We start from the raw sequence: 398,778 nt of genomic DNA, 5'->3' as shown, positions 1-398,778 counted from the left end.
TCACGTCGATCGCCGGTTCGCTCGCGGCCGGCTCCGATCCGAATACGTCCGCCGCGCCCTCCAGCAGCCGGGATCGCCACTGGTTGATGAGGTTTGGATGCACGTCATACTGCTGCGCCAACTCGGCCAGCGTCTTCTCACCCTTCACGGCAGCCAGAGCTACCTTGGCCTTAAACGCCGGGCTGTGATTCCGGCGGGGTCGCTTGCTCATCTTGCCTCCTGGGGCGGCCAACATGGCCGCGGTCAGATCGGCAATCCACTTATCCCCGCTGTTCAGATTTCCCGAGCCACCTCTATGCGAGTAAGCGCCGACGACCGGCAAGGTTCACTAGAGGCCCAGATGCGCGACCTTGAAAGCAGCGGCGCGTCGAATGAACGAATGGCAGCAGCTGGGAACCGCTCAATCGCCCGCAAGCGTCCGCTTCTGGGTCTTGGACGTCGCGGTTCGCCGTGGCAAGGGCTGCGTCACGACTGGTCGTCGCGGCTTCTGTTGCACGGCGATCCGGATTTCGCGGTATGTCAGTGTGACGAAATCTGGTTTAGCGCGGCCGAGCCGATGTGCCAACGCAATTGGCTGGCGGATGCGCCATCAACATCGTTGACCCGGCGTACGGTGTAGATCCCGCGGAACTTCTGCTGCGTGCCGTCGTCGAGCGTCGCGTCTACGGTTACCGGCACTGGCTGATAGATCGAGCCGACACCGCCTCTGCCCGGTTCCATCGTACCGATCGTGACGTGTGTGGTGCGGGTATGGGAAAAACCCGCCTTAAACGCTGCCAGTGTCTGACCCGGGCGTCCGTCATCGCCCCACAGGGCCTAAGCCGCGCTGTAATCGCCTGCGTTGATCGCTGAATAGTACCGCTGCACAACGGCGGCGGCCGCAGCCATGCTATTAGGCGCGGGGACGCAGCCGGGCATCGACGACCCCTTGTCATCGAACAAGGCGCAACTGCGTGCGATCTCGTCTTCAATCATCGCACAGCTATTGGCGGCATTGCAGGGCGGCCGGGTCGCGGGTGACACATTCCGGCATATCGCCACCCGACGAGCAGCGGCGGCAGCGCCGATCTCGGATGAACAGGACAGCATCCTCGGTCGCATCGGGCTTGCGGTGGCAACTGCAATGACCTTCGATGGAGGCGGCGAAACGGGACTTGGCGCAACCGCGGCGGTCGCGTAGTGCATCCCTTCGCGCTCGGATGTCGCCGGATCGGACGAAGGGCCACAGGCGGAGAGGGCGAGGATCGCTGCCATCGCTCCGGTAATCGTCATGCGCATGCAGTTTTTACTCTTAAATGGTTCACGCGTTTCGGCGACTTTTAGCGTCTTAGACCGCCGCCCAGCGCTAGAGAAGTCGGGTCCTCCGCTCACCACGCCGCCCCCGACGTTCCGGAGTCGTTGATTTACGCTGATATCAAAGCAGCGCTGCCGTCCGTCACGAAGGGAGCCGTTCGGTCACGCATTTTCCTCCGTCGAAATAAATGAATGGCAGATTTCGGGGGGCGTCAGCGCAGTCTGAGCGTCCACAAATGGGTCAAATCGCGCAAGGAGAGACCGCAAGAACGGGTCGCCGCGGGATTTACGTAAGAGTAACGTGTGGACGCCGGAAGATGAGCGCCTCTCCGCATGATCATCGACTTTTTGGCGAGGCGGTTGTCCAGCCCACCTCGCCAATTATGAAGGGCTACTCGGTTTTCGGAGCGACCGTCGTGGTTTGGGTCGTCGTCTTCTTCATCATGTGGACTGGCGCGTGCGCACGGTGGTGATGGACAATGCGGTGGTGAACGACGCGGTGCGGCCTGGTCGTCGAATGCGTGGACGTGTGGGTCTCGGTCTTCATCGAAGAGGAATGCATCTCGGTTGCCATCGGCGTTGCGGCGGGCTTCGGTGCCATCTGCGCCGCGATCGGCGCTGCGGTTAATGCTAGCGCCAGTGCGCTGGCGGCGAGGATCGAACGAACTTTCATAGTTTCTCCTGTTCTCCGCCATCTGCGTGGTGGATCGGCGGAGATTGATCCTGCCGGACGCTCTTGTCTCGTGAAACTTTGGTCATGAAGATTAACGTCGCGGGTTGGGGCGGTCCGACGCAGGGTGATGGCGGCAAGACTCTCTGATCACTCTAAAAAGTTCCCGAGCGTCATCGGCGTCTGGTGACGGCACGTCTCTTGGTTCCGCTCGGCGGAGATGGGTAGCTGTTCGTCGAATTTTACCGTTTTGTCGGGTCCGATTTCCGTCCTGCGCGTTCTTCGCCCGCGCTGTTCGCTGCGCGAGTTTGTTCAAGCGATGACAGGAGAGTTTAATGACCCAGACATTGACCGGATTGTTCGATCATCATGAGGGTGCCGAGCGCGCGGTGCGGCAATTGGAGTCGATCGGCGTGTCGCATGACGATATCAGCATCGTCGCAAACAATGCTCACGGCGGTCATGCGATTGCGAGCGATGGGCTTCCCGCTGGAACCGCAGCGAAGGAAGATGCCGAAACCGGCGCGGGTCTCGGCGCTACCGTAGGTGGAATCGGCGGGCTCCTCGCTGGACTCGGATTGCTTGTCATCCCCGGTATCGGCCCCGTCGCCGCAGCGGGCTGGCTAGGCGCCACGCTGGTAGGCGCTGCAGGAGGCGCCGCGGTTGGCGCAGCAGCAGGGGGCTTGGTGGGCGCTCTGACTCATGCTGGCGTCGACGAAAACGATGCGCACGTGTATGCCGAGGGGGTGCGCCGTGGCGGATCGCTCGTCACCGCGCGGGTCGAAGACTCGTTGGTCGCGCGTGCTCGCGAGGTGCTTGACGAGCAAGCGCCGGTGGATATCGCGTCGCGGCGGGACGCTTATGAGCAAGACGGCTGGTCACAGTTCGATCAGGATGCTCCAGCCTATACCCACGATCAGGTCGTCGAAGAGCGGACGCGTTATCCGGCGCGTTGAATCCTGGCGGATGTCTGAATGGGGAGGGCTGGGAGCAATCCCGGCCCTCTTTCCCGGGGCTAATTCCTCGCTATTGATGGGTTTAGCCTGATCTGCAGGGAGGAGGGACGACCGCACCGTGGCGCTAGAATCCTACCGCACTTTTACCCGCCGCGGCCTTGAACCGTTAGTTCCGTGGTTGATCGCTGCGATTGCGACCTCGGGGCTCTATTTCGGCCGATCGGTGCTCATCCCGATCATCCTCGCCGTGCTACTCTCGTTTCTGCTTACTCCCATCGTCGCAGGATTGCGCCGAGCGAAATTGCCGCGATCGGCGGCGGTAGTGGTAGCCGTCCTGCTGGCGCTCGGCGGTATAGCCACAACGAGCGCGGTCATTGTCAGCCAAGCCTCCACTCTCAGCAAAAATGCGCCGCTCTATTCCGAGCGTATCGCCGACAAGGCGGCGAACCTTAAAGCCGGCGTCCAGCATCGTTTTGGATTCCTCCTGAGCGAAAGCAGGAGCGGCGGCAGTGGCAGCCGAGAGGCGTCGCGCGCGCGACGCGAGGGCGTGCGTGCGCTCACGACTGCGCCGCCAAGCGGCGCGGTCGCGGTTGAGGTTCACGACGCGCCGCTTACCGCATTTCAAGAAATGGAAGCGTATATCGTGCCGGCGCTCGCGCCGATCGAGACGGCGCTAATCGTCATTATCGTCGCGATATTCATCCTGTTTCAAAAGGAGGATCTGCGGGATCGATTGATCCGGCTGATGGGGGCTGCCGACCTTCATCGCACCACTCTTGCCCTGGACGATGGCGCCAAGCGCCTCAGCCGGTATTTTCTCTCGCAATTCATGGTGAACTTCGGGTTCGGGTCGGTAATCTGGGTCGGGCTTTTCATGCTCGGGGTTCCTTCACCGGGTCTGTGGGGCATCCTGGCGGGGCTGCTGCGCTTCATACCGTATGTAGGCACGCTCATCGCCGTGGTGGGTCCGCTGGCGCTTGCTGCTGCGGTCGATCCTGGCTGGGCGATGGTTATCTGGGTCGTGCTGTTGTTCGCGGTCGTCGAGCCGATTGTCGGTTATGTCATCGAGCCGCTGCTCTACGGCCACTCGACCGGTCTCTCCCCTTTTTCCGTGGTCATCGCCGCGTTGTTCTGGACGTGGCTATGGGGACCGCTTGGCCTTGTCCTCGCCATGCCGCTGACGCTGATGCTCGTCGTCCTCGGCCGACATATCCCGGCGTTCGAGGTTTTCGATATCCTGCTCGGCGACCGGCCAGCGCTGTCGCCTGCAGAGACGTTCTACCAGCGTGCGCTGGCCGGCCATCCTGATGAGGCGATCGAATACGCTGAGGACCTGCTCGAGACGCAGACGCTAGCAACCTATTATGACGATGTAGTGCTGGGCGGCCTGCGGCTCGCAGCAGCGGCGGTCGATCGCGGCGTTGTCAAACGTTCCGCGTTGCGCTCGATCTGCGATACGACGCTCAAGGTGCTGGATGCTCTTGCAGATCACGAGGACGCGGAGGACCCAGATGCGGGTTTATCGCCGACAGACAAGGAACCCTCCGGATCCCTCGACGGCCATAAATGCGACGATCTCAGCGGACGTTCCGTGGTGTGCTTCCCCGGGCGCGGCCCACTCGATGCGGCCGTCGCCGCGATGATGACGCAACTCCTTCACCGCGCAGGATGCCAGGTTCGTGAGCAGTCGCGCGATCCGACGCAGAGCGACAATCCCGCGGGCTTGGAGCAAGGCGAAGCCGATGCTGTCTGCATCCTTGGCCTGTTCGACGAGCGATCATTCCGTCGCCTTAAGCCCCTCATGCAGCGGGAGGGCCGGGCAGCGACGCTGATTGGTGTTCACAGGATCGCCGACGCAACAGCGACCGCCGGCAAAATCGAGGGGGTGCTGCCGTCGTTGGCGGCGGTTTGCGACGCCGTGTCTCGTGCGGCGAAGACACCTGGTTAAGTGTTTAGTCGAGGGAGGCAACACGGCATGTTCAGATTTTCGCTTTTAGAACGAGCACGTCGCTGAAGTGAAATACCCCAAGGATGATTGATGCGCGTATCTCTGCTTTCCCGCCTGCTTCTGTCCAGTATCGCAGGAAGCTTTCTCGTCCCGGCACCGGCGGTTGCAAGCTCTGCGGAGCTCATCGGCCTTGAGCGCGAACTGAACATGCTGGTCGCGAGTCGCGCCGGTGAGTATGGCATTGCTGCGCTCGACCTTCGCGATGGCTCTACCGTCGCGATCAACGGCGATACCCCGTTTCCGATGGCAAGCACGGTTAAGATCGCTATCGCGGCTGCCTATCTCGCCGAGGTCGATCAAGGCCGACGCAGCCTCGGCGACACGATCCTTGACCGTTCCGCGGCAAAAGTCATGGAGCTGATGATTGTCCGCAGTGACAATCATGCGGCCGACCAAGTCCTTGCCACTCTTGGCGGCCCGGTCGCTCTCCAGCGATGGCTGTCGTCGCAGGGGATGACCGGCATCCGGGTAGACCGGACGATCGCCCAGTTGCTTCGAGAGCGCGGCCATCTTGCCGACAGCAGGGATGTGGCCACCCCGGTTGCCATGGTCACGCTGTTGCGCAAGCTCGACAACGGCACCGTTCTGACGGCTCAAAGCCGAACGTTTCTCTTAGAACTGATGAGCCGATGCGCGACGGGCACGCGCCGCATCCGCGCTCTGCTTCCCACTGGCACGCAGGTTGAGGACAAGACCGGCACCCTTGACGGTATCACAAATGATGTGGGCATCATCACGATGCCCGATGGCCACCGCGTGGCTATCGCGGTGTTCGCTCGCGGTGGACGCGATCGGCAGCCTGTCATTGCTGAGGTCTCACGCGCGATCTACGACCGCTTCGCGGATAGTGCCCGAAGCGCTCTCTCTTTCTTCATGCGAATGCGGTGATCCTCGCGTCCTCGCCGACGAATTAAACGGAGTCTTGCTTCGGCGAGTAAGCGAGCTAATCCGTGCCGCCGCGTTCGCTACTGGAGCCGCCCCTATGACCGCTACCAGTCGCCGCGCCGTCGGCCTTGACTTCGGCACCACCAACACGGTCGCAGCGCTCGCTGACCCGACAGGCGAGCCAATGCTCGTACAGATGGACAACGGCGACGAGCTGTTCCGCACGGCGCTGTGCTTCTGGCAGGGTGACGATGCCCGCGGCGGTCTCGCAGTCGAGGCCGGACCAGCTGCGATCCGCGAGTATCTGGAGTTGCCGTCCGACAGCCGCTTTCTCCAATCGTTCAAGTCGGTCGCAGCGAACGCCTCGTTCGACACCGCGCCCGTGTTCGACAAGCGCTTCCGTTTCGACGAACTTGGCAAGCTGTTCCTGGAGAAACTGGCGAGCCACGCAGGCGGCTCGCTCGATCGCCTCGACCGGGCGGTCGTCGGCCGGCCGGTCACTTGGGCAGGTTCCCGCCCCGAAGAGGCGCTGGCGCGGGCGCGCTACGACGCGATGTTCGGCAGCTTCGCGTCCGAGATCCTCTACGTCTACGAGCCGCTCGCCGCCGCTTATGGCCATGCCTCGCGACTAACTAAGCCGGCGACGCTGCTCGTCGCCGACTTTGGTGGCGGGACCAGCGACTTCTCGGTCGTGCAAGTGGCAGCACCTAGCGCAAATCAGCGCTGTAAGCCGCTTGGTCATGCGGGCATCGGCTTGGCTGGCGACCGGTTCGATGCGCGGATCGTGGACAAGCTTGTGCTGCCGTTTCTCGGCAAGGGCGGGCAGTATCGCTCGTTCGACAAGCTGCTCGATATTCCGGGCGGCTATTTTGCCGATGTTGCCGACTGGTCGAAGCTCGCGCTGATGCGCAACCGGCGGACGATGGCGGAGCTCGACCGCCTGCGTCGCAGTGCGCTCGATCCCGACGCGATTGGTCGGATGATCGCGCTGATCGAAAACGAACTAGGTTTGCTGCTCTACGATGCGGTCAATCTGTTGAAACGGAAGCTATCGACGGACGAGCACGCTACCTTCTCGTTCGAGCACGCCGACATCGCAATTGAGGCTGACGTGACCCGCGGCGAGTTCGAACGCTGGATCGGCGACGATCTCGCCCGGATCGCGGCCACGGCGGATCGCGCGCTCGCCGCCGCAGGGGTCGACGAGACGGCGATAGATCGTGTGTTCCTGACCGGCGGCACGTCGCTTGTTCCTGCGGTTCGCGCGATCTTTGCCGATCGGTTCGGCATCGACCGGATCGACTCCGGTGGCGAGCTAACGTCGATCGCTTCTGGTCTCGCGCAAATCGCGCGCCTCGACGATGCCAGCGCGTGGTCAGTGGGGGCTGATTCCGCGTTGTAACTTGTTGCTGAACAAAAGGCCGAAGTTGCGAAACCATTAGGAGGTCGCGAACGGCTGCCTTTGGGTCACGCCGGTCGCGTCAGACCTCGGTCCGCTCCGACAGCTCCAAGGCGTCTTCGACATCGACACCAAGGTAGCGAACGGTGCTCTCGATCTTGGCATGGCCAAGTAGGATTTGCACCGCGCGCAGGTTGCCCGTCGCCTTGTAGATGATCGACGCCTTGGTGGGTCGAAGTTAGTGAGTGCCGTAATCCTCGGCTTGGAGGCCGATGCCGACGATCCACTCGCGAACGAGGCGGGCGTACTGCCTGGTGCTCATGTGCCCCATATAGTTGTTACGGCTGGGGAAGACGAAATCGTTCAATGTGCCGCCACGGCGCTCGAGCCAGGCGAACAGGGTCCTACGGGCAGGCTCGACGATCTCGAACTGCACGGGTCGTTTCGTCTTTTGCTGAACCACGATCGCGCGATCCCGAATGCGGCCACCGGCAACGATGTCGCCGATGCGGACTTTCACGACATCGCAACCGCGCAGCTTGCTGTCGATCGCGACGTCGAAAAGCGCTCGATCCCGCAGGCGCTGGTGCTGGTCGAGCCAGAAGCGAATAGCCCATTGTCAGGATCATGCGCATGACACCTTTCCTCTTCTCTCACAAAATATCGCAGTACGATATTCCCTGCAAGTCGAAACGATGGGCCCGGTCAACGAAAAGCGTCGAGGAGGGTCTTGAGCAGAGGACGCAAGCGAACGACCTCCTCGCGATGAATGGCCGACAACTGCTCAAGCAGCGTCTGCGCTCGCGCGGTCAGTTCGAGCACCGTCCGGCGGCCGTCGGTTGTCGATGGTTGCCTCGCGACCAGGTCCAGCGTTTCCAGGCGGGCGATCAGTCCCGACGCGCTATGCGGCTTCAAGATAAGACGGCCAGCGACATAGCCGATCGTTACTGCATCAGTGGTTGCGCCCCGGATCGCGAGCAGCGCTTGATGTTGCTGCGGCGTCAAACCGAACTCCGCGACGCGGCTTTCGCTGAACGCCTGGAATTCTCGAAGCGCGTACCGAAAGTCGGCTAGCGCAGCGTAGTCGGTGTCAGTCAATGAGTCGCTGGGCACTGCTTCTCTTTCCTTGGCTTGAAGTATGTCGTGTTGCGATATATGTGCCACACTCCTTAGTGCGAGCCACAATGTCCATTCGACCGACCCCTAACACCACGCTCCGCCCGTTGCGCGATCACAGCGCCGACCGGCGGATGATTATACTGGCCGCGGCGGCAATCGTCATCGGTGCGGGTGCTGCGGGCGGTGCGTGGGTGCTGATCAAGCTGATCGCCATCGCCACCAACCTGTTCTGGTTCGCGCGCCTGTCGATCGCCGCCGTCGATCCGGTCGACGCGCATGTCGGTTTGTTGGTCGTCCTCATCCCGGTCATCGGTAGCCTGATGATCGGGCTGATGGCACGCTACGGCTCGGACAAGATCAAGGGGCATGGCATTCCCGAAGCGATCGAGGCGATCCTCTATGGCGAAAGCCGCTTGTCGCTCAAGGTCGCGATCCTCAAGCCCTTGTCGTCGGCGATTTCGATCGGCAGTGGCGGTCCGTTCGGTGCCGAGGGCCCCATCATCATGACGGGCGGCGCGATCGGCTCGCTGTTTGCGCAGCGCTTCCACATGACCGCCGCCGAGCGCAAGACCCTGCTTGTCGCCGGCGCGGCAGCGGGCATGACGGGCATTTTCGGCACGCCGCTCGCCGCGATCCTGCTCGCGATCGAGGTGCTGTTGTTCGAATGGAAACCGCGCAGTTTTGTGCCGGTGGCCGTCGCGGTTCTGGTCGCAATCGCAGTTCGCCCCTTCCTACTCGGCGCCGGGCCGCTCTTTCCGTTCGCAGCGGTGCCGGTCGTCGCCTTCTGGGAGACTGGAGCGCTGGCTCTCGGCCTTGGTATGGTGCTGGGGGTCGAGGCCACCATCCTGTCTGCGTTGCTGTACCGGATCGAAGACCTGTTCCACCATTTGCCGGTCCATTGGATGTGGTGGCCCGCGATCGGCGGCCTGGTCGTTGGGCTCGGCGGACTGATCGACGCGCATGTGCTTGGTGCGGGCTATGGCAATATCCAGGCGTTGCTCGACGGTTCGCTCGTGGCGCGCGTGGTGCTGGCCTTGTTGGTGGTCAAGGCGGTCGTCTGGCTGGTCGCGCTCGGGTCGGGAACCTCGGGCGGGGTGCTTGCGCCATTGTTGATACTTGGCGGCGCGCTCGGTGCGCTTGCCGGGCAGGTGTTGCCGGGCGCGTCGGGCTTCTGGGCGTTGATCGGTATGGCGGGGATCCTGAGCGGCGCGATGCGCGCCCCGCTGATGGGCGCGATCTTCGTCGTCGAGCTGACCGGCCATTTTGACGCCCTGCCGTCCACAATCGCAGCCTCTGCCGGAGCTTATGCGGTCAGCGTCCTGATCATGCGCCGGTCGATCCTGACTGAGAAGATCGCGCGCCGTGGCCGCCATATCCTCCAGGAATATACGGTCGACGCACTTGAGTTCCTCCAGGCCGAGCAGATCATGACCCACGCTCCGGTGTGCTTGCCCGGCGGAATGTCGACGCGCGCCGCAGTCGACTTTTTTGCCGAGACGGCGGAGCATCGCAGCTATCCAGTCGTCGATCTTTACGGGCACCTGTTGGGGCTGGTCTCGCGCTCGGATGCGCTGCACTGGCAAGTCCAAGGCGAGCTTCCGGACGCGACTCTCGCCGATGCCTTCTCGGACGCGTCTCACCCTCTGGCCTATCCCGCCACCCCGATCGGCGTGGTTGCCGATCTCATGGTCGCGACCGGGATCGGGCGAATACCCATCGTCGATCCTGTCAGCAGTAAAGTGGTCGGCATCCTCTCGCGACATGATCTTCTTAAGGCCCGAAGCGCCGGGCGCCGGGCGGAATTCGACCGACACCGCGGTAGCGCAAGCAGGCTGCGGCAGCGGCGTGAGACATGAGCGAGGCGCCCCCGCCTTACAGCATGGCGGGATCACGCGCGGATGATAGAATGCCACTGTGATGCCAGCCACTCCTCTGATTGCGCTCGCGATCTTCGTTGCCAGCGCAACGGTCATCTGGTTCGCCGGGGTCAAACTCGCCGACACAATCGACATCCTCTCGGCGCGACTCCACCTCGGCAAGGCGCTGGGCGGTGTCGTTGTCCTCGCGATCGCGACGAACCTGCCCGAGATTGCGATTACGATAAGCGCGGCGGTGTCAGGAGATGTCGGCGTCGCCGTCGGTAACATCCTCGGCGGGATCGCGATCCAAACGGTCGTGCTAGTCGCGATGGATGTGGCAATGAAGGAAAAGGTGCCGATGTAGTATCGCGCTGCCAGCCTGTCGCTGGTGATCGAGGCGGTGCTCGTCATCGCCGTGCTGATCGTCGCGATCATGGCGACGCAACTGCCCAACAGCCTGATCATCGCACGTCTGACGCCGGGAACGGTGATGATCGCCGCGATCTGGATCGCCGGCGTGTGGCTGTCGGGCCGCGCCGCGAACAGTCTCCCGTGGCACGAAGGAAGCGGCAATGCCCCGGACGCGCAGGAAAAACCTAAGGGGCATTCTCAGACCTCCAAGCAGCACGCGTCGGCCGCGCGATCCGAGTCGGCCACGCGGCTGCTGTTGATCTTCGCCGCGGCGGCGGTCGCCACACTCGTCGCAGGCGTCGCGCTCGAGCGTAGCGGCGAGGCGATCGCATCGTCGATCGGGCTGAGTGGCGTGCTGTTCGGCGCGACCGTCCTCGCCGCCGCGACCTCGCTGCCCGAACTGTCGTCCGGGATCACATCGGTGCGGATGAAGGATTATCAGCTCGCGATCAGCGACATCTTCGGCGGCAATGCCTTCCTGCCGGTGCTGTTTTTGCTGGCAGTGCTGATCTCGGGCAAGGCGGTGCTGCCCGATGCGCAAGCGAGCGATATCTATCTTGCCGGGCTCGGGATTCTGCTGACGTGCGTCTATGCGGCGGGCCTGATCTTCCGCCCCAAGCGACAGGTGCTCGGGATGGGAATCGACTCACTAATCGTTCTTATTCTATACGCCACAGGCGTGGCCGGATTGTTCGCAATCAGCGTCGGGCACGGCGGGTAGCTTCAGTTCAGGGCAATCCTCGACCTCGACGAGTACAGTCAGATCTGCTGCCGGCCGGCGGCTAGGTGCCTCAGGACCACGCCAGAATTTCGGCCTGCAGTCGTAGCAATTGGGGGCAATTTTAATCGCATCATCGAGAACCGTCTCTGTAAACCACCTGATAAGCGTCACGAGGTTCTGGGACCGGCCATTTTTGTGATTCGGGCGGCATCGTTCAACATGAACAGACGGCCGAAAAGGGGAAGCCGAGAAGCGACCGCGAACGTCTGGAGTTGGGTCGTCTGTGACTACTGGGATGAAGCGCAGATCCCGTTGCTACCAGGTGCCCTCAATCAGCCTGCGCTGGCGTTCGGCCTCCATCGGGCTTGTGCGGGGTGAGGATGGTTGGCTGTCGGCACCGGTCACGCCGTCAAGCGACACGAACGCCGCGCCGGTCAGCTTACGCATCGATCGTATCCTTTTGGGGGCATCTCGGTTCGATGGAGTCGCCTGCTCGTGGATGAACCATCACTATTTCTCCGCGATGGCGGCGGCGATTTCAGCCCCTTTGGCTTGGCGCAGGCTGCCGCAATTGCGGATACCCTCCAGCGTGCGCTGGTAGTTGAGCAGTCCGACGTTCAGTTTCCGGATCGCCACGCCAACCTTGGCGTCGATACGGTTCGCCTGGTCCGCGCCGCATTGCCCGCTGAACGCCTGAGGAAGGTGACTGGTGATGAAGACGCCATTTCCGCTGGCGGCGAGTTTTTCGTAATTAGCTAGGATCCAGTCAGTGCCTAAATCGCGTGTGTCGAGATTGCCGACGATCCCAAAGATCAGCCCGATCCGATCGAAACTGCGCATGCGCTTATCGTCCAGCGCCAGGATATAGTTCGCTGCGTCGGCATCGCCGCTACCCGCTGCGGCGCCGAGCGCGTTTTGCCGGAACATCGGATTCTCGCTCGCCAGCGCTCGATCGACCAGCGTCTTGACCGCGGGCAGGCCCCCGTCTTCGGCCACCACATTGAGCGCAGCGCCGATGAACGCAGGATCGAGCGCGGTTTCGTCTCCGGCAAGGTATTTGTTGCCCGCCGCCTTCAGCGTGGCGCGGATCGCGGGATCGCGCGCGTCGTCCGAAACCAGACCAACTAGCTGTTGACGGAGTTTCTGCTTGCCCGGATGTGGTCCCACCACGCCGGTGTCACCAGATCGCCGAACCATTGGTGCGACAGCTCGTGCGCGACGACCATGCCGAACTCCTGCTTCTCGCCCGTCGTCGCGCCGGGGGCGAGATAGATGATGCCGTCGCCGTAGGTGTCGGCGCCCGCATTTTCCATCGCGCCAGGCATGATCGGCGTGCCGATCTGATCGAGTTTCGGAAACGGGAAGGGTTCGCCGAAATAGTTTTCGAGCAAGGAAACGATGCGCGGCGTCTCCGCCATCACATAGCTCATCTTATCCTTCTGCGCCGCGGTCGCGACCGCGCCATAGGGCATCGGCGCGGAGCGCTCGGGCGTGGGTGGGATCATGCCGGTGCGACGGGTGAAAGGCCCGGTATCGACCGCGACGAGATAGGTGGGGAGCGGTTTGGTAGCGGCGAGCTGGTGCTTCTCCATCCCGCCCGCAACTGTCGTTACGGAGGCCTCAGGCGCATTCCCGACGACGACGAGGCCGGGATGTGTGGTAACCGAGACAGTGAACGGGGTCTTGAAGCCGGGCTCGTCGAAGCCGGGATACGCGGCACGCGCGTCGATGCTCTCGAACTGCGTCCACGAATACCACGCATCGCCGACTTTGACGTGGAAAAGCCCCGAGGCGCTATCCCCGAACACGCCAGTATAATCGAATGCGAGCGTGGCCGGGCCAGCGGGTAGGACTTGCCCAAAATCGAGCCGTGCGGTGCCGGTGGAGTCGACCTGCGTGAAGGTCCCGGGAACCGCTCTGCCGCCGGCCATCGCGACGACCTTCGAGACGGTCAGATCGCGGCCGTGCAGGTAAAGCGATTTGGTCGCAGCATTGAGCGTGACGTCAATCTCATCATGGCCGGAAAAAGTGTTCGCCTCGGGCAGGATGGTGAAATCGAGGCGATAGGCTTTCGGGATTGCGGCGTCGGGGAGCTTGCCCTTGGGCGCGTTGGCATCGGGGACGATCTTGGAGGCGGGGGGGTGCGGTCGTCGCACGGGCCTGAGCAAGCGCGGTGGTTGAAGGCAGCGAAGCGGCAACCGCGGCGACGAAGGTAGCGCGCATGGATCAAGTCCCCCTTGAGTGTGCTATCGGTGTAAGGCGGTGTCGGGATCACCGCAAGAGCGACTTGGTCAGTTGCCGGACGCAGGGGAGTGCGCGGTCTGACGAGTGGTCGAAGCGATCGGCTGAGTGGTTTACGCCCATGCTCAATTGCCCAGCGGGCCACGGAGCGATCCCATGAGCCGACATCTGGCCATGTTCAGCGATCAGCGCGCTGAACGGGCGGGCTGGGAGTTCCTGATCCCTAGCAGCGCGAGGGAGGAATGGCGGCGATCTATCGGATTGCTGCTAACGGCGTCCTGACGCTCGAACGCTCGAACGCTCGAACGCTCGAACGCTCGAACGCTAATCGCACCGCTCGCGCCATTAATTTATCACCGCATCCTCTATGGAAGCGGTGGCAACTCCAGCCGTCGGCCTGCAGCCATGAGGGCATAGAGCGCGAGAATGCGACGATCGGTATCGTTGTCGCCAAGTGACTCGACGGCGGTGTGGAGCACTATCAAGGCGCGGCGAAGCGCAGCATTGCGCGCATCGATCGCAGCAGGCGTGATCGCATTGGCGGGATCGGGGCAAACCACGGCATATGTCGTGGAGGCCTGCAGCATCGATTCGATAGCGGCGTTTTCCGCGACAATCGCCGCCGTGCCGCGTTCGGCGTCCTGCGCGGCGAGCAGGTTGAGGAGCGCGATCACCCCGATCCGCGACGTCATGAAATCTCCGGCCATATCCGGGGTCTGCGGCTGCGCGAGTGACATGAAATTACCGCGCAGGATTTCGGGCAGAGTCGGGGTCATGCGGTGGCCTCCGCAAAGGCGATCAATTGGGCAGCGATGATTTCATCATGGCGACGGGCGGTGTACCAGCCGGAAATGCCGAGCACCGGGTCGATGCATCCGTTAGCGCGATATTCGCGCGCGGCGCTCGTCCAGATCGCTTGGCCCTTGACCGCATTGAACAGCGACCACCAGCGTAACGCCACCGGGTCGACGGTCAGTCCGCTCGCCGCCTCCCACGCTGCGATCGCATTCGCGCGCGGGATCATGCCGCACACGACACCGTCGTCGAAATGGTTCCAGATGGGATCGAACGCCCAGCCGAGGTCCTCGATCGGATCGCCGAGATGGGCCATTTCCCAGTCGAGGATCGCGAGGATGCCACCCACTCCATCGTGGATGATATTGCCCGACCGGTAATCGCCGTGGACGATGCGAACCGCTTGAGCGGGTGGGGGAGGATGGGCGCGCAGGCGGCGGATCGCGGCGCGGACGATCGGTTGGGGATGTGCTTCGTCGGCATCGATCACCCCCGCCCAATGATCCAGCGCCACCCGCCAGCAGGTATACGGGGCCGGCGCGGCCAGTATATCGCCAAGCGGCGTCGGGGCGGGATCCATCGCGGCCAATGTGCCGAGATGGCGGAAAAACGCTTCACCGATCTTGCTGGCGTGTGAGCCAAAGGGGGCGGCGGTGAACGGAGAAGCCACAATGCCGCCGTCGATCCGCTCCATCAGAAAAAACGGCCGTTCGAGTTCTGCACCGTCGCGTTCGAAGGCGATCGGCTCGGGCACGGGGAGGCGCCCGCAGGCGGTTCGATAGGCCTCGAATTCGATCTGGCGGTCGGTGTCGAGCAAGCTGCCGACGGGGTCGCGGCGCAAGATCAGCTGGCGTATCCTGCCTCCTGCGGTCGCATCGAAGCGATAGGTTTCGCGGCTTGCCCCGCCCGGGATTCGCGCGAGATGTTCGATCGTGACCGGCACGCGCCACACGCGGGTCAGATAGGCGGCGATTTGCATGTCGATGCTCATGCGCAGTCGATCATTCCGGTGAAGCCGCCGGGGACATACGGGCCCAGCACCAATTGTTCGAGCACGCCGCGGCCGATCCGGGTGCGGCCACCTGCGTCTGTCCAGACCACGCGCGACAAGGCTTGGATGTGAAAGTGATGCGGCTGGGTCCGGTCGACGTCGGCGCTGAGCAATTCCTCGCGTTCGACCTTGAGTTCACCGTGGTTGATGCCGTGGCCCCAGACCGGGTGACCGTAGCCGAGCCCCATCATGAAGAACGTCGCCTGAGGATCGAAGACGAGCGTGCCGCCGTCCAGCGCGATGGTGGCAGCCACGGCGTTACGCGTGCCTGCGGCCCAGTCGATACGCGCCTCCGCGCTCGCGAAATGCGCTTCTTCGCCCGCATCGGTGCCCAGAGGCGCCCAGACCGACCGGCGGTTCCAGGGCCGACCGTTGGCATCGTCGTTGGTATGGAAGAACAGATCGCCGTCGGCGAACACGCAGGGGCTCCACAGCCAGAAGAATTGGGGTGGCATCGCGGGGGCAGGGAGTTGCGCGTCGCGTGCGCCGATCGGGCGCACGCCCCAGGAACGGTCGCGCGTGCCCACATAGCCTTCGATATCGGTGCGCGCGCCATCGATCTCGATCCAGCCCGAATAACGGCCGTTCTGGGTCAGCCGGGTATAGTCGAGGAACGTGCGCGGGCCGACGCGGCGCGTGAAGCGCGATTCCTCGATGGGGAAGGAACGGCCCGTGAACACGATATCGGCGGCGATACCCTGGTCGGGCGCGTCGACCGTGATGCGCAGCCGTTGAAGCGGTTCTTCGACCGTAACGCGGATCGGCCCAACCGCCGGCGCCATCCGCTCCATGTCGAGCCAACGGCTGGCGTGGAGATTGATCTGTCTACCGTTCGCCATCCAGCAGAAGCTGGCATCGGCGATGTTGAGTTGCGGATAGACGCCGAATGCGATCGCGAACATCCGGTTGTCGTCATCGCCGCCATCGTCAGCCGGATAACCGTTGAAGAAATAGCGGTCGTAGAAATTGCGGTCGGTGCCGGCGTACGCGATCGGCTCGGCGGTCTGGTGGATCGGGTAATCGTCGCCGCGAGTCAGCATTAGCTTTTGCCCTCGGGCGTGAATGCCACCTCGAGCCGACGGATGCCGTGGACGAAGTTGTTCGGCGCCACGTCGTAATCGCCCTCCCACCGGATGTCGGGGAAGCGCTCGAAGATTTGGCGATAGCTTTCCTCGAGCTGCACCTGCGCGGCAAGTCGGCCGATGCAGATGTGCGGGCCGTAGCCGAATGCGATGTTCTTTTCGGCATTTGCCCGCCCGATGTCGAACCGGTCGGGGTCCGGAAAGACCGACGCATCGCGGTTGGCGGCACCGTACCACATCACGACCTTCTCGCCTTCCGCGATGCGCTGGCCGTCGATCTCGACATCCTCGGTCGCGATCCGCTTCATGTAGATGACGGGGCTGATCATCCGCGTGATCTCGTGGACCGCATTGGGGAGCAGCGACATATCCGCCTTGAGTCGCTCGCGTTGATCGGGGTTTTCGGTGAACAGCTTCATCGCGCCCGACAGGGTGTTGCGGGTCGTATCATTGCCCGCGAACACGATCAGCAGCCATGATCCGTCGAGATATTCGTCGGGGAGCAGTTCGCCATCGACCTGCGCATGCGCGATCGCGCTCATCAGGTCGTTTTGCGGCTCGCGGCGGCGCTTGTGGAGCATCGTGCGCCCGTATTCGAACATCTCGGCGACGTTGTGGTTGAACATCGCGATGAACCCCTGCAGCTCGGGGGTGAGTTCGCCCTGTTCCTTGCCCTCCTGCTCGGCCCCGATCTGGAGCGACATTTCGAGGAAATGGATCCAGCGGATGAATTTCTCGCGATCCTCCTCGGGCACGCCGAGCATCTCGCAGAGCGTAAAGCTCGGCATGTGCCCGGCGAACATGCCGACGAAATCGCATTTGCCGAGCGGTGCCATCGCATCGAGCCGCCGCGTCACTTCGGCGGCGACCTTGGCGCGGAGTTCGCGCATATAGCTCGCGGTGAAATACGGCATGTGCTCCTTGCGGAGCTGGCGATGCGGGTTGCCGTCGAGGTTGATCATCGTGTTCATCGCGGCGTGGAACAGCTGGTCGGTGCGACGCTCGGGTGGGGGCAGCGCCATGTTGATGCCGCCGCGTTCCGAACTGAACGCCCTGGGATTGCCATTCACGCGCTTGACGTCGTCGTATCGCGTAACCGCCCAGAAACCAGGCCGGTCGCGCGGCTCATCGTGCCACATGACCGGAGCCTCGGCGCGCATACGCGCAAAATCCGTCCAAGGCTGGCCGCTTGTAAAACGATGAAGGTCGGTAAGGTCGACGCCGTCTAACGTCGGATAGGCGCGCGGGAATGCGGGACCGGGATTCCCTTCGACGACATGGTCGCTGATCAGTCGCATCGCTCTGTCCCGTAGCCACCGATCGTCGGCAGGCTGAGCCCATAACTTTAGTTACGGACGGCGCGCTGTCAACGCGGCACACAGGATGGCGCGAATAGCGCTGACGTGCGGCAACACTTTTGAGCATTCCTGGCGTCAGGAGCTTGCGCGGAAACGTGATATTGGAGCCGATGCATCGGCGGCCTATTTGGTAATCCGGCTTTTTTGTCAGCGATCCGTCAGGCCAGGTTCGCTAGGAGCGCGCTTCCACATCGTTGGATGGGCGCGCGATGGCCTCGGCGTTTAGGGCAGATGATCAAGACCGTTAATCCGATTCTCTACAGCTTTCGCCGTTGTCCCTATGCGATGCGGGCACGGCTGGCGTTAGCGATCAGTGGCTTATCGGTTGAGTTACGCGAAGTCAGGCTCGCAGATAAACCGGAGGCACTGCTTGCCGCCTCACCCAAAGGCACGGTGCCTGTACTCGCGCTGCCCGACGGGGCGGTGATCGACGAAAGCCTGGACATCATGCGCTGGGCGCTTGAGACTCGCGACCCGGAGAATTGGCTGGCGCGTGACGATCCCGCGCTGATCGCTTTCAACGATGGGCCATTCAAGGAGGCGCTCGATCGCTACAAGTATCCGGAACGCCATGACTCCGATCCCGCCGGGCATCGCGACCAGGGATCGATGTTTCTTCGTGAGCTCGATAACCGTCTCGCAACTAAAGGCCAGTTGTGCGGGTCGGCGAGGGGACTTGCCGATGCTGCGATCATTCCGTTCATCCGACAATTCGCCGCCGTCAACCGCGCGTGGTTCGACGCGCTGCCGTTGCCGCACCTCAAACGCTGGCTGAACGAACATCTATCGTCTCAGCTTTTCGAGGCAGTGATGGTGAACCGGCTTTTCTGGTCACCGGGGCAAGCGCCGACCAATTAGTGATACAATGCATGGAGAGAGAAGGAATAATGTCCGGTTTGGATAAGTAGCGAGATGCCCAAGATGTCGCTTTTTGGGTCATTCCCTCGCCGCTGTCAGATGATGCAACACGATTCCCGACGTCGTCGCGACGTTCAACGAGTCGAATCCGGCCGCCATGGCGATGCGTAGGCTGGGGGTACGGCGGAGAACGTCGGGGGAAAGGCCAGGCCCTTCGGCTCCGAGCAACATCGCATTGCTTCGAGTTGGGCGCCAGTTCGCCAGCAGCGTCGTGCCGGCGGGACTGAGCGAAAATGGCTCGAAAGAGTGGTGCTTCAGCAAGGCGAGTACATCTTCGCCGCGGTCGAGCCGAGCGGTGGGAACCAGCAGCGAGGCGCCGACCGACACGCGGATTGCCTTGCGGTATAACGGATCGCAGCAGTCGGCGTCGAGCAGCACGGCCGCCGCGCCGAAGGCGGCCGCATTCCGGAAGATGCCGCCCATGTTGTCGTGGTTTGCGATGCCCGACAGCACCAGGACATCGCAGTCGCCGCGCAATCGGGTGAGAAGCGCGTCGGCGTCGGGCATGTCCGATCTGCGACCGATGGCCAGAATACCGCGATGCATCGCGAAGCCAGCGATAGCATCGAGCACCTGTTGGGCGGCGACGAATACGGGTGCGTCCTCCGGGAGTTGCGCGAGGAGCGAGCGCAGACCGTCCAGACGCTTCGCGGCAACCAGCATGGAAAGTGGACGATGCAGCGAGCTGCCGACCAGTTTCTCTACGACCACCTTGCCCTCGGCGACGAACAGTCCGGCCCGCCCGACGAGATCGCGCTCGCGGATGTCGCGATAGCGCTCGATCCTGCGATCGTCCGGATCGTGTATCTCGATAAGCATCGGCATAGGCAGGCGCCTCAAGCGAACGGAAGGATGCGCGGTCGGTGTCGTCGCGTGCGGTGCTGCAGGGCATCGGCTGCCCGATCAAGCTTCCTGCGTCGTCCTTCCGTAATAACCGCGGCTATGGCTGCGGCGGCGCATCCTTCTGCGCAGCGGGTTCGGCCGCGTGCGCGCGTTTCATGCTCTCCAACTCGGCAGCCGTCTTGAAGTCCAGTAGTTCGACCTGGAACACGAGATCGGCATTGGCAGGGATCGGCCCGGTGGCCTGGGCGCCATATCCCAAGGCCGCGGGAATGCAGAAACGCGCGACGCCGGACCGGGCCATCGTCTGCAATCCTTGCGCGAAGCCCCGGATCACGCCGTCGACGGGCAAAGGGGACCGCATCCCTTGGTCGAACACCGCCCCCGTCGCTGCGAGATAGCCGATATAATTGACCAGCGCGACATCGCCTGCGCCCGGCTTTGCACCGGCGCCGGCGCGCAGCATCGTTGATCCCAATCCCGACGGTGCCACCGTCGAACACAGGCGTTGCCCTGCCGGCACCACGGGGTTCAGCGGCAATGCGATAATGGAATTTTCGGTCTTGACCGGTGCCGGTGCCGCGGCACGCGGCTTTTGTCGCCGCGACGTCGCCGCGCTCGCCGGCACCGGGGCGGCGAGCAGCGGCAGCACTGCGGTGAGAACGAGGCGGGACGAGACTTGCGAAAGGAATGGCATGGACCCGGCTATATGCAAGGTTTGCGGTCAGCGCCATTTCGATCGTCACGCGGCCAAATGCGGCTCGGCCTCCCCGGGAACTGCGGCGCCGACCGACAGCGCACCGGGGGCCATGGTGCCCGCCCGATCACCGTTCGTGAGACAGGAACGCCCACATTGCCTCGTTGTCACCGACCGGCCAGCTATGCCGTCCGCCGCGCATTACACGTGCGGCAACGGAGGCGAGGTCAGGGCACCGTGCCTACCCCTGTTCGCGGGTTCTGGCTTGCGTCGGGGCACGTGTCGCATTGCCGACATCCCTAATACCCTCCACTAGTGTCGCAACAATAAGCGGGAGAGGCCGGAATGAGCGCAACGGATATCGCGGACTGGGATGCCACCCAAACGGCAATGGCGATCAAATCGGGCGCTGTATCCGCCCTCGAAGTCGTCGATGCTGCGATCGCTCGTTCGGAATCACTCAATCCGAAACTCAATTTCCTGGTCACCGACGATTATGAACGCGCCCGCGACCGGGCGCGGGTACCGCTTGGCAACGGGCCGTTTGCCGGCGTGCCCTTTCTCATCAAGGACCTCGACGATTTCACGGGGCTTCCGACGCGGCTCGGCACGCGATCGACCGCAGGACTGTCCGCCGCCGGTCGCCAAGCGCCGCTGATCGATGGAATGCTTGCTACCGGGCTCAACCCGATCGGCAAAAGTGCGACGCCCGAACATGGGTTTCTCCCCACCACGGAGCCGCTGGCTTTCGGTCCGACCCGCAATCCTTGGGGTCCGACGCGCTCGGCTGGCGGGTCGTCTGGCGGGGCGGCGTCGGCAACAGCGGCGCACGTCGCGCCTTTTGCGCACGCCAGCGACGGTGGGGGATCGATTCGGATCCCCGCATCTTGCTGCGGCCTCTTCGGGCTCAAGCCGTCGCGCGCTCGCACCTTGGCGAGCGATCCGGGCCATTTCCCGATGCCGCTCAGCGTACAATTGTGCGTGTCCCGCAGCGTGCGTGACAGCGCCACGCTGCTGGCGGCGGTCGAAGCAAAGGGCAGCGGCCTGCTGCAGGTTGGGCTGATCAGCGCGCCATCCCCGCGGCGGCTGCGGATCGGTCTGCTGCTCGACAGCGTGTCGGGGCAGTCTCCCGACCCCGAGGTGGCGCACGCCATCGAGGAAACCGCGGCGCTGCTCGAGCGTCTGGGTCACCACGTGGAACCCACGGCCTGGCCGGCACCGCTGGTCGGGATGGCCGATGCATTCCTGCTGACCTGGTCGCAAGGCGCCGCCAATCTGCTCGCCGAAACCGGCGTTCGCCTCGGCCGCTCGCCTGGGATCGACGAGGTCGAGCCGTTCAGCCTGGCGATGGCGACCATCGTCGCTAGCGCACCGGACGGGGCGGTCGAACAGGCGGTGGCGTATCTCGGTTCGCTTCGACCCATCTACGACGCGTGGCTGACCGAATTTGACATGATCCTGTCGCCCGTACTGTCGCTACCACCGCCCGAAATCGGATGGCTCGCGCCGGACTTGCCGGTGGATACGATGGCCGAGCGGCTGACCCGCTATGTTGGCTATACGACGCCACACAACGTCGTCGGCGCGCCCGCCATGAGCGTACCCGGCGCGTGGTCGGCAGCCGGCTTGCCGATCGGCGCGCAATTCGGCGCCGCCGTGGGAGCGGAGGCACTGCTGCTGGGGTTGGCGTACGAGCTTGAAGACGCGAGGCCATGGGGTGCACAGCGTCCGATGGCGGTCGCCCGACCGGGATCGCGATCGTAACGCTCGGGGCGCCAGGAGCAGCCGGTGCTCGCACCGGCGGAATACCAGCCACTTCCGCCGTCGTCCGCGTGGTCCTATCGGGGTCGGGCGCTTTTTCCACGAGGAAATCGGCTAAAATCGCTATGAGGCGGGTAACAGGAACGAAATGCCCATGTACACCGTTTTTTTTCAGCACGTCCCTGGGTCGACCAGACGTGATTGAAAGGCACTTTCGATGAAACGCTCGATCATCACCGCCATGCTCTCGCTGGGCGCGCTCATGCCGCTTGCCGCCATCACCCCCGCGCAAGCCCAGATGGCGCAGAGCACCACGCAGACGCAGATGCCAAACCGCAACGTACGCACCACCAGCCGTACGGAAGGCCCCGGTGGAACCGCTTTGACCCGGACCGTCGATCGTACCAACGGAACGCGCACTGTCGTTCGCCGCCAAACCAATTCCTACGGCGCGACCCGCACCGTCCGGCATAATCGCGGATCGCGCATGCGGACGGTTTGTCGCACTCATTGGAAACATGGCCACCGCGTGCGCCATTGCACGAAGCGATTTCGGTAAATTCGTGCGCTCGCCGTGCCCTCACCCCGGCCTTAATCCAACGGCATCCGGAGACCGGCCGATGTTTTGCGCATTAGCGCAGGCGATGCAACGGGTGGATTTAACCCGCCCGTTGCATTTCGAGTTCGGCGGCGAACACCGCCGGGGTGACATAGCAGAGCAAGGAGTGCGGCCGCTCGGTGATTCAGTCGTGAGCCCAGCGGGCGAGGATCGCGGTGGCCATCCCTGATCGACTCACACATTGAGCGGAACCCGCTCGAGATCCCCGACCTTGAAAGCCGTGGCCGCGCAGAAATGAACGAATGGCAGAAGTTGGGAACCGCTCAGTCGCCCGCGAATGTTCGCTACTGGGTCTTTCGCCACAGCCCGCTCAATCGTGCGCGGGGGTTGGCCATGCTACACGGCGATATGCATAATGCTTCGTCTGGCTGCTCGGAGACATCCTGACCTTGACGGAAGCCCGAGGTGCGATGTTTAGCCACGGGGTGCGTCGTTCCGGAAAACTGCTTTTACGGCTTTTTGCGCGTCGACAGTGACGGTTCCTGCGGGAGAGCGAAGCTGCGCTCATCGTTCTGGCCGCGCTCGTTGGGCTCGGTGCGGGCTTATCAACCAACGTGCAGCAATGGCTCGCGCATTCCATTCAGCGGATCCTTTACGGCGTGACGGTGAACCGGCTCAGCGCGCTGGAATCGATTCACCATCCCTGGCGACTTCTTGCGCTGCCGATCGGCGGCCTGCTGCTGATCGCGCTCGGGCGCGGGCTGCGAAGCAGGTCACGCTCGCCGATCGACGTCGTCGAGGCCAATGCGTTGCATGGCGGGCGGATCCCGGTCACCGACAATCTGATCATCGCCGCCCAAACGATCCTGTCCAACGGCGCGGGCGCATCGGTCGGCCTAGAGGCGACCTATGCGCAGATGGGCGGCGGCATCGCATCGGCTGTTGGCCAGTGGCTGAAATTGCGGCGCAACGATCTGCGGACTCTNAATCGATTCACCATCCCTGGCGACTTCTTGCGCTGCCGATCGGCGGCCTGCTGCTGATCGCGCTCGGGCGCGGGCTGCGAAGCAGGTCACGCTCGCCGATCGACGTCGTCGAGGCCAATGCGTTGCATGGCGGGCGGATCCCGGTCACCGACAATCTGATCATCGCCGCCCAAACGATCCTGTCCAACGGCGCGGGCGCATCGGTCGGCCTAGAGGCGACCTATGCGCAGATGGGCGGCGGCATCGCATCGGCTGTTGGCCAGTGGCTGAAATTGCGGCGCAACGATCTGCGGACTCTGGTTGGCGCGGGCGCTGGTGCCGCGGTCGGCGCTGCGTTCGGTGCGCCACTGACCGGCGCCTTTTATGCGTTCGAGATCGTCATCGGCAATTACACCCCCGGCGCCATCGCGCCGGTCATGGTGGCGGCCTTGTCGGCGGCGTTCGTCACTCGCGTGCTCGGGGTGACGCCCTATCTGCTCGCGACGACCGCGGATCGGGTTCTGACCACGACCGATTATCTGGCCTATGCCGGGCTGGGGCTGATCTGCGCCGCGATCGGCATCGCGATCATGCGGCTCGTCACCGCCGCGGAATTGCGCGTGCAGCGGTGGACGCGGATCGCAGCATGGCGACCGCTGATCGGCGGTGCGTTGTTGATGCCGATCGCGTGGCTTTCGCCCCAGTCGCTGTCGGCAGGTCACGGTGCGCTCCATCTCGATCTACTGATCCAACCGGCGCTGGCCCTCCTGGTCGTCATCTTGCTGCTGAAGATCGCGGCATCGGTAATCTCGCTGAGCTTCGGCTTCAGGGGCGGGCTGTTCTTCGCCTCGCTATTCCTGGGATCGCTGGTCGGGCAGATTTTCGCAGGCGCGATCAATGCGAGTGCGCTCGGGTTCACGCTCGATGCCAATGATGCGGCACTGGTCGGGATGGCGGCGCTGAGCGTGTCGATCGTCGGTGGACCGATGACGCTGGCGATGCTGATGCTGGAGACGACACATGACTTCGCGCTGATGGGGGTCGTGCTTACCGCCTCGCTGCTATCGAGCGCAGTGACGCGTGAGGCGTTCGGCTATTCCTTCTCGACTTGGCGGCTGCATTTGCGTGGATCGACCATTCGCGGTCCGCGCGACATCGGGTGGAAGCTGGGGATCACCGCGGGCCAGATCATGCGCAAGGATTGGACCGCGGCATCTGGCGATATGACCATCGCCGCGTTTCGCACCGCGGTTCCGATCGGATCGACCAACAAGGCGATCCTCATCAATTCCAGCGGTGCTTATGTCGGAATTGTTCCTACCGCGGCCGCCTATAATCCGGATGCGGATGGCGGATCGCCCGTTTCCGCAATAGCGACTCTAGCCGATGCGACGCTTGCGCCGACAGCCGATATTCAGGCGGTGCTGGCGCTATTCGACAAGGTCGCGGCGGATGAGATCGTCGTGACCGACGACGCCCGCACGGTGCTGGGCGTGATCAGCGAAAATCACGCGCGACGACGCTTTTTCGAAGCGTTCGAAGCATCGCAAGACGACATCTTTGGCGAGAGTAGGCGATTGCGTCGGCGTTGAGCACTTTGCGAGCCCACNTTGTTCCTACCGCGGCCGCCTATAATCCGGATGCGGATGGCGGATCGCCCGTTTCCGCAATAGCGACTCTAGCCGATGCGACGCTTGCGCCGACAGCCGATATTCAGGCGGTGCTGGCGCTATTCGACAAGGTCGCGGCGGATGAGATCGTCGTGACCGACGACGCCCGCACGGTGCTGGGCGTGATCAGCGAAAATCACGCGCGACGACGCTTTTTCGAAGCGTTCGAAGCATCGCAAGACGACATCTTTGGCGAGAGTAGGCGATTGCGTCGGCGTTGAGCACTTTGCGAGCCCACTATCCAAATCTGGCGCAAGTGGTCGTCCTGGCCAGACGGCAGGCACATTGAACGTTTTGGAATTCAGCGAACCTTGATGACGGCGTGGTCAGGCATTGCGCTGTCTCTGACGAACGTGATCGCTTAACGTAGGTGTTCGCACTTTCCATCCCTCGGCCTGGAGAATGACAATGACCGACGCGCTGATCGACCGTCGCAATTTGCTCGCTGCCGGAGCCGCTCTGTCGGTGGGCGCGTGCGCACTCGTACCGATGGCGGCAAGCGCAGCCGCTACCCCCACCAGCCCAACCTTCACGCCGCAGCCTGCGCCTCTGCCATTCGACCCCAAGGCGATCACCGGTCTTTCGGAAAAGCTGCTCGTTAGCCATCACGACAATAATTACGTCGGCGCGGTGAAGCGCCTCGGGGCATTATCTGGCCAGTTTGCTGCGCTCGATCCCACCACCGCAGCGGTTTTCACCATCAACGGGCTCAAACGCGAAGAATTGACCGCATGGAACTCGATGATACTGCACGAGCTGTATTTTTCTGGCCTCGGAGCACCGACACGCCCCGGTTCGGCGCTCTCCGCCGCGATCGAGCGCGACTTCGGCAGCGATGCGCGTTGGCGTGCAGAGTTCGCCGCGATGGGAAAAGTGCTCGGCGGTGGCTCGGGCTGGGTGCTGTTGACTTACAGTCACCGCGATAACCGGCTGGTCAACCAATGGGCGGCCGATCATACCATGACGCTGGCGGGAGCCACGCCGATCCTCGCTCTCGATATGTACGAACACGCCTACGCGATCGACTATGGTGCCAAAGCCGGTGCGTATGTCGATGCGTTCATGGGGGCGGTGAATTGGCACTCGGCTGACGTACGGTTCTCCAAGGCCGCATGATGCGCGGGATGTCCGGCTTGTTTCGGATGACACCGCTGTTTGCCGCACTTTTCGCGAACGCCTGTCACGCTTCCCCTCGCGCAATCTCGTCCAGCGATCCAGCATCGCCGTTAGGTCTCGAACGGACGATCGCGCTGCCCGACGTCTCAGGTCGCATCGACCACTTCGCAATCGACCTGCGGGACAAACTGCTGTTCGTCGCGGAATATGGCAACGGCACGGTTGACGCGGTGGACCTTGTTGCTGGCACGGTGGCGGACCGGATCACCGGGCTGCACGAGCCGCAGGGCTTAGCAGTGCTGGCCGATGGGCAGGTCTTCGTCGCGTGCGGCGACGGTTCGGTCCATTTCTATTATGCACGTGGTCGGCATGAAATAGCGACGCTGACGCTGGAGGACGACGCAGACAATGTGCGGGTCGATGCTCGCAACGGTCACGTTGTCGTGGGCTATGGCTCGGGTGCGCTGGCAGTGATCGATCCAGCGTCGCACCACCTGCTCGCGACGCTCGAGCTCACGGGCCATCCCGAAGGGTTTCGGCTGATCGGCGGCAAAGCGCTTGTAAATATTCCCGATCGAGGCGTGATCGTCGCGGCGGACATCGATGCCGGGAAAGTGACATCGTCGTGGTCCACGGGGTTACGCCGCATGAACTTTCCGCTCGCTATCGATCCGAGCGGGCGATGGTTCGCAATCGCGTATCGGTTCCCTGCCGCGCTGCAGGTCCGTAGCGCTGACAGCGGCGACGAGATCAGAACTCGCCGGGCCTGTGGCGATGCCGACGACTTATTTATCGATGGCGATCGATTTTTTCTAGTCTGCGGCGCCGGCAACATCGACGTTGTATCTACCACGGATGCGGGGGCCGAGACGGTGCGCGTCGCTACTGCTCCGGGTGCGCGAACCGGGCTGTTCGTGCCCGAGCTTCGCACCTTATTCCTTGCGGTGCCCTCGCGGGGAGGCTCGGCCGCCATCTGGGCGCTGAGCACAAACGCGTCGAGCCTGAAATGATCGTCTTATAGCGTTGCCCCCCTACCCCTAGGGGGTAGGGCATGCGCATCTCTCACGCATCCGATCCCCAAGTCCGGCGCGGCCTTAAGCATGCCTATGGCCACCTCGCGTCGATCTTGCCGATGCTCGACGAAAATCGGTCATGCCTCGAACTCGCGCAGCAGTTGCAGGCAGTCGAAAGCACCATACGCACGGTCAAGCGCGCGCTGATCCATGATCATATGGAACATTGCCTGGCCGACGCGGTCGGCGATGGCGCCATGACCACCGAACAGGCGCTGCGTGAGTTCAAGGCGCTGACCAAATACCTGTGACGTCCGTGGCGACCGGCAAAAAAAGAAGGTTTGAAACATGGCAACAATCCGCGAATGGCTCGGTTTCGGCGGGCAGGACATTACGGCAGGGCATCATAGTCATGATCACGGCGGCGGTGCCGGTGGCCACGGCCACACCCACGGCGTGATCGATCCCTCGCTCACGACCTCCGATCGGGGCATCTGGGCGATCAAATGGTCGTTTGTCATCCTCGCAATTACTGCCGCACTACAGTTTGCGGTCGTCCTGCTGTCAGGCTCGGTCGCGCTGCTCGCCGACATGATTCACAATGTCGGCGATGCAACGACAGCGATTCCCCTGTGGTTCGCTTTTGTGCTCGCCCGTCGCAAGCCATCCAAGATGTTCACCTATGGGCTGGGTCGGGTCGAGGATCTGGCGGGTATTCTGATCGTCCTCATCATCCTTTTCAGCGCTATCGTCGCGGGCTACCAGGCGATCAGCCGTCTGATCCACCCGCAGGCGGTCAGCCATCTTGGCTGGCTGGCGGCAGCCGGTGTAATCGGCTTTCTCGGCAACGAGATCGTCGCAATATTCCGTATTCGCGTCGGTCGCCAGATGAACAGCGCCGCGCTGATCGCCGACGGTTACCATGCTCGGACCGACGGCCTGACCTCGCTTGCCGTTGTGCTCGGCGCTGTCGGCGTGTGGTTCGGCTACCCGCTGGCCGATCCGATCATCGGTCTGATGATCACTATCGCGATCATGGGCATCGTCTGGCAATCCGCCAAGGCTGTGATCACACGGGCGCTCGACAGCGTCGAGCCCGGTGTGACCGCCGAAATCCGTCATGCAGCCGAGCATGTCGATGGGATCAACAACATCGCGGAGGCCCGAGCGCGCTGGATCGGCCATTCGCTCCATGCCGATATCGCTATCACGGTCGATGATGCGCTGACGCTGCCAGCCGCGATGGCAATCGCGCGAAACCTCAAGGAAGAACTGATCGAGCACGTCCCGGCACTCAAAACCGCGAATGTTACTTTCGCGCAGACTGCCGCCGATTCGATCGATCTTCCGAGGCCGAGCCAAGTCGGCCCGGCGCACCATCACGCCCCCGACCCATTCCGGTTCAGCAGCGATCTTGCCAGCGGAGCGCTGATCATCGCCGACACGCCGGACGGTGAGCGGATGCGCTTGACGTTAGATGACGGCATGCCTGGCTTGAAGGCTAAGGCGGTGATCAGCCGCGCGAGCGAGCGCGATGAAATCCTGGAACTCCATCCGCTCGACGGAAAGGGCATGCCTTTTCAAAGCAGCACTGCTCCGGCTGAGCCGCACGAATTTTCCGCGATCCTGTGCTTGGAGGGCGGAGAAGAACCGGCATCGCTTCCTTTCGAGATGCGGGAACCCCAAGGTCACGCGCATTAATTGATGTGAGGTCTGAACGGCAGCATTTTTGTAAGCGATGCCCGTAGGGCGCCTTGCCGCCGACGATGTTGTCCGCGGCAGCATAATATTGATCTTCGGCCTCGGCGGGCGGGATGTTGCCGATGGGCTCCAGCAGCCGACGATGGTTGAACCAGTCGACCCATTCGAGCGTGGGATATTCGACAGCTCCGAAGCTGCGCCATGGCCCACGCCTGTGGATCACCTCAGCTTTGTAGAGACCGTTGATCGTCTCGGCCAAAGCGTTGTCATAGCTGTCGCCGACACTGCCGACCGACGGCTCGATCCCGGCCTCGGCGAGCCGCTCGGTGTACTTGATAGACACGTATTGGGCGGACTCAACCGGTCGTTGCAACGCTTCGAAAATGGAGGCGTAGCATGGACAGTAAGAAGCGGCGTTCGGATCGGTGCACACGGCCACGATTGCGCTCGCCCGGTCGACCGCCGGTAGCCACGCGGAGCGAGCAGCAGCTTTTCTGGACGTTGATCGCGACCGGGATGAGCAGTGAGGCGGCTGCGTTAAAGGCCAAAGTGTCGCAACCTGTTGGAACCAGATGGTTCCGGAAGGCGGGCGGTATGGCACCAGCGATGTTTAGATCCGCGGCGAAGCCGCTGTCGGGCAGATACCTGTCATTGGCGGAACGCGAGGACATCGCGCTGCTGCTTGTCCAAGGTCATAGTCTGCACGAGATCGGAAGACGGCTCGACCGTTCTGCCTCGACGATATCGCGTGAGGTCCGCCGCAACGCGACCACGCGGTGTGGCGGTCTGGAATATCGCGCGACTGTCGCCCAGTGGCACGCCGATCGGTCCGCCCGTCGTCCCAAAGCAACGAAGCTTGCCGGGAACGCGGCTTTGCGCTCCTATGTGGAAGAGAGGCTCGCAGGCGTCGTGCGTACCGATTGCGGCAACCCGGTGCCGAGGCCAGCGGTGTCGTGGAAGGGACGTCGGCACGGGCCGCGGCAGGATCGGCGGTGGGCGTGGGCCTGGAGCCCGGAACAGATCGCCAGGCGCCTGGCCATGGACTTCCCGGATGACGAGACGATGCGCATCAGTCACGAAGCCATCTACCAGGCGCTCTTCGTCCAGGGCCGCGGCGCCTTGCGACGCGAACTGACAGCCTGCCTGCGGACCGGACGGACCTTGCGCATGCCGCGGGCGCGGGTCGGACTGCGGGGAAAGAACTTCGTCTCGCCCGACATCATGATCTCTCAGCGCCCGGCCGAAGCCGATGACCGGGCGGTGCCGGGGCACTGGGAGGGCAACCTGATCCTGGGTCTTGGCAGCTCGGCGATCGGCACGCTGGTCGAGCGGACGACACGCTTCACGATGCTGTTGCACCTGCCGCGCATGGAAGGTCATGGTGCTGGACCAAGTATCAAGAACGGCCCGGCGCTGGCGGGACATGGTGCCGAAGCGGTACGCAACGCGATCGCACGCACCATCACCACCTTGCCCAGGAGCTGCGCCGGTCGCTAACCTGGGATCAGGGTGCCGAGATGGCCCAGCATGCCCGCCTCAAGGTCGATACGGGCGTGGTGGTCTACTTCTGCGATCCGCAAAGCCCTTGGCAGCGCGGCAGCAATGAGAACACCAACGGGTTGCTGCGACAGTACTTCCCCAAGGGCACGGATCTCTGCGCGCATGATCCGGAGGCACTCGCTGCCGTGGCGGCCACTCTCAACGCTCGCCCTCGTAAGACGCTGGGCTGGAAAACGCCCGCCGAGGCGCTTGACCAATGCCTTGCAGAGATCGACAAGCACCGTGTTGCAACGACCGGTTGAGTCCGCCCAATATACGAGCGAGCAGTTCCAGCGACTGATGGCCGATAATGGCGTTATCTGCTCGATGAGCCGGTCGGGCAACGTCTGGGACAACGCGGCGATGGAGAGCTTCTTCTCGTCGATGAAGACCGAACGGATCGGCCGGAAGACATATCGAATGCGCAATCACGCGAAAGCCGACGTGTTCGATTATATCGAGCGCTTCTACAACCCGACACGCAGGCCCTCGACCTTTGGGTTATCTCAGCCCCATCGACTTCGAGCGGCAAGCACACGTAGCTTAACCTCGTGTCCATCGGACCGGCAGCAGCTCACGCCCGATTCGTCGAGGAGCAGATAGTCCTCCACGCGAAGCTTTACCGGCAACGGGACGGTGGTAAGAGGAACCATCTCGGTCATGGGTAAAACTCTATCACATGCGGGTGTGCTACCCAAGCTGCCCGCTGACGTAATCGTATGAATGGATTGGTGACAGTGGCCGTGGTAGAAGACTCTCCCGGAGCCGATGCGCATCCCAGCGCAAGCGAGCTACGCTATCGGCTCCGCCAACAATCGGTGTTGTCCGATTTCGGCATCGAGGCGCTGCGCGCGCGCGAACTGGGGCCGATGCTCCAGCGCGCCGCGGAATTATGCGCCGAGGGGATGACCGCGCGCTACGCCAAGTTCCTGGAACGCTGCCCCGATCGCGACGCGTTGCTCGTGCGCGCCGGGGTCGGTTGGCCCGAAGGCGTGGTGGGCGGCGTCACGATACCCGCGGATCTGGGTTCGCCGGCTGGATTCGCGTTCAAGACCGGTGAGCCGGTGATCTCGAACCATCTCGAAAACGAGGAACGCTTCCGTACCCCGACTTTCATGGCCGAGGCGGGGATCCGCCGTGCGATCAACGTGGTGGTCGAGGCGTCTGGCGAGAAATATGGCGTGCTCGAGGTCGACAGCTCTGACGAGGGCCAGTTCGAGACCGCCGACATCGCGTTCATGCAGGGGTTCGCCAATTTGATCGGCGTGGCGATCGAGCGTCAAGGCGCCGAGGCGCGTCTGGCTGCGGCGATCGAGCATCAGGAATTGCTGACCCGCGAGGCGAGCCATCGCGTCAAGAACAGCCTCGCGATGGTCTCGGCGATGCTCAACCTGCAGATGCACGAGGATGACGACCCGCGGATCACGCGAATGCTCGGCGATGCGCAGGCCCGGATCGCGGCGATTGCGCTAGCGCACGATCGGCTGTGGCGCGGCGATCGGGTCGGCGTGGTCGCGCTCGACGAACTGGTCTGCGGGATCGTGGAAGGCCTCGCCGAACAGGCCGAGGTCGATATCCCCTGTATCATACTCGCGATCGAGATCAGCGCGGACATCGCGATCCCGATCGGGTTGGTCGTCACTGAACTGGTGACCAACGCGATCAAATATGCCGACGGCGGGATCGCGGTCGCGCTGGGAATCGAGGCGGACGAATTCGTATTGACGGTGGACGATCGCGGTCCGGGCATGCCCGCGGGGTTCGACATCGCCAGCGCGTCGCGCGACAGCCTGGGTATGCGGATGATCGCCAGCCTGTCACGCCAGTTGAAAGGCGCGATGAGTTTCGAGGATGCGGACGGCGGGGCGAGGGCGGTGCTGCGCTTCCCCGATCCGCGCGGGTGAAGCATGATAAGGTCAGCATGATCTGGCCCTCACCGTTCGTGCTGAGCTTGTCGAAGCACGGTGAGTCTAAGGCCCTTCGACAGGCTCAGGGCGAACGGATCGTGTGATTCGCGCCCCAACGCGAGGTCACCGCACCCGCTTGACGAACAGTCGGCCATCGTCGCGGCGTTCGGTCTGGAAATTGGGGACCGCCTGGATCAGATCGCCGAGCCGCCGATAGCCATAGTTGCGCGCATCGAAGCTCGATCGGTTGCCGGCGAGCTGGCCCATTTCCGACACGCTGACATAGCCGCGTTCATCGCGCTTCACCGAATCATAGGCGTCGATCAACAGCTTCACGACTTCGTCGTCGACCGCGGTCGCGTCCTTGCTGGTGGCCGCGGCGCGGGCGGGGGAGGTCGTCCCGATTGGCGCGGGGAGGGCCTCGTCGATCGGCACTTCGACCGTCGGCTTGGCGGGCGCACGCTTTTCCTTAAGCAGCGCGTCGACGTCGATGAAGCGGGTGCACACGCGCTTGAACGCTTCGGGGGTCTTGGTGCCGCCGAAACCATAGACCGGCAGGCCGTCCTGACGGATCCGGGTCGCGAGCGGCATGAAATCGCTGTCCGACGACATGATCCCGAAGCCGTCGATGCGGCCGCGCGCGAGCAGGTCCATCGCGTCGATCGTCATCTTCATGTCGGTCGCGTTCTTGCCCTTGGTGAGGTCGAACTGCTGCTGCGGCTCGATGCCGTGCTTCGAGGTCATGTCCTCCCAGCCCTTGAGCCCCGGCTTGCTCCAGTTGCCATAGACCCGGCGCACGTTGACGCTGCCGAGTTCGGCGAGGACGGTCAGGACGGGGTCGATCGCGTGCCACGAGGCGTTGTCGCCGTCGATCAACAGCGCGATGTTGCGGGCGTGGGTGTCGTTGTTCATGACGGTTCACTCGTAGCGAATGCGCGACGCGTCAACCGTCGCCGCGCGGATAATCGATCCCGACGACTGCATAGCCGCGCTCGCCCGCGGGCAGCGTCACGCGCCGCAGATCGCCGACCGCGGCCCCGCGCAGCGCCCGTGCAAACGGCGAATTCCAGCCGACCCGGCCCGCGCTGGTATCGGTTTCGTCGTCGCCGACCAGCGTCAGCACGCGTTCGTGGTCGTCGTCATCCGCCACAGTGACGATCGCGCCGAACCAGATGCGGGTGCGATCGGCCTGCGCGGCGGGATCGACGACTTTGGCCGCCTTCATCCGTTTCGAGAGCCAGCCCAGCCGCCGGTCGATCTCGCGCAGGCGTTTGCGGCCATAGATATAATCGCCGTTTTCGGACCGATCGCCGTTGCCTGCGGCCCAGGCGATCGTTTCGATCAGCGCGGGGCGTTCGGTCGCGAAAAGAGTGTCGTACTCGCGGCGGAGTGCGGCGTAGCCCGCGGGGGTGATGTAATTGGGGCGGTCCATTTTTGTTACGACAACTCGGTTACCCGTTTCCCCGCGGAGGCGGGGGGCCGGTGCCAAGCAGCGCCATCGTTCGAAACTCTGGACCCCCGCCTGTGCGGGGGAACAAGCGGTGTGTGCAACCTCACCCCGCGCTGTTCTTTCCCAGATACCAGCTCAGCCGGTTGTTGCCGCGGCTCTTCGATCGCGCAGGGTTCATCAGATCGTACACCACCGCATTTTCGAGCACGCGCTGGACGTAATTCTTGGTTTCGTAGATCGGAATCGCCTCGATCCAGTCGACCACGTCCACCCCCGGGGTGCGCGGATCGCCGTTGGCGCGGACCCATTTGTTCACGTTGCCCGGTCCCGCGTTATACGCCGCGACTGCCATCGGATAGCTGCCGTAATTGGCGTACATCCGCGCGAAATAGCTCGATCCCAGCATGATCGACAGATTGGGGTCGGTGGTCAGCGCCGCGGCGTTGTACGAAATCCCGATCTTGCCCGATTGCTCGCGCGCGGTGCCGGGCATCAGCTGCATCAGCCCGCGCGCGCCGGCATGGCTGACCGCAGTCTTGTCGAACTGGCTTTCCTGGCGCGAGATCGCGTGGATCAGCGTCCAGTTATCCTCATAGCCCGCAGGGACCGACACGGTCGGGAAGCCCGCCGCGGTATAGTCGCTGAGCCCGTTGCTTATCGCACTGCGCCCGACCATCACGCCGAGGTCAGGGCGATCGAGCTGCTTGGCGAGTTCGGCGGCGAGGACATGATCGTTCTCGGTCGTCGCGTCGCTCGCGATCTGCTTGATGAACGCGGTCTGGTCCTGCCAGTCGCCGATCTGCCCCAGGAATTTGGCGGCGCTGACGACCTCACGCGACGCGAACGCCGCGCGCACCGCGGGATCGATCGCCGGATTGCCGATCGCGGGGGGCGCCGAATAGGGGCGTCCGAGCCGTTCGGTCGCGAGCTGGCCGTAGAATTGATCGCGATAGCCCGCGGCGGCGGTGTAGAATTGAGTGGCCTCGAGCGTCTTGCCCGCCGCCTGCGCGGCGCGCCCCGCCCAGTACAGCCCCTTCGAGGTCACGGTCGGCGAGTTCGATCCCTTGCCGTAGCGGTCGAACAACACCATCGCGTCCGCGGGGCGACCGAGGTGTTTCAGCGCGACCTGCCCGCCGAGCCAGGCGAGGTTGGTGTATTCGTCACGCTCCTTGTAGCTTTGCGCCGCGACGTCGGTCCCCGCGGGATAGACGTCGGCGATCTGGCGCGCGATGTCGTAGGCGGTCTGATACTGGCCGTCGTTATCGGCACCACGCGCGTTGGTATAGAGGACATCGAGATACTCGCCCGCATCGCCGGGGCGCGCCGACAGCGTGCGCGATTGCGCGAGCCACGTCCGCGCGCTGGGGCTCGCGCCCGAATTGCGCAGCCACACGGCGCGATCGGCGATATAGCCCGCATCGCCGCCATAGATCGTCTGGCCGTTCATCGCGACGTCGGCGGCATTGGGCGCGTTGGTCCGGAGCGCCAGCCGCGCTTCGAACACCGGACGCTTGGCCGCGCTGACATAGGCGAGTTGGCGCGCCGCGGTGGAGGTCGAACCCTGCCACAGCAACGCGTCCATCCGCGCGTCGTGATCGGCGGGGGTGAGTGTCGATCCGAACTGGCCGAGGATCGCGGCCTCGTCGGCAGAGGCGAGCGATCCCATCCGCCAGGCGGTACGCGCCGCGTCGTTGGCTTGTGCGGTGCGCCCCATCGCAGCGAGCGCGCGTGCCTGCGCGACCGTGCCTGAGGTGGTCGTCGGGGGGAATCTGGCGAAGAACCCGACGACGCTGGCGGGCGAGGCGCTGCCCGCCTGGCGTTCGGCGGCGCGGCGGCGGCCAGTTTCGCCGGGCCAGCCGGGATGGTTCATCAGGAACGAGGCATAGCTGTCGAACGGCAGCGCATCGGTCTGCTGGAGCGACCGCCATTGCGCGATCGTCGCCGCGATCCGTCCATCCGCGGGCGTAGCAGGCGTCTGCGGGCCCATGTTCGCCATCTGGGTGCGGTATTTGTCGAGCTGATCCTGCCCGACCATCGTGGTCGCGGCACCCGCGAGGAGGGAAACGAGGACGACGGTGCGGAAGGATGATGCGTGCATGTGGACAGGATACGGATTCAACCCGTATCTGTCCTGAACAAAATCAGATTTCTCGTCGCGGCAGGAGCACGCCATACCATGTTTTCCGGTTCGATCCCCGCGCTTGTAACACCGTTCGGTGACGACGGCGCGTTCGACGAGGCCGCGTATCGCGCGCTGATCGACTGGCAGATCGACCAGGGATCGGCAGGACTCGTCCCCTGCGGCACTACCGGCGAGGCCGCGACGCTTACCGCCGAGGAGCATTTCGGGATCGTCGCGGTCTGCGTGGATCAGGCCGCGGGGCGCGTGCCGATCCTGGCGGGGGCGGGGTCGAACGACACCCGCGTCGCCGCGGACAACCTGCGCCGCGCCAAAGATGCCGGTGCCGACGCCGCGCTGATGGTCCCCCCCTATTACAACCGCCCGAGCCAGGAGGGCATCTTCCAGCATTTCGCGGCGCTGGCGACCGACGCGCCGCTGCCGATCGTGCTCTACAACGTGCCGGGGCGGACGGTGACCGACATCCTGCCCGCGACGATGGCGCGGATCGTGACGACGTTTCCCGACGTGTTCATCGCGGTGAAGGATGCCAGCGGCGCGCTCGCGCGGGTGTCGCAGCAGCGCAGCGGGTGCGGGGCGGGGTTCGTCCAGCTGTCGGGCAACGACGACCTCGCGCTCGCGTTCAACGCGATGGGGGGCACCGGGTGCATCTCGGTCAGCGCCAATGTCGCGCCCCGGCTGTGCGCCGAGTTCCAGGCGGCGTGCGCTTCGGGAGATTATGCCGCTGCGCTCACCCTCCACGATCGGCTTTACCCGCTCCACGACGCGATGTTCGCCGATGCCTCGCCCGGCCCGGTCAAATACGCGATGACCCGCGTCCGCCCCGGCTTTCCCGCCGGGTTGCGGCTGCCGATGACCCCCGCGAACGAGGCGGCTTGCCGGGTCGTCGATGCCGCGCTGACCCACGCAGGATTGATCTAGATGCGCGCCAAGACGATGCAGCAACTGCGCCGCTACCACCTGTATATCGGGATGTTGCTGGCGCCCGCGATCATCTTCTTCGCGTTCAGCGGCGCGATCCAGACGATCGGGTGGCAGGACGACCCCGCACCCCCCGGCTGGATCACCGCGATCGCGAACATCCACAAGAAACAGACGCTGTCGCGTCCCCGCAAGCCGCGTCCTGCCGCGCCCGCGGCGGCGGCTAGCCCCGATCGCCCCCGTGAAGCCCCGGTCGCCAAGGGGCCATCGCCGATCCCGCTCAAGGCATTCGTGCTGCTGTTGTCGGCGGGGCTGATCGCGTCGGCCGCACTCGGCATCGCAATTGCCCTGGCGAACCGCACGACGCGGCGGATGTCGATGATCATGCTCGCAATCGGCATCGTCCTGCCGCCGTTGCTGCTGCTCGTCTAACCGCCCTTCCGCTCGCCGCCCGGAACGCCTACATCGCCGCGTTCATGTCGCGTCCCAAACCACTCGCCTTCGACAAGAAGAAGATCGTCGCCGAGAATCGCCGCGCGCGGTTCGAATATTCGATCGACACCGTCTACGAAGCGGGGATCGCGCTGGTCGGCACCGAGGTGAAGAGCCTGCGCTTCGGCGAAGGATCGATCGCGGAAAGCTATGCCGAGGTGCGTGACGAGCAGGTCTGGCTGGTCAATTCGAACATCCCCGAATTCAGCCACGGCAACCGCTTCAACCACGAGGCCAAGCGCCCGCGCAAATTGCTGCTCCACGAGCGCGAGATCAACAAGCTCCACGGCGCGGTGGCGCGGCAGGGGATGACGCTGGTGCCGTTGTCGGTCTATTTCAATTCGCAGGGGCGCGCGAAGGTGGAACTGGCGTTGGCCAAGGGGCGCAAGGATCACGACAAGCGCGAGGCGATCAAGGAGCGCGAGTGGAAGCGCGACGCCGCGCGCATCATGCGCGACCGGGGTTGATGGCGACGCGCGCCCGGCCCGACCTGTGGCGGGGTCTGCCGGCCTGGGTGCGGCGCGCGATTCCGACCCGCGAATCGATCGAGCGCAACCGGCTGCTCCGCCCGGTCGCGCACCGGATCCTCGTACCCTCGCTATGGCGGTTCAATCGGCGATCGGTGCCGCGCGGCGTGGCGCTCGGCATCTTCAGCGGCATATTGTTTCCGTTCGCGCATATGGCGATCGCCGCAGGCCTTGCGCTGCCCTTCCGTGCCAACGTGCCGACCGCGGTCGGGGTGACGCTGGTCAACAATCCGATCACCTTCGTGCCGCTGATGGCGGGGGCGTACCAGATCGGTCATTGGCTGCTGCGGGTCGATCGCGTGCTGCCGGGAACGCCGATCGCGAGCAACGTCGTCGCCAATCAGGGCTGGCTCCATTGGCTGGTCGCGCAGGGTGGGCCGGCGACGATCGTCGGGCTGCTGGTGCTGGCAGTGGTGCTCTCGGCGCTGGGTTATGCCGTCTCGAGCTGGGGTTGGCGGCTCCGGATCGCGCACAAATGGCGTAACCGCCACAGCAATATGGAGATTTGACGCAGCGTATCAGTTGAGTACAACACGCGCATCCGACTCTCTTCCCAAGGATCATCGATGCGCAAATCGTTTATCGCCGCCCTGTTGCTCGCCACCGCCGCTTCGGGCGCGGTGTACGCCCAAACCGCGACCAAACCCGCCGCGACCGCGCCGGTCGATGCGACCTCTGGCAAGCCGCAGCTCGGCGATTTCGGGGTCGACCTGTCCGCGATGGACACCTCGGTCAAGCCGGGCAACGATTTCTACCAGTATATCAACGGCAAGTGGGACGCGCGCACCGAAATCCCCGCCGATAAATCGAGCTGGGGCGGATTCGCGATCCTGCGCGACCTGTCCGACACCCGCACCCGCGCGGTGATCGAGGGTGCCGCGAGCCAGCAGAACGCGCCGGGCAGCATCAACGACAAGATCGGCGTCACCTACGCCAGCTTCATGGATGCCGCCGCGATCGACGCCGCGGGTGCCAAGCCGCTCGCACCGTATCTCGCCAAGGTCGCCGCGGTGAAGACCCAGGCCGATCTCGCCAAGGCGTTCGCCGACGGCACGATCGCGGGCATCGACATGCCGATCGGTGCCGCGGTCCAGCAGGATCTCAAGGACAATACAGTCTACACCGTTTATGTCGGACAGGGTGGGCTCGGCCTGCCCGATCGCGATTACTACCTCGTCGACAATCCCAAGTTCGAGGAAGCCCGCACCAAATACGTCGCCTACATCGCCAAGATGATGACGATGGCGGGGCAGCCCGATCCGCAAGGCTCGGCGCAGCGCATCTACGACCTCGAAAAGCAGATCGCGCAGGTCCAGTGGACGCGCGCCGAACAGCGCCAGGTTGAAAAATCCTACAACCCGATGGCGACCGGCGACCTTGCCGCCAAGATGCCCGGGTTCGATTGGCCGGCGTTGCTCGCCGAACAGCGGCTCGGCGGCCAGCCACAGGTGATCGTCGCGCAGCCGTCGGCGCTGACCGGAATCGCCAAGATCGCCGCGGCGACGCCAATGGCGACGTGGCGCGAATATCTCGCCTTTCACACCATCAGTGCGAAGGCGCCGCTGCTCTCGGCGCCGTTCGTCGATACCCAGTTCGCCTTCTATGGCACCGCGCTGTCGGGCACGCCGCAGTTGCGCGACCGCTGGAAGCGCGGCGTCAGCCTGGTCAACGCCAGCCTCGGCGAGGCGGTCGGTCAGGTCTATGTCCAGAAATATTTCCCGCCCGAGGCGAAGGCCAAGGCCGACGAGCTCGTCCACAACCTGATCGCGGCGATGGATATCCGGCTCCAGAAGCTGACGTGGATGGCCCCCGAGACCAAGGAAAAGGCACGCGCCAAGCTCGCCGCCTTCACCCCCAAGATCGGCTATCCCGACAAGTTTCGCGACTATAGCGCGCTGACCGTCGTCAAGGGCGACGTGCTGGGCAATGCGGATCGTGCCGGGATGTTCGAATATAATCGCCAGCTCGCCAAGATCGGCAAGCCGGTCGATCGCAGCGAATGGTTCATGACCCCGCAGACCGTCAACGCTTATGCGAACCCGGTGATGAACGAGGTCGTCTTCCCCGCCGCGATCCTCCAGCCGCCGTTCTTCGATCCCAACGCCGATCCCGCGGTCAATTATGGCGGCATCGGTGCGGTGATCGGGCATGAACTGTCGCACCATTTCGACGACCAGGGCCGCAAGTTCGACCCCAAGGGCAATTTCTCGGATTGGTGGCAGCCGCAGGACGTGACCAGCTTCACCGGGCTGACCGACAAGGTCGTCAAGCAATATGCCGCGTACGAACCGATCCCGGGCGGCCACGTCAACGGCGAGCTGACGCTGGGTGAGAACATGGCCGATCTGGCGGGCGTCAACGTCGCGCTCGACGCCTATCATATCTCGCTCAAGGGCAAGACCCCGCCGGTGATCGACGGTTTCACCGGCGACCAGCGCTTCTTCCTGGGCTTCGGGCAGATCTGGCAGACCAAGAGCCGCGAGGCCGCGATCCGCCAACAGATCACGACCGATCCGCACACCCCGGGCCAGTATCGCGGCTATGTCGTCCGCAACCTCGACGCCTGGTACAAGGCGTTCGACGTGAAGCCGGGCGAGTCCTATTATCTCGCCCCCGCCGATCGCATCAAAATCTGGTAACATCGCTTCCCGAGCCGCCCGTCATCACGACGGGCGGCTCTTTTCTTGTCGTTTAGGAGAGCCGCTCATGAAGCGCATCGTCATCGCCACCCTGCTGGCCGCCACCGCCACCGCCGGGATCGTCCACGCCCAGAGCCGACTGGCACCGAGTAATACCGCCAAACCGGCGAAAGTCGCGGTCGGGCCGGTCAAACCCGTCGCCGCGGCGGGGCCGCAGATCGGCAAATGGGGATTCGACGAAGCGGGTATGGAAAAAACCGTCGCGCCGGGTGACGATTTCTACGGCTATACCAACGGCACCTGGGCGAAGGATACCGCGATCCCCGCGGACAAATCGAGCTATGGCGCGTTCGACGTGCTCGCCGATCTGTCGCGCGACCGGACCCGCAAAATCCTGGAGCAGGCGACCGGGACCAAGATCGGCACCGCGTACACCACCTATCTCGACACCAAGACGATCGACGCGAAGGGCCTCGATCCGATCAAGCCCTGGCTCGCGACGATCAAGGGCGCGACCAAGGCGAATTATGCTGCGATCGTCGCTGAAGCGGATCGCAACGGCGTCGGCGTGCCCTTCGGCACCGGGGTCGGCCAGGACGCCAAACAGCCCGAAATCTATGCGGTCGGGCTGCGCCAATCGGGGCTCGGGATGCCCGATCGCGACTATTATCTCGACGCCAAGAACGCCAAGGAAAAGGCGGCGTACCAGGCGCATATCGCCAAGATGTTTACGCTGGCGGGCGAACCCGATGCCGAGGCGCGCGCCAAGGCGGTGGTCGATTTCGAGACCCAGATCGCGCAGGTCAGCTGGACCCGGATCGACAGCCGCGACGCGACCAAGACCTATAACAAGACCGCGGTCGCCGATCTCGTCCAGGCCGCGCCGGGGTTCGATTTCGTCACCTACCTCAAGGACATCGGCACCCCGGTCGATAGCGTGATCGTCGGCCAGCCGAGCGCGATCACCGGGATCGCCAAGCTGATCGGCGACGCGCCGATCCAGGTCCTCCAGGATCAACTGATGATCCGCAGCCTCGACAATTTCGCCGACGTGCTGCCGACCGCGTTCGATAACGAGCGGTTCGCCTTTTACGGCACGACGCTGTCGGGCACGCCCAAGCAGGAGGATCGCTGGAAGCGCGCGGTGGGATTCACGTCGGGAGCGGTCTCCGACGAGGTCAGCAAGATCTACGTCGCGCAATATTTCCCGCCCGAGACGAAGGCGGCGGCGGACCAGCTCGTCAAGAACGTGATCGCCGCGATGGGCGCGCGGATCGACAAGCTCGACTGGATGGCGCCCGAGACCAAGGTGAAGGCGCACGCGAAGCTCGCGGCGTTCACCCCTAAGATCGGCTATCCGACCCGCTGGCGCGATTATTCGAACCTGAATATCGTCGCGGGCGATGCGTTCGGCAACGAGCTGCGCGCGTCGCAGTGGCGGCATGCGTATAATATCGCGCATCTCGGCAAGCCGCTGCAGCGCTGGGAATGGGGCATGACCCCGATGACGATCAATGCCTATGCCAATTTCGGCATGGTCGAGATCGTGTTCCCCGCCGCTATCCTCCAGCCGCCGTTCTTCGATCCGAAGGCGGACCCGGCGATCAACTATGGCGGGATCGGCGCGGTAATCGGCCACGAGCTGTCGCATCATTTCGACGACCAGGGCGCGAAGTTCGATGCGCACGGCCAGCTTGCCGATTGGTGGACCCCGCAGGACGTGAAGAACTTCAACGCGCGCGAGCAGAAACTGGTCGCCGAATATGACGCGTACGAGCCGCTGCCTGGGATGCACGTCAAGGGCGCGCTGACGCTCGGCGAAAATTCCGCCGATCTCGCCGGGCTGTCGGTGGCATACGATGCCTATAAGAAATCGCTCAATGGCAAGCTCGCGCCGGTGATCGACGGGTTCACCGGCGACCAGCGCTTCTATCTCGGCTGGGCGCAGGTGTGGCGGCGCAATTATCGCGAGGCCAATCTCAAGCAGCGGCTGCTGACCGATCCGCACAGCCCGTCGCAGCAGCGCACCTGGGTCGTCCGCAACCTCGATCCCTGGTATGCGGCGTTCAAGCCCAAGGCGGACGGCAAGCTGGTCCTGGCACCCGCTCAGCGCGTTCGGATCTGGTAGGGTAGGGGTCGCCCTCACCCTTCCCCCTGCCTTCGGCAGCGGGCCCCTTCTCTCGCCCGGCAGCAGAGGGAGGGAGCAGCGCAGCTGCAGAAGGGTGAGGGCAATCACCAGCGGGTCATCATGACCGCTTGACGCCCCCCGTTCCGTGGCGTGAAGACACGCCATGGCCTCGCACCCCTTACCATCGTCGCTCACCCCGACCCGCGTCGCGGCGCTGGCCGCTGGCGGGGCGAGCCTCGTCGCCGCGCTGCTCGTGCTGCTGGTCGCCAGGAACCTGGTGTTCGCCACCAGCTTTCTCGCCGCGGGACTCGTAATCGGCGGGGTGATCATCGCGTGGCGGACGCTCGCGCCGCAACCCAAGCCCGTGGACCGCGAGATCGACTGGGATTTTACCCGCGCGATCGCGGAGGCCAGCGCGGATGCGGTCGCGGTGACCGACCGCGCGGGCCGGCTGGTCTGCGCCAACGACGCCTATGAGGCGATGTTCGCGGGGTTTCCGACGCCCCCCGGGCTGCCGCTGTCGGACGCGGGCATCGGCGCGCTCGGCCAGGCGGGGCGGACCGCGTGGCGCGACGGGTCCGCGAGCGTGACCGGCCTTTCCACCGGCACCGCGCGGTTGATTGCCGAGGTCGCGCGCGCGGGCGAGGATGCCGACATGCTGGTGTGGCGCTTCGCCGCGGTCGCGGAGCAGGATCTCGCCGAGACCACCGCCGAGCTGATCGCGGGTGAGGCGGGCGATCGGCTGGGCAGCGCCGGCGTCATGGCCGCGCTGGTCGAGAGCGACGGGCGGATTCGCGCGGGCAACCGCGTGCTCGCGGCGCGCGCGCTGGTCGGCGATGAACCGATCGCGGGCCATGATTTCGCGCGGCTGCTCATCACCGACAGCCGCGGGCTGGTGCGGTTCGAGCGCGAAGGGCTCGATGGCTCGCCGCTCCGCGTCGTCCAGATGCCGTTGGTGCAGGGGGATCGTTCGCCGGTGCTGGTCGCGCTGCTCGACGATACCGACACCGCCCCCGCGATCGGCGCGAGCGCATCGGCGCATGTCCGCAGCCTGGTCAGCCTGATGCCGTTCGGGATGGCGTTGGTCGATCGCGAAGGGCGGTTCCTGCAGATGAACGATTCGTTCGTTCGCGCCGCCTCGGTCGATCCCGCGAATCCGCCGCTGTATCCGGGCGACCTCGTCGTGCGCGAGGACAAGGCCGCGGTCGGCGATGCGATCCGGCGGTTCGCAGGCGGTGCGACGCATTCGACCGACATGGCGGTGCGGCTAAAGGGCCATCCCGAAGAGCCCGTCGCGTTGACGATCGCGGGCGCGCGGGGTCTGGGCGACGCATCGGTCCTGCTCAGCCTCAAGGACAATTCGGAGGAAAGTCGCCTCAAGCGCGAGGTGGCGCAGGCGACCAAGATGCAGGCGGTCGGCCAGCTCGCGGGCGGCGTCGCGCATGATTTCAATAACATCCTGACCGCGATCATGGGGCATTGCGACCTGATGATGATGCGCCACTCGCCCGGCGACAGCGATTACGACGATATCCAGCAGATCCGGATCAATTCGAATCGCGCCGCCAGCCTGACCCGCCAGCTGCTCGCGTTTAGCCGCCAGCAGACGCTGCGCCCGCAAATCCTCCAGCTCCCCGATGTCGTCGCCGAGGTATCGAACTTGCTGAAGCGGCTGATGGGCGAGACGGTGAAGCTCGACGTCAACCACGGTCGCGCGCTCGGCGCGATCCGCGCCGACCCGGGGCAGTTGGAACAGGTCGTCGTCAACCTCGCGGTCAATGCGCGCGACGCGATGCTGTCGGCGCACCCGACCCGCGGCGGTATCCTGACGATCCAGACCAAGTCGGTCAGCGCCGCCGAGGTGCGCGCGATGAAATCCGACATCCTGCCGATCGCGGACTATACCGCACTGGTCGTCAGCGACACCGGCACCGGCATCCCCGCCGACATTTTGCCCAAAATCTTCGAACCCTTCTTCACCACCAAGGAGGTCGGGAAGGGTACGGGCCTCGGTTTGTCGACGGTCTATGGCATCGTCAAGCAATCGGGCGGCTGGATCTTCGCCGACAGCAAGCCCGGGCCTGGGCCGGACCAGGGCGCTACGTTCTCGATCTATTTCCCGGTCCACGCCTCGGGCGCGGCGGTACGAATCGCCGCGCCGCCTCGCCACGCTGCCAAGCCCGCGGACATGTGGGGGACCGGCACGATCCTGCTGGTCGAGGACGAGGACATGGTCCGCGCGGTGGCCGAACGCGCGCTGACGCGGCAGGGCTATACCGTTCTGACCGCCGAAAACGGCGAGGCCGCGCTCGAACTACTCGAAACCAGCGGGCGGCCCGACTTGCTGATCAGCGACGTCGTCATGCCGATGATGGACGGCCCGACGATGGTGCGCCAGGTGCGCAAGGCCTATCCCGACCTGCCGGTGATCTTCATGTCGGGCTATGCCGAAGAACAGTTGCGCAAATCGATCGACATCGACGCGGTCGCGTTCCTGCCGAAACCCTTTTCGGTCGCGCAGCTCGCCGCCGCGGCGAGGGACATGCTCGCCCCATCATAAGTTGTTGGCAACGCGCAACGATCCCGGCTAGGGCGCACGGCATGACCTCTCTCCAGCGTGTCCTAGTCGTCGAGGACGAACCGTTGATCGCGATGATGCTCGAGGATTTCCTCGACGTGCTCGGCAAGCTCGCCGTCGCGACCGTCGACAGCGTCGCGACCGCGCTGGCGGCGCTCGACGTCGAGCAGGTCGATGCCGCGATCCTCGACGTCCATCTGCGCGGCGGCGAGAAGAGCACCGCGGTCGCCGAGGCGCTGGCGGCGCGGAACATCCCCTTCGTGTTCGCGAGCGGGGGCAATGGCGACGGCATCGATGACCGCTTTCACGACCGCCCGCGGTTGCAGAAGCCGTTCACGATGGACGGGGTGGAGAAAGCGCTCGCCGAACTCTGATTTTCGCGGGAAGCGGTAATCGGCTGCTTCACATCGATCCGTTCGTGCCGAGCTTGTGTCGAAGCACGGTGAGACTCAGGCCCCCTTCGGCGAAGCTCAGGACAGGCTTCGACAAGCTTAGGGCGAACGGTTCAGGGGGTGGTCGCTCTAGCGACGCTTCAGCCTGACCAGCGCGGTGTCGAGTGCGGACAGGAAGCGCGACCGGTCGGTCTTGGCGAAGGGCGCGGGGCCGCCGATGATGTCGCCGCCCGCGCGCAGATCCGCCATGATCGCGCGGGTCGCGATCGCGCCGCCGATCGAGGCGGTCGTGAACGCCTTGCCGGTCGGCGAGAGTACGGTCGCCCCTGCCTTCAACGCGCGGTCGGCGAGCAGGATATCGGCGGTGATCACGATTGCGGTGGCGTCGGCGGCTGCGGCGATCCAGTCGTCGGCGGCGTCGAAGCCGTCATCGACGACGACGCGCGACACCAGCGGGTGGATGGGGACGCGAAAGTGGCTGTTGGCGACGATCGTCACCGCGACCCCGTGGCGCCAGGCCACCTGGTAGATTTCATCCTTTACGGGACAGGCATCCGCATCGACGAGGATGCGGATGCCGTCGGATACGGGACCGGTCACGCCGACCGGTTAGGTTTGCCCCGGTACGGCGGCCGGGCGCCGTGCTTGACCGGCGGCGGACCGCCGCGGGGACGCGCGGCGTTATCGCGCGGCGGACGGGGACCACGCGGCGGACCCTGATCGTTCGGCGGGCTCGCCATCGGTTCGAAGGCGACGCCGCTTTCCTCTTCATTGCCCTGTGCGGTGCGCTGAATCGCTGCGGCGAAGCGGCTGGCGACGCTGCGCGGCACCTGGAACGCGGTTTCGTTGGGGCCGATCCGGATCGCGCCGATTTCCGATTTGGTGACGTGGCCGCGGCGACAGATCAGCGGCAACACCCAGCGCGGGTCGGCATTCTGGCGGCGTCCGATGTTCATCCGGAACCACACCACGTCGTCGAAGCCTGGGCGGTGGCCCTGGGTTCGGTCCGACGGCGGCGCCGAATCGCCATCGAGCATGTCCTCCGCCTGTGGCATCTTGGCGCGGTGCGCGTGGACCAGCGCGGCGGCGATGTCTTCGGGGCTTTTTTCGGCCATCAGGCGGGTCGCGAGCGCGCGATCCTCGTCATCGACCTCGATCGGCGCCATCAGCGTCTCGATCAGCCGTTCGCGGTCCTGCGCGCGGATGTCGTCGGCGCTGGGCGCCTTGATCCATTCGCACGCGATCTTCGCCTGCTTGAGCATCATGTCGACACGGCGGCGGCGCGGATAGGGCACGATCAGGACCGCGGTCCCCTTCTTGCCCGCGCGCCCGGTGCGGCCCGAACGATGCTGGAGTGTTTCGGCATCGCGCGGTATTTCGACGTGGACGACGAGACTGAGCGTCGGCAGATCGATGCCGCGCGCCGCAACGTCGGTCGCGACGCAGACGCGGGCGCGGCGATCGCGCAAGGCCTGGAGCGCGGCGTTGCGTTCGTTCTGGCTATGCTCGCCCGACAGCGCGACCGCGTCGAAGCCACGCTCGACGAGGCTGGCGTGAAGGTGGCGGACGTTGTCGCGGGTCGCGCAGAACAGCATCGCGGTTTCCGCCTCGTGGAAGCGGAGCAGGTTGATGACCGCATTCTCGATGTCAGCGGGGGCGACGGTGACCGCCAGATAGGTGATGTCGCCATGGCCACGATCTTCGCCGACGGTCGAGATACGCAGCGCATCGCGTTGATAACGCTTGGCGAGCGCGACGATCGGCTTGGGCATCGTCGCCGAAAACATCAGCGTGCGGCGGCCTTCGGGGGCGGCGTCGAGAATCTGTTCGAGATCCTCGCGGAAGCCCATGTCGAGCATCTCGTCGGCCTCGTCGAGCACCGCGACCTTGAGCGCGGACAGGTCGAGCGCACCGCGTTCGAGGTGATCACGCAACCGCCCGGGGGTACCGACGACGATATGGGTGCCGTGGCTGAGGCTGCGGCGTTCCTTGCTGGCGTCCATACCCCCGACGCAGGTCGAGATGCGTGCGTTGGCGGCCCTGTAAAGCCACGCGAGTTCGCGGCTGACCTGAAGCGCGAGTTCGCGGGTCGGCGCGATGATCAGCGCGAGCGGTTTGCCGGGGGGCGGCGTGCCGTGCTCGCCGAGCAGTTCGGACGCCATCGCGAGCCCGAACGCAACGGTCTTGCCCGAGCCGGTCTGCGCCGAGACGACGAGATCGCGCCCGGCAGCCTCGGGCTCGATGACCTGCGCCTGGACGGGGGTGGGGGAGGTATAGCCGCGCGCGGTGAGCGCCTCGGCGAGAAGCGGGGGGAGATGGGAAAAGGGCATGAAGTGAACCTAGATGGTGTCGGGGTCCCCTAGGCGCAACCGCGCCGCATGGGAAGGCTGGCGCGGGCGACAGGGGTTTCGCTCATGGTCGGTGAGGCGTCCGAACACGCGCAGAGCTTAGAGCTGCAAGCCGAAGCGGGGGCCCAGCCATGTCATCGCGGCATAGAGCGCGACGGTCAGCGCGCAGCCGGCGATCAGGGCTGTCCAAAAGCCGATGCCGTGACGAAGCAACGCCGGAATGAGCAGGAACATCGGCAGGGAGGGCAAGACGTACCAGAAGGTCGCGGCCGAATGCGCGGCCATGTTCTCGGGGTCGGGTTTGGCGTTCCATAGCCAGATCATTCCGAGCACCGACACCAACGGCAACGACGCAACCAGAGCACCGAAGCCCGGATAGCGCTTCGCCAGCGTCGACGCGACAGCGATGAGCACGCCCGATAGCGCGGCCTTCAGAGCGAGATAGAACATGACGCGGTATCCCGTTGGGCTAACACGCGGTAGCGCGCAGGGAATGGCAACCTGCCAGACCGCAAACCGTTCGCCAGCGCGATCATTTCTTCGTCTTCTCCAGCCAGGGTTTGACCAAGCCGGTGGGTTTGGCCTTGCCGTCGAGGCGGACCGCGTGGACGATCCGGATCGGGTGGAGGATGGTCTGGCCACCCATCCGGCCGCCGATCGGCTGGGCGAGGATCTTCTTCACCGTCGCCATCCCGCCGACGACGTGGCCGAACGCGGCGTAGCCGGGCGCGCCGGGACGGGCATCCATGCTGGGAATCGCGCCGATCGTGATGAAGAAATTGCCGCCCGCCGAGTTGGGGTCGCTGCGCCTCGCCATCGAGATCGTGCCGTCGGTGTGCCTGATCCCGGTCATCGCGGTGGTTTCGAGCGGGTAGGGGGGCAGGATGCGGCGCGGGTCGGTGCCGATCCCGCCCTGGACGAAGCCGTAGGTCGGCGCGCTGGCGCGGCGCGCGGCGCGGTAGAAATCGATGCCGTCGAAGCGCCGGTCGTCGACATAGGCCATGAAGTTTGCGACCGTCTTGGGCGCGTGGCGCGCGTCGAGCGCGAGCGTGATCGGGCCGAGCGTGGTGTCGAGCCGGACGTGGACGATGCCACCGCGCGCCGATGCGGGCGCGGCCAGGGTCAGCGCGAGGAGGGTGAGGGCGAGACGCATAATGGGGCGCCTATAACGGGGGGTGGGGGCGTGCAACCTGAACGGGGATTTTGTCGAAGGGAATTCGCGCGGAGAGAAGAAGGAAAAGAGTGGTCTTCGCGCAGAGGCGCGGAGGACGCGGAGGTGTCGGTCGCTAGGTGATGGCGTGGTCACTCATCGAGCTGGACGATGGGCAACCCTCAATTCGGCAGCGGCTGCGCCGCGGCGCCACGCCTCTGCGTCCTCTGCGCGACCCCATTATTCTTCTCGCCGACGGTTACACATCCTGCGCCGCGGCCCAGCCGCTGGCCCAGGCCCATTGGAAATTATAGCCGCCGAGCCAGCCGGTGACGTCGACCGCCTCGCCGATCGCGTAGAGCCCGGGGACGCGGCGTGCGGCCATGGTTTGCGACGACAAGTCGGCGGTGCTGATCCCGCCGACGGTGACTTCCGCCTTAGCATAACCTTCGCTGCCATTGGGGTGGAAGCGCCAGTCGGCGAGTGTGCGGGCGGCGTCGGTGAGGCGGCGGTCGGTGGTGGCGGCGAGTTCGCCGATCGCGAGCCGGTCCGACAGCGCTTCGGCGAGGCGATCGGGGATCGTAGCGGCGAGCGCGCGGCGCAGCGTGGTGCGCGGCTGGGTGCGCTTTAGCGCGAGCAGCCAGTCTGGGGTCGCGGCGGGGAGGAAATCGATCCCCACCGCGTCGCCATGACGCCAGTAGGACGAGGCCTGGAGGATCGCGGGGCCGGAGAGGCCGCGGTGGGTGAAGAGCGCGGCTTCGTGGAAGCTTGCCTTGCCGGCGCGCGCGACGACGGGGGTGGCGACCCCGGCGAGATCGCGGAACAAGAGATCGTCGCCCGCGAGGGTGAGGGGGACGAGCGCGGGGCGCGGCTCGACGATCTTGAGGCCGAAACGGCGCGCGACGTCGTACGCGAAGCCGGTCGCGCCGAGCTTGGGGATCGAGGGGCCGCCGGTGGCGAGGACGAGGCTGGGGGCAGTGACGGTGCGCGCCCCGATCGTGACGCGATAGTCGGTTACGTGGGCGATGTCGGTCACCGACTGGCCGAGCGCGAGGTCGACCTGGCCGCGCGCGCATTCGTCGAGCAGCAGCGCGACGATCTGCTTCGCCGAGCCATCGCAAAACAATTGCCCCAACGTCTTTTCGTGCCAGGCGATGCGGTGGGAATCGACGAGCGCGATGAAGTCCGCAGCGGTGTAGCGACTGAGCGCGGACTTGGCGAAATGCGGGTTGGCCGAGAGGTAGCGATCGGGCGCGGTGTGGAGGTTGGTGAAGTTGCACCGTCCGCCGCCCGAGATCAGGATTTTCTTGCCGACCTCGTCGGCGTGGTCGACGAGCAGGATGCGGCGCCCGCGCTGGCCAGCGATCGCGGCGCACAGGAGGCCCGCGGCACCGGCGCCGAGGATGATGGCGTCGTATTGGTCGCGCGGCATGCGCGGGGCTGTAGGGGGTGCGCGGGTGGGGGGCAATGTTGTGGCGCTCTGCCTCGACCCGTTCCCCGGCCTTCGCCGGGGTGGCAATTGGGGCGGCGTTCCCTCGATCCCACGACCATGCTAGCTCCCCCGGCAGGAGGCGTGATGGCTGGACGATATTATGACGCGTGGCAGGTCGGCGACCGGATCGAGCATGAGATCCGGCGAACCGTGACCGAGACCGACAATCTGCTGTTCACGACGATGACCCACAACCCGCAGCCGCTCCATCTCGATGCCGAGGCGGCGAAGGCGTCGGAGTTCGGGCGAATCCTCGTCAACGGCACCTTCACCTTCGCGCTGATGGTCGGGCTGACGGTGGGAGACACGACGCTGGGCACGCTCGTCGCGAACCTCGGCTATGACAAGCTGGTGATGCCGCACCCGGTGTTCATCGGCGACACGATGCGCGCCGCGACCGAGGTGGTGGAATTGCGTGCCAGCAAGTCGCGGCCCAACGCGGGGCTGGTGACGTTTCGCCACGTGCTGACCAACCAGCGCGACGAGATCGTGTGCCAGTGCCTGCGGACCGCGCTGTTGCAGCGGACGCCGAAATGAGGTTGCGGTCGCTGTTGTTCGTGCCGGGGGATCGGCCCGAGCGGTTCGCCAAGGCGGCGACGAGCGGGGCGGATGCGATCATCCTCGACCTGGAGGATTCGGTGGTCGCGGCGCAGAAGCGCGCGGCGCGGGACGCGATCGCGGCGTTCCTGGCGACGCCCGCGGATGGCGTGGCGCGCTGGGTGCGGGTCAATCCGCTCGACAGCGATTTTGTCGCGGACGATCTGGCGGTGGCGGCACGTGCCGATGGTGTAGTGCTGCCCAAATCGGTGTCGGGGGCGTCGGTGACCGAGCTGGTAAAGCGGATCGGGGCGGAGTGCCCCCCGATCCTGCCGGTCGCGAGCGAGACGCCGGCGGCGGTGTTCGGGCTCGGCGATTATGCGGGGGTGCGCGATCGGCTCGGCGGGCTGACCTGGGGCGCGGAAGATCTGCCCGCGGCGATCGGCGCGACGACGTCGCGTGAGGCGGACGGGTCGTATACCCCGCCGTATGAGGTGGTGCGCGCGCTGACGCTGTTCGGGGCACACGCGGCGGGGGTGGCGGCGATCGAGACCGTCTATCCCGATTTCCGTGATCTCGACGGGCAGGCGGCTTATGCCGCGCGGGGCGCGCGCGATGGATTCACCGGGATGATGGCGATCCATCCGGCGCAGGTCGCTGCGATAAACGCCGCGTTCACGCCGTCGGACGCGGCGATCGCGGCGGCGCGGCGGGTGGTCGATGCGTTCGCGGCGAATCCCGGGGCGGGGGCGCTCCAGCTCGACGGGCGGATGATCGATGCGCCGCACCTGAAACAGGCGATGGCGTTGCTGGCGCGGGCATCGTGAGCGGTCGGTTCGTCGCGGAGGCGGAACGACTTGCCGCCTGACGCGTAAGAGTCTGGCACGGCGCACTGGGGCGTCGGCGCTGCCGGAGGCCTCATGGCGACTACTTTCCCCCGACCGTTGCCGAGCGCGACGCATCCGCTCCACGTGTTGCTCGGCGCGTATCCGATCGCGTGCTTCAGCGGCGCGTTCCTGACCGATATCGTCTATATGAACACCGCGGTGATGATGTGGGCGAATTTTTCGGTATGGCTGATCACCGCGGGGCTGGTGATGGGCGGCGCGGCGGCGGTCGTCGGGATCGTCGAGGCACTGGTGTCGAAGAACGGCCGCACGCTGCGCCCCGGCTGGGTCCATTCGATCGGCAACGCGCTGGTGCTGGGGTTGTCGCTGTGGAACGCGTTCGTCCACAGCCGCGATGCGTGGACGTCGGTGGTGCCGACCGGGATCATCCTGTCGGGGATCGTGACGGTGCTGGTGATCGTGATCAACTGGTTGGGAACAACGCACACGATGCGTCAATTGGCGGGAGACGCATGATGCGCGCATCCTCAATGGGCGTTTCCGCGCTGGCGCTGGCCGCAACCGCCTTGCTCGCAGGCTGCGGCGGCGACCCGGCTGCCCCCGCGGCGACTCAAATCGGTGCGAACCCGCCGCTACCTGCACAAAAGCGGTATCTGATCCCGCCGATCAAGGTCGCGCCGCCGGCGGGGTGGCATCAGGGTGAAACGCCGACGGTCGCAGCAGGACTAAAGATCGAAGCGCTGGCGACCGGGTTCGAACACCCGCGCCAACCTTATGTGCTGCCCAATGGCGACATCCTGGTCGTCGAATCGAACGGCCCCGGCTACGAACCCGTCACCCGTCCCAAGGAACTGATCATGGGGTGGGTCATGAAATATGCGGGGGCAGGTGCTAAAGGCGGCAACCGGATTACGCTTATCCGCGACGCCAATGGCGACGGCAAGCCCGAATTGCGAAGTGTGCTGATCGACCATCTGGTCTCGCCGTTCGGCATCGTGCTGGTCGGCGGCGACCTGTATGTCGCGAATACCGATGCGATCGTACGCTATCCCTACCAGACCGGCCAGACCACGATCACCGCACCGGGCACCTTGGTGACAGAGTTGCCCGGTGGGCCGATCGATCACCATTGGACCAAAAGCCTGACCGCGAGCCCCGACGGATCGAAACTCTATGTCGGGGTGGGATCGAACAGCAACATCACCGAAAACGGAATCGAAGCCGAGAAAAACCGGGCTGCGGTGTGGGAAGTCGATCGGGCGACGGGCGCGCACCGCGTCTTCGCGAGCGGACTGCGCAACCCCAACGGGTTGACGGTCGAGCCCACGACACAGCAATTGTGGGTGGTCGTCAACGAACGCGACGAGATCGGACAGAACCTGGTTCCCGATTACCTGACATCGGTCAAGGACGGCGCCTTCTACGGCTGGCCGTACAGCTATTACGGCCAGCACGTCGACCCACGCGTGATGCCGCAGCGACCCGATCTCGTCGCCAAGGCGATCGCCCCCGATTATTCGCTGAGCAGCCATGTCGCACCGCTCGGGCTGACCTTCTACACCGCGGGTGCATTGCCGGGGTACCAGGGCGGCGCGTTCATCGGCGAGCACGGCAGCTGGGACCGCAATGTCTTCAACGGGTATCGGGTTGTCTATGTCCCGTTCGCAAACGGCCGACCGTCGGGCAAGGCGCAGGACGTCGTCACCGCGTTCCTCGACAAGGACGGCCATGCGCGCGGACGCCCGGTGGGGCTCGCGGTCGACCGGACCGGCGGGCTGCTGATCGCGGATGATCTGGGCAATACAGTGTGGCGGGTGACTGCGGCGACGCCGCGACAGGTTGCCGCGCGTTAGGCGACGCCGAAGGTCCAGCCTTCGGTGCGGGCTACCGGTGGCGTCATGCCGCCGGGGCTCCATAGATCGGCGCGCGCAACGTTGGCGCGGAGCCACGCGGCGGTGAGGATCGCATCGGTCGCGTGGTCGTCGTAGCGCGCGAGCGACAGGTGGGGGGCGCTGCCGACCGCGGCGAGCGCGGTGTCTAGCGCGGCGGCGTCGCGGATCTTGCTGCGGCCCCGGACAATCCCCGCGGCGCGCGCGGCGATCGCGGTGTAGATTTCGACGATGACCAGGCCCGATGCGGGCAGCGGATCGAACGGCCAGACCGGGATGCGGCTATCGAGCGCGTGGAGCAGCCGCATCCCCGCGAAGCTCGCCTTGGCGACCTGTGCCGCGCCGATCGCGTCATAGACGGTCGAGGGTTTGACGTGTCCGCCGAGCGCTTCGCATTGCCGGTAGAACAGGAAATCGCGCTTGGTGCCGTCGGCGGCGCCGAGATAGAAATGCCGCCCGCGGCGTGCTTCGAGGAAGCTGGCCGCGCCCAGATCCGCATCGTCGCATTGGTCATCGACGTAGCGCCACAGCGCCTTGGCATCGGTGGTGGTGGTTTCACCGGGCAGGTGCGCGCCGCGTTCGACGAAGGGCGGGGCGAAGCTGAAATCGAAGCCGACCAGCATCGGTTCGCCGCGGTGGGCAAGTAGCCAGTCGAGGATCGCGGCGCGCGACCAGTGGCGCGTCGGCGGTGCTACCAGGGTTGGGGCGGCGGTGCCCGCGGCGCAGGTGGCGAGCGCGATGCCGGGATGCTGACGGCCCTTCGCACCCGACCAGTCGATCGCGGCGAAGCGCTGGATATGATCGGGAACGATTTGGTTAGGGACGATCGCCGAACGCCTCGCGCTGCGCGGGCGACGCGCGATCCCACCACGCGCGGGTGATGACCGCGGCGACGCGCGCCGGATCGCTGCTGGCGTAGCGCACCAACAGGCTCGACCAGCCGTCGTAATGCGGGGTCTGCCAGAAGGTGGCAGGATCGGTGTCGAGCAGCACCTGTTTTTCGTCGTTGGTGCTCATTGCGACGAAGCTGCCCGGCTCGCTGCCGCGCGCGACGAACGCCTTCTTGTTCACCTTGGGGGTCGGCTTGCCGTAGAAGCTTTCGATATAGGTGTCGGGCAGCGACAGCGCGAACGCGACGACCTGGTCCCAATCGTCGAAGGTCATGATCGGCGCTCCTGGCGTAAACTGGCCCAATGCGACAGGCGTTCGGCGAGCCGAGCCTCGAAACCGCGGGCGGTGGGGGTGTAGAAGGTCTGTGCAGTCATCTCGTCGGGCCAATAGTTCGCGCCCGAGAACCCTTCTTCGGCGTCGTGATCATAGGCGTAGCCTTTCCCGTAGCCGATGTCGCGCATCAGCTTGGTCGGCGCGTTGCGAATGTGTGCAGGGGGCATCAGTGACCCGGTTTCCTTCGCCGCGCGCCACGCCGATTTTTGCGCGGTGTAGGCCGCGTTCGATTTGGGGGCGGTGGCGAGATAGAGACAGGCTTGTGCGATCGCGAGCTCGCCCTCGGGGCTGCCGAGGAAATCATAGGTGTCCTTGGCGGCGATGCACTGGACCAACGCCTGTGGATCGGCGAGCCCGATGTCCTCGACCGCGGCACGGGTCAGACGGCGCAGGAGATAGAGCGGCTCCTCGCCCGCGGTCAGCATCCGCGCGAGATAATAGAGCGCGGCGTCGGGATCGGAGCCGCGGATCGATTTGTGGAGCGCGCTGATGAGGTTGTAATGCCCCTCGCGGTCCTTGTCGTACACCGCGACGCGGCGCTGGAGAAATCCCGACAAGCCAGCGGAATCGAGCGGTTCCTTCAGATCGACCGAGAACAATGTCTCCGCTTGGTTGAGCAGGAAGCGGCCATCACCGTCAGCGCTCGCGATCAGTGCGTCGCGCGCGGCGGGGTCGAGCGGGATCGGGCGACCCATCTCCGCTTCGGCGCGATCGAGCAGTTGTTCGAGCGCGGCGCGGCCGAGGCGTTCGAGGATGAGCACCTGCGCGCGGCTGAGCAACGCGGCGTTGAGCTCGAACGACGGATTTTCGGTGGTCGCGCCGACGAGCGTGACGGTGCCGTCCTCGACATAGGGGAGGAACCCGTCCTGTTGCGCGCGATTGAAGCGGTGGATTTCGTCGACGAACAGGAGCGTGCGTTTACCGATTCGGGCATGCTCGCGCGCCTCGGTGAAAGCTTTCTTGAGGTCGGTGACGCCCGAGAATACCGCGCTGATCGCGACGAAGCGCAGGTCGACCGCATCGGCGAGGAGCCGCGCGATCGTGGTCTTGCCGGTGCCAGGTGGTCCCCACAGGATGATCGACGACAGCCGCCCTGCCGCGACCATCCGCCCGATCGGCCCCTCCGCACCGGTGATGTGATCCTGCCCGACGACCTCGTCGAGCACGCGTGGGCGCAGGCGATCGGCGAGCGGTGCGTTCTCGGGCGGCGTGGCGGGAAGGGGGTCGGGTTCTAGTCCCGCGAGCAGGTCGGCCATCGGCACCATGTAATCATTCCACCCTGAAACGGGGAGGGGCACCGGCGCCGCCAGTGAAGCCGAGTTTCTCCACCGACGCGGCGCGCCCGGCGCGCCCCGCCTTCGTTCCGTACCGGGATATAGCGAGAATATATCTTGGGCGAATCTTGACACGCTGCCGTTGCGATATATCTTCGTGCTATCTTCACGCGAAGGAGTCGACGATGTTCAGCATGCATGTCCGCGGATGCGGACCCAAAGGGCGGTTTGATTTCGATTCGGAGTCGATGAGGCGCGACATCCACGATGCGATGCGCGCGATGCACGGCTTTCCTGGCGGCGGCGGCGGCGGCCGGCGCGGGCGGATGTTCGATGGCGACGAACTGCGGCTGGTGATGCTCAAACTGATCGCCGACGAACCGCGCCACGGATATGATCTGATCCGCGAGATCGAGACGATGACCGGGGGTGGCTATGCGCCGAGCCCGGGGGTGATCTATCCGTCGCTGACGATGCTCGGCGAGATGGGGATGATCGACGAGGAAGCGTCGGCGGGGGTGAAGAAGCGTTTTGCCGCTACCGCGGAAGGGCGCGCGCACCTTGCGGAAAACGCGGACCAGGTCGCGGGGTTGATCGCGAAGCTGTCGGGAATGGGCGACCGCGCCAAGCGCGGCGACCGCGCGCCGGTGCGACGCGCGCTGGGGAATCTGCGTCACGTGGTGCAGGATCGGCTGATGTACGGCGACCTGTCCGACGAGCAGGTTCATGACGTCGCCGCGATGATCGACGAGCTGGTCCAGCGGATCGAGCGGCTGAAATAGGCTAGTCCCGCCGCGCCATGAGCGCGAGATAGGTGTCGAGCACCGCCTGGTTCGCGCTGTCCCACCGGTAATGCGCTGCCGCTGCGTGGCCCGCGGCACCCAGTGCGTCGCGGAGCGCGGGGTTGGCGACGATCCGCGCGATGGCGTCGGCATAGCCCGCGATGTCGGTCGGCTCGACCAGGAAGCCGGTGACGCCTTCCTCGACGAGGTCGATCGCGCCGGTCGCGCGGGCGGCGACGACGGGGACGCCCGCGGCCATCGCCTCGGTGGTGACGTTGCCGAAGGTTTCGGTGATCGAGGGGTTGAAGAACACGTCCATCGACGCGACCGCGCGGCCGAGGTCGTCGCCGGTCTGGAACCCCGCGAAGATCGCGTCGGGGACCTGTTCGGCGAACCAGTCGCGCGCGGGTCCCTTGCCGATCACCAGCGCCTTGTGACGGACCCCGCGGCGGCGCAGTTCCTTGAGCACGTCGGCGAAGACATCTAGCCCCTTTTCCTTCACCAGCCGCCCGAGGAAGCCGACCGCGATCTCGTCGTCGGCGATCCCCAGGCCGCGTCGCCATGCCAGGCTGCGGCGATCGGGGCGGAACCGGTCGTGGTCGATCCCGCGGCTCCAGATCCCGATCGGGGTGGTGACGCCCCATTCGCGCAGCAACGCGCGCATGCTGGGGGAGGGGACGACGACCTCGTCGACGCGGTTGTAGAAACGCGTGAGAATCCACCGGATCACCGGTTCGATGAAGCCGACGCCGTAATAGCGGAAATAGGTTTCGAACCGGGTGTGGAGCGAGGCGACCGACGCGACGCGGTGGCGGCGCGCCCAGGTCACCGCGGCGTGGCCGAGGAATTCGGGGGCGGAGACGTGGACGAGGTTGGGCGCGAATGCCTCGAGGTCATCGCGCGTCGCCCGAGGAAGATAGCGCCCGAGCCGATATTCGTCGCGGCCCCCGGGAACGGGGATCGCGGGTACGCTGACCAGATCGCCGGTCGGCGGGAAGGCGGGTTTGGGCAGCGTGGGGGAATAGACCCGGACCGTCACGCCCTTCGCCAGCAGATGCGCGACCAGCGAGTTCAACGCCTGGTTCGCGCCGTCGCGGGTGTAATTGTAATTGCCGCTGAAGAGCGCGACACGGAGATCGGAAGGTTGCATGGCTGCGCGCGGCATAGCGATGCGATTGCGGCGTGACTATGTCGCCTGGTCGGCCGGCTCCCTCGCCATGCTCGCGATCTGCGCGGTGATGATCGCGGCGATTTCCTGCGCGAAGCCGGTCAGCGTCCCGACCACGTCCGAGGCGCTGAGCGTGCGTTCATGCGGATCGATCGCGCACAGCGTGCCGAAGAAGCTGCCGTCCGCCAGCACGATGGGCATCGCGGCGTAGCTTTCGAAACCGTACATGACCGGGGTGTGATGCGTCCGCCACGCGGGGTCGGCGGCGACATGATCGATGACGACGCCCTGGCCACTCTGCCGGATTTCGTCGCAGATCGTCGTCTTGAGATCGAGTTCCTCCCCGGGTTTGAGGCCGAATTCGATCCGGTCGACGACCTGGCACGCGATCCAGCGCCGGTCGGTGACGCGCGCGACCGCAGCGAATCCCATGCCGGTCAGCGCGCATACCTCGCTGAGGATCGCGCGAATCCGGTCGTGATCGGCAAGCGCAACCTGTTCGCGCGCGAAGTCGTCCTGAATTTCCCCCATCCGTGGGATTGTGCCAACATTAGCGTTGCGGCGCAATAGGTTGTGGCGGCTGGCGTCCCGACGGCGCGCCCGGATAGCTTCGGCGACGGAATCCCGCGGTAAAATCGTCTGTTCCCCTATCGTTCCGATTTTGATATGCGGTCGGCTATGGCGAAACCCCAGAAGCGATATGTGTGCCAGGCGTGCGGATCGGTCGCGCATCGCTGGGCGGGGCAGTGTGGCGATTGCGCGGAGTGGAACACGCTGGTCGAGGAAGCGGGCGCGGTCGTCACGCCGTTTGCGGCGAAGCATCATCTGCAGAGCGGTGGGCGGGCAATGACGCTGGTGTCGCTCGACAGCGAGGTCGCGCTGCCCGCGCGGCTGGCGAGCGGAATCGCGGAACTCGATCGGGCGATGGGCGGCGGATTCGTCGAAGGCAGCGCGACGCTGATCGGCGGCGATCCGGGGATCGGGAAATCGACGCTGCTGCTCCAGGCGGCCGCGAAGATGGCGTTGGCCGGGCTATCGGTCGCCTATGTCTCGGGTGAGGAGGCGGCGGACCAGGTGCGGTTGCGTGCGCGGCGGCTGGGGTTGGGGAATGCGCCGGTGCAACTGGCGGCGGCGACCTCGACCCGCGATATCCTGACGACACTGTCGCAGGGTGCGCCGCCCGCGCTACTCGTGATCGATTCGATCCAGACGATGCATAGCGACCTGATCGAGGGCGCGCCCGGCACCGTAAGCCAGGTCCGCGCGTCGGCGCAGGAACTGATCCGCTTCGCCAAGGGGCGCGGGACTGCGGTGGTGCTGGTCGGGCACGTGACCAAGGACGGCAGCATCGCGGGACCGCGGGTGCTCGAACATATGGTCGACACCGTGCTGAGCTTCGAGGGCGAGCGCAGCCACCAGTATCGCATCCTGCGTGCGATCAAGAACCGGTTCGGCGGGACCGACGAGATCGGCGTGTTCGCGATGGTCGCCGAGGGGCTGGCCGAGGTGTCGAACCCGTCCGCGTTGTTTCTGACCCAGCGCGACGAGGGGGTGACGGGGACGGTGGTGTTCCCCGCGCTGGAGGGGACGCGCCCGGTGTTGGTCGAGATCCAGGCGCTGGTCGTCCGGCTGGCGAGCGGAGCGACGCCGCGCCGCGCGGTGGTCGGTTGGGATGCGGGAAGGCTGGCGATGATCCTGGCGGTGCTCGAGGCGCGGTGCGGCCTCAGCTTCTCGACGTGCGAGGTCTATCTCAACATCGCGGGCGGGTATCGGGTGCAGGACCCGGCGGCGGATATGGCGGTGGCGGCGGCGCTGATCTCGGCGCTGTCGGAAAAGCCGGTCGCGGCGGATGCGGTGGCGTTCGGCGAGGTCGCACTGTCGGGCGAGATTCGCCCGGTGGCGCATGGCGCGCTGCGGTTGAAGGAGGCGGGCAAGCTGGGGTTCGAACGCGCGCTGGTGCCCGCGGCGATGGCGGCGGATAAATCCGCGATGCGGCTTGCCGGGTTCAAGACGCTAGGGCAGTTCGTCGATCATATGCTCGGGCGGGGGTAGGATCATCTTCTGCCGTTCGCCCTGAGCGAAGTCGACGGGCATTGGCGCGCGGTGAGGCAGGTGCTTCGACTTCGCTCAACACGAACGGAGGTGGTTGCAGGGCTAGCGATATGCCCCCCGCGTCCCTATTCCGTATCGCATGGGTTTGACTGCACTCGATATGATCGTTCTGGTTCTCGTCGCGGGGGCGGCGGCGCTGGGATTGAAGCGCGGCTTCGTCACCGAAGTGCTGTCGCTGTTCGCGTGGGTCGCGATCGTCGCGATGCTCAAGTTGTTCCACGTTCCACTCGCCGCGACGCTGGCGACGGTAATCGGGACCGCGTCGGGCGCGGCGGTGGCGGCGTTCGCGATCATCGCGGGCGCGACCTATGTCGGCGGGCGGTTCGTCGCCAATGCGATCGGCAAGCGGACGCGAACCAGCATCTTGGGGCCGGTCGACCGTGCGCTGGGATTCGGGTTCGGTTCGCTCAAGGGGTTGATCCTCGCGAGCCTGGGGTTTTTGTTGATGACGTTGGTGCTCGACACCGCGCACGGCGGGCCTTCGCAGCGCCCCGGATGGATGGTGACGTCGCGGACCTATCCGCTGCTCAACGCGACGAGCGCGAGCATCGCCGATTTCGTCGATCGACGGCGGCGGGGGTTGCCGGTGTTCAGCGCCCGGGCGCGCGATAGCGATGCCGTCGACGGGAATGCGGACGCCGGGCGATGAGCGCGCCGCTGTATAACGAACAAATCCTGCGGCTGGCGGCGTCGATCCCGCATCACGAACGGCTCGGCACCGCGATGGCGACCGCGGAGAAGCGATCGCCGGTGTGCGGCAGCCGCGTCACCGTCGACGTCAGCGTCGATCGCGGGGGGCGCGTGAGCGAGGTGGGGATGATGGTGCGCGCGTGCGCGCTGGGGCAGGCGTCGGCATCGCTGCTGGCGACGAGCATTCTCGGCAAGACCCCCGAGGAACTCGCCGCCGCGCGTGATGCGCTGACCGCGTGGCTGGCGCGCGACGGCGACGCGCCCGACTGGCCGGGGATCGACGTGTTCACCCCCGCGCTTGACTACACCGCACGGCATCCCTCGATCCGGCTGGCGTTCGAAGCGGCCGCCGAGGCCGCCGCCGCAGCGCGCGAGGCGACCGCCGATGCATGACGCCACCGCGACGGGATCGCTGCTGCGCGAGGGCGTGCTGCTGTTCGGATTTGGCCTCGCGTTCGTGCTGCTGTTCCGGCGGCTCGGGCTTGGCGCGACGCTGGGGTTTCTGGTCGCGGGCGCGGTCGTCGGCCCGCAGGTGCTGGGGCTGGTCGGCGATGCCCAGAGCAAGATCGGGGTCGCCGAACTCGGGATCACCTTGCTGCTGTTCATTGTCGGGTTGGAGCTGAACCCGTCGCGATTGTGGCGGATGAAGCAGGAGATATTCGGGCTCGGGCTGATCCAGGTCGTGGCGTGCGGGCTGGCGCTGTCAGGGGTGATCTGTCTAACCACAGGCTTTTCGGTTCAGGCCGCGTTCGCGCTGGGGTTGCCGCTGGCGCTGTCGTCGACCGCGCAGGTGCTGCCGATGCTCCAATCGTCGGGACGGATGCGGACGCCGTTCGGCGAGCGCGCGTTTTCGATCCTGTTGTTCCAGGACCTGTCGATCGTCCCGCTGATCACGATCGTCGCCGCGATGAGCCGCAACCCCGCCGATGCCAACGGCCCGCCGGGGTGGCAATTGGGGCTGTACACGGTCGCGGCGGTGGTCGGGCTGATCCTGGCGGGACGGTTCCTGCTACGCCCGTTGTTCCGGTTGATCGGCAACCTCGGCGAGCGCGAGATGTTCGTGTTCGCCGCGCTGTTCACGGTGATCGGCGCGGCGGCGATCATGGAGGCGCTGGGGCTGTCGACCGCGCTCGGCGCGTTCGTCGCGGGGGTGATGCTGGCGGACAGCCCGTACCGCCACGAGCTGGAGGCGGATGTCGAGCCGTTCCGGTCGATCCTGCTCGGGCTGTTTTTCCTGGCGATCGGGATGACGCTCAATCTCCACGCGATCGCCGAGCGACCGGTGTTCGTGGCGTCGATGGCGGTGGCACTGATCGCGACCAAGACGCTGGTGATCTTCCTGATCGGGCTGGGGTTCCGGATGAACTGGCGTGGTGCGCTGGCGCTCGGGCTGTTGCTGAGCCAGGGCGGCGAGTTCGGCTTCGTGCTCTTCGCGGCGGCGCAATCGGGGTATCTGATCGATCCCGAGGCGGCGAGCCTGTTCGGCGCGGTTGTGACGCTGTCGATGGCGACGACACCGTTCCTGATGACGGTTACGCGGCGGTTCCGCGCGGCACCGATCGATTCCAAGGGCGATCGCGACGGCCCCAGGGCGGACGGCGCGAATGCGCTGATCGTGGGCTATGGGCGGTTCGGGCAGACCGTGGGGCAGATGCTGCTCGCGAGCGATATCCCGGTGACGCTGATCGACACCGATATCGAGATGATCGACATCGCGGGCGAGTTCGGCGCGAAGGTCTATTACGGCGATGGCACCCGGCTCGACCTGCTCCGCCAGGCGGGCGCGGCGGAGGCGGAGCTGATCATGTTCTGCATCGACGGCGACCAGATCACCGCCGACATCCTCGAAGGCGTCAAGGAGGCGTTCCCCCATGCCGCGATCTATGTCCGCGCCTATGACCGCCGCGCGCTCGTGAAGCTCAAGAACGGCCCGGCCAATTTCATCGTCCGCGAAGTGCTCGAATCGGCGGTCAAGATGGCGCGGCTGGCGATGGAACAACTCGGCCTCGACGGCACCGCGATCGACCGGGCGGAGGACATGTACCGATCGAAGGACAAGGAACGGCTGCGTATCCAGGTCGAGGCGGGCGACATCCGCGCGGCGCGCGCCGACACCGCCGAACAGGTGCCGTGGGGGACCGACCGATGAACTGGCTGGCGGTGATCGCGGCGCTGTCGGGCGCGCTGGCGGTGGGCGCGGGCGCGTTTGGCGCGCATGGCGCGAGCGGCGCGGCGGCGGAGTGGCTCAAGACGGGGGGACAATATCAGCTGATCCACGCGGTCGCGGCGCTGGTCGCGATCCGGATGGAGGCGCGCGCGCCGGCGTGGCTATTCGTCGGGGGCGGAGCGATCTTCGCCGGCACGCTGTATCTGATGGCGATAGGCGCGCCGCGCTGGTTGGGCGCGGTCACGCCGGTTGGCGGCGCGGTGCTGATCGCGGGGTGGTTGTGGCTCGCTTGGTCGTTGCGCGGGTAAACGCGATGACGTTAGATTGATCCTCTCTAAAACGTTCGCCCTGAGCTTGTCGAAGGGCGTGAGCCTCACCGTGCTTCGACAGGCTCAGCACGAACGGGTCTGGATCGCGTCTTGCGTTCTGAGCAAAATTTATTCCTCAACGCTTCTTTCGGCAGGCGCCCGAGCAATAAACCACCTGTTCCCAATCGCGCGCCCATTTTTTGCGCCAAGCGAAGGGGCGGTGGCAGGCGGGGCAGGTTTTCGACGGCAGATTGGCCTTGTCGACCCCGTTGGGCATCAGCGTTGATCGTCGAGGAAGGCTTCGACGTCGGCGAGATCGACGGTCTTGTCGAGGAAGGTGCGCCCGATCCCGCGCGCCAGCAGAAAGGGGAGCGTGCCCGCCGCCATTTTCTTGTCGTGGCGCATATGGTCGACGAGTCGCGCGCCGCTCGCGGCGATTCCCGACGCGGCGAGGCTGTCGGGCAGCCCAGTCGCGCGCCAGTGGGCGGCGACGCGGTCGGCATCCGCCTGCGTGCATAGTCCGACCCGCGCAGAATAAGCGAACGCGAGCGCGCAGCCCGCGGCGACCGCCTCGCCGTGGATCAGGCGGCCCGAATAATGCGCCTCCGCTTCAAGCGCGTGGCCGAAGGTGTGGCCGAGGTTGAGGAGCGCGCGTTGCCCGGTGGTTTCGTGCTCGTCGGCGGCGACGATCCGCGCCTTGGCGGCGACCGCGTGGCCGATCGCAACGGTGCGCGCGGCAAGTTCGCCCGCGAGCAGCGCCGCGCCGTTGGCCTCGCACCAGACGAAGAACTCGGGGTCGTCGATCAGCCCGTATTTGACGACCTCCGCATAGCCTGCGCGCAGTTCGCGGGCGGGCAGGGTATCGAGCACGGTCGGGTCGATCAACACCAGCACCGGCTGGTGGAACGCGCCGATCAGGTTCTTGCCCGCGCGAGTGTTGATCGCGGTCTTGCCGCCGACCGAACTGTCGACCTGCGCGAGCAATGTCGTGGGGATCTGGATGAAGCGGCACCCGCGCTTCAGGATCGCGGCGCCGAACCCGACGAGATCGCCGATCACCCCGCCGCCAAGCGCGATGACGTGGTCGGTGCGCTCGATCCCGAGGTCGAGCAGGAAATCGCAGACCGCCTGGAGTTGAGACCAGCTCTTCGTAGCTTCGCCCGGGGGGAGGACCAACACCTCGCTCGCGACCCCCGCGGCGTCGAGCGACGCGCGTAGCGTCGTCAGGTGCGCGGCGACGTTCTCGTCGCACACGATCGCGACGCGGCGCCCACGGGCGAGCGGCGCGATCGCGTCGCCCGCACGCGCCAGCAGCCCCGGCTCGATCAGGATCGGATAGGCGCGCGCGCCCAGTTCCACGATCATCGTCGTCATCGGGATCGTCGTCATCGGGATTGTTGTCATCGGGATTGTTGTCATCGGCCGAGCGCCTTCAGAATCGCGGTGACGGTTGCCTCGTGCGGCGCCTGCTGGCTCGCGACGTGGATCGGGGCGAGCGCGTAGATCGGATTGCGGATTTTGGCGAGATCGATCAGCACGTCGTGCGCGTCCTTGCCGCGGAGCAGCGGGCGGGTGTCGCGGCGGCGCACGCGTTCGGCCAGCACCCTCGTCGGCGCATCGAGCCAGATCGCGGTCGCCTCGGCGAGGATCAGCGCGCGGGTCGCGTCGTTGATGAACGCGCCGCCGCCGGTCGCGATTACCTTGGGCCGACCATCCATGAGCCGCGCGATCACGCGGCGTTCGCCGTCGCGAAACTGCGCTTCGCCATAACGTTCGAAGATGTCGGCGATCGTCATCCCTGCCGCCTCCTCGATCGCCTGGTCGGCATCGACGAAGGGCAGCCGCAGCCGCGCGGCGAGGCGGCGCCCGACGGTGGACTTGCCGACGCCCATCAGCCCGACGAGCACGATCGGCCGGTCGATCGTCGATGATTGGGGGTTGGCGCTTTGCAACATGGGTGGGCGCGCTATACAGCCCGGGCGCACCGCGGGCAAAAGCCCGCACCGGTTGATTGTACAAGGGTTGCCATGTCCCGCTTTGCCGTTTCGGTCGTTATCGTTCTCGTCATCCTGATCGGGGGGCTGTTCTTCTTGGCGGGCCGCGATTCGGAACGGCCCCAGACCCAAGTCGAAAAGGCCGTCTCGCTTGAAAATCTCAGCTAGGCTGCGCGTCGGGGCAGCCGCGGCGGCGATCGTCGTCGCGGCGCTGCCAGCGCTGGCCCCGGCGATCGGCCAGGACAAGCCCGAATCGATCCTGCCCCCCGGGTTCGGCGAGCCCGCACCGCCGCCGCCCCAGCCGCGCCCTACCAGCACCGCGCGGCCCGGGACTGCCGCACCGGGGGGCGCGCCTGCACCAGCAGCGCCGCCAACGACGCCAATGGTCCAGCCGCTGCCGTCGACGCGCGGCGACGCGGCTCCCGCGCCGACGCCAGCCCCCAGCGATTCGCCGACTCCGGCGCCGATCGACCCCGCGGTACTCGCGCAATATGAAATGCCGGTCGCGGCGCGCCGGTCGCTCGCAATCGTCGGTCCCGCGGGGCCGCGCGAAGGCGCGATGCGCACCGATGCGTTCGGCAACGCCGATGGCCGCTTTCTCGAGGCGCTGATGCACCGCACCGCGGCACCGCTGCCGTCGCGCTGGCTGTCGATCCTGTTGCGGCGCGCGCTGACGTCGTCACTGGCGACGCCGCCGAACGTCGATGGGGCCGATTTCGCCGCCGAACGCGCGTGGTTGTTGCTGCGGATGGGCGAATCGGTCGCGGCGCGCGCGGTCGTCCAGGGCGTCGATACCGCCAACTACACCCCCAAGCTGTTCCAGGTCGCGATGAACAGCGCTCTCGCGACCGGCGATCCCGCCGAGCTATGCCCGCTGCTGCCCAATGGGATCGCCGCGACGCACGAACGCGGCTGGGCGCTGGCACAGCCGATGTGCGCGGCACTGGCGGGCAACCCCAGCGAGGCCAAGGCGGGGATCACCCAGGCGCGGCGACGCGGGCTGGCGACGGGGATCGACCTCCAATTGGCGCAGAAGGTCGTGGGCGCGGGTCCCGATGGTGGGCAGGCGGTGACGATCGAATGGGCGGGGGTCGATGCGCTCACCGTCTGGCGGTTCGGGCTGGCGATCGCGACCGGGGTGACGATCCCCGAATCGCTGCTGTCCTCGACGGGCAAGCAGGCGACCTATTGGTACGCGCTGGCACCCAGCATCGCCCCCGCGGCGAAGGTCGCGGCGGTCGACGCAGCGGCGGGGCAGGGTGTGCTCTCGTCCGCCGCGCTGATCGATTTCTACAGTGCGCTCGATGAGGATGACGATTCGCCGCGCGACGCCAGCGCGACCGCGCAGGACCTGCGCGAGGCTTATACCGCGACAACCGGCGATGCGCGCTATGCCGCGCTGCGCCAGATCTGGGGGCCGGTGGCGACGCCAGTGCCATACGCCAGGCTTGTGCTCACCGCGCGCGCGGCGGCGCGTCTGCCCCGCGGCACCAAGGTCGACGATTACCGCGCGCTGATCGGGTCGATGCTGACCGCGGGGCTCGATCGGAGCGCGGCGCGGTGGCGCGATATCGTTCCCCAAGGGAGCGACGCGTGGGCGATGATCGTGTTGGTCGATCCCGATGTGCGCGCGCCGCTGAGCTATGGCGACCTGTCGTCCTATTCGGGCGGGGGCGATGCGCAGCTGAAGCAGCGGCTGTTGTTCGCGGGGCTGGCGGGTCTTGGGCGGCTGTCGCAGTCGGATGTCGAGCGCGCGGCCAAGTCGCTCGATGTCCGGATCGGCATGGAAAACAGCTGGACCCGCGCACTCGATCGCGCGGTGGCGGCAAACCAGCCCGGCACCGTCGCGCTGCTCGCCGCGATCGGGATGCAGACCCCGACCTGGCAGGGCGTGCCGCCCGCGATGCTGTACCGGATCGTCACCGCGCTGCGGGTCGTCGGACTGGAGGGCGACGCGCGGATGATCGCCGCCGAGGCGATTGCTCGGGCATGAGTGGTGCCGGGGCGTGATCCGCACCCGGTCCGTCGGCGGGGATACCGCACTGATCGACCGGTTCTGCGAGATGCTGACTGCCGAAGCCGGGGCGGCGGCGAACACGGTGTCGGCGTATCGCAGCGACCTGCTGCTGGCATCGGTCGATCGCGGTGGCGACCTCGCGGTCGCGGATGCCGACGCGCTCGCCGCGGTCGCGCATGGCTGGCGCGCGCTGGCGCGATCGACGGTCGCGCGCAAATCGGCGGCGTTGCGGCGCTTCTTCGCGTTTTTGGCCGATGAGGGCCTGCGCGCCGACGATCCGGGCAAGGCGCTGCCCCGGCCTGGCACGGGACGATCGCTCCCCAAGATCTTGAGCCACGCCGATGTCGAGCGGCTGTTCGCGGCGCTGGCAGTGCGGCTGGCGCGCGTGCCGCGCGACCCGCGCGACCTGCGGCTCGCGGCGCTGGTCGAATTGCTCTACGGATCGGGGCTGCGCGCGAGCGAATTGGTATCGCTGCCGCGCAACGCGATCGCGCCCGATCGCCCGTTCCTGATCCTGAAGGGCAAGGGCGGGCGCGAACGGATGGTGCCGATCGGCGACCCCGCGCGCGCCGCGGTGGCGCGGTGGCGCGACCATGTCGCGACCGACCGCGCCTGGCTGTTTCCGTCGGGCCAGAAGCATCTGTCCCGGGTCCGGCTGCACCAGCTCGTCAAGGCGCTCGCGGCGGAGGCGGGGATCCCGCCCGATCGGGTGAGCCCGCACGTCCTGCGCCATGCCTTCGCGACGCACCTACTCGAAGGCGGCGCTGACCTGCGCGCGCTGCAATCGATGCTGGGGCACGCCGATATCGCAACGACCGAAATCTATACGCATGTCGACGCGGCGCGGCTCGTCGAGCTCGTCAATACGCGCCACCCGCTCGCCGATCCCGAACGGCGGCGGCGCGCGTTGACCTGACGCGCGCGCACGACTAACCGCCGCCGATGCCTAGCTTCCTCGATTTCGAAAAGCCGATCGCCGAGCTGCAGGGACGGATCGACGAACTGCGCGAGACCGCGGCCGACGGCACGGTCAACATCGATGCCGACGTCGCGCGGCTCCAAGCGAAATCGGACAAGCTGTTGCGCGATACATTCGCCAAGCTGACACCGTGGCAGAAGACGCAGATCGCGCGCCACCCCGAACGCCCTCATTTCAAGGATTATGTCGCCGGGCTGTTCGAGGAATTCGTGCCGCTGGCCGGGGATCGCGCGTTCGCCGACGACCAGGCGATCCTGGGCGGCTTCGCGACTTTCCGCGGCGCCAAGCTGATGGTGATCGGGCACGAAAAGGGTGAGGATACCGCAAGTCGGCTCCGCCACAATTTCGGCATGGGCAAGCCCGAGGGCTATCGCAAGGTCGTCCGACTGGTCGAACTTGCCGACCGGTTCGCGCTGCCGATCGTGACGCTGGTCGACACCTCGGGCGCGTTTCCCGGAATCCAGGCCGAAGAGCGCGGGCAGGCCGAGGCGATCGCGCGGTCGACCGCGGCGTGCCTCGATGCGGGCGTGCCGGTCGTCGCGGCGATCGTCGGCGAAGGCGGATCGGGTGGCGCGGTGGCGCTCGCCGCGGGCAACCGCGTGCTGATGTTCGAACATGCGGTCTATTCGGTGATCAGCCCCGAAGGATGCGCCTCGATCCTGTGGCGCACCGCGGACAAGGCCCCCGACGCCGCCGAAGCGATGAAGGTCACCGCGCAGGATTTGAAGGGGCTGGGGGTGATCGACACGATCGTCCCCGAGCCGCTGGGGGGCGCGCACCGCGATCCCGAGGCCGCGATCCAGTCGCTGGGCGATGCGATCGGCGCGGCGCTGGGTGAGTTGGGTGGCGCCGATTCGGACACGCTGCGTCGCGGACGCCGCGAAAAATTCCTCGCGATGGGGCGATCCTGAGCCACCCGTGCCCACCAAGCGCACGCGAAAAGGGCGGCGAAGACCAAGCCCCGCCGCCCCATCGCGTTGTCGTCGAGACGCCAGTCTTAGGTGGCGGTCATGTTCGACGAGACGTTGTTGAAGGTGGTCTTGAGCTTGGTGCCCAGGCCCTGCATCGCGGCGATCGCGGCGACGGCAATCAGTGCGGCGATCAGGCCGTACTCGATTGCGGTTGCGGCCTTGTTGTTCCTGACGAACTTGCGAATGTTCTGCATTCCGGTCTCCATGGTTCGATAGCTTCAGTCACCCGGCTGAACCGGAAGTCCGGAGCAGCAGTTCGCAAATTAAGCGGGGTAGGTTTAAGAAAGGTTTACGCCGCACGGGGTTTTGCCGTGGCATCAATTCGCGTTTGCGACCTTGGTGCTGACGCCGTTCCACATTTCGGTGGTGACGTCGGCCAGCCCGTGGAGCGACACGACCATGATGATGACGATACACGCCACGATGAGGCCGTATTCGACCGCGGTCGCGCCGCGCTGATCGCGCAGCAGGCGGAACATCACGACCAGCGGTCGACGAGCGAAGGGCGTCCACATGATGCCTGCGATAACGCGGGAGGGTTAACGATTGGTCGATGAACCATTCGGATCGGCCACGTTGCTGCTGGTGGTGGCGATCGCACTGGTCGCGGCGGACGGGCGCGTCCTGCTGGCGCAACGCCCGCGCGGGTCGCGTCATGGCGGGTTGTGGGAGTTCCCCGGAGGCAAGGTGGAATCCGGCGAACGACCGGAGGCGGCATTGGTCCGCGAAGTGCGCGAGGAACTGGGGATCGAGATCGACCCGCGCGACCTGGCGCCGGTCGGCTTCGCGAGCGAGGCGGAGGCGAAACGGCATTTGTTGCTGTTATTGTATCGCGCCGATCGCTGGGTTGGCGAGCCGACCGCGTTGGTGGCGGATCGGCTGGCCTGGGTCGCGGTGGAGGCGATGCCCGCGCTAGCGATGCCGCCCGCGGATCGACCGCTAGTGGAGGCCCTCGCCCGCCCGCTGGACCGGCCCTGACATGATGAAAGCGTCCGGACCTCGCGGTCCGGACGCCCCTCGGACGCCTGGAAAAGGGAGCTACAGGCGCCGAACCGGTTACGCGGCCGTCGCCTGATCGGGGGCGGTGGCGTCGTTATCGCTGTCGACGGTCGCGGCGCGTTTGCCGGAGCCGATCGCGATCGTCTTGGGTTTCATCGTCTCAGGGATTTCGCGGACGAGGTCGATGACGAGCAGGCCATCGTTGAGCCGCGCGTCCTCGACGAAGACGAAATCGGCAAGCTCGAACCGTCGTTCGAAGCTGCGGTTGGCGATGCCCAGATGCAGATAGCTGCCGCTATCCTCCGGCGCGTCTTTCTTGCCCGCGACGAGCAGCAGATTCTGCTGCGCGGTGATGTCGATCTCGTCGCGACCGAATCCAGCCACTGCCAGCGTGATGCGGTAGCGATCGTCGGCGACGCGTTCGAGGTTGAAGGGGGGGTAGTTTTCTGCGGTCTGGGCGCGGGTGTTGGTTTCGAGCATGTCGAACAACCGGTCGAAGCCGATCGTCGAGCGCCGATAGGGGGTGAGATCGAGTCGCATATCAAATCCTCCTAGGAGCAAGTTGACCATGGATGGCGGCATCCGCAGGGACGCAACGCCGCGTGAAGCCCGCATCGCGGCGCCTCGCGACTCGTAATCTAGGAAAGTCCCGATCCGGTTCAAGTCCCGGCACGAACCAGATGAATCATCCGGTCCACGGAGGTCATGACACCATGTCCACATTGGGTTCAGGATCGTCCGGCTATGGGCGATGGTGGCCGGGCAGGGAGCGTGATCCGGAAGCTCCCGCTCTCTGCCCGGTCGATGTGGTGCGGTGGCGGTGCAGGCCTTCTGAAACGGCAAACGCCCGGACCGTTGCCGATCCGGGCGCCTGCGTGACGATGGCGAAATCGTCAGCCCCCTTGTCGCCGTTGGTCCGCGCGTGGTCGCTGCGTCACCGTCGGCAATTTCCCTGAACCATGGCCTTGCTGCCTAAGCTCCAGTAGGTTGGTGCTAGGGAAGCCACCCGCGATTGTCACCAGCGATGTGGCCGGGAAGGGACGATTGCGGGCGCGGTGTGTCGATTCCGCCACATCGTTGCGGAGCCACTTTGCGATGCGGAACGATTGCCTGTCGCCCGGTCGCGCTCTAGATGCGCAGCGATGATCCTCTCCCGCTACGAACGGATGATAGCCCGCCGCTATCTGCTCCCCGGCAAAGGCGAGGCGTTTATCTTCCTCGTCGCCTCGATCAGTTTGGTCGCGGTGATGCTGGGGGTCGCCGCGCTCGTCATCGTGATGAGCGTAATGAACGGCTTTCGCGCCGAATTGTTCGACAAGATCGTCGGGCTCAATGGCCATGCAGTGATCCAGGGGGTCGGCGGGCGACTGCCCGACTGGCGCGAGATCGTTGCGGAGGCGCGCGCGACCCCCGGGGTTACGAGCGCGGTGCCGCTGATCGAACAGCCGCTCGCGGCGACCTTCAACGGCCGCGCCGAGGCGGTGCTGGTCCGGGGCATGCGCGTCGCCGACATCCGCACCAACAGCGCGATCCGATCCAAGGTCCTGATGGGCGGTCTCGACAGCATCACCGCCGGCAGCAAGCGGATCGCGATCGGCAGTCGCCTGGCCGAGGCGCTCGGCGCGCAGGTCGGCAGCGAGATTGCGCTGTTCAGCCCGCAGGGGCAGTCGACGCCGTTCGGCACGGTGCCGCGGATCATCAGTTATACCGTCGGCGCGATCTTCGAGATCGGGGTCTATGATTACGACAAATCCTATATCGTGATGCCGATCGAGGATGCGCAGACGCTGCTGCTGATGGGCGATGCCGCGGGGATGGTCGAAATCCAGACCGTCGATCCCGATCGGGTCGGCGAGATCCTCGGGCCGCTCGGGGACAAGATCGGCGGCGGCGCGGTGATCCAGGATTGGCGAACGATGAACGCGCAATTGTTCGAAGCGCTCGCGGTCGAGCGGGTCGCGATGTTCACGGTGCTGTCGATCATCATCCTGGTCGCGGTGTTCAACATCCTGTCGAGCCTGATCATGCTGGTCCGCGCCAAGACCCGCGACATCGCGATCCTGCGGACGATGGGGGCGAGCCGGAGCGGGTTGATGCGGATTTTCATGCTGGTCGGCACAATCATCGGCGCGCTCGGCACGCTGGCGGGGCTGGCGCTCGGGTTCGCGTTCCTGTTCTACCGCCAGGGCGTGGTGCACTTCGTCGAACTGGTGACCGGGCAGAGTCTGTGGGATCCGTCGATCCGCTATCTCACCGAACTGCCCTCGAAGCCCGATCCGGTCGAGATCGTCGTGATCGCGGCGATGGCGCTGATCTTCAGCTTTCTCGCCACGCTCTACCCTGCGTGGAAGGCGGCGAGTACCGACCCCGTCCAGGTGCTGCGTTATGAATGAAGCGGTCCTGCAAGTCACCGGGCTGACCCGCAGCTTCACCCAGGGCGACGAGACCATCGAGGTGCTGCGCGGGGTCGACCTGACCGTGGCGCCGGGCGAGATCGTCGCGCTGCTCGGCCCGTCGGGATCGGGCAAGTCGACCTTGCTCCAGGCGGTCGGGCTGCTCGAGGGCGGGTTCGAGGGATCGATCCGGATCGCGGGCGCAGAGGCGGCGAAGCTCGACGCGCATGGTCGCACCGCGGTGCGCCGCGATCAGCTCGGCTTCGTCTATCAGTTCCACCACCTGCTCCCCGATTTCAACGCGACCGAGAATGTCGTGCTGCCGCAGCTGATCCACGGCGCCGAGCGCGCTGCGGCGGACGCGCGCGCCGCCGCGCTGTTGACCGCACTGGGACTCGGCCACCGGCTAACGCACCGCCCCAGCCAGTTGTCAGGCGGCGAACAGCAGCGTGTCGCGGTGGCGCGCGCGCTCGCCAACCAGCCCGCGCTGGTGCTGGCGGACGAACCGACCGGCAACCTCGACGAGCATACCGCCGATATCGTCCTCGGCGAATTCCTCCGACTGGTCCGCGGTGAAGGATCGGCGGCGCTGGTCGCAACGCACAACGAGCGGATGGCCGCCAAGATGGACCGGGTCGTGAGGCTGCACGAGGGGCGGCTGGCGTGAATGCGTGGCGTGAGGCGCCGACGCTTATCGGCCGCCACGTTGCGCTGCGCGCGCTCAATCGTAGTGACCGCGACGCCATCGTTGCCGCATTCGCGACGGGCCTAGAAGGCGTCTTCGCGACGATGGTGCCCAATAGGGTGACGATCGACGGCTGGTACGACCGGATCGAGGCCGAATACACGGCGGGGCGGGCGATGCCGTTTACGGTGCTCGATGCGGCGGGCGCGGTCGCGGGGGTGACGCGGTTCATGCGGATGAGCGAGGCCAACCGCAGGATCGAAATCGGCGGGACCGTCTATGCCAAGTGCGTCCAGCGCACCGGGCTGAATACCGAGGCGAAGCGGCTGTTGCTCGCGCATGCGTTCGATACGCTCGGCTGCCAGTGCGTCCAGTTGCGGACCAGCTGGTTCAACCGCCCGTCGCGCGCGGCGATCGAGCGGCTCGGCGCGCGGCTCGACGGCGTGCTGCGCGGGCATATGGTGACCGCGGACGGATCGATCCGCGATACCGTCGTCTATTCGATCCTGGCGCACGAATGGCCCGGCGTGCGGCTCAACCTCGATACCCAATTGGCGCGCCACGAAGGAGCATCGTCATGACCGCGATCACCGACCTCTCCGTGACGGCCGCGGACGGGACGCCGGCGCCGCTCGATACCTATCGCGGCAAGGTGCTGCTGGTCGTCAACACTGCGTCGAAATGCGGGTTTACGCCGCAATATGAGGGGCTCGAGGCGCTGCACCGCGATTATCGCGACCGCGGGTTCGAGGTGCTCGGCTTCCCGTGCAATCAATTCGGGCATCAGGAGCCGGGCGATGCCGCGGAGATCGCGCAATTCTGCACGCTGACCTACAATGTCACCTTCCCGATGTTCGCCAAGATCGACGTCAACGGCAGCGACGCCGATCCTTTGTTCGAGCGGCTGAAGCGCGATGCGCCCGGGCTGATGGGGTCGAAGGCGATCAAGTGGAACTTCACCAAGTTCCTGGTCGATCGTAACGGCACCACCGTCCGCCGCTACGCGCCGACGACCAAGCCCGCCGAGATCAAGGCCGATATCGAAGCGCTGCTCTAGCGCGCCCTGTCGCGACGCGTGACGCACGGGTGCGGTTAGGGTAGGGGGCCGCGATGTCCCGCCTTCCCACCGTCGCGATCGTCGGCCGCCCCAACGTCGGCAAGTCGACGCTGTTCAACCGTCTCGTCGGCAAGAAGCTCGCGCTGGTCGATGATCGGCCGGGCGTGACGCGCGATCGGCGCGAGGGCGATGCGAGCCTGATCGGGCTCGATTTCCGCGTGATCGATACCGCGGGCTATGAGGATCACGACGCGCAGTCGCTGCCCGGGCGGATGCGGATGCAGACCGAGGCGGCGGTGGCGCAGGCCGATGTCGCGCTGTTTCTGGTCGATTCGCGCGCGGGCATCGTGCCGCTCGACGAGGAGATCGCGCGATGGTTGCGCGCGTCGACGACGCCGGTCGTGCTGGTCGCGAACAAGGCCGAAGGACGATCGGGGGATCAGGGGATTCTCGAATCATTGAGCTTGGGGTTCGGCGATCCGGTGCAGATGTCCGCCGAACATGGCGAGGGCGTCGGCGACCTGTTCGAGGCGCTGCTGCCGCTGCTCGACAAGATCGAGGCCGAGAATGTCGACGACGACGAGGACGACGACCGGCTCGACGGACCGTTGAAGCTCGCGATCGTCGGGCGGCCTAACGCGGGGAAATCGACGCTGGTCAACCGGATGCTCGGCGAGGATCGGATGATCACCGGGCCAGAGGCGGGGATTACCCGCGATTCGATCGCGATCGACTGGCTGTGGGAACCCGCGGGCGGCGAACCCCGGCAAGTGCGGTTGATCGACACCGCGGGGATGCGCAAGCGCGCCAAGGTGCAGGACAAGCTGGAAAAGCTGTCGGTCGCCGACGCGCTGCACGCAGTCGATTTCGCCGAGGTTGTGGTGCTGCTGCTCGATGCGACGCTGGGGCTGGAGGCGCAGGACCTGCGAATCGCGGATCGCGTGCTCGAGGAAGGCCGTGCGATCGTGATCGCACTGAACAAATGGGACGTCGCGGAGAATGCCTCGTCGCTGTTCAACGGCGTTAAGCGCGCGCTCGAGGATGGTTTGAGCCAGGTCAAGGGCGTCACCGTCATGACCGTGTCGGGGGCGACAGGCAAGGGGATCGATCAGCTGATCCAGGCCGCATTCGATACCCGCGAGGCGTGGTCGAAGCGGGTCGGAACGGGCGAACTCAACCGCTGGTTCGAACGCGCGATCAAGGCCAATCCGCCCCCTGCGCCGGGCGGCAAGCGGATCAAGATGCGCTATGTCACCCAAGTCAAGACGCGCCCGCCGAGCTTCGTGATCTTCGGGACCCGGGTCGATCAACTGCCCGCGAGCTACGAGCGTTACTTGGTCAATTCGATGCGCAAGGAGTTGGGATTTGGCGCGGTGCCGGTTCGATTGAGCCTGCGCGCGCCGAAAAATCCGTTCGACCCCTGACGTCTGGCGCGATCAGCAACCTGTTCTTTACCGTTTGGCGCCTACGAATAGCGCCGAAGTCGTCGTCGCTGACATAGCGCGATATCGGGGAGACCACAGTGTCGTTCGAAGGCAGCACGTTGGTAGATTGGTCCGCCTACGCGAAGTCGCGTAGCGAATTGGGCGCGGGGTTCGTGCGAATCCTGGGATATTTCCGCGAGGATGGCGTCAAGTCGGTGGCCGCGATCGAGGCCGCGATGCGCAGCCACAGCGCCGCGGGGATGGTGATTCCGGCGCACACGCTGAAGGGCGAAGCGCGTCAATTCGGTGCGGGGCCGCTCGGCGATCTGGCCGAGGCGATCGAGATGAGTGCGCGCGATGCGGTGGAACTGCACGACAGTTGCGACGATGCGCTGGTCCATGTCGCCAAATTGCGCCCGCTGTTCGACGAGACGTTGCAGCTGCTCGAGCGCGAGGCGAGCCCGCTCGTCGCGCGCAAGCCCGTGATGGGGTTCGGTCGCCGGAGCGATTAAGCCGTTGCCAATCGCATCGGCTGGAGTCGGCCGCGGGACAGCGAGCGCCATGCCCATTCGAACGGACCGTAGCGATACCGACGCAGCCACCATGGCGACCAGACCAGCATGATGCCCCACGCCAACGGCGCGAGCCAATACAGGTCGGCGCGGGTCCAGCGTGCGAACTGGCCGAGCCCCCAGCCCGAAAACACGAATGTCATCATCAGCGTCGTGCCGAGATAATTGGTGAACGCCACCCGCCCGACCGCGGCGATCCGGGCACCGAATGCACCGAGCGGGCGGATCGCGAGCATCAGCAGCGCGGCATAACCGACGACGGTTAGCGGGCGGATCGGGTCGCTCGCGACGATCGAGCCGAGATAGACCCAGCGCTGGTCGAAGCCATGCGCGATCGTGGCGAGCGCCAGCGCGACATACGCCGGCACGGTGAGCCCGAGGCAGATCGCCGCGATGAGCGCGTAGCGTCGCGGGCTCCACGCGCCGGTCAGGAACCCCGATCGGTATCCCGCCATGCCGAACACCATCGACCCCAGCGTCTGGCCGCCGATCAGCCGCAGCACCGTCAGCGGCGATGCTTCATGTGTCCAGCGATACGCGATGCCCTCGCCGAAACCGCCACGCACCCCGGCGATGGTCGCGTGGAGGATGGGGGCGGGGGGCAGGCCGAATCCTTCGGAAAACGCGTTCCAGGTCGCGATGTGCGCCGGGGTGTCGCGCGCCGCGCTGTGCAGCAGCGCGAGCCCGAGCACCGCCTCATCGAGGAACTGCAACGCGATCAGCGCGACCCCCACCGCGACCATCGCGGGCACGCGAATCCGCGCGAACAGGAACGCTGCCGCGCCGACCAGCGCATAATGGCTGAGGATATCGCCCCACCAGAACAGGTAGAGGTGGAGGCAGCCGATCAGGAACAGCGTCGCCATGCGGCGGAAATGCACCGCCGCACCGCTCTGCCCCCGCGCCTCCGCGGCATCGATGACGACCAGCATCGACGCGCCGAACAGGAAGGTGAACAGCCCACGCATCTTGCCTTCGACGAGCACGAAATTGGCGAACCAGACGGCGCGGTTCCAGCCGGTCGATCCGCCCCAGGCGAGCGGCGAGAAATAGGCCGCTTCGGGCAGTCCGAACGCGGGAAGATTGGCGACCAGGATGCCCATCACCGCGACGCCGCGGATCACGTCGAGGCTGACGATTCGGGATGCGGGGCTGTGGGTCATCGCGGTCGGGGCGTGCCAGATCGCGCGGCGATGACAAGGGGCGGAACGTCGCAGTGACCGATCGGTTGTGATGAGGTCCACCCCGAGGAATTGCCATGCCCGCCTTCGACCCTGCCACGACTGCGCTCGTCCTGATCGACCTCCAGCGTGGCATCATCGCGGGGAACAAGGGGCCACGCAGCGGCGATGCGGTCGTCGCCGCCGCGAAGGATTTGGCCGCTCGGTTCCGCGAACGCGGCGCGCCGGTCGTGCTGGTCCATGTCGGCTGGCGCAATGACGCCGAACGCCCGAGCGGCGCGGTCGATCGACCGATGCCGATTCCGTCGGGCGGCACCCCGCCTCCGTTCATGGAATTGGTCGAGGGGCTGCAGCAGGAGGGCGATGTCGTGGTGCTGAAACATCACTGGGGTGCGTTCACGGGCACCGACCTAGATCTGCAATTGCGGCGGCGCGGGGTGAGTACGATCGTGATCGCCGGGATCGCTACCAATTTCGGCGTCGAATCGACCGCGCGGGCGGGGTGGGAGCTGAGCTACGACGTCGTGGTGGTCGAGGACGCGTGCACCTCACGGTCGAGCGACCTCCATGCGTTCGCGATCGAGCACATCCTGCCACAGATCGCGCGGGTCGTCCCGTCGGGCGAGGTGTCGCTGGCCTGATTACGCCAGTGCCGCATCTTCACCCATCAGTTGGGGGAAAAATCCCTCGTGCGCGGCGCGCAGGGCGTCGAGGCTGACCGCATAATCGGCCTTGGGCAGTTCGAAGATCAGCCGTTTACCGCCGGTTCGGCCCATCGGTTCGGCTTCGACCCCGGCATCGCTGGCAGCGTGGAGGAAATCGAGCAGCGCGTGGTCGTGGACGGTGACGATATAAATGCCTTGGTCCTCGGCGAAGAACGCGGCGGCGCCCTCGTGCGGCTGCTTGCGGTCGATCATAGCACCGAGATTGCCCGCGAGCGCCATTTCCGCGAGCGTGACCGCGACGCCGCCGTCCGAAACGTCGTGAACCGCGGTGAGCTGCCCTGCGGCGATGCCGCCGCGGATGAGATCACCAGCCTTGCGTTCGAGTGCCAAGTCGACCCGCGGGGGTGGTCCTTCTTCGCGACCGTGGCACTCGCGCAACCATAGCGATTGACCAAGATCGCCGCGACGGGTGCCGACGACGAGGATGATGTCGCCCGCATCCTTGAACGCGATCGTCGCATTTTTACGCCAATCCGCGAGCAGCCCGATCGCGCCGATCGCAGGGGTAGGGAGGATCGCCGAGCCGCCGCCGGCGGCCTTCGATTCGTTGTAGAGGCTGACGTTGCCGCTCACGATCGGGAAGTCGAGCGCGATGCAGGCTTCGCTCATCCCTTCGAGGCAGCCGACGATCTGGCCCATGATCTCGGGGCGCTGCGGGTTGGCGAAGTTGAGGCAGTTGGTCACCGCGAGCGGGGTCGATCCGACCGCGGTCAGGTTACGCCAGGCCTCAGCGACCGCCTGCTTGCCGCCCTCGACCGGGTCGGCAAAGCAATAGCGAGGGGTGCAATCGGTGGTGATCGCGATGGCTTTTTCGGTGCCGTGGACACGCACCACCGCGGCGTCGCCGCCCGGGCGCTGGACGGTGTCGGCGCCGACCATCGAATCATATTGCTCCCAGATCCAACGCCGCGACGCGATGTCGGGACTGGCCATCAGCGTCAGCAGGTCGGCGGCGATGTCGTTGCTCTCGGGCACATTCACCAGCGCCTTGGCGGGCGGGGTGGGGGTGTGCGGCCGATCGTAGAGCGGGGCGTCGTCGGCGAGCGGGCCGAGTGGGATGTCCGCGACGGTATCGCCCTTGAAGCTCAGCACCATCCGCCCGGTGTCGGTGACGCGGCCGATGATCGCGAAGTCGAGCTCCCATTTGCGGAAAATCGCTTCCGCCTCGGCCTCGCGACCGGGCTTCAGGACCATCAACATCCGCTCCTGACTCTCGCTGAGCATCATCTCGTACGGCGTCATGCCGGTTTCGCGCTGGGGCACATCGTCCATGACGAGTTCGATGCCGACGCCGCCCTTGCTCGCCATCTCGACGCTCGACGAGGTGAGCCCTGCGGCGCCCATGTCCTGGATCGCGACGATCATGTCGGTTGCCATCAGTTCGAGGCAGGCCTCGATCAGCAGCTTCTCGGTGAACGGATCGCCGACCTGGACGGTGGGGCGCTTGGCATCGGCGTCGTCACCGAAATCCGCGCTTGCCATCGTCGCACCGTGGATGCCGTCGCGCCCGGTCTTGCTGCCGACATAGACGATCGAATTGCCGATGCCGCTGGCGGCGGAATAGAAGATCTTGTCCTGATCCGCGATGCCGACGGTCATCGCGTTGACGAGGATGTTGCCGTCATAGGCGCTGTGGAAATTCACCTCGCCACCTACCGTCGGCACCCCGACGCAATTGCCATAGCCGCCGATGCCGTGGACGACGCCTGCGACGAGGTGGCGAGTCTTGGGGTGATCGGGCGATCCGAAGCGCAGCGCGTTCATGTTCGCGATCGGCCGCGCGCCCATCGTGAAGACATCGCGCAGGATGCCGCCGACACCCGTCGCCGCGCCCTGATAGGGTTCGATGTACGAGGGGTGATTGTGGCTCTCCATCTTGAAGATTGCCGCCTGGCCGTCGCCGATATCGACGACACCCGCATTCTCGCCGGGACCGCAGATCACCTGCGGACCGGTGGTGGGGAGTTTCTTGAGGTGGATGCGCGAGGATTTGTAGCTGCAATGCTCCGACCACATCACTGAAAAGATGCCGAGTTCGAGCAGATTGGGTGCACGGCCCAGCGCGTGGACGACGCGGTCGTATTCGTCATGGCTAAGGCCGTGATCGGCGACGATCTGGGGGGTGATCTCGGTCATGCCGAGGGCTTTAGCGAGCCGCGCCGATCGAGGCCAGCTTCTCGATCAGCGCCCGGGCCGTAAGCCCGGGCGCTGTGAGCACGGCATCAGCGGTTGTCGGTGATCGTAATTCCCAGCGCGGCCCAATCGTTGCTCGTCTTGCATTCTTCCGGAACCAGTCGACTGCCGGTGATCGGCGCGGCACTGCGATCGCGGAGGCAATAGCGCCCGCGCTTTTCGTCATAGCGAACCCGATAGGATGAGGGGGCGGGCTTGGCGGCAGGCAGAACGGCGTCCGGGGCGGGCGCACTCAGGGCGAGCAGCGCGATGGTGATGATCATGGTATCCTCCTGGGTCGAATACAGGCTCTTGCCTGCGTCCGATCCAATGCAGGATGTGTGCCAGTGAGCTAAGTCACTGATACACCTAGATCGGTATTTCTTTCGCTGAGCTTCGTGCGCCGAAAGCTGATGAATTTCACCACTTCATAGGCGGTTATTCGTAAGGCGGCTGGGTGTATCCCACTGGGCTCGCGGTGAAGATCTCGCAACCGTCGGCGGTGATCCCGATCGAATGTTCGAATTGCGCCGATAGCGAGCGGTCGCGCGTCACCGCGGTCCAACCGTCGTCGAGCAGCTTCACGTCGGGACGGCCGATGTTGATCATCGGTTCGATCGTGAAGATCATTCCGGGCTTGAGTTCGGGGCCGGTGCCGGGTTTGCCGACGTGGACGACTTCGGGCGCGTCGTGGAACAGGCGACCGAGGCCGTGGCCACAGAAATCGCGGACCACGCCGTAGCGGTGCTTTTCGGCATAATGCTGGATCGCGTGCGCGACGTCGCCCATCGTGTTGCCCGGTTTGGCCTGCTCGATCCCGAGCATCAGGCATTCGTAGGTCACCTCGACCAGCCGCCGGGCCTTCAGCGGAACGTCGCCGATCAGGTACATCCGGCTGGTGTCACCGTGCCAGCCGTCGAGGATCGGGGTGACGTCGACGTTGACGATGTCGCCCGATTTGAGCGTCTTTTCGCTCGGGATGCCGTGGCAGACGACGTGGTTGATCGAGATGCAGGTCGAATGGGTATAGCCGCGATAACCCAGCGTTGCTGGGACCCCGCCTGCTGCGGTGATGAAGTCGTAGATCAGCCGGTCGATCTCCGCAGTCGTCACGCCGGGCACCATGTGCGGGACCAGCATGTCGAGCGTTTCGGCGGCGAGCTTGCCCGCCTTGTGCATGCCGGCGAACGCAATCGGGCCGTGGAGCTTGATCGCGCCGGTCCTGCCCTCGGGCGTGTCGGCGGAGACGGTTACGTAATCGGTCATGCCCCGCGATATAGCGTGACGCGCGCGGTTTTGCGAGGCTATGGCAAGGCATGACCGATGCACAGACTGGGGAGCGTATCTGGACCGCCGCGCTGGTCGTGATCGGCGATGAAATCCTGTCGGGGCGGACGCAGGACAAGAATGTCGCGCAGGTCGCCGCCTGGCTCAACGTTCAGGGCATCCGGCTGGCCGAGGTACGGGTGGTGGCGGATGTCGAGGCCGCGATCGTCGAGGCGGTGAACTCGCTGCGCGCGCGCAACGACTATCTGTTCACGACCGGCGGGATCGGCCCGACCCACGACGATATCACGGTCGACGCGATCGCGGTGGCACTGGGGGTTGGGGTGACGCATCATCCGAAAGCGATGGCGACGCTGGAGAGCTATTACGCGACGCGTGGCGGACTGACCGAGGCGCGGGCGCGGATGGCGCGCGTGCCCGAGGGCGCTGATCTCATCGAGAATCGCGTGTCGGGGGCGCCGGGTATTCGGGTCGCGAACATCTTCATCATGGCAGGGGTGCCGCACATCACCGCCGGGATGCTCGACGCGCTGACCGGCACACTGGAGGGAGGACGCCCGGTGGTGTCGAAGCAGATCGGCGGCTGGATTGCGGAGAGCGAGATCGCGGACATCCTGCGCGCGGCGGAGCAGGCGTTCGAGGGGGTGGCGATCGGGAGTTATCCCTTCTTCCGCGAGGGGCGGGTCGGCGCGAATTTCGTCGTCCGCAGTCCCGACGAGGCGCAGGTCGATGCGTGTCTCACGAAACTGACCGCGGATCTGGAGGCGGACGGGCGAGCGGTGTTCGCGGGCGGGATTTAGCCGCGGAAGAGCTTGCCGCGCGCGCCCCGACCCGCAAGGATGGCGATCGATAGGGGATCGCCACATGGACCGCCGCACCTTCATCGCCGCTATTCCTGCGGCCACGCTCATCCCCACCGCAGCGCGTGCGCAGGCGAGACCCACTCCGGGGCCGGGGCAGGGAGGCGCACCCGCGCCGGACGTACCATCGCCATTCTGGCCGAAGGACGACGAGGTCTTTTTGCGCCCCGACGTTCACGCGGGAGATCGCCCGGTCGGCGCGAGTTTCGCGTCGCGCACCGCGGTCTATGGCATCAATGGCGCCGCGGGGACCGCGCACCCGCTCGCGACGCAGGCGGGGATCGCGATCCTCAAGGCGGGCGGGTCGGCGGTCGATGCCGCGATCGCCATCAACGCGTGCCTGGGGTTCCTCGAGCCGACGTCGAGCGGCGTCGGCGGCGATTGCTATGCGATGGTGTGGGATCCGAAGACGAAAAAGGTCGTCGGGCTTGCCGGATCGGGCGCATCGCCGCGCGGGCTGAGCCTGGCGACCGTGCGGGCGCACGCGAAGAACGGTGCGCTGCCGCCGCTGGGCGCGATCACGGTGTCGGTGCCGGGCGCGGTCGACGCGTGGTGGACGCTCCACCAGCGTTACGGCAAGCTCCCGTGGGCCGACGTGTTCGCCCCCGCGATCGCGCTGGCCGAGCAAGGCGCGCCGGTGCCCGACATCATCGCCTATTATATCCGCCGATCAATGGCGGTCTTCGGACGGCGCGGCAACGGCATCGAGGAAACCGCCAACGCGCTCAAGACCTATGGGCTCGCGCACGGCAAGGGGCCGCAGGCAGGGCAGGTGTTCCGCAACCCCGGTCTCGCGCGCACCTATCGCGCGATTGCGAGCGGTGGACGCGACGCGTTTTACACAGGCGACATCGCCACGGCGATCGACCGCTATTTCAAGCGGATCGGCGGATGGCTCCGCTACGAAGACCTTGCGGCGCATCACAGCGAATGGATCGAGCCGAGCCGCACCGATTATCGCGGCACCACGGTCCACGCGCTCGGCGCGAACACGCAAGGGATCGCGACGCTGCAGATGCTCAACATCATCGAGCGGTTCGACATGCGCGGTTTCGGTTTTCAGTCGCCGCGCGCGATCCATGTGATGGCGGAGGCGAAACGGCTGGCCTACGAGGATCGCGCGCGCTTCTATGCCGATCCGCACTTTTCGAAGGTGCCGGTCGAATGGCTGATCTCGAAGGACTATGCCGCGCAGCGCGCGACCTTGATCAAGCTCGATTCGATCCTGACCCCGGTCTATTCCGGCACCGCGCCGAACCATGGCGACACCACCTATTTCAGCTGCGCCGACCGCGACGGTATGATGGTATCGATGATCCAATCGAATTTCCGCGGGATGGGATCGGGGTTGGTCGCCGATGCGCCTGATGGAAAAACATTGGGCTTCATGTTCCAGGACCGCGGGCAGTTGTTCAGCCTGAAAGATGGCCATCCCAATATCTATGCGCCCGGCAAACGCCCGTTTCAGACGATCATTCCCGGCTTCGCAACGCGTGGGGGCGAGCCATGGCTGAGCTTCGGGGTGATGGGTGGCGACATGCAGCCGCAGGGGCAGGCGCAGATCATCGTCAACCGCGTCGATTACGGCCTTGAGGTCCAGTCGGCCGGCGACGCGCCGCGCTTCCACCATGAAGGCTCGTCGCAGTCGATGGGGGAGGATGCGCCGGGGATGGGGGCGACCGGGCTGCTGCGGCTGGAAACCGGCGTGCCCGCCGCGACCCGGCGTCGCCTTGCCGAGATCGGCTGGACGATCGGTGCGCCCGACGGGGGCTTCGGCCGCTACGAATGCGTCGAGCGGCGGATGGACGGTGCCACCCGCGTCTGGGCGGCGGCGAGCGAAATGCGCGCCGATGGCTGCGCGCTGGCTTATTAGGAAGGAGTATGATGCGGTACCTGATCCTTGCGGCGGTTGCAGCCGCTGCACCCGCGAGCGCCAAGACCTGGGACTTGCCCGCCACCCCGACGACGGTCGCGTGGGGGCATTACGACGCGACCGACAAACCGGTGCTGACGATCAAGTCGGGGGATACGGTGGTGATGCACACGCTGCTCACCAACAGCCCGACCGGACTCGAGAAGGCGGGCGTCGCCCCCGGCGATGTCGAGCCCGCGCTGCGTGCGGCGTTCGATGGCGTTCCCGCGTCGGCGCGCGGCCCCGGCGGGCACATCCTGACCGGTCCGATCGCGATCGAGGGCGCCGAGCCAGGCGACACGCTGGAGGTACGGATCCGCAAGATCGATCTCGCGATCCCCTATGCGTATAACGCGTTCCGCTATGGCGCGGGGTTTCTGACCGACGATTTCCCCTATGCGCGGATGAAGATCGTGCCCCTCGATCGCCAGCGGATGGTCGGCAAGTTCGGTCCTGGGGTCGAGGTGCCGCTCGCGCCGTTCTTCGGCAGCATGGGGGTCGCACCGCCGCGCTCGTTCGGGCGGTATGATTCGGCACCGCCGACGATCAACGGGGGCAACATGGACGACAAGGCGCTGGTCGCGGGGACGACGCTGTTCCTGCCCGTCCACGCCGCGGGCGCGCTGTTCCAGGCGGGCGACGGCCACGCCGCGCAAGGCAATGGCGAAGTCGACATCACCGCCCTCGAAACCTCGCTGACGGGCACGTTCGAATTCGTGCTGCACAAGGGCGTGGCGACGCCGTACCCGCGGGCGGAGACCCCCGACGCCTATATCGCGATGGGGTTCGATGACGATCTGAGCAATGCGACGCGCAAGGCGCTGCGCAACATGATCGATTTCCTGGTCGCGGAAAAGCACATGACGCGCGACGATGCGTATATGCTGATCAGCGTCGCCGGCGACGTCGAGATCACCGAGCTCGTCGATCGCAACAAGGGTGTCCACGTGAAATTGCCCAAGCGATTGTTCGTGAAGGGGTGAGTGCGCTGGTCGCGACGGACGACCGTCCGCCTAGCGATAGGTGAGCACGGTATCGAGGGGCAGTTTGGTCAACGCGTGTTCGGGGACCGTCGCGTCGTCGGCGGGATGGCCGACGACCAGCAGGATATAGGGCTTTTCCTGCGCCGGGCGCTCCAGCGCTTCATTGAGGAGGCCCATCGGGCTGGGGGTGCGGGTCAGCGCCGCCAGCCCGCATTCGTGAAGCGCGGCGACGAGGAATCCGGTCGCGATCCCGATCGATTCGGGAACGTAGCAATGCTTGACCTGTGCGCCCTCGGTCGTGACGCCATAGCGTTCGCCGAAGATCGCGATCAGCCAGGGTGCGTCGTCGAGGAAGGTTTTGCTGGGATCGGTCCCGAGCGGGACGAGCGCGTCGAGCCAATCGGGGCTGGCGCGGGTCGCGTAGAAGTCGCGCTCCTCCTCCTCGGCCAGTTCGCGCAACCGTTGCCGGAGCGGCCCGGGCCGATCAGCACGAACCGCCAGGGTTGCTGGTTCGCGCCGCTGGGCGCGGTCGCTGCGGCGGCGATACAGCATTCGACGATATCGCGCGGGACGGCGCGATCGCTGAACTGGCGGATGGTGTGGTGTCGGCTCATCCGGTCGAGCACCGCCTGCGACCGGGCGGGTATCGTCGCGTCGTCGAGATCGGCGCGGTGGGGCAGCGGAACGGGGCGATAAGCACGCATCGGCCGCTCGTTGGGGTGGTCGCAGGGGCCGATTCGACGCAAGCGCCTGGGAAAAGGAAGCGTCGCGACCGAGCAAGAACTTGGTGCGTGAACGGAGGCGTCGATACATCGACTGGCGATGCCGACGCCCCCGATCGTCGGCGACGTAGTTTACGCCTTTAGATGCTGAGCGATGTACTTGTTCATTTCGAACATGGTGCACTTGTCCCTGCCGAAGACCTTTTTCAGTTTTTCGTCGGCGAGAATTTCGCGCTTGTTTTCCGGGTTTTGAAGGTTGTTTGACTTGATATAGTCCCACACCTTGCTGATCACCTGGCTGCGCGGGAGTTTGTCGTTGCCGACGATCGCGCCGAGCTCCGGGGAGGGCTGAACGGGGGCGTGGATGCCGCCGGTTTTAGGTGCTGTAGCCATCGCATTCCTTCCTATTGCGCCCGGTCCATCGCCGGGCGTTGCGAGTCACGCCTTCTTGAGCGCTGACGCCTTGTGCGCTGCCTTGCCGCCGTTGTCACTCTCTACGAGATATTGCGGGTCGTCGGGCGATGCGCGAACCTGATGCGACTTGATCTTGGTATCGCCGGTCAGCTTTTTCTTCACCTCGCCATGCGCGGTGCCGCTGTGGCTCCTCCAGGTGACCTCGTCGCCCTTTTTCGGATCCTTCATCGCGTCTCTCCTGCTATCGAAAGGGCATAGCGTTCGGCGCGCAGAGCGGTTGCATCGCACGCTGCGGGCGTTGCCCCGCCGCGCGCGAGACCGCTATGGGCAGCCTTGAGGAGATTGACCGATGAAGACCCGCGCCGCCGTCGCGTTCGAAGCCAAGCAACCGCTCGAGATCGTCGAACTCGACCTGGAAGGTCCCAAGGCGGGCGAGGTGCTGGTCGAGATCATGGCGACCGGGATCTGCCACACCGATGCCTATACGCTCGACGGGCTCGACAGCGAGGGGCTGTTCCCGAGCGTGCTGGGGCATGAGGGGGCGGGGATCGTCCGCGAGGTGGGGGCGGGCGTCACATCGGTGACGCCGGGCGACCACGTCATCCCGCTCTACACCCCCGAATGCCGCCAGTGTAAATCGTGCCTCAGCCAGAAGACGAATCTGTGCACCGCGATCCGCGCGACGCAGGGCAAGGGGCTGATGCCCGACGGGACGACGCGGTTCAGCTACAAGGGCCAGCCGATCTTCCATTACATGGGCTGCTCGACCTTCTCGAACTTCACCGTGCTGCCCGAGATCGCGGTGGCGAAAATCCGCGAGGACGCGCCGTTCGATACCAGCTGCTACATCGGCTGTGGGGTGACGACCGGGGTCGGCGCGGTGGTCAACACCGCTAAGGTCCAGCCGGGGGAGGCCGTCGTCGTGTTCGGGCTCGGCGGGATCGGGCTCAACGTGATCCAGGGCGCGAAGCTTGCGGGGGCGGGGATGATCGTCGGGGTCGATATCAACCCCGATCGAGAGGAGTGGGGCCGCCGGTTCGGGATGACCCACTTTGCCAATCCCAAGCAGGTCGGCGATATCGTCGCGCATATCGTCGCGCTGACCGATGGCGGCGCGGATTATAGTTTCGATGCGACCGGCGATACCGAGGTGATGCGCCAGGCGCTCGAATGCTGCCACCGCGGCTGGGGCACCTCGATCGTCATCGGCGTGGCGGAAGCGGGCAAGGAGATCAGCACGCGACCGTTCCAGCTCGTTACCGGGCGTAACTGGCGCGGGACCGCGTTCGGCGGCGCGCGCGGGCGAACCGATGTTCCCAAGATCGTCGACTGGTATATGGACGGGATGATCCAGATCGATCCGATGATCACCCACCGATTGTCGCTCGACGAGATCAACCGGGGGTTCGACCTCATGCACGCCGGCGAGAGCATCCGCTCCGTCGTGATTTACTAAAGGAGAAACATGCGATGTTCAGCCATATGATGGTCGGATCGAACGACATCGATCGGTCGAAGAAATTCTACGACGCGCTGTTGGGCTCGATCGGCGGCAAGCCCGGGTTCATGGATCCCAAGGGTCGCCTGATCTATGCCAAGGACGGATCGATGTTTCTCGTGACGCCGCCGATCGACGGCAAGCCCGCGACCAACGGCAACGGCATGACGATCGGCTTCGCGGTGACCGGACCGGAGCAGGCCAATGCCTGGCACAAGGCGGGCGTTGAGGCGGGTGGTACCGCGATCGAGGACGATCCCGGGGTGCGTTCGGGCGGCGCCATGAACCTTTACCTCGCGTATCTGCGCGACCCGGACGGCAACAAGCTGTGTGCGCTGCACCGTATGCCCGACTGATGAGTGAGGTCGTTTCGACCACCAAGAGCCATGGCGGTACACAGGGTGTGTACCGCCACCGGTCGACCGCCACCGGGACGGCAATGACCTATTCGGTCTTCGTTCCCGCGCATGAGCCGGGCACGTCGCTGCCGGTGCTGTGGTTCCTGTCGGGACTGACGTGCACCCACGCCAATGTCACCGACAAGGGCGAATATCGCGCGGCCTGTGCCGAGCACGGGATCGCCTTCGTCGCGCCTGACACCAGCCCGCGCGGCGAGGGCGTTGCCGACGACGAGGCGTGGGACATGGGGCAGGGCGCTGGCTTCTATCTCGATGCCACCGAGGCGCCATGGGCTGAGCACTTCCGGATGCGGCGCTACATCGAGGACGAACTGCCGGCACTGATTGCGCGCGAGTTCCCGATGCTCGATCCGACCCGACAGGGGATCACGGGACATTCGATGGGCGGGCACGGCGCGCTGACCGTCGCGCTCCGCCACCCCGACCGGTTCCGCAGCGTGTCCGCGTTCGCACCTATCTGCGCGCCTTCGCAGGGGCCGTGGGGCGAGAAGGCGCTGGGCGGGTATCTGGGCGAGGATCGCGCAGCGTGGCGGTCGTACGATGCGTGCGCGTTGATCGACGATGGCGCGCGCGTCGCTGAACTGCTGGTCGACCAGGGCGATGCCGATCCGTTCCTGGCCGAGCAACTCCGGCCCGAACTGCTGACGGCGGCGTGCGGGCGCGCGGGCATCCCGATCGAGCTACGCATGCAGCCGGATTACGACCATAGCTATACGTTCATATCGACCTTCCTGGCCGACCATGTCGGCTGGCACGCCGGGCGGCTGAAGCGCTGATACGGCAGGGGCTCCCGGCGCAAACCGGAAGCCCCCCTTCTATTCGATCAAGGCTGGCCGCAGCACCGACCCTGCCCGTCGTCAAACCTCAGAACTTGAACCCGACCGCGGCGCCGTAGCGACGTGGGTCCAACGTGAAGATGTTGGTGAAGTTGCCCGACGACTGATCGGTCACATACTGGCCAGTCACCGCGTTGCTGTTCGAGATATTCTGGATATAGCCGCGAACATACCAGCGGTGGTCAGGGCTATCGAGCTGTATCTGCGCGTTGAGCTGGGTGTAGCTGGGGATACGATTGGCGACGCCGTTGAAGACGCTGCCGTACGACGTGCCGGTGAGGATCGCGTCGAAGCGCGGCGTGAGCGAATAATCACCCCCCATCCCGATTTCATACTGGACGCCCGCCGACGCTTTGAAATTGGGCGCGCCGGGCAGCGTATTGCCGCGAACGTTCACCGGAATTCCGGACGTGTAGATCGTCAGGCCAGCCGGATCGAACGCCTTGCCGCCCGCTGCGGCTACCCCCTGCAGCGCCGCGCAGATGCTGTACGCACCCGTCGATGCGATGTTGCTGTTGGTGGGGAAAGCCGTCGTGCCACGTAAGCCAGCGCCGGGCTTCAGGCCCGGAATGCCACCTGCGTTGATAACGGTGTTGGTGTAATTCACGAACGCATTCGCGCCCGCCGCATTGCCGGCGGTGTTAGGTGCGACCGCACAATTGGCCCCGTTGGTGATATCCTTGATGATTACCGCATCCGACCGTCCGCCACCGAAGTCGCGGGGATTGGCGAGCAACTTGTCGTTCGACACGGTGGCATGGAGATAGCTGAAATTGGCGTTGACCGTCATGGCCCGTACCGGCCGCATGATCGCTTCGAGTTCGACGCCGTAGATGTTGGCGTTAACGTTGTCGTTGACCGAGGTCCGCGCCACGATCCGCGACAGCTGCAGATCCTTATACTTGTAGTAAAAGGCGGTGGCATTCAACGTCAGTCCACCGAACTGATTCTTCGAGCCGATTTCAAAGGCGTCGATCGTTTCCGGGTTGAACGCGGTAGGAACGGAAAAAATCGGTGAAAGCGGGGGATTGATGCCGCCCGATTTGTAGCCGCGCGAATAGGACAGGTACAGCAGGTTGTTGTTCGTCACCTGAAAGTCGAGCACCGCGCGGCCGGTGACGCGACCGAACGACACGGTATTCGTCTGCAACGCCTCGCACCCGGGGACCGACCCAATCGCACCGGGGACGGCCGACCCCGTTACCGCACATGGCGTGCTGGGATCGGCATCGAAACCCGCTCCGAGCGGGGTGCCGAAGGCATCGGCCACTCCGAACGGCACGATAAAGTTGAGCAGCGTCGTGCGCGCGCTGACCGTTTTCTTGTCGTGGTTATAGCGCAAGCCCAGCGTCAGCTTGATTTGATCGTTGAACTTGAAATAGGTTTCGCCGAATATCCCATAGGAATTGAGCCGGTAATCGGTGGTGTTGTTCCGATAGTTCGGCGTACCGAGATACCCCGCCCCGCCCGCCGACAACGCGCCGATCAAACCCGAAAAATAGTCGAGCCCGAAGGAATCGACATAATAGCTGTTTTCGGTGTTGCGGAAGTGCGCATAGATGCCGCCGAGCAGGAAGTTGAACGCGCCGTCGAACTTCGACGACAGGATCGCCTCGCCGGAATAGCTGGTATCGAAATTGTCCGATCGGTCGAACGACAGGGGAACCGCTGAACAGACGGAGTGTCCGCCATAGATGCCGGTGCCGCTAGGATCAGGCGCCGAGGTGCAGATGGGGCCGGCCGCGCCCTGCGGCGCGATCGCGCTGTAGAATTTGGTGAACGCCGCCGCTGGCAGCGCCGCACCGAAGGCACCACCCGCCGCCGCCGCAACCGCATTCAGCGCCGGTTGGAAGACCGACCGGTTTTGGAGCGCGTTGTTGTAATCCTGCGACGAATCGACCGCGACATTTTGATAGGTGCCCCCAATATTGATGCTGAGGGAGTCGCCCAATTGTTGGTCGATCGACCCCTGAAGGATCGTTTCCCGCGTAAAATATCGCGGGTTGTAGGCCGAATATACCTGGCGCGGATCGCGCGGATTGAGCGCCCCCGAGAACGCGTCGGGACCGTATAGGCTACCCAACGCGAAAAAGGCAGGAATGCCCTGCGTTGCGAGGAATTCCTTCGAGGTCAGGACCGAGGCAACGGTCGAATTGCCGTTCGTCACGCCATTGCCCTGGACGCCGTTGAGACAGCCGAGCACCCCGGTCGGATCGGTGGTGCACAGCTGCTTCTGGATCCGCATGCGATTGTCGCGCTCGTGGAAATATTGCGCCAAGAGGTCGACCGTCGTGCCCGACGTCGGTTGCCAGCGGATCGACCCGCGAACGCCATATTCGTCGCGATTGTCGATTTTCGAATTGTCGTAGAGATTCCTCGTATAGCCGTCGCGCTTCAGGTAGAATCCGGCGGCGCGCACCGCGAGCGTGCTCCCGAGCGGGATGTTGAGCATGGCCTTGACCTTGCGGGAATTATAATTCCCGTAGTCGGCTTCCCCGGCGGCCTCGATTGCGTCGAAGGTAGGCTTGGCGGTCTCGAAATCGACCACGCCCGAGGTGGCATTGCGACCGAACAACGTCCCTTGCGGACCGCGCAGCACCTGAATCTGCGACAGGTCGTAGAATTCACCTTCGAACAGGCGCGTCGCGAACAACGGCTGGTCGTTCATCGCGATCGCGGTTGCGCTGTCGCAGGTCACGCCGGTGCAGAGATCGCCGACGCCGCGGATGGTGAAGCTGGCGGACGTGAAGTTGGTTTTGGTGAAGCTGACGTTGGGCAGCGTCAGCTGAAGATCGCTGGTCGTCTTGATTTGCTGCTTTTCAAGCTCGGCACTGCTGAAGGCCGACACCGCGATCGGCACCTCCTGCAGCCGTTGCGACTGGCGCTGGGCGGTGATGATGATGTCGGTCGTTGCCGCCGAGTTGACGTCGGACTGGGATTGCGCGGCGGTGTCCTGAGCGGGAGGAAGGGCACCGGTCTGAGCGGCGGCAGGCAACGCGGGCAACGCCACGAGTGCGGTGGCGACGAGCAGCTCGAATTTCTTCATGGGGTCCATCCTCTCCTGATCGCGCCCGACTATGTTGCCGGTTCACGAATTTTCTAATGTCCGGTACGGATGCTAGCGGGCAATTTTCCACCGCGTCAACGCGTTTTCCTGTATTAATCCTGCTCCGACGATCGCTGTGGCTACCATGCTACAGTTGCAATCACGAACCTATCGCCCCTTATGGAGCTTTGCCGTAACGTCGGGCGCGGCGATGTTCATGCGATAGGTGGAGAAAATGATGTGACCGAGGATACCCCCGACGATGGCGACCTCGTCGCGGCACCCCCGGCGGATGCGGTTCCCCGCGACGTCGCCGACGCGATCCGGACGCTGATCCGCTGGGCGGGTGACGATCCGACTCGCGAGGGGCTGATCGAGACGCCGCGGCGCGTCGCCAAGGCGTGGAAGGAATATTGCGCGGGGTATGCAGACGATCCCGCGCACCATCTCGAACGCGTGTTCGAGGAAGTCGGCGGCTATGACGAGATCGTGCTGCTGAAGGACATTCCGTTCCAGTCGCATTGCGAACACCATCTGGCTCCGATCATCGGCAAGGCGCATATCGCGTACCTGCCCCAGAACCACGTCGTCGGAATCTCGAAGCTTGCGCGCGTGCTCCATGCTTTTGCGCGTCGCTTGCAGGTGCAGGAGCGGCTGACCGCGGAGGTGGCGGATTGCATCTGGGAGAATCTGAAACCCCAGGGGGTCGCGGTGGTGATCGAGGCGAGCCACGCATGTATGACCGCGCGCGGGGTGCGCACGCCGGGGGTATCGATGGTGACGAGCCGGATGATGGGGGTGTTCCGCGACGACGACCGCAGCCGCAAGGAAGTGCTGGCGTTGATGGGCTGTTGAGCATGGCCACGACCGTCCTCGTCACCGGTGGTGCCAAGCGACTCGGCGCGATCATCGTGCGGCGGCTGGCAGCGGAGGGGCACCGCGTGGTGATCCACTATCGGTCGTCGGGGGACGCCGCGCGCGATCTTGCCACCGCGATCGGCGCGGCCGGCGTCGTCGAGGGCGACCTGGCCGACACGCACGGGCTCGACGACCTGTTCGCTCGCGCGCGCGCCGCGGCGGGGGGGGCGATCGATGCGCTCGTCAACAGCGCCTCGGCGTTCGAATATGATACGCCGCCCGCGCTCGATCCCGATCTACTCGACCGGCTCCATGCGATCGGCCATGCCGCGCCCGCCTTGCTGGCGAGCGCGCTGGCGCGGCAGGACGAGGTGCGCGAGGGTGCGGTGGTGAACATCCTCGACCAGAAAATCGCCAATTTGAACCCCGATTTCTATGCGTATACCGCAGGCAAGCTGGCGCTGGCGGGGGCGACGACGATGCTCGCGCAGGCGCTGGGGCCGCGGATCCGGGTCAACGCGGTCGCGCCGGGGCTGTCGCTGCCGAGCGGCGACCAGACCGAGGAGGAATTTCGCAGCGTGGCAGCGATGAACCTGCTCGAACGCCCGGTCGATCCGGCGGACATCGCCGACGCGGTGGCGTTCCTGATCGGCGCGCGCGGGATCACCGGGCAGACGATCTTCGTCGATGGGGGGCAGCGGTTCTGCGCGCGGGATCGCGACGTGATGTTCGAGCGTGCGCGTGGCTGAATACACCATCCTGCTCGACGCGCTGACGGTGATGATCCGGCTCGGCATCCACGCGCATGAGGCCGAGCCGCAGCGGGTCGCGGTGTCGGTCGAGATGACCGTGCGCTATCCCGCGCCGATCGACGAGGACGCGATCGAGGCGGTGCTCGATTACGACTTCGTCCGCACGGGCATCCTGGCGCTGGCCGACACGCGCCGGTTCGCGCTCCAGGAAACATTGTGCGAGACGATCGCGGCGCTGTGCCTCGGCGACGAGCGCGTCGCGCGTGTGCGGGTGCGGACGATGAAGCGCGACGTCTATCCCGATGCGGGGATCGGGTGCGAGATCGTGCGCGAGCGTTAGGGCGTCGGCTTGGGCCGATAGCGCGCGAACCACGCCAGGATCGCCTGGTTCTCCGCCACCAGTTGCGAGGGCCGATCCGCGAGGCTGCCGTGGCTCGCGCTCGGCACCCGGATCAGCACGGTCGGGACCGAGCGGATCTGAAGCGCGGCGTAATATTGCTCGGCCTCGCTGGGCGGGGTGCGATGGTCGTCCTCGCCGACCATCACCGCGGTCGGCGTCTTGACGTTGCCGACCAGGCTCAAGGGCGAACGCCGCCAATATTGCTCGGGGTCCTCCCACGGCATCTTGCCGAACCAGTATCTGGCCATCGAGGTATAGCCGTCGGTGGTCAGCACCTCGCTGGTCCAGTTGATCACCGGCTTCTGGGTCACCGCGGCCTTGAACCGGTCGGTCTTGCCGACGATCCACGCGGTGAGCAGCCCGCCGCCCGATCCGCCGGTGACGAACAATGCTTGCGGATCGACGCTGCCGGTCTGAATCGCGGCGTCGACGACGCTCATCAGGTCGTCATAATCCTGGCTGGGGTAATTATGGTGGATGCGGTTGGCGAAGTCCTCGCCGTAGGAGGTCGATCCGCGCGGGTTGGCGTAGACGACGACATAGCCCGCGGCGGCGTAAAGCTGGTCGTCGGTCGACCAGACCGGGCCATAGCTCGCGAACGGGCCGCCGTGGATTTCGAGGATCAGCGGGTATTTGCGTGCCGGGTCATACCCCGGGGGCGTGACCATCCACGCATCGATCGGCAGCCCGCCCGCCGACGAGGTGACGGCGAGCGGCTTGACCGCGGCGAGCGTCTTGCCCGCGAACAGCTGGTGGTTGAGGTCGGTCAGCGTCCGCAGCTTGCCGCCGCGCACCACCGCGACATCGGCGGGGTGAGCGGCATCGCCGACTCCGAACGCGATCGTGCCGTCGCGCGATACCGTGAAGCCGCCGCCCGAATAGGGCCGGTCGAGTTCGCCGCCCGCCAACCCGCTCGCGACCGGCGTCACCTTGCCGTCGAAGTCGACGCGCGCGACCTTGGTGACGCCGTGATCGGCATAGTCGACGTAGATCGCGCGCCCGTCGCCGCTCCAGATCGGATTGCCGAGATCGCGATCGAACGCGGTGGTGAGGACGCGAACGTTCGAGCCGTCGGCATTCATTACCGACAACTGGTGGTTCTGATAGCCGAGCAGCTTGTCGTCGAACCCGACGAACGCGATCAGCTTGCCGTCGGGGGAGGCGACCGGTTGCTGGTCCGGCCCCTGGCGCGTCGTCAGCTGGCGGAGCGCGCCGGTGTCGACGTCGACCGAAAAGATGTCGGAATTGAGCGGATCGCGATCGGGATCCTTGCCGTGGTTGGTCGCGATCAGCAGGTGGCGGCCGTCGCTGGTCCAGTCAACGCTGCCGCCGTCGTCGTAAGGACCGAAGGTAAGCTGGCGTGCCGCGCCGCCATCGGCGGAGACGACGAAGACATGGTTGTAGCCGGGGCGCAGATAGCCCGCGCCGTCGGCGCGGTAATTGACCTGGCCGATGATCTTGAGCGGTTCGGCCCATGTCGCACCCTCGGGCTTGTCGACCGGGCCGCCGAGCTTGGTGCCGTCGCCGGGGACGAACATCGTGAAGCCGATCAGCCGGCCATCGGGCGACCAGGCGATGTCCGACGGGCTTTCAGGCAGCGCGGTGACCGCGGCACTCGCGCCGCTCGCGAGCCAGCGGACGAAGATTTGCGGGCGGTTGCCGTCGCCCTTGGCGGCGTAGGCGAGGCGCGTGCCGTCGGGCGACCAGCGCGGACGCGAACTGCCGGGGACACCGAGCGGAACCTGACGCCCGCTGGCGACATCGACGAGCCAGATCTGGCGGCGATCGGCATCGATCATGATGTCGCCAGTCGCGCGCGTGTAGGCGATGCGCTTGCCGTCGGGGCTGATCTGGACGTCGCCCGCCTGCGCCAGCGAGAACACGTCGCGCGACGTGAAGGTGCGCGACGGCATGACCGTATCGGGGCTGGGCGTCTGGGCAAACGCGCTACCGCTGAGCAGAAGGGCGAGGGGAAGCAGGCGACGGACCATCGGGCAATTCTCCGGCAAGGAATGGCGCGCCCGGAGGGAGTCGAACCCCCGACCGACGGAGTAGAAATCCGATGCTCTATCCAACTGAGCTACGGGCGCGCACCGCGGTACGATTAGCGCGGATTGCGGGGGACGGGAATGGCGATCATAACGGCGGGCATGGACCAGGGGGCAGAACGACGCGTCGCCGCGCGCGACATCGCGGGCGGGCAGTTCCGCTATTATGATTTCGTGATGGCGGCGTTCGTCGCGATCCTGCTGCTGTCGAACGTCATCGGCGCGGGCAAGGTCGCGGTGGTTCACCTGCCGGTCATCGGCGGCTGGCCGTTCGGCGCGGGGATCCTGTTTTTCCCGGTGAGCTATGTCATCGGCGACGTGCTGACCGAGGTCTATGGCTATGCGCGCGCCCGCCGCGTGATCTGGGCGGGGTTCGGCGCGACCGTCTTCATGGCGTTCATGGCGTGGGTCGTCGTCGCGCTGCCGCCCGCGCCGTCGTGGACCAACCAGGCGGCGTACGCGACCGTCTTCGGCCAGGTGCCGCGGATCGTGTTCGCGAGCGTCTGCGCGTTCTGGGCGGGGGAATTCGTCAACTCCTACGTCATGGCGCGGATGAAATTATGGACCGCGGGGCGGCATCTGTGGACGCGGACGATCGGGTCGACGGTGCTGGGCGAGGGCGTCGACAGTATGATTTTCTATCCGCTTGCGTTCTGGGGCGCGGCGGGGTGGACGACGCATCTGGTCGTCGTAGTCCTGTTCACCCAATGGGCGCTCAAGGTCGGGTGGGAGGTGGTGCTGACCCCGGTGACCTATGCGGTGGTCGGCTGGCTCAAGCGCGCGGAGGGGGTGGACGTGTTCGACGAGGGGACCGATTTCTCGCCGTTTCGGGCGCGGGTCTAGGCGCCCACCAGCTCCAGCAGCCCTTCGAACAGGCGCCGCCCGTCGTCGCCGCCGTGCGCCGCCTCGATTCGGCGTTCGGGGTGGGGCATCATGCCCAGCACGTTGCCGCGGTTGTTGAGCAGCCCGGCGATGGCGCGCGCGCTGCCGTTGACGGGTTCGGCGTAGCGGAAGGCGACGCGGCCTTCGCCTTCGACGCGGTCGAGCGTGTCATCGTCGGCGACGTAGTTGCCATCGTGGTGTGCGACCGGGAAGCTGACCGTTTCACCCGCGTCATAACCTGAGGTGAAAGCGGATTGCGCGTTCTCCACGGTCAGCGCGACGTCGCGGCAGACGAAGTTGAGCCCCGCGTTGCGCATCAGCGCGCCGGGGAGGAGGCCGGCTTCGGTCAGCACCTGAAAGCCGTTGCAGACCCCGAGCACGCGCATGCCCTTGCCCGCCGCCTCGACGACCGCGCGCATGATCGGCGAGCGCGCCGCGATCGCGCCCGAGCGGAGGTAATCGCCGTAGGAGAAGCCGCCGGGAACTGCGATCATGCCGAGGCCGTCGGGCAGCGTGGTATCGGCGTGCCAGATCATCGCGGGGCGGGTGCCGGTTACCGCTTCTAGCGCGACGGCGAGGTCGCGGTCGCAATTCGAGCCGGGGAAGACGATGACCGCAGTCTTCACGCGGCAGATTCTTGGTTGGGCGCGTCGCCGGACGGAAAACCGGTTCCCACTTTTCCTGGCGACGCTTTCTCGACCCGATAATTCTCGATCACGGTATTGGCGAGGAGCTTGCGGCACATCGCATCGATGGCGGCGTCGTCGGTCGAGTCGGCGACATCGAGCTCGATCAGCTTGCCCTGGCGGACATCCTGTACGCCGTCGAAACCGAGGCTGCCGAGCGCGTGATGGATCGCGCGGCCCTGGGGATCGAGCACGCCGGGCTTCAACGTCACGAACACCTTGATCTTCATATCACTTGCCCCGGCTCTTTCGATGCTTTTCGAGGTCGAGGACGGCACTGTCGCCACCTTCGGGCAGCAGGCCAAGGCGACGCGCAACTTCTTGATACGCCTCGACTTCGCCGCCGAGATCGCGGCGGAAGCGATCCTTGTCCATCTTCTCGTTGGTTTCCATGTCCCACAGGCGACAGCCATCGGGGCTGATCTCGTCGGCGAGGATGATCCGGCCGTAGTCGTTGTCCCAGACCCGCCCGAATTCGAGCTTGAAATCGACCAGCTTGATCCGCGCGCCCGCGAACAGCCCCGACAAGAAGTCGTTGATCCGGATCGCGAGGTCGGCGATGTCGTGCATCTCCTCCTGGCTCGCCCAACCGAACGCGGCGATATGTTCGTCGCTAATCATCGGATCGCGGAGCGCATCGTCCTTGTAATAATATTCGATGATCGTGCGCGGGAGCTTGGTGCCTTCCTCGATTCCCAGCCGGGTCGAGAGCGAGCCTGCGGCGATGTTGCGGACGACGACCTCGATCGGGACGATCTCTACCTGACGAATGAGTTGTTCGCGCATGTTGAGACGGCGGATGAAGTGCGTCGGCACGCCGATATGGTCGAGCAGCGTGAAGATGTGCTCGCTGATCCGGTTGTTGAGGACGCCCTTGCCGCTGATCGTGCCCTTCTTCTGCGCGTTGAAGGCGGTGGCGTCGTCCTTGAAATACTGGATCAGCGTGCCGGGCTCCGGACCCTCGTAGAGGATCTTGGCCTTGCCTTCGTAGATCTGGCGGCGGCGAGGCATGCGCTTCCCCTTGAACGTAAAAGATGAGCCCCGGCGGCGCTGATGAGCGTGCCGGGGCCGGAATGGGCGCGGCTATAGAGGATGGGGCGGCGCTGCGCAATCAAGTGACGCAGGCCGAATTATGGCGGAATCAAGGCAACATTGACGAGGTTTACACGGAACGAAGAGTAATTGTGGCTTCAATGTGGCGGCAGACGCTGCGGGATCGACGAAGGTGAGGAGCATGGCCATGCTGGGATCATGACAGCACCGACGGCTGTAGGACAGCGGACGTACGCAACCCGGTCGACGGTCAGGTGACGACCGAGCGCTCAGCATAAGCTGGGTCGCGCCAGGCTTCATCACGCATGACGTCGGCGAGGATAGCGCCCGCGCGCCAAACGTCGTCGTGGCTGAGATAGAGCGGGGTGAGGCCGAGGCGGAGGATATCGGGATCGCGGAAATCGCCGATGACGCCGCGCGCGATCAGCGCCTGGGTGATCGCGTAGGCGTGGGGATGGCGGAAGCTGATGTGGCTGCCGCGATGGGCAGGATCGCGCGGGGAGACGCACGCGAGGCCGAGCGCATCGCCCGCGGCGGCGAGGATGTCGAACAGCGCGGCGCTCTTGGTGGCGACCTGCGCCTGGTCGATATCGACCCAGACGCCGAGCGCCGCCTCGAGCGCGGCCGTCGACAGGATCGGGGGGGTGCCGACGAGCCAACGCGTCATGCCGTCGGCGGGACGATAGGCGTCGGCGAACTCGAACGGCGCGGCGTGGCCCATCCAGCCCGAGATCGGGTTGGCGAACGCGGCCTGGTGCCGATCGGCGACGAAGAGGAAGGCGGGGGCGCCGGGGCCGCCGTTGAGATATTTATAGGTGCAGCCCACCGCCATATCCGCATTCGCGGCGGTAAGGTCGAGCGGGACGGCGCCGACGCTGTGGCTGAGGTCCCACAGCATGAGCGCGCCCGCGGCGTGCGCGCGGGCGGTCCACGCGGGCATGTCGAAACGGTCGGCGGTCTTGTAGTGGACGTGGGTGAGCATCAGCAGCGCGGTGTCGGCGTCGATCGCGTCGGCGAGGTCATCGCGATCGACCGTGCGCAGGCGTGCGCCGGGGACGCAGGCGACCGCACCCTCGGCGATATGGAGGTCGGTCGGGAAATTGCCGCGTTCGCTGACGACGGTGTTTCGGCCGGGATTGTTGCGAAGCGCGGCGACGATCAGCTTGAACAGATGGGTGGAGGTTGAATCGCCGACGATCACCTCGTCGGGCGCAGCGCCGATCAATGGCGCGACTTGCGCGCCGAGCCGCTGGGGGGCGTCGATCCAGCCTTCGTTCCAGCTGCGGATGAGGCGGTCGCCCCATTGGCGGGTCGTCGCGTCGGCGATCGCCGCGGGCACGGCTTTGGGCAGTGCGCCGAGCGAGTTGCCGTCGAGGTAGATGACGCCGTCGGGCAGGTCGAACAGGTCGCGGTAGCGCGCGAGCGGATCGGCGGCGTCGAGCGCGCGGGCGTCGTCGCGGGTCATGTCATTCTTCCCCCTGCGGGGAAGGAATGAGGAGCGCGGCGTGGATGAGGCGCCTGGTTTCCGCCCATGCCGTCGATTCGGGGGTGATGAGTTCGACATGGCCGGTGTTCGGCACGGTATGGAGGACGGCGGTGTCGCCTGCTGTTGTCGCCGTGGCGACGTAGCCGGTCGCGAGGCGATAGGGGATGATGTGGTCTTCGCGGCCGTTGACCAAGTCCTGAGACACGCCGAGGGGGAGCAGCCGCGTGACCGAGGTATCGGCATAAGGATCGGGACGGGTGTTGTTGTCTAGTGGGCCGACGAGCCGCGCGACGACCGCCGTGCCGCAGCCATTGTCGGGGCTGGCGGCGGTCGCCTCGAGATCGGGCAGGCCGCCGAGGCTGATGACGTGGTTGATCCGCAACGGGTGTGCGACCCGCAGTGGGCTCGATGCGGGAAGCCGGGCGCGGCCCGCCGCCCAGAGCGCGAGATGGCCCCCGGCGCTGTGGCCGATCGCGACGACGCGGCGCGCGTCGAGGTGGTATTTCTTTGCAATCGCATGCAGTTGGTCGACTGCCTTACCGGTGTCTGTGAAGGTACCGGGATAGCCGCCGCCGGGACGATCGACCCCGCGATAATCGATGTTCCAGACCGCGATGCCGTCATGCCGCAGATCGTCGGCGATCCAATCCATCAGCGTGCGGTCGGCGATGTCGGTTTGCCAGCAGCCGCCGTGGATCATGATGATCACGGGCGGGCGTGCGTTGCCGTTGGGCTTGCGCTGCGGGATCCACAGGTCACCCTTTTGAAGCGGATCGGTGCCATAGGCGACCGTCGCGTCAGGCGTGGGGCGTGGACGGCGGGTGAGATCGGACCATGTAAGCAAGCGGGCCTCCGTCGGCGCAGGGGCGGAACAGGCGAACGCCGCGATCGGCAGCAGGAGCAGGGCGAGGAAGCGCATCGGCGGCATCTAGCCCACGCGCCCGCGTCGCGCCAAGCTGAACGGTGACGAGACCGTAACCCGATCATGCTATCGGGCGGGCGCAATGAAGATTCTCCTCCTTTCCGGGCTCTATCCCAGCGATGCGCAGCCGCGCCACGGCATCTTCATCGAGCATCGCGTCGCGCACATCGCGCAACCCGGCGACGAAGTTCGCGTCGTCGCGCCGGTGCCGTGGTTTCCCAGCCGTAACCCGGTGTTCGGGCGCTACGCGGAGTTTGCGCGGGCGCCGCGCACCGCGATGCGGCGGGGGATCGCGATCGACCATCCGCGGATTCCGGTAATTCCGGGCCTCGCGCGGCTGACGCCGGGGTTGATGGCGGCGGCGCTGTATCGCCCGATCACGGCGCTGCGGCGGACGTTCGATTTCGACGTGATCGATGCCTATTATCTCTATCCCGATGGGGTCGCGGCGAGCCGATTGGCGGCGCAGTTCGATGTGCCGGTGGTGCTGACCGCGCTGGGCAGCGACGTGACGCTGATCGCGCAGCGCCGCGCCGAGCGCGCGATGATCGTCGCCGCCTGCGCGGGGGCCGCCGCGGTGACTGCGGTGTGCGGGGCGCTGCGCGACGAACTGGTCGGAATCGGGGTCGATGCCGCGAAGACGCTTGTCGTCGAGCATGGCGTCGACCTCGACCTGTTCCGCCCGCCTGCCGACCGCGCGGCGTTGCGGACGCGGCTCGGAATTGCGCGGCCGACGGTGCTGATCGCGGGGCATCTGATCGACCTCAAAGGGCAGGATCTCGCGATTCGCGCGATCGCGAGGCTGCCGGGGGTGCGGCTGATGATCGCGGGGCATGGGCCGAATGACGCGGCGTATCGCGCGCTGGCGGTGGCGGAAGGTGTCGCGGAGAGGGTCGATTTCCTGGGTCACGTCGATCAGGCGCGGCTCGTCGACCTGTATGGCGCGGTCGACGTGGTTGCCAATTGCTCCGAGCGCGAAGGGATTTCGAACGTGTTGCTCGAGGCGCTGGCGTGCGGGACGCCGCTGGTCGCGACCCCGGTGTGGGGGTCGCCCGAGGTGGTGAAGGTGCCCGAGGCGGGCGTGTTGACGTCGGATCGTTCGGTCGACGCGATCGCACGGGGAATGGCGGCGGTGCTCGCCGATCCACCCGATCGCGGCGCGACGCGGCGCTATGCCGAGCGGTACGACTGGAATGAGACCGGGCGGCTGCATCGCGTGATCCTGGCGCAAGCGGTGGCGGCGCATCGCCGCGCCGGTTAGCGCGGCGTTTGACCGCAGGGCACGCGCTGCTAAGCCGTTCCCGATATGGCCACCGATTTCCAGGAGCCGCCGATCGGTGTGCTCGACGCTCCGTTCGATAGCGCGCTCAGCGAACGCTACCTCGTCTATGCGCTCTCGACGATCACCGCGCGCTCGCTGCCCGATGTTCGCGATGGACTGAAACCCGTCCACAGGCGTCTCCTGTGGGCGATGCGGCTGCTGCGGCTCGATCCGAGCCAGGGCTATAAGAAATGCGCGCGCGTGGTCGGCGACGTCATCGGCAAATATCACCCGCATGGCGACCAGTCGGTGTATGACGCGATGGTGCGGCTCGCGCAGACGTTTTCGCTGCGCTATCCGCTGGTCGACGGCCAGGGTAATTTCGGCAATATCGACGGCGATAACGCCGCCGCCTATCGCTATACCGAGGCGCGGCTGACGCAGGTCGCGATCGACCTGATGGACGGGCTGGACGAGGATGCGGTCGGGTATCGTGCGACCTATAATGGCGAGGACCAGGAGCCCGAGCTGTTTCCGGGCTTGTTTCCCAACCTGCTCGCCAATGGCGCGAGCGGGATCGCGGTGGGGATGGCGACCAACATCCCGCCGCATAACGCCGCAGAATTGTTGAATGCCGCGATCATGCTGGTCGACCGGCCCGATGCCGACGACGCCGCGATCCTGACGCATGTCAGCGGTCCCGATTTTCCGACCGGGGGGATCGTGGTCGATTCGCCCGCGGCGATCGCGGAGAATTACGCGACCGGGCGCGGCGGTTTCCGCGTTCGCGCGCGGTGGGAGATCGAGCGCGAAAAGGGCGGCGCGTGGACCGCGGTGATCACCGAAATCCCCTATGGGGTCCAGAAGGGCAAGCTGATCGAGGCGATCGCGAACCTGATCAACGACAAGAAGCTGCCGATCCTGGCCGACGTCCGCGACGAATCGGACGAGGCAATCCGGATCGTGCTCGAACCGCGCAGCCGGACGGTCGATTCGGGGGTGTTGATGGACGGGTTGTTCCGTTTCACCGATCTGGAATCGCGGTTCAGCCTGAACCTCAACGTGCTCGACAAGGATCGCACGCCGCGCGTCATGAGCCTGCGCGAGGCGTTGGCCGCGTGGGTCGAGCATCAGTTCGTGGTGCTGCGGCGGCGGACCGAGCACCGCCTCGCCAAGATCGCGGACCGGGTCGAGCTGCTCGACGGGTATCTGATCGCGTTCCTCAACCTCGATCGGGTGATCGCGATCATCCGCACCGAGGACGAGCCCAAGCAGGTGATGATCGCGGAGTTCGCGCTGACCGATCGCCAAGCCGAGGCGATCCTGAACATGCGGCTGCGGTCGTTGCGGCGGCTCGAGGAATTCGAGATCCGCACCGAGCGCGACAAGCTCGACAAGGAACAGGCCGAACTGACGCTGCTGCTGTCGTCGGACGCGCGGCAGCGGACGCGGATGAAGCGCGACCTCGGCAAGATCCGCGACCGTTACGGTCCCGAGACGCTGCTCGGCAAGCGCCGCACGACGGTAGCGGAAGCCGCCCCGACGCGCGACATCCCGCTCGAGGCGATGATCGAGCGCGAGCCGATCTCGGTGATCCTGTCCGAACGCGGCTGGATCCGCGCGATGAAGGGGCATGTTGAGCTGTCCAGCGCGGACATGATGAAGTTCAAGGAGGGCGATGGCCCCGCCTTCGCGTTCCATGCGCAGACCACCGACAAGCTGCTGCTCGCAGGCGAGAACGGGCGATTCTATACGCTAGGTGCCGACAAGCTGCCCGGCGGGCGCGGGTTCGGCGAACCGGTACGCGCGATGATCGATCTCGACGGCAGTGTCGGGATCGTCGCGCTGTTGCCGGCGCGCGGCAACGACAAGCTGCTGGTCGCGGCGAGCGACGGGCGCGGCTTCATCGTGCCGACCGCGGACGTGATTGGCGAGACACGCAAGGGCAAGACCGTCGTCACCCCGCGGATCGGCGCGAAGCTGGTCGTGGTGCGCCCGGTCGACGCGGCCGCGGATTACGTCGCGGCGGTGGGGGACAACCGCAAGATGCTGGTGTTCCCGCTGAGCGAGCTTCCCGAGATGACCCGCGGGCAGGGCGTCCAGCTCCAGCGGTTCCGCGAGGGCGCGCTGTCGGACGCGACCACCTTCGTCTTCGCCGAGGGGCTGAGCTGGGCGATGGGGGGCGACAGCGGGCGGACCCGAACCGAGCCCGACCTGTCGCTGTGGCGCGCGGCGCGCGGCGCGGCGGGGCGGACCCCGCCGACCGGCTTCCCCCGCGACAATCGCTTTGGCGGTTGATGTAAAGCAAGCTTTCAGAGCGTCTTAACGAAGTGCACCGTACAGCGTGGCCATGGCTTGCGACCTGCCCGAACCGACTGCGCCGCTGGTGGTCTCGCAAGAGCTGCTCGAGCGAGGTTGCGAGCTCATTCCACTCCCCGCGGCGCACTTGATTCGCGATGGTGCGGGATTCCGGTTCGAGGCGTTCAACGTCGCCTATCGACTGGCGGGACTGGGGATCGTGGCCGACCGGTCGCCGATGCTCGCAGCGCTGGGCGAGAAGGTCGATGCGTTCCTGCGATCCGACCAGCGCCGGATCGATCTCGACTGGCAGTTGGGGAGCGATATCGACTGCCGCTATTATCGCGTCACGATGGCGCGCACGACGCGCCTGACGCTTGATCGGTGCGCGATCAGTTTTCTCGATTTGACCCCGCAAATCCTGACCGAACGCTCGCTCCGGCGGGAAATGACGACCGACAGCCTGACCGGGCTGCCCAATCGCGAAGGGTTCGGCGAGTTGATCGAGGCCGCGATAACCGAGGGTGGCACGCATGCAGTGATGGTGCTCGATCTCGATCGGTTCGATCGATTCAACGCGTGCCTCGGCAGCCTGGCGGGCGACGAGCTGCTGATCACGGTCGCGCGGCGCATCAAGGGAGCGCTGCGCGCGCGCGATTCGATGGCGCGGATCGGCGGCGACGAATTCGGCATCCTGATGGCGATCGACGACAGCGAACAGGAAGCACACTGCCTCGCCGAACGAATCCGCGCGGCGTTCGGGTCACCGTTCCGGCTGACCGATTATCGTCTGAGCGTCGAATGTTCGATCGGGATCGCGCACGGATCGGCCGAGGTCGGCGATGCGCAGGAGCTGATCCGCCACGCCCAGTTCGCGGCCAAGCGCGCCAAAGACACCGGGCTCGTCGAGGAATATCAGAACCAGGCGCTCGCCGTCGCGCGCGAACGATTCACGATGGAAACCGCGTTGCGCGCGGCGATCGAGAACCGCGAACTGCGGCTTCACTACCAGCCGATCTGCGACCTGACCTCGGGCAAGATCGTGTCGTTCGAGGCGCTGGCGCGGTGGACCGATCGCGAGGGGCGCGAACATTCGCCGACCGACTTCATTCCCGTCGCCGAAGAATCGGGGCTGATCGTGCCGCTCGGGCGCTGGGCGCTCGACGAGGCGGCGCGGACGCTGGCGGGTTGGGATCATGACGCGGGGGGCAATTGCCGCGTCCGGGTCGCGGTCAACCTGTCCGCGATCCAGCTGCAGCGCGACGCGATCACCACGCTGCTCGACACCGCCTTCTCGCGCTATGGCGTCGCGGCGAACCGGTTCACGCTCGAACTGACCGAAAGCGCGATCGTCAGCGATCCCGATCGGATGGCCGCGATCATGAACGAGCTAAAAGAGCTCGGCGCGACGCTGGCGATGGACGATTTCGGGACGGGCTATTCGAACCTCGCCTATCTCCAGCGGCTGCCGATCGACGTGCTCAAGATCGATCGCAGCTTTGTGACCGGGATGCTGGCGGATCGCGACAAGATTTCGATCGTGCGCGCGATCCTGAGCCTGTCGCAGGCGCTGGGGATGCGGACCACCGCGGAAGGCATCGAGACCAACGAACTCGCGCAGACGCTGGCGGGGCTGGGCTGCACCTATGGACAGGGTTATCTGTACGCCAAGCCGCTCGATGCCGCGTCGGCCTATGCGTTGCTGATGCCGAGTACCGCCGACACCGCTTCTTCGGTGAGCTGATCGACCCGGCGGGCGTCGGGGAAATCCTCGGCGATCCAGCGGGTTTCGATGCGGCGCAGGACCGCGGCGACGTCGGGGCCTTTGGTCAGACCACGTTCGACCAGCGCGCCGCCGCCGATTGGTAGCCTGGGGGGTGACCAGTCCTTCACGTCCGCGATCGGCTCGCCCGCGACCAACAGGCGGTCGATCGCGGCGATTTCACCGATCCGGTAGGCGAGGCCCCGCGGGCCTTCGTCACCGGCGCCCTGGCTGGAGCCGACCAGGCGCTTGCGGTCGGCAGTGGAGAGCTTCAGTCGCGCGCCGACGGTATCGGCGGCAGCGGGTGGCAGCAGCGTCGCGAGCCGGCGGATCGCATTGGGTACGACGCCCGCCGTCGTTTCGCGCGCCGCCAGCGCGGCCAGCCGTGCGGTGTCGGTAATCTCGGGCAGGACCGCGCGCAGAATACCGCGCTCGACCATCAGTGCCAGCACGGGGATCGCGCGGGGGGCGACGAGGAGTTTGAGCAACTCGCTGGCGATGCGTTCACGCGACAGCGCCATCAGATCGTTGGCGCGCGCGGTGCAGGCGTCGAGCCCGGCGTGGTCGATCTCGTCGCCGAACCGCGCGTGGAAGCGGAAGAAGCGCAGGATGCGCAGATGATCCTCGGCGATCCGGCGATAGGCATCGCCGATGAAGCGGACACGGCGCGCGGCGAGATCGTCGAGCCCGCCGAAATAGTCGAACACCGCGCCCGTCGCGGTATCGGCATAGAGCGCGTTCATCGTGAAATCGCGGCGCGCGGCATCCTCGCGCCAGTCGTCGGTGAACGCGACGACGGCGTGGCGACCGTCGGTCGAGATGTCGTGGCGCAACGTCGTGACCTCGACCGGACCCGACGCCAGCACTGCGGTGACGGTGCCGTGCGCGATGCCGGTCGGGACGGTCTTGATCCCCGCGGCGCGGAGCCGGTCGACCACCTCGTCGGGCTGGTGGCGGGTGGCGATATCGACATCGGCGGCGTCGATCCCGAGCAACGTGTCGCGGACGATCCCGCCGACATAACGCGCGTCGTCGGCCCCGAGCGCGGCGATCAGTCGATCGAGCCCCTCGCGATGGCGAAAGGGCGCATCGGGCAGCGTCACGCCCATCGCAGCCGCCGCGACAGGTTGACGATCATCGCCGCGGTCGCGCCCCAGATCCGGCGATCCTGCCACAGGATTTCGTAGAAATGCCGTTCACGCCCCTGCCACATCGCGCTGGCGCGGCGCTGGTTGGCGGGATCGAGGAGGAACGCGAGCGGCACCTCGAACACGCTGGCGACCTCGATTTCATGGGGAACGAGCGACAGACCGGGGGGAATGACCCCGACGACAGGCGTGATCGCGAAGCCGGTGCCGGTGCGATAGCGATCCGCGGTCCCCGCGATCGCGACCTGCGCGCGGGGCAGTGCGATCTCCTCCTCGGCCTCGCGCAGCGCGGCGTCGATCGCGTCGGCGTCGGTCGAATCGATCCGCCCGCCCGGAAACGCGACCTGGCCCGCATGCTGGCGCATCGTGTCGGTGCGCTGGGTCAGGATGACGCCGGGTTTGGCACGATCGGTCACCGCGACGAGCACCGCGGCCTCCGCAGGCGAATCGAGCTCGGCGAGGTCGGGGCTGTCGCCGGTGAGATAGCCGGTGGCGGGATCGGCATTGATCAGCGCGGCCGCGAGCCGTTCGGCCAGCGTCACGCGGCAGGCTCGAGCGGAAAGAAGGCGCCGTCGCTCCAGAGGCCCGGGACTTCGTCGGCCGAGGTGTCGTCACGCGCGAGCGCGCGGTCGGCCAAGTCGTAATAGACCGCGCGCGATACCAGCGCTTCCAGCCCGCCGCGGACGTGGAGATAGGGGCGGGGGCCGTCGGCGGTCGCCGCGAACCGCAGCGCGTGGTCGGGACCCGCGGTCACGAGGTCGCCGGTGTTGAGCCGGAACGCGAGCCGCGCGTCGCGGCCCTCGCCCTCGGCCTTGAGCTCGACCGCGATGAAGGGCGCGTCGTCGACCACGATGTCGAGTTTCTCCGCGGGGGTGACGAGGACATAACCGCCATCGGGCTCGCGGCGCAGGATTGTCGAAAACAACGCCACCATCGCCGGGCGCCCGATCGGCGAGCCCTGGTGAAACCAGGTTCCATCGCGCGCGATCCGCATCTCGCTGTCGCCGCAATGATCGGGATGCCATTGGTCGACCGGGGGTAACCGCTGCTCGGCGGCCAGCCGCGCGACCTCGGCCAGCGACAGCGTCGAAAAATCAGGGGGCGGCGCGATCGGCATGGCCGCGAGGTAGGACGCCGAGACGCGAGCGTAAAGCACGCGTGCCCGGATGGCTCAATCGCCGGCGGCGAATCGGGCCGCCAGAGGCGCGCGCGCCGGACCGAGCGTACCCGCGACCGCAGGCACCGCGTTGCCCTTCGCCAACAGGCGGTGGCGTTCGATCGGTCCCGGGAGCCGCCAGCCGCCGGTGCGCGACGAATCGAATCCGAAGAAACGGCCATAATAGTCGGGATCGCCGATCAGCATCATCGCCTGATCGAGCGCATCGCGATGCGCGGCGTGCAGCGCGTGGGTCATCAGCAGGCGTCCGATCCCGTCGCGCTGGCGCGCCGGTTCGACCGCGACGGGGCCGATCATCACCAGCGGGAGGGCCTCGCCGTCGTCGGTGCTGAGCGTGACGGGCCAGCATTGGATCGTCGCGACCAGCGCGCCGCGCTCGATCGCCGCGACGCTGAGGCGTGCGATCGGGTTGCCATCGCCGCGCACTTTATAGGCCGTGCGCGCATGGCGATCGACGCCGAACGCGCGATCGAGCAGCGCTTCGACGGCGTCGGCGGCGACGGTGGAAAGCGGCACGAACGCGATCACGGCAGGTCCAGTCGGTTGATCGGGCATATGGACGCCCGGGGCGCCGCGCATTAGCGGTGACGGGGCGTAACGCAAGCCGAATGCCGCGAGGGAGGCCGGGCGATGAAGCTCTACGACGCCGAATGGGCTCCGAGCCCGCGCCGGGTGCGCGTCTATCTCGCCGAAAAGGGGATCGAGGTGGAGCGGGTGCCGGTCGACCTGCGCCGCGACGAACAACTCGGCGATGCGTATCTGACGATCAATCCGCGCGGCGCGGTGCCCGCGCTCCAGCTCGACGACAGCGAGGTTCCCGGCGGCGCGGTGATCTGCGAATCGGCGGCGATCTGTCGCTATTTCGAGGCGGTGCAGCCCGAACCGTCGCTGTTCGGGCGAACCCCGATCGAGATCGCGCGAATCGAATCATGGACGCGGCGGATCGAATCGGATGGTTATGCCGCGGCGGTCTATGCGTTGCGCAATGCCGCGCCCGCGTTTGCAGACCGTGCGGTGACCGGGAAATGGCCCGCGGTGCCGCAGATTCCCGAACTGTCGGCGCGCGCGCTGATCATGTGGGGCGCGTTTACCGAGGCGATGGACCAGCGGCTGGCGACGAGCGAATGGATCGCGGGCGACGTCTTTAGTTTTGCGGACATCACCGGGCTGATCACGATCGATTTCGCCGCGCGCGCCGGATTGGCGATGCCCGATGGCGCTGCGAACCTGCGCCGTTGGCACGACGCGGTGAGCGCGCGTCCGAGCGCCACGGCCTGACGGGCGGTGCTTCCGGTTCGCGGCGCTTCTGCTACAGCCGCGGTGATGAACGCCCGGAACGACAGCCTCCAGCTCGAAGTGCACGATATCGAGGTGTTGGTGCTGACCGGCATCTATTCCGAAGAAACCCATCTGCCCCAACCGCTGCGGATATCGTTGACGGTCGATCTGGTCTGTCCCGATCGGTTCGATCCCGACACGCCGCTGGCGGCGTCGAAGAATTATCTCGACCTGAAGGCGGCAGCGACGAGCGCGCTGCCCCCCGGGGTCCACTTCACGCTGATCGAGGCGGTGGCGGATCACATCTGCGAGACATTGTTCCTAGGCGACCAGCGGGTGAAGCGGGTGATGGTGAAGATCGTCAAGCTCGCGATCGCGGAGGCGGATGAATCGATCGGGATCACGCTGGTGCGGCATCGCCGCTGATGCGCTGCGATCTGGCTGCCGATGACGATGTGATCGCGTTGGTGCGCGCGACGGTGGGCGATTCGCTCGTCGTCGTGATCCAGCCCGGGCGCTCTGCGCTCGCGCTGGCGCAAACCTGTGCCGCGATCGGGCCGCTGGCGGTGGAGCAAGCGCCGGGGCGCCGAATCAACGCGGTGCTGGTCGGTGCCGACAGCGATCCTACGGCGGTGGCGGCGACAGCGCGTTTTCTAGAATCGGCAGCCTCGACAACTGGGCAAATCGTGGCGATCAGCTGATCGGTTCGGCGCGGGTGCGCCCACATGGACCCAGTTGCGCGAGCACGAAGGCATAATCGGCCTGGGCTTTGGCAGCGTCGTCGGGCGCGAGCGCGGTGGTGCTCGTCGCGGGCAGCGCCGCGGGCAAGCCGCACGCGAGCCGGTACCAGAGCAGGCTGCGCGGGGGCGGGGGAGCCGCCGCCTCGTCGACGATGTCGGATAGCGCGACCGCCCAGCGCGGACGCTCGCCGGGGCGGCGCAGCACCGACAGCGACACCGGCGCGCCGTTCGCGGTGGTCAGGAACACCTGGGTTTCGCCTTCGCCGGGCAGCGCGCCGGGAACGTGGAAGGCGTTGCCGATCCCGGTGATCCGCGGCGGCGCGTCCTGCGCCAGCGACGCCCGCGCGATCCGGCGCACCTCCGCATCGAGCTCGGGGGTCCAGTCGCGCTGCGCATCGGGGGCGACGAGTTGGAGCTGGCCCGCGCCGGTCGGCGCATGGCGCCCGAACACGAGCACGCGCCGCTTCTTGAACTTGGGCAGCCTGCCCGACGAATCGGGGGCGACATCGATCAGATAGCCGACCTGTGCGGGAATGCCGTCGGCGCCGCGGACCAATGTTCCGACATCGGCCTCGACATAATAACGCGTAAGGCCGGGACGCAGTCCCGGTGCCTCCGCGGGCTTGATCTTGGCGGTCGAGCGGATCGTCGCATCGACGATCACCGGCGCGGCGATGACCAGATCGGCAAGGTCGGCATAACCGATCCCGCTGTCGCCAAGCGGGGCGCCGGGCGCGTTCGCCTGTGCCACCGGTAGGCGTTGGGAAGGGGCCTCAGGATATTGGGCGACGACGGGAGCGGCCATGAGGAGCGCGGCGGACGGGGCGAAACGGATGAGGCTGAACATGCCGACATCGATAACGATCCCAAGCTGAACCCGACAGGAATAATTCCGCAAGCGGGGCGATTGTACGAATGGTGCGCGCGACAAAGCGTTTGCACCGGACGGGAAGGGCATTTAGGACTCGCGCTCTGCCTCGGCTGGCGTTAGCCGTCGCAGTGGCCGTGTCCGCTGCCTTTCGGGGCGGGGCAAGGAGCCGACGAGATTTAGGGAGTGTCGTAGCTGAATGGCCTATGCTGACCAGAAGATGTCCAGTGGCAAGATCGTCGCGATCGTTATCGTCGCGCTGATCCATGCCGCGTTGGGCTATGCCTTCGTCACCGGGCTCGCGTATCAATACGTGAAGAAGGCCCAAGATAAACTTAACACGTTCGACGTGCAGGAGCCGCCGCCGCCGCCGCCAGACATTCCGCCGCCGCCGCCGCCGCCAGATCAGCCGTTGCAGCCGCCGCCAGTGGTGTCGCCGCCGCCGATCGTCAGCGTACCCCATCCAGCGCCGCAGATCGTGTCGGTGCCGAATCCGCCGCCGGTGTACATTCCAACGCCTATCGCGGCACCGCCGGCTCCTCCCGCGCCCCCGCCAGCGCCGCCCGCGCCGCCGCGGGTTGCGGTGAAGGTCTCGCCGCGTGGCAATCCGGGATCGTGGTTCTCGAACGACGATTATCCTCCCGCGGCGCGCCGCGCCGAGGCGCAGGGTCGCGTGTCGGTCGCGCTGACGATTGGATCCAGCGGTCGTGTGACCGATTGCCGCGTGACCTCGTCGAGCGGCAATTCGGACCTGGACGATGCGACCTGTCGGTTGGCGCGGTCGCGCGGCCGGTTCAGCCCCGCCAAGGATCCGAGCGGGAATGCGATCGAATCGACGTATGTGCTGCCGGGCGTCCGGTGGCAGCTCGAAGGCAATTGATGACGACACCGGCAGTCGGGCGATCGCCCGACTGCCGGTGTCGGTTTACCGATAATCGAACCAGAGGGATTTACTGACCATGCTCACCACCATTCTTGCCGCGGCAGGCTCCGGCGCTGCGAAGGGCGACAACCCCTACGGCCTGACCCAGTCGCTTCGCGAAGGCGGGCTCATTTCGCAGTCCGTGTTCACGATCCTCGTCATCATGTCGATCGTGTCGTTCTACATCCTGTTCACCAAGCTGTTCGAACAGCAGAAGATCATGAATCAGGCCAAGCGCGTCCGCAGTTCGTTCTGGCAGTCGTCGTCGCTGCGCGAAGGATCGGCCAAGCTCGAGAAGAATTCGGCGTATAAGCAGATCGTCGACGACGGCCTGGCCGCGCAGGACCAGCATGCCAAGCTGACCGATCCGGTCGAGGCGCACGACTGGCTCCACGGTTCGCTCGCGCGCTCGGAAGCGGCGATCAATTCGAAGCTGGGTGGCGGTCTCGCCTTCCTCGCGACGGTCGGTTCGGTCGCCCCGTTCATCGGGCTGTTCGGCACGGTCATCGGCATCTACCGCGCACTGATCAAGATCGGTTCGGCCGGCCAGGCATCGATCGACGCGGTCGCAGGACCGGTCGGCGAGGCGCTGATCATGACCGCGCTCGGCCTGGTCGTCGCGGTTCCCGCGGTGCTCGCGTACAACTGGTTGCAGCGTCGCAACAAGTCGATCGCGGAAGACCTGTCGGCCTTCTCGAACGATGTGCTGGGCTTCCTGGCCTCGGGCGGGGCGGTGCGACCGGTCATGGCCAACGCCAAGGCTGCGCCGGTGAAGGCGGCGGCGACGACTAACCCCGGCGCGACCACGACCGCCGGCCAGACCGGTGGCGTGCCGACCCGCAAGTAAGACGATCAATCGGGGGCTGCCTCAAGGGCGGCCCCTTGGCCGTCGGTTCGCAACGGGTCCGAGGCACATGAATGAATAGGATGGCTCGCACATGGCGATGAGTACTGGTGGGGATACCACCGATAAACCGATGTCGGACATCAATACGACGCCGCTGGTCGACGTCATGCTGGTGCTGCTCATCATCTTTCTGATCGCCGTTCCGGTCGTAATTCAGTCGGTGAAGCTCAAGCTGCCCGACGTGCGGTTCGATCCGACCACGACGAAGCCGGAAAACGTGTCGCTGTCGGTCACGACCGCACCGGATGGCACCTGTGCGGTGTATTGGAACACGACCCGCGTGACGCACGAGGAACTGCTGACCCGCGCGGTCGACAAGCTGAAGGCCGAGGTCGCGCGCGCGGGCGGGATTGATGCGATCAAGAGCAATCCCGACTTCGAACTGCCCGAAGCGCATATCCGCGGCGACGTAGCGGTGCCGTACCAATGTGTCGGGGCCACCATCTACACGCTACAGATGGCGGGCTTTGCCAAGGTCGGCTTTATTTCCGAACCGCCACCGGGACAGAACGTCACCCGAATGTAACGTGGTCCGCGCAGAATTCAGGAGTAATTTGTTATGGCAATGAGTGGCGGATCCGAAGACGGTGAGCCGATGATGGAAATGAACATGACGCCGTTGATCGACGTCCTGCTCGTGCTCCTCATCATGTTCATCATCACCATCCCGATCCAGACCCACGCGGTGAAGGTCGACCTGCCGGTCAACGATCCAAGCCAGAAGCAGCCGATCGTCGACCCCGAGAAGAACAAGGTGTCGATCGATCAGGGCGGCGTGATCTTCTGGAACGGCGCGCCGGTCGACGAGGTGACGTTGCGGCAGTATCTCGATACGACCGCAGCGATGAACCCGGAACCGGAGCTTCACTTCCAGCCCGACCCCCAGGCGCGGTACGAAGTGGTCGACCGGACGCTGTCGGTCATCAAGCGGTCGAATATCTCGAAACTGGGTTTCATCGGTAACGAGCAATATCGCAACGATTTCTGATCGTTACAGCGACGTACAAGCGAAAGGGCGGTCCTGCGGGGCCGCCCTTTTCGTGTCTGACGCCTGACGATCGGAGACGGTTCTTGCATCGATGACACTAAAGTGACATACCAGTGTCACAAAAGTGCAACCTGGTGCTGACGAATGCCGGGGACGATAGGAGACGGGTGATGCGGTACGCACAAATGATGCTGGCAGGCGTGGTGATGGCGCTATCCATGCCCGCGGTCGCGCAGGAGCATACGAGCTATCAATTGCTCGCCAGGGGCCATTATTCGATGGTCATCGACCGGCTCGAGCAGCAGCGCAAGGCCGACCCGGCGCGCCCGGAGATGGCGCTCAACCTCGCGGCAGCCTATGCGCAAACCGGGCGGATTGCCGAGGCGCGGGCGTTGTATACGGAGGTGCTGGCCGAGCCCGCGGTCGATTTGGACATGCTGGCGGGGACGACCGCGACCTCGCACCAGGTCGCGCAGCGCGGGCTGTCGATGCTCGGGCGAACGATCGCCACGCGCTGATCGACACGGCTGGCCGCGGGGCGAAGAACGGCCCGAGCGAGCTTGACCTCGGTGCGGTCCCTTGAAACGGAGTGAAACCGGGCTGCGCCTGAGGGATCAGCCCTTGTCGGGAATCGTGCCCTCGTCCGCGATTCCGGCGGCAAACGACTTCGACGAATCGGTTCCGTCGGCCTGATGCGCGCCGTCGGATGGCGGCGTGCGCTTGTCGGGCTTGGCCCCGCCGCGGGGTGACGCGCTACTGCCGCGCAGCGCGAGCAGTGCCGCCGCGGCTGCCCCCGCCGCGGCCACGCCGCCCGCGATCGCGGCCATTCCCCATTTGTTGCCCGCCTTGGTCGGCTGCGACGCAGCCTTGGGCGAGCCCGTCGCCCGGGGGGGTGCCTTGGGCGCGGCGCGGACGGCGCCGCGGGTGGTGGAGCGGGGTTTGGCGGCGCGCTTGGGTTTCACGTCCGCCGCTGGTGCCGCGGGGGCGGACAAGCGAGTCGCAGGGGCTTTCGCGGTCGATTTCGTGGCGGTCGATTTGGCGGCACCCGGAGCCGTTCCGGCGGCCTGGCGCGGCGCGCGGCGACGCGGCGTGACCGGCTTGTCGGGTGAGGAAGGCGGCGTCTCGGGTTTGTCGGTCATCGTCGGTCCTCCCAATCGGTTCGATAGCGTAACGCACGATCCGGAGATCGTTTCCCTAGTGATACGATCAGCGGAACGGCGGTTCGTCGAATGCGCGCAGTTTCCGGCTGTGGAGCTTTTCGCCCTCCATCCGGAGCTGTTCGCAGGCTTCGATCCCGATCCGCATATGTTCGCTGATCGCGCGTTCGTAGAAGCGATTGGCCTGGCCGGGCAGCTTCAACTCGCCGTGAAGCGGTTTGTCGGAGACGCAGAGCAGCGTGCCATAGGGGACGCGGAATCGATAGCCCTGCGCCGCGATCGTCGCCGATTCCATGTCGATCCCGACCGCGCGGCTGAGCGAGAAGCGCAGCGCCGATTTCGAATAGCGCAATTCCCAGTTGCGATCGTCGGTGGTGACGATCGTGCCGGTGCGGAGGCGGCGTTTCAGCTCCTCGCCCGATTGACCCGAGATGATCTCCGATGCCTTCGCGAGCGCGACCTGGACCTCGGCGATTGCGGGGACCGGGATTTCGGGCGGCAGGACATCGTCGAGGACGTGATCGTCGCGCAGATAGGCGTGAGCGAGGACATAGTCGCCGATCCGCTGGCTGGGGCGGAGGCCGCCGCAATGGCCGATCATCAGCCATGCTTCGGGGCGAAGCACCGCGAGGTGATCGCAGATCGTCTTCGCGTTCGACGGGCCGACGCCGATGTTGACCAGCGTGATCCCCGAGCGATCGTCCGCCATCAGGTGATAGGCGGGCATCTGGTGCCGCCGCCACGCGCTGTCGCTGACCAGCCGGTCGATGTCCTCGGGCGAATCGATGACGATGTTGCCCGCGCCCGACAAGCCGGTGAACCGGCTGTCGTTGCCGAGTTGCGCGGCGCCCCAGCGGACGAATTCGTCGACGTAGCGGTGATAGTTGGTGAACAGCACGAAGCGCTGGGTGTGCTCTGACGGCGTGCCCATGTAATGGCGCAGCCGCGCGAGGCTGAAATCGGTCCGCAGGCCATCGAACAGCGCGAGCGGGCGGGCATCCTCGTTGCTGATCCACAGCCCGTCGGCGATCTCGTCGCCGATATGCGCCAGTTCGGTGGCGGGAAACCAGCGCGCGAGTTCGGAGGCGGAAACCTGGTCGAGGCTCATCGCGTGACCGGGATCGAGCACATAGGGGAAGGGGATTTCCTGGCGGCCCGGGCGCGCCTCGACGGTGACGTCGTAATCCTCGATCAGCAGCGTCAGCTGTTCGGTGAGATAGCCGGCGAACAATGCGGGCTTGGTAACGCTGATCCGGTAATTGCCGGGGGTAACGAGCCGACCGAACGAGCGCCGCGGGGTGGGACGATCGTCGCCGCCGCGATAGCTCAGGTGGATTTCGGGATAGGCGAACGATCCGTCGGTGCGCATCGCGGGGTCGGGGCGGGTGCCGTCGGTGAGATAGGCGGTCAGCGCGGCCTGCAAGCGATCGACCGACGCGGTGTAGAGCCGGTCGAGTTCGTCGACGATAACGGATGCGGTTGTCATCCGGGATCGTTACGCGGCGAGGGTGACGGTGGCAAGACGGGCTATGCCGGGCCTTGCTTTGACTACGTCGGACGCAGCGTCCGTTCGTGCTGAGCTTGTCGCAGCACATGTCATGGGCGCTGGCCATGAGCGCTGATTGTGGGCGCTGATTGTGGGAACCTGTCCTTCGACAGGCTCAGGACGAACGGGAGGGGTAAGATCGCCCCTCCCGCACCGATCACATCTCGCCGAGCAGATGCTCCGCGCTCGAGACCTTGAATTCGCCGGGGGCCTCGACGTTGAGCTGCTTCACGACGCCGTCCTCGACCAGCATCGAATAGCGCTGGCTGCGCTGGCCCATGCCGAACTTGCTGCCGTCCATCGTCAAGCCGACCGCTTTCGCGAAATCGCCGTTGCCGTCGGCGAGCATCGTGACGTTGGCGGCGTCGTTCGCCTTGGCCCAGGCACCCATGACGAAGGCGTCGTTGACCGACACGCACGCGATCTCGTCGATGCCCTTGGCCTTCAGCGCATCGTTCTTGTCGATATAGCCGGGCAAATGCTTGGCCGAGCAGGTCGGCGTGAAGGCGCCGGGCACCGCAAACAGCGCGACGGTGCGGCCCGCGAAGAAATCGTCGGTGCTGACATTGTCGGGACCATCGGCGGTCACTTTCGCCAGGGTCGCCGAAGGAAGTTTGTCGCCAACGTTGATCGTCATCGTGATGTCTCCTGGGCCGCGGAGGTGCGGCGTTCCCGCGATAGGTCGGCCACCGGGGGGGTGATTTCAACCATGGCCGCACACCGCGGCGGCGGTTATGCTGCAAGCCATGGACGATCCTCATTATTTGACCGGGCAATTCCTGCTCGCGATGCCCGGGATGAGTGACCCGCGGTTCGACCGCGCGGTGATCGCGATGTGTTCGCACGACGCCGATGGCGCGGTCGGGATCGGGCTGGGTGCGGTGATCGCAGGGCTGGGGCTGCATGACCTGCTCGATCAGCTGGAGATCGCGCACGGCGCCGCGCCGAACGCGCCGATCCATTTCGGCGGGCCGGTCGAACCGCGCCGGGGGTTCGTCGTCCATTCCGCGGACTGGGGTGGGCAGGACAGCATCGCGGTCGCGGGACGCTGGGCGCTGTCGGGCACCGTCGACGTGCTGCGCGCGATCGCAAAAGGCGCCGGGCCGACGCGCTGGGTGGTGGCGCTGGGCTATGCCGGGTGGGACCAGGGGCAACTCGACGCGGAACTCGCCACGCCGGGATGGCTCAACGTCGTCGGCGACGACGTGCTGCTCTACGACACCGACGCCGCATCGCGCTGGGCGGCGGCGATGACGGGCGCGGGGGTCGATCCCCAACTGTTGGTCGCGGGTGCGGGGAACGCCTGACCGTCATATAAAGATATCTTTATATTTGATCTGGAGCGTACGACGCTCTATGTGGCGGCGCATGTCGATCGGTGCACCCGCGCCTTGGTCGGCCCCATCGACCTGGAGAATTCCCCGTGGCCACCGTGCTCGACCGCCCTATTGATTATGTCATCAAGGATATTTCGCTTGCCGCCTTCGGCCGCAAGGAAATCGAGATCGCCGAAACCGAAATGCCCGGCCTGATGGCGCTGCGCGACGAATTCGGCGCGTCGAAGCCGCTGAACGGCGCGCGGATCACGGGCTCGCTTCACATGACGATCCAGACCGCGGTGCTGATCGAGACGCTGACCGCGCTCGGTGCCGACGTGCGCTGGGCCACCTGCAACATCTTCTCGACGCAGGACCACGCCGCCGCCGCGATCGCCGCGACCGGCGTTCCGGTGTTCGCGGTGAAGGGCGAGAGCCTGGCCGATTACTGGAACTATGTCGGCGATATCTTCTCGTGGGATGGGGACATTGACGGCCAGACCGCCAACATCATTCTCGACGATGGTGGCGACGCGACGATGTTCGCGCTGTGGGGCGCGAAGCTCGAGGCGGGGCACACGATGCCCGAGCCCGAGAATGAGGAAGAAGTCGAGATGCAGCGCGCGCTCAAGGCGTTCGTCGCGAAGAAGCCGGGCTACCTGACCGAGACGGTCAAGAACCTCAAGGGCGTGTCGGAAGAAACCACGACGGGTGTGCATCGCTTGTACGAGATCGCCAAGAAGGGCGAGCTGCCATTCCCCGCGATCAACGTCAACGACAGCGTCACCAAGTCGAAGTTCGACAACCTCTACGGCTGCAAGGAATCGCTGGTCGACGCGATCCGTCGCGCGACCGATGTCATGCTCGCGGGCAAGGTCGCCTGCGTCGCGGGCTTCGGCGACGTCGGCAAGGGTTCGGCGCAGTCGCTCCGCAACGGCGGCGCGCGCGTGATGGTGACCGAAGTCGATCCGATCTGCGCGCTGCAGGCGGCGATGGAGGGCTTCGAGGTCGTGACCATGGAAGAGGCGGTCGAGCGCGCCGACATCTTCTGCACCGCGACCGGCAATGCCGACGTCATCACCGCCGATCACATGAAGGCGATGAAGCCGATGGCGATCGTGTGCAACATCGGCCACTTCGATAGCGAGATCCAGATCGCGGCGCTGTCGAATTACGAGTGGGACGAAGTGAAGCCGGGTACCGACCTGGTGAAGTTCCCCGACGGCAAGCAGATCATCATCCTCGCCAAGGGCCGCCTCGTGAACCTCGGCTGCGCAACGGGGCATCCCAGCTTCGTGATGTCGGCATCATTCACCAACCAGACGCTCGCGCAGATCGAGCTGTGGACCAAGGGCGAGAACTATAAGAACGAAGTGTACGTCCTGCCCAAGCATCTCGACGAGAAAGTCGCGGCGCTGCACCTCGACAAGCTCGGCGTGAAGCTGTCGCAACTCACCGCGAAGCAGGCGGGCTACATCGGCGTGCCGGTCGAAGGGCCGTTCAAGCCCGATCATTATCGCTACTGATCGGCGCGGTTCGCTCGCGAAGGCGGGGCCCCAGAGTCATAAACGCTGCGGTTGCGGCTCCTGGACCCCCGCCTTCGCGGGGGAACAGACAAAAGAGGGCTCGGCATAGCGCCGGGCCCTTTTTTCATGGCTGACCGCTTCCCTGCATCCGCCGCCTTGCCTACACGACGGGGCATGAGGGGCAGCATGGCCACGAATCCACGATGATCGAGCTTGGCAACGGGATGACAGTCCTGCTGGGCGCGATGCTGTTCGCGTTGGTGTCGGCAGCGGGATGGGCGCTGTATGTCGGGCTGCGCGCGCGCGGCGACGCGGCGCGGCTGGTCGAGGCGGCGGCGGAGGCCGAGCAGATCCGCCAGTCCGCGCCCGCGCTGGCGATGCTGGTCCGCGCCGATGGCGGGGTGGAAATGCCGACCCGGATGGCGGACTGGCTGGGGCTGGCGACCCCGCCACGGTTCCTCGCCGACCTGTCGGCCGACGATCGCGGGATCACCGCGGCCGACGCCGCAGCGCTGGCGGCGGACATCGTCGCGGCGCAGCGATCGGGGCGAAGCTTTCGGCGGGCGCTGCGGCCGATCGGATCGGACCGCGCGATCACGCTGCGCGGTCACCGCGCGCCCGGTGATCTCGGCGCGACCGGCGCGGTGCTGGTCTGGGCGTTCGATGCCACCGAAAGCGAGGCCGAGATCGCACGGCTGGCGCGCGACAAGAACCGGCTCGCGGGCGCCTATGAATCGCTCACCGCGCTGATCGAGGCGGCGCCGCTGCCGATGTGGTATCGCGGCAGCGACCTGAAGCTGGCGATGGTCAATTCGGCCTATGTCGCCGCGGTCGAGGGCCGCGATGCCGCCGATGTCGTCGCGCGCGGCGTCGAGTTGATCGAGGGATCGGGGAGCGGCGGGCCGCTCGCCGGGGCGGTCGCGGCGCGCGACGCCAAGCATCCGCAACGCCGCATCCTCCCCGCGACGATCGACGGCGAACGCCGATCGCTCGATGTCCACGATGTGCCGCTGGCGACCGGCGGGGTCGCGGGGTTCGCGGTCGATGTCGAGGATCTCGAACAGTCGCGCGCGGGCGCCAAACGCTTTGCCGACGCGCAACGCGCGATGCTCGACCGGCTGTCGGCGGGGGTGGCGCAATTCGGCGCCGACCGCAGCCTGGTGTTCTGCAACCAGCCGTTTCGGCGGATGTTCGCGATGCGCAGCGAATGGCTGTCCGACCGCCCCGAATTCGATCGCGTGCTGGAGCGGATGCGCGAGGCGAACCGGCTGCCCGAGGTGCGGGATTTTCCGGGCTGGAAGGCCGAACGGCGCGACTGGTTCCTGCCCGGGGACGCCTCCGATGAGAAGAACTGGGCCATCGAAGAGAATTGGCACCTGACCGGCGGCACGCATCTGCGCGTCGTCGCGCAGCCGTTGCCCGATGGCGGCCTGCTGCTGATCTTCGAGGACCGGACCGAGGAAGTACAACTCGCCAGCGCGCGTGACACGCTGCTCCGGGTGCGGACCGCGACGTTCGACAATCTGTTCGAGGCGCTCGCGGTGTTCGCGACCGACGGCAAGCTGCAGCTGTGGAACAACCGGATGCGCGCGGTGTGGGGATTCGAGGAGGAATTCCTTGCCGCGCATCCGCGGGTCGAGACCTTTGCGGAGGCCGCCGCGCCCAAGCTGGCGACCCCGACGCGCGCGGCGCTGATCCCCGAACTGGTCCGGTCGGCGACGCTCGACCGCCAGCAGCGCGGCGGGCGGGTCGCGTTCGCCGACGGGCGGCATTTCGAATTCGCCGCGGTGCCGCTGCCCGACGGCAACGCGCTGTTCACGATGCTCGACATCACCGACAACCGCCGGGTCGAACAGGCGCTGCGCGACCGCGCCGACGCGCTGGAGACCGCGGACAAGGTCAAAACCCAGTTCGTCGCCAACATGAGCTACGAATTGCGCACGCCGTTGACCTCGATCAGCGGGTTCGCCGAGATGCTCCATGGCGGCTATGCGGGCAAGCTTCCCAAGGATGCCGACACCTATGTCGAGGCGATCCTCGAATCGGTCGAGCGATTGGGGCTGCTGGTCGACGACGTGCTCGACCTGACCCGCGGCGATGGCGCCGATGCCGAACTGGTCCGCGAGAATGTCGATCTGGCCGCGGTCGCGCGCGCAGCGGCGGAGACCGTCCAGCCCGCGGCGCGGCGGCGCAAGCTCGATTTCGCGATCGAACTCGCACGGTCGACCGGGCGGGTGAGTGGCGACACGAAGCGGTTGCAGGAAACGATCGAGCATCTGCTGCGTCACGCGGTGGCGGCGACCCCCGAAGGCGGGCGCATCCTGCTCCACACCGACGGGAGCGCGAATCTCGCGCGGATCGTGGTCAGCGACGATGGCCCGGGCATGGACGCGGCGAGCGTTGCGACCGCGTTCGATCGCTTCGCCGAACCGGGGATGCAACCGACCGGCGAGCGAGCGCTGGGGCTGGGGCTGCCGCTCGCGAAGCAATTCGTCGAGGCGCATGGCGGGACGATCGAGCTGCTGTCCGAACCGGGCGCGGGGACGCTGGTGACGGTCGAATTGCCGCGACGGTGAGGGTGGCTCCAGAAAGATTTACCACCCCGGCGAACGCCGGGGCCCAGTTGGTGAGCAGATATTGGTTGGCGCTGCGCTTCGTTATTGCGACCTTCCCAACTGGGCCCTGGCGTTCGCCGGGGTGGATGTAATGAGCATATACCTTCCCGATCCCGCTGCGACCGAGGCGGTCGGTGCGTCGCTTGCGCCGCTGTTACGCGCGGGCGATGTCGTGACGCTGCAAGGCGAGCTTGGCGCGGGCAAGACGAGCCTCGCGCGCGGGTGCCTGGCGGCGCTCGGTCTCGCGGGTGAGGCGCCGAGCCCGAGTTTCGCGATCGTCCAGCCCTACGCCCCGCCCGAGGTGTCGTTGCCGGTGCTGCATGTCGATCTCTATCGGATCAACGATCCGCGCGAGATCGAGGAACTGGGGCTCGACGACGCGCTGGCCGATTCGGCGCTGCTGGTCGAATGGCCCGAACGCGCGCCGGGCTGGTGGCCCGGGGCGCTGGCGCTGCGCCTGACGATCGAGCCCGACGGTGCGCGGCGCTTGACAGCGACCCTGCCCCCCGCTTGGGAGCGCCGATGGCCGACATGACCCCGCCCGCCGGCGCCGCCGCCTTCATCGCCGATCTGGGGTGGGCGGGCGACATCGTTCCGTTGGCGGGGGATGCGTCGTTCCGGCGGTATTTCCGGATCCTTGCGGGGGATCGCCGCGCGGTATTGATGGACGCGCCGCCGCCGCACGAGGACCCGCGCCCGTTCATCGGCGTGGCGACGTGGTTGACGACGCATGGCTTTCCCGCGCCGGTGATCATCGGCGCCGATCTCGATCGCGGGCTCGTCCTGCTCGAGGATTTCGGCGACGCGCGGATGCGCGAAGCGATCGACGAGGATCCCGGACAGACGGTGGCACTGTACGAACGCGCGGTCGATCTGCTTATCGAACTGCGCCGCCATCCGGCGGGGCCGCTCGAGCCCTATGACCGCGCGATGCTGCATCGCGAAGCGGCGTTGTTGGTCGAATGGTATTGCCCCGCGGTCGGTATTGACGCCGATGTCGCGGGTTATCGCGCCGCCTGGGACGCGGTGTTCGACCATGCGCTGGCCGCCGAGCCGGTGACGGTGCTGCGCGATTATCACGCCGAGAATCTGATGCTGCTGGGCGAGGATCGCACGCTGGGGCTGCTCGATTTCCAGGACGCGCTGGCGGGGCATCCTGCCTATGATCTCGTCTCGTTGCTCCAGGACGCGCGGCGCGATGTCGAGCCCGCGATCGAGGCGGCGATGCTCGCACGGTATCGCGCCGCAACCGGGGTCGGCGACGAGTTCCACGATGCATACCATGTCCTCGGCGCACAGCGGAACGCGAAGATTGTCGGGATCTTCACCCGGCTGTGGCAGCGCGATGGCAAGCCGCGCTATCCGGCGCTGTGCCCGCGGGTGTGGGCGTATCTGGAGCAGGACTTGGCGGCGCCGGTGCTGGCGCCGGTCGCCGCGTGGTTCGACGCGAACATTCCGCGCGACCGGCGCGGCGATCCGCTGGCCCTGTCGGCATGACCCGCCAGCGCACGATCCGCCCCGTCCCGCGGGGCGAGGTGCCGACCACCGCGATGGTGATGGCGGCGGGGCTGGGCAAGCGGATGCGCCCGCTGACCGCGACACGCCCCAAGCCGCTGGTCGAGATCGCGGGTAAACCGCTGATCGATCACGTGATCGAGCGGCTTCAGGCCGCGGGGATCAAACGCGCGGTGGTCAACGTCCATTACCTCGCCGACACAATGGAGGCGCACCTGGCGCACCGGTTCGCGGGGATCGACATCGCGATTTCCGACGAACGGGCGGAGTTGATGGAAACCGGTGGCGGGCTGGTAAAGGCGCGCGGGCTGTTCGGCGACGAACCGATCCTGGTCGTCAACAGCGACAATCTGTGGGTCGACGGGCCGGTCGATACGCTGAAATTGCTCGCGTCGCGCTGGGACGACGCGATCATGGACGCGCTACTGCTCGTCGTGCCGCTGGCGCGCGCACACAATCATGGCGGGCAGGGCGATTTCGTCGTCGCCGCCGATGGCCGGATCACGGCGCGGCGCGGGCGCGGGCGGGTCGCGCCGTTCGTCTATACCGGGATCCAGATCATCCACCCGCGGATCATCGCGGACTGGCCCGAGGGTCCGTTCTCGACGAATGTGTTTTGGAACCGCGCGATCGAGGCGGGGCGCGCCTATGCGCAGGTTCACCAGGGGCTGTGGTTCGACATCGGCACCCCCGGCGCGATTCCCAAGTCCGAGGCGATCCTGGCCGATGGCTAACCCCCGTGGCTGAGGCGCGCGCCGGATCGGTAGCGCCGCGCGTGTTCACCATTCCGGCGCACCGAGCGTTCGCCGATACCTTGGCCCGAGGGCTGATGCGGCAGGCGGGGGACGACCCGCTGGCGCTGGCGCGTGGGCTGATCCTGTTGCCGAACAACCGCGCGGTGCGCGCGATGACCGACGCGTTCGTGCGCGCGAGCGGCGGCGGGTTGCTGCTGCCTCGGCTGGTGCCGCTGGGCAGTCCCGATCTGGGCGAGGCGATCGGCGCGGCGCTCGATCCGGTCGATGCCGACGACCCGCCGCCCCCGGCGATCGCGCCGATGCAGCGGCGGATGATCCTCGCGCGGCTGGTCGGCGAGGAACGCCGCGCGGCGGGGGCACCGGTCGACGCGGCCGAGGCGGTGCGGCTGGCGGGCGAACTGTGCCGCACGCTCGACCAGTTGCTGGTCGAGGAGGTTGCGCCCGCCGCGTTGCGCACGCTCGATCTCGCCCCCGAACTCACCGAACATTGGCAGCGCGCGCTCGCGACCTTTGCGGTGGTGCTCGATCGCTGGCCCGGCGAGTTGGCGCGGCTCGGGCGGATCGATGCCGCGACGCGGCGGATATTGCTGCTCGATCGGCTGGCCGCGCGCTGGCGGGACGCGCCCCCGACCGGGTTCGTCGTCGCGGCGGGCATCACCGATAGCGCCCCTGCGGTCGCGCGGCTGTTGCGGTGCGTCGCCGATTTGTCGACCGGCCAGACGGTGTTCGCGGGGCTCGACCTGGCGCTGGCGGACGAGGAATGGGACGCGCTCGGCCCGCACGATGCCGATCCGACGACGGGGTTCGTCACGCGATCGATCGAGACGCACCCGCAATTCCACCTGAAGCTGTTGCTCGACCGGATGGGCGCCGCGCGCGGCGAGGTACTGGCGTGGCGCGGCGGGTCGGGTCCCGACGCGGGGAGCGCGCGGGGGCGGGCGATCGCCAACGCGCTCGCGCCCGCCGCGTTTACGGGCAAATGGACCGCGCTGAAGGCCGAGGATCGCCGCCTGTCGGAAGTCGAGGCCGCCGAGTTCGCGAGCCCTGCCGAGGAAGCGCAGGGGATTGCGCTGGCGCTGCGCGAGGCATTGGAGACCGAGGGGCGTACCGCCGCGCTCGTCACTCCCGATCGCGGGCTGGCGCGGCGGGTCGCGGCGCATTGCACGCGCTGGGGGATCGCGATCGATGACAGCGCGGGGCGACCGCTGTCGATCCTGCCGCCGGGCACGTTGCTGCTGGCGCTCGCCGAGGCGGCGGCGCAGCGGTTCGCGCCGCTCGCGCTGCTGGCGTTGCTCAAGCATCCGCTGGTGCAGAGCGGCGAGCGACGGCTGGCCTGGCTCGATCAGGTCCGCCGCCTCGATCGCGCGCTGCGCGGGCCGCGCCCCGCGGCGGGGCTTGGCGGGCTCGCCGAGCATCTCGGCAAGGCGGACACCGCGGCGTGGTGGCGCGAGAGCAGCGCAATGTTGGCCCCATTGGAAGCCGCGTTCGGACGGGGCGACCAGCCGCTCGCCGCGATGATCGCGGTGCTGCGCGAGACCGCGGCGGTACTGTGCGGCGACGAGCTATGGGCGGGGCCGGCGGGTCGCGCGGCGTCGGATTTCCTCGCCGATCTCGAGGCGGAAGCGGATCGCGGGCCGCCGCGGATCGACCCCGACGGGGTTGCGCCGCTGCTCCAGACGCTGCTCGCCGAGATCGCGGTGCGCCCGCAGCAGGGCGGGCACCCGCGCCTTGCGATCTACGGGTTGATCGAGGCACGGCTCCAGAGCGCGGATGTGATCATCCTCGGCGGGCTGAACGAGGGGGTGTGGCCGGGAAGGCCTGCGCCCGATCCGTGGCTGGCACCGCGGATTCGCGTCGAACTCGGATTGCCCGGGCTCGACCGCGCGATCGGGGTTGCGGCGCATGATTTCGGCCAGGCGCTTGGTGCACCCGCGGTGCTGATCACGCGTGCGCGCCGCGATGCGTCGTCGCCGACGCTGGCGTCGCGGCTGTGGCTGCGGTTGCAGGCGATGGCGGGCGACCGGTTCGAGCGGGCGCGCGAGATCGAGGCGTGGACGCGCGCGCTCGACGATCCGGGCGAGCATCTCCCAGCCGAGCGCCCCGCGCCGATGCCCGATCACCGCCCGACGCGGATTTCGGTGACCGAGATCGATCGGCTAAAGGCAGACCCCTACGCCTTTTACGCACGGCGCATCCTGGGGCTGATGCCGCTCGACCCGGTCGATGCCGATCCGAGCGCGGCGTGGCGCGGCAATGCGGTCCACGACATCCTCGAACGATGGTGGACCGATCATGCCTGCGCGATCGATGCGCTGCGGCCGCTGGCGCTCGCGATGCTCGGCGACGCCGCGACGCACCCGATGCTGCGCGCGCTGTGGCGGCCGCGGCTGATGGAGGCGATCGACTGGATCGCGACCCGCGTCGCCGACGATGCAGCGGTGGGACGCGTTGTCCTCAGCGCGGAGGGGAAGGGCGAGATCGGAATCGCGGGGGTGACGCTGAGCGGGCGCTATGACCGGGTCGACCGGCTCGCCGACGGCACGCTGGGTATCGTCGATTACAAGACCGGCAAGCCGCCCTCGACCAAGGCGGTGCGCGAGGGGTTCAGCCTGCAGCTCGGGATGCTCGGGTGGATCGCGGAGCAGGGCGGGTTCGACGGGCTGCGCGGCAAGGTCGACGCGTTCGAATATTGGTCGCTGGGACGCAGCAAGGACGGCTTTGGCTATGTCGCGACCCCGGTCGACGCGGACGGCAAGAAGGATCGGATTGTGACCGCCGATTTCACCCGCATCGCGCACGATCGCTTCGTCGAGGCGGCGGCGCGGTGGCTGACCGGCGACGAGCCCTTCACCGCCAAGCTGGTCCCCGAATACGCGCCCTATGCCGAATACGACCAGCTGATGCGCCGCGACGAATGGTATGGCCGTGACTGAGGTTCGTCCGCTTCCCCCGCTGAAGGGCGCGCAACAGGCCGCGAGCGACCCCAATGCGCATGTCTGGCTGTCGGCATCGGCGGGCACCGGCAAGACGCAGGTGCTCGCCGCGCGCGTATTCCGGTTGTTGCTACGCGGGGTCGATCCGTCGGCGATCCTGGCGCTGACCTTCACCAAGGCAGGCGCGGCGGAGATGGCGCAGCGGATCAACGCGCGGCTGGCCGCGTGGGTGCGGATGCCGGGTCCGCAGCTCGCGCGCGATCTCCACGCGCTGGGCGAGCCGGGGCGACCCCAACAGATCAGCGCCGCACGCACTCTGTTCGCCAAGGTGCTCGACGCGCCCGGCGGGGGGCTGCGCATCCAGACGATCCACGGCTTTTGCCAAAGCTTGCTCGCCGCGTTCCCGGTCGAAGCGGGGCTGACCCCGGGATTCCGCCCGCTCGAACCGCGCGAGGAGGCGGTGCTGGCGCGCGAGACGCTGGCGGCGATGCTGAGCGAGGCGGAGGTGACAGGGCGCGAGCGGCCGATCGAGGTGATCGGGGCGCTGAGCTTGAGGATGGGGGAGGGCGGCGCCGAGAGTTTTCTGCGTCAATGCGCGCGATCGCTCACCGCGCTCGAAGAACTGCCGTCGGGAATCCAGCCGTGGTTACGGCGCGCGCTCGATCTGCCGCAGGGCGATGTCGCCGAGGCGGTCGCGGCGGGGTGTGACGCGCTCGATTCCGACGCGATCCGGCGGATCGGCGACGCCAATCGGGTTTGGGCGACCGCAACCGGGGTCGGCCATGCGACGACGATCGACGGGTGGCTCGCGGCGGCCCCCGCGGCGCGCGCGCTGTCGCTCGACGACCTCAAGGGAATCGTCTTCACCGCTAAGAACGAACCGCGCAAGGCGTCGAAGAAGCTGATCGACGCCGATCCCGATTACGAGGCGATGGCGGCGGAAATCGGCGCGGAATGCACCGCGCTGCTCAGCCTCGAACTCCGCGCCGCTTATGCCGACCTGCTCGCGGCGGGGCTCGAGGTCGGGCGCGAATACGCCCGCGCCTATGCCGCGGCGAAGCGGCGCACGGGCGCGGTCGATTTCGACGATCTGATCCAGACCGTCGTCGCGCTGCTCGACCAGCCGGGGATCGGCGAGTGGGTCCGCTACAAGCTCGATTCGGTGACCGAGCATGTGCTGATCGACGAGGCGCAGGATACCAATGCCGCGCAGTGGCGGATCGTGCGCGCGTTGGCGGATGAATTCTTCGTCGGGCGCGGCATCTATGCACCCTCGACGCGGACACTGTTCACCGTCGGCGACTACAAGCAGGCGATCTTTGGATTTCAGGGCACCGACCCGATCAATTTCCAGGCGGCGGAACAGCATTTTGCGGGCCGTGCCGCCGAGATCGAACGCCCCGAGGATTGGCCCGATCACGAGCGCGGGCTGCCGTTCGATCGGCTGTCGTTGACGCAGTCGTTTCGATCGACACGCCCGGTGCTCGAATTCGTCGATGCCGCGGTGGCGGCGGCGGGCGAGCCGGGGCTGGGCGCGGTGGGTGCGATCGAGACGCACGCGTCGGAGGTGCCGGGTCCCGGAATCGTCGAACTCTGGCCGCCCGCGGTCGTCGGCGGCAACGACGAGGACGAAGAGGCGTGGGTCGACGACGCGGTGCGCGAACAGGCGTCGCGCGTCGCGAAAGCGGTGAAGGCGTGGCTCGACGAGGGGCTGATGCTCGGCAGCAAGGGGCGCGCGTTGCGCCCCGAGGATGTGATGATCCTGGTCAAGCGGCGCGGCGATCTCGCGTCGCTGCTCGTGGCGCGGCTCTATGCCGAGGGCGTGCCGGTCGCGGGGGTTGATCGGCTGCGGCTCAATGCGCCGCTGGCGGTGCAGGACCTGCTTGCCGCGATCCGCTTCGTGCTCCAGCCCGACGACGATCTCAGCCTCGCATCGCTGCTGGTGTCGCCGCTGATCGGCTGGACGCAGGACGAACTGATGCACGCCGCGCGGCGCGACCATGGCAGCCTGTGGCGGCATCTGGGGCGGACGCAGGCGGAAGACCGTCTCGCGCCGTTGCGCAGGATGCTGGCGCGCGCGGATTTCGCGACCGCTTATCAGTTCCTCGAAGAGCTGCTGACCGGCGCGATGGACGGGCGACGCAAGCTGATCCGCCGCTTGGGGGCGGAGGCACGCGATCCGATCGAAGAATTGCTCAACGCCGCGCTCGCGTTCGAGACGACCTCGACGCCGTCGCTCCAGCGGTTCCTCGACTGGTTCGACCGCGGCGATGTCGACATCGTCCGCGACGCGTCGGCACCGCTCGACGCGGTGCGGGTGATGACCGCGCATGGCGCGAAGGGCCTGCAGGCGCCGCTGGTCATCCTGGCCGACGCGACCGCCGACCCCAATGCTGCGCCGCGCGCGCTCGTCCAGTGGAGCCCCGAACCCGGCGCGCCGCCGATCCCGATTTTCCGCCCGCGCAGCGCCGAGCGTGGCGGGCCGCTCGACGCCGCGATCGTGGCGATCGAGACTCGCGAATTGGAGGAGCACTGGCGGTTGTTCTACGTCGCCGCGACCCGCGCGGAAGAACGGCTGGTGATCGCAGGGGCGCTGGGGGTTCGCGCGCGGGGGGCCCCGCCGGAAGCCAGCTGGTACGCCGCCGCGTCGCGCGCGTTCGCCGCGCTAGGTGTCGCCGATGCCGATGGCGTGCGCCGCTTCACCGGTGTCGCGCCGACCGATCCGGTGGAACGCGCGCCGCCGCCGCGCCGCGCCGACGAACCGGTCGCGCCCGTCCCGGCGTGGGCGCGCGAGCCCGCGCCGATCGAGGCGCGTCCGTCGCGACCGCTCTCGCCGTCGTCGCTCGGCGAGGATGCGGTGAGCGAGCCGCCGCCGGGGCCTGCCGCGGAGGCCGCGGCGATTCGTGGGCGGTTGATCCACGCGCTGTTCGAAAGATTGCCCCCGGTTGCCTCCGCTGCGCGCGCCAGCGCCGCGGTGCGGTGGCTGGAACAGGCGGGCGGGGTCGACGATCCCGCGGTGCGCGACGCGATCGTGGCGGATGTCCTGGCGGTCATCGACGATCCGCGGTTTGCCGATCTGTTCGGCGACGGCGCGCTGGCCGAAGCCCCGATCGCGGCGACGCTCGGCGATGGCCTGGTCGTATCGGGGACGGTGGACCGGCTGCTCGTCACCGCCGATGTGGTGCGCGTAATCGACTTCAAGACCGGGCGGCGGGTGCCCGCGACGATCGACGACATCCCGCGCTATCACCGGCGCCAGATGGCGGCCTATGCCGCCGCCTTGGGCGTGATCTTTCCCGACCGGCGGATCGAGGCGGCGCTGCTCTACACCGCGGGGCCGCGGCTCCATGTCCTGCCCGCCGCGATGCTGGCCACCGACAAGCCCGGCTTCGCGGCGACGGAGCAAAGCTAGCCGCTCGCCGGTTGAGCCATCGCACCCCCGATCCTAGATAGGATCCGACAAGGAGAAATTTCATGGCGACCAAGCAGATCACCGACGCGAGCTTCGAAACCGACGTTCTCAACGCCGACGGCCCCGTGCTCGTCGATTTCTGGGCGGAATGGTGCGGGCCGTGCAAGATGATCGGGCCGAGCCTCGAAGAGATTTCGAACGAACTCGGCGAACAAGTGACGATCGCCAAGCTCAACATCGACGAAAACCCCGACGCGCCCGGTAAATACGGCGTCCGCGGCATCCCGACGATGATCCTGTTCAAGGACGGTGCGCCCGCGGCAACCAAGGTCGGCGCCGAGCCCAAGGGGCGGATCAAGGCGTGGCTGGAGGGCGAACTCGCCTGACTTCAGGCGATCGTCTCGCTGAACCGCAGTAAATACCCGTCCGGGTCCGCAATCACGAATTGCCGGACCCGGACGGAATCCGCGTCTCGCTGGTACGCATGACGCTCGATCGGCAGCACGATAGTCGTACCTGCGGGGATGGCTTTCCACAGACCGTCGATGGACGTCACAGCGATCTGAAAGCTGACACCGCTACCGCGTGGATGTGAAAGCGGGTGGATTAGGAACGTGCGACCGATGGGCTCCTCGATCATTATCTGCGCGCCGTCACGCTCCAGCATCGCGAAACGCTCGGTCGCGCGGGCGTACAGAATGCTAAATCCAAGCTGGACATAAAAGCTGACGCTGCGGTCGATGTCGTCGACGTATAGCTCCGGGATCAGCGCCGCGGTCACCTCAACTTCGATAATCGGCGTTGATCGAGATGTAGCCATGGGTGAGATCGCACGCCCACACGGTCGCGCGGCCATCGCCTAGGCCCAGGTCGACCCCGATCTCGACCTCATGGCCTGCCAGATGCGCGGCGACGGGGGCTTCGTCGTACTCCTCGACCGCGAGCCCGCCGCGCGCGACCTGGGTTTCGCCGAAGCGGATCGCGAGCCGGTCGCGCTCGGCGGGTTCGCCCGCCTTGCCTACTGCCATCACGACGCGGCCCCAGTTGGCGTCACCGCCCGCGATCGCGGTCTTCACGAGCGGGGAGTTGGCGATGCTCATCGCAACGCGGTGTGCGCTGCGGTCGCTCTCGGCTCCCGTCACCGCGATTTCGATCAGCTTGGTCGCGCCCTCGCCGTCGCGGACGACGAGCATCGCGAGCTGGTGGCACAGATCGGCGAGCGCTGCGCGAAACGCGTCGGCGCCCGGGCTGTCGTCATCGACCAGCGGTGCATTGCCCGCCGCGCCGGTCGCGAAGGCGAGGACGGTGTCGCTCGTCGAGGTGTCGCCGTCGACGGTGATGCACGAAAAGCTGGGGGCGTTGGCGGCGGCGAGCGCTGCTTGGAGGAACCCTGCCTCGACTGCGGCGTCGGTGAAGACGAAGCCGAGCATCGTCGCCATGTCGGGCGCGATCATCCCCGATCCCTTGATGATCCCGACCAAGGTCACGCGGCGACCATCGACGATCGCGCTGGTCGTCGCGCCCTTGGGGTAGGTGTCGGTCGTCCCGATCGTCTCGGCGGCGGCGCGCCAGTCGCATAATTGTGCGGTGAAGGCGGCATCGAGCCCGGCCTCCGCCTTGTCGATCGGCAGCGGCACGCCGATGACCCCGGTCGAGGCAACGAAGACGTTCGATGGCTGGCAGCCGAGCTGCCCCGCGGTGCGCGCCGCGATCGCTTCCACCGCGGCGCGCCCCCGCTGGCCGGTGAAGGCGTTCGAATTGCCCGCATTGACGATGAGCGCGCGAGCCTGGCCAAGCGTCAGCGCCTTGCGGCACCATTCGACCTCGGGGGAGGGACATTTGCTTTGCGTTAGCACGCCGGCGACGGTCGTGCCCTCGGCCAGCGTCGCGAAGGTGAGGTCGCACCGGTTCCAGTCCTTGTAACGCGCGCGGGCGACCCGGAGTTCGACACCCCCGACCGCGGGCAGATCGGGGAACGCGGGGGGCGCGAGCGGGGAGCGGCTGGTGTCGGTCATGCCCCGCGCTATAGGGGGTTGGGGTAGCGGGGGAAATATCGGTGACGGTGGGCAGTGACGGATAACCGGTGCCGGTCCTGTCGCTGCGTGCCGTCTAGTGAACCGTCACTGCCGCTGCCTTCCTGCGACGCTGGGTGCTTTGGCGTGGACGAACCGCGTAGCAGTGCCTATGTCGGCGGGATCGTGAACCTGCTGCTCCTCCTTTCCGCGCTGCTGTCGGCGCTGACCGGCGTCTCGTCGGGGGCGCGCGTCGCCGCGGAGCCTGCGGCGATCAGTCATCGGCTGGCGGATCCCGCCCCGGCGTCGGTCGCGGTGGCGCGGGCGGCGGCGCGGCCCGATCACGCGGTCGCCACGATGGTCGATGTCGCGGCGATGGCGCTGGGGCTTCCTCGTTTCGCGCTCGTGCCCGCCGCAACGCTGTTGACCAACCGCCGCCGCGAATAGCGCTTCGGTCGCGGGGCTATCGCCCCGCTGCTCCACCTTTTTCACGTTCGCTGCGCCCGCGTCGGCGCGCGCCGTCATATAAATATAGGAATTCGCCCATGTTCGGTGGCCTCGCCAAATCCTTGTTCGGTTCGTCGAACGATCGCTACGTCAAATCGCTCAACCCCCTGGTGGCGAAAGTCGCGACCTTCGAGCCTGCGCTGCAGGCGATGGACGATGCGACGCTGGCCAACCAGACCGTGGTGTTTCGCGAGCGGATCGCCAATGGCAGCACGCTCGACGATCTGCTGCCCGAAGCCTTCGCGACGGTGCGGGAAGCCGCGAGCCGCGTGCTTGGCCAGCGACATTACGATGTCCAGATGGTCGGCGGGATCGTCCTCCACCGCGGTGAGATCGCGGAGATGCGGACCGGCGAGGGCAAGACGCTGGTCGCGACGCTCGCGACCTATCTCAACGCGCTGCCGGGCGACGGCGTCCACGTCATCACCGTCAACGATTACCTCGCCGCGCGCGATGCCGACTGGATGGGGCAGGTCTACAAGTTCCTGGGGCTGACCGTCGGGGTCATCATCCCCAACCTGACCGACGAACAGCGCCGCGATGCCTATGCCGCCGACATCACCTACGGCACCAACAATGAATTCGGCTTCGATTATCTGCGCGACAACATGAAGTACGAGCGCGCGTCGATGGTCCAGCGGCCGTTTGCGATGGCGATCGTCGACGAGGTCGATTCGGTGCTGATCGATGAGGCTCGCACCCCGCTGATCATCTCCGGCCCGACCGACGACAAGTCCGAACTCTATCTCCAGGTCGATGCGGTCGTGAAACAGCTCGACGAGATCGATTACGAGAAGGACGAGAAGCAGAAGTCGATCATCCTGACCGAGGACGGCACCGAGAAGGTCGAGCGGATGCTCGAGGCAGCCGGGCATCTGGAGGGGCAGAATCTCTACGATTTCGAGAACACTCAGGTCGTCCACCATCTCAACCAGGCGCTGCGCGCGAACATGATGTTCAAGGCGGACACCGATTATATCGTCAAGGACGGCAAGGTCATCATCATCGACGAATTCACCGGGCGGATGATGGACGGGCGGCGCTGGTCCGACGGGCTCCACCAGGCGGTCGAAGCGAAGGAGGGCGTCGAGATCGAGCCCGAGAACCAGACGATGGCGTCGATCACCTTCCAGAATTATTTCCGGATGTACCCCAAGCTGTCGGGGATGACCGGCACCGCGGCGACCGAGGCGGCGGAATTCTACGACATCTACAAGATGAACGTCGTGTCGATCCCGACCAACGTCCCCGTCAAGCGGGTCGACGAGGAGGATGAATTCTACAAGGACAAGCACGACAAGTTCCGCGCGATCGCCAAGAAGATCCGCGAGCATGCGCTGAAGGGACAGCCCGTGCTGGTCGGGACGGTCTCGATCGAGAAATCGGAGCTGCTGTCGCAATTCCTCGTCCAGGAGGATGTCGACCACAAGGTGCTCAACGCGCGCTACCACGAGATGGAAGCGCACATCGTCGCGCAGGCGGGGCGCAAGTCCGCGGTGACGATCGCGACCAACATGGCGGGACGCGGCACCGATATTCAGCTGGGCGGCAACCCCGAATTCCGGATGCTCGACGAGTTCCCCGAATTCGTCCCCGGCACCCCCGACTATGCCGCGCAAATCGAGCAGGTACGCGCCGAGATCGTCGTCGAAAAGGCCGAGGTGCTCGCCGCTGGCGGGCTGTTCGTGCTCGGCACCGAACGCCATGAGAGCCGCCGGATCGACAACCAGCTGCGCGGGCGGTCGGGGCGCCAAGGCGATCCCGGGCTGTCGCGCTTCTACCTCAGCCTCGACGACGATCTGCTGCGTATCTTCGGCCCCGACACCCTGTTTGCCAAGATGATGCGCAACAACATCGAGGACGGCGAGGCGATCGGGTCGAAGTGGCTGACCAAGGCGATCGAGACCGCGCAGAAGAAGGTTGAGGCGCGCAACTACGACATCCGCAAGCAGGTCGTCGAATATGATGATGTGATGAACGATCAGCGCAAGGTGATCTATGAACAGCGCGCCGACATCATGGACGCCGATGCGGTGAGCGATTTCGTCGAGGACATGCGCGCCGAGACGGTGAACGTCATCGTCGGCGAGGCATGCCCGGTAGGCAGTTATCCCGAACAATGGAACGTTGCGGGGATGAAGGAGCAGCTGGTCGAGGTGCTCAACCTCGATTGCCCGGTCGACGCGTGGCTGGAGGAAGAGGCGATCGATCCCGAGCTGGTCGAGCAGCGCGTCCGCGAAGCCGCCGATGCGATGGTCGGCGAGAAGGCCGCCAGTCTCGAGCCCGACACCTGGATCCAGGTCGAAAAGTCGATCCTGCTGCAGAATCTCGACCATCACTGGAAGGAGCATCTGGCGACGCTCGATGCGCTACGCCAGGTCGTCCATCTGCGCGCCTATGCGCAGAAGACGCCGATCAACGAATATAAGCAGGAGGCGTTCAGCCTGTTCCAGCGGATGCTCGATTCGATCCGGCTCGACGTGACCAAGACGATCGCGCACGCGCAATTCCAGCTGCAGATGCCGACCGAGCTTCCCGAGCTGCCCGATTTCATCACCACCCATTTCGACCCGTTCACCGGCGAGGACAATTCGGCGGATATCGATGCGGGGTCGCTGGGACTGATTTCGAGCCAGTTGCCGCCGCTGCAGATGCCGCGCCCCGACGCGGTCGACATGGGCGAGGACCCCGCCGACTGGGAAGGCCGGGTCAACCGCAATGCGCCGTGTCCGTGCGGATCGGGACGCAAGTACAAACATTGTCACGGCGCGGTCACCGCCTGACATCGGCATGCGAAAAGGCCGGGCTACCTCGCGGTAACCCGGCCTTTCTTTTTCGTCGACGTCGGCCTGCGGCGTTACTTCGGCAGGATGATGCTCGGCCCGATGCTGTCGACGACCTTGCGGGCGTCGAAGGCGCGCAGGTTGTCGCGCGGGATCGGCCCCTTGCGCATCACGATTTCGGCCGTCGCATCGTAGCGATCGATGGTGCGGACATCGAAGTCGTCGAATCCGCCAAAACCGCCATACCCGCCATAGCCGAAGCCACCGCCGAATCGGCGCCAGCCATAACCGCGACCGTAGAAGTTCCACGACGGACCCCAATAGCCGCCAAACCCGCCATAGCCCCAACCGGGGCCGCCGATACCGGTCGAATAGGTGCGCGATTGCAAATCGGTGTTGCGATCCGCCATCACGAAATAATCATAGCCGTTTTGCAGGGTCAGCTCGGCTGCGTGGAAGAACAGATAGCGTTCGACGGTATCGCGCGAGGTAACGCTGTTGCCCGCAAAGCTGACCAGGAAATGCCCGGGCTCGATCTGACGCTCGCTATAACCGGTGCGCGAAAAGCCTTGTCCGGTGGCGGGACGATAGGTGGTTTCGGTCGCGCAGCCCGCGACCATCAACGTGCTCGCAGCCAGCGCCGCGACGATAGCCTTGCGGCCTAGATGCATCATGCTCGTCTCCATTTCGCGGTTCAGCCCGCGCTTATGCTCGGTATAACCCATGATGATGGAACGAGCGATGAACGAGATGGCTCCGTAATGATATTATGGCCGTATTTTAATGATTTGGCCGATAAACTTTTCGCTCATCCGATAAGCCGACGCACGATGGCGCGCCGATGCGGTTGGCCGTGACTGTCCGAGAGGTAGACAGCCCGCCACCGACCGATCGCCATGGACGTGACGCGGCGGCGCCGGTTCTTATTCCGCCGTCGCGCCGATCGACGCGCGACGGTCTCCCCCCCCCCCCGCGAGCGGGCAGGATCAGCGCGTCTCGATCCGGCGTCGCGCTTCGGCGGCGATCGCCTTGCGGCCGTCGAACGTGGCAGGATCGAAGGGTTCGCAGAAATGGAGGATCGTGGGGAACGAGCCGGAGCGTCGCAGGACGCGGGTGGCGTTGACCTGGCCGGGTTCGTCGCCGAGCCACGCGAGGTCGCTCATCGCATCGCCGTAATCGATCCGGATCGGCTGGACCATGACGCCGGTCGGGGGGGTGTCGAGCACCTCGAACAGCGAGGCCTTGAACGGCAGCAGCGTGGTGCCATCGCCCGTCGTGCCTTCGGGAAACAACGTGACCGGCCAGGCCTGCGCGAGCGCGGCGCGGAGTTGGTCGATCTGCGCGGCGATGCCGAGCCGATCCTCGCGGGAGACGAAAATGGTATGGTTGAGCGTACACAGCCAGCCGACCAGCGGAACGCTGCGCAAATCGGATTTGGCGACGAAGGCGCTGCCGGTGGTGCCGGCGATCACGAGGATGTCGACCCAGCTCTGGTGGTTCGATACAAACACAACGTCGCGGCGCAGCGGCGTACCGATCACTCGGGCGCGCGCGCCGACGATTCGCGCGACGAGGCCCAGGAACAAGCGCGGCCACGGACTGGTGAGGCGGAACAGCCGCCACACCCCGTGGAGCACGAGCGCCGCGACCAGGGTGGCGACCAGCGCCGCGATTCGGAAGGTGAAGCGGACGGCGCCGATCGCGTCAGTCCTTGCGGCTGAGCGCGACGCCGTAGAGTTCCATGCGGTGATCGACGAGGCGGAAGCCGAGTTTCTCGGCGATCGCCTTTTGCAATTGTTCGAGTTCGGGATCGACGAATTCGGTTACCTTGCCGGTCTCGACATCGATCAGGTGATCGTGGTGCGATTCAGGCGAGGGTTCGTAGCGCGAGCGCCCGTCGCCGAAATCGTGGCGATCGAGAATCCCCGCCTCTTCGAACAGCCGGACGGTGCGATACACCGTCGCGATCGAGATGCCGGGATCGATCGCGGAGGCGCGCTCATAGACCTTTTCGACATCGGGGTGGTCTTCGGCTTCGGACAGGACGCGCGCGATGACGCGGCGCTGTTCGGTGATGCGCAGCCCCTTTTCATTGCACAGCGCTTCGAGATCGATCTTGCGGGCCATGCCCCCATGTAGGCGCGATCGCTTGTTGCGAAAAGTGCTATCGATTCGCAGGAAGCTCAGAGCGGCTTGCGAAAGGTGTGCGCGTCGTAAGCCTGCCCTTGCGCGCCGCGATAATAGCCGCGCCGTTCGCCGACCTTGGTGAAGCCGTGCGCGGTGTAGAGGGCAATCGCGTCATTGCCCGCGCGCACCTCGAGATGAAAATCCTTGACCCCGTTCGCGGCACATTCGCCCGAAACCGCGCGCAGCAACGCGGTGCCGACCCCGCGACGGCGAAAGCCGGGCGCAACCGCGAGGAGCAGCAGTTCCGCCTCGTCCGCCACGCTGCGGATCAGCGCGAAGCCCGCGGCCGCGTCGTCGACCGTCGCGAGCGTGAGGCGGACGCCGGGCATCGCGATCACCCCCATGCATTGCCCGCGGGTCCAGGCCTCGCCGTAGCGCGGTTCGAACGCGGCGGTCATCAGCGTCTCGACGATTGCGATGTCGCGCGCGTCGCCGGTGCGCAGCGTGATCGTGCGCGTCGCCATCACGGCACCACGCCGCCAGGCAGCTTCGCATCGGGCGCGCGGCCGTAGATCGGGGTGGGGGGCAAGGGTTCGTCGGCGAGCAGGATCGCATCGGCAGCGTCGGGGAGTACCTCCTCGGCATCGATCGCCGGATCGAGCGCGAGCAGGCGGTGGACGCCGTTGCCGACCGCGGGCCGCGGGCCGAGCAGCGCGAGCGCCGCCGCGGGTTGGCGCGAGGCGAGGGGCGTGATCGCACGGGCCCCGGGGGTATCAGCGTTGGGCGCGAACAGTTGCATGAAGACCTCGCCATGCCCGCCCTCCAGCACGACCGCAAGTTCGGACAGATCGCGCCGTGCGAACCCGGCGGCCGCAATCAGCGTGACGCTGGAATAACCGGTTGCGGCCACTCCCCAGCCCAGCGCCAATCCGCGCGCCGCGGCGATCCCGACGCGGACCCCGGTAAAGCTGCCCGGCCCGACATCGACGAGGATGCGCGCCGCGCGACCGCCGTCGGGCAGCTCGGCGATCATTGGAATGAGCCGTTCGGCATGCCCGCGCCCGACGATGTCATGCGCGCGAGCGAGCACCCGGCCCGAATCGATGAGTGCGACCGAACAGGCGGCGGTGGCGGTGTCGATGACGAGCGTCCTCATCGCGCGGGCGACGTCAGGCGATCGAATTGAACTTGGCGAAGGCGGGGCGTGGCGACCGGTCGAAGATCGTCGCGGGGTCGCCGTGGCCGAGCGTCGAGATGAAGTTGACCCGGACCCGTGGCGTGTCGGCGAAGAACGCGGCGTTGATCTTGTCGGCATCGAACCCCGACATCGGCCCGGTGTCGAGCCCGAGCGCGCGCGCCGCCATGATCAGATACGCACCCTGGAGGGAGGAATTGCGGAACGCCGATTCCTTGCGGAGATCCTCATTGCCCTCGAACCAGGATTTGGCATCGGCGTGGGGGAAGAGTTCGGGCAAATGTTCGTGGAAGTCGATGTCCATTCCGATCACGACCGACACTGGCGCCTTCAGCACCTTGGGCGCGTTCTGCGCCGAGCAGCAGTCAGCGAGTCGCTGCTTGGCGTCGTCGCTGACGCACCACATCAGCCGCGCGGGCAGCTGGTTGGCGCTGGTCGGCCCCATCTTCATCAGATCCCAGATCGCGTGGAGATCGGCTTCGGAAACGGGATCGGCGGTGTAGCCATTATAGGTTCGCGCCTGGCGAAAGAGCGTGTCGAGCGCAGCGTCGTCAATCGGCGCCATCAAACCGCCCGCACTTCGGTGACTTCGGGGACATAGTGGCGGAGCAATTGTTCGATCCCGTTCTTCAACGTCGCGGTCGACGATGGGCAGCCCGCGCAGGCGCCGTGCATCGCGAGGAACACCTTGCCCTTGTCGAAGCCGCGATAGACGATGTCGCCGCCGTCGTTGGCGACCGCGGGGCGGACGCGGGTGTCGATCAGTTCGCGGATCTGCGCGATGATTTCCGCATCGGCGGGATCGTCGGTCGACAGCGGCCCGTCGCTTGGCACCGAGAAGCTGGCCGCACCCGGGCGGAACAATGGCATGTTGGCGCTGAAATGATCGAGCAGGATCGCGAGCACGTCGGGTTTCAGCCCCGGCCACGACACGCCGGGCGCGGCGGTGACCGAGATGAAGTCGCTGCCGAAGAATACGCCGGTCACGTCGCCCAAGTTAAAGATCGCCTCCGCCAGCGGGCTCGCCTCCGCCTCTTCGGGGGTGGCGAAGTCGCGCGTGCCGCTGGTCATGACCGGGCGACCGGGCAAGAACTTCAGCGTGGCGGGGTTGGGCGTGGGCTCGGTTTCGATCAGCATGGACGACATGTGGCGTGCCGCTGGGCGGGGATCAAGCGGTGCGGTGAAGAGCGCAGCCCGAACAGCATTTCTCTCTCGCAAACGGGGAGGATTTGGGGTGTCAGGCGTCGAGTTGCTTCACTGCGGCGTTCCAGCTCGAGATGTTGTCGCGTGCTTCTTGGACGAACGCCGATTTGCGGACGACGTGGAGGAACTTGTCCGCGATCCAACGGCCGGGATTGCGCAAGGGGCGTTCGAACTGGATCAACAGGACGACGCGGGTGCCCGCGGTGTCGTTCCACACTTCGTGTTGATAGGTGTCGTCGAACACCAAAGTCTCGCCTTCGGCCCAGCGCACGATCCGATCGTGGACGCGCATCCGGACATCGCCGTCGCGCGGCACGATCAGCCCGAGGTGGCAGGTGATCAGCCCCTTGGTGACGCCGCGATGCGCGGGGATGTGGGTGCCGGGCGCCAGGATCGAGAAAAACGCGCTGTTAAGCCCGGGAATCGCCTCGACGATTTTCTGCGTCTTGGGGCAGCGCGCGAGGTTTTCGTCGATCGGATAGCCATAGCCCCACAGGAAGAACGACCGCCATTTGTTGACCTCCGCGATCGAGCGGTGGTCGGGGCTGATCGTCGCGAGGCTCGGCGATGCCTCGCCCCGGAGAGCGACCGCGGTCGCCTCGTCGCGGATCGTTTCCCAGTTCGCGCGCAGCGCCTGGGTCCAGGCGAAATCGCGGACGTCGAGGACGGGATCGTTCGACACCAGCGACGACGACGCGATCATCCGGTCGAACGCCCCGCGCAGATGCTTGCCGAAGCGGATGATGAACGGGCGGTTCTTGTCGGCTGCCATTTTCGCGCCGGGTTGCGGTGCGCCTGAGATCACGTTGAGATCGGGGACCATCAGCGGTCCGGGGTTGGCTTGGTCGACGGGAGCCGCTGCACCGTCTCTGCCGGAATTCCGCCACATTGTCTGACTGTTCGTCATCGTCATCTCAACCGTCATTGCTATCGTCCATGTCGCCGACTCGGCCCGGATGGCGTGCTGCGCCGCAGCGTCACGATTCCAGGGTCCAGTTCGGTAACAACCCCGCTACCCGCATTCTGGGTCCAAATAATGGCCGTGCGTGGCGGACATCGGCACGCTAGAGGGAGCAGCTATGTCTTTTCGTTCCCGTGCGTTCGCACCCTTCATCTTCCTGGCGCTGGCATCCCCGATTGCTGGCCAGTCCCTCCGCCAGGCAGTCCCCACCGCGACCGCCGCGGCGCGGGTTCCGGTCGATACCTCGGCGTGGCTCTACAAGGGCAGCGACCTGCCGCACGATCCGGCGTGGCAGTTCGGCACGCTTCCCAACGGCCTGCGCTATGCGGTGCGCAAGAACGGGGTCCCGCCGGGGCAGGTGTCGATTCGGGTGCGGATCGACGCGGGTTCGCTCGAGGAGACCGAAAGCCAGCGCGGGTTCGCGCATTTCATCGAGCATCTGTCGTTCCGGGGCAGCGAATATGTCCCCGACGGCGAAGCGAAGCGCGTCTGGCAGCGGTTCGGCGCGGCGTTCGGGTCGGACACCAACGCGCAGACCAGCCCGACCCAGACGGTGTACAAGCTTGACCTGCCATCGGCGACCCAAGCGACGCTGGATGAGAGCATCAAGATCCTGTCGGGGATGATGGAACAGCCGGTCATCAGCGATGCCTCGGTCGCCGCCGAGCGCCCCGTGGTGCTTGCCGAACAGCGCGAACAGCCCGGGCCGCAGGTGCGGTTCGGCAACGCGCTCAACCAGTTGTTCTTCGCGGGGCAGCCGCTCGCCGACCGCTCGCCGATCGGCAATATCACGACGCTGGAGGCCGCGACCGGCGACAGCGTGCGGGCGTTCCACGATCGCTGGTACCGCCCGTCGCGCGCGGTCGTGATCATTTCGGGCGACATGGACCCGGCGCTGTTGTCGAGCCTGATCGTCAAGCATTTCGCGGGCTGGCAGGGCAAGGGCGCCGAACCCCCGGTCGACCCCGATTTCGGTACCCCCGACGCGACCAAGCCGGTCGCCGCGTCGATCGTCGAGCCCGGGCTGCCGCCGCTCGTCCTGATGGGGGTGCTCAGGCCCTGGCATTTCAACAACGACACCGCGATCTTCAACCAGACGCGGATGATCGACGTGATCGCGACCAAGGTGATCAGCCGACGGCTCGAACGCCGCGCGCGCGCGGGCGCAAGCTATGTTCAGGCGGGGGTTGATATCGACGACCGGTCGCGATCGGCGAACATCACCAGCGTCACGATTCTGCCGGTCGGCGATCAATGGGAACAGGCGCTGAAGGATGTGCGCGCGGTGATCGCCGATGCCAAGGCGGCACCGCCGACGCAGGTGGAGATCGACCGCGAATATGCGGATTACGACGCCGCGCTGAAGGCCGCGGTGCAGACCGCCACGATCGAGGCGAGCGCCAAACAGGCCGACGACATGGCGGGCGCGCTCGACATCCGCGAGACCGTGACCGCGCCACAGTTCCAGTACGACATCCTGACCCAGGCCAAGAACAAACATATGTTCACCCCCGCGACGGTGTTCGCGGCGACCAAGAAGATCTTCGACGGCGTCGCGACCCGCGCGATCGTCAACACCCGGACGCTCGAACCGCGGACGACCGAGCGGCTGACCGCGGCGCTCAATGCGGACGTCACCGGGCTGGCGGGCAAGCGCAACGCGCAAGGCGCGGTCGACATGTCGAAACTGCCCGCGCTCGGCACCCCCGGCACGGTCGTGTCGCGCGCGCCGGTCGACGGGCTGCCTGCCGAACAGGTGGTGTTTTCGAACGGGGTTCGCCTGCTGCTGTTTTCCAGTCCCGAGGAGGCGGGGCGGGTGTTCGTCAAGGTCCGGTTCGGCGGCGGCTACAACGCGCTGCCCGCCGACCGGCGCAGCGCCGCCTGGGCGGGCGACCTCGCGCTGATGGAAGGCGGGATCGGCAATTTGGGGCAGAACGACATCGACCAGCTGACCGCGGGGCGTCGGCTCGCGCTCGATTTCGGGATGGACGACGATGCGTTCTCGATGGCGGCACTGTCGTCGCCGCAGGATTATGCCGACGAGCTGACGCTAATGGCCGCGAAGCTGGCGCACCCGCGCTGGGACGCCGCGCCGATCGCGCGCGCCAAGGCGGCGGCGTCGGCGGCGATCGCGGGCTATGACGCCTCCGCCGACGGGGTGTTGAGTCGCGACCTCGAAGGATTGCTCCACGCCGGCGATCCGCGCTGGACGACACCGGACCAGGAGGCGATCGACGCGCTGACCCCGGCGAGTTTTCGCGCACTATGGGAGCCGCTGCTCGCGTCGGGGCCGATCGAGGTCGACGTGTTCGGCGACGTCAAGCCCGACGCGGTGATCGCCGCGGTCGCCAAGAGCTTCGGCGCGATCCCGCCGCGCATCGCCGCAACCGGCCCGGTCCCGCCGGTCCGCTTCCCTGCGCACGCTGCGACGCCGGTCACGCGGTATCACAGCGGTGCGGCGAACCAGGCCGAAGCGCTGATCGCGTGGCCGACCGGCGCGGGGATGGCGGATTATGCCGAAAGCCGACGCCTCGATATCCTGGCGCTCGTGTTCAGCGACCGGCTGTTCGAAAAGATGCGCCAGGCCGCGGGCGCGAGCTACAGCCCGGGCGTGTCGAGCCAGTGGCCCAAGGGGCTGCCCGGCGGAGGGCGGCTGGTGGCCATGAGCCAGGTCGCGCCCGCCAACGTGCCGCTGTTCTTCAGGATGGCGCGCGACATCGCGGCGGACCTCGCCAAGAACCCGGTCACCGAGGATGAGCTCAACCGCGTCAAGGGCCCGCTGATCCAGCAGATTCAGCGCGCGGCGTCGAGCAGCGCGTTCTGGCTGCAGCAGATGTCGGGCGGCACCTATGATCCGAGCCGGATCGCGGTGACGCGTGCGATCGGCACCGATTATAACGGGGTGACACCCGCGGTGCTCCAGCAGACCGCGGCGACATATCTGGTGCCCGGCAAGGACTGGACGATGGTGGTGCTGCCCAAGGCGAAATAGGCGCGAAAGATGCGCGGGCGACGCTCCTCCCTCGCCCGCTACCCTTTGTAGAGCGCGTCGAGTCGTTCGCCGTACACCTGTTTCAGCACGTGGCGGCGGATCTTGAGGCTCGGCGTCAGTTGTTCGTTTTCGATCGTGAACGGCGCGTCGGCGAGGATGAAGCGGCGGATGCGTTCGGTGACGGTGAGATCCTTGTTCACCGCCTCGATCGCGTGGCCGATCGCGGTGCGATAGCCGCTATTCTGCGCGAGCTTCGCGAAATCGCAACGGTCGCCGTTCGCCGCGCACCATTCCTGGGTCCATTCGGGATCGGGGACGACCAGCGCCACCATATGCGGACGGCGATCGCCCGCGATCATCGCCTGCGCGATTTCGGGGCGTAGCGTCAGCATCCCTTCGACCTTCTGCGGCGCGACGTTGTCGCCCTTGTCGTTGATGATCAGATCCTTCTTGCGATCGGTGATCTTGATCCGACCCTTCTGGTCGATGATCCCGATGTCGCCGGTGTGAAGCCAGCCGTCCTTCAGCACGCGCGCGGTTTCGGCGTCGTTGCGCCAATAACCGTGCATCACGAGCTCGCCGCGGACGAGGATTTCGCCATCGTCGGCGATGCGGACCTCGGTCTCGACCAATGGCGGGCCGACGGTGTCCATCCGGATGCCCGCCGACGGGCGGTTGCACGAGATGACGGGGGCGGCCTCGGTCTGGCCATAGCCCTGGAGCAAGGTCAGTCCGATCGAATGGAAGAAGTTGCCGATGTCGGGGTTGAGCGGCGCACCGCCCGACACCATCGCCTTCAGCCGGCCGCCGAATTTGGTCGCGATCTTCGGCTTGAACAGCCGATCGACCACGAGCTTCATCGGGCGATCGACCAGCCGCAGCGTGCCGTCGTCCTCGCGGATGCCGATGGCGAGCGCACGGCCGAGCAGTTTCTGGCCGAGCCCGCCCTGTTTCTCGATCCCCTTGGTGATCCGCGTCCGCAGCACCTCGAACAGGCGGGGGACGACGACCATGATCGTCGGGCGGGTTTCCTCGATATTGGCGGCGAGCTTGTCGAGCCCCTCGGCATAATAGATCTCGGCGCCGAGCCCGATCGGGAAATGCTGCCCGCCGGTATGTTCGTAAGCGTGGCTCAAGGGCAGGAACGACAGAAAAACCTCATCGCCCCAGCCGAAATCCTCCGAAATGACGGTGCAGCAACCGTTGACGTTGTGGAGGATCGCGCCGTGATGCTGCATCACCCCGCGCGGCGCGCCGCCGGTGCCGCTGGTGTAGATGATGCAGGCGAGATCATCGCGCGCGAAGGTCGCCGCGGCGGCGGTGTCGGCGACACTGGCGGGATGCTGGTCGATCAGCGCGTGCCAGCGGTGGAACGGCATCCCCGCGGGGGCGCGCATGTCGTCGATCGCGATGACCTGCGGCGACTGGCTCGAGCGCAGGATTGCTTTCATCACGGTGGCGCCGAGCTTGGCGCTCGACACGATCACCGCACACGCGCCCGAATTTTCGATGATGTGGACGTGATCGCGTTCGGTGTTGGTGATGTAGGTCGGCACCGTGATGCAGCCTGCGGCCATGATCGCAAGATCGCTGATGCACCATTCGGGGCGGTTCTCCGCGACCAGCATCACGCGGTCGCCGGGGTCGAGGCCGATCGCCTTCAGCGCGGCGGCGAGGCTCGCGACCTGTTGCGCGGCATCGGACCAGCTGGTCGAGATCCACGCGCCGTCGCGCTTCGTCCAGAGGAATGGGGCGTCGCCCTTGGCGGCGGCGCGCGCGAAGAACATCGCGACGAGGTTCGGGAAATGTTCGAGGCTACGCGGCATGTTATCCTCTCATGGCCGCCCGTTGCGGGCGCGCCGTTCACGATGCGACACCATGCCACCCTTCCGGCGGGAGAGGGAAGGGGCCCGCTGCCGCAGGCAGGGGGAAGGGCGGGGATGGCACTGCTTGCTTATTACTCCGGCGGGCGAGCGCCCGGCTTGCCGACGCGCTCGATCTGGGTGACGCTGCCGTCCTGGCCGATCGCGACGCCTTCGCTGCGCGGGTCCGCGGCACCGATCCAGTGGCTGTCCTTCCATTCGATCGCGTTGGCCTTGAGGCCGAGCGGCACGACCTGCACTTTCTCGCCGAGCCCGCGCAGCGCCGGCACCATCGCCTCGAGCGTCGTGCCCTGTTCGACCGCGGCGGTCGGGCCGGGGGCATAGATCAGCCCCATCGCGATCGCATCCTGTGCGCTCAGGTTCCAGTCGAGCACGCCGACCAGCGCTTTCGCGATTTGCGCGATGATCGTCGGCCCGCCCGCCGCGCCGAGCGCCAGGCGGACATGACCGTCGGGACCATAGACGATCGTCGGCGACATCGAACTGCGCGGGCGCTTGCCGCCCTCGACCCGGTTGGCGACGAGATCGCCGTTCTTGACGGGGACGATATCGAAATCGGTGAGCTGGTTGTTGAGCATCGCGCCATCGACCGACAGACCCGAGCCGAACACCCCCTCGATCGTCGTCGTCACCTCGACGACGTTACCCGCGGAGTCCGCGACGACCAGATCGGTGGTGCCGGGGACTTCACCCGCGGGCGCCTTGGTGCGCGGCGGCGCGCCGGGGGGCGTGCCCGCCTCGACATCGGCGATCGTCGTGGTCGGGCTCATCAGCGCCGAGCGGCTGGCGATATACGCCGGGTCGAGCATGCCCTGCTGCGGCACCTGCACGTAATCGGGATCGCCGATGTACAGGTTGCGATCGGCGAAGGCGAGGCGGGTCGATTCGGCGAACAGATGCCAGGCAACGGGCGAATCCTTGCCCAATTTGGCCATGTCGAACCGTTGGAGTTGGTCGAGGATCATCAGCACGGTGATCCCCCCCGACGACGGCGGCCCCATGCTGCAGATCCGATAGACGCGGTATTTGGCGCACACTGCATCGCGCGGCTTGGCCTCGTACGCGGCGAGGTCACCGGTGGTCATCTTCGACGGATTGCGCGCCGCGCCGTTGACCGTCTCGACGATCTTTTGCGCGGTCGGGCCGACATAGAAGCTGTCGGGGCCTTGGGTCGCGATCCGGGTCAGCAGCGCGGCCTGATCGGGGTTCTTGAAGATCGTGCCGACCGGGAGCGCCTTGCCGTCCGCACCGAAGAACGCCTGTTTCGCCCAGCCGGTGACGTGGCCGCCATAGCTCTGGATCGAATTGTTGAGGCGTTCGCTGACGACGAAGCCGTCGCGCGCCAGCCGGATCGCGGGTTGGAACAGCCGCGCCCAGGGGAGCTTGCCCGATTCCCGATGCGCCAGCGCCATCGCGCGCAGCGCGCCGGGGACGCCGACGCTGCGCCCGCCGGGGACCGCGTCGGCGTGGCTGAGCGGCTGGCCGTCGGCGTAGAACCAGGTGTCGGTCGCTGCCATCGGTGCCTTCTCGCGCCCGTCGATCGTCGAGACCTGGCCGGTCGTGGCATCATGGCTGACCCAGAAACTGCCGCCGCCGACGCCCGAACTCTGCGGCTCGACGACGTTGAGCGCGAGCTGGGTCGCGATCGCGGCGTCGGTCGCGCTGCCGCCCGCGTTGAGGATTTCGACGCCGGCTGCGGCGGCGCGCGGATCGGCGGCGCTGACGATTCCGGTCGCTGGGCCGGTGCCTGGCCTTGCGGTCTTGGCGGGCGGCGCGGTCGCTACCGTGGTGCAGGCGGGGGCGAGGGTGAACGCGGCGAGCGCGAGGAGTTTCGTCTTCATCGGGACCAGACCGTAACGGCGCATGCGGCGCGCGCAAGCCGTAGCGTCGGGCTAGGCGCTCACGGCGTCCGCCACGGTCGCGAACCCGTCGCGCTCGAGCAGGGCGTCGAGGTCGCGCGCAATCCGGCGCGCGAGGCCGGGGCCTTCGTATACCAGTGCGGTGTAGAGTTGGATGAGGCTCGCGCCGCTACGGATGCGCGCATAGGCCTCCGCGCCGCTGTCGATCCCGCCGACCGCGATCAACGGGATCGTGCCGCCGGTCGCGGTCCTAAAATCGGCGAGTCGCTGACGCGCGAGCGCGGCGAGCGGGGCCCCCGACAGCCCGCCGGCCTGGTCGCGGTTGGCGGAGGCGAGCGCGGGTCGGCTGATCGTGGTGTTGCCGACGATCAGCGCGTCGATGTGGTGATCGATCGCGGCGCGCGCGATGTCGTCGATCGCGGCGGGGTCGAGATCGGGGGCGACCTTGAGGAACAGCGGCGTCGTCCCGCGCGCTGCGATGCAGGCGGCGAGCAGGTCGCGCAGCGCCGCGCCGTGCTGGAGATCGCGCAGGCCCGGGGTGTTGGGGGAGCTGATGTTGATCGTGATGTAATCGGCGTGGGCCGCGGCGGCGGTGACGCCGTGGACGTAATCGGCGGTGCGATCGGCGGTGTCTCTGTTCGCCCCTACGTTAATGCCGAGGATGCCTTTGTATCCCCGCGAAGGCGGGGATCCAGCCTGGGCACCCGCCTTCGCGGGTGAACATAGTTGGTTGAGCGCGGCGGCGAGTCCGCCGTTGTTGAACCCCATCCGGTTGATGACCGCGCGATCCTCGACCAGCCGGAACAGCCGCGGCTGCAGGTTACCGGACTGGGGCAGCGGGGTGAGCGTGCCGACCTCGACGCTGCCGAAGCCGAGCCCGAACCAGCCGGGGATCGCGCGCGCATCCTTGTCCACCCCCGCGGCGAGGCCGACCGGGTTGGCGAAGGCGAGCCCAGCCACCGTCGTCGCGAGCCTGGGCGAGGTTTCGATGCTGCCGAGCGGGGCGCCGACACGCGCCCAGGCGCCGAGCGCGGCGACGGTCATCCGGTGCGCGCGTTCGGCGTCGAGGCGGAAAAGGAGGGGGTGGTAGAACGCCATCCTTGCGCCTTTCGCATCGCATGGCGGGGGCGTCCACCCGCCAGCCAATGCTACCACCCCGGCGGAGGCCGGGGTCCAGTTGGCAAGTGGATATTGGTTTGCGTCGCGTGTCATTACACCAACCTCTCCAACGGGGCCCCGGCTTTCGCCGGGGTTGGGGTCAAGGGTGTAGCCCTGCGAATCGCTCGCAAAGATAGCGGTTGATCCGGTCGCGGTGCGCGCCCATCTCCAATAGGAATGATTTGGTCCGATTAACCCATGAAGCTGTCTTCTCTCGCCGATTACGCGGTCGTCATGATGGCCGCCGCCGCGCGCCATTGCGGCGGAGTGGCGCGCGTCAACGCGACGCTGCTGGCCGACGAGACCGGGGTGCCCCTGCCCACCGCGCAGAAGCTGGTGAGCCGGCTCAGCGCCGCGGGGCTGCTCGAAAGCGCGCGCGGCACTGGTGGGGGTTTCCGACTCGCGCGCCCCGCTGCCGCGATCACGCTCGCCGATATCGTCGAGGCCGTCGAAGGCCCGATCGCGCTGACCGCGTGCGTCGAACGCGGCGCGCACGATTGCGCGATCGAGGACGGCTGCCGCGTCAAGCCGCACTGGAACGCGGTCAACGGCGCGGTGCGCGGCGCGCTCGCGAGTGTATCGTTGGCATCACTTTCATCCGTTCGCCCTGAGCCTGTCGAAGGGCGTGAATCACACCGTGCTTCGACAAGCTCAGCACGAACGGTTTCTGAGGTTTTACTATAATGGCCACCAAGAACGCCGAAGCCTATGCCGCGGTCGCAAAGACCTATGAGTGGGGCTTTTCCTCGGACATCGAGCAGGAATTCGCGCCCAAGGGGCTGAGCGAGGATACGGTGCGCTTCATCTCGGCCAAGAAGGGCGAGCCGCAGTGGATGCTCGACTGGCGGCTGAAGGCATTCGCGCTGTGGCAAACGATGGAGGCGCCCGATTGGGCGAAGCTCGACATCGCGCCAATCGATTATCAGGACGCCTATTATTATGCCGAGCCCAAGGCGAAGCCCAAGCTGGGCTCGCTCGACGAGGTCGATCCCGAGATCCTGCGCGTCTATGAAAAGCTGGGCATCCCGATCGGCGAGCAGAAACTGCTCGCGGGCGTAGTTGAGACCGAAGCCGACGGCAGCCCCAAGCGCCGCGTCGCGGTCGACGCGGTGTTCGACAGCGTCTCGGTTGCGACCACCTTCCGCAAGGAACTGGAATCGGCGGGGGTCATCTTCCGGTCGATCAGCGAGGCGATCAAGGAATATCCCGATCTGGTCCGCAAATGGCTCGGCAAGGTCGTGCCGCAGCGCGACAATTATTTCGCGACGCTCAACAGCGCGGTCTTCAGCGACGGCACGTTTGTCTACATCCCCGAGGGCGTGCGCTGCCCTATGGAGTTGTCGACCTATTTCCGGATCAACGCCGAGAATACGGGGCAGTTCGAACGCACGCTGATCGTCGCGGACAAGGGCTCGTACGTCAGTTATCTTGAAGGCTGCACCGCGCCGATGCGCGATGAAAACCAGCTCCACGCCGCGGTCGTCGAACTCGTCATTCTCGACGATGCCGAGATCAAATATTCGACCGTGCAGAACTGGTATCCCGGCGACGAGAACGGCGTCGGCGGCATCTATAATTTCGTCACCAAGCGCGCGCTGTGCCAGGGCAAGAACAGCAAAGTGAGCTGGACACAGGTCGAGACGGGCAGCGCGGTGACGTGGAAATATCCGTCCTGCGTGCTCGCGGGCGACGGGTCGGTGGGCGAATTCTACTCGGTCGCGGTGACCAACAACCGCCAGCAGGCCGACACCGGCACCAAGATGATCCACCTCGGCAAGAACACGCGATCGACGATCGTGTCGAAGGGCATTTCCGCGGGGCGCAGCGACAACACCTATCGTGGGCTGGTGCGCGTCGCGCCGACCGCGGAGGGGGTGCGCAACTTCACCCAATGCGACAGCCTGCTGCTCGGCGACCAGTGCGGCGCGCACACCGTGCCCTATATCGAGGTGCGCAACCCGTCGGCGCAGATCGAGCATGAGGCGACGACGTCGAAGATCAGCGACGACCAGATGTTCTACGCGATGAGCCGCGGGCTCGACAGCGAGGCGGCGGTGGCGCTGATCGTCAACGGCTTTGCGAAAGAGGTGCTGCAGCAACTGCCGATGGAGTTTGCGGTCGAGGCGCAGAAGCTGCTGGGGATCTCGCTTGAAGGTTCGGTTGGATGATCGCCATCGTTCCCCCACCTTCCGTCATTGCCGCGCGGGCGGGAATCTATCTCTCTGCCAGCGCATGTCGAACGATGGATCCCCGCCCGCGCGGGTGTGACGGCGTGGGTAAGGCTGTAAGGGGGCAGAAGCTGCTGAGCATCGGCATGGTGGACAGTGTGAAATGATTGCAACCGCTTATCTTATCGCCGCAATTTTGCAGCAGGCGGCCGCCGCACCTGCGCCCAAAGAATCAGGGGAAATCGTCGTTGTGGGCGAGCGCCTAAAAAACTGGCGGGGCAGATTCGCCGTCCGGGGTGGCAAGTCGACGTGTAAGACGATCGTCTCCACCGGCGATGCCGAGATCGACGCCATCGGATGTCAGGCGATGGCGACTTGTCTGCCGCCGATGCAGGCACGGATCATTGCTAGTGATGCTAAAGGCATCCAGCGCGACGCGCGTAAGGATTTGAAGGCAGCGCTTGGACTAGAGTTGGCGCAATGCTGTCAGAACCGCCGTGACGCGCTCGTCGTCGAGTTGGTCGACCGCCGTTTTGAGGCGCGTCAGGAAAGAAACAATGCTAAAAATTGAAAACCTTCACGCCGAGATCGACGGCAAGGAAATCCTCAAGGGATTGTCGCTCACCGTTGACGCGGGCGAGATGCATGCGATCATGGGGCCGAACGGCGCGGGCAAGTCGACGCTGGGCTATGTGCTCGGCGGGCGGCCCGGGTATGAGGTGACCGCGGGATCGGTGATGTTCCGGGCCGCCCCCCATCCCGTTCGTGCTGAGCCTGTCGAAGCACGGGGGGAGGGCGGCACGCTCGACCAACGCCCTTCGACAGGCTCAGGGCGAACGGGGGAGGGGGCTACCCCGTCGGAAGACGGGTGGATCGACCTCCTCGCGCTCGATCCGCACGAGCGGGCGGCGGCGGGCGTGTTCCTCGGCTTCCAATATCCGGTCGAAATCCCCGGCGTGTCGAACGTCCAGTTTCTGCGCGAGGCGCTCAATGCGCAGCGGGGGACGCGCGACGAAAAGCCGTTGTCGGGCGCGGAATTCCTCAAGCTGGCGCGCGAGGAAGCGAAGCTGCTCGACATGGATGCCGAGATGCTCAAGCGTCCGGTCAACGTCGGCTTTTCGGGCGGCGAGAAGAAGCGCAACGAGATGGTGCAGATGGGCGTCATCGCGCCGCGCTTCGCGATCCTCGACGAGACCGACAGCGGTCTCGACATCGACGCGCTGCGGATCGTCGGCGACGGCATCAACCGCATCATGCGCGCGCCCGACAAGGCGGTGCTGCTGATCACGCACTACCAGCGGCTGCTCGATTACGTGAAGCCCGACTTCGTCCATGTGCTGGACGACGGCGTCATCACTCGCACTGGCGGCGCTGAGTTGGCGCATGAGCTGGAGCGTGAGGGTTACGGCGGGGTGGCGGCGTGAGGAGGATGATTCACGCGGAGACGCGGAGACGCGGAGAAGATTTTTGCGCGCAGAGGCGCAGAGAGCGCGGAGGTGTTGCGCCCGACCGCGCTAGCGGTCGTTCAATCACGAGCTTGGCTAAAACGGTTTGCGCTGACGCCCGGGCGACCGCCTCTGCGTCCTCTGCGCCTCTGCGCGAACCATTTCTTCTCCGCGTCTCCCCGTCTCCGCGTGAACCCAATCTGGGGCTCACGGCGTGAGCGTCATGGAACTCCCCTCGACCCGCGCCGAAGCGTGGCGGTGGGCCGATCTTGGTGGGCTGGCGGCGGCGGCGGCGCTGGGGCCGGTGGTCGATGACGGCGACTATTTCCTAGATTTGCCCGGCGCGCGGTTGCTGTTCGTCGGCGGAGTGCTCGACGAGGCGCGGAGCGATCTTGGGCGTGTCACCATCGAGGCGATCGATGCGGGCGAGCATGCGCTCGGCAAACGCGCGAAGGGCGCGGGCTGGGAGTTGCGGCTCGGCAGGCACGCGGTGGCCGATCCGGTCCAGATCGTCCATGTCGCGACCGGGGGTGAGAACCATATGCCCGCGACGATCGTGCTCGCCGACGATGCCGTGGCGCAGGTCGTCGAGACTTATGTCGGGGCGGGGTGGAGCAATCGTTTCCTGCGCGTCGAACTCGGCAAGGCGGCGCGGCTGATGCGGAGCGTCCGGCTGCTCCAGCAGGGCGGGTTCGTGTCGCTGCGCGAAGAGGCGACGCTGGGCGAGGGCGCGAGCCTCGTCACCTCGTTCCTCGGCGCGGGGACCGCGGGATCGCGGATCGATGCGCAGATCACGATCAATGGCGATGCCGCATTCGCCGAATATGGCGGCGCGCTGCTGACCGCGGGCGACCGCCAGCAGGAATGCGCGGTGCGGGTGCGGCACGATGCGGTCGGCGGACAGTCGCACCAATTGTGGCGCGCGGTGGCGGCGGATACGTCGACCGCGAGCCTCGCCGCTGCGGTCGAGGTCGCGCGGCACGCGCAGAAGACCGATGGCGAGCAGTCGCTGCGCGGGCTGCTGCTCAAGCGCACCGCGACGATCAACCTGAAGCCCGAACTCGAGATTTTCGCGGACGACGTGAAGTGCGCGCATGGCGCGACGGTCGGCGAACTCGATGCGCGCGCGCTGTTCTATATGCAGAGCCGCGGCATCCCGACCCCGCGCGCGGTCGCGCTGCTGACGCATGCGTTCGTCGCCGATGCACTCGGGCGGATCGGCAATGACGTCGTCCGCGCGGCGTTCGAGGCGGATGCGGATGCGTGGCTGGAGCAGGCGTTGTGAGTGAATCTGTAACTGCGTCCCTCCCTGTAAGGGAGGGGGCGGGGGTGGGTGCGAGCGAAGCGAGCTCCACCGGCGGAGCCACCCCCAACCCCTCCCTTGTCCAGGGAGGGGAGCCGTTGGACCGCGTCGCCGACTTTCCCGCCATCCCCTCCGGCTGGGCCTATCTCGATACCGCCGCGACCTCGCAGAAGCCGCAGGTCGTCGTCGATGCGATCACCCGCGGCTATGGCGAAACCTACGCCACGGTGCATCGCGGGGTGTACCAGCGCTCCGCCGACATGACGCTGGCCTATGAAGCCGCGCGCCATCGGGTTGCGGGGTTCATCGGGGGCAAGGCGGACGAGATCGTGTTCGTCCGTGGTGCGACCGAAGGGATCAACCTGGTCGCGCACTGCTGGGCCGCCGCGAACCTGAAATCCGGCGACCGGATCATGCTATCGATGCTCGAGCATCACAGCAACATCGTGCCGTGGCAGATGGCCGCCGAACGCATCGGCGCGGCGATCGACGTGATTCCGTTGACCACCGATCAGCGGATCGACCTCGATGCGATGGCGGCGATGATCACGCCCGCACATAAGCTGGTCGCGCTCGCGCATGTGTCGAACGTGCTCGGCTCGGTGCTCGACGCCAAGCGCGCGACCGAGATCGCGCATTCGGTCGGTGCAAAAATCCTGATCGACGGGTGCCAGTCGGTGCCACGGATGAGCGTCGACGTCGCCGGGATCGGGTGCGATTTCTACGTGTTCTCGGGACACAAGCTATACGGTCCGACCGGTATCGGCGTGTTGTGGGGCAGGGCCGAATTGCTCGATACGATGCCGCCGTATCAGGGCGGCGGGTCGATGATCGATCGGGTGTCGTTCGAGAAGACGACCTACGCGCCGCCGCCGGGGCGGTTCGAGGCGGGGACGCCGCATATCGTCGGCGCGCTCGGGCTCCACGCCGCGATCGATTATGTCGAGAGCATCGGCCTCGACGCGATCCACGCGCACGAAACCGCGCTGGTTCGCGATACGCGCGCGGCGCTGTCGCAGCTCAATTCGGTGCGGTTGTTCGGGCCGGAGGATTCGGCCGGAATCGTCAGTTTCGCGATCGAGGGGGTGCATCCGCACGATGTCGCCACCATCTTGGACGAAGAGCGGGTCGCGATCCGTGCGGGCCACCACTGCGCGCAGCCGTTGATGGCGGCACTCGGGGTCGAGGCCACCGCGCGCGCGAGCTTCGGGGTCTATAACGTCCCGCAGGATGTCGCCGCGCTGGTGCGCGGGATCGAGAGAGTGACGCGAATTTTTGGGTAGGGATTTTCGGATGAGCAGTTTCGAAACCGAGGAAGTCGACAGCGTCGCAGCGCCGCCCAAGGCGCGCGTCGATGGCGCAGGCGAAACCGCGAGCGAGACATTCGAGCGCAAGCGCGATTATCTCGAAGGCTTCCTGGCGCAAAAGCCCGAAGCGGAAGCGCCCGGCGAACCCGGCGGCGACCTATACGAGGCGATCATCGAGGCGCTCAAGAGCATTTACGACCCCGAAATCCCGGTCAACATCTACGATCTCGGGCTGATCTACGGCGTCGAGGTGACCGAGGGGGGGCAGGCGGTCGTGTCGATGACGCTGACGACGCCGAATTGCCCGGTCGCCGAATCGATGCCCGCCGAGGTCGAGATGCGCGTCGCCTCGGTCCCGGGCGTCGCCTTCGCCGACGTCAATCTGGTCTGGGATCCACCCTGGGACCCGCAGAAGATGTCTGACGACGCGAAATTAGAATTGGGGATGTTGTGATGGCGACGACACTTCGTGAACGCCCTGCCGCGTTGAACCTAACACCGTCGGCGCATGCGCGGATCGCGGATCTGATGGCCAAGGCACCCGCCGACGCGATCGGGGTGAAGCTGTCGACCCCGAAGCGTGGGTGTTCGGGGCTCGCCTATTCGGTCGACTACGTCACCGAGGCAAAAGCGTTCGACGAGAAGATCGAGACGCCCGGCGGCACATTGTACGTCGACGGCGGGTCGATCCTGTATCTGATCGGATCGACGATGGATTGGGCGGAGGATGATTTCACCGCGGGGTTCGTGTTCAACAATCCCAACGCCAAGGGTGCGTGCGGTTGTGGTGAGAGTTTCACGGTCTGATGGCGTGATGTTGCCCGCGCGTACCTTCAGCGTCTCGATCCCGCGCGACTGGCGCGAACTGTATGCCGAGATCTGGCAGCCCGACTGCTTCGCGCGCTGGGCGTCGGGACTGACCGATTCGGGGCTGCGCTGCGTCGGCGACGAATGGCTCGCGGACGGTCTCGACGGCCCGATCCGCATCCGCTTCACCGCGCACAACGCGTTCGGGGTGATGGACCATTGGGTCGATACCGGCAGCGGGAAGCCGCTCCACATCCCGCTGCGCGTCGTCGCCAACGGCGAGGGCGCCGAGGTGATCTTGACGCTCTATCGCCAGCCCGACATGACCGACGAGCGCTTCGCGGCCGACATAAAGTGGATCAACCGCGACCTCCAGGCGCTGAAAGCGCTGACGACCGGCAAGACGCGCGACGACGGCGCGCGCGATCAAAGATCCTTGCCGTAGACCTGATAGACCTTGTTGATCCGGCTATCGATCGTCTCCGCGATCGAGCGCATCCCCTGGTTGTCGTCGAGGATCCAGCCGATCTCGCCACGGCTCGCGCCGTATTTTTCGACCGATGCGCGCTTGATATATTCGATCATCATGAAGGCGAGCTGCCCCGCCATCCGCGACGATTGTAGCTCCTTGACCACCCCCATCAGCGGCACGCGCATCGTCCGTGCCTTGGGCTTGCGGAGCCAAAGCAGCAGCTTCGCCCAGCCGAACGGCAACAGGCTGCCGTTCAACGGGGCGATCGCTTCGTTGAGGTCGGGCAGCGTGATCATGAACGCGACTGGACGCCCGTCGAGTTCGGCGATCCGGATCAGATCGTTGAACACGATTGGCTTCAGCTTCACCCCGACATCCTTGATCTCGGGCGGCGTCAGCGGGACGAAGCCCCAATTGTCCGACCACGCATCGTTGAGGATCGCGAGGATGATCGCCGCCTCCTCCTCGAACTTCTTTTTGCTCACCTCGCGCACCACGATTCGCGGGTTGTTCTCGCCGGATTTGATGATCCGCTTCACCAGCGGCGGGAATTCCTGGGTGATGTCGAGTTCGTAGGTCATCAACTGCTTGATCGGTGCGTAGCCCGCCGCCTCGATCCAGCCGCGATATTCGGGCTTGTGGTGCCCCATCATGATCGTCGGCGCATGATCATGGCCTTCGATCAGCAGCCCCGGTTCTTCCCAGATCGACATGCTGATCGGACCGAGCGCGCGGGTCATGCCCTCAGCGCGTAGCCATTCCTCGGCACGGGCGAGCAGCGCCTGGAAAATGTCTTCGCGCTCGGCGTCCATCAGCCCCCATTGGCCGACCCCGGGACCGAAACCCTGGACGGCGGGCATCGTCAGCGCCAGCGTGTCGATATGCGCGGAGATCCGCCCGACGACGCATCCGTCCTCATCGGCGAGGAACAATTGCGCCTTCGCATGGCTGAACCAGCCGTTCTTTTCGGGCGTGATGAGTCCGAGCGCTTCGCCCTTGAGCGGAGGCACCCAGTGCGGATCGTCTCGATAGAGCCGGAAGGGTAGATCGACGAAGGTCTTGCGATCCTTCTTGGTCGTCACGGGGCGGATCGTCAGGGTGGTCGACACACGTACCTCTTGTGATAGCCGGCGTGGCTTAGCCAGCAACGATGGCGAAGGCGAGGCGGGATCGGGCGGCTTGCAGGGAAGGGCGGCGGCGGGCGGCGGCGGGCGGCGGCGCGCGGCGGCGCGCGGGCACCCTCGAAATGCCATGCTGTCGCCATTATATACCGGCAATGGACATCCCCATGAATACCAGTCTTTCACTTGCGCGCGGCGCGGCCTTGCCGGTTGCGGACATTCCCGTGGTCCCGCGTCACCGGGCTGCCGACGACAAGGCGATGCTGCGCACCGCGGCCGATCTGACGCGCGAGCTCAACCCGCCGCGCCCGGCGATCTATTGGGCCGACCTGATCGCGTCGGTCATGATCGGCTATGGCGCGCTGGCGATCGCGGTCTCTGCGGCGGCGACCTGGCTGGTGGTGATCGCGGGGGTCGCCTCGATGCTCGCGCTGTATCGCGCGATCAGCTTCATCCACGAACTCAGCCACATCAAGCACGCCGCAGTGCCGGGGTTCCGGTTCGGCTGGAACGCGCTGGTCGGCGTGCCGATGCTGACCCCGTCGTTCATGTACGAGGGCGTCCACAACCTTCACCACGCCAAGACGCGCTACGGCACGTCGGAGGATCCCGAATATCTCCCGCTGGCGCTGATGAAGCCGTGGACGCTGCCGGTGTTCATCGTCGTTTCGGCGCTCGCGCCGCTGGCGCTGCTGTTCCGTTATGCGGTGCTGTCGCCGGTGTCGGTGATCGTGCCGCCGCTCCGCAAGCTCGTCGTCGAGCGCTATTCGGCGCTCGCGATCAACCCGTCGTTTCGCCGCCGCGCGCCCGACGGCGAGGCGAAGGCGCTGTGGAACCGGATCGAGGCTGCCGCCAGCCTGTGGGCGATCGCGATCGTCGTGATGACCGCGACCGGGGTCATTCCGCTGCGGGCGTTCGGGATCGCGTTCGCGATCGTGTCGGCGGTGGCGGTGACCAACCAGGTCCGCACGCTCGTCGCGCATCTTTGGGAGAATGAGGGCGAGCCGATGACGGTAACCGCGCAATATCTCGATTCGGTCAACGTGCCGCCGCCGGTGTTGCTGCCCGCGCTGTGGGCACCGGTGGGCTTGCGCTATCACGCGCTGCATCACCTGTTGCCAGGGCTGCCGTACCATGCGCTCGGCGAGGCGTATCGGCGGTTGAGTGCGGCGCTGGAGGAGGACTCGCCCTTCCACCAATCGAATTATCGCGGGCTGCCTGGCCTCGTCGGCAAAATCGCGCGGAGCACGATGACGCTGCGCTAGGGAGTCGGACCCAGAGCTTGACGATACCGCGAGAAACCGTTCGCCTTGAGCCTGTTGAAGCACGGTAAGACTCGCCGCCCTTCGATCCCCGCCCCATGAAAGTAATAGTTTCATGGGAACCCGGTGGGCTCAGGGCGAACGGATCAAATACCGGCAGGTGTAACGTCGTCACGGCACAGAGTGCCCGGACCCATGACCGCCCGCGTTATTCCTCGGTTCGGATCAGCACCGCTTCGCCGATCAGGAAGAACAGCAGGAACGGCGCCCATGCCGCGAGGAACGGGGGATAGGCGCCCAGATTGCCCATCGCGAGCGCGAAATTGTCGGCGACGAAATAGGCGAAGCCCAGCCCCATCCCGATCACCGCGCGCACGAACAGCTTGCCCGACCGCGCGATCCCGAACGCCGCGACCGCGCCCAACAGCGGCATCAGGATCGCCGAGAGCGGACCCGACAGCTTGTGCCACAACGTGCCCTCGAGCGATTTGGTCGGTCGCCCCGCGTCGTGGAGATCGCTGATCGCACGGCGCAGATCCCAGAACGCGAGGCCGTCGGCGTTGACGCTGCCGAGCGTAAACTGATCGGGGCGGACATCCTTGGCGACCGTGATCGTGCCCATCGGGATCAGATCACCGCTCGCGACGTCGAACCGGCTCGCAGGCCCGATCCGCCACGCGCCATCGACCCGGTGGCCGCTCGGCGCGCGGATGATCGAGACGAGGTTGCCCCCGGCGCGATCATAGATCGTGATCCCGCCGAGCCGCGTCTGTTCACGGCGGCCCTTGACCTGCGCGACCTCGATCAGGTCATCGCCGTCACGGACCCATACGTTGCTGCGATCGCCGCGGTCGATCGGCAGCGGACCGTAATCGACCGCCTTCCATTGATCGAGCGTCGCGGTGGCGCGGGTCGCGACACGTTCGTTGAACGCGAAGCTGACGATCGCGACCCCCAGGCTGGCGAGCAGCAGCGGCGCGAGCACCTGATGCGCCGACAGCCCCGCCGCCTTCAGCGCGATGATCTCGCTATTCTGGTTCATCGTGATCAGCGTCAGGATCGTGCCGAGCAACACCGAAAACGGCAGCACGAACGCGACGATCTGCGGCATCCGCAGCCCGACATAGGTGAGGATCTGCGCCTGGCCATTGCCCGATACCGCGAGGATATTGCCCGATTCGCTGAGCAGGTCGAGCGCCTGGAGGACGAGCACGATCGACGCGAGGATCGACAGCGTCCGCACCAGGAACAGCCGCGACATGTACCAGGCGACGGTCCGCGACGGAAAGAATTCGAGCAGGTGCCTCACGCGCCCTGTTCCGCTGCGCGCTTGCGACGGCGACCGGGGAGGCGGTTCGTGACCGCGCTCGCCGCCTTCGAAAACGCGCGTTCGATCGCGCCAATCGGCTGCCCGCCGGGGACGTAGGCGATCGTATAATACATCCACAATACCAGCCCCGCGAACACGCCGAACGGCACCCACAGCGCGATCAGCGGGTCGATCCGCCCGAGTTCGCCGATCGCGGCGGCATATTCGTTGACCTTGTGATAGGTCACCAGCATCACGATCCCGAAAAAGACGCCGAACCCCGAATTCGATCGTTTCGGTGGCACCCCCAGCGCCAGCCCGAGCATCGGCAGCAGGAACATCGTCGCGACTTCGGCGAGGCGGAAATGGAATTCCGCGCGGCTCGAATCGCGTTCTTTTTCGGTCGCGCCGGTCTGGCCGGTCTTGGCGAGTTCGGGCAGCGTGTATTCGAGGTTGCGCCCGCCACGGGTGCGGAAATTCTCATACTTGGGCAGCGGGATCGGGAGATCATGGTTGCTGAAGGTCAGCACCCGCGGCGTCTTGAATTCGGGACGGTCGTGGATCAGCGTGCCGTTGGTCAGGCGGAAGATGATCGTGTTGGGATCGTCGGTCGCGAGGAATTCGCCATGTTCGGCGGTAACCCCGATCGAATCGCCCTTCGCGGTCTTGGCCTGGACGAAGATGCCGCTGAGGTCGCGCCCCTTGTCGCGGCTTTGTTCGATCCGGATCGTCATCTTGTCACCGAGATGCGTAAATTCGCCGACCTTGATCGACGCGCCGAGCGCGCCGGTCCTGAGTTCGAAGCGCAGCCCTTCGTAATAATAGCGCGCGATCGGCTGGACATAACCGACGATCGCGAGGTTGAGCGCGGCGAGCACGATCGCGTACATCATCGGCACGCGGAGCAGCCGGTTGTAGCTCATGCCCACGCCGCGGAGCACGTCGAGCTCCGAATTGGCGGCCAGGCGCCGGAACGCGAGCAGGACGCCGAGCATCAGCCCGATCGGGATGCCGAGCCCGAGATATTCGGGGAGCAGGTTGGCGAGCATCCGCCACACCACGCTGACCGGGCCACCCTCGGTCGCGACGAAATCGAACAGCCGCCGGATGCGATCGAGGATCAGCAGCATCGCCGAGATGATCAGCGTCGAGAACAACGGCACCGCGATCAGTCGCGCCATGTAGCGGTCGATGGATTTCATGAAGTCGTGTGCTCGGGCAGCGGGGTCGCGAGGATATAGGCCAGGGCGCGGAGGGCGTCACCTGTTTAAGCGGGAGCCGCCGAGCAGTGGCCGCCCTATTCGGCGGCGATCTGTTCGGACGGGGCGGGGCGATCCGCCGCCATTGCCTCGGAGATCGCGTGTTCGAGGCCGGTGAGCGTGAACGGTTTGCGCAGGACCGGGTGCTCGCCAAATTCGCGCGCGTTGGCCTCGCCCGCATAGCCGGTGACGAACACCACCGCGATGTGGGGGAAGCGGGGGCCGATCTCGGCGATGAGTTCGGGGCCGGTTTGTCCCGGCATCAGCACGTCGGACAGGATCAGGTCGATTCCGGTGTGACCGGCCAGAATCGCCGCGGCCTTGTCGGGCGCGTCGCACGCGATCCCGCGATGGCCGAGTTCGTCGAGTGCGCCGATCGTGGCGGCGAGGACGCGGGGGTCGTCCTCGACGACGAGGATGTCCAGCGTGGCCTGCTCGGTCACGACGGCGGAGGGGACATCGGCCACGTCGCTGCGCCTTTCCTCGGCCAGGTCGCGCGGGATATACAGCGTGACGGTCGTCCCCTGATCGACCGCGGTCGCGATCGTGATCTCGCCGTCGAGCTGGCGGACCAGCCCGAAGATCTGGCTGAGCCCCAGTCCGGTGCCCTTGCCCGCCTCCTTGGTCGTGAAGAACGGCTCGTACACGCGCTCGACGACCTCGGGGGCCATCCCGCAACCGTCGTCGATGACCGCGATCGACACATAATCGCCCGCGTTACAGTGATCGATCTCATGCTCGGCCAGCGTCGCGGTGCCGGTCGCGACGGTGATGACGCCGCGCCCCGCCATCGCGTCGCGCGCATTGACCGCGAGATTGAGGATCGCGTTTTCGAGCTGGACGCGGTCGGCGCGGACCCGCCAGCCATCCGATTCGTCGCGGGTAATCAGCGTGATCGCATCGCCCAGCGTCCGGTCGAGCAGTTCGGACATGCCCGCGATCAGCCCACCCGCGCGGATCGGTTCGGGTTTCAGCGCATCCTCGCGGCTGAACGCGAGCAGTCGCCGGGTCAGCGCCGCGGCGCGATTGGCGCCGTCGGTAGCGTTGTCGATATGCCGCGCCGCGGTGAGCGGATCGGTCGCGACACACCGTTTGGCGAGTTCCAACCCCCCCAAAACAACCGCCAACATATTGTTGAAATCATGCGCGATCCCGCCGGTCAGCTGGCCGACCGCTTCCATCTTCTGGACCTGGCGCAGCTTGGCTTCCTGGATGCGCAGTTCGCTGGTCGCGGCGGTGACGGCGGTTTCGAGTTCCTCGACGCGCTCGCGTTCGAGCGTCGCATCGGCCTCGGCGGTGACGCGATCGCCGACCGCGCGCAACGTCAGCCACCCCAGCGCGATCGCGCCGAGCACGATCAGGATGCCGAACGCCCCCAGGATCCCGGCGATCCTGCTCGCGTCGTCGACTGCGGTCATCGCATCCCCGGTCCGCTTTGCGAGCAGCCCGCGTTCCTGCGCGATGATCTGATCGAGCGTGCGGTCGATCTCGGCCAGCGACGCCGCGTTGCGCGCGTCGTAATAGCGCGCGAGCGCCTGGTTGTTCTTGCCATAGCTCGTGCTCAGCGCGGTCAGCGACAGTTCGTCGCCCCGCGTCTGGTACGCGGCGCGCAACCGATCGAGCGTGCGGGTTTGCGACCGATTGTCGGCGGTGAGTTTAGCGAGCCGGTCGATCTCCGATTCCGCCTGCCGCCACTGGTCGAAATAGATCTGCCCCAGCCGTTTGTCGGTGCTGATCACGTAACGGCCGAGCGACGCCTCCGATCGCGCGATCGTTCCCGACAGCGTGCGCGCGACGATCATCACCTGGTAACTGTGGGTCTGCAGTTTCAGCGCGCGCTCGCGCTGGCGATTTGCGCCGGCCAACGTCACGATCAACGCGGCCAGCACCGCGGTGCCGAGCAATCCCATCACGACGAGCATGGCCGTCCGCCATGTCGCGTCGCCACCCAGGGTCCCCCCCGGCGCGGTGTCGGCCTCGTCGCGCATCATGAACGGCTATCTATCCCAAAGCGCGACTCGGGGAAAGACACGGGAACGGTCTTAGCCGATCGCCCCCACGGCCTGCCCCGCGACGCGGAACATCTCGGTGACCCTTACGATCTGATCGGCGGTGTGTTCGGCACACAGAGAGCAGCGCAGCAGGAACGTGCCCGCGGGCGTCGCGGGGGGGCGCGCCATGTTGACGTAAAGTCCGGCGTCGAGCAGCAACTGCCACATCGTCACCGCCTGTTGCTGGTCGTCGAGGATCACCGCGATGATCGCGCTTTCGGGGGTATCGGTGCCGAGCTTGAACCCCATCGCCTTGAGATTACCATGCAACGCCCTCGCGTTTTCCCATAGTTGCGCCCGCTTCTGGTCGGCGTGCATCAGCTTGCGGATCGACGCCGCGGCGGTCGCGACGACGCTCGGGGGCAGGCTGGCGGTGAAGATATACGCGCGGCAGGCGAGGCGGATCGCCTCGAACTTGGGGTGGTTCGACACGCAGAAGCCGCCGACTGTGCCGACCGATTTCGAAAATGTGCCGACGATGAAGTCGACCTGATCGCCGAGCCCCTGATCCTCATAGACCCCGCGGCCGTGCGGGCCGAAAAAGCCCATCGAATGCGCCTCGTCGCTCAGCACCATCGCGCCGTGCTGCTTGGCGACCGCGACCATTTCCTTGAGCGGGGCGACATCGCCGAGCATCGAGTAAACGCCCTCGAGCACGACCAGCTTGGCGGGCTCTTTCGGCAGTCTTCCCAATCGCTTGTCGAGGTCTTCTACCGAATTATGACGAAAACGGACGATCTCGGCATTGCCCTGTTGGCAGCCATCGTAGATCGAAGCGTGGCTGTCGGCGTCGAGGATGACATATTCGCCCTTGCCGGCGAGCGTCGAGATCATCCCGAGGTTCGCCATATAGCCGGTCGAGAACACGATCGCGCCCGATACGGCGTAGAAATCGCGCAGCGCCTGTTCGACCGCGATATGATCGTGGAAGGTGCCGTTGAGCATCCGGCTGCCGTTGGTGCCCGACCCGAAGTCGTCGAGCGCCTGCTTGCCCGCGGCAATGACGTCGGGATCGAAGGTCATGCCCATGTAATTGTAAGTGCCGAGCAGGATCGTGTCGCGCCCCGCGATCACCGCCTCGGTCGGCGACTTGACCTGTTCCATCACGATCGCGAACGGATCGGTGACCCCGGTGTCGATCAGCGCCTGGCGTTCGGCGATCAGCCCGTCGAACTTGCTCATCAGATCGCGTTCTGGCGCGACCGCGGGCGGATCGAAATCGATCGCTTCGTTCTGGAATCCGGTCTCGGTCATATCATGCCTTCAGCTTGGCCACCGCATCGACGAGCTGGCCGACCGTCTCGATTTCGGCCTGCATGTTCATCGTGATGATGATGTCGAATTCGTCTTCGATCGCGGCGACGAAATCCATTACGGTCAGGCTGTCCCATTCGAGATCGCCCTGGAACGTCGTCGCATCGGTGAGCGCGACGCCCTTCTTGTTGAACGGTTCGATCTGCGCGGTGACGGTGTCGAAAATCTGCTGGCGGTCGGTCATGATGCTCCCCCGATGGCAGCCAAATGCGGCAGCGTTGCGGCGCTATAGCAGCCCGTTGGCGCGATACCACCGGGCCGTCTCCGCCAACCCCTCGCGCGTGTCGACTAGTGGTGACCACAAAGCGGCGGGCACGCGCCGGTCGGGACGCGCGGTCCAGTCGGGATGCGCGAGGTAGCCGACGCGGTCGCGGGTCAACTTCGCGCGGTCGCCGCGGAGCAGGCCGTCGATTCGGGCACCCAGCAGCATCAGCGCGCGGGGTAGGTGGAGCGGCATTACCGGTCGGCCCACCGCGGTGCCGATCGCGCACGCGAAATCGGCGTGCGTCCAGCTGGTTCCGTCATCGACCTCGTACATCGCGTGAGGCGCGCCACGCTCCGCCACCGTGACGAGCAACCGCGCCAGATCGTCGACCGCAACCGCGGACATGACGCCGGGCGGGGGGAGCAGGGCGATCCCGAGCTTGGCGGCGCGGAACAGGTCGCGCATCTCCATGTCGCCGGGGCCATAGACCGCGGCCGGACGCAGAATGATCCAGTCGAGGCCGCTGGCTTCGACGAGCTTTTCGGCCTCCGCCTTCGACCAGCCGTAATCGGACAGCTGCGGTTCGCGCGCCGAGAGCGACGAGACGTGGACGAAGCGTCGCACGCCAGCGCCCTGCGCAGCGGCGAGAATCGCGCGTGTGCCTTCGATATTGCCCGCGATGAACCCCGCGCGAGCGGCGTTGACGACGCCTGCGATGTGAATGACCGCGTCGGCCCCGCGAGCCAGGGTGGCGAGCGCCGCCGGATCGTCGAGCGCGCCTGTAACCCAGGTAACGCGATCACGTTGGGCTTGTGGTCGCCGGGCGAGCGCGCGCACCTCGTGTCCCGCCGCGAGCGCACGGTCGATCGTGGCACGACCGACGAATCCGGTGCCGCCAGTGATCGAGAGCACACTCATCGCGTTACCGCCCCGGCCTTCGCCGGGGTGGAGCCACGTTTGGGTCATAACATCGCCATATGACTGCGATGGACCAGCGCGGCGCGGGGGGCGTAGCCGAGCAGCGCCGCCTGCTCGTCGCTGCGGGTCCCCAGCAGCAGTGCGGTATCGGCGGCATCATATTCCGCGAGCCCGCGCGCGATCGGCCCGTCCGGCCCTTCGATGGTGACCAGATCGCCGCGCGCGAAATCGCCCTCGACCGCGGTCGCGCCCGCCGCAAGGAGGCTCTTGCCAGCCGCCAGCGCCGCGACCGCGCCGGCATCGACCGTGACCCGCCCCTGCGCGGTCAGTCCGCCCGCGAGCCAGGCCTTGCGCGCCGACGCGCTCTTTTCCGCGACAAACAGCGTGTGCCGCTCGCCGCCCGACAGCGGCCGATCGACCCGCCCGCTGGCGATGGCGAGATGCGCGCCCGCGGCGTTGGCGATCCGCGCCGCCGCGATCTTCGATACCATGCCGCCGGATCCCATCCCCGAGGCCGAGCCGCGATCCGCCATCGCCTCGATCGCGGCATCGATCCGCTCGACCCGCGCGATATGCGCCGCATCGGGCAGTGCGGGGTTGCGATCGTAGAGTCCGTCGACGTCGGACAGCAGCACGACGCCCTGCGCGCCAGCCGCCTGCGCAACCCGCGCCGCGAGCCGGTCGTTGTCGCCGAACCGGATTTCGGCGGTCGCGACGCTGTCATTTTCGTTGATCACCGGGACGACGCCGAGGCTCAGCAGCCGGTCGAGCGTCGCCGCCGCGTTGAGGTAGCGCCGCCGATCCTCGAGATCGCCGAGCGTCACCAGCATCTGCGCGGCGGTGATGCCCTCGGCGCCCAAGGTCTCGGCCCAGATCTGGCTCAGCGCGATCTGCCCGACTGCGGCGGCCGCCTGCGCATCCTCCAGGCTCGCGCGTCCGCCCTTGGCAAGCGACAGCCGCCGCGCGCCCAGCGCGATCGCGCCCGACGACACGATGACGACCTGCTGGCCGGCGCGCTGGCGTGCGGCGATATCCGCGACGATTCCAACGAGCCATGCGCGCCGCACCCCGCCGTCTCGGTCGACGAGCAGTGCAGAGCCGATCTTGACGACCAGCCGGGGGCAGGAGGGGGGAGCGAACAGCACCATCGTCGGGGCCTAGCCCGCGGTCGCCCCCGCGATCAATCGCGCGCGAAGATTTCGTCGTGCGGCAGTGTCAGGTCGAGCGAGGGCAGGGCCAGGTCGGCCGGCTCACTATGGATGGTCTCGCTCCACCCCGTGCCAGTGCGCTGAACGATACGAAGCCGCTCGGTCGCGATATCGACGAACACGATCGTGGCGATGCTCGCGAGTTCCTTATATTCCTCGAGCTTGACGCGCAGATCGGTGCGCGCGGTGCCCGCCGACAGCACTTCAAAGACAATCCGCGGATCGTCGAACGCCTTTTCATCGTCGTTCGAGGAACCGCCACGCCCGCAATAAACCGTGACGTCGGGATAGCGGATCGACCGATCGCGGGTGCGCGCTGCCATATCGGAATTGTAGGGGGTGCAGCCACTTCCCTGAAGTCGTTGCCTCAGCGAGGCATATATATTGCCTTGGACGTGGGCATGGCGCGCGGTGCCGCCCGCCATCATCCGGATGACGCCGTTGTCGAGCTCTGCCTTGCGCTCGCCGAAATCGATTTCGAGAAATTCCTCGGCGGTCAGCAGCGGATAATCGGGTTGGCTAGCCATGACCAAGATATAACATAGGATGACGGAGGTCGAAACTGGCGATAAGTCCAAGCGAACACACGCGACATTACCAACATGAAGTGACGCGGTTTAGGGCTGAGAATCAGTTCGAGGGAGTTGATGATGCTGTTGGGGATGACGGTCGTGGCCTTGGCGTTGGGGATGTCGCCGGCGATGAGAGCCAATGCTCAGGACATCGCGGTGCCAACCGGCGCTGAACGCTCCACGGTCGCGCCGACGCCGAAGCGGGTGTGCCGCAAGGTCGTGGCGACGGGGTCGATCATGCCCAAGACGATCTGCCTGACGCAGGACGACTGGCACGACATGAATGCGAAGACGCAGGCCAACGCCGACGAGGCGTTGCGGCATCGCGGTACGGGCATGTGCGACATCAATTGCACGCCGGGGAGCTAGCGCGATCGCTGCTACCCCGTAGGATCGTGCCTATCGTCCGCTACACCGGCGACCATTCGATCGGGTCTTCGCCGTCGTCGTCGTCGGGGACGCCGCGGGACGAGGGCTCGATCTTTTCGATCAGCGTGTCGAGCGCCCAGTCGACCCCGGTTCCGCTGACGCCCGAGATCGGAATGACGTCGGCGCCGCTCGCCTCGGCGAGTTCGGCGGAGAGCGCGGCGATCAGTTCGTCGTCGAGCGTGTCGATCTTGTTTAGCGCGACGACGACGGGCTTCTCGGCCAGCCCCGCGCCGTAGTTGACGAGCTCGTCGCGAACGATCCGGTAGCTCGTCGCGACATCGTCGTCATTGGCGTCGACGAGGTGGAGCAGGACGCGGCAGCGTTCGATATGCCCCAGGAAGCGGTCGCCGATGCCCGCGCCCTCGGCGGCACCCTCGATTAGCCCGGGGATGTCGGCGACGACGAATTCGGTGCCCTTGTGGCTGACGACGCCCAATTGCGGTCGCGTCGTGGTGAACGCGTATTCGCCGACCTTCGCCTGCGCGTTGGTCACCTGGTTGATGAAGGTCGATTTGCCCGCGTTGGGGAGCCCGACCAGCCCGGCGTCGGCGAGCAGCTTCAGCCGCAGCCACAGCCACGCCTCGCCGCTCGGCCAGCCGGTGCCGTGCTGGCGCGGCGCGCGGTTGGTCGAGGTCTTGTAGCTCGCATTGCCGCGCCCGCCGTCGCCGCCGCGCAGGAATATCTCGCGCTGGCCGACCTTGGTGAAATCGAACAGTACCTCGTCGCGCTCCTCGTCGAGGATCTGGGTGCCGACCGGGACCTTGATGACCAGATCGTCGCCGCCCGCGCCGGTGCGATTGCTGCCCGATCCGCCCTTGCCGCGCGGCGCGCGGAAATGCTGGGTGTAGCGAAAGTCTATCAGTGTGTTGAGCCCCGCGACCGCTTCGAACACGATATCGCCGCCCTTGCCGCCGTTGCCGCCGTCGGGGCCGCCATATTCGATGAACTTTTCGCGGCGGAAGCTTACCGCGCCGGGGCCACCCGCGCCGGAGCGGACGAAGATCTTGGCCTGATCGAGAAAATGCATCTCAGCTACCCCTGCCATCGCGCATCATCGCGCGCGCCAGCGTGCGCGCGCGATCGCGTGGCAAGCCGAGCGCGCGGGTGAGCGGCCCCCCGAACAATGCGTCGCCCAGCGCCATGAGGACGAGCTGGAGCGTGTCATCCTGGATCGGGCGATCGGGTTTCGAATGATCCGCCGCGAGCTCGTCGACCAGATCGTGGATCGCCTTCAGGATCGGATCGAGCGCGTCCTCATTGCCGCTGAGGATCATCCAGCTCGCCAGCGCCCCCGCGCCACCCTCGCCGAACGCCTCGAACGCGAGGTCGACGACCTCGCCGGGTTCCTGATCGGTATCGCGCTGGCGCAGCACCGCGTCGCGGATCGTCGAGGTGATAAAATTCGCCATCCGCTCGATCAGCGCCTGCTGCAATCCCGCGGCGGAGCCGAAATGGTGGAGCACGTTGGCATGAGTCCGCCCGATCCGCGACGCGACCGCCTTCAGTGTCACCGCCTGCGGCCCGACCTCGACCAGCAGCGCGCGCGCCGCTTCCAGCGCGGCATCGCGCGATTCTTCGGGGGACAGGCGTTTGCGGATGGGAAGGGGGGTAACGGACATCCGGTCGCTGTCGGTGGTTTTGGGGGCGATGGCAAGGCGAGTGACGCTTCATTCCTCCCCGGCACGGGGAGGGGCCAGCCGTAGGCGGGTGGTGGGGCAGCAACGCAGCGCAGCACCTGCGGACCCCTCCACCATTCGCTTCCCGCACAGTCCCTCGTCCCGAAGAGGGTGAATTTCGGTCACGCCGCGATCGACGCCGCCGGTCGGTCTTGGTCGTCGAGGTCGCATTCGACGAGCACCGCTTCGACCGGTTCGCGCCGCGCCAGCGTCCGCATCGAGACCGTCCGTCCGGTCTCCCGGAAGCCGAGCTTGCGCAGTACGCGGCCCGATGCGGGATTGTCGACGAAATAGGATGCGTTGAGCCGCCGGATCGGCAGCGCATGGCGCGCGATGTCGAGCACCGCCCGGCCTGCCTCGGTCGCATAGCCGCGACCCCAAGCCGACGGGGTCAGCCAATAGCCGAACACGCAAGCTTCGCCCTCACGGTGAATCCCGATCGTACCGATCACGCGCGGGGCGCCCGCTTCGTGATCGCAGATGACAAACTGGGCGGTTGCGGCATCGCGCTCCAGCCCCAGAAACCAGGCGGCATCGGCGAGCGTGTAAGGCCAAGGCACCTTTGCCAGCTTCATGACCACGTCTTCATGCGCGATCGCGGCGTGTAGCGCGGGCGCATCCTCGGGCCAGCCTGGCCGCAAGGTCAGTCTCTTCGTCCGGGCGAACATCATTAGGCACTCCTCACCTGCCGACGCCCCAAGCACGTCACCATGACGGGCTCGCGACACCGATGTTGTGGGAGCAAGAAAAAAGGGAGCCGGGGCGACCCGTCTCCCTGATTTGGTTGGCGCCGCCTGAGCGGCGCTACCGGGTCACCCTGGTGGGCAACCCGTCCGGTTACCCGATGTTATTCGGCCGCTTGCGCCAGCATCTCGACCGAGCAGAACTTTCGGCCAAGCTTGCCTTCCTTGAAGGTCACGCGACCATCGACCAGCGCGAACAGCGTATGGTCGGTGCCGATGCCGACATTGGTGCCGGGATAGAATTTGGTGCCGCGCTGACGCACGAGGATGTTCCCCGCGATCGCGATCTCGCCACCGAACTTCTTGACGCCAAGGCGACGACCGGCCGAATCACGACCGTTGCGCGACGAACCGCCTGCTTTCTTATGTGCCATCTCGAACTACTCCTTACGCCTGCGCGGCCGGGGCATCGCCCTCGGCGCTCTTGGCGGCTGCCTTCTTGGGGGCGGCCTTCTTCTTTTCTTCGCTGCCGATCGCGGTGATCTTCAGGATAGTGTGCTGCTGGCGATGGCCGTTCTTGCGGCGATAATTGTGCCGGCGGCGCTTCTTGAACACGATGACCTTGTCGGCCTTCGCCTGCGCGATCACTTCCGCGGTCACGGTCAGGCCTTCGACGCTCTTCAGCTCGGAGCCTTCGCCTGCGAGCAGAATGTCGCCCAAGGTTACCGACGATCCGGCGTCGCCGTCGATCTTTTCGACGACGATCTTGTCTCCGGCGGCGACGCGATACTGCTTGCCGCCGGTGCGCACGATAGCGAACATGGCTTTAGTCACTTCCCAAATTACAAGTACCCGCACGAGCAAGCCCGTCGGGATGAGGGGAGGCAGCTAAGTGAGAGCGCCCCACCTGTCAACCGCGAAGGCGTGGCGAGGGGCATTGTGGCAAAGCGGCCACAACCGCAGCGCAATATCGCTCACTGCATTATTACGGTCTTGTTACGATGGCTACGGCTCATAAAGTGTCGTGGAGAAGCGGGCAGGGGGCTGCTTCGTTACACTGGGGGATCGCGCCATGCGTCGTTCGTTGCTTGGGTTGCTCGTCATCGGCTGCTCGCCGTTCGCTTTGACCGCCGCTGCGCTGGCGCAGGTCGTGACCACGCCGCCGCAGGAAACTGCGTCGGCCGATAGCCAGGCATCCGATGCGGCCGATCCGCAGAAAGACATTCTGATCACCGGCAGCCGGATCGCGGGCCGCACGATCGCCGACAGCCCGGTGCCGATCGATGTCATCGGCGGCGATCAGCTGACCAACGGCGGTTATACCGAGACCAACAAGCTGCTGACCCAGCTCGTCCCGTCGTTCAATTTCCCGCAGCCATCGCTGACTGATGGCACCGATTCGCTGCGCCCCGCGACGCTGCGCGGGCTCGCGCCCGATCAGACGCTGGTGCTCGTCAACGGGAAGCGGCGGCATCAATCCGCGCTGCTCAACCTCAACGGGTCGGTTGGGCGCGGATCGGGCGCGGTCGATCTCAACGAGATTCCGCCGATCGCGATCGACCGGATCGAGGTGCTGCGCGACGGCGCGTCGTCGCTGTACGGATCGGATGCGATCGCGGGCGTCATCAACATCCAACTGTCGAAACGCCCCGGCGTGCGTGGATCGGTGACCTTTGGCCAGTATCGCACGAAGATGGACGGCGTGAACAACGTCACCGGCGTGGCGGTCGGCGCGAACGGACAGCCGGTCGTTGCGGCGGCGGGCGGGGGCAACAACGATCTGCTCCAGCTCAATTACGGCGACGAGCGGGTTCGCCACGATGGCGACACGCTGACGCTCGCCGCCTCGATCGGCCTGCCGATGGCGGAGGGCAGCTATTTCGTCTTCACCAGCCAGTTCCGCGATCGCCAGCCGACCAACCGATCGGGCGCCGATCCGCGCCGCCAATATCCGACGATCGGCGATCCGCGCGAACTGACCTTCAACCGTTTCAGCCACGGCTATGGTGACGGGCTGACCGACGATTACAACCTGTTCCTCAACGCGGGGACCACGCTCGGCAAGTATGAGCTCTACACCTTCGGCAGCTATGGCATCCGCGACGGTATCGGGGCGGGCTTCTATCGCCGCGCCAACGATGCGCGCAACCGCGACTTCGCGGCGTCGACGACGACGTTCGTGCCCTATTACGCCGACGGTTTCCTGCCCAAGATCCAGAGCGAGATCGAAGATGTGTCGATCGCGGGCGGGGTTCGCGGCGATTTTATCGACGGATGGAACGGCGATCTGTCAGTGGTTTATGGCAGCAACAAATTGCTGTATGATACGATCGACAGCTTCAACGTGTCGCTGGGCGGGGTGGACAGCCCCAAACGGTTCAACGCGGGCGGGCTTGCCGCGGGGCAGACCGTCGCCAACCTCGACATCAGCCACAAGTTCGACGTCGGCTTCTTCAAGTCGCTCGGCATCGCGTTCGGCGGCGAATATCGCAACGAGAATTTCCGCATCTTCCGCGGCGAGGTCGCGAGCTACGTTGCTGGACAGTATGCGGCCCGCGGCGCGGCCCCGGGCGCGCAGGTGTTTCCTGGGTTCAAGCCCGCCAACGAGGTCGATGTGTCGCGCGACAGCTTCGCAGGCTATGGCGAGCTCGATGCCGACGTGTCCGATCGCCTGAGCGTTCAGCTGGCCGGACGGTACGAGCATTTCAGCGATTTCGGCAGCACCGTGAACGGCAAGGCAGCGGGCCGGTTCGAGCTGGTCCGCGGCATCGCGATCCGCGGATCGGTGTCGACCGGCTTCCGCGCGCCGAGCCTGGCGCAGCAATATTTCAGCACCACCTCGACCAATTCCACCTTCGTCAACGGCGTCGCGACGCTGCTCGACGTGCTGACGGTGCCGGTGTCGAGCCCGGTCGCGGTGGCGCTGGGGTCGAAGCCGCTCAAGCCCGAAAAGGCGCTCAACTTCGGTGGCGGGATCACCTTCGATCCGATCCCCGGGCTCAGCCTGACTGCCGATTACTACAACATCCGGATTCGCGATCGGGTGTTGCTGACCGAAAATCTGACCGGCACTGCGGTCGTCAACCTGCTCAATGCCAACGGCATCGTCGGGGTCAGTTCGGCGCGGTTCTTCGTCAACGGCGCGGACACCAAGACCGAGGGCGTCGACATCGTCGGCACCTATCGCCTGCCCGACATGGGGATCGGCACGATCCGGCTGACCGCGGGGTATAACTACAATACCCAGTCGATCACCAAGCGCGCGGTGTTGCCATCGCTGCCCAACATCATCCTCTACGGGCGCGCCGAATCGATCCGGCTGACCAACGGCCAGCCTAAGGACAAGCTCAACCTGGGGATCGATTACGACAACGGGCCGGTCGGCTTCACCGCGCGGACCAACCGTTTCGGCAAAGTGGTGTCGGCGGGTGGATCGAGCGACCTCACCATTCCCGCAGGCCAGGCGTCGACCGACTTCACGCTCCAACCCAAATGGGTCACCGATGTCGAGGTGCGCGTGAAGCCGATCCAGGGTATCGAATTCGCGGTCGGCGCGGACAATGTGTTCGACGTTTATCCGACCAAATCGCCCGCGGGCGGCGCGTTCGGCAACAACGCGTATTTCCTGCCCTATTCCAGCCTGTCGCCGTTCGGCTTCAACGGTCGGTTCCTGTACGGCCGGGTCGCGTTCGACTTCTGATCAAGCCATGAAAAAGGGGAGGGGCCGATGGCTCCTCCCCGATGCGGTCACCAAGGCCGACGTCGATGCTGGGGATCAGTGGCGGTGTTCTCGGCGCAGCGCGTAACGGCCATCGGCAAAATCGCCGAACAGCCCGGGGATCGCGGGATGCTCGATCGGCTCGTCGCTGTCGTCGGGGATCAGATTCTGCTGGCTGACATAGGCGACGTAGCTCGATTCCATGTTCTCGGCGAGCAGGTGATAGAAGGGCTGGTCCTTGGTCGGGCGCAGGCCTTCGGGGATCGCGTCGTACCATTCCTCGGTATTGGCGAAGACCGGGTCGACGTCGAAGATCACACCGCGGAAATCGAACATCCGGTGGCGCACCACGTCGCCGATCGAAAACCGCGCGTGCGCGACCGCGGGGGCGGCGATGTCGATCGTGGGGACGCGACGCAGGGAATCGGGGCTGATGGGGTCATGTCGGGGCATGACCCCAATCTAATGGTCTTTCCGCGCTGCACAAGCCGAGCGGCTTGCACGGTTCCGAACCTTGGGTTAGGGCGCGCCGCAGACCGGCCGGTTCCGCCCCGTGCGCGAACCGGCAACGACCTCGCGGAGAGGTGGCAGAGTGGTCGAATGTACCGCACTCGAAATGCGGCGTGCCTTTACGGGTACCGTGGGTTCGAATCCCACCCTCTCCGCCATTTCCTTTGCGGTGCGCGCGAACCGCGCTGCGGGCGGCACCAGCGCTTGCGGATCGATCGCGCGATTGGCTAGGGGCGGAGGATGCCGGTCAAGCTTATCTGCCTCGATGCCGACGATACGCTGTGGCACAATATGCGCCATTTCAACGCGGCGGAGGAGGCGTTCGCCGCGATCCTGGCGCCGTTCGCGGAAGCGAAGGTCACACGCGAGGCGCTGGCGGTGCGCGAAGCGCGCAACTTGCCGCTCTATGGCTATGGCGCGAAGAGCTTCACGCTATCGTTGATCGAGACCGCGGTGGAGTTGGTGCCCGACGCGGTGTCGGCGGCGATGATCGGCGACATCCTGGCGGCGGGGCGGTCGTTGCTCGCGCATCCGGTCGAGCTGTTCGATGATATCGCGGAAACGCTCGGCGCGTTGTCGGCGCGCGGGCGGTTGGTGCTCGTGACCAAGGGCGATCTGCTCCATCAGGAGGCGAAGCTCGCGGCCTCTGGGCTGGGGGAATGGTTCGACGGCGTCGAGATCGTCAGTGACAAGACCCGCGAGACGTTCACGCAATTGTTCTGCCGCCATGCGGTGACGCCATCGGAGGCGGTCATGGCGGGGGATTCGATGCGCTCCGATATCGTCCCGACATTGGCCGCGGGGGCATGGGCGGCCTATATTCCCCAGGAGGGGGCGTGGAGCCATGAGGCCGCCGATGCGCCATCGGGCCACCCCCGCTTGCGCCAATTCGACCGGCTTTCCGAATTACCCGCCTGGATCGACACCATCGCCTGATCGCGACCGATGCTACCCCGCCAGCGCGGACTGCCACGCCTCGGCATGCGCCAGCGCCTTGGCGTCGTCGACGTCGATCCAGTCGCAGTCGCTGCAATCGACGACCCGTGCCGCACGATCCGCGGCGAGCAGCCGGACGCCCTCGGTCAGCGACGGGTTGGCGAGCGTGGCCAGCGCTGCGAAGAACCGCGGCCCCACCGCGAACACCCCGGTGTCGTAGCAGTCATGCGGTTCGAGCCCCTTGCCGATCGCGACGATCGCGTCGCCCTCGGTCGCGACGCAGGTGACGTCCTCGGGGTCGACCCAGCGATGCCCGAGCCGCCGGTCGATCCCGAGCGCCAAGCCGTCGCCGAACCCCGCCGCAGCGAGCCGGTGATAGTGGCGCGGTTCGCACAGATGGTCGCACATCACCATCACCGCGCCGCCGTCGCTCACCGCGGCACGCGCGGCGACCGCGGACACCCCGTTGGGCTGGCGGTAATCGGTCGTCACCGTCTCGACCGCGATCGGCCAGTCGCGGGCGGCGAGATGCGCGGCGATCGCGTCGGCGCCATAGCCGAGCGACACGACGACGCGGGTCATCCCCGCGTCGGCCATGGTGTCGATCGCGCGGTCGATCAACGCGCGCCCGGCGACTGGGCACAGCGGCTTGAACGGTGTGGTATCGCGCAACCGGCTACCCTCACCGGCGGCAAGGACCAGCCCGGTCCCGATCATCTCACGCCGCCTTGATGAACGTCTCAACCGCGATCTGCGCCAGGTCGTCGGTCATCTGGGTGCGCGGATGCTTGCAGAAATAGGCGGACGCGGGGTCGATCACGCCTGCGATGCCGCGATCCTTGGCGATTTTGGCGCAGCGGATCATGTCGATCGCGACGCCCGCCGAATTGGGCGAATCCTCGACCGACAGGCGCAGTTCGAGGTTCATCGGGACGCCGCCGAACAACTGGCCTTCCATCCGCAGGAAACACACCTTGTTGTCGTTCTGCCACGGCACATAGTCCGACGGGCCGATATGGACATTGTCGTCGTCGAGCCGCTCGGCGGCGACCGACTGGACCGCCTCGGTCTTCGAAATCTTCTTCGATTCGAGGCGGCGGTGGTTCGACATGTTGAGGAAGTCGGTGTTGCCGCCGGTGTTGAGCTGGTAGGTCCGGTCGAGCTTGACGCCGCGCTTGGCGAACAGGTCGGTCAGCACGCGGTGGACGATCGTCGCCCCCAATTGCGCCTTGATGTCGTCGCCGATGATCGCGACGCCCGCATCCTCGAACCGCTTCGCCCATTCGGCGTTCGATGCGATGAAGACGGGGATGTTGTTGACGAAGGCGACGCCCGCCTCGATCGCGCATTCGGCGTAGAATTCGGTCGCCTGCTGGCTGCCGACGGGCAGATAGTTCATCAGCACGTCGGCGCCCGACCGCTTGAGTTCGGCGACGACATCGGCCTTGGACGGCTGGGTATCGTTCGCGACGATGAAGGTCCGGTCGTCCTTGTAATCGCTCATATGGTCGGCGACGCCGTCGAGCACCTTGCCCATGCGGACGATCGTGCCGGTCGTGGTGACCGACGATTGGAACACCGCGGTGCAGTTGGGCTTGGCGAAGATCGCCTCGGCGACGTCGTGGCCGACCTTGCGCTTGTCGACATCCCAGGCCGCGACCACCTTGATATCGCTCGGCTTATAGCCGCCGAGTTCATAGTGCATCAGCCCGACATGATCGTTGCTGCCTTCGCGATAATAGTCCAGCCCCTGGACGAGGCTGCTCGCGCAGTTGCCGATGCCGACGATGGCGACCCGGATGTTGCTCATGTATTACCCTGTTCGTTCGAGAGACGGATGGACGGCGATACGCCGCCCGCAAGCTGGCGTTCGATGCGACGGTGGAGTGCGATACCGGTGACGAGGATGATCGTCATGGGTACGATTTCGATCCACCAAAAGATGCGCGGATTGCCCGCAAGACACGCGATGAAGATCGCAAATACACGCATGTTCGCGGTCAGCAAGGACATGAATCGCAACGGTGCCGCGGCGGATTCGCCGTAGCGTCGTCCGAACGCGACGGGATCGGCGGCGCGCGCCATCCGGCGTTCGAACGGCATCGACACCCGATCGAGGCTGCCCGCCACCGAATCGTAGATCCGCACCAGCAGCATGCCCGTCGGCGCGGGCGGCACGGCGAGCGCGACCCCCTTGATACGGCGATGGAAGCGCGCGCGTTCGCCCTCGTACAAGCTCGACTGGATCGCGTGCGCCAGCCCGGCGGTGAGCGCGAGCGCCCACCCCCCCGCGGTCCCGATCGACAGCGCCAGCGAAATATAGATCAGCGCGAACACGCCGTGATCGCACAACCCGTCGAGCGCGCGTCCGAGCGCGCTGGCGGTGTGGGTCGCGCGCGCGATCATCCCGTCGAGCCCGTCCGCGATCAGCCAGCCGATCGAGAAGAGCAACCCGACCAGTGCGAAGACCGGACTGTCCCACTGCGTATAGGCGAAGGCTGCCGCGCCGCCGAGCACCAGTCCCGCGATCGAGACGCTGTTCGCGGATACGCCAAGCGTCAACGCTCGCGGCAGGAGCGCGCGTCCGGCGGGGTGGATGATCCAGAGATTCGATGGGTCCTCGATCCGGCGATCGCGCGATCCATCCGGGGGAGGCGTTGTCATCAGAGCTTCATAATGAGCGTCCGCGCGAATTAACGCAAGTTTCTACGGCGTGTTGCGCCGCAGTTCGTCGATCCAGGGGCCTGCGATGCCATCCGACGGTGCGCGCCAGTCGCCACGCGGTGACAGCGCGCCCCCCGCCGACACCTTCGGCCCGTTCGGCATCGCCGAGCGTTTGAACTGGCTCGTCGCGAAAAAGCGGACCAGGAATTTCTCGAGCCAGGCGACGATCGTCGGCAGGTCGTAGGCGGTGCGCGCCGCGACCGGAAAATCCTCGGGCCAGCGCCCCGCCTCGTCATCGCGCCACGCATGCCAGGCGAGGAACGCGATCGTCGACGGCGCCATGCCGTGGCGGATCACGTAATGCGCGAAGAAGTCGTTGAGCGCGTACGGGCCGATGATCGATTCGGTCGACTGGATCGCGCCGTCGGCGCCCGCGGGCACCAGTTCGGGCGAGATTTCGGTCGCGAGGATGCGCTCCAGGATCGCGTCGGTCGCGGCGTCATATTGGTCGGTGCGAACGCACCAGCGGATCAGGAACTGGATCAGCGTCTTGGGGACGCCGACGTTGACCGCGTAATGGCTCATCTGGTCGCCGACGCCATAGGTGCACCAGCCCAGCGCCATCTCGCTGAGGTCGCCGGTGCCGAGCACGATCCCGCCGCGCTGGTTGGCGAGGCGGAACAGATAATCGGTGCGTAGTCCCGCCTGAACGTTCTCGAACGTCACGTCATAGGTCGGTTCGCCCTCCGCAAACGGGTGCGCGATGTCCTCGAGCATTCGCCGCGCCGCGGGGCGGATGTCGATCTCTTCGCCGGTCACGCCGAGCGCCTTCATCAGCGCCCAGGCATTGGCCTTGGTATCGTCGCCGGTCGCGAACCCCGGCAGCGTGAATGCCAGGATGTCGCTGCGCGACCGATCGAGCCGGTCCATCGCCTTGGCCGCGACGATCAGCGCGTGGGTCGAATCGAGCCCGCCCGATACCCCGATCACGATCCGATCGGCCTTCGCCGCGGTAAGCCGCTTGGCGAGCGCCTCGACCTGGATGTTGAACGCCTCGAAACAATCGGCGTCGCGTTTTTCGGGAGCGTTGGGGACGAACGGGAAGCGGCGGATCGCGCGGCGCAGGCCGACGTCGGCGAAGTCGGGCTGGTGATCGAAGCCGATCCGGCGGAACCGCGTCTCGGGATGTCCGCTCGCGATCGCGGCATCGTTGAACGTCCCCATCCGCAGCCGTTCCTGGATCAGCCGCCCGGTGTCGACATCGGCGATCAGCAGCTCCGCAGCCTCGCCGAACCGCTGCGATTCGGCGAGCTGTTCGCCGAGTTCGTGGATCAGCCCCTGACCGTCCCACGCGACCTCGGTCGTGCTTTCGCCGGGGCCGGACGCCGAATAGACATAAGCGCACACCGCGCGCGCCGATTGCGACGCGGCGAGCATCGCGCGTTCGCGCGCCTTGCCGATGACGATGTTCGAGGCGGAAAGATTGCAGCAGATCAGCGCACCCGCCAGCGCGCCTGCGGTCGAGGGCGGGGTGGGTGCCCAATAATCCTCGCAGATTTCGGCGTGGAAGGTGAAATGCGCCAGGTCGCGCGCCGCGAAGATCAAGTCGGTGCCGAACGGCACCGCTTCGCCGCCGACGTCGATCGAGAGGCCGCTGAGCCCCATCCCGCTCGCGAACCAGCGTTTTTCGTAATATTCGCGGTAATTGGGCAGGAACGTCTTGGGCACGACGCCCAGAATCCGTCCGCGGTGGAGCGCGACCGCGCAATTATACAGTCGCCCGTTCCGGACCAGCGCCGCGCCGACCAGCAACGCCGCGCGCGTCTTCGCGGTCTCCTGCGCGACCCGGAGCAGCGCCGCCTCGCTTGCGCGCTGGTGCGCGGCCTGGAGGTGGAGATCGTCGATCGCGTAGGAGCTGAGGTTGAGTTCGGGGAAGACGACCAGATCGACCGCCTCGCCATCCGCCTGTTTCGCGAGCGCGATCGCGGCACCGGCGTTGGCGACGGTGTCGCCCACGCTGGCAAGCGGGGTCGCGGCGGCGACGCGGATCAGCCCGTGACGATGGATCGAGGCAAACGCGGATGGCTTCATGCTGCGCCTGATACCTCGGTGCGCACGGCATAGCTACTAGGGCGCGCGGGTGGAGGGATCCGTGACCGCAGCGCGAATATCAAGTGCCGACGACCTCCTTCGGGCGGACGTAGACCTTGAGATTGTCCCGGCGAATTTCGAATGCTTCCAATTTCTCGATCAGGGTGACCAATTTGGAACAGCCGTAGGTTCGCGCGTCGAAGTCTGGCATTAGAACGGCGAGACGCGAACCCACCGCGCCGAGAAAATGCCAGCCATTCGTATCATCGAGTTGGGCCATTGCGGTTCGGATATGCGGCTCTGCTGCGTCTGGAGGTTGCTTTAGTGACGCCGAATGGTTCATCGCCGCGTCCGTCGTCCCGGTGATCGGCAGCGAACACGTCCCCGCCAGACAGGTGAGGTTTTCGGTAAAGATGAACCGTTTGCAGGCTTTCCGGAAACCGTCCGGGGTCTTGCGTTCGCCAAATCCGTAGACATCGACGCCTTGCTCGCGGATGCGTGCCGCCAGCCCTGCGAAGTCGCTATCAGATGAAACGAGACAAAAGCCGTCGAAACGGCCGGTGTAAAGCAAATCCATCGCATCGATCACCAATGCAATATCCGAAGCGTTTTTGCCGATCGTACTGGCAAAGTTTTGGCGCGGATTGATCGCGTAGATCGCCAGCACCTCCGACCACCCCTTTAACCGTGAACCTGAAAAATCGCCGTATATTCGGCGCACGCTTGCCTCGCCGATTGCAGCCACCTCTTCAAAAAGTCCCTGCGCGACGCGCGGAGAGGCATTTTCCGCATCGATTAGAATTGCGAGTCTTTGCGGACGCTGATGTTCGCTGGTCATGTGGCGTTATCGCGAATTTGAACTAACGATCGGTTTCACTAAGCCCCATTGTCAAAAGGACCATCGATGACGCCGACGCTCTACGGCATCCGCAACTGCGACACGATGAAGAAAGCGCGCGCTTGGCTCGATGCGCACGGCGTCGCGTACCGGTTCCACGACTACAAGATGCAGGGCGTCGAGCGCGCTCTGGTCGAGGCGTGGGTCGATCGCGCGGGGTGGGAGGCGGTGATCAATCGCGCGGGGACAACGTTTCGCAAGCTGCCCGATGCCGAGAAAACGGGCATCGACCGCGATCGCGCAATCACGCTGATGCTGGCGCAGCCGTCGATGATCAAGCGCCCGGTGCTGGACGCTGGCGGCGAGGTCAGGATCGGGTTCGATCCCGCTACTTATGCCGCGCTGTTCAGCTGATCCGTGGCGTCGGTTGCGCTTGCGTAACGATGCGGGCAGATTGCGGCGATAATCAGGGGGGAGAGGGGCCATGGCCTTCGTTCGTCAGCCGATGCCGACATGGTTCCGGATCTTCGCGGTGGTGCTGCTCGCCTGGGGGGCGGCTGGGTGTTTCGCCTGGTACCAGCAATTCAGGCTCGGCGCGGACGCGATGGGGCCCGCCGACGCGTATCAGCGCGCGCTCTACGCCGCGCTGCCGGTCTGGTACAACGCGGTCTATGCGGTCGCGGTCGGGACCGGGTTCCTCGGCGCGCTGGCGCTGCTCGCACGATCGGTGTTCGCGCGGCCGTTGTTCGTCGTCGCGCTGATCGCGGTGATCGTCCAGTTCGGCTGGCTGTTCGCCACCACCGATATCCTGGCGCATCGCGGCGTCGGCGCGGCGGGGTTTCCGATCGTCATCGTCGTGATCACCGGGTTCGAGATCTGGCTCGCCCGCCATGCGCAGCGGCGAGGGTGGATCGCGTGACGCGACGCGGGTAGAGACGGGGCCATGTCCACGACCTACACGCTCGATACCTCGACCAGCCGCGCCAACCCGACGCCGACGCCGCTCAAACGGCTCACCGTGCCGGCGATCAAGCGGCGCAAGTTCGAAGGCAAGACCGACGAGCCGCTGGTCATGCTGACCGCTTATACCGCGCGCCAGGCGCAGTTGCTCGACATGCATTGCGACCTCCTTTTAGTCGGCGATTCGCTCGGCCAGGTCATCTACGGCCTGCCCTCGACGCTGGCGGTCACGCTCGACATGATGTGCGCGCACGGCGCCGCGGTCGTGCGTGGCAGCTTTCACGCGCTGGTCGTCATCGACATGCCGTTCGGCAGCTATGAAGCCTCGCCCGAGCAGGCGTTCACCTCAGCCAGCCGCATCCTGGCCGAAACCGGCGCGGCGGCGGTCAAGCTCGAAGGCGGCGAGGCGATGGCCGACACGATTCGTTTCCTGACCGCGCGCGGGATCCCGGTGATGGCGCATGTCGGGCTGACGCCGCAGGCGGTCAACGCGCTCGGCGGCTATGCGGCGCGCGGCAAGAGCCAGGAGGAACATGCAAAGATCGTCGCCGACGGCACCGCGGTAGCCGATGCGGGCGCGTTCGCCGTCGTCATCGAAGGCGTGCTCGAACCGATCGCCGTCGCGCTGACGCAGGCGCTCGATATTCCGACGATCGGCATCGGCGCGTCGGCCAAGTGCGATGGGCAAGTGCTGGTGACCGAGGATATGCTCGGGATGTTCGATCGCACGCCGCGCTTCGTGAAGCGGTTCGACGACCTGGCGGGGCGGATTTCCAGCGCGGTCGAGACCTATGCTGCCGAGGTGCGCACGCGGCGTTTCCCGAGCGCGGAACAGACCTACGCCCCCAAGGATTGATCGGCTTCCGTTTCGCGCCGCACGCGGCTAAGGTCCGCGGCGCTTCCCCATCATCATCGTCCGGAGCCATCCTTGGCCGTTACCCCCAACAGCAACGACGCCTTCCTGCGCGAAGTCGACGACGAACTGCGTCGAGACCGAATGGCCGAATTCGGCAAGCGCTGGGGGATCGCGGTGGTCGCCGCGGTCGTCCTGGCGCTGGGCGCGTTCGGCGGTTATCTGTACTGGCAGCACCATCGCGAGGTGGTCGCGGGCCAGCAGGGCGAGACGCTCCAGCAGGCGTATGACGCGCTCGCCGCCGAAGACGTCGCCAAGGCCACGGCACCGCTCGCCGAGCTGGCGACCTCGGGGCGCCCGGGGTATCGTGCGCTCGCGACGCTCTCGCAGGCCGATATCCTGCTCCAGAAGAACGATCTGAAGGGTGCCGCGGCCAAGTTCGCCGAAGTCGTGAATGACAGCACGTTGCCCCAGCCGTTCCGCGACCAGGCGCTCATCCGCCAGACCGCCGCGCAATTCGACACGCTGACGCCGCAGGCAGTGGTCGAGCGGCTGCGCGCGCTCGCGGTGCCGGGCAATCCCTGGTTCGGCAGCGCCGGCGAGATGGTCGCGGTGTCGTACCTGCGGATGAACCGCAGCAATCTGGCAGGCCCGTTGTTCGCCAAGATCGCGGCCGACGAAACCGTGCCCGACACGATCCGTCAACGTGCGGTTCAGATGGCGGGTGCAGTGGGCGTAGACGCGATTCCCCAGAACGAAGGTCAACCAGCGAAATGACAGCCAAGTACCGCGTATCCGTGGGTATCGCCGCGATGATGGCGCTCAGCGCCTGCGGCATCTTCAAGGGCGGTGGCCCCAAGAAGACCCCGACGATCGGCGAACGCGTGCCGATCCTGGTGTCCGAAAACGGCATCCAGACCGATCCCGCGATCGCCGATATCCAGGTGTTGCTGCCTGCGCCCGCGACCAACGCGAGCTGGGCGCAGCCGGGGGGCAGCGCCGCCAAGTCGATGGGTCAGCTGACGCTCGCCGATTCGCCGACCCGCGCCTGGACCGCAACGATCGATGGCGGGTCGAACCGCGAACGGCTCGCGGCGGCTCCCGTCATCGCGGACAACAAGCTGTTCGCGACCGACGTTGCCGCGACGATCCACGCCTATGCCGCCGACACCGGCGCGCCGCTGTGGTCGACCTCGATCGTCAACACCAAGGAAAACCCCAACGCCCGGTTCGGCGGCGGGGTGAGCTATGACGACGGCAAGGTCTATGCGACCGACGGGCTCGGCGATGTCGTCGCGCTCAACGCCGCCGATGGTGCCGAGGTCTGGCGGGTGAAGCCCGGCGGCCCGCTGCGCGGGTCGCCGACGATCGCCAACGGCATCGTCTATGTCCTGAGCCAGGACAACCAGCTGTTCGCGCTGAGCCAGGATACCGGCAAGGTGAACTGGGTCCAATCGGGTACGCTCGAATCGCAGGGGGTGTTCGGCGTCGCTGCCCCCGCCGCGAGCCAGGGCACCGCGGTCGCGGGCTTTTCGAGCGGCGAGCTCAACGCCTATCGCTACGAAAATGGCCGTGTGCTGTGGGGTGACGCGCTGTCGCGCACCTCGATCACCACGTCAGTATCGAGCCTGTCCGACGTCGACGCCGATCCGGTGATCGACGACGGCAAGGTCTATGCGGTCGGCGTGGGCGGACGCATGGTCGCGCTCGAACTCGATACCGGCAAGCGGCTGTGGGAGCAGAATTTCGCGGGAATTTCGACGCCGTGGATCGCGGGCGAATGGTTGTTCGTCGTGACCGATGACGCGCGGCTCATCTGCCTCGCCAAATCGACCGGCAAGGCGCGCTGGATCGCGCAGCTCCAGCGGTTCAAGAACCAGAAGAAGCAAAAGGGCGATCAGGTCACCTGGTTCGGCCCGGTGCTGGCGGGCAACCGGCTGATCCTGACCAATTCGCTCGGCCAGATTGCGTTCGTGTCGCCGAGCGATGGCAGCGTCCAGTCGACAATCGATACCAAGGCATCGTTCTCGCTGCCCCCGGTGCTCGCCAATTCGACGCTGTACACGCTCGATCAAAAGGGCCGGATCGGCGCCTATCGTTAGGTCGTGCGCGCCGTTGGAGACTTAGCAACCTGCGGACGGACGACTGATGGGGGTGGCTCGGATGACGCGATCGTGACGACGTTGTAACGGAACCCTGGCGTGGCCCGTGCGCTCAATGGGAATGACAGCATCCCCCATTGCGATCGTGACCGGCGGCGAATCCGGCATCGGTGCCGCGTGCGTCCGCGCCCTCGCCAAGGGCGGCGCCAAGGTCATTTTCACCTATTATAAGGACGAGGCGGCGGCGAAGGCGGTTCAGGCCGAGGCGGGGGGCCAGGCGTACGCCATCCCGATCCAGTGCGACGTTGCCGACGAAGCCGCGGTCGCCGCCGTGTTCGCCGCGTGCGAACAGGCGTTCGGCACCGCCACCTGGCTGGTCAATTCCGCCGGGCTCAACATGAGTGGCATCAAGATCGTCGACATGGCGCTCGCGCAATTCGACCGTGTCGTCCGCTCCGATCTCTACGGCCCGTTCCTCACCTGCCGCGCCTTCGCCCGCGCGGCCGAGAAAGCGGGCGCAGGCGGCCGCATCGTCAACATCTCCTCGATCCACGAAAAGGCGCCGCGCGCGGGCGGGGTCGATTATGATTCGGCGAAGGGCGGGTTGTCGCAACTGACCGCCACGCTCGCGCTCGAACTCGCGCCCAAGCGGATCGCGGTCAACGGCGTCGCGCCGGGGATGATCCTCACGCCGATGAACGAACGCGCGATGGACGACCAAGCGTATCGCGCCAAGCTCGCGGCCAACATCCCCTGGCAACGCGCGGGCACCCCCGACGAGGTCGCGACGCTGGTCGCGTTCCTGCTGTCGCCGGGCGCGGACTATATTACCGGCACCACCGTGACGATCGACGGCGCGCTGTCGCTTACCGTCGCCCAGGGCGCGTGAGGAGTAGCTGATGCCGACCTATGCCGTCGAGCGCATCGACACCGTCACGATCGCATCTGGATCGCCGCTCGGCGACATGGACCTGATGAGCCCGTTCGTCTGGAAGGAGGGCGAACGCTACCGGATCATGGTCCGCGGTGTCCCCGATCCGCTCGGGCACAACGATCCGACCGGAATCATCGCGAGCGGGTGGAGTGACGACGGCCTCGAATTCTGCCTCGACCCCGTACCCGCGATCGTACCCGGCACCGATCCCGCCGATGTCGACGCTGGCGGGTGCGAGGACCCGACCGTCCTCGTCCTGCCCGACCGCTATGTCGTCTATTACACCGGGGTCGATGCCCGTCGCGAACAGGGCGCGATGGTCGCCGCGGTGGGGCCGACGACCGATGCGCTCGAAAAGCGCAGGGTCGTGCTGAAGGCCCCCGCGGGCGAGGGGAATATCAAAGAGGCGACCTTCGCCCAGACCGCGGCGGGCGACTCGCGACTGTTCTACGAATATGCCGCGCCGTTCGATCATGGCGTCGCTGCGTCGCGGATCGGCATGGCGACCGCCGCTGCGCTCGGCGACCCCTGGCAATCGGTCGACGATCCGTTCGATATCCGCCCCGACAGCTGGGACAATTGGCATTTGTCGACCGGCCCGATCTGTCAGCTGCCCGGTGCCGATCCGGTGATGTTCTACAACGGCGCCACCGCCGATGCGCGCTGGCGGATCGGCTGGGTTAGCTTCTCCAAGGATTATACGCAGGTGACGGGCAGGGGGCTCGAACCCGTGATCCTGCCGCCGCCGCCTGACAACCGCGCCAAGACCGATATCGCGTTCGCCGCCTCGACCGTGATCGAGGACGGCATGATCTCGCTCTATTATTCGCTTGAGGACAGCATCCTGCGGCGCGCGCGCATCCGCTATTACGCGTAAGATACTTGCGCTCCGGCCCTCTCCCGCGACATAGACCGACGTCATGACCGATCGTTTCGATAAATCCCGCCTGCCCAGCCGCCATGTGTCGGTGGGTCCCGAACGTGCCCCGCACCGCAGCTATTATTATGCGATGGGGATCGCCGAGGAGGATATCCAGAAGCCCTTCGTCGGGCTCGCGTCGGCGGGCAACAACTCGGCGCCGTGCAACACCACGCTCGATGCGCAGGCCGATGCCGCGCAAGCGGGCGTGATCCGCAACGGCGGGATGCCGCGCCGCTTCAACACGATCACCGTCACCGACGGGATCGCGATGGGCCATCAGGGAATGAAATCGAGCCTCGTCAGCCGTGAGGTCATCGCCGATTCGGTCGAACTCTCCGTCCGCGGCCACTGTTACGACGCGCTCGTCGGTTTCGCGGGCTGCGACAAGTCGCTGCCCGGCATGATGATGGCGATGCTCCGCCTCAACGTGCCGTCGATTTTCGTCTACGGCGGCTCGATCCTGCCTGGCCGCTATCACGACAAGGACGTCACGGTGGTCGACGTGTTCGAGGCGGTGGGCCAGCATGCCGCGGGCAACTGCCCGCTCGCCGATCTTACCGAACTCGAAAAGGTCGCCTGTCCCGGCCACGGCGCGTGCGGGGGGCAGTTCACCGCCAACACCATGGCCTGCGTCGGCGAAGCGATCGGATTGTCGTTGCCGAACAGCAACATGGTACCAGCTCCTTATTCATCTCGTGAACAGATCGCGGTTGCTGCGGGCTATCAGGTCATGGATCTGGTCGAACGCAACCTGCGGCCGCGCGACATCTGCACCCGCGAGGCGTTCATCAACGCCGCGCGCGTCGTCGCGGCGACCGGCGGCTCGACCAACGGCGCGCTGCATCTGCCCGCGATGGCGCATGAGGCGGGGATCGACTTCGACCTGTTCGATGTCGCCGAGGCTTTTAAATCAACGCCTTATATCGCCGACCTCAAGCCCGGTGGGCAATATGTCGCCAAGGACATGTACGAGGCGGGCGGGGTCTATATGCTGATGAAGACGATGCTGTCTGGCGGATTCCTCGATGGCAATTGCGTCACCGTCACCGGCAAGACATTGGGCGAGAACATCGACGAGGTGACGTGGAACCCCGACCAGAAGGTGATCCACGACGTCAGGACGCCGCTCAGCCCGACCGGCGGCGTCGTCGGCCTGCGTGGCAGCCTCGCCCCCGACGGTGCGATCGTCAAGGTTGCAGGCATGCACCGCCTCCAGTTCACCGGCCCCGCGCGCGTCTTCGATTGCGAGGAGGATTGCTTTGCCGCAGTCGAGGCGCGCTCGATCGCCGAGGGCGAGGTGCTCGTCATCCGCTACGAAGGCCCCAAGGGCGGGCCGGGGATGCGCGAGATGCTGTCGACCACCGCCGCACTCTATGGGCTGGGGCTGGGCGAGACGGTCGCGTTGATCACCGACGGGCGGTTCTCGGGCGGTACTCGCGGTTTCTGCATCGGCCATGTCGGCCCCGAAGCCGCGGACGGTGGCCCGATCGCGCTCGTCGAGGATGGCGACATTATCCGGATCGACGCCGAGGCGGGAACGATCGACCTCGAGGTCCCAGCGGAAACCCTCGCCGCGCGCCAGGCCGCGTGGCAACCGCGCGCCAATGATTATCAATCCGGCGCGCTGTGGCGCTATGCGCACAATGTCGGCCCGGCGTACAAGGGCGCGGTCACCCACCCCGGAGCCGCTGCCGAAACCCATGTCTACGCGGATATCTGACGCACTCGGTCGTACGCGTCCGACAAGAAAACTGTTCGTGCTGAGCCTGTCGAAGCACGTGGAGATTACGCCCTTCGACATGCTCAGGGCGAACGGGAGAAAAGTGGCTGGCTTAGGCGCTCTCCTCCTCGCCGCCTGCGGCACCCCGGCCAGCCAGACCGCCGACCCGACGATCCCCGCCGCCGCCGAAGCGCGACAGCGCGCCGCCGCCGAGGACGATGGCCACATCCTCTGCGCACACCGCAACGCGCCGCTCGCGCGCACCTGCACCGTCGATCTCACCACCGACGATCGCGGCCTGATCCTGACGCTGCGCCACCCCGACGGCAGGTTTCATCGCCTGCTCGTGACGCATGACGGTCGCGGCGTCGTCGCGGCGGATGGCGCGGGCTATGCGCTGGTCAGCATCGTCCGCAGCGACGGGATCGAGGTCACGATGGGTGGCGACCGCTATCACCTGCCCACGACGATCGGCACCTCCGCGTCATGACGCCACTCGACGGCACCCCCGTGCTCACCGCCGCCCAGATGCGCGATGCCGAGGAGGCCACCGGCGTCTCGGTCGAGGATCTGATGCACCGCGCCGGCACCGGGATCGCCACCGCGCTCCGCCGCCTCGCCGCGGGCAGGGAGGTGCTGATCCTCTGCGGCCCCGGCAACAACGGCGGTGACGGCTATGTCGCCGCGAACTTGCTGGCGGCGGCGGGGCTCTCCGTCCGCGTCGCTGCGCTCGCCGAACCCAGGAGTGCCGCCGCGATCAAGGCACGCGACGGCTGGGGCGGCGCGGTCGAGGATGTCGCCGACGCCGCGCCCGCCGCGATCCTCGTCGACGCGTTGTTCGGCACCGGCCTCTCGCGCCCGCTCGACGACGCGATCGCAAACCGGCTCCACGAACTCCAGGCCACCGCGCAGTTCAGCATCGCGGTCGATCTGCCCAGCGGCCTCGCCACCGACGACGGGGCGGTGCTGACCCGCCCCCCGGCGTTCGACGTCACGCTCGCACTCGGTGCCGCCAAGCCGTCGCACCTGCTCCAGCCCGCCGCGCGCTATTGCGGCGCGGTCCGCCTGCTTGATATCGGTCTTGGCGCGGCGGGGCAGGAGCGGGTGCTCGCCGCGCCTGCGCTCCGCGATCCCGGTCCCGATTCGCACAAATACACCCGCGGTCTCGTCGCGATCGTCCCCGGCGCGATGCCCGGTGCCGCCGAGCTCGCGAGCATCGCCGCGCTCCGGAGTGGGGCGGGCTATGTCCTGCTCCTCACCGACGCCCCCGGCAGCCCCCACGCGATCGTCCGCCGCGCGTGGCGCGACGACGCGCTCGACGACGCGCGGATCGGCGCGGTTCTGATCGGCCCCGGTCTCGGCCGCGACGCGCAGGCGCAGCACCGCCTCGACACCGCGCTCGCCACGCCGCATAGGTTCGTGATCGACGGCGACGCGCTCCATCTCGTGACGCCCGATCGCCTCGCCACCCTCAAGGAACTCGCCATTCTCACCCCTCATTCGGGCGAATTCGACGCGCTGTTCGGCACGTCCGATATCAGCAAGATCGACCGCACCCGCCGCGCCGCCGCCCGCGCCAACGCGATCGTCGTCCACAAGGGCGCCGACACCGTCATCGCCGCCCCCGACGGTCGCGTCGCGATCGCAGCCCACGCCAGCGACTGGCTCTCGACCGCGGGCACCGGCGATGTCCTCGCCGGCGCGATCGCGGCGATGCGCGCGGGGCTGCCCGATGCGTTCGAGGCCGCCTGCGCTGGGGTCTGGCTCCACGCCGACGCCGCGCGCCGCTGCGACAAGGCATTCATCGCCGACGACTTGGCCGTCGCGCTTACTGCTGCGCGCGGCGCGCTGTGAGCGACGGCCTCATCGTCCGCGTGGCCGCGCGGGGTGACGGCATGACCGTGGACGGTCGCCACGCTGCGCTGTCCGCGCCGGGCGACACGCTGACCGAAGACGGCAAGGTTATCCCCGGCCCGCACCACCAGACCCCGCCGTGCCGCCATTTCCCGACCTGCGGCGGCTGCCAGCTCCAGCATCTCGACGATGCTGCCTACGCCGATTTCGTCGTTGACCGGATCGCCTCGACGCTCGATTCGCAAGGGCTCACCGCAACGATCCGCGCGCCCCTGATCTCGCCGCCGCGCACCCGCCGCCGCGCGACCCTCCATGCCGAGGGCAAGGGCAGGGTGGCACTGGGCTTTACCGAGGCGAGCAGTCACACGATCGTCGATATCCAGGAATGCCACATCCTCGCGCCCGCGTTGTTCGCGGTCGTTGCCCCGTTGCGTAAATTGCTCGCGCAGCTCGGGCTGAAGCGTCGCGCCGACGTCCACCTGACGCTCGCCGACCAAGGCCCCGACATTCTCGTCACCCGCCTCGCCGCCGAAGGGCTCAAGGCCGCCGACGCGATCGTCGATTTCTGTACCCGCCACGGCGTCGCGCGCTTCGCGGTCGACGATGGCCTCGGTCCCGAAACCCGGTGGGAGCCTGAACCGCTCACGATCACGCTCGGTGGCCTGCCCGTGCCGCTCCCGCACGCTTCGTTCCTCCAGGCGACCGCCGAGGGGGAGGCGGCACTCGTCGCCGCGGTCCTCGACGCGGTCGGCAATCCCGCGACCACCGCCGACCTGTTTTCGGGGCTCGGCACCTTCGCGCTCGCGCTCCCCGGCAAGGTCTATGCCGCCGAGGGCGCGCGCGATGCCGGCGGCGCGCTCAGGGCCGCCGCGCACCGCGTCCAGCGCCCGGTCTTGGTCGACCATCGCGACCTCTACCGCCGCCCGCTCACCGTGGCGGAGCTCGACCGGTTTGCCGCGGTGATCCTCGATCCACCACGCGCGGGCGCGCGCGAACAGACCGAGGCGCTCGCCGCCTGCCACGCCCCCGTCATCGCCTATGTATCTTGTAATCCCAGCAGCTTCGCACGTGATGCGAGGATACTGTGCGAAGCTGGCTGGCGGATCGACTGGATCCAACCGGTAGGCCAGTTCCGCTGGTCGACGCATGTCGAACTCGCGGCTAGGTTCGTAAGATAGTTTTCGCGCGACGACGCTAAGATGCCAAAAAGGGAAGAGATTTCGCGCAGAGGCGCAGAGAGCGCAGAGGCCTTGCGCGTCAGCGCAGCTGTATTCATTATCATCAGGTTGGAAGGGCGCTCGTGCGCTGAATAAACCCTCTGCGTCCTCTGCGCCTCTGCGCGAACAAATTCTTCTCTTCGCGTCTTCGCGGCTTAGCGCGAACATCCCTTCTTCACCCTCACGGATACACCGCCCTCACGAAGAACAACCCGTCAGGCGGCGCATTCAGCCCCAGCCTCGCGCGATCCCGCGCCGCCAGCGCCTCCGCCAGATCGTCGCAAGACCACCGCCCCATCCCGACCATCGCCAGGCACCCGACCATCGATCGCACCTGGTGATGAAGGAACGACCGCGCCGCCGCCTTCACGACGATCCGTTCGCCGTCGCGGGCCACGTCGAGCAGATCGAGCGTCCGTACCGGGCTATCCGCCTGGCAATGCGCCGATCGGAACGTCGTGAAGTCATGCCGCCCGACCAACACTTGCGCCGTGGCGTGCATCGCGTCGGCGTCGAGCGGCTGCGGGACCTGCCACGCCAGCCCCGCCTCCCACGTTAGCGGCGCACGCCGCGTCACGATCCGATATTCATACGCGCGCGCCAGGCAAGAAAACCGCGCATGCCAGTCGTCGGGGACGACCGTGCACGCCAGCACCGCGACCGACCGCGGCCGCACCAGCGCATTCAGCGCCTCCATCAACCGAAACGCCGCGACCGGCTTGGCGATATCGACATGCGCGCGCATCGCCAGCGCGTGGACCCCCGCGTCGGTCCGCCCCGCGGCGTGCACCGCGGTCCGCTCGCCGGTCATCGCGAACACCGCCTCTTCGAGCGCCTGCTGGACGCTCGGCCCGTGGTTCTGCCGCTGCCACCCCATGAAGGGGCGCCCGTCATATTCCAGCGTCAGCGCGAAGCGCGTCACACCAATGTCCTCAACGCGAAGCGCGTCACGCCAGTTCGCTGCCGCTCGGGATCGGAAAGCCGCGGAGCAGCTCGGCCGCGCTCGTCACCCCGCGCCCCGCGCGCTGGACCAGCGTCGGGCGGATCGCGCCGTCCCCGCACGCGATCGTCAGCGCCCCGTCGACGACATCGCCCGGCACCTGGAAGGTGAAGGGCAGCACGTCCGCCGCCAGCACCTTCACGCGCTCGCCGGAAAACTCGAACCAGGCCCCCGGTGCCGGGTTCATCGCGCGCACCAGCCGCTCGACCTCGTCTGCGGACTTCGCGAAATCGATCTGCGCCTCGGCCTTGTCGACCTTGGCGGCATAGGTCAGCCCGTCCGCATCCTGCGCCACCGCCGGATGCGCCGCGAGATCGCCGAGCACCTCGACCATCAGCCGCGCGCCGAGCGTCGCTAGTTCGGCGGTGAGCTCACCCGCGGTCTTGCCGTCGATCGGCGTCCGCCCCTCGATCCGCACCGGCCCGGTATCGAGCTCCGCCTCCATCTGCATGATCCCGACCCCGGTTTCGGTATCCCCGGCGAGGATCGCGCGCTGCACCGGCGCTGCGCCGCGCCAGCGCGGCAACAGCGAGCCATGGACGTTGAGGCAGCCATGCACCGGCGCCTCGAGCACCGCGCGCGGCAGGATCAGCCCATAGGCCGCGACCACCCCGACCTGCGCGCCGAGGGCCGCAAACCCCGCCTGCTCGTCCGCACCTTTCAACGACGTGGGCGCGCGCACCGCGATCCCCAGGTCCTCGGCGCGGCGCTGGACGGGGGAGGGGACCAGCTCGCGCCCGCGCCGTCCGCCGGGCCGCGGCGGCTGGGTATAGACCGCGACCAGGTCGTGCCCCGCCGCGACCAGCGCGTCGAGCGTCGGCACCGCGAAGTCCGGCGTGCCCATGAAGATGATCCGCATGGGGGACGCTTCAACGCGCTGGCGCGGCCCGGCGCAACCCCCTATCTGTTCTCCGATGGCGTCCCCCGAAATCGAAGCGCTGACCCAGGCGCTCGCCCGGCTCCCCGGCCTCGGCCCGCGCTCGGCGCGGCGCGCGGTGCTCCATTTGCTCAAGAAGCGCGAAGGCGCGCTCGGGCCGTTGCGCGCCGCGCTCGAGGCGGTCGACGAACGCCTCGAGACCTGCAGCGTCTGCGGCAACGTCGACACAACTAACCCCTGCGCGGTCTGCGCCGACCCGCGCCGCGACCAGCGCTCGCTCTGCGTCGTCGAGGAGGTCGCGGACCTCTGGGCACTCGATCGCGCGCGGCTCTTTCCCGGTCGTTTCCACGTCCTCGGCGGACGTCTGTCCGCGCTCGAAGGCATCCGCCCCGAAGACCTCGGCATCGATACCCTCGTCCGCCGGATCGAGGCGGGCGGGATCGACGAGGTCGTCCTCGCGATGAATGCCACTCTCGAAGGCCAGACTACCGCGCATTACGTTGCCGAACGGATCGAACGTTTTGCGGTGCGGGTGACGCAACTCGCGCACGGCCTGCCAGTGGGGGGTGAACTCGACTATCTCGACGAAGGCACGCTCGCCCAGGCGCTCAGGGCAAGGCGGCCGGTCGCTTGACCAAATCCTCCCCCGGGCAGGGGAGGAATCAGCGGATTGCGAACCTTGACGCCCACCCCCCATAAAACTAGCGCACCCGGCATGGCCGTCCTCGAAATCGTCGAAATCCCCGATCCCCGCCTCCGCCTCGTGTCCAAGCCGGTCGCGACGGTCGACGACGCCACCCGCGGGCTTGTCGCCGACATGATCGAGACGATGTACGCCGCCAACGGCATCGGCCTCGCCGCGATCCAGGTCGGGGTGGAGTCGCGCGTCCTCGTCATCGATCTCCAAGGCGAGGAGGATGAGGACGGCAAGCCGATCCGTGATCCGCGCGTCTACATCAACCCCGAGATCCTCGCGGTGTCGGACGCGCTGGCCAGCTACAACGAAGGCTGCCTGTCGATCCCCGAACAATATGCCGAGGTCGAACGCCCCGCCACCTGCCGCGTGACCTGGCTCGACGAAACCGGCGCGACGCATGACGAGACGCTCGACGGCCTGCTCGCGACCTGCATGCAGCACGAAATCGATCATCTGAACGGCGTGCTGTTCATCGATCACATCAGCCGCCTCAAGCGCCAGATGCTGCTCAAGAAGCTCGACAAGCAGCGCAAGGCGGCGTGACGCGCGATTAAGGGCTGACGCGCGGCGTCGTTCGTTCTATGTTCCTGCGATGTCCGTACCTCACTCAACCCCGTTCGCCCTGAGCCTGTCGAAGCGCGCGCGCCCCTTGGGAGGCGCAGCATGACCGAACTCGTCCTCGTCGCCGTCCTCGCGCTTGCGATCGGCGCGCTCACCGGCTGGCTCGCCGCCAGCCGCCGCACCAGCAGCCTCGCCAGCGATCTCGCGGTCGCACAGAGCCGCGCCGCCGATGCCGAACTCGTCCGCCAGGCGCGCGACGCGGTCGAGGCCGAACGCAACGAAGCGCAGCGCGATCTCGCCGCCTTCCGTGCGCAGGCCACCGAACGCGACGCCGCCCACGCCCGCGCGATCGAATCGCTCAACACGCAATTCGCCACCGCCGCCGACAAGGCACTCGAAGCTGCACAGACCCGCTTCCTCGAACGCGCCGACGCGCGGTTCAAACAGTCGGAGGAACTCACCGGGCGCAACCTCAAATCGATGCTCCAGCCGGTCAGCGAGCGGCTCCAACGGTACGAGGAAGCGGTCGGCAAGGTCGAGATCGAGCGTCAGGGCGCGTTCGACCAGCTGAAGGGCCAACTCGAAGGCTTGCGCGTCGGCCAGGAAAAGGTCTCGAGCGAGGCCGCCAAGCTCGTCAATTCCCTCCGCAACGCGCCCAAATCGCGCGGCCGCTGGGGCGAGCAGCAATTGAAAAACGTCCTCGAAACCTGCGGCCTGTCCGAACACACCGATTTCCAGACCGAAGTCAGCGTTGCGGGCGACGACGGCGCGCGGCTCCGCCCCGACGCGATCGTTCGCGTGCCCGGCGGGCGCAGCCTCGTCATCGACGCCAAGGTGTCCTTGAACGCCTATCAGGACGCGTTCGGCGCGGTCGATGAGGACGAACGCACCCGCGGGCTCAACGCTCACGCCGCCTCGATGCGCGCCCACGTCAACGGCCTCGGCAACAAGGCCTATTGGAGCCAGTTCAAGGACGCGCCCGATTACGTCATCATGTTCGTCCCCGGCGAACATTTCCTCTCCGCGGCGCTCGAACACGATCCCACCCTCTGGGATTTCGCGTTCGAAAAGCGCGTGTTGCTCGCGACTCCTACCAACCTCATCGCGATCGCGCGCACCGTCGACGCGGTCTGGCGGCAGGAGAAGATGGCCAAACAGGCGCAGGAAATCGGCGCGTTGGGAAAAGAGATGCATGATCGTCTCGCCGTGGCTGCGGAGCATATGCGTGTTGTCGGTGGCGGGCTGAGCACAGCGGTCAAGCGCTACAATGATTTTGTTGGCTCATTCGAGCGCAATGTCTTGAGCACGGGGCGCAAATTCAAAGAGTTGAACATCGAATCTACCGCGAAGGAAATTCCTGAATTACCCCCGGTCGAGGCGCTGGCGCGGTACGGGGAGGGGCCGACGCTGTTGGCGGCGAACCAGGGCGACGCAGCGGAGTAGCGCGATGATCGATCATGTCACTTTTGGCGTGTCGGACTACAAACGATCGGTAAGCTTCTACGATCGCGCGTTTCTGCCACTCGGGGTGACGCGGTTGTTCGAGGTGCCGCCCGAGCATGGCGACGGCGTCCGGATTGCGGGCTATGGCGACACCCGTCCCTGGTTGTGGATCGCGGAACACGACGTCACCCGCGGCAAGCTCCACATCGCACTATCTGCGACAAGCCGGGGCGCGGTCGACGCGTTCCATCGCGAAGCCTTGCTCGCAGGCGGCCGCGACAACGGCGCCCCCGGACTGCGACCGGACTATCATGCCGGTTACTACGGTGCCTTCGTCCTCGATCCCGACGGCAACAACATCGAGGCGGTGCATGGCAATGGCGACGTGTAGTGCGTGAGGACATCACGGTGGCGCGATGCGCCTGCCACGATCGCAAGAAACTCCTCCCCCGGCAGAGGGAGGTGGGCCGCGCTAGCGGGTCGGAGGGGGAGGGAAGCGGCCAAGTATCGCCCTGTGCCCGCCCCCTCCGTCAGCCTGACGACTGCCACCTCCCCCTGGCGGGGGAGGATTTGTCGACACCGACCGATTTCGACATGTCATTCCGCCCTAACGGCGTTGCCCCAGCACCTCATACGCCATCACTGCGGTCGCGACGGCGGCGTTGAGGCTGTCGGCCTTGCCGAGCATCGGCAGCTTGACCAGCACGTCGCACGCCGCGGCCATCTCGGGCGGCATCCCCTGCGCCTCGTTGCCGGTCAGCAGGAAGGTCGGCGCGGCATAGGTGGCGTCGCGATAGCTCGTGTCGGTGTCGAGGCTCAGCCCCGCCAACTGGCCCGGTCCCGCGCGCAGCCACGCATGGAACGCGTCGAATTCGCATCGCACCACCGGCACCGTGAACAGCGCCCCCATGCTCGCGCGCACCGCCTCGACCGAGAAGGGATCGACGCACTCGCCGATCAGGATCAGCGCACCCGCGGCCACCGCATCGCCGGTGCGCAGGATCGTCCCGAGATTGCCCGGATCGCGTAAGCGTTCGGCGACCAGCCAGATGTCGGCGCTGGTTCGGTCGAGATCGGCGAGGCGCACCTCGAATTCGTCGAACACGCCGACCACCGCTTGCGGGTTATCCTTCCCCGACAGCTTCGCCAGGATATCGGGGGTGGTCTGGATACAGTCGCCGCCGGCTTCCTCGACATCCATCGACAGCGCGTGGACCAGCGGGTGATCCGCGCTGGCGGCGGCGTAGAACAGGATCGTCGGCAGCCGCGCGGTCTCGCGCGCCTCGGTCAGGATCCGCAAGCCTTCCGCCAGGAACTGCCGCGCCGCGCGCCGATGCCGCTTGTCGCGCAGGTCGCGCGCATATTTGACGAGCGGGTTGGAAAAGGCGGTGATCTCGCGGGGCATGGTACCGTGGCCGTAGCCCTAGCCGAAGGCTAGGGGAAGGCGGACTAACGGCACCCGGCCGACGGGGCTCAAGCCCCGATCGACGACGCGGCTTTACCGCGGCGTGGCCGTGATCGCTCAATCCTCGCCGAACTTCGCCTCGACCAGATCGACGAGCGTCGTCACCGCCCCCTCCGCGCCATCACCCGCGGCGCTGATCGTGATCTCGTCGCCCATCGCCGCGCCGAGCATCATCAGTCCCATGATCGACGTGCCGGTCACGGTGCCCGCGCCCGCCTTCGTCACCGAAATCTCGACCGGCTGGGTCGCGGCGAGCGTCACGAACTTCGCGCTCGCGCGGGCGTGGAGACCGCGGCGATTGGCAATGGTGACCCGGCGATCGACGCTCACGCCGCGGCCTCGCCCAGGACTTCGGAAGCGACGGTGATATATTTGCGCCCCGCCTCGCGCGCCGCGGCGACCGCTTCGCCGACCTTCATCGCTTTGCGCGCCGAGCCCAGCCGGATCAGCATCGGCAGGTTCATCCCCGCGATCACCTCGACCCGCCCGCGCTCCATCAACGAGATCGCGAGGTTGGACGGCGTTCCCCCGAACAGGTCGGTCAGCACGATCACCCCGCGGCCGACGTCGACCTCGGCAATCGCGGCCGCGATGTCGGCGCGGCGTTCTTCCATATCGTCGTCGGCGCCGATCGCGATCGTCGCGACCGCCTCCTGCGGCCCGACCACGTGGATCATCGCGGTCACGAATTCCTCGGCCAGCCGACCGTGCGTCACCAGTACCAGGCCGATCATGTCAGACGTCGTTCCACTCATTTGGTCGCCGGGGACCCTTCCAGCGAGTCCTGCGGCGCTGCCCCCAGATCGCGATGCACGATGGTGGGCGAAAATCCCTGATCGCGCAACCGCGACCCGATCCGGGTCGCGACATGTACCGACCGGTGTCTCCCTCCGGTACACCCGATCGCGACGGTAACATAGGCCTTCCCTTCGGCGCGATAGCGCGGGATCAGCAGTTCGAGCAGCGCCTCGATCTGGCCGATCGCCGCGTCATACGCGGGGTCCGCGGCGACATAGGCGGCGACGTCGGGGTCAAGCCCGGTGCCGGCGCGCAGCGCGGGCTCCCAATGCGGATTGCGCAGGAAGCGCATGTCGAACACCAGATCGGCGTTGCGCGGCAATCCGCGCGCGAAACCGAACGAAATCACTGACAGCGTCGGGCCTTCGGCGTCGCGTTCGAACGTCGCGCGGATCTGCTGCGCGAGGTCGTTGGCGCGCAAATTGGTGGTGTCGATCAGCCGGTTCGCCCAATCGCGCAGCGGCGCGAGCAATTCGCGCTCGCGCGCGATCCCGTCGCTCGCCAGCCGATCGGGTGCAAGCGGATGGCGCCGCCGCGTTTCCGAATAACGCCGTTCGAGCTCGGTGCCCGCGCAGTCGAGGAACAGCATCCCGACGTCATGGCCGTGGTGATCGCGCAACGCACGGATGCGACGGATCACGCGATCGGGATCGAAGTCGCGCGTCCGCGGGCCAAGCCCGACCGCAAGCGGCAGAGCATCGCTCACCGTTCCTTCTGGGAGCGGTGCATCGAGCAACCGATCGAGCAACCGCAGCGGCAAATTGTCGACGGTTTCCCACCCCAGATCCTCGAGCGTGTTGAGTACGGTCGACTTGCCCGCCCCCGACATGCCGGTGACGATCAGGATGTCTTTGCCGAGGCCGAGCGCCGCGCTCATCCGGGGGTCGCCTCGGGCTGGCGCAGCGCGAGTTCGACCAGGATCGGCGCGGAGGCGGGGCGAGGATCGACCAGAACCTCGCGGGCTTCGACTCCGGCGATCAGCCGAGCGCGGCGTTCGGGCATCCGCGGCACATCATGGTCCAATCGGACGACGAGCGCGAGCGGTACATCGTCGGCGTACGGCACCGCGACGATGCCGACTCCGCGTACCTCCATCCGCGCGCGAACCGCGGCCGGGATCGAATCGGGCGTACGCACCCGCAGCACCCCGCCAACGCGCACAATCAGCGTGATGTCGTCGCTGATCAGCGCCGCGCCGCGGTCGATCAGCCGGAGCGCGAGGTCGGATTTGCCCGATCCGCTCGGCCCCTCGATCACGACCGCCTGCCCGTCGATCGCGACGCTGGTCGCGTGGAGCGATTCGGATGAGATGGTTGTCACACGCGCTCCTGGTGAAGATCCGCCACCGGCAAGCGGACGACGAACCGGGCACCGCCCAACCTGTCCTCGCGCGATTCGACGACGATCGACCCTTGATGCCCCTCGACGATCGTCCGTGCAATGGCGAGGCCCAGTCCCGAATGCTGGCCGAACGCCTCGCTGGCGGGGCGCACCGACTGAAACCGCCGAAAGATCGTGTCGCGTGCGTCCTCTGGCACCCCGGGACCTTCGTCTTCGACCCGGATCACGATCTCGCCCGACTCCGCGCCGGTGCCGCGTGACGCCGACAGCACGATCTCGCCGTCATCGGGCGAGAAGGAGAGCGCGTTGTCGATCAGATTCTCGAACACCCGCTCCAGCCGCGCGCCTTCGCCGAGGGTCACGAGCTCGGGCTGGTCATGGTCGAACCGGATCACGATGCCACGCTCGACCCCGCGCTGGTGGCGCTGCGCGACCAGCCCCGCGATCATCGCGACCAGATCGACGGGCTCGAACTCGGCGCGGCTGAGCTGTGCGTCGAGCCGCGAGGCTTCCGAAATGTCGGTGATCAGCCGATCGAGCCGCAGCACGTCGTCGCGGACGATCGCCAGCAACCGGTCGCGCAAGGCGGGATCGCTGACCTGCCCGAGGCCTTCGACCGCGGAACGCAGCGAGGCGAGCGGGTTCTTCATCTCGTGCGTCACGTCGGCGGCGAACGCCTCGGTCGCGTCGATCCGCGCGCGCAACGCCAGACTCATGTCGGACAGCGCGCGCGCCAGGCTGCCGATTTCGTCGCGGCGCGAGGGCAGGCGAGGGACGACGACTTCGCGCGCGCGCCCCAGCCTGACCCGGACCGCGGCACGCGCCAGCCGCCGCAACGGGCGCACGATCGTCCGCGCCAGGAACAGCGACAACAGGATCGAGATGATCGCGACCGACAACAGCACGAGGCTCAACCGATAGCGTTCGATCCGGACGGTCTGCGTGATGTCGCGCGCGTTGACCGTCGTCATCAGCACCGCGCCGTGCGGCAACGGCGCGGCGGCGGTGATCACGGGGGTGCGATCGGGCGCGCGCCAGATCGTGGTCGAGACGACGCGGTCGCGCCGCGCCCTGGCGACATCGGGCCAGTCGCGGGCATCGCGGCGTTCGCGATACAAGGGCGCGCGCGCGGCGTTGACGACGGTGTCGATCACCGCGTCGAGGAATCGCGCGATGCTCTGGCCGAGCGGCTGCTTGTCGGGATCGAGCAACAGGAAATTGCGCACGCCGAGCGCCCGGCTGTCGATCGCGGTACCGCCGTCGGCGTCGAACACGCGGACGCGCGTGCCGGTGTCGTCGGCGAGCCGCAGGATCAGCGCATCGCGTTGCGCGGGTGCCACCATCGCGAGCGATTCCGCGATCAGCCGCGCCTCGCGGCTCGTCTGCGCGATCCGGCTGTCGACGATCCGGCTGCGGTAGGATTCGAGATAGAAGAACCCACCCGCGAGCAGCAGCAGCGCGAGGATGTTGACCGCCAGGATCCGCCGGGTAAGCGAGATCTGCCCCGACCAGCGAAGCGCCAGGTCGCCGCCGATCCCGGGCGAATCATTCCTCGGAAAAGCGATAACCGGCGCCATAGAGGGTTTCGATCGCATCGAAGTCGGGATCGACCTGGCGGAACTTGCGCCGCAGCCGCTTGATGTGGCTGTCGATCGTGCGATCGTCGACGTAGATATCGTCCTGATACGCCGCGTCCATCAACTGGTTGCGCGTCTTCACGATGCCCGATCGTTGCGCCAGCGTCTCGAGGATCAGGAATTCGGTGACGGTCAGCGTGACCGGCTCGCCGCCCCACAAGGTGCGGTGCCGGGCGGGGTCCATCGTCAGCCGCCCGCGTTCGAGCGGGCCCGCGACCGGCGCATCGCCCTCGGCGCTTTGCTGGACGACCTCGACCCGGCGCAGGATCGCCTTGATCCGCGCGATCAGCAGCCGCTGGCTGAACGGCTTGGCGATATAATCGTCCGCGCCCATCGCCAGGCCCAGCGCCTCGTCGAGCTCGTCGTCCTTGCTGGTCAGGAAGATGACTGGAATGGCACTCTTCTCGCGCAGCCGACGGAGCAGTTCCAGCCCGTCCATCCGCGGCATCTTGATGTCGAAGATCGCCAGATCGGGCGGGTTGTCGATCAACGCCTTTAGCGCGGTGTCGCCATCGGCATAGACGCGGGTCAGGAACCCCTCGGTCTGGAGCGCGATCGAGACCGACGTCAGGATGTTGCGGTCGTCATCGACCAGCGCGATCGTCGCGGTCATTGCTGGCGTCCGCTCGTCATCTGCTGGCCCTAATCGAATGGAGCGGATCGCTCAACTAGATCATGTCCGGTTCCGATACGCAGTCCTGATGGACAGCATTGATCGCGGACGGGGGGGTGCGTATGGCGTCCGCATAGCGACGGCATCAGACCGTCACGCGATGTTGGGGAAAGGACCCTCGTGAACGACCGTATACCGGCCTCGGGCCTCGAGGCGCAGGGAATCGACACCCGCGCCGATCTGCACTGGAATCTGACGACCGCGCGACTCGTCGAAGTCGCGGTCGCCCGCCAGGAGGGCAAGCTCTCCGCCGACGGCCCGCTCGTCGTCGAAACCGGCCCGCACACCGGGCGCAGCGCACAGGACAAGTTCATCGTCCGCGATGCCGAGACCGAAAACACTGTGTGGTGGGGCAAATCGAACCACGCGATGACCCCCGATCATTTCGCGGCATTGAAGGCCGATTTCTACGCCGCGCTGCATGACCGCGAAGACCTGTATGTCCAGGACCTCTTCGGCGGATCGCAGCCCGAACATCGCGTCCGCGTCCGCGTCGTCAACGAACTCGCGTGGCATAATCTGTTCATCCGCACGATGCTGGTGCGGCCTGAGGAACACGAGCTGAAGGGCTTCGAGGCCGAATATACGATCATCGACTTGCCCAGCTTTCGCGCCGATCCCGCGCGCCACGGCACCCGCAGTGAGACCGTGATCGCGGTCAATTTCACCGAGAAGCTGATCCTGATCGGCGGCACGCGCTATGCCGGTGAAATGAAGAAGTCGGTGTTCGGCCTCCTCAACTATCTCCTTCCGCCGTCGGGCGTCATGCCGATGCATTGTTCGGCGAACATGGGGGCCGACGGCTCGACCGCGGTGTTCTTCGGCCTGTCGGGCACCGGCAAGACGACGCTCAGCGCCGACGCCAGCCGTACCTTGATCGGCGACGACGAACATGGCTGGTCCGACACCGCGGTCTTCAATTTCGAAGGCGGCTGCTACGCCAAGATGATCCGGCTGTCGGAAGATGCCGAGCCCGAGATTTTCGCGACCACCAAGCGCTTTGGCACGGTGCTCGAGAATGTCGTGATGGACAATCTCACCCGCCAGCTCGATCTTCACGACAACAGCCTCGCGGAAAACAGCCGCGGCGCCTATCCGCTCGATTTCATCCCGAACACCTCCGATGAGAATATGGGTGGCGTACCCCACAACATAGTGATGCTGACCGCGGATGCCTATGGCGTGCTCCCGCCGATCGCCAAGCTCACCCCCGACCAGGCGATGTATCATTTCCTGTCGGGCTATACCGCGCGCGTCGCGGGGACCGAGATCGGGGTGACCGAACCCGATGCCACTTTCTCGACCTGTTTCGGCGCGCCGTTCATGCCGCGGCATCCGTCGATCTATGGCAATCTGCTCAAGAGCCGCATCGCGAAGGGCGGGGTCGATTGCTGGCTGGTCAACACCGGCTGGACCGGGGGCAAATACGGCACCGGCACGCGGATGCCGATCAAGGCGACCCGCGCGCTCCTCAACGCCGCGCTTGACGGCAGCCTGAACGATGCTGAATTCCGCACCGACCCTAATTTCGGCTTCAAGGTGCCGGTTGCGGTCGATGGCGTCGACCCCGCGATCCTCGATCCGCGTCAGACCTGGGCCGACAAGGCGGCCTATGATGCGACCGCGGCGCGGCTCGTCGACCTGTTCGTCGCGAACTTCGCGCAATTCGAGACGCATGTCGACGAGGGCGTCCGCCAGGCAGCGCCCAAGGTCGCCGAAGCGGCCTGACGCCGGGCGGTCTAACCCTCCGTTCGCCCTGAGCCTGTCGAAGGGCGGTCGCGCCGTGCTTCGACAGGCTCAGCACGAACGGAGGCAAGGGGATCAGGCAGGCGCGTCTTCTACCGCGTCCACCACCACGACCCCGTCGACCACCGAGGTCACCCGCACGCTTTCGCCCACGAGCGCGTCGGGCCCGTGCGCGGGCCATGAACCGTCGCCGATCCGCACCCGCCCTTCGCCATGGTCGATCGCGGTTTCCACGGTCACGATTTGGCCGATCAGCCGCGCGCTGCGGTTGTTGAGCAGCGCATCGCTCGTCTCCAGCGGATAGTCACGGTACCAGCGCTTGCCGATCAGCACCGTCACCGTGCTCCAAATCGCGAACGACGCGATCTGAACAGGGGCGGTGAGATCGGGCAGCGCCAGCACCGCGATCCCCGTGATCGCCGCCGCGATCGCGAGGAAGATCGCGAACACTCCCGGGATCAGGATTTCCGCGATACCCAGCACCAGCGCGGCGATCAGCCACGCCCCCGCCGCGCCCCCAACCCAATCCAGTGACACCGGCGCGCTACTCCTTCTTGGACAGCTCGAACGGCCCGCGCCGCGGCTCGGTCGCGGACGTGGCACCGACCTCGCCCATCGCCTCCTTGGCGAGCTGGCCGATCCCGCCGAGCGTCCCGATCAGCTGGGTCGCCTCGACCGGGAACAGGATGGTCTTGGCATTGGGGCTCGTCGCGAACTTGCCGACCGCCTCGACATATTTCTGCGCGATGAAATAGTTGATCGCCTGCGTGCCGCCCGACTTGATCGCCTCGGATACCGAACGCGTCGCCGACGCTTCCGCCTCGGCCTGTCGCTCGCGCGCCTCGGCGTCGCGGAACGCCGACTCCTTGCGGCCCTCCGCCTCAAGAATCCGTGCCTGCTTCTGCCCCTCGGCGCGCAGGATCTCCGACTGGCGCGATCCTTCGGCATCGAGGATGTTGGCGCGCTTCTCGCGTTCGGCCTTCATCTGGCGGCCCATCGCGTTGACGATGTCGGCGGGGGGGCGGATATCCTTGATCTCGACGCGGGTGATCTTGACCCCCCATGGCGTCGTCGCCTGATCGACCACTGTCAACAACCGCGCGTTGATCTCGTCGCGCTTCGACAAGGTCTCGTCGAGGTCCATCGACCCCATCACGGTGCGCAGGTTGGTCGTGGTGAGCTGAAGCAGCGCGGTGTACAGGTCGCTCACCTCATACGCCGCCTTGGGCGCGTCGAGCACCTGGAAGAACACGACCCCGTCGGTCGAGATCATCGCATTGTCCTTGGTGATGATCTCCTGGCCGGGAATATCGATCACCTGTTCCATCATGTTCACCTTGCGGCCAACACGATAGAAGAACGCGGGATAGAAATTGAACCCCGGTGCCGCGGTGGTGGTGTAGCGGCCGAAATGTTCGATCGTATATTGATAACCCTGACGGACGATCTTGATACTGGTCATCAGGTAGAAGAGCACCAGGACAAGCGCCAGCGCGGCGACAATCAAAACCATCGAACACTCCTGTTGCAGTTGCCGCCAATCTAGCACTTTCCGGGGCCCCGAGAAGCGAAATGCGACACGGTCGCCTGCCGCGCCCCCTAGCATCCGCCCCCCCATGCGGTTACATGGCCCGCCACTTGCCCTCCTGCAGGAAGCGCACCCGCCTGTGAATATCCGCCTCGGCCTGACCTTCGACGACGTCCTCCTGGTCCCGGGCGAATCCGACATCGTGCCGAGCATGGCGGATACCGCCACGCGGATCAGCCGCGACATCGCGCTCACCATCCCGATCGTGTCGTCGGCGATGGATACCGTGACCGAGGCCGACATGGCGATCGTCATGGCGCAATTGGGCGGGATTGGCGTGCTCCACCGCAATCTCGAGATCGAGCAGCAGTGCGACGCGGTGCGCCAGGTCAAGCGCTTCGAAAGCGGGATGGTCGTCAACCCGATCACGATCGCGCCGACCGCGACGCTGGCCGACGCGCAGGCGTTGATGACGCGCCACCGGATCAGCGGCATCCCCGTCGTCGAGGCCGACGGCACGCTGGTCGGCATCCTGACCAACCGCGACGTCCGCTTCGCCGCCAACCCGCGCCAGCCCGTCAGCGAACTCATGACGCACGAGAATCTCGTCACCGTCGGCGTCGGCGTCGGCCAGGACGAGGCGAAGCGGCTGCTCCACGCGCGCCGGATCGAAAAGCTGCTCGTCGTCGACCAGGCGTATCGCTGCGTCGGGCTTGTCACGGTCAAGGACATCGAAAAGGCGGTGACCTATCCCAACGCGACCAAGGATGCCGCGGGGCGGCTGCGCGTCGCCGCCGCGACCACGGTCGGCGACAAGGGCTTCGAACGCACCGAAATGCTGGTCGACGCCGAATGCGATCTGATCGTGATCGACACCGCGCACGGCCACAACCGCGACGTCGCGCGCGCGGTCGAACGCGTCAAGCGGCTGAGCAATGCGGTCCAGGTGATCGCGGGCAACGTCGCCACCGCAGAGGCGACAAAGGCGCTGATCGGCGCGGGGGCGGACGGCGTGAAGGTCGGGATCGGACCCGGATCGATCTGTACCACCCGCGTCGTCGCGGGCGTCGGCGTGCCGCAGCTGACCGCGGTGATGGACTGCGCGGAGGAAGCCGCGAAGGCCAACGTCCCCGTCATCGCCGACGGCGGCCTGCGCACCTCGGGCGATCTCGCCAAGGCGCTCGCGGCGGGCGCGTCGAGCTGCATGGTCGGCTCGCTGCTCGCGGGCACCGAGGAAGCCCCCGGCGAAACATTCCTGTATCAGGGCCGCGCGTACAAATCCTACCGCGGGATGGGCAGCGTCGGCGCGATGGGCCGCGGCTCGGCGGATCGCTATTTCCAGGGCGACATCAAGGACCAGATGAAGCTCGTCCCCGAAGGCATCGAAGGCCAGGTCGCCTTCAAAGGCCCCGCGCGCGACGTGATCCACCAGCTCGTCGGCGGCATCAAGGCCGCGATGGGCTATACCGGATCAGCGACGATCCCCGATCTGCAGGCGCGCGCGCAGTTCGTCCAGATCACCGGCGCGGGGCTGACCGAGAGCCATGTCCACGACGTGACGATCACGCGGGAAGCGCCGAATTATCCGACGCGGTGAGGGGGATGGGGTGAGCTGTGCGCCCTCATCTCGGTCATAACGGTGACCCTGCTGATTTCCTGAAAGCGGACATCATCACTCGAGGGGATCGGAACGGCGGTGATGATGCCTCATGGAATAGTTGGTCGGATCCGAGTAAGCTCCACTCGTGGCCTTCTCTAACCCTCAAGTGTACATGGAGGAACTGGCGGGGCCGCTCTGCCGTCGCCTTGAGGCGGAGCCGACCGCCTACGACCTCGCCATTTCATCCTGCATCATTCTGTACCACTTCGCGGATGTGGTGGCCCACGTGCGGGGCCTTACAGCGCATGAGGTCGCGGAGGAGATCGCGGCGAAGGTCCCAGACTTCCACACGATTCGGGCCATTGCCAACGCAGGCAAGCACGTCGAGCTGACCCGCCATCCGAAGTCCGAACTAGTGGGACTTCGTGCTGAGCACTTGGTCAGGGGGAAGGGGGCAGCGTTCAGCGACGGGTCTTATTTCGAAGGAAATGTCACTTGGTCAGACATGCCTGAGGCCGTGGTAGTGGAAACGCCGGAAGGTCGGCTGCATGATGTGCCACACCTGTGCGCACGCGTCTTCAAAGCCCTTTGCTCTGACACCGAGCTTTTCCAAGTCTGATGCGCGAATCCGCCATTCCAGCAATAGTCTGACCTGCGGCCATTGGTTGCTCGACTCCGCGCACTGGGCAACGACACCGCTGAGCAATCGGTCGCGGGGCTTCGTCTGGTTCTTCTCGTTCCTTGCCTGGTACGAGGATGTGAAGCGCCAAGGCCAGAACGTCATACTGCTGCTGGACGAACCTGGTCTGTCGCTTCACGGTCGGGCTCAGGCCGACTTGCTGCGCACGCAGGGCCGCGAACAGATGGCAGTCATACCTGTCCTACAGTCGCCATTTGCGCCATAGGCTACCGGATGTCCGTACACACGCCCGCTGCGCGCCTTTCCACCACGCCACCCCCACTCGGTTGGTCGCATTTTCCGCGCTTACGCCCCGTTACCTTCGTTACCTTTGCCGCATGACACCCCCCGCCAGAACCCAGGCCGCGATCGAGTTGCTCGACGCCATCATCGCTGCCGCGCGTGAAGGCGGGGCGGCGGCGGATACGCTGATCGCGCGTTATTTCGCAGGCCGGCGCTATGCCGGGTCGAAGGACCGGCGCGCGGTGCGCGAACTCGTCTATGCCGCGATCCGCGCCGCGGGGGAGCCACCCAAGAGCGGGCGCGCGGCGATGCTGCTGGTCGCGGATCGTGATCCCGCGATCGCCGCGACCTTCGATGGCGGCACCCACGCGCCCGCGCCGATCACGAACGACGAACCGCGCGGCAACCGCGGGGTCGCGCCGTCGTGGCTCGCGGGGCTGCTCGTCGCGTCGGGGGTGGCGCGCGACGCGCTGCCCGCGCTGGTCGAGCGCGCCCCGCTCGATTGCCGGATCAACACGCTGATCGCGTCGCGCGATGACGTGCTCGCCGCGCTGCCCGAGGCGCAGCCGACCCCACACGCGCCCGACGGCATCCGCCTGCCATCGGGCACCAACGTCGACCAGCTCCCGCTCTTTCAGGGCGGCGCGATCGAGGTGCAGGACGAAGGCTCGCAGCTTGTGGGCCTCGCGATCGCTGCGCAGCCCGGCCAGCGCATCGTCGATCTGTGCGCGGGGGCAGGGGGCAAGACCCTCGCGATCGCCGCCGCGATGAAGAACGACGGCAAGATATTGGCCTGCGACACCGATCGGATGCGGCTCCAGCGGCTCGCGCCGCGCGCCGAACGCGCGGGCGCGGCGATCATCGAATCGCGGCTGCTCGATCCGGGCGAGGAGGCGACGATGCTTGCCGACTGGCGCGGCACCGCCGATAGCGTGCTGGTCGATGCGCCGTGTTCGGGCACCGGTACGTGGCGGCGCAATCCGGAGGCGCGGTGGCGGCTCAACCAGGCGCGGCTCGATCGGCTCCAGGCGACGCAGGCGCATATCCTCGACCTCGCCGCCGCGCTTGTGAAGCCCGGCGGGAGAATCGTCTACATCGTCTGTTCGCTGCTCGATGCCGAGGGCGCGGATCGGGTCACCGCGTTCCTGAAAAAACACCGCAAATGGCATGCCGAGCCGTTGTCGTTGCCCGCGGGCAGCGTGCGCGGGGAGGGGCTGCGCCTCGATCCTGCCGCCGATGGCACCGACGGATTTTTTGTCGCTAGGCTGCGTGCGCCGTGATAGATCGTCGCCCCGTGCCCTTGCTGGAGACGCTTATGCGTTTATCGTCCGTCGCCATCGCGTCCGCGCTGGCCATCGTCTGCGTGACGACCTCGCTCAGCGGGCAGAAGCCCGACGACCAGATCGCGCCGCAGTCGCTGCAACTGCTCGCCGAGGGCAAGGCGGCGCGCACCGCGGGCAATCTCGATCGCGCGACCGACCTGATCGAGACCGCGCTCGCGGTCGATCCGCGCAACCGCGCCGCGTTCGTGACGCTGGCCGAGGTCGCCGATGCGCGTGACCTGCCCGGCAAGGCGATCCGGTTGTATCGGGAGGCACTGCTGCTCGAACCCAATGACGTCGTCGCGCTGCGCGAACAGGGCGCGGCGATGGTGCAAAAGGGCGCGGTCACCGCGGCGCGCGAAAATCTCGCGAAGATCAAGGCGCTGTGCAAATCGGCGTGTCCCGCGTCGACCGAGCTCGCCGCGGTGATTGCCAAGGGGCCGCCGATCACGACCGCGCAGGCGGATACCAAGCCCGCCTCGCCGACCGCTATCCCGACGACCCAGGAATAGCACGCGCGATCCCGACGAATTCGGCGACCGACAGCGTCTCGGCGCGGCGGGTCGGGTCGATCCCGAGCGTGTCCAGTGCGGCGAGCGCACCCGGCATCGACTTCAGGCTCTGGCGCAGCATCTTGCGGCGCTGGCCGAACGCCGCGGCGGTGACGCGCTCGAGCACCGTGACCTCGACCCCCGCGGGCGGGTCAATCGCGGTGATGTGGACCACCGCCGACATCACCTTGGGCGGTGGGGTGAAGGCCGACCGGTGGACCGGCATCGCGATCCGCGCCACGCTGCGCCACTGGCTGAGCACCGCGAGCCGCCCGTAATGATCGGTCCCCGGCGCGGCGACGATCCGCTCGGCGACCTCCTTCTGGAACATCAGTGTCAGCGACGCCCACCACGGCGGCCACGCGGTCGTCAGCCAGCCGACCAGCAGTGCGGTGCCGATATTATACGGCAGGTTGGCGACGATGTGCGGCTTGGTCGCGAACAGCGCAGGCGCGTCGATCGCCAGCGCATCGCCCTCGATCACCGTCAGGTGGCCGGGATAGGCATCGGCCAGTTCGGCGAGCGCGGGAATGCAGCGCCGATCGCGCTCGATCGCGGTGACCCGCGCCCCCGCCGCGAGCAGCGCGCGGGTCAGCCCGCCGGGACCGGGGCCGATTTCGAGCACCTCAGCGTCCTTCAGATCCCCAGGGATCGCTGCGATGCGGCCGAGCAACTGGCCGTCGAACAGGAAATTCTGCCCCAGCGCCTTGCTGGCGGCCAGGCCGTAGCGCGCGATGACTTCGCGCAGCGGCGGTAGCGCGGGCGTTCCGGAGGGGTCAGCAGCAGGCATCGCGCGCGCGCTGTTCGGCGGCGGCGGCGGCCATCAGCACCGCCGCGATCATCGCGCCGGGCTCTGCCTTATCCTGGCCTGCGATCCCGAACGCGGTGCCGTGGTCGGGCGAGGTGCGCACGATCGGCAGCCCGAGCGTGATGTTGACCCCCTCGTCGAAATACAGCGTCTTGAGCGGTACCAGCGCCTGATCGTGATAGCAGCACAGCGCTGCATCGTACCGCGCCCGCGCGCGCGGGTGGAACAGCGTGTCGGCGGCGAACGGCCCGTCGGCGTCGATCCCGTCGCGGCGCAGCTGCTCGATCGCGGGGATCAGGATGTCGATCTCCTCGCGCCCCAGCGCGCCGCCTTCGCCCGCATGCGGGTTCAGCCCCGCGAACACGATCCGCGGGTTCGCGATCCCGAAATTGCGCAGCAGCCCGCGCGCGGTCGCACGACCCTTGGCGACGACGAGGTCGATCGACAGCGCGGATGGCACCGCCGCGAGCGCGATGTGGGTCGTGATCGGCACCACCCGCAACCCCGGCCCGGCGAGCATCATCACCGCATTCTCGCCCGCGATCCCGCACCGCTCGGCGACGAATTCGGTCTGGCCGGGATAGGTGAACCCGATCCCGTAGAGCTGCGCCTTCGATACTGGCCCGGTCACCAGCGCGCGCGCGGCGCCCGATCGCGCCAGCCCCGCAGCGAGTTCGAGCGAATGGAGCGCGCACCGCGCGCCCTCGGTATCGGGATGGCCGGGAACGATCGATCCGCCGTCCTCGACGCTCATCACCGGCAGCGCGTCGCTGAAGGTGGCGTGGGCGTGCGCCGGATCGTCGATCAGGCGGGTTGGGCCATCCCATACCCGCCGGATCGCGCGCTCGTCACCGACCGCAAAGAACGCCGGGATCGCAGAGGCGGTGCGCGCTGCCCAGGCCTTGGCGATGATCTCCGGCCCGATTCCCGCTGGATCCCCCATCGAGATCGCAATCGGCGCCGTCATCGCGCGATCCTCAGCGATACTCGATGACGGCGTCGCGCCGCAGATCGCGCAGCTTGCCCTGCGCGCGCAGGTTCACCCGCTGCTGTTCGAGCTGGTCTTTGATCTGGTCGGGGCGGGGCGCTTCGCCGCCGCGCGGATCGTCGCGCCCGCACAACACCAGCGCGCGAACGCCTTCCGCGGCGGACCCGAACGGCGGCGTCGCCTGGCCGACCTGCATCTTGAGCAGAATTTCCTGGAGCGGCGGCGGCAGGTCGCGGATCCTGACGGTGTCGTTATCGACGACTTCGGCGTTGATCGTCGCGGCGATCTTTCCGACGCTGCCGCAGCCTTGGATCGTCTGCACGGTCTTGGCGAACTCCGCCGCGCGCGCCGACGCATCGGCTTGCGACGTGCCGGCAGGAAAGCGAATCGTCAGCTGCTTAAGGTTGAGCTTCGCGTCGCGGGCATCGGCGGTCAGCACCTGCCGTTTGTCGGTCAGGTACAGGATCGAAAAGCCGCCCGCGGTTTCGACCGGGCCGACGACTTGCCCGACCTGCATCTGCTGTGCGGCGTCCGCCAGTTGCTGGGGCAGCGTCGCCAGCCTGACCCAGCCAAGGTCACCGCCGACCGACTTGGTCGATGCATCCGAAAATTGCCGCGCGAGTGCTTCGAACGGCTGCTGCCCCTTTTGCAGCTCCTGGATGATCTGGCGCGCGGCGTCGAATTTTGGCTGGCGGTTGGTATCGTTGGCGGCGAGATAGAGTTCGTGGAGGTTGTACTCCTCGGTGCCCTTGGCCTGCTGCAACCGGTCGATGATCGCGTTGACCTCTTCGTCACCGACGTTGACGAACGGATTAACCCGCTTGCGCAGATACCGCTGCCAGGCGAGTTCGCCCTCGATCTGGCGCTTGAGCGATCGATCCGACGATCCACTCGCGCGCAGGTACTTGGCCATTTCGGGAACCGTGCGATTGAATTTGCGCGCCACGCCCGCATAGCTTTGCGTAATCTCGTCGGGGGTGATCGTGATGTCAGCGGCCTTGGCCTCCTGGATCTCAAGCGTCTCATCGATCAGCTGGCGCAGCACCTGGATTTTCAGACGCTGGCGTTCTTCGTCGGTGATGTCGGGGACATTGTTGGCGACCGCGATGAGCGCGACCCGCTGGTCGACATCGGTGCCGGTGATCACGGTACCGTTGACGATCGCGGTCGGCTTGCGGACATTGGGGTCGAACTTGCCGAATATCTGCAGGTTCTGCGGAATGTCGAGGTTGGTGGCAGGGGCATCGGCCTGGTCGGGAACGGTTTGCGCGATCCCGCTGGTCCCCAACGTCGCCAGTGCGGCGCAAGCCAGAATGCGGCCGAGGCCGTTTACCACTCGAATTCGATTCTTCACGATGTTCCGTCACCTCTAACGCGTCGGCGCGCGTACCATGCGGCCTGCCGCAGCCGATGCCCCACCCAAACTGAACGCGGGCTTAGCGACCCAAATTGGTCAAGGCCAGCGTCAACAGGAAGCTGCTGCCCTTACGCGCATCGCCGTTGGTCTGGTAATCCTTGCGCCAGGTAAGCCCCAGCCGGATGCAATCATCCTCATATTGCACCCCCAGCCGATGACGAACCGGGTCGAACCCGTTGGCTTGCGACAGCGGATCCTCATTGCGATCGGTCAGGTCGACCACCGCCGAGCCGAACACCGACCAGAAGCGCTTGAACTGGATGCGGCCCGCGACGCGCGCCTCCTCGCGATCCTGCAGATCCTCGATCGCGGGGAAGATGTTGCGGTTGAGCCGGAGGTAGCCGATCAGCGCATAGGTGCGGCGCGACCCGATCGTCGCATCGATTTCATTGCGGCGGATCGCAAAGCCATCCTTGTCGAGCCGATAACGATGCGTCAGCGATACGAAATCGCGTACCCGCAATTCGGTCCGCCCGACGAAATCGGAGAAGCGATCGCTCAAGCCGGTCCCGTCCGGCAGGATCGTCGGCCGGGTCGACAGGCGATAGCTTTGGCCGAGCACGGTATCGAGGCTGACGCCGGGGAAATCCAGCGCCCATTCGACGCCATAGGTCGCGCGGCTCGAATCCTCAAATCGGTCGTAGCCGGGGAAACGGTTGAGCGCGAAGAGGTTCGAATCCTCAAGGTCGACCGCGCGCGAATCCTCGTTGGGGACCGCGAGATTGGCAATCTTGGGCGACGCGACCAGCTGCACGCGCGGGGTCAGCCGCTGCGATCCTCCTAGAAAATCCCCTACGAACGGCCATTTGACGTCGGCCGCCAGCGCGCCGATCGCGCGGGTCTGGAAGCCCTCGGTCCCGCGATAGCTCGCGACTGGAGTCGCGAGCGTATCCTGGGTGTTGTAGGCATCGCCGCGCGCATAGGCGGTGAACGTCACCTCCTGCCCCCATCGCGTCAGCTTGCGCAGATCCCAGCGCGCGCTGGCGAAGGCCCGCTGGGTATCCTGTCCCGCGCTTCGCGACAGCGCGAGCGAGTTCGCCTGGAGCTGCACCACGCCGCCCAGCACGTCGCCGATCCGGCGGCGATAGTCGATCTCGGGCAGCGCGATCGGCTGGAATCCCTGGCTATCGTTCGCGCGCAGCGTCTGGATGTACCAGCCGGTCACCGCGAAATAGCTGTCGCGATCGATATGTTGCAGGCTGACGGTGCTGCGCAACCGGTCGTCGCGCGAAATATCGTAGCGGCGCAGGAACGTCTTGTCCGATGCCAGCCGCACCGATTCGGACAGGCTCCACGTCGGGCTGAACTGATAGCGCCCGACGCTGTCGATATAGCCGCGGAACGCCTGTTCGGTGGACAAGGGGGTCGCCGACGTCAGGTCGTCGCTGCGCCGACTGCGCGTGCCATAGCCGGTGACCCGAAACGCGCCATGCTGGGTCAACATCGAATATTCGGCCTGCACCATCGGCAGCACGCTCGAAAACAGATGTGGCGTGACGACCAGCCCACGGTTGGGCGCGAGCCGGAAATAATAGGGGGTCGCGACCTCCAGCCCGTTAACCCGGGTGTAGCGGATGTCGGGACTGAGCAGCCCACTCTCCGACCCGCCGCCGACCGGGTGCGAAAACGTCGGCAGCGGAAGTGCGGGCAGCCCGAACAGATGGAATTGCCCGCCATGATAATAGACGCGCTTGCGCTCGGGGCGATAGGTGATCCGCACCGCAGTGATCTTCCACGACGGGTCCTTGGGGCATCCCTCAGGGTTAGTAACCGAACACGGCGTATAGGCGGCGTCGCGCAGTTCGACCGTGCCATCCGCGTCGCGCAGCCCTTCGCGCGCCGCCAGCCGCCCGCCTTGTTCGAGGACGACGAGCATGTTCTCGACCATGCCGTCCTTCAGCGAATCGGTCAGGTCGATCGAATCGCCATAGGCAATGTCGCCCTGAGGGTTGGAGACCGCGATATTGCCGGTCGCGACGACCCGGCCGGTCTTGCGGTTCCAGACCACCTGATCCGCGCGCAGCCGGTTGCCAGTGCGGAACATCCGGACATCGCCCAGCGCGGTAACGACATCGGTGTTGGTGTCGTATTCCAGGCTGCCGGCGCTGAACTTGACCTGGTTTTCGTCGACTGGCGCACCCGCGGACGGCGCGGGGGGCGGGGCGACCGGGCGTGACTGGAGATCCTGCGCGAGCGCCGGCGTTGCGAACAGCGCCAGCGAGAGGCCGCACCCGGCGATGAGGTCGATACGCAACACGATCTTTCGCACTCACCTCGGCTGGCCCCCGGCGTCGTCCCGAACGACCCGGTGGCCCGCCTATCGCATTGTGCACGCGTCGCCGCAATCGCCTGGCTTTGCGCCTCGTCGCGAGGTGGCCTAGAGCGACTGCGTCATCACCATATAGACCCATCCTTGAGGTAACCGCTCCATGAAGATCGACTTCGTCGCCACCGTTCCTGCCGCTCCCGCGATTCTCGCCTTGCCCGTCGGGCAGGGGCCGGGAAACGGCGCGCGCTGGCCGGGGCTGGAGGGCGATGCAGCGGCGCTGGCGACCGTCGCGGCGGGTGCAGCGCGGTTTGAGGGCGAGGCGGGATCGACGCTCGATCTGTTCGTCCCGCGCGACGGCAAGACCGCGCGCGTGATCCTGGTCGGCATCGGCGCGGCGTCGGATGCGGATTGGGAAAAGGCGGGCGGCGCGCTGACCGCGAAGCTGCTGACCTCTGGCGCGACCGAGGTGGTCGTCGATCTCGGCGCGATCGGCGATGCGCCCACCCCGACGGCGGCGGCGCGCTTCGCGGGCGCGGCGGCGCAGCGCGGGTGGCGGTACGACCGGTTCCGGACCAAATTGGCTGACAAGCAGAAGCCGACGCTGGCCACGATCACGATCGCGCGCGCGCCCGCCGACACCGATGCCGCCTGGGCACGGCAGGACGCGGCGACGCAAGGAATGGACCTAACCCGCACACTGGTGTCGGCCCCCGCGAACATTCTCTATCCCGAGAGTTTCGTTGAGTGGGTCAGCAAATCGGTCGAAGGATTGGGGCTCGAGATCACAGTGCTCGACGAAGCGCAGATGGGCGAGCTTGGCATGGGGGCGCTTCTCGGCGTCAGCATGGGATCGGCGAAAGAGGCGCGGCTGCTCGCGCTCAAATGGAACGGCGCGGGCGAGGGCGACCCCGCGCTCGCGCTGGTCGGCAAGGGCGTCACTTTCGACACCGGCGGCATCTCGATTAAGGGCGCCGCGGGCATGGAAGACATGAAGTGGGACATGGGCGGCGCGGGCGCGGTCGCGGGCGCGATGAAGGCGATCGCGACGCGCAACGCGAAGGCCAATGTCATCGGCGTGATGGGCCTCGTCGAGAACATGCCCGACGGCAACGCCATCCGTCCGGGTGACGTGCTCACATCGATGTCGGGGCAGACCATCGAGGTGCTCAACACCGATGCCGAGGGTCGGCTGGTCCTGTGCGACGCAGTCGCCTGGGTTCAGAAGACCCACCGGCCCAAGACGATCGTCGATCTCGCGACGCTGACCGGCGCGATGATCGTGGCGCTGGGGCATGAAAATGGTGGGCTGTTCGCGAACGACGATGCGCTGGCCGATCAGTTGCTCGCGGCGGGGCTCGCAACTGGCGACACCCTGTGGCGCTTCCCGCTTTCGGACGCGTACAACAAGCTGATCGATTCGCCGATCGCGGACATGAAGAACGTAGGGCCGCGCGGCGCGGGATCGATCACCGCCGCGCAGTTCATCCAGCGCTTCGTCGAAGACGGCGTAAAATGGGCGCATCTCGACATCGCGGCGATGGTCTGGTCGGACAAGGCCACCGCCACCCACGACAAGGGCGCGACCGGTTATGGCGTCCGCCTGCTCGATCGCTTCATCGCGGACAATTTCGAGAAGTGATCGGACCTCCCCCTCGCGGGGGAGGAACTGGAGTGACCATGCAGGTCGATTTCTACCACCTGACCGCCACCCCGCTCGCCCGCGCGCTGCCGCGGATCGCGGCGCGTGTGGTGGCGGAGGGTGGTCGCCTGTTGATCGTCACTGGCAATGACGATCAGCGCGCCGAGCTCGATCGGCTGCTCTGGACCTACGCGCCCGACAGCTTTCTGCCGCACGCCGAATGCGGGACGGGGGACGATGCCGCGCAACCGGTTCTGCTTGCGCCCGACGCCGCCGCCGCCAACGGCGCGCGCTTCGTCGTGATCGTCGATGGCGAGTGGCGCGACGCCGCGCTCGGCTTCGACCGCGCCTTCCACTTCTTCGACGATGAGCGCATCCGCGAGGCACGACTGGCGTGGAAGGGCCTGGCCGACCACGCCGAGGTCGAACGGCGCTATTGGAAGCAGAACGACATGGGACGCTGGGAACAGGCGGCGTAGTTGCATTGCGATGCCCCCGCGCCTAGGTGCGCGCCACTTATTCATCCGTTTCATGCAGGGAGCCCGTGACCATCATGGCCGCGAACCGTACCTTTTCGATCATCAAGCCCGATGCCACCCGCCGCAACCTGACCGGCGCGGTCACCAAGATGCTGGAAGATGCGGGGCTGCGCGTCGTCGCCTCGAAGCGCATCCACATGACCCGCGACCAGGCCGAGGGTTTCTATGCGGTCCACAAGGAGCGCCCGTTCTTCGGCGAGCTGGTGTCGTTCATGATCTCCGGCCCGGTCGTCGTGCAGGTGCTCGAGGGCGACAACGCGATGCAACGCAACCGCGACATCATGGGCGCGACCAACCCTGCCAACGCCGAGCCGGGCACGATCCGCAAGGAAATCGCCGAATCGATCGAGGCCAATTCGGTTCACGGGTCGGACTCGGACGAGAACGCCGCGATCGAGATCGCGTATTTCTTCAAGCCCGAAGAAATTGTCGGCTGATCCGATGACGTGGCAGGTGCGGCGCGCGTCCCCGGCGGACGCCGCTGCGCTGTCGCTGATCGCGGGGGCGAGCTTCCTCGAAACCTTCGCGGGCCTGCTCGACGGTGCCGATATCGTCGCGCATTGCGCGGCGCACAGCAGCCCCGCCGTGTTCGCGACGTGGCTCGCCGACCCGCAGAGCGCGGTGCGTATTGCCGAACACGCCGTCGGCTGCGCACCGGTCGGCTATGCGGTGCTGACCGCGCCCGACCTACCGATCGCAACGAGCGCGCGCGATATCGAGCTAAAGCGCATCTATACGCTGAGCCGCACCCAAGGCACTGGCCTGGGTGCAGCGTTGATGCACGCGGCCCTCGACGATGCGCGTGCGCTGGGGCGAACCCGTGTGCTGCTCGGCGTCTATGGCGGCAATGCGCGCGCGCATCGTTTCTATGAGAAGCAGGGCTTTGCCATTGTCGGTACGCGGCAGTTCCTGGTCGGCAAGACGCTCCACGACGACCGCATCTACGCGAGGGCGGCGTGAGGGCGTCGTTCGTCGCTGGAGCGTGACGACATCAGATTCACCAAATCCCGAACCGTTCGCGCTGAGCTTGTCGAAGAGCGTTGGGTCTCACTGTGCTTCGACAAGCTCAGCACGAACGGGGCTAAAGACCCTATCGCGCTTCAGGCTTGAGCCGCGCCCACGCCGCATCGAGCGCCGCCTGCGATCCGCCGCGCCGGCGCAGCTTCATTCCCTCGATGCCGAGCGAGCGACCGCCGAACAGATGGCCTTTGGTCCGCCACACCACGTCGTAGATCGCGCTGGTGGTGCGCGCGTCGTCGCCGACGAAATACCGTACCGTGACCAGCACCGGCAGCCGCCCTGTCTTGTCGTCCGCGCCGCTATCGGTCAGCTTGAGCAGCGGCTGGTCGAACCAGCGCGCCTCGATCGCGGGTTCGCCCGCGGGATGCTGGATCGCGATTCCCAGCGCCTGGGGAAACGCGATCGTCGCCTCGGACAGATCGTGGTGCGCGTCGTTCAACAGCAATTCCTTGCCGTCGTGCTTCACCGTGCCGACCAGTTCGACCCGTGCCTTCTCCTGCGCGGCGCTCGATTGCTCGACCGATCGCTCGGCGGCGGAATCGCGGCGTTCGGCCCAGTTCGAATAGAGGTTGAGCCCCGCGATCCCGACGCCGGTCACCGCGACGATCTCCGCCAGCGTCAGCCAGCGCCGCCGCGACCGCGCGCGATCGGCCTTCTCCTCGGTCGGCGGGTCGGGAATATCGACGTCGCCGTTCATCGTCCGCCCGCCTCGAGCAGGCGGCGTGGCGCAACGAGTTCCCAGCTGATCGCGATCCGATCGCCGACCCGGTCCCAATCCACGTCGTCGCGGTCGAGCCGCATCGCCACCCAACCCGATGGCCCCATATAGGGCGGGCTGTAATAGCAATCGGGGTCCATCTCGATCAGCATCGCCTGTTCGTCGGAACCGGTCGTCTTGACGATCACGATCGTCTCGCCGTCGTCATGATGATTGTGCCAGAAATAGGCGAAGAACTTGCCCTTGGTGATGAAGAAGCCGGGTGAGCCGTGCGACAGTCGTTCGTCGGAATCGGGCATCGCCAGCGCCAGCGCGCGAACCTTGGCAAGGACGGTGTCGGGATCGGGGCTCATCGGCTGAGAAACTCCTTCAGGATGCGCGGGTAGAGCGCATGTTCGGCGACGAGCACGCGCGACGCCAGCGTTTCGGGCGTGTCGCCGGGGACGATTGGTACTTCGGTCTGGCCAAGTACTGCGCCGCCGTCGAGTTCCTCGGTGACGACATGCACCGAACACCCCGCCTGCGCGTCGCCCGCCGCGATCGCGCGCGCGTGGGTGTCGAGCCCCTTGTACTGCGGCAGCAGCGACGGGTGGATGTTGACGATCTTTCCGCGCCATCGCGCCACGAATGCGTCTGAGAGCAGCCGCATGTATCCCGCGAGCGCGATTATCTCGACGCCCGCATTGCGGAGTGCCTCATCAATGGCGGTTTCATACGTAACCTTGCCGATCCCCTTGGGGCTGAGCGCGAAGGTTGAAATGCCACGATCGCGCGCCCAACTGACCCCCGGCGCGTCGGGCCTATCCGACGCGACCAGCGCAACGTCGAGCCCGCTCTCGACCAATGCCATCATGTTCGAGCCGCGACCCGAGATGAGGATGCCGACGCGAGTCAAAGCCGCCGCCTCTTCCTTTCGTCACCCCGGACTTGGTCCGGGGCCCATCGTGCCGCAGGAGCCGCGGACGGTTGGTGTGCGGCGCCATGGACCCCGGACCAAGTCCGGGGTGACGGAGCGCTATTGAACATGCGTTGCGGTCCAGTCCCTGCGCGCGCTCCAGGTTTCGTTCGACCCGCGCACCGTACAACCTCGCTCCCCGGCCTCGACCGCGCCGATCCGGAACACCGCCTCGCCCGCCGCCGTGAGCGCCGCGGTGACGCCGTCAACCGCGTCCGGCGCAACCGCGACAACCATCCCGATCCCGCAGTTGAAGGTCCGCGCCATCTCTTCGGGCTCGATCCCTCCCTGTGCCTGGAGGAACGCCATCAGCGCGGGCTGTGGCCAACGATCGGCGTCGACCACCGCGTGCATGCCGTCGGGCAGCACGCGCGGAATATTTTCGAGCAAGCCCCCCCCGGTGATGTGCGCCAGTCCCTTGATCCGACCTTCGCGCACCAGCGGCAACAGGCTCGCGACGTAGATCCGCGTCGGGGCCATCAGGATATCGATCAGCAACCGGTCCTGGTCGAACAGCGCGGGGCGATCGAGCTTCCAGCGCTTGTCCGCCGCCAGTCGCCGGACCAGCGAGAATCCGTTCGAATGCACCCCCGACGACGCCAGCCCGAGCAGCACGTCGTCCGGTGCGATGTCGCGGCCGGTCAGCAACGCGGCGCGCTCGACCGCGCCGACGCAGAACCCCGCCAGGTCGTAATCGCCCGCCGCGTACATCCCGGGCATCTCGGCGGTCTCGCCCCCGATCAGCGCGCAGCCTGCCTGGCGGCAGCCTTCCGCGATCGACGCGATGACCTGCTCCGCGATCGCGGGGTCGAGCTTGGCGGTGGCGTAGTAATCGAGGAAGAACAGCGGTTCGGCACCCTGGACGATCAGGTCGTTCGCACACATCGCGACCAGGTCGACGCCGACGCCCTCGTGCCGGTCCCATTCGATCGCGAGTTTCAGCTTCGTGCCGACCCCGTCGTTCGCCGCGACCAACAAGGGGTCGACGAACCCCGCCGCCTTCAGGTCGAACACCCCGCCGAAGCCACCGAGGTCGGCTGATGCGCCCGCGCGGCGGGTCGATTTGGCGAGCGGCCCGATCGCGCGGACCAGCGCGTTGCCCGCGGCGATCGAGACGCCGGCATCGGCATAGGTGTAGGGTGCGTCGGGCTGGTCGTCGGTCATATCATGCGCTGCTAGCCACATCGCGCTTGGATTTCCACGCTTGCTTCGCCAAAAGGACGCCCGATGCGCCTACGCCCCCTTGTTACGCCGCTGGCGATCCTGTCGTTGCTCCTCGCGGCGAGCGCGGTCGCGCAGTTCGAGGGTGGCCGCGGGGTCGCGCCGATCGACAGTTCGGGCAGCTACGAAGTCTCCGGAATCGATGTCGACGTCGAGGCCAAGACCGCCGAACAGGCGCGCAATGGCGGCTGGCGGATCGCGCAGCGCAAAGCGTGGGTCCAGCTGTCGAAGCGGTTGGGCGGCGGCGGGGCGATGGTGTCGGACGGGACGCTTGACCAGATCGTGTCGGGGATCGTGATCGATAACGAACAGATCGGGCCGACCCGCTACATCGCGCGGCTCGGGGTGCTGTTCGATCGCAACCGTGCCGGATCGCTGCTCGGGATTTCCGCCTACGCCGATCGGTCGCGACCGATGCTGCTGGTTCCGCTGCAGGTTTCGGGCGGGATCGAGACGGTGTTCGAACGCCGCAATCCCTGGCAGGAGGCGTGGGCGCGCTACCGCACCGGCAACAGCCGGATCGATTACGTCCGCCCCGCCGGGAACGGTGCCGATTCGCTGCTGCTCAATGCGGGTCAGATCGCGAGGCCCGGGCGCGGCTGGTGGCGGACGATCATCGATCAATATGGCGCGCAGGACATCCTGATCCCGGTCGTGAGACTGTATCGATCCTATCCGGGCGGCCCAATCGTTGGTCAGTTCCAGGCGCGCCACGGCCCGGACAACCAGTTGGTCGGCAGTTTTGCGCTGCGCGTCGGCAGTGCCGCGGGGCTGCCCGCGTTGCTCGATGTGGGGGTCAAGCGGCTCGACGACCTGTACCAGAAGGCACTGTCCGAAGGCGCGCTCGGCTATGATCCGACGCTGAGCCCACCGCCAGCGCCGCCGCCCGATATCGTCGATGCGCCCGCCGCGACCGCCGACGCCACGCTGGCGGACATCGTCGGCGACACCGCAGCAACGACCCCGGGGATCCAGGTCACGCTGCAATATGAATCGCCGAGCCCGACCTCGGTCGCGAATTCCGAATCGCTGCTGCGGTCGATCCCGGGGGTCCGGTCGGCATCGACCAGCAGCCTGGCGCTTGGCGGCGAATCGCTGATGCGCGTGGTGTATGACGGCGATCCCGATGCGCTGCGCGCCGCGCTGCAGGTACGCGGGTTCCAGGTCACCGGATCGGGTACGTCGATCCGGATTCGCCGCGCGCCGCAGTTGTTGCCGCCCAACCTACCCGCCGATGCCGAGCCCAGCGGATGAGCCAGATGGCGCTGCCGCTCGGTTGGCCGGCTGCCCCTCGCGATGACGCTTTCATCGTCACCCCGTCGAACGCGCGCGCGGCCCATCTGCTCGAACATTGGGGGGCCTGGCCGGTGCTGTCGGCGGTGCTGACCGGCCCGCGCAAATCGGGCCGCAGCCTGCTCGCCCGCATTTTCGCGGCCAAGAGCGGGGGCATTATCGTTGACGATGCCGAACGGATGCCCGAGGCACAGATTTTTCACGCCTGGAACGCCGCACAGGAAAGCCGACGGCCGCTGGTGATCGTTGCGGATTCGCTCCCGCCCGCCTGGCCGGTCAAGCTGCCCGATCTCCGCTCGCGGCTCGCGGCGAGTACGCACGCGGCAATCGGGGCGCCCGATGACGCGCTGATGCGGCTGCTGTTCGTCGAGCTATTCCATCGCCGGGGGCTCGATGCGCGCCCCGATCTGATTGACTGGCTCGCGACCCGGATCGAGCGCAGCCACATCACGGTCCAGCGGGTCGTGGACGCGCTCGACCAGGAGGCGCTCGAACGCCGCAAGCGGCTGACGATCCCGCTGGCGCGAACGGTGTTGGCCGCCGCGGGGATCGTCACGGCTTCGCCATCGTTGTTCGATAAACCCGCATCATGACCCGACCCGCCCATCTCACCCGCCTGGCCGATGCCGACGACGATGCCTTCGTCCCGGAGGTCAACGACCGCTATTTCAACCGCGAACTGTCGTGGCTCGCGTTCAACCGTCGCGTGCTCGAGGAGGCGTGCAATTCGGCGCATCCCCTGCTCGAACGGTTGCGGTTCCTGTCGATCTCGGGGTCCAACCTCGACGAATTCTTCATGGTTCGAGTCGCGGGGCTCAAGGGGCAGCAACTCAAGGACGTCGATCGCCGTTCCGCCGACGGGCTGACCGCCGGGCAACAGCTCATCCGGATTGTCGAGGAAGCTGACGCGCTGATGAGTAGCCAGCAGGCGGTCTGGGGCGACCTGCGCGAGCAGCTCGACGAAGCGGGGCTTCATGTCCTGCGTCGCGACGAGGTCGACGACGACATCGCCGCGTGGCTCGAAACCCATTTCCGCGAACAGATTTTCCCGATCCTGACGCCCCAGGCGCTCGACCCGTCGCATCCCTTTCCGTTCATCCCCAACAAGGGGCTGGCGGTGATGTTCGACCTCGTCCGCCAATCGGACAAGGAAGCGGTCCGCGAACTCGTGATGGTCCCGGGATCAAGCCCGCGGTTCGTGCGCATCCCCGGCGAACCGATCCGCTACATCTCGATCGAGGCGATGCTGAAGCGGTTCGCGCCGCTGCTCTTTCCGGGCTACGACATCATCGCTGCCGCCGCCTTCCGCGTGCTGCGCGACAGCGATATCGAGATCGACGAGGAGGCGGAAGATCTGGTCCGCTATTTCGCCAACGCGATCAAGCGGCGCAGGCGCGGCAGAGTGATCCGGTTGGAGCTGGAAAGCGGCATCGCGGACACGCTGTCGGCGATCCTCAAGGACGAATTGGGCGGCGCCAATTCGATCATCACCGAAAGCGGCAATCTGCTCGGCATCTGTGACCTCGATGCAGTGATCGACGAGGATCGCCCCGACCTCAAATTCCCGCCCTATGTCCCGCGCTTCCCCGAACGCATCCGCGAATTCGGTGGCGATTGTTTCGCGGCGATCAAGGCCAAGGACATCGTCGTCCACCACCCGTACGAAACGTTCGACGTCGTCCTCGAATTCCTCAAACAGGCCGCCGCCGATCCCGACGTCATCGCGATCAAGCAGACGCTGTATCGCGCGGGCAAGCAGCCCGCGGTCATCAACGCGCTGATCGCCGCGGCGGAGGCGGGCAAATCGGTGACCGCGGTGGTCGAACTGCGCGCGCGGTTCGACGAGGAACAGAATATCTACTGGGCGACCTCGCTCGAACGCGCTGGCGTTCAGGTCGTCTATGGCTTCTTGGAATGGAAGACCCACGCCAAGGTCAGCATGGTGGTCCGCCGCGAAAGCGGGCAGTTCCGCACCTATTGCCACTTCGGCACCGGCAATTATCACCCCGTCACCGCGCGGATCTATACCGATCTCAGCTTCTTCACCGCCGATCCGCGGCTGGGGCGCGACGCGGCGCAGATGTTCAATTACGTTACCGGCTATGTCGAGCCGAGCGACATCGCCAAGATCGCGCTGTCGCCGCGCGACCTGCGCAAGGAATTGATGACGCGGATCGATACCGAGATCGCGAACGTGAAGGCAGGCAAGCCGGGGTCGGTATGGGCGAAGATGAATTCGCTGGTCGACCCAACGATCATCGAAAAGCTGTACGAGGCGAGCCAGGCGGGGGTCGAGATCGAGCTGATCATCCGCGGCATTTGCTGCCTGCGCCCCGGTGTCCCGGGCCTGTCCGAAAACATCCGCGTCAAATCGGTGATCGGGCGTTTCCTCGAACACAGCCGGATCTTCTGTTTCGGCAATGGTAAGGCGCTGCCCAATGACGGCGCGATCGTGTTCATCTCGTCGGCGGACTGGATGCAGCGCAATTTCGATCGCCGCGTCGAATATATGCTCCCGATCGAGAATCCGACCGTCCACGACCAGATCCTCGACCAGGTCATGGTCGCCAATTTGCTCGACAACGAACAGAGTTGGGAGTGCGAGCCCGACGGCAGCTACGTCCGCGAGCAGCCGGGGGACCGTCCGTTCAATCTCCATCGCTATTTCATGAACAACCCCTCGCTGTCCGGACGTGGGGCGGCGATGCGCGCGAACGACACGGTGCCCAAATTGTCGCTGCGACGCCGCCAGTAGATGGCTACCGCGCTTCTCCGCCGCGTGCTGCCCCGCGGCGAGCCGGGGCCTGCGGACACCCGCACTGCGATCATCGACATCGGGTCGAATTCGATCCGCCTCGTCGTCTATCAGGGGCATCCCAGGTTGCCCGCGATCCTGTTCAACGAAAAGGTAATGGCGGGGCTCGGGCGCAAGCTCGCCGAAACCGGTGCGATCGACGCCGCCGCGCTCGCCAGCGCCAAGGTGGCGCTCGCGCGTTTCGCCGCGGTCGCGCGTGAGATGCAGGCGCGTGTTCGGACCGTGGCGACCGCCGCGGTGCGCGATGCCTCGAACGGCCAGTCGCTGATCGACGAGGCGCATCGCCACGGGCTGTCGGTCGAGCTGCTCTCGGGTGAGCAGGAAGCAGTCGCGGCGGGGCAGGGCGTGCTGTCGGCGATCCCCGAGGCGGACGGTATCGTCGGCGACCTGGGCGGGGGGAGCCTCGAACTCGTGCGCGTCGTCGCGGGGACGATCACCGATCGCGTGTCCTTTCCGCTCGGCGTGCTGCGGATCGCGGCGTTGCGCAAGGATCGCGGCCGTGTCTTCGAACGCAAGGTCACCCGCATGATTCGCGAGGCCGGTTGGCAGGGGCGCGGGCGCGGGCTGCCGATGTACCTCGTCGGCGGATCATGGCGTGCGCTAGCGCGGCTCGATATCGGCCTGACCGACTATCCGCTCGCGATCATCCACGGCTATGCGCTCGACGCGCCGACCGTGGCGCGGCTCGGCCGGACGATCGCGCATCTATCGAAACCGCGGCTGCGATCGATCCCCGGGCTGTCCTCGTCACGCGCGGCGACGCTCGGCGACGCGAATGCACTGCTCGGTCTCGTCATGCGCGCGCTCGGCAGCGAGCGCGCGATCGTCTCGTCGTTCGGGCTGCGCGAAGGACTGTTGTATGGCGCGCTCGCCGACGACACGCGGCGGTTGGACCCGCTGATCGTCGGCGCGCGCGAGGAAGGGCGGCTGCTCGGTCGGTTCCCCGAACATGGCGACTTGCTCAATCACTGGATCGCGCCGCTGTTCGCCGACGAATCGCCGGAAGAGGCGCGGGTCCGCCACGCCGCCTGCCTGCTCGCCGATGTCGGCTGGCACGCGAACCCCGAATTCCGCGCCGAACGCGGTGCCGAGATCGCGCTGCACGGCAATTGGGTCGGCATCACCGCCGCCGAGCGCGCGGTAATGGCGCAGGCGCTGTTCACCTCGCTGGGCGGCGGCGCGGCGATCATGGCGTCGGTGTCGCGGCTGGCGGACACCCCGGCGCTCGACCGTGCGGTTCGGTGGGGACTCGCAATCCGGCTCGGCCAGCGGCTGAGCGCTGGGCTGGCGGGACCGCTCCAGCGGAGCCGGATCGCGATCACGGGCAATCGCCTCGTGCTTCATCTCGCTACAGACGATGCCGCACTTTACAGCGAAGCGAGCGAGAAACGTCACGCCGCGCTCGCCAATGCGATGGGGCTGCGCGCCGGGTGCGCTGCCTGATCGCGGCTAGACCGCGTCTTCGGTCCGCGTCATCTTGAGTTTGCCGCCCTTGACCGCGAATGCCAGGCGACCCTCGACGAGGTCGAGCGCGTCGCTGCCGAACTGGTCGAACCGCCAGCCTTCGAGCATCGGCAATCCCTCGCGCACCCCGGCCGCGAGCATTTCGAGCTCGTCGGTGCGGGCGAGCAACTTGGAGGCGACATCGATGTCGCGCGAGCGGATCTTGAGCAAGAGCTTGAGCAGGTCCGCCACCAGCGATCCGTCCTTGCCGAGCCCAGGCTTGCGATCGTCGCGCGCGGGCAGTTCGTCTGCATGCAACGGCGTCGCACCCTCCAGCGCTCCCATCATCCGCGTGCCGATGTCGTTTTGCGCCCATGTTGCCGACAGGCCGCGCACCTTGGCCAGGTCGGCTTGCTTCTTGGGCGGGTGCCCCGCGATATCACCGAGCGTCTCGTCCTTGACGATCCGCCCGCGCGGCAGATCCTTGCCCTGCGCCTCCAACTCGCGCCATCGCGCCAGCGCCTTCAGCCGTCCGAGCACGTCGGGCTTGCGTCCCGATACCCGGACCCGCTTCCACGCGAGATCGGGGTCGTTGGCGTAGTTGGCGGGATCGGCGAGCCGCTCCATCTCCTGGTCGAGCCACAGCCCGCGCCCGGTCTTGCGCAACCGTTCGAGCATCATCGGGAAGATCGCGGCAAGATGGGTCACGTCGCCGATCGCATATTCGATCTGTCGCGCATCGAGCGGGCGGCGCGACCAGTCGGTGAACCGTGCGCCCTTGTCGACGACGATCCCCAGCCAGCTGTCGACCAGGTTCGAATAACCGATCTGTTCGCCTTGCCCCAACGCCATCGCCGCGACCTGCGTATCGAACAGCGGATGGGGGGTCGTGCCAGTGAGATTGTAGATGATCTCGATGTCCTGTCCGCCGGCGTGGAAGACCTTGAGGACATCCTCGTTCTTGGTCAGCAGATCGAGCAGCGGGGTCATGTCGAGCCCGGGCGCCATCGGGTCGATCGCCGCCGCCTCGTTCACATCGGCGATCTGGATCAGGCACAGGACCGGGTAATAGGTACTCTCGCGCATGAACTCGGTATCGACCGTCACGAAGTCGGCCTCGGCGAGGCGGGTACAAAGATTGGCGAGCGTGGCGCTATCGGTGATCAGGGGATGAATATGCATAAGCGGGTGGCCATAGCCTGACGCGTCCGGGTTGACAAAGAGGGTATGTAAGGGGAGGGCGCGGGCCTGTTCCTCCGTCACTCCGGGCCTGACCCGGGGTCCCGCTTCTTCTTTTCGGTTGCGGGCGAAGCGGGACCTCGGAGCAAGTCCGGGATGACGAAGAAAGAAGACATAGATGCACGCCTACCGCTCCCATACCTGCGCCGCGCTCACCGCGGCAAACGTCGGCGAGACCGTCCGCCTGTCGGGCTGGGTCCACCGTCGGCGCGACCATGGCGGCGTGCTTTTCATCGATCTGCGCGATCATTACGGCATCACTCAGGTTGTCGCCGACGCCGATTCACCAGCACTCCCCGTGCTGGAGGCGATCCGCACCGAATCGGTCATCACCATCGATGGCATCGTAAAGGCGCGCGCGGACGGGACGACTAACGCCAATCTCGCGACCGGCGAGATCGAGGTCTTCGCCAAGGCGGTGACGATCCAGTCGACCGCGCAGGAATTGCCGATGCCGGTCGCGGGGGAGGCCGATTATCCGGAGGACATCCGGTTGCGCTATCGTTTCCTCGATCTGCGCCGCGAAAAGCTCCACGCCAACATCATGCTGCGCTCGAGCGTCATTTCCTCGATCCGCCGCCGGATGGTCGATCAGGGCTTCACCGAGTTCCAGACCCCGATCCTGACCGCCTCCTCGCCCGAGGGCGCGCGCGACTATCTGGTCCCGAGCCGCGTCCACCCCGGCAAGTTCTACGCGCTCCCGCAGGCGCCGCAGATGTTCAAGCAGCTCCTGATGGTCGCGGGCTTCGACCGCTATTTCCAGATCGCGCCCTGCTTCCGCGACGAGGACGCGCGTGCCGATCGGTCGCCGGGCGAATTCTACCAGCTCGATTTCGAAATGAGCTATGTCACGCAGGAGGACGTGTTCCAGGCGATCGAGCCCGTGCTGCACGGCGTGTTCGAGGAATTCGCCAACTGGCAGGGCAAGGGCCGCACCGTTTCCGCGCTGCCGTTCCAGCGCATCCCGTACCGCGAATCGATGCTGAAATACGGCAACGACAAGCCCGATTTGCGCAACCCGATCCTGATCAGCGACGTCAGCGATCATTTCACCGGGTCGGGCTTCGGCCGCTTCGCCTCGATCGTCGAGGCGGGCGATGTCGTCCGCGCGATCCCGGCGCCCGGCACCGCGGAGAAGAGCCGCAAGTTCTTCGACGAGATGAACAACTGGGCGCAGTCCGAGGGGTTCGCCGGGCTCGGCTATGCGACCCGCAAGGCTGGCGAATGGGGCGGGCCGATCGCCAAGAACCACGGCGAGGACAAGATGACCGCGATGGCCGATGCGCTCGGCCTCGGTCCCGACGACGGGCTGTTCTTCGCCGCCGGCAAGCCGGCGCAGGCCGCCAAGCTTGCAGGTCTGGCCCGAACCCGCGTCGCCGAGACGCTCGGGCTGATAGACGATACGCGTTTTGAATTCTGCTGGATCGTCGATTTCCCGATGTTCGAATATGACGAGGACAGCAAGAAGCTCGACTTCAGTCACAATCCCTTTTCGATGCCGCAGGGCGAAATGGACGCGCTCGAGACCAAGGATCCGCTCGATATCCTCGCCTATCAGTACGATATCGTCTGCAATGGCATCGAGCTGTCGTCGGGCGCGATCCGGAACCACCGGCCCGAGATCATGTACAAGGCGTTCGAGATCGCGGGCTATTCGCAGGCCGATGTCGACACCAATTTCGCGGGCATGATCAACGCGTTCAAATTCGGCGCACCGCCGCACGGCGGTTCGGCGCCCGGGATCGACCGCATCGTGATGCTGCTCGCAGACGAGCCCAATATCCGCGAGGTCATCGTATTTCCGATGACGCAGAAGGCGGAGGATTTGATGATGGGTGCCCCCAATTTCGCGACGCCGCGACAGTTGAAGGAACTGAACCTGCGCTCGACCGCGGAACGCAAGGATGTCGATCAAGCCGTGTCGCCGAACGCGGGCTGATCGCCCGGAGGCTATCGCCCGCCCAGCGCTTAAACCGTCGCCATTCGCCGCAGCCGCAGCCGCTGCATCATCGTCGTGATATCGGCATCGGTGCGCGCCAGCGCCGCGGCGATGTCGTCCACCGTGTCGCCCGCGCTAAAGCGCGCGCGAAGATCGGTGATGTCGGCCTGAGTCCAGCGTTTGGGCGTATCCATTGAACGGCCATAGCAGGGTCGGCGAAATGAGCCAGCGCTACTGGAGTGTCGCGGTCCTACCGCTGCGCGGCACCGCCTTCGGCGCAGCGGGTGTGTTCGATCGCCCGATCGATCAGCTCGGCGGCGATATCCGGCGGGGTTACCACCGCTAACAGGACGCAATTGGCGGCATGCCGCAGCGCCCGCGCGTGCCGATCGGCGTCCGCATCGGCACGAGTCATCATCGGGCGGGCTGCCGGATCCTCGCGATGGAGGTCGGATTTGGCTGCTGCGTCTGGTCTCGTCATCGCCATTTCCTGCCGCGCGAACCCTAACAGGAGCTTACTGCGAGGGCACGAAGCCACGAAAATATCGAGCTATTTTCGAATGTGCGCCGGTCGATTCGTGCCTTGGCCGCGGGGGGAAGCGTCGGCGTTCGCGGGTGATTGGCGCCGCCAACGGTTAACGCCACGCCGTGAAAGGCCGGTCTCAAACGTTCAACCCTGTAGGAAAGGCGATGGCTCCCTGAGTAGGACTCAAAAAACATCGGTAACCCCTTATATATGCTTGCTATTATGCGTATTTTTGTTTGCCGATGGCACCGGCGATGGCCTTTATTTTTCCGCTAAGCGTGGTTCACGACGCGGCCGCGCGAGGCTTTCCAAGCCTCGATTTCGCTTTCCCACCAGCCGACGGCCTGGGCTCCGATTCGCACTTTCGGCGGGAAGTCGCCCGATCGGTGCATTCGGTTAATCGTCGGCGCGCTGAGGCCGACGGCGGCGGCGACGTCGGGCATCCGCAGGAAGCGGCCCCTGGGTTGCCTGTCTTCGTGCGCGGGCACCGCGCGTGGGGTTGCGTTCATCGATCGATCTCTTGCTTCGCTGCTTTGTATGCGGCGCTAGGCCGGTTGCGCCGTGCGAGACGGATGAGGCGCAGGGCCTCGCCGCGCTGGGCGGCGAGGTAGCGGGCGAGGCGGCGGCCGTTGCGGCTCATGCTTCAACTTCCTTGGCGGCGACCGGCTCGGCACCGGCGGCCGCCATCGCGGCGTCGAAGTCCTCGCGGGTCCCGTAGGTCTCGCCGATGTCCTCGATCTCCGCGCCGTCGATCAGGTAGCGCCAGGCGTACACGTCGGCTTCGTCGTCGGCGGTGCCGTAATGCCCGTGTTCGTCCTGGAACCATGCCTCGCCATCTATGACCACGACCGCGGGAAGCGGATCGAGCGCGAGCAGATCGTCGCGGCGCTTCGTCTCGCCCTCCCGGGCTTCCTCCTCGGCCTTTTCAGCTGCGGCGCGTTCGGCGATCGCCTGGTCGTAACGCTCCTCCGCGGCGGGCATCGCGGCAGCGATGTCGGCGTCGGGGGCGAAGATCTGGACCGTGACGAGCCAACCCGGGACGCCGTCGCGAACTGCCGCCTTCGAGCGATCTTCGAAGATGTCTGGCCAGAAGGCGCGGCCGTCGAATTCGGTGCCGGCGAACTTGGGAACCGCAAGCCGACGAGCCCAGCGGGCGACGCCACGCTCGCGTTCCTGGCGCGCGATCTCCGCGGGGTCTGGCGGGACGTAGCCCATATGTTCGCTTGGCGGCGCGATCGCGTGCTTCTGCTCGGCGGGAACGAAGACGGTGCGCGGCCAAGCGACCAGCTCGCCATCGTTATTGATGCCTACGAGGACGTGGGCGTCGATCGCGTTGTGGCGGATCGTCTTCCACATCTTCTGATGCTCGTACTTCTCAACCTGGACGAAGCCGGCCGGGGCCTTGAGCTTCGATTGCGTGCCGTAGGCGTGAAGGCGGAGATCAGCGGGGACGACGTAACCGGCGATCGCCGGCGAGAGGTCGTCGCGGCGCTGCAGCTCGATTTCGACGCGGACCATCTGGAAGTCGAGCATCTCGCGCGCCTTCGTCTCGACGAGGAAGGGGTGCGTCAGCTGGCGCTCCGCGCCTGCCTCATCGAACAGATCATCCTCATACCCGCCGCCCTCGCGCTCGTAGATCTCGGCGGTGACGAATTTGAAGAGCGGGTCGGCGGTGCTCATCCCCTTCATCTTGAGGTCGTGGCGGATGTTGTTCGCGCGGTGGGGTTCCCAGCCGCGCTTGGCCTGGACCTTGAACACCTTGCTCTGCAGGTCGCGGTCCTGGCTGGAGGCGTAGGCCATCGCCGCATCGATCGTGATGTCGCGATCGGCGAGCGCATCGAGGATTTCGGGAGCGAGTTCAGCGAGGCGCAGGCGCTGTTTGACGATGCGCTCGGAGAAGCCGAACCGCTTGGCCAGGCCCTCGGGCGAATTGGTGCCGTGTTCCATCAGCGCCTTGAAGGCGAGGAACTCGTCGACCGGGGACATGGTGCGTTGCTGCAGGTTATCGGCGAGCGACAGCTCGACCGCCTCGCCGATGTCGCGGATCAGGACGGGGACGGGGAAGTCGCCGTCGATCAGGCCGCGCCGCTTCACTTCGCGCAGAGCAGCTAGCCGTCGCCCTCCACCAACGATCTCTACCTTGCCGTCAAGCTGATAGCCGATCAGCGACTGGAGCAGGCCGTGCGCGACAATATCGTCGGCAAGGCCGGTGACGTCCTCATCGATCCGCTGATGGCGGACGTTCTCGGCCGCGCGCGTCAGCGTACGGAGCGGGAAGACCTGTGGCGCGGTCGGCACGACGATGGCGGTGGAGATCGGATCGGCGGCGTGCTCGGCGTTGGGTCGCGCGTCGGTTGCGGTCGTGGATGCTGTTTTCTTGGCGCGCGCGGCGCGCGGCTTTGCAATCGAGGTCATGTCGTTCATGGCAGAGGATGCTCCGTCCTGAGGGAAGCCATCGACGTCGCTCGTCGAAGGGTCCCGGTGACGGCCGCGAGCGCTGATCTCGACGAGCGGCCTTTGGGTGCGCTCACACTCGCCGTGTCAGCGGCGGGTGCGTCGGATTCGGGGAGGGGGGAGGCCCGGCGGTCGCCCCCCGAACTGAACGGGAGGAGGCAAAGCTGATGACCTTCACGTGGGTGGCGGCGATCAAGCGCGCGACAGGTGGCGCACTCGCAGAGCGGCAGAGCCGACTGATCTAGAACCACGGCTCGCCCTCGTCTTCGCAGCTCTCACAGATGTCGTCGAAGTCGGTGCGGCCGACCGGCTCTGCGCAGAGCCGGCACAGGATCGTCTCGGGGCCGTGCTCGATGTAGCGATAAGCCAGCACGTCGTGCCAGCGGACCTGATCGGCGAACGTTGGTGGGGCCAGCTCGCCTTCTCCGGTCACCGTAACGACGCGGACCTGGTGCTGGAGCTGGGGGATTTCGAACGGATTGACGCGCTTGAAATCGAGCGCGTCGAGATATGTCTCGATCGGCCAGTCGATGCCGTCAGCACGAATGGTCTGCGCGTGCATCACCGCATCCCCAGCGCTTGCATGTACGTCTCGAGGATCGCCTCCTCCTCCTGGTATTCTTCCTTCTTCTTCTTGCGGATCGTCAGGATTTTGCGGATCGCCTTGGGGTTGTAGCCGCGACCCTTGGCTTCGGCCCAAACGTCCTTGATGTCATCGGCGAGCCCACGTTTCTCCTCCTCGAGGCGCTCGGCGCGCTCGATCAGAAGGCGGAGTTCGTCGGCGGCGACGTGACCGCCACCCATGCCCTCGGCGCGATCGGCGGTCATGACGCGAAACTCTGGACCACGGCGAGCAGCGCCTGGGCGCTGCCATGCGGGTCGATCGCGAAGGCGATGGCGTTGCCGGCCAGGACGCCGGCGATCATCAGCTTGCCGATGTCGTTGGCGGTAAGCCGGTCCGGGACGCTGGGGCCGGGGGGCGCGCATCGTGGGCAATCGCAGCGCCGATCGTGGATCGTGGCGACCATCGGGCGGCGCGTACCGGTGAGGTCATGGGGTTTCATGAGCGGGGTTCCCTGGCAGAGCGGAGGCGGAGGATTTCGAGGGTCCAGACGATCAGCGCGACCGACGCGGCGATCAGCAGCGCGGCGGGAATGATGCGGCCGACCAAGATGAGGCCGATGGCGGCGCCCTCGAACAGGATCGCGATGACGTGGAGGGTGCGGACCGGTGCGATGCGGCGAGTAGCGGCGGTCATCGGCGACGCTCCGCACCGGCGAACAGGATGGCGATGACCGCGATCGGGATCGCGAAGACCGCAGCGATGACGACCAGGACGACGCGGATCCGCGCCCAGGCGGAGCGGGGGGCGTTCATCGATGCCCCGCGCGGGATAGAGCGTCGCGATCGGCGCACACCGAGCAGCTGGCCCGCGACACCCATGCGCAGTGTTCGGCCTCGTCGGCGCGGACGCAGGGATCCCATTCGCTGCATCCGCAGCCGCGGCAGATGCGCGGATGCGTGGCGGGATCGTCGTCACGTAGCTGGACGTACACGTCCGGATCGAACGGGAAGACGGCGCGCAGGCCGTCGAGCGTGAGGCGGTGCCGCGCGGCCGAGCCCTCGGTTTCCAACAGCGCCAGCAAGGCGCGAGCATGATCGCGATCGAGCGGGTTGCCCAAGCGATCCGCCACCTGGGCGATCGTGAGACCCGCAGCCTTGCGACGCAGCCGGAGATAGTGGGCAGGACTGATTGGGGGCAGCACGTCCGGTGCCGCTGCCGCAGCGCGGGTGCCGCTGGCTGGTAACGAAAAGTGGATCATCACAATTCCTTCAGGGCAAGGTTTGGCGGCGGACAAAGGGGTGGCGTCGTCGAAAGCAGGGCCTTCGATCAGGGTGGTTCAGGCGGGGAAGAGGACCGGCAGCGCCGGTGAGGTCAGCCGGTCATCGGCGTCGTTGCCGTGGATCGCGGCGGCGCATCGTCATCGTTCGCCGGGGTGCGGTGATCGTCGTTGGCAGGCCGGAGCGAGCCGCTCGCCATCTTGCGGGCCGGTGCGGCGAAAGGGAGATGAATATCCGGATTGGGCGCGGCGCTGGGGATGGTCGTCCGGATCGCCTCGATCTGGACGACGAAGCCGTGGCCGCACGCGTCGTTGTCGCAGCGATAGGTGACCTCTCGCACGAGCGAGGACAGGCTGCGCGCGGTGCGCTGGGTAGCCGGGGTGTTGCAGTGCGGGCAGGCCATGCCCGGTAGGCGGTGTTTGGTACGCGGTGCCATCAGGATATTCCCCCGGTCCGCCCCGCGATCGACCCCGCGCCGATCGGGAGGAAGCTGTTCATGCGGCGCAGCACGGCGCCCCATGCGGTGTGTGCCTCTTCGGCCTCGGCGACGGCGCGAAGCGTGTCGCGCGGCGAGGCGTTCGAATGGGACACCGAAAGTCCGAGGGCGATAGCCTCGCCGCCTTCGCGGGCGGCGATGGCGAGCTCATCGACCAGCGCGCGGCGGCACGCGGTGCGTTCGCAGAGACGCGCGTCGAGCAGGAAGGCGTAGGTCTCCATAAAGGGGGCGCCGTCGCCGCCCGCCGCCTGAAACGCGGCATCGAGCGCCAGGGCCTGGGCGATGGTGGGCGTGGTGCGGCAACCGGGTTCGGACCAGTAGCGAACGGCGCGCTGAGAGCGGCCTACGATGCGCGCGGCGGCGGGCCAGCCGATCGCGCCGGCGACGCGGGTCATTGCGTCGGCAAAGGTGAGGGGCGCGCGAAGCTGGGTCATGCGGCGCGCTCGTGCTTCAAAAGGGCGTGCCGATCGCAGGAGATTGTCGGCACGCCCTCGCCTACAGAGTGATCGGCGGGAAGGGAGTAACCCGACGGCTCTGGAGGATAGATATCGGGGCGAAGATCATGACGGGAGACGCCAGTCTTCGCCTCGACGGTGAGGACATGTTCGGCGGGAAGGCGCTTACCGCTCTGCAGCCATTTCCAGACCGCGGTCTGCGAAACGCCGCACAGTCGCGCAAAGGCGGACTGCGAACCAGCACGACCGACGGCGGCTTTGAGCGATTCGAAAGGGGTAGCGGCGGTGCTCATGCAACCAGCTACAACCTAGGTTGAGTGAATGTCAACGGCGAAAATTGAGTATGGTGTTACAACCAACGGTATACGTTGGCTGTGATGATCGATGCCGACCGCCTGCGCGAGCGAATGACTGCCGTATCCCTCAGCCAATCGGAGTTGGCGCGCCGGGTGGGCGTATCGCAAACAACGATCTACAAGATCCTCACCGGCGACGCGCTGGGGTCGAAGCATCTGCACCTTATCGCGCGCGAATTGGGTACAACGCCCGCTTATCTGACCGGCGAAACCGCCGATCCGGCCGAGGGTGCGGTGCCGTTACCCACGCCAGAGACCATCGCCGAGCAGCTCGACCTCGTCCCGATCGCGATCATCGACCTCGAATATGGGCTCGGCGCAACGTTCGTCGACGATCACGTCGAGGTGGAGGTCGGCCATTTCCCTCGCGTCTGGGTCAATTCCTTCACAAGCACCCCGTCGACGCTGCTGACGTTCGCGCGGGGGCGAGGCGATTCGATGATGCCGACGATCCATTCGAACGACATGGTGATGATCGACCGGTCGCAGCGGGTGATCGAGGAGCCCGACGCGATCTGGGCGTACAGCATCGGTAACATGGGTGGGATCAAGCGGCTGCGCGTCCGCGGCGAGCGGGTGACGATCCTGTCGGATAACCCAGCGGTGCCGCCCGACGAAGCGATGACCGAAGAGATGACGATCATCGGGCGGGTAATCATGATCATCCGGAGCATTTGAGGGGGGCCATGAGAAAAGGCTATGTGATCGGGGCGATCGCGCTCCTGCTTGCGCTAGGCGTGGGTTGGTATCTGGGATCGCCGAAATGGACGCTCTATCAGATGCGCGAGGCGGCGCAGGACGGGGATACCGACAAGCTCGCCGAGTATATCGATTTCCCCGCTCTGCGCGCGAGCCTGAAAGAGGAGATGAAGGCGAGCGCCGCGGCGGAAATGCAGAAGCCTGAAAACAAGGACGGTTTTGCCGCGCTCGGCATGGCATTCGGGATGACGATGATCGACAATATGGTCGATGGCATGGTGACGCCCACCGCGATGCGAAAGGTCTTCCTCGCCAATAAGGACAAGGGGCCGCCAGCGGTGACAAAGGTCGACGGCTCGCGCGAAGACGTTGCAATCGAACGTCATGGGATGGATCGATTTTTTGTTCGGAACGACGCGGCCAGCTCATCTGCTGCGCTGATCTTCACCCGGCACGGATTGGGGTGGCAACTCTCCGGCATGCGGCTGCCTGAGTGATGGTCGATAAGTTCGAATTGTCAAAGGGCACGAAATTCGATTTGCGGACCAGCCGGTTCGTTACGCCGCGGAACGACGGTTAGGCAGGTGACTGTGCCATCCTATCAGGTGAAGTTAAAGATGAGCGTAGGATTATGATTAAACAGCCAGACGGCTATAACGGATGGGACGACGCTCTTAGCCTTATGGCGCAAAGAGCCGAAATGTCTGAAGTTGCTGCAGTGTTTGAAGAGCTCATCAAGCGACCGTCACGCGGACGCGAGATATACGACTTTATCTCCGCTCAGAGTAGTACAAACATTCGAATTGCCGCCGTGCTCGTAAAGCTAGCGAAGGGCGATACAGAGAGTACAGTTGAGGCTTTGGAGACCTTATTGGAGGGACTGCAAAAACAACATCTCCTAACCACATCAATTACCTCTCGACTCCTTTCTCCGGATCCTGAGCATCCCCTGCCGATCTCGATCGACGGAAACGAAGACAATGGGTGACGTCGACAATCGCATCGCGAATATGTTTCGAGAGGTCAGTCAGCTCCAAAATCTTGACCCAGATCGCACCGGCTTGAAAGACAAGGGGGGCGGTGGCACATCCGACGACATGGAAGCTCGCGTCGCCAGGCTAGAGAAGAACGTGGATACGATGACGGCCGACCTGTCCACGGTTAAAGCCGACGTAGCGACGCTCAAGGAAAATGTCCGTCACCTTCCAACGAAGCCCTGGATGTTCTCGACCCTTGGTGGAATGCTCACCGTGCTCGCGGTGGTGGTGGGCCTGATCGTGCGCTTCCTTCCGCACGCGAGCTAACCCGCCTCGAGCTTAAGCTTCGTGGCGAAGCCCCGGTCGTTGATGGCGTGGGCGACCTCGCTCACCAGCCATGACGTGGCGTCGATTGCGGCTTTGTAGCCGGTGGCGGTGACGCGCTGTTCGGGGGCGAGGGCGGGGTCGCCGAGGGCAAGCGTGAGGTCGAGGGTGACAGGCTGGCGGCCGGCGCGGGTGTGTTCGGCCCTGGCGGCGGTGCTCGCTGCTTCCTTGCTCGGATAGGTGCGCGACAGGCGGCGGGTCTTGCCCCTGCCTGTGCCGACCTTCTCGGTCTTGCGCGCCGCGGCCTTGCGATCGTGCCAGTCGGCCTCGACCGCGCCCGCCTCCTCGGCCTGCTTTACCTTGTAGCTGTGGGTGTCGCCGTCGCGGCGGCGGATGGTGCGAGCGGGAAGGGGTTTGCCGGTAGTGGTGACGCCGGCGCCGACCGGCGCGAAGACGAGCTTGCCATCCTTGACGGTCGCGACGGCATCATGGGCGCGGCCGAGGCGGCGCAGGAAGGCGACGTCGCTTTCGCGGCTCTGCGCGATCGCCTTGACCGGGATCGATGCCAGCGCGGGCGCGCACCGTGCCTCGAGCTGGTTACGTCCAGCGAGATCGGTGACGATCGCGCCGAGGGTGGCGTCGTGCCAGCTATGTTGCCGACGGGTCCGGATCTCGCTGGTGAAGTCGGCGGCGCGGGCGCGAATGGTGATCAGGTCGGGGGGGCCGCCATGTTCGACCTCGTCGACGGTGAAGAGCCCCTTGTCGACCAGGCCGGGGCGGACGTCGCCGCCCTGTTGCCAGCCGATCGAGACGCGGATCTTCGCGCCGGCACGCGGGATCTCCATCTTGCCGTCAGTATCGTCGATGACGAGGTCGAGCTGGTCGGCCTCACCCCCGCGTTTTTCGGTGAGGCCGAGGCTGACGAGGCGACGGCGTTGCGATCGCGCGACCTTGCCATCGAGCAGCGGTGTGATGTCGACGCCGTCGACGACGACCTGGACGCAAGGTATGTTGGCCCGCCCGGTCATGCGACCGTCTCGGGAGGCGGGATATTGGCGCGCGCGGTCACGTCCCGGCGCTCATGCGCTTCGTTCGGGATCGTCGACCGCGAGGAGATCGACCGAGAAGTCGATGCGGCGCGGCTCGCCGTTGGGGAAGAAATGCTTCTGGCGTTCGTCGAGCGCGGTGATGACGAAGCTGCCATAGATGCGGCCGAGGCCGTCGACGAGCGGCCAGGGTTCGCCGGTCGCGGCCATCGCGGCGAGCTGATCGAGCGAGGCGCGGCCGTCCTGGAGCTCGGCGAGCGCGCTGCCCTGGATCGAAACGGTATCCTCGCCGGGGCCGGTGAACTGGGTCGCGTCGCGCGCGCCGATCCGCGACGAGGTGGCGTGCCGCCAGTTGCGGCGGCGCGATAGCTCGTCGTGCGCGAGCGTCGCCATCGAGAAGCCGAACATGCCATAGGACAGGAGCGAGGGCATCAGTCGAGGCTCCCATAATCCTGATCATCGCGGAAGCTGGATCGGCTGCGGGCGTCGGCGGCGCGCTCACGGCGATCGATCTCGTCGGCGACGATCCGCGCCAGATCCTCGCCGCTCTGGCCAGGCTGTTGGTGGATATGGATCACCAACGGCGCGCGGGCGGCCGCCGGGGGCGAGGGTTCGGCACGCCGTTGGGGGTTGATGGCGGCGGCGCCAGCGCGCGCGGGAGTGGCCTGGATCGTGGCAGTCGCCTCTATCCCGGAGGCGACCAGCTGCGCGGCATCGCTGAGACGCGGTGGCAGGGCGGACCGCGCGGAGCCTATCCGCTGCGCCGCGTCGGCGATTCGGGTCGCGACCGGCGATCCCACCGCGGCCGCGGCGGGCGTACCGATGGCGGGCAGCGCGATGGCAGGCAACGTGAGTGCGGCGGCCATGGTGCGGGTGAGCCGCGAAATGCGATCGACCGCGCCGCCCTGGCTACGATCGAGCCCGCGGTTGAGACCGCCGATGATATGCCCGCCGAGCGCCATGAAGACGCGGCTGGGGGAATGGATACCTGCGCCCGCCTTGAACCCGGACGACAGCGACGAGGCGAGCGATTTGCCCGCGCTCCACAACCGGCCGGGCGCGCTCTTGATGCCGTTCCACAGCCCCTTGATGATCATCGCGCCGAAATCGAAGAACATCGCGGGCAGCGTCACGAAGGCGGTTCGGAGCGCGCTCTTGAACGCGGTCCACGCGATGTTCCAGCCGTTGGCGAGCAGGACGGGGAGCCGGGTGGTCAACCACGTGCAGCCTGCTGACAGCGCGGCGGTGAAGGCGCTCCAGGCGCCGGTCACGCCATTGACCAGCATCGCGGGCAGCGTGGTGGTCAACCAGGAGAAGGCGCTCGCCAGCGCGGTGGTGAGCGCGGTCCACGCCGCACTCACTCCCGACGCCAGCAAGCCGGGCAGCGTGCCGGTGAGCCAGCCGAACGCTGCGGCACCGAGCGCGTAGAGCGAGCCGAGGATGTAGCCCGTGAACTGGAAAATGCTCTTGTAAATATCGAGCAGGCCCATCGAGAACAGCGCCTTTACGCCGTTCCACATACTGGAAAGTACGCCCGACACGGCTGCGCCGGCTTGGCTGAAGCGCGCGACGATCGCGGTCCAGAGGCCGCTGACCGCGGACGAAATGCCGTCGACCGCCCGGCCGATGGTGGACGTCACTCCATTCCAGAGGGTGGAGAAGAAGCCGGTGATGGCACCCCAGTTGCTGATCACGAGGTAGGCGACGGCAGCGAGCGCGGCGATAATCGCGATTACCGCGGCGGCGATCCCGATGACGGGAAGCAGGGCAAGGTCAAGCGCGCCGGCCGCGAACGATAGGGCCGCGAAGGGCGCGAGGAGCCCGGCGATGACGATCGCGAGGCCGCCCAGCACAAGGAAGAGAGCGGCAACCGCGCCAGCGGCCAGCGCGAGACCCTTGGCAAGCTTCGGATGCTGCGCCGCCCAGTTGGCGAAGCGGCTGGTGATCTGGCTGGCGCGCTGGACGAGCGCGTTAATCGTCGGGAGCAGCATCGTGCCGAGGTTGATGCCGAGCGCCAGCGCGTTGATCTTGAGTTGCTTGGTCTGTTCGGCCGAATCCTTCATCCGTTCGGCGAAATCGCTATCGGTGACGCCCTTGGCGCCCAGCGCCTCGGCGCGGATGCGTTTATATTCCTCCAGGTTCTGGATCAGGGGGCGGAGGCCCTGCTGGACCTGGGCGTCCTGAAACAGGAATCCGATCTTGCCTAGGTCGCCCCCGGTCGCCTTGTTGGTCAGCTCGGCAATCGCTTCGAGCGGGGTCTTGCCCTCGGCATAGGCCTTTTTGAGCGATGCCGGGAGGTCGATCCCAAATTGCTTGAATGCGCTGATCGTCTGGGGCGAAGCGATCTTCTGGATGATGTTGGCGACGTTGGTGGCGGCGGACGCGCTATCGCCCGCACCCTTGCGGGCGATCTGGAGCGCGGCGGCGAGATCGGCGACTGCGCCCGCTCCGGTCTGTCCGAGCGCCTGGTAGCCGGCGGTCAGCGCGGGGAAAGCGCCAGCCATATCCTTGATCTCGAACGCGCCGCTCTTGCCCGCCTGCGCCATGATGTCGATGACGCGAGCGGTCTGTTCGATCGGCACCTTGAGATTACTATTGGCGGCGAAGGCGGCGGCGGACAGATCCGCGATCTCTGCCTTGTAAGCGGTCGCGGCACGGCCGATCGGCTGCATCATCGCGACCGCCTGGCGTGGATCGAGCCCAAAGCCCGAGAGTACGTCGACGCCGGCCTGGAGATCGGCGGGCATCTGATTGGCAGTGCGAGCGGCGACGAGGAGCCCAGCGCCCATCTTAACGGCTTCCTGACGCGACAGGTTCGTTTTTTGCGCAATGTCGGTCATCACCGACTGATAGTCCTGCGCCGATTTGATCCCGCCGAGCAGCGGCGCGGCCATCGCGACGCCGGTGCCGATCGCGGCGGCGCCGCTCGCCGCGACGCCGGTGGCCATCCCCTGGATGTTGCCGAAGCGCGAGCGAGCATTGGCAAACCGCCGCGCACGATCGTTAGCGATGCCGAGGCGTCGGGACTGCTCCTCGAGTTCGGTATTAGTGCGCGCTGCGGCAGCGCGCAGGTCGTTCTCGTGATACGTCAGAGCATTGGTGGCGACGCCAGCGGCGTGTAGACGATCGCGCAACGTGGCGAGCTCGGCGGTTTCGGTCTGCTGAACACGATCCAGCCGCTCCACCTCCTTTTGCGCTTTGGCAAACTCGCGGGCCATGACGCGAGTCGGCTTCGCCGTGTCCTCAATTTGCCGTCCGAGCGCTGCAGCACGGGCCTGCGCGGCCTTCATAGCGGTTTCGCTTGACGATAGCCCCTCGGTCAGCTCGCGGAAGCGGCCTAGCTCGCCCTGGACGCGCTCGATATCCTTCAAGCGATCGCGGGTCGCCTTCAGCGCCTGGGCGGCGCGGGTCGACCCTTGCGCGATATCGCGCAGCGGGCGGGTGACCTTGTCGCTCGCCTCGAGCAGCATGCGGATGCGCAGGTCGCGGTTCACGTCAGGCTCCCCTCAATTGGGCGGATTGCGGCGCTTGAGCGCGCGGGCGTGCCAGCCGAGCAGTTCGGTAATCGACATCGCGTCCATCACGGCGGGGGACCAGTGGAAGACGGTCGCGACGTCGGCCATCAGCTCGTCTATGCTTGCGGGGAGGGTTCCCTCACGCCCTTGGGCAGCAAAAAATCGGTGACCTCGCCTGCGAACTGGGTGAGGTCGCCCGGATCCATCGCGGCAACGAGGTGCTTGTGAAGGATCGGGGTGGTGACGCGCGGCGCCAGCGTTTCGAGGCTGACGTAATCCATCTGGAGCAGCGATGCGACCTGGAGCCCGCGAAGCTCCCCCGACTGCGGTTTGCGAACGCGGATCTGGGTACCCGCGGCGATCTCTTCATGCCCGGCGACGACGATCGGCCAGTCGAGGGTGAAGCTGCGGATGGTGGGCGACGGGTCGGCGGTGGGAAGATCGGTCATGGCAAACTTTCGAGATCAGAGCAGCGGGATGGCGATGGCCGGGATCAGATCCCGATCGCGGCGCGGCGAGCGGCGAGGCGATCGACCCCGCCGACAATCTCGGTCATGTTGAGGACGTCGATCTCGATCTCGGTCACGCCGTTCATTTCGAGCTTGTAATAGACGAGGCTCGACTTGACCTTGAACTCGCCCATTTCGCCGGGCTTGCTCTCGCCGAAATCGATCTCCTGGTGACGGCCGCGGACGGTGATCTCGACGGTATCCATCGCGCCGGTCTCGTCGTTCACATAGGTGCCGACATAGTTGAGCTGGACGCCCGCGGCCTCGGTCATCCCGTATTGGCGCAGGATGTCGCGCATCGGGGCGGCGTAGGTCGCCTCCATCTCGAGCTTCTCGCCGCCCATGTCGATATCGACCTCGCGGTCGAGCCCGGCGGGGCGCGCGCCTTCGAACTTGCGGGCGAGCTTGGGCGGCGTCACGGCCAGCGCTTCGCCGACATAGGCGAGGCCAGAATTGCGGACCATCATGTCCTTGAGGGCGCGGCGGAAAGCCATGGTCGGTGCTCCTGGTTAGGCGGGATCGAAAAGGTCGGGTCGGGCTAGGTCGGGTTGGGTCAGGCCTGGGCGACCAGCGCGGCGAAATCGGCGAGATAGGTGTCGGTGATCCGCTGGGTCAGCCCGAGCTGTTCGAGCGGAGGGACCGGGGTGTAATCGTAATCGATCACGACCTTGCCGCCTTGCAGCGCGGTGGCGGGGTTGCGATCGGCGTCGAACCAGGCATGACCGCCGAGGATCGCGCCGGCCGAGCGGAGGATGCGAAATTCGGCGTTGATCGTTTCGACGATGTCCTTGACCAGGCTGGGGCGGAGCGGCTTGTCGATCGCCCACATCAGGCCGTTGGCGATGGTGTCGGCGAGGACCTGGGCGGTGCGGGTCGCGCTTTCGAACGCGAACAGCGGATCCTCGCTGCAGGTGCGCGAGCCCCAGAAGCGGAAGCCGCCCCCCGATCGGATCAGTGCGGTGATGTCGGCGGCGTTGAGCAGCCCCGCCTCGGTCCCGGCATCCTGAATATCGAACTGGATATCGCGAGTGAGGCCGGTGACGCCCTGGACGGTGACGTTGGAGAGCGTCTTGGCGAAGCCCTGTTCCTGGTCGATGCGCGCGCGCAGGCCGAGCGCGCGGGCGACGGCGAAGCTGGTGACATTGGCGGCGGCATCGACGTCGAACGACACGAAGTCGGGGTGGAGCAGCATGAGTTCGCGCGCGGCGAACCCGCCGCGATAGGCGATCGCGGTGGCGACGTCGGTGCCGATCGCGCTGGCGTAGGCCATCGCGCGGAGCTTCTGCGCGACGACGATCAGCGCGGCGGTAACCTCTTCGGTATCGAGGCCGGGGCAACCGAGGATGCGGGGGCGGATGCCGACCTGCGCCTCGGCGGCCAGCAGCGCCTGGAGGCCGCTTTTGATGCCATCGGTGGTGGTGCCGATCACGGCGGCGCTGGTTTCGGCCTCGTCGGCACCGGGAGCGACGCGGACGAGAACGATCGGGGTCTTCACCTGATCGGCGATGGCGGTGAGGGCACGCTTCATCGTGCCGGTCACCCCCGCCTTGCCGATCGCGGTGGCGATGTCGGTGATCAGGACGGGGCGATCGAGCGGGAAGGCGGCGGCGTCGGCCGCAGGGCCGGTGACGACCAGGCCGATCACCGCAGTCGCGACGATGGCAAGGCTGCGGGCGCCGTCGGAGACTTCGACGAGGCTGATGCCGTGATGATATTGGTCGACCATGATCGTCCTTTCAGGGAGCGGAGAAGCGCAAGGGGATGGCGAGGGTGGTGAGCGCGGTGGTCGCGCCGGTCAGGCTGGCGGGGCGATCGGTACGGCGCCCGGTGATGGTGAGATGATAGGACCCGACCGCATCGCCCGATTCGAGCCCGACCTGGGTCAGTTCGATCCGGGGTTCCCAGCGTGCGATCGCGATCGCGGTGGCGGCGAACAGGCGGAGCCGCCCCGCGGCGTTCATCGCCTGGTCGATCAGATCGGGGAGGAGCGAGCCATAGTCGCGGCGACAGACGCGCGAGCCGATGCGGGTGGCGAACAGGTCGGTGAGCGACTGCGCGAGATGCGCGTCGCCCGACAGCGGTTTTCCCGTAACGGCCGACATGCCGATCATGAGCGGGGGCCGATCATGCGACCGGCTTTCCGCTGACCGCGCCGCCCGCCTGGACGTGATCGTGGACGTGGTTCTTCAGGCTGACGCCGCTGCCAGTGACGTCGTCGCGCACGGTGAGCCTGCCCTCGATCGTCACGTCGGCGCGCAGCGTGATGCCGCCCGATGCCTCGATCGTCGCGGTGCCGCCCGCTGGCAGCGTCGCGGTCAACGCATGGGCGCTGGCGTCATAGGTGAGGACCGCGCCATCGGCATAGGTGACGACGGTGGCGTGTTCGTCGGCGGAAGGCGCGGCGTTGGCGTCGGAATAGATGCCGGGAAGGACGATGCCGGCGGCGGTGTCGGATTCGGGGCAGAGCAGGACGACCTGTTCGCCGACCGAGGGCGGCGACCAGTGACGCGTCGCGCCTGCGCGCAGGGTGAGCCAAGGGAGATCGCCGGTGAGGATGTCGCCGACCCGGACACGACAGGTCGCGGCGCCATGATCGACCGATGCGACGGTCGCGAGGCGCACTAGGTCGCCGATCTGGCGCTGCGTATCCGGTTGGTCACCCATGACGGCCAACCATGCCGTTCGGCTTCGCGCGATGCGCGGGCCTGGGGGTGGAGAATGCGGTTTTCCGCCTTATACGCTTCACGCCTACCCCACGCCGGAGTGCCGTGAATGATTACCGATGACTGGGGGGATCCTGTCATTGCGGAGGGGAGCTTTCATAGGCGAATACCGGCTGGCTTAGCGCCAGAAAGTCGTATCGCGATGGATGCGATTATATTGTGCGCCGATATCGTTACCTGCGACTGGCGACGCCTTCAGCACGGGTTGCTGACAATTGGCATGGAGACTGAGGGGATAACGCCGCTCCAGCGAGCGGATCTTTGGGGAGCTGCTTGGAACATCGTTGATCAGATTCACCTCGCGCGCGAGATCGCCCGGCGAATATCGAGCTCACCACCTGGCCCAGCCACGCAAGCATTCTTGAATGACACAAAAGTCACAACGCTCGTTCGGAATTGCATGGACCATATCCCGGAGATGCTTCCGCAGCACGGTATTTCGAAAAAGCAAACGCCGATATTCGGAGTTTTGAACTGGTTTTTTTGGCCTAACCCTCCCGAATATCCATACTTCGGTTTCTCCATGTCGGCTGGTTCAAGCGCGTCCACGAGATCGTGGATTGTAAAGCCGCCATCAGATGAGTGGCTGCGCTCGCCACTTCATGGAATATCGTTGCAGTCGTTCGATCATGAAATCCTGCTTGACCGACTTGTCCGCACATTTCGTATTTGGATCGCGGCTTGCGATCCCTCCCTTGAAGAGCAGGTCCTCAGTCAGCTCGCGGAGTACGCGGAGCGGAGCGGGGAAAGCTTCGAAGCGCTCATCGCTGCTATTGATCAACCCCCGCTCATCAAGATGGAGATAACGCCCAGCGAAGAAGGCGAACCACGTAATTAAGTTGCTCGTGCCCGGGTTTCGTTCAGCCGCACCGCCTCGAACACCAGCTCACGCTGCCACGGCGTCACGTCCTCGGCCGCCATGGCGGTGAGGAAGATCGCATCGCCTTCGAGCTTCGAGAAGCGCAGGTCCTCGCGGAGGCGGTCATGGACAGCCGCGCTGCGGATCATCGCGCCGACGTCGATCAGCTTGAGTGCCCACCAGGGTACCGACGGGCCGTCAGTTTCGAACCCGGCGGGGACGGTGATGGCGAGGCCAGATCCTTTGTAGCCGATCTCGAACGCGAAGGATTCGGCGACGCGGTAGATCGCGCGGCCCTCGCGGGTCTGGCCGGTCGGTTCGAGCAGCGCGCGGGTGAAGCCGCTCATGATATCTCTCTCCGCATCCGCTTAGGCCGGCCAGCCGGTATCGAGATCATATGGCTCGTCGACGGCGATCGCGTCTTTGATCGCCCAACTGCGCGCAAGGATGGCGCGGCCCCAGGCGGCCATGCCGAGCAGGGTGTCGAGCCCGTCGGCATAGCTGACGGTGACGGTGGTGTTGGCGGCGGTGCGGAAGCTGGCGTCGACGACGTCGCCATAACCCTTGTCGACCGCGGCGGCGTAGCTGGCCTGGCTGGTCAGCCAGTTGGTGCGATCCTCTACGCCGCGCACCTGGAGCCGCTGCCCCGCGAAGGCGGGGTTCGCGGGAGCGAACCCTGCGAAAAATGCCTGTTCGGCGCGGGCGTCGACGGCGGCACGGGCAGCGACGCGCCGCGTCTCGGCGCGGGCGGTGATCTCCTCGGCGGACAGTGGCTCGATCGTCCAGGCCGCGCCGTCCCAGCCGAGCTGCTCGGTCGCGTCATCGATCGCGGGCGGTTCGGGGGCTTCAGACCAGCCGCAGGCCGCGATCGCGTCGGGATGCCCGTCAAGCGGGGTCAGCAGCCAGCCATCCGACAATCGTCGGTCGAAGGCAGGAAGCTGGGTCGGCATCGCGCCGCCCTTCGAAAACATCTGGTCAGTCATTGATATCGCTCACCCCCCATTCGATCACGATCAGACCGGCACCACCGGCATAAAGCTGTCCGCCGGGCGAGCCGCCGCCACCACCGCCATAGGAGCCGCCCGGGGCCTGATAGCCGCCAGCACCTGCCGAGGCGGCCGCGCCGTCGGAGGTTCTGACAAAGGCCGCGCCGGTTCCCGCGATTCCCGGTGTGGTGTTGCTCGTGGCGTTACCGCCGTCGCCCGATCGCCCGGCCGCGCCGCCACCGGACACGACGTAATAGCCGGTGTTTATCGTTCCGTTGCCGCCTTTGCGCGTGATCGTGCCGATCGACGCATTGTTGATCCCGCCGCCAGACGTATAGGCTGCACCGGCTGCCTTGAGCAGCGTGGTGCCCGCGCGCGCGACCGTCGCGCCTTGCTGCGACACGCCCGTCGCGATCGTGCCGGTAAGCGTCTCGCCCGCGGCCACCGCGATAATCGACGAGGCGAAGCCGCCACCACCGCCACCATATATATTGCCGTCACCGCCATCGACCGCCGGATGACCGGCGCTCCAGGCGCTGACCCTCGCGACGTCGTAGCTGTCGGGCACGAGGATGTCGCCTGTGGCGGTGTAGAACTGAACGAGGACCGGCAGACCGCTCGTATTCAGGCTGGCAACGCGCGCGACGCGTTCGGCACGGCCGAGTAAGGGTCGCCGGAGCAGCGTCATAGGATGTTGCGGGTGCCGACGATCGAAGCCGCGATCGTCGTCACGGCACCCGCGGCGACGTAGAGACGCGCGCCCGGTGGCAGGGGGAGCGCGACCTCGGCATCCTTGCTCTCCTTCGCCTTGAGCGGCCAGTCGGCGAGGCGACGATGCTTGTCCGCGAGGACCTCGCCGACGGGAACGAGCCAGAGGCTGACGGTGGACGCGACGGCGGTGTAGTTCGTGACGCGGACCGAGACGGCGTTCTCTTCGCCCGCAGGCACAGTGAGCAACGGCGCGACGGTGTTGGTGGCCAACACCGCGTGAACGGGGGCGATCGCAAGCTGGGTCATCAAAAGCTCCCGGTGATGAAGGCACGTTCGGCGCGGGTCGGGACAGCCGCAATCGTGGCCGCGGCCGCGGCAAGCTGCGCGGCCACCGCAATATTTTGCGCGGCGAGTTGGTGGGCGACCGACGCGTCGATGTCGGCGAGGCGCGCGGTCACCTGCGTATCGAGCTGGGCGAGCAGCTGTTCGAGCGGGTCACCCGCGAGCCATGCCGCCTGGATCGTGGCGAGCTGGGTGGCGATCGCCTCCGCATCGAGGAAGATCGGGGTGAGCACCTCGTTGAGCCGATCGAGCCCGATCCCCTTCAGCTGTTCGATCGCGAACAGGAAGTCGGGCTGGACCGATTCGACGCGGCGCAGCCACGCGACGATATAGAGCATCGCGCGGTTCATCCGCGCCGGGGTCGCGGCGCGATCGACGGCAAAGTCGAGTTCGCGCGGGAGCGCGGCGCTAGGCGTCGGCAACGGCACTGGTCACCAGACCGGGTTCGGCGCGCATCCGTGCGAGCGTGGCATCGTCGACGCGGATGTCGTGACTGGGCTTGTAGCGGAAATCGGGAAAGAGCGGGTCGTCCCAAGCCCGCGCCAGATCGACGCGATGATAGCCGCTCGCGGGCTTCTTCTTGCTTGCCATGTTCAGGGGCTCCTTAGAGGGCGTAGTCTTTGCGCCAGGCGAAGTGGAACACGTCGAGCGCGCTGTCGGTGGTGGCGGTGGCCTTCATCCGATATTGCGTCACCGCGGCGCCGAGGTTGAAGATCCAGGTGCGCTCGATCACGCCGTCTTCGCCGACCGCGTCGACGATCGAGGACGCGGCGGTCTCGGTCGCGTAGGCGACGCCGGTGAGCAACGTGATCGCAGCGGTGTGATGCGCGGTCTCGAAATCCTCGAGCCGGGCGATGACGCGGATCGAGGCGGAGCCCGCGCCGGGCAGGATGCGAGGGGTCGAGAACCAGGCGAGCGCGGTGCGGCTGCGCGAGACGGTGACCTGGCTGCCCGTCAGCATGATGCCGGGCATCATGTCGGGCGAGCCGGTGAATACCGCGCGGAACGGGAGCAACGGCGGGATGACCCCGCCCGCGCCGAGCACGAGGTCTTCGGTCTTGGCGAGCGGATACCAGATGCCGGCGACCTGGATCTCGAAGGTGAGTTGGGTCGAACCGGGGATGATCGCGGGGGCGATGATGTTGATCGTCGAGATGCCGCCATTGAGGGTGAGCGGGTTGAGATCGATCACCGCGCGCGCGGTCGCGAATTCGGCGGCATAGAGGTCGAACGCGAGATCGCGGGTCGCGTCGCCCTGCTGATAGGCGCCGTCGAGCACGTAGAAGAAGGTGCCCGACGGGAAGGCGGTACCGGGAACGGTGCCGACCCAGTGATCGGCCGCGGTGATGACGACGATCGCGTAGCGTTTGCCCCCGGTCAGGAACACCGGCTGCAGCGGGATGACGTTCTTGCCGATGCCGAGCGTTTGCCGTTCGACGGTCGTCTTCGACAGCACCTTGTCGAGCAGCGGCAGGCCGCGATCGGTTTCGCAGATCGCGAGCGTCACCTGGCCATCGGCGGCGAGGCGGGTGAAGGTGAGGCCGACCGCGTCGAGCCACATGTCGTTCGCCTGCAGGAAGGTCTCGGCGATCTGGGTGCCGTTGACCTGGCTGTTGACGGTGACGACGTCCCAATAGGGTTCTTCGTACGTGTCTTCCCAGAACTGCTGGGTTCGGATCATGTAATGGCCGAGCGCCTTGTCGCGATCGGAGGGGTCGACAGTCCACGTCTCACCCGCGACTCGGAAAATGCCCGAGAGCGGATCATAGGCGCCGCTCTGCCACCAGGCCGAATTGGTGCAGACGGTCGCGCTGCGGCCATAGGTGATGCTGACGCGGCTGATCGTGCGCTGTACGACCTGTTGGACGCCATAGGTGAACTGCGAGGCCTGGACCTCTCCGGTCGACGGGCCGACGCTCTGGCGCAGCTTGCGGGTGTACGCCGGGAACAGCATCCCGCCCGCGATCTTCGCGGCGGGGTTGAGCGGATTGAAGATGCCGAGCGGCGCGATTCCGACCGCCTCGGGCGCGAAGCGGATGCCTTCGGCGACGCTGACGTTGCTGCCCGGATAGACCAGATCGGAGCCGCGCGCATCGAGGAAGAAATCGGCGGTGCTGTCGACCGCTGCGGCGGGGATGCCCTGCTTGGCCTCGAGCACCGCGAGGCGGCCGAGCGAGCGGCCGTAATTTTCCTTGCTGACGAGGCGCGACTGGCCCGCGGTGAGCGCGGCGATGTCGGAGCCGAGCGACGCGATCTGGGGCAACGCTTTGTCGCGGAAGTCCTCGACGGTCGCGACGCGGTTGGCGACGCCCTCGATCGAATCGAGCGCGGTGGCGGCGACCATGTCGACCGAGGCGATCCCGGCCGGGGTGAGCAGGATCGTCGCGACGACGAGCGCGCCGGTGGGGACGATCGGCGCGATCGGATCGGCGCTTTCCTGGCCGACGACGGTGTTGACGTTTGCGACGCGCGCGCGGGTCATCGCGACCTGGCGCGGTTCGGACGCGCCAGTTTCCTCATTGAGCAGGAATTCACGCGTGGTCTGGTCGGTGTCGACCTCATCGCCGAAGACCGCGAGGCTGACGATCTTGCGCGTCGCGACGGGCAGGCTGGTCGTGAAGTCACGGATATAGACCTGGTCGGCGGCGTAGACCACGCCGGCCGAATAGAGGCGGCCGGGCTGGACGGTGAGCGTCGTCACCCCGGTCGCGGCGGCATCGAACCCGGCATAGCGGCGATCGCCGGTGATCGCGTCGGCGACGATATGGTCGATCCCGCCCTGGGCGTAGCTCTGGAGATCGTTGAAGTCGCCGGGGGCGGCGTCCATGTCCTCCTGGAAGATCACGCGCTTTTCCATCAGAATTTCCTCATTCGTGTCCCGAAGGTGAAGTCGTCGCCGAAGGTCAGGCCGGGGGCGAAGGCGGCGCCGGCATGGCTGGCGGTATCGATCCGGATCGTGTCGCGCGCGGCCTTGGCAACGCGGACCGCCTCGATCGTGCGCGCGAGCGCGCTGAAGTCGGCGCGCTTCAGGAAGCCGCGGCCGTGCCAGCGGTCGAAGGCGAGGCGCGGGCGGTGCATCGGCACCGCGATGCTGAGCTCGGCGGTGTAGGCGCCGATGCCGAACCGGCCATGGCCGTGCCAGGTGCGCACCCGGCGCCGCGCGATGTCGACCGACGGATCGGCGATCGAGATGCGGTCATAGACCAGAAGCGGCGCGGCCGAGCGCTGGAGGAAGCGGAGCGGGCGCCCCAGGAAGCTGCGATGACGTGGCGCGATGCGACCCGCGAAGATCCGGGTCGGTGCCACGTCGACGGGGGCGGTGCCGCGCGAGACCGCGAAGGACGCAGCGCTGGAGCTGGCGCGGAAGGCGAGTACGTCGTCGGCACCGCGCGAGGCGGCGAGGTCGCCATGATTGAAGCCATGGCCGTACCAGCTGCGCCCCGGACGGGTCGCGGGGATGAGCGCGCGGATCGCATCGCCGTCCTGATCGAGCGCGATCGGGATCTCGACGCCGCCCAGTTGCGGTTTGGACTGCCAGAAGGTGGCGCGGGTCCCGGTGAGCGAGGGGCCGCGCGTGGCGCGGAGCCAGGCATGGCCGTGGAACGACCGGCGCGCGGCGGCGGCGGCGGGGAACCAGCGCCGATACGCGATGGCGTCGTGGGCGAAGGGATAGAGCCGGATCTGCGGCAGCGCGGCGAGCTGGGCGGCGCGCGCCGCGTCGGTGATCGCGGATTTCCAGAAGCCGCGCGCGGGCGGGCGGATCGCGGCGCGGACCTCGCTGTCGACCAGCGCGACGTGGCGCCTGATCCCGGCGAGGGTGGTCTTCGAACGGTGGAGATCGATCGCCTGTGCGCAGACGGCACGCTTCTTCACCTCGGGCCAGGCATCGTCCCACAGGTCGATCGACAATTGCCAGGCGAGGAAACCCAGTTGGTCGGCGGGACACGTCGTGGGGCTCCAGGTGGTGGTGACGCGCGCGAAGGGCAGCGCGAGGCGCGCGGCGATGCTCGCCTCGAGCGCGCCCTCGAGCGGGGTGGCGTGGGGGAGGAGTGTGGTCATCCGACCAGTTGCCCGAGCACCTGGACGATGACGGTGCAGGTAGTGAGGTAGGCCGCCTGGGTCTCGGTGGGCACGACGTCGCCGATGTCGACGATCGCGCGCTCGACCCCGCCGATCGACGCGGCCGACGCGATCATCTGCGCATAGACGGGCAGCCCGATGTGATGGCGCGCGGCGGCGTAGCTGCGAATGCTCGCCTCGGCGGCGTCGCGGATCAGGACGGGATCGGGTCCCGAGCGGATCTGGACGGTGACCGTCGGCGTATAGAGGAGGATGTCGGCGGCGCGCACGGTGACGATGTCGGTCAGCTGGGCGGCGTCGTCACCCGCGAAGGCGGTGCGGACGCGGTCGACCGTCGCGGCGTCGACGATCCCATCACCGGCGCGCGCGAGCAGGACGAGATCGACCCGACCGCCGCCACGCTTGATGACCGCGACATCCTTTAGCTCGGGGGCGAGGGTGAGCACCGCGACGCGGTAGCCGCCCCCGGTGAGCCCCGGCCCGGCCAGCAATTCGGGCGCGGCTTGAAGGCGGGCGCGGAGCTCGTCGTCGCTTTCGAGGATGGCGGCATCTGTGTCGGTCGCGGGCGCGACGATCAGCCGATGGAGACCGTAGAACGCGCCGAGCTGGTCGAGGTTCGCTCCGCGCGCAAAGGCGAGCATTGTGGCCTGACCGGCATCGTCGATCGCGGCGCGGAGCAAGGTCTCGCGATAGGCCGCGACCTCAAGCGCCTTGATCGCCGGGTCGGATGGGAGGAGCGCGTCGAAGTCGGGCGCGCGCACGCGGAAATCGGCGAGCAGCGCGTCGAAGCATTGCTGGTACGACAGCCGATCGACGAGCACCGGCGCGGCGAGCCGCGACAGGTCGATGGTCGGAAAGCTGGCGGTGAGGGCGGACACGCGGCCCATGTCGACGGGGGATGGGGCAGGGCGCTAGCGTGAGGGGATGGAGAATGCGGTTTTCCGCTTGCACGCAGCCGAGCCTGTCGCTCTCCCTAGGCTGAGTTACCGATCACTTCAATTGTTGTGTCTTGGCAAAAGCCGCGCAATGCTGTCACGCAAAGGTAGGGATCATTATGAGCGTGACGCAGATTTCGCGAGGATATTTCAGCATGCCTGATCAGGAGACGGAGGTGCGGATCGCCTGCTCGGCAGATTTTACGGTCTCGGTCATGGCGCGTAATGTTGATACGGTTGGAGGTGGGGTCGTTCTCGTCACTCCTGAGAGTGCGTTTCGCGGGCCGGGATCGACCGGCGACGCCGACGCGCTGGCGATTGACGTGCCGGGGCTAACGGGGATGTTTGTAGGGTGTGTCGGGGCGATGGCGGGTGAGGAAATACTGCTCCAGCCGATAGGCACCCGGCGATGTGCGATCTTCGTGACAGTCGAAACCGATGCCGGGGCCACTGTGACAATGACACGGGGTTAGCCAGTCCGCGCTGGCGATCAAATTTTCGAGCGAGGATAGGCTGCATAGGCCCACACTAGATATGATTGACATTCTTGCTGTCTAATATCTTTTTGGAGGATGTCGACTTGGCCTATAGAGTTCTTCTCGCCAAACTTCTCCAATACGCCTTCGAAGAGCGGTCTTGCTCCGACGAGTTAATTACTAGAGTGTTCGCAGAATCATCATTCAGACACGAAATTGCCTGTGACCTGAGAAGAGTCGTGCGTGATGGTCAAGCGCTAGCTTATGACTCTTTCGGTGTGCGAAAATATATCATTAACGATAAGGGGATCGATGAAATCTCGCAAGCAGCTCGAGAACCTTACAGCGACATACGCTTTTTGCTAGAATCGAGTTTTGATTTCCCCCTATTCTTCCATCTTGCTGACAAGGGGGAGCCGCGATATAATCGTCAACTGCTCGAGATCGATCGATCTCCGTATGACGATCGCACGCCCGCGGCGCGCGCGGACAGCTGGTGGGTTCGGTTGTTGAGTGGCCACGACGTCGCGCTATCTTTCGGCGGCGACTATCGCCCCTATGTCGAGGAAGTTGCGCAGTCGCTAAAATTGCGGGGAGTTTCCGTCTTTTACGATCGATTTTTCGAAAGCGACATGTGGGGTCGCGACGGCCGAAGATATTTCGAGCGCATATTTAAGGATAAAGCGCGATACGTGGTCGTGTTTGCGTCTCGCTCATATTCGGAACGACCGTGGACCGAGATCGAGAGACAAGCTATAGTATCACGCCGCAATTTTCTCTCAACGGATCGCGTCTTGATCGTGCGGTGCGATCGGGCAGAAATCGACGGTATCCCCCCTGAAATGATCTACAAAACGAAGCAAGCTCACGAAGCACACGAGCTTGCCTTCGAGATTTGCTGGAAGATTGGTATGCCCCCTAATGGAATTAAGGCGCCGGCCGATATAGAGGATATCATACGTCAAGCCCGGCAGAACGCAGCGGCAATGCGGGCCCGCTCAGCCATTTAGATTAGCTTTCCTCGTCGGGTGAGTGACCGGTGATCGCACTGATGCTCACGACAAAGGCCCGCAGTATGTCGCGATCTGACAATGGGCTATCAATGGGAAAGTCTGGGCCCGTGCCCGATGGACCGCCGCCCGGCCCCTCGATACGGGTTGCATTGACGTATCTTCCGGTATCAGCCCAGTCCTTTTCACCTTCGCGGCGAGAAACCCATGCGCGCGCCCAGCCATTGGTTCCGGGCTTACCCCTGTTCCATTCGATATAAGGCTGGCCCTTTTGATCTGTTCCAAATTTCATCGATCAATCTCGCTTCGTGGTGGCAGAGCGAATAGCATGTTCAGTAGGACGCGCCGACGCAACTATATTCAATGCAGAGGTTCGCGTGAGGTCTTAGCTGGCGTGGTCCAAATACATGTAGAGGGTATCGAGCATCCGGCTCCGTTCGGCTAGGGTCAGACCCAGCAGGCCGCGCTGGGCGTAGCGGACCGGTTTGGCGTTCTTGGCGGGGCGATCGGTGCCGCCATCCTGGTGGACGGTCGCGATTTCGGCGGCGCGACCGGTGAAGCCGATCCAGGCTTCGCGGTCGCCCGCCTGGCTGCGCAGGTTGCGCGGATTGCGGAGCTTGCGGAACATCGCGCGTGCACGGATCGTGCCGCGACGTCGCAGCTTGCCCCCCGCCTTGTTGCGATCGGCGGCGTCGACGGGAAGCCATTTGGCGACCTGATCCCAGAAGAAGCTGCGGATCCCGCCGGCATCGATGTCGTAGCCGGTCATCAGCGGACCTTGTCGGATCCAGCTCTTCATAAAGACTGCGCGCGGTTCGGCCGCGCCCTTGGGATAGAGGAATTTCACCGCGTAGCCGCCCGGCTTTTGCTGGCGCCCGCCATCCGCATCGCGGCGCGGCGCGTAGCTATTGCCCTCGGGGGACTTCTGCTGGCCGATCCGGGTGGACTGACTCTTCTGGATATCGCGCGCGATCGTGCGGAGCAGGCGGCGGCGTTCGGCGGGCGCGATGCTGCGAAGCAGATTGCCCGCGAGTTCCTCGATCTGTTCGAGGTCGCCCGCCATGGTCAGGCCGCCAGGATCGCGAGCGCGTCGGGATCGGTGGTCTGCGCGACCAGCTCGTCGCGCAGGAACAGCTGCCACAGCGACGCGCCGCAGACGCCGGGGAATTCGTCGATGCCGACCTGGCGCTGGTCGACGCGGGTGGTGGTGAACCCGCCGCCCGGCTTCGCCGCGACCAGGACGAGCTCGCTGAGTTCGATCGCGATCTCGATATCGCAGCGATCGTCGTCGAGGACCTCGGCCGAAAAGGTGAAGGGCTGGCCCCTGTCGAGCAAATCGGGTTGTTGTTCGGCGACCCAGGCGAGAATCGGCACGAACAGCGTGTCGACGTCGCCTGCGAATTCCTGGACGACGATCGAGAGGGTGTAGCGCTCTTCATAGCCGAGCGTTGCGCCGCGGCGCGCGGCGATATTGCCCTTGTCGACGAAGAGCTGGAGCCGGGTCGGATCGGTCGCCAGCGCTGGAACGCTGGCGAGCAGCAGGCGGGCGAGGCCGTCGGGTTTGATCATTTACCCGACGGCGTCGCATTGTCGGCGCAGGTGCCGGGCGCGTTCCAGTCGATGAGGCGATCGAGCTGGGCGGCGTTGGCGCCGAACGCCTTGGCGAGGCGGATGATGCCGGCGCGCACCTTGTTGGGGATCTGCGCGATCAGCGCGGGATCCTCGGGCAGCCCCTCGGGGCGTTCGGCGCAGCGGGTCAGCTCGGCGGGGGGCCTGTCCTTGACCACGACCGCGACGGGTACTTGCTTGTCGACCGGGACCTCAAGGCCGGGGCGGGCGCAGGCCAGCAACGCCGTTGACAGCAGCAAACCAGTCGCGATCGACCTGGTTCTTGGCATCGGCATCGGCATCGGCACTCTCCATACGTTGGGCGGCCGAGCTGGCCGCCTCGGCCGCGGCGCGCGCGGCCTGGTTGTCGGTGTTCTGGCGGGCATCGTGATCGGCGAGCGCCTGGGCGAGGGTCGCCGCAGTGCGTTCGTCGGTGTTCGCCTTGAAATCGGCGAGATCGAGGACGCGACGCTGGCACAGCGCGCCGCGGCCATGGTCGATCGTCACCAGCTGGCCGTTGCTGGCGGTGCCGGTCGACGTCGACGCGGCGAAATCCTGGCCGACCCCGGCACAGATCAGCTCTGCGCGGTGGCGGATGTCGTCGCGATCGTTCGCGACCTGGCGATATTGGACGTAGAGCCAGGCACCGACCGCGGCGACGACGAGGAGGACGATGAACGCGGCCTCGCCGCGCAGCCTGGCGAACAGTCCGGAGAGGAGCAGCTTCATTGGGTCGATCCTTTCGGGGGCGTCGGTCCTTTCACGGGTTGATGCCGGCGGCGTAACGCGCGCCATGGCTGCCCAGCGTCATGGTGAGCACCGACTTGCGCGCGCGGCCCTGGCGAAACGAGACATGGACCCAGCCGGAATTGGGGTCGCCCGCGTGGTGCGCCTCGAGGATCAGCTGGTCGAACACCAGATGGTCGCGGATCCAGCGCGCGAGCACCGCGTTGCTGACGCCCGCGATCTCGATATCCGCCGCCTCGCCGCGGCGATGCTGGCTGGTGTCGGCCGAACCTACCGCGGCGTTGGTCCCCGGGCTGCGATAGCCGCTGTTGACATGGACGGGCTGACCGAAGTGCGCGCGGATGGGTTCGAGCACGCGCTCGCACAGCGTCTTGAGCGCGGCGATCTCGACGGGGCCGGGCTGGTTGGCATCGCCGATGCGGTGCGCGGTATCGCTCGCAGTCATCTCGGCGAGCGAGAAATGGGGGGAGAGCTGCATCAGCCGTCATCCTTGGTCAGCGGGGGGTCCTTTTTGGGGAGAACCCGGTCGACGATCGCGCCGGGGAGCCCGGCGACCTTGTCGGCCGCGCCGTCGATGAATTTAGGGGTCGCCTTGAACGCGATCATGCCGACGACGAAGCCGACCGCCTGGATGACGAAGGGTTGTTGCGGCCAGACCGCGCCGATCGCGTTGGTCGCGAAATAGCTGACCACGATTCCGACCGACATCTGGACGAAGCGGCGCGACCAAGTGAGCCCGGTTTCGTAGGCGAGGCTGACCGCGGCCCCCAGGGCGGCGGGCATCAGCCCGACCAGGAAGGTCATCGCCGCGCCCGCGATCTCGTGGAGGAGCTTGTCCATCATCAATCCCAAAGCTGTACGGTTTCGATCCGGCGCACCGCGGGCGCGGCGTCGGGAACGGTAACGAGGGTGCCGAGCGGGAGGATCGGCCCGAGTGCGGCGATGCCGGGATTGAGCGCGAGGACCGCATCGAGATCGGCGGGGCCGAGCGCGCGCATCCGCCAGATCAGCCCGTCGAGCGTATCGCCCTGATCGGCGCGAAGCTGATCGCTTGCCATCAGATCAGTTCCACGGTCGTGGCGGAGCGGCCGAGGATCTGGCGGATCGCATGGGTGGCATCGCGGCGCAGCTGATCGGGCGACATGTCGAGCGCGCTGGCATCGCGCTGCGCGCCGCCAGCCTGGTCGACATCGCGGTGACGCTCGATCAGTTCGGCCTTGGCCAGCGCTCCGACCGCGCGTTCGTAGAGCAGCACGAGGCGGCTTTTGCCGTCGAGCTGGAGCGCGGGGACATCGGCGAGACTCGCATGGCCGCCGAGCAGCTGGGCCGCGGCGAACAGCGCGAGATCGGGCGCGAGCGTCAGGATCGCGCCGATACAGGCGGCGCGGATCCGTTCAGCGAGGATCCCCGCGGGGATGCGCACCGCGAGCGCGATCGCGTCGGGTTCGATGTCGGGGAGCCAGCCGTCGTTGATGATGACGGCCTGGGTGCGGGCGGTCGCGCCGGGAACGATCGAGGGGGTACAGACCAGCCCGCTCATACGGGATCACCGAATAGCGCGGCGACCAGAAGCAGGTTGCCCGCAAGATAGATGGAGAGGCCGATCACGATCGTCGCCGCGCCGACGATCCGCGTGGTCCGGATCGATACGCGTGCATCGACCCCGACGACCATCGCGACCGCGCCCGCGAGCGCCGCGTAGATGCCGAGCCCCAGCAGGATCAGCGCGATCGAGAAATGGAAGGCGGCGGGCATCATCCCAAGCATCGTCCGTGTCCTGTTGCTCGCCCCGGACGCGCCAGCGCCTACGGGGGTGAGGATCGGGTCGGACGACGGCCCTGCGACCCGAAGGTCTCCCGTCCCGCGCGATCCGCCCCCGAGCGCCGGGGGCGAGAATGGTAGCCCCGAAGCAAAACCTCGGGACGGATTGGTCAGGCGGCGGGCGCGGTTGCCTCGTCGCCTGCAGTGCGCGCGGCGGTGACCGCCTTTTCGAGGCGCTTGATGCGGTCTTTCGCGCCGGCGCGCGGATTGAGTTCCTGGGCGCGGCGGAGCTTGGCGAGCGCGATTTCGCCGGTCGCGATCACCGCCTCGCTGCCCTCCGCCTGGTCGGCCGCGCGGGCGAGCTCGATGCCGATCGTCTTCATCAGCTTGGCGCGGACCTCGTCGTGCATGTCGGCCTCGTCGGTCAGCGCGTCGACCGCCTGCAGCACTTCGAGCGGGAATGCCTCGTCCTTGGCCTGGACCCGCGCAGCCTGGTCGGCGACCTCCTCGACGATCAACGTCGGGGCGGCGCGCTGATAGCGCGAGGGGAGCGGCACGTCGAAATGAAGCACGTAGCCCGCCAGGTTGAGCGCGACGAACCAGTCGCTGGTATCGATCGCCCAGACCATGATGGTGGGCAGCACTTCATCGGCGACCGCCTGACCGGCCTCCTGCGCCGATTCGAGAAGCGCCGAGACCCAGGGCATGTAGGCGGGGAGCATTTCGCGCTTTGCCTCGATCTTGCGTTCGATCGACTGGATGTCCTTGAGGCGGCGCAGATCGTGGGCGAGCCGCAGGCGGATCTGCGCAGCGACGGGGTCGACCCCGGCCGCAAGCGCATCGGCATCGGTGGTGGTGCCGGTCGTCGCCATGGCGGCGATGGCATGCCCCATGCGGTGTTCGCGCGCGGGGGTCATGACCTCGATACGCAGCGGCGCGGCTGGGTTGGGTGAGGCGGGGTCGGGGGACGCGGAAATGGGGGGTCGCCCGCCCTCCCGGCCGGATACGATCGCGGGTGCGGGTGACGGCCCGGCCAGCTGACTGGCGAGGCGTTCCCGATGGCGGCGAGCTGGGCTCATGATCGTTCCAGGTTGCGAGAGGGCGGACAGGGCTGGGGTCGCGAGGTCGTTAGACCTTCGGACCGATCTGGATGTTCTCGACGAGCGCGGCCTTGCCGTATTCCTCGACCATGAAAGCGTCGTTGATGCTTTCGTAGTTCGCGATCCGGTCGTATTCGGGCTCGTCCTTGATCGCGCGGCGCGCCGAGCCGACCTGCCAATAATAGCTGAGGTTCTTGAGGCTGGTGACCATCAGCGCATTGGCGGGGAAGAACGGCACCTGGACGGTCGGCTTGCCGCCCAGCTGGCGGCTCGAGAGGATGACGTCGCGCGCGACCTGTTCGGTGGCCTTGTCGCCAGCCTCGCCGATGATCTTGAAATATTTGTCGTGGACGAGGTCGCTGCCGACGATGACGACGAGGTCGGTCGCAGTGCGGAAGCGTTCGTGGAGCAGGTTCTGGATGACGTCGAACACGAGCGCGTCGAGGTTGACGTAATCGGCCGGGCCAGTGTCGTCGACATAGACCTTGAGGTTGTCGAGGCCGCCCGAGGACATCACGCGCGCCGGGGCATAGGTACGCATCTTGTAGAGCCAGCCCCAGTTGACGTCCTGGAGTAGCGGGAAGGCGTCGCTGTCGGTTTCGACCGCGGCGTCGATGCCGTTGAAGCCGATGGTGATGATGTCCGACGCCTTTTGCACCATCACCGCGTCGCGGACGAGCGTCTGGAATTCGGGGCGGTGCGCCCAGGCATCGAGCAGCGCGTAGCGCCATTCGTAATCGTAATCGGTTTTCTTGCAGAAATACTGGTCGATCGTGTCGCTGGCGGCGACCGCGGTGGGGTTGCGGCGGTTGCCCGCGGCGGTGTTGGTGCGGCTGGCCAGCGTGCGGCTGACGCCGACGCCGACGCGATCGCCGACCTGCGCGATGACCGGCACGACGTTGATCCGGTTCATGAAGTCGCTCGTCACCTGCAGCTTGGCCTGGAGGCGCTGTTCGATCACCGGGGTGACCGCGAATTCCTTCAGTTCGCCGGGCATCACGGTGGCGCTGGCATCGAGATGGTTGAGGCGCGCGACCTGGGCGACGAAGCCGTTGAAGAGGAGGCGGGTGCGGTTCTGCAGCATGGGGTAGATCTCCGGGGAGGAAAGGCGCGGGGTCGGTTGGGCGCGATCAGCAGTCGGTCAGGACCGCGCCGTCACCACCGGTGGCGGGCTGGCGCGAGAAGCCCCCCGGCGCCTCGGTGGTTTCGAGCGTGGACTTGAGCGTTGCGAAGTCGTTCTGCAGCGTCGCCTGCGCGTCGACGACGGGTTTCAGCGCGTCGCCGATCGATTTGGCCATCTGGTCGCCGATCGCGGTCGCGAAGGCGGCGAAATTGTCGTTGGCGGCCTCCTTGGGCTGCTCCTTCGGCTTTTCTTCTTTGGGTTTCTCACCGGTCGAGAACATCGCGGCGACCGCGGCGAAGCCGTTCTTGATCGCGTCAGCGACCCCGGTGCCATCCGACGCGATCGGCTCAAGCTCGATCGGCAAGGATTCGGCGGCGGTGAAGAAATTGTCGGGGGCGGCCTTGCGACCGTCGAACATCGGCTTCAGCGCCGAGAAGTTGAGCGCCTCGACCCCCAAGCTGGCGGGGTTGTCGGTAATCGCCATGCCGACCATGCCGACCTTGCCGGTGCCGGCGAAATTGGGGGTCAGTTCGAGGCTGGGATAGGGCTTCTGCCCCTTTTTGCGGACCGCGATGAGCTGGTCGTTCGCCTCTGCCTGCGCATAAAGCGCACGGCGCTTGACCGGCTTGCCGTCGATCGTGATGTCATCGTCCTGGGCGCGGACCGCGACGATGTCGCCATAGCCGTTGAATGGCGGTTCGGGGCTGAACCCCTTGATATGTTCGCAGTTGATCCGGACCGGCGAGGTCTTCGTATTGAAGTTCGCGACGATCTGATCGATCCAGTCGCGTTCGATCACGCGGCCATCCGACGCGGTCGCGCCTTCGACGAAGCAGCGGAAGAACTGGGTCTTGGCCATGGCAGTTGCGGTCCTTCAGGATTGATGCGCGGGCGATGAATTCGCCAAAGGCACCGAAGGCGCGTCTGTTCTCAAGGCGTTGGGAGTGGAGAACCGGATTTTCCGGCTTCTGCACGCGATCTCGCCGTTCTTTGTTGGTCGGTCAGATCCGCAACCGTTGCAGCGTTCGATACCTAACTAGCCGCTACCAGGTGGAAATGCGGCCGGACCGGAACTGCCCAGTAGCGGACATTCAGCCCGTCGGGTCGGCAAATGTTCGCTAACGCTCAACGGCGGACAGTTCGGCTGGTCGCTCAAGAGCGGCCAAGGTAAAGTGCGTGGGTGTTCAGCAAGCGAGCCTACGTCGAGCTAGAAGGCTTCGAAACCGCGATCGGGAGCGGCTCACCGGGCTATGTCTGGCCAGATGCACCAGCCGAAATCGCTGTTCATTGATGGTGGGCATGCCTTGCCCGCGGTAACAGGATATTCCGTCTCAATACTTCAACAGGAGATTAACATTGTTAAAGAGTGTTGTTGGCAAGATAGCCGGATGGCTGGGAGTGCAAATGCAGCGACCCAGCGATACGGAAATAAAACAGTTCTCATTCACTGATACTGTTTCAGGGGTTGAGATTTCGAGCTCTGATTTTCCAAACGAGGCCCGACAACTTTATTGCCTCTGGCATGGTATGCACTATCTTTATAAACAAATACAGTTTGCTGAAAAAGCCGCTAAGGGCGAGGGTCTTGGAGGTATGTACGCAGACCTTGAAGGTAGCCTAGGACTACCTGATGGAGCTAATTCTTTGCTACCAGTTTTTCATCATTGGTTCGGAGTGACTGCTATCAACTTTTCTCGGCTATTCGCATGGTGCCTCGGGGTTAAGAATGGCGAGTTTTCCAAGCCTTCATATCAGACAAATCGTCAACGTCGGAACGTTTCGAGGTATTGTAGAACTTATGTTCTAAGCCTACAAGAACTCTCTGCTGTCTTGGGATGGCGTAACAAGGTGTTTGCGCACTTTGCGCTTACGGATCCTTATTCCGACGACACACTTTCGACCCTGATGCGATGGTCAGTTTATCCTCTTCGTTTTATCAGTGGTCGATTGTGGATGTCGCCTCCGGACATTGATATAGATGAGAATGCGTTGCGGAGTATAAGTTTTGGTCTTTCTCCGTCTGCTATCGATTGGTCCCTGACCGAGACGTTTAATGCACTCAATCGTCGCTTCCATTTAGATGTTCCGATCATCAAAACCAAAAACGGAGATCGGTTCGGAAAGATGACGTTTCCTATGTCTTTTGAAATTCCGCAAGGTCAGGACGCTGGCCCCGTATCCGATCTTTGAGATGGATCATAAGCCCCGGGGTGAGTGAAAGCACTTGAATGCCAGGGCGCTGCGGGATGAGAACCGGATTCTCCCGCTGTTACTGCTGAAAGGCACCGAGCTTTGCCGAATAGGGTCGCGGCGATATGGCGACCGCCCCTACCCCGTTGCTGGCGGATCCGCGCACGTTGCCCGAGGGCGAGCGGCGTCGGCCCGCGCGCAGCCTGTATTGGCGCGGGTGGAGCTATGCGCAGATCGCGGACGAGCTGGCGCTCAAATACGACACGGTGAAGAGCTGGTGCCGGCGCGATCGGTGGGACGATGCGCCGTCGATCCGCAAGCTGGAGGATTGCCTCGAGACGCGGCTGATGGTGCTGATCGCCAAGGAGCGGAAGACCGGCGCGGATTATACCGAGCTCGACGCGCTGCGCCGCCAGGTCGAAAGCCTGGCCAAGGTGCGGCGATACGAAGCGCCGGGCGGGCACGGCGGGGACCTCAACGACAAGGTCGCCAACCGCAACGCCGGCGAACGCAAGAAGGCGCAGAAGAACCACTTCAGCGCCGAGGCGGCCGAGCGGCTGAAGGCGATCTTCCTCGATCAGCTCTATGGCTATCAGCAGGCGTGGCTCGATGCGCTGAGTTTCCGGACGCGGATGATCCTGAAATCGCGCCAGATCGGCGCGACCTATTATTTCGCGTTCGAGGCGTTGATCGACGCGATCGAGACCGGGCGCAACCAGATCTTCCTGTCGGCGTCGAAGGCGCAGGCGCATCAGTTTCGCAGCTACATCGTCAGTTTCGCCAAGCTGGTCGGGGTCGACCTGAAGGGCGATCCGATGCTGATCACGTCGGAATTGCGGCCCAGTGACGAGGCCGCGGCCGAGCTGCATTTCCTCGGCACCAATTTCCGCACCGCGCAGGGGCGGCACGGCAATTTCTATTTCGACGAGTTCTTCTGGGTCCATAGCTTCGAGGAGTTGAACAAGGTCGCCAGCGGGATGGCGACGCACAAGAAGTGGCGGAAGACCTATTTTTCGACGCCGTCGACGATCGCGCATCCCGCGCACCCCTATTGGACCGGCGAGCGGCGCAACCGGCGACGCCGGAAGGTCGATCGGGTGTCGATCGACGTCAGCCACGCCGCGCTTAAGGATGGCGCGCAAGGACCGGACCGGGTGTGGCGGCACATCGTCACGATCGAGGACGCCGAGGCGGCGGGGTGCGACCTGTTCGACATCGACGAGCTGCGCGACGAATATGCGCCCGACGAGTTCGCCAACCTGTTCGGATGCGAATTCGTCGACGACAGCCTGTCGGCGTTCCGGTTCAACGACCTGGTCGCGTGCGGGTGCGACACGCTGGTCGAGTGGACCGACGTCCGCCCCGACGGGGCGCGGCCCTATGGCGATCGCGCCGTCTGGGCGGGCTATGATCCGCAGAACAGCGAGAATGGCGACAATGCCTCGCTGACGATCGCGGCACCCCCGCTGACCGAGGGCGGGGCGTTCCGGCTGCTCGAGAAGCACCCGTTGCGCGGGCTCGATTTCGAGGAGCAGGCGACGTTCATCAAGGCGATGCTCAAACGGTATAATTGCACCTACCTCGGCATCGATGCGACCGGGGTCGGCGCCGGTGTCTACCAGCTGCTCGCCAAACCCGACAGCGGGCTGCGCGGCGTTACCAAGATCGAATATTCGCTCGAGGTGAAGGCGGCGATGGTCATGAAGGCGCAGCATACCATCGCGCGCGGGCGGATCGCGTTCGATGCCGGTTGGCTCGACGTCGTGTCGTCGTTCGTGTCGATCAAGAAGACGCTGACCACGTCGGGGCGCAACGTGACCTTCAAGGCCGGGCGCGGGGGCGATGACGGCCACGCCGATCTCGCCTGGTCGATCATGCATATCCTCATCAACGAGCCGCTCGACGGCAAGGCGAAGCCGACCGCCACCATGGAGATCATCTGATGCAGCAGCTGCCAATGATGGGGGTGCATGACGACGCCGCCCAGGGACTCGAGGCGTTCACCTTCGGCGAGCCCGAATCGGTGCTCGATCGGCGCGAGCTGCTCGACATGGCGGAATGCTGGCACAACGGCCGGTGGTACGAACCGCCGGTGTCACGCGACGGTCTGGCGCGGGCGTTTCGCGTGTCGGCGCATCACAGCTCGGCGATCCTGCTTAAGCGCAACCTGCTCGTCGCCTCGCTCGAGCCGACGCCGTATCTGTCGCGCGCGACGTTCGCGAAGGCGGTGCAGGATTACCTGGTGTTCGGCGATGCGTATCTGACGCGGGTCACGAACCGGCTGGGGGGCACGATGCGGCTCGATTATTCGCCGGCGAAATATACGCGGCGGGGGGTGGCGCCGGGGGCGTTCTTCTACGTGCCGGGCTATGTCGTCGAGACCGAGTTTCCGGTCGGTAGCGTGATCCAGGTGCTGCAGCCCGATCTCAACCAGGAAATCTATGGCGTGCCCGAATATATCAGCGCGTTGCAGTCGGCGTTGCTCAACGAAGCGGCGACGTTGTTCCGGCGCCGCTATTACCTCAACGGCAGCCATGCGGGCTTCATCCTCTATGCGACGGGCGGGTTCGCCGAGGGCGATATCGACAAGATGCGGGAGGCGCTGAAGGCGTCGAAGGGGCCGGGCAATTTCCGCAACATGTTCGTCCACGCCCCCGACGGCAAGGAACATGGGATCAAGATCGTGCCGATCGCCGAGGTGGGGGCGAAGGATGAATTTCTGGGCATCAAGAACGCGACCCAGGCCGACGTGCTGGCGGCGCACCGGGTGCCGCCCCAGCTGCTCGGCATCGTGCCAGCGCAAGGCTCCGCGTTCGGTAATCCGACCGAGGCGAAGGATACGTTCTTCGACCTCGAGATCGAGCCGCTCCAGTCGGCGTTCCTCGAGGTCAACGATCGGGTTGGGGTGGAGGCGGTGCGATATCGCGCGCGGGTGGCGGCAGCGGCCGCTTGAGTTTCCGTCCCGGCGCATAGCCGGGCGGGGGGAACCGGGTTGCAGCCCGGATCACCGACGAGAAGGACCTCGCCACGACCAACCGGCCAATCGGCCGTCCCGCACCCGAGTCGCTCGGGCGGGATTTCTACGAGGCGAGTTTTTCCAACATGACCACCACCAAAATCCGTCCGGTCGCGCCTGCGGCCGGGTATATCGGGGGCAAGCGCAACCTGGCCTCCCGGATCGTCGCGATGATCCAGGCAATCGACCACGACGCCTATGCCGAGCCGTTCGTGGGGATGGGCGGCATCTTCCTGCGGCGACGGCGCGCGCCGCGGCTGGAATATATCAACGACGTGTCGGGCGACGTCGCGACGTTTTTTCGCGTGCTCCAGGAGCATTATGCCTATTTCGTCGACATGCTGCGGTTTCGGGTTGCGAGCCGGGCGGAGTTCGAGCGGCTGCGCGCGATCCCGCCCGAGCGGCTGACCGACCTGCAGCGGGCGGCGCGTTTCCTGTATCTGCAGCGGCTGGCATTCGGCGGGAAGGTCGAGCAGCGGCATTTCGGCGTCGACCGGACGCAGGGTGCGCGGTTCAACATCACCAAGCTCGAGCCGATGCTCGCCGACATCCATGAGCGACTGGCCGGGGTGGTGATCGAGCAGCTCGCCTATGCCGATTTCATTCGTCGGTATGATCGGCCGGGGATGCTGTTCTATCTCGACCCGCCCTATTGGGGGTGCGAGACCGATTACGGCCAGGACGTGTTCGGGCGCGCGGATTTCGAGGCGCTGGCCGATGTGCTGGCAGGGATCAAGGGACGGTTCCTGATGTCGGTCAACGACAACCCGAGTGTGCGGGCGACGTTCGGGCGGTTCGCGATCGCGCCGATCGAGACGACGTACACGCTGGGGCGGGACAATGGGCAACGGGCGGGGGAGCTGATCGTGTCGAGCTGCTGACCGTCACGAAGATCACCCGGTTTAATGGCGGCGCCCTAGTAGGTGCCGCCGTTTACTTCCGAGGTGGTCAAGCACCCCAATCGAACGGTTCATCCTCGACGGTCGGGCGCGGGGCAGGGAGCGTCACCGTGCCGCCCCCGAACCGGACGCGGATCACCGCGGCGTGGCGACCGTGATCCTGGAACAATGCTTCGAACGCCTCACCCGAGCCGATCCGGGCGCCGATCCATCCGCAGCGCTCGGCGGTGAGATAGCCGAGCTGGATCGCGCGACAGCTGACGACCGCGACCGCGCGCGGATCCGCTTTGTTGCGGGGTTCGCGGACCAGGTGGACGGGTTCGCCTGGCACGCACAGTGCCATCTCGAAGCGGCGATTGCTGCGATCGGCGTTGGGAAAATCGAGGCCGACGACCGCGAGGCTGAGTTCATTCATCATGCTGCCTATTGGAACAAAGGTGGAACGCCCTTAGATCGGTCGTCGGCGATTCGGCAAGCGACGGAGGTGATATGGCGATGGGCATGGCGATGGTGCGGGCGCAGCCTGATCCTCGCGTCGCGCTTGCCGCGCTGGCAAGGGGAAGGGGAGAGGCGCTTGCGCCGCTGTCGCGGATGCTAGGGCGACCGTCTTGGTATCTGGGTGATTTCGTGCGCCGCGGCACGCCGACCGCGCTGTCGATCCAGGAGCATCGCCGTCTGGCCGACTATTTCGGGGTGGATGACCGTGCGCTCGGGATCCGTGATCTCTGGGTATGCGACGCGACGGTGGCGGCGTGAAGAGGGTCAGCCGCGAAACGCTGCGGATGCGGCTGATCATCGGACTGCAGGTGCGCAAGCCGTATGAGCGGCGCGAGCTCGGGCTGATCACCGTCGACGTGATCGAGCGCGTCGTCGACGATATGCTGATGCGGATCATGGGGCGGCCCGAAAGCGAAGCCTTGATCTTGCAGCCCAGCGCGGCCGGCCCGCCGCTCTCGCCACGCATCGGTGTGTGGGGCGTGGACGAGCCGCATCCCTTTCCTGATATGCCGTTCGCCGATCACTGACCGAAGAGCGCGCGTGCCAGGCGCCGGGCGATGAGGGCGCTGGTCACGACCGACGTCAGCGTGATCGCGACTAGCGCCGCGACCTCGAGCAGCTGGAGGCAGCGGCGCACCCTCGACATCGATCGGAGGATGGCAGGCTGGTCGCGAGGCCGCCAGCCCCCTCCGCGCTCCGACCCCGGAAGGCGCGCTTTTCCCCCCGCCTCGCCCGCGCACTTTTCGTGGCAATTTTGGTGCGGTTATCGACCCATCCGCCCACGAGGAGGCCGATGCCGCGGCACGCCGTGATCGACAGCCTCGTTAGCCGGTGCGCTTTGGTGCACTTCTCGTTTCAGCGGGGGCCACGCCGGTGATTTCTCGGCACGGTCCTTGCTCTTTCCCCCTCGCCGAGCCCGTGGCGGCGCAAGCCGCCTCGTCCGACCGCCGAGTCTTGGCGATCGGGTGATCAGGTTGGGGTCGTCCGGCTGGGGGGAATGACAAATCAGCGCATGTCCTCGCTTCAGCGAGGGCATTCCTTCTATTCTTTATCTCCACAGGGCCGATTCAATCCGTTCAACGGATTTGCACTCCTAAGGACATGGTCGAGACCGGCCAGCGTCGCTCGAAGTGCAGGGTCGGTGACACCGGCGATGATCGCGGTAGGACTTGTCGTTGCCGCGCGGGTGGCCCTTGCCGCCTCATCCGACCGTCGCTGTTGCTCCTCGCTCGGCCGCCGCAGCATCCGACGCACTAAGTCGGCCGCCCCCTTCGGAAGACCGAAGAAATAGGCGTTCGAGATCTGCTCGACATATTGTTCGGGGCGGGCCGGATCGTCGACCAGCCTGGTCCGTCGGACCCAGTCGAGAAAGCCATGCTGTTTGAGGCGCGCCAGCGCCGCGGCGATTGCGCTCCGCGATCGATGCAGCTGATCGGCTAGCCATTTCAGCGAGGGATCAAGACGGCCGCCCCGCTTGCCGCGCAAACGAAGCATGAAGCGCATGATTTCGAGTGCGATATAGCCTAGCGCGCCGTTACGCTTCCCCGGCTTCTTCGTCTCGCGATCGTATTGCTCGACCGCCCGCATCCGTGCGTTGTGCTCTGACTTCGAGAACGTGTTGTAGCGCCGCCAGAGGTCAAGTTCACGATCGCCAGCGTGACGGCTATGCCGATGGACCGGTTGCAGCGTGCGCGTCGGCCGGCTGCGAAACATGCCGGCGATCAACGATTGAGCTGACTGCGCGCTCATGCCGCAATCGCCGCTTTTGGCGTTCCGACGTGCCGCGCTGCTCCTCCAGCAGGGCAGGGGCGGCGGGCAGCCCCGCCATCAGGAGATCTGCCCACTCCTGCGCGAGTTCGCGGCGCCTGCCCATGTAAAGCGAGCGATTGTAGGATGGCTCGACACCGTTCTGGATGTGGGCGAGCATCAGTTCGATCACGGCGCGGTCGTGCGCTCGATCGTACAACGCCGCGCGTTCGTTCATGATTGTAGAGAAGGTCGCGCGCCAGCCATGCGGGCAGTGCTCGTCCTGAAAACCGGCCTCGCGGTATAGCTTGCTGAGGGTGTTGTCGCCCATCGGCTTGTGGACGTGATGGGCCGACGGAAAGACCAGCGGCGCATGACGCCCCCCCATCTCGATCGCAGTGTTTACTACCTCGACCGCCTGCGTCGAGAGCGGCAGCACGAATTCGAAGGCCGGATCCTGTCGGCGATCGGCGCTGAGTTTCATCTTCGCCGCAGGTACCCGCCAGATTGGGGCATCCCCACCTAGCCCTTCGAATTCCTCCGGCGCCGCCATCCGGACCATGCCCGGTCGAGCCGCGGTCAGCGCCAACAGCCGACCGGCCAGCTTCGTCACCGCATAGGCGTTGAGCGTCTCGCTCCTGCGGAGAACCTGCTGCGCGTCTCCCAGCTTCGTCACTGCTGGCCGCAGCCCGCGCGGCACCGCCGGCAACGCCTTGCGAACCGTTTGCGCCGGGTCGGCTTCTCCCCATCCTCTGGCGATCGCGAACACGAAGATGTCGGAGATATGCTGCCTTAGTCGGTGCGCGATATCGATCGACCCGCGGTTGGCGATCGGCATGATCGCCGCCAGGACAAGCGACGGCGTGACATCGCGGATCGGGATCGAGCCGAACACCGGAAAGATGTCCGCCTGGAACCGCTGAAGGATCTGTTTGGCATAGCGCGGCTTCAGCGTCTTGGCACGATCGACATGCCACAGCAGCATCACCGTGCGAAAGCTGTTGTCGCACGCTTGTGCGCGCGCCGCTGCTTTCTGTTTTCGTGTCACGTTCGGATCGATTCCGTCGCGGATGAGCATGCGCGCCTGATCGCGTCGATCGCGCGCTTCCAACAACGAGACCTCCGGATATCCACCGAAGGTCAGCCGCTTCTGTCGGCCGCCATAGCGATACTGAAATCGCCAGGACCGATACCCAGTTGTCGTCACAAAAAGAAAGAGGCCGCGCTCGTCGGGAAGCTGGTAGGCGACGTCCAACGGTTTCGCTTTGCGACAGACCATGTCGGTCAGCAACGTCCGAACCTCTCGCCGATGGCACCACCGATGGCACCAAATCTGCCACGCTTTGATGATCGAAGATGATCCGCCATGATCGTGTTTCTTGCCCTATCGCCTTGCCGAAGCAAGGTTTTTGAGCAGACCTGATCGGCGTGAAATGCCGCGACTGGCTCCCTGAGTAGGATTCGAACCTACGGCCGCTCGATTAACAGTCGAGAGCTCTACCGCTGAGCTATCAGGGAATATTCCGTCGCGGGAGCGGGCTCTATACCGCGCCGGTTAGCCGATGCAACCCCGCACCGCCGCGGGTTCAGCCGATGAACTGCTCCATCGTGATGCGATCGTCGAGCGCGTGTTCGGGGTCGAACAGGAGCGTCAGTTCACGCGACCGGTCCATCCCGATCGACAGCTCCCGGATCTCGCGGACTTCGTGCTGGTCGGCGACCGCAGAGACCGGGCGTTTGGCGGGATCGAGCACCCGCATCGTGATCCGCGCCTTGTCGGTCAGGATCGCGCCACGCCAGCGGCGCGGGCGGAACGGGCTGATCGGGGTAAGGGCCAGCAGGTTCGATCCCAGCGGCAGGATCGGCCCCTGCGCGGACAAATTGTACGCGGTCGATCCCGCCGGTGTCGCGACGAGGACGCCGTCGCACGCCAGTTCGGGCATCACGACGCGTTCGTTGACGGTGATCTCCAGCTTCGCGGTCTGCCGGGTCTCCCGCAGCAGCGACACCTCGTTGATCGCGGACAGGTGATGGACCCGCCCGTCCGCCGCGGTGACGGTCGCGATCAGGGGAACGACCTGAAACGGCTTGGCGCGCGCCAGCCGATCGTCGAGCCCGTGGTCGCGCCATTCGTTCATCAGGAATCCGACCGTGCCCAGATTCATCCCGAACACGGGAACCGCTGGCTTGCGGCGATCGAGCATCCGGTGGAGCACCTGGAGCATATAGCCATCGCCGCCGAGCGCGATGATCACGTCGGCGTCCTGCGGGTCGACCCAGTCGGCGGAATCCGCCAGCTCGCGCGCGGCGGCCTGTGCGGGGGCGGTCGGCGAGGCGAGCAGCGCGCGCCGTTCGTACCGGTTCATCCCCCGGTGACGCTCATGTGACGCGCTACCGCGGGCGCGGCGCCCGGTTCGATTCGGAAATCATGGCGTTTGGGCTTGATCCGCAGCGCCTCGTCGATCGCGGCATCGAGCGCGGCGGTACCGCCTTCGCGCAGCGCGGTCTTCAAATCGACCTGATCGTCATGCCCGAGGCACGCGTACAGCCTGCCCTCTGTCGTCAGTCGCACGCGGTTGCACCCGTCGCAGAAATTGGCGGTGAGCGGCGAGATCAGCCCGAGCTTAGTGCCGCTGTCCGCGACCCGCCAATAGCGCGCGGGGCCGCCGCTGCGATACGTGTCGCGGGTGAGGTCGAACGTGCCCGACAGCGCGTCGAACACCCGCGTCAGCGGCACGAAGCGATCGGTCCGGTCCTCGTCGATCGCGCCCAGCGGCATCGTCTCGATCAGCGACAGGTCCAGACCCTGATCGACGCACCATGCCAGCATCGGCGCGATCTCGTCCTCGTTCAACCCCGCGAGCGCGACCATGTTGATTTTCACGCGCAGGCCAGCCGCTTGTGCCGCGGCGATCCCGCCAAGCACGTGATCGACGTCGCCGTGGCGGGTGATGTAGCGGAAGCGGTCGGGGTCGCGGCTGTCGAGGCTGACGTTGATCCGGCGGATACCCGCGTCGGCGAGCATCGTCGCATGCTCGGCAAGCCGCGTCGCGTTGGTCGTCATCGTCAGTTCGTGGAGGCCATGCCCGACATGCGCACCCAACCTGCGGACGAGGTCGCCGACATCGCTGCGGACGAGCGGTTCGCCGCCCGACAGCCGGATCTTGGTGACACCGCGCGCGATGAAGCGTTCGGCGATGATCGCGATCTCTTCGAGCGCCAGCAATGCGCGGCGCGGAAGAAACGTCATCTTTTCCGCCATGCAATAGCGGCAGCGCAGGTCGCAACGGTCGGTCACCGAGATGCGCAGATATTCGATGTGCCGCCCGTGGGCGTCGATCATGCCGGGGGCGGGGGTCGGGGAAGCGCTGGCCATGCCGACGAGCTAGGGTGTGGCGGAGGCGACAACAACCCCAAACCACGCATTGGCCCCGGCGCGTACGCGCCCATTGGACTTGGCGCGCTCCCTCGCTACGGCTGGGTCATGACCGATCGACGCACGACGCTGGCCGGACGGGCCGACGATCCTACCATGGCGCCGGTGCGCACACTGATCGCGACGCGGATCGAGGCCGAGGCACCCGCGGCGGTCATCCTCGTCGCGCTGTCGCGGGTCGACATCGTCAACGCCGCCTATGGTCGTCCGACCGGCGATGCGCTGATCGAGGCGGTCGGCACCGTGATCGCGCGGATTGCCGCCGACACCGGCGCGACACTGGCCGCCCTTGGCGGGGTCGAATTCGCGCTCGGCGTCCCCGGCGATCTCGCGGCGGCCCACGAGGTCGCCGGTTGCCTGACCGCGGCGCTCACCGAACCGTTCGTGGTGAGCGGTATCCGCGCGCTGGTCGGCCATCGGATCGGGCTCGCCGTGACGATTCCCGGAGACGACACCACTGGTTTGCTGCGCAAGGCACGCGAGGCGCTGACCGCGGCCAAGGCAAGCGACGGGACGACGATGCGCATCGCTGCGGCGGAGGACGTCGCCCCGCTCGACGAACTCGCGGTCGATCTTCATCACGCGATCGAACGCGGCGAAATCGACATCGTGTTCCAGCCGCAGGTCGAAATCGCGACCGGGCGGATCACCGGGGTCGAGGCGCTCGCGCGCTGGGATCACGGGCGGCTTGGTGCGATCGGCGCCGAAACGCTGTTCGCCGCCGCGGATCGCGCCGACCTCGGCGTCGCGCTGTCGGATCATATCCAGCAGCTGGTTCTCAGCCGCGCCGCGGCGTGGGGGAAGGCGCTGGGGGCGTTGCGCGTCGCGCTCAACCTCACCGCCGCTGACGTCACCCGCCCGGGGTTCGCCAAGCTGTTCCTGGCCCGGATCGACGCCAGCGGCTTTCCGCGCGGGCGGCTCACGATCGAGATCACCGAGACCGGGCTGATCCGCGACCTCCCCGCCGTCGCCACGCTGCTCGCGGACCTGCGTGGCGCGGGTTGCCGGGTCGCGATCGACGATTTCGGGACGGGTTATTCCAGCCTCGCTTATCTCAAATCACTCCCGCTCGATTACCTCAAGATCGACAAGTCGCTAACCACCGACATCGACGGGTCGGCGCGCGACCGGGTGGTGGTGCGCGGGGTAATCGACATCGCGCGCGCGCTCGGGGTGGCGGTGATCGCGGAGGGGGTCGAGACCGAGGCCCAGTTGCGGTTGCTCGCCGCCGACGGCTGCGATTACTATCAGGGATTCCTGCTGGCCGGCGCACTCGGCGAAACCGCGCTCGCCGCGCTGATGGAGAAGCAATGATGCTGCGCAGCATGTTCCTTGCCGCCGCGCTGATCGCCGCCCCCGCCGCCACGCCGCAGCAAGCGGTAACCGCGGCGATGACCGACAGCGCGGCGGGATGGAATGCGGGCGACCTCGACCGGTTCGTCGCGATCTATGCGGACGATGCGGTGTTCGTGACGCCCAAGGGATTGCTGCGCGGCAAAACCGACATCGCGGATCATTACCGCCCCAGCTTTGCCAAGGGCGGCAACACGCGCGGCAACCTGACCTTCCAGATGCTGGCGCACCGCACAATCAGTGATGTCCACCAACTATTGTTCGCGCGGTGGATCCTCACGCCCTCGGATGGCGGTACGGTGGATCAGGGGATGACGACCTTGCTTTTCGAACGTCGCAAGGACGGGTGGAAGATCATCTCCGACCACAGCAGCTAAATTCCTCTCCCATCGGGAGAGGGGTATCAACCCATCGCCTTCGCCAGCCCCTTCGACAGTTGCAGCGCACCGTGCAGTCGTGCCTTCGCATCGGGCCAGGCGCGTTGCAGCACCAGCTTCGAATCGGGGCGCAGCTTGGCCACCCCGTTGAGCCGCTCGACATAGGCGAGCAGGCCGTCGATGTTGGCGGGCTTGTCGTCGTGGAACGACACCAGCACGCCCCGCGCGCCGACGTCGATCTTGGCGATGCACGCCTTCTTGGCGTTCAACTTGATCTCGATGACCTTGATCAGGTTCTCGGTCGGATCGGGCAGCGGGCCGAACCGGTCGATCATCTCCGCGGCGAACGCCTCGATATCGTGCGCTTCGTCGACCTCGTTGAGGCGGCGATACAGCCCCATCCGCAGATCGAGATCGGGGACATATTCTTCGGGGATCAGGATCGGCGCATCGACCGTGATCTGCGGCGAGAAATCGCGCGGGCGCAGCGCGTGGCCGCCCGCCTTGGCGTCCATGATCGCCTCTTCGAGCATCGACTGGTAGAGTTCGAATCCCACCTCGCGGATATGCCCCGATTGTTCGTCGCCGAGCATGTTGCCGGCGCCGCGGATGTCGAGATCGTGGCTCGCGAGCTGGAAGCCCGCGCCGAGCGAATCGAGATCGGAGAGGACTTTGAGCCGCTTTTCGGCGGTGTCGGTTAGCTGGCGTTCGGGGGGCGTGACCAGATAGGCATAGGCGCGCGTCTTCGATCGCCCGACCCGCCCGCGCAGCTGATAGAGTTGCGCCAGCCCGAACCGGTCCGCGCGGTGGATGATCATCGTGTTGGCCGACGCGATGTCGATCCCGCTCTCGATGATCGTGGTCGACACGAGCACCTCGAACTTCTTGTCGTAGAACGCGCTCATCCGCTCCTCGACCTGCGTCGCGCTCATCTGGCCGTGCGCGACGACGTAGCGAATCTCGGGCACTTCGTTGCGGAGATACTCCTCGATATCGGGCAGGTCGGCGACCCGCGGGGTGACGATGAAGCTCTGCCCGCCGCGATAATGTTCGCGCAGCAACGCCTCGCGCAGCACGATCGGGTCCCACGGCATGATATAGGTCCGCACCGCAAGGCGATCGACCGGGGGGGTCTGGATCACCGACAATTCGCGGATGCCGCTCATCGCCATCTGCAGCGTCCGCGGGATCGGGGTCGCGGTCAGCGTCAGCATGTGGACGTCCGCACGCAACGCCTTGAGCCGTTCCTTATGGGTCACCCCGAACCGCTGTTCTTCGTCGACGACGACGAGCCCCAGCCGCTTGAAATCGATCGACTTGGCGAGCAGCGCGTGGGTGCCGACGACGATGTCGATCGTGCCCTCGGCGAGCCCGTCCTTGGTCGCTTTCGCCTCGGCGGCGGGGACCAGCCGGCTGAGCCGCCCGATCCGCATCGGAAAGCCTTCGAACCGGCCGACGAAATTGTTGAAATGCTGACGCGCGAGCAGCGTCGTCGGGCAGACGATCGCGACCTGCTTGCCCGCCATCGCCGCGATGAACGCGGCGCGCAGCGCGACCTCGGTCTTGCCGAAGCCGACATCGCCGACGATCAGCCGGTCCATCGGTTTGCCCGCGGCGAGATCACCGATCACGTCGTCGATCGCGCGATCCTGGTCGTCGGTTTCCTCGTACGGGAAGCGATCGACGAAACTGGGATAGCCGCTGTGGTCGGGTTCGAGGACGTCGCCCGGGTGGAGCGCTCGTTCCGCCGCGGTTGCGATCAGCTCGCCCGCGATCTCGCGAATCCGCTCCTTCATCTTCGACTTGCGGCGCTGCCACGCCTCGCCGCCCAGCCGATCGAGCGTCGCGCCCTCGTCGCTCGAGCCGTAGCGCGATAGCACTTCGAGATTTTCGACCGGGACGAACAGCTTGTCGCCACCCGCATATTCGAGCGCGACGCAATCATGCGGGCTGTTGCCGACCGGGATCGAGGTCAGCCCGATATATTTGCCGATCCCGTGGTCCATATGGACGACGAGGTCGCCGGGGGTCAGCATCGCCAGTTCGGCGAGGAACGCGTCGGCCGATTTCTTGCGCTTGTTACGCCGGATCAGCCGGTCACCGAGCATGTCCTGTTCGGTGAGCAGCGCGATGCCCGGCGCGGTGAAGCCATGATCGAGCGGCAGGACAACGAGCGCGACGCCCGCGCTCTTGCTCGTATCCGCGATGCCCAGCGCCTCGTGCCATGTCTCGGCGGCCTTGGCGCCGCGCAGCCCGTGATCCTTGAGCAAATTGCCAAGCCGCTCGCGCGCGCCGACCGAATAGCTCGCGAGCACGGGTTTGCGGCCATCCTTGCGGAGCGCGTCGAGATGCGCGACCACCGCCTCGTACAGATTGCCCCCCCCGGCGCGCTCCGGCCCGAAATCGCGCGCACCGTCGACCCCGAAATCGATCACCTGCGTGGTGTCGGGTTCGTGGAACGGCGACAGCGCGTGGGTCGTCGCCTGCGCCTGCTCCTCGGCCCATTCATCGGCGTCGAGATAGAGCGATTTGGCGGGGAGGGGACGGAAGCTGCCCGGCTTGGCGCCCTCGGCGCGTTTCCGGTTTTCGTAATAATCCGCGATCGAATCGAGCCGCCCCTGCGCCGCCGCGGGGGTGTTCGCATCGCGGAGCACGATGTCGTCATCGCGCAGATGGTCGAACAGCGTCGCGAGTCTGTCCTCGAACAGCGGCAGCCAATGTTCCATCCCCGCCAGCCGTCGGCCCTCGCTGATCGCCTGGTAGAGCGGATCGCCGGTCGCGGTCGCGCCGAATGTTTCGCGATAGCGCGCGCGGAAACGCTTGATCGACTCCTCGTCGAGCAACGCCTCCGACGCGGGCAGCAGCGTGAAGCCGTCGAGCCGCCCGGTGGTGCGCTGGTCCTGCGGATCGAAGGTGCGGACCACCTCGATCTCGTCGCCGAAAAAATCGAGCCGCAGCGCCTGTTCCTCGCCGCTCGGGAACAGATCGACGATCCCGCCGCGCACCGCATATTCTCCCTGATCGTGAACGGTGTCGGTGCGGACATAGCCGTTGGCCTGGAGCAGCACCGCCAGCTTGTCGCGATCGATCCGCTCGCCGGGCTTCAGCGTTGCGACCAGCTGGCGGATCCGGAACGGGGTCAGCACGCGCTGGGTCGCGGCGTTGGCGGTGGTCAGGAACAGCTGCGGCCCGGCGGGCTTTTGCTGGAGCTTGTGGAGCGCCGCGACGCGCTCCGCCATGACGCGCAACGTCGGCGACGCGCGGTCATAGGGCAGGCAATCCCACGCGGGGAAGCTGACGACTTCCAGATCGGGGGCGAAGAACGGTGCGGTCCCCGCGACCGCGCGCATCGCATTCTCATCGGGCGCGATGAACACGGTACGCCCGCCGCCGTTGCCCTGCGCCACCCCGCGCGCGAGATCAGCGAGCAGCGACGGCTGGAATCCGGTCGGTACACCCGACAACGTCAGCGGGTGGGTGGTGGAAAGGATCATCTTGAGATCGGGCATTCGCAACTCGCTCCCCTCCCTTTCAAGGGAGGGGCTGGGGGTGGGTAGCGTCCGGGTGATGCGGACGGGTAAAACAATTGGGATGCCGTGACGTCAAGCCGCGCCCCACCCCAATCCCTCCCTTGAAAGGGAGGGGCAAATCAATGGCTGACCGGCACGAAATCCAACGACCGCATCGCCTGCATCATCGCGCCGTCCCATCGCGGGGGACACGGGATCGATCCGATCGCCCAGCCCATGATGTCGACATCCTGCTCCTCGAGCAGCGCCTCGAACCAATCGAGCTGATCGAGACTCCACGACGCGCCGTGGCGATCGAAGAAACCGCCAATCATCAGGTCGGCCTCCTTGGTGCCGCGGTGCCAGCTGCGGAAGCGCAGGCGTTTCAGGCGAATGTCGTGGTTCAACGGGTTTCCCAACGCAAAGAGCCGACAGGCCCAGGAACAGGCTTGCCAGCAACAAACCGTTCGTTCTGAGCTTGTCGAAGAACGTGACCGGTCGCACGGGCTTCGACAGGCTCAGAACGAATGGATAGAGGGGGTAGATAGTCATGCGGCCCGATATCCTCAATCCACTGTTTGCCGAGGTCACCGCACTGAAGGGCGTCGGCCCTGCCCTCGCCAAGCCGCTCGACCGGCTCGGGCTTGAGCGGGTCGTCGATGTCGCCTTCCATTTGCCGACCGGGTGGATCGACCGCGTGCCGCGCGACGAGCTGATGGCGAGCGATGCGGGGCGGACGATCGCGATCACGCTGACTCCGCGCGATTATCGCACCAGTAGCGGACGCGGGCCGACGCGGGTCAACGCGATCGACACGCTCGGCAACTATGTCAGCCTCACCTATTTCGGCGGGTCGTCGGGGTGGGTGAAGAAGCTGCTGCCGTTGGGCGAGCCCAAGCGCGTGTCGGGCAAGCTCGAACAATATGGCCAGGAACTCCAGATCATCCACCCCGAACTCGGCGAGCCCGGCGAGGAATTCCGCGCGCGCGAATCGATCTATCCGCTGTCCGAAGGGATCACCTCGCGGCGGCTGGGCGGATTCGTCGACCAGGCGATCGAACGTGCGCCCGAGTTGCCCGAATGGATCGAACCTGGCCTCAAGGCGCAGCGCGAATGGCCCGGCTGGCGCGAGGCGCTGGTGCGCGTCCACGCCGACCCCGCCGACGCCAAGGCGCGCGAGCGGCTCGCCTATGACGAGGTGTTCGCCAACCAGCTCGCGATGACCTTGGTCCGCGCCGACACGCGCAAGCGGCGGGGCAGGGCGCTTGCGGGCGACGGGGCGCTGCGCGCGATGCTCGACCTGCCCTACACGCCAACGGGCGCGCAATCGCGGACGGTGCGCGAGATCGAGGGCGATCTGGCGCATACCGCGCCGATGCTCCGGCTGCTCCAGGGCGACGTCGGATCGGGCAAGACATTGGTCGCGACGATGGCGCTGCTGATCGCGGTCGAGGCGGGCGCGCAGGGGGCGATGCTCGCCCCCACCGAAATCCTCGCGCGCCAGCATTACGAGACGCTCCGCAAGACGCTGGGCGGGCTGCCGGTCACGGTCGCGGTGCTCACCGGTCGTGACAAGGGCCGCGCGAGAGAAGCGACTTTGATGGGGCTCGCGTCGGGCGAGATCGACATTCTCGTCGGCACCCACGCGATCTTCCAGGAAGCGGTGCGCTACAAGGATTTGGCGCTGGTCGTGGTCGACGAACAGCATCGCTTCGGGGTCGCGCAGCGGATGCTGCTACAGGAGAAGGGCCGCAGCCCGCATCTTCTCGCGATGACCGCGACGCCGATCCCGCGCACGCTGACGCTCGCGCAATATGGCGAGATGGATGTCAGTCGCCTCGACGAAATGCCGCCGGGGCGCCAGCCGATCGAGACGCGGGTAATCGCCGAAGAGCGCCTCGACGATGTCGTCAACGCGCTCGGGCGGCATCTGGCGGACGGCGGCCAGGCCTATTGGGTATGCCCGCTGGTCGAGGAGAGCGAGAAATCCGATCTAGCCGCTGCCGAGGAACGCGCCGCAACGCTGAGTGCGCGGTTCGGGGATCGCGTCGGGCTGATCCACGGGCGGATGAAGCCGACCGAAAAGGATGCGGTGATGGCGGCGTTCGCGGGCGCGCGTACCGGGGTGCTCGTCGCGACCACCGTCATCGAGGTCGGGGTCGATGTTCCCAACGCGACGCTGATCGTCATCGAACATGCCGATCGCTTCGGTCTCGCGCAATTGCATCAGCTGCGCGGGCGGGTCGGGCGCGGCGGGGGCCAGTCGAACTGCCTGCTCATCCGCGGCAACGCGCTCAGCGAAACCTCGCGCGCGCGGCTCGCGTTGATGCGCGAAACCAACGACGGTTTTCGGATCGCGGAGGAGGATCTGCGGCTGCGCGGCGCGGGCGAATTGCTCGGCACACGCCAGTCTGGCGAGGCGGCGTTCCGGATCGCGACGCCAGACATGCTCGCCGACCTGCTGCAATGCGCGCAGGACGACGCGCGGTTGCTGATCGACCGCGACGGCGGGCTGGAGGGCGCGCGGGGCCAGGCCGCGCGGATCGCGCTGTACCTGTTCGATCGCGATGCGGGGGTCGCGCTGCTCCGCTCGGGTTAAGCGCGCATCGCCGCTAGCACCGCATAATATTGCGCCGCGGCGATCGGGCGATCGAGCTGGCACCCGATCCGCCCGCCCAGCGCCCAGCGAATCGCGGCATCGACATCACCGACGACCGGCAGTGCGACCTTGATCCATTCGCCCGCCGATATCGGCGCGTCGCTGCGGATCATCAATCCGTGCGGCGATAGGTTGACGACGACGATCGGAACCGAACGCCGGTCGGGCAGGATCGCGCGACTACGATGGAATACCTCGTCGCGCGGTTCGCCCCGGTCGTCCTTCGCGGTGATGATCGGTTCGCTGGCCACGCGTCACTCCAGTTACGACCCGCCTGCGGCCCACCGTTGCAATCGGTCTAGCAGCGCGAGTGTTCACAGAAGCTTACCGTTATCGAGCGACCAGCAGCCCGTGATGTTTCTTGCCCGCCGATACGCGCACGGGTGCGGCAGTGACCCGGATATCGAGCGCCGCGTCGGTGACCTTTTCGCCATCGACCCGCGCGCCGCCCCCCGCGATCAGCCGCCGCGCCTCGCCCTTCGACACCGCAAAGCCGAGCGCGACCAGCGCGTCGACGATCGCCATGCTGCCACCGGTTACCGTCACGCTCGGCAGTGCGTCGCCGCCCGCGCCCTCGGCAAAGGTCTTGCGCGCGGTGTCGGCGGCCTGATCCGCGGCATCGCGCCCGCGGCACAGCGCGGTCGCCTCGGTCGCGAGAATGATCTTGGCGGCGTTGATCTCGGCGCCCTGCAGCGCCTCCAGCCACGCGATCTCGTTGAGCGGCAGGTCGGTGAACAACCGCAGGAAGCGGCCCACGTCGCGGTCGTCGGTGTTGCGCCAGAATTGCCAGTAATCGAAATGCGGCAACTGATCCTCGTGGAGCCACACTGCCCCCGCCATCGTCTTGCCCATCTTGCCACCGTCGGCGGTCGTGATCAGCGGGGTGGTGACTCCGAACACCTCGGTCCCGTCCATCCGCCGTGCAAGCTCGATGCCGTTGACGATATTCCCCCACTGGTCGCTGCCGCCCATCTGCAGCCGGCAACCGGCGCGCTGCGACAGTTCGCGGAAGTCGTACGCCTGGAGGATCATGTAGTTGAACTCGAGGAACGACAGCGATTGTTCGCGATCGAGCCGCAGCTTGACGCTGTCGAAGCTTAACATCCGGTTGACGCTGAAATGCTGCCCCACCTCGCGCAGGAACGGGATATATTCGAGGGTATCGAGCCAGTCGGCATTGTCGAGCATGACCGCGTCGGTCGGCCCGTCACCGAAGGTCAGGAAGCGTTCGAAGATCCGCCGGATCGACGCGACGTTGGTTTCGAGCCGGTCCTCCGTCAGCAACTGGCGCGATTCCTCCTTGAACGACGGATCGCCGATCTTGCCGGTGCCGCCGCCCATCAGGACGATCGGCTTGTGCCCGGTCTGCTGGAGCCGCCGCAGCAGCATGATCTGGACGAGGCTGCCGACATGCAATGACGGTGCGGTCGGATCGAAACCGATATAACCGGGAACGACACTCTTGGCCGCCAGCGCATCGAGCGCCGTCGCGTCAGTCAGCTGATGGATGTATCCGCGGGTGTCGAGCGTGGTGAGCAGGTCGGATGCGTAGGTCATGTCTTCTTCCTCTCCCCTCCCGCTTGGGGGAGGGGCTGGGGGAGGGCGTGTGGAACTCGGGGGCGGACATGCCCTCCTCCGACCCCTCCCGCAAGCGGGAGTGGAGAATTACGTCCCCGGCAATTCCGTCGTCGGGTCGACCGGGGTGCGCCCCTTGCGCAGCTCGAAATGCACTTCGGGCTGGTCCGCGAAGCCGGTGTCGCCCGACAGCGCGATGGTCTGGCCACGTTTCACCTTCTGCCCGCGCTGGACGAGCAGTTTGGACGCGTGGCCATAGACGCTGGTCCAGCCCGATCCGTGCTTGACGATCACCAGCCCGCCCAGCGCCGCGATGCCGTCGCCGACATAGGCGACGACGCCGTCCGCGGTTGCGTGGATCGGGGTCGATACCGGCACCGCGATCTGGATGCCGTCGTTGCGTTCGCCGCTCTTGCCGGGGCCGAAGCGTTTGACGATCCGGCCGTCGACCGGCCACGCGAACCCGCCGCTGCTGATCCGTGCGGGGGCTTCCACCACCGCGGTCGGCGGCAGTACCCGCTTGGCGGTCGCAACCGCCTTGACCGGGGCCTGATTGGGCGCAGGCGCGGGCTCGCCGCCGGTCAGGATGTCGTCGATGTCGAGATTGAACGCCGATGCGCGCTCGGCGAGCGAGGGCGGGGCGGTGTCGCTGCCGGGGATCAGGATCCGCTGCCCCGCGCGCAGGACATAGGGTTCGGCAAGGTCGTTGGCGGCGACGATCCGCGACCATTCGACGCCATAGGCACGCGCGATCGCAATGCCGCTCTGGCCGGGTTTGACCAGATGATAGCGCCCGCCCGGGATCGTCAGCCGCTGGCCGACCCGGATCACATAGGGCGGTGCCAGCCTGTTGACCCGCGCAATCGCGTCGACCCCCGCGCTGGTGCGTTCGGCGATGCCGCGGAGCGTGTCGCCGGGGACGGCCTCATAGGACGAAGCGGTGACGGAGGCCGCATCGGGCGCGACCGGGCGGGCTTCCCAGGCGGGTCGCGGGGCGGGCAGCGCCTGGACCGGCCCTTGGAGACCAGGGCGCTCGTACGCCTCGGGCGCGGGGCGCTGGCCCGCATCGGAGCGGGGCGGCGGCGGATAGTCCTGGTGCCCGCCGACGCTTGGGATGCACGCCGACAGCGCCAGCGCGAGCGGGGCGGCGGCTGCCAGCGCTGGCCATGCGCCCGTGCGTTTCATCCCTGCGGCGCGATCGTCTCGACGCCCCCCATATAGGGACGCAGCACCGCTGGCACGACGACCGATCCATCCGCCTGCTGGTAATTCTCGATCACCGCGACCAGCGTGCGGCCTACCGCAAGGCCGGAGCCATTGAGCGTGTGGACGAACCGCGTCGCCTTCTCTGCCCCCCTCGATTCTTTGGCGGGCCGATAGCGCGCGTTCATCCGTCGCGCCTGGAAATCGGTGCAGGTCGAACAGCTCGATATCTCGCGATATCGCGCCTGGCCGGGCAACCAGACTTCGAGGTCATAGGTTTTCGCCGCGGTGAACCCCATGTCGCCCGCGCAGAGCAGCATCCGGCGATAGGGCAGTTCAAGCGCTTCGAGCGCACCCTCGGCGCAGCGGGTCATCCGCTCATGCTCGTCCTCGGAGGCGTCCGGGGTTACAATCGACACCATCTCGACCTTCTCGAACTGGTGCTGGCGGATATAGCCGCGCGTGTCGCGCCCCGCCGATCCCGCTTCCGACCGGAAACATTGCGTAAGCGCGGCGAAGCGCAACGGCAGTTCTGCGTCGCTCAGTATCTTCTCGCGGACGATATTGGTCAGCGGCACCTCGCCCGTCGGGATCAGCCAGCGATCGTCGGTGGTCCGGAACGAATCCTCGGCGAATTTGGGGAGTTGCCCGGTCCCGACCATCGCCTCGCCGCGCACCAGCACGGGCGGGGCGACCTCCTCATACCCTTGATCGTTGACCAGCCGATCGAGCATGAACTGGCCGATCGCGCGCTGGAGCCGCGCCGCGCCGCCGCGCACCAGCGTGAAGCGCGCCCCCGCGATCGCGACCCCGGTCTCAAAATCGAGCCCCAGCGCGGGGCCGATCGCATCATGCTCGCGCGCCTCGAACGCAAAGCTATGCGGTGCGCCCCATTGCGTGACCATGACGTTGTCGCCTTCGTCCGCCCCGGCCGGCACATCGTCGGCGGGCAGGTTCGGAACCGTTGCGGCGAGCGCATCGATCGCAGCGAGTGCCTGCGCCTCGGCGGCGTCGAGGCCCGGCATTGCGTCCTTGAGCGCCGCCACCTCGGCCATCAACGCGGTCGCGCGCGCCTCGTCTTTCGCGGCCTTGGCCTGGCCGATCGTCTTCGACAGATCGTTGCGCTTCGCCTGCGCCTCCTGCGCGGCGCCGATCGCGGCACGCCGCGTCTCGTCGAGCGCGATCAGCGTGTCGGCCTGCGGTGCCACCCCGCGCTTGGCGAGGGCGGCGTCGAAGGCGGTGGGATCGTCCCTGATGGCGCGGATGTCGTGCATGCGTCGGCTATGCCGGTGGCGGGGGCGGTTCGCAACCCGCAGGGCAGGCGAGGCGTTGATGCTTGGATATCCACCGTCAGGAGAGCCATTCATGCAGATACCCCACCAGTCCGTCGTCCTCGTCGCCGATGGGCGCAAGCTGCTGTTCCTGCGCAACGCGGGCGACGCGGAACATCCCAATCTGGTCGTCGAACATGCCAAGGAGCAGGACAATCCCTCGACCGGCGACCAGACGACGCACCGCAGCGGACAGGCATCGTCGCCGCGCGGCGGGGTTCAGAGCTCGGTCGAACCGACCGATTTCCACCAGATCGAGGAGGATCGCTTCGCCGCCGATGCCGCCGACATGCTCAAGCGCCGCGCGTTCGACAACGACTATGAATCGCTGATCATCGTCGCGCCGCCGCGCACGCTCGGCGAACTGCGCAAACATTATCACAAGGAGGTCAGCGACCGGCTGACCGGCGAACTCGACAAGGATCTGACCGGGCACCCGATCGACGAGATCGAAAAGCTGATCCAGAACGCCTGACCCGCGCGATAGCGCTCGGCGACACGAAAAAGGGGCTCGTACCGGGTTGGTACGAGCCCCTTTTCATATTCGCATCGGACGGTGTCGCGTCAGGCGGTCGCCGCCTTGGTCGCGGCGCGCTTGCGCGCCACCAGTGCCGCCGCCGCGGCGCCGAACAACAGGATCATCGGCGGTGCGGGCACCGGCGCGGGCGCGCCGCCCGACGATCCGCTGCTGCTGCCCGACGAGCTGCTCGACGACGACGAGGACGACGAACTCGAACTGCTGCCGCTCGACGACCCGCTGCTGCCGTTCGAGCTGAAGCCGCCGCTCGAGGTGGACGCGCCGCTGCTGGTCGACGACGAACTGGTCGATCCGCCGGTGCTGCCGAAGCCGGGCGTACCCGTGTCGCCGCCGTTCTGGTTCTGGTTTTCGTTCTGATTCTGGTTCTGGTTTTGATTCTGGTTTTGATTCTGGTTCTGGTTTTGATTCTGCTGGTTCGAATTGTTGTTGGTGTTCGTGTTGTTGACGTCGACATTGGCGCCGCTCGAGGTCGAGGAGATCACGATGCTCCCGCTCGATCCGCCCGAACTGCCGCCACCGAAGAACCCGCCACCGAAGAAGCCGCCGCCGCCGCCGAAGCCGCCGCCGGTCACGACCGGCACCGCACCACCCCCGCCAACGAAGCCGGTTTCGACCAGCGCGGGAGACCGTAGCGGGACCGGGGCCGGGGTGTTCGATACGGTGACGACCGATGGCGCACACGCCGCGGTCACGGTCCGTGTCACGACGCGCCGACCCCGGTGCACGCCCTTCGACGCCACCCGGATGCGCTGCGCGTGCTTGACGAGCTTAGTGTGCCCATAGGCGGCGCCCGCCGGGCGTTCCGCCACGTGCACGGCACCGCCGCCGATGATCGCGCCACCGCAAGCGCAAGCGCATAATTTGGCCATGGCCATCCGGACCGACATATCGTCACTCTTTCGTTGTTGACGCTCGAAGCGCCAAGTCCTGGGTTGTTGCGGCGCGTGTCCGCTATCCGACAAAGTGCCAAACAAAGGATTAAGCGCAACGCCGTTAACCAGGATAGTGAAGTTACGCGCCGGTTTGCACCGCGTCTGCACCGCAATAGTAACGTTAATGTACCAGCGCGGGACAGGATTTGGGCCGGAACGTTAACCTGCGGTGCCGCCAGGGTCCGCGCGCAACCTGATGCTACAATGTCGCAAACGACATAAAATGTCGCCCGACCGATCGAGTCGACGCCAGCAGTCGCTTGTCGTCCCGGTTCCGCGCGATTATAGGCCCGCTCACCATTTGGGGGCGGATCAACGCGGTGCGGCGGTTCGGAGGGAGAGTGGTGATGGCAACTGTAATGAAATGCGTACCCGATCAAAGTCAGGATGTGCTTGCGGCCAACGATGCCGACACCAGCGGGTCGATCGGTGGCCCGCCGGTGGGACAAACCGATGGCTATCGGCCATCGACCGACGAACCGTTCATGAACCTGCGACAGCAGGCGTATTTTCGCGACAAGCTGATGCGCTGGAAGGACGCGATCCTGGTCGACGCGGCGGACACGCTGTCGCATCTCCAGGTCGATTCGCAGCGCGAGGCGGATGCCACCGACCGCGCCTCGAGCGAAACCGACTGGTCGATCGAACTGCGCACCCGCGATCGCCAGCGCAAGCTGGTCGCCAAGATCGACGCGGCGCTGCGCCGGATCGACGAGGGCGAATACGGCTATTGCGAGGTGACCGGCGAACCGATCAGCCTTGGCCGACTCGAAGCACGGCCGATCGCGACGATGTCGCTGGAGGCGCAGGAACGCCATGAGCGCCACGAAAAGGTGTCGCGCGAAGAGTGATCTTAAATCTTTATCTACCCATCGGCGCTATGCGGGGGATCGCCACTCCTCTTTCATGAGCGTCGACGCATGGATCGTTCCACCATCGATTATCTGACCGTCGGCGACGGTGCGGAAGGATCGATCAAGCGCGGTCGAACGCGCGACAGCCTGTATCTCAAGGCGACGCTGCAGTTCGCCAACGAACCCAAATCGCGTGAGATTCGCGTGCGAAACCTGTCAGAGGGTGGGATGATGGCCGAATTCGACCGCGTCGTGCCGTCGGGGACGCCGGTGATCGTCGATGTCCGCGGTGTGGGTGAGGTTCCCGGCCGGGTGGCGTGGTGCGCCGAAGGGCGCGCGGGGATATCGTTCGACGCACCGGTCGATCCGAAGCGCGCGCGCAAACGCGTCGGGACCGGCACGACGACGCCGGACTACGCGAAGCCCTCGGTTCGCTGACCGCCGATCGACGCACGACACCAGCGACCCCGCCATCTGGCGGGGCCGACGATGGATGTCAGAGGTGCGCGATCTCTTCCTTGATCTTCAATTTATGTTTCTTCAGGTCCGCCAGGCGGATCGCATCGGGCAGCGGACGATGCGTTTCGTCCGCGATACGCTTGTCCAGCGTCGCGTGCTTGGTTTCCAGCGCCATCTGATGCGTCGTCTGCATAGTGGGATACCTCCTGGTGCATGCGGTTAGGGGAATTGAGTAAACCATCTCGGCGCGAAAAAGTCGCCAGGAATTCGACGCGACGCGATTAACCGAGCGACCCGATGCGATGGTTGGTGTCCGATCGACATGTTGCTAGGGCTCGGCGCGCGACAGGCGCGATGGGGGTGGCGATGGACGAACAGCAACTCATCGGTCGGCTCGCACAATTGCGGACCGAACACCGCGATCTCGATGCCGCGATCGACGCGCTCGCATTCGCGGGTCAGCCCGACCAGCTCCAGCTCGCGCGGCTCAAGAAACGCAAGCTGCGCCTCAAGGACGAGATCGCGGTGGTCGAGGATCAGCTGATCCCCGACATCATCGCGTAACTGGTCCGGATCGGTACACGCTTGGGTCTGATCGGCGACGCTGACGGCTGGCGAGGGGGGCCGTGCTGTGCCACCAAGCGGCATGGACCGGCCACCGCCTGATTCGCGGATCCAGCGCAAGCTGATCGATTCGCTCTACACCGAAGCGATGTTGCTGGCGGACGAGGCGCGGAGCTATTTCGACGAAGCGGGACGCGCCGAGCGCGAGGCGCTCGATCCGCTGGTGCGGGTCGGCTTCAGCTGCGAATCGCTCAAGGTCACGACGCGGTTGATGCACGTCATCGCCTGGCTTTTGACTCAACGCGCGGTCGATGCGGGCGAGATGCGCGCGCGCGACGCGCTCGATCCGTCGCGCCGCCTGGGCGACGCGCCGGTGTTCGATGCCGATCTCGTCGGCGCGCTCCCGCCGCGCGCACGCGCGCTGATCGCGGCGAGCGCCGATCTCCACCGCCGCGTCGGCCTGCTCGACCGGGCGCAAGGCGTGGCGCAGGCGCCGAGCCCGGTCCACGGGCTCCAGGATCGCCTGGCGCTGGCATTCTAGCGTCGTTTTCACCGAGGCTGAATTATTTCCGTTCACGCTGAGCGTGCAGCCGGACCTTACTGTGCGGACACTGGCGAGCGAGTTGCCGGGACGCGGCATTTCGCTATCGAGCCACTAGCCCGAGCAGCTCGCGCCACCGAGAACGCAAAACCGGGCGCAGTGCGGGTGATTGAGGGCTACCAGACGACCAGTCGCATGGCTGAGCGTGTTACCGAGATCGAAGCCGGGATCGTGAGGAATCAAGGTGCAGGCGACCACCCGTGCGCGATCCTCACCGCGGCGGTGGACGACCATGCGGCTGGTCGCGCACATGATGTCGGCGGGCGATTTGCCGAGAATACTCCAGCAGGCGGTGGTGATCTCCGGCACGTCGGCCGCGGCGTCCATTTCGGGAAACAGCACTAGCCGCGAGGGGTCCCGCGCCTCGATCGCGATCCCTTGGGCAGCGAACAGTGCGGCATAGCCGGCGCGCGCCGCGTAATCTGCCTCGGCGGCGAGATGACGACCGGCTATCGCGATCGAGAAACCATTGGCGGACAGCCAGCGAAGCCCGTCCAGCGCCGGTCGCCAACTGCGCGCGCCGCGTTCGGCCTCGTGGATCTCCTGGTCATAGTGATCGAGGCTGACGCGCAGTGTCAGCCGATCGCCGTAACGCTCGCGCAGGTCCAGTAGCGCGGCCTCGTGACGCCGCATCGGCCGCATCGCGTTCGTCAGCATCAGCACCGCATGGCCGCGAGCGAGCGATCGATCGAGCATCGCCACGATCTCGGGGTTCATGAACGGCTCGCCGCCGGTAAAGCCGATCTCGCGGGTCGCCAAACCATCGTCGGCGATCTCGTCGAGGAAGCGTGTCACCTCGTCGGCAGTCAGATAGATCAGCGCGTCGTTGGTCGGCGAACTCTCGATATAGCAGGTCGCGCAGGCCAGATTGCACAAGGTGCCGGTGTTGAACCACAGGGTGTCGAGCGCGATCAGCGGAACCTGCGCACGTGGCTCCCCCGCCGCGGTCACCGCTGGATCGGTGAATTTCGCGGGCGGCAGCGCCGGTGCCGCGATGCGGAATGGCGAGGGGCCGGTCGGAATCGTGCGCGCCCGCGTCATGCTCTCCACCGCCGGGTTCGCGCGACGATCCCCGCCCAGCGTTTCGGCCATGGCCCGAAGACTGCCGGGGCATAGGCGCGAAAGGCCGCGGCCTTGGCGATTTCGGATAGGGAAGGATAGGCGACGATGGCCGAGCCGAGCGCGAAGGCGGTCGCCTTGCCGGTAATGATTTGCGTCCAGGGGAGCAGCAGGTCGCCGGCATGCGCGCCGACGATCGTGACGCCGACGACCCTGCGGCGATGCCGGATGAGCTTTAGAAACCCACGGGTGTCGCCTTCGGTCACCGCGCGGTCATTATCGGCGAACGTATCGCGCGTCACATCGACCTCACCATATTTCTCGCGTGCAGCGGCCTCGGTCAGCCCGATCTGCGCGAGTTCGGGATCGGTGTACAGGACGTGGGGCAATGCCCGCCAATCGACCTTGCCGGGCAAACCAAGCGCGATGTTGAGCGCGACCAGCGAGCCCTCATAGCCCGCGACATGGGTGAGCCGCGGTCCCGCGCGGCAATCGCCGATCGCATAGATGCGCTTGTTGGCGGAGCGCCGCTGCGCATCGACGACGATGCCGTCATCGCCTGCTTCCACTCCGGCAGAGGCCAGATCGAGGTCCGCGATATTGGCGCGCCGTCCGGTCGCGACCAGCAAATGACTGCCCGTGATCGCGCGTCCATCGGCGAGGGTGACCGTGATCTTGCCGTCCTGTCCGACGATGCGCGTCGCCTGGTGTCCGGTCTCGAACACCACGCCTTCGTCGCGCAACGCGCGGAGCACCACCGCCGCCGCTTCGGCATCGTCGCGCGCAAGCGGTGGATGCGGCGCGATCACGGTCACCGCCGCGCCGAGCCGCCGGAACGCCTGCGCCATTTCGATGCCGACCGCACCTCCGCCGAGGATGACGAGATGATCGGGCAAAACATCGAGCGAAAAGATGGTCTCGTTCGTCAGATAGGGTACGTCCGCCAGCCCCTCGATCGCGGGGACTGCGGGATTCGATCCCGTCGCAATCACGATCCGCGGTGCGGTCAGTCGACGATTGCCGACCCCCAGCGTTCGATCGTCGAGGAAGTGCGCGCGGGTGCGGATAACGTCGATCCCCATCGCCTCGAAACGTTCCTGCGCATCATTCGGCGCGATCGCCGCGATCGCGCCAGCGATATGTGTCCGAACACCGGACCAGGTGACCGTTGGCGATGCGCCGACCCCGAACCGCGCACCGTCCCGCGCGCCGTGCGCGCACGCCGCCGCAGCAAGCAGCGCCTTCGAAGGAACGCATCCCGTATTGAGGCATTCGCCACCCATCGCGCCAGCCTCGACCAGCGCAACCTTCAGCCCGAACATCGCCGCGCCACCCGCGGCGGTCAGTCCGGCCGATCCGGCGCCGATCACAATCAGGTCGAAGCGTTCGCTCATGCAGAAGATACGTTTGCACCAATGCGATCGTTGCACCATGAGCGAAGAATGCGGATTCTCATCACCGGCGCAGCAGGCCTGATCGGGGGTGAGGTCGCCAATCGGCTCAGCGCGCGCGGTCACCGGATCAGCGCGATGGTCCACAGCAATCCCGATGTGCTTGGCAATGATGGGCAGGTGCCGGCGCTACACGCCATCTTGCCCGGCGACGTGACCCAGCCTGGACTGGGGCTATCTGCAGCGACCGTCGGCGATCACGACCTGCTGATCCACTGCGCCGCGACGACGCGGTTCGACCTTGCCGAGGCTGACTATCGCGTGACCAATATCGGCGGTGTCGCCAACGCGCTTGGCGTGGCGAAGGCGGGGGGAATGGCGTTCCTTCACGTCAGCACCGCCTATGTCTGCGGACCACGCGGCGGCACGATCGGCGAGGATGATGCCTTGCCCGCGACGGGTTTCGCCAATGGCTATGAGGCGAGCAAGGCGGCCGGCGAGGCCCTGGTCGCCGCCAGCGGACTACGATGGGCGATCGCGCGGCCGAGCGTGGTGGTCGGCGATTCAGGAACTGGCGCGATCCGTAGCTTCGACACCACCTATGCCGCTTTCAAGCTGATCGCGGAGGGCCGCGTGCGTCACATGGCGGCGACCGCCGATGCGACGATCGATTTCGTGCCGATCGATCACGTCGCGGCGGGCATCGTTGCGCTGGCCGAAACCATGGCGGCGGCGGCGGGCGGGCGCTTTCACCTGGTCTCCGCGCAGCCCGTGCCGGTCACCACCTTTGCCGCCGCGATCGCCAGCTACCCTCAGTTCAACGCGCCGACCCTGACCGCGCCCGAGGCGTTCGATCTGGCCGCGCTGCCAGCGCTCGAACGCCGCCTCTATGCCCGCGTTGCGGGACGATACAGCAGCTATTTCCAGCGCGCCCCGCGCTTTAACGATGCCCGGTTCCAGACGCTGACCGGTCTTGCCTGTCCACCCACCGGGTTCGCGTACCTCAAGCGGCTGATCGATCACTGTATCGCGGTTGGATTCCTGACCGGCGACGCTGACCAGGCGTCATGCTCCGGGCCAAACGGCATCTCTAGCGACGGCAGCACCCGCAGCGCGTTTGGGTCGCGATAGGCGGGGACGCCGATCGAAATTTTGTCCTGCGGCACGTCGAGGCGAAAGGTTCGGTGGAGATGATCCCAGAGCGCAAATCCGCTCGACCAGTTGGAATCGGTCTCGCTGCGCACCGCGCTGTGGTGGATGCCATGCATTCGCGGCGTTGTGACGAAGCGGGCGAGCAGACGTTCGAAGCGTTCGGGCAATCGCAGATTGCTGTGGTGGAACAGGACCGAGATGAAGAACCAGCGCTGCCAGATCGCCAGCGCGCGCGGACTGACGCCGATCACCGCCACCTGCGCCGCGCGCACCGGCGCGGAGATCGCCATGTCGATGCCGTGAAAGCGCAGCGCGGTGGTCGTATCGAGATCGAGATCGATATGATGGACCAGATGGAAGCGCCACAACAACGGCACCTTATGGGTCGCGATGTGCCAGAGGTAGATGGTATAATCCATCAGCAGCACCGCCGCCGCATCGCGCAGCCAGTCGGGGAGCGGCATCATCTGGACCACGCCGCGCCGGTCGCGCTGGGCACGCGCAGCAAGCGGTCGCGTGAGCGGCATTTCGACCAGCGCGACCGTTGCCATGCTGATCGCGCCGAGTGCGAGATTGGCGATGCTGCGCGCCGGTTCGACTTGGGTGGGCCGACGCAGCGGGCGCTTGCGTTCGGCGAAGAACAGCGTCAGCGCGGCTCCAGCGAGCGCCGCGCCGCTTGCGATCATCAGGGTTCGGTCACCACGTGGTCTGGGCATGAAGGCATAACAGTCGACGATAGGCATGGTTGCCCAACCCGGCTATCGACCGGGCATGGACCCGCGCGTCGTCATGTTCACCCGCTATCCCGAACCGGGCAAGGCGAAGACCCGGTTGATCCCCGCGCTCGGCGCCGCGGGTGCAGCGGCGTTGCACCGGAGGCTGACCGAACGGACGATAATGGCAGTCCGCGAGTCGGGGCTGGTGCTGGAAATCCGCGTCACCGGCGCTGCGGTCGCGACATTCGCCGACTGGCTCGGCGTGGCCGATATCGTCGATCAGGGCGAGGGCGATCTCGGCCAACGGTTGGCGCGGGCCGCACCGCCCTATCCGACGATCGTCATCGGTGCCGATGCGCCGGATGTAACGCCTGTGTTGCTACGTAACGCCGCCGACGCGCTCGCGCACGCGCCCGCCGTGATCGGCCCGGCAGAGGATGGCGGCTATTGGCTGCTCGGACTGGCGCGCGTGGTGCCGCAGATATTCGAGGGCATCGCCTGGAGCACCGACGCCGTGTTCCAGCAGACGGTTGCGCGGCTCCATGCCGTCGGGATTGATCCGGTCGTGCTCCCCGAACTGGCCGATTGCGACCGGCCCGAGGATCTGGCGCGGTGGCCGGACCTCATCGCGCCATGACCGACACCGTAGCGGTCGTGATCCCCACGCTCGACGAGGCGACGACCTTGCCACGGCTCGCGCGCCTGATCGCCGCGCTCGATCCGTCGCCTGACGAAATTCTGGTGGTCGATGGCGGCAGTACCGACGGCACCGCCGATATCGCACGCGCGTTCGGGTTTACCGTGATCGAGCATCACGAGCAGAGCCGCGCGTGCCAGATCAATCGCGGGGTCGATGCGGCCGGCAGCACGATCGTCTGCGTCCTCCACGCCGACACCCAACCGCCCGACGACATGATCGCGGTGATTCGCCGGACGCTCGCCGATCCGGGGATCGCGCTGGCGGGGTTCACGCCGTTGCTCAGCGGGCCGGACAAGGTGCGCTGGGCGACATCGTTCCATAACTGGATCAAGACCTGGTACGCGCCATTGCTGCTGCGACCGCATCTGTTCTTCCGCGGCGTCCGGCTGCTGTTCGGCGATCACGCGATGTTCTTTCGCCGCGCCGATTTCCTCGCGGCGGGGGGCTGCGACCCCGGCATGAGCGTGATGGAAGAGGCCGATCTGTGTGTGAAGATGGCGCGCTTCGGCCGCGTTCGCTTGGTCAACCGCATCATCCTGACCTCCGACCGGCGCGTCGCGGCGTGGGGGGAGTGGAAGGCGAACTGGATTTATTTCACGGTCGGAATCCGCTGGGCGGTGGGTCTGCACGCCCGCCTTGGCGAGCGCTATCCGCATATCCGGTAATCACATCCAGTTGCGGATGTCGTGGGTCCGGTAAAGACGGCTGCACGCGCGCCCCGCCGGACCGTTGCACGCGCCGTGATCCTTGCCGAGTGGCGATCAGGGACGTGCGCGTCGGCGGACATCCCGGATCGTGGAAACGGCACCATAAGCGACCAGCACGCCGAGCGCCGCCCATACCCAGACTGGGATGTCGTGTCCGACGACCGCGAGATACAGATAGGCCGAGATGAAGCAGAAACCGGCGCACAGGACGGGAAGGACGATCGATCGACCCGCGCGCAGCCGCGTCACCAACCAGCCGATCGACAACAGGAAGAACGGGATGGCACCGACATAGATCGCGCCGAACACGAATGGATCCACGCCGTAGCGCGCGCCGAGTCCGAAGAACCAGGTCTGGAGGGCGGTCAGCATGACAACTCCGCAAGCCGTCCTTTGCTTGGCTTGGGGGCAACGCAAACCGTCGCGGTGGTGAACGCGGCGCGGTTCAGCACAGCCGCGCGATCACGCGTCCGTCGTCGATCCGGATCGACGGCGCGGCGGCGAGCCGCACCTCGGGATGCGCGGCGCATCGTCCGCTGACGACATCGAACCGATAGCCATGCCAGGGGCATCGAATCGCACCGTCGATGACGGGCGCAGTATCGAGCGGTCCGAGCCAGTGCGGACAGATCGCCGCATGCGCGACGAGATTGCCGTTCAGCCGGACCAGACGAAATATCGCGCCACCCAGCTCGAAAAAGAGCGGGAGCGCCGCCCGGACGAGGTGCTCGTCGCCGAGATCGAGCGGGGGAGCGGTTCGATCAATGCGGTTTGGCCGCGCCAGCATCCGCTCGCGCGCCTGCATCATCGCCTCGTCCTCATCCCACAACCGCGCGTAGGCAGCGGCATAGGCCTCGCCCAACGCGGCGAGCCGACCGGGATTGGCTTCGGGCAGGTGGAATGCGACGAGCACGTCGACCGATCCGGCTCCATGCGGCGTGAGTGTCACGCGGATTTTGCTGCCGGTGCCGACGCCGTCGAGCGTGGTCGAGGTGTATCGTCCCATCGCACGATCCGCGCGCATTTCGATCTCCCGCGCGGTCCCGCCCATCGGGGTCAGCGCCACGCGCCACCCCCACGAACCACGATCGAGCAGCACACAGTCCGCGAAGCTGCCGTCGTGAAGATGCGCCAGATGCTCCCAGTCGAACACATTCTCCCAGATCCGCGCCAGCGATGCGGCGACCCGGCGGCGATATGTTCCGGCGAGGTGAAGCGTGGCGGTGTCGGTCATCCCAAGGCTCCCATGCTCATGCGATACGGTGAACGACATGTCGCGACCATGTTATTGCTTGCACGCTTCTAAGCGTTGGGTGGCCGTCAGCAACGCCGCGCGCTGCGTTCGGAGATCGTCGTTGGTGCGCTCCGTCGGTTGCGGTCCGTTGCCCAGCCCGCGCCATAGCGCGGCGTTGAAGGCATTGGTATCGAGGTGATCTTCGGTGCGGAAGTCCTGCCCCTTCATCGCCGCGGTCCAATAGGCCGCATCGCGCAGCCCGCATCCCGCCAGCGCCACGCGCGGTGCGAAGCGGTCGGTGGGGATCGGCAATTGCGTGGTGCGCAGCACGTCGGCGGCGCGGGCGGTGAAGGTCCAGTCGGTCAGCGCGGGATCGAAGATGTCGGCCATTGGCGAGGCGAGCGAATCGTTGAGGCCGAGCGGCGCCAGGCCCAGCACCGCCTCGATCGTGCGCAGGACGTTGACCGTCGTGTAGCGCGTCGAGACGAGCGCGTGCTGCTTCACCATCGGCCCGGCGACCAGCGCGATGCTGCGCCGCGCATCGACATGGTCGGCGCCGTTCTGCGCATCGTCCTCGACCACGAACACCAGCGTCGAGCCGCCGGCCTTGCTGTGCGCGATCGTCTCGATCACCAGCCCGAGCGAATAGTCGTTGTCGGCCATTTCGGTCTCGACGGTATTCACCCCGTCGATCGCATCCTTGAAGTCGCCGAAGTGATCGTGGCTGAGGCGCAATAGCGTCAGCGCAGGGACGCTTCCCTTCGCATCCGCGGCGGCGAATTCGCGCTGCCATTCGAGCGTGCGCCAGTAATCGGGCATCTTCTGGTCGAAGCCGCGGAAATAGGGATCGCTGCGCGGCGCGAGCAGCCGATCGCCGGGGGTGTGGATCCGCGTCCTGGTATTGGCGGGTTCGCGGACCAGCGGCACCGCGCCGGGCGCATCGGCATCGTAGATCGACGCGTCCGAAAAGCCGTAGTTGCGCACCGATAACCCCGCGCGGATCGCGGCATCCCACAGATACCCGTGATTCTGCTCGTCGTCCTTGTCGCCATCGGGCGCGGTGAGGAGCGCGGGGCCGGGCATCAGATCGGGATCGGTCGACAGTTTCGGATTGGTGGCGTGGCGTTCGGCCATCGTCTGCTGGGTATAGACGAAGCGGTCGGCTTCCTCCGATTCATACGCGAGGCCGCGGCGCGCGTAGTTCACCGGCGCGGTCTTTTCGAGCAAGTCAGGCACGCGCGCCGCGGTCGACCAGGTCCAGCCGGTGCTCGATTGTTCGCCCGAATCGTAGAAATTGTCGAGCGTCACGAACTGGCTGGCGAGCGCGTGATGGTTGGGGCTGAGCGCCTGGCCCAGGATCGCGAGATGCGGATCGCCGTTGCCGACGGGTAGGTCGCCGAGCACCTGATCATAGGTGCGGTTCTCCTTGATGATGAAGACGACGTGCTTGATCCGCGCGCGCACCGCGGCCATCCGCGCCTCGGCGGTCGTACGTCCCTTGGCGGCGTCGAGCCCGATATTGTCGGCGACCTGCAACGTCGTCGCGACCAGCGCGTGCGCCGATGGCATCGGGAATTGCAGCAGCCCGGCCTTTTCGAGCTGATAGATATATTGGTTCGCGGCGCCACACGCGTCGGGCTGGCCGCGATAGATCGCGAGCGCGGGGGCGCATCCGTGCGGGTTTGGCCCCGGCGGGCTCTTGCGGTTGGCGACGAAGACGCGCTTGCCATCGCGACTGACCGCGACCGCGCTCGGATACCAGCCGGTCGGGACGAGCCCCTGGACTGTCGCATCGCCATCGGCCTCGGTCGACACGAGCGCGACCGCGTTGATCCCGCCCATCGTCACGAGCAGCCGGTGATCGGGCAGGATCGCGATCGCATTGAGGTTGAACCCCTTGGCGAGCGGGATAGTGACCATCGCTTCGGGAAGCCCCAGCCGCGGTTCGCCGACGAGCCGCCCAGTGGCGAGATCGATCATCGCGAGCCGATCGGCATTGTCCTCGGTGGCATACAGCCGTCGCGTCGCGGGATCGGCGACGAGCGCGGTCGACTCGCCGATCGTCGCGACGCGGGCGACGACGCGAACACTGCTCGCCGCGATCTCGACCTCCACGAGCTGCCGATCGCGCGGCGCCGAAATCCAGGCATGGGTCGGATCGGTCCATAGGATAGCGAACGGATTTTCGCCGCCCGGCGTGCCCGCCATCGCGGGGTCGATCTTGCCGGGCCGCAGGTCCTGTTCGGCGATCACCACGCCCCGCGTCACATCGATCAGGCTGACCGAATCATTGTAATAGTTGGCGACGAGCGCGCGGATGCCGTCGGGGCTGACCGCGATGCCTGCCGCCTGCGGCTTCACCTCGGCCCCGTTGCCCGCGGCGTGGTCGAGCGCGATCGGCTTGGCGGTCTCGACAAAGCCGGTCTTGCCGCGCCGGAACAGGTGGACGTTGTCGTCGAGGCCGCCGCCGACGACGAAGCCGCTGCCATCGGGCAGCCACGCGATCCCGCCATAGCTATTGGGCACCGTCAGCGTCTGGAGCCATCGGCTGCCGCGTGCGTCGATCGCGTAGCAGAAGATATACTGGCCCGATTGGGCGGGCACGATCTTGCCGTCGGCTCCGGCATAGCGATTGAAACCGCTCGTCATCACCAGCATCTCGCGCCCGTCGGGGCTCGTCGCCGCCGCGGCCGCACCGTCGGTGACGAAGCGAGGGTTCGGCCCGATATGAGCGACCAACGAATCGAACCGCGCGCCCGGCGCCGCGAGCGGGGTCAGCCGCTGACCGGTTGGCAGCGGCTGACCCGCGATCTGCGCCGAGGCCGCGCTTGCCATCGAGATCGCGGCGAGCAGCATGACCAAGGTCGACGCGACATGACCCACCGGTATCAACCATCGCCAACCGATCATGCGCCATTTCCCTTCAGCGTGTCGCCACCGACCTTAGCCGAACCGATGATGGCCCGACAGACGCGTTCGGTCGCATCGCAGCTTGCCGTTTTGCCGTCAGCGATCCACGGTGACGTAATCGAACCGGAGTTACACGATGCGCCTGACGCCGAAATCCATCGACGGGGCGCGATGACGAATCCCGAACCGACGGGCTGGCATTTCTGGATCGACCGCGGCGGCACCTTCACCGACGTGGTCGCGCAGCGGCCCGATGGCGCGGTCGTCACCGCCAAATTGTTGTCCGAAGACCCCGCGTACGAGGATGCCGCGATTGCGGCGATCCGGCGGCTGACCGGGATCGCCAAGGGGCCGTTGCCGCCAGCGGATATTCGGATCGGCACGACGATCGCGACCAACGCGCTGCTCGAGCGAAAGGGCGAACCGGTCCTGCTCGCGATCACGCGCGGGTTCGGCGATGCGCCGACGATCGGGACGCAGGATCGCCCTGACATCTTTGCGCGGGCGATCGATCGCGCGGCGTCGCTCCAGGCGGAGACGCTGGAGATCGATGAGCGCGTGATGGCGGACGGCACGATCGACCGGCCCCTCCACCGCGACGTCGCTCGCGTCGGCTTGCAAGCAGCGTATGATCGCGGCCTGCGCGCGGTCGCGATCGTGCTGATGCATGGCTATCGCTACACCGCGCACGAAGCGGCGCTGGCGGACATCGCGGCGGACATCGGCTTTGTCGAGATCGCGGTCAGCCATCGCGTTTCGGCGCTCGCGCGGTTGATCGGCCGCGCCGACACGGCGATGGTCGATGCCTATCTGTCGCCGGTTCTGCTGCGGTATGTCGAGCGGCTTGCCGCGATGCTGGGCGGCGATCACGCGCCGCTCTTCATGCAATCGAACGGCGGGCTCGCCGCGGCATCCGCGTTTCGCGGCAAGGATGCGATCCTGTCGGGGCCTGCGGGCGGGATCGTCGGAATGGCCGCGACCAGCGCGGCGGCGGGGTTCGATCGCGTGATCGGGTTCGACATGGGTGGCACCTCGACCGACGTCTCGGTCTTCGCCGGCGCGTTCGAGCGCGACAACGAGAACGTCGTGGCGGGGGTCCGCATCCGTGCGCCGATGTTGCGCATCCACACCGTCGCGGCCGGCGGCGGATCGGTCTGCCGCTTTGCCGACGGGCGGTTCGCGGTAGGCCCGGAATCGGCGGGTGCCGATCCCGGTCCCGCGAGCTATCGCCGCGGCGGGCCGTTGACGGTGACCGACTGCAATCTGATCCTCGGCAAGCTGCAGCCCGGTGCCTTCCCCGCGGTGTTCGGCGCGGCGGGCGACCAGCCGCTGGACCGCACCGCGGCGATGGCGCGGATGGCGGAGTTGTTGGCCGATATGGGTACACCCATGGCGGCGGAGCAAGCCGCCGAGGGCATGATCGCGATCGCGGTCGCGAACATGGCGAATGCGATCCGCACCGTCTCGGTGGCGCGCGGGCACGACGTGACCCGGTTCGCACTCGCGTGTTTCGGCGGTGCGGGCGGGCAGCACGCGTGTTTGGTCGCAGACGCGCTGGGCATCGAGATGGTGCTGGTCCACCCCCTGTCGGGCGTTCTGTCGGCCTATGGCATGGGGCTCGCCGACCGCCGCGTCGTCCGCGAGGCGACGCTGGGGATCGGACTAGATGACCAGACGGCGACGCAGGAATCCGCTGACGGGCTGGCTGATGAGGCAGCAGTGGCGTTGGCGGCGCAAGGGGTGGATCGAGATCGCATCGCGACGCTCGCGGAGGCGCATATCCGGACACGCGCGAGCGACGCGACGATTGCCGTCCCGCTGGGTGATCCCGCCGCGATGCGCGCTGCGTTTGCCGACGGGCATCGCGCGCGGTTCGGCTACGACACCGATGCCGCGCTCGTGATCGACATGCTGCGCGTCGAGGCGATCAGTGCGACGCCACACGGGGCGCTGCCGTCACCCCGACAGCGCGTCGACGCTGGGTCACCGGAACGGGTGGCGATCCATATGGCGGGCCGCCTGCGCACCGCGCCGCTTCATCAGCGCGCAACGCTGGCGGTCGACGCGCAGGTTACGGGGCCGGCGCTGATCATCGATCCGGTCGCGACGATCGTCGTCGAACCCGATTGGCGCGCGCGGGTCGGCGTGGACGGCACGCTGGTGCTCGAACGCGAACGGACGCAGCACCGCGACGCGATCGCGACGACGGTCGACCCGGTCCGGCTGGAGATCTTCTCGGGCCTGTTCATGGCGATCGCGAGCGACATGGGCGCCGCGCTGCAACGATCGGCGGCATCGGTGAACATCCGCGAACGGCTCGATTTCAGTTGCGCGCTGTTCGACGCGCGCGGCAATTTGATCGCGAATGCGCCGCATATCCCGGTCCATCTGGGATCGATGGGCGACAGCATCCGCGCGATCCTGGCCCGCCACGCAGGGACGATCGCACGGGGCGACGTCTATGCGCTGAACGCGCCTTACGACGGCGGGACGCACCTTCCCGACATCACCGTCGTCAAGCCGGTGTTCGTGGGCGCCGCCGACGCGCCCGCCTATTTCGTTGCCGCGCGCGGGCATCATGCGGACATCGGCGGCACCAGTCCGGGCTCGATGCCCGCCGATAGTCGCCGCATCGACGAAGAGGGGATCATCTTCGACGGGCTGGCGATCGTCGCCGACGGTCGGCTCCGCGAGGCGGCGATCCGGGATCTGCTCGCGTCGGGCCCTTATCCTGCGCGGAACCCCGACCAGAACCTTGCCGACCTGGCCGCCCAGGTGGCCGCCTGCACGCGCGGGGCCGACGGCTTGCTGGCGCTGGTCGCCGACTACGGTGCGGATGTGGTGACCTCCTATATGGCGCACGTCCAGGACCATAGCGAAGCCGCGGTGCGTCGCCTGATCGCGCGACTGAGCGATGGCGACTTCGCGTACGAGACCGACACCGGTGCGACCGTGCGCGTTTCGGTGCGGATCGAGCGCGACCGGCTGACGATCGATTTCGCGGGAACCAGCGAGCAGCAGCGCGACAACGTCAACGCGCCGCTGCCGATCGTGCGCGCCGCGTGCCTGTACGTGATGCGGACGATGCTCGACACGCCCGTACCCATGAACGACGGTTGCCTGCGCCCGGTGACGATCCGCGTACCCGACGGATCGATGCTGAAGCCGCGGTATCCCGCCGCGGTGGTCGCGGGTAACGTCGAGACGAGCCAGGTCGTGACCGACGCGCTGTTCGGCGCGTTCGGGGCGATGGCGGGGAGCCAGGGGACGATGAACAATTTCACCTTCGGCGACGCGTCCCGCCAATATTACGAAACGATCGCGGGCGGATCCGGCGCGGGTCCGGGGTTCGACGGTACCGCGGTCGTCCAGACGCACATGACCAACAGTCGGCTCACCGACCCCGAAATCCTCGAACAACGCTTTCCCGTGTTGCTCGAATCCTTCGCGATCCGGCGTGGATCGGGGGGGGCGGGCGCGCAGCAGGGCGGCGACGGCGCGACAAGGCGGATGCGGTTCCTCGCGCCGATGCGCGCGAACATCCTTTCGAACCGTCGCCGGGTGCCGCCGTTCGGGCTGGCGGGTGGAGCGGACGGCGGCCTCGGCGCGAACCGGGTCGAACGCGTCGACGGCGGTATCGAGGAACTGCCCGCCACTGCCTCGGTCGACATGATGCCGGGCGATGTGTTCGTGATCGAGACGCCGGGCGGCGGCGGTTATGGAGCGACAGACTAGATGTTGGTGCTCGCCGGAATCGCGGTGATCGCGGCGGGCTTCCTGCTCCGCTTCAATCCGCTGCTCGTCGTCGCGGTCTCGGCGGCGGTGACCGGACTTGCGGCGGGGCTCGATCCGGTCGCGATCCTTGCCGCGTTCGGCAAAGCGTTCAATTCGAGCCGCTACATCACGCTCGTCTATATCGTGCTGCCGGTCATTGGTTTGCTCGAGCGCCATGGCTTGCAGGAGCGCGCGCGCGCGCTGGTGGCGGGGTTGAAAGGCGCGCGGGTCGGACGGCTGCTGATCGGCTATCTGCTGTTCCGCCAACTGACGGCGGCGCTGGGGCTGAATTCGATCGCCGGCCCCGCACAGACGGTCCGCCCGCTCGTTGCGCCGATGGCGGAGGCCGCCGCCGAACGTCAGGGCGTGCCGCCTGGCGGCGATGCGATCCCCGCGATGGCGGCGGCGACCGACAACATCGGGCTGTTCTTCGGTGAGGACATCTTCATCGCGATCGGATCGATCCTGCTGATGAAGGGCATCTTGGAAGGCTATGGCATCGCAATCCAGCCGTTGCATCTGTCGCTATGGGCGATTCCTACCGCGGTCGCGGCGCTGCTGATCCACGGCGGTCGATTGTGGTGGCTCGATCGGCGGCTGGCGCGGCCACGATGATCGGGAGCGGTTTTCTCTACGCCGTCGCGGGGGTGGTGTTCGCGATCTTCGCGCTGCTGAGCGCCATGGATGTTGAGCATTCCAGGCGGTGGGGCAACGCCGCCTTTTACGGCTTGATCGCGCTGAGCTTTCTTGGCGGCGACCGGATCGGCGATGTCGGGAACGGCGTGCTCGTCTTGGGGCTGGTGGCGATCGCCGGGTTCGGCTGGATGGGCCGGAGTACGCGCCCGCCGACCGCTGCGGTCGAGCGCGAGGCCAATGCCGCCAAGTACGGCAATCGCCTGTTCGTGCCCGCGCTCCTCATCCCCGCCACGGCGTTGATCGGGACATTGCTGTTCCGCCAGTTTCCCGATCTCGTCGACCCCAAGCAGGTGACGCTGGTGGCGCTGACGATGGGCGTGATCGCGGCGCTCGCGATCTGCTACATCTGGCTGCGTCCGCGCCCCGCGACCCCCTTTGTCGAGGGCGTGCGGCTGATGGACAGCGTCGGCTGGGCCGCGGTGCTGCCGCAAATGCTGGCGAGCCTCGGCGCGGTGTTCGCGCTGTCGGGCGTCGGCGAGGTCGTCGGGCGGATCGCGGGGCATGCCATTCCCGACGGCAGCTTGGTCGGCGCGGTACTGGTCTACGCGATCGGCATGGCGGCGTTCACGATGGTGATGGGCAATGCCTTCGCGGCATTTCCGGTGATGCTCGCGGGGATCGGCATGCCGCTGTTGATCCGCCGGTTCGGGGGTGACCCCGCGGTGGTCGCGGCGATCGGGATGCTGGCGGGGTTTTGCGGGACGCTGATGACGCCGATGGCGGCGAACTTCAATCTTGTGCCTGCGGCGTTGCTCGATCTCAAGGACCAGAGCGCGGTGATCAAGGCGCAGGTGCCGACGGCGCTGGCATTGCTCGCGGTCAATACCATCCTGTTATATTGGTTGGGGTTCCGATGACACTGACGCCCGATCTCGCCGCTGGATTCGCGCGCACGACGCTGTCGCATCTGGGCCGCGAATATCCCTACAAGCTCGATCTCGTCCTGACCGGTCCGGGCGACGTCACGTCTCCCGCGGCGATCCACCCGATCTTTCACGGTAGCTACGACTGGCATAGCTGCGTGCACGGTTGGTGGCAGATACTCAGGATCGCGCGGCTGTTTCCCGACCTGGCGGAGGCGGGCGGGATCCGATCGCGCGCCGATGCGATGCTGGTGCCCGAGAAGGTCGCGGGCGAATGCGCGCGGCTCGACCGGATCGATAGCAGGGGGTTCGAGCGCCCCTATGGTTGGGCATGGCTGCTGTCACTCCACGCCGAGGCCGTGCGGCATCGGGCGCCCTGGGCGGATGCGTTGGAGCCGCTCGCGCAGCGCTTCGCCGCGCTGTTTCGCGAGCATCTGCCCAAGCTCACTTATCCGATCCGGACGGGGACGCATTTCAACACCAGCTTCGCGCTGACGCTGGCGCACGAATGGGCAGCGCGATACGATCCCGCGCTGGCGACGTTGATCACCGACCGCGCCCGCGAGTGGTTCAGCGGCGACCGGAACTGCCAGGGCTGGGAGCCGGGCGGCGACGAATTTTTGTCGCCTGCGCTCAGCGAAGCACTGCTGATGTCGCGCATCATTGACGGCGCCGAATTTGCCGCGTGGTTCGACCGTTTTCTGCCCGACGCCGCAGGGGGCACGCCTGCTACCTTGTTCACACCCGCGCACGTGTCCGATCGCACCGATGGCAAGATCGCGCATCTCGACGGGCTGAATCTCAGCCGAGCCTGGGCATGGCGCGGGATCGCTACCGCGCTGGGGGAAGGCCATCCCGTTCATGCGCCGGCGCTGGCGACGGCGAACGCGCATATCCGCGCCAGTCTGCCGCACATCGCCGACGATTATATGGGCAGCCACTGGCTCGCGAGCTTCGCGCTGCTGGCGCTTAACGACGCATCCGAAATCGCGGCTGCTTAAGTCGGCATGCGGAAGCTGATCGAGCGTCCAGTTCAGGCCAGCGTAAAACGTGATTTGAATGTCGCATTATGGGGCTCGCTCGCAGCCGCGGTGGCCGAGAAAGGCGCTTTGATGAACACCTTATTGGTGTTGTTGGTGGCCGCAGGCAGTTTGATGATCACCCTGCCTTTGCGAGCGTCGACAACGACAAAGGCACATATCGAGTAAAGTTAGCGGGCGAGGCAATGATGACCCATCCGGAGTTTAGCGATATCTGCGTCAGCGCTGAAATGATTGAGGCTGGCTACCAAACCGTCGCGCGCCATGATGAAGCGATGTCACGCGTGCGGAACAGCGATACCAAGATTGTGAATTCCCAATGCGGCGCGAAGCACTTGGTCGCGGCGCGCGGCTGGGGCACGGGGTGCCGACAATCTGGAGGGCCGAACGATGAAGCTGCTGTCGATCCTGTTGTCCGGCGCGGGCGCGATGCTCGTCGCCGCCGCGGCGCCTGTCGCGCCGGTCCCACGCTATCATGTTGCGGGACATATCGCCGGACCAGACGGCGGCGGGTGGGACTATGTCGCGGTCGATGTCGCGGCACGCGTGCTCTACGTCGCCCACGGCGATGCGGTGACGCGGGTCGATCTGGCGAAGCGCGACGCCGGCCGTTCGATCGGCACGATCGTCCACGGGCATGCGGTGGTGCCGCTGGCGCATGGCATGCTGCTGGTGACGAGCGGGCGCGACAACAGCGTGCGGCTGATCGACGCGACGACCGGGGTGGAGCAGGCGAAGCTCGCGGTGGGTGACGATCCCGATGCGGCGGCGTACGAGACCGCGAGCGGCCATGTGTTCGTGATGAACGCCCACGACGGCACGATTTCCGACGTCGATCCCCACGAGATGAAGGTCGTGCGCACGATCACCGTCAAGCCCGCGCTGGAATTCGCGGTGATCGGGCGGGGCCGGACGCTGTACGTCAACAACGAGGACGCGGACGAGATCGAGGTCGTCGATCTCGCGGCGGGCAAGCTGGTCCGCTCGATCGCACTTACGGGGTGCGAGGGGCCGACCGGGCTCGCGTTCGACGCCAGCCACGATCGCCTGATCAGCGCGTGCGCCAACGGCAAGGCCGCCGTGGTCGATACCCGCGCCGCCAAGCTTACCGGGTTGATCGACATCGGGCGCGGTCCCGACGCGGTGATGCTCGATGCGAAGCGGCAGGTCGCGCTGATTCCGTGCGGGCGCGACGGGGTGCTCGAGGTCTTGTCGCTCGCGGCACGGAGCGTGCGCAAGGTCGCCACCGTGAAAACCGAAGTCGGCGCGCGGACCGGTGCGATCGATGCGCGGACGGGCAACGTCTACCTCCCGACCGCAGCGTTCGATCCCCCGGCCAGGGCTGGCGGCCGCCCGGTGGCGCGGGCGGGCACGTTCCACTTGCTGGTCGTCGCACCCGCCTGAGCCGCGTGGTTCATCTACATTGGGATAGTAGAACTCCCCTTCCATCCCGGCGCAATCTACCGCGGCGTAAGAAGGACAGGCCCGATCAAGCGGGTGGACCAATCGAGGATGAGTGACATGACCAAGCGTATCCCCCTCCTGCTGACCGCCGCCGTTGCGCTGGCCGCGCCCGCGCTCGCGGCGCAGCCCCATGCCAAGCTGACGATGGCGCAGGCGCGCGCGATCGAGCTCAAGCAGGCCCCCGGCAAAATCCAGGATGCCGAATATGAAAAGGAAGGTGGCGGCTGGCGCTATTCGTTCGATATCCGCCAGGGCAAGCGTATTCACGAGATCGGCGTCGACGCCAACACCGGTCGCGTCGTCGAGAACAAATATGAAGGCCTGAACGATAAGGACTGATCGCACCCCGTCATGCGCATCCTGATCGCCGAGGACGATGACGACACCGCCGGGTTCGTCGAGCGAGGGCTCGGCGAGCTCGGCCATGCCGTGACGCGCGTCGGCGATGGCGAGGATGCGTTGCACCTCGGCCTCGTCGAGAGCTTCGACGTCGCGATCCTCGACCGGCTGTTGCCGCAGCTCGACGGCGTGGAGATTCTGAAGCGGTGGCGCGCGGGCGGTGTCCGCATGCCGGTGCTGATGCTGACCGCGCTCGGCGGCATCGAGGATCGCGTGATAGGGCTCGGCGCAGGCGCGGACGATTACCTCGTCAAGCCGTTCGCGTTCGCCGAACTCGCCGCGCGGATCGCGGCACTGCTGCGCCGCCCGCCGATCAGCGAGGCCCCGACCGCATTCCATGTCGGCGACGTCGATCTCGACCTGCTCCGCCGCGAGGTACGACGCGGCGGGCACGAGGTGCGGCTCCAGCCGCGCGAATATGCGCTGCTCGAACTGTTGATGCGCAATGCGGGGCGGGTCGTGACGCGGACGATGTTCCTCGAATCGATCTGGGGATTCCATTTCGATCCGCAGACCAACATCGTCGAAAGCCATCTGAGCCGGATGCGATCGAAATTGAACGGGGGCTTCGATACCGATCCGATCGAAACGCTGCGCGGCGTCGGCTATCGGATGCGGGCGGATGGCTGACCTCCGGCGCAGCGCCGCCTATCGCATCGCGTTTACTTATTCCGCCGTGTTCGCGCTCGCGATCACGCTGCTCGGCGCGGTCGTGTATTTCGCCGCCGATGCCGCGTTCCGCGCGCAGCAGGACGCGGCGCTCGCCGAGGAAACGCGCGCGCTCGTTCGCAGTTATCGCGAGGAAGGATTGCCCGACCTGCTCGAAACGATTTTGGCGCGCGAGACCGGCGGACGCGTCGACAATTTCGGCTATGCGCTCTTCGATGCCGGACACCGCCGGATCGCCGGATCGCTCGCGCTGCGCCGACCCGCCCGCGGCTGGGGTAACGTCGAGTTCGTCGATCCCGTCGAGGGCGTCGATGCTGCCCGTGCGCTGACGACCGCGATCGGCGACGGTCGCACGCTGGTCGTCGCGATCGACACCGAGGCGCTCGAGCGGATCGACGGCACAATTTTGGCGCTGTTCGGCGCGGCGTTGGTACTGGTCCTGCTGTTCGGCACCGGCGGCGCGCTGGCGCTCGGCGGGTATCTGCAGCGGCGGCTCGCGCGGATCAGCGGCACCGCGCAGGCCATCGTCGCCGGCGATCTCGCGCGACGCATTCCAGTCGGCGCGCGCGGCGACGAGTTCGACGAGCTCGCCCGATCGCTCAACGCGATGCTCGATCGGATCGCGCAATTGCTCGACAGCCTGCGTCAGGTATCGAGCGACGTCGCACACGACCTGCGCACCCCGCTCGCCCGCCTGCGCGCCGAGATCGAGGCGGCGCTCGATGGCCCGCACGCGGCGCAACGCGGCGCGCTCGAGGGGGCATTGGAGCGGAGCGACGAGCTGTTATCGCTGTTTGCCGCGATCCTGCGGATTTCGGAGGTCGAAGGCGGCGCGCTCGCCCGCGCGTTTGCGCCGATGGACCTGTCCGCGCTCGCCAACGACCTGTGCGACACCTATGCGCCCGCGGTGGCCGATGGCGGGCGAAGCCTCGACTGCGCCATCGCGTCAGGGCTCACGATCCACGGCGACCGCGAACTGATCGCGCAGGCCGTGATCAATTTACTCGACAACGCGCAAGGTCACACCCCCGCGGGCACCTCGATCACGGTGAGCCTCATGGCGGAAGGGGATATGATCTTGCTGGCGGTGGTGGACGACGGCCCCGGCGTCGCGGCTAAGGATCGCACACGGATCGTCCACCGGTTCGTGCGGCTTGATTCGAGCCGGACACGACCAGGCAACGGGCTGGGCCTCAACATGGTCGCCGCGATTGCCGCGGTGCATCGCGGGACGCTATCGATCGACGACGACGCGCCGGGGTTGCGCGCGACACTGCGGTTGCCGAGGATTACGTGATGCGCTGGGTTCCCTTGATCGCGGCGGTGCTGCTCGCGGGTTGCGCGCATTATGCGCAGGTGCCGCTGGAGAGCGACCCTGGCGTGCTCGCGTCGCCGGTCGCCTCAGTTCTGGCACGCGAGGCCGCGGCGATCCGGCGGCCGTTTCTGACGCCGACGACGATCGACCTTGCCGCGCCGCTCGATCCCAACGCGATCGCGACGCTGGCGGTGATCGCCAATCCCGACCTGAAGGCGCAGCGGGTGCGCGCGGGGGTGTCCGACGCACAGCTCTTTGCCGCGCGACTGCTGCCCGACCCGACGCTGAGCGTGGGCGCATCGAAGGTGGTGTCCGGCCCCGATCCGCTGATCGATCTCGCCAACGCGCTGGGCCTCGACATCCAGGCGCTGCGCACGCGCGGCGTTCGGATCGCCGCAGCGCGCGCGCAAGCCGGACAGGTGCGGCTCGATCTCGCCTGGGCCGAATGGCAAACTGCGGGGCAGGCGCGACTCCAGGCGGCACGGACCCAGGGGCTCGAGCGGCGGGCCGCGCTCGCCGCGGCGAGCCGCGATGCCGCGCGGTCGCTCGCCGATCGCACGCTGCGCGCGGCGGGGCGCGGCGACCTGCCGCCCGATCAGGTGCAGGCGGCGCGGCTGTCCGCGTTCAACGCCGCCGAACTCGTCCGCACCGCCGAACGCGATCTCGCCGCCGCGCGGTTCGAACTGACCCGGCTGATCGGTCTGCCGCCATCCTATCCGCTGACGCTCGCGCCCGTCGCCGCGCCCCCGCCGCCGCCGGATGCCGCCGTGCTGTTTGCTTTCGCGCGCGACACGCGGAGCGACCTTGCGGCGCTGCGCGAAGGTTATGCCGCGCAGGAGGCGACCGTCCATCGCGCGGTGCTCGAACAATTTCCCACGTTGGCGCTGACGATCAACGCCAACCGCGATTCGGCGGGCAACGCGCTGGTCGGCCCCGCGATCGATTTCACGCTGCCGCTGTGGAACCGCAACCGCGGCGGCATCGCGGTCGAGCGCGCGACACGAGAGGCGTTGAAGACCGAATATGACGCGCGGCTGTTCCAGACCCGCGCCGAGATCGCGGCGGCCGTCGGCGGCATCGCAGTCGCCCACCGCCAGCGCGTGGCGGCACTCCACGATCTACCTGCGGTCCAGCAGTTCGCCGTCGCGAGCCGCCGCGCCGCCAACCGCGGCGACCTAGCCCCCGCCACCGCGGAGATCGCCGAACAGGCGCTGCGCGACAACCAGACACTGGTCGCGCAGGCCGACCAGGATATCGCCGAACAGACGATCGCGCTCGAACTTTTGACCGGCGCACCCCGAGAGGATTGGCCCCAATGACCAAATGGTTCGCGGTCGCGAGTCTGATGCTCGCCGCCTGTTCGGGCGGCGCGAGCGACGAGGCGGCGACACCGGCCCCGGTCGCGCTGGTGACGATCGCCGCCGCGCAACAGGGCGCGCTCACCGACCGTGTAACATTATACGGCGTCGCCGAGGCGGGGGCGGGGGGCAAAGTCGCGCTGACCGCGCCAACCGAAGCGATCGTCGTCCGCATCGTCACCCCGGTCGGCACGCGCGTGACGGCGGGGCAGGTCGTCGCGCAACTCGGCGCGGCACCGAACACGCGGCTCGACATCGTCAAGGCCTCGACTGACGCGCGTGCCGCCGACGCCGCCTATGCGCGCGCGCAGCGGCTCCGCAAGGATGGGCTGGTCGGCAATGCCGAGGTCGAAACCGCGCGCGCCGCGGCGCAAAGCGCGGATGCCACCCGCGCGAGCCTTGCAGGTCGTGCCGGGGCATTGACCTTGCGCGCGCGCACCGCGGGGTTCGTCGAAAGCGTGGCGGTGAGCGATGGCGACCTGATCCAGCCCGGCGCGACCGTCGCGACGATCGCGCGCAACGGCGATCTGCGCGCGCATTTCGGGGTCGATCCCAGCGTCGCGCGCGCACTCCATCCGGGCGCACCGATTCGGATCGAGGCGTCGACGGGACGCGCGGCGTTCGCGGTGCCGATCGCGTCGGTGTCTCCGATTATCGATCCGACGACGCGGCAGGCGGCGGTGTTCGCGACGCTGCCCGCCGCAGCCGGATTGGGGGTCGGCGAGGTACTGACCGGCACGGTCGCGGTCGGCGCCAGTGGCGGCGGCATCGCGGTGACGATCCCCTATGCCGCGCTGCTCGACGATGGCGGGCAGCCTTATGTCTATGTCGTGACGAGCGGCGTCGCGCATCGCCACAATGTGTCCCCGGGCGCGACCGAGGGCGACCGGGTCGCAATCACGCAGGGTGTGAAACCCGGCGACCATGTCGTCGTCGAGGGCGGCACCGCGGTCGACGACGGGATGAAGGTCCGCACCAAGTGACGGTCCAACGATGACCCAGGCGCTTGCCCGCCACGCCCGCGCGCTCTGGCTCGCGGCCCTGTTGCTGACGGTCGGCGGGGTCGTCGCCGCGACCCGGCTGCCCGTCAGCCTGTTCCCCTTCATCAGCTATCCGCGCGTCGTCGTGTCGATCGACGCGGGCGAACGCGACGCCGATCAGATGGCCGCCGACATCACCCGCCCGATCGAGATCGCGTTGCGCGCGGTGCCCGGCGTCAGCCGAATCAGGTCGACCACGAGCCGCGGGTCGGCCGAGGTGTCGCTCAACTTTCCCTGGGGGGAGGACATGGTCGCCGCAACGCTGGCGACGCAGGGCGCGCTCGCGACGGTGCTCCCCGATCTGCCGCCGGGCACTCGGTTCGAGGTGCGGCGATCCGATCCGACGCTGTTCCCGGTGCTGGGGGTCGCGCTGACCTCATCGTCGCTCGATGTCGAAGCGCTGCGCCAGATCGCCGAGTTTCAGGTTCGCCCCGCGTTGAGCGCGGTCGCGGGGGTCGCGGGGGTCGACGTGCTCGGCGGTGCACCGCGTGAATTCCAGGTCGCGGTCGATCCCGCGCGCGCGCAGGCGCTGGGACTCGGCCTCGCCGATATCGCGACCGCACTCGGCAAGGGCAACGACGTCCAGGGCGTGGGTCGGCTCGAGGATCGCCACCGGCTCTATCTGGTCCTCGCGCAAAACCGGATCGCCGGAATCCCCGATCTTGCCGCGTTGCCGATCAAGACGGGGGCGAACGCCGGGGCGGGGATCGTCACGCTCGGCCAGATCGCGACGATCACGCCATCGGAACAGCCGGTCTATACCCGGGTTACCTCCGACGGTCGTCGCGCGGTGCTGGTCAACATCCGCCAGGCACTCGATTCGGACACGGTCAGGATCGTCAAGGAGGTCAACGCGCGGCTCGCGACGCTGGGGCTGCCGCCGAGCGTCAAGGTGACGCCGTTCTATGACCAGTCCGAACTGGTAACGGGCGCGGCGAACGCGGTGCGCGACGCGATCCTGCTCGGCGCGGTGCTGGCGGGGTTGGTGCTGTTCGTGTTCCTGCGCTCGGGACGGCTGATGCTGATCACCGGGCTGATGTTGCCCGCGGTGCTGGCGGGCACCTGCCTCATCCTGTTCGCGCTCGGGATGAGCTTCAACATGATGACACTGGGCGGGATGGCGGCTGCGGTCGGGCTGGTCGTCGACGACGCGGTCGTGATGCTCGAACATATCATGCGCCGCTTGCAGGAGGGCGCGGCGAAGGGGGTCGCGGGCGTCCTTAGCGCGGCAGCGGAAATGGGGACGCCGCTGATCGGATCGACCTCCGCGACGATCGTCGTCTTCCTGCCGCTCGCGTTCATCTCCGGGGTGACCGGCGGGTTCTTCAAGGCGCTGGCGCTGACCATGGTCGCCGCGCTTGGGCTGTCGCTAGTCTACGCGCGCTTCGTCATCCCGCTCGCTGCGGCCTATTGGCTGCGCGAGAAGGATGCCAAAGCCGCGGAAAAGGCGGGCGGCTTCATGGGCCGCCTCGGCAAGGGCTACGACCGTGCCGCCAACCGGGCGTTCGCGCGGCCCGCGCTGTTCGCCGCGGTGCTCGGCGTCGGCATGGCGCTGATCGGCTGGGCGGCGTGGAGCCACGTCCCCTCGGGCTTCATGCCGCAGATGGATGAAGGTGGCTTCATCCTCGACTATAAGGCGCAACCGGGCGCGGCGTTGAGCGACACCGACCGGCTGCTCCGCCAGGTCGAACAGATCATCACCGCGACGCCCGAGGTCGCGAGCTATTCGCGCCGCACCGGGCTCCAGCTCGGCGGCGGGCTCACCGAGGCGGACGAGGGCGATTATTTCATCCGCCTGCACGGCGGATCGCGCCGCCCGATCGAGGCGGTGATGGCGGACGTCCGGACCAGGGTCGAGGCCAAGGTTCCCGGTGTCCAGATCGAGACCGCGCAGTTGATGGAGGACCTGATCGGCGATCTGACCGCGGTGCCGCAACCGATCGAGGTCAAATTGTTCGGCGACAATCCGGCCCAGCTCGACGCCGCGGCCAAATCGGTCGGCGACGCGATCGGCAAGGTGACCGGCGTGGTCGAGGTGGTCGATGGCCTGCGCGTCGCGGGCGACGCGATCAGCGTCCGGGTCGATCCGGCGCGCGCCGCGCTCCAGGGGCTCGATCCGAATGCGGTCGCGACCCAGCTCGAGGCGCTGGTCGGCGGGATGCAGGCGACCCAGGTCAGGATCGGCGAACAACTCCTGACCGTCCGGGTCCGCGCGCCGCAGGATCTGCGCCAACGCGCGAGCGATCTCGGTCGCCTCGCACTCGTCGCGCCCGATGGCCATGTGGTGCGCGTCGCGCAGGTCGCGACGGTCAGCATCGCGGCGGGGCAGAAGCAGCTTACCCGCGAGGATCTCGCGCCGTTCATCGGCGTTACCGCGCGGCTCGAGGGGCGCGATCTGGGGTCGGCGATGAAGGACGTCCGCGCCGCGGTGACCGGGCTGAACCTGCCCGCTGGAATCCGCGTCGATTACGGCGGGCTCTACGCGCAGCAGCAACAGAGCTTCGCCGACCTGTCGATGGTGTTCGCCGCCGCGCTGCTGCTCACCGCGCTGCTCCTCACCTTCCTCTTCGAACGCGTCAGCTGGACGCTGGCGGCGATCGCGACGGTGTTGCTCTCGGCGGCGGCGGTGCTCGGGGGGCTGTGGCTGACGGGAATCGAGCTCGACATCTCGGCGTTGATGGGGCTGACGATGGTGGTGGGGATGGTCACCGAGCTCGTGATCTTCTTCCTCGCCGAAATCGACCGCGATGCACCCGTTGATATGGCCGTCTTGCGCGAGGCGGGCGCGAAGCGGCTGCGCCCGATCCTGATGTCTGCGCTGATCGCGATCCTGACGCTCGCGCCGCTGGCGCTCGGGCTGAGCCGGGGCGCCGGGCTCCAGCGCCCGCTCGCCACCGCGATCATCTTCGGCCTCGTCGCCGCGGTGCCGCTGGTGCTATTGTTCCTGCCCGCGATGATCGCCGCGCTGTCGCGCCACCATGAAGAGGTAACGCCTTGATGCCCGGTTTGTCGTTGCTCTGGATACCGATAGCGGCGGCGCTCATGCTGCCCGCCGCAGCGGGGGATATGTTCGCCGTGCGGCGGGCGGCGATGGTCGCGAAGATCGCCGAGACCGTACGGCGCGCCGCGCCGGCAGCGGACACCCCCGCGTTCCGTCGGACAATCGATGTCATCGGTCGATTGCCGCGCGAATTGTTCGTGACCAAGCCCGGGCGCGAGCTGGCCTATATCGATGTGCCGCAGTCGATCGGCTACGGTCAGACGATCTCCGATCCGTACATCGTCACGATCATGACCGCCGCGCTGGAGCTGCCGTCGGGCGCGACCGTACTCGATGTCGGGACCGGGTCGGGGTACCAGGCCGCTGCGCTGTCGCCGCTCGCCGACCAGGTCTGGTCGATCGAGATCGTCGCGCCACTGGCGCGCTCCGCCGCGCGTCGACTCGATCGGATGGGGTATCGCAACATCCATGTCCGCAGCGGCGACGGCTTCGCGGGATGGCCCGAACACGCGCCGTTCGACGGCATCGTCGTGGCGGCTGGGGCGAGCAAGGTTCCCCAACCTCTGATCGATCAACTCAAGGTCGGCGGTCGCATGGTGATTCCGATCGGCCCGTCCACCGCGCAGGAGCAGTTGCTGCGCGTCACCAAGGGCAGCGACGGCGCGGTGACGCGTTGCTCGCTCGGGCTGGCGATGTTCGTGCCACTGACGGGGCGCGGCGAGCGCTCGCCCGAGACGCGCGGGCTGATCGATAAGAGCATCCCTTATTGTTTTGGTGCCCCGATCACCTGACGACAGGGCGATCCCGCTTCCGATCCGTGGCGCGCGCGCTACAGTCGGGTCGTAGCGTAAGGGGGAGGCCATGATGTCGAGACGGTTCACCGCCGCGCGGGTTGCGATGACCGCGTTGGGACTGCTGACGATCGGCGCGCGACCGATTGCTCACACCGGGCCGAGGCAAGTCGACATCGCGATCCGCGGCGGGACGATCTATACCGGCGCCGACGCGCCGAGCATCACCGGCGATGTCGAGATCCTCGGCGACCGGATCGTCTATGTCGGGCCGTCGCGCGCGACCGCGGCCAAACGCGTGATCGACGCGCGCGGCCAGATCGTCGCGCCGGGGCTGATCGACGCGCACACCCACCCTGACAGCTATATTCGCTCCCCCTACGCACGCGCGCGCCTCAATCTGCCGTGGCTCGCGCAAGGGGTGTCGACGATCGTCATCGGTGTCGACGGCGGCGGCACGCCTGACGTCGCGAAGGACATGACCACGCTGGTCGCACACGGGATCGGCACAAACGTGGTGCCGCTGGTGGGGTTCGGCGCGATCCGCGAGCGGGTGATCGGTGCGGACGATCGCGCGCCGACGCCCGCCGAACTGGCGCGCGAGCAGGCGCTGGCGGCGGCGGCGATGTGTGAGGGCGCGTACGGCCTGTCGACCGGGCTGTTCTACGCTCCGCAAAGCTATGCGACGACCGAAGAGGTGATCGCGGTCGCTAAGGAGGCGGGCGCGCGCGGCGGGCTGTACGACACGCACCAGCGCGACGAATCGAATTACACGATCGGGCTGATCGCCTCGACCAAGGAGGCGCTGCGAATCGGGCGAGAATCCGGATCGCCGGTCCATTTCGCGCATCTGAAGGCGCTCGGGGTCGACCTGCAGGGCCATGCGCCCGAATTGATCGCGACGATCGAGGCGGCGCGGCGCGCGGGGCAGGAGGTGACCGCGGATCAATATCCCTGGCTCGCGTCGGGCTCCGCGATCGATGCCGCGCTGGTGCCCGGATGGGCGCTTGCGGGCGGATACCGCGCGATGATCGCGCGGTTCGACGATCCCGCGACGCTGGTGCGGATCAAGCGCGCTATGACCGAGAACCTGCGGCGCCGCGGCGGCGAGGAATCGATCCTGCTGACCGCAGGGGGGCAGCCCTGGACCGGGCAGACGCTGGGGGAGATGGCGGCGCGATGGAAACTGTCGCCGGTAGATGCCGCGATCCGCATTGTACGCGTGCCGAACGCGGCGGGAGACGCGGCGCGCGGGACCGGCATCGCCTCGTTCAACATGGCCGATCGCGACGTCGACCTGATCATGAAACAGCCCTGGGTCGTCACCGGATCGGACGGGTCGGACGGCCACCCGCGCCAATATGCGACCTTCCCGCGCAAATATCAGATCTATGTCCGCCAGCGCCACGCGATCGACACGCGCGCGTTCATCCGCCGATCGACCGGTCTGACCGCCGACATCTACGATATCCGCGACCGCGGTTATCTGAAGCCCGGCTATTTCGCCGATGTCGTCGTGTTCGATCCCGTCAGTTATCAGCCCCGCGCGGATTTCGTCCACCCCACCGTACCGAGCGTCGGGGTGACGGCGCTGTTCGTCAACGGGCAGCTGGCGTTGGCTGCGGGTAAAGTGACCGGCGTAGCGGCGGGCCGCGCGCTGCTGCGCCCACGGCCTGCGGGCTGCCCCGCCGAATGAGGGCAATGCGGAAGTGGTTCGCGATCCCGCTGTGGAAGCGCGTGGTCGCTGCGCTGATCCTTGGCGTCGCGCTCGGCGTGGTCGCGCCGCAATGGGCGCCCGCGGTGCAGGTTTTTGGCGACCTGTTCGTCCGCCTGATCAAGATGCTGGTCGTGCCGGTCGCGCTCGTCACGATCGCCGCGGGGATCGCGACGATCGGCGACCCACGGCGGCTGGGGCCGATCGGCGGGCGGACGGTGGCGCTGTTCGCGATGACGACGCTGATCTCGGTCGGGATCGGGATGGCGATCGGCCTTATCGTGCGGCCGGGGGAGGGGATCGTGCTCGCGGGCGTCGCGGCGCATCCGCTCGGCGCGCCGGTGACGCCGTACGACCAGTTGCTCGGGATCGTGCCGACCAACATCGTCGAGGCGCTGGCGAACGGCGACATGCTCGCGATCATCTTCGTGGCAGTCCTGTTCGGGATCGGCAGCGTGGTAGCGGGGGAGGCGGGTAAGCCCGTCGTCGCGCTGCTCCGCTCGCTGTCGGGGGTGTTGCTCCAGATCGTCCGGATCGTGATGGAGGCGACGCCGTTCGGGGTCTTCGCGTTGATCGCCAACGCGGTCGCGAGCGGGGGTGTCGCGGTGTTCGCCAACGTCGGATGGCTGGCGCTGTGCGTCGTCGTTGCGTCGCTGATCCAGATGCTGGTCGTCCACAGCACGCTGGTGGCGTTCGTCGCGCGCCTGTCGGTGGTTCGCTTTTTTCGCGGGATTGCCGACGCGCTGATGGTCGCGTTTTCGACCGCGTCGTCGTCGGCAACGCTGCCGATCGCGATGCGCGTCGCGAGCGACAATCTGGGGGTAGCGAAGCCGATCGCGTTCACGGTGCTGCCGCTGGGCGCGAGCATCGGCAAGGATGGGACCGCGATGTATGTCGGGCTGCTCGGCCAGTTCGCGCTCCAGGCGCTTGGAATCGTGCCCGACGCGACGATGCTCGCGATCATGTTCGCAACCGGTGCGCTGGCGGCGTTCGGGACCGCGCCGGTGCCGTCGGCGTCGCTGTTCATGCTCGCCGCGATGCTGGGCGCGGTCGGCATCGGGGCGGAACAGACCGCGCTGATCGTGGGGCTCGTGCTGCCGTTCGACCGGCTGCTCGACATGACCCGAACTGTCCCGAGCGCGTCGGCGAACCTGACCGTGACGGCGATGGTCGCGCGCGCGGAAGGCGCGATCGACGATGCGCGGTTCCGGGCGGAGGCCACCGCATGACCCGGGCGGCCATCGCGGCGCTGTTCTTGCTCGCGGCAGCGCCCGCGACCGCCGATCCGCTGACCGACCAAGTGCGTAGCGTGTTGGCTGGGGCGGGGCCGGGGACGCGATTCGGGCTGGTCGTGACCGACGAGGAAGGGCGCGAGATCGTGGCGATCGCGCCCGACGACCGGTTCGTCCCCGCGTCCAACACCAAGATATTCACGACCGCGCTGGCGTTCGCGACGCTGGCGGTCGACGGCCCCGACACGGTGGGCGGCGCGAGCGTGCGGATCGACGGCGCGCGCATTCCCGACGTGATCCTGACTGGGCATGGCGACGCGCGGCTGTCGGGCGCGGCGGACTGCGTGGTCGATTGCCTCGCCGCGCTGGCCGATGCGGTGGCGGCGCGGACGCGGGTGGTCGGCAACGTGATCGGTGACGACACCGACTTCCCCGACGAACGCTGGCCGCAGGGGATGAGCTGGAACAACATGGTGACGCGGTCTGGCACCGCGGTCTCCGCTCTGACGGTCGACGACAATATCTGGACGGTCACGGTCGCGCCGGGATCGGCTGGTAATGCGCCGAGGATCGCGAGCGATGGGTTCTATGCGGTCGACGATGCGGTCGTCACCGGCGCGACCACCGACCTGTCGGTGACGAGCACGCCGGGGAGCGGCCGGGTGCGGATTGCGGGAACGATCGCCGCGCCAGTAACGCTGACGATCGGGATCGAAGATCCCGCCTATCGCGCGGCATGGCTGTTGCAGCGGATGCTGGCGGGGCGCGGCGTTCGGGTCCGCGGCACGGCGCAGGTGCGCCACCGTCCGCTTGCCGGGTCGGACGCTCCCAGGCGCGGCGCGCCTGCGCCCAACCCCCCGGCGTCCGCTGCGCTCGCGCATCTCGTCCCGCCACCGCTGGTCGAGGATTTGGTCCACACCAACAAGGCCAGCGAGAATCTCCATGCCGAATTGCTGCTGCGCCGCGTCGCCGCGGTAGTCGGGAGCGGATCGGTCGCCGATGGCGAGGCCGCGATCGACGCGATGATGGCGCGCGCGGGGATCGCGCGGTGGCGCTATGATTTTGCGGATGGGTCGGGGATGTCGAACTACAACCGGGTTACCCCGCGCGGTACCGCGGCGTTCCTGCGCTGGACCGCGACGCAGCGGTGGAGCGCGGCGTGGCGCGCGACGCTGCCGATTGCGGGGGTCGACGGTACGCTCGCGCACCGGTTCGCGGGTACGCCGCTCGTGGGCCATCTCCAAGGCAAGACCGGGTCGCTCAACGCCGCGAGCGCGTTGTCGGGGTTCATGATCGCGGCGAGCGGGAAGACGCTGGTGTTCGCCAGCTTTGCCAACGACATGCCGGGCGATGCGTCGGTCCGCGCGCCGATCGATGCCGCGCTGGCGCTAATCGCCGCCGCCAACTGACGCGTCCCACGCGGCGATCAGCGCGTCGCCGGTCGCGATGCGGAGTTCGGCGATGCCACTGTCGGCATGCCGGGTCGGGTGGACGCGGTTGGTAAGCAGCGTCCAGGCGACGCCGCGCGTCCAGTCGATCCACAAGCCGGTGCCGGTAAAACCGGTGTGGCCGATCGTCTCGGGCGAGCACGCCGATCCGCCCGACCAGCCGTCGAACCGCCGTTCCCACCCCGCGGTACGGTGGCCCGCAATGGGGGTACGGATCTGATCGATCGCGAACCAGGACGCGCCACTGCCGTCGAGCAGTCCCGCGGCAACATCGAGCACCCCGGCGACCGTCCCGAACAGCCCGGCGTGCCCCGTCCGCCCGCCCATCGCAGCGGCGTTTTCGTCGTGGACCTCGCCCTTCAGCATCCGCCCGCGCCAGGTGCAGCGTTCGGTCGCGACCGGGGGGCCGGGCGGCGGCCCCCAGCTCAGTCCGCGCGCGAGCGGCACCGCGTCGAGCGGGCCTCCCGTCAGTCGCTCGGCAGCGATCCCGAGCAGGATGAAGTTGATGTCCGAATAGACCGGCGGACCGTGTGTCCATTCACGCTGGAGCACGAAGGCGCGGAGCCGATCGGGGTCGTCGCCATAGGTATAGATCGGCTCGACCGCGGGCAGGAACGTCCGGTGCGCAAGGCAATCGCGGAACGTCAGCCGCCGCTCCGCCGCGCCCGCGACGTCGTACTGGCGCAGGTCGGGGATCGCGTCGGTCAGCGGGCGCTCGAGATCGAGTCTGCCCTTGTCGGCCAGACGCAGGATTAGCGTCGTGGTGAATATGACTTTGGTCAGCGAAGCGAGGTCGAACCAGTGATCGGGCGTCAGGTCTTCCGTTTCGGGTACACGCTGCGCGAGCCCCGCGACCCGCGTTGCGCGGCGACCGTCGGCGCTGACGACGCCCAGCGTCGCGCCGGGAATGCGAGCCGCCGCCAGGTTCGCCAGCGCGGGCGCGAACGCGGCATCGGCGACGCGCTCGATCACGCGGGCATATCCGATTGGCGCGGGCGGGTGCGCGCAATGACAGGGAGGAACGGGATCGCGGCAAGGCTGACGACGCCCGACAGCAGGAAGAAACCGTCATAGCCGATCCGCTCGACCATCGATCCGCCCGCTCCCGCGAGCAGTCGCGGTAGCAGGAACGCGAATCCCGACAGAAACGCATATTGCGCACCGGGATAGCGCAGGTTCACGAGCATCGAGAGGTAGACGACGAACACTGCCCCCGCCATGCCGTTGCCGAACTGGTCGGCGGCGGTGGCGAGGTAGAGCATCGGTTCGCTCACGGTTTGGTGTGCGAGCCAGACGAAGCCGAAATTGCCGAATGCCGCGAAGCAGGCGGCGATGCCCAGCGCGTAGCCCATCCGCGTCCGCGCGACCATCAGGCCGCCGATCCCGACCCCCAGAATGCTCGCAACCAGCGCGACGAGGCTGTCGGCGCGCCCGATCGCCGAGAGGCTGTAGCCCAATCCCTTGATCATCGGCTTCGACAGGTTGAGCGCGAGGACGTCGCCCATCCGATAGACCGACACGAACGCCAGCACGACGAGCGCACCGAAGCCGTAACGCCAGAAGAAATCGACGTAAGGGCCCATGGCGGTCGAGGTGCGAAGTGGGTCGGTCGGCCCCGCGCGGCGAATCCGCGGCAGCGCCAGCGCCATCAGGATGAAGGGGAGCATGCAGCTCGCCAGCACATAGGGGGTGACGTTGGTCTGCGCGCTGAGCCCTGCGCCCGCCGCCACCGCAAGCACGACCCAGCCGACCGCCGCGGTGATGGCGGCGGCGGCAACGAGAATACCGATGCTCGCGATGATACCGGTCGCCAGCCCCGCTGTCCGCCGCGTCGCCGTTGCCTCGGGGCGCATCGCCGCAAGCATCGGGAACGGCGCGAACGCCGCCGCCGCGATCACCAGATACGCTGCGCTCCATCCCGGTCCGTCCGCGACGAGCAGCGCGCCGCTGCCCGCCGCGACCATCGCGGTGCGGTATCCCCACAGATTCGCCGCCGCGATCGGCCCCTGTTCGGTCTGGGTCGGTGCGAGTTCGATCCGCCAGGCGTCAGCGGCGACCTCCAGCGTCGTCGTCCAGAACGCGAGCAGCACCGCGAACAGCGCGGTGACGCCGAGGCTCGCATCGGCCGAGGTCGCCGCCATCGCGACCATCGAGGTGAAGATGCCGAGCTGCGCCAGCATGATCCACCCGCGCCGCTTTCCCCAGACCCGCCCGAACCCCGGCACGTCGAACCGGTCGAGCAGCGGCGCCCAGACGAACTTGAAGGTCGGCAATAACTGGACCCAGGCGAAGAAGCCGATGACGACGAGCGCGACGCCATGCGCCTGGAGCCGCAGCGTCAGCACGGTCGAGAACATGTAGAACGGCAGCCCCGCCGAAAAGCCGAGCAGCCCGAACAGCGCCATCCGCCGCGGATCGGTGCGCGGCGCCGTGGCGGGTGCGGCGGGCGGTTCGATCGTGGCGACGGCGGTGGACATCGGGCGCGATCCTTGGCGGCTTGCCCGTGCCAGTCAATGATCCCCCTCATCCCCCCTTTGGCAGGTCCGCGACGATCGCCAGCGCGCGCGCGGCGAGCTCGGGGCGGCAGATCAGCAGGTCGGGCAGATACGGATCGTCGCAGTTATAGACCATCGGCGATCCGTCGACCCGCGAACAGTGGAGGCCGTACGCCTTGGCGACCGCGATCGGGGCGGCGTTGTCCCATTCATATTGGCCGCCCGTGTGGAGGTAGATGTCGGCCTCACCGCGCACCACCGCCATTGCCTTCGCGCCCGACGATCCCATCGGGATCAACGTCGCGCCGATCGCCTCGGCGACGGCAAGCGCAGCGGAGGGCGGGCGGGTGCGGCTGACGACCATCCGCGGCGGATCGCCGATCGGGGGCAGGGGGACGGGACGATCCGACCGCAGCACGAGGCCAAGCGCGGGAAGCGATACCGCGCCGATGTCGGCGACGCCGTCGATCGCGAGTGCGACATGGACCGCCCAATCGTCGCGGCCCTCGCCATATTCGCGGGTGCCGTCGACCGGATCGACGATCCACACCCGGCGGTGATCGAGCCGAGTGCCGTCGCAGGTCATCTCTTCGCAGAGCAGCCCGTCGTCGGGGCGCGCGGCGCGGATCGCGTGGACCAGATACTGGTTCGCGGTCTGATCCCCCACCTTGCCCAGCGCCGCGCCCTCACACACCCCGCAATCGCGCACCTCGATCAGCAGCCGCCCCGCGACCGCGGCGAGATGCGCGGCGAGTTCGGCGTCGGTCATGCTCATGCGATCCCCCTCATGCGATGAGCGCCGCGACGATCGCGTCGGCGGCCTCGTCGGCGGTCATCCGCGTCGTATCGATCCGGATTTCCGGGTGTTCGGGGGCTTCATACGGACTGTCGATTCCGGTGAAATTCTTGAGCTCGCCGCTGCGCGCCTTTTTGTAGAGCCCCTTCACGTCGCGCGCCTCCGCGTCGGCGAGCGGGGTGTCGATATGGACCTCGATGAATTCGCCCGGCTTCATCCGGTCGCGCACCATCGCGCGTTCGGCGCGGAAGGGGGAGATGAACGCGGTGATGACGATCAGACCGGCATCGGTCATCAGCCGCGCGACCTCGCCGACACGGCGGATATTCTCGACCCGGTCGGCATCGGTGAAGCCGAGATCGCGGTTGAGCCCGTGGCGGACATTGTCGCCGTCGAGCAGGAAGGTGTGACGGTTCATACGCGTGAGCCGCTTTTCGACGAGATTGGCGATCGTCGATTTGCCCGCCCCCGACAGCCCGGTGAACCACAGCACCGCGGGCTTCTGGTTTTTCAGCGCAGCGTGTTGCTCGCGGGTGACGTCGATCGGCTGGTGATGGATGTTCTGCGCGCGGCGGAGCGAGAAGTTGAGCATCCCCGCCGCCACGGTCGCGTTGGTCACCTTGTCGATCAGGATGAAGCCGCCGAGCTGCTTGCTCTGCGCATAGGGTGCGAACACGATGCCGCGATCGGTCGCCACCTCGGCGACGCCGATATCGTTGAGGTCGAGCGTCGGCGCGGCGAGATGCTGCGTGGTGTTGACGTCGATCCGGTATTTGGGCTCGCGCACCTTAGCGGACACGGTCTGGGTGCCGAGCTTCAGCCAATAGGTGCGCCCCGGCAGCAGCGCTTCCTCCGCCATCCACACGATCGTCGCCTCGAACTGGTCGGCGACCTGAGGGGGTTCGTCGGCGGTCGCGATCACGTCGCCGCGCGAACAATCGATCTCGTCGGCGAGGGTCAGCGTCACCGATTGCCCCGCGACCGCGACGTCGAGGTCACCGCCCTGCGTCACGATCCGCGCGACGCTCGACGTGCGCCCCGACGGGAGCACCCGAACCGGGTCGCCCGGCGCGACGCGTCCGCTCGCGATCTGTCCCGCGAAGCCGCGGAAATCGAGGTCGGGGCGGTTGACCCATTGGACGGGGAGGCGGAACCCGGCGCGCTCGTCCGCGGCGGCATCGACCTCGACCGTCTCGAGATGTTCGATCAGTGTCGCGCCGTCGTACCACCGCGTCGCGTCGGATCGGTTCGCGATATTGTCGCCGCGAAACCCGCTGATCGGAATCGCGGTGAACGCGTCGATGCCGATGCTGGTCGCGAACGCGCGATAGTCCGCGACGATCGCATCACAGGTCGGCTGGTCGTAGCCGACGAGGTCCATCTTGTTCACCGCGAGCACGATGTGGCGGATGCCGATCAGGTGCGCGAGATAGCTGTGCCGCCGGGTCTGGGTCAGTACGCCCTTGCGCGCGTCGACCAGAATCACCGCGAGATCCGCGGTCGACGCGCCGGTCACCATGTTGCGGGTATATTGTTCATGCCCCGGCGTATCGGCGACGATGAACTTGCGCGTGTCGGTCGCGAAGAAGCGATACGCGACATCGATCGTGATGCCCTGTTCGCGCTCGGCGGCGAGCCCATCGACCAACAGCGCGAAATCGATGTCGTTGCCTTGCGTGCCGACCCGCCGCGAATCCTCCTCGAGGCGGGCGAGCTGGTCCGCGAAGATCATCCGCGAATCGTAGAGCAACCGCCCGATCAGCGTCGATTTGCCGTCGTCGACCGACCCGCAGGTGATGAAGCGTAGCAGCGTCTTGTGGCGATGTCGGTCGAGATACGCGCCGATGTCTTCGGCGATCAGCGCATCGGCGCGATAGCCGTGATCCTCGGAAGGGGAGGTGCGGACATCCATCAGAAATACCCCTCCTGCTTCTTCTTCTCCATGCCCGCGCCATCCGCGTCCTTGTCGATCGCGCGACCTTGGCGTTCGGAGGTTGTCGCGAGCAGCATTTCCTTGATGATCTCGGGCAGCGTCGTCGCCTCACTCTCGATTGCGCCGGTCAGCGGATAGCAGCCGAGCGTGCGGAACCGGACCGAGCGTTCGACCGGGGTTTCGCCGGGCTCAAGCCGGAAGCGGTCGTCGTCGACCATCACCAGCATCCCGTCACGCTCCACCGTCGGGCGCGGCGCGGCGAAATAGAGCGGGACGATCGGAATGTCTTCGGCCTGGATATATTGCCAGATGTCGAGTTCGGTCCAGTTCGACAACGGAAACACGCGGATGCTCTCGCCCTTCGCCTTGTGCGCGTTGTAGAGGTGCCAGAGCTCGGGGCGCTGGTTCTTGGGGTCCCAGCGGTGCGTCGCCGATCGGAAGCTGAACACGCGTTCCTTGGCGCGCGCCTTTTCCTCGTCGCGCCGCGCGCCGCCGAATGCTGCGTCGAAGCCATGCTGGTCGAGCGCCTGCTTCAGCCCCTCGGTCTTCCAAAGATCGGTGTGGAGCGCGCCATGGTCAAACGGGTTGATCCCGCGCGCTTCCGCCTCCGGGTTGCGATGGACGATCAGCTCCATCCCCGCCGCCGCCGCCATTTTGTCGCGCAGGTCGTACATCGCGCGGAATTTCCACGTCGTGTCGACATGGAGCAGCGGGAAGGGCGGCGGCGCGGGATAAAAGGCCTTGCGCGCCAGATGCAGCATCACCGCCGAATCCTTGCCGATCGAATAGAGCATCACCGGCTTGGTCGCCTCCGCGACGACCTCGCGCAGGATATGGATGCTCTCGGATTCGAGCCGGTCGAGATGGGTCAGGCTGGCCATGGAGATGGTATCTGTCACCCAGCCCATATCGGGAAGCCCGCGGCGGCGCGCTGCCCATCTTTTCTTGCCCCGGCGAAGCTTTTGCTCCGCCGGGGCGTGTCCCGTCCTCTATTTTGCCATCGCAGCCGCCTGATCGACCGGCACCACCGGCAACCACACCCGGCTCAGGCTGGCGCCGCCATATTCCAGCGTCACGGTCGCCTTCTGATAATCCGTTTTCTTCGCGAGGAAGATGTTGGGGACGTATTTTTGCGGGTTGCGATCGTAGAGCGGGAACAGGCTCGACTGGACCTGGACCATGATCCGGTGGCCGGGTTCGAACACATGATTTACGGTCGGCAGCCGGAACTTATATTCCTGGACCTTGCCCGCGGGAATCGCCGAGGGTTTCGCAAAGCTGTCGCGATAGCGGCCACGGAAGATGTCGAGGCTGATCGGCAACTGGTATCCACCCATCTTGGGGTCGGTCGCATTCTCGGCGGGTAGGACGTCGACGACCTTGACGACGAAATCGCCATCGGTGCCCGTCGTCTTGGCGAAGATATCCGCAATCGGCGCGCCCGACACGCGCACCGCCTTGGTCAGCACCGGCGTCTGGTACGTCATCACGTCGGGGCGTCCGTCGACCCCGCGCTGGTCGCTCACCAGCCAGTCGCCCCAGCGCCCGTCATTGAAATTGACCGGGCGGGGCAGATGGGGAACGGGTTTATTCGGATCGGAGACATAGCTTTCGCTCCCCGCCGCTGCGGTCGCAAAGCCGAGGTCGCCGCCGCTTTCCAGATAGATCGGGGTCAGCGGGGCGGCGCAGCCCTGCTGGCACGACAGCGGCCAGCGCGCGAACCGGTCCCAATGGTTTTCGCCGGTGTTGTAGATCGCGGCGGTCGGCAGGTTCGCGGGCGGGCCGTCTTTCAGATATTGATCGAACAGCGGCAGCACCATTTGTTCGCGGAATTGCGCCGCGGTGTCGCCGTTCCATTCGAACGGGCCGAGGCTGCGCCCGGTGCGGTTGACCTGGCTGTGACGCCATGGCCCCATCACCAGGAAGTTGTTGCCGGTCTTCCCCTTCGCGGCGAGCGCTTCCCAGGTATTGATCGCGCCGTACATATCCTCCTGGTCCCACAATCCCTGTTCCCAGATCGTCGGAACATCGGCGGGATTGGCGACGACCAGCTTGTCGAGCGCCTGGCCCTGCCAGAACTCGTCATAGGCTGGGTGCGCGACCATCCGCTGCCAATAGGGGAGCTGGTCATAGCCCGACTTCTTCGCCCATTCGCCCGCCGACCCGACGTCGCGGAAATTGTCGTAATCGTCATAGCCGCCGGTCGGCGGGGCCGAACCCGCGCCCTTGTACCCGGTCTGCGCACCGAGCCACGCAATGTTGGCGAGACGGAACGCGCCGTAATGGAACCAGTCGTCGCCCATCCAGCCGTCGATCATCGGGCTCTCTGGTGCCGCGACCTTGAGCGCGGGATGCGGGTGGAGCAGCGCCATGACGACGGTGAAGCCTTCGTAGGATGACCCGATCATCCCGACCTTGCCGTTCGATTCGGGCAGGTTGGCCTTGTTCACCAGCCAGTCGATCGTGTCGTAGGCGTCGGTGGTGTGATCGACCTTCGTCGGGTTGAGCGCGCCGACCACGGGGCGGGTGACGATATAATCGCCCTCAGACTTATATTTGCCGCGGATGTCCTGATAGGCGCGGATGTAGCCGCCCTTCACGAATATTTCGTCGGACAACGGCAGCGTTGCGAGCATGCTCGGGCTGTCGGACCGGCTGGCGCGCGCGGTCGAATTATACGGCGTGCGGGTCAGCACGATCGGCGCGTTGGTCGCGCCCTTGGGGATGACGATCACGGTGTACAGCTTGGTCCCGTCGCGCATCGGGATCATCACCTCGCGCTTCACATAATCGTTCGCGGTCGTGGGCGGCGTGAACTTCGCGGGGATGTCGCCGCCCGCTGGCATCATCGATTCGGCGCCCTGCTGCTGCCCCTGCGGCTGCGCGGCGATCGGCGATACCGCGAGCGCGGTGGTGGCGAGGAGGAGAAACGGCTTGATCATGGAACGGGAATCCTGACGACGGGTCAATCACTGCGACCTATCGTGGCGCGGGCGCGCCGCGGATGCAACCGGGGTTCAGGTCGCGCGATGCCTGCGCGCCGGTTCAGCCGAAATCGTCGAAATCGAACGGCGACCGGGGCTCGGGTTTATCCATCTTGGCCTTTCGGCTCGGCGCGGACACCGGTGGACGAGCGGGCATCGGGGGGGCGACTACCCTGGCCGACACCGGCGCAGCGGATTGCGGCATCGCTGGTGGGGGTGGTGCTGCGCGCTCGGCGAGGGGCTCCGACGGCCTGGCGTGCCAGACGACCCGGAAATCAACCGGCACATGCCATTCGCCGAACAGCGATCGCACCATGTCGCGTCCGCACCGGCTGCATGTCGTGAAGCAATAGCCGCCGTTCCACATACCGGGTGCGACCGGCTTATGAAATCCCAGTCGACAGGGCAGCGTCGCCAACCGCGAGGCCATCGCGCTCATGTCGTGGGCTCGGAATGGGAGGAAGAAGGGACGCCAATCACGGCCTAGAACGTCCAGGGCTCTTGGTCGTCGCCAGACGGCTTGGGCGCGCTCTCCGGCGGATGGATGGCGATGCACCGCGCGATCATCCGGTCGATAAACGCGATCCGCAGCTCGGTGTCGGGATCGTAGAGCGCGATGAATTCCTTGAACCGGAACACCGTGACGCACTGGTAGAGAAACCCCGGCAGCAGCTTGCCGATGTCCGAATCGAGCAGTCGCTGGCGCAGGTCGAGATAGATGACCGCATGCTCGCGCCCCAGCGCGCCGCCCTCGGCCGCATAGGCCAGGATCGACCGCAGCCGCTTCAGCAGGTCGCTCGGGCTCGGCTCAGGCAGCAGGTCTTCGAGGGAGGTCATGAAGTCCGGCCCGTCCGTGCCCCCCGATCAATCGACGTAGACGCGGCGAGGGTTCTCGGTGTCCGCCGGGGGAACCAGCTTCACGCTGCGTTCCTCCGCCATCGCCGTGGGCTGCACGCCCGAGCGCGCGAATTTTCCCTCGATGACTCCGCCGGCCGCGACCTTCAGCCTGCCGTATTGGACATCGCCGCGAACCTCGCCATTGGGTTCGATCACCAGATCGCCGACCTTCAGCGTGCCGTCGACCGAGCCCGCCACCCGCAAGCGATCGGCGTTGATGCCGCCGTTTACCTCGCCGCCGACTTCGACGAACACCGCGGGCGCGCGGATTTCGCCGTTGACCCGCCCGCTGATCTGCAGTTCGCCCGCGCAATCGACGTCGCCGGTGATCGTGACGCCCGTGCTGATCGTGGCGATGTCGCGAACAGCGCCAGCAGAATTTGCATTGTTTGCCATCTACCTCATCTCCGCATTGGTCATCGTCGGATCGATCCGACTCGGCACCGAATTGAGAAAATACGCCCAGGCCAACAGGGTGCCTAATTCGTTAAGCAGTTAACCAGCGGAATTTGTTTCAAATTGAAACGGCGGCCGATCGGCGGCGCCGGAGGCATCAGTTCAATACGCAGGGGAGTGCTGTTCGATCCCGCGGGGTATTCATACGATGTTCGCGCAAAGACCTTTGTCAGCGGTGAGATCAGGCTGACGATCGAGTGCGCGGGCGTCATGGGGTGGCTACCGGGGGGCCGAACCGCTAGCGACCATGCGATGATCAAGCTGTTCCACGTCAGCGACGTCCATTTCGGCGCCGAGGATCCCGCCGCGATCGCGTGGTTCGCGCGCCTCGTCGCCGCGGAACGCCCCGACGCGGTCATCATGACCGGCGACCTGACGATGCGCGCCACCCGCCGCGAATTCCAGGCAGGAGGCGATTGGCTGCGCAGCCTCGGCGTCCCGGTGACGCTCGAGGTCGGCAACCACGACATCCCCTATTATTGGGACCCGTTCCGCCGCCTGTTCGCGCCCTATCAGCGCTATGCCGCGATCGAGGAGATGATCGAGGAACCGCTCGATATCCCCGGCGTCACCATCGTGCCGCTCAAGACGACCGCGCGCGCGCAATGGCGTTGGAACTGGTCGAAGGGGCGGGTGAGCCGCGGCGCGTTGCACAAGGCGCTCGCGATGATCGCCGCGGCGCCCGCGGGCAACCTGATCTTCGTCGCCGCGCACCATCCGCTGATCGACGGCCCGACCACGGGCACCGCGCGGACGCGCCACGGCGACGCCGCGCTGACCGAACTGGCGGCGGCGGGAGCGCATGCGGTGCTGTCGGGACATGTCCATGATCCGTTCGACGTTCCCGTCGAGCGCGGCGGCTGGACCATCCGGATGATCGGCGCGGGGACGCTGTCGAAGCGCACGCGGCACAGCCCGCCCGCCTTCAACGAAATCCGCATCGAGGGCGGACGGTTCGATACGCTCGCGCGTACGATGGACGATGCCCCCAAATACTCGATCAGCGAGACACGCGGGGCAGGGGGCAAAAGGGGGCATACGACATGAGCGAACAGATCGGCACCGCACAGACCAGCGAACGCGACAGCCGTCTGCGCGCGATCACGACCGGCGACTGGGCGGGGTGGTCGACGTGGGAAAGCGACGCGTTCGAACAGCGCGCGGGGCCGTTCTACGAGCGCGTCGATGACCACGGCGCGGGGATCAGCGCGTTCCGGGCGGGGGTCGAGCACATGAATGGTGGCGGGTTCATGCACGGCGGGCTGCTGATGACCTTCGCCGACAGCGCGCTCTTCACGATCGCGCGTCCCGCGATGGAGGGATCGTTCGGGGTAACGATGAACCTGTCGGGCGACTTCCTCGATTCGGCACGGGTCGGCGAGTTCATCGAGGCGCGCGGCGACATCACCCGCGCTGCACGCTCGACCGTCTTCGTCCGCGGGCTTGTCACCGCCGATGACCGGCCGGTGCTCAGCTTTACGGGGATCATCCGCAAGGTGGGGCGGCGCTAGTACAAAAAAGGGGGCGTTCGAAAGCGAGCCACCCGCTGCTTTCGAACGGCCCTCGTTCGTATCTCAAATACCTAGAATCTTTATGTAGGAAACAGTGGTAAATAGCTGTCATTAAACGAATATAATCAAAAGCTCTTAGTGATTCTGAAGTTGAAGACGGGGTTCGCCTTGCCGCTGTCATAGCGGATACCCGACAGCGGTACCGCGATCTCCGCGCTCGCCTGTACGGTGCGGGTGATCGATGCGCGGACGCCGCCACCCGTGGAAAAGAGCGTACCGCCACCATAGCCGTCGCGGAGATTGGTCACCCGGCCGCCGTCGATGAAGGCGTAAACCTGGGGCTTCAGGACGAAGCCGATCTTGTCGCGCAGGTCGAACCGTACTTCCGCCGAGCCCATATAACCCTGGTCGCCCATCCGCTCGCTATAGTCGTACGCCCGGAGGAACGATCCGCCGCCCAGACCGACCTCTTCGGAGACCAGCAGCGGTTTCGACGCGACCTGACCTGCAGCGCTCAGGCGCACGCTGGCGGGTCCGACGGTGGGCGAGGTCCAGTCCGCGAACATCGACAGCGTGGTGAAGGTGCCGCCGGCATCGCCGCGCGACGCGAGCGGATCGCCGTGCCGCGTCGCGCCGAGGATATCGAGACCCTGCGACAGCGTGGCATTGACCCGCAGCTTGCCGCCCAGCGCGTCAGAAAAGCCGTACACGCCCACCCGGGCGACCGAGAGACGATCGCTGCGCGCCAACACGTCGCGGCGCGATTGCGATACCTGGCGGAGCGACAACGACGCCTGGCCCCACACGCTGGCCTTGCGGCTGCGGAGCAGCGGCTGGAGCAGCGCACCGGTCAGCGACCAGCCTTTGCCTGAAATATCGCGGTCGTTGAGGTAGGATCCGGGATGCGAGGTCGAATAGGAGCCGGCGAACGAGACTTCCGTGCCGGTCCGGCTGACACGTTTGGCGTAGCGCAGTCGGCCATAGGCGAACTCGCTGGGTTGCAGCGGGGTCGTGATCAGCGTCGTCGAGAGCGAATCGTCCGCCGCGAACAACTGGCTGATCGCGCCGTCGAGCTGGAGCTGGATGGGCCCGATCGGCTTGGTCCCATCGTTCGCCAGGGTCACCTGGAGCTTGGTGCGATCCCGCCCAACATCGACGAGCAGGACGCCGCGCCCCTGTTCGCGCACGAACTGGGTGCGCTTGAGCCACAGCCCATCGATATCCCCGGCCAGCAGCAGGCGGCGTTCGAGCGCCTTAAGCGTCACCGGGCCGCTGCCGATCAGCGGCGCGAGCGCGCGGCGGATCGCGGGATTGTCGTTGCCGCTGACGCGGATATCCTCGACCGATCCCTCGTCGATCCGCACCCGCAACAGCCCCGCGGTGAGGGTCTGCGGCTCGATCCACGCGCTGGCGAACGGGTAGCCGCGCGCGCGCGCGCGATCGACGATCGCGTCGGCAAGCCCCGCGAGCGCCCCGGGCGAAAGAGTGCGCCCGACATAGGTTTCGAACACATCGGCGAACTCAGAGGGTTTGAGGACCTGCAGTCCCACCAGCGTGATCGCCCCAACGGTAATCGCCGCCGATCCGGTCGCGACGGTGGATGTCCGCGGCGCGATGATCGGGGTCGGCGGCGGGCCGACCGCAGGCTTGACCGGGGACGTTTCGCGGTTTTCAATGGTGCCGGGATTGACGCGGTCGAGCGCGCGCTGCCCGGCGGCAGGCGGCGCTCCTATCAACATCGCAGCGATCACGCACGCGAGCAGACGTTTCGTCATTCGGTTGGTCCCTTGGTCCGGTCTTCAGTGGACCATGGCCAAGAATTGTTAAAACTTCCGGAAGTTACCAAGCAGGTAAGCATCTTCCGCAAGATGGTTGCAGGACATTGGCCCTAGTTGGTCTGCTGTAATCAATGGGGAATCGACGATGAACAGCCGCACAGCGAAAGGTGTCTTTGCCGCAATTCTGGCGACGGTCAGCGCCAGCGCAATGGCGCAGAGCGGGGGCTGGCGTGTGAGCGAAAGCGCCGGCGCGGTGTCGATCCGCCACGGCGATACGCTACTCGCCGCCAAGCGGAACATGGCCATCGCGCCCGGCGATGCTATCCTGACCGGACCGAGCGGCCGCGCGGTGCTGGTCCATGATAAGGATTTCGTGACGGTATCCGCGAACAGCCGGATGCGCGTGCCGACCGAGCAGGCGGGTGGCGGCTTCGTCAAGATGATCCAGGATCTGGGCAACGCGATCTTCAAAGTCGAAAAACAGGGCGTGCCTCATTTCGGCGTCAATACGCCCTACCTCGCCGCCGTCGTGAAGGGCACGACGTTCTCGGTCACGGTCGATGGCGCGGGGACGTCACTGCAGGTCGTCGAAGGCGCGGTCGAGGTCGCGACCGTCGATGGCGGTGCGCGCGATCTGATTCGCCCCGGCGGGGTCGCGACGATCGCCGCGAGCGATCTCTATCGCCTGACCGTCACCGGTGACGAAAACCGCACGATCGATTCCCCGGCGCGACCGGCCAAGGGTGCGACGCCGACCGCGGCCACCAGATCGGGAACCGCCACGGCGACGACGCCGGTGATCGCGGTCTCCGCGCCGACGCCGATGGCGCCGGCCGATACCGGACCCGCGGTGGCGATCGACATCCCGGCGCCCGCCGTCATCACCTCGCTGATCACCGCCAAGCCGGTCGACCTCGGCGGGTTCACGGGCGGATTGGTGAGCGGCACCTCCGGGGTCGCGGCGGTGATCGCCGCGGTGGCGGCGCCGGTGGCGGTCGCGACTCCGGCCGCTCCCTTGTCACCGCCGGTAACGGCGCCTGCCACCCCTCCGGCGGTTACGCCTCCGGCGCCCGAAGCGCCGCCTGCGACGACGCCGCCACCGGCAGCGCCGCCGCCCGCCGATCCGCCCGCCGCTGCGCCTTTACCGCCCGTTGCGCCGCCACCGGTGACGACGCCACCAGTGGTCGAGCCGCCAGCAACGGTGCCTCCGGCTGTGACCCCCCCGGTCACGCCGCCACCGCCGCCAGTGACGCCTCCACCCGTGCCGCCGGTCGTAACCCCGCCGGTCACGCCGCCGCCACCGCCCGTGACGCCTCCACCCGCGCCACCGGTCGTGACTCCGCCGGTCACGCCGCCGCCACCGCCCGTGACACCTCCACCGGCGCCACCGGCCGTGACCCCGCCGCCTGTTATTGTGCCTCCGGTGACCGCCCCGCCTGCGACCACGCCTCCCGGCGATGACGGCAAGGATAACGGCAATGACGACAAGGGCGACAAGGACAAGGGCGGTAAGGACGACCCCGGCGACAAGGACAATGGCAAGGGTAACGATGGCAAGGACAAGGGCAACGACAAGGGTTCGCTCGCTTTTCCCACCGTCGAGTCAGATAACGGAATGTTGAAGAACATCTGACACGGTCGGCGACGGACAGGGACCGGAGCAGTTGATCGTGAACGCCAGATATCGACCCGAGGGACTTGGCCTGGCCGGCGCGGCGCTGATGGTCGCCGTGCTCGCATGGCTGCTCGGGATCGGTACCGTCATGGACCGGGTGGTCGACCCATGGCGGTTCGCAGTGTTGGGGAAGGCCGCGAGCGGCCGCATCCATATCGTCGAGATGGATGCGGCCAGCACCGCCGCGATCAAGCACTGGCCCTGGTCGCGCGCCAATTACGCACAGGTCGTCGATAGGCTGATCGCGGCGGGTGCCGCATCGGTCGTGTTCGATGTCGACGTCTCGTCGGCGGCGGACGCCGCGGGGGACCGGGCGTTCGCCGAATCGATCGCCGCGGCGCGGGGCAAGGTCGCGCTGCCCACCTTTGGCCAGCAAGGCACCGCGAGCGATCGACGGACGATCGATGCGTTTCCGCTCCCCATGTTTCGCAATCACGCGACGCTCGCCAGCGTCAGCATGGGTCCGGACGGCGACGGCGTCGTGCGCCAGGCGCCGCTGGGCACGATGAACGGTGGTATCCCGCGGCCATCGCTGTCGGCGCTGATGGCGCGTCGCTCGGGACGCGCCGATAGTGGGTTTCCAATCGATTTCGGGATCGATCCCGACACGATCCCGCGGTCCAGCTTCGTCGCGATCCGCGACGGGCATTTCGATCCCAGGAGCATCGCCGGACGCGACGTCGTGATCGGCGCGACCGCGATCGAGATGGGTGATCGCTACGCCACGCCGCGCTGGGGTGTGCTGCCCGGCGTCGTGATCCAGGCCCTGGCCGCGGAAACCTTGCTGCGCGGCGTGCCGGTCGCGCTGTCGCCGGTGCTCGCGCTGCTGGTCGGCTTCCTGGCGGCGTTCGCGATCGGACGCGTCGCGAGCGCGATCGGGCTGGTGGTCGCGTCGGTCGTGGGCGCCGCGGTCGCGGTCGGCCTGGCGATCGGTGCGCAGGCGATGGGCCAGATGCATCCGCTGTCACCCGCGCTTATTATGATCGCGGTCGCGACGGGCTATCGCGGTCGTCACATCATCGCCTCGCTCTTCCGCCGCCAACGCGTCACCGACGAGACGACCCAGCTCCCCAATCGCCATGCCGCGAGCGCGACGCTGGCGAACGAGGATGCGGTCACCCTGGCCGTCGCGCGGATCGGCAATTTCGACGCGCTGGCCGGAGTCCTCGGCACCGCGTCGCTCGCCGATGCGGTGTTGCGCACCGCCGAACGCCTGAAACTCACCTGCGCCGACGGCATCGTGTACCGGATCGACGATCGCTGCCTGGCGTGGCGAGTCACCCCCGAAGCCGATTTGTCGGCAACGCTGGACGCACTGCGGACGGTGATGCTGCGCCCGATCGAGGTGCAGGGCCGCCGCGTCGACGTCACGCTGACGGTCGGCATCGACGATGGCGAAGGCAGCCGGATCGACGCCTCGCTGATCGATGCGGTGACCGCGGCGGAGAATGCGGCGCGGCTCGGCGTGTTCTGGACCCATGCCGCAACCGATCGCGCGCAGATGGAGCGCGAGGTGTCGCTGATGGGCGAATTGGACGACGCCATCGCGGCGGGCGAGATCGTCGTCTATTACCAGCCCAAGCTTTCGCTGGCGACCGACCGCATCGCGAGCGTCGAGGCGCTCGTTCGCTGGTGCCACCCGACGCGGGGGTTCATCGGGCCCGATCACTTCATCCCGCTGGCCGAACAGACCGATCGCATCGCGCCGCTGACGCTGGTCGTCCTCGAACAGACGATGCGCGATGTCGCTGCGTGGCAGGCGCGAGGCCATTGCATGACCGCCGCGGTCAATATTTCGGCCAAGCTGCTGACCCGTCGCGAGTTCACCGATGCGGTGCGCGCGCTGTTGGCGCAGAACATCGTTGCGCCTGATCGCATCGTGTTCGAGGTTACCGAATCGGCGGCGATCGCCGATCCAGCGGCGGCGCTGGCCACGCTGGAAACTTATCGCGACCTCGGGATCGCGATCTCGATGGACGACTACGGCACCGGGCAATCGACGCTGACCTATCTGAAGCAATTGCCGCTGTCGGAACTCAAGATCGATCGCTTGTTTGTCCAACACGCGCACCGCGACCGCGCCGACGCCGTTATGGTACGCTCGACCGTGGACATGGCGCACGCGCTCGGGCTCAAGGTCGTCGCCGAGGGGATCGAGGACGCGGAGGCGCTGGCCTTCCTGCGGGGCATCGGGTGCGACATGGCGCAGGGCTATTTCATCAGTAAGCCGGTGCCGTCGGACGACTTGATCGCGCTCGTCGACGCGCGGCTAAGCAAGGCGGCCTGACGATTAGAGCGGCGCCGCCGCCCCATCATTCACGCAGGAGTTTCAACCGGTCGGGCAACATATCGGTCTGCGGCTCGTTCGCAGGGTTCGATGACAGTGGAGAATTGAACGATGAAGATGCGCGCGCTCGGCAGCCAGGGGCTCGAAGTGTCGGCGATGGGACTCGGCTGCATGGGGATGAGCGATTTCTACGGCGCCCGCGACGATGCGCAATCAATCGCGACGATCAACGCCGCGCTCGATCGCGGAGTCAATTTTCTCGACACAGCCGACATGTACGGCGTCGGTCGAAACGAGGAACTGATCGGCAAGGTGGTCCGCGAGCGTAGCGAATGGGTCGTGGTCGCGACCAAGTTCGGCAACGTCCGCGGTCAGGACGGCAGCTTTAAGGGCATCAACGGTCGTCCCGACTATGTCCGCTCGGCATGCGAGGCGAGCCTGAAGCGGCTCGGGCTCGACGTCATCGACCTCTATTATCAACACCGCGTCGATCCCGCGACGCCGATCGAGGACACTGTCGGCGCGATGGCTGACCTCGTGAAGGAGGGGAAGGTTCGCTATCTCGGCCTGTCCGAAGCCGCGCCCGAGACGATCCGCCGCGCCCACGCGGTGCATCCGGTCACCGCGCTGCAAACCGAATATTCGCTGTGGAGCCGCGATCCCGAAGAGGCATTGCTGCCGCTCGTACGCGAGCTCGGCATCGGATTCGTGCCGTACAGCCCGCTCGGGCGCGGTTTCCTAACCGGTAAATACACCTCGCCCGACGATCTCGACGACGGCGATACCCGCCGCAACCACCCCCGCTTTCAAGCCGAGAATTTGCAGCACAACCTCGACCTTGTCGCCGCGATCAAAAACATCGCGAACGACAAGGGCTGCACGCCCGCGCAGCTCGCGCTCGCATGGGTATTGGCGCAGGGCCAGGACATCGTACCCATTCCGGGGACCAAGCGCGTCGCCTATCTCGAACAGAATATAGCCGCACTCGATGTGGCGCTGACCAGCGACGACCTCGCGAGGCTGAACGCGGCGCTTCCCCGCGGGGCCGCCGACGGCACGCGTTACGCCGCGCCGCAAATGGCGGCGCTCAATCGCTGAGCGTCGCTGCCGTCCGACGCATTGAGGCGCCTATCGGTCCGCAGTGGACATCCCCGCCGTCAGCGCGATCCGCACGACGTCAGCAAGCGATCTCGCGCCCATCGTCGCCATCAAGTGCGTGCGGTGCATCTCGACGGTGCGGATCCCAATACCGAGCTCATGGGCCAAGGTCTTGCTAGATTGCCCGGCGACCATCCCGCGTAGCACGTCGCGTTCGCGCGATGTCAGTTTGGTGACGCGATCGATCGCATCCCGATGCTCGGCATCGGCATCCGCCTGGGCGGGCAGGGCTTGAAACAGAGTCGTCAAAACGTCGACCAAGGCTTTATTGGAAAAAGGTTTTTCGATAAAGTCCTGCGCGCCGCGTTTCATTGCCGAGACGGCAGTATGGACATCGCCATGCCCGGTCATCGCGACGACCGCGAAGCGTTGCGCCCTGGTGGCGAGCTGGTCCAGCACCGCGATCCCGTCGATGTCCGGCATCCGTATATCCAAGAGCACGCAGCCCGACCCGAGCGAATCGACTGCGTCGAGGAAATCGCGGCCCGAGGCGAAGGCGCGGGTCGCGAACCCTGCGGTCGCCAGCGAAAAGGATAGCGATCGTCGCACCATGCTGTCGTCGTCGACGATATACACCACGCGCGTCGAAGGCGGGGTATCACGGGAAGCTGCCATCGAGTCGGGATCGATCGAGCGGTGGAACGTAGCGTCGGCTTCAGCCATCCTGCATCTCAAGGTCCGCGATCGGGATCATCCTCCCGCGCGGTAGCGAAAAGCAGAATGTCGACCCGGTTCGATCGCTCCGCTCCAACCAGATCCGGCCGTCATGCCCTTCGACGATCGTGCGCGAGATCGACAAGCCGAGGCCCATTCCGCCCGCCTTGTTCGAATCGGACCAGGAAAAGATACCTTTTGCGGCTTCGGCCGACACTCCGCCGCCCGTGTCAGTGACGCTAACGATCACGTGGTCGGCGGTGATCTCCGCGCCGATCGTCATTCGGTCTCGGTCTGCAGCAATCGTGGCCTCGGCAGCGTTGCACAGCAGATTGATGACAACCTGCTGAATCTGCACGCGGTCCGCGATCATTGTCACGTCGTCCAATGTGTCGTTCACGATATCGAGCGCTTCGGACCGCCCGGCACTTACTAGCCGTACGCATTCGCCGATCGCGGCCCGCAGATCGAAGCTGGTGTTGGTCGGCGTACCGCGCCGGGTCAGGTCGCGGAGGTAGTGGATGATGTCGCCGGCGCGCTGCGAAGCCTCTTCAGTCGCTGCCAACGCCTCGCGCAGCTTGTCGGCGTTGGCGGCGGCTGGATCGATCAGCCGTTGACACCCGGCGACGTAGCTCGAAATCGCGGCGAGCGGCTGGTTGAGTTCGTGCGCCAGCGTGGTCGCCATCGCCCCCATCGCATTGACGCGCGATACATGGATCAAGTCCGCCTGCAACGCGGCCAATTCGTCGGCAGCCTCGCGTTCCAGCGTGACGTCATACCCTTCGCAGAACAGCCCGGTGATCCGGTCCCGGGCGTTACGAATCGGTTGATAAACAAAGTTGATATAGCGCGGTGCGCTGGTGCCGCCGTCGGCGGCGCCGAAGCGGATCGGCACGCCCGTGCCGAGAAACGGCTCGCCGGTCTCGAACACCTGGTCGAGGCGGGCGATGAACCCCTGATCGACGATTTCCGGCAGGGCATCGGCGACGGTCCTGCCGACCAGATCGTCATGCCCCACCAGCCGCTTGTAGGATGCATTGGCAAAGGTGAAGACATGGTCTGGGCCTTCCGATGCGGCGATGAACCCGGGTGCCTGCTCGTACAAGGCATGGAATTCGTTACGCTGCTTCAACATCCGGTCGATGTGTCCGCCGAGTTCCACTAAGGAAAGAAAATTCTGCCTGATCGCCCCCTGTTGGTCACGAACTGGGCTAAGATAGACAGCGGCGAGGAACTCGACCCCGTCGGCCCGGCGACATTGTAGTTCCCACGTGCCGTCGGTCCCGGTGCCCAGCGCGGCCTCGATCAACGACAGCGTGCCACTGTCCGCCACGTCGCCCAGCAGCGACAGGAGATCCTGACCCATGATCGCATCGCGCGCGAATCCGGTCAGCGCCACGAAGCTGTCGTTGACGAAGACGAGCGGATTGCCCGCGCCATCCGCATCGGTGAACACCATCGGCATCCGCGTGGTCTCGGCCGCCACCACGAATGGCCCGAGCGCGTCGCGGAATTGCTCGGCGCGCTGTTCCGTGGCCTGCTGGACGGTTTGCGACCCGGTCGGCGTGGGCATGGAAGCCGCCTTTCGTTGGACGGTCGCTCGACCGCCGATCATGGAATGTACGTCGTCGACCCTTTGCCGGGGTCGCACCGTCTAGCGGCCCCCCGTAGAACTACGGTCATGGTCGGTAAACCCGTAGTTACGAACATCGTGCCAACAAGGTGACAAGCCAAAAAAGGCCGTCGATAGAACGGCGTCACTAACAGGTCGGCGGGATGTCTGTTCACCGAACCGCCGCTGGAAAGGAACGAATATGCGCGTTGTCCGGTTGCTGAGCGAACATTCGAAGCTTCGGTTATTGGGGAACGATCTCGTCGCGCTGGTTTCCACGGCGGAGGTGTGTGATTTCGACGAACTGGCCCGCCGTCGCTGGGACCTCGCCCGGACGGTTCATCTCCACCTCGCCTATGAAGACAGGCAGTTGTTCGTGCCGCTCGATTCCGATCCCCGGCCCCATGTTCGTGCCGCGGCTGCAGCGGCTAAACGCGGTGTCGAGCAACTTCATGCGCTGTACACGGCGCATGTCGAACATTGGGGCGATCATGAGGTCACCGCGCGGTGGGGGGAGTTCCAGGTTGCGGTGAAGGTGATGGTGGCGCGCATGATCGCCAAGCTCGACCGCGAGGAAACCGACCTTTTCCCGCTGGTAGCGGACGACGACGATATTGTTGGGTGCTGGCAACCAGGCATGCGCAATTGGGCGGGGGACGGCGTCGCGCTCAAACCCCTGATCGAGGCCACCGGGGGGCGCCAGCCAGCGCACGGTCAGGTGACGGTCGACCACGCCCCGTTGTCCCCGTCATGACGGGCGCGCGGTTCATGGTCGCCAAGGCCCAGCCGCTGGCCGATGTCCCGCGATTCCTGCGGCGGCTCAAACAGGTTGCCGAGCCCAAAAAGATGCGTATCAACCGACGCCTTGTTCACCGCGCGGCGATCGACGACCCCGCACTGGCGTGGGCGTAGGATCACGCCGATGGACCGCTCGCTCTTATACGTCAGCCGCCAATCGTCTCACCTGCCGGACGGGGGCAGGGCAATTGCGGCGATGGTCGCCGCGGCGGGCGTCCATAACGAACGTACCGGGATCACGGGCGCGCTGGTCTGCACTCACGCCCATTTCGCGCAGTTCCTCGAGGGCTCGAACCCGGCACTCGACGACCTGATGCACCGGATCGAACGCGACCATCGCCACACCGATGTCACGATATTGCGGGTCGAGGCGATCACGCGGCGCCGGCTGCCGACGTGGTCGATGGCCTATTCGGGATCGTCGACCTATGTCGCGCGCCAGATGGTGCCATTGATCGGGGAGATGAGCGAGGCGAATCCGGCGCGGATCGAGCGGCTGATGGGCCTGCTCGTCGGACTGGCCAGCCCCGCCTCCGATCCGCTGTGACGACCTGCGCCTCGGTGTCGAACCGACCGCATGTGCCCGCAACCGATTTCGTGTAGATCAGCCCGCATGGCCAGACCCACCCCCGCTCTCGACCCTTCGCGCAACTGCTGGCGAATCGAACGCGCGACCAGCGCCACCGTCATCATCGATGCCGACGATTATTTCGGCCGCGCACGCCAGGGCATGCTTGGTGCCGAACATCAGTTGCTGCTGGTCGGCTGGGATTTCGACGCGCGGATCAAACTGGTCCACGACGGCGAGGACGACGCGCCCGCGCAGATCGGGGCCTTCATCGACTGGCTGATCGGCCGACGGCGCGGTCTGGACATCTATCTGCTGCGCTGGGATACCGGCGCGATCAAGTCGCTGTTCCGGGGAAGGACGATCCTGACGCTGGCGCGCTGGCTGGGCGGACGGCGGGTCCACCTGAAGCTCGACGGCCACCACCCGATGGGTGCATCGCATCACCAGAAGATCGTCGTCATCGATGATTGCCTGGCGTTTTGCGGCGGCATCGACATGACCGATCGGCGGTGGGACACCCGCGACCACGACGATGACGCACCGCTTCGGGTGGGGGCGGACGGCAAGCCCTATGGCCCTTGGCACGATGCGACGACCGCGCTCAGCGGCCCGGTCGCCACGGCGCTCGGCGAATTGTGCCGCACCCGTTGGCAGGACGCGGGCGGCGACCCCATCGCCGCGCCACCACTGACCGAGATATGCTGGCCCGACGACCTCGACGTCGGCTTTCGCGATTGCGATGTCGCGATCTCGCGCACCATGCCCGCGATGCCGGGCCGCGAACCGGTGTACGAGATCGAGGCGCTGTACCTCGATCTGATCGCGCGCGCCGAACGCTGGATCTACGCCGAAAGCCAGTATTTCGCGTCGCACAAGATCGCCAAGGCGATCGCGGCGCGGCTCGACGAGCCCGACGGCCCCGAAATCGTGATCGTCAATCCGGTCAAGGCCGAGGGGTGGCTCGAACCGATCGCAATGGATAGTGCGCGGGCGCGGCTGTTCGAGGCGTTGCAGACCCGCGATCGCTACAACCGGCTACGCATCTATCATCCCGTGACACGCGGCGGCGCGCCGATCTACGTCCATGCGAAGGTGACGATCGTCGATGGCGAGATTTTGCGAGTGGGATCGTCGAACTTCAACAACCGGTCGATGCGACTCGACTCCGAATGCGACATCACGATCGATTCGACGCTGCCCGCCAATGCCCATAGCGCGGAGGAAATCCGCGCGGTGGCGTTCAACCTGCTGTCCGAACATCTCGATAGCAATGCGGCCACTGTCGAAGAACGGTTCGACGCCACCGGATCGTTGATCGCGACGATAGACGCGTTGAGTATCGAGGGACAGCGGCGGCTGGTGCGCTATCAGGTGCCCGAAATGAACGCGGTCGAAGAGGCGTTGGCCGACCATCAGGTGCTCGACCCGGAAAATCCCGAGGAACTGATCGAAACCATGACAGGCAATACGCTGATGCGCGGGATCGCCGATATCGATCGGCGGTGGCCGACCGCGCGGATCGCGGCCGCCGGCGTCGTGGTGGCCGGTGCGATCACCGCCGCCGTCGTGCGTGCGCGACAGCGTCGCGATATCTAAAACGGTCGATTGCGGCCACGAAGGAGAACGATTTGGCGAAGCGTTGCGCCGCCGCCAAATCGTCCCCGATCGCTGATGCGGTTACTTGTTGCCGTTATCCTTGACCCCGACGACGGGGACCGTGACGGTTTCCTTCTTGGTGCCGACGACGACCGCTTTCGACTTCATGTCGACCGCGGGCAGATCGCCCCCCTTGGCGCTGACGTCGACGGTCGGCATTGCGCCCCCCTTCACGTCCGCGCTCCAGAAGCCTGTCGCGAACAGAATGCCGACGACGACGAGGATAAGCACGACGATGCCTGCGATGATCGCGCCGGTATTGCTGCGGCGTTCGACAACGGTCGTGGTCGTTCCGTCCTGATTACGATATTCGGTCATGTCAGTTCCCTCTTGTTGCGCCATCCGAACTCTTAGCCTCTACGCTTTGTTCCGGTGGCGCAACCATCCGCGGCAATCGCGTGCGCGGTGGTGCGCGAGACGACGGGGCGGTACTCTCGGCTTCCCCCACTGCGTTAACCATGCCATCACCCGCATCGGTTACGGGGCGGGGCATGCTGGACGAACAACTGATACCCGCGCGCGCCCAGCCGCTCGTTCGCAGCTTGGGCGTCACCGGGGTGCTCTTCCTTACCCTCTCGGTCACGACGCCCGCCTCATCGGTCTTCGTGATCGTCCCCGGCATGCTCCAGATCGCGGGGACGGGGGCGGTATGGGCGATGGTGCTTGCCGGGATCGTCTGTGTCGCCACCGCCTTCGTCTATGCCGAACTATCGAGCGCGTGGCCGGTCGCGGGCGGCGAATATGTCGCGGTGACGCGGACGTTGGGGCCGCTCGCGGGATTCGTGATGCTCGGCGTCAACGTCTTCAACAACCTGTTCTTCCCACCCGTCGCGGGCCTCGGAATCAGCGCGGTGCTCGCGACGATCTATCCGGGATTGCCGACCATCCCGATCGCGGTCTCGGTGGTGGGATTGTCGATGCTCGTCGCGATCCTCCAGGTTCGGGTCAACGCCTGGTTGACCGGAATCTTTCTGCTGGTCGAGGTGCTGGCGCTGGTTGCTATCGTCGTGCTCGGCTGTGGCGATGTCGTGCGGCCGTTCGGCGACTTCCTGCTCCACCCGGTGATGCCGGATCTGGGCATGCTCGTTCCCGCCAGCCCGGCATCGATCGGGCTGGCGACCTCGATCGGCATCTTCGCGATGAACGGCTATGGCGCGGCGGTGTATTTCGGCGAGGAAATGCACGAACCCGCGCGGCTGATCGCGCGCACGATCCTGCTGGCGCTGGTGTTCACGCTATTGTTCGAGATGGTGCCGATGATCGCCGCGCTGATGGGCGCGCCCGATCTCCACGGGCTGGTCGTTGCGGACGATCCGTTCGGGCTGATCGCCCGGGTGCGCGGCAACGACACCATCGCCGCCGCCATCGCGATCGGGGTCGTCGTCGCGATCGTCAACGCGGTGATCGCGTGCATCCTCGCCTGCGCGCGCTTCTTTTACGGCACCGCGCGCGACGGCAGTTGGGGCCGCCCGCTCGACCGGTGGATGGCGCAGATTCATCCGCGATTCGGCTCACCCTGGGTCGGCACGCTGATCGTTGGCGGGGTAGGGGTCGCGTGCTGTTTTCTGCCGCTGACATTGCTGCTCGTGCTCAGCGGCACCGGCCTCGTCGCGATCTATGCCGGGATTGCGATCGCGGCGATGGTCGGCAGGCGGACCGGCGCGACCGATCATGCGCTCTATCGGATGCCGCTCTATCCGCTCGCGCCGATCGTGACGCTGTTTGCGCTTGGCTATGTCGTCTGGACGAGCTGGCTCGACGTCGACGAAGGACGGTCCGGCCTGATCATGACCGGGATCCAGATCGTGGGTTCAGCCGCTTACTATTGGTTCGTCCTGCGCCGCCGCGGCGGCTGGACCGCCACCATCCCCGGAGATGCCGCATGATCGACCTGTCGGACTATGAGGACGGCCACAAGTACAAGGGCCATTACAAACACGACCTCAAGAAACTGCAGAAGCAGCTGGAGCGCATCCAGGTCGCGCACATCATCCGCGGGCAAGCCGCGGTGGTGATGTTCGAAGGCTGGGACGCAGCGGGGAAGGGCGGGATCATCGAGCGGCTGACCGCCAAGATGGATCAGCGCCATTACGAGGTGTATCCGATCGCCGCCCCGTCGGCGGCGGAAAAGGCGCATGATTTCCTCTGGCGTTTCGAGACCCGGCTACGGCAACCCGGCAACATCGCGATCTTCGACCGCAGCTGGTATGGCCGCGTCCTCGTCGAACGCGTCGAAGGCTATGCGACCGAAGAGGAATGGACGCGCGGCTATGAGGAGATCAACGCGTTCGAAGCGGGGTTGATCGCTGCCGGCACGACGCTGATCAAGGTCTTCGTCCACACCAGCCAGCATGAACAGGACAAGCGCCTCAAGGCGCGGCTCGACGAGCCCTGGAAGCGCTGGAAGACCGGCCTCGACGATTTTCGCAACCGGGCCAAGCGCCCCGCCTATCTCGACGCGATGCACGACATGTTCGCGCGCACCGACACCGGCGGCGCGCCGTGGTTCGTGGTCGACGGCAATAACAAGAAGGCCGCGCGGATCGCGGCGCTCGAACAGATCGCGGACCGGCTCGCGGCGAACGTCGACATGGCACCGCCGCTGCTCGATCCCGAGGTCGCAACGGTGGCGCGCGAGGCGCTGGGTTGGACATCCTGACCTCGACCGATCGCCGCTTCCGATACTTCAGTCCGCCAGCGCGGGCGCGTCCCACGGCAAATGCCGATCTTCCAGCACGATCAGATTATCCGGTCGGATGAGCTGCGAATGCGTCTGATACCCCAGCAATTGCTCGGCGGGCAGCTCGGGATTCACGATCAGCACGCGCGTCTCTTCCGACGTGAAATCGCTGAGCCCGCGCGCGCGCTCGGCGCCTTTCTCGTCGTAGATGTGGAGCACGTCGCCGCGGGTAAAGTCGCCCGTCATGGCGATGGCGTCCTGGCGTCGCACCCCCAGCCCCTGGTCGAGCCGGTCGGCGACCGCCGCCGAGACGGTGAGGCTGCCCGCCATCTGCAACCGATCGGTCAGCCACGTCGACCACACCGACCCGGGATCGGCATGCGCGATGCATTTGGTGCAGCGGCGCTCGCCGCGTAGCACCGAGGATAGCGGCATGTCGGCTTCGCCATTGGCGATATAGGTCGTGCATCCCGCGTTCTGCGCCATGTTCGCGGCCTGGAGCTTGGTGAGCATCCCGCCGGTGCCGAGCGTGCTGATCCCCTTGGTCGCCTCGAGATACTGGCTGACATCGTCGAGCTCCTCGACGAGTATCGCGCCTTCTTCTGACGGGTTGCGATCATACAGTCCGTCGACCCCGGTCAGGATGATGAATTCCTGCGCCTGCACCATCTGCGCGATCTTCGCGGCGAGCCGGTCGTTGTCGCCGACGCGGATTTCCTCGGTGGTGATCGTGTCGTTCTCGTTGACGATCGGCATGATCCCCGATTGCAGCAGCCGGTGGACCGTGTTCTTGGTATTGAGGAAGCGGCGGTGATCCTCGAAATCGCCAAGCGTCAGCAGGATCTGCGCGATGTCGAAGCCATATTCGTGCGCGACCTGCTTATAGGCGTTGAGCAGCAGCGGCATCCCGCATGCGGCGGCGGCCTGCTTGTCGCTCAGCCCCGCGGTCTCGGCCTTGGCGCCGACCAGGTTGAGTCCCAGTGCCACCGCGCCCGACGAGCACAGGATCACGTCATAACCCTCGTCGCGGAGCCGCGCGACGTCCTGCAGCAGCCGCTGCATGAACCCGAAGCGGGGGGTCAGATGATCGGGATTGGCGAGGAGACTGAAACCGATTTTGACGACGAGACGCTTTGTCTGAGGCATGGGATCCTTCCGGAAGGGTTGAAATTACTGAGGCATCATCTAGGTATTTATGGTGCACCGCACAACCACCGACCGGGCTCGCTCGCCGCTTCGCGCGGCCATGTGCGGTTCGCCGACGATCAATTAGTCGCGGCTAACGTTCTAACTATCGCTATAATACATCGACAGAGCAGTGGTTGTTAGTTGCAAGAAGCAGATTTGTTATCGACAGTGACGACGAGCCACTAAATTTGCTGGAAACGCGAGTGGCAATATCTAAATTGAAGGGGACGAATTCTTGAACATCTTGTTGATCGGCTGCGGTAAAATGGGCGGCGCGCTGCTCAGCCGCTGGGTAGAGGGATCCGATCGCTTCACGATCGTCGATCCCGGCCTCGGCGAGGCGCCCAATGGCGTGCAGCTCGTGACGGATCGCGCCGCGCTCGGCGACGAGATGTTCGATGTCGCGGTGGTCGCGATCAAGCCGCAGATGATCGACCAGGTGCTGCCCGATTACGTCGCTCACATCGCGGATGACGGCTATGCGCTGTCGATCGCCGCGGGCTGTTCGATCGATCGACTGATGCGCGTGTTGGGGGGCAAGCCGGTCATTCGGGTCATGCCCAACCTGCCCGCCGCGATCGGGGAGGGGGTCAGCGGCCTCGTCGCTGGAAGCGGCGTCACCCCGGCGCAGCAGGACCACGCGCGCGCGCTGATGGCGTTGGCGGGCACCGTCGTCGTCGTCGATGACGAAGACAAGCTCGACCGGGTAACCGCGGTCGCCGGATCCGGCCCAGGTTATGTGTTCGAGATCGCGCGCGCCTATGTCGCCGCCGCGGTCGACTTGGGTTTCACGCTCGACGAGGCGCGTGCGTTGGCGCTGGGCACGATGGCGGGCGGTGTCGCGATGGCGCGGAAAAGCGACCAGTCGCTCGAGGAATTGCGCAATTCGGTGACCAGCAAGCACGGCACGACCGAGGCGGGGTTGCAAGCGCTGAACGGCGACGACCTGCTCTCGCGCCGCCTCCGCGATACCGTCGGGACCGCCTATGCGCGCGCGGTCGAATTGCGCTGACGTCAGCAACCACCTATTCATTGATCGATACAGGAGTTTCGTTTTGACCGACCTGCAGGACCAGGCCACCACCCATATCCACGAACTCGGCGCGCGCGCGAGACGCGCCGCCAGCGTGCTCGCGGCTGCATCCACCGACGTCAAGAACAACGCGCTGCGCGAAGCCGCCAACGCGCTCCGCAAGGCGACCCCCGAACTACTCGCCGCGAACGACCAGGACGTCGCAGGCGTCGCCGACGACAAACCCGATTCCTACATCGACCGGCTGCGACTGACCGAGGACCGCGTCGCCGCGATGGCCGACGCGCTCGACCAGATCGCCGCGCTACCCGACCCGGTCGGCAGGGTACTCGCGACGTTCGATCGTCCCAACGGCCTCCGGATCGAACGCGTCACGGTGCCGATCGGGGTGATCGGCATGATCTACGAATCGCGGCCCAATGTCGGGGCGGACGCCAGCGCGCTGTGCCTGAAATCGGGCAACGCGATCATCCTGCGCGGCGGTTCGGAAAGCCGCCATTCGACCCGACGGATCGTGGAGTGCATGCAAGCCGGGCTTACCGCTGCGGGGCTGCCCGCGGATGCGATCCAGGCCGTTCAGACCACCAACCGCGACGCGGTCGCCGCGATGCTCCGCGCGACCGGGCTGATCGATCTCGTCATCCCGCGCGGCGGACGCGGGCTCGTCGAACTCGTCCGCGACCAGGCCAAGGTGCCGACCTTGCTCCACCTCGACGGCAACAACCATTGCTACGTCCATGAAGCCGCCGACATCGACAAGGCGATCGCGGTCATCCGCAACGGCAAGCTGCGCCGCACCGGCGTCTGCGGCGCGACCGAAACGATCGTCATCGACCGCACAGTCGCAGACCGAGTCGTGCCGAAGCTGGCCGATGCGATGCCCGATTGCGAATTGCGCGGCGATGCCGAGGCAGTGAAGCTGGATTCGCGGCTGAAGCCCGCGACCGAGGCGGACTGGGACACCGAATATCTCGACGCCATCGCCGCGGTGAAGATCGTCGACGGCCTCGACGAGGGGATTGAATTCGTCGACGCGCATAGCTCGGGCCATACCGATGCGATCCTGACCGAGGACGCCGCCGCTGCGCGGCGCTTCATGCTCGCAATCGACAGCGCGATCGTGATGCACAACGCCTCGACCCAGTTTGCCGATGGCGGCGAATTCGGGATGGGCGCCGAAATCGGCATCGCCACCGGCAAAATGCATGCGCGCGGGCCGGTCGGGCTCGAACAGCTCACCAGCTTCAAATATCTGGTCCACGGCGAGGGGCAGATCCGCCCCTGACGACGGATCAGGCGGGGGCAAATCAGGCGGGAGCGATCAGGCGGCGGCGAAATCGCCCGCGTCGTCCATCACGTGGAGCACCCCGTCGCGGATCGCGAAATAGGCGCCGTGGATCGTCAGCTTGCCCGCCTTCTCCCGCGCTGCGATATTGGGGAAACTGCGCAGGTTTGCGATCGACACGCGCACCGTTTCCAGTTCGAGCGCGCGCACCGCGTCGGGGCCCTCGCCCATTTCCCCGACGACCCGTTCGCGCGCGTCGTCGAGCAGGTCGATCCAGTGCGCGATGAACCCGCCCGCGCCTGGTTTCGCGCCCTTGAATTGCTGGGTCAGACACGCGCCTACGCCGCCGCACGATTCATGCCCCATCACGACGATCTCGGGCACTTCGAGCTGCGTCACCGCGAATTCGAGCGCGGCGGACACGCCATGGCGGCTATCGTCGTCCTCGAACGGGGGCACCAGATTGGCGATGTTGCGGACGACGAACATTTCGCCCGGCGCTGCGTCGAAGATCTGGGTCGGGTCGACGCGGCTGTCCGAACACGCGATCACCATGACCTTGGGGCTTTGGCCTTCGCTGAGCTCGCGCCAGCGGTCGCGTTCGTGCGCCCAGTCGCCCTGACGAAAACGATGATAGCCGGTGATGAGGTCGCTGAAGTCGGTCATGCACCCACTTTAAGCATGTTGTTTGGCGGCGCAAAGTCGCTATCTCGCGGGACATGAACGAGATGACCCCGCTCGCCCGTGTCCCCCGGGAACGCAAGCCAGATTGGATCCGCGTCAAGGCCCCGACCAGCGTCGGGTTCGCCGAGACCAAGGCGATGATGCGGCGCCTCAACCTTAACACCGTCTGCGAAGAGGCGGCGTGCCCCAATATCGGCGAGTGCTGGACCAAGAAACACGCGACCGTGATGATCCTGGGGGACACCTGCACCCGCGCCTGCGCGTTCTGCAACGTCAAGACCGGGATGCCGCGCGCGGTCGATTTGAGCGAGCCGCAGCATACCGCTGATGCCGCCGCGGAGCTGGGGCTCGAACATATCGTCATCACCTCGGTCGACCGCGACGACCTGCCCGATGGCGGCGCGGCGCAGTTCGTCCGCGTGATCGAGGCGCTGCGCCGCACGACGCCCACCACGACGATCGAAATCCTGACTCCCGATTTCAGGAACAAGGCGCAGGCCGCGGTCGAATCGATCGTCGAGGCGGGGCCGGACGTTTATAATCACAACCTCGAAACCGTCCCGCGGCTGTATCCCACGATCCGCCCCGGTGCGCGCTACTACGCCTCGCTGCGGCTGCTCGAGAGCGTGAAGCGGCACGATCCGTCGATCTTCACCAAATCCGGCGTGATGCTCGGGCTGGGCGAGGAGCGGCTCGAAATCCATCAGGTGATGGACGACATGCGCTCCGCCGACATCGATTTCCTGACGATGGGCCAGTATCTCCAGCCGACCCCGCGCCACGCCAAGGTCGCCGAATTCGTGACCCCCAAGGCATTCGACGCCTATGCCGGGATCGCGCGCGCCAAGGGGTTCCTGCTCGTCGCCTCCTCGCCGCTGACCCGGTCGAGCTATCACGCGGGCGACGATTTCGCGAAGCTCAGGGCCAACCGCGACGCGAAGCTCGCGCAGACCGGAAGCGGGCGTGCCCAAGCATAACGAGACCCGGCATCTGCCCTATTCGTGCGAACAGATGTTCGACCTGGTCGCGGACGTCGGGCGCTATGCCGAATTCCTGCCTTGGGTGTCCGCGATGCGCGTGAGGGAGGACAGCGCGACCGAATCGCTTGCCGACATGATCGTCGGGTTCAAGGGGTTGCGCGAAACCTTCACGTCGAAGGTCGACAAGGAGCGCGCAAGCCATATCCACGTCGAATATATCGACGGGCCGCTCAAGTTCCTCCACAACGACTGGCGCTTTCGCCCCGAACCTGACGGCTGCGCGGTCGATTTCTCGGTCGATTTCGCGTTCAAGAACCGGGTATTCGAGATGCTCGCCGGGCAGGTCTTCGGCCAGGCGCTGCGCAAGATGATCGGCGCGTTCGAAACCCGCGCCGCCGACCTCTACGGCAGCAACAATTCCAGCGCGCACAACGCCGCCTGAAGCCTGACGCCGCCGCGGCCCAGATCGCCGTAATCCTTGCGTTCGGCGTGAATATCCGCGGGATCGCCACCCCTTTCGGCACGCGCGAAGACGACGGTGCCGACCGGTTTCTTGATCGACCCGCCGTCGGGGCCGGCCACCCCCGTGATCGCCACCGCGACATCGGCGTTGCTCGCCTCCAGCGCGCCCTGCGCCATGCTCCACGCGATCGCGATCGACACCGCGCCGAACGTCTCCATCACGTCGGAACTGACGTTGAGCAGGTCGAGCTTGGCCTCGTTCGAATAGGTGACGAACGCCGCCTCCATCACCGCGGACGATCCCGGAATTTCGGTCAGCGCCGCCGCGACGAGCCCGCCGGTGCAACTTTCCGCGACCGTCACCTTGCGGCCGATCGCGGCATTGGCCGCGATGACGCGGCGCGCGGCCTCGACGAGTTCGGGCGGGAGGATCGTGTCCATCATTTGGGCGCCGCACATAAGGGGAGGTTGGGTACCGCGACATTTTGCCCGCGCGCCTTTTCGGCCTGCAGATATTGTAATGTCGTCACGATGATCGACGCGGTGTTCGACGCGGGCAGGGGGGCAAGCTGGGTTACCAGCCGGTCGATCACCGGGCAGTCCTCCACCGCGATCCGCCCGACCAGCAGCGGGCCGATCAGCGACGTGAGGAGCGGGCGCGCGAAGTCCGACCCGAGCAGCGAATCGACCATCGGGTCGCTCAGCTTGACGATCGCGCCGCGCGCGGTCGGCCAGGCGCGATCCGCCGCGGCATCATATTTGGCGATGAACACACCGCGGGTCTGCCGGACCAGGCTGGTCGCGGGCAGTCTTGCGGCACACACGACGCCGGTCTGGCGGATGATATCGGGCAGCGCGACCTGCGCCATCGCTTCGGCCTCGGGCGCGGTGATGCAGCGCGTCTGTGCCGCCGCAGGCGACGCGGCGAGCGCCGACGCCATGAAGATGGCCGCAAGCGCCCTCATCGCGGCACGCTCACGGTCGCGATCGCCTGCGCCGCGATGCCTTCGCCGCGCCCGGTGAAGCCGAGCCGTTCGGTGGTGGTCGCCTTGATGCTGACGCGATCCGCCTGGAGCCCGAGCAACGCCGCGATCCGCGTCTGCATCGCGGCGCGATGCGGCCCGATCTTGGGCGCCTCGCACATCAATGTCAGGTCGACGAAATCGATCCGCCCGCCACGCTCGGCGATCAGCGCGGCGGCGTGCTGGAGGAACTGCGCCGAGTCTGCGCCCTTCCATTGCGGGTCGCTCGGCGGAAAATGCGTCCCGATATCCCCCGCCGCGATCGTGCCGAGCAATGCATCGGTCAGCGCGTGGAGCGCGACATCGGCGTCGCTGTGCCCGGACAGACCCTTGTCGTGCGGGATCAAGACGCCGCCCAGCCACAATTCCTCGCCAGCCTCGAGCCGATGTACGTCGAATCCGCTCGCCGATCGGGTTTCCATCGCCTGAGCGATTCGCGCCTCGGCGAGCGCCAGGTCGGCGGGGTAGGTGATCTTGTCGAGGATCGGCGACCCTTCGACCATCATGACGTCATGCCCCGTCCGCTGCGCCATCCCGGCGTCATCGGTCGCGTCCTCGGTGGCAGGCCAGCGGCGGTGCGCATCGAGGATCGCGTCGAACCGGAACGCCTGGGGGGTCTGCAAACGAAAGACATGGTCGCGCGATACGCCTTCGGTCAGCACGCTGTCACCCCTCGCCAGCGTGTCGGTGATCGGCAGCACCGGCACCGCGCCCGGCTGCGCGTCGAGCGCGTCGAGCAGCCGATCGATCACCGCAGGCGGGACGAAGGGACGCGCGGCATCGTGGATCAGCACGGTGGAGACTCCGCTATCCGCCAGTTCCTCGAGCGCGTTGCGCACCGATTCGCGTCGGGTCGCGCCGCCGATCGGGCGCGCATCGGGGATCCGGTCGGCCTGATCGGGGGCGACGACAACGACGACGCGATCGATCCGCGAATGCGCCGCGAGCGCCATGCGGCTGTGTTCGACGAGCGGGCAACCGCCGAGATCGATGAATTGCTTGGGGTCCGCGCCACCGATCCGCTCACCCTTGCCGGCGGCGACGATGATCGCGACAATCGTGTCCTGGCGCGCCATCGCCGCCGCCTAGGGGGTATCGCGACATCGCGCAAATCTTGCGCCGCAGCACGGTTTCACCTACCTGCTCAAAATTCAGGCACATGCGCACGCTCGCCCCCATCCAGATCGGACCCGTCCGGATCGATTGCCCCGTCGTGCTGGCACCGATGACCGGCGTCACCGACATGCCGTTCCGCGTCCTCGTCCGCCGCTATGGGTCGGGGCTCAACGTGACCGAGATGGTCGCATCGCAAGCCGCGATCCGCGAGACCCGCCAGTCGCTCCAGAAGACCGCGTGGCACCTGTCCGAAGAACCCGTCTCGATGCAGCTGGTCGGCTGCACGCCGTACGAGATGGGGGAGGCGGCGAAGCTTGCCGAGGACCGCGGTGCAGCGATCATCGACATCAACATGGGTTGCCCGGTCCGCAAGGTGACCAATGGCGATGCCGGATCGGCGCTGATGCGCGACACCAATCTCGCCGCAGCGATCATCAGGGGCGTGGTCGAGGCGGTCAGCGCGCCGGTGACGCTCAAAATGCGGATGGGCTGGTGCCACGATAGCCTCAACGCCCCCGATCTCGCGCGGATCGCGGAGGATCTGGGTGTCAGGATGATCACCGTCCACGGTCGCACGCGTAACCAGATGTACAAGGGGGAGGCCGACTGGCGGTTCATCCGCCGGGTCAAGGACGCGGTCTCCGTGCCCGTCATCGCCAATGGCGACATCTGTTCGATCGACGACGCCGAGGCGGCGCTGGAGCAATCGGGCGCCGACGGCGTGATGATCGGCCGCGGCGCTTATGGCCGCCCGTGGCTGCTCGGGCAGGTGATGACATGGCTATCGTCGGGCGGACGCGTCCCCGATCCGTCGATCGACGAACAATATCGCGTGATCACCGAACATTATGCGATGATGCTCGATCATTATGGCAGCATTACCGGCGTCAATATGGCACGCAAGCATATCGGCTGGTACACCAAGGGCCTGACCGGGTCGGCCGAATTCCGCAATGCCGTGAACCAGGAACCGGACCCCAAGCGCGTCCAGGCGATGCTTGCCGACTTCTACGCCCCCTGGCGCGACCGCGAAGCCGCCTGAGCCCGGCATGGCGGGGCGCCCCGGGTTCGCCGAGCTCTTCACCGCACTGCCGGTCGCGGTCGTGGTGGTCGATCCCGACGACCGTATCGCGCACGCGAATGGGCTGGCGGAGGAATTGCTCAACCTGTCCGAACGCGTGATGCAGGGGCAGCCGCTCGCTGCGATCCTGCCCCCGCCGATCGGTGGCGACCGCCGCGATGGCCACGGCTTCGCGGTCTACGACACGCTGATCGAAACCCGCCACGGCCCCACCATCCGGGTCGATTTCGTCGAGGCGATGATCGCCGATCATCCCGGCTGGCGCGCAATCTCGCTCCATCCCGCCGCGGCCTCGCGCGGGCTCGGTCATTCCGCGGATCGCGCCGCGAGTGCGCGCGCCGCGACCGGCGCCGCGGCGATGCTGGCGCACGAAGTCAAGAACCCGCTGTCGGGGATTCGCGGCGCGGCGCAGCTGATCGGCGCGGGCGAACTGACCACGTTGATCATCACCGAGGTCGATCGGATCGCCGCGCTGATCGACCGGATGCAGGATTTCAGCGACACCCGCGCGCTGCCGCTGGCGGCTGAGAATATCTATCCCTTGATCGGCCACGCGCGCAGCCTGGCGCTCGCGGGCTTCGCACGCGGGATCGGGATCGAGGAGCGGTTCGATCCCTCGCTGCCGCCCGCGTTGATCAACCGCGATGCGCTGACCCAGATCGTCATCAACCTGCTCACCAACGCGCGCGAGGCGGTGCGTCCCGTGCGCGAACCCCGGCTCGCGATCACCACCGCCTATCGCCACGGCATGGCGGTGAGCGCCGCGCCCGGCCGCCCCAGGGTGCCGTTGCCGATCGAGATCTGCGTGATCGACAACGGCCCCGGCGCACCCGCCGACATCGCCGACAATCTGTTCGATCCGTTCGTGTCAGGACGTCGCGAAGGGCAGGGACTTGGCCTCGCGCTCGTCGACAAGCTGATGCGCGATATGGGCGGGATCGTTCAATATGCCCGCGAAGGACACCCCGAGATGACCGTGTTGCGCCTGTTGCTCCCCCGGGCCGCATCGTGAGCGGCACATGACTTGCGTCCTGGTGGTCGACGATGATTCGGCGATCCGCACCGTCGTCGCGCAGGCGCTCCGCCGCGCAGGGCACGACGTCGCGACCGCGGCGAGCCTTGCCGAACTCGATCGCGCGCTGGCGGGGGGCATCCCCGATGTGTTGGTCACCGACGTCGTGCTGCCCGACGGCGACGGTATCGATCACCTCGCGGGCATCGGGGCGCGATTCCCGTCGCTCCCGATCATCGTACTGTCGGCGCAGAACACGCTGACCACCGCGGTCCGCGCGACCGAGGCGGGGGCGTATGAATATCTGCCCAAGCCATTCGACCTCGACGACCTGATCCGCGCGGTCGCGGGCGCGACCGCGCGCACCTCGACCGCCACCGACGCCGATTCCGAAACGAGTCCGGCCGACGACTCCGCGCTGCCGCTGATCGGGCGATCGCCCGCGATGCAGGACGTTTATCGCGTCATCGCCCGCGTCGTGTCGAACGACCTCACCGTGCTGATCTCGGGCGAATCGGGGACGGGCAAGGAGCTTGTCGCGCGCGCGATCCACGATCTGGGCGGGCGCCGCGCCGCGCCCTTCGTCGCGATCAACATGGCCGCGATCCCGCGCGAGCTGATCGAGGCGGAATTGTTCGGCCACGAACGCGGCGCGTTCACCGGGGCGGCACAGCGCAACGCGGGGCGGTTCGAACAGGCCGCCGGGGGCACGTTGTTCCTCGACGAGATCGGCGACATGCCGATGGAGGCGCAGACCCGGCTGCTCCGCGTGCTCCAGTCGGGCGAATTCACGACCGTCGGCGGCGCGCGCACGATTCAAACCGACGTGCGGATCGTCGCCGCGACCAACCGCGATCTCACGACGCTGGTCGCGGGCGGGCGGTTTCGCGAGGATCTGTTCTACCGGCTCAACGTCGTTCCCGTTGCGCTGCCACCGTTGCGCGATCGGCGTCAGGACATTCCGCTGCTGGCGCGGCATTTTCTCGATTCGGCCGCGGCGCAGGGCCTGCCGCGACGGCGATTGTCGTCGGCTGCACTGCACCGGCTGGCGGCGCACGACTGGCCCGGCAATGTCCGCGAGCTCGAAAACGCGATGCGCCGCCTCGCGGTCCTAGCGCGCGATGAGGTGATCGACGAGGGCACGATCGGGGGGCTGTTCGGCGACGCCGCGACCGCGCGCGATCCCGACGCGGGCATCGCGGTCGCGGTTCGCCAGCTGATCGACCGCATCGCGAGCGAACGCCCCGGTGCGCTCGATGACGGGACGCTCCACGCGCGGGTGATCGGCGACGTCGAACGGCCGCTGATCGAGGCAGTGCTGGCGCGCCATGGCGGCAACCAGCTCCGCGCGGCGCGCGCGCTGGGGATCAACCGCAACACGCTGCGCAAACGGCTGGATGTGCTCGGGATCGACATTGCGGGAAGCGGCGAAGTGGTGGAAGACGTCGACCGGTCGCGGTAAATCTCGATTATGTGGTTTCCGTGCAACAATTCGCGTTGTACGGGGGCCACGATGAATGCGTCGCTGACGCCCCCGGCCTTGAAGCCAGAGCCCGCGTCCGACGGATTGGCGCGACGCTTTCACGTCACGCCGATGCTCGAACTCGGCGTGCTCGTGATCGCGATCGCGGCACTGGGCGCGACTTATCATTTCGTCGGTCAGCAGAACGCGTCCGGGCAATTGTTCAGCCCGGCGATGGCGGCGGTGCTGCTGTTGGCCAATTTGCTGCCGTTCGTGGCGCTGATCGTGCTCCTCGGTCGACGTATCGCGCGACGGCGTGCGGCCCGCGCTTCGCTCGCCGGGGGAGGGCGACTTCATATCCGGCTGGTCGCGGTGTTTTCACTGATCGCGAGCGTGCCGATCGTCCTGACGGTCATCGCGGCGTCGATCCTCTTTCAATCGGGTGTCCAACTCTGGGGGTCGCAGCGCGCGCGCGCGGCGCTCGAATCGACGATGGCGTTGGCGAAGGAGGGGCAGACACTCGTCACCGATCGCTGGAGCGGCGAGGCGCAGGCAATGGCCAAGGACCTCCATCTCAATTATCCGGATATTCCCGCCAAATCGGCCGACTTTGAGCGCAATTTCTTGGCGCAGACCTATATTCGTAGCCTGTATCAAGCGGTCCTGTTCCGCGTGGCGGACGGCCGCAACGTCGAAGCAATGTACGCGTGGGAGGCACCCGACGATCGCGTCTTTGCCAGCCGGGTGACCGGATCGGTGCTCAATCTCCTTACCGCGAACGGCAAGACATACATCAACCTCGATTCGGACGTCTTGTGGGTAATCACCCCGATAGATCGGGCGCAGAACCTGTTTCTCTACGTTGCGACGCCCAACAACGTCGATTTCCTTAACCGCCAGAACGTCGCCGCCGACGGGATCATTCGCGATTACGAAGCGCTTCAGGCGCGATCACGGAGTCTGCAGCTCAAGTTCAACGTCGCCTTGTTCGCAGTAGCGCTGTTGATCGTCGGCCTTGCGATGTGGATCGCGCTGCTGGTCGCCGATCGTCTGGTCGGGCCGGTCGACTCGCTCGTGTCGGCGGCGCGGCAGGTGGCGGATGGCGACCTGACCGTTCGCGTCGTCGAAACCGGCGCGGACGACGAGGTCGGAACGCTCGCCAACGCCTTCAACCAGATGACCGGACGGATCGAGCAACAGAATACCGCGCTGGTCACCGCCAACACCCAGCTCGAAAACCGCCGGGCGTTGATCGAGGCGGTGATGGCGGGGGTCTCGGCGGGGGTGCTCGCGACCGATCTTGGCCGCGCGATCCAGATCGCCAACCAGTCCGCGATCGATCTGCTCGGTGCCGATGCGCTGGTCGGCGCGGCGCTCGCCGATATCGCGCCCGAACTCGCCGAATTCGACGCCAGCGGCGCGCGCGAGGGCATCGTCCAGGTCGCGCGCGGCGCGGAAACCCGGACGCTCGCAGTCCGGATCGCGCGGACCGAGACCGGCCCGATCCTGACTTTCGACGACATTACCCAGCAGGTGCTCGACCAGCGCCGCGCCGCCTGGTCTGACGTCGCACGCCGGATCGCGCACGAGATCAAGAACCCGCTGACCCCGATCCAGCTCGCGGCGGAACGACTCCAGCGGCGCTATGGCGGCAAGATCGAGTCCGATGACGGGACGTTTGCGCGGCTGACCGATACGATCATCCGCCAGGTCGGCGATCTGCGCCGGATGGTCGACGAATTTTCGTCGTTCGCGCGCATGCCCAAACCCGTGTTTCGCGACGAATCGCTGGTCGACATCGCCCGCCAGGCGCTATTCCTTCATGAGGTCGCGCATCCCGGCATCCAGTTTGAATTGATCAATGAGGCGTCGGAGGATGGTTCCGGTCCGACGATGGTCTGCGATCGCCGTCAGCTCGGCCAAGCGTTTACGAACATTGTCAAGAATGCGGTCGAAGCGATTGAGGCAAAGGGCGACACCCCCCACGCCTCGGTCGTGATGTCGCTGGAGCAGATCGGCCATCATGTCGTCGTCGAGGTCGCCGACAGCGGGGTAGGACTCCCCGCAGACCGTGATCGGATCGTCGAGCCCTATATGACCACCCGCGCGCGTGGTACCGGGCTGGGCCTCGCGATCGTCAAGAAGATCGTCGAGGAGCATCTCGGCACGATGACCTTCGCCGATCGCGAGGGCGGCGGTACGATCGTCCGGATGGATTTCGACGCGGGTACGCTCGCGACGCTCGACCAGGGGGCCACCACACCCGAGCCGGCAGGGGATGGCCAGCTCGCCGCACTCAGCAGAAATCGGAACTGACATCATGCCGCTCGACATCCTCGTCGTCGATGACGAACAAGATATCCGCGAACTGGTCGCCGGCGTGCTCGAAGACGAAGGGTACGACACGCGTAACGCCGCGGACAGCGACAGCGCACTCGAAGCAATCGCGGCGCGGCGCCCGTCGTTGGTTTTGCTCGACGTCTGGCTCCAGGGATCGCGACTCGACGGGCTCGAACTGCTCGGCGAGATCAAGCGACGCGATCCGTCGCTCCCGGTGCTGGTCATCTCGGGGCACGGGAATCTGGACACCGCGGTCGCCGCAATCCGTCGCGGGGCGGCTGATTTCATCGAAAAACCGTTCGAGGCCGAGCGCTTGCTGCTGATGGTGGCGCGCGCGACCGAAACCGAACGCCTGCGGCGCGAGGTCGCGACCTTGCGCGCGTCGGTCGGTCGCGACATCGACCTCACCGGCCATTCGCCCGCAATCAACGGGGTGCGCGCGACGCTGAAGCGCGTCGCCGCGACCGGCAGCCGCGTGCTCATCATGGGCTCCGCCGGGGTCGGCAAGGAAATCGCCGCGCGCCTGCTCCACGGGTGGAGCCAGCGCGCCGACGCGCCGTTCGTCGTGGTCAGCGCCGCGCGGATGACTCCCGAACGCGTCGACGAGGAGCTGTTCGGCGCGGAGGAGGGCGGCAACCTCGTGCGTCCCGGGCTGCTCGAACAGGCGCATGGCGGCACGCTGTTCCTCGACGAGATCGCCGACATGCCGATCGCGACCCAGGGCCGTATCCTGCGCGTCCTGACCGACCAGAGTTTCAGCCGGGTCGGGGGCACGCGCATCGTCAAGGTCGATGTCCGCGTCGTCTCCGCGACCGGGCGCGACCTGACCGTGGAAATCGCGGAGGGTCGGTTCCGCGAGGATCTTTATTATCGGCTCAACGTCGTTCCGGTCGTCATCCCCTCGCTGGCCGAGCGGCGCGAGGACATTCCCGCGCTGGTCGACCATTTTCTGGCGCATTACGCGACCGAACGCCGCGTCCCCACGCCCGAAATCGCCGGCGATGCGATGGTCGCGCTTCAGTCCTACGAATGGCCGGGCAATGTGCGCCAGCTCCGCAATGTCGTCGAACGGACGATCATCCTGGCACCCGGCGATCGGATCGGCCGGATCGATCTCGACATGATCCCCGCCGAAGTGCTCGGCAAGCAGGGCGACGTCGGCGGTGGCAGCGGCGGCGCGATCATGGGTGCACCGCTCCGCGAGGCGCGCGAGACGTTCGAACGCGAATATCTGCGCGTCCAGATCAGGCGCTTCTCGGGCAATATCAGTCGAACCGCCAGCTTCATCGGGATGGAACGCTCCGCGCTCCACCGCAAATTGAAGCTGCTGGGGATCACCGACACGCGCGACGAGTGAACGGGGCCAGGTGACGGGGGCGGGTGGACTTATCGGGCCGCCGACCTAGATTACGACGATGGCGCCTTGCAGGGGCCGATCCGACGCCGGGAAACGGCGCAGTAGCGGGCGTACCGTCCCGCCAAGAACCGAAAGCCGATCACATGGCCGACAAGCAGGGGTCGCTCCAGGACCTCTTCCTCAATTCCCTCCGCCGCTCGAAGACCCCGGTGACGATGTTCCTGGTCAAGGGCGTCAAGCTGCAGGGAATCGTGACGTGGTTCGACAATTTTTCGGTGCTGCTGCGCCGCGACGGCCAATCGCAGCTGATCTACAAACATGCGATCTCGACGATCATGCCGGCCGGACCGATGGACGTCGCCGAACTGGTCGAGGGGATGGGAGAAGCGCCGAAGAAGAACCCGTTGTTGCAGGATATTTTCCTCAACGCGGTGCGCAAGTCCGACGATCCGGTGACGATGTTCCTGATCAACGGGGTGATGCTGCAGGGGCAGATCGCGGGGTTTGACCTGTTCTGCATGCTGCTGCGGCGCGAGGATATGGCGCAGCTCGTCTACAAGCACGCGGTCTCGACGATTCAGCCCTCGCGGGCGCTCGACCTCGCGGGTGAGACCGAGGCCGATGACGACGACACCGACGACGATGGTGCGGACCAAGCGTGAGCGATGGCTTCAATCGTGACCGCGACGATCTGGCGCGCGGCGGCAAGGCGATCGTGGTGTTGCCCGAACAGGGTCATGCGGAGCGCGACGCCGACGCACGGCTGGAGGAAACCGCAGGGCTGGCGCTGGCGATCGGTCTTAACGTCGTCGAACGCCACGTCTTTCGCGTCCGCGCGCCCAAACCCGCGACGCTGATCGGCAGCGGGCAGGTCGAACAACTCGCCGCGATGGCGCGGATGGAGGACGCCGATCTGGTCGTGTTCGACGCCAGCCTGTCGCCGGTCCAGCAGCGCAATCTCGAAACCGCGCTCGGCACCAAGGTGATTGACCGGACCGGGCTGATCCTCGAAATCTTCGGCGAACGCGCGGCGACCGCGGAGGGCAGGCTCCAGGTCGAACTGGCGCATCTCGATTACCAGGCAGGGCGGCTCGTGCGGAGCTGGACCCACCTCGAGCGGCAACGCGGCGGCTTCGGCTTTCTGGGTGGTCCCGGCGAAACGCAGATCGAGGCGGATCGCCGCTTGATCCGTGATCGGATGGCGCGGCTGCGCAAGGAACTCGATCAGGTCAGCCGCACTCGCGGGCTCCATCGCGACCGGCGCCAGCGCGCGCCATGGCCAGTGATCGCGCTGGTCGGCTATACCAACGCCGGAAAATCCACGTTATTCAATCGGCTGACCGGCGCTGACGTCATGGCGGAGAACCTGTTGTTCGCGACGCTCGACCCGACACTGCGCCAGATCAGTCTGCCTGGCATCGACAAGGCGATCCTGTCCGACACCGTGGGATTCGTGTCAGACCTGCCGACCCAGCTCGTCGCCGCCTTCAAGGCGACGCTCGAAGAGGTCGTGTCCGCCGATTTACTCCTTCATGTCCGCGACATCGCGCATCCCGATACCGAGGCACAGCGCAGCGACGTCGAGACGGTGTTGGCGGACATCGGCGTTGCCGCGACCACGCCGCGGTTCGAGGCGTGGAACAAGCTCGACCTGCTCGATCCCGATGCGCGCGAGGCGATGATGGCGTTGGCGGCGCGGCGCGACGACGTCGTCACGCTGTCAGCGCTGAGCGGGGAAGGGGTGGCGGACCTGGTCGATCAAGTCGCGACCCAGCTGACCGCGGCGCACCGGCGCTATACGCTCTCGCTCGACGCGAGCGACGGCGCAGGCGCGGCGTGGCTCCACGCCCACGGCGACGTGCTGCGTCAGGATACCGACGGCACCGCGATGACCTTTGATGTCCGCCTGTCGCCTGCAGACCATGATCGCTTCGTCAGTCGCCCTTGACGCGCTGCCACAACGCTTCTTTTTCATCGAGGGAGAGCGCCACGAAGGCGTCGCCCGCGCGCTCCTCCATCGCACGGAACCGGCGCTCGAACTTGGCGTTGCCGGCCCGCAGCGCGGCTTCGGGATCGACGCCGAGATGGCGCGCCCAATTGACGACCGCGAACAGCAAATCGCCTATTTCCTCTTCCACCGTCTCTGCCGAAGCCGCTTCGATTTCAGCAACTTCCTCATCGATCTTCGCACGCGGTCCCGCCGCGTCGGGCCAATCGAACCCGACCCGTGCCGCGCGATTCTGCAGCTTCTGCGCGCGCAATAACGCGGGGAGCGGGATCGCGACCCCGTCGAGCGCACTCGTCGCGCCGCGGGCGTTACGCTCGTCGGCCTTCAGCTCTTCCCAGCGCGGCGGCGAACCCGCGTCCGCATCGCCGAAGAGATGCGGGTGCCGTCGTTCCATCTTGTCCGAAATCGCCGCGACCACGTCGGGGAGCGCAAAATGACCAGCTTCCTCCGCGATCCGCGCGTGAAAGACGACCTGCAGCAGCAGATCGCCGAGTTCGTCCTTGAGGTCGACCATATCGCCACGCTCGATCGCGTCGGCGACCTCATACGCTTCCTCGATCGTATACGGCGCGACAGTCGAGAAGGTCTGCGCGACATCCCAGGCGCAGCCGCGCTCCGAATCGCGCAATCGCGCCATGATCGCGACCAGCCGCTCGATCATGTGAAGGGCCGATCAGGGGAGGACAGCAAAAGCCGCTCCATGAGCTCGCATGTCAAATCGATAATATACATTATGTAAAATGTATTCCTATTATAGAGTAAGGATGAGGGTGCCCTTTTCGACCCGCCAAGACGCCAGCCGCGACAGGAAGTTCATCCCCAACAGGTCGAGATCGCCCGCGGCGGGCGATACCACCACGCCAAGGTCGTCGATCGCAATGCTGCCGACGACGACGTGCCTGGCGGTCGCGCTTTGCGCACTGATCGTGCCGTTGGCGGTCTCGAGTAGCACCGGAAACGAGCTTTCCCCGGTATCCAATCCCGCGGCGCGTGCGGTCGCGACCGACAACGTCGTCGTCGTCGCGCCGCTATCGATCAGCATTCGCCGCGATACGCCATCGATCGTCACGTCCGCCCAGAAATGGCCATCGTGCGCCATCTGGATGCGGGTTTCGCTCCCCGTTGTCCGCTGGTCGCTGAATAGCGTTGTGAGTCCCTCGAAGCGGGAACGCTGGCTGACCAGCAACAGCGCGATGCCGAAAATCGCCAGCCACGCGAGCGCCATCGTCGCGGTGCGGGCGATCGGCAGTCGCCGCGCGAACAACGCCGATAGCGGCAGCAGCAGGAACAGCCCGTAGAACACGACATTCGCGACTCGCGCGCCGCTCATCGCGGCAGGACCAGCCCGTCATACCCCGGCTCGACGCCATCGGGCAGTTCGGCGCACAGCGTCGCATAATCCATCGTGTGATCCATGTGGACCAGCGCAGTCTGCCTCGGCGCAAAGCGTTCGACCCAGCCGAGCACCGTAGCGAGGTCAGGATGCGTCGGGTGCGGCGCGCGGCGCAGCGCGTCGACGATCCAGACGTCCAGACCCTGATACAGTGACGCCATATCCGCTGTCATCTCGTTGAAATCGGTGGCGTAACCGATCGCGACGCCATCCGCCTCGAACAAAAGGCCGACCGAATGGATTGAGCCATGCGGCTGGTCCACCGCGGTGATCGCGACGCCGCCGATCGTCAATCGATCGGGCAATCCCGCCGCGGCGATCGTCGGTGGATACCCGTCGCGCCCGGAAAAGGCATAGGCGAAGCTATCGGTCAGCGCGGCGAGCGTGTCGGGCCGCGCATAGCCCGCGACCGGCGCGCGAAGCGCGTGGTAGACCTGGCGGAGATCGTCGATGCCATGGCAGTGATCGGCATGGTCATGCGTCCAGATGACCGCGTCGATCGTCGCGATGTCGGCGGCGAGAAACTGCTCGCGCATGTCAGGGCTGGTGTCGATCAGGATGCGGGTGTCGCGATGTTCGACCAGGATCGACGAGCGCAGCCGCCGGTTGCGTGGCTCGGTCGGATCGCACGCGCCCCAGTCGTTGCCGATCCGGGGGACGCCCGACGAGGTGCCCGATCCCAAGATGCGGACTTTCACGCGCGCGCCTTGGAAAACAACTTAAAGAAGTTGTCTGAAGTATGCGCAGTAAGATATTGGTAATCTTCGTCCCGTAGGGTGGAGAGGAATCTCGCTGTGTCTGCGACAAAGGCGGGTTCACCGCTCTTGCCGCGGTGGGGGACGGGGGCGAGGAACGGCGCGTCGGTCTCGATCAGCAGTCGCTCTAGCGGCAGGCGCGCCGCGGTGTCCTGCAGATCCTTCGCGTTCTTGAACGTCACGATGCCCGATATCGATATATAACAGCCGAGCTCCAGCGCCCGGTCGGCGAACGCGCCGCTCGCGGTGAAGCAATGGATCACCGCGGGGAATGCCCCCTTCCCCATCTCATCGGCCAGGATCGCGAGTGTGTCCTCCTCGGCGTCGCGGGTGTGGACGATGATCGGCAGTCCGGTCTCGCGCGCGGCGGCGATGTGGATCCGGAAACTCGCCTGTTGGCGGGTGCGATCGGAATGGTCGTAATAATAATCCAGCCCGCTTTCGCCGATCCCGACGACGCGCGGATGCGCGGCGCGCGCGACCAATGCAACGGTATCGACGTCGGGATGCTGATCGGCCTCATGCGGATGCACCCCGATCGATGCCCAGACATCGGGCTCGCGCTCGGCGGTCGCGATTACCTCGTCCCATTCGCGTTCGCGGGTCGAGATGTTGAGCATCGCGGTAACCCCCGCGGCGCGCGCGCGAGAGAGAATCTCGGGTTGCTGCTCCGCCATCCCCTTGTAGTTGAGGTGACAATGGCTGTCGGCGAGCATCAGGCGGCCTCGACCGGCAGTTCGAGCCGCGGGAAGATCGGGGTCGGCGACGCGATCCGGAATCCGCTGGCAACGATCGCGTCGTACCAGCCGTCATCATCGATCGCGGCATGGTCGCGCGCGTCGGCGCCGAGCTGATCGAGCACCTTGCCCGCCGATTGCGGCACGACCGGCAGGATCGCGATCGCAAGCATCCGGATCGCGCGAACCAAGGTGCGCAGCACCGCGTGCATCCGCTCGGGGTCGGTCTTGCGCAATGCCCAAGGCGCCTGCGCATCGATATATTGGTTGCAGGCGAAGACGCCGCGCATCCAGGCCTCGATCCCCTGCGACAGCGACAGGTCGGTGAACCCAGCCTTCAGCGCGGCACAAGCCACGACTACCTGCTCGATCACCATGCCATCAGCCTCGTCGGACCTGCCGGTGTCGGGAAAAGCGCCTGCCAGGTTCTTGGCAATGAACGACAAGGTTCGCTGGGCGAGATTGCCGAAGCTGTTGGCGAGTTCGGCATTGACCCGCGCCACGATCGCTTCGGGCGAATAGCTGCCGTCATGCCCGAAACTGACATCGCGCAGCAGGAAATACCGCAGCGCATCGACCCCGAACGCCTTCGCGAGGCCATCCGGATCGACGACGTTGCCGAGCGATTTCGACATTTTTTCGCCGCGTTGCAGGACGAAGCCGTGGCCGAACACGGTCGTGGGCAGCGCGATCCCCGCCGACAACAGGAAGGCGGGCCAATAGACCGCGTGGAAGCGGACGATATCCTTGCCGATCAGGTGGATATCGGCGGGCCAGTAGCGCCAATCGTCGCCCTTCTCCGGGTAACCCGCGCCGGTCAGATAATTGGTCAGCGCATCGACCCACACATACATCACATGGCCGTCGCTGCCCGGCACGGGCACGCCCCAGTCGAAACTGGTGCGCGATACCGACAGGTCGGACAGCCCCCCCTCGACGAACCGGACGATCTCGTTGCGGCGGGTCTCGGGGCGGATGAAATCGGGGTTGGCGGCGAAATGATCGAGCAGCGGCTGTTGATAGTTCGACAGGCGAAAGAACCAGCTCTCTTCGGCGGTCCATTCGACCGGGGTGCCTTGCGGCGACAACCGGGCATCGCCCTCCCCGGTCAGTTCCTTTTCGTCGTAATAGGCTTCGTCGCGGACCGAATACCAGCCTTCGTAACGGCTCAGATACAGGTCGCCCTTGGCCTCCATCGCCCGCCAGATCGCTTGGCTCGCGGCGTAGTGATCGGGCTCGGTGGTGCGGATGAAGCGATCATAGGAGATGTTAAGATTGTCGCACATCGCTTTGAAACAGGACGACATCTCCGCGGCGAGCTCGGCGACCGGTTGGCCCGTATCCCGCGCGGTCTGGACCATCTTGAGGCCGTGTTCGTCGGTGCCGGTCTGGAACCGCACGTCGCGCCCCGCCTGGCGGTGGAAGCGCGCGATGGCATCCGCCGCGATCGCCTCATAGGCGTGGCCGATATGCGGGCGACCATTGGGATAGCTGATCGCGGTGGTGATATAAAAAGGGTCGCCCATGCCCGCGCGTCTAGATCATCGTCGCGGCGAGGTGAAGCCTGACGATCAGCGCAGCCGCGCGACGATCCCCGCCATTTCGAAGACGGTCGCCTGCTGATCGAGCGTCAGCCCCAGCGCCGCCGCGGCCAGATCGCGCGCCGCCGCATGTGCGTCGAGCGCGGTCTTGAGCTGGTCGCCCGATCGATCCCGCGCCGCGCGTGCGATCAGCGCGGGCGCGCGCTCCAGGAACGCCTGATACCGCGCGGTCGCCGTCTTGCCCGCCAGTGCCTTGGCCAGCTTGATGCGGCGCGCGTTGTCGCTATCGCCGTCGCTCGCGATTCCGGCAATCGCGGCATCGAGTGCGGCGATGTCGAGCCCGGCATAGCGGAGCGCGCGGCCGGGTGCCCCCTCACCTGCGCGCGCCATCGCGACCAACTCGTCGGGGCCGATCTCGGGCTGCCGCGCGCGGATCGCGGTGGCGACGTCCTCCTCGTTCAGAGCCTCGAATCGAAGCAACCGGCAGCGCGACCGGATCGTCGCGAGCAAGCGCCCCGGCGCGTGGCTAATAAGCAGGAAGATCGTTCCCGCCGGTGGTTCCTCGAGGCTCTTGAGCAACGCGTTGGCGCCCGACCGTTCGAGATCGTCGGCGGCATCGATCACGACGACGCGGCGCGCGCTCATCGACGGTCGTGTCGCGAACATCGGTTGGAGCGAGCGGATCTGTGCGATCGTGATGCTGCGCGCCAGATCCTGATCGGGTTTTTCGGGATCCTTGGGCAAGCGCGATAGCAGCCGATAATCGGGATGCGATCCCGCCTCGATCAGCGCGCGCGTCCGATTGCCGGGGGGCAGGTCGATCCCCGCGGGCAGATCGCGGTCGGCGGCGGCATCGGCGAGCAGTCGCGCCGCCGCGGCCCTGGCGAAGCTCGCCTTGCCGACGCCTTCCGGCCCGACGAACAGCCAGGCGTGGTGCATCGACCCGCCCGCCAGCGCCGCGGCGAACCCGGTCCTGGCGGCGGTATTGCCGACGAACGGCGTCACGCCGTCACGGCGCGCGTCACAGGAGCGACCGCAGCCCCGCCCAGGCACGCCCGAAGAACCCGGCCTTGCCCACGTCGGTCGCCGCGACCAGCGGCAGATGCTGTTCGGGAATGCCGGGGGAGGTGACGACGAGGTCGGCGATATGGTCGCCCGCCTTGATCGGGGCCTTGATCGGGCCTTGATAGACGACCTTGGCGTTCAACACCGGCACCGCACCCGCGGGCAGGGTCGCGGTCAGCGGCGTCGCCGCCACCAGCCCGACGGTGGCCGAATCGCCGAGCTGGACGTCGGCGGTCGTCACCTGCTTCCCCTTGGCGACCAGCGGCTTGGCCTGCCACGCCCGAAATCCCCAGTTCATGAATTTGACCGATTCCTCGATCCGTTGGTTGGAGCTGGTCAGCCCGGCCAGCACGATCACCAGGCGACGGCCATTCTGTTCGGCCGATCCGGTGAACCCGAACCCCGCCTCCTCGGTATGGCCGGTTTTCAGGCCGTCGGCCCCGGCGACCCGACCGAGCAACGGATCGCGGTTCGCCTGGGTGATGTCGTTGCCCGCGCCCAGCGTCTTGCCCCAGGTAAAGCTGGGGAGCGAATAATAGCGTTTGTAGAGCGTCGGGAAATCCTGGATCGTCGCGGTCGCCAACTTCGCGAGATCGCGCGCGGTGACATAGGTCACGCCATTGTCAGGCCAGCCGTTCGCGGTGCCGAAATGGCTGTTGGTCAGGCCCAGCCGCCGCGCGGTCTGGTTCATCCGGTCGGTGAACGCCGTTTCGGTGCCCGAAATTCCCTCGGCGAGCACGACGCACGCGTCGTTCCCCGACAGCGTCACGATCCCTTTCAGCAGATCGTCGACGGTCGGCTGCTCGCCGACTTTCAGGAACATCGTCGATCCCCCCCCGGCGCCATGCCAGCGCTGCCACGTCTCGGGGCGGACCTCGAAGCTTTGATTCGCCTTCAGCTCGCCCTTCTTGAGCATGTCGAACGCGACATAGACCGTCATCATCTTCGCCAGCGACGCGGGCGGCATCCGGCGATCGGCATCCTTCGCATACAAAATCGACCCCGACGACAGGTCTTCCATGAACGCGATCGGCGCGGGCGTGTCGAATTGCGGTGCGGCGGCGATCGAAGGAACCGCGATCGCGATGACGGCGAGCGGCGCGAGGATTAGCTTGTTCATCAATAAGGTTCCGTGTCGGTGATCGTTCAATCCGCAGGCAGGATCTGCGCGTCGCCATAGCCATGTGCCGCCACCGCGTCACGCGCGGGTTGCACGTCTTTCGCCGCCAGCGGGCCGATTTGCACGCGATAGAGCGATCCTGACGCCACCACCGCCGCGCCCAGCCGCCCCGCCAGTGCCTGGGCACGCGCAAAATTGGAAAAGGTTGCGATCTGGACGCGGTAGCGGCGCGTAGGATCGAGGTGGAGCGGAGCCCGCGTCGCGCGATCGTCGCTCGCCACCGGCACCACCCCACCCGACCGCAGCGCGGCAGGCCTCCCCGCGAGCAAAGCCGCGGCCTCCAGCGCGGTCGGGTGGTAGGCGCGCACCTTCACCCGCGTCACCGATCGCCGTCCAAAGCCGAGTTGCTGCGCCGCGCCGCGCGACAGGTCGATGACGCGATCACGCCGCCCCGGCCCGCGATCGTTGATCAGCACGACGACCGAGCGCCCCGTGTCGACATCGGTCACCTCGACATAGGAGCCGAGCGGCAGCGATCGGTGCGCTGCGGTAATCCCTGCGGGATCGAACCGCGCGCCCGATGCGGTGCGATTGCCCGCCAGTTCGTCGCCATACCAGCTGGCGAGTCCAACACTTTCGTAATCGCCGTAACTGCCCGCACTCACCACCGCGGCATGGCCGCTGCCGCCGCTGCACGCGGTCAACGCCAGCGCCAGGGCGATCAGGCTAGCCCGCGACGGCATCGGCGAGCAGCCCGACCGACAGCGCGTAGAAATTCGAACAATTATAATCGAGGATGACGCGATAATTGCTCGTCAGCAGATAGGCGGTGTCGCCCGCGCCGTCGGGTTCGAGCAGCGTCGCCAGCACCGAATCGGCGGGCCAGCGCCCACCCTGCGGTACGATGCCGAGCGCGCGCCATTCCGCCATAGTCCGCCACGCGCTGTGGCGTTCGAACACCCGCGGGCAACGCGGCGAGACGAGCCGGGTTTCGAGCGTCGATCGATCGAGCCCGCGCGGCACGGTGACCGCGATTCCCCACGGCTGCCCGGCGCGCCAGCCCGCATCGACGAAGTAATTGGCGATCGAAGCGAGCGTATCCGCCGAGCTGTTCCAGATATCTATCCGGCCATCGCCATCGCCGTCGCGCGCGATCCTGAGATAGACCGAGGGGAGGAATTGCGGATTCCCGGTCGCGCCCGCCCAGCTGCCTTGCAACTGGCTGCGGGTCACCCCGCGGTCGAGCATCTTGAGCCCGGCGATGAACTCGCCCGCGAACAGCGACCGACGACGGCCTTCATAGGCTAGCGTCGCCAGGCTGCGGAGCAGATCGAAATTGCCGGTATAGCCGCCGTAATTGGTTTCATGCCCCCAGATCGACACCATGATCGATTCGGGAACTCCCGTCCGATCCTCGATCCGCGCGAGCCGCGACCGGTTCTCGCGATACGCCGCCTGCCCGCGCCGGATGCGTGCGTCATCGACATGCCGCGCCTTGTACGGCGCGAACGGCGGAATCGCGGTCGACCCGGAGGTGCCGCCCGGCTGGCCGCGATCGAGCTCGATCACGCGCTGGTTGAGTGTCAGCGTCGGGAACACCGCAGCGCTAGTCCGCTCCGATACCCCCGCCGCAGCCGCCTGCTGGCGGAGCGTCGACAGATAGGACTGAAATCCCGATTCGTCCTGTGCCGCGACGGGTCCGCCGAACGCGAGCGCGACCGCTGCGATGGCCGCGTAGCGCGCTACCCTGCTGATATTCCCCCACATGCCGATGAACGTGCCACATTCGGTGCGCGTCGGGTACCCCGCGTCGTCGCGGCTCTTGCACAGATGGGCGTGTCGCGCCTATCGGAAGCCCGCGCGGAGAGGTGGCAGAGTGGTCGATTGCTGCGGTCTTGAAAACCGCCGTGGGTTCACGCCCACCGTGGGTTCGAATCCCACTCTCTCCGCCAGCCCCGGTAAGCCGCCGACGGGGTCAGCCGGCGACAATGCCACCCTGCGCTTCGACGAGAAGCGCGAAAACATCGGCGTCGATCGGTTTGCGAAACTGGCAGCCGCCGATAAAATCGTCGGCCCACATGACGTCGGCCGCGATCGAGCCGACTTCGGGGAGCGTCAACCAGATCGTCTCGCCGCGCTTCAGCGCCGAATAGGTTTGCAGCTTGGCGCCGTGGATCGAGATGTCGACCACCTTGCACAGCGTCCGCCCGGCCTTGCCGAGGCGCGCGTCGAGCGACACCGGCGCGCGCGGCGCGCGGCGGCGGCTGTCGGTCTTGGCGGATTCGAACTCGGCGGCGAACATGGCGTGGAGCCTACGCCGCCGAGGTTAACGCGGCGTTAGCCCTTGCGGAGCGTCAGCCCGCCGCCGAAGCGCTTGTTGAAGCGCGCGACCTGGCCGCCCGCGTCGAGCATCGTGCCGCGACCGCCGGTCCAGGCCGGATGCGCCAGCGGATCGATCTCGAGCGTCATCGTGTCGCCTTCCTTGCCCCAGGTGGAGCGGGTTTCGTACACGGTGCCGTCGGTCATCTGGACCTTGATCATGTGGTAGTCGGGGTGCGTATCGGGCTTCACGTCTATTCTCCGGATGCGGCTGGTTTCCGACCAGCCAAAAGGAAGGCGCGGGCCTAGCGGAGGGGCGCGCACAAGTCAAAGTTCACGAAAGGTGACGGCAAGCCGACCCGCTAGGCAGTTTTGGGCGGATCGGCGATCATCGCGGTAAAATTCGCTTCCGCAACCACTTGGCCGTCGATCTTCGCGATGCCAGCGAACTTGCAGACCGAACTACGCTGCTGGACGAAGCTAGCCTCGAGGCGGAGCAGCACGCCGGGTTCGACGGGTTTCCGAAACTTCGCGCCGTCGATCGCCATGAAGTAAACCAGCTTGCCCGATCCCGCGAGACCCAGGCTCTCGACCGCGAGGATCCCCGCCGCTTGCGCCAGCGCCTCGACGATCAGCACGCCGGGCATGATCGGGCGCCCCGGAAAATGCCCCTGGAAGAAACCTTCGTTGATCGTCACCGCCTTGATCGCGACGATCGACGTGTCGAGGATCAGTTCCTCGACCCGATCGACCAGCAGCATTGGGTAGCGATGCGGCAACGCCGCCATGACGCGCTGGGTATCGTAATTGGCGATATCGAGCGCGGTCATGGTCGTGGCGTCGGACGCGGTCTCGCTCACCGGCCTTCGTTCTTCTTGCCCTTGGCGGGTGAGGGCGCGGGTGCCGCCGCACCACCGGTCGCCGACGGGGTCGGCGCGGCGGTGCCCTGCGCGGCCTGCTGGCGCCGCAGTTCGTTGATGTAGACCGCTTGGCGATACTGGTTGAGCAGCTGGACGGTGTCCTGGCTGGGCTGGAAGTTGGCGGGCGCGGCGATGCTGATCGACGGCGTCGTGCGATCGATTTCCGCGATTACCGCTTCGGTGATGTCGGTCGCGGGCGGCGCGTATTGGACCGCGTTGGGCGCCAGGACGATATTGATCCCCTTGGCCTTTGCCACCGCCTGAAGCGCGGGTTCGTACTTCTGACTGAGCATTTCCAGCGCATAGGCCTGTGCCTTGATCGCTGGCTGGCGCAACTGGTCGATCGCGGGCGACGCCTTGGACTGCGCAGCCTTGACCTGCGCGCCGATCGCCGATTGCGCGTTCTGCCCGGTAGCCAGTTCGGCCTGCGAAATCTGGCCGTCCTTGTTGGTGTCGATCAGCGTGCGGATCTGGGTGTTGAGCGCCGTGTCCTGCGCCGCGGCCTGATCGAGCTGGGTCTTGTAAGTCGTCGAAATCTGGGTGTTGGCCGCGGCGAACGCCTTAGCGCTCAGGATCGAGGCATCGGGCGACGCGGTGGCGATGCCCGCGGTCTGGGCCGAGGCCGCACCGCTGGCTACCAGCGTGGCAACCGCGATCGCGGTGAGCGAGATGGTGGTGAACTTGGTCATCAGAACTGTGTCCCTACGTTGAACGTTACGAGTTTGGGGTCGTCGCCGGGCTGGGTGAGAATGGCCTTGGCGACATCGATCCGCAGCGGACCGAACGGCGAATTCCAGTTGACCCCGATGCCCACGGTAAGCCGCGGACTGGCAGAGTCGCCCAGGAAGGTTTCCTTGAATGGGGCGATCGAGGTCGAATAGATCGTGTTGGTCGATGTGCCCGTGCACGCACTGCCGGCGGTGGCGGAGAACCCGACCATGCAAGTGGTGATGGCCCCGACGTTGGTCGTATCGGTTGGTGACACGATGTAGAGTTGGTTGCCCGCAGCATCCTTGATCGGGGTCGTGATCGGCAGCACCGTGACCTTGCCACTGGCATCGGTGATCGTCGGGAAGGTGGCGGTCGGCAACGGCCGGGCAATCCCGAACAAGCCACCGATCTGCGCATAGATCGACGGTCGCAGCCCGAGTTCGCGTGCACCCGAGCCCAGCGGAATCTCAAGCTCAGCGCGCGCCAGATAATAGGCCCGCCCACCCAGCGCATCGTCGACGATCTGATTGCGATCGGTAACCAGGATCTGGCTGCCGCTGGTATCGGTCGTATAGGACTGGCGCAGCACGCGCGGCCCGACGCCGCGGATGTCGAATCCGCGGAACTGCGGCGAGCCGAGGTAGAAACGATCGGTGATCCGGACCTTGTCGATCCCGGGTCCGCGGCTCTTTTCGAGGCTGGCGATATAGCCGCCCTCGCCCACCACCGAGAACACGAAGCCCTTGCCGATACCCCAATATTTTGCGCCGTTGACCGAGGTGCGGATATATTTGACGTCGCCGCCGAGCCCCGCGAAATCCTGGCTCAGCGAATAGCGCGATCCGGCGGTCGGGCGCAGGCGGCTGTTGAGGCTGTCGTAGATCACCGAATAACCCACCGACGAGGTCAGGCGATTGCCGATCGAATCGCACAGATAGCGCCCTGCCTTCAGCGGATCGCATACGCCGCCGGTGAAGAAGCTGTTTTCGTCGAGCCCGACTTTGTCGTACGACAGGCCGTAACGCCCAGACAGCGACCAATATTCGGTCAGCGGCACCCCGGCACGCACCTGGAAGCCCGTACGCACCTGCGAATAGGTGGTCTGTCGCTGGTTTCCGTTAAAATTGAACTGGTTGAGATCCTGGCGGAACGCGTCGAACGCCAGCGCGATATTCTTGTCGAACAGATAGGGTTCGGTGAAGCCCAGATTGACCGACTTCGAATAGCTCGAATAATTGACGCCGGCGCGCAGTTCCTGCCCCTTGCCGCGGAAATTGGCCTGGGTGATGTTGGCCTGAACGATGAACCGTTCAAGGCTGGAATAGCCGACCGACAGCTGGAGCTGGCCGGTCGATTTTTCCTCGAGATTGGTCTCGAGGACGATCCGATCGGGAGCCGACCCCGGAACCTGCTTGATTTCCATCTTGTCCTGGAAATAGCCCAGGCTGTTGATCCGGTCCTGGCTGCGCTTGAGCTGGAAGCTGTTGAATGCATCCCCCTCCGCCAGGCGGATTTCGCGGCGGACCACCTTGTCCTGCGTCTGCGTATTGCCGTTGATGTCGATCCGCTCGACATAGGTGCGCTGCGCCTGCGCGATGTGGAAATTCATCCCCATCGTCAGCGTATCGGAGTCCTTCTGGAAATCGGGGTTCACATCGGTGAACGCATAGCCGAACAGGCCCGCGGCCTCGCTTAGCTGATCGACCGAATCCTCGACCAGCTTGGCGTTGTACCATTCGCCCTTCTTGATCGGCAACGATGCGGCAAGCCGCTTGTCATCAAAGTCGCGGATTTCGCTGTCGACGGTCACGTCGCCGAATTTGTAACGCTTACCCTCCTCGACGACATAAGTGATAATGAAATCACGCTTGTCGGGGGTGAGTTCGGCGATCGCGGAGGTGACGCGGAAATCGGCGTAGCCCTGGGTAAGGTAGAATTGGCGCAGCTTCTGCTGATCGTAGTTCAATCGATCCTGATCGTAGCTGGTGTTCGACGACAGGATGCGGAAGAAGCGCGCCTGCTTGGTCACCATCTCGCCACGCAGCTTGTCGTCGCTGAACACGTCGTTGCCGATGACGTTGATCTGGCGGACCTTGGATTTCGCGCCTTCGCTGATCTCGAACACCACGTCGACCCGGTTCTGGTCGAGATTGACCATCTTAGGGCTCACGACCGCAGCGAAGCGACCCTGGCGGCGATAGAGTTCGATGATCCGCGCGACGTCCTGGCGCACCGCGGTCCGCGTGAAGATCTGCCGCGGGGCGAGCTTGACCTCCTTGGTGATCTTGTCGGTCTTGAGCGATTTGTTGCCTTCGAAGATCACGCGGTTGATGATCGGATTTTCGCGAATCCGCACCACGATGTCGCCGGTTTCGACCCCCGAGATCGAATAGTCGGCGAACAGATCGCTGGCCTGAAGGTCTTTCAGCGCCTGGTCGAGCGTTTCCGCGGAATAGGGAATGCCGACGCGCAGCTTGGTGTATGAAAGCACCGTCGCGGGTTCGATCCGCTGCGATCCTTCGACCCGCAATGTCTTGATGATCCGCTCCGGCGCGAGGGCCGGTGGGGTCGCAACCGGGGACGTCGGCGCAGCCGCAGTCGCTGGAGCCTGTGCGACCGGACCGGACGTCGCGGGATCGGTCGCGCCCGGCACGGTCTGGGCAAAGGCGGGAACGCTGGACAGGACCGTGCTCGCCAACAGGATGGCGCCGGCCCGGACGTATGTCGAACTCTTGATAGCTGTCACTCAACCCACCCCAGGAAACTCAGCAGGCCAACGGGCAGGCCTGCGGGAACTCAATTGAGGCGCCCTGCCTGATCCACGTCAGCCAATCAACCCGGCGAGCCGTTGCCACAAGCCCACTGCGCCCAAATCGTTGAAAGTCACGACGAGCATCAGCGCGAGCACCGCTGCAAGGCCGCCGCGAAACGCCCACTCCTGGACACGCGGCTCGAGCGGGCGCCGCCGCACCGCCTCGATCGCATAGAAAAACAGATGGCCACCATCGAGCATCGGTACTGGCAGCAGGTTGATGAACCCCAGATTGATCGACAGCATCGCGACCAGCCAGACGAATGCCGCCCAGCCGAGCGAGAGCTGTTCGCCCGAAATCTTAGCGATCCGGATCGGGCCGCCCAGTTCCTCGATCGAGCGGCGGCCCGAGATTACCTGGCCGAGCGTATCGAACGTGCCGCGGATAATCCCGCCGGTCATCCGCACCCCCGCGATCGGCGCTTCGAGCAGTCCGACCGGGGCGAGCACCGGGGAACCGCTGGCGATGCCGATCCGACCGATTCGGTATTCGTTGCCGAACCGGTCGCGCTGGCGTTCGACCCCGATCGTGAGCGGGCGGACGAAACGGTGTCCACCGCGGTTGATCGTCACCGCGACCTGTTCGGCAGGACGGATCTGCGCAAAGCGCGCGAGCTCGGAAAAACTGTCGATCGAACGGCCGTCGATCGACAGGATGCGGTCCCCCTGGCGCAACCCGGCGGCGGCGCCCGGGCCACCCGCGATGACGCTGTCGACGATCGCGGGGGTGCGATCGACGCCATAGCCATAGGCGAATCCGGCAAGGATCAGCACCGCGAGCGCCAGATTCACGACGGGTCCCGCCGCGACCACGATCGCGCGCTGCCACAGCGGCTTGGCCTGGAACGTCCGCGCGCGGTCGGCCGCGGGCAGTGCGAGCCAGGCTGCATCGGGTTCGCCCACCGCGTTCATGTCGCCCGCGAATTTGACGTAGCCGCCGAGCGGCAGCCAGGCGATTTTCCACCGGGTGCCGCGCCGGTCGGTCCATCCGGTGATCTCGCGGCCGAAGCCGATCGAAAACACGTCCGACTTGATCCCGAACAGCCGCCCCGCGAAATAATGACCCAGTTCGTGGATGAACACGAGCGGGCCGATCGCACCTAGAAACGCGATGACGGTCAAAAACAGGCCGGGAGACTGGATCAATTCACGCTATCCTTCACACGCCCCTCAACCCCGTCGTTCGCGAATCGCCGCGCCTCTTGGTCGATCGCCAGCACGTCATCGAGGCTGGCGGGCGCGGGCGGATCGAAGCGCGATAGCGTATCGGCGACGATTGCGGCAATTTCGAGGAAGCCGATCCGTCGCGCCAGAAACGCGGCGACCGCGATTTCGTTGGCGGCGTTGAGGATCGCGGGCCGCGCACCGCCCTCCTCCAGCGCATCGCGCGCGAGTTGGAGCGCGGGAAAGCGAACCGGGTCCGCGGCCTCGAAATCGAGCCGCCCCAGCGCTACGAGGTCGAGCGGCGCCATCGGGGTCGCCATGCGATCGGGCCAGGCGAGCGTGTGCGCGATCGGCACGCGCATGTCGCTGGGGCCGAGCTGAGCGAGGATCGATCCGTCGACATAATCGACCATCGAATGGATCACCGATTGGCGATGGACGACGATCTCGATCCGGTCGTGGGGGATCGGGAACAGCCGCGCGGCCTCGATCAGTTCGAGCCCCTTGTTCATCATCGTCGCCGAATCGACGCTGATCTTCGCGCCCATCGACCAGTTGGGGTGCGCGACCGCCTGTTCGGGGGTGACGCCGCGCATCGCCTCGGTCGACCAGTCGCGGAACGGGCCACCGCTCGCGGTGATCACGATCCGGCGCACCCGGTCGGCGCGGGCGCGATCGAAACATTGGTAGATCGCATTGTGTTCGCTGTCGGCGGGCAGCAGCGTCGCGCCACTTTGCGCGGCGGCGGCGAGGACGAGGTCGCCCGCCGAGACCAGCGGCTCCTTGTTGGCGATGACGACGACACCCCCTGCCCTGACCGCCGCCATCACCGGGCCGAGCCCCGCGCAGCCGACGATCGCGCCCATCGTCCAGTCCGCCCCCGCCGCGGCGTCGCACACCGCCTGCGGTCCGCCTTCACACACGGTTTCAGTGCCCGCGAGTGCCTCGCGCAAGGCGGGCAGGCAGGATTCGTCGGCGACGACCGCGATTGCCGCGCGGGTGCGTCTGGCGGCGTCGGCCAGCCCCGCGACATCGCCATTGGCGGTGAGCGCGCGGACGCGAAACCGGTCGGGCTCGCGCTCGATGAGGTCGAGCGTCGAGGTGCCGACCGACCCGGTCGCACCGAGGATCGTGACGGTCTTCATCGGTAGAAGTGGGGCAACACCACCAACAGCGCTGCGAGCGGCGCGACCGGCACGAGGCCATCGAGCCGATCCATCACCCCGCCGTGGCCGGGCAGGATGTTACCGCTGTCCTTCACGCCGGCGCGACGCTTCAGCCAGCTTTCGTAGAGATCGCCCCCCTGCGCTACGACCGCGAGCAGCGGTGTCGCGAGGGTCATCCGCAGCGGCAGACCATAGGCCCGGTGCATGAACGCGGCAAACAGGCTGGCGAGAATCACCCCGCCGATCAGCCCCGCCCAGGTCTTGTTCGGGCTGATCCGCGGCGCAAGCTTGGGGCCACCGATCGCGCGACCCGCGAAATACGCGCCGATGTCGCACATCCACACCAGCGCGAGCGCCCACAGCGCGAACACGACGCCTTCATGCTGACGGCGGATGATCACAAGTGCGAGCACGGGGAGTCCGCAATACAGGATGCCGAGTCCGAGTTCGCGGCGGTGGGTGATGATGACGATGAAGAACGCCGCGCCGACCAGCAGCCCGAGCGAGAAGAAGTCATGGACTTGGAGGACCAGCGACGCGGGTGCCATTACCGCGAGCGGGACCGACAGCGAAAACTGCGCGATCCGCTTGGTCCGCGCGGGCACCCCGTGGAGGTTGCACCATTCGGCCATCATGAACAGCGAGCCCACGACCGCGAGCAGCCAGAAGGCGATGCCCCCGAGCACGATCGCGATCAACGCGACCGCGATCATCGCGAGCCCGGCGAGGGTCCGCATAACGAGGTCCGAGCGGGGGTTGGCGGGCGCCGCGTGGTCGCTCACAAGCCGCCGTAACGCCGCTGGCGCTGTCCGAACGCCGCGACCGCATCGGCGAGCGCCGCAGCGTCGAAATCGGGCCACAGCGTGTCGACGAACAGCAATTCGGCATAGGCCGCCTGCCACAGCAGGAAATTCGACAGCCGGTGTTCGCCCGAGGTGCGGATGACCAGATCGAGCGGGGGTAGGTCGGCGGTATCGAGTTCGGCCTCGATCGCGGCGGCATCGATCGCCGCGGGATCGAGATCGCCAGCGGCGGCGCGCGTTGCCAGTCGTTGCGCGGCGGCGACGAGTTCGGCGTGCGCACCGTAATTGAGCGCGATGACCAGGATCGCGCCGGTGTTCGCCGCGGTCCGCGCGATCGCGTCATCGACCAGCCTGACGATGTCAGCCGAAAAGCGCCGGTAATCGCCGATCACGCGCAGCCGGACATTCTCGCGTACGAGCTCGTCGAGGTCGCTGCGGATGAACAACCGGAGCAACCCCATCAGGTCGCTGACCTCCTCCTCGGGGCGCCGCCAGTTTTCGCTCGAAAAGGCGTACAGCGTCAGCGCCTCTATCCCCATCGCGCGCGCGGCGCGGGTCACCTTGCGGACCGCATCGACCCCCGCCTTGTGCCCCGCAACGCGCGGCAGGTGCCGCCGCTTCGCCCACCGCCCGTTGCCGTCCATGATGATCGCAACGTGGCGGGGCGCCGGTCCCTCGCCGGAACCGGACGCGATCACCGCAGCCGAGGCGGCGGACGGGCTCACTGGCTGAGGATTTCCTTTTCCTTCGCCGCCGCGGCGGCGTCGATGTCCGCGATCGTGCTATCGGTCAGCTTCTGGACCTCGGTCTCGTGGCGCTTGCGCTCGTCCTCGCCGAACACGCCCTTCTTCTCGTCGACCTTTAGATTGTCCATGCCGTCACGCCGCACGTTGCGCGCGGCGATCCGCGCGGCTTCGGCATATTTGCCCGCGAGCTTGGCGAGTTCCTTGCGGCGCTCCTCGGTCAGGTCGGGGATCGGCAGCCGCAGCGTGTTGCCGTCGTTGATCGGGTTGAGCCCCAGCCCCGCCGACCGGATCGCCTTTTCGACCGGGCCGATGTTCGATTTGTCCCACACCTGGACCGACAGCATCCGCGATTCCGGGGCCGAGACGGTCGCGACCTGGTTCAGCGGCATGTGCGCGCCATAGACCTCGACCGTTACCGGATCGAGCAGCGCGGTCGACGCGCGCCCGGTGCGCAGCCCCGAAAGATCGCCCTTCAGCGCCTCGACCGCCCCCGCCATCCGGCGTTCGAGATCGGCCTTGTCGTAGGCTGGCATCATTACTCTCCTGGATTCTGATTCTGGACGATCGTCGATATCCCGCGACCCGCCAGCACATCGGCGAAATTGCCGTGTTCGCGGATGTTGAAGACGACGATCGGGATGTCGTTGTCGCGGCACAGCGCGATCGCGCTGGCATCCATGACCTTGAGGTTCTTGGCGAGCACCTCGTCATACGTCACGCTGTCATAACGTTTGGCGGTGGCGACCTTCTTGGGGTCGGCATCGTAGACGCCGTCGACGCTGGTGCCCTTGAACAGCGCGTCGCACTTCATCTCGGCGGCGCGCAGCGCGGCGCCGCTGTCGGTGGTAAAATAGGGGCTGCCGACCCCGGCGGCGAAGATCACGACGCGGCCTTTTTCTAAATGACGTTCGGCACGGCGGCGAATGAAGGGTTCGCACACCGCCGCCATCGGAATCGCCGACTGGACGCGGGTATCGACCCCGATCTGTTCGAGCGCGTTCTGCACCGCAAGCGCGTTCATGACGGTGGCGAGCATTCCCATGTAATCCGCGGTCGCGCGCTCGAAGCCCTTGGTGGCGGCGGCGAGCCCGCGGAAGATGTTGCCACCCCCGACGACGATGCACAGTTCATACCCCTGCGCCTTCACATCGGCGATCTCCTGCGCGACGCGCGCGGTGACGGCGGGATCGATCGCGAGGCCACCTTCCCCCATCAGGACTTCACCCGATAATTTCAGCAGGATACGTTTGAACCGGGGGGGCGTCATGCAATCTCGTGTCAGCGGCAGGGGGCGGCGCAGACCTTAGGCGGGGGTGGTGGAGGGGGCAAGGGTTGTGGGCGGAGTGTTGCCCGTCATCGCCAGTGCGCGCTGCGAGTGGACTGATCGGTTAGGGATTGCGACGCAACAGTAAAGCGGGACCCCGGCTCGAGGCCGGGGTGACGGATGGTGTTGGATCCACGAAAAACGCATGGTCACCCCGGGCTTGACCCGGGGACCCGCTTCTTATTTGAACCGAGGCATGGATCTGGCAACCCAAGGTGGGTGGGTTTACGTCATGGCCGACAGGTATCGCGGCGCGATGTATGTCGGGGTTACGGCCTATCTTCCCGCCCGCATTCATCAGCACAGTAGCGGCGAAGGGATCGATTTCTGCGCGCGTTACGACCTGACGCGTCTGGTGTGGGCGGAGCGTGGCGACGATATCGGCGCGTGAATCGAGCATGAGAAGTGCGTGAAGCGCTGGCGGCGCGCATGGAAGTTCGCGCTGATCGAACGGGGCAATCCCGAGTGACGCGATCTGTTCGATCGGATCGTTTGAACGAAGGGGGATAGCGTCACCCCGGCTCAAGGCCGGGGTGACGAGGGCAAGATCAACAAAAAAGGAGCCCCGACATCGCCGGAGCCCCTTCCCTTCTCATCCAGTGAACCGCCCGATTAGCTGGTTGGCTCAGGCTGCTTGTTCTGCGGCACGCCGCTCGCCGCGGCGACTTCCGCCGCGAAGTCGCCGACCTCCTTCTCGATGCCTTCGCCAAGCTGGAAGCGGACGTAGTCGACCAGCTTGATCTCGGCGCCCGCCTCCTTGCCGGCCTTGGCGACGACGTCGCTGATCTTGGTCTTGCCGTCCATCACGAACAGCTGGCTGACCAGCGCGTGCTCCTTGCGGAACTTGGCGATGCCGCCTTCGACCATCTTGGCGATGATGTCGGCGGGCTTGCCGCTGTCGGCTGCCTTTTCGGTCGCGATCGCGCGCTCGCGCTCGATCTCGGCGTCGTCGAGGTCGGCTTCGTTGAGCGCCTTGGGGAAGGCGGCGGCGATGTGCATCGCGAGGTTCTTACCGAGCGCCTGGAGCACGTCGTCGGCAGCCTCGCTCTCGAGCGCGACGAGCACGCCGATCTTGCCGAGCCCAGGGGCGGCGGCGTTGTGGATATAGGGGACCACCGCGCCCTTCGACACTTCGAGGCGGCGCACGCGCCGCAGCGACTGGTTCTCGCCGATCGTCGCGATGTTGTTGGTCAGCGTTTCCTCGGCGGTCTTGCCGTTGGGCAGCGTCGCGGCCTTGATCGCGTCGACATCCGCCGCGCCGTCGAGCGCGACCTGGGTCACCTCGCGGACGAACTGCTGGAACTGGTCGTTCTTGGCGACGAAATCGGTCTCGGAATTGACCTCGACCGCGGCGCCCTTGGTGCCCGAGACGGCGACGCCGACCAGACCTTCCGCGGCGGTGCGGCTCGACTTCTTGGCGGCGGCGGCGAGACCCTTGGTGCGTAGCCAATCCATCGCGGCGTCCATGTCGCCGCCGTTTTCGTTCAGCGCCTTCTTGCAATCCATCATGCCCGCGCCGCTCTTCTCGCGCAGGTCCTTGACCATCGCTGCCGTGATATCGGCCATGTCTAATTCCTCATTCTTTACATGCAAAAAATCCGTTCGTCCTGAGCGTGTCGAAGGACATCCTCGAAAGGACGGGCTTCGACAGGCTCAGCCCGAACGGAAGAAGGGTCGGCCCATTGATAGGCCGACTCTGTGGCAGTTATGCGTCGAGCTGGCGTTCGGCCTCGGCGGCTTCGGTGGCGACTTCGGCCGGAGTCTCGACCGGCGCTTCGGTCGCAGGAGCGGCTTCGGGCGCTGCCGGGGTTTCCGCGGCCGGCGCTGCCGGGGTTTCCGCGGCGGGTGCTGCGGGAGCTTCCGCGACCGGAGCCTGAGCTGCGGGCGTTTCGGCAACGATCGGATCGGTGCTCAGCGCAGCTTCGGACGGCGGTGATTCCATCGACCCGATGTCACGGCCCGAGCGTGCCTGCTGCTCCTGCCCGCCACGCGTCGCAGCGATCGCGATCGCCTCGCAATACAGGCGGATGGCGCGGCTGGCGTCGTCGTTGGCCGGAACCGGGAACGCGATACCGTCGGGCGAGACGTTCGAATCGAGGATCGCGACGACCGGAATGCCGAGCGTATTGGCTTCCTTGATCGCCAGTTCTTCCTTGTTCGCATCGATCACGAACATCACGTCGGGAACGCCGCCCATGTCGCGGATACCGCCGAGCGACAGTTCGAGCTTTTCCTTCTTGCGCGTGAGCTGCAGGACTTCCTTCTTGGTCAGGCCGACGGTGTCGCCCGACAGCTGCTCTTCGAGCGACTTGAGCTGGCTGATCGACTTCGAAATCGTCTTCCAGTTGGTGAGCATCCCACCCAGCCAGCGATGGTTGACAAAATGCTGGCCCGACCGCCGCGCCGCATCGGCGACCGCGTCCTGCGCCTGGCGCTTGGTCCCGACGAACAGGACCTTGCCGCCAGCCGCGACCGACGAGCTGACGAAATCGAGCGCACGCGCGAACAGCGGCACGGTCTGCGACAGATCGATGATATGGACGCCGTTGCGATCGCCGAAGATGTAGGGTTTCATCTTCGGGTTCCAGCGGTGGGTCTGGTGGCCGAAGTGCGCGCCAGTCTCGATGAGCTGCTGCATGGTGACGACGGGTGCCGCCATAGGATAATTCCTTCCGGTTGAGCCTCTGGGAAGCGGATGACGCGAACTCCGAAGAGCCGCGCACCGGGCTATGATGCCTCCCATGCGGGTTTTGAAGCGCGTCCTTTAGCCATGCCAATTTATTTGCGCAAGGGCTTGACGGCTAGAACACAAACAGAACATAGAGTGCTCATAGCGGGACTGACTAGCGGAACATTACGAAAAAGCCGCAATCGGCGCGGATTTTCGGGAAGGTTCGGGAACCACTTGAGAAACCGAGGGTTTTCGAAGTTATCCACAGGCGGTTCGATCACGTCGGGAGACTGGGACATGGTAGCGGTGATGAACATCTTGATTTTCAGCGGGGCGCTGACAGCCGCGATCGGCGTGATGTCGACGACATTGGTGCCACAATGGCGCCGCGTCCTCAGCCTGGCGGCGGGGAATATCGAGGAACAGTTCGCACCGCTGGGTCAATTGGCCATCGCCGAGCGACGGATCGCGGTCAGGCGCTGGGCGTCGGAATCGGTTCCGGTCCCGCTAGCGCGGCTTCGCGCTGCCGCCTGACCCGCATGCGCACCTTGGCGTAGCTGATCATGCTGATCGGCATCAGCGCCAGATAGACCAGGCACACCGCCGACAGGGTCGGCCATGGCGCGGAGACGAGCGCCGCGCCGAGCAGCACGACCCCCGCGATCGCCTCGAACCGCACATTGCGGCGCAGGCGGAGCGAACTCCACGAGAAGGTCGCGACGCTCGATACCATCAGCAATGCGATGAACGCGACCCATGGCGCCACCAGATAGGGCGAGGTGAAGATCATCGCGTCGGTCGAAAACCACAGGAACATCGGCAGCATCGCAAGACCCGCCGCGGCGGGCGCGGGAACCCCGGTGAGGAACCCGGCAGATTTATGCGGCTGTTCGGTCGTATCGATCCGCGCGTTGAACCGCGCGAGGCGTAGCGCGCAGAACACCGCGAGCATCAGCGAACAGATCCACCCGATCCGCGGCAGCGCGGCGAGGCTCCAGAGATAGAGGATCAGCGCGGGCGCGACCCCGAACGAAATCGCGTCGCTGAGCGAATCAAGTTCGGCACCGAAGCGGCTTTCACCGTGCAGCATCCGCGCGACGCGGCCGTCGAGCCCGTCGAGCACGCCCGCGACCAGGATCATCGCCACCGCGCTTTGCCACTCTCCCGCGATCGCGAAGCGGACTCCGCTCAGCCCCGAACATAGCGCCAGCGCGGTGACCGCGTTGGGCGCCACTGCGCGCAGCGGCAGGCCCGCGCGCAACCGGCGGAGGCCAGGTCGTCGCCGCCGCAAGCCATCGTCATCCTCGGCCAGGTCGAAGTCGAGATCGGGATCGATCATTGCGAGATGCCACCGATCGCGGTGCCGCCGACGCGCCCGATGACGGTCTCGCCCGCGATGCTGCGCTGGCCCAACGTCACCTGTGGCGCGCAATCGTCGGGCAGGAAGACGTCGACCCGGCTGCCGAAGCGGATCAACCCGATGCGCTGCCCGGTCGCGACCATGTCGCCGGGCTTGACGAAGCCGACGATCCGCCGCGCAACCAGCCCCGCGATCTGGGTGAAGCCGATCCGCCGGCCGTCGCGGCCTTCGACGACGATATGCTGGCGTTCGTTCTCGTCGCTCGCCTTGTCGAGATCGGCGTTGAGGAACTTGCCCGAGATATAGACGACCTGGCGGATCGTCCCCGCGATCGGGGTCCGGTTGATGTGGACGTCGAACACCGACATGAAGATCGACACGCGCACCAGCGGTGCGGCGCCGAGTTCCTCGACGAGTTCGCGGGGTACCGCGACGCGCTGGATCATCGTGACCAGCCCGTCGGCGGGCGCGACGATCAGGTCGTCGCCGACCGGGGTCGTGCGGATCGGATCGCGAAAGAAGGTCGCGACCCAGATCGTGACGCCGACCAACGGCCAGAACAACACGGTCGACACGATCGTCGCGAGCAGCGTGAGGCCGATCGCGATCCCGACATATTTATATCCCTCCGGATGAACCGCGGGGAACCGCCATTTGACGGTGGTGGTGACCGGGACGCCGGCGGTGGGCGGCTTTTCGAGTGAAGGCATCGCGACGGTCTAACCGTGCTGTTACCGCGATACAATGTCCGACATGGGGTCCGACGTCGGGTCCGGCGTCGCGCGACGCCCGGTTGATCCGCCCGCGGCTCTTCCCTAGACGCGTCGCCAAACACCCCTCCCCCCAAGGATGCAAATATGGCGAAGATCAAGGTGAAGACCCCCGTCGTGGAGATCGACGGAGACGAGATGACGCGGATCATCTGGGAATGGATCCGCGAGCGCCTGATCAAGCCCTATCTCGATATCGAGCTGGCCTATTACGATCTCAGCATCGAGCATCGCGACGAGACCGACGACAAGGTCACCGTCGAGGCCGCGCGCGCGACACAGAAATATGGCGTCGCGGTGAAATGCGCGACGATCACCCCCGATGAGCAGCGCGTCGAGGAATTCGGGCTAAAGAAGATGTGGAAGAGCCCCAACGGCACGATCCGCAACATTCTGGGTGGGGTGGTGTTTCGCGAACCGATCGTGATCAAGAACGTGCCGCGGCTGGTGCCCGGCTGGACCCACCCGATCGTCGTCGGGCGCCACGCGTTCGGCGACCAGTATAAGGCGACCGACTTCCTGGTCCCCGGCCCCGGCAAGCTGCGCCTCGTCTTCGAAGGCGACGACGGCACCCGGATCGACGAAGAAGTGTTCCAGTTCCCCTCCGCGGGCGTCGCGATGGGGATGTACAATCTCGACGATTCGATCCGCGATTTCGCGCGCGCCTCGATGCACTACGGCCTCAACCTGAAATGGCCGGTGTATCTCAGCACCAAGAACACGATCCTGAAAGCCTATGACGGGCGCTTCAAGGACCTGTTCGCCGAGGTGTTCGAGGCCGAATTCAAGGACGATTTCAAGGCGGCTGGTATCGTCTACGAACACCGCCTGATCGACGACATGGTCGCCTCGGCACTGAAGTGGCACGGCGAGTTCGTGTGGGCGTGCAAGAACTACGATGGCGACGTCCAGTCGGATACCGTCGCGCAGGGCTTCGGCAGCCTCGGGCTGATGACCTCGGTTCTGCTGACGCCCGATGGCAACACCGTCGAGGCCGAAGCGGCGCATGGCACCGTGACCCGCCACTATCGCCAGCACCAGCAGGGCAAAGCGACGAGCACCAACCCGATAGCGTCGATCTTCGCATGGACCGGCGGCCTGAAATATCGCGGCAAGTTCGATGACACGCCTGATGTCGCCAAGTTCGCCGAAACGCTCGAGCGGGTCTGCGTCAAGACCGTCGAGGACGGCCACATGACCAAGGATCTCGCGATCCTGATCGGCCCCGACCAGCCGTGGATGACGACCGAACAGTTCTTCGAACAGGTTCGCGTCAATCTCGAAACCGCGATGGCCTGATCGGCTACCGCTCGCCCGGCGCCGACGCGGCGGGCGAGCGGATATGTTCGCGGCGGACGCCGAGCCCGAGGATGCGGGCCGGAATTCGCCGCAGCGCGGGAATGCGCTTCAACGCCCGGAGCGCGAGCGGTGCGCTGGTGACGCGGCCCGCCAGCGCGGGGCCTAGCACCGCGCGATGCGCCAATCGCTGCAACCCTTGGATCGTCCGCACCGCCAGCACCCGCCGCGCCTGGACCCGCGCGAGCAACGGGTCCGGGTCGTTGCCATTGGCCATCGGCCCGGCGAGTATGTTAGCGGCGGCCACCGCGTCCTGCACCGCGAGGTTGATCCCGACTCCGCCCACCGGCGACATCGCATGCGCGGCGTCGCCGATCGCGAGCAGGCCAGGACGGTGCCATCGCGTCAGCCGATCGAGCGAGACGCTGAGCAGCTTGACGTCGTCGAACCCGCCGAGGTCGGCGATCCCCGCGGACAGGACGGGCGCGATCTGCGCCACCCGATCGCGAAATACCGCGATGCCGCGCTGGCGGACCGCGTCCGCACTCCCCTTGGCGATGACCCGCGCGCACTGGAAATAATCACCGCGATCGATCGTCACGACCATCTCGCCATCGCCGATGAATCCCTGGGTCTGATTGTCGGAGGTGCGCGATTTCGGCACGCGAAACCAGAACACGTCGATCGGCGCATCGAGATCGACCCGCGGCAACCCCGCCTCATCGCGCAGCGACGAGCCCCGCCCATCAGCCAGAATCACCAGTCGCGCGCCGATGTCGCCGCCCGCTACGGTGTGGACCCCAACGACGCGGTCGCCCGCGAACCGCAGCGCAACCGCCTCGGTTTCCATCCGAAGGTCGAAGCCGACAAACCCCCTGCCCTTGCGCGCCAGAAAATCGAGCAAATGCCATTGCGGCATCATCGCGATGAAGGTGCCGCGCCCGGGCAGATGCGAGAAATCGGCGATCGGCCAGCTTTCTCCGCCGATCACCGCGCCGATCTCGCGGACCTCGTCGTGCGGCAGCGCGAGGAAATCGTCGAGCAAGTCCAGTTCGTCGAAGAGGTCGAGTGTCGAAGGATGGACCGTGTCGCCGCGGAAATCGCGGAGGAAATCGCGATGTTTCTCGACGATGACCGCATCCAGCCCTGCCCGCGCGAACAGATACCCGGCCATCATCCCGGCCGGGCCGCCCCCGACAATCAATACATCTGCGATCGAATCGACGTCCATCGCCGATGACAAAGACGCGCAAAGCCGGTTAGGTGCAAGCATGGCCATGGGTATCGACAACGAAGGGTTCAGCGACGCGCTGGTGATCCTGGGGGCCGCAGGGTTCGTGATTCCGGCGTTCGCACGGTTCCGGATCAGCCCGGTCATCGGCTTCATTCTCGTCGGGCTGCTGGTCGGTCCCGCGGGGCTCGGCGCGCTCGTCGGCCAGGCGCCCTGGCTTTATTACGTCACGATATCCGATCCCCACGCGATCGAGCCGTTCGCCGAATTCGGCATTATCCTGCTGCTGTTCTCGATCGGGCTCGAACTGTCGTTCAAGCGGCTGTGGACGATGCGTGGGCAGGTGTTCGGGATCGGCGCGTTCGAACTGTTGGGTTCGGCGGCGTTGATCGGGATCGCGCTCCACTTTATCGGCCAGGAATGGTCGGGCGCGGCGGGGCTTGGCCTCGCGCTGGCGCTGTCGTCGACCGCGCTGGTGTTGCCGTTGGTCGGGACGACGAGCGCGGTCGGGCGCGGCGCGTTCGCGATGCTGTTGTTCGAGGATCTGGCGCTTGTCCCGATCATCTTCGCGCTTGGGGCGATGGCGCCGACCGCTAGCGACGCGGGTTGGCAGGGGATTGCGGGGGTGGCGATGCGCGGGCTCGCGACCGTCGTCGTCATGTATCTGGGCGGGCGGATCGTCCTGCCCCGCCTCTTCGCGCAGGCGGCGCGGACCAAGAGTCCGGAGCTGTTCCTCGCGGCATCGCTGCTCGTCGTGATCGTCGCGAGCGTCGCGACGACCGCGGCGGGGCTGTCGCCGATCGTCGGCGCGCTGCTCGCCGGGCTGCTGATCGCGGAGACCGATTATCACAGCGAGGTCGAGGTGATGACCGCGCCGTTCAAGGGGCTCGCGCTCGGCGTGTTCCTGATCACGGTGGGGATGAGCCTCGACCTCCGGTTGATCGTCGCCAACTGGCCCGCGCTGCTGCTCGCGGTGTCGGGCGTGGTCGCGGCGAAGGCGATCGTCACCTTCCTGCTGCTGCGCGTCGCGCAGACCCGGCGTGGCACCGCCGCCGAGATCGGGTTGCTGATGGGCAGTCCGTCCGAAACCACGCTCATCGTGCTCGCGACCGCGGCGCAGGCGCAGCTGATCCTGCCCTCGACCGCCGCCTTCTGGCAGACGGTGACCGCGATCGGGCTAACGATCACGCCGCTGCTCGCGCAGGCGGGGCGATTGGTGTCGCGGCGGATCGAAACCCGCAGCGGCGCCGACGAGGACGGGTTCGAGGCCGACGAAGCGCGCACCGTCGTGATCGGCTTCGGGCGGGTCGGACGAATGGTCGCGGATATGCTGACGGTCCATGCCCAGCCCTATATCGCGGTGGAGGCGGACATCGACGCGGTCGAGGACGCCAAGGCGGCGGGCTATCCGGTCATGTTTGGCGACATCGCGCGCGGTGATCTCGTCGAACGGCTCGACCTGATGGCGGCGCGCGCGCTGATCCTGACGATGGACGATCCGGTGCTGACGGTGCGCATCACCCGCCGGGTCCGCGCGCTGGCCCCCGACCTGACGATTGTCGCGCGCGCGCGCGATACCCACCACGCGGCCGAACTCTACAAGGCTGGGGCGACCGACGCAGTGCCCGAAACGCTGGAAAGCTCGCTGCAATTGTCGGAGGCGGTGCTGGTCGACCTCGGCATCGCGATGGGTCCGGTGATCGCGTCGATCCACGAGAAGCGCGACGAACTGCGCCAAAGTATCCGCCGGGACGCGGCGATGGAGCGCGAGCCACGCATCCGGCGGCTGCGGCGCACCGGCGAGGCATCAGCGACTCGCACCGACCCCGCTCAGATATAACGGTCGGCGACCTGCATCGATCATCCGCTCGATCCCCCCTTGTCAGCGCGGCGAGGAAATCGGCCATCGTCGTGCCCTCGTATCCGATGGCGTACATCGTCATCGGCACCAGATGAGCGGTGGGGCTACGCCCGCAAGGTTGTCAGGCGCGCGAGCGACCCGCTAAGCGCGGGGCATGACCCACGACATCCACATCATCGGCGGCGGACTCGCCGGTTCCGAAGCCGCCTGGCAGCTCGCGGAGGCGGGGCACAAGGTGCGCCTCTCCGAAATGCGCGGGAGCGGTGAAGGCACCGCGGCGCACAAGACCGACGGGCTGGCGGAACTGGTGTGTTCGAACAGCTTCCGCTCGGACGATGCCGAGAGCAACGCGGTGGGGCTGCTTCATCAGGAGATGCGGACGCTGGGATCGCTGATCATGCGCGAAGCGGATCGCACGCGGGTGCCCGCGGGATCGGCACTGGCGATGGATCGCGATCTGTTCTCCGAGGGCGTGACCGCGGCGATCGAGGGGCATCGCAACATCACGCTGATGCGCGAGCGGGTCGATGCGCTTCCCGAAGGCCCCACGATCATCGCGACCGGGCCGCTGACGGGGGCGCTGCTCGCCGAGGCGATCGGCGAGGCGACGGGAAAGGAAGCGCTCGCGTTCTTCGATGCGCTCGCCCCGATCGTGCATCGCGACAGCATCGACATGGAAACCGCGTGGTTCGCCAGCCGCTGGGACAAGCCCAGTCTTGGGGGCGGCACCAAGGATTACATCAACTGCCCGATGACGAAGGATGAGTATCTCGCGTTTCACCAGGGGCTGGTCGACGGCGAGAAGACCGAGTTCAAGGAATGGGAGAAGGACACGCCCTATTTCGATGGCTGCATGCCAATCGAAGTGATGGCGGAGCGCGGGGTCGATACGCTGCGCTATGGCCCGATGAAGCCGGTGGGACTCGACAATCCCAAGACCGGGCGCTGGCCGCACGCGGTGGTGCAGTTGCGCCAGGACAATGCGCAGGGCACGTTGTGGAACATCGTCGGGTTCCAGACCAAGCTGAAACATGCCGAACAGGTAAAGCTGTTCCGCACCATCCCGGGATTGCAGGATGCGGAATTCGCGCGGCTGGGTGGCTTGCATCGCAACACCTTCATCCGCTCGCCAGAACTACTCGACGCGACGCTGCGGCTGAAGACGCGCCCGAATATCCGGTTCGCGGGCCAGATCACGGGATGCGAGGGGTATCTGGAGAGCGCGTCGATCGGGATGCTGGCGGGCAGGTTCGCGGCGGCGGAGCTGGCGGGCGAGGCGCTACCCCCCCTCCCCCTCACCACCGCGCTCGGCGCACTGCTGGGGCATATCACCGGCGGCGCGGAGGCCGCGACCTATCAACCGATGAACGTCAATTTCGGGCTGTTCCCCCCGGTCGCGGGGAAGAAGAAGGCGGATCGCAAGCGCGCCTACACCGATCGCGCGCGCACGGCGCTGGCCGAATGGCTCAGCTCGCTTCCTCACGCGGCGGCGCGGGCGGACATTTCGCGCGAGCTGGCGCCTTCCGCTTGACTGCGGTGGTCGCGAATTCGGCCGCGGTCATTGCGCCCGATTTGTCGGCATCCGCACCTGTGAACTTGGTCGTCGCCTTGATCGCCCATTCGTCGAACGACAGCCGACCGTCATGGTCGGTATCGAGCTTGGCGAAGGCCTTCCGGCGCTGCATCAGATATTCGTCGCGCATCACCTTGCCGTCTCGATCCTTGTCGTAACGATCGAACCGCTTTTGTTCGCGGGTGCGGTCGGTCGCTGCAGGGGCGATGTCGGCCAGCGGGTCGGCGGCAAGTTCGCCCGATTGTGAAGCCATCGGCTGGCTCGGCAGCAGCGGCGCCGGACTCGGATGATTGCCGAACACCAATGTTCCCGCGCCGACCATCGCCAATGCCGCCGCGCCGCCCGCAAGATATCGCCACATGATTGCGCCTCCCGTTGCCGATGAAGCCTAGCATCGGCGGCGCGGTACGCAAGTTAACGCCTGCCGATCAGCCTGAACCTGATGAATGCAGTCGCGGTCGGCCAGCGTCGGGCTAGGTCTCTACTCGTCACGAGATCACGCGCCGCCAGCATCGCCAGGATTCCGAGCGGGCGCTCGGCGCGCGGCCAAAAACCGGCGAACGTCTCATCAAACGCGGCATCCGCGCACCGCCGCGCGAGATCGACCACGCTGGCGTCGGACCCATGGCGGCAAAGCGCCGCGAGCGCCCAGCCCCTACCCGCTGCCGTCATCCGCGCAGTCGGATCGGTGCCGAGCATGCGCGCCGCTGCGCCGAACAGCACCGCTCCCCGCTGCGTCGCGTAATCCGTCAGCGTCGCCTGATCGGGCAATTGTCCCATCAACACTGCTTCCCACCCCTCGGTCATCGCGGCCAGTTCGGCCCCAGTGACGCCATGCGGCAGTACCAGCCGCGCAAGATCGCGCAGCACTGGCTCTGCGGGCGCAGGCGAGGTGTCGAGGCGAACGAGCGCCTCCCGCCACCACGCGAGCCGGAGCTGGCCGATCAACGGTTCGCTGGTCGAGGCGACGATATCCGCAAGCCGCGCGTCCAACGCGAACAGGGCCATGAGCGCGGGGTGCGCACGTCGCGGGGCCAGCGCGATCGCCAGGTCGACGGGGGAATCGGTCATCCTCGCGGTCTAACCGGTGATGGCGGTGCGGCAAGCGCCTCGCCCGCGTAAGCTTTTGTTCACCACGCTCCTTGAGGCCTTCTTTGCGATGCGGCGTGTAAGCGACGACGACGAAGGTGGGTGGAACGCGCGATGAGCAGGTCCGACAAGATGAATCTGGCGTCAATTGGCTCCTTCATGGGCACACTGCGTCGAGACGTGCGCGCGAACACGCTCGCGATCATGGCGGCAATGCTGTTTCCGCTCGCAGGTCTGGTCGGCGGCGGGATCGACGTCGCGCGGATGTACATCACCAAGACCCGGCTCCAGCACGCTTGCGACGCCGGCGTGCTTGCCGGGCGCAAGGCGATGGGTGGCGGCACTTGGGGTCAAAACAACAACTACCCCAACGCGTCCGCGGTCCAGTTCTTCGACGCCAATTACAAACAGGGATCGTACGATTCGAGCAATCGCGTCCGGACCTTCACCGAAAATGCGGGCAAGGTGACGGGCTATGCCTCGGTCCAGCTGCCGATGACGCTGATGAAGATTTTCGCGGTCGCACCCAAAACCCTGGCGGTTACCTGCGCCACCGAAATGCGGCTGCCGAATACCGACATCATGTTCGTGCTCGATACTACCGGATCGATGGGCGACACCCCCTCGGGCGATTCGCAGAGCAAGATGGCGAGCCTGAAGGTCGCGGTGAAATGCTTCTACGAAATCGTCGCGCGGCTCGATACCGATGCGAACTGCACCACCGGCACGCCGGGGGGCGGCACCGGGTCCGAGGTTCAGATCCGGTTCGGGTTCGTACCGTATTCGACCAACGTCAACGTCGGTCGGCTGCTCAAGCCTGAATGGGTCGCCAATCAATGGCCTTATCAGTCGCGCGCGCCGCAGTTCACCAACCAGACGACGACGACCACCGGCACTCCCACGGTTACCGGTACATCCGCCACGAACGTGGTTGCCGGTCCTTGGTCGAACCAGTCGTTCGTGACCAACCTTAGTCAGAGCCAGTGCAATTCACAGCCGACTCAACCGGACTCTGCTTTTGCGTCAACAGGTGGGGAGAGCGGACAGCAGAATTTCAACCCTGGGAGCGGTAATCCTCGCACGGCGACTTGGTTTACGACCCAGGACGGCGGCCACGACGAATATCGGGCATCGTATAATTCGACCAATGGACGGTGCCGATTTCAAACACGTCACGTAACAGAGACACTCCGTCGTGATTACGCCCAGACAGTGAGTACCACGACGCAGCAAACCTTCAACCAATGGCACTATGGCCAGATTGCTACCGACATATCCGGCCTCAAGAATGGCGCCTCATGGAATAACAGCGTCGATCTACCGCTGAACGCCAATGGTGCCACGAAGACCGTCGGTTGGGACGGGTGCATCGAAGAACGTCAGACGGTCCGGGCGTCGACCTATTGGCCGATCCCGAGCGGTGCCAAGGATCTGGACATCGACACCACGCCGACCGCAGGGGACCCCAGCAGTTTGTGGGGCCCTGCGCTCCCCGGCGTCATCTACACGCGCAACGGCTACTATGGATGGACGCAGGCCGAATCTTACACAACCAACGACTACCCCAATCAGTCCCAGTATTTTTGCCCGGTTCCCGCGACCAAGATGCAGGCGTGGCCCAATGCCGGGACATTCGACACCTACGTCGACACGTTGACGCCCAACGGCAACACCTATCACGACATCGGGCTGTTGTGGGGTGCGCGGCTGATGTCGCCGACCGGGCTGTTTTCAACCGAGAACGCCTTCACCCCGCAAGGCGGCGAAATCCAGCGTAACTTGATCTTCATGACCGACGGCGATCCCTGCACCGGAGTGGGGAACTACCAGGCCTATGGCGTGGCGTGGTTCGACCGTCGCCAGACCGATCCGAACACCGCGCCGACCGACGGGTGCACGACGACCGGCACGCTGACCCAGCAAGTCAACGCGCGCACCGACGCCATCTGTGCGGCGATCAAGAACAAGAACATCACGCTATGGGTCATCACCTTCGGCTATGTCGCGCCATCGACGGTCACGCGGATGACGAACTGCGCCTCGCCCGACCGCTATTTCAGCGCCTCGAACGCCGCGACGCTGCAGCAGACCTTCGCGTCGATCGCCAACCAGATTTCGCAGCTCAGGATCGTCCAGTGATGATGCTGCGCATTCCCAGGATCGCGCGCGACACGCGCGGTGCAACGATCATCGAATTCGCGATCGTCGCACCGGTGATGGCGTTCTTCATGCTGGGCGCGTTCGACACCGCGCACACGCTCTACATGCGCGGGGTGCTCCAGGGTATCGTCCAGAAGACCGCGCGGGATTCGGGGTTGGAGGCGAGCACCGATGTCGCCGCGCAGGCCGCGATCGATACCAAGGTCACCAAGCAGGTGAAGGCGTTGGCGGGCAATGCGACGATCGTGTTCAGCCGCCGCTTCTACCGCACCTTTTCCGATGCCGCGACGGCCCGCGCCGAGGTATGGACCCAGGACACCAATGGCAACGGCGTGTGCGATGCGGGCGAGCCGTTCACCGACACCAATAACAACGGCATCCGCGACCTCGACGGCGGCGACGGTGGTCAGGGTGGCGCGGCCGACCGCACGCTGTACTCAGTCACCGTCTCCTATCCGCGGATGTTCCCGCTCTACAATGTAATTGGCGTGTCGCGGACGACGACGATCAAGGCCGCAACGATCCTGGAGAACCAGCCCTATACCGACCAGGGCAGCTACGCCCCACCGACGATCGGCAATTGCCCATGACCCTCGTCCGAACCCACCGCCCCGCCGCGTCGATCGCGGCGCTCGCCGCGCGACTGGCGCGCGACACCGGCGGGCTGGCGCTGCTCGAATTCGCGTTCACGCTGCCCATCCTCCTGATGATGAGCCTGACCGGTGCCGAACTCACCAACTACATCACGACGCGGATGCGGGTCAGCCAGATGGCGCTGCAGCTCGCCGACAACGCGGCACGCATGGGCAAGGGCACGCAGATCACCGCCAAGTCGATCAGCGAACTCGACATCAACGACTTGCTGACCGGCGCGCAATTGCAGTCGGGCGAGCTCGACCTGAAAGGGCGTGGGCGCGTGATTATCTCCGATCTGGAGCCGGTCGCGAATCCCAACACGACCAACAAATACAAGATCGTCTGGCAGCGCTGCTACGGCAGCAAGACCGCCCACGCCTCCACTTATGGCA

Annotated in this window: 403 protein-coding genes, 4 tRNA genes and 8 pseudogenes; 194 read left to right on the top strand and 221 right to left on the bottom strand. The window is 66.3% G+C overall.

Annotation, left to right across the window (positions count from 1 at the left end; all coding sequences use genetic code 11):
* Together EAH84_RS04720 and EAH84_RS16325 are read right to left on the bottom strand one after the other, a co-directional pair.
* On the bottom strand, positions 1 to 211 hold a 211-nt coding region (locus EAH84_RS04720), incomplete at its 3' end, for a transposase (protein WP_140868377.1).
* Between the two features lie 308 nt (positions 212 to 519).
* Complete coding sequence (locus EAH84_RS16325; protein WP_241656462.1) at positions 520 to 720, bottom strand: hypothetical protein; 201 nt, start codon at positions 718 to 720, stop codon at positions 520 to 522.
* Between the two features lie 208 nt (positions 721 to 928).
* On the opposite strand from EAH84_RS16325, the gene EAH84_RS16320 reads away from it, so the two are divergent.
* On the top strand, positions 929 to 1,180 hold the full coding sequence (locus EAH84_RS16320; RefSeq protein ID WP_241656461.1) for a hypothetical protein: 252 nt from the start codon (positions 929 to 931) through the stop codon (positions 1,178 to 1,180).
* Positions 1,181 to 1,684: 504 nt separating this feature from the next.
* Here EAH84_RS16320 and EAH84_RS04710 read toward each other — a convergent pair.
* Complete coding sequence (locus EAH84_RS04710; RefSeq protein WP_140868374.1) at positions 1,685 to 1,966, bottom strand: hypothetical protein; 282 nt, start codon at positions 1,964 to 1,966, stop codon at positions 1,685 to 1,687.
* Between the two features lie 344 nt (positions 1,967 to 2,310).
* Here EAH84_RS04710 and EAH84_RS04705 point away from each other — a divergent pair, with 344 nt between their 5' ends.
* From EAH84_RS04705 to EAH84_RS04690, 4 genes are all read left to right on the top strand, one after another.
* Positions 2,311 to 2,919 carry a hypothetical protein gene (locus EAH84_RS04705; RefSeq protein ID WP_241656460.1) on the top strand — a complete coding sequence of 203 codons (609 nt, stop codon included), beginning with the start codon at positions 2,311 to 2,313 and terminating at the stop codon, positions 2,917 to 2,919.
* Between the two features lie 118 nt (positions 2,920 to 3,037).
* Positions 3,038 to 4,867 (top strand): AI-2E family transporter, encoded by a 1,830-nt coding sequence (locus EAH84_RS04700; RefSeq protein WP_140868368.1) that lies wholly within the window; start codon positions 3,038 to 3,040, stop codon positions 4,865 to 4,867.
* A 90-nt stretch (positions 4,868 to 4,957) separates the two neighbouring features.
* Entirely contained in the window at positions 4,958 to 5,815 is an 858-nt protein-coding gene (locus tag EAH84_RS04695) for a serine hydrolase (RefSeq protein ID WP_140868365.1), read from the top strand.
* 94 nt (positions 5,816 to 5,909) lie between these two features.
* Positions 5,910 to 7,214, top strand: a complete 1,305-nt coding sequence (locus EAH84_RS04690) for an Hsp70 family protein (RefSeq protein ID WP_140868528.1) — start codon at positions 5,910 to 5,912, stop codon at positions 7,212 to 7,214.
* 79 nt (positions 7,215 to 7,293) lie between these two features.
* On the opposite strand, the pseudogene EAH84_RS16315 reads toward EAH84_RS04690, so the two are convergent.
* Both EAH84_RS16315 and EAH84_RS04680 read right to left on the bottom strand, forming a co-directional pair.
* A pseudogene (locus EAH84_RS16315) lies at positions 7,294 to 7,827 on the bottom strand (tyrosine-type recombinase/integrase); the annotation flags it as partial.
* Between the two features lie 89 nt (positions 7,828 to 7,916).
* Complete coding sequence (locus tag EAH84_RS04680) at positions 7,917 to 8,309, bottom strand: MarR family winged helix-turn-helix transcriptional regulator (RefSeq protein ID WP_206663936.1); 393 nt, start codon at positions 8,307 to 8,309, stop codon at positions 7,917 to 7,919.
* 86 nt (positions 8,310 to 8,395) lie between these two features.
* Here EAH84_RS04680 and EAH84_RS04675 point away from each other — a divergent pair, with 86 nt between their 5' ends.
* The 3 genes from EAH84_RS04675 to EAH84_RS04670 all read left to right on the top strand — a co-directional run bounded on the left by EAH84_RS04675 (position 8,396) and on the right by EAH84_RS04670 (position 11,321).
* Complete coding sequence (locus tag EAH84_RS04675; RefSeq protein ID WP_425326439.1) at positions 8,396 to 10,186, top strand: chloride channel protein; 1,791 nt, start codon at positions 8,396 to 8,398, stop codon at positions 10,184 to 10,186.
* Positions 10,187 to 10,247: 61 nt separating this feature from the next.
* The gene (locus EAH84_RS16210) at positions 10,248 to 10,553 is read left to right on the top strand and encodes a hypothetical protein (RefSeq protein WP_206663935.1); all 306 of its coding nucleotides are present in this window, start codon (positions 10,248 to 10,250) and stop codon (positions 10,551 to 10,553) included.
* A gap of 24 nt (positions 10,554 to 10,577) precedes the next feature.
* Positions 10,578 to 11,321 carry a hypothetical protein gene (locus EAH84_RS04670; RefSeq protein WP_206663934.1) on the top strand — a complete coding sequence of 248 codons (744 nt, stop codon included), beginning with the start codon at positions 10,578 to 10,580 and terminating at the stop codon, positions 11,319 to 11,321.
* A gap of 315 nt (positions 11,322 to 11,636) precedes the next feature.
* Here EAH84_RS04670 and EAH84_RS16520 read toward each other — a convergent pair whose 3' ends face one another.
* From EAH84_RS16520 to EAH84_RS04645, 7 genes are all read right to left on the bottom strand, one after another.
* Positions 11,637 to 11,768 (bottom strand): hypothetical protein, encoded by a 132-nt coding sequence (locus EAH84_RS16520; protein ID WP_277753718.1) that lies wholly within the window; start codon positions 11,766 to 11,768, stop codon positions 11,637 to 11,639.
* 63 nt (positions 11,769 to 11,831) lie between these two features.
* The gene (locus EAH84_RS16205) at positions 11,832 to 12,491 is read right to left on the bottom strand and encodes an ERAP1-like C-terminal domain-containing protein (RefSeq protein WP_241656459.1); all 660 of its coding nucleotides are present in this window, start codon (positions 12,489 to 12,491) and stop codon (positions 11,832 to 11,834) included.
* On the bottom strand, positions 12,446 to 13,477 hold the full coding sequence (locus tag EAH84_RS16200; protein WP_241656458.1) for a M1 family aminopeptidase: 1,032 nt from the start codon (positions 13,475 to 13,477) through the stop codon (positions 12,446 to 12,448). The genes EAH84_RS16205 and EAH84_RS16200 overlap by 46 nt, the downstream gene beginning before the upstream one ends.
* Before the next feature lie 450 nt (positions 13,478 to 13,927).
* Positions 13,928 to 14,338 carry a hypothetical protein gene (locus EAH84_RS04660; RefSeq protein ID WP_140868359.1) on the bottom strand — a complete coding sequence of 137 codons (411 nt, stop codon included), beginning with the start codon at positions 14,336 to 14,338 and terminating at the stop codon, positions 13,928 to 13,930.
* On the bottom strand, positions 14,335 to 15,336 hold the full coding sequence (locus tag EAH84_RS04655; RefSeq protein ID WP_241656470.1) for a phosphotransferase family protein: 1,002 nt from the start codon (positions 15,334 to 15,336) through the stop codon (positions 14,335 to 14,337). Before EAH84_RS04655 ends, EAH84_RS04660 begins: the two co-directional genes overlap by 4 nt.
* An 8-nt stretch (positions 15,337 to 15,344) precedes the next feature.
* Positions 15,345 to 16,448 carry a hypothetical protein gene (locus tag EAH84_RS04650; protein WP_140868353.1) on the bottom strand — a complete coding sequence of 368 codons (1,104 nt, stop codon included), beginning with the start codon at positions 16,446 to 16,448 and terminating at the stop codon, positions 15,345 to 15,347.
* On the bottom strand, positions 16,448 to 17,629 hold the full coding sequence (locus EAH84_RS04645; protein WP_206663932.1) for a cytochrome P450: 1,182 nt from the start codon (positions 17,627 to 17,629) through the stop codon (positions 16,448 to 16,450). Before EAH84_RS04645 ends, EAH84_RS04650 begins: the two co-directional genes overlap by 1 nt.
* Before the next feature lie 450 nt (positions 17,630 to 18,079).
* Between EAH84_RS04645 and EAH84_RS04640 the strand changes: the two genes are divergently transcribed.
* Positions 18,080 to 18,706 (top strand): glutathione S-transferase, encoded by a 627-nt coding sequence (locus tag EAH84_RS04640; protein ID WP_140868347.1) that lies wholly within the window; start codon positions 18,080 to 18,082, stop codon positions 18,704 to 18,706.
* Positions 18,707 to 18,784: 78 nt separating this feature from the next.
* On the opposite strand, the gene EAH84_RS04635 is transcribed toward EAH84_RS04640, so the two are convergent.
* Together EAH84_RS04635 and EAH84_RS04630 are read right to left on the bottom strand one after the other, a co-directional pair.
* Positions 18,785 to 19,591 (bottom strand): TrmH family RNA methyltransferase, encoded by an 807-nt coding sequence (locus EAH84_RS04635; RefSeq protein WP_140868344.1) that lies wholly within the window; start codon positions 19,589 to 19,591, stop codon positions 18,785 to 18,787.
* Between the two features lie 115 nt (positions 19,592 to 19,706).
* Entirely contained in the window at positions 19,707 to 20,258 is a 552-nt protein-coding gene (locus EAH84_RS04630) for an FKBP-type peptidyl-prolyl cis-trans isomerase (protein WP_161978331.1), read from the bottom strand.
* A 390-nt stretch (positions 20,259 to 20,648) separates the two neighbouring features.
* Here EAH84_RS04630 and EAH84_RS04625 point away from each other — a divergent pair, with 390 nt between their 5' ends.
* The 8 genes and pseudogenes from EAH84_RS04625 (at position 20,649) to EAH84_RS04590 (ending at position 29,088) form a co-directional block, all read left to right on the top strand.
* The gene (locus EAH84_RS04625; RefSeq protein ID WP_140868338.1) at positions 20,649 to 22,067 is read left to right on the top strand and encodes an amidase; all 1,419 of its coding nucleotides are present in this window, start codon (positions 20,649 to 20,651) and stop codon (positions 22,065 to 22,067) included.
* Positions 22,068 to 22,281: 214 nt separating this feature from the next.
* Positions 22,282 to 22,623, top strand: a complete 342-nt coding sequence (locus tag EAH84_RS04620) for a hypothetical protein (protein ID WP_140868335.1) — start codon at positions 22,282 to 22,284, stop codon at positions 22,621 to 22,623.
* A 622-nt stretch (positions 22,624 to 23,245) separates the two neighbouring features.
* Positions 23,246 to 25,180 (top strand): annotated as a pseudogene (locus tag EAH84_RS04610) (chloride channel protein); the annotation flags it as partial.
* Between the two features lie 128 nt (positions 25,181 to 25,308).
* The gene (locus EAH84_RS15875; protein ID WP_161978330.1) at positions 25,309 to 25,479 is read left to right on the top strand and encodes a hypothetical protein; all 171 of its coding nucleotides are present in this window, start codon (positions 25,309 to 25,311) and stop codon (positions 25,477 to 25,479) included.
* Between the two features lie 187 nt (positions 25,480 to 25,666).
* Positions 25,667 to 26,374 (top strand): superoxide dismutase, encoded by a 708-nt coding sequence (locus EAH84_RS04605; RefSeq protein ID WP_140868332.1) that lies wholly within the window; start codon positions 25,667 to 25,669, stop codon positions 26,372 to 26,374.
* Positions 26,374 to 27,384: a YncE family protein gene (locus EAH84_RS04600; protein ID WP_140868329.1), complete on the top strand. Its 1,011-nt coding sequence runs from the start codon at positions 26,374 to 26,376 to the stop codon at positions 27,382 to 27,384. Before EAH84_RS04605 ends, EAH84_RS04600 begins: the two co-directional genes overlap by 1 nt.
* A gap of 41 nt (positions 27,385 to 27,425) precedes the next feature.
* Complete coding sequence (locus EAH84_RS04595) at positions 27,426 to 27,698, top strand: metal-sensing transcriptional repressor (protein WP_140868326.1); 273 nt, start codon at positions 27,426 to 27,428, stop codon at positions 27,696 to 27,698.
* Positions 27,699 to 27,735: 37 nt separating this feature from the next.
* Positions 27,736 to 29,088, top strand: a complete 1,353-nt coding sequence (locus EAH84_RS04590) for a cation diffusion facilitator family transporter (protein ID WP_140868323.1) — start codon at positions 27,736 to 27,738, stop codon at positions 29,086 to 29,088.
* 76 nt (positions 29,089 to 29,164) lie between these two features.
* On the opposite strand, the pseudogene EAH84_RS04585 reads toward EAH84_RS04590, so the two are convergent.
* A pseudogene (locus tag EAH84_RS04585) lies at positions 29,165 to 29,440 on the bottom strand (integrase core domain-containing protein); the annotation flags it as partial.
* A 44-nt stretch (positions 29,441 to 29,484) separates the two neighbouring features.
* On the opposite strand from EAH84_RS04585, the pseudogene EAH84_RS16515 reads away from it, so the two are divergent.
* From EAH84_RS16515 to EAH84_RS04565, 3 genes and pseudogenes are all read left to right on the top strand, one after another.
* A pseudogene (locus EAH84_RS16515) lies at positions 29,485 to 30,890 on the top strand (IS30 family transposase).
* Positions 30,891 to 30,894: 4 nt separating this feature from the next.
* Positions 30,895 to 31,174 (top strand): annotated as a pseudogene (locus EAH84_RS04575) (IS3 family transposase); the annotation flags it as partial.
* Positions 31,175 to 31,364: 190 nt separating this feature from the next.
* Positions 31,365 to 32,531 (top strand): sensor histidine kinase, encoded by a 1,167-nt coding sequence (locus EAH84_RS04565; RefSeq protein ID WP_241656456.1) that lies wholly within the window; start codon positions 31,365 to 31,367, stop codon positions 32,529 to 32,531.
* A 126-nt stretch (positions 32,532 to 32,657) separates the two neighbouring features.
* On the opposite strand, the gene EAH84_RS04560 is transcribed toward EAH84_RS04565, so the two are convergent.
* From EAH84_RS04560 to EAH84_RS04550, 3 genes are all read right to left on the bottom strand, one after another.
* Positions 32,658 to 33,446, bottom strand: coding sequence for an NYN domain-containing protein (locus EAH84_RS04560; protein WP_140868317.1), 789 nt, complete (start codon positions 33,444 to 33,446; stop codon positions 32,658 to 32,660).
* A gap of 31 nt (positions 33,447 to 33,477) precedes the next feature.
* Positions 33,478 to 33,966 carry a GreA/GreB family elongation factor gene (locus EAH84_RS04555; RefSeq protein ID WP_140868314.1) on the bottom strand — a complete coding sequence of 163 codons (489 nt, stop codon included), beginning with the start codon at positions 33,964 to 33,966 and terminating at the stop codon, positions 33,478 to 33,480.
* Between the two features lie 121 nt (positions 33,967 to 34,087).
* Complete coding sequence (locus EAH84_RS04550) at positions 34,088 to 36,082, bottom strand: lytic transglycosylase domain-containing protein (protein WP_140868311.1); 1,995 nt, start codon at positions 36,080 to 36,082, stop codon at positions 34,088 to 34,090.
* Between the two features lie 78 nt (positions 36,083 to 36,160).
* Here EAH84_RS04550 and dapA point away from each other — a divergent pair, with 78 nt between their 5' ends.
* The 8 genes from dapA to EAH84_RS04510 all read left to right on the top strand — a co-directional run bounded on the left by dapA (position 36,161) and on the right by EAH84_RS04510 (position 45,783).
* The gene (gene dapA, locus EAH84_RS04545) at positions 36,161 to 37,045 is read left to right on the top strand and encodes a 4-hydroxy-tetrahydrodipicolinate synthase (RefSeq protein WP_140868308.1); all 885 of its coding nucleotides are present in this window, start codon (positions 36,161 to 36,163) and stop codon (positions 37,043 to 37,045) included.
* Positions 37,046 to 37,477: a hypothetical protein gene (locus tag EAH84_RS04540; protein WP_140868305.1), complete on the top strand. Its 432-nt coding sequence runs from the start codon at positions 37,046 to 37,048 to the stop codon at positions 37,475 to 37,477.
* A gap of 44 nt (positions 37,478 to 37,521) precedes the next feature.
* Positions 37,522 to 38,004 (top strand): SsrA-binding protein SmpB, encoded by a 483-nt coding sequence (smpB, locus tag EAH84_RS04535; RefSeq protein ID WP_140868302.1) that lies wholly within the window; start codon positions 37,522 to 37,524, stop codon positions 38,002 to 38,004.
* Positions 38,004 to 38,573: a DUF2062 domain-containing protein gene (locus tag EAH84_RS04530; protein ID WP_140868299.1), complete on the top strand. Its 570-nt coding sequence runs from the start codon at positions 38,004 to 38,006 to the stop codon at positions 38,571 to 38,573. Before smpB ends, EAH84_RS04530 begins: the two co-directional genes overlap by 1 nt.
* 57 nt (positions 38,574 to 38,630) lie before the next feature.
* Positions 38,631 to 40,703, top strand: coding sequence for a M13 family metallopeptidase (locus tag EAH84_RS04525; protein ID WP_140868296.1), 2,073 nt, complete (start codon positions 38,631 to 38,633; stop codon positions 40,701 to 40,703).
* A 67-nt stretch (positions 40,704 to 40,770) separates the two neighbouring features.
* Positions 40,771 to 42,831, top strand: coding sequence for a M13 family metallopeptidase (locus EAH84_RS04520; RefSeq protein WP_140868293.1), 2,061 nt, complete (start codon positions 40,771 to 40,773; stop codon positions 42,829 to 42,831).
* A 163-nt stretch (positions 42,832 to 42,994) separates the two neighbouring features.
* Complete coding sequence (locus tag EAH84_RS04515) at positions 42,995 to 45,391, top strand: response regulator (protein ID WP_140868290.1); 2,397 nt, start codon at positions 42,995 to 42,997, stop codon at positions 45,389 to 45,391.
* A 41-nt stretch (positions 45,392 to 45,432) separates the two neighbouring features.
* Positions 45,433 to 45,783: a response regulator gene (locus tag EAH84_RS04510; protein ID WP_140868287.1), complete on the top strand. Its 351-nt coding sequence runs from the start codon at positions 45,433 to 45,435 to the stop codon at positions 45,781 to 45,783.
* A 147-nt stretch (positions 45,784 to 45,930) separates the two neighbouring features.
* Here the strand turns inward: EAH84_RS04510 and EAH84_RS04505 are convergent, their stop codons facing one another.
* The 5 genes from EAH84_RS04505 to EAH84_RS04485 form a co-directional block, all read right to left on the bottom strand.
* Positions 45,931 to 46,377, bottom strand: coding sequence for a YaiI/YqxD family protein (locus tag EAH84_RS04505; protein ID WP_140868517.1), 447 nt, complete (start codon positions 46,375 to 46,377; stop codon positions 45,931 to 45,933).
* A 20-nt stretch (positions 46,378 to 46,397) separates the two neighbouring features.
* Entirely contained in the window at positions 46,398 to 48,131 is a 1,734-nt protein-coding gene (locus EAH84_RS04500; protein ID WP_140868285.1) for a DEAD/DEAH box helicase, read from the bottom strand.
* Positions 48,132 to 48,248: 117 nt separating this feature from the next.
* Positions 48,249 to 48,599, bottom strand: coding sequence for a DUF3147 family protein (locus EAH84_RS04495; protein WP_140868283.1), 351 nt, complete (start codon positions 48,597 to 48,599; stop codon positions 48,249 to 48,251).
* Between the two features lie 82 nt (positions 48,600 to 48,681).
* A complete protein-coding gene (locus tag EAH84_RS04490; RefSeq protein WP_140868280.1) occupies positions 48,682 to 49,302 on the bottom strand; it encodes a peptidylprolyl isomerase in 621 nt (206 codons plus the stop codon).
* A gap of 256 nt (positions 49,303 to 49,558) precedes the next feature.
* On the bottom strand, positions 49,559 to 50,731 hold the full coding sequence (locus tag EAH84_RS04485) for an NAD(P)/FAD-dependent oxidoreductase (protein ID WP_140868260.1): 1,173 nt from the start codon (positions 50,729 to 50,731) through the stop codon (positions 49,559 to 49,561).
* 144 nt (positions 50,732 to 50,875) lie between these two features.
* Here EAH84_RS04485 and EAH84_RS04480 point away from each other — a divergent pair, with 144 nt between their 5' ends.
* The 4 genes from EAH84_RS04480 (at position 50,876) to EAH84_RS04465 (ending at position 54,029) form a co-directional block, all read left to right on the top strand.
* Positions 50,876 to 51,328: a MaoC family dehydratase gene (locus tag EAH84_RS04480; RefSeq protein WP_140868257.1), complete on the top strand. Its 453-nt coding sequence runs from the start codon at positions 50,876 to 50,878 to the stop codon at positions 51,326 to 51,328.
* Positions 51,325 to 52,155: an HpcH/HpaI aldolase/citrate lyase family protein gene (locus tag EAH84_RS04475; RefSeq protein ID WP_140868254.1), complete on the top strand. Its 831-nt coding sequence runs from the start codon at positions 51,325 to 51,327 to the stop codon at positions 52,153 to 52,155. The genes EAH84_RS04480 and EAH84_RS04475 overlap by 4 nt, the downstream gene beginning before the upstream one ends.
* A gap of 93 nt (positions 52,156 to 52,248) precedes the next feature.
* Complete coding sequence (locus EAH84_RS04470; protein WP_140868251.1) at positions 52,249 to 52,692, top strand: DUF2231 domain-containing protein; 444 nt, start codon at positions 52,249 to 52,251, stop codon at positions 52,690 to 52,692.
* A complete protein-coding gene (locus EAH84_RS04465) occupies positions 52,692 to 54,029 on the top strand; it encodes a PQQ-dependent sugar dehydrogenase (protein ID WP_206663931.1) in 1,338 nt (445 codons plus the stop codon). The genes EAH84_RS04470 and EAH84_RS04465 overlap by 1 nt, the downstream gene beginning before the upstream one ends.
* On the opposite strand, the gene EAH84_RS04460 is transcribed toward EAH84_RS04465, so the two are convergent.
* Genes EAH84_RS04460 through EAH84_RS04450 form a run of 3 tightly spaced genes read right to left on the bottom strand, consistent with a single transcriptional unit; the run spans position 54,026 to position 56,545 of the window.
* Positions 54,026 to 54,877 (bottom strand): hypothetical protein, encoded by an 852-nt coding sequence (locus tag EAH84_RS04460; RefSeq protein ID WP_140868245.1) that lies wholly within the window; start codon positions 54,875 to 54,877, stop codon positions 54,026 to 54,028. The genes EAH84_RS04465 and EAH84_RS04460 overlap by 4 nt on opposite strands.
* Before the next feature lie 4 nt (positions 54,878 to 54,881).
* Positions 54,882 to 55,229 (bottom strand): MmcQ/YjbR family DNA-binding protein, encoded by a 348-nt coding sequence (locus EAH84_RS04455; RefSeq protein ID WP_140868242.1) that lies wholly within the window; start codon positions 55,227 to 55,229, stop codon positions 54,882 to 54,884.
* Complete coding sequence (locus tag EAH84_RS04450; protein WP_140868514.1) at positions 55,226 to 56,545, bottom strand: replication-associated recombination protein A; 1,320 nt, start codon at positions 56,543 to 56,545, stop codon at positions 55,226 to 55,228. The genes EAH84_RS04455 and EAH84_RS04450 overlap by 4 nt, the downstream gene beginning before the upstream one ends.
* 203 nt (positions 56,546 to 56,748) lie before the next feature.
* Here EAH84_RS04450 and EAH84_RS04445 point away from each other — a divergent pair, with 203 nt between their 5' ends.
* Complete coding sequence (locus EAH84_RS04445) at positions 56,749 to 57,345, top strand: PadR family transcriptional regulator (RefSeq protein ID WP_241656455.1); 597 nt, start codon at positions 56,749 to 56,751, stop codon at positions 57,343 to 57,345.
* A 1-nt stretch (position 57,346) separates the two neighbouring features.
* Here the strand turns inward: EAH84_RS04445 and EAH84_RS04440 are convergent, their stop codons facing one another.
* Both EAH84_RS04440 and EAH84_RS04435 read right to left on the bottom strand, forming a co-directional pair.
* Positions 57,347 to 58,495: a glycosyltransferase family 4 protein gene (locus EAH84_RS04440; RefSeq protein ID WP_140868239.1), complete on the bottom strand. Its 1,149-nt coding sequence runs from the start codon at positions 58,493 to 58,495 to the stop codon at positions 57,347 to 57,349.
* 36 nt (positions 58,496 to 58,531) lie between these two features.
* Positions 58,532 to 59,044: a GAF domain-containing protein gene (locus EAH84_RS04435; protein ID WP_140868236.1), complete on the bottom strand. Its 513-nt coding sequence runs from the start codon at positions 59,042 to 59,044 to the stop codon at positions 58,532 to 58,534.
* Positions 59,045 to 59,191: 147 nt separating this feature from the next.
* Between EAH84_RS04435 and radA the strand changes: the two genes are divergently transcribed.
* From radA to EAH84_RS04410, 5 genes are all read left to right on the top strand, one after another.
* Entirely contained in the window at positions 59,192 to 60,565 is a 1,374-nt protein-coding gene (gene radA / locus EAH84_RS04430) for a DNA repair protein RadA (protein WP_140868233.1), read from the top strand.
* Positions 60,566 to 60,704: 139 nt separating this feature from the next.
* Positions 60,705 to 61,274 (top strand): CvpA family protein, encoded by a 570-nt coding sequence (locus EAH84_RS04425; RefSeq protein ID WP_140868230.1) that lies wholly within the window; start codon positions 60,705 to 60,707, stop codon positions 61,272 to 61,274.
* Positions 61,271 to 61,708, top strand: a complete 438-nt coding sequence (locus tag EAH84_RS04420) for an iron-sulfur cluster assembly scaffold protein (protein WP_140868227.1) — start codon at positions 61,271 to 61,273, stop codon at positions 61,706 to 61,708. The genes EAH84_RS04425 and EAH84_RS04420 overlap by 4 nt, the downstream gene beginning before the upstream one ends.
* The gene (locus EAH84_RS04415; protein ID WP_140868225.1) at positions 61,701 to 63,464 is read left to right on the top strand and encodes a cation:proton antiporter; all 1,764 of its coding nucleotides are present in this window, start codon (positions 61,701 to 61,703) and stop codon (positions 63,462 to 63,464) included. The genes EAH84_RS04420 and EAH84_RS04415 overlap by 8 nt, the downstream gene beginning before the upstream one ends.
* A complete protein-coding gene (locus EAH84_RS04410) occupies positions 63,461 to 63,790 on the top strand; it encodes a DUF423 domain-containing protein (protein WP_140868222.1) in 330 nt (109 codons plus the stop codon). The genes EAH84_RS04415 and EAH84_RS04410 overlap by 4 nt, the downstream gene beginning before the upstream one ends.
* Before the next feature lie 136 nt (positions 63,791 to 63,926).
* Here the strand turns inward: EAH84_RS04410 and EAH84_RS04405 are convergent, their stop codons facing one another.
* Genes EAH84_RS04405 through EAH84_RS04395 form a run of 3 tightly spaced genes read right to left on the bottom strand, consistent with a single transcriptional unit; the run spans position 63,927 to position 65,745 of the window.
* Entirely contained in the window at positions 63,927 to 64,067 is a 141-nt protein-coding gene (locus EAH84_RS04405; RefSeq protein ID WP_140868219.1) for a DUF2256 domain-containing protein, read from the bottom strand.
* The gene (aroB, locus tag EAH84_RS04400; RefSeq protein WP_140868509.1) at positions 64,067 to 65,164 is read right to left on the bottom strand and encodes a 3-dehydroquinate synthase; all 1,098 of its coding nucleotides are present in this window, start codon (positions 65,162 to 65,164) and stop codon (positions 64,067 to 64,069) included. Before aroB ends, EAH84_RS04405 begins: the two co-directional genes overlap by 1 nt.
* A 41-nt stretch (positions 65,165 to 65,205) precedes the next feature.
* A complete protein-coding gene (locus tag EAH84_RS04395) occupies positions 65,206 to 65,745 on the bottom strand; it encodes a shikimate kinase (protein WP_140868216.1) in 540 nt (179 codons plus the stop codon).
* A gap of 190 nt (positions 65,746 to 65,935) precedes the next feature.
* On the opposite strand from EAH84_RS04395, the gene EAH84_RS04390 reads away from it, so the two are divergent.
* The 3 genes from EAH84_RS04390 to EAH84_RS04380 are packed head-to-tail and all read left to right on the top strand — an operon-like array spanning position 65,936 to position 69,691.
* Entirely contained in the window at positions 65,936 to 67,777 is a 1,842-nt protein-coding gene (locus EAH84_RS04390) for a hypothetical protein (protein WP_241656454.1), read from the top strand.
* 13 nt (positions 67,778 to 67,790) lie between these two features.
* Positions 67,791 to 68,717 (top strand): tyrosine recombinase, encoded by a 927-nt coding sequence (locus tag EAH84_RS04385; protein WP_140868213.1) that lies wholly within the window; start codon positions 67,791 to 67,793, stop codon positions 68,715 to 68,717.
* A 26-nt stretch (positions 68,718 to 68,743) separates the two neighbouring features.
* A complete protein-coding gene (locus EAH84_RS04380; protein WP_140868211.1) occupies positions 68,744 to 69,691 on the top strand; it encodes an acetyl-CoA carboxylase carboxyltransferase subunit alpha in 948 nt (315 codons plus the stop codon).
* Positions 69,692 to 69,777: 86 nt separating this feature from the next.
* Here EAH84_RS04380 and EAH84_RS04375 read toward each other — a convergent pair whose 3' ends face one another.
* Entirely contained in the window at positions 69,778 to 69,945 is a 168-nt protein-coding gene (locus tag EAH84_RS04375) for a Flp family type IVb pilin (protein WP_140868208.1), read from the bottom strand.
* A 123-nt stretch (positions 69,946 to 70,068) separates the two neighbouring features.
* Entirely contained in the window at positions 70,069 to 70,266 is a 198-nt protein-coding gene (locus EAH84_RS04370) for a Flp family type IVb pilin (protein WP_140868205.1), read from the bottom strand.
* A gap of 31 nt (positions 70,267 to 70,297) precedes the next feature.
* On the opposite strand from EAH84_RS04370, the gene EAH84_RS04365 reads away from it, so the two are divergent.
* Positions 70,298 to 70,729, top strand: coding sequence for a (deoxy)nucleoside triphosphate pyrophosphohydrolase (locus EAH84_RS04365; RefSeq protein WP_277753717.1), 432 nt, complete (start codon positions 70,298 to 70,300; stop codon positions 70,727 to 70,729).
* A 78-nt stretch (positions 70,730 to 70,807) separates the two neighbouring features.
* On the opposite strand, the gene EAH84_RS04360 is transcribed toward EAH84_RS04365, so the two are convergent.
* Complete coding sequence (locus EAH84_RS04360; RefSeq protein WP_140868202.1) at positions 70,808 to 71,290, bottom strand: Hsp20 family protein; 483 nt, start codon at positions 71,288 to 71,290, stop codon at positions 70,808 to 70,810.
* Between the two features lie 602 nt (positions 71,291 to 71,892).
* On the opposite strand from EAH84_RS04360, the gene EAH84_RS04355 reads away from it, so the two are divergent.
* From EAH84_RS04355 to EAH84_RS04330, 6 genes are all read left to right on the top strand, one after another.
* A complete protein-coding gene (locus tag EAH84_RS04355; RefSeq protein WP_140868199.1) occupies positions 71,893 to 73,143 on the top strand; it encodes a lipoprotein-releasing ABC transporter permease subunit in 1,251 nt (416 codons plus the stop codon).
* Positions 73,136 to 73,810, top strand: coding sequence for an ABC transporter ATP-binding protein (locus EAH84_RS04350; RefSeq protein WP_140868197.1), 675 nt, complete (start codon positions 73,136 to 73,138; stop codon positions 73,808 to 73,810). The genes EAH84_RS04355 and EAH84_RS04350 overlap by 8 nt, the downstream gene beginning before the upstream one ends.
* The gene (locus EAH84_RS04345) at positions 73,807 to 74,409 is read left to right on the top strand and encodes a GNAT family N-acetyltransferase (protein ID WP_140868195.1); all 603 of its coding nucleotides are present in this window, start codon (positions 73,807 to 73,809) and stop codon (positions 74,407 to 74,409) included. The genes EAH84_RS04350 and EAH84_RS04345 overlap by 4 nt, the downstream gene beginning before the upstream one ends.
* Positions 74,406 to 74,885 (top strand): glutathione peroxidase, encoded by a 480-nt coding sequence (locus EAH84_RS04340; protein WP_140868192.1) that lies wholly within the window; start codon positions 74,406 to 74,408, stop codon positions 74,883 to 74,885. Before EAH84_RS04345 ends, EAH84_RS04340 begins: the two co-directional genes overlap by 4 nt.
* Before the next feature lie 53 nt (positions 74,886 to 74,938).
* Positions 74,939 to 76,309, top strand: coding sequence for a ribosome biogenesis GTPase Der (gene der / locus EAH84_RS04335; RefSeq protein ID WP_140868190.1), 1,371 nt, complete (start codon positions 74,939 to 74,941; stop codon positions 76,307 to 76,309).
* 119 nt (positions 76,310 to 76,428) lie between these two features.
* The gene (locus tag EAH84_RS04330) at positions 76,429 to 76,821 is read left to right on the top strand and encodes an Hpt domain-containing protein (protein ID WP_425326437.1); all 393 of its coding nucleotides are present in this window, start codon (positions 76,429 to 76,431) and stop codon (positions 76,819 to 76,821) included.
* Here the strand turns inward: EAH84_RS04330 and EAH84_RS04325 are convergent.
* Complete coding sequence (locus tag EAH84_RS04325) at positions 76,818 to 78,044, bottom strand: DUF418 domain-containing protein (protein WP_140868184.1); 1,227 nt, start codon at positions 78,042 to 78,044, stop codon at positions 76,818 to 76,820. The genes EAH84_RS04330 and EAH84_RS04325 overlap by 4 nt on opposite strands.
* Positions 78,045 to 78,139: 95 nt before the next feature.
* Between EAH84_RS04325 and EAH84_RS04320 the strand changes: the two genes are divergently transcribed.
* Positions 78,140 to 78,703, top strand: coding sequence for a hydrolase (locus EAH84_RS04320; protein ID WP_140868181.1), 564 nt, complete (start codon positions 78,140 to 78,142; stop codon positions 78,701 to 78,703).
* Here the strand turns inward: EAH84_RS04320 and purL are convergent, their stop codons facing one another.
* The 3 genes from purL to map form a co-directional block, all read right to left on the bottom strand.
* Entirely contained in the window at positions 78,704 to 80,923 is a 2,220-nt protein-coding gene (gene purL, locus EAH84_RS04315; protein ID WP_140868178.1) for a phosphoribosylformylglycinamidine synthase subunit PurL, read from the bottom strand.
* Between the two features lie 86 nt (positions 80,924 to 81,009).
* The gene (locus tag EAH84_RS04310) at positions 81,010 to 81,243 is read right to left on the bottom strand and encodes a hypothetical protein (RefSeq protein ID WP_140868175.1); all 234 of its coding nucleotides are present in this window, start codon (positions 81,241 to 81,243) and stop codon (positions 81,010 to 81,012) included.
* Between the two features lie 154 nt (positions 81,244 to 81,397).
* The gene (gene map, locus EAH84_RS04305; protein WP_140868172.1) at positions 81,398 to 82,225 is read right to left on the bottom strand and encodes a type I methionyl aminopeptidase; all 828 of its coding nucleotides are present in this window, start codon (positions 82,223 to 82,225) and stop codon (positions 81,398 to 81,400) included.
* A 50-nt stretch (positions 82,226 to 82,275) separates the two neighbouring features.
* Here map and EAH84_RS04300 point away from each other — a divergent pair, with 50 nt between their 5' ends.
* The 3 genes from EAH84_RS04300 (at position 82,276) to EAH84_RS04290 (ending at position 86,001) form a co-directional block, all read left to right on the top strand.
* The gene (locus EAH84_RS04300; protein ID WP_140868169.1) at positions 82,276 to 83,046 is read left to right on the top strand and encodes a competence/damage-inducible protein A; all 771 of its coding nucleotides are present in this window, start codon (positions 82,276 to 82,278) and stop codon (positions 83,044 to 83,046) included.
* A gap of 64 nt (positions 83,047 to 83,110) precedes the next feature.
* Complete coding sequence (locus EAH84_RS04295; RefSeq protein ID WP_140868166.1) at positions 83,111 to 84,979, top strand: gamma-glutamyltransferase family protein; 1,869 nt, start codon at positions 83,111 to 83,113, stop codon at positions 84,977 to 84,979.
* Between the two features lie 11 nt (positions 84,980 to 84,990).
* Complete coding sequence (locus tag EAH84_RS04290) at positions 84,991 to 86,001, top strand: acetamidase/formamidase family protein (protein ID WP_140868163.1); 1,011 nt, start codon at positions 84,991 to 84,993, stop codon at positions 85,999 to 86,001.
* 30 nt (positions 86,002 to 86,031) lie between these two features.
* On the opposite strand, the gene EAH84_RS16300 is transcribed toward EAH84_RS04290, so the two are convergent.
* The 4 genes and pseudogenes from EAH84_RS16300 to EAH84_RS04275 all read right to left on the bottom strand — a co-directional run bounded on the left by EAH84_RS16300 (position 86,032) and on the right by EAH84_RS04275 (position 87,365).
* Positions 86,032 to 86,460: a nitroreductase gene (locus EAH84_RS16300; RefSeq protein WP_241656453.1), complete on the bottom strand. Its 429-nt coding sequence runs from the start codon at positions 86,458 to 86,460 to the stop codon at positions 86,032 to 86,034.
* 77 nt (positions 86,461 to 86,537) lie between these two features.
* Positions 86,538 to 86,615 (bottom strand): annotated as a pseudogene (locus tag EAH84_RS16295) (hypothetical protein); the annotation flags it as partial.
* 240 nt (positions 86,616 to 86,855) lie between these two features.
* Entirely contained in the window at positions 86,856 to 87,116 is a 261-nt protein-coding gene (locus tag EAH84_RS04280; protein ID WP_140868160.1) for an SWIB/MDM2 domain-containing protein, read from the bottom strand.
* Between the two features lie 45 nt (positions 87,117 to 87,161).
* A complete protein-coding gene (locus EAH84_RS04275) occupies positions 87,162 to 87,365 on the bottom strand; it encodes a DUF2945 domain-containing protein (RefSeq protein ID WP_140868157.1) in 204 nt (67 codons plus the stop codon).
* A gap of 121 nt (positions 87,366 to 87,486) precedes the next feature.
* Here EAH84_RS04275 and EAH84_RS04270 point away from each other — a divergent pair, with 121 nt between their 5' ends.
* Genes EAH84_RS04270 through fghA form a run of 3 tightly spaced genes read left to right on the top strand, consistent with a single transcriptional unit; the run spans position 87,487 to position 89,830 of the window.
* Positions 87,487 to 88,593 (top strand): S-(hydroxymethyl)glutathione dehydrogenase/class III alcohol dehydrogenase, encoded by a 1,107-nt coding sequence (locus EAH84_RS04270; protein WP_140868155.1) that lies wholly within the window; start codon positions 87,487 to 87,489, stop codon positions 88,591 to 88,593.
* Between the two features lie 14 nt (positions 88,594 to 88,607).
* Positions 88,608 to 88,991: a VOC family protein gene (locus EAH84_RS04265; RefSeq protein ID WP_140868153.1), complete on the top strand. Its 384-nt coding sequence runs from the start codon at positions 88,608 to 88,610 to the stop codon at positions 88,989 to 88,991.
* Positions 88,991 to 89,830 carry an S-formylglutathione hydrolase gene (gene fghA / locus EAH84_RS04260; protein WP_140868150.1) on the top strand — a complete coding sequence of 280 codons (840 nt, stop codon included), beginning with the start codon at positions 88,991 to 88,993 and terminating at the stop codon, positions 89,828 to 89,830. Before EAH84_RS04265 ends, fghA begins: the two co-directional genes overlap by 1 nt.
* An 88-nt stretch (positions 89,831 to 89,918) precedes the next feature.
* Here fghA and EAH84_RS04255 read toward each other — a convergent pair whose 3' ends face one another.
* Entirely contained in the window at positions 89,919 to 92,936 is a 3,018-nt protein-coding gene (locus tag EAH84_RS04255) for a TonB-dependent receptor (protein WP_140868147.1), read from the bottom strand.
* Positions 92,937 to 93,176: 240 nt separating this feature from the next.
* Between EAH84_RS04255 and folE the strand changes: the two genes are divergently transcribed.
* From folE to EAH84_RS04240, 3 genes are read left to right on the top strand one after another with little or no spacing between them, the layout of a single operon-like run.
* Complete coding sequence (gene folE / locus EAH84_RS04250; RefSeq protein WP_241656452.1) at positions 93,177 to 93,791, top strand: GTP cyclohydrolase I FolE; 615 nt, start codon at positions 93,177 to 93,179, stop codon at positions 93,789 to 93,791.
* Positions 93,792 to 93,793: 2 nt separating this feature from the next.
* Positions 93,794 to 94,543, top strand: coding sequence for an SDR family oxidoreductase (locus EAH84_RS04245; protein WP_140868141.1), 750 nt, complete (start codon positions 93,794 to 93,796; stop codon positions 94,541 to 94,543).
* The gene (locus EAH84_RS04240) at positions 94,536 to 94,886 is read left to right on the top strand and encodes a dihydroneopterin aldolase (protein ID WP_140868138.1); all 351 of its coding nucleotides are present in this window, start codon (positions 94,536 to 94,538) and stop codon (positions 94,884 to 94,886) included. Before EAH84_RS04245 ends, EAH84_RS04240 begins: the two co-directional genes overlap by 8 nt.
* Here the strand turns inward: EAH84_RS04240 and EAH84_RS04235 are convergent.
* Both EAH84_RS04235 and EAH84_RS04230 read right to left on the bottom strand, forming a co-directional pair.
* Entirely contained in the window at positions 94,883 to 96,937 is a 2,055-nt protein-coding gene (locus EAH84_RS04235; RefSeq protein ID WP_140868135.1) for a S9 family peptidase, read from the bottom strand. The genes EAH84_RS04240 and EAH84_RS04235 overlap by 4 nt on opposite strands.
* A 22-nt stretch (positions 96,938 to 96,959) precedes the next feature.
* Positions 96,960 to 97,036, bottom strand: a tRNA-Arg gene (locus tag EAH84_RS04230).
* A 60-nt stretch (positions 97,037 to 97,096) separates the two neighbouring features.
* On the opposite strand from EAH84_RS04230, the gene EAH84_RS04225 reads away from it, so the two are divergent.
* The gene (locus EAH84_RS04225; protein WP_140868501.1) at positions 97,097 to 97,837 is read left to right on the top strand and encodes a queuosine precursor transporter; all 741 of its coding nucleotides are present in this window, start codon (positions 97,097 to 97,099) and stop codon (positions 97,835 to 97,837) included.
* Here EAH84_RS04225 and purQ read toward each other — a convergent pair.
* The 5 genes and pseudogenes from purQ to EAH84_RS04200 form a co-directional block, all read right to left on the bottom strand.
* Positions 97,834 to 98,502: a phosphoribosylformylglycinamidine synthase subunit PurQ gene (purQ, locus tag EAH84_RS04220; RefSeq protein WP_140868132.1), complete on the bottom strand. Its 669-nt coding sequence runs from the start codon at positions 98,500 to 98,502 to the stop codon at positions 97,834 to 97,836. The two genes, EAH84_RS04225 and purQ, sit on opposite strands and share 4 nt — an antisense overlap.
* Positions 98,503 to 98,564: 62 nt before the next feature.
* Positions 98,565 to 98,792 (bottom strand): annotated as a pseudogene (gene purS, locus EAH84_RS04215) (phosphoribosylformylglycinamidine synthase subunit PurS); the annotation flags it as partial.
* Position 98,793: 1 nt separating this feature from the next.
* Complete coding sequence (gene purC / locus EAH84_RS04210; RefSeq protein WP_140868126.1) at positions 98,794 to 99,573, bottom strand: phosphoribosylaminoimidazolesuccinocarboxamide synthase; 780 nt, start codon at positions 99,571 to 99,573, stop codon at positions 98,794 to 98,796.
* A 292-nt stretch (positions 99,574 to 99,865) separates the two neighbouring features.
* Positions 99,866 to 101,080 carry a kynureninase gene (kynU, locus tag EAH84_RS04205; protein WP_140868123.1) on the bottom strand — a complete coding sequence of 405 codons (1,215 nt, stop codon included), beginning with the start codon at positions 101,078 to 101,080 and terminating at the stop codon, positions 99,866 to 99,868.
* 1 nt (position 101,081) lies between these two features.
* Positions 101,082 to 102,020, bottom strand: a complete 939-nt coding sequence (locus tag EAH84_RS04200; protein WP_140868120.1) for an alpha/beta hydrolase — start codon at positions 102,018 to 102,020, stop codon at positions 101,082 to 101,084.
* A gap of 85 nt (positions 102,021 to 102,105) precedes the next feature.
* Here EAH84_RS04200 and EAH84_RS04195 point away from each other — a divergent pair, with 85 nt between their 5' ends.
* From EAH84_RS04195 to EAH84_RS04185, 3 genes are read left to right on the top strand one after another with little or no spacing between them, the layout of a single operon-like run.
* Entirely contained in the window at positions 102,106 to 103,284 is a 1,179-nt protein-coding gene (locus EAH84_RS04195) for a glycosyltransferase (RefSeq protein ID WP_140868117.1), read from the top strand.
* 45 nt (positions 103,285 to 103,329) lie between these two features.
* Positions 103,330 to 105,582 carry a DNA topoisomerase IV subunit A gene (gene parC / locus EAH84_RS04190; RefSeq protein WP_140868114.1) on the top strand — a complete coding sequence of 751 codons (2,253 nt, stop codon included), beginning with the start codon at positions 103,330 to 103,332 and terminating at the stop codon, positions 105,580 to 105,582.
* 52 nt (positions 105,583 to 105,634) lie between these two features.
* Positions 105,635 to 107,326: a putative bifunctional diguanylate cyclase/phosphodiesterase gene (locus EAH84_RS04185; RefSeq protein ID WP_140868112.1), complete on the top strand. Its 1,692-nt coding sequence runs from the start codon at positions 105,635 to 105,637 to the stop codon at positions 107,324 to 107,326.
* Here the strand turns inward: EAH84_RS04185 and EAH84_RS04180 are convergent.
* The 4 genes from EAH84_RS04180 to EAH84_RS04165 are packed head-to-tail and all read right to left on the bottom strand — an operon-like array spanning position 107,275 to position 110,197.
* Positions 107,275 to 108,453 (bottom strand): CCA tRNA nucleotidyltransferase, encoded by a 1,179-nt coding sequence (locus EAH84_RS04180; protein ID WP_140868498.1) that lies wholly within the window; start codon positions 108,451 to 108,453, stop codon positions 107,275 to 107,277. The two genes, EAH84_RS04185 and EAH84_RS04180, sit on opposite strands and share 52 nt — an antisense overlap.
* The gene (locus tag EAH84_RS04175) at positions 108,444 to 109,034 is read right to left on the bottom strand and encodes a CoA pyrophosphatase (RefSeq protein ID WP_140868109.1); all 591 of its coding nucleotides are present in this window, start codon (positions 109,032 to 109,034) and stop codon (positions 108,444 to 108,446) included. The genes EAH84_RS04180 and EAH84_RS04175 overlap by 10 nt, the downstream gene beginning before the upstream one ends.
* Positions 109,031 to 109,609 (bottom strand): DUF1285 domain-containing protein, encoded by a 579-nt coding sequence (locus EAH84_RS04170; RefSeq protein WP_140868106.1) that lies wholly within the window; start codon positions 109,607 to 109,609, stop codon positions 109,031 to 109,033. The genes EAH84_RS04175 and EAH84_RS04170 overlap by 4 nt, the downstream gene beginning before the upstream one ends.
* Before the next feature lie 54 nt (positions 109,610 to 109,663).
* The gene (locus EAH84_RS04165; protein ID WP_140868495.1) at positions 109,664 to 110,197 is read right to left on the bottom strand and encodes a GNAT family N-acetyltransferase; all 534 of its coding nucleotides are present in this window, start codon (positions 110,195 to 110,197) and stop codon (positions 109,664 to 109,666) included.
* 102 nt (positions 110,198 to 110,299) lie between these two features.
* Between EAH84_RS04165 and EAH84_RS04160 the strand changes: the two genes are divergently transcribed.
* From EAH84_RS04160 to EAH84_RS04150, 3 genes are read left to right on the top strand one after another with little or no spacing between them, the layout of a single operon-like run.
* The gene (locus EAH84_RS04160) at positions 110,300 to 110,947 is read left to right on the top strand and encodes a glutathione S-transferase family protein (RefSeq protein WP_140868103.1); all 648 of its coding nucleotides are present in this window, start codon (positions 110,300 to 110,302) and stop codon (positions 110,945 to 110,947) included.
* A 45-nt stretch (positions 110,948 to 110,992) separates the two neighbouring features.
* The gene (locus EAH84_RS04155; RefSeq protein ID WP_140868100.1) at positions 110,993 to 111,373 is read left to right on the top strand and encodes a dihydroneopterin aldolase; all 381 of its coding nucleotides are present in this window, start codon (positions 110,993 to 110,995) and stop codon (positions 111,371 to 111,373) included.
* Positions 111,373 to 111,648 carry a Rossmann fold domain-containing protein gene (locus EAH84_RS04150; protein ID WP_140868097.1) on the top strand — a complete coding sequence of 92 codons (276 nt, stop codon included), beginning with the start codon at positions 111,373 to 111,375 and terminating at the stop codon, positions 111,646 to 111,648. Before EAH84_RS04155 ends, EAH84_RS04150 begins: the two co-directional genes overlap by 1 nt.
* Here the strand turns inward: EAH84_RS04150 and EAH84_RS04145 are convergent.
* Positions 111,641 to 112,534 carry a hypothetical protein gene (locus EAH84_RS04145; RefSeq protein ID WP_241656450.1) on the bottom strand — a complete coding sequence of 298 codons (894 nt, stop codon included), beginning with the start codon at positions 112,532 to 112,534 and terminating at the stop codon, positions 111,641 to 111,643. The genes EAH84_RS04150 and EAH84_RS04145 overlap by 8 nt on opposite strands.
* Before the next feature lie 220 nt (positions 112,535 to 112,754).
* Here EAH84_RS04145 and EAH84_RS04140 point away from each other — a divergent pair, with 220 nt between their 5' ends.
* The 5 genes from EAH84_RS04140 (at position 112,755) to EAH84_RS04120 (ending at position 115,890) form a co-directional block, all read left to right on the top strand.
* Positions 112,755 to 113,435 (top strand): energy transducer TonB, encoded by a 681-nt coding sequence (locus tag EAH84_RS04140; RefSeq protein ID WP_140868094.1) that lies wholly within the window; start codon positions 112,755 to 112,757, stop codon positions 113,433 to 113,435.
* A 79-nt stretch (positions 113,436 to 113,514) separates the two neighbouring features.
* Entirely contained in the window at positions 113,515 to 114,324 is an 810-nt protein-coding gene (locus EAH84_RS04135; RefSeq protein ID WP_140868091.1) for a MotA/TolQ/ExbB proton channel family protein, read from the top strand.
* A gap of 91 nt (positions 114,325 to 114,415) precedes the next feature.
* Positions 114,416 to 114,910, top strand: a complete 495-nt coding sequence (locus EAH84_RS04130; protein ID WP_140868088.1) for an ExbD/TolR family protein — start codon at positions 114,416 to 114,418, stop codon at positions 114,908 to 114,910.
* A gap of 33 nt (positions 114,911 to 114,943) precedes the next feature.
* Positions 114,944 to 115,372, top strand: a complete 429-nt coding sequence (locus EAH84_RS04125) for an ExbD/TolR family protein (protein ID WP_170209836.1) — start codon at positions 114,944 to 114,946, stop codon at positions 115,370 to 115,372.
* A gap of 170 nt (positions 115,373 to 115,542) precedes the next feature.
* Positions 115,543 to 115,890, top strand: a complete 348-nt coding sequence (locus EAH84_RS04120) for a tetratricopeptide repeat protein (protein WP_241656449.1) — start codon at positions 115,543 to 115,545, stop codon at positions 115,888 to 115,890.
* A gap of 96 nt (positions 115,891 to 115,986) precedes the next feature.
* Here EAH84_RS04120 and EAH84_RS04115 read toward each other — a convergent pair whose 3' ends face one another.
* The 3 genes from EAH84_RS04115 to EAH84_RS04105 form a co-directional block, all read right to left on the bottom strand.
* Positions 115,987 to 116,511 (bottom strand): hypothetical protein, encoded by a 525-nt coding sequence (locus tag EAH84_RS04115; protein WP_140868085.1) that lies wholly within the window; start codon positions 116,509 to 116,511, stop codon positions 115,987 to 115,989.
* A 67-nt stretch (positions 116,512 to 116,578) separates the two neighbouring features.
* A complete protein-coding gene (locus EAH84_RS04110) occupies positions 116,579 to 118,015 on the bottom strand; it encodes an AMP nucleosidase (protein ID WP_140868082.1) in 1,437 nt (478 codons plus the stop codon).
* Positions 118,016 to 118,232: 217 nt separating this feature from the next.
* Positions 118,233 to 118,712 (bottom strand): peroxiredoxin, encoded by a 480-nt coding sequence (locus tag EAH84_RS04105; RefSeq protein WP_140868079.1) that lies wholly within the window; start codon positions 118,710 to 118,712, stop codon positions 118,233 to 118,235.
* A gap of 109 nt (positions 118,713 to 118,821) precedes the next feature.
* On the opposite strand from EAH84_RS04105, the gene EAH84_RS04100 reads away from it, so the two are divergent.
* The 9 genes from EAH84_RS04100 (at position 118,822) to trxA (ending at position 132,533) form a co-directional block, all read left to right on the top strand.
* Positions 118,822 to 119,382, top strand: a complete 561-nt coding sequence (locus EAH84_RS04100) for a YqgE/AlgH family protein (protein ID WP_140868484.1) — start codon at positions 118,822 to 118,824, stop codon at positions 119,380 to 119,382.
* A gap of 116 nt (positions 119,383 to 119,498) precedes the next feature.
* Entirely contained in the window at positions 119,499 to 120,917 is a 1,419-nt protein-coding gene (gene ahcY / locus EAH84_RS04095; protein WP_140868077.1) for an adenosylhomocysteinase, read from the top strand.
* Positions 120,918 to 121,120: 203 nt separating this feature from the next.
* Positions 121,121 to 123,493: a PAS domain-containing sensor histidine kinase gene (locus tag EAH84_RS04090; protein WP_140868073.1), complete on the top strand. Its 2,373-nt coding sequence runs from the start codon at positions 121,121 to 121,123 to the stop codon at positions 123,491 to 123,493.
* 130 nt (positions 123,494 to 123,623) lie between these two features.
* Positions 123,624 to 124,067 (top strand): tRNA (adenosine(37)-N6)-threonylcarbamoyltransferase complex ATPase subunit type 1 TsaE, encoded by a 444-nt coding sequence (tsaE, locus tag EAH84_RS04085; RefSeq protein WP_194150355.1) that lies wholly within the window; start codon positions 123,624 to 123,626, stop codon positions 124,065 to 124,067.
* Positions 124,064 to 125,029, top strand: a complete 966-nt coding sequence (locus EAH84_RS04080) for an aminoglycoside phosphotransferase family protein (protein ID WP_170209837.1) — start codon at positions 124,064 to 124,066, stop codon at positions 125,027 to 125,029. The genes tsaE and EAH84_RS04080 overlap by 4 nt, the downstream gene beginning before the upstream one ends.
* On the top strand, positions 125,026 to 125,781 hold the full coding sequence (locus EAH84_RS04075; protein ID WP_140868067.1) for a nucleotidyltransferase family protein: 756 nt from the start codon (positions 125,026 to 125,028) through the stop codon (positions 125,779 to 125,781). The genes EAH84_RS04080 and EAH84_RS04075 overlap by 4 nt, the downstream gene beginning before the upstream one ends.
* A gap of 5 nt (positions 125,782 to 125,786) precedes the next feature.
* Positions 125,787 to 128,735, top strand: a complete 2,949-nt coding sequence (addB, locus tag EAH84_RS04070; protein WP_140868064.1) for a double-strand break repair protein AddB — start codon at positions 125,787 to 125,789, stop codon at positions 128,733 to 128,735.
* Entirely contained in the window at positions 128,722 to 132,147 is a 3,426-nt protein-coding gene (gene addA, locus EAH84_RS04065; protein WP_140868062.1) for a double-strand break repair helicase AddA, read from the top strand. Before addB ends, addA begins: the two co-directional genes overlap by 14 nt.
* A gap of 62 nt (positions 132,148 to 132,209) precedes the next feature.
* Entirely contained in the window at positions 132,210 to 132,533 is a 324-nt protein-coding gene (trxA, locus tag EAH84_RS04060; RefSeq protein WP_140868059.1) for a thioredoxin TrxA, read from the top strand.
* Between the two features lie 2 nt (positions 132,534 to 132,535).
* On the opposite strand, the gene EAH84_RS04055 is transcribed toward trxA, so the two are convergent.
* Together EAH84_RS04055 and argJ are read right to left on the bottom strand one after the other, a co-directional pair.
* The gene (locus EAH84_RS04055) at positions 132,536 to 132,928 is read right to left on the bottom strand and encodes a VOC family protein (protein ID WP_140868056.1); all 393 of its coding nucleotides are present in this window, start codon (positions 132,926 to 132,928) and stop codon (positions 132,536 to 132,538) included.
* Position 132,929: 1 nt separating this feature from the next.
* Complete coding sequence (gene argJ / locus EAH84_RS04050; protein WP_140868053.1) at positions 132,930 to 134,162, bottom strand: bifunctional glutamate N-acetyltransferase/amino-acid acetyltransferase ArgJ; 1,233 nt, start codon at positions 134,160 to 134,162, stop codon at positions 132,930 to 132,932.
* 144 nt (positions 134,163 to 134,306) lie between these two features.
* On the opposite strand from argJ, the gene EAH84_RS04045 reads away from it, so the two are divergent.
* Both EAH84_RS04045 and secA read left to right on the top strand, forming a co-directional pair.
* Complete coding sequence (locus tag EAH84_RS04045; protein WP_241656448.1) at positions 134,307 to 134,606, top strand: hypothetical protein; 300 nt, start codon at positions 134,307 to 134,309, stop codon at positions 134,604 to 134,606.
* Between the two features lie 98 nt (positions 134,607 to 134,704).
* Positions 134,705 to 137,449 carry a preprotein translocase subunit SecA gene (secA, locus tag EAH84_RS04040; protein ID WP_140868050.1) on the top strand — a complete coding sequence of 915 codons (2,745 nt, stop codon included), beginning with the start codon at positions 134,705 to 134,707 and terminating at the stop codon, positions 137,447 to 137,449.
* A 74-nt stretch (positions 137,450 to 137,523) separates the two neighbouring features.
* On the opposite strand, the gene EAH84_RS04035 is transcribed toward secA, so the two are convergent.
* The 8 genes from EAH84_RS04035 to EAH84_RS04000 form a co-directional block, all read right to left on the bottom strand.
* Positions 137,524 to 138,123: a CC0125/CC1285 family lipoprotein gene (locus EAH84_RS04035; protein ID WP_140868047.1), complete on the bottom strand. Its 600-nt coding sequence runs from the start codon at positions 138,121 to 138,123 to the stop codon at positions 137,524 to 137,526.
* A 312-nt stretch (positions 138,124 to 138,435) separates the two neighbouring features.
* On the bottom strand, positions 138,436 to 139,086 hold the full coding sequence (locus EAH84_RS04030; RefSeq protein WP_241656447.1) for a lysophospholipid acyltransferase family protein: 651 nt from the start codon (positions 139,084 to 139,086) through the stop codon (positions 138,436 to 138,438).
* A gap of 67 nt (positions 139,087 to 139,153) precedes the next feature.
* Positions 139,154 to 139,576, bottom strand: coding sequence for a Fur family transcriptional regulator (locus tag EAH84_RS04025; RefSeq protein ID WP_140868041.1), 423 nt, complete (start codon positions 139,574 to 139,576; stop codon positions 139,154 to 139,156).
* A gap of 56 nt (positions 139,577 to 139,632) precedes the next feature.
* Positions 139,633 to 140,100, bottom strand: a complete 468-nt coding sequence (locus EAH84_RS04020; protein ID WP_140868038.1) for a GNAT family N-acetyltransferase — start codon at positions 140,098 to 140,100, stop codon at positions 139,633 to 139,635.
* On the bottom strand, positions 140,100 to 140,732 hold the full coding sequence (gene tsaB, locus EAH84_RS04015; protein WP_140868035.1) for a tRNA (adenosine(37)-N6)-threonylcarbamoyltransferase complex dimerization subunit type 1 TsaB: 633 nt from the start codon (positions 140,730 to 140,732) through the stop codon (positions 140,100 to 140,102). The genes EAH84_RS04020 and tsaB overlap by 1 nt, the downstream gene beginning before the upstream one ends.
* A gap of 13 nt (positions 140,733 to 140,745) precedes the next feature.
* Positions 140,746 to 141,336, bottom strand: coding sequence for a malonic semialdehyde reductase (locus EAH84_RS04010; RefSeq protein ID WP_194150354.1), 591 nt, complete (start codon positions 141,334 to 141,336; stop codon positions 140,746 to 140,748).
* On the bottom strand, positions 141,336 to 141,908 hold the full coding sequence (locus EAH84_RS04005) for a NifU family protein (protein WP_140868475.1): 573 nt from the start codon (positions 141,906 to 141,908) through the stop codon (positions 141,336 to 141,338). The genes EAH84_RS04010 and EAH84_RS04005 overlap by 1 nt, the downstream gene beginning before the upstream one ends.
* Before the next feature lie 100 nt (positions 141,909 to 142,008).
* Complete coding sequence (locus EAH84_RS04000) at positions 142,009 to 142,797, bottom strand: aspartyl/asparaginyl beta-hydroxylase domain-containing protein (protein WP_140868029.1); 789 nt, start codon at positions 142,795 to 142,797, stop codon at positions 142,009 to 142,011.
* Positions 142,798 to 143,053: 256 nt separating this feature from the next.
* Here EAH84_RS04000 and EAH84_RS03995 point away from each other — a divergent pair, with 256 nt between their 5' ends.
* Positions 143,054 to 145,927 carry a M16 family metallopeptidase gene (locus tag EAH84_RS03995; RefSeq protein ID WP_140868026.1) on the top strand — a complete coding sequence of 958 codons (2,874 nt, stop codon included), beginning with the start codon at positions 143,054 to 143,056 and terminating at the stop codon, positions 145,925 to 145,927.
* A gap of 38 nt (positions 145,928 to 145,965) precedes the next feature.
* Here EAH84_RS03995 and EAH84_RS03990 read toward each other — a convergent pair whose 3' ends face one another.
* From EAH84_RS03990 to EAH84_RS03980, 3 genes are all read right to left on the bottom strand, one after another.
* Positions 145,966 to 147,753: an AMP-dependent synthetase/ligase gene (locus EAH84_RS03990; protein ID WP_140868023.1), complete on the bottom strand. Its 1,788-nt coding sequence runs from the start codon at positions 147,751 to 147,753 to the stop codon at positions 145,966 to 145,968.
* Positions 147,754 to 147,884: 131 nt separating this feature from the next.
* On the bottom strand, positions 147,885 to 149,651 hold the full coding sequence (ggt, locus tag EAH84_RS03985; RefSeq protein WP_170209835.1) for a gamma-glutamyltransferase: 1,767 nt from the start codon (positions 149,649 to 149,651) through the stop codon (positions 147,885 to 147,887).
* 51 nt (positions 149,652 to 149,702) lie between these two features.
* A complete protein-coding gene (locus EAH84_RS03980) occupies positions 149,703 to 150,767 on the bottom strand; it encodes a quinone-dependent dihydroorotate dehydrogenase (protein ID WP_140868021.1) in 1,065 nt (354 codons plus the stop codon).
* Positions 150,768 to 151,025: 258 nt separating this feature from the next.
* Between EAH84_RS03980 and EAH84_RS03975 the strand changes: the two genes are divergently transcribed.
* The 9 genes from EAH84_RS03975 (at position 151,026) to EAH84_RS03935 (ending at position 158,302) form a co-directional block, all read left to right on the top strand.
* A complete protein-coding gene (locus EAH84_RS03975; RefSeq protein WP_140868019.1) occupies positions 151,026 to 151,511 on the top strand; it encodes an SUF system Fe-S cluster assembly regulator in 486 nt (161 codons plus the stop codon).
* Complete coding sequence (gene sufB / locus EAH84_RS03970; protein WP_140868016.1) at positions 151,511 to 152,995, top strand: Fe-S cluster assembly protein SufB; 1,485 nt, start codon at positions 151,511 to 151,513, stop codon at positions 152,993 to 152,995. The genes EAH84_RS03975 and sufB overlap by 1 nt, the downstream gene beginning before the upstream one ends.
* A 163-nt stretch (positions 152,996 to 153,158) precedes the next feature.
* The gene (locus EAH84_RS03965) at positions 153,159 to 153,566 is read left to right on the top strand and encodes a hypothetical protein (RefSeq protein WP_140868013.1); all 408 of its coding nucleotides are present in this window, start codon (positions 153,159 to 153,161) and stop codon (positions 153,564 to 153,566) included.
* Positions 153,553 to 154,419, top strand: coding sequence for a Fe-S cluster assembly ATPase SufC (gene sufC, locus EAH84_RS03960; RefSeq protein ID WP_140868010.1), 867 nt, complete (start codon positions 153,553 to 153,555; stop codon positions 154,417 to 154,419). The genes EAH84_RS03965 and sufC overlap by 14 nt, the downstream gene beginning before the upstream one ends.
* Positions 154,420 to 154,663: 244 nt before the next feature.
* Entirely contained in the window at positions 154,664 to 155,725 is a 1,062-nt protein-coding gene (locus EAH84_RS03955) for a SufD family Fe-S cluster assembly protein (protein ID WP_140868007.1), read from the top strand.
* 116 nt (positions 155,726 to 155,841) lie between these two features.
* Positions 155,842 to 157,026, top strand: a complete 1,185-nt coding sequence (locus tag EAH84_RS03950) for a cysteine desulfurase (protein ID WP_140868004.1) — start codon at positions 155,842 to 155,844, stop codon at positions 157,024 to 157,026.
* A 10-nt stretch (positions 157,027 to 157,036) separates the two neighbouring features.
* Complete coding sequence (locus EAH84_RS03945; protein ID WP_140868001.1) at positions 157,037 to 157,504, top strand: SUF system Fe-S cluster assembly protein; 468 nt, start codon at positions 157,037 to 157,039, stop codon at positions 157,502 to 157,504.
* Positions 157,504 to 157,857, top strand: a complete 354-nt coding sequence (locus EAH84_RS03940) for a HesB/IscA family protein (RefSeq protein ID WP_140867998.1) — start codon at positions 157,504 to 157,506, stop codon at positions 157,855 to 157,857. The genes EAH84_RS03945 and EAH84_RS03940 overlap by 1 nt, the downstream gene beginning before the upstream one ends.
* 7 nt (positions 157,858 to 157,864) lie before the next feature.
* Positions 157,865 to 158,302 carry a polyketide cyclase gene (locus EAH84_RS03935; RefSeq protein WP_140867995.1) on the top strand — a complete coding sequence of 146 codons (438 nt, stop codon included), beginning with the start codon at positions 157,865 to 157,867 and terminating at the stop codon, positions 158,300 to 158,302.
* Here EAH84_RS03935 and EAH84_RS03930 read toward each other — a convergent pair.
* Positions 158,284 to 159,438 carry an N-acetyltransferase gene (locus EAH84_RS03930; RefSeq protein ID WP_140867992.1) on the bottom strand — a complete coding sequence of 385 codons (1,155 nt, stop codon included), beginning with the start codon at positions 159,436 to 159,438 and terminating at the stop codon, positions 158,284 to 158,286. The two genes, EAH84_RS03935 and EAH84_RS03930, sit on opposite strands and share 19 nt — an antisense overlap.
* A gap of 179 nt (positions 159,439 to 159,617) precedes the next feature.
* On the opposite strand from EAH84_RS03930, the gene EAH84_RS03925 reads away from it, so the two are divergent.
* Positions 159,618 to 160,715 carry a fatty acid desaturase family protein gene (locus tag EAH84_RS03925; RefSeq protein ID WP_241656446.1) on the top strand — a complete coding sequence of 366 codons (1,098 nt, stop codon included), beginning with the start codon at positions 159,618 to 159,620 and terminating at the stop codon, positions 160,713 to 160,715.
* A 205-nt stretch (positions 160,716 to 160,920) separates the two neighbouring features.
* Here the strand turns inward: EAH84_RS03925 and lptG are convergent, their stop codons facing one another.
* The 8 genes from lptG to EAH84_RS03885 form a co-directional block, all read right to left on the bottom strand.
* Positions 160,921 to 161,973 (bottom strand): LPS export ABC transporter permease LptG, encoded by a 1,053-nt coding sequence (lptG, locus tag EAH84_RS03920; protein ID WP_140868469.1) that lies wholly within the window; start codon positions 161,971 to 161,973, stop codon positions 160,921 to 160,923.
* Between the two features lie 44 nt (positions 161,974 to 162,017).
* Positions 162,018 to 163,223: an LPS export ABC transporter permease LptF gene (lptF, locus tag EAH84_RS03915; protein WP_194150352.1), complete on the bottom strand. Its 1,206-nt coding sequence runs from the start codon at positions 163,221 to 163,223 to the stop codon at positions 162,018 to 162,020.
* Between the two features lie 95 nt (positions 163,224 to 163,318).
* A complete protein-coding gene (locus EAH84_RS03910; RefSeq protein WP_140868464.1) occupies positions 163,319 to 165,268 on the bottom strand; it encodes an ATP-binding protein in 1,950 nt (649 codons plus the stop codon).
* 54 nt (positions 165,269 to 165,322) lie between these two features.
* Positions 165,323 to 166,585 (bottom strand): serine palmitoyltransferase, encoded by a 1,263-nt coding sequence (spt, locus tag EAH84_RS03905; protein ID WP_140867987.1) that lies wholly within the window; start codon positions 166,583 to 166,585, stop codon positions 165,323 to 165,325.
* 1 nt (position 166,586) lies between these two features.
* Positions 166,587 to 166,829: an acyl carrier protein gene (locus EAH84_RS03900; protein WP_140867984.1), complete on the bottom strand. Its 243-nt coding sequence runs from the start codon at positions 166,827 to 166,829 to the stop codon at positions 166,587 to 166,589.
* Positions 166,830 to 166,871: 42 nt separating this feature from the next.
* A complete protein-coding gene (locus EAH84_RS03895) occupies positions 166,872 to 167,768 on the bottom strand; it encodes an NAD-dependent epimerase/dehydratase family protein (RefSeq protein WP_140868461.1) in 897 nt (298 codons plus the stop codon).
* Positions 167,769 to 167,812: 44 nt separating this feature from the next.
* Entirely contained in the window at positions 167,813 to 168,916 is a 1,104-nt protein-coding gene (proB, locus tag EAH84_RS03890) for a glutamate 5-kinase (RefSeq protein ID WP_140867981.1), read from the bottom strand.
* Positions 168,917 to 168,948: 32 nt separating this feature from the next.
* On the bottom strand, positions 168,949 to 169,503 hold the full coding sequence (locus EAH84_RS03885) for a Uma2 family endonuclease (RefSeq protein WP_140867978.1): 555 nt from the start codon (positions 169,501 to 169,503) through the stop codon (positions 168,949 to 168,951).
* Positions 169,504 to 169,677: 174 nt separating this feature from the next.
* On the opposite strand from EAH84_RS03885, the gene EAH84_RS03880 reads away from it, so the two are divergent.
* Complete coding sequence (locus EAH84_RS03880) at positions 169,678 to 169,917, top strand: hypothetical protein (RefSeq protein WP_140867975.1); 240 nt, start codon at positions 169,678 to 169,680, stop codon at positions 169,915 to 169,917.
* A 40-nt stretch (positions 169,918 to 169,957) separates the two neighbouring features.
* Here the strand turns inward: EAH84_RS03880 and obgE are convergent, their stop codons facing one another.
* The 5 genes from obgE to rplU form a co-directional block, all read right to left on the bottom strand.
* Entirely contained in the window at positions 169,958 to 171,004 is a 1,047-nt protein-coding gene (gene obgE / locus EAH84_RS03875) for a GTPase ObgE (protein ID WP_140868459.1), read from the bottom strand.
* 1 nt (position 171,005) lies between these two features.
* Positions 171,006 to 171,596: a TetR family transcriptional regulator gene (locus EAH84_RS03870; protein WP_140867972.1), complete on the bottom strand. Its 591-nt coding sequence runs from the start codon at positions 171,594 to 171,596 to the stop codon at positions 171,006 to 171,008.
* Between the two features lie 179 nt (positions 171,597 to 171,775).
* A complete protein-coding gene (locus EAH84_RS03865; protein ID WP_241656445.1) occupies positions 171,776 to 172,321 on the bottom strand; it encodes a GNAT family N-acetyltransferase in 546 nt (181 codons plus the stop codon).
* 179 nt (positions 172,322 to 172,500) lie between these two features.
* The gene (gene rpmA / locus EAH84_RS03860; RefSeq protein ID WP_140867970.1) at positions 172,501 to 172,770 is read right to left on the bottom strand and encodes a 50S ribosomal protein L27; all 270 of its coding nucleotides are present in this window, start codon (positions 172,768 to 172,770) and stop codon (positions 172,501 to 172,503) included.
* Between the two features lie 13 nt (positions 172,771 to 172,783).
* The gene (rplU, locus tag EAH84_RS03855) at positions 172,784 to 173,158 is read right to left on the bottom strand and encodes a 50S ribosomal protein L21 (protein WP_140868454.1); all 375 of its coding nucleotides are present in this window, start codon (positions 173,156 to 173,158) and stop codon (positions 172,784 to 172,786) included.
* Between the two features lie 250 nt (positions 173,159 to 173,408).
* Here rplU and EAH84_RS03850 point away from each other — a divergent pair, with 250 nt between their 5' ends.
* Positions 173,409 to 176,036: a TonB-dependent receptor plug domain-containing protein gene (locus tag EAH84_RS03850; protein ID WP_140867967.1), complete on the top strand. Its 2,628-nt coding sequence runs from the start codon at positions 173,409 to 173,411 to the stop codon at positions 176,034 to 176,036.
* Positions 176,037 to 176,111: 75 nt separating this feature from the next.
* Here EAH84_RS03850 and hspQ read toward each other — a convergent pair whose 3' ends face one another.
* Positions 176,112 to 176,507 (bottom strand): heat shock protein HspQ, encoded by a 396-nt coding sequence (gene hspQ, locus EAH84_RS03845; RefSeq protein ID WP_140867964.1) that lies wholly within the window; start codon positions 176,505 to 176,507, stop codon positions 176,112 to 176,114.
* Positions 176,508 to 176,632: 125 nt separating this feature from the next.
* On the opposite strand from hspQ, the gene EAH84_RS03840 reads away from it, so the two are divergent.
* Both EAH84_RS03840 and EAH84_RS03835 read left to right on the top strand, forming a co-directional pair.
* Positions 176,633 to 176,722, top strand: a tRNA-Ser gene (locus EAH84_RS03840).
* An 82-nt stretch (positions 176,723 to 176,804) separates the two neighbouring features.
* The gene (locus EAH84_RS03835) at positions 176,805 to 177,500 is read left to right on the top strand and encodes an HAD family hydrolase (RefSeq protein ID WP_140867961.1); all 696 of its coding nucleotides are present in this window, start codon (positions 176,805 to 176,807) and stop codon (positions 177,498 to 177,500) included.
* A gap of 12 nt (positions 177,501 to 177,512) precedes the next feature.
* Here the strand turns inward: EAH84_RS03835 and EAH84_RS03830 are convergent, their stop codons facing one another.
* The 5 genes from EAH84_RS03830 to EAH84_RS03810 form a co-directional block, all read right to left on the bottom strand.
* On the bottom strand, positions 177,513 to 178,217 hold the full coding sequence (locus EAH84_RS03830) for an NTP transferase domain-containing protein (RefSeq protein ID WP_140867958.1): 705 nt from the start codon (positions 178,215 to 178,217) through the stop codon (positions 177,513 to 177,515).
* 1 nt (position 178,218) lies between these two features.
* Complete coding sequence (locus EAH84_RS03825; protein WP_140867955.1) at positions 178,219 to 179,310, bottom strand: inositol-3-phosphate synthase; 1,092 nt, start codon at positions 179,308 to 179,310, stop codon at positions 178,219 to 178,221.
* Complete coding sequence (locus EAH84_RS03820) at positions 179,307 to 180,164, bottom strand: CDP-alcohol phosphatidyltransferase family protein (RefSeq protein WP_140867952.1); 858 nt, start codon at positions 180,162 to 180,164, stop codon at positions 179,307 to 179,309. The genes EAH84_RS03825 and EAH84_RS03820 overlap by 4 nt, the downstream gene beginning before the upstream one ends.
* 42 nt (positions 180,165 to 180,206) lie before the next feature.
* Positions 180,207 to 182,255: an NAD(+) synthase gene (locus tag EAH84_RS03815; RefSeq protein ID WP_140867950.1), complete on the bottom strand. Its 2,049-nt coding sequence runs from the start codon at positions 182,253 to 182,255 to the stop codon at positions 180,207 to 180,209.
* 79 nt (positions 182,256 to 182,334) lie between these two features.
* Positions 182,335 to 183,093 (bottom strand): NYN domain-containing protein, encoded by a 759-nt coding sequence (locus EAH84_RS03810; RefSeq protein WP_140867947.1) that lies wholly within the window; start codon positions 183,091 to 183,093, stop codon positions 182,335 to 182,337.
* A 66-nt stretch (positions 183,094 to 183,159) separates the two neighbouring features.
* Here EAH84_RS03810 and EAH84_RS03805 point away from each other — a divergent pair, with 66 nt between their 5' ends.
* The 11 genes from EAH84_RS03805 to EAH84_RS03755 all read left to right on the top strand — a co-directional run bounded on the left by EAH84_RS03805 (position 183,160) and on the right by EAH84_RS03755 (position 193,616).
* Positions 183,160 to 183,507 (top strand): ArsC family reductase, encoded by a 348-nt coding sequence (locus tag EAH84_RS03805; RefSeq protein ID WP_140867944.1) that lies wholly within the window; start codon positions 183,160 to 183,162, stop codon positions 183,505 to 183,507.
* Positions 183,508 to 183,577: 70 nt separating this feature from the next.
* A complete protein-coding gene (locus tag EAH84_RS03800; RefSeq protein ID WP_241656444.1) occupies positions 183,578 to 184,012 on the top strand; it encodes a hypothetical protein in 435 nt (144 codons plus the stop codon).
* 24 nt (positions 184,013 to 184,036) lie between these two features.
* Positions 184,037 to 184,909, top strand: coding sequence for a 3-methyl-2-oxobutanoate hydroxymethyltransferase (panB, locus tag EAH84_RS03795; protein ID WP_140867941.1), 873 nt, complete (start codon positions 184,037 to 184,039; stop codon positions 184,907 to 184,909).
* A gap of 72 nt (positions 184,910 to 184,981) precedes the next feature.
* On the top strand, positions 184,982 to 185,683 hold the full coding sequence (locus EAH84_RS03790) for a tetratricopeptide repeat protein (RefSeq protein ID WP_140867938.1): 702 nt from the start codon (positions 184,982 to 184,984) through the stop codon (positions 185,681 to 185,683).
* Entirely contained in the window at positions 185,680 to 187,008 is a 1,329-nt protein-coding gene (locus tag EAH84_RS03785; protein ID WP_140867935.1) for a PQQ-binding-like beta-propeller repeat protein, read from the top strand. The genes EAH84_RS03790 and EAH84_RS03785 overlap by 4 nt, the downstream gene beginning before the upstream one ends.
* 121 nt (positions 187,009 to 187,129) lie before the next feature.
* On the top strand, positions 187,130 to 187,897 hold the full coding sequence (locus EAH84_RS03780) for an SDR family NAD(P)-dependent oxidoreductase (protein ID WP_140867933.1): 768 nt from the start codon (positions 187,130 to 187,132) through the stop codon (positions 187,895 to 187,897).
* 10 nt (positions 187,898 to 187,907) lie between these two features.
* On the top strand, positions 187,908 to 188,819 hold the full coding sequence (locus tag EAH84_RS03775; protein WP_140867931.1) for a glycosidase: 912 nt from the start codon (positions 187,908 to 187,910) through the stop codon (positions 188,817 to 188,819).
* A 43-nt stretch (positions 188,820 to 188,862) separates the two neighbouring features.
* Positions 188,863 to 190,584, top strand: a complete 1,722-nt coding sequence (ilvD, locus tag EAH84_RS03770) for a dihydroxy-acid dehydratase (protein WP_140867928.1) — start codon at positions 188,863 to 188,865, stop codon at positions 190,582 to 190,584.
* A gap of 103 nt (positions 190,585 to 190,687) precedes the next feature.
* Positions 190,688 to 191,074, top strand: coding sequence for a hypothetical protein (locus EAH84_RS03765; RefSeq protein WP_241656443.1), 387 nt, complete (start codon positions 190,688 to 190,690; stop codon positions 191,072 to 191,074).
* Positions 191,071 to 192,438 carry an NAD(P)H-hydrate dehydratase gene (locus EAH84_RS03760; RefSeq protein WP_140867925.1) on the top strand — a complete coding sequence of 456 codons (1,368 nt, stop codon included), beginning with the start codon at positions 191,071 to 191,073 and terminating at the stop codon, positions 192,436 to 192,438. Before EAH84_RS03765 ends, EAH84_RS03760 begins: the two co-directional genes overlap by 4 nt.
* A gap of 41 nt (positions 192,439 to 192,479) precedes the next feature.
* Positions 192,480 to 193,616, top strand: coding sequence for a class I SAM-dependent RNA methyltransferase (locus EAH84_RS03755; protein WP_140868445.1), 1,137 nt, complete (start codon positions 192,480 to 192,482; stop codon positions 193,614 to 193,616).
* A 220-nt stretch (positions 193,617 to 193,836) separates the two neighbouring features.
* Here the strand turns inward: EAH84_RS03755 and truA are convergent, their stop codons facing one another.
* Together truA and fmt are read right to left on the bottom strand one after the other, a co-directional pair.
* On the bottom strand, positions 193,837 to 194,577 hold the full coding sequence (gene truA / locus EAH84_RS03750; protein WP_140867922.1) for a tRNA pseudouridine(38-40) synthase TruA: 741 nt from the start codon (positions 194,575 to 194,577) through the stop codon (positions 193,837 to 193,839).
* A gap of 25 nt (positions 194,578 to 194,602) precedes the next feature.
* Positions 194,603 to 195,514 carry a methionyl-tRNA formyltransferase gene (fmt, locus tag EAH84_RS03745; protein WP_140867919.1) on the bottom strand — a complete coding sequence of 304 codons (912 nt, stop codon included), beginning with the start codon at positions 195,512 to 195,514 and terminating at the stop codon, positions 194,603 to 194,605.
* A gap of 55 nt (positions 195,515 to 195,569) precedes the next feature.
* Here fmt and recR point away from each other — a divergent pair, with 55 nt between their 5' ends.
* From recR to EAH84_RS03725, 4 genes are all read left to right on the top strand, one after another.
* On the top strand, positions 195,570 to 196,166 hold the full coding sequence (recR, locus tag EAH84_RS03740; RefSeq protein ID WP_140867916.1) for a recombination mediator RecR: 597 nt from the start codon (positions 195,570 to 195,572) through the stop codon (positions 196,164 to 196,166).
* 81 nt (positions 196,167 to 196,247) lie between these two features.
* Positions 196,248 to 196,772, top strand: a complete 525-nt coding sequence (gene def, locus EAH84_RS03735) for a peptide deformylase (RefSeq protein ID WP_140867913.1) — start codon at positions 196,248 to 196,250, stop codon at positions 196,770 to 196,772.
* A gap of 120 nt (positions 196,773 to 196,892) precedes the next feature.
* On the top strand, positions 196,893 to 198,233 hold the full coding sequence (locus EAH84_RS03730; RefSeq protein ID WP_140867910.1) for a DNA recombination protein RmuC: 1,341 nt from the start codon (positions 196,893 to 196,895) through the stop codon (positions 198,231 to 198,233).
* A gap of 4 nt (positions 198,234 to 198,237) precedes the next feature.
* Positions 198,238 to 198,624 carry a VOC family protein gene (locus tag EAH84_RS03725; protein WP_140867908.1) on the top strand — a complete coding sequence of 129 codons (387 nt, stop codon included), beginning with the start codon at positions 198,238 to 198,240 and terminating at the stop codon, positions 198,622 to 198,624.
* A 216-nt stretch (positions 198,625 to 198,840) separates the two neighbouring features.
* Here the strand turns inward: EAH84_RS03725 and EAH84_RS03720 are convergent, their stop codons facing one another.
* The 7 genes from EAH84_RS03720 to EAH84_RS03690 form a co-directional block, all read right to left on the bottom strand.
* The gene (locus EAH84_RS03720) at positions 198,841 to 199,638 is read right to left on the bottom strand and encodes a TrmH family RNA methyltransferase (RefSeq protein WP_140867905.1); all 798 of its coding nucleotides are present in this window, start codon (positions 199,636 to 199,638) and stop codon (positions 198,841 to 198,843) included.
* 117 nt (positions 199,639 to 199,755) lie between these two features.
* Complete coding sequence (locus tag EAH84_RS03715; protein WP_140867902.1) at positions 199,756 to 200,028, bottom strand: HPr family phosphocarrier protein; 273 nt, start codon at positions 200,026 to 200,028, stop codon at positions 199,756 to 199,758.
* Entirely contained in the window at positions 200,025 to 200,432 is a 408-nt protein-coding gene (locus tag EAH84_RS03710) for a PTS sugar transporter subunit IIA (RefSeq protein WP_140867899.1), read from the bottom strand. Before EAH84_RS03710 ends, EAH84_RS03715 begins: the two co-directional genes overlap by 4 nt.
* A 17-nt stretch (positions 200,433 to 200,449) precedes the next feature.
* Entirely contained in the window at positions 200,450 to 201,373 is a 924-nt protein-coding gene (gene rapZ, locus EAH84_RS03705) for an RNase adapter RapZ (protein ID WP_140867896.1), read from the bottom strand.
* A complete protein-coding gene (locus tag EAH84_RS03700) occupies positions 201,370 to 201,816 on the bottom strand; it encodes an HPr kinase/phosphorylase (protein ID WP_241656442.1) in 447 nt (148 codons plus the stop codon). Before EAH84_RS03700 ends, rapZ begins: the two co-directional genes overlap by 4 nt.
* A complete protein-coding gene (locus EAH84_RS03695; protein ID WP_140867893.1) occupies positions 201,813 to 203,414 on the bottom strand; it encodes a sensor histidine kinase in 1,602 nt (533 codons plus the stop codon). The genes EAH84_RS03700 and EAH84_RS03695 overlap by 4 nt, the downstream gene beginning before the upstream one ends.
* Positions 203,383 to 204,087: a response regulator transcription factor gene (locus tag EAH84_RS03690; protein ID WP_140867890.1), complete on the bottom strand. Its 705-nt coding sequence runs from the start codon at positions 204,085 to 204,087 to the stop codon at positions 203,383 to 203,385. Before EAH84_RS03690 ends, EAH84_RS03695 begins: the two co-directional genes overlap by 32 nt.
* Positions 204,088 to 204,267: 180 nt before the next feature.
* Here EAH84_RS03690 and EAH84_RS03685 point away from each other — a divergent pair, with 180 nt between their 5' ends.
* Positions 204,268 to 205,875, top strand: a complete 1,608-nt coding sequence (locus EAH84_RS03685) for a phosphoenolpyruvate carboxykinase (RefSeq protein WP_140867887.1) — start codon at positions 204,268 to 204,270, stop codon at positions 205,873 to 205,875.
* A 93-nt stretch (positions 205,876 to 205,968) separates the two neighbouring features.
* Here the strand turns inward: EAH84_RS03685 and EAH84_RS03680 are convergent, their stop codons facing one another.
* Together EAH84_RS03680 and EAH84_RS03675 are read right to left on the bottom strand one after the other, a co-directional pair.
* Positions 205,969 to 206,430 carry an NfeD family protein gene (locus EAH84_RS03680; protein ID WP_140867882.1) on the bottom strand — a complete coding sequence of 154 codons (462 nt, stop codon included), beginning with the start codon at positions 206,428 to 206,430 and terminating at the stop codon, positions 205,969 to 205,971.
* Positions 206,431 to 206,437: 7 nt separating this feature from the next.
* Positions 206,438 to 207,406, bottom strand: a complete 969-nt coding sequence (locus EAH84_RS03675; protein ID WP_140867879.1) for an SPFH domain-containing protein — start codon at positions 207,404 to 207,406, stop codon at positions 206,438 to 206,440.
* Positions 207,407 to 207,560: 154 nt separating this feature from the next.
* Here EAH84_RS03675 and guaB point away from each other — a divergent pair, with 154 nt between their 5' ends.
* The 4 genes from guaB (at position 207,561) to EAH84_RS03650 (ending at position 211,777) form a co-directional block, all read left to right on the top strand.
* Positions 207,561 to 209,018, top strand: coding sequence for an IMP dehydrogenase (gene guaB, locus EAH84_RS03670; protein ID WP_140867876.1), 1,458 nt, complete (start codon positions 207,561 to 207,563; stop codon positions 209,016 to 209,018).
* Positions 209,019 to 209,166: 148 nt separating this feature from the next.
* On the top strand, positions 209,167 to 209,640 hold the full coding sequence (locus EAH84_RS03665) for a hypothetical protein (protein WP_140867873.1): 474 nt from the start codon (positions 209,167 to 209,169) through the stop codon (positions 209,638 to 209,640).
* 398 nt (positions 209,641 to 210,038) lie between these two features.
* On the top strand, positions 210,039 to 211,223 hold the full coding sequence (locus tag EAH84_RS03655) for an RsmB/NOP family class I SAM-dependent RNA methyltransferase (RefSeq protein WP_140867867.1): 1,185 nt from the start codon (positions 210,039 to 210,041) through the stop codon (positions 211,221 to 211,223).
* A gap of 35 nt (positions 211,224 to 211,258) precedes the next feature.
* On the top strand, positions 211,259 to 211,777 hold the full coding sequence (locus EAH84_RS03650; protein WP_140867864.1) for a tetratricopeptide repeat protein: 519 nt from the start codon (positions 211,259 to 211,261) through the stop codon (positions 211,775 to 211,777).
* Here the strand turns inward: EAH84_RS03650 and rsmA are convergent.
* The 4 genes from rsmA to EAH84_RS03630 all read right to left on the bottom strand — a co-directional run bounded on the left by rsmA (position 211,755) and on the right by EAH84_RS03630 (position 217,286).
* Positions 211,755 to 212,606, bottom strand: coding sequence for a 16S rRNA (adenine(1518)-N(6)/adenine(1519)-N(6))-dimethyltransferase RsmA (gene rsmA, locus EAH84_RS03645; protein ID WP_140867861.1), 852 nt, complete (start codon positions 212,604 to 212,606; stop codon positions 211,755 to 211,757). The genes EAH84_RS03650 and rsmA overlap by 23 nt on opposite strands.
* Positions 212,593 to 213,591 (bottom strand): 4-hydroxythreonine-4-phosphate dehydrogenase PdxA, encoded by a 999-nt coding sequence (gene pdxA / locus EAH84_RS03640; RefSeq protein ID WP_140867858.1) that lies wholly within the window; start codon positions 213,589 to 213,591, stop codon positions 212,593 to 212,595. The genes rsmA and pdxA overlap by 14 nt, the downstream gene beginning before the upstream one ends.
* Positions 213,592 to 213,601: 10 nt before the next feature.
* Entirely contained in the window at positions 213,602 to 214,948 is a 1,347-nt protein-coding gene (locus tag EAH84_RS03635; protein WP_338326027.1) for a peptidylprolyl isomerase, read from the bottom strand.
* Between the two features lie 100 nt (positions 214,949 to 215,048).
* A complete protein-coding gene (locus EAH84_RS03630; protein WP_140867852.1) occupies positions 215,049 to 217,286 on the bottom strand; it encodes an LPS-assembly protein LptD in 2,238 nt (745 codons plus the stop codon).
* Positions 217,287 to 217,458: 172 nt separating this feature from the next.
* Here EAH84_RS03630 and EAH84_RS03625 point away from each other — a divergent pair, with 172 nt between their 5' ends.
* From EAH84_RS03625 to EAH84_RS03610, 4 genes are all read left to right on the top strand, one after another.
* Entirely contained in the window at positions 217,459 to 218,937 is a 1,479-nt protein-coding gene (locus EAH84_RS03625) for a leucyl aminopeptidase (RefSeq protein WP_140867849.1), read from the top strand.
* A 38-nt stretch (positions 218,938 to 218,975) separates the two neighbouring features.
* Positions 218,976 to 219,416, top strand: coding sequence for a DNA polymerase III subunit chi (locus tag EAH84_RS03620; RefSeq protein WP_140868440.1), 441 nt, complete (start codon positions 218,976 to 218,978; stop codon positions 219,414 to 219,416).
* Positions 219,417 to 219,490: 74 nt separating this feature from the next.
* On the top strand, positions 219,491 to 219,913 hold the full coding sequence (ndk, locus tag EAH84_RS03615) for a nucleoside-diphosphate kinase (protein ID WP_140868437.1): 423 nt from the start codon (positions 219,491 to 219,493) through the stop codon (positions 219,911 to 219,913).
* Between the two features lie 4 nt (positions 219,914 to 219,917).
* Positions 219,918 to 220,436, top strand: a complete 519-nt coding sequence (locus EAH84_RS03610; protein ID WP_140867846.1) for a GNAT family N-acetyltransferase — start codon at positions 219,918 to 219,920, stop codon at positions 220,434 to 220,436.
* 130 nt (positions 220,437 to 220,566) lie between these two features.
* Here EAH84_RS03610 and EAH84_RS03605 read toward each other — a convergent pair whose 3' ends face one another.
* From EAH84_RS03605 to purM, 4 genes are all read right to left on the bottom strand, one after another.
* On the bottom strand, positions 220,567 to 221,193 hold the full coding sequence (locus tag EAH84_RS03605) for a hypothetical protein (RefSeq protein WP_140867843.1): 627 nt from the start codon (positions 221,191 to 221,193) through the stop codon (positions 220,567 to 220,569).
* Positions 221,190 to 221,567, bottom strand: a complete 378-nt coding sequence (locus EAH84_RS03600) for an MmcQ/YjbR family DNA-binding protein (protein ID WP_140867840.1) — start codon at positions 221,565 to 221,567, stop codon at positions 221,190 to 221,192. Before EAH84_RS03600 ends, EAH84_RS03605 begins: the two co-directional genes overlap by 4 nt.
* Entirely contained in the window at positions 221,564 to 222,067 is a 504-nt protein-coding gene (gene purN / locus EAH84_RS03595) for a phosphoribosylglycinamide formyltransferase (RefSeq protein WP_140868434.1), read from the bottom strand. Before purN ends, EAH84_RS03600 begins: the two co-directional genes overlap by 4 nt.
* 162 nt (positions 222,068 to 222,229) lie before the next feature.
* Positions 222,230 to 223,333, bottom strand: coding sequence for a phosphoribosylformylglycinamidine cyclo-ligase (gene purM, locus EAH84_RS03590; RefSeq protein WP_140867837.1), 1,104 nt, complete (start codon positions 223,331 to 223,333; stop codon positions 222,230 to 222,232).
* A gap of 63 nt (positions 223,334 to 223,396) precedes the next feature.
* Here purM and EAH84_RS03585 point away from each other — a divergent pair, with 63 nt between their 5' ends.
* From EAH84_RS03585 to EAH84_RS03570, 4 genes are read left to right on the top strand one after another with little or no spacing between them, the layout of a single operon-like run.
* On the top strand, positions 223,397 to 224,644 hold the full coding sequence (locus EAH84_RS03585) for a heavy-metal-associated domain-containing protein (RefSeq protein ID WP_140867805.1): 1,248 nt from the start codon (positions 223,397 to 223,399) through the stop codon (positions 224,642 to 224,644).
* A complete protein-coding gene (locus EAH84_RS03580) occupies positions 224,641 to 225,276 on the top strand; it encodes an HdaA/DnaA family protein (protein WP_140867802.1) in 636 nt (211 codons plus the stop codon). The genes EAH84_RS03585 and EAH84_RS03580 overlap by 4 nt, the downstream gene beginning before the upstream one ends.
* Positions 225,273 to 227,438 carry an RNA degradosome polyphosphate kinase gene (locus tag EAH84_RS03575; RefSeq protein ID WP_140867799.1) on the top strand — a complete coding sequence of 722 codons (2,166 nt, stop codon included), beginning with the start codon at positions 225,273 to 225,275 and terminating at the stop codon, positions 227,436 to 227,438. The genes EAH84_RS03580 and EAH84_RS03575 overlap by 4 nt, the downstream gene beginning before the upstream one ends.
* The gene (locus EAH84_RS03570; protein ID WP_140867796.1) at positions 227,439 to 228,941 is read left to right on the top strand and encodes a Ppx/GppA phosphatase family protein; all 1,503 of its coding nucleotides are present in this window, start codon (positions 227,439 to 227,441) and stop codon (positions 228,939 to 228,941) included.
* 6 nt (positions 228,942 to 228,947) lie between these two features.
* Here the strand turns inward: EAH84_RS03570 and rnd are convergent, their stop codons facing one another.
* Positions 228,948 to 230,123, bottom strand: a complete 1,176-nt coding sequence (gene rnd / locus EAH84_RS03565; protein WP_140867793.1) for a ribonuclease D — start codon at positions 230,121 to 230,123, stop codon at positions 228,948 to 228,950.
* Between the two features lie 175 nt (positions 230,124 to 230,298).
* On the opposite strand from rnd, the gene aspS reads away from it, so the two are divergent.
* Entirely contained in the window at positions 230,299 to 232,119 is a 1,821-nt protein-coding gene (aspS, locus tag EAH84_RS03560; protein WP_140867790.1) for an aspartate--tRNA ligase, read from the top strand.
* Positions 232,120 to 232,148: 29 nt separating this feature from the next.
* Here the strand turns inward: aspS and EAH84_RS15870 are convergent, their stop codons facing one another.
* The 14 genes from EAH84_RS15870 to EAH84_RS03505 form a co-directional block, all read right to left on the bottom strand.
* Positions 232,149 to 232,313, bottom strand: a complete 165-nt coding sequence (locus tag EAH84_RS15870) for a hypothetical protein (RefSeq protein ID WP_161978326.1) — start codon at positions 232,311 to 232,313, stop codon at positions 232,149 to 232,151.
* A gap of 56 nt (positions 232,314 to 232,369) precedes the next feature.
* The gene (locus tag EAH84_RS03555) at positions 232,370 to 232,600 is read right to left on the bottom strand and encodes a hypothetical protein (protein ID WP_140867787.1); all 231 of its coding nucleotides are present in this window, start codon (positions 232,598 to 232,600) and stop codon (positions 232,370 to 232,372) included.
* Positions 232,601 to 232,917: 317 nt separating this feature from the next.
* Entirely contained in the window at positions 232,918 to 233,154 is a 237-nt protein-coding gene (locus EAH84_RS03550) for a helix-turn-helix transcriptional regulator (RefSeq protein WP_140867784.1), read from the bottom strand.
* A complete protein-coding gene (locus EAH84_RS16510; RefSeq protein WP_277753716.1) occupies positions 233,151 to 233,285 on the bottom strand; it encodes a hypothetical protein in 135 nt (44 codons plus the stop codon). Before EAH84_RS16510 ends, EAH84_RS03550 begins: the two co-directional genes overlap by 4 nt.
* On the bottom strand, positions 233,282 to 235,069 hold the full coding sequence (locus EAH84_RS03545) for a ParB/RepB/Spo0J family partition protein (protein ID WP_140867781.1): 1,788 nt from the start codon (positions 235,067 to 235,069) through the stop codon (positions 233,282 to 233,284). The genes EAH84_RS16510 and EAH84_RS03545 overlap by 4 nt, the downstream gene beginning before the upstream one ends.
* A 271-nt stretch (positions 235,070 to 235,340) precedes the next feature.
* Positions 235,341 to 235,661, bottom strand: a complete 321-nt coding sequence (locus EAH84_RS03540) for a hypothetical protein (protein WP_140867778.1) — start codon at positions 235,659 to 235,661, stop codon at positions 235,341 to 235,343.
* Positions 235,661 to 235,927 (bottom strand): DUF2312 domain-containing protein, encoded by a 267-nt coding sequence (locus tag EAH84_RS03535; protein ID WP_140867775.1) that lies wholly within the window; start codon positions 235,925 to 235,927, stop codon positions 235,661 to 235,663. Before EAH84_RS03535 ends, EAH84_RS03540 begins: the two co-directional genes overlap by 1 nt.
* A complete protein-coding gene (locus EAH84_RS03530; protein ID WP_140867772.1) occupies positions 235,924 to 236,163 on the bottom strand; it encodes a hypothetical protein in 240 nt (79 codons plus the stop codon). Before EAH84_RS03530 ends, EAH84_RS03535 begins: the two co-directional genes overlap by 4 nt.
* Positions 236,160 to 236,357 carry a hypothetical protein gene (locus tag EAH84_RS03525; protein ID WP_140867769.1) on the bottom strand — a complete coding sequence of 66 codons (198 nt, stop codon included), beginning with the start codon at positions 236,355 to 236,357 and terminating at the stop codon, positions 236,160 to 236,162. The genes EAH84_RS03530 and EAH84_RS03525 overlap by 4 nt, the downstream gene beginning before the upstream one ends.
* On the bottom strand, positions 236,354 to 236,476 hold the full coding sequence (locus EAH84_RS16505; protein WP_277753715.1) for a hypothetical protein: 123 nt from the start codon (positions 236,474 to 236,476) through the stop codon (positions 236,354 to 236,356). Before EAH84_RS16505 ends, EAH84_RS03525 begins: the two co-directional genes overlap by 4 nt.
* Entirely contained in the window at positions 236,473 to 236,922 is a 450-nt protein-coding gene (locus tag EAH84_RS03520; protein ID WP_140867766.1) for a hypothetical protein, read from the bottom strand. Before EAH84_RS03520 ends, EAH84_RS16505 begins: the two co-directional genes overlap by 4 nt.
* A 113-nt stretch (positions 236,923 to 237,035) precedes the next feature.
* On the bottom strand, positions 237,036 to 237,377 hold the full coding sequence (locus EAH84_RS03515) for an ogr/Delta-like zinc finger family protein (RefSeq protein ID WP_206663930.1): 342 nt from the start codon (positions 237,375 to 237,377) through the stop codon (positions 237,036 to 237,038).
* Positions 237,377 to 237,871, bottom strand: coding sequence for a hypothetical protein (locus tag EAH84_RS03510; RefSeq protein WP_140867763.1), 495 nt, complete (start codon positions 237,869 to 237,871; stop codon positions 237,377 to 237,379). Before EAH84_RS03510 ends, EAH84_RS03515 begins: the two co-directional genes overlap by 1 nt.
* Positions 237,868 to 238,185, bottom strand: a complete 318-nt coding sequence (locus EAH84_RS03505; RefSeq protein ID WP_140867760.1) for a transcriptional regulator — start codon at positions 238,183 to 238,185, stop codon at positions 237,868 to 237,870. The genes EAH84_RS03510 and EAH84_RS03505 overlap by 4 nt, the downstream gene beginning before the upstream one ends.
* Positions 238,186 to 238,269: 84 nt before the next feature.
* Between EAH84_RS03505 and EAH84_RS03500 the strand changes: the two genes are divergently transcribed.
* The 4 genes from EAH84_RS03500 (at position 238,270) to EAH84_RS03485 (ending at position 240,251) form a co-directional block, all read left to right on the top strand.
* Complete coding sequence (locus EAH84_RS03500) at positions 238,270 to 238,926, top strand: XRE family transcriptional regulator (protein ID WP_161978325.1); 657 nt, start codon at positions 238,270 to 238,272, stop codon at positions 238,924 to 238,926.
* An 8-nt stretch (positions 238,927 to 238,934) separates the two neighbouring features.
* On the top strand, positions 238,935 to 239,444 hold the full coding sequence (locus tag EAH84_RS03495; protein ID WP_140867753.1) for a DUF2939 domain-containing protein: 510 nt from the start codon (positions 238,935 to 238,937) through the stop codon (positions 239,442 to 239,444).
* Positions 239,445 to 239,578: 134 nt separating this feature from the next.
* Positions 239,579 to 239,935: a hypothetical protein gene (locus EAH84_RS03490; RefSeq protein ID WP_140867751.1), complete on the top strand. Its 357-nt coding sequence runs from the start codon at positions 239,579 to 239,581 to the stop codon at positions 239,933 to 239,935.
* Positions 239,928 to 240,251, top strand: coding sequence for a hypothetical protein (locus EAH84_RS03485; protein ID WP_140867748.1), 324 nt, complete (start codon positions 239,928 to 239,930; stop codon positions 240,249 to 240,251). The genes EAH84_RS03490 and EAH84_RS03485 overlap by 8 nt, the downstream gene beginning before the upstream one ends.
* Here EAH84_RS03485 and EAH84_RS03480 read toward each other — a convergent pair.
* Genes EAH84_RS03480 through EAH84_RS03440 form a run of 9 tightly spaced genes read right to left on the bottom strand, consistent with a single transcriptional unit; the run spans position 240,248 to position 247,982 of the window.
* The gene (locus EAH84_RS03480) at positions 240,248 to 241,276 is read right to left on the bottom strand and encodes a contractile injection system protein, VgrG/Pvc8 family (protein ID WP_140867745.1); all 1,029 of its coding nucleotides are present in this window, start codon (positions 241,274 to 241,276) and stop codon (positions 240,248 to 240,250) included. The two genes, EAH84_RS03485 and EAH84_RS03480, sit on opposite strands and share 4 nt — an antisense overlap.
* Before the next feature lie 51 nt (positions 241,277 to 241,327).
* Positions 241,328 to 241,726 carry a phage tail protein gene (locus EAH84_RS03475; RefSeq protein ID WP_140867742.1) on the bottom strand — a complete coding sequence of 133 codons (399 nt, stop codon included), beginning with the start codon at positions 241,724 to 241,726 and terminating at the stop codon, positions 241,328 to 241,330.
* Positions 241,726 to 244,788, bottom strand: coding sequence for a phage tail tape measure protein (locus tag EAH84_RS03470; RefSeq protein WP_241656440.1), 3,063 nt, complete (start codon positions 244,786 to 244,788; stop codon positions 241,726 to 241,728). The genes EAH84_RS03475 and EAH84_RS03470 overlap by 1 nt, the downstream gene beginning before the upstream one ends.
* Positions 244,789 to 244,800: 12 nt before the next feature.
* Positions 244,801 to 244,917 (bottom strand): GpE family phage tail protein, encoded by a 117-nt coding sequence (locus EAH84_RS03465; RefSeq protein ID WP_140867739.1) that lies wholly within the window; start codon positions 244,915 to 244,917, stop codon positions 244,801 to 244,803.
* Between the two features lie 8 nt (positions 244,918 to 244,925).
* On the bottom strand, positions 244,926 to 245,258 hold the full coding sequence (locus EAH84_RS03460; RefSeq protein WP_140867736.1) for a phage tail assembly protein: 333 nt from the start codon (positions 245,256 to 245,258) through the stop codon (positions 244,926 to 244,928).
* A gap of 44 nt (positions 245,259 to 245,302) precedes the next feature.
* The gene (locus tag EAH84_RS03455; protein WP_140867733.1) at positions 245,303 to 245,812 is read right to left on the bottom strand and encodes a phage major tail tube protein; all 510 of its coding nucleotides are present in this window, start codon (positions 245,810 to 245,812) and stop codon (positions 245,303 to 245,305) included.
* A 59-nt stretch (positions 245,813 to 245,871) separates the two neighbouring features.
* The gene (locus tag EAH84_RS03450; protein WP_140867730.1) at positions 245,872 to 247,044 is read right to left on the bottom strand and encodes a phage tail sheath subtilisin-like domain-containing protein; all 1,173 of its coding nucleotides are present in this window, start codon (positions 247,042 to 247,044) and stop codon (positions 245,872 to 245,874) included.
* 10 nt (positions 247,045 to 247,054) lie between these two features.
* Entirely contained in the window at positions 247,055 to 247,429 is a 375-nt protein-coding gene (locus EAH84_RS03445) for a GPW/gp25 family protein (protein ID WP_140867727.1), read from the bottom strand.
* Positions 247,430 to 247,442: 13 nt separating this feature from the next.
* On the bottom strand, positions 247,443 to 247,982 hold the full coding sequence (locus EAH84_RS03440; protein ID WP_140867724.1) for a phage baseplate assembly protein V: 540 nt from the start codon (positions 247,980 to 247,982) through the stop codon (positions 247,443 to 247,445).
* Positions 247,983 to 248,090: 108 nt separating this feature from the next.
* Between EAH84_RS03440 and EAH84_RS03435 the strand changes: the two genes are divergently transcribed.
* Positions 248,091 to 248,879 carry a hypothetical protein gene (locus EAH84_RS03435; protein ID WP_140867721.1) on the top strand — a complete coding sequence of 263 codons (789 nt, stop codon included), beginning with the start codon at positions 248,091 to 248,093 and terminating at the stop codon, positions 248,877 to 248,879.
* On the opposite strand, the gene EAH84_RS03430 is transcribed toward EAH84_RS03435, so the two are convergent.
* The 9 genes from EAH84_RS03430 to EAH84_RS03390 are packed head-to-tail and all read right to left on the bottom strand — an operon-like array spanning position 248,876 to position 255,897.
* Positions 248,876 to 249,247 carry a DUF1353 domain-containing protein gene (locus tag EAH84_RS03430; protein WP_140867718.1) on the bottom strand — a complete coding sequence of 124 codons (372 nt, stop codon included), beginning with the start codon at positions 249,245 to 249,247 and terminating at the stop codon, positions 248,876 to 248,878. The two genes, EAH84_RS03435 and EAH84_RS03430, sit on opposite strands and share 4 nt — an antisense overlap.
* Before the next feature lie 21 nt (positions 249,248 to 249,268).
* Positions 249,269 to 249,883 (bottom strand): hypothetical protein, encoded by a 615-nt coding sequence (locus tag EAH84_RS03425; protein WP_140867715.1) that lies wholly within the window; start codon positions 249,881 to 249,883, stop codon positions 249,269 to 249,271.
* Positions 249,876 to 250,574: a hypothetical protein gene (locus EAH84_RS03420; protein ID WP_140867712.1), complete on the bottom strand. Its 699-nt coding sequence runs from the start codon at positions 250,572 to 250,574 to the stop codon at positions 249,876 to 249,878. The genes EAH84_RS03425 and EAH84_RS03420 overlap by 8 nt, the downstream gene beginning before the upstream one ends.
* A complete protein-coding gene (locus tag EAH84_RS03415; RefSeq protein WP_140867709.1) occupies positions 250,571 to 250,903 on the bottom strand; it encodes a hypothetical protein in 333 nt (110 codons plus the stop codon). Before EAH84_RS03415 ends, EAH84_RS03420 begins: the two co-directional genes overlap by 4 nt.
* On the bottom strand, positions 250,903 to 251,361 hold the full coding sequence (locus EAH84_RS03410; RefSeq protein WP_140867706.1) for a hypothetical protein: 459 nt from the start codon (positions 251,359 to 251,361) through the stop codon (positions 250,903 to 250,905). The genes EAH84_RS03415 and EAH84_RS03410 overlap by 1 nt, the downstream gene beginning before the upstream one ends.
* Complete coding sequence (locus EAH84_RS03405) at positions 251,348 to 251,530, bottom strand: hypothetical protein (RefSeq protein WP_140867703.1); 183 nt, start codon at positions 251,528 to 251,530, stop codon at positions 251,348 to 251,350. The genes EAH84_RS03410 and EAH84_RS03405 overlap by 14 nt, the downstream gene beginning before the upstream one ends.
* 13 nt (positions 251,531 to 251,543) lie before the next feature.
* Positions 251,544 to 253,796, bottom strand: a complete 2,253-nt coding sequence (locus EAH84_RS03400) for a hypothetical protein (RefSeq protein ID WP_140867700.1) — start codon at positions 253,794 to 253,796, stop codon at positions 251,544 to 251,546.
* A complete protein-coding gene (locus EAH84_RS03395; protein ID WP_140867697.1) occupies positions 253,796 to 254,998 on the bottom strand; it encodes a phage tail protein I in 1,203 nt (400 codons plus the stop codon). Before EAH84_RS03395 ends, EAH84_RS03400 begins: the two co-directional genes overlap by 1 nt.
* Positions 254,995 to 255,897: a baseplate assembly protein gene (locus EAH84_RS03390; protein ID WP_161978324.1), complete on the bottom strand. Its 903-nt coding sequence runs from the start codon at positions 255,895 to 255,897 to the stop codon at positions 254,995 to 254,997. Before EAH84_RS03390 ends, EAH84_RS03395 begins: the two co-directional genes overlap by 4 nt.
* A 595-nt stretch (positions 255,898 to 256,492) precedes the next feature.
* Between EAH84_RS03390 and EAH84_RS03385 the strand changes: the two genes are divergently transcribed.
* The gene (locus EAH84_RS03385) at positions 256,493 to 257,440 is read left to right on the top strand and encodes a TIR domain-containing protein (protein ID WP_140867691.1); all 948 of its coding nucleotides are present in this window, start codon (positions 256,493 to 256,495) and stop codon (positions 257,438 to 257,440) included.
* Position 257,441: 1 nt separating this feature from the next.
* On the opposite strand, the gene EAH84_RS03380 is transcribed toward EAH84_RS03385, so the two are convergent.
* The 13 genes from EAH84_RS03380 to EAH84_RS03320 all read right to left on the bottom strand — a co-directional run bounded on the left by EAH84_RS03380 (position 257,442) and on the right by EAH84_RS03320 (position 264,638).
* Positions 257,442 to 257,732: a hypothetical protein gene (locus tag EAH84_RS03380; RefSeq protein WP_140867688.1), complete on the bottom strand. Its 291-nt coding sequence runs from the start codon at positions 257,730 to 257,732 to the stop codon at positions 257,442 to 257,444.
* Positions 257,733 to 257,825: 93 nt separating this feature from the next.
* Positions 257,826 to 258,503: a phage virion morphogenesis protein gene (locus EAH84_RS03375; RefSeq protein WP_140867685.1), complete on the bottom strand. Its 678-nt coding sequence runs from the start codon at positions 258,501 to 258,503 to the stop codon at positions 257,826 to 257,828.
* A gap of 2 nt (positions 258,504 to 258,505) precedes the next feature.
* The gene (locus tag EAH84_RS03370; protein ID WP_140867682.1) at positions 258,506 to 259,009 is read right to left on the bottom strand and encodes a phage tail protein; all 504 of its coding nucleotides are present in this window, start codon (positions 259,007 to 259,009) and stop codon (positions 258,506 to 258,508) included.
* Positions 259,006 to 259,227, bottom strand: a complete 222-nt coding sequence (locus EAH84_RS03365; RefSeq protein WP_241656439.1) for a hypothetical protein — start codon at positions 259,225 to 259,227, stop codon at positions 259,006 to 259,008. The genes EAH84_RS03370 and EAH84_RS03365 overlap by 4 nt, the downstream gene beginning before the upstream one ends.
* Positions 259,228 to 259,261: 34 nt before the next feature.
* Positions 259,262 to 259,777 (bottom strand): hypothetical protein, encoded by a 516-nt coding sequence (locus EAH84_RS03360; protein WP_140867677.1) that lies wholly within the window; start codon positions 259,775 to 259,777, stop codon positions 259,262 to 259,264.
* A 31-nt stretch (positions 259,778 to 259,808) separates the two neighbouring features.
* The gene (locus EAH84_RS03355) at positions 259,809 to 260,273 is read right to left on the bottom strand and encodes a D-Ala-D-Ala carboxypeptidase family metallohydrolase (RefSeq protein ID WP_140867675.1); all 465 of its coding nucleotides are present in this window, start codon (positions 260,271 to 260,273) and stop codon (positions 259,809 to 259,811) included.
* Positions 260,273 to 260,635, bottom strand: a complete 363-nt coding sequence (locus EAH84_RS03350) for a hypothetical protein (protein ID WP_140867672.1) — start codon at positions 260,633 to 260,635, stop codon at positions 260,273 to 260,275. Before EAH84_RS03350 ends, EAH84_RS03355 begins: the two co-directional genes overlap by 1 nt.
* 2 nt (positions 260,636 to 260,637) lie before the next feature.
* Positions 260,638 to 260,853 carry a tail protein X gene (locus EAH84_RS03345; RefSeq protein ID WP_140867669.1) on the bottom strand — a complete coding sequence of 72 codons (216 nt, stop codon included), beginning with the start codon at positions 260,851 to 260,853 and terminating at the stop codon, positions 260,638 to 260,640.
* Positions 260,853 to 261,335, bottom strand: a complete 483-nt coding sequence (locus EAH84_RS03340; protein WP_140867666.1) for a head completion/stabilization protein — start codon at positions 261,333 to 261,335, stop codon at positions 260,853 to 260,855. Before EAH84_RS03340 ends, EAH84_RS03345 begins: the two co-directional genes overlap by 1 nt.
* A complete protein-coding gene (locus EAH84_RS03335) occupies positions 261,332 to 261,562 on the bottom strand; it encodes a hypothetical protein (RefSeq protein ID WP_140867663.1) in 231 nt (76 codons plus the stop codon). The genes EAH84_RS03340 and EAH84_RS03335 overlap by 4 nt, the downstream gene beginning before the upstream one ends.
* Positions 261,563 to 261,726: 164 nt before the next feature.
* The gene (gene gpM / locus EAH84_RS03330; protein WP_241656438.1) at positions 261,727 to 262,473 is read right to left on the bottom strand and encodes a phage terminase small subunit; all 747 of its coding nucleotides are present in this window, start codon (positions 262,471 to 262,473) and stop codon (positions 261,727 to 261,729) included.
* Between the two features lie 211 nt (positions 262,474 to 262,684).
* On the bottom strand, positions 262,685 to 263,740 hold the full coding sequence (locus tag EAH84_RS03325; protein WP_338326026.1) for a phage major capsid protein, P2 family: 1,056 nt from the start codon (positions 263,738 to 263,740) through the stop codon (positions 262,685 to 262,687).
* A gap of 46 nt (positions 263,741 to 263,786) precedes the next feature.
* Positions 263,787 to 264,638: a GPO family capsid scaffolding protein gene (locus EAH84_RS03320; RefSeq protein WP_140867658.1), complete on the bottom strand. Its 852-nt coding sequence runs from the start codon at positions 264,636 to 264,638 to the stop codon at positions 263,787 to 263,789.
* 545 nt (positions 264,639 to 265,183) lie between these two features.
* On the opposite strand from EAH84_RS03320, the gene EAH84_RS03315 reads away from it, so the two are divergent.
* From EAH84_RS03315 to EAH84_RS03300, 4 genes are all read left to right on the top strand, one after another.
* A complete protein-coding gene (locus tag EAH84_RS03315) occupies positions 265,184 to 265,969 on the top strand; it encodes a hypothetical protein (protein ID WP_140867655.1) in 786 nt (261 codons plus the stop codon).
* Positions 265,970 to 266,094: 125 nt separating this feature from the next.
* The gene (locus tag EAH84_RS03310) at positions 266,095 to 267,912 is read left to right on the top strand and encodes a terminase large subunit domain-containing protein (protein ID WP_140867652.1); all 1,818 of its coding nucleotides are present in this window, start codon (positions 266,095 to 266,097) and stop codon (positions 267,910 to 267,912) included.
* Complete coding sequence (locus tag EAH84_RS03305) at positions 267,912 to 268,922, top strand: phage portal protein (protein ID WP_140867649.1); 1,011 nt, start codon at positions 267,912 to 267,914, stop codon at positions 268,920 to 268,922. The genes EAH84_RS03310 and EAH84_RS03305 overlap by 1 nt, the downstream gene beginning before the upstream one ends.
* 149 nt (positions 268,923 to 269,071) lie before the next feature.
* Complete coding sequence (locus tag EAH84_RS03300) at positions 269,072 to 269,866, top strand: DNA adenine methylase (protein ID WP_140867646.1); 795 nt, start codon at positions 269,072 to 269,074, stop codon at positions 269,864 to 269,866.
* Between the two features lie 67 nt (positions 269,867 to 269,933).
* Here EAH84_RS03300 and EAH84_RS03295 read toward each other — a convergent pair whose 3' ends face one another.
* Positions 269,934 to 270,299, bottom strand: a complete 366-nt coding sequence (locus EAH84_RS03295) for an HIRAN domain-containing protein (RefSeq protein WP_140867643.1) — start codon at positions 270,297 to 270,299, stop codon at positions 269,934 to 269,936.
* A 74-nt stretch (positions 270,300 to 270,373) separates the two neighbouring features.
* On the opposite strand from EAH84_RS03295, the gene EAH84_RS03290 reads away from it, so the two are divergent.
* Together EAH84_RS03290 and EAH84_RS03285 are read left to right on the top strand one after the other, a co-directional pair.
* Entirely contained in the window at positions 270,374 to 270,640 is a 267-nt protein-coding gene (locus tag EAH84_RS03290) for a hypothetical protein (protein ID WP_140867640.1), read from the top strand.
* The gene (locus tag EAH84_RS03285) at positions 270,637 to 270,909 is read left to right on the top strand and encodes a hypothetical protein (protein ID WP_140867636.1); all 273 of its coding nucleotides are present in this window, start codon (positions 270,637 to 270,639) and stop codon (positions 270,907 to 270,909) included. The genes EAH84_RS03290 and EAH84_RS03285 overlap by 4 nt, the downstream gene beginning before the upstream one ends.
* 514 nt (positions 270,910 to 271,423) lie before the next feature.
* Here the strand turns inward: EAH84_RS03285 and EAH84_RS03280 are convergent.
* From EAH84_RS03280 to moaA, 5 genes are all read right to left on the bottom strand, one after another.
* On the bottom strand, positions 271,424 to 272,131 hold the full coding sequence (locus tag EAH84_RS03280; RefSeq protein WP_140867633.1) for a hypothetical protein: 708 nt from the start codon (positions 272,129 to 272,131) through the stop codon (positions 271,424 to 271,426).
* Complete coding sequence (locus tag EAH84_RS03275) at positions 272,046 to 273,407, bottom strand: tyrosine-type recombinase/integrase (protein ID WP_140867630.1); 1,362 nt, start codon at positions 273,405 to 273,407, stop codon at positions 272,046 to 272,048. The genes EAH84_RS03280 and EAH84_RS03275 overlap by 86 nt, the downstream gene beginning before the upstream one ends.
* 164 nt (positions 273,408 to 273,571) lie before the next feature.
* Positions 273,572 to 273,646, bottom strand: a tRNA-Asn gene (locus tag EAH84_RS03270).
* Between the two features lie 68 nt (positions 273,647 to 273,714).
* Entirely contained in the window at positions 273,715 to 274,494 is a 780-nt protein-coding gene (locus EAH84_RS03265) for an NAD kinase (protein WP_140867627.1), read from the bottom strand.
* Complete coding sequence (moaA, locus tag EAH84_RS03260) at positions 274,491 to 275,504, bottom strand: GTP 3',8-cyclase MoaA (RefSeq protein ID WP_140867624.1); 1,014 nt, start codon at positions 275,502 to 275,504, stop codon at positions 274,491 to 274,493. The genes EAH84_RS03265 and moaA overlap by 4 nt, the downstream gene beginning before the upstream one ends.
* Before the next feature lie 108 nt (positions 275,505 to 275,612).
* Between moaA and EAH84_RS03255 the strand changes: the two genes are divergently transcribed.
* Both EAH84_RS03255 and EAH84_RS03250 read left to right on the top strand, forming a co-directional pair.
* Complete coding sequence (locus EAH84_RS03255; RefSeq protein ID WP_140867622.1) at positions 275,613 to 276,878, top strand: putative bifunctional diguanylate cyclase/phosphodiesterase; 1,266 nt, start codon at positions 275,613 to 275,615, stop codon at positions 276,876 to 276,878.
* Positions 276,875 to 277,294 carry a YybH family protein gene (locus tag EAH84_RS03250; protein WP_241656436.1) on the top strand — a complete coding sequence of 140 codons (420 nt, stop codon included), beginning with the start codon at positions 276,875 to 276,877 and terminating at the stop codon, positions 277,292 to 277,294. Before EAH84_RS03255 ends, EAH84_RS03250 begins: the two co-directional genes overlap by 4 nt.
* A gap of 26 nt (positions 277,295 to 277,320) precedes the next feature.
* Here EAH84_RS03250 and mfd read toward each other — a convergent pair whose 3' ends face one another.
* Positions 277,321 to 280,803, bottom strand: coding sequence for a transcription-repair coupling factor (gene mfd / locus EAH84_RS03245; protein ID WP_140867619.1), 3,483 nt, complete (start codon positions 280,801 to 280,803; stop codon positions 277,321 to 277,323).
* A 140-nt stretch (positions 280,804 to 280,943) separates the two neighbouring features.
* Positions 280,944 to 281,210: a succinate dehydrogenase assembly factor 2 gene (locus tag EAH84_RS03240; RefSeq protein WP_140867616.1), complete on the bottom strand. Its 267-nt coding sequence runs from the start codon at positions 281,208 to 281,210 to the stop codon at positions 280,944 to 280,946.
* A 143-nt stretch (positions 281,211 to 281,353) separates the two neighbouring features.
* Between EAH84_RS03240 and recG the strand changes: the two genes are divergently transcribed.
* Positions 281,354 to 283,402 (top strand): ATP-dependent DNA helicase RecG, encoded by a 2,049-nt coding sequence (gene recG / locus EAH84_RS03235; protein WP_140867613.1) that lies wholly within the window; start codon positions 281,354 to 281,356, stop codon positions 283,400 to 283,402.
* Here the strand turns inward: recG and EAH84_RS03230 are convergent.
* From EAH84_RS03230 to serS, 4 genes are all read right to left on the bottom strand, one after another.
* Complete coding sequence (locus EAH84_RS03230) at positions 283,399 to 283,713, bottom strand: PilZ domain-containing protein (RefSeq protein ID WP_241656435.1); 315 nt, start codon at positions 283,711 to 283,713, stop codon at positions 283,399 to 283,401. The two genes, recG and EAH84_RS03230, sit on opposite strands and share 4 nt — an antisense overlap.
* 79 nt (positions 283,714 to 283,792) lie before the next feature.
* Positions 283,793 to 285,019: a tyrosine--tRNA ligase gene (tyrS, locus tag EAH84_RS03225; RefSeq protein WP_140867610.1), complete on the bottom strand. Its 1,227-nt coding sequence runs from the start codon at positions 285,017 to 285,019 to the stop codon at positions 283,793 to 283,795.
* Between the two features lie 108 nt (positions 285,020 to 285,127).
* A complete protein-coding gene (locus tag EAH84_RS03220; protein WP_140867608.1) occupies positions 285,128 to 286,222 on the bottom strand; it encodes a M23 family metallopeptidase in 1,095 nt (364 codons plus the stop codon).
* Positions 286,219 to 287,514 (bottom strand): serine--tRNA ligase, encoded by a 1,296-nt coding sequence (gene serS, locus EAH84_RS03215; protein WP_140867606.1) that lies wholly within the window; start codon positions 287,512 to 287,514, stop codon positions 286,219 to 286,221. The genes EAH84_RS03220 and serS overlap by 4 nt, the downstream gene beginning before the upstream one ends.
* 91 nt (positions 287,515 to 287,605) lie before the next feature.
* Here serS and EAH84_RS03210 point away from each other — a divergent pair, with 91 nt between their 5' ends.
* Complete coding sequence (locus EAH84_RS03210; RefSeq protein ID WP_140867603.1) at positions 287,606 to 288,046, top strand: host attachment family protein; 441 nt, start codon at positions 287,606 to 287,608, stop codon at positions 288,044 to 288,046.
* A gap of 89 nt (positions 288,047 to 288,135) precedes the next feature.
* On the opposite strand, the gene EAH84_RS03205 is transcribed toward EAH84_RS03210, so the two are convergent.
* On the bottom strand, positions 288,136 to 288,996 hold the full coding sequence (locus EAH84_RS03205; protein ID WP_241656434.1) for a hypothetical protein: 861 nt from the start codon (positions 288,994 to 288,996) through the stop codon (positions 288,136 to 288,138).
* A gap of 530 nt (positions 288,997 to 289,526) precedes the next feature.
* Between EAH84_RS03205 and dksA the strand changes: the two genes are divergently transcribed.
* On the top strand, positions 289,527 to 289,892 hold the full coding sequence (gene dksA, locus EAH84_RS03200; protein WP_241656465.1) for an RNA polymerase-binding protein DksA: 366 nt from the start codon (positions 289,527 to 289,529) through the stop codon (positions 289,890 to 289,892).
* A 69-nt stretch (positions 289,893 to 289,961) separates the two neighbouring features.
* Entirely contained in the window at positions 289,962 to 290,333 is a 372-nt protein-coding gene (locus EAH84_RS03195; protein ID WP_140867600.1) for a PilZ domain-containing protein, read from the top strand.
* A 58-nt stretch (positions 290,334 to 290,391) separates the two neighbouring features.
* On the opposite strand, the gene EAH84_RS03190 is transcribed toward EAH84_RS03195, so the two are convergent.
* Entirely contained in the window at positions 290,392 to 290,547 is a 156-nt protein-coding gene (locus EAH84_RS03190; RefSeq protein ID WP_140867597.1) for a YdcH family protein, read from the bottom strand.
* A gap of 173 nt (positions 290,548 to 290,720) precedes the next feature.
* On the opposite strand from EAH84_RS03190, the gene EAH84_RS03185 reads away from it, so the two are divergent.
* Together EAH84_RS03185 and EAH84_RS03180 are read left to right on the top strand one after the other, a co-directional pair.
* Entirely contained in the window at positions 290,721 to 290,918 is a 198-nt protein-coding gene (locus EAH84_RS03185; protein ID WP_140867594.1) for a YdcH family protein, read from the top strand.
* A gap of 82 nt (positions 290,919 to 291,000) precedes the next feature.
* Positions 291,001 to 291,459 (top strand): DUF1465 family protein, encoded by a 459-nt coding sequence (locus tag EAH84_RS03180; protein WP_140867591.1) that lies wholly within the window; start codon positions 291,001 to 291,003, stop codon positions 291,457 to 291,459.
* 114 nt (positions 291,460 to 291,573) lie between these two features.
* On the opposite strand, the gene EAH84_RS03175 is transcribed toward EAH84_RS03180, so the two are convergent.
* Both EAH84_RS03175 and EAH84_RS03170 read right to left on the bottom strand, forming a co-directional pair.
* Complete coding sequence (locus EAH84_RS03175) at positions 291,574 to 292,560, bottom strand: radical SAM protein (protein WP_241656433.1); 987 nt, start codon at positions 292,558 to 292,560, stop codon at positions 291,574 to 291,576.
* Positions 292,557 to 293,972 carry a dihydrolipoyl dehydrogenase family protein gene (locus EAH84_RS03170; protein WP_140867585.1) on the bottom strand — a complete coding sequence of 472 codons (1,416 nt, stop codon included), beginning with the start codon at positions 293,970 to 293,972 and terminating at the stop codon, positions 292,557 to 292,559. The genes EAH84_RS03175 and EAH84_RS03170 overlap by 4 nt, the downstream gene beginning before the upstream one ends.
* A gap of 48 nt (positions 293,973 to 294,020) precedes the next feature.
* On the opposite strand from EAH84_RS03170, the gene EAH84_RS03165 reads away from it, so the two are divergent.
* Positions 294,021 to 295,100, top strand: coding sequence for an SDR family oxidoreductase (locus EAH84_RS03165; protein WP_140867582.1), 1,080 nt, complete (start codon positions 294,021 to 294,023; stop codon positions 295,098 to 295,100).
* Here EAH84_RS03165 and EAH84_RS03160 read toward each other — a convergent pair.
* Positions 294,989 to 295,807, bottom strand: coding sequence for a sterol desaturase family protein (locus EAH84_RS03160; RefSeq protein ID WP_206663928.1), 819 nt, complete (start codon positions 295,805 to 295,807; stop codon positions 294,989 to 294,991). The two genes, EAH84_RS03165 and EAH84_RS03160, sit on opposite strands and share 112 nt — an antisense overlap.
* A 55-nt stretch (positions 295,808 to 295,862) precedes the next feature.
* On the opposite strand from EAH84_RS03160, the gene EAH84_RS03155 reads away from it, so the two are divergent.
* Positions 295,863 to 296,474, top strand: a complete 612-nt coding sequence (locus EAH84_RS03155) for a TIGR04282 family arsenosugar biosynthesis glycosyltransferase (RefSeq protein WP_241656432.1) — start codon at positions 295,863 to 295,865, stop codon at positions 296,472 to 296,474.
* Positions 296,471 to 297,202, top strand: coding sequence for a glycosyltransferase (locus EAH84_RS03150; protein WP_140867579.1), 732 nt, complete (start codon positions 296,471 to 296,473; stop codon positions 297,200 to 297,202). The genes EAH84_RS03155 and EAH84_RS03150 overlap by 4 nt, the downstream gene beginning before the upstream one ends.
* 96 nt (positions 297,203 to 297,298) lie before the next feature.
* Here the strand turns inward: EAH84_RS03150 and EAH84_RS03145 are convergent, their stop codons facing one another.
* The 3 genes from EAH84_RS03145 to EAH84_RS03135 all read right to left on the bottom strand — a co-directional run bounded on the left by EAH84_RS03145 (position 297,299) and on the right by EAH84_RS03135 (position 301,388).
* Complete coding sequence (locus EAH84_RS03145) at positions 297,299 to 297,616, bottom strand: hypothetical protein (RefSeq protein ID WP_140867576.1); 318 nt, start codon at positions 297,614 to 297,616, stop codon at positions 297,299 to 297,301.
* Positions 297,617 to 297,689: 73 nt separating this feature from the next.
* The gene (locus EAH84_RS03140; RefSeq protein WP_161978319.1) at positions 297,690 to 298,478 is read right to left on the bottom strand and encodes a Rieske (2Fe-2S) protein; all 789 of its coding nucleotides are present in this window, start codon (positions 298,476 to 298,478) and stop codon (positions 297,690 to 297,692) included.
* A 51-nt stretch (positions 298,479 to 298,529) separates the two neighbouring features.
* Positions 298,530 to 301,388, bottom strand: a complete 2,859-nt coding sequence (locus tag EAH84_RS03135; protein WP_241656431.1) for a hypothetical protein — start codon at positions 301,386 to 301,388, stop codon at positions 298,530 to 298,532.
* A 171-nt stretch (positions 301,389 to 301,559) separates the two neighbouring features.
* On the opposite strand from EAH84_RS03135, the gene EAH84_RS03130 reads away from it, so the two are divergent.
* From EAH84_RS03130 to dacB, 16 genes are all read left to right on the top strand, one after another.
* Positions 301,560 to 305,123 carry a hydantoinase B/oxoprolinase family protein gene (locus EAH84_RS03130; RefSeq protein WP_140867570.1) on the top strand — a complete coding sequence of 1,188 codons (3,564 nt, stop codon included), beginning with the start codon at positions 301,560 to 301,562 and terminating at the stop codon, positions 305,121 to 305,123.
* Positions 305,124 to 305,777 carry a DUF969 domain-containing protein gene (locus tag EAH84_RS03125; RefSeq protein ID WP_140867567.1) on the top strand — a complete coding sequence of 218 codons (654 nt, stop codon included), beginning with the start codon at positions 305,124 to 305,126 and terminating at the stop codon, positions 305,775 to 305,777.
* Positions 305,774 to 306,715 (top strand): DUF979 domain-containing protein, encoded by a 942-nt coding sequence (locus EAH84_RS03120; protein ID WP_140867564.1) that lies wholly within the window; start codon positions 305,774 to 305,776, stop codon positions 306,713 to 306,715. Before EAH84_RS03125 ends, EAH84_RS03120 begins: the two co-directional genes overlap by 4 nt.
* Positions 306,712 to 307,722, top strand: coding sequence for a DUF2891 domain-containing protein (locus EAH84_RS03115; RefSeq protein ID WP_140867561.1), 1,011 nt, complete (start codon positions 306,712 to 306,714; stop codon positions 307,720 to 307,722). Before EAH84_RS03120 ends, EAH84_RS03115 begins: the two co-directional genes overlap by 4 nt.
* A 6-nt stretch (positions 307,723 to 307,728) precedes the next feature.
* The gene (locus EAH84_RS03110; RefSeq protein ID WP_140867558.1) at positions 307,729 to 307,929 is read left to right on the top strand and encodes a hypothetical protein; all 201 of its coding nucleotides are present in this window, start codon (positions 307,729 to 307,731) and stop codon (positions 307,927 to 307,929) included.
* Positions 307,930 to 308,151: 222 nt separating this feature from the next.
* Positions 308,152 to 309,165 carry a YncE family protein gene (locus tag EAH84_RS03105; protein WP_140867555.1) on the top strand — a complete coding sequence of 338 codons (1,014 nt, stop codon included), beginning with the start codon at positions 308,152 to 308,154 and terminating at the stop codon, positions 309,163 to 309,165.
* Between the two features lie 117 nt (positions 309,166 to 309,282).
* A complete protein-coding gene (locus EAH84_RS03100) occupies positions 309,283 to 309,564 on the top strand; it encodes a PepSY domain-containing protein (protein WP_194150350.1) in 282 nt (93 codons plus the stop codon).
* Between the two features lie 12 nt (positions 309,565 to 309,576).
* Positions 309,577 to 310,254 (top strand): response regulator transcription factor, encoded by a 678-nt coding sequence (locus EAH84_RS03095; RefSeq protein WP_140867549.1) that lies wholly within the window; start codon positions 309,577 to 309,579, stop codon positions 310,252 to 310,254.
* The gene (locus EAH84_RS03090; protein WP_140867546.1) at positions 310,247 to 311,590 is read left to right on the top strand and encodes a sensor histidine kinase; all 1,344 of its coding nucleotides are present in this window, start codon (positions 310,247 to 310,249) and stop codon (positions 311,588 to 311,590) included. The genes EAH84_RS03095 and EAH84_RS03090 overlap by 8 nt, the downstream gene beginning before the upstream one ends.
* Positions 311,590 to 312,927, top strand: a complete 1,338-nt coding sequence (locus EAH84_RS03085; RefSeq protein WP_140867543.1) for a TolC family protein — start codon at positions 311,590 to 311,592, stop codon at positions 312,925 to 312,927. The genes EAH84_RS03090 and EAH84_RS03085 overlap by 1 nt, the downstream gene beginning before the upstream one ends.
* Positions 312,924 to 313,949, top strand: a complete 1,026-nt coding sequence (locus tag EAH84_RS03080; RefSeq protein WP_140867540.1) for an efflux RND transporter periplasmic adaptor subunit — start codon at positions 312,924 to 312,926, stop codon at positions 313,947 to 313,949. Before EAH84_RS03085 ends, EAH84_RS03080 begins: the two co-directional genes overlap by 4 nt.
* Before the next feature lie 10 nt (positions 313,950 to 313,959).
* A complete protein-coding gene (locus tag EAH84_RS03075; RefSeq protein WP_140867537.1) occupies positions 313,960 to 317,004 on the top strand; it encodes an efflux RND transporter permease subunit in 3,045 nt (1,014 codons plus the stop codon).
* Complete coding sequence (locus EAH84_RS03070) at positions 317,004 to 317,798, top strand: protein-L-isoaspartate(D-aspartate) O-methyltransferase (RefSeq protein WP_140867534.1); 795 nt, start codon at positions 317,004 to 317,006, stop codon at positions 317,796 to 317,798. The genes EAH84_RS03075 and EAH84_RS03070 overlap by 1 nt, the downstream gene beginning before the upstream one ends.
* A 106-nt stretch (positions 317,799 to 317,904) precedes the next feature.
* Positions 317,905 to 319,494, top strand: coding sequence for an N-acyl-D-amino-acid deacylase family protein (locus EAH84_RS03065; protein WP_140868402.1), 1,590 nt, complete (start codon positions 317,905 to 317,907; stop codon positions 319,492 to 319,494).
* Entirely contained in the window at positions 319,491 to 320,741 is a 1,251-nt protein-coding gene (locus tag EAH84_RS03060; RefSeq protein WP_140867531.1) for a dicarboxylate/amino acid:cation symporter, read from the top strand. The genes EAH84_RS03065 and EAH84_RS03060 overlap by 4 nt, the downstream gene beginning before the upstream one ends.
* Entirely contained in the window at positions 320,738 to 322,153 is a 1,416-nt protein-coding gene (dacB, locus tag EAH84_RS03055; RefSeq protein WP_140867528.1) for a D-alanyl-D-alanine carboxypeptidase/D-alanyl-D-alanine endopeptidase, read from the top strand. Before EAH84_RS03060 ends, dacB begins: the two co-directional genes overlap by 4 nt.
* Here dacB and EAH84_RS03050 read toward each other — a convergent pair.
* From EAH84_RS03050 to EAH84_RS03010, 9 genes are all read right to left on the bottom strand, one after another.
* A complete protein-coding gene (locus EAH84_RS03050; RefSeq protein ID WP_425326438.1) occupies positions 322,133 to 323,179 on the bottom strand; it encodes a serine hydrolase domain-containing protein in 1,047 nt (348 codons plus the stop codon). The two genes, dacB and EAH84_RS03050, sit on opposite strands and share 21 nt — an antisense overlap.
* Positions 323,161 to 324,669: a permease gene (locus EAH84_RS03045; protein ID WP_241656430.1), complete on the bottom strand. Its 1,509-nt coding sequence runs from the start codon at positions 324,667 to 324,669 to the stop codon at positions 323,161 to 323,163. The genes EAH84_RS03050 and EAH84_RS03045 overlap by 19 nt, the downstream gene beginning before the upstream one ends.
* A gap of 46 nt (positions 324,670 to 324,715) precedes the next feature.
* The gene (locus tag EAH84_RS03040) at positions 324,716 to 325,462 is read right to left on the bottom strand and encodes a 3'(2'),5'-bisphosphate nucleotidase CysQ (RefSeq protein ID WP_140867522.1); all 747 of its coding nucleotides are present in this window, start codon (positions 325,460 to 325,462) and stop codon (positions 324,716 to 324,718) included.
* A gap of 10 nt (positions 325,463 to 325,472) precedes the next feature.
* Positions 325,473 to 327,395 (bottom strand): sulfate adenylyltransferase subunit CysN, encoded by a 1,923-nt coding sequence (gene cysN, locus EAH84_RS03035; RefSeq protein WP_140867519.1) that lies wholly within the window; start codon positions 327,393 to 327,395, stop codon positions 325,473 to 325,475.
* Positions 327,395 to 328,297, bottom strand: a complete 903-nt coding sequence (cysD, locus tag EAH84_RS03030) for a sulfate adenylyltransferase subunit CysD (protein WP_140867517.1) — start codon at positions 328,295 to 328,297, stop codon at positions 327,395 to 327,397. Before cysD ends, cysN begins: the two co-directional genes overlap by 1 nt.
* 108 nt (positions 328,298 to 328,405) lie before the next feature.
* Complete coding sequence (locus tag EAH84_RS03025; RefSeq protein ID WP_140867514.1) at positions 328,406 to 330,358, bottom strand: CocE/NonD family hydrolase; 1,953 nt, start codon at positions 330,356 to 330,358, stop codon at positions 328,406 to 328,408.
* Positions 330,359 to 330,461: 103 nt separating this feature from the next.
* Positions 330,462 to 330,839, bottom strand: a complete 378-nt coding sequence (locus EAH84_RS03020) for a hypothetical protein (protein ID WP_140867510.1) — start codon at positions 330,837 to 330,839, stop codon at positions 330,462 to 330,464.
* A gap of 44 nt (positions 330,840 to 330,883) precedes the next feature.
* Positions 330,884 to 331,237 carry a hypothetical protein gene (locus EAH84_RS03015; protein WP_140867508.1) on the bottom strand — a complete coding sequence of 118 codons (354 nt, stop codon included), beginning with the start codon at positions 331,235 to 331,237 and terminating at the stop codon, positions 330,884 to 330,886.
* A gap of 27 nt (positions 331,238 to 331,264) precedes the next feature.
* Positions 331,265 to 331,693 carry a bactofilin family protein gene (locus EAH84_RS03010; protein WP_140867505.1) on the bottom strand — a complete coding sequence of 143 codons (429 nt, stop codon included), beginning with the start codon at positions 331,691 to 331,693 and terminating at the stop codon, positions 331,265 to 331,267.
* A 312-nt stretch (positions 331,694 to 332,005) separates the two neighbouring features.
* On the opposite strand from EAH84_RS03010, the gene EAH84_RS03005 reads away from it, so the two are divergent.
* Positions 332,006 to 332,800 (top strand): metallophosphoesterase family protein, encoded by a 795-nt coding sequence (locus EAH84_RS03005; protein ID WP_140867502.1) that lies wholly within the window; start codon positions 332,006 to 332,008, stop codon positions 332,798 to 332,800.
* Complete coding sequence (locus EAH84_RS03000) at positions 332,797 to 333,264, top strand: PaaI family thioesterase (protein WP_140867499.1); 468 nt, start codon at positions 332,797 to 332,799, stop codon at positions 333,262 to 333,264. The genes EAH84_RS03005 and EAH84_RS03000 overlap by 4 nt, the downstream gene beginning before the upstream one ends.
* A 125-nt stretch (positions 333,265 to 333,389) precedes the next feature.
* Here EAH84_RS03000 and EAH84_RS02995 read toward each other — a convergent pair whose 3' ends face one another.
* Positions 333,390 to 335,039, bottom strand: a complete 1,650-nt coding sequence (locus EAH84_RS02995; RefSeq protein ID WP_140867497.1) for a ShlB/FhaC/HecB family hemolysin secretion/activation protein — start codon at positions 335,037 to 335,039, stop codon at positions 333,390 to 333,392.
* A 148-nt stretch (positions 335,040 to 335,187) separates the two neighbouring features.
* Between EAH84_RS02995 and EAH84_RS02990 the strand changes: the two genes are divergently transcribed.
* From EAH84_RS02990 to EAH84_RS02980, 3 genes are all read left to right on the top strand, one after another.
* Complete coding sequence (locus tag EAH84_RS02990) at positions 335,188 to 336,675, top strand: FecR family protein (RefSeq protein ID WP_140867495.1); 1,488 nt, start codon at positions 335,188 to 335,190, stop codon at positions 336,673 to 336,675.
* Between the two features lie 37 nt (positions 336,676 to 336,712).
* A complete protein-coding gene (locus tag EAH84_RS02985) occupies positions 336,713 to 339,004 on the top strand; it encodes a putative bifunctional diguanylate cyclase/phosphodiesterase (protein WP_241656429.1) in 2,292 nt (763 codons plus the stop codon).
* A gap of 111 nt (positions 339,005 to 339,115) precedes the next feature.
* Entirely contained in the window at positions 339,116 to 340,102 is a 987-nt protein-coding gene (locus EAH84_RS02980) for an aldo/keto reductase (RefSeq protein WP_140867492.1), read from the top strand.
* A gap of 30 nt (positions 340,103 to 340,132) precedes the next feature.
* Here the strand turns inward: EAH84_RS02980 and EAH84_RS02975 are convergent, their stop codons facing one another.
* Together EAH84_RS02975 and EAH84_RS02970 are read right to left on the bottom strand one after the other, a co-directional pair.
* Entirely contained in the window at positions 340,133 to 340,777 is a 645-nt protein-coding gene (locus EAH84_RS02975) for a response regulator transcription factor (RefSeq protein ID WP_140868394.1), read from the bottom strand.
* Positions 340,778 to 340,817: 40 nt separating this feature from the next.
* Positions 340,818 to 342,389: a PAS domain-containing sensor histidine kinase gene (locus EAH84_RS02970; RefSeq protein ID WP_161978317.1), complete on the bottom strand. Its 1,572-nt coding sequence runs from the start codon at positions 342,387 to 342,389 to the stop codon at positions 340,818 to 340,820.
* A 241-nt stretch (positions 342,390 to 342,630) separates the two neighbouring features.
* On the opposite strand from EAH84_RS02970, the gene EAH84_RS02965 reads away from it, so the two are divergent.
* From EAH84_RS02965 to EAH84_RS02955, 4 genes are all read left to right on the top strand, one after another.
* Entirely contained in the window at positions 342,631 to 343,182 is a 552-nt protein-coding gene (locus EAH84_RS02965) for a hemerythrin domain-containing protein (protein ID WP_140867486.1), read from the top strand.
* Complete coding sequence (locus tag EAH84_RS15860) at positions 343,179 to 343,340, top strand: hypothetical protein (protein ID WP_161978316.1); 162 nt, start codon at positions 343,179 to 343,181, stop codon at positions 343,338 to 343,340. The genes EAH84_RS02965 and EAH84_RS15860 overlap by 4 nt, the downstream gene beginning before the upstream one ends.
* Positions 343,341 to 343,350: 10 nt before the next feature.
* Positions 343,351 to 343,773: a BLUF domain-containing protein gene (locus tag EAH84_RS02960; protein WP_161978315.1), complete on the top strand. Its 423-nt coding sequence runs from the start codon at positions 343,351 to 343,353 to the stop codon at positions 343,771 to 343,773.
* Between the two features lie 66 nt (positions 343,774 to 343,839).
* Complete coding sequence (locus tag EAH84_RS02955) at positions 343,840 to 345,393, top strand: phospholipase D-like domain-containing protein (protein WP_140867480.1); 1,554 nt, start codon at positions 343,840 to 343,842, stop codon at positions 345,391 to 345,393.
* An 81-nt stretch (positions 345,394 to 345,474) separates the two neighbouring features.
* Here the strand turns inward: EAH84_RS02955 and EAH84_RS02950 are convergent, their stop codons facing one another.
* Positions 345,475 to 345,771 carry a hypothetical protein gene (locus EAH84_RS02950; RefSeq protein ID WP_140867477.1) on the bottom strand — a complete coding sequence of 99 codons (297 nt, stop codon included), beginning with the start codon at positions 345,769 to 345,771 and terminating at the stop codon, positions 345,475 to 345,477.
* Positions 345,772 to 345,944: 173 nt separating this feature from the next.
* On the opposite strand from EAH84_RS02950, the gene EAH84_RS02945 reads away from it, so the two are divergent.
* The gene (locus tag EAH84_RS02945; protein ID WP_140867474.1) at positions 345,945 to 347,339 is read left to right on the top strand and encodes an APC family permease; all 1,395 of its coding nucleotides are present in this window, start codon (positions 345,945 to 345,947) and stop codon (positions 347,337 to 347,339) included.
* The gene (locus EAH84_RS02940; protein ID WP_140867471.1) at positions 347,336 to 348,112 is read left to right on the top strand and encodes a polyphosphate kinase 2 family protein; all 777 of its coding nucleotides are present in this window, start codon (positions 347,336 to 347,338) and stop codon (positions 348,110 to 348,112) included. The genes EAH84_RS02945 and EAH84_RS02940 overlap by 4 nt, the downstream gene beginning before the upstream one ends.
* Before the next feature lie 27 nt (positions 348,113 to 348,139).
* On the opposite strand, the gene proB (EAH84_RS02935) is transcribed toward EAH84_RS02940, so the two are convergent.
* Positions 348,140 to 349,279: a glutamate 5-kinase gene (proB, locus tag EAH84_RS02935; protein ID WP_140867468.1), complete on the bottom strand. Its 1,140-nt coding sequence runs from the start codon at positions 349,277 to 349,279 to the stop codon at positions 348,140 to 348,142.
* A gap of 277 nt (positions 349,280 to 349,556) precedes the next feature.
* Here proB (EAH84_RS02935) and EAH84_RS02930 point away from each other — a divergent pair, with 277 nt between their 5' ends.
* Together EAH84_RS02930 and EAH84_RS02925 are read left to right on the top strand one after the other, a co-directional pair.
* Positions 349,557 to 350,333, top strand: coding sequence for a pyrroline-5-carboxylate reductase family protein (locus tag EAH84_RS02930; protein ID WP_140867466.1), 777 nt, complete (start codon positions 349,557 to 349,559; stop codon positions 350,331 to 350,333).
* A gap of 43 nt (positions 350,334 to 350,376) precedes the next feature.
* Positions 350,377 to 351,639, top strand: coding sequence for a glutamate-5-semialdehyde dehydrogenase (locus tag EAH84_RS02925; RefSeq protein WP_241656428.1), 1,263 nt, complete (start codon positions 350,377 to 350,379; stop codon positions 351,637 to 351,639).
* A gap of 36 nt (positions 351,640 to 351,675) precedes the next feature.
* Here EAH84_RS02925 and EAH84_RS02920 read toward each other — a convergent pair whose 3' ends face one another.
* Complete coding sequence (locus tag EAH84_RS02920) at positions 351,676 to 352,305, bottom strand: carbonic anhydrase (protein WP_140867460.1); 630 nt, start codon at positions 352,303 to 352,305, stop codon at positions 351,676 to 351,678.
* 53 nt (positions 352,306 to 352,358) lie between these two features.
* Between EAH84_RS02920 and lipA the strand changes: the two genes are divergently transcribed.
* Together lipA and EAH84_RS02910 are read left to right on the top strand one after the other, a co-directional pair.
* Complete coding sequence (lipA, locus tag EAH84_RS02915; RefSeq protein ID WP_140867458.1) at positions 352,359 to 353,300, top strand: lipoyl synthase; 942 nt, start codon at positions 352,359 to 352,361, stop codon at positions 353,298 to 353,300.
* A complete protein-coding gene (locus EAH84_RS02910; RefSeq protein WP_140867456.1) occupies positions 353,287 to 353,745 on the top strand; it encodes a type II toxin-antitoxin system RatA family toxin in 459 nt (152 codons plus the stop codon). The genes lipA and EAH84_RS02910 overlap by 14 nt, the downstream gene beginning before the upstream one ends.
* Here EAH84_RS02910 and EAH84_RS02905 read toward each other — a convergent pair.
* The 3 genes from EAH84_RS02905 to EAH84_RS02895 are packed head-to-tail and all read right to left on the bottom strand — an operon-like array spanning position 353,706 to position 355,863.
* Positions 353,706 to 354,206 (bottom strand): CinA family protein, encoded by a 501-nt coding sequence (locus tag EAH84_RS02905; RefSeq protein WP_140867454.1) that lies wholly within the window; start codon positions 354,204 to 354,206, stop codon positions 353,706 to 353,708. The genes EAH84_RS02910 and EAH84_RS02905 overlap by 40 nt on opposite strands.
* On the bottom strand, positions 354,206 to 354,730 hold the full coding sequence (locus EAH84_RS02900) for a hypothetical protein (RefSeq protein ID WP_194150349.1): 525 nt from the start codon (positions 354,728 to 354,730) through the stop codon (positions 354,206 to 354,208). The genes EAH84_RS02905 and EAH84_RS02900 overlap by 1 nt, the downstream gene beginning before the upstream one ends.
* Positions 354,727 to 355,863 carry a bifunctional 2-C-methyl-D-erythritol 4-phosphate cytidylyltransferase/2-C-methyl-D-erythritol 2,4-cyclodiphosphate synthase gene (locus EAH84_RS02895; protein ID WP_140867452.1) on the bottom strand — a complete coding sequence of 379 codons (1,137 nt, stop codon included), beginning with the start codon at positions 355,861 to 355,863 and terminating at the stop codon, positions 354,727 to 354,729. The genes EAH84_RS02900 and EAH84_RS02895 overlap by 4 nt, the downstream gene beginning before the upstream one ends.
* A gap of 83 nt (positions 355,864 to 355,946) precedes the next feature.
* Between EAH84_RS02895 and dusB the strand changes: the two genes are divergently transcribed.
* From dusB to hflX, 7 genes are read left to right on the top strand one after another with little or no spacing between them, the layout of a single operon-like run.
* Positions 355,947 to 356,945 carry a tRNA dihydrouridine synthase DusB gene (gene dusB, locus EAH84_RS02890; RefSeq protein ID WP_140867450.1) on the top strand — a complete coding sequence of 333 codons (999 nt, stop codon included), beginning with the start codon at positions 355,947 to 355,949 and terminating at the stop codon, positions 356,943 to 356,945.
* Positions 356,946 to 356,952: 7 nt separating this feature from the next.
* The gene (locus tag EAH84_RS02885; protein ID WP_140867448.1) at positions 356,953 to 357,996 is read left to right on the top strand and encodes a two-component system sensor histidine kinase NtrB; all 1,044 of its coding nucleotides are present in this window, start codon (positions 356,953 to 356,955) and stop codon (positions 357,994 to 357,996) included.
* A 7-nt stretch (positions 357,997 to 358,003) separates the two neighbouring features.
* The gene (gene ntrC / locus EAH84_RS02880) at positions 358,004 to 359,458 is read left to right on the top strand and encodes a nitrogen regulation protein NR(I) (RefSeq protein ID WP_140867446.1); all 1,455 of its coding nucleotides are present in this window, start codon (positions 358,004 to 358,006) and stop codon (positions 359,456 to 359,458) included.
* A 51-nt stretch (positions 359,459 to 359,509) separates the two neighbouring features.
* Positions 359,510 to 361,774, top strand: coding sequence for a sensor histidine kinase NtrY-like (locus EAH84_RS02875; RefSeq protein WP_140867444.1), 2,265 nt, complete (start codon positions 359,510 to 359,512; stop codon positions 361,772 to 361,774).
* A gap of 4 nt (positions 361,775 to 361,778) precedes the next feature.
* The gene (locus tag EAH84_RS02870) at positions 361,779 to 363,155 is read left to right on the top strand and encodes a sigma-54-dependent transcriptional regulator (RefSeq protein WP_140867441.1); all 1,377 of its coding nucleotides are present in this window, start codon (positions 361,779 to 361,781) and stop codon (positions 363,153 to 363,155) included.
* 23 nt (positions 363,156 to 363,178) lie between these two features.
* Positions 363,179 to 363,817, top strand: a complete 639-nt coding sequence (gene hfq, locus EAH84_RS02865; protein ID WP_277753714.1) for an RNA chaperone Hfq — start codon at positions 363,179 to 363,181, stop codon at positions 363,815 to 363,817.
* Positions 363,814 to 365,103, top strand: a complete 1,290-nt coding sequence (gene hflX, locus EAH84_RS02860) for a GTPase HflX (protein ID WP_140867435.1) — start codon at positions 363,814 to 363,816, stop codon at positions 365,101 to 365,103. Before hfq ends, hflX begins: the two co-directional genes overlap by 4 nt.
* On the opposite strand, the gene mazG is transcribed toward hflX, so the two are convergent.
* The 9 genes from mazG to EAH84_RS02815 form a co-directional block, all read right to left on the bottom strand.
* The gene (gene mazG, locus EAH84_RS02855; RefSeq protein WP_140867433.1) at positions 365,090 to 365,824 is read right to left on the bottom strand and encodes a nucleoside triphosphate pyrophosphohydrolase; all 735 of its coding nucleotides are present in this window, start codon (positions 365,822 to 365,824) and stop codon (positions 365,090 to 365,092) included. The genes hflX and mazG overlap by 14 nt on opposite strands.
* 90 nt (positions 365,825 to 365,914) lie before the next feature.
* Positions 365,915 to 366,493, bottom strand: coding sequence for a retropepsin-like aspartic protease family protein (locus EAH84_RS02850; RefSeq protein WP_140867430.1), 579 nt, complete (start codon positions 366,491 to 366,493; stop codon positions 365,915 to 365,917).
* Entirely contained in the window at positions 366,490 to 367,254 is a 765-nt protein-coding gene (locus EAH84_RS02845; RefSeq protein ID WP_140867427.1) for an MBL fold metallo-hydrolase, read from the bottom strand. The genes EAH84_RS02850 and EAH84_RS02845 overlap by 4 nt, the downstream gene beginning before the upstream one ends.
* Complete coding sequence (locus EAH84_RS02840; protein ID WP_140867424.1) at positions 367,251 to 368,027, bottom strand: TatD family hydrolase; 777 nt, start codon at positions 368,025 to 368,027, stop codon at positions 367,251 to 367,253. Before EAH84_RS02840 ends, EAH84_RS02845 begins: the two co-directional genes overlap by 4 nt.
* Entirely contained in the window at positions 368,027 to 369,574 is a 1,548-nt protein-coding gene (metG, locus tag EAH84_RS02835; protein ID WP_140867421.1) for a methionine--tRNA ligase, read from the bottom strand. Before metG ends, EAH84_RS02840 begins: the two co-directional genes overlap by 1 nt.
* 45 nt (positions 369,575 to 369,619) lie before the next feature.
* The gene (locus tag EAH84_RS02830) at positions 369,620 to 370,594 is read right to left on the bottom strand and encodes an AAA family ATPase (protein ID WP_140867419.1); all 975 of its coding nucleotides are present in this window, start codon (positions 370,592 to 370,594) and stop codon (positions 369,620 to 369,622) included.
* A gap of 16 nt (positions 370,595 to 370,610) precedes the next feature.
* Complete coding sequence (locus tag EAH84_RS02825) at positions 370,611 to 371,774, bottom strand: D-alanyl-D-alanine carboxypeptidase family protein (protein WP_140867416.1); 1,164 nt, start codon at positions 371,772 to 371,774, stop codon at positions 370,611 to 370,613.
* 26 nt (positions 371,775 to 371,800) lie between these two features.
* On the bottom strand, positions 371,801 to 372,517 hold the full coding sequence (locus tag EAH84_RS02820; protein ID WP_161978314.1) for a septal ring lytic transglycosylase RlpA family protein: 717 nt from the start codon (positions 372,515 to 372,517) through the stop codon (positions 371,801 to 371,803).
* Positions 372,501 to 373,541 carry a lytic murein transglycosylase gene (locus EAH84_RS02815; RefSeq protein ID WP_140867414.1) on the bottom strand — a complete coding sequence of 347 codons (1,041 nt, stop codon included), beginning with the start codon at positions 373,539 to 373,541 and terminating at the stop codon, positions 372,501 to 372,503. The genes EAH84_RS02820 and EAH84_RS02815 overlap by 17 nt, the downstream gene beginning before the upstream one ends.
* A gap of 95 nt (positions 373,542 to 373,636) precedes the next feature.
* Between EAH84_RS02815 and EAH84_RS02810 the strand changes: the two genes are divergently transcribed.
* Positions 373,637 to 373,726, top strand: a tRNA-Ser gene (locus EAH84_RS02810).
* A 23-nt stretch (positions 373,727 to 373,749) separates the two neighbouring features.
* Here the strand turns inward: EAH84_RS02810 and EAH84_RS02805 are convergent.
* The 11 genes from EAH84_RS02805 to pyrH all read right to left on the bottom strand — a co-directional run bounded on the left by EAH84_RS02805 (position 373,750) and on the right by pyrH (position 383,682).
* Positions 373,750 to 374,076 carry a PilZ domain-containing protein gene (locus tag EAH84_RS02805; RefSeq protein WP_140867411.1) on the bottom strand — a complete coding sequence of 109 codons (327 nt, stop codon included), beginning with the start codon at positions 374,074 to 374,076 and terminating at the stop codon, positions 373,750 to 373,752.
* Between the two features lie 35 nt (positions 374,077 to 374,111).
* Entirely contained in the window at positions 374,112 to 374,345 is a 234-nt protein-coding gene (gene rpmE / locus EAH84_RS02800) for a 50S ribosomal protein L31 (protein WP_140867408.1), read from the bottom strand.
* 110 nt (positions 374,346 to 374,455) lie between these two features.
* Entirely contained in the window at positions 374,456 to 374,923 is a 468-nt protein-coding gene (fabZ, locus tag EAH84_RS02795; protein WP_140868389.1) for a 3-hydroxyacyl-ACP dehydratase FabZ, read from the bottom strand.
* 26 nt (positions 374,924 to 374,949) lie between these two features.
* Entirely contained in the window at positions 374,950 to 375,702 is a 753-nt protein-coding gene (locus EAH84_RS02790) for an OmpH family outer membrane protein (protein WP_140867405.1), read from the bottom strand.
* Complete coding sequence (gene bamA, locus EAH84_RS02785; RefSeq protein ID WP_241656427.1) at positions 375,702 to 378,422, bottom strand: outer membrane protein assembly factor BamA; 2,721 nt, start codon at positions 378,420 to 378,422, stop codon at positions 375,702 to 375,704. The genes EAH84_RS02790 and bamA overlap by 1 nt, the downstream gene beginning before the upstream one ends.
* Positions 378,423 to 378,548: 126 nt before the next feature.
* A complete protein-coding gene (locus EAH84_RS02780) occupies positions 378,549 to 379,682 on the bottom strand; it encodes a M50 family metallopeptidase (RefSeq protein ID WP_170209834.1) in 1,134 nt (377 codons plus the stop codon).
* Positions 379,679 to 380,845, bottom strand: a complete 1,167-nt coding sequence (locus EAH84_RS02775; protein ID WP_140867400.1) for a 1-deoxy-D-xylulose-5-phosphate reductoisomerase — start codon at positions 380,843 to 380,845, stop codon at positions 379,679 to 379,681. Before EAH84_RS02775 ends, EAH84_RS02780 begins: the two co-directional genes overlap by 4 nt.
* The gene (locus tag EAH84_RS02770; protein ID WP_194150348.1) at positions 380,842 to 381,603 is read right to left on the bottom strand and encodes a phosphatidate cytidylyltransferase; all 762 of its coding nucleotides are present in this window, start codon (positions 381,601 to 381,603) and stop codon (positions 380,842 to 380,844) included. The genes EAH84_RS02775 and EAH84_RS02770 overlap by 4 nt, the downstream gene beginning before the upstream one ends.
* Before the next feature lie 41 nt (positions 381,604 to 381,644).
* Positions 381,645 to 382,394 carry an isoprenyl transferase gene (locus tag EAH84_RS02765; RefSeq protein WP_277753713.1) on the bottom strand — a complete coding sequence of 250 codons (750 nt, stop codon included), beginning with the start codon at positions 382,392 to 382,394 and terminating at the stop codon, positions 381,645 to 381,647.
* Complete coding sequence (gene frr / locus EAH84_RS02760; RefSeq protein WP_140867394.1) at positions 382,391 to 382,948, bottom strand: ribosome recycling factor; 558 nt, start codon at positions 382,946 to 382,948, stop codon at positions 382,391 to 382,393. Before frr ends, EAH84_RS02765 begins: the two co-directional genes overlap by 4 nt.
* Positions 382,949 to 382,950: 2 nt before the next feature.
* A complete protein-coding gene (gene pyrH / locus EAH84_RS02755; protein WP_140867391.1) occupies positions 382,951 to 383,682 on the bottom strand; it encodes a UMP kinase in 732 nt (243 codons plus the stop codon).
* 253 nt (positions 383,683 to 383,935) lie between these two features.
* Between pyrH and EAH84_RS02750 the strand changes: the two are divergent.
* Positions 383,936 to 384,208, top strand: a pseudogene (locus EAH84_RS02750) (GIY-YIG nuclease family protein).
* 143 nt (positions 384,209 to 384,351) lie between these two features.
* Here the strand turns inward: EAH84_RS02750 and tsf are convergent.
* The 4 genes from tsf to EAH84_RS02725 all read right to left on the bottom strand — a co-directional run bounded on the left by tsf (position 384,352) and on the right by EAH84_RS02725 (position 388,480).
* The gene (gene tsf, locus EAH84_RS02745; RefSeq protein WP_140867389.1) at positions 384,352 to 385,305 is read right to left on the bottom strand and encodes a translation elongation factor Ts; all 954 of its coding nucleotides are present in this window, start codon (positions 385,303 to 385,305) and stop codon (positions 384,352 to 384,354) included.
* Between the two features lie 139 nt (positions 385,306 to 385,444).
* Positions 385,445 to 386,398: a 30S ribosomal protein S2 gene (gene rpsB / locus EAH84_RS02740; protein WP_140867386.1), complete on the bottom strand. Its 954-nt coding sequence runs from the start codon at positions 386,396 to 386,398 to the stop codon at positions 385,445 to 385,447.
* Positions 386,399 to 386,882: 484 nt separating this feature from the next.
* On the bottom strand, positions 386,883 to 387,749 hold the full coding sequence (gene pssA, locus EAH84_RS02730; RefSeq protein WP_140867384.1) for a CDP-diacylglycerol--serine O-phosphatidyltransferase: 867 nt from the start codon (positions 387,747 to 387,749) through the stop codon (positions 386,883 to 386,885).
* On the bottom strand, positions 387,746 to 388,480 hold the full coding sequence (locus tag EAH84_RS02725; RefSeq protein WP_140867381.1) for a phosphatidylserine decarboxylase: 735 nt from the start codon (positions 388,478 to 388,480) through the stop codon (positions 387,746 to 387,748). Before EAH84_RS02725 ends, pssA begins: the two co-directional genes overlap by 4 nt.
* Before the next feature lie 147 nt (positions 388,481 to 388,627).
* Here EAH84_RS02725 and EAH84_RS02720 point away from each other — a divergent pair, with 147 nt between their 5' ends.
* The gene (locus tag EAH84_RS02720; protein WP_140867378.1) at positions 388,628 to 389,839 is read left to right on the top strand and encodes an NADP-dependent isocitrate dehydrogenase; all 1,212 of its coding nucleotides are present in this window, start codon (positions 388,628 to 388,630) and stop codon (positions 389,837 to 389,839) included.
* Positions 389,840 to 389,843: 4 nt separating this feature from the next.
* Here the strand turns inward: EAH84_RS02720 and EAH84_RS02715 are convergent, their stop codons facing one another.
* Positions 389,844 to 391,067: an FAD-dependent oxidoreductase gene (locus EAH84_RS02715; RefSeq protein WP_140867375.1), complete on the bottom strand. Its 1,224-nt coding sequence runs from the start codon at positions 391,065 to 391,067 to the stop codon at positions 389,844 to 389,846.
* Positions 391,068 to 391,107: 40 nt separating this feature from the next.
* Here EAH84_RS02715 and EAH84_RS02710 point away from each other — a divergent pair, with 40 nt between their 5' ends.
* Complete coding sequence (locus EAH84_RS02710) at positions 391,108 to 392,907, top strand: cation:proton antiporter (RefSeq protein ID WP_140867372.1); 1,800 nt, start codon at positions 391,108 to 391,110, stop codon at positions 392,905 to 392,907.
* A 175-nt stretch (positions 392,908 to 393,082) separates the two neighbouring features.
* Positions 393,083 to 394,459: a methylenetetrahydrofolate--tRNA-(uracil(54)-C(5))-methyltransferase (FADH(2)-oxidizing) TrmFO gene (gene trmFO / locus EAH84_RS02705; RefSeq protein WP_140867370.1), complete on the top strand. Its 1,377-nt coding sequence runs from the start codon at positions 393,083 to 393,085 to the stop codon at positions 394,457 to 394,459.
* Here trmFO and EAH84_RS02700 read toward each other — a convergent pair.
* Both EAH84_RS02700 and EAH84_RS02695 read right to left on the bottom strand, forming a co-directional pair.
* Entirely contained in the window at positions 394,395 to 394,862 is a 468-nt protein-coding gene (locus EAH84_RS02700; RefSeq protein WP_140867367.1) for an EF-hand domain-containing protein, read from the bottom strand. The genes trmFO and EAH84_RS02700 overlap by 65 nt on opposite strands.
* A 53-nt stretch (positions 394,863 to 394,915) precedes the next feature.
* The gene (locus tag EAH84_RS02695) at positions 394,916 to 395,572 is read right to left on the bottom strand and encodes a squalene/phytoene synthase family protein (protein ID WP_140867364.1); all 657 of its coding nucleotides are present in this window, start codon (positions 395,570 to 395,572) and stop codon (positions 394,916 to 394,918) included.
* A gap of 177 nt (positions 395,573 to 395,749) precedes the next feature.
* On the opposite strand from EAH84_RS02695, the gene EAH84_RS02690 reads away from it, so the two are divergent.
* From EAH84_RS02690 to EAH84_RS02680, 3 genes are all read left to right on the top strand, one after another.
* Positions 395,750 to 397,729 carry a TadE/TadG family type IV pilus assembly protein gene (locus tag EAH84_RS02690; protein ID WP_161978313.1) on the top strand — a complete coding sequence of 660 codons (1,980 nt, stop codon included), beginning with the start codon at positions 395,750 to 395,752 and terminating at the stop codon, positions 397,727 to 397,729.
* Positions 397,729 to 398,340 carry a TadE/TadG family type IV pilus assembly protein gene (locus tag EAH84_RS02685; RefSeq protein ID WP_241656426.1) on the top strand — a complete coding sequence of 204 codons (612 nt, stop codon included), beginning with the start codon at positions 397,729 to 397,731 and terminating at the stop codon, positions 398,338 to 398,340. The genes EAH84_RS02690 and EAH84_RS02685 overlap by 1 nt, the downstream gene beginning before the upstream one ends.
* Positions 398,337 to 398,778 (top strand): TadE/TadG family type IV pilus assembly protein (locus tag EAH84_RS02680; RefSeq protein ID WP_140867356.1); only part of this gene is annotated, 442 nt, incomplete at its 3' end. The genes EAH84_RS02685 and EAH84_RS02680, both read left to right, overlap by 4 nt.

This window comes from Sphingomonas oligophenolica (assembly GCF_006438955.1).
Lineage (GTDB): Bacteria > Pseudomonadota > Alphaproteobacteria > Sphingomonadales > Sphingomonadaceae > Sphingomonas > Sphingomonas oligophenolica_A.
The sequence above is the reverse complement of the archived record's forward strand: the minus strand, read 5'-3'. Positions and strand labels throughout refer to the sequence as shown.

Excerpts from the sequence above, each read along its gene's own strand:
- EAH84_RS16325 (WP_241656462.1), bottom strand. The coding sequence starts at position 720 with ATGGAACCGGGCAGAGGCGGTGTCGGCTCGATCTATCAGCCAGTGCCG.
- EAH84_RS04710 (WP_140868374.1), bottom strand. The coding sequence starts at position 1,966 with ATGAAAGTTCGTTCGATCCTCGCCGCCAGCGCACTGGCGCTAGCATTA.
- EAH84_RS04695 (WP_140868365.1), top strand. The coding sequence starts at position 4,958 with ATGCGCGTATCTCTGCTTTCCCGCCTGCTTCTGTCCAGTATCGCAGGA.
- EAH84_RS04690 (WP_140868528.1), top strand. The coding sequence starts at position 5,910 with ATGACCGCTACCAGTCGCCGCGCCGTCGGCCTTGACTTCGGCACCACC.
- EAH84_RS04675 (WP_425326439.1), top strand. The coding sequence starts at position 8,396 with ATGTCCATTCGACCGACCCCTAACACCACGCTCCGCCCGTTGCGCGAT.
- EAH84_RS16210 (WP_206663935.1), top strand. The coding sequence starts at position 10,248 with ATGCCAGCCACTCCTCTGATTGCGCTCGCGATCTTCGTTGCCAGCGCA.
- EAH84_RS16520 (WP_277753718.1), bottom strand. The coding sequence starts at position 11,768 with ATGCGTAAGCTGACCGGCGCGGCGTTCGTGTCGCTTGACGGCGTGACC.
- EAH84_RS04660 (WP_140868359.1), bottom strand. The coding sequence starts at position 14,338 with ATGACCCCGACTCTGCCCGAAATCCTGCGCGGTAATTTCATGTCACTC.
- EAH84_RS04655 (WP_241656470.1), bottom strand. The coding sequence starts at position 15,336 with ATGCAAATCGCCGCCTATCTGACCCGCGTGTGGCGCGTGCCGGTCACG.
- EAH84_RS04650 (WP_140868353.1), bottom strand. The coding sequence starts at position 16,448 with ATGCTGACTCGCGGCGACGATTACCCGATCCACCAGACCGCCGAGCCG.
- EAH84_RS04645 (WP_206663932.1), bottom strand. The coding sequence starts at position 17,629 with ATGTGGCACGATGAGCCGCGCGACCGGCCTGGTTTCTGGGCGGTTACG.
- EAH84_RS04640 (WP_140868347.1), top strand. The coding sequence starts at position 18,080 with ATGATCAAGACCGTTAATCCGATTCTCTACAGCTTTCGCCGTTGTCCC.
- EAH84_RS04635 (WP_140868344.1), bottom strand. The coding sequence starts at position 19,591 with ATGCCGATGCTTATCGAGATACACGATCCGGACGATCGCAGGATCGAG.
- EAH84_RS04625 (WP_140868338.1), top strand. The coding sequence starts at position 20,649 with ATGAGCGCAACGGATATCGCGGACTGGGATGCCACCCAAACGGCAATG.
- EAH84_RS04620 (WP_140868335.1), top strand. The coding sequence starts at position 22,282 with ATGAAACGCTCGATCATCACCGCCATGCTCTCGCTGGGCGCGCTCATG.
- EAH84_RS04605 (WP_140868332.1), top strand. The coding sequence starts at position 25,667 with ATGACCGACGCGCTGATCGACCGTCGCAATTTGCTCGCTGCCGGAGCC.
- EAH84_RS04600 (WP_140868329.1), top strand. The coding sequence starts at position 26,374 with ATGCGCGGGATGTCCGGCTTGTTTCGGATGACACCGCTGTTTGCCGCA.
- EAH84_RS04595 (WP_140868326.1), top strand. The coding sequence starts at position 27,426 with ATGCGCATCTCTCACGCATCCGATCCCCAAGTCCGGCGCGGCCTTAAG.
- EAH84_RS04590 (WP_140868323.1), top strand. The coding sequence starts at position 27,736 with ATGGCAACAATCCGCGAATGGCTCGGTTTCGGCGGGCAGGACATTACG.
- EAH84_RS04560 (WP_140868317.1), bottom strand. The coding sequence starts at position 33,446 with ATGAACAACGACACCCACGCCCGCAACATCGCGCTGTTGATCGACGGC.
- EAH84_RS04555 (WP_140868314.1), bottom strand. The coding sequence starts at position 33,966 with ATGGACCGCCCCAATTACATCACCCCCGCGGGCTACGCCGCACTCCGC.
- EAH84_RS04550 (WP_140868311.1), bottom strand. The coding sequence starts at position 36,082 with ATGCACGCATCATCCTTCCGCACCGTCGTCCTCGTTTCCCTCCTCGCG.
- dapA (WP_140868308.1), top strand. The coding sequence starts at position 36,161 with ATGTTTTCCGGTTCGATCCCCGCGCTTGTAACACCGTTCGGTGACGAC.
- EAH84_RS04540 (WP_140868305.1), top strand. The coding sequence starts at position 37,046 with ATGCGCGCCAAGACGATGCAGCAACTGCGCCGCTACCACCTGTATATC.
- smpB (WP_140868302.1), top strand. The coding sequence starts at position 37,522 with ATGTCGCGTCCCAAACCACTCGCCTTCGACAAGAAGAAGATCGTCGCC.
- EAH84_RS04530 (WP_140868299.1), top strand. The coding sequence starts at position 38,004 with ATGGCGACGCGCGCCCGGCCCGACCTGTGGCGGGGTCTGCCGGCCTGG.
- EAH84_RS04525 (WP_140868296.1), top strand. The coding sequence starts at position 38,631 with ATGCGCAAATCGTTTATCGCCGCCCTGTTGCTCGCCACCGCCGCTTCG.
- EAH84_RS04520 (WP_140868293.1), top strand. The coding sequence starts at position 40,771 with ATGAAGCGCATCGTCATCGCCACCCTGCTGGCCGCCACCGCCACCGCC.
- EAH84_RS04515 (WP_140868290.1), top strand. The coding sequence starts at position 42,995 with ATGGCCTCGCACCCCTTACCATCGTCGCTCACCCCGACCCGCGTCGCG.
- EAH84_RS04510 (WP_140868287.1), top strand. The coding sequence starts at position 45,433 with ATGACCTCTCTCCAGCGTGTCCTAGTCGTCGAGGACGAACCGTTGATC.
- EAH84_RS04500 (WP_140868285.1), bottom strand. The coding sequence starts at position 48,131 with ATGCCCTTTTCCCATCTCCCCCCGCTTCTCGCCGAGGCGCTCACCGCG.
- EAH84_RS04495 (WP_140868283.1), bottom strand. The coding sequence starts at position 48,599 with ATGTTCTATCTCGCTCTGAAGGCCGCGCTATCGGGCGTGCTCATCGCT.
- EAH84_RS04490 (WP_140868280.1), bottom strand. The coding sequence starts at position 49,302 with ATGCGTCTCGCCCTCACCCTCCTCGCGCTGACCCTGGCCGCGCCCGCA.
- EAH84_RS04485 (WP_140868260.1), bottom strand. The coding sequence starts at position 50,731 with ATGCCGCGCGACCAATACGACGCCATCATCCTCGGCGCCGGTGCCGCG.
- EAH84_RS04480 (WP_140868257.1), top strand. The coding sequence starts at position 50,876 with ATGGCTGGACGATATTATGACGCGTGGCAGGTCGGCGACCGGATCGAG.
- EAH84_RS04475 (WP_140868254.1), top strand. The coding sequence starts at position 51,325 with ATGAGGTTGCGGTCGCTGTTGTTCGTGCCGGGGGATCGGCCCGAGCGG.
- EAH84_RS04470 (WP_140868251.1), top strand. The coding sequence starts at position 52,249 with ATGGCGACTACTTTCCCCCGACCGTTGCCGAGCGCGACGCATCCGCTC.
- EAH84_RS04465 (WP_206663931.1), top strand. The coding sequence starts at position 52,692 with ATGCGCGCATCCTCAATGGGCGTTTCCGCGCTGGCGCTGGCCGCAACC.
- EAH84_RS04455 (WP_140868242.1), bottom strand. The coding sequence starts at position 55,229 with ATGACCTTCGACGATTGGGACCAGGTCGTCGCGTTCGCGCTGTCGCTG.
- EAH84_RS04450 (WP_140868514.1), bottom strand. The coding sequence starts at position 56,545 with ATGGCCGACCTGCTCGCGGGACTAGAACCCGACCCCCTTCCCGCCACG.
- EAH84_RS04445 (WP_241656455.1), top strand. The coding sequence starts at position 56,749 with ATGTTCAGCATGCATGTCCGCGGATGCGGACCCAAAGGGCGGTTTGAT.
- EAH84_RS04440 (WP_140868239.1), bottom strand. The coding sequence starts at position 58,495 with ATGCAACCTTCCGATCTCCGTGTCGCGCTCTTCAGCGGCAATTACAAT.
- EAH84_RS04435 (WP_140868236.1), bottom strand. The coding sequence starts at position 59,044 with ATGGGGGAAATTCAGGACGACTTCGCGCGCGAACAGGTTGCGCTTGCC.
- radA (WP_140868233.1), top strand. The coding sequence starts at position 59,192 with ATGGCGAAACCCCAGAAGCGATATGTGTGCCAGGCGTGCGGATCGGTC.
- EAH84_RS04425 (WP_140868230.1), top strand. The coding sequence starts at position 60,705 with ATGGGTTTGACTGCACTCGATATGATCGTTCTGGTTCTCGTCGCGGGG.
- EAH84_RS04420 (WP_140868227.1), top strand. The coding sequence starts at position 61,271 with ATGAGCGCGCCGCTGTATAACGAACAAATCCTGCGGCTGGCGGCGTCG.
- EAH84_RS04415 (WP_140868225.1), top strand. The coding sequence starts at position 61,701 with ATGCATGACGCCACCGCGACGGGATCGCTGCTGCGCGAGGGCGTGCTG.
- EAH84_RS04410 (WP_140868222.1), top strand. The coding sequence starts at position 63,461 with ATGAACTGGCTGGCGGTGATCGCGGCGCTGTCGGGCGCGCTGGCGGTG.
- EAH84_RS04405 (WP_140868219.1), bottom strand. The coding sequence starts at position 64,067 with ATGCCCAACGGGGTCGACAAGGCCAATCTGCCGTCGAAAACCTGCCCC.
- aroB (WP_140868509.1), bottom strand. The coding sequence starts at position 65,164 with ATGACGACGATGATCGTGGAACTGGGCGCGCGCGCCTATCCGATCCTG.
- EAH84_RS04395 (WP_140868216.1), bottom strand. The coding sequence starts at position 65,745 with ATGTTGCAAAGCGCCAACCCCCAATCATCGACGATCGACCGGCCGATC.
- EAH84_RS04380 (WP_140868211.1), top strand. The coding sequence starts at position 68,744 with ATGCCTAGCTTCCTCGATTTCGAAAAGCCGATCGCCGAGCTGCAGGGA.
- EAH84_RS04375 (WP_140868208.1), bottom strand. The coding sequence starts at position 69,945 with ATGCAGAACATTCGCAAGTTCGTCAGGAACAACAAGGCCGCAACCGCA.
- EAH84_RS04370 (WP_140868205.1), bottom strand. The coding sequence starts at position 70,266 with ATGTGGACGCCCTTCGCTCGTCGACCGCTGGTCGTGATGTTCCGCCTG.
- EAH84_RS04360 (WP_140868202.1), bottom strand. The coding sequence starts at position 71,290 with ATGCGACTCGATCTCACCCCCTATCGGCGCTCGACGATCGGCTTCGAC.
- EAH84_RS04355 (WP_140868199.1), top strand. The coding sequence starts at position 71,893 with ATGATCCTCTCCCGCTACGAACGGATGATAGCCCGCCGCTATCTGCTC.
- EAH84_RS04350 (WP_140868197.1), top strand. The coding sequence starts at position 73,136 with ATGAATGAAGCGGTCCTGCAAGTCACCGGGCTGACCCGCAGCTTCACC.
- EAH84_RS04340 (WP_140868192.1), top strand. The coding sequence starts at position 74,406 with ATGACCGCGATCACCGACCTCTCCGTGACGGCCGCGGACGGGACGCCG.
- der (WP_140868190.1), top strand. The coding sequence starts at position 74,939 with ATGTCCCGCCTTCCCACCGTCGCGATCGTCGGCCGCCCCAACGTCGGC.
- EAH84_RS04325 (WP_140868184.1), bottom strand. The coding sequence starts at position 78,044 with ATGACCCACAGCCCCGCATCCCGAATCGTCAGCCTCGACGTGATCCGC.
- EAH84_RS04320 (WP_140868181.1), top strand. The coding sequence starts at position 78,140 with ATGCCCGCCTTCGACCCTGCCACGACTGCGCTCGTCCTGATCGACCTC.
- purL (WP_140868178.1), bottom strand. The coding sequence starts at position 80,923 with ATGACCGAGATCACCCCCCAGATCGTCGCCGATCACGGCCTTAGCCAT.
- EAH84_RS04310 (WP_140868175.1), bottom strand. The coding sequence starts at position 81,243 with ATGATCATCACCATCGCGCTGCTCGCCCTGAGTGCGCCCGCCCCGGAC.
- map (WP_140868172.1), bottom strand. The coding sequence starts at position 82,225 with ATGACCGATTACGTAACCGTCTCCGCCGACACGCCCGAGGGCAGGACC.
- EAH84_RS04300 (WP_140868169.1), top strand. The coding sequence starts at position 82,276 with ATGACCGATGCACAGACTGGGGAGCGTATCTGGACCGCCGCGCTGGTC.
- EAH84_RS04295 (WP_140868166.1), top strand. The coding sequence starts at position 83,111 with ATGGACCGCCGCACCTTCATCGCCGCTATTCCTGCGGCCACGCTCATC.
- EAH84_RS04290 (WP_140868163.1), top strand. The coding sequence starts at position 84,991 with ATGCGGTACCTGATCCTTGCGGCGGTTGCAGCCGCTGCACCCGCGAGC.
- EAH84_RS04280 (WP_140868160.1), bottom strand. The coding sequence starts at position 87,116 with ATGGCTACAGCACCTAAAACCGGCGGCATCCACGCCCCCGTTCAGCCC.
- EAH84_RS04275 (WP_140868157.1), bottom strand. The coding sequence starts at position 87,365 with ATGAAGGATCCGAAAAAGGGCGACGAGGTCACCTGGAGGAGCCACAGC.
- EAH84_RS04270 (WP_140868155.1), top strand. The coding sequence starts at position 87,487 with ATGAAGACCCGCGCCGCCGTCGCGTTCGAAGCCAAGCAACCGCTCGAG.
- EAH84_RS04265 (WP_140868153.1), top strand. The coding sequence starts at position 88,608 with ATGTTCAGCCATATGATGGTCGGATCGAACGACATCGATCGGTCGAAG.
- fghA (WP_140868150.1), top strand. The coding sequence starts at position 88,991 with ATGAGTGAGGTCGTTTCGACCACCAAGAGCCATGGCGGTACACAGGGT.
- EAH84_RS04255 (WP_140868147.1), bottom strand. The coding sequence starts at position 92,936 with ATGAAGAAATTCGAGCTGCTCGTCGCCACCGCACTCGTGGCGTTGCCC.
- EAH84_RS04245 (WP_140868141.1), top strand. The coding sequence starts at position 93,794 with ATGGCCACGACCGTCCTCGTCACCGGTGGTGCCAAGCGACTCGGCGCG.
- EAH84_RS04235 (WP_140868135.1), bottom strand. The coding sequence starts at position 96,937 with ATGGTCCGTCGCCTGCTTCCCCTCGCCCTTCTGCTCAGCGGTAGCGCG.
- EAH84_RS04225 (WP_140868501.1), top strand. The coding sequence starts at position 97,097 with ATGGACCAGGGGGCAGAACGACGCGTCGCCGCGCGCGACATCGCGGGC.
- purC (WP_140868126.1), bottom strand. The coding sequence starts at position 99,573 with ATGCCTCGCCGCCGCCAGATCTACGAAGGCAAGGCCAAGATCCTCTAC.
- kynU (WP_140868123.1), bottom strand. The coding sequence starts at position 101,080 with ATGACCCGCGACGACGCCCGCGCGCTCGACGCCGCCGATCCGCTCGCG.
- EAH84_RS04200 (WP_140868120.1), bottom strand. The coding sequence starts at position 102,020 with ATGCGCTTCCTCGCCCTGCTCCTGCTGCCGATCGCGGCGTTCGCCTGT.
- EAH84_RS04195 (WP_140868117.1), top strand. The coding sequence starts at position 102,106 with ATGAAGATTCTCCTCCTTTCCGGGCTCTATCCCAGCGATGCGCAGCCG.
- parC (WP_140868114.1), top strand. The coding sequence starts at position 103,330 with ATGGCCACCGATTTCCAGGAGCCGCCGATCGGTGTGCTCGACGCTCCG.
- EAH84_RS04185 (WP_140868112.1), top strand. The coding sequence starts at position 105,635 with ATGGCTTGCGACCTGCCCGAACCGACTGCGCCGCTGGTGGTCTCGCAA.
- EAH84_RS04180 (WP_140868498.1), bottom strand. The coding sequence starts at position 108,453 with ATGGGCGTGACGCTGCCCGATGCGCCCTTTCGCCATCGCGAGGGGCTC.
- EAH84_RS04170 (WP_140868106.1), bottom strand. The coding sequence starts at position 109,609 with ATGCCGATCGCGCCGCCCCCTGATTTTTCGACGCTGTCGCTGGCCGAG.
- EAH84_RS04160 (WP_140868103.1), top strand. The coding sequence starts at position 110,300 with ATGAAGCTCTACGACGCCGAATGGGCTCCGAGCCCGCGCCGGGTGCGC.
- EAH84_RS04155 (WP_140868100.1), top strand. The coding sequence starts at position 110,993 with ATGAACGCCCGGAACGACAGCCTCCAGCTCGAAGTGCACGATATCGAG.
- EAH84_RS04150 (WP_140868097.1), top strand. The coding sequence starts at position 111,373 with ATGCGCTGCGATCTGGCTGCCGATGACGATGTGATCGCGTTGGTGCGC.
- EAH84_RS04145 (WP_241656450.1), bottom strand. The coding sequence starts at position 112,534 with ATGTTCAGCCTCATCCGTTTCGCCCCGTCCGCCGCGCTCCTCATGGCC.
- EAH84_RS04140 (WP_140868094.1), top strand. The coding sequence starts at position 112,755 with ATGGCCTATGCTGACCAGAAGATGTCCAGTGGCAAGATCGTCGCGATC.
- EAH84_RS04135 (WP_140868091.1), top strand. The coding sequence starts at position 113,515 with ATGCTCACCACCATTCTTGCCGCGGCAGGCTCCGGCGCTGCGAAGGGC.
- EAH84_RS04130 (WP_140868088.1), top strand. The coding sequence starts at position 114,416 with ATGGCGATGAGTACTGGTGGGGATACCACCGATAAACCGATGTCGGAC.
- EAH84_RS04125 (WP_170209836.1), top strand. The coding sequence starts at position 114,944 with ATGGCAATGAGTGGCGGATCCGAAGACGGTGAGCCGATGATGGAAATG.
- EAH84_RS04120 (WP_241656449.1), top strand. The coding sequence starts at position 115,543 with ATGCGGTACGCACAAATGATGCTGGCAGGCGTGGTGATGGCGCTATCC.
- EAH84_RS04115 (WP_140868085.1), bottom strand. The coding sequence starts at position 116,511 with ATGACCGACAAACCCGAGACGCCGCCTTCCTCACCCGACAAGCCGGTC.
- EAH84_RS04110 (WP_140868082.1), bottom strand. The coding sequence starts at position 118,015 with ATGACAACCGCATCCGTTATCGTCGACGAACTCGACCGGCTCTACACC.
- EAH84_RS04105 (WP_140868079.1), bottom strand. The coding sequence starts at position 118,712 with ATGACGATCAACGTTGGCGACAAACTTCCTTCGGCGACCCTGGCGAAA.
- EAH84_RS04100 (WP_140868484.1), top strand. The coding sequence starts at position 118,822 with ATGGACGATCCTCATTATTTGACCGGGCAATTCCTGCTCGCGATGCCC.
- EAH84_RS04090 (WP_140868073.1), top strand. The coding sequence starts at position 121,121 with ATGATCGAGCTTGGCAACGGGATGACAGTCCTGCTGGGCGCGATGCTG.
- tsaE (WP_194150355.1), top strand. The coding sequence starts at position 123,624 with ATGAGCATATACCTTCCCGATCCCGCTGCGACCGAGGCGGTCGGTGCG.
- EAH84_RS04080 (WP_170209837.1), top strand. The coding sequence starts at position 124,064 with ATGACCCCGCCCGCCGGCGCCGCCGCCTTCATCGCCGATCTGGGGTGG.
- EAH84_RS04075 (WP_140868067.1), top strand. The coding sequence starts at position 125,026 with ATGACCCGCCAGCGCACGATCCGCCCCGTCCCGCGGGGCGAGGTGCCG.
- addA (WP_140868062.1), top strand. The coding sequence starts at position 128,722 with ATGGCCGTGACTGAGGTTCGTCCGCTTCCCCCGCTGAAGGGCGCGCAA.
- trxA (WP_140868059.1), top strand. The coding sequence starts at position 132,210 with ATGGCGACCAAGCAGATCACCGACGCGAGCTTCGAAACCGACGTTCTC.
- argJ (WP_140868053.1), bottom strand. The coding sequence starts at position 134,162 with ATGACCGACACCAGCCGCTCCCCGCTCGCGCCCCCCGCGTTCCCCGAT.
- secA (WP_140868050.1), top strand. The coding sequence starts at position 134,705 with ATGTTCGGTGGCCTCGCCAAATCCTTGTTCGGTTCGTCGAACGATCGC.
- EAH84_RS04035 (WP_140868047.1), bottom strand. The coding sequence starts at position 138,123 with ATGATGCATCTAGGCCGCAAGGCTATCGTCGCGGCGCTGGCTGCGAGC.
- EAH84_RS04025 (WP_140868041.1), bottom strand. The coding sequence starts at position 139,576 with ATGGCCCGCAAGATCGATCTCGAAGCGCTGTGCAATGAAAAGGGGCTG.
- EAH84_RS04020 (WP_140868038.1), bottom strand. The coding sequence starts at position 140,100 with ATGGCGACGCGCACGATCACGCTGCGCACCGGCGACGCGCGCGACATC.
- tsaB (WP_140868035.1), bottom strand. The coding sequence starts at position 140,732 with ATGAGGACGCTCGTCATCGACACCGCCACCGCCGCCTGTTCGGTCGCA.
- EAH84_RS04010 (WP_194150354.1), bottom strand. The coding sequence starts at position 141,336 with ATGGCGCCGATTGACGACGCTGCGCTCGACACGCTCTTTCGCCAGGCG.
- EAH84_RS04005 (WP_140868475.1), bottom strand. The coding sequence starts at position 141,908 with ATGCTGATCGAAACCGAGCCCACGCCCAACCCCGCCACGCTGAAGTTC.
- EAH84_RS04000 (WP_140868029.1), bottom strand. The coding sequence starts at position 142,797 with ATGGTCCCCGATCTCAACGTGATCTCAGGCGCACCGCAACCCGGCGCG.
- EAH84_RS03995 (WP_140868026.1), top strand. The coding sequence starts at position 143,054 with ATGTCTTTTCGTTCCCGTGCGTTCGCACCCTTCATCTTCCTGGCGCTG.
- EAH84_RS03990 (WP_140868023.1), bottom strand. The coding sequence starts at position 147,753 with ATGCCGCGTAGCCTCGAACATTTCCCGAACCTCGTCGCGATGTTCTTC.
- ggt (WP_170209835.1), bottom strand. The coding sequence starts at position 149,651 with ATGAAGACGAAACTCCTCGCGCTCGCCGCGTTCACCCTCGCCCCCGCC.
- EAH84_RS03980 (WP_140868021.1), bottom strand. The coding sequence starts at position 150,767 with ATGGCGTTCTACCACCCCCTCCTTTTCCGCCTCGACGCCGAACGCGCG.
- EAH84_RS03975 (WP_140868019.1), top strand. The coding sequence starts at position 151,026 with ATGAAGCTGTCTTCTCTCGCCGATTACGCGGTCGTCATGATGGCCGCC.
- sufB (WP_140868016.1), top strand. The coding sequence starts at position 151,511 with ATGGCCACCAAGAACGCCGAAGCCTATGCCGCGGTCGCAAAGACCTAT.
- EAH84_RS03965 (WP_140868013.1), top strand. The coding sequence starts at position 153,159 with ATGATTGCAACCGCTTATCTTATCGCCGCAATTTTGCAGCAGGCGGCC.
- sufC (WP_140868010.1), top strand. The coding sequence starts at position 153,553 with ATGCTAAAAATTGAAAACCTTCACGCCGAGATCGACGGCAAGGAAATC.
- EAH84_RS03955 (WP_140868007.1), top strand. The coding sequence starts at position 154,664 with ATGGAACTCCCCTCGACCCGCGCCGAAGCGTGGCGGTGGGCCGATCTT.
- EAH84_RS03945 (WP_140868001.1), top strand. The coding sequence starts at position 157,037 with ATGAGCAGTTTCGAAACCGAGGAAGTCGACAGCGTCGCAGCGCCGCCC.
- EAH84_RS03940 (WP_140867998.1), top strand. The coding sequence starts at position 157,504 with ATGGCGACGACACTTCGTGAACGCCCTGCCGCGTTGAACCTAACACCG.
- EAH84_RS03935 (WP_140867995.1), top strand. The coding sequence starts at position 157,865 with ATGTTGCCCGCGCGTACCTTCAGCGTCTCGATCCCGCGCGACTGGCGC.
- EAH84_RS03925 (WP_241656446.1), top strand. The coding sequence starts at position 159,618 with ATGAATACCAGTCTTTCACTTGCGCGCGGCGCGGCCTTGCCGGTTGCG.
- lptG (WP_140868469.1), bottom strand. The coding sequence starts at position 161,973 with ATGTCGCGGCTGTTCCTGGTGCGGACGCTGTCGATCCTCGCGTCGATC.
- lptF (WP_194150352.1), bottom strand. The coding sequence starts at position 163,223 with ATGAAATCCATCGACCGCTACATGGCGCGACTGATCGCGGTGCCGTTG.
- EAH84_RS03910 (WP_140868464.1), bottom strand. The coding sequence starts at position 165,268 with ATGCGCGACGAGGCCGACACCGCGCCGGGGGGGACCCTGGGTGGCGAC.
- spt (WP_140867987.1), bottom strand. The coding sequence starts at position 166,585 with ATGACCGAGACCGGATTCCAGAACGAAGCGATCGATTTCGATCCGCCC.
- EAH84_RS03900 (WP_140867984.1), bottom strand. The coding sequence starts at position 166,829 with ATGACCGACCGCCAGCAGATTTTCGACACCGTCACCGCGCAGATCGAA.
- EAH84_RS03895 (WP_140868461.1), bottom strand. The coding sequence starts at position 167,768 with ATGAGTGTGCTCTCGATCACTGGCGGCACCGGATTCGTCGGTCGTGCC.
- proB (WP_140867981.1), bottom strand. The coding sequence starts at position 168,916 with ATGGTGCTGTTCGCTCCCCCCTCCTGCCCCCGGCTGGTCGTCAAGATC.
- EAH84_RS03885 (WP_140867978.1), bottom strand. The coding sequence starts at position 169,503 with ATGGCTAGCCAACCCGATTATCCGCTGCTGACCGCCGAGGAATTTCTC.
- EAH84_RS03880 (WP_140867975.1), top strand. The coding sequence starts at position 169,678 with ATGAGAGCCAATGCTCAGGACATCGCGGTGCCAACCGGCGCTGAACGC.
- obgE (WP_140868459.1), bottom strand. The coding sequence starts at position 171,004 with ATGCATTTTCTCGATCAGGCCAAGATCTTCGTCCGCTCCGGCGCGGGT.
- EAH84_RS03870 (WP_140867972.1), bottom strand. The coding sequence starts at position 171,596 with ATGTCCGTTACCCCCCTTCCCATCCGCAAACGCCTGTCCCCCGAAGAA.
- EAH84_RS03865 (WP_241656445.1), bottom strand. The coding sequence starts at position 172,321 with ATGTTCGCCCGGACGAAGAGACTGACCTTGCGGCCAGGCTGGCCCGAG.
- rpmA (WP_140867970.1), bottom strand. The coding sequence starts at position 172,770 with ATGGCACATAAGAAAGCAGGCGGTTCGTCGCGCAACGGTCGTGATTCG.
- rplU (WP_140868454.1), bottom strand. The coding sequence starts at position 173,158 with ATGTTCGCTATCGTGCGCACCGGCGGCAAGCAGTATCGCGTCGCCGCC.
- EAH84_RS03850 (WP_140867967.1), top strand. The coding sequence starts at position 173,409 with ATGCGTCGTTCGTTGCTTGGGTTGCTCGTCATCGGCTGCTCGCCGTTC.
- hspQ (WP_140867964.1), bottom strand. The coding sequence starts at position 176,507 with ATGCCCCGACATGACCCCATCAGCCCCGATTCCCTGCGTCGCGTCCCC.
- EAH84_RS03835 (WP_140867961.1), top strand. The coding sequence starts at position 176,805 with ATGCCGGTCAAGCTTATCTGCCTCGATGCCGACGATACGCTGTGGCAC.
- EAH84_RS03830 (WP_140867958.1), bottom strand. The coding sequence starts at position 178,217 with ATGATCGGGACCGGGCTGGTCCTTGCCGCCGGTGAGGGTAGCCGGTTG.
- EAH84_RS03825 (WP_140867955.1), bottom strand. The coding sequence starts at position 179,310 with ATGAGCAACATCCGGGTCGCCATCGTCGGCATCGGCAACTGCGCGAGC.
- EAH84_RS03820 (WP_140867952.1), bottom strand. The coding sequence starts at position 180,164 with ATGACAACGCCTCCCCCGGATGGATCGCGCGATCGCCGGATCGAGGAC.
- EAH84_RS03815 (WP_140867950.1), bottom strand. The coding sequence starts at position 182,255 with ATGAAGCCATCCGCGTTTGCCTCGATCCATCGTCACGGGCTGATCCGC.
- EAH84_RS03810 (WP_140867947.1), bottom strand. The coding sequence starts at position 183,093 with ATGACCAGCGAACATCAGCGTCCGCAAAGACTCGCAATTCTAATCGAT.
- EAH84_RS03805 (WP_140867944.1), top strand. The coding sequence starts at position 183,160 with ATGACGCCGACGCTCTACGGCATCCGCAACTGCGACACGATGAAGAAA.
- EAH84_RS03800 (WP_241656444.1), top strand. The coding sequence starts at position 183,578 with ATGGCCTTCGTTCGTCAGCCGATGCCGACATGGTTCCGGATCTTCGCG.
- panB (WP_140867941.1), top strand. The coding sequence starts at position 184,037 with ATGTCCACGACCTACACGCTCGATACCTCGACCAGCCGCGCCAACCCG.
- EAH84_RS03785 (WP_140867935.1), top strand. The coding sequence starts at position 185,680 with ATGACAGCCAAGTACCGCGTATCCGTGGGTATCGCCGCGATGATGGCG.
- EAH84_RS03780 (WP_140867933.1), top strand. The coding sequence starts at position 187,130 with ATGACAGCATCCCCCATTGCGATCGTGACCGGCGGCGAATCCGGCATC.
- EAH84_RS03775 (WP_140867931.1), top strand. The coding sequence starts at position 187,908 with ATGCCGACCTATGCCGTCGAGCGCATCGACACCGTCACGATCGCATCT.
- ilvD (WP_140867928.1), top strand. The coding sequence starts at position 188,863 with ATGACCGATCGTTTCGATAAATCCCGCCTGCCCAGCCGCCATGTGTCG.
- EAH84_RS03760 (WP_140867925.1), top strand. The coding sequence starts at position 191,071 with ATGACGCCACTCGACGGCACCCCCGTGCTCACCGCCGCCCAGATGCGC.
- EAH84_RS03755 (WP_140868445.1), top strand. The coding sequence starts at position 192,480 with ATGACCGTGGACGGTCGCCACGCTGCGCTGTCCGCGCCGGGCGACACG.
- fmt (WP_140867919.1), bottom strand. The coding sequence starts at position 195,514 with ATGCGGATCATCTTCATGGGCACGCCGGACTTCGCGGTGCCGACGCTC.
- recR (WP_140867916.1), top strand. The coding sequence starts at position 195,570 with ATGGCGTCCCCCGAAATCGAAGCGCTGACCCAGGCGCTCGCCCGGCTC.
- def (WP_140867913.1), top strand. The coding sequence starts at position 196,248 with ATGGCCGTCCTCGAAATCGTCGAAATCCCCGATCCCCGCCTCCGCCTC.
- EAH84_RS03730 (WP_140867910.1), top strand. The coding sequence starts at position 196,893 with ATGACCGAACTCGTCCTCGTCGCCGTCCTCGCGCTTGCGATCGGCGCG.
- EAH84_RS03725 (WP_140867908.1), top strand. The coding sequence starts at position 198,238 with ATGATCGATCATGTCACTTTTGGCGTGTCGGACTACAAACGATCGGTA.
- EAH84_RS03720 (WP_140867905.1), bottom strand. The coding sequence starts at position 199,638 with ATGCCCCGCGAGATCACCGCCTTTTCCAACCCGCTCGTCAAATATGCG.
- EAH84_RS03710 (WP_140867899.1), bottom strand. The coding sequence starts at position 200,432 with ATGATCGGCCTGGTACTGGTGACGCACGGTCGGCTGGCCGAGGAATTC.
- rapZ (WP_140867896.1), bottom strand. The coding sequence starts at position 201,373 with ATGAGCGCGGCGCTCGGCCTCGGCAAAGACATCCTGATCGTCACCGGC.
- EAH84_RS03695 (WP_140867893.1), bottom strand. The coding sequence starts at position 203,414 with ATGGCGCCGGTTATCGCTTTTCCGAGGAATGATTCGCCCGGGATCGGC.
- EAH84_RS03690 (WP_140867890.1), bottom strand. The coding sequence starts at position 204,087 with ATGACCGCGACGATCGCGCTGGTCGATGACGACCGCAACATCCTGACG.
- EAH84_RS03675 (WP_140867879.1), bottom strand. The coding sequence starts at position 207,406 with ATGGTTTTGATTGTCGCCGCGCTGGCGCTTGTCCTGGTGCTCTTCTAC.
- EAH84_RS03655 (WP_140867867.1), top strand. The coding sequence starts at position 210,039 with ATGACACCCCCCGCCAGAACCCAGGCCGCGATCGAGTTGCTCGACGCC.
- EAH84_RS03650 (WP_140867864.1), top strand. The coding sequence starts at position 211,259 with ATGCGTTTATCGTCCGTCGCCATCGCGTCCGCGCTGGCCATCGTCTGC.
- rsmA (WP_140867861.1), bottom strand. The coding sequence starts at position 212,606 with ATGCCTGCTGCTGACCCCTCCGGAACGCCCGCGCTACCGCCGCTGCGC.
- pdxA (WP_140867858.1), bottom strand. The coding sequence starts at position 213,591 with ATGACGGCGCCGATTGCGATCTCGATGGGGGATCCAGCGGGAATCGGG.
- EAH84_RS03625 (WP_140867849.1), top strand. The coding sequence starts at position 217,459 with ATGAAGATCGACTTCGTCGCCACCGTTCCTGCCGCTCCCGCGATTCTC.
- EAH84_RS03620 (WP_140868440.1), top strand. The coding sequence starts at position 218,976 with ATGCAGGTCGATTTCTACCACCTGACCGCCACCCCGCTCGCCCGCGCG.
- ndk (WP_140868437.1), top strand. The coding sequence starts at position 219,491 with ATGGCCGCGAACCGTACCTTTTCGATCATCAAGCCCGATGCCACCCGC.
- EAH84_RS03610 (WP_140867846.1), top strand. The coding sequence starts at position 219,918 with ATGACGTGGCAGGTGCGGCGCGCGTCCCCGGCGGACGCCGCTGCGCTG.
- EAH84_RS03605 (WP_140867843.1), bottom strand. The coding sequence starts at position 221,193 with ATGAACGGCGACGTCGATATTCCCGACCCGCCGACCGAGGAGAAGGCC.
- EAH84_RS03600 (WP_140867840.1), bottom strand. The coding sequence starts at position 221,567 with ATGAGCCCCGATCCCGACACCGTCCTTGCCAAGGTTCGCGCGCTGGCG.
- purN (WP_140868434.1), bottom strand. The coding sequence starts at position 222,067 with ATGATGGCATTGGTCGAGAGCGGGCTCGACGTTGCGCTGGTCGCGTCG.
- purM (WP_140867837.1), bottom strand. The coding sequence starts at position 223,333 with ATGACCGACGACCAGCCCGACGCACCCTACACCTATGCCGATGCCGGC.
- EAH84_RS03585 (WP_140867805.1), top strand. The coding sequence starts at position 223,397 with ATGCGCCTACGCCCCCTTGTTACGCCGCTGGCGATCCTGTCGTTGCTC.
- EAH84_RS03580 (WP_140867802.1), top strand. The coding sequence starts at position 224,641 with ATGAGCCAGATGGCGCTGCCGCTCGGTTGGCCGGCTGCCCCTCGCGAT.
- EAH84_RS03575 (WP_140867799.1), top strand. The coding sequence starts at position 225,273 with ATGACCCGACCCGCCCATCTCACCCGCCTGGCCGATGCCGACGACGAT.
- EAH84_RS03570 (WP_140867796.1), top strand. The coding sequence starts at position 227,439 with ATGGCTACCGCGCTTCTCCGCCGCGTGCTGCCCCGCGGCGAGCCGGGG.
- rnd (WP_140867793.1), bottom strand. The coding sequence starts at position 230,123 with ATGCATATTCATCCCCTGATCACCGATAGCGCCACGCTCGCCAATCTT.
- aspS (WP_140867790.1), top strand. The coding sequence starts at position 230,299 with ATGCACGCCTACCGCTCCCATACCTGCGCCGCGCTCACCGCGGCAAAC.
- EAH84_RS15870 (WP_161978326.1), bottom strand. The coding sequence starts at position 232,313 with ATGGATACGCCCAAACGCTGGACTCAGGCCGACATCACCGATCTTCGC.
- EAH84_RS03555 (WP_140867787.1), bottom strand. The coding sequence starts at position 232,600 with ATGACGAGACCAGACGCAGCAGCCAAATCCGACCTCCATCGCGAGGAT.
- EAH84_RS03550 (WP_140867784.1), bottom strand. The coding sequence starts at position 233,154 with ATGAACGCAACCCCACGCGCGGTGCCCGCGCACGAAGACAGGCAACCC.
- EAH84_RS16510 (WP_277753716.1), bottom strand. The coding sequence starts at position 233,285 with ATGAGCCGCAACGGCCGCCGCCTCGCCCGCTACCTCGCCGCCCAGCGC.
- EAH84_RS03545 (WP_140867781.1), bottom strand. The coding sequence starts at position 235,069 with ATGAACGACATGACCTCGATTGCAAAGCCGCGCGCCGCGCGCGCCAAG.
- EAH84_RS03540 (WP_140867778.1), bottom strand. The coding sequence starts at position 235,661 with ATGCACGCGCAGACCATTCGTGCTGACGGCATCGACTGGCCGATCGAG.
- EAH84_RS03535 (WP_140867775.1), bottom strand. The coding sequence starts at position 235,927 with ATGACCGCCGATCGCGCCGAGGGCATGGGTGGCGGTCACGTCGCCGCC.
- EAH84_RS03530 (WP_140867772.1), bottom strand. The coding sequence starts at position 236,163 with ATGAAACCCCATGACCTCACCGGTACGCGCCGCCCGATGGTCGCCACG.
- EAH84_RS03525 (WP_140867769.1), bottom strand. The coding sequence starts at position 236,357 with ATGACCGCCGCTACTCGCCGCATCGCACCGGTCCGCACCCTCCACGTC.
- EAH84_RS16505 (WP_277753715.1), bottom strand. The coding sequence starts at position 236,476 with ATGAACGCCCCCCGCTCCGCCTGGGCGCGGATCCGCGTCGTCCTGGTC.
- EAH84_RS03520 (WP_140867766.1), bottom strand. The coding sequence starts at position 236,922 with ATGATCCACTTTTCGTTACCAGCCAGCGGCACCCGCGCTGCGGCAGCG.
- EAH84_RS03515 (WP_206663930.1), bottom strand. The coding sequence starts at position 237,377 with ATGGCACCGCGTACCAAACACCGCCTACCGGGCATGGCCTGCCCGCAC.
- EAH84_RS03510 (WP_140867763.1), bottom strand. The coding sequence starts at position 237,871 with ATGACCCAGCTTCGCGCGCCCCTCACCTTTGCCGACGCAATGACCCGC.
- EAH84_RS03505 (WP_140867760.1), bottom strand. The coding sequence starts at position 238,185 with ATGAGCACCGCCGCTACCCCTTTCGAATCGCTCAAAGCCGCCGTCGGT.
- EAH84_RS03500 (WP_161978325.1), top strand. The coding sequence starts at position 238,270 with ATGATCGATGCCGACCGCCTGCGCGAGCGAATGACTGCCGTATCCCTC.
- EAH84_RS03495 (WP_140867753.1), top strand. The coding sequence starts at position 238,935 with ATGAGAAAAGGCTATGTGATCGGGGCGATCGCGCTCCTGCTTGCGCTA.
- EAH84_RS03490 (WP_140867751.1), top strand. The coding sequence starts at position 239,579 with ATGATTAAACAGCCAGACGGCTATAACGGATGGGACGACGCTCTTAGC.
- EAH84_RS03485 (WP_140867748.1), top strand. The coding sequence starts at position 239,928 with ATGGGTGACGTCGACAATCGCATCGCGAATATGTTTCGAGAGGTCAGT.
- EAH84_RS03480 (WP_140867745.1), bottom strand. The coding sequence starts at position 241,276 with ATGACCGGGCGGGCCAACATACCTTGCGTCCAGGTCGTCGTCGACGGC.
- EAH84_RS03475 (WP_140867742.1), bottom strand. The coding sequence starts at position 241,726 with ATGCCCTCGCTCCTGTCCTATGGCATGTTCGGCTTCTCGATGGCGACG.
- EAH84_RS03465 (WP_140867739.1), bottom strand. The coding sequence starts at position 244,917 with ATGGCCGACGTCGCGACCGTCTTCCACTGGTCCCCCGCCGTGATGGAC.
- EAH84_RS03460 (WP_140867736.1), bottom strand. The coding sequence starts at position 245,258 with ATGACCGATCTTCCCACCGCCGACCCGTCGCCCACCATCCGCAGCTTC.
- EAH84_RS03455 (WP_140867733.1), bottom strand. The coding sequence starts at position 245,812 with ATGGCTTTCCGCCGCGCCCTCAAGGACATGATGGTCCGCAATTCTGGC.
- EAH84_RS03450 (WP_140867730.1), bottom strand. The coding sequence starts at position 247,044 with ATGGTCGACCAATATCATCACGGCATCAGCCTCGTCGAAGTCTCCGAC.
- EAH84_RS03445 (WP_140867727.1), bottom strand. The coding sequence starts at position 247,429 with ATGATCGGCATGTCGGCCGTTACGGGAAAACCGCTGTCGGGCGACGCG.
- EAH84_RS03440 (WP_140867724.1), bottom strand. The coding sequence starts at position 247,982 with ATGGGTGACCAACCGGATACGCAGCGCCAGATCGGCGACCTAGTGCGC.
- EAH84_RS03435 (WP_140867721.1), top strand. The coding sequence starts at position 248,091 with ATGATTACCGATGACTGGGGGGATCCTGTCATTGCGGAGGGGAGCTTT.
- EAH84_RS03430 (WP_140867718.1), bottom strand. The coding sequence starts at position 249,247 with ATGAGCGGCTTCACCCGCGCGCTGCTCGAACCGACCGGCCAGACCCGC.
- EAH84_RS03425 (WP_140867715.1), bottom strand. The coding sequence starts at position 249,883 with ATGACTGACCAGATGTTTTCGAAGGGCGGCGCGATGCCGACCCAGCTT.
- EAH84_RS03420 (WP_140867712.1), bottom strand. The coding sequence starts at position 250,574 with ATGACGCTGCTCCGGCGACCCTTACTCGGCCGTGCCGAACGCGTCGCG.
- EAH84_RS03415 (WP_140867709.1), bottom strand. The coding sequence starts at position 250,903 with ATGACCCAGCTTGCGATCGCCCCCGTTCACGCGGTGTTGGCCACCAAC.
- EAH84_RS03405 (WP_140867703.1), bottom strand. The coding sequence starts at position 251,530 with ATGGCAAGCAAGAAGAAGCCCGCGAGCGGCTATCATCGCGTCGATCTG.
- EAH84_RS03400 (WP_140867700.1), bottom strand. The coding sequence starts at position 253,796 with ATGGAAAAGCGCGTGATCTTCCAGGAGGACATGGACGCCGCCCCCGGC.
- EAH84_RS03395 (WP_140867697.1), bottom strand. The coding sequence starts at position 254,998 with ATGACCACACTCCTCCCCCACGCCACCCCGCTCGAGGGCGCGCTCGAG.
- EAH84_RS03380 (WP_140867688.1), bottom strand. The coding sequence starts at position 257,732 with ATGAAATTTGGAACAGATCAAAAGGGCCAGCCTTATATCGAATGGAAC.
- EAH84_RS03375 (WP_140867685.1), bottom strand. The coding sequence starts at position 258,503 with ATGGCGGGCGACCTCGAACAGATCGAGGAACTCGCGGGCAATCTGCTT.
- EAH84_RS03370 (WP_140867682.1), bottom strand. The coding sequence starts at position 259,009 with ATGATCAAACCCGACGGCCTCGCCCGCCTGCTGCTCGCCAGCGTTCCA.
- EAH84_RS03360 (WP_140867677.1), bottom strand. The coding sequence starts at position 259,777 with ATGAAGCTGCTCCTCTCCGGACTGTTCGCCAGGCTGCGCGGCGAGGCC.
- EAH84_RS03355 (WP_140867675.1), bottom strand. The coding sequence starts at position 260,273 with ATGCAGCTCTCCCCCCATTTCTCGCTCGCCGAGATGACTGCGAGCGAT.
- EAH84_RS03350 (WP_140867672.1), bottom strand. The coding sequence starts at position 260,635 with ATGGACAAGCTCCTCCACGAGATCGCGGGCGCGGCGATGACCTTCCTG.
- EAH84_RS03345 (WP_140867669.1), bottom strand. The coding sequence starts at position 260,853 with ATGGCAAGCGATCAGCTTCGCGCCGATCAGGGCGATACGCTCGACGGG.
- EAH84_RS03340 (WP_140867666.1), bottom strand. The coding sequence starts at position 261,335 with ATGAGCGGGCTGGTCTGTACCCCCTCGATCGTTCCCGGCGCGACCGCC.
- EAH84_RS03335 (WP_140867663.1), bottom strand. The coding sequence starts at position 261,562 with ATGCTTGGGATGATGCCCGCCGCCTTCCATTTCTCGATCGCGCTGATC.
- gpM (WP_241656438.1), bottom strand. The coding sequence starts at position 262,473 with ATGACCCCCGCGCGCGAACACCGCATGGGGCATGCCATCGCCGCCATG.
- EAH84_RS03325 (WP_338326026.1), bottom strand. The coding sequence starts at position 263,740 with ATGCTGCAGAACCGCACCCGCCTCCTCTTCAACGGCTTCGTCGCCCAG.
- EAH84_RS03320 (WP_140867658.1), bottom strand. The coding sequence starts at position 264,638 with ATGGCCAAGACCCAGTTCTTCCGCTGCTTCGTCGAAGGCGCGACCGCG.
- EAH84_RS03315 (WP_140867655.1), top strand. The coding sequence starts at position 265,184 with ATGCAGCGACCCAGCGATACGGAAATAAAACAGTTCTCATTCACTGAT.
- EAH84_RS03310 (WP_140867652.1), top strand. The coding sequence starts at position 266,095 with ATGGCGACCGCCCCTACCCCGTTGCTGGCGGATCCGCGCACGTTGCCC.
- EAH84_RS03305 (WP_140867649.1), top strand. The coding sequence starts at position 267,912 with ATGCAGCAGCTGCCAATGATGGGGGTGCATGACGACGCCGCCCAGGGA.
- EAH84_RS03300 (WP_140867646.1), top strand. The coding sequence starts at position 269,072 with ATGACCACCACCAAAATCCGTCCGGTCGCGCCTGCGGCCGGGTATATC.
- EAH84_RS03295 (WP_140867643.1), bottom strand. The coding sequence starts at position 270,299 with ATGAATGAACTCAGCCTCGCGGTCGTCGGCCTCGATTTTCCCAACGCC.
- EAH84_RS03290 (WP_140867640.1), top strand. The coding sequence starts at position 270,374 with ATGGCGATGGGCATGGCGATGGTGCGGGCGCAGCCTGATCCTCGCGTC.
- EAH84_RS03280 (WP_140867633.1), bottom strand. The coding sequence starts at position 272,131 with ATGAGCGCGCAGTCAGCTCAATCGTTGATCGCCGGCATGTTTCGCAGC.
- EAH84_RS03275 (WP_140867630.1), bottom strand. The coding sequence starts at position 273,407 with ATGGTCTGTCGCAAAGCGAAACCGTTGGACGTCGCCTACCAGCTTCCC.
- EAH84_RS03265 (WP_140867627.1), bottom strand. The coding sequence starts at position 274,494 with ATGAACCGGTACGAACGGCGCGCGCTGCTCGCCTCGCCGACCGCCCCC.
- moaA (WP_140867624.1), bottom strand. The coding sequence starts at position 275,504 with ATGGCCAGCGCTTCCCCGACCCCCGCCCCCGGCATGATCGACGCCCAC.
- EAH84_RS03255 (WP_140867622.1), top strand. The coding sequence starts at position 275,613 with ATGACCGATCGACGCACGACGCTGGCCGGACGGGCCGACGATCCTACC.
- EAH84_RS03250 (WP_241656436.1), top strand. The coding sequence starts at position 276,875 with ATGATGCTGCGCAGCATGTTCCTTGCCGCCGCGCTGATCGCCGCCCCC.
- mfd (WP_140867619.1), bottom strand. The coding sequence starts at position 280,803 with ATGCCCGATCTCAAGATGATCCTTTCCACCACCCACCCGCTGACGTTG.
- recG (WP_140867613.1), top strand. The coding sequence starts at position 281,354 with ATGCGGCCCGATATCCTCAATCCACTGTTTGCCGAGGTCACCGCACTG.
- tyrS (WP_140867610.1), bottom strand. The coding sequence starts at position 285,019 with ATGACCTACGCATCCGACCTGCTCACCACGCTCGACACCCGCGGATAC.
- EAH84_RS03220 (WP_140867608.1), bottom strand. The coding sequence starts at position 286,222 with ATGAAACGCACGGGCGCATGGCCAGCGCTGGCAGCCGCCGCCCCGCTC.
- serS (WP_140867606.1), bottom strand. The coding sequence starts at position 287,514 with ATGCACGACATCCGCGCCATCAGGGACGATCCCACCGCCTTCGACGCC.
- EAH84_RS03210 (WP_140867603.1), top strand. The coding sequence starts at position 287,606 with ATGCAGATACCCCACCAGTCCGTCGTCCTCGTCGCCGATGGGCGCAAG.
- EAH84_RS03205 (WP_241656434.1), bottom strand. The coding sequence starts at position 288,996 with ATGTCGGTCCGGATGGCCATGGCCAAATTATGCGCTTGCGCTTGCGGT.
- dksA (WP_241656465.1), top strand. The coding sequence starts at position 289,527 with ATGAACCTGCGACAGCAGGCGTATTTTCGCGACAAGCTGATGCGCTGG.
- EAH84_RS03195 (WP_140867600.1), top strand. The coding sequence starts at position 289,962 with ATGGATCGTTCCACCATCGATTATCTGACCGTCGGCGACGGTGCGGAA.
- EAH84_RS03190 (WP_140867597.1), bottom strand. The coding sequence starts at position 290,547 with ATGCAGACGACGCATCAGATGGCGCTGGAAACCAAGCACGCGACGCTG.
- EAH84_RS03185 (WP_140867594.1), top strand. The coding sequence starts at position 290,721 with ATGGACGAACAGCAACTCATCGGTCGGCTCGCACAATTGCGGACCGAA.
- EAH84_RS03180 (WP_140867591.1), top strand. The coding sequence starts at position 291,001 with ATGGACCGGCCACCGCCTGATTCGCGGATCCAGCGCAAGCTGATCGAT.
- EAH84_RS03175 (WP_241656433.1), bottom strand. The coding sequence starts at position 292,560 with ATGACGCGGGCGCGCACGATTCCGACCGGCCCCTCGCCATTCCGCATC.
- EAH84_RS03170 (WP_140867585.1), bottom strand. The coding sequence starts at position 293,972 with ATGAGCGAACGCTTCGACCTGATTGTGATCGGCGCCGGATCGGCCGGA.
- EAH84_RS03165 (WP_140867582.1), top strand. The coding sequence starts at position 294,021 with ATGCGGATTCTCATCACCGGCGCAGCAGGCCTGATCGGGGGTGAGGTC.
- EAH84_RS03160 (WP_206663928.1), bottom strand. The coding sequence starts at position 295,807 with ATGATCGCAAGCGGCGCGGCGCTCGCTGGAGCCGCGCTGACGCTGTTC.
- EAH84_RS03155 (WP_241656432.1), top strand. The coding sequence starts at position 295,863 with ATGGTTGCCCAACCCGGCTATCGACCGGGCATGGACCCGCGCGTCGTC.
- EAH84_RS03150 (WP_140867579.1), top strand. The coding sequence starts at position 296,471 with ATGACCGACACCGTAGCGGTCGTGATCCCCACGCTCGACGAGGCGACG.
- EAH84_RS03145 (WP_140867576.1), bottom strand. The coding sequence starts at position 297,616 with ATGCTGACCGCCCTCCAGACCTGGTTCTTCGGACTCGGCGCGCGCTAC.
- EAH84_RS03140 (WP_161978319.1), bottom strand. The coding sequence starts at position 298,478 with ATGACCGACACCGCCACGCTTCACCTCGCCGGAACATATCGCCGCCGG.
- EAH84_RS03135 (WP_241656431.1), bottom strand. The coding sequence starts at position 301,388 with ATGATCGGTTGGCGATGGTTGATACCGGTGGGTCATGTCGCGTCGACC.
- EAH84_RS03130 (WP_140867570.1), top strand. The coding sequence starts at position 301,560 with ATGACGAATCCCGAACCGACGGGCTGGCATTTCTGGATCGACCGCGGC.
- EAH84_RS03125 (WP_140867567.1), top strand. The coding sequence starts at position 305,124 with ATGTTGGTGCTCGCCGGAATCGCGGTGATCGCGGCGGGCTTCCTGCTC.
- EAH84_RS03120 (WP_140867564.1), top strand. The coding sequence starts at position 305,774 with ATGATCGGGAGCGGTTTTCTCTACGCCGTCGCGGGGGTGGTGTTCGCG.
- EAH84_RS03115 (WP_140867561.1), top strand. The coding sequence starts at position 306,712 with ATGACACTGACGCCCGATCTCGCCGCTGGATTCGCGCGCACGACGCTG.
- EAH84_RS03110 (WP_140867558.1), top strand. The coding sequence starts at position 307,729 with ATGCGGAAGCTGATCGAGCGTCCAGTTCAGGCCAGCGTAAAACGTGAT.
- EAH84_RS03105 (WP_140867555.1), top strand. The coding sequence starts at position 308,152 with ATGAAGCTGCTGTCGATCCTGTTGTCCGGCGCGGGCGCGATGCTCGTC.
- EAH84_RS03100 (WP_194150350.1), top strand. The coding sequence starts at position 309,283 with ATGACCAAGCGTATCCCCCTCCTGCTGACCGCCGCCGTTGCGCTGGCC.
- EAH84_RS03095 (WP_140867549.1), top strand. The coding sequence starts at position 309,577 with ATGCGCATCCTGATCGCCGAGGACGATGACGACACCGCCGGGTTCGTC.
- EAH84_RS03090 (WP_140867546.1), top strand. The coding sequence starts at position 310,247 with ATGGCTGACCTCCGGCGCAGCGCCGCCTATCGCATCGCGTTTACTTAT.
- EAH84_RS03085 (WP_140867543.1), top strand. The coding sequence starts at position 311,590 with ATGCGCTGGGTTCCCTTGATCGCGGCGGTGCTGCTCGCGGGTTGCGCG.
- EAH84_RS03080 (WP_140867540.1), top strand. The coding sequence starts at position 312,924 with ATGACCAAATGGTTCGCGGTCGCGAGTCTGATGCTCGCCGCCTGTTCG.
- EAH84_RS03075 (WP_140867537.1), top strand. The coding sequence starts at position 313,960 with ATGACCCAGGCGCTTGCCCGCCACGCCCGCGCGCTCTGGCTCGCGGCC.
- EAH84_RS03070 (WP_140867534.1), top strand. The coding sequence starts at position 317,004 with ATGCCCGGTTTGTCGTTGCTCTGGATACCGATAGCGGCGGCGCTCATG.
- EAH84_RS03065 (WP_140868402.1), top strand. The coding sequence starts at position 317,905 with ATGACCGCGTTGGGACTGCTGACGATCGGCGCGCGACCGATTGCTCAC.
- EAH84_RS03060 (WP_140867531.1), top strand. The coding sequence starts at position 319,491 with ATGAGGGCAATGCGGAAGTGGTTCGCGATCCCGCTGTGGAAGCGCGTG.
- dacB (WP_140867528.1), top strand. The coding sequence starts at position 320,738 with ATGACCCGGGCGGCCATCGCGGCGCTGTTCTTGCTCGCGGCAGCGCCC.
- EAH84_RS03045 (WP_241656430.1), bottom strand. The coding sequence starts at position 324,669 with ATGTCCACCGCCGTCGCCACGATCGAACCGCCCGCCGCACCCGCCACG.
- EAH84_RS03040 (WP_140867522.1), bottom strand. The coding sequence starts at position 325,462 with ATGAGCATGACCGACGCCGAACTCGCCGCGCATCTCGCCGCGGTCGCG.
- cysN (WP_140867519.1), bottom strand. The coding sequence starts at position 327,395 with ATGGATGTCCGCACCTCCCCTTCCGAGGATCACGGCTATCGCGCCGAT.
- cysD (WP_140867517.1), bottom strand. The coding sequence starts at position 328,297 with ATGGCCAGCCTGACCCATCTCGACCGGCTCGAATCCGAGAGCATCCAT.
- EAH84_RS03025 (WP_140867514.1), bottom strand. The coding sequence starts at position 330,358 with ATGATCAAGCCGTTTCTCCTCCTCGCCACCACCGCGCTCGCGGTATCG.
- EAH84_RS03020 (WP_140867510.1), bottom strand. The coding sequence starts at position 330,839 with ATGAGCGCGATGGCCTCGCGGTTGGCGACGCTGCCCTGTCGACTGGGA.
- EAH84_RS03015 (WP_140867508.1), bottom strand. The coding sequence starts at position 331,237 with ATGACCTCCCTCGAAGACCTGCTGCCTGAGCCGAGCCCGAGCGACCTG.
- EAH84_RS03010 (WP_140867505.1), bottom strand. The coding sequence starts at position 331,693 with ATGGCAAACAATGCAAATTCTGCTGGCGCTGTTCGCGACATCGCCACG.
- EAH84_RS03005 (WP_140867502.1), top strand. The coding sequence starts at position 332,006 with ATGATCAAGCTGTTCCACGTCAGCGACGTCCATTTCGGCGCCGAGGAT.
- EAH84_RS03000 (WP_140867499.1), top strand. The coding sequence starts at position 332,797 with ATGAGCGAACAGATCGGCACCGCACAGACCAGCGAACGCGACAGCCGT.
- EAH84_RS02995 (WP_140867497.1), bottom strand. The coding sequence starts at position 335,039 with ATGACGAAACGTCTGCTCGCGTGCGTGATCGCTGCGATGTTGATAGGA.
- EAH84_RS02990 (WP_140867495.1), top strand. The coding sequence starts at position 335,188 with ATGAACAGCCGCACAGCGAAAGGTGTCTTTGCCGCAATTCTGGCGACG.
- EAH84_RS02980 (WP_140867492.1), top strand. The coding sequence starts at position 339,116 with ATGAAGATGCGCGCGCTCGGCAGCCAGGGGCTCGAAGTGTCGGCGATG.
- EAH84_RS02975 (WP_140868394.1), bottom strand. The coding sequence starts at position 340,777 with ATGGCAGCTTCCCGTGATACCCCGCCTTCGACGCGCGTGGTGTATATC.
- EAH84_RS02970 (WP_161978317.1), bottom strand. The coding sequence starts at position 342,389 with ATGCCCACGCCGACCGGGTCGCAAACCGTCCAGCAGGCCACGGAACAG.
- EAH84_RS02965 (WP_140867486.1), top strand. The coding sequence starts at position 342,631 with ATGCGCGTTGTCCGGTTGCTGAGCGAACATTCGAAGCTTCGGTTATTG.
- EAH84_RS15860 (WP_161978316.1), top strand. The coding sequence starts at position 343,179 with ATGACGGGCGCGCGGTTCATGGTCGCCAAGGCCCAGCCGCTGGCCGAT.
- EAH84_RS02960 (WP_161978315.1), top strand. The coding sequence starts at position 343,351 with ATGGACCGCTCGCTCTTATACGTCAGCCGCCAATCGTCTCACCTGCCG.
- EAH84_RS02955 (WP_140867480.1), top strand. The coding sequence starts at position 343,840 with ATGGCCAGACCCACCCCCGCTCTCGACCCTTCGCGCAACTGCTGGCGA.
- EAH84_RS02950 (WP_140867477.1), bottom strand. The coding sequence starts at position 345,771 with ATGACCGAATATCGTAATCAGGACGGAACGACCACGACCGTTGTCGAA.
- EAH84_RS02945 (WP_140867474.1), top strand. The coding sequence starts at position 345,945 with ATGCTGGACGAACAACTGATACCCGCGCGCGCCCAGCCGCTCGTTCGC.
- EAH84_RS02940 (WP_140867471.1), top strand. The coding sequence starts at position 347,336 with ATGATCGACCTGTCGGACTATGAGGACGGCCACAAGTACAAGGGCCAT.
- proB (WP_140867468.1), bottom strand. The coding sequence starts at position 349,279 with ATGCCTCAGACAAAGCGTCTCGTCGTCAAAATCGGTTTCAGTCTCCTC.
- EAH84_RS02920 (WP_140867460.1), bottom strand. The coding sequence starts at position 352,305 with ATGACCGACTTCAGCGACCTCATCACCGGCTATCATCGTTTTCGTCAG.
- lipA (WP_140867458.1), top strand. The coding sequence starts at position 352,359 with ATGAACGAGATGACCCCGCTCGCCCGTGTCCCCCGGGAACGCAAGCCA.
- EAH84_RS02905 (WP_140867454.1), bottom strand. The coding sequence starts at position 354,206 with ATGGACACGATCCTCCCGCCCGAACTCGTCGAGGCCGCGCGCCGCGTC.
- EAH84_RS02900 (WP_194150349.1), bottom strand. The coding sequence starts at position 354,730 with ATGAGGGCGCTTGCGGCCATCTTCATGGCGTCGGCGCTCGCCGCGTCG.
- EAH84_RS02895 (WP_140867452.1), bottom strand. The coding sequence starts at position 355,863 with ATGGCGCGCCAGGACACGATTGTCGCGATCATCGTCGCCGCCGGCAAG.
- dusB (WP_140867450.1), top strand. The coding sequence starts at position 355,947 with ATGCGCACGCTCGCCCCCATCCAGATCGGACCCGTCCGGATCGATTGC.
- EAH84_RS02885 (WP_140867448.1), top strand. The coding sequence starts at position 356,953 with ATGGCGGGGCGCCCCGGGTTCGCCGAGCTCTTCACCGCACTGCCGGTC.
- ntrC (WP_140867446.1), top strand. The coding sequence starts at position 358,004 with ATGACTTGCGTCCTGGTGGTCGACGATGATTCGGCGATCCGCACCGTC.
- EAH84_RS02875 (WP_140867444.1), top strand. The coding sequence starts at position 359,510 with ATGAATGCGTCGCTGACGCCCCCGGCCTTGAAGCCAGAGCCCGCGTCC.
- EAH84_RS02870 (WP_140867441.1), top strand. The coding sequence starts at position 361,779 with ATGCCGCTCGACATCCTCGTCGTCGATGACGAACAAGATATCCGCGAA.
- mazG (WP_140867433.1), bottom strand. The coding sequence starts at position 365,824 with ATGATCGAGCGGCTGGTCGCGATCATGGCGCGATTGCGCGATTCGGAG.
- EAH84_RS02850 (WP_140867430.1), bottom strand. The coding sequence starts at position 366,493 with ATGAGCGGCGCGCGAGTCGCGAATGTCGTGTTCTACGGGCTGTTCCTG.
- EAH84_RS02840 (WP_140867424.1), bottom strand. The coding sequence starts at position 368,027 with ATGCTCGCCGACAGCCATTGTCACCTCAACTACAAGGGGATGGCGGAG.
- metG (WP_140867421.1), bottom strand. The coding sequence starts at position 369,574 with ATGGGCGACCCTTTTTATATCACCACCGCGATCAGCTATCCCAATGGT.
- EAH84_RS02825 (WP_140867416.1), bottom strand. The coding sequence starts at position 371,774 with ATGAACAAGCTAATCCTCGCGCCGCTCGCCGTCATCGCGATCGCGGTT.
- EAH84_RS02820 (WP_161978314.1), bottom strand. The coding sequence starts at position 372,517 with ATGCCGTCGCGGGCTAGCCTGATCGCCCTGGCGCTGGCGTTGACCGCG.
- EAH84_RS02815 (WP_140867414.1), bottom strand. The coding sequence starts at position 373,541 with ATGTGGGGGAATATCAGCAGGGTAGCGCGCTACGCGGCCATCGCAGCG.
- EAH84_RS02805 (WP_140867411.1), bottom strand. The coding sequence starts at position 374,076 with ATGTTCGCCGCCGAGTTCGAATCCGCCAAGACCGACAGCCGCCGCCGC.
- fabZ (WP_140868389.1), bottom strand. The coding sequence starts at position 374,923 with ATGACCGCGCTCGATATCGCCAATTACGATACCCAGCGCGTCATGGCG.
- EAH84_RS02790 (WP_140867405.1), bottom strand. The coding sequence starts at position 375,702 with ATGACCAAGTTCACCACCATCTCGCTCACCGCGATCGCGGTTGCCACG.
- EAH84_RS02775 (WP_140867400.1), bottom strand. The coding sequence starts at position 380,845 with ATGAAGACCGTCACGATCCTCGGTGCGACCGGGTCGGTCGGCACCTCG.
- EAH84_RS02770 (WP_194150348.1), bottom strand. The coding sequence starts at position 381,603 with ATGCGGACCCTCGCCGGGCTCGCGATGATCGCGGTCGCGTTGATCGCG.
- frr (WP_140867394.1), bottom strand. The coding sequence starts at position 382,948 with ATGCCAGCCTACGACAAGGCCGATCTCGAACGCCGGATGGCGGGGGCG.
- pyrH (WP_140867391.1), bottom strand. The coding sequence starts at position 383,682 with ATGACGCCCCCCCGGTTCAAACGTATCCTGCTGAAATTATCGGGTGAA.
- tsf (WP_140867389.1), bottom strand. The coding sequence starts at position 385,305 with ATGGCCGATATCACGGCAGCGATGGTCAAGGACCTGCGCGAGAAGAGC.
- rpsB (WP_140867386.1), bottom strand. The coding sequence starts at position 386,398 with ATGGCGGCACCCGTCGTCACCATGCAGCAGCTCATCGAGACTGGCGCG.
- pssA (WP_140867384.1), bottom strand. The coding sequence starts at position 387,749 with ATGATCGATCCCGATCTCGACTTCGACCTGGCCGAGGATGACGATGGC.
- EAH84_RS02725 (WP_140867381.1), bottom strand. The coding sequence starts at position 388,480 with ATGCCTTCACTCGAAAAGCCGCCCACCGCCGGCGTCCCGGTCACCACC.
- EAH84_RS02720 (WP_140867378.1), top strand. The coding sequence starts at position 388,628 with ATGGCGAAGATCAAGGTGAAGACCCCCGTCGTGGAGATCGACGGAGAC.
- EAH84_RS02715 (WP_140867375.1), bottom strand. The coding sequence starts at position 391,067 with ATGGACGTCGATTCGATCGCAGATGTATTGATTGTCGGGGGCGGCCCG.
- EAH84_RS02710 (WP_140867372.1), top strand. The coding sequence starts at position 391,108 with ATGGCCATGGGTATCGACAACGAAGGGTTCAGCGACGCGCTGGTGATC.
- trmFO (WP_140867370.1), top strand. The coding sequence starts at position 393,083 with ATGACCCACGACATCCACATCATCGGCGGCGGACTCGCCGGTTCCGAA.
- EAH84_RS02700 (WP_140867367.1), bottom strand. The coding sequence starts at position 394,862 with ATGTGGCGATATCTTGCGGGCGGCGCGGCGGCATTGGCGATGGTCGGC.
- EAH84_RS02695 (WP_140867364.1), bottom strand. The coding sequence starts at position 395,572 with ATGACCGATTCCCCCGTCGACCTGGCGATCGCGCTGGCCCCGCGACGT.
- EAH84_RS02690 (WP_161978313.1), top strand. The coding sequence starts at position 395,750 with ATGGGCACACTGCGTCGAGACGTGCGCGCGAACACGCTCGCGATCATG.
- EAH84_RS02685 (WP_241656426.1), top strand. The coding sequence starts at position 397,729 with ATGATGCTGCGCATTCCCAGGATCGCGCGCGACACGCGCGGTGCAACG.